Source organism: Paraburkholderia sp. GV068 (assembly GCF_003058125.1).
Taxonomy (GTDB): domain Bacteria; phylum Pseudomonadota; class Gammaproteobacteria; order Burkholderiales; family Burkholderiaceae; genus Paraburkholderia; species Paraburkholderia graminis.
The window spans coordinates 112,665-566,707 of the sequence record NZ_QBUB01000002.1; the positions used below are offsets into that span (position 1 = coordinate 112,665).

Here is a 454,043-nt window from a genome sequence, read left to right on the forward strand (position 1 = left end):
AGCACCGCGAGTTCCAGCAGCAGCACGAGCGGCAACCAGCGCGACAGCGGCGCGCCGGACATCGGCCGCATGTCGATGGTGAGCGGCGAGCCGTCGCTGAGCTTCAGATGAACCTGCAGCCGTTCGCGCTCGCCCGGCACCGCATTCACCGTGAGCGGGTAGTTCGTGCCGATGCCATCCGCGATGGAGCGCGCGACGCGCGCCGACAGGTTCGCATCCACCGGGCCGCCGCTCACGCCGGGGCCCAGCATGAACTCGTAACTGCGCCGCGCGAGACGCGGCAGCCATTGAGCGCGTTCGTTAGCGGGCAGATGATCGAGCAGCGCGACCGAACTCACGACCTCGCGTTCGATGTAACCCATCATCACGTTCGTCATGGTCTGGTCGCGTTCGGTCATGGTGAGCCAGAACGACAGCGCCTGCGCCGACGCGAGTCCGACGAAGAGAATCAACGTCAACCTCGCGAACAGCGTGCGCGGCCAGTGCAGCGACCGAAGAAATGTCATTGCGGGTCCCCGATCACGTTCACGGCCGCGGAAAACACATAGCCTTCGCTGCGCAGCGTCTTGATGTAACGCGGCTCGCGCGCCTCGTCGCGCAAGCGCTGACGCAGACGGCTTACCATCAGATCGATCGAGCGGTCGAATTGATCGGCCTGACGGCCTTGCGTGAGATTGAGCAGTTGATCGCGTGTCAACACGCGCTGCGGATTGTCGAGGAATACGCGCAGCAAGCGGTATTCGGCGCCGCTTAGCGCGACCATCGTGCCTTCGGCGTCGAGCAGATGACGCGCCGTGGTGTCGAGCCGCCAGTCGCCGAAGCCGAGCATTTGCGCGCTTTCCGTTACCTGCATGCCGGGCGGCAGCATGCGCGCGCGGCGCAGCACCGCGCGAATGCGCGCGAGCAGTTCGCGCACCGCAAAGGGCTTGGGCAGATAGTCGTCGGCGCCCATTTCGAGGCCGAGAATGCGGTCCGCTTCTTCATTGCGCGCGGTGAGCATCAGCACGGGCACCGTGCGAAATTTGCCCGCGCGCAGTTCGCGGCATAGCACGAGGCCGTCTTCGCCGGGCATCATCAGATCGAGCACGATCAGGTCGGGTGCGCCCTGCTCGAGAGCGGCGCGCATTTGCCGCCCGTTGGCCGCGAGCGAAACCCGCATGCCGTTCTTCTCCAGATAGCCGGCGATCAGTTCGCGAATGCCGCGGTCGTCGTCGACGATCAGTACGTGGTCGATCGTGTCCATGAATGGATCATCTCTTTTGACGTTTCACCTGCACCCGGCTCGCGCACAGCATCGAACACTGGACCGGATGCGCCCATTCGGCCGCCACACCGCCCGCGATGAACGCGATGATTGCAAGCAGCCGCTTCATGCGTCCTCCACGACGGAAAGACTGGCGCCGTCGGAAAGACCGGCATCCAGCGTATACGGATCGATCCCTTCCAGGCAACCGATATTGACGCGCCACAGCTTCGCGTCCCGGCGCGTCTGATGAAACGGATAAATACCGCAGTGCCTGCAGAAGAAATGCTTCGCGACGCGCGTGTTGAACTGATACAGCGTGAGCGCGTCCTCGCCTTGCGTGATCGTCAACCGGCCGGCCTCGAACGGCGGGCTCATCAGCGCGCCCTTGCGGCGGCACAGGCTGCAATTGCAGCGCGCGGCGGGCGCAAGCGGTGTCCTGACCTCGAATTTGACGGAGCCGCAGTGGCAGCTTCCCTTTAGCGTTTCGGTGTTCATCAGCATCTCCGTGACTCTCGATGCCTGCTTTATAACGCGCGTCCGACCGCGGTTTATGTCGCAATGTATCCGAACCTGTATCTGACACAAAACATTGCACCGGTGCGCTCTAGCTGGGTTGGCCCGCGTTCGGCCGCGTTCGCCCGCGTTTCGCCATTTCGCGGCGCGCGGCGTCGATCTATTTGTATCGCACTGTATATGCGGCGCCGCGAGATACACAGCATTGCAATACGCCGCTTCGCCGACACAAGCCAGATACCCGGCGCGACTCTAATCTCATCAACGACGGATTCGAGGCCACGCCAGATGTTGCGATGCGGACATCGCCGCTCTTCGGCAAGCCTCGCTGAAACCCGACGGATGCTTGGCTTCCTACCTATTCTGGAGAACGACATGAAAGTTTCGATGATCGCTTTGGCTCTGGCTGTTTCCGCTACGACGCTTCCGGCTTTTGCCGCCAATCCCGCCGCTGCCGTGAGCAACGTCGACGGGCAGCACACGCAGCAATGGACGCCGGCGCAGAACACTGCCGCGAAGAGCCGCTTCGAGGTTCGCCAGGAACTGGCGCGTGCGACGAAAAGCGGCGAGTTGGCATCGCTGAACAAGATTTATCAAGGGAGCTAAAGCGGGCTGCTAAGCGGCCACGCTCTTGGTACTTTTCCTTATCTACCGACTTATTACCGACGAAATCGATCATGACCCAATCAGACAAAGTGCTGTACACCGGCAAGACCCACACCACCGGCGGACGCGATGGTGCGTCGCGCAGTTCGGACGGCCGGCTCGACGTCAAGCTCGGCTCGCCCGGCGCATCCGCGACCGGCACGAACCCCGAGCAGATGCTGGCCGCAGGGTGGTCCGCGTGCTTCATCGGCGCAATGGGTATCGCAGCGAAGACGCTGGGAGTCGCACTGCCCGCCGAAACGGCCGTCGACGCCGAAATCGATCTGGCAATGAACAATAGCGGCTATTTTCTGCGTGCGCGGCTCAATGTCAGCCTGCCCGGAATCGAACGCGAAACTGCGCAGAAGGTCACCGATATGGCGCACCAGACGTGTCCGTATTCGAAGGCGACGCGCGGCAACATCGACGTGGTGATTACTGTGGTTTGATGGCGACTGCGTGTGGCTCGCTGCATGACGCCGGCGCTCTTTGCGGAGCGCCGGCGTGTTTCGCTTTGCGTCTGCACCGCAGCGAGCGCGCTACGGTGCTACGTTCCCATCGTCATCGCCGGTTACACCGAATTCCACGGGCGTCTTCACGTAGAACAGATGCACGTCCTCAGCGCGCAGGCGCTCGAATAACCTGGCGGCTTCGTCGCTCGTTACTGCCATCACGACCGATAACGGCTGATCCGCCAGCTCGAAAAAATGCGCCGAATGCACACGATGATGGTGGCCGATACCCTCGCTCGCCGGTATCACGGTCGCGCCGCGCAGACCGAGTTCGCCGGCGAGAACGACGAGCCAGTCGGCCATCGGCTTGCCGCGATGCCGCCGATCCTGCTGCGTGAAAAAAGTGATCTGATAGCCGTTCATGGCGACGTCTCCTGGATGCGCTGCGGCGCCGTGCCGTCCGATTGCGCCGCATCGGGCGCGGGCCACGCGTCGGCGCCGACGAGCGGCACGAAGCTCACTTCGCCGAGCGAGCAGCTTTCGTAGTCGTCCTCGCTGCGGCGCACGAGTTTGACGAGCTTCTGATAGTGCCGCTCGCGGCCGACCGGCATCACGATCCGGCCGCCGATCGCGAGCTGTTTGCGCCATATCCCCGGAATATGCGGGCCGCCCGCTGCGGCGATGATCGCGTCGTACGGCGCATGTTCCGCGAGTCCCGCCGTGCCGTCGCCGAGATAAACGGTCACGTTCGAAATGTTCAGCCGCGCGAGAATGTCGCGCGCCATCGCGACCAGGTCCGCGTGACGTTCGATTGAATGGACATGCGCGGAAAGCGCGGCCGCGACGGCAGCCGCGTAGCCGGAGCCGGTGCCAACGTCGAGCACGATGTCGGCGGACGAAAGCTCCGCGGCCTCGATCATCGTCGCGACGATCGCCGGCTGCGAGATGGTCTGATCGTTGCCGATGGGCAGCGGCCTGTCTTCGTAAGCGAGATCGCGCAGACAGTCGGGCACGAACGCTTCGCGCGGCACGCGGCGCATCGCATCCAGCACACGTGAATCGCAAATGCCGCGGCGGACGAGCTGCCGCTCCACCATCCGCTCGCGGGCCTCGTTGAAATCGCTCATGGCCACCTCCGTCTTGCAGCCGACGCCCGTTCGTCTGCGTGCCGCGTTGCAGCAGAAACCGCAGCGCACGCATCGACACGTTTGCCGGCGAATGCGGGACCTACATTCAGTCTACGCGCAGAACGAGTCCGACAAAACGGGCGGCGAAGATGGCATTAAACGGTGGACGTGCCCGTCAAACCGGCTCGGCCGGAATCTCCGGTTCGACCAGCTTCGCGAGTTGCATCAGCGATTCCTGCCAGCCGAGGTAGCACATCTCCACCGGAATCACCTCGGGCACGCCTTCCTGAAGAATCGAGACTTCGGTGCCGCACAGCACCGTGCGGAAGGTGATCGTCGCGGACATTTCGCCGGGGAGATTAGGATCGTCGAAGCGGTCGGTATAGCGGATTTTCTCGTTCGGCACGAGTTCGACGTACTCGCCGCCGAACGAGTGGCTGTGGCCGGTGCCGAAGTTGCGAAACGACATCTTGTAGGTGCCGCCCACGTGCCCTTCGAAGTGATGGACCTGGCAAGTAAAGCCATACGGAGGCAGCCATTTCGCGAGCGCGTCCGGTTCGAGGAACGCCCGATAAACGCGTTCGGCAGGCGCGCGCAGCACGCGGTGGAGTTTGATGGTTCCGGTAGTCATGGTAAGCCGCCTTTCGGTTGAGAAGTTGGACACACTGCTACGACGATTCGACGGCAGCGGAATCGACACGATGCGCGATAAAAATCGTCACGCGTTGTGGGTGCCGTTACGTCGGCCGGACACCGCGGACGGCTCGACTCGCCTCTGAGCGATAGACTACCAACACAGCTCTTGCAGGAGAATCTCATGCGGCTCGTCGACTGGAATATTCAGTGGGGGCGCGGCGTGGATGGCCGCGTCGATCTCGCCCGCATCGTGCGCGAGGCGCGCGCGCTGTGCGATTTCGACATCATGTGCATGCAGGAAGTGACGCGCGGCTTTCATGAGCCGCAGCAGATGGGCGGACTGGCCGGTGGGCCCAGCGCCGATCAGTTCGCCGAACTCGCCGCGTTGCTGCCCGGCATGACCGTAATCGACGCGATCGGCTCGGACCTTCCGGGCGTCGGCGGTGGCGTCGGCGGCGGCAAGCAGCGGCGGCAGTTCGGCAACGCGATCGTCACGCGTCTGCCGGTCAGGCAGGTACTGCGCCACTCGCTGCCGTGGCCCGCCGACCCCGCGAAGCCGTCGATGCTGCGCGTCGCGCTCGAGGCCGTGATCGATACCGACGTCGGCCCGTTGCGCGTGATCAGCACGCACCTGGAGTTTTATTCGGAAACGCAGCGGCTCGCGCAGGTCGAGAGGCTGCGCGAGCTGCATCAGGAAGCATGCGGGCACGCGCGCCGCCCGGCGCGCGCCGAGAAGCAGGACAGCCCATTCGCCGACACGGGGCGTCCGATGAGCGCAATCGTCTGCGGCGACTTCAACAGCGCGTTCGAAAGCGCCGCGTATCGCAAGATGCTCGAGCCGATTGCCGGCGCGCCCGCATTCGCCGACGCCTGGACGCTCGCGCACGGCAACGACGCACGCGCCGCGACGGTCGGCCTGTACGACCGCGAGCAATGGCCGGACGGACCGTTTGCCTGCGACTTCGTGTTCGTCACCGAAGACCTTGCGCCGCGCGTCGTGAGTTGCGAGGTCGACGCGCACAGCCGGTCGTCGGATCATCAGCCGATGTGGCTCGAACTGCGCTGAGCGGCAACGTACGACGAAAGCGCGGGCCGCGCGCTAGATGCGCGGCAGGTCGTCGATGCATTTTTCGATGTGGCCGTCGGGGACGTCGGTGTCGATTCCGTCATGCCCGTTGGTGTGGGAGACGGCCACGATTTTCGGCCCGAGAAAGCGCGTGCCGCCGAGCGTGAAGAGCGACCAGACAGCGTCGCCGCGACGGATCGCGGCCACCACCTGAGCGACTTCGACGATCGAGGTCGGCGACAACCAGCTGCGCGTGGCGGGGTCGACCGTGGCCCAGCGCACATGCGTGATCCGGTCGTTCGAAGGGTTGATGCGCACAGCGTCGATACCGAATGTAGCCATGATATTTCCCCCAGCACCCTGGCACTGACGATCCTAGCATGATGGTCCAAGCCGTCCGGCGGGGCAAGGGGCAGCGTTGCGGGGCTTCCGCGTCATTTGCCCGCGCCGGGAAACTCGCGGCAACCGAGCAACAGTCGGTCGCCCGGCGCCGCGCCTGGCGCAAGCGCTGCGGCGTGCGTCCGGCCGTCGCCGCACTGCCATTGCGCTGTCAGATCGCTGCGGCATGACAGGACGCCTCCACCGGCGACGTCACCGGTCAGCATGTAGGTGCAGGCTGTGCGGCCATCGCATCGACGCGCGAGGTCGAGCGTGGCGTTGCCCTCCTGCTGGCCGCAGTTTCGGCCGTAGGTTCCTGCGACGATTGTTATGGTGTTCGATGGATTCGCCTCGGCCGCAGGTGCGCCGTAGCTGGCGGACGCCTGGAATGTCAGGGATGCCAGGCATGTGGCACTCACAAGCACTCTGGCGCGCGACGCAGCGAGTCGGCGGATTTTCATGAGCGGCCTCCGGGCGGCCGGACGGCAGGGGTAAACCCATTTTAGACGCTGCCATGCGACACGCGGGGCAGCGAGACGACTAATCGAAGAAGACCAGCCAACCTGCGAAGGCGCGGCTCAATTGCCTGATTGCGGTGGCTCTGCCCGAGCACTTCGCAAATCCGGGGTACTGGCGAGCGGTCACCGGAACAACCGCTCCCCACACTACCCCCACTGCATATCACCGCAACCCCAACCACCAACCCTCACCGCTGCCCGTAAATCGCAATCGTCACCCGCCGGTCTTTCTGCAGGCAAGCAATGACGGCAGGCGTTTCACCCGGCGGGCAATGGGAAACCGGCTGCGACGATCCCGCGCCCGAAGCGCGAATGCGCTCAGCGTCGAGGCCGTGCGCCACCAGATACGCCTTCACGGTTTCGGCTCGCGCCTGCGACAGCGCACGGTTGCTCTCGTCTGAACCGATACGGTCGGTGTGGCCCACCACGTCGATGCGCGTCACGCCGTCTTCCTTGCGGATTTTCTCGATCGCGGCGTCCAGTTCGGCGCGGCCGCGCGGCAGCATCGAGTTGAGGCTCGATTTCCCGAACGGAAACAGCGCCTCGCCTTCGAACGTAAACTGTTCGAGCGCCGCCGGCTTCGCCGCGACCGGAGCGGGCGCAACCGGTGCGGCGTCACTCATCAAGTCCGCACACTGTGGATCGCGCCAGTACGTCGCGCTCACGCGCATGTTCTTGTCGAACTGCACCTGATATTGACACGACACCACCCGGTCGCCGCGACGGAAATCGAACAGGTAGTTCCAGACATGATTGCCCACGAACCACTCGTTAAAGTGCGGCGGCCCGATCAGGTCATAGAGCTGGTCCTTGTTGAGCCCGGTACTCACGTTGCGCAGGTTCGCCACGTTCACGAACGTGCCGCCGGCCGGCGACGCGGACGTGGCGTCCGGAAACTTCGGCGGCGTCTGCGGCACCGCGCATCCCTGCATGACGACGGCAGCCGCGAGGCACATCGAAAGCAGCATAGCTGGTTGTAATTTCATGATTCGCTTGTTGTCTTGTTTGAGGTTTCGCATCGGCTTGGCTACTGCGGCTAGTGCGCTTTCCGCGCCTTCCGCGCCTACCACTGATAGCCCGCGCCCATTACGGCGCCGTAGGTGCCGCGCGTGTTCGTCGAGACGGCCGCCTTGTAGACCCAGTGGTTGTTCTCCGAGATCGTGGAAACGCCGAGCGCCTGGCCCGACTGACCGCGATACACGCTGCCCGCAATCGACACCATGCTCTTGCCCGGCCCCGACGGCTGCGGCAGGCCGGCTACAGCCATCGCCGTGGCGGTGCCGCCGTCCGCGTCGCGGCGATACGAGTCGAGGTTGTTGCGCAGGCCGGCCACCTGGCTGTCCGTGTAGCTGTTCGCCTGTGACAGCGCGTTGCTCACGCTCGCGTTGAGCTGGCCGACGTTCACGGCATCGGTCGGCGCCGTGCCCGCCGCGACGTTGACGACCTGGCGGGTCGAACCTGCGGAGCCCACGGCAACCACGTTCGAGCGGCCGCCGTCGTCGCTGCCCGCACCGATTGCAGCCGATCCGCTGCCCGACGAAGTCGCGCCCGTACCCACCACCGTCGAGCCGTTGCCCGTCGCCTGCGAGCCGTTGCCGACCGCCGTGCTGTTCGAGCCCGAGGCGACGGCCCCGGAGCCGCCCGCGGACGAGTTCGTGCCCGTCGACGAGGGCGCCGTGCTGTTGCCGGTGCCCGGCGTCGACGTATAGCCACCGCCGTTATTGGTGGTGTTCTGGTTGATGAGCGTCGTGAGCTGGGAAGCGACGGCGTCGAGTTGCGAGACGTTCACGGCGTCGGTGCCGAGGCGCCCAGGGGCCAGGCCCGTGATTTGCCGGTTGCCGACGTTGATTTCCCCCGCCGACGATTGCGGACTGCTCAACCCATACGCCACGTAGTTGCTGAGCGCGCCGACCGTTGTCAGCGAGCCGGCGCCGAGCGCGATGCTGTTCGCCATCGTCGCGCTAGCTCCCGAGCCAAACGCGATGGCATCCACGGCACTGCTGCGCGCGCCCGAACCAATCGCAACGCTGCCGACGTTGGCCGCGCTCGAATTCGCGCCCTGCGCAATCGACTGTGCGCCGCCCGCCACGCTGCCGCTGCCGAGCGCTATTGCGTCGGCCTGCGCGGCGCTTGATGCCTGGCCGATCGCCACGCCGCCCGGCGCCGTCGCATCCACGACTGCGCCGTTGCCGATGCCCACGCCGTTGTCGCCGTTCACGACCGTCGTGGGGCCCACCGCGATGGACTCGGCGCCGACGGCGAGCGAGTCGGCCGCCGTCGAGTTCGCGTGGAAGTACAACTGCCCGGTCACGGCAAACGACGACAACGCGCCGGCAAGCTGACGCACCGTGACGGCGTCCTGCGCTTCAGTGCCGTCCGCGACATTGGTGAGCTGGCGATAGGTGTTCGTCGACGCATTGCCGAACGACACGGCACCGAGCAGCGTGCGATCCGACGTGTTGTAGGGAATCGAATGCGTGCCGTTGGCAATCGAACCGACGCCTGACAGCACGGCGCGATCTGATACGGAGCCCGAACCAATCGCCACGCCGTCGTCGACGGTGACACTCGACAGCGTGCCGAGCGCAAGCGAATTGGCGTTCTGCGCCGAGGCCCCATTGCCCGCGGCGAGACTCGAGGTGCCGGCCGAGACCGCGGCCGGGCCGATGGCGATGCTGTCGGTGCCCGTCGCCAGGCTGTCCGCGAGCGTCGAGCTTGCGTGGAAGTACTTGATGCCCGCGCCGTTGTTGATGTTGTCGATGGCGGTACTGTTGGCCGTCACCTGCTGGTTGGTCGCGTAGAGCTGCGAGCCGTTCACGGCGTCCGTGCTCGACTGGCTCAACTCGCCCGCGGCCACGTTCTGGATCTGCCGCGTGGCGCCCGACGTGCCCACACTCACGACGCCTGCGGGTGCGCCGCCGGCGAAGGTGTAGCTCACGCCGCCAATGGTCGCGCCCGACGTCGGCGTGGCGGCCGTGGTGGTGGAACCCGCACCCAGCGCCACGCTGTTCGCGACACTGGCGATAGCGTTGGAGCCGACGGCCACGGCGTTCGCCGCCGTCGATTGCGTGTTGCCGCCCACGGCGATTGCATCCGCGCCCGTGGCGACAGAATCGGCCAGCGTCGAATTGGCGTGGAAGTACTTGATGCCCGCGCCGTTGTTGATGTTGTCGATGGCGGTGCTGTTGGCCGTGACCTGCTGGTTCGTCGCGTAAAGCTGCGAGCCGTTCACGGCGTCCGTGCTGGACTGGCTCAACTGACCCGCGGCCACGTTCTGGATTTGCCGCTCGGCACCCAACGCGCCCACGCTCACGACGCCCGCAGGCGACGCGCCGGCGAACGAGTAGCTCACGCCGCCGATGGTCGCGCCCGAGGTGGGCGTCGACGTGGTCGTCGTGGAACTCGCACCCAGCGCGACGCTGTTGGCCACGCTCGCGTTGGCGCCCGAGCCGAGCGCGAGCCCGCGCGATGCGGCAGCCTGCACGACGGCCGTATCGCCGAGTGCAACTGAGCCCGCGCTGTTGGCCTGCGACGCGTTGCCGAGCGCGACGGAGCCTTGTCCGGTCGCCAGGTTTCCGTTACCGAGCGCGATCGCGCCCTGGCCGTTGGACGTGTTGTTCGCGCCCATCGCGATGGCGCCGTTGCCGATGGCCGAATTCGGATCGCCGATCGCCACTGCGCCGTTGCCGCTCGCCGTCTGGGCTTCGCCGAGTGCGACCGCGCCCGTGCCGCTCGTGACCTGCGAATTATGGCCGCCCGCAATGGCGCCGGTGCCGGCCGCGGCCGCGACGATGTTGTTGGCGCCGAAGGCGACCGTCATCGTGGCAAGCGCCTGTGAGCCGATGCCCATTGCCGTTGCGCCTGCCGCCGACGCGACCGCCGTATAGCCGACCGCGGTGGCGTTGTTGGCGCTTGCCGTGGTCGCGCCGCCCAACGCCGTGGTCTGCACGCCGGTGGCGAGCGCGTTGATGCCGAGGCCCGTCGCGTTCAGGGCCGTTGCATGAACGCCCGCACCCAGCGCCGTCGCGGAGGTTGCCGTGGCGCTCGCGTTGAGACCGAGCGCCGAGGTGTTGTCGACGGTTGCATTCGCGCCCGCGCCGAGCGCGACGGCCGAGGTGCCGGTCGCCCTCGCGAGATTGCCGAAGGCGCTGCTCGACAGTCCGGATGTCAGCGCGCCGACGCCCACCGCAACCGAACTGTTGCCGCTGGCCGTCGCGCCGCTGCCGAAGGCTTGAGCCGACGCGCCGCTCGCAATGGTGTTGTTGCCCATCGAGATCGCGAAGTTGCCGGTGGCCTGCGTGCCGGAGCCCGGTACACCTGCGGTGCCGCCCACGCCGATCGCAATCGCCCCAGTGCCCGACGCGCCGCTGTTCACGCCGACCGCGACGCCGGATGCGCCGCTCACCATCGCGCCCGAACCGACCGCGACACCGGCATCGCCCGCGGTGGTCGTGATCGCCTGATTGCCGATGGCGACCGACGTGCCGGCGGCCGCAGTCGACAAGGGTCCGAGGGCCGTCGCGTGATCGCCCGATGCCGTTGCCCCGGCCGCTCCCGCGAACGAAGAGGCGCCCGAAGCGTTGGCAGCGCCCGCCGCGACAGCGGCCGCGCCGGAAGCGTTGGCGAACGATCCTAACGCGGAGCTATTGGTATCGGACGCCTTGGCGCCGGGTCCTAGCGCACTGGAATTAAGCCCGGTTGCGCCTGCCGAAGTACCGTAAGCGGCAGCACCTTGAGCCGTTGCGCTGGACAGATAGCCCGTCGCAGTACTGTTGACGCCGCTCGCAACACTGGTGCTGCCGATCGATACGGCGCTGGCTCCCGACGAAACGGCGCCGAGCCCTACCGCAACGGTGCCCGTGGTGCTCGCCGTCGAGTTAATACCCACGGCCGTCGAATTGTTTCCGGAAGCCAGCGCGCCAGGTCCTAATGCGCTTGCAGAGATGCCCGTGGCGATCGCCAGGTTGCCCAACGCCGTGGAGTTCTGCTGCGAGGCAGTCGACCCTATACCGATTGCGATTGCACTGGTCGATCCGCTCGCGCTGCCGCCGTCCAACGCAAACTGCGCATGCGCGCTCGGGGCGGCGAGTCCGCTGCCCAGCAGCACCAACGCCGCCGCGGCAAGCGATGGCATGGCACGACCACGGCTGCGCGCGTCGGTTGCGTCGCTGCTTGCAGCCGCGGCGCAGACATTGACGACGCCCGCAGACGCGCCTTTGCCCTTGCCGTTGGCCCGGTCGAGTTCGGACGCGGCGACGAAGGCGCCGAGCGCCGCGTTCCACACAGTGCGGTAAGTTCGATTCATAGATTTCCCTGCCTGTAAGCGGCGTGTTCCACACAGACGCATCACGCACTCATGGCAGCTTGAATCTGCATAAGTGCGATAAACGTCTGCCGAGCTAAATAAATAACCGTTTGTTATCGATGAATGAGGTCCTCGCCTCGAATAATTCGAGTCGAACGAATAACGTCAGACAGGGGCGAGCAAAAATACCGGCAATCCGATCGATTGCGTATTTTTTAAGCGCTGGTTGTCGTAATTCCGTTACCTGAATCAGGCGAGAACCCGGTGAAACATAGAGTAAGGGATAGGCCGATGGAAAAGAGAGCGGACAATATTGAACAATTGTCACTGAAATGTGACAAAGTTGAACGGGCATGCCGACAGTCACGGCTGGCCTGCCTCGTCGGGCGCCGGGAAAGTCAAGAAACAGGCCGGCGCATGTCACATTTGACGTTTTTTTGTGCAGCCGGATTAATGCGGACTGATTGTTTATCCGTAATTCTCGAACCGATCGAAATGCGAATTCTTTAAGCGCAAGATGCAATTGGCGTACCGCGCCATATATCGCGGCGCGATCCGGTTTGTCCCAAAGGTTTTTCAAAGCTATTGAAGATTCTTCAGGAAACGCCGGCGCGCGCATTTGGCGCTATCAGCGAATGACTGTTATTCAGGCGAGCCGGATTTTTTCGGCAATAGAAGCGTAAAGAGGGAACCGTGTCCCACTTCGCTTTCGACATCAATGTGCCCGCCGAGCGTGTCGATGACATGCTTGACGAAGGCGAGCCCGAGCCCGTGTCCAGTCGCCGGATGATCCGACGGAAGCCGGAAGAATTCCGTGAACAGGTTGGGTATCTGATCGGCCGGTATGCCGCTGCCCGTGTCGGCGACGGTCACGGCCCAGCGCTCTCCGCGCTCACCTGCCGCCACTCTGACGGTCGCGCCCGGTGGGCTGAACTTGATGGCGTTGTCGATCAAATTGGCGAACGCGCGGCGCAGCAGCGGCGCATCGGCCACTACCAGCATGCCGGGTTCGGCGGCGAGGTGCACGGCTGTCTGCTTCGCGCTGGCCTGCGGCCAGAGATCGTCGACGGCGTCGCCCAGCAGCAAGGCCAGATCGACGGTGCTCGCTGCGGGCGGCCGGCCTTCGGCACGCGCGAGCAACAGGAACTGGTCGGCGAGGCTGAGCGACCACTGCGCGTAGTGGCCCACGAGTTCCACGAAGCGTGACTCCGGCAGATCGCCGCCCGCATGGCGACGCTGCTCGATCAACGCAAGTATTGCGGCTTGCGGCGAGCGGATGTCGTGCGACAGGAAGCGCAGCGCCGAGTCGCGCTGACGTTCGGCGATGCGCATCGGCGTGACGTCGGCCACATGAAAGATGAGCGCAGCGTCGCGCGCATGCAGCGCGGGCACCACCGCGCACTTGATGAGCAGCGAACGACGTTTTGCGTCGACAATTTCGATGCCGTCCATCTGTGCCGCAGATTCCACGCGCGATGCTGCGCTGCTCTCACTTGCGGCACGAGTAGCCGGCTCGGAACGCGCGGTCTCGGCAAGGCGTTGCAGCGCTCTTTGGACGTACTCGACGGCATGCTCGGAGGCCGTCATGTCGCGCACGACATCCGTCGCAAGCCGGCCTGCGGGACGCCGGGGCGAGTCTGGCGCGTGCGAGTCGGACTCGTACAGCGCGACGGCCTTCCGGTTCGCGAGCATGACGACGCCCGAAGACGCCACCACGAGCGTCGCCTCGGGCAGGCTGTTCATCCACTCGGAGATGAAAGACGCCGAACGCCGCAACCGCGCGACGACAGCGCTCATGACCATGACGCGGCGATGCAGCGGGTCGATCGCGGGTCGATGTATGAGCGGCTCGCCGGGGAAGCCAAGCTCTGCCATTGCGCGCGCCGCCGCCTCGCTCAGATAGCGTAACAGCGCCTCCTGCCGCCGCCACGCGCTGACCGGATAGGCCACGAGACAGGCGGTCACCGCGGTGCCTGGAAAGAAGAATAGGTGCATGGTGTCGAGCAGCACGAGCGACGCGATGCACGCCGCGAGTGCGAGCGCCGCGGCGGCGATCAACCCCGAGCGCGGTCCTAGCGTGAACTGCGCGGCGCACAGCAACGGCAGCATGCACAGACTGAACAGAAGTTGAGCGGCTGTCGGCGCTGCACGCACGAACGAGCCGCTCGCGAGCGCACTCGTCGCTTCGGCGAGAAACTCCACGCCCGACAGCAGATGCCGTCCGCGGCCCGGCGTGACGAAATGCGTGTCGGCGGCGCTCGCCGTCGGCCCGACGATAACGACCGCGTCCTTCAACGCGCTCGAAGCCACGCGGCCTTCGAGCATATCGACGAACGAATACGACGCGTACGACCGCTCGCGTCCGAGCGGCACGTAGCGGCGGCACGCGCTGAACCAGCGGCTGGCCTCGCGTGCCGGCGCTTCGCCGCATCGCGCGACAGACAAACCGCCGGTACGCAGCAGCGCCACGCTCATGTGCTCGTAGACGGCGGACGGTCGACCTTCCTGTAGATAGAAACTGCGCGTGGCGCCGTCGGCGTCCGGTGCGGCGTTGGCTTCGGCAAGCGCAAAGGCCGCCTCGGCCATCGGCGCGACGGGTTCGATGACTTCCGGCATGCCGGCTGTATCGGCGTCGCCCGAGACAACCACCACCGGCAGCACGACGCGGCCATTGCGCTTCATCGCGTCCGCGAGTCGTTGGTCGCCGGCCGGCTGGAGCCTTCCGTGGTTGGTCATGGCCACGTCGAGTCCCACGGCTGCGGCTCCGGCGGCGGTCAACCGGTCGATGAGCGCGGCGTAGTCCTTGCGCGGCACGGGCCATCCGCCGAGCGCCTGCACGCTCGCGTCGTCGATGGCGGCCAGCACGATCTTCTCCGGCGACGGCCTTTGAAGGCGCGGCTGCGCGATGTCGAAGAAGAACAGATCGGCGCGGCGCAATACGCCCGACATCGTCAACGCCACACATACGAGCACGAGGAACACGCCGAGCGCGAGGCATTCACGCGCCATGTCGACGGGCGCGGGACTGTCGTCGGCGTGCATCAGCGTGCGCCCGCGAGATTGCTGACCGGCTGTCCAGTTGGCCGGACACGCTCACAGGCCGCCCGCTTCGGCCGCTTAGCCCGCTTACTCATAGGCGAGTCCGGCCGGCGCCCACTGCGCCGCCTGCATTGGTTGCGCAGGCGAATGATGGCTCGGCGCCGCGGGATGAAGCGTGCGCGCCGGCACGGCCTCGAGACGATAACCGTGCGTGTAGACGGAACTCAGCCGCAGTCCGTTTTCAGGTGCGAGCGCAAGCTTCTGGCGCACGCGATAGATGTGCGTGTCGAGCGTACGCGAAGCCGGATCGAGTTCACGCCCCCACGTGCTGATGCTCACCACCTTGCGCGATAACAGCTTGCCCAGATTGTTGAAGAAGAACGCGATGAGATCGAATTCCTTCGGCGTGAGTTCGATGCGTTGACCGCGCAGCGACACGGTGCGCTCCACGGAATCGAGCACATACTCGCCCGCGCAGATGAGGCCGCCGTGCTCGTTGCCGCGCGTTGCGCGCCTCAGCAGCGCGTTCACGCGCGACACCAGTTCTGCGACGCGAAACGGCTTCACCAGGTAGTCGTCGGCGCCCGCTTCCATCGCGAGCACGACGTCGTCTTCGAGCGATTTGCTGGTCACGAACAGCACGGCAGGCGATGCGCCGAGCGTGCGGCGAATCCAGTAAAGCAGTTCGAAACCGGTCATTCTGGGCAGCAGCCAGTCGACAATCACCAGGTCGAACGGCTCCGAGCGCAGCAGGCGGACCGCCTGCTCGCCGTCACTCACCTCGACGATCTCGTGCCCGAGGGGCTCCACGACCCGCGCCGCGGATTTCGCGTGAACGGGATCATCTTCGACTATCAGCACACGCATGGGGTGTCATCCTTCATTAGCACTTGGGCGGCATGGCCTTCACGGTCGTTGCGCTGAAACCCGGCGGCATCTGCGCGACGCATGCTCGTTGCACGACACGGCGTGCAAGCACGGGCGCAGCAGACCCGTCCTCGACATGCAAGGAGGCATTAACCGTTGGCATCGAGACGCGAAGTAGCAGGCCGAAAATTGCTCAGCGGCCGGCGCAAGGAGCGCGTGGGAATGCTGATTGAAGTAGATTGACTACCTGTTTTTGGCCGTATCGATGGCCTGTTAGCCTCTGGGTGCTCATATTGCCGTGCCCTCACCAAGCCGCTTGTTCGGTCGTTCGGTTTGTTCGGTTGCGCTATCGGTGCGTCCGCGTGGCACGGACTCTCCGACAATCGTCAGTATCTCTTTTCGAAAACTCTGCGAGCACTATCTTTTGTCCAATGCGGCAACACACGTCACAGCGCTGTAACGGTTGGTAAGGCAAGTGCTCGGCGGGACTTTGGCATATGGCCATTTATTTGTCTACGTAAATCCACAGAATAACGACGTGTATTGTTTATTTAACAATCGGGGCAGGATTGAATGGTCTCGAGCAACTACCTGGCATCGGCCTCGTGACCGCCAGATGACGGCGTGGCGGGCGTGCGTGGCCGACGTGTGTTTTAAACAACCGGACGCCGATGCAGAACCGCCGGTGATGGCAAACCGTCTGGCCGGCTGGATTGTTTCGGCATTTCTGGAACAGCATTGGCGATCTTCGGTGCGAATTGAATGAATGCCGCGATAAGCTCCGACTGATATTTTTTTGCCGTCGAATTACTTAATTTACAAAAACTGTCAATTGCCCGTTCTAAACGCTGTATGAGAATTACAACAAATGGGAAGGGCGATTATTTATCGTGTACTCGGCTTCGGTGTGCATCTCGTCAGCGATATCGGTCGATGATCTCAAAGAGTCGCTGACACGACGTGGCCAGGTGCTGCTCAGGCGCCGTCGCAACGCCGAGCAAAAGCCCCGGTAATGTCCACGACGGAGTCGCGAACCACACGGACAACGGCGATGGCGCCATGCCGACGGTCATCGCTTCGCGAACGATCCGCACGTCGGGCGCGCCGTCGGGGAGTCGGAGAAGGACTGCCAGGCCGGCATTGACCCACTCCGCGTCGCGCATTCTTAACTGCTCGCATAGCGCGTCGCGCTGGGCGGAATAAAGACGCTTGAGCCGGCGCACGCGCCGGATGTAGTGACCGTCACGCATGAATTGCGCTGTGGCGAGCTGAATGACTGGCGATGGCGCCGGGGCAAGCGTTGCGGCGACCTCGGCGAATGCGTTGGCCAGTTCGTTCGGCGCGACGACAAATCCAAGCCGCAGCCCCGGGCTAATCGTCTTGCTGAACGAACCGATGTGAATGACCCGTTTGCCCTCGTCCAGCGACGCGAGCGCAGGTGCCGGCCTGCCTTGCAGTTGGAGCTCGCCGAGGTAATCGTCTTCGATGATCCAGGCGTGGCTCGAGGCTGCCCATTCGAGCAGTTGAAGCCGCCGCCTGAGCGACAGCGTCGAGCCGAGTGGCGCTTGTTGACCTGGCGTCACGACTGCTAACGCGGCGTCCGCGGCGTTCTCGATGCCATAGCCTACGTTGAGGCCTTCTGCATCCACCGGGACCGGCACTATGTTCAAACGCGCGAGCTCCAGGCCTTTGCGCGTGACCATGAAACCGGGCTCTTCCATCCAGACCTTCCTGCCTTCCAGACCTAGCACTCGCAGTGCGAGGCCCAAGCCGGCGCTGTATCCGGAAGTGATAAAGATCTGCTCCGGGTAGCAGTGGACGTTTCTGGCGATGGACAGATAGCCCGCGATCTCTCTGCGCAGTTCGAACTCCCCTCTCGGATCGGGATAGAGCAGCGACGACAAGCATCCGGTCTTCAGCAGATTGGAAGAACGCGCGCGCGCAAAAAGCTGTTCGGGCAGACCTTCAAACGCCGGAATGCCGAGCTGGAAGATCGCCGGCCCGGCGTTCATCTCCTCATAAGCCCGCATAAAGGCGCCGAGCTGCGGCGCTTGCGCCTGAGTCGCCACCACGCGCGGCCGCGGGGCGACGCGGGTGCCGCCCGCCCCGAATGTTTCGATCATCTGCGCGTCGCATAACCGTTCATAGGCCGCTTGAACCGTACCGCGCGCCACACCGAGTTGCGCCGCCAGGTCCTGCCACGAGGGCAGCCGCGTGCCGGGTGCGAGCAGCCCGGCCTCTATGGTCCTGCTAATGCTCGCACGAATCTGTTCTGCGAGGGGCAGCTTCGCTGTCCGGTCGAGCCGAATTTTCAGGTCTGGATGCATGTTCTTGGTACACACGAAAATGGGGAATCTTGGTTCTTCTATTCGTACCATCGATGGTACAGAATATTCCCACCATAGCAGGTAGAAATGTGAGCCCAATAGGGAGATACCAGGCCATGCCCGATCGACCGATTCGAGCGGGTAATAATTCGCATATCGAACTATCTATTCACCCATAGGATTAACCATGACCAATGCAGTCATCGAATGTATCCTGAGCCGCAGCGCCGCCAAGTACTACGACACGGCTGCGACGTTGAGCGACGACCAGATCCGCGAACTCGTGCGAATCGGCACATCCGCGCCGACATCGTTCCACTTGCAGAACTGGCGCTTTATCGCAGTACGTACGCCCGAGGCCAAGACACGGCTTAGCCCGATCGCGTGGAATCAGCCCGCGATCAAAGATGCGGCGGTTACGTTCATCGTCTGCGGACAACTGGTCGATACCAGCGTCATACCGGAACGCCTCGCTCCGCTCGTGGAAGCGGGCGTCATGCCCGCCGCGATGGTGCCGGAATGGGAAAACCCCGCACGCGATCTGTACATGGCGCACCCGCAGCGCCGGCGCGACGAGGCGGTACGTACGGCCACTTTCGGCGCATCGGCGATGATCTATGCGGCCCGTTCATTGGGTCTCGGTTCGACGCCGATGATCGGTTTCGATGCCGAAGCCGTGCACCGCGAGTTCGGACTCGCCGACGACGAAGTGCCGGTGATGTTGTTGTCGATAGGCGCGGAGCGTCCGGGAAACTGGGCGCAAAAGCCGCGCCGTCCCGTGGCCGATGTGCTGGCGCTCGTCTGATGATTAGTAGAACCGGCGATGTGCGGGAACAGGTGGCCGATTCCGCCATTGCCTTTGTGAAGCTGCTGGAGAAAGCCGCATGAATATCCTGCACATCGATTGCAGTCCGCGACGCGAGTCGCACAGCCGGCAGCTATCGTCGGCAGTCGTCGACAAGCTCCTCTCGATCCTCCCCGACGCGAGTATCAGCCGCCGCGATCTGGGCTATGAACCGATACCTCACGCGGGCGCCGACTATGCCGCCGCGCTCGCGACGCCCGCGTCGCTGGCCGCGGCTGGACGCTCCGCCGACGCGCTAGTGCTCGCCGAGCAACTCATTGACGAAGTCGAGCGTTCCGATGTCGTTGTCATCGGCACGCCGATGAACAACTTCACGGTGCCGTCCGTTCTGAAGGCGTGGATCGATCAGATCCTCCGTGTGGGCCGCACGATGAAGTCGACACCAGCCGGCAAAGTGGGAATGCTTCAGGACCGCCCCGTGTTCGTCGCGATCGCTTCGGGTGGCGTGTTCGCTGGTGAGCGAGCCAATCAGCCGGATTTCCTGACGCCTTACCTCACCGCCGTACTCGGCTGCATCGGTCTCAATACAGTCCACTACCTGCCTTTGCAAGGCACAGCGTTTATCGATGAGGCTCGCGCCAACGAACTTCGCCGCTCGCTCGTCGCGACGATCGAACCGGCAATGGTCAGCCTCGTGCAGACCTCGCTTGAACAAGCGTCGAGCCGGTAACTTATCAGGAACGTTCGTCCTTGCGCGTCTCAATCGTGGAAAAGCTGTCGTCGACAACGATCAGCGTATGCTGGAGCGATCCTTGTTCGGGTCATTGCGCGGCCCAGGTCTGGGGCATCTGTGTCGCGCGTGTGGATGCCGTTTGCGTGCTGTCCGGTAAGCCGATACGCCGCGGGGATTCGATATTTCGTCCGCGTGTGTATCGATCGCAAGTGCCGCTCAATCGCCACCGCATGATCCTGGCTTCCGCAGTAGCTGGATTCCCCGAGAAACCATCCTTTTGAAAAGTACTAAAGTATGAGCACATGTATGAGTACATCGAGAAAGGTTGTCGTCGTTACCGGCGCCTCGCGCGGGATGGGCGCCGCGATCGTTCAGGCGTTTCTCGAACTCGACTGTGCCGTCGTTGCCACCTCGCGTTCGATCGAACCATCGGACGACGCGAACCTGCTGACGGTAGCCGGCGACATCGGCGACCCGGCAACCGCGCGACGTGTCATCGCCGAGGGCGTCGCACGATTCGGGCGGATCGATACGCTCGTGAACAACGCCGGCATCTACATCGGCAAGCCTTTTACCGAACACACCGCGGAAGACTATGCGGCGGTGATGAACGTGAACATGGCGGGCTTCTATTACATCACGCAGCTAGCGATCGCCGAGATGGAAAAGCATTCGAGTGGTCATGTGGTGAGCATCACGGCCAGCATCGATCAGGTCGCAATCAGCGGGGTCTACTCGGTCCTCGCGGCGCTGACGAAGGGCGGCATCAACGCGGCCACGAAGTCGCTGGCAATCGAGTACGCGAAGAAGGGAATTCGCGTGAACGCCGTCGCGCCCGGCAACATGGACACGCCGATGCACGCGCCTGAAATCCATGAAGCGCTGCGAGCTTTCAACCCCATCGGGCGCCTGGGTGAAACACGCGATATCGCCGACGCTGTCGTCTTTCTCGATTCGGCGCCGTTCATTACTGGAGAAATCCTGCACGTCGATGGCGGACAAAGCGCGGGCCACTGAAACGCTCTTCTCCATGCCGAAGCCTAACGGAGCCCTATGTCTCAAGTCGATTGGCTGAGCCACCTGCTGCAAATGATCACCATCACGGGCCGGCTGGAAGTCCGTTGCGCGTATGGTGCGCCTTGGCGCGTGGCCTGGCCGCAGGCCAGCGCGCAAGAGGTTCCCTATCACGTCGTGCTCAAGGGCCGGGCCATCATCGAGGACCCCGAGACAGACACGGCGCGCGAACTGGTAGCCGGCGATGTCGTGCTGCTGCCTCACGGCTCGGCGCACGTGCTGCACGACGGCAGCGGACATGCGCCCGGACCTACGTGCGAACGCCGTGATTCCGCCGGTTTGATGTTCAGCGAGAACGACGGCCAGGGCGAGCGTCTTGACATGCTGTGCGGGCGATTTCTGATCGGGCCGCCTCATGATCGGCTGATCCGCAATTACCTGCCCACGAATGTCGTCGTCCGGACCCTGGAAGGTCACGGTGAAAAGGATGTGGGGTCTGCACCGAACCACCTGGCGAGCTTCGTGGGGATGATGCGCGAAGAGTCGACGGGTGACAAAGTCGGCGGATACGCGATCGTCAACGCCCTCTCCTCGGCGCTCTTCACGCTCGTGTTGCGCGAGGCGAGCGAATCCGAAGAAGCCCCGGCGGGCCTGCTGGCACTGGCCGGCAATCCGCGACTCGCGCCGGCCATTTCAGCCATGTTCGCCGATCCCGCGCGGCCCTGGAACCTGCCTGAGCTAGCCGACTTATGCAGCATGTCGCGCGCCACTTTCATGCGGCACTTTCAGGACACGCTCGGGTGCTCGGCCGTCGATCTGTTGACCGATATCCGGATGAGCCTCGCTGCCAACGAGTTAAAGAAACCGATGATGACCACCGAGGCCGTGGCCGAGTCGGTTGGGTATCAATCGGTGTCGTCATTCCGCCGTGTATTCACCGAGAGGATGGGCATGACGCCGGGGCAATGGCGGCGGCTGGCGCGCAACGGCCAATAGCGGTCCCGGTGCCGGTCCCGAATCATCGCTTCACGTCGACTTGATCCTTTTGGATACTTTATTGAGCAAATCCAGTCTCGAAAGCCGCATCGACGAGGCCTAAAGTGGAGGCTCCTAACCGCCTGACACAGCATCGACGCAACGCACGCTGATACGAGAGAGACCGACTTATGAGCGCACAAGCTTTCGAATTTGACGGACCGCACGGCTACCGTCTCGCCGGCAGGCTGGAATTGCCGGACGGCGAGCCGCGTGGCTGGGCCATCCTCGCCCACTGCTTCACGTGCGGCAAGGACAGCCTCGCCGCCAGTCGCGTCGCACGAGCGCTCGCCGCTCACGGCATTGGCGTGCTGCGCTTCGACTTCGCCGGATTGGGTAATAGCGGTGGAAGCTTCGCCGACACCACTTTCGCCGCTGACGTGGACGATCTGGTTGCGGCCGGCAACGCGATGACCAGCGACGGCAAGCCGCCATCGATCCTGGTCGGCCATAGCCTCGGCGGCGCAGCCGTCCTGATGGCCGCGGGCCAGATGCCGGGCATTCGTGCGGTGGCCACGCTGGCTGCTCCATTCGATACGCGCCATGTGTTGCATCAGTTCGCACCGCAAAGCCTTGAAACCATCGAGGCGCACGGCGAAGCGGAAGTACTGCTGGCTGGCAGACCGTTCGTCGTGCGCAAGAGTTTCGTCGACGACCTGGCGTGTCACAACCTCGAGTCGCGAATCGCCGGGTTGCGCATCCCATTGCTGGTGCTGCATTCGCCACTGGATTCGACAGTGGGCATCGAGAACGCCGCGCGTATTTTTGCGGCTGCGAAGCACCCCAAGAGCTTTATTTCGCTGGACAACGCGGACCACCTGCTGACGCGCCGCGCCGACGCCGACTATGCCGCCGCAATGATTTCGACCTGGGCGAGCCGGTATCTGATCTCCTGATTTGAATGACATGTGCTTTGCGCTCCGCGTGGAGCGCGGGCACTCGTACGCCTGAACCTACCCTCCTACACACAGGAATCCTTATGAAAACCGAAATCAACCCGACCAACCCCGTCATCGAATGCATTCTGAGCCGCAGCGCGGCCAAGTACTACGACCCAGCCGCGACCTTGAGCGATGAACAGATCCACGAGCTCGTGCGGATCGGTACGAGTGCGCCGACATCCTTCCACTTGCAGAACTGGCGTTTTATCGCGGTACGTACGCCCGAAGCCAAGGCGCGACTGAGCCCGATTGCGTGGAACCAGCCTGCGGTCAAAGATGCAGCGGTCACTTTCATCGTCTGCGGCCAACTGGTCGAAACGAATGTGATACCGGAGCGTCTCGCGCCGCTGGTGGAAGCGGGCGTCATGCCGGCAACCATGGTGCCGGAATGGGAAATCCCCGCACGCAATCTGTATATGGCGTACCCGCAGCGCCGTCGTGACGAGGCCGTGCGCACCGCCACTTTCGGCGCGGCGGCGATGATCTATGCGGCCCGCTCGATGGGCCTAGGTTCTACGCCGATGATCGGTTTCGATGACGAAGGCGTACACCGCGAGTTCGGACTGGCCGCGGACGAAGTACCGGTTCTGCTGTTGTCCGTAGGCGTGGAGCGAGCCGGAAACTGGGCGCAGAAGCCGCGCCGTCCCGTGGCCGAAGTGCTGGACCTGGTATGAGTGAAAGACAGGCACAAGGTGTCGCCTGCTTGAAGGGCAAAACCGCTTCGATCCGCAACCTGGGCGCGAAGCAAACCAACGGATGGTCTCCCAATGACCGTTCTCAATCTGTAAAACCAGCAATTAAGGATGACTACGATGGCAAGGACTACTACTTTAACGCCGGAACAGGTGCCGGCCGATTCGAAGCCGACGCTCGACGCGTTCACCAAAAATATCGGCTTCACGCCGAACATGATGTCGAGCTTCGCGCAAAGCCCGATCGCGTTCAACGCATGGGCCACGCTGCTCGGTTCGCTGAGCAAAGCACTCGACGTAAAGACGCGTGACAGCATCGGTCTCGTTGTCTCCGAGGTGAACGGCTGCAACTACTGCCTGACGGTGCACAGCTTTACCGCCGAGCATATGGCGAAGCTGTCGGCCGATGAAATCATCCTCGCCCGCAAAGGACATGCTGCCGACCCGAAGCGCGACGCCGCGGTTCAGTTTGCGCGCAAGGTCATCGAGACCCGCGGGCAAGTCAGCGACGCCGATCTGAAAGCCGTCCGCGATGCCGGCTACACGGATGCAAACGTAATGGAGATCGTCGCGCTGGTGGCCATGTACTCGCTGACGAACTTTTTCAATAACGTGTTCGATCCCGAGAAGGACTTTCCCCCGGTTACGCCGGCCGGCTCGATCTGAACTTTATTCCCTCGTCTGCGAGGGAATTGGGAAACGAGGCGGAAGAGCCGGCCATACCCCGGCTCCGCCCCGCTGGCTTACCCAGGAGAACAAGCATGACACTCGATCATCCAATTTTCACGCGCTGGCCGGCGCGGCACCCTGATCGGCTCCAGCTCTTTTCGTTACCGACGCCCAACGGCGTGAAGGTCGGGATCATGCTTGAGGAAACGGGTCTTGCGTATGAGGCGCACCGCATCGACATCATGGCAAACGAGCACCATGACCCGGCTTTTCTCGCCCTCAATCCGAACGGCAAGATTCCGGCGATCTTCGATCCCGACGGTCCCGGTGGACGGCCGCTTGCATTGTTCGAATCGGGAGCGATCCTGATCTATCTCGCCGAGAAGACCGGGCAACTCCTTTCCACCGATCCCGTTACTCGCTACGAAACGATCCAGTGGCTGATGTGGCAGATGGGCGGTGTCGGGCCGATGTTCGGCCAGGTTGGCTTCTTCAACAAATTCGCCGGCAAAGCGTATGAGGACAAGCGCCCGCGCGATCGCTACGTCGCGGAATCAGCGCGGCTGCTCGGTGTTCTCGACCAACGGCTCGCGGGCCGCGACTGGGTAATGGGCGCTGAGTACAGCATCGCCGATATTTCACTGCTCGGCTGGGTACGCAACCTGATCGGCTTTTATGAAGCGCGTGAGCTTGTCGGCTTCGACCGCTTCTCGCATGTCGAGCGCTGGTTCGAGCGCGGTCTCGCGCGCCCGGCGGTGCAGCGCGGGTTGGCAGTGACCGCGGCCTGAAGCGAGGCTGTCGAAACGTTCTGTATAGCGAAGCATAAAGCCGCTCACATTCTTTTCAAGCGAGGATCTCCGTGATCGAAATCAACGCCGACGCAGAGGCGATCATCAAGCGGGCGATATTGTCATTCGTCGCGACGGTCAACGACGATGGAACGCCGAATCTTTCGCCGAAGGCATCGTTGACAGTCAGGAACGGTGTTCTCTACTTCGCCGATATCGCCTCGCCCGCGACGATACGAAACCTGAAACGCAAGCCCGCCGTCGAGATCAACGTAATCGACATCTTCGAGAGGCGCGGTTATCGATTCAAAGGTCATGCGTCGATCCTGCCGCCAGGCGATGACGAGTACTCGATGATCGCGGACTGGGTCCGCTCGACGAACGGCCCCGAGTACCCCGTCGATCACGTCGTCAGGATCGAAACGCTTTCGATCTCTCCGCTGCTGTCGCCGGCGCATGTATTCGCGGAGCCTGCTCGAACTCAGGATGAAATCAGGAACACTTACTATCAAAAGTACGGTGTTAAACGCATCGGCGAATAGGCGAATAGCGTGAGAAGTACTCGCGCAAGCCAGGAGAAAATCTATGCTATCGGTTGAGATCAAAGCCATTGAAAAGAACGACTTTGATATTTGGCTTCCTCTGTGGAAAGGCTATCAGCGATTCTACGAAGTGAATATCCCCGAGTCGGTGACGCTCGAAACATGGGCACGCTTCGTGGACCCGTTGGAGCCGATGCATGCGGCGCTTGCCATGATGGGCGAACACGCGTTCGGGCTGGTGCATTCCATCTACCATCGATCCACCTGGACAACAGCCAACTACTGCTATCTGCAGGACCTGTTTGTGGCAGCCGATGTGCGTGGCGGCGGCATCGGCCGCGCGCTGATCGAGCATGTTTATGCGGACGCGAAACGTCGCGGGGCGGCGCGTGTGCACTGGCTGACACACCGAACGAACTCTGCCGCCATGCGGCTTTATGAAAGCGTCGGACATCGCTCGGGCTTCGTCCAGTACCGGAAACTGCTCACCTGAAAATTCCCGTGCGGGATCTCATCAAGACTCCTGCGACACATCACGCAGCCCCGCGTTCTTTTGATCCTTTTGAGCATTTTATTGAGCAATTGCAGTCTCGAAACCCGCATCGGGCAAGCCTAAAGTGAAGGCTCCTGATGACCGACCCACAACCTGAATTGGAAACCCAAAATGTCTATTCCCACAGATCAGCTCCGTCTTCAAATCGCCGAGAAAAGCGCAGGATCGCTCTCTAGTCTGGCTCTACTCAGATGGGCGCTTGTCATCGTCTTTCTTTGGTTCGGTGCAATGAAATTCACCGCCTACGAAGCCAACGGCATCGCTCCGTTCATTATGCACAGCCCGATCATGAGCTGGTTGCATTCCCTGTTCGGAATTCAAGGGGCAAGCGACGTTATCGGCGTACTCGAACTGTCGACTGCGGCAGCGCTGACTATCGGAGCCTTCGTGCCCGTTTTCTCCGCATTGGGTGCAGCGATGTCGGCCGCGACCTACTTCATCACGCTGACTTTCTTCCTGAGCACGCCAGGCGTAGCCGAAGCGACGGCGGGTGGGTTTCCTGCAATTTCAGCCTTGCCTGGCCAGTTCCTTCTCAAAGATGTCGTTCTACTGGCTGCATCGCTTTCTCTCCTTGTGGCGTCCATTCAGGCCTCGTGGGCTAACGCTCAGAAGCCGTGACCTGGATGAACTTTCGATACCGCGATTAACGGTACCGCGCGAAGCATTCCACCCATGCAGATGAAGAGGAAAGCAAACGTGAACGAGTCCACTGAGATCGGCGACAGAATCGCCGACAAATCTTCGCAGCCCGACGAGCGCACTATCCGCGACTGGATGGGGCCGGAGGCTTTCGAGCATTGGGTCGAACTGCGGAGCTGGATCGACGCATCGTATCCCGGTGTTTTTGTGCCAGACTGGCTATATGGCGGCAAGAAGCGCGGTTGGTCGCTGCGCTACCGGAAGACCAAGGCGCTCTGCACGCTGTTGCCCGCATACAGGCTGTTGTCGGTTCTCGTGGTCCTGGGGCGAGCTGAACGGGAGAAGTTCGAGGCGCGGCGTTACTTCTGGAGCCCACAGTTGGTGAAGCTCTACGATGAAGCCCGCGCCTACCCCGACGGCAAATGGCTGACTGTTCCAATTACATCCGCGGATGATCGGCATGAGGTGACCGAGCTGATGCGTATGAAGCGCCCTACGCTTTCACGCGATTGAATCGTACGTCGCGGAAGCCACGTTCTCTGTACCGGATATCATCCCACAATCCGTACCGGTACTGTACCGGCAACGCTGGCTAGAATGGTCAAAATCTTCTAGCCTCGTTCCGGAGCCCGCCATGTCCTACCTCACGCTCAGCGCGCTGCCCGCCGGCATCCTGTTCGCGCTCGTCACCAGCATCACGCCTGGCCCGAACAACACGATGTTGCTCGCGTCGGGCGTCAACTTCGGTTTTCGTCGCACCTTGCCGCACATTTCAGGCATCAGCGCCGGCGTCGTGCTGTTGATGCTGTCGGTCGGCGTCGGACTCGGCGAAGCCTTCGTGCATTTCCCCGTGCTGTACACGGTGCTCGAAGTGGCGAGCGTCGCCTACCTGCTTTATCTCGCGTGGAAAATCGGCACGTCGGGCGAACTGAAGGTCAGGCAGGGCGAGCGCCGGCCCATGAAGTTCTATGAAGCCATCGCGTTTCAGTGGGTCAATCCGAAGGCGTGGATGATGGTGCTGACTGCGGCCACGACCATCCATCTGAGCGAGAGCTACAGCATGAACGCAGTGGCAATGGCGGCGGTGTTCTATGTGATCGGCTTTCCGTGCATCTGCCTGTGGGCCGGGTTTGGCACCGCGATGCGGCGCGTGTTGTCCGACGCGAGGCGTCTGCGCGCTTTTAACATCACGATGGCGCTGCTGCTCGTGCTTTCGCTGTATCCGATCGCGCTGAAGCTGCTGGACGCAGCCCCCGCGTAAGCGTGTGAGAGGGGCGCCAGGCGATGCGCATCTAAACCGCCCCGCGTCCTACTCGCTCGATGAAGCGCCACAACGCATCGTCGGTCGAATAAGGGGCGTTGAAGCGAAACCATGCGCTCGGCGCGTCGTCCGGCCGGAAGTATGAGCCGGGCGCAAGCCAGATGCCGTGCTGGAGCGCGGCCGTCGCGACGTCGCCGGCAGACGCAGGATCAATCGGCAGGCGAGCCCACAGAAACAACCCCGCTCGCGGCCGATGAAACACTTCGAGCCCAAGCGAGTCGAGCCGCTCCTCGACGGTGCCATGCGCGAGCTTGAGCCGCTCGTTGACCGCTTCCACGTGACGCGCGTAGCGGCCCTCGAGCAGCACCTTATCGACAATCCGCTCGATCGCCTCCGACGACGTCAAGCCCACCGCCATCTTCGTGCGCGCCAGTTCGCGCAGCACCGCGCGCTCCGCGACCACGTAGCCGCAGCGCAGCCCCGGCGTCACCGTCTTCGAAAAACCGCCCACATACAGCACGCGCTGCAAGCCTTCCATCGCGGCAAAAAGCGGCGCGCCGGACGGCGCCAGTTCGCGGCTCACGTCGTCCTCGATCACCCACATGCGCTGACGCTCCGCGATCTGCAGCAGGCGGAACGCCGCCGACATGCCGAAGGTCGCGCCGGTCGGATTCTGCAGCGTCGTGTTGACGAAAATGGCCTTCGGCTTGTGCTCCCCGACGAGCGCTTCGAGCACCTCCGTATCGACGCCCGCGGGTGTGCGCGGCACGCCATGCACGACGAGTCCGGCGAGCTTGAGAATCTGCAGCAGGTTGCAATAGCCGGGATCTTCCACGATCACCGCGTCGCCCGCGCGCAGCAACGTGCGCACGATCAGATCGAGCCCTTGCGTCGCGCCCTGCGTGAGCAGCACGTTGGACACGTCGACGGGCAGGCCGCGCCGGTCGAGCTGCTCGGCGATGCGCTCGCGCAACGGCGCGAAGCCGTAGGGATGGCCGTAATCGCCGAGCCGCGCGGCAGGCACCCGGCTCATCGCGCGCAACGCATGCTGCAAACCGGTCTCGTTGATCCATTCATTCGGCAGCCAGCCGCCGCCGGCCTTGATCGGCACCGAATGATCGGCGAATACGTCGGACAGAAGCCAGGTCGCGGTGAGGCTCGGCGGCTGCCAGTCGGTCACGGCCGCTCGCGGCGCAGGCGAGCGCGCCGCCACGCGATAACCGGAGCCGCGCCGCGCGACCACGAGCCCCATCGACACCAGACGGTTGTACGCCTCCGTCACCGTGAAGGTGCTCAACTCATGCGTCTGCGCAAGTTGCCGCACCGACGGCAGCAGCGCGCCCGCGCGCAGCGACTGCGCTTCGATGGCTTGCGCGAAGCCTTGCACGACCTGGTCGACGAGCGTGGGAGCGGCGCGCCGGTCGCGCTCGAGATTCAATTCGATCATGGTCGGGGATGTGGACTCGGAACGAAAAAGCCGGCCGCGACGCACGGCCCGAAGCGGATCGCGTCGGCACAGTTACCGCCGATCCACCAACACAGTTAGCGCGACACCGCGTCAACTGTTTATGCCGCCATTAAACCGCGAACGCTACAGTTTTGGCTACGCCCAAAGGAAGTCCCCTTGGCAGACGCCCCGAAGCAACTATTCTTGGGGGACGCCCAAAGGAAGTCCCTCTTGGGAAACCACTTCGAGGAGAAACCCATGACTTCGCGCCCCGTCATCGACGATCTGTCGTCTTTCTGGATGCCGTTCACCGCCAACCGCCAGTTCAAGGCCGCGCCGCGCCTGCTGGAATCGGCGAAAGGCATGTACTACCGCAGCACGGACGGCCGCGAAGTGCTCGACGGCTGCGCGGGCCTATGGTGCGTGAATGCGGGCCACAGCCGCGACGAGATCGTCGCCGCGATCACGAAGCAGCTTTCCACGCTGGACTTCGCGCCGACGTTCCAGATGGGCCATCCGCTCGCGTTCGAAGCGGCCACGCGGGTCGCCGAGTTAATGCCCGAAGGGCTCGACCGCATCTTCTTCACGAACTCGGGTTCCGAATCCGTCGACACCGCGCTGAAAATCGCGCTCGCCTATCACCGCTCGCGCGGCGAAGCGCAGCGCACGCGCCTGATCGGCCGCGAGCGCGGTTATCACGGCGTGGGCTTCGGCGGCATTTCGGTCGGCGGCATCGCGCCGAACCGCAAGACGTTTTCCGGCGCGCTGCTGCCGGCCGTCGATCATCTGCCGCACACGCACAATCTCGAGCAGAACGCGTTCTCGAAGGGTCAGCCGGCGTGGGGCGCGCATCTCGCGGACGAACTGGAGCGCATCGTCGCGCTGCACGATGCGTCGACGATTGCCGCGGTGATCGTCGAACCGGTCGCCGGCTCGACGGGCGTGCTGATTCCGCCGCAAGGCTACCTGCAGAAGCTGCGCGACATCTGCACGAAGCACGGCATCCTGCTGATTTTCGACGAAGTGATCACGGGCTTCGGCCGCGTCGGCAAGGCCACGGCCAGCGAATATTTCGGCGTGACGCCCGACCTGATCACGATGGCGAAGGCGATCAACAACGCGTCGATTCCGATGGGCGCGGTCGCGGCGAGCCGCACGGTGCACGACACGATCGTCAACGGCGGCGCACAAGGCGCGATCGAGCTGTTCCACGGCTACACGTATTCGGCGCACCCGGCCGCGGTCGCCGCCGCCATCGCGACGCTCGACCTGTATCGCAGCGAGGGCCTGTTCGAACGCGCCGCGTCGCTCGCGCCGACGTTCGAAGCCGCCGTTCACTCGCTGCGCGGCGCGAAGCATGTGAAGGACATCCGCAACCTTGGGATGATCGCCGGTATCGAACTCGAATCGCGCGACGGCGCACCGGGCGCGCGCGCTTACGAGGCGTTCGTCAAATGCTTCGAGGCGGGCGTGCTGGTGCGCTTTACGGGGGACATCCTGGCGTTTTCGCCGCCGCTCATCATCAACGAAAAGCAGATCGCGCATCTCTTCAAGACGGTCGGCGACGTGCTGGCCACGGTGCAGTAAGGCGACAGCGAACAACGGCGCGCGACTCGCGCGCCGTCCGCCGTCAGTGATGCTGATGCGCGCGCGCAGCGCGTGTCTGCGCCGCCTTCTTCGCCGCGGCTGAACGTCCGGCTGCGCCCTTCGTCGCAGCAGCCTTCTTCGCCGCCGCCGAGCGGCTCGCGGCCGGCCGCTTGGCCGCCGCCGACTTCGCCTGCTTCGACATCGCCGAGTGCGATGCGCCGGCCTTGCTTTCGCGCTTCAGCACATTGGTGGTCGTGCGCGAGCGCTTCGCCGTCGACTCCTTGCTGGCGGTCTTTTTCGCGGCGCCCTTCTTGTGTCCCGCGGCGCTGTCCTTCTCCGCCTTCTTGCGCGTCGCCTCGCTCGTGCTGCCCTTCTTCGGCGCCTTTAGATCGACGCCCGCGCGACGCGCTTCCGACAATCCGATCGCAATCGCCTGTTTCGGCGAGCGCACGCCGTGCTTGCCGGCGCGCACCTTGTCCACCTGTTCCTTGACGAACTCTCCAGCTTGCGTGCTCGCCGACTTGCCGGCGCGTTTGTCGGCTTCCGCACGCTTGAGGGTTTTCTTCTCGGGCATGACAGTTCTCCGGTTGACTGTGGCCCATGCAGTGAAGCAATGGCTGTGCCGCAGCGCCGGGACACTTCGCCAGGACTCGCGCCGTTCACGGGGACGGCGTATGGTGTGGTCAAGGGTCGGCGCACTGGACCGGTCCGAATGGGAGACACTGATGAAGATCCCCACCGTGCGCGCAGGCGCGCATATCGAAGGCGTTCACTGGATCGCGGAATACGCGGAAGACGTCCACGAAATTCGCATCTTCCGCGAAGGGCAGGAAATCGACGTGCACGACGCGCCATCGTCGCTGTTCGGCGACGAGGAGAACGCGGGCTCGAAAAGCACCGCCGACCATCGCGCGGTCGAAGCGGCGGTGCTGGCTTACTTGCGGCGCTTCGTGGCGGAGCACGACGCGGAGGAATAGCCGCCGAGGCCGACGCCGACGCCGACGCCTGCTTACTCGCCGGGCCGCAGCTTTTTCACGTCGGCATCCGACGGCTGCACGCTCGCGCCGTCGATGTAGCGATACGACGTCATCACGCCCTTGCCGTCCTTCAGACCGGTCACGCCGACGTAAGCGCCCATCGTCGACTGATTGTCCTGCGCGCGATAGGTGATCGGCCCGAACGGTGTATCGACGGCGAGGCCCTTGAACGCGGCCGCGAGCTTGTCGGTATCCGCGGAACCGGCCTTTTTGATGCCCGCAGCGATCGACATCAGCGCCGAGTAGCCGACCACCGAGCCGAGCCGCGGGTAGTCGTGATACTTCGCCTGATAGGCGTCGACAAACTTCTTGTTCGCCGGAGTGTCAATCGAATACCACGGGTAGCCCGTCACGATCCAGCCGGCCGGCGCTTCGGCGCCCAGCGGATCGAGATAATCCGGCTCGCCCGTCAGCAGCGACACCACCGTGCGGTCCTTGAAGAGCCCACGCGTATTGCCCTCGCGCACGAACTTGCCGAGGTCGGCGCCGAACAGCACGTTGAAGATCGCGTCGGGCTTCGCATCGGCGAGAGCCTGCGTGACCGCGCCCGCATCCACGTTGCCGAGCGGCGTGGCCTGTTCGGCCACGAACTGCACGTCGGGCTGCGCGGCGGTGAGGAGCTTCTTGAACGTCGCGACCGCCGACTGCCCATACTCATAGTTCGGATAGACAAGCGCCCAGCGCTTTTTCTTCAGCTTGGCCGCTTCGGGCACGAGCATCGCGACCTGCATATACGTGGAAGGACGCAGACGGTACGTGTATTTGTTGCCGTCGGCCCAGACGATCTTGTCCGTCAGCGGTTCGGCGGCGAGGAAGAAGACCTTTTTCTGCTTCGCGAAATCGGTGAGCGCGAGGCCGGTGTTCGACAGGAAACCGCCGAACAGCAACTGCACCTGTTCACGAGCGATCAGCTCCTGCGCGACGCGAATGGTGTCGCCGGGGTTGCCGTTGTCGTCGCGCGAAACGACTTCGAGCTTTTTGCCGAGCACGCCGCCCGCGCCGTTGATCTGTTCCAGCGCGAGATTCCAGCCGTTCTTGTAAGGCCCGAGAAAGGCCGGCTGCGCCTTATAGCTGTTGATTTCCCCGATCTTGATGGTCTGCTGGGCGTTGGCGCCGAGGGCGGCGAATGAAACAACCGTCGATAGCGTCAGGCGAGAGATCCATCGTGCGCGCGTGGTCATGCGTTTCTCCGTATCAATGGGATTGCGGGAATGCGTTGGTCTTCTAACAGGCTGTTCTATCAGGCGTTGCGGCGGTGTTCAAGCGGCCGGGCGGGCGGTGGCTCGTGCGTTCGTTCTTGCGCTTACTGTTGCGTTCGTTCTTGCCCTCACTCCGCGCTCGCCGTCGCGCGAATCCTCGCGACGCTTGCCGCCACATTCTGCCAGGCAGGCTTGCCGCCCGCGAATTGCTGCCGCAGATACGACACCAGCTCGGCGACCTGGGCGTCGTTGAAACTGTCGCGATAAGCCGGCATCGTACCGAGTTCGGGCCGCGCAGGCGAGCCGATGCCGTCGAGAATCACGCGGATCAAGTTATCGGGCGTCGCGCCATGCAGGTTCGTGTTGAGCGCAAGCGACGGATGCGCACCGAACAGTTGCGGCCCGCTGCCGGTGTGATGACACGCCGCGCAAGCGCCGTCGAAAAGCCGCGCGCCGACGCTGGACGGCGCGCCGTTGATCGTGCTCGCCGCTTCGTATTGCCGCGCCATCGCCGCGACATCGACGTTCGGTTCCACTGGCGCGAGCGACGCGAGATACGTCGCCATCGCGCGAATATCGCTGTCGGGCAGCGCCGCGAGATCGGCGACGACGGGCGCCATCGGTCCCGCCGCGACGCCGTGCAGCGGCGCATGGCCGAAGCGCAAATAGCGGAACAGCTCGTCCTCGGTCCACGGCACCGGCGCGTTCGACAGCGACGATAACGCGGGCGCTTCCCAGCCTTCCGCGCTGCCTCCGCCCATGAAGGCCGCGCCGCTTTTCTCGGCGCCGAACGCATTGCGCGGCGTGTGACACGCGCTGCAATGCCCGAGCCCGTTGACGAGATACGCGCCGCGATTCCATTGCGCGCTTTGCGTCGCGCTGGCGGTGAACGTGTTGCGTCCGAGAAAGAGGCCGTTCCATGCGGCCATCAACGGACGCGCGCTAAACGGAAACGGCAGCTTCGTTTCCGGCGGACGAAAACGCACAGGCGTTTGCGACATCAGATACGCGTAGAGCGCGTTGAGGTCGTCGTCGGAAGTATTTTTGAAGGACGTGTACGGGAACGCCGGATAGAGCCGATGTCCGTCGCGGCTGACGCCTTCACGCATCGCGCGGACAAACGCTTCGAGCAACCATGCGCCGATGCCCGTCTGCACATCCGGCGTGATGTTCGTGCTGTAGACGGTGCCGAAAGGCGTCTCGAGCGGCTTGCCGCCCGCGTTCGGCACGCCGTTCTTCGCGGTGTGGCAGACCGCGCAATTGCCAAGCGACGCGAGCACCTTGCCGCGCGCGATTAGCTCCGGCGCGAAGGCGCTCGCGAGCGGCGGCATGATCGGCGCGAGCGCGGACGGCGCCAGCGACAACGCGCCGAGCCAGCCCGCCGCGCCGGCCGCGAACGCCCCTAGAAAACCGAGCCGCCAGCGCTTTTTCCTGCGCGCGGCGGCCTTCTCGGCTTGTGCATCGGCGAGCGCCGCGCGAATCCTTTCGGGCGTGAACGGCGGCCTGCGAAAACGCACGCCGGTCGCGTCGTACAACGCGTTGGCAATCGCCGCCGCGCCGGGCAGCGACGCGGATTCGCCCGCGCCCATCGGCGGCTCGCCGTGACGCGGCATCATCACGACGTCGATCACCGGCACTTCGCGAAACGTGAGAATCGGATACGCGCCCCACTCCTGGCTCGTCACCGCATTGCCGCCGAACGTCACGCGTTCTTTCAGCGCGCGGCTCGTCGCCTGAATCACGTTGCCGTGAATCTGGTGACGCACGCCGTCCGGGTTGATCGTGGTGCCGTTGTCCTGGCCGACCACGACGCGCGTCACCGCGAGTTCGCCGCTTCGGCGATTGACTTCGACGTCGGCGACCCACGCGCACCACGCGGCGCCGAAGCCGGGGAATTTGCTGTGCACGTAGCGGGCGTAGGCGATACCGCGGCCTCGTGCGATGTCGCCTTGGTCGCTTTGTTCGCCTCGTTCGTGAGCCTCAGCGTCAGTGGCTTCGCGCACGCGCGGCTGCCAGCCCGCGCGCTCGGCCACCGCTTTCACGAGATCGGCCGCGCGCGGGTCGCGCAAGTGCTTCAGCCGAAACTCGACCGGATCGGCGCCCGCTTCCACCGCGAGTTCGTCGATGAACGACTCGTGCGCGAAAGTGTTCGGCAACGCCGACACGCCGCGCAGCCACGACGCGCGAACAATAGGCGGCGTGTCGTCGCAGACGACGCGCATCGCCTCGTAGTCATACGGCGGCACGGCCGTACGGTCGCCCATCTCGAACACCTGCGGCTCGCCGGACAGCGTGCCGGTCAGCAACAACGCCAACGTCGGCGCATCGTTCGATGGATAACGCGTGGCGAAGTCGTAAGCCACGAGTTCGCCCTCGGCGCTCAACGCGCCGCGCACGTCCATCAATTGCGCGGCGCCCTTCGGCTCCCACGCATGCTCGTCCTCGCGCGACAGTTGCACGCGCACCGGCGCGCCGGCCGCACGCGAGAGCAACGCGGCGTCGGCGGCGACATCGTCTGCGCAATTGCGGCCGTAGCAGCCGGCCGCATCCATGCGCACGATCTCGATGTGCGCTTCGTTCATGCCCATCAGCAACGCGAGGTCCGCGCGCAGCGAATGCGGATTCTGCGTGCCGGACCATACCTTCAACGCACCGTCGCGATAGTCGGCCACCGCGCACGACGGTCCAATCGACGCATGCATCTGAAACGGCCATACGTACGTGCGATTCAGCGTGCGAGCCGGATCGCGTGAAAGCGCGGCGTCGACATCGCCGTCGATTAAAAGCTCGCGCCGCTTCGCAGGATTCGCGCGCAATGCGGCTTCGACTTCCTCGCTGGTATCCAGCGGCGGCAAGGCTTCGGTGGTTTTCCATTGCACGTCGAGCCGCTTCGCGGCCTGCTGCGCGATTTCCTCGCGCTCCGCCACGATGCCGACGAAGTCGCGTATCACCACGACCTTGACGATGCCGGCCATGTCGCGGATCGACTCTTCATCGACACGCAGCAAACTGTTACCAATGAAGTTGCCCTGCGCGATGCCCGCATATGGTGGACGCACGACGCGCCCATGCAGCATGCCAGGCACGCGTACATCGTGGACGAAGCTCAATTCGCCCGTTGCCTTCGCGGGAATATCGACACGCGGCGCGCGCTTGCCGACGACGTTGTATGCGGTCGGGTCTTTGAGCGGCGCGTCGGTAGTCAACTGGAGTTCGATGCGTTGCCCCGCGATGAGTTCGCCGTAGGCGATGCGCTTTGCACTCCCACTTGCATTTGCATCGTCGCGTTCGAACACGATGCCATCGCGCACATCGAGCTTTTCCACGTCAACGCCAAGCCGTAGCGCCGCCTGCTCAACCAGCCATTGCCGCGCCTGCGCCGCGGCGTGCCGCAACGGCACGGCCGTTATCTGAAGCGTGGCGCTGGCAATCGTCGGCCCCTGATTCGGCGTCTCGTTCGTATGACCGAGCACGATCGACACGCGCGTCAACGGCACATCGAGTTCTTCCGCGACGATCTGCGCAAGCGCGGTGCCGATGCCCGTGCCGAGATCGACGTGACCGTTGAACGCGATCACGCTGCCGTCGTCGCGCACGGCGAGGAACATGTCGGCGTCAGTGGGCACGAACGACGACCGGGAGCCCGGCTGACCGGCCGCCGGTTGAACCGGTGCTTGCGGCGGCCGCATGACGATCAGCACGCTCTGCGCGTCGTAAAGCTGTTTGCGCGACGGCGGCGCCGCGCGTCGATCGACGCTGAAGTCCGGTCCCGTCATGCGCTCGCCTCTTTATCAGCGGTCTCTTGAACGCGCTTCTGCATGGCGAGCAACTCAGCGGCGCGCTGCACGGCCCGCACGATTTCGACATGCGTGCCGCAACGGCACAGGTTGCGCGACAACTCGCGGCAAATCGTCTCGACGCTCGGATGCGGATCGCGCTCGAGCAGCGCCTTCGTCGTCATGATCATGCCGCTCAGACAATAGCCGCACTGCGCGGCCTGTTCGTCGATAAAAGCCTGTTGCACCGGATGCAGTGCGGCACGCGTGCCGAGTCCTTCGAGCGTGGTGATCTCGTGGCCGAGCGCAACCTTCGCCGTCGTCACGCAAGCCCGCGTCGGCATGCCGTCGAGCAGCACCGTGCATGCGCCGCACTCGCCCAGTCCGCAGCCGAATTTTGGACCATTGAGCGCGAGGTCGTTGCGCAGCAGGTAAAGCAAAGGCGTGTCCGCGCTGGCGCAGACGACATGCGTCGCGCCGTTGACCTTCAACGCGAGCGGCGCCGGACCGTTCATGAGCGCGCCGACCGCGCTCTAAGACGCGCATTCATAGCACCACCGGCACTTCGGTCGCGGGCGGCGTATTGCGGCTGCGCCGGCAACGGATCAAGCCGTCGATCATCACCATGCCCACGCCTGGAATATCGCCGAGTTGCACGCTTTCGAGCAGCGTGTCCGCGGCCGTATGCTGCGCGCGGTCCATGAAGACAAGGTCGGCGGGACGGCCCACTTCGATGAGCCCCTGACGCAAGTTGCGTTGCCGCGCCGTGTTGCCCGTCGCGAAGCAGAACGCGATTTCCGCAGGCACGTCGGCGAGGCTCGAAATCAACGCAATCATGCGCAAGATGCCGAGCGGCTGCACGCCCGAGCCGGCCGGGCTGTCGGTGCCGAGGATGATCCTGTGCGGGCATTTGAGTTCGATCGCATGACGCGCCGTCAGCAATGCAATGCGTTCGTTGCCGTTATGAACGATTTCGAGCGCGCGGCTCGACTGCTCGCACAAGTCGCAAACATGGCGGTAAGACAGCGACGTATGCCCGCCGTTGACGTGGCCGATCACGTCCGCGTCGGCTGCAAGCACCACGTCGCGGTCGATCAGCCCCGAGCCTGGAATCGACGGACCACCCGTATGAATCGTGCTCTGAATGCCGTACTTGCGCGCCCACGCGACCATTTGCGCGGCTTCCTCGCCGGCCTTCACGCTGCCGAGACCGACTTCGCCCAGCAGCTTCACGCCGGCTTCGGAGAGCTCCTTGAAGTCCTCTTCGACCATGCCTTTTTCGATCACCGGCGCGCCCGCCATCACCTTGACGCCACCGCCGACGCCCGCCGCACGCATGCCTTCGAACGAACGCTGCGCGGTGATCGCAAGCGCCTTCACGCCGAGCACATCTTTCGGACGGCCAGGTAAATGCACTTCGCCGGCGGAGATCATCGTCGTCACGCCGCCGTTCAGATTCGATTCGATCCAGCCGAGCTGATTCTGACGCGGCGTCCAGTCGCCGAATACCGGATGCACATGCGAGTCGATCAGGCCAGGTGCTACCGTCGTGCCCTTGCAATCGACGGTAGTGCGCGCGCCTTCGAGGTCGCAGTCCGCTTCCTTGCCGATCGCGACGATCACGCCGTCGTCGATCACGAGCGTATCGGCGTCGAGAATCGGCTGATCGATGTCGCCGGATAACAGCAGGCCGATGTTCGTCACCGCGACCTTGCCGGACAATCCTGTCAACGTCTCTGCTGCCATCTGCCTCTCCTTTTGCAACGACGGTTCGATTACACGCTCAGATAAGCGCGCCTCACGGTTTCGTTCTTCGCCAGTTCGCCGATGCTGCCGCTAAAGCGAATTTGCCCTTTTTCAAGGACATAAGCGCGGTCGCTGACCATCTCGGCGAAGTGCAGGTTCTGCTCCGACAACAGAATGGACAGCCCCTCGCGCTTCAGTTCGAGGATCATGTTGGCCATCTGCTCGACGATCACGGGCGCGACGCCTTCCGACGGTTCATCGAGCAACACGAGGTACGGGTTGCCCATCAGCGTGCGCGATACCGTCAGCATCTGCTGCTCGCCGCCGCTCATCTGGCCGCCGGGACGCTTCGGCATTTCGCCGAGATTCGGGAACAGGCGGAACAGCTTTTCCGGCGTCCATTGCGGCGCGCCTTCGCGCGGTGGCTGACGGCCCGCGTCGAGGTTCTCCATCACCGTCAGATCGGCGAACACGCGCCGGTCTTCGGGAACGAAGCCCATGCCCATGCGCGCGATCTTGTACGGCGGCAGCGCGGCGATGTTCTGTCCGCGAAACGTCACTTCGCCCTGGCGGCGCGGCAGCAAACCCATGACCGCTTTCATCGTGGTCGATTTACCCGCGCCGTTGCGGCCCATCAACGCAACCACTTCACCGCGTCCCACTTCGAGGCCGACGTCGAACAGAATATGTGCGCGGCCATAAAACGCGTTGAGGCCCGCGACTTTCAGCATCGGCTCGCTCATTGCAGGACTCCTTCGCCGGTGTGGCCGCCTGCCGTGTCATGCAGCGCCGCATGCGGCTGGAAGGTCTTGCCGGTGCCGAAATACACTTCCTGCACGCGCGGATCGTTGCGGATCGTCTCGCCGTCGCCTTCGGCAATCAGCTTGCCGCGCGCGAGCACGATCATGCGGTCGGCGTAGGCAAACACGACGTCCATGCTGTGCTCGGTGAACAGCACGCCGATCTTCTGCTCGGTAACGAGCCGCCGCGTCAGCGCCATCAATTCGTTACGCTCCTTCGGCGCCATGCCCGCAGTGGGTTCGTCCATCAGCAGCAGCTTCGGACGGTTTGCGAGTGCAATCGCGAGTTCGACGCGCTTGACGTCGCCATATGCAAGCACGCCGCAGGCGCGCTTCGCGTCGGCGGCCATGCCGACTTGCTCGAGCAGTGCGAACGCTTCATCGGCGTAGTGCGAGCCCGCGGGTTTCCACAGGCCGAACGTTTTGCGTTCGCGCGAAACGAGGGCCATCTGCACGTTTTCGAGTACGGTCATCGAATTGAAGGTCGCGGCGATCTGGAATGTGCGGCCCACGCCGAGCCGCCAGATGTCGCGCGGACGCATGCCGACGAGTTCGTGTCCGCCGAAACGGATCGAGCCCGACGAAGGCGGCAACTGTCCGTTGACCATGTTGAAGCACGTCGATTTACCCGCGCCGTTCGGGCCGAGCAGCGCGAGAAGCTGGCCGGCTTCGAGCGTGAACGACACGTTGTCGACGGCCTTCAGTCCACCGAACGACTTCGAGAGGCCGGACACTTGCAGCAAGCTCATAGCCCCTCCTTGATCGCCGCGCGTTGCGAAGTGGGTGTGGCGGTTTTGCCGGCCGCGTCGTTCGCATTGTCGTTGATGTCGTCACCGAAACGATCGCGAATAAAGCCAACGATGCCTTGCGGAAACGCGATCACGAGCAGCAAAATCGCGAAGCCCAGCAGCGCCTGCCAATAGTCGGTCTGCCGCGCGACGGTGTCCTGCAGCCACGTGAACACGGCCGCGCCCACGATGGGGCCGGTGAGCGTCTGCAAGCCGCCGAGCAGCACCATCACGAGACCGTCGACGGAACGGCTCACGCTGATCACCTCCGGCGAAATCGTGCCTTTCGAGAACGCATACAACGATCCCGCAAGTCCGCAGAACAGCGACGCGATCACGAACGCCGCCCACTGCACGCGCTTCACGTCGATGCCGATGGCCTCCGCGCGCAACACCGAATCGCGCGACGCGCGCATCGCATAGCCGAGCGGCGAAAACAGCATGCGCCGTAGCAGCCACACGCCGATCACCGCGCACACGAGCGTCACGTAATAGAAGGCCACCGGCGACGAAAGCCAGTCGGCCGGCCACAAGCCGAGAATGCCGTTGCTGCCGCCCGTCACATCGTCCCATTGGAAAACGACCGACCAGACGATCTGCGCGAACGCGAGCGTCAGCATCGCGAGATAAACGCCGGACAGACGCACGCAGAACCAGCCGAACACGAGCGCGCCGCCGACTGCGAGTAGCGGCGCGAGCAGCAACGCCGCTTCCATCGGCAGATTGAGTACTTTGAGAAAGAGCGCCGCGCCATACGCGCCGAGCCCGAAATACGCGGCGTGGCCGAACGAATGCATGCCGCCCGGTCCCATGATGAAATGCAGACTCGTTGCAAACAGAACAGCGATCAGAATTTCCACCAGCAGCACCGGCATATACGGGAATGCGTTGGCCAAAAGCGGCGCGAGAAGCAGAACCAGTAGTACGATCGCAGCCAGCCATTTGACGCGCTTGCCTGCGGGACGCAACGGCGCTTCGGGCGCCGCCATGCCGCGCACCGCGGCACTCGCGCGGCCGAGCAAACCCCAGGGCCGCACGACCAGCACGACCGCCATCACGACGAATTCCGCGACCAGCGTAAAGCGGCTCAACGACAGGCCGACGCCGAAAATCGTCACATGCCCAATGCCGATGCACAGCGCCTTGATCTCCGCGATGATCAGCGCGGCCACGAATGCGCCCGGAATCGAACCCATGCCGCCGACCACGACGACCACAAACGCATTGCCGATCGTCTCGAGATCGAGAGAGAGATTCGCCGACATGCGCGGCCCTTGCAGCGCGCCGCCCAGACCCGCGAGAAACGCGCCGACGAAGAACACGCCGGTAAACAGCCATGCCTGGTTGATGCCGAGCGCGCCGAGCATCTCGCGGTCCTGCGTCGCCGCGCGCACAAGCGTGCCCCAACGCGTGCGCGTCAGCGCATACCAGAGCAGCAGCAACACGACCGGGCCGATCACGATCAACGCGATGTCGTAAGTCGGCAGCGGATGGCCGAGGAAATTCACCGCGCCCGCGAGATGCGGCGCGCGCGGCCCGAACAGATCTTCCGGGCCCCATAGCCACAACGCGGCATCGCGAAAGATCAATACGAGCGCGAACGTGGCAAGCAGATGAAATAGTTCGGGTGCCTGATAAATACGCCGCAACACGATGACCTCGACCAGCGCGCCGAGCACGGCGACGACGAGCGCCGCGGCCAGCACCGACAGCCAGAAGCCGCCCGCCGTATGTCCGAAGCGGCTCGCGATGCTGTACGCGATGTAGATGCCGAACATATAGAACGAGCCGTGCGCGAAATTGACGATGCGCGTCACGCCGAAGATCAACGACAAACCGGCGGCGACGAGAAAGAGCGTCGACGCATCGGCGAGTCCGTTGACCAGTTGTACCAGCAAATTCGAAAGCATCGAGACCCTCGGCAGCTTGCCGACCGCCCGCACGCGACATGCGCATGCCACTCGGCCAGCAGACGTTGCGGCGCGTGCGGCACCGTGCTCGCACGCATCAACGGCAGCACACTACCTGAAAGAAGTCCCTTGTGGGGACGCGCGAAACAAATGCATGCACACCTCAGCGCAAACCATCCTCGCCCTTGATCTCGTTCGCCTGCAAGCCGCCGATACGCGGCAGCGGCCGGCCCGACGCCGTCACCGCGACCGCGACGACGATTTCATTGGCACGCGGCGCGTCCGACACGCGCGCCTCGATCGCGTCGAAATGACTGCGCACGAAGGCGGCGTCCTTGTGGCCGAGCGGCACGTCGATTGCCGTGCCGAGCGTGCCCATTTTTTTCGCCGACGGCACGAGCGCCGCGCCCTTTTCGACGGCTGCGCGCAGCGGCGCGCCGAGCTTCGGATGCAAGATCGCGGCCGCGTGTTCGAGTTCGCCCGCCTCGCCGACAATCGCGGCCTTGCCGTAGCTCTGCGCTTCGCCGGGTTCGATACCGAGCGCTTCGACGCAGCGCTTGCCGAGCAGCGCGCCGAGTTCCTCGCCGGCGTCGATCAGCGCGTCGAGCTTCGCTTCATAGCGGCCCGCATACGGATTGTCGATCACCGCGATCGCCACCGCGCGGCGCGTGGGCGGATCGATGCTCTGGCGCATTTCAATGCGGGTTTCGTCCACTTGCACGACCAGCTTGCGAAGCCTGATTGCCATTTCGCTCTCCGAGATTCGATGTATGTGTTGCGACCTTCAGCGTGGTTCAGCGCAAGCCGTCCTTGCCCACAATCGCCTCCTTGGCGAGCCCGCCGACGCGCGCATGCACGCGCTGTCCCGTGCTCATGACGAGGATGAACACCACTTCGTCGGCGGCGGGCGCGCCCGGCACGCGCACTTCGATTGCGTCGAAGTGACTGCGCACATAGCTCGCGTTGACATGCGTGAGCGGCACGTCGAGCGCGGTGGATGGCGCGCCGACTTTTTTCGTCGACGGCACGATTGCGTTGGTCGGCACGCCGTTCTTTTCTAGCAGCTCGCGCATTGCATAGCCGCCCGGCACATGCCACAACGCGCCGTGTTCGAGTTCGCCGCGCGAGCCGACAATCGCGCCCTTGCCATAACTTTCTATCGACGCATGCGGCACCGCCATCGCCGCGAGCAGACGCTGCGCCATGTCGAAGCCGATCGGCTTGAGCGCTTCCATCGCGTGTTCGATGTTCGGCTCGTAGCGGCCGGCGAACGGGTTCGTCATCACGGCGGCGATTGCGCCGCGCCTTAAAGGCTCTGCCCGCGCGGGGCCGAACTCGTGAAAGATGTCTTCGACGTGCGTCAGCACGCGGCGTATTTCGAACACGGAGCCTCCGTTGTTGAGTGAGCGCGATGCATCGTCAGCAACGCGTGTGTGCCGTGCATGCCGGCCGTGCGCACGCGTCCTTGCAGGAACAACGCAGCGCCTTCTATCAGGCCGCGCTGGACCAAGCGCCGCGCGGCTTCCACGCCGCGAGCAAGCGCGAAGTCGATGAGCGGTTGCGGCAGCGCAGGGACATCCACGGTCACGAGCCGATCGCCGAGGTCGGTGTCGTCCTTCAGCGACGAAGCCGGCTTTCGCACGATGCCCGCATGATCGAGGTTCACCGCGTTGGCGATCATCGTCGCGGCCGCGTCCGCGCTGGCTGCGTCGCGTGCGAGGACGGCCACGCTGTCGGCAATGCCGAGGCTGAAACTGCGGCCGCGCCAGCCGCTCGTCGCGATGCCGCGAATCGGCATGCTTGCGTCGATTGTGAGGTTGGCGTCGAGCGTATCGCCGTTTGAACGCTGCGTCTTCGTGAGCCACTGCGAGAGATCCGCGAACACGCCCACGCGATATTGCTGACCTTCGGTCAAATGAAACGCGATGTCGCCGCCGTTGTTGATGAACGCGCGCGACACGCCTTCGCGTTTGAATGCACCGATCAGTTCGTCCGCGACGCTGCCTGCAACGGCTGCCATCGGCGTGATAAAGCGCGCGCGATGCGGATGGCACACAGCCCACATGCGGCGCGCCACGCGGCCTTGCAGCGGGCATTCGTTGAGCGGTGCATCGGCGCGCACGGGTTGCCGAAGCGTTTTGAGTTCGCTGACCAGCTCGGGCAATACATCGACGAAACGCGCCCAGCACGCTTCATATGCAGCTTGCAGCGCGGCGGGTTCGCCGTCGGCGCTGAGGATAAGATCGATCGGGCCATGCTGCCAATGCCAGCGCGTCGCGTCGATACGGGTGCGGGTTGGATTCATCGCGTGGTTGTGGGCCGAATTGTTAGCCGCGTTAGTCGGTTAGCCCAGCATCGGCGGCATGGCGGGCGGCCACGGATTATCCGGATTGCGCGCCAACGTTCGACGCGCGAGCGGCGCGCCTTCCGTATGTTCGGGACCATTCGCGAGCACGCTCTCCAACGAACGCACCGCATCCAGATGGCCGCCGAGATCGCGATAAGCGTCATACGTCATGGTGAATTCGATCGGCGCGACGATCGCCGGCGTGGGCACGGTGCCGAACGAACGGTCAGGCATGCGCGACACGTCGACCATCACGGTGATGCCGCCGCCTGGCCACACATAAGCCGGCGCGCCGCCGCACGTGACGTTCACGAGCTGCTGCTTGATCGCACGCGTGAGCAGCACGGGGTTCTCGGTCGCGCCCGCGCGCAGACTGCCGCCCGCGCCGCCGAGAAACAGCACCGTGGCAAGCGACGGCTCGCAGTTTTCGCCGATGCGTTCCACCGTGCGGCGCACCGCATCGGGCATCGCCGCGACGCGCGGCACGAGCTCATGATCGAGTTCATACCACTGCGCGTGCTCGCCGGTAGTCGACACCATCAGGAGACGCATGCCGGGTTGAGCGACAGCGGGATCGAAGCCTTCGATAATCGCGAGCGGGTCTTGTATGTCGGTGCCGCCCCAACCGATGCCTGGATTGGCCACCTGAAAATAGCGTCCTGGCGTCGATTTGCGTCCGCGAATCTTGATGCCCGAGCGCGTCATGCCGAGGCAGCGCCCCGCCTGATGCTCGGTCAACACGCCGGTGATGTGATCGTCGACTACAACGACTTCGTCGACATGGCCGAACCATTGCTTCGCGAAGATGCCGATGGTCGCGGAACCGCAGCCCACGCGCATGCGCCGTTCCTCGACGCCGTCGACCACAGGCGCCGCGCCCGCGCGAACCACGAGGCTAGCGCCGCCGTCTATGCTGAGTTCAACCGCCTGCTTGTTGCCGAGTGCAAGCATCATGTCGCAGGTCACGCGGCCTTCTTTCTTGCTGCCGCCGGTCAGATGATGCACGCCGCCGAGGCTCAACATTTGCGAACCGTATTCCGCCGTCGTCACATGGCCGACGATCTCGCCCTGGCAACGCACGTTCGCCTGCTCGGGTCCGAGAAAGCGGTCCGTGTCGATTTTGACCTTGAAGCTGCAATAGCTGAAGATGCCTTCAGTGACGACCGTGACCATGTCGACGTCGTCGAGCTTCGAGGCAACGATGAAAGGCGCGGGCTTGTAGTCGGGATATGTGGACGATGCGCCCACGCCCGTCACGAAGAGCGCGGCGTCGGCCGTATCGTCTCGCGCTTCTTCTGGAGATGCGCCGAATTCGACCAGGGCATCTGCGCTATCGGCTTGCGAGCGCGACAGGAATACGACAGGGTCGACGCGAATCAGCCGCCCCTCCGCATTCGCATAGCGATCGCATGCGCCGGTACGCCCTTCGGAAATCTGGCACAGCACCGGACAGGCATTGCATTCGATCTTGTTCGACGCCATACGCTCGCTGCGCGGCGCCGCCTTCTCGAGCACGGTGGGACCCGGCGTCGACGCGATATCGCCGTCGACGCGTTCCGCACCGAAATCGACCTTCGTATGTTCTGTCATAGTGGGGTTCCATACGACGACATCACAATCGGTCCTGCCCGGCTGACGAATAGCCCTTGTTTCAGGGCACTTTCGCGTGACTCGCATGTTTCCATGTTGCGGTCACTTACCGTTCGTGTAGTATTCGCTACACCAAACCTGTCTGAAATCTACCCGATCAAAATAGACTGCGCAATGAGTTTCCGGCCTGCGAGCGGATGGTGCGCCGCCGCATTCAAACGCTGACTCGAACATTGAACGCGGCCTCGTCGCCAGAGATTCAATTTACGCCGAAGCAGTTCACCGTGCATCGCTAGAAAGAGACTCGGCAGTCTGCAATGCGCACGGTATGATGAGGACGCCTGCATGCCGAACGAAGCGCGCGCAAGAGAGTTCAATCCCTTCAACACGCCAACGAAGAGATACCAGATCGCCATGAATTCCACTGCCGGCCGCAAGCCGGGCGCCACGGGCATCCGTGCGAAACAGGCACAGGACACGCGCGCCAAGATTCTGAAAGCGGCAATCAAGGTCTTCGCGAAGCAAGGCTATGCGAGCGGCCGGGTGGAAAGCATTTCGAAGGCCGCGCGCTCGCACGACCGCATGATCTACTACTACTTCGGCAGCAAGGAGCAGTTGTTCGTCGAAGTGCTGGAGACCATCTACACGCAATTCAACGAAGCGGAAAGCAAACTCGATCTCGATCTTGAAGACCCGGTTCACGGCCTCGAACAGATGGTCGAATTCGTCTGGCAGTACTATCTCGATCACCCTGAGTTCGTCACGCTGCTATCGAGCGAGAACCTGCATCAAGGCAAGCATGCGAAGAAGTCGTCCAAGCTGAAGGAGATTTCCGGCTATGCGATTTCAGTCGTGCAGAAATTGCTGGACGCGGGCAAGGCGCAGCACGTTTTTCGCGCCGACGTCAAAGCACGCGACGTGTATCTGATGATCGCGTCGCTCGGTTATTTCTATAACGCCAATCAGTACACGTTAGGCGCGTTTCTCGGCGAAGCGCTGATGGACAAGGCGGCGCTCGCGCATTGGCGCGAAGTGATCAAAGACACGGTGTTGCGCGCGGTGCGTCTGCAATTGCCGGTTGATGTCGCGTCGAATGCTAGCTTGAATGCGGACACGGAGGCATAAGTAAAGCACTCAAGAGAGACAACCGCACAATAAAAAAACGCGCGCCGTAGCACAGGCGCGTGTTTCTTCATCAAACCATCGCCACAGCAAAACCCTCAAGTCTTCGCCGCCGCATCGTCTTCGCGGAACAGCTTATCGGCGAGATGAAACGCCGAGTTCGCCGCCGGCACGCCGCAGTAAATCGCGGTTTGCAGCAGCACTTCCTTGATCTGCTCGCGCGTCACGCCGTTGTTTTTCGCGGCCCGCAAATGCAGCGCGAGTTCTTCGCTGCGATTGAGCGCGACCATCATCGCAATCGTGAGCAGGCTGCGCGTGTGCCGCGGCAAACCTTCGCGCGTCCACACTTCGCCCCACGCATAACGCGTGATGAAGTTCTGAAACTCCTCCGTCAACTCGGTGCGGTTGGCAAGCGAGCGGTCCACATGCGCATCGCCCAACACCGCGCGGCGCACGCCGAGTCCGGCTTCGTAGCGGTCTTCGTCGTTCATTTTGGCTCCGTCAAAAAGTCGATCACAGCCTTCGTGAACGCATCGGCCTTCTCGATGTTCGAAATATGCGAGGCGTCCAGTTCGACGTAGCGCGCGGCGGGAATCGCCTGCGCCAGTTCGCGGCCTTGCGCGGGCGTCGCGGCCACGTCGTGCGTGCCGCTGATCACGAGCACCGGCAGCTTGATGCCAGGCGTCTCAGGACGCAGATCGGTCGCGTCGATCGCATCGCAGTTCGACGCGTAGCCTTCCTTGTCGGTATGCACGAACACGTCGCGAATCATCGCAAGCACGACGGGCTCGCGCTCGAAGTAATCCGCTGTGAACCAGCGCGGCAACACCGCGTCGGCGAGTGCCTGCATGCCTTCGCTGCGAGCGCGCGCGGCGCGCGGCACCCACACTTCCGGCGAGCCGATGCGCGCCGCCGTGTTCGCGAGCACGACGCGCTCAAAGCGGCTCGCATGACGCGCGGCCAACGCGACGCCCGTGAGTCCGCCCATCGACACGCCGCAAAAATGCGCGCGCGCGATCTTCAGCGTATCCATCAGGCCGAGCACGTCGCCCGCCAATTGTTCGATCGTGTACGGTCCTTTCGGCGCTTCCGAATGCCCGTGACCGCGCGTGTCGTAGCGCAGCACGCGAAAGTGCTTCGACAAGGCCGCGACTTGCGGCGTCCACATGGACAGATCGCTGCCGAGCGAATTCGACAGAATCACCCACGGCGCGCTGCCGTGACGATCGCCGTCGATCCGATAGTGAAGCTCGGTGCCGTTGACTGCGGCGTATGGCATGCCGGTTACTCCTTCGAAGTGGCGCGCTGCGAACGCGCGGTATGAAGCGCCAGCGCCGCATCCACGTAAGCGTGCGCCTGGCCGACGTATTGAGCGGGATCGAGCAGTTGCTTCAGGCGCTCGACAGAAAGATGCTGAGTCACGGCGGAGTCCGCGGAGAGCACGTCCAAAAGCGTCTGCCCTTCGCGGATCGCCGCCTTCGACGCGCTCTCGACCAGATGATGCGCGTCGAGCCGGCCGATGCTGTCGCCGAGCGCGAGCATCACCGCTTCGCCGAGAATCAGGCCATGCGTGACGTCGAGGTTCGCGGCCAGGCGCGGCATGTTCACGTTGAGTCCGCTCGCGATCTGCCCGATGTTCGCAAGCGCGCCGCCCGCGAGCCGCGCGAGATCGGGCAACGCGTCCCACTCGGCTTGCCAGCCGCCGAGCGCGCGCTCGTGTTCCTGCACCATGCCCGCGAACACTGTGGCGACGAGCCCCGGCGCGCGCGTGGCCGCCGTGAGCACCGCCGCGCAGCCGACCGGATTGCGCTTGTGCGGCATCGTCGACGATCCGCCTTTGCCGGCCGCGGCCGGTTCCGATAGTTCGTCGATTTCCGTTTGCATTTGCAGCGAGATGTCGCGCGCGATCTTGCCGAGCGTGCCGATCAGCATGCCGAAGAACGATGCCGTTTCAGCGATGCGATCGCGCTGCGTATGCCACGGCAAAGTGGGCACCGCAAGACTGAGTTCCTGCGCGAGCGCTTGCGTGACCTGCGGCGCCGCATCGCGCAGACTCGCGAGCGTGCCGGCCGCGCCGCCGAATTGCAGCACGAGCGAGCGAGCGCGCAATGCGTCGAGCCGTTCGCGATGACGCAGCAATGCGTCGAGCCATTGCGCGAACTTGAGACCGAGCGTGATAGGCAACGCCTGCTGCAACCACGTGCGGCCGATCATCGGCGTCGCGCGATGCGTGGCCGCGAGCTTCGCGATGGCGTCGCAGGTGGATTGCAAGCCGCTGTCGAGCAAATCGAAGGTGTCGCGCAGTTGCAGGACCGTCGCCGTGTCGATGATGTCCTGACTCGTCGCGCCCCAATGCACGTATTTCGATGCTTGCGCGTCGGCGGCTTTCACGCGCGCGGTGAGTTGCTTGACGAGAGGAATCGCGAGATTGCCGCCGAGCGCGGCGTCGCGTGCGAGCGCGTCGGCGTCGAGTTGATCCGCATGGCACGCGGCTTCAATTGCCGCGACGGCCGCTGCGGGAATCACGCCGTGCGCGGCCGAAGCGCGCGCGAGCGCCGCTTCGACGTCGAGCATCCGTTGCAGTGTGGCGCGCGGCGCCCAGATGTCGTTCATCGGCTGCGTGCCGCAAAGAAGGCCGGTGAGCCGGCCGCTGGAGTCGAGCATGATGACGTCGATGATCGGATGATCTGGTGAATGTAGCACTGCGGGCAGTATGACGCGTTGCGCGTCACAGTGCCCGCAGTTGTCAGCGCGCTTAAGCCGCCCGCGCCGCCTGCGTGCCGTCGATCAGCGGCACGCCCGTGAGCTTCAGCAAGGCATCGAAGTCGATGTCCGAGAAAATCTCGCGCACGACGAGGCCCTGGTCGGTCACGTCGATCATCGCGAGATCAGTGTAGATGCGGTCGACGCAACCGACGCCCGTCACCGGATACGTGCATTCCGCGGCGATCTTGCTTTCGCCCTGCTTGGTCAGATGCTCCATCATCACGTAGACCTGCTTCGCGCCGATCGCGAGGTCCATCGCGCCGCCGACCGCCGGAATCGCGTCGGGCGCTCCGGTGTGCCAGTTCGCCAGGTCGCCCTTCGCCGAGACCTGGAATGCGCCGAGCACGCAGAAGTCGAGGTGGCCGCCGCGCATCATCGCAAACGAATCGGCGTGATGGAAAAACGCGCCGCCCGTCAGCAGCGTGACGTGCTGCTTGCCGGCGTTGATCAGTTCGTCGTCTTCCTCGCCCTTCGCGGGCGCCGGGCCCATGCCGAGCAGGCCGTTTTCGCTGTGCAGGAAGATTTCCTTGTCGGCGGCGAGGTGGTTCGCCACCAGCGTCGGCACGCCGATACCGAGGTTCACATACGCGCCTTCCGGAATATCCAGTGCGACGCGCTTGGCCATTTCATCGCGGGTCAGTTTCTTCATGTCGGTCTCCGGTTCAGGCTGCGGCGTCGCGCGGATTGGGTTGCGGGGCATGTGCCGCTTGCGGCACTTCGATCACGCGCTGCACGAAAATGCCCGGCGTCACGATGTTTTCCGGGTCCAGCGCGCCGAGCGGCACCACTTCCGACACTTGCACGATGGCGGTCTTTGCGGCGCTTGCCATGATCGGCCCGAAGTTGCGAGCCGTCTTGCGATAAACGAGGTTGCCCCAGCGGTCGCCCTTATACGCTTTGATCAGCGCAAAGTCCGCGTGAAGCGGCGACTCGAGCACGTAATGCCGACCGTCGATCAGACGCGTTTCCTTGCCTTCGGCGAGCTTCGTGCCGTAGCCGGTCGGCGTGAAAAATCCGCCGATGCCCGCGCCCGCCGCGCGGATGCGCTCGGCCAGATTGCCTTGCGGCACGAGTTCGAGTTCGATTTCGCCGGCGCGATAGAGCGCGTCGAACACATACGAATCGGTCTGACGCGGAAACGAGCAGATGATCTTGCGCACGCGCTTCGCCTTCAGCAGCGCCGCGAGGCCGATGTCGCCGTTGCCCGCGTTGTTATTGACGATGGTGAGTTCGCGCGCGCCCTGCTCGATCAGCGCGTCGATCAGTTCCGACGGCATGCCGGCCGTGCCGAAGCCGCCGATCATGACGGTCGCGCCGTCGTGGACATCGGCGACGGCCGATTGAAGTGACTCGAAAATCTTGTTGATCATGTCGAATTTCCTTGAGAGGCGCTACGCGCGTCGGGCTCGCCATCGCGTTGTCGGCGCTGTTTCGCGAACTTTGCAATGTTCTTATAGCGAACACTGATTCGATTAGCGAACGATTCGAAGATTATGGTTGCGCTTGCGCCGCATTGTCAAGGCGCGGACTTTCCCTTAATCATAGGTTCCCGCAAGGCGAAGTGCGCGCCACCTGGCCGTCGCGAGCCGCCGATTCTGACCGGCAGCAAAGAAAACCCCACTATCGCGTTCGGCGATTCTTCCGCTACCCTTTATCGACACATCGAATACGAACAGGACCACGCGACCCTCGTCGAAAAGCATGTCGGACACGAACCTTGACCTGAACCTGATCCCCTACCTCGTTGCGATGGAGGACACGCGCAACGTGAGCCGCGCGGCCGAGCAGCTCGGCGTGAGCCAGCCGCGCGTGAGCACGGCGCTCGGCCGGCTGCGCGAATATTTCGACGACCCGCTGTTCGTGCGCACGTCCAAAGGCATGGAGCCCACGCCGCGCGCGCTGGCGATTCTGCCCGCGGCGCGCGACGCGCTTCTGCGAATCGAAAAAGGCATGCTCGACGCGCAGGAGTTCGGTCCCGACACGAGCACGCATACCTTTTCGATCGCGCTTTCCGACGTCGGCGAAATCGTGTTTTTGCCGCGGCTTTTGCAGCTTTTCGCCGAGCGCGCGCCGCACGCGAATCTGCGTTCGGTGTCGCTGCCGCCCTCGCATGTGGAACGCGGGCTCGAATCGGGCGATGTCGATCTCGCGGTCGGTTACTTCCCCGATCTGTCGGGCAATAACTTCTTTCAGCAGCGGCTCTTCACGCACCGGTTCATTTGCCTGATGCGCACCGGTCATCCGCTATCAAAAGCGCCGCTGACGCTCGCGCAATATGTCGCGTCGGGACACGCGGTGGTGCGCGCCGAAGGACGCAGCCAGGAAGTCCTCGAACAGTACCTCGTGAAAAAGCGCATCAAGCGGCGCGCGGTGCTGGAAACGCCGCATTTCATGAGCCTGCCGTTCATCCTCGCGCGCACGGATCTGATCGCCACGGTGCCGCACGCGATCGGCTTCGCGTATGTGTCCGAGCATGCGTCGATCACGCTCGTCGAACCGCCGCTGCCGCTGCCGCGCTTCGATTTGCGGCAGCACTGGCATCGCAAGTTTCATAACGATCCGCGCGGCACCTGGCTGCGCGGCGTGGTCGCGGAACTCTTCAACGACGCGCTCGACGAGTGGCCGAAATGAAACCGTCAGCTCCGCGACGCCTGAAGGGGCATCGGCACGTTATGCCGTAAACATGGAACAATGGCTGTACTCATGAACCCGCGCGCTCCACTCCACTCGAGGTCGACGCGCGATCGCGGAGGAGCGACGGATGACCAGCAGCAAGACAGAACAAACCACAGCCACGACGACAACCGAGGCCGCGAATGGCCGCCCGAGCCGCGAGGAAGCGGAAGCAGCGGTTCGCGTGCTGCTGCGTTGGGCCGGCGACAACCCGGAGCGCGAAGGGCTCATCGACACACCGGCGCGCGTCGTGCGCTCGTATGAGGAGTTCTATGCGGGCTATCAGATCGACCCGCGCGAGATTCTCGCCCGCACGTTTTCCGAAGTGGACGGCTACGACGAGATGATCGTGCTGAAGGACATCCGCTTCGAAAGCTATTGCGAACATCACATGGTGCCGATCATCGGGCGCGCGCATGTTGCTTATTTGCCCGGACATCGCGTGGTCGGCATCTCGAAGCTCGCACGGCTCGTCGACGCATTCGCGAAGCGTCTGCAGATTCAGGAAAAGATGACGGTGCAGATCGCCGATACGCTGAACGACGTGCTGCAACCGGAGGGCGTCGGCGTGATCCTCGAAGCCTCGCATCAGTGCATGTCGACGCGCGGCGTGCATAAGGCGGGCGTGACGATGGTCACGTCGCGCATGTTGGGCACGTTCCGCACGGACCCGTCCACGCGGCGCGAGTTTCTGTCGATCGTCGGCAATCCTGGCGCGGTGGCGGTGCATAACACGTAAGCGCGGAGTCCATCACGCCATCTTCCGCGCGCCGAGCGATTGTCCGAACGTCGCGAGCATCACGGCGCCCAGCACACAGGCCACGCCCGTAAGCTGCGCCGCGCTGACCGGCTCGCGCAGCAGCAGCGCGGCCAACGCCAACGCGCTGACCGGCACGAGCGCGGTCATCAGGCCGGCTTCCGCGCCGCTGACGCGCGCCGCGCCTTCATACCAGAGAACGAAACCGGCCACCGTCGGCACCAGCGCGTAATACAGCACGCCGCCGAGAGCCGCGGCGTCGATCGGCATGTTCCAGGCTCGCTCGAAGCAGGCGGGCACGATCGAAACCGCGAAGCCGATGCCGCACATCAACGCCGACAGCGGCAGCGGTGCAACCGGCGTGCGCAGCTTGCGATTGAGCAGAATGAACAGCGCCTCGCAGACGATCGCCGCGAACACCAGCAGGTTGCCAACAATAGAGCCGCCCGCGTGCGGCGCGGCGTTGTCGCCGGCATACACGGTGCACGCAAGCACGCCCGCTGTCGCCAGAACGATCGCGCCGAGCAGGGCCGGCGACGGGCGCTCGCCCAACGCGAGCATGGCCACCATCGCCGATACCGCGGGCAAGGTGCCGGCGATCACGCCGGCATCGCCGGCGGAGGCGAGCTTCATGCCGCTGATCAGCAACACCGTATAGCCGACGCTGCCCGCCGCGGCCTGCGCGATCACCAGCGCGGTGTCGCGACGGTCGAGGCGCGGCCAGCGCACGCCGCGCCAACGCATCACGAGCACAAACAACGGGAACGCAATCGCAAAGCGCAGCGCGGTCGCGCTGAACGGCGGCAAGCCGGCCGCAATGGACTTGCTGACCACCACCGTGCTGCCGACGCCGATCATCGCGAGCGCGCAGCAGACGTAGCCGACATACCGTGAATTCATCGTGCTTCTCCGGAACAAAGGGACCAGCACGCAGATTAAGCATGCGGCGCGCACAGGTCTTGAACGAAATTGCAGACCGACGCGCGATGGCCGCGTGCGCGATCCATCGAGTATCCTGATTGACGAAGCACGCGAAGGAAGCACGCGAAGCCGCGCGGGAACAGGCTTTGCGTACGCGTCGGGCCAGGCAGCCGGCAATACCGGCGCAGCCAACTTGCCAACAACAAACAGGAGCCGCTTAATTGGTCGAGTTTCCGTCGTCGGCGGTATCCACCTGGGGCGGCGCGATTGTCTTCGTCAACGTGCTGTTGACGCGCCTCGGCGTGCCGATTCCCGCGGTCCCCGTGCTGCTGTTCGCCGGTTCCGCGATTGCCGCGGGCAACCTGTCGTTCTGGCCGGTGCTCTCCGCGGCCGTACTGGGCGCGTTGATCGGCGACGGCGTCTGGTTCACCGCGGGCCGTCTTTACGGCCGCAAGCTGATCCGCGTGCTCGGCCAGATGCTGCCTGCCGTCGATGCTCGCGTCGAACAGGCGCGCGCGCTATTCGAGCGCTTCGGCGTGCCGCTCGTGTCGATCTCGAAGTTCGTGCCTGGCCTCGCGCTAGTCACGCCGCCGCTGATGGGCACCACAGCCGTCGACGCCCGCATCTATGCGCTGTGGGACCTCACCGGCGCGATGGCGTGGGCCACATTCTGGCTGCTCGGCGGCGCGGCGGCGGAGCGGCAGTTGCACATGCTGTTCGCGTTCGTCAGAGCACAAGGCGGGACCGTGATCGACCTGCTGATCGCCGTCGCGTTGCTGTATCTCGCGTACCGGCTCGTGATGCAGCGGCGGGCGCGGCGTGAGGCCGCTCTCATCGCCGATGGCGATGCCGACGCGGATGGCCGACGATCGCACGCATCGGGCCGCAAGCCGACGCCCAAGGTACTCGACGCCCGCCCGCAAAGCGCGGCGCTCGACGCCGCGTCGCCGATTCCCGGCGCGCTCGCACTCGATCCGCACTCGCCCGAACAGATCGACTTCGCACTGCGCGCCTACGACATGGTGATCTACTGCGTATGCCCGGACAGCGCCACCGCCGCCGAGATCAGCGTGCGGATGCGCAACTACGGCTATACGCGGATTCGCGCGCTGCATGGCGGACTCGATGCATGGCAGCGGCGCGGTTTTCCGGTGGGCTTGCTGCTCGCCGATGAGCCGTCGACGGGCAAGCTCGAGCACTCGCACGCCGAATCGGGCAGCGACGCAGACAATGCACGCACCGCGGACAACGCCGTGACGCTGCGCGGTTTTGCGCCGCGACGCAGGGCCAACGCATGAGCAACGTCGGCGCGTTGGCCGAGCGTCGTCTCGCTTACGACGGCGAGTCCGCCGCCACCGATCCCACCGCCGAGCGTCCGCAAGAAACGCGATTGCGTCCCGCCGCCTTCGCGAGATAAAGCTGCCGATCGGCGGCGGCCAGCAGATCGAGCGCGTTCGCGCCCTGCGCGGGCACCATCGTCGCGCAACCGACGCTCACCGTGACCGCCACGCTGCCGTCGCCGCCATGCAAGATGTCCTGCGCCTGCACGTTCCGGCGAATCTTTTCGGCCACGGCAGCGGCGCCATCGGCTGACGTGTCCGGCAGAATCACGGCAAACTCTTCGCCGCCATAGCGCGCGACCAGATCGACGGCACGGCGCACCGTCGACGAAATGCATTCGGCCACGGCGCTGAGCGCCTCGTCGCCGCTTGCATGGCCGTAGGTGTCGTTAAAGCGCTTGAAATGATCGATGTCGATGAAAAGCGCCGACAGCGGCTGACCCGTGCGCCGCGCGCGTCGCCATTCCTCGTCGAGCCGGTTGTCGAGCACGCGGCGATTGCTGAGACCGGTCAGCGGATCGGTCGCGGCGAGCCGCATCAGCGCGGCCTGCGCGCGCAGCTTGTCGCGCAGTGCAAACGCCAGCAGCCACGACACGATCACGAACACCGTGCCGAACGCGAGCGTCAGCGCGCCGACGATCATCGCGCGGTGGCGCCACGGCGAGAGCACGTCGTCGACGGCGGGCGCGACGGCTGCGATCAGCGGCGTGCCCGGCACATGCACGAACGTGAACATGCGTTGCACACCGTCGACGGCGGAGCGCGCCACATACGAACCGTCGCGCTGCGCGGCCATGCGCAGGAAAGTCGGCGAACCGGCGATGCTCGCGCCGATGTCGCGCGGCGAGTACGGCTTGCGCGCGATCAGCGTGCCGTCGTCCATCGCGATGAACACGGAGCCGTGCTGGCCCACGCTGATCCGGTCGAGCAGACGCTGGAAATACTCGATGCGGATCGCGAGCAATGCGACGCCGGCAAAGCCGCCGTTTTCGTCATTGATACGCCGCGTCAGACCTATCGACAACTTGCCGTCGCGCAAGCGCGAGCGAAACGGATGCGACAGATAAAGTCCCACTGCCGGATTGCGCTGATGCACGACGAAATAGTCGCGGTCGGTGAAGCGAACGGTCGGGCTGATCTCGCCGCTTTGCGACGCGATCACCTCGCCCTTCGCACCGACGACATATGCGCCGCCGAGATACGCGGCCGTGGTCGCGCGATCGAACAGCACCGCTCGCTGAAGGTCGGGCGGCAGATCCGCGCTCAGATGATGCTCGGCGCCGTCCACCATCGCCTGCAACGAAAGCGCGTAGATCTCGACGTTCCTTTCGAGGTCGCTGGAAATGATCGAGACGAGATTCTGCGACGTCTCGCGCGCATGGTCGAGCGCGTCGGCGCGGCCGTTGAGGAGCGTGAGCAGCGTGAGGCCCGCCATCGCGACGGCGACCAGCGTGCCGGCCAGACCCGCGAGCACCGGATGATTGCCCACGTAACGCGCGACGCCGGCTGCTCCGTGCCGCAAATTTCTGCGCCAGCGCCGTCGCTGCCAATGCGCTCGATGTGCCACCTGCGCGTTGCCTCCGTTGCAAGCGGGCCCGCATGAATCGACATCGGGCCGTTATGAGTTATTTACCTTCGGACGTTACCTTCGCGCGTCACAGTTTGCGCAGCAGCCCGGCTGCCGAACGCATCCGGCGCTTGCGCTCCTTGTGCAGCCACTGCAGCACGTCCGCTGCGTCGCCCGAGCCGGCGAACAGGCCGGCGTTGTCGCGCAGCAATACTTCGCTTGCGACAATATCGTTTAGTGTCCCGAAACGTTTTTGTACCTGCTTCAGACGCTTGAGCGTGCGCTTATGGCCGCCGCTCAGCACCGGCTCGAAGAATTCCAGCAGATAGCGGAGCTTCTTACCGGCTTTTCTTACGTCGTGAAAAGCCGCGTAGTTCGAGCGCTTTGCGTGGCGCGCGCGTTTCGCGCGCTTCATCAGCGAACGCTCGGACGCTGCGACCCGCTTGTTGGCAAACTTGCGCAGCGGCACGCGTTCATGTGCGGTATTGATGTCGGTGGATGCGCTCGTCAACGCGTCCCGCAGCAGATGTTTGACGTCCGCGTTCGTCAGCGTTTCGCGGCTCGTTGTGAGCGCATCGCCGCGCGCTTTCTCGAGCGTCGGCGCGACGCTGCCCGCGCCACTGTTTTCATGCCGGATCAGTTCGATCAGGATGTCCCAGTCGCGCGTCTTGCCGGCCGCCGTGGCCAGGTACTTGTAGAGCGCGCGTTGCCGGGTGTTTTCGCCCTTTTCGAGGAGCGGCGCGAAGGCCCACCACAACGAACGCAAGCGGCGCAGCGAAACGCGGAGTTTGTGCAGCGCTTCGGGCGATGGATCGTCGCGCACCGCATTGGCGTACGCGATCGCGTCGCTCACGAGCGGGGCCGCATACGATGCGAACGCCGCCTGCGCCGTCGGCTCGCTCGCGTTGGAACCGCTGGCCGCGGCGCCTGCGTCCGCTTTGCGGTTTTCCTTGTGACCGTCGCGCTTCATTGAAGCTCCCTGGAAAGTGCTGCGCGTTCCCAGCGTAGCAAAAAAGATTCCCGCATGCCGCTAGCACCCTGCCGCGCAGCGGCAAAACCGAGGCGCGATCCGCCAGCGTCGTCAGGTGCGAGCCCTTCTGTGCGAGCGCCGGCCGTTGTCATCGTACCGACACACGCGCCCAGCAGGATCGGTAGTTCCGCGACATTCTTCCAGGGGCACACGTCATGCCGGAGCTTTCATACCCGCAATCGAGCGGGGTCAGTGGCAAGGGGCGCAATCTTGGCCTCGTGGTTTTCCTCGCCGTCATCGTAGTCGGCATCGGCTATTGCAGCATGCAGCTCGTGGGCGACCTGCAACCCGTGCGCGAAGGTTCCATCCTGCCGTATCTGCTACTCGGCGTCGCACTGCTGATCGCGCTCGGCTTCGAATTCGTCAACGGCTTTCACGATACCGCGAACGCGGTGGCGACCGTCATCTACACGCATTCGCTCGCGCCGAATCTCGCGGTGGTGTGGTCGGGCACATGGAATTTTCTCGGCGTGCTGACTTCGAGCGGCGCGGTCGCGTTCGGCATTCTGCAACTGCTGCCGGTTGAACTGATTCTGCAAGTGGGCAGCAGCGCCGGCTTTTCGATGGTGTTCGCGCTGCTCATTGCCGCGATCATCTGGAACCTCGGCACCTGGTATTTCGGCTTGCCGTCGTCGAGCTCGCATACGCTGATCGGCTCGATCATCGGTGTCGGCCTGATGAATCAATTGATGCATGGCGCGAGCGGCGCGAGTGGCGTGGACTGGAACCAGGCGCTGGGCGTCGGCAAGTCGCTGCTGTTTTCGCCGCTCATCGGCTTTCTCGCGGCCGGCCTGCTGTTGATGATCCTCAAAGCCGTTGTGCGCGTGCCCGCGCTTTACGCCGAGCCGAAGGGCAAGGAGCCGCCGCCGTTCTGGATTCGCAGCCTGCTGATTCTGACCTGCACGGGCGTCTCGTTTGCGCACGGTTCGAACGACGGCCAGAAGGGCATGGGCCTCATCATGCTGATCCTGATCGGCACCGTGCCGACGGCGTATGCGTTGAACAAGGCCGTCACGCCCGCCGAAACGCAGACCTTCGTCGCGGTCGCCCAGCAAACGTCGGCCGCGCTCGCGCGCTACACGAACGGCGCGCCGCCGTCGGCCAATCCGCGCGCCGATGTCGAAGCCTATGTGCGTACGCATCAACTCACGCCTGCAACCGTGCCCGCGCTAAAACAACTGACGGATGTGATCGCGCAGCAGGTCGGCGCCTCGGGTTCGATGGCCGGCGTACCGCAAGGAATCGTCGATAACGTGCGCAACAACATGTATGTCGCGTCGGAAGCGATCCGCCTGATGAACAAGGCGAAGCAACCGGCGTTCGCACCGGAAGACGCGAAGGCCATCGACAACTTCAAGGCGCAAACGGATCACGCCACCAAGTTCATTCCGACGTGGGTCAAGGTCGCGGTCGCGATTGCTCTGGGCCTGGGCACGATGGTCGGATGGAAGCGGATCGTCGTGACTGTCGGCGAAAAAATCGGCAAGCAGCATTTGACGTACGGACAGGGCGCGTCCGCGGAACTGGTTGCGATGATGACGATTGGCGCGGCCGACATGTACGGTCTGCCGGTTTCGACGACTCACGTGCTGTCTTCCGGCGTGGCGGGCACGATGGCCGCGAACGGCTCGGGCTTGCAATGGGCGACGGTGCGCAGCCTCGTGCTCGCGTGGGTGCTGACGCTGCCGGTTTCGATCGCGCTCGCGGCGGGGTTGTATTGGGTGTTTCGGGCGGTGTTTTAAGGTGTTATGCAGCTTCGCTCAGACCGCAGTGGTTTAGCGCCGCTGCTGCGGTCTGAAGGCGCCGACATGATGCTGATGAGATTTGAGGCGATTAAGGCCCGCATTCGCCTCAAATCATGAGTCGATTAAAAGGCGCGCGCTTCTGAGTCGATCGCGCGCACGTAATCGACTCCCCCCTCAATAAACCTCAGGCACGATCATCGAAGCCGGCACCGGCTGGCGGCTGTACTCGTCGTGATAAACACGCGCGGGCAATTCGACACGCGGATGTTCGATCTCGTGATACGGCACCTGATTCAGCAGATGCTGGATGCAGTTCAGCCGCGCGCGCTTCTTGTCGACGGCCTGCACCACCCACCACGGCGCCTCGGGAATATGCGAGCGCTGCAGCATCACTTCCTTCGCCTGCGTATAGGCCTCCCAGCGGCGCCGGCTTTCGAGATCCATCGGACTGAGCTTCCACTGCTTCAGCGGATCGTGAATGCGGTTTTGAAAGCGGATTTCCTGCTCTTCGTCGGTGATCGAAAACCAGTACTTGACGATCTGCACGCCGCTGCGCACCAGCATCTTTTCGAACTCCGGCACAGAGCGGAAGAACTCTTCGTATTCGTCGTCGGTGCAAAAATTCATCACGCGCTCGACGCCCGCGCGGTTGTACCAGCTCCGATCGAACAGCACCATCTCGCCGCCGGCCGGCAGATGCGACACATAGCGCTGGAAATACCATTGCGTGCGCTCGCGATTGTTCGGCGCCGGCAGCGCCGCGACGCGGCACACGCGCGGATTGAGCCGCTGCGTGATGCGCTTGATCGCGCCGCCCTTGCCCGCGGCATCGCGTCCTTCGAAAATGACCACAAGGCGATGCCCCGTCTCAACGATCCAGTCCTGCAGCTTGACCAGTTCGCCCTGCAAGCGGAACAGCTCGCGGAAGTACATCTTGCGTGCTTCGCGGTTCTCCGGCGTGAAGGCTTCCGAACCGTCGAGTATGCGGTCGTCGACCTCCATCTCGAGTTCCTCGTCGTACGCGTCGATGAGGTCCTCCTCGAAACGGCGTTGCCGCTCAGTCAGCAACTCGGCTTCGGGTCTCGGGTCCTGCTCTTTCATTGCGGCTCTCCTGGCGACGGAAATGATCGGGCGCGCGGCGGCAAGCGCGACGCGGACGCGCCCGATTATCGGTGCGCCCGGTGTCAGCCGTGTTACCGTTCAGCCGTTTCATGATAGCGAGTTTTTCGCCGACGCCCGCGCGTCGCGCAACGGTTTCGCGAAGCTGAGTTCGTGGCCGTCCGGATCGCTGATATGAAAATAGCGCTCGCCCCAAGGCGCATCGGACGGCTCCAACGACGGCTCGAAGCCCGCCGCCAGCGCCTTGCGATAAACCGCGTCGACATCGGACACATAGACGATCACGCGGCCCCACCAATTCACCGGCGCACGCGGATCGGCGATCAGATTCAGATACGTGCCACCGAACTCGAACGACGTAAACGCCGCGTCTTCTCCACCGAATTTGAGCGGGAAGCCAACAGCCTGATAGAAGCGCACCGCTTGCTGCATGTCGCCGGTGGCGAGCGTAATCGCGCTGAGCGACTCGATGCGCGGCTCGGCATCGGACGATGGTGCAGGCACATCGGAAGGCGTGGCAGACGAATTCATGGTGGCTCACTCCCTGGGTAGCGGCCGCGAACGGCGCGCGAGTACCGGAAAGTGTCTCACACGGCACGGAAAAAAGACCCCGGGCTCTTTCGAGCGCGAGGTCTTCCGTTAATTGTGAGCGGCACATCTCAACCCATGCACCGCTCACACAATCCGCACAACGCTTACTGGATGATCCGCGTCACGCCACGGCCACGCGGATCGGCTGCCGGTTCGGGCGTGTTGTCGTTGATCTTGATCGCCTGAATGTCGCCGTTGAAATTCTGCGCCTTCAGCGTATAGCCCTTTGCTTCGACGGCCTTTGCAAGCTCGCCGTCGATCGGCATATACGGCTCCCAGAAAATCGTGTTAGGCGGCAGCAACTGATGATGGAAACGCATCGCGGCGACCGCTTCCGGCAGCGGCATATTGAAGTCGTAGACGTTGTTGATCACCTGGAAGATCGACGTGAAGATGCGCGAGCCGCCCGGCGTGCCGATGACAAGCGACACCTTGCCGTCTTTCGTCAGAATGGTCGGGCTCATGGACGAAAGCGGGCGCTTCTTCGGTTCGATCGAATTGGCGTCGCTGCCCACCACGCCGAACATGTTGGCGACGCCCGGCTTCGCGGAGAAGTCGTCCATCTCGTCGTTCAGCACGATACCCGTGCGATCGGCGACCACGCCCGAGCCGAAGTAACCGTTCACGGTGTACGTGTTCGACACCGCGTTACCCCACTTGTCGACCACCGAGAAATGCGTGGTTTCCGCTTTCTCCGGCATCGACGTGCCGAGTCCCGGCTGCACGCTCTTCGTGTCCGACGGCGTTTCCGTATTGACCTCGGCGGCGCGCTTCGCGATGTAGGCGTCGTCGGTCAATTGCGCGACCGGCACCTTGTAGAAGTCCGGATCGCCGAGATATTGCGCACGGTCCGCGAATACGCGCTTTTCGATTTCCGCGATCAGATGAATGTATTGCGGCGAATTGAGCGGCACCTCCTTGAAGTCGTCCGCGCGATCGGCTTTCATCTTCAGTAGTTGCACGAGGCCGATGCCGCCCGAACTCGGAGGCGGCGCGGTGTACACGCGGTAGCCCTTCCAGTCGGCCTGGATCGGCTGACGCCATACAGCCTTGTACTGCTGCAAGTCGGCCTTGGTGATGAGGCCGTGACCGCGCATGGACTCGGCGATCAGATCAGCCGTCTTGCCCGAATAGAAATCTTTCGCGCCCTGATCGGAAATCCGCTGCAATACGGCGGCGAGATCCGGTTGCTTGAAGTTGACGCCCTGCTTCATGTTGCCAAAGTAGGTGTCGAAGTTCGTCTTGCCGGCGAATTCCTTGGCCGCCGCATCGCGGCGCTCCTGCAATTGCTCGCTGACCACGAAGCCGTCGCGCGCATAGTGGATGGCCGGTGCGAGCACCTGCTTCCATTTGAGCTTGCCGAAGCGGCGCTGCGCCTGCCACATGCCATCAACGGTGCCGGGCACGCCCACCGCGCGATAACCGTACAGGCTCATGCCCTTGATGACCTCGCCCTTATCGTCGAGGTACATGTTCTTCGTTGCCGCCAGCGGCGCGCGCTCGCGATAGTCGAGAAAGTACGGCTTGCCGGCCACGTACAGCGTCATGAAACCGCCGCCGCCGATGTTGCCCGCTTCCGGATAAGTCACGGCAAGCGTGAAGGCGATGGCCACCGCGGCATCGACCGCATTGCCGCCTTCCTTGAAGATCTGTTCGGCGGCATCCGCGCTGTACTCGTCGGCGACCGCGATGGCGGACGCGGTGAGAACCGCCGGCTGCGCTTTGACGGGCGGCTTCGCGACGGCCGGCGTGGCCTCGAGAAAGCCGAAGGAAACAGACAACACAGTGGCCAGTGCGAACACGCTGGCCGACGATCTGGCGTTGCGGAACAACCTCATTGTTAATCCCCCAAGACGACTGTTTCACCTGACGATAACGACAGTTCCCTTGGGCTTATAACATGCGAAGCGCCTCTTTGCGAAGCCGCGCAAATCCGTAAGGCACCTGCTGCGGCACACAAAGAGGCGTACGGCTTCGATCAAACAGCAGCCGCGGGCGTGAGAACCTGCGAGGCCACTTCATCCACTGCGGCGCGAGCGAGCTTGACGATTTCGTCGACCTCGTCGCGCGAAGTCACGAGCGGCGGCGCGAAACCGAGAATGTCGCCATGCGGCATCGCGCGCGCAATCAGCCCGCGTTGCAACGCAGCAGCCGACACGCGCGGGCCGACCTTCAGCGCCGGATCGAACGGACGGCGCGCGTCCTTGTCGGCCATGAATTCGAGCGCGGCCAGCATGCCCACGCCACGCACTTCGCCGACGAGCGGATGCGAATCGAACGCGGCATGCAATTGCTCGAGCAGATACGCGCCGGTTTGCGCCGCGTTTTGCGTAAGATTCTCGCGCTCGAGAATATCGAGGTTCGCCAGCGCCGCTGCCGCGCAGATCGGATGTCCCGAGTAGGTCCAGCCGTGCCCCATCGGACCGAATTCCTGCGAAGCCTTGTCGATCACATCCCACACGCCTTCGCTCACAATCACGCCGGAGAGCGGCGCATACGCGCTCGTCAAACCCTTCGCGACGGTGATGAGGTCGGGCGTCATGCCGTAGTGCTGCGCGCCCATCTTCGAGCCGAGACGGCCGAAGCCGCACACCACTTCGTCGGAGATCAGCAGAATGTCGTGCTTCTTCAGCACCTCTTGGATCGCGGGCCAATAGCCGGCAGGCGGCGGCAGAATGCCGCCCGTTCCCATGACCGGTTCGCCGATGAACGCAGCGATCGTGTCGGCGCCTTCGCGCGCGATCAGTTGCTCCAGTTCCTCGACGCAATATGCGACGAACTGCGTTTCGTTCATGCCGGCCGGCGCATTGCGATACCAGTGCGGACACGTGGTGTGCTTGACGCGCTCGATCGGCAGGTCGAAGTATTGATGAAAACTCGGCAGACCCGTGAGGCTGCCCGTCACGATGCCCGAGCCGTGATAGCCGCGCTGCCGCGAGATGATCTTCTTCTTGTTCGGCCGGCCCTTCACGTTGTTGTAGTACCAGACGAGCTTGATCTGCGTTTCGTTCGCGTCCGAGCCCGACATGCCGTAGTACACCTTCTTCATGCCCTGCGGTGCCCAATCGATGATGCGCGACGACAGTTCGATGATCGTATCGGTCGAGTGGCCGACATACGTGTGATAGTAGGCAAGCTTCTTCGCCTGCTCGTAAATGGCCTCGGCAACTTCGGTGCGTCCATAGCCGATGTTCACGCAATAGAGACCCGCGAAGGCGTCGATAAAAGACTTGCCTTGATGGTCTTCAATGCGGATGCCTTTTGCGCCCGTCACAATGCGGCCCGGCAGCGCGCCGCTCGCATGGTCGTGAGCATGCGTCGACGGGTGCATGAAATGCGCGCGGTCGGCGCTGAAGAGTTGATCGAGTTGTTCGGGCTGAGTCATCAAATGCTCCTTCGTTGAATGCGTGAATGAGTTAGGCGGCCGCGGCGCTGCGAGCGGGCAGGCTTTGCGTCACCGGCAAGCCGAGTTGGCCGAGGCAGAAATAGCGTGTTTCCACAAAAGGTTCGAAGCCTTCGGCGCCGCCTTCGCGGCCGAGTCCCGACGACTTGATGCCGCCAAACGGAATCGGCGCACCCGTGAACTTCGCGCCGTTCACCGAGACCATCGCGAAGTCCAGGCGCCGAATCAGTTGAAAGACCGTGTTCAGATCGCGCGCGCAGACATAAGCGGCGAGACCGTACTCGGTGTCGTTCGCGCGCTCGATTACTTCGTCCAGCGAATCAAATGGCGTGAGTGCGGAAATCGGCGCGAAGTTTTCTTCGTCGTAGATGCGCATGCCAGGCGCGGCGTCGGCCACCACGGTCGGCTCGAAGAACCAGCCGCCGCGTTCGTGCGCCGATCCGCCAACCGTGATGCGCGCGCCCTTGGCTTGCGCATCGGCGACGCGCTGCACGGTCGTGTCGAATGCGGCTTGATGCATCAGCGGGCCGACGTCCACATCGGCTTCGAATGCCGAGCCCACTTTCAATGTGCGAACGGCGTCGCTGTATCGCGTGACGAACGTCTCGTACAACGGACGCGCAACGAAAATGCGATTGGCCGCGCAGCAATCCTGGCCCGACGTCTGGAATTTCGCGGCGATGGCGACGCGCACGGCCTGTTCGAGGTCGGCGTCTTCGGTGACGATGAACGGCGCGTTGCCACCCAGTTCCAGCGCCGTCTTCTTGATGCCCGCGTTTGCGACGGCCTGCATCACGAGCCCGCCGACGCGAGTCGAACCGGTGAAGCTCACCGAGCGCACGCGTGAATCCCCAACGAGCGTTTGCATCGCCATCTGCGGCTCGCCGAGCACCACGTTGAATACGCCCGCTGGAAAACCGGCTTCTTCGGCGAGTTGAGCGAGCGCGAGCGCGGAGAACGGCGTTTCGTGCGCGGGCTTCACGACGACCGTACAACCGGCCGCGAGCGCGGCGGCCGCCTTGCGCGTGATCATCGCGCAAGGGAAATTCCACGGCGTGATCAACGCGGCAACGCCCACCGGTTCGATCACGGTGCCGAGTTGCGCGCCGTCGATATGCGTGGGAATGGTGCGCCCATTCAGACGCCGCACTTCATGCGCGAACCATTCGACGAAGCTCGCGCCATACGCAATCTCGCCGCGTGCTTCGGCGAACGGCTTGCCCTGTTCGAGCGAGAGAATCGCCGCAAGGTCGTGCTGATGGCGCAGGATCAGTTCGTGCCAGCGCAGCAGCAGCGCCGAGCGCTTCGCGACCGGCAGCCAGCGCCACGCGGAAAAGGCGCGCTGTGCGGCGTCGACGGCTTCCGTGATCTGCGCCGCGTCGAGCATCGGCACATGCCCGAGCACTTCCTGATCCGCGGGATTGCGCACGGCGACACTTGCCGCGCTTGCGCTATGCACCCAGCGCCCGTCGACGTAACACAGCGATTTGAACAGAACCGGATGACCCAGCAACATGACGACCTCCTGTGTGCGATGTATGTCTGTCACTGTACGTTGAGCGGCCTCGCGGTTTTTTCGGTTCGCGTGCGCCGAAGCCGGCGTTTTTTCCGTAATGCGCGGCGGCGCGTGGTGTTTTTTCGGCAGCGTCGCCGCGTGCTTCAACTGTCGTCGCCGGACGATTCGTCGGCCCAGTCGGGCACACCTTCGGGCATGCTTTTCACGACCTTCGTGACGATGTACGTGAAGTACTTTTCGATACCCAGTTCAGCCGTGAGCAAGGAATCGATAAACCGCTGATAGTGGTCGATGTCGCGCGCCATCACGTGCATCACATAGTCGACGCCGCCGCCCGTCGCATGGCATTGCACGACTTCGGGCGACGCGCCAATGCGTTCCTCGAAACGCCGCATGTCCTGCGCGGTATGCCGCGCGAGCGTGACCTCAACCACCACGCGCGCGCCCTTGAACGCGCGCAGCCAGTCGACGTCCGCGCGGTAACCGCGAATCACGCCGCTGTCCTCGAGGCGCTTGACGCGCTCCCATGCCGGCGAAATCGACAGATTGATTTCCTCCGCGAGACGCGACTTCGTGATGCGTCCGTCGCGCGCAAGAATCCGCAGGATCGCGAGGTCGTAACGGTCGAGTTTCATCGCGCTCAGACGCTCACCGGTATGCCGCGTTCGACGACATCGGCGACCACCGCAACCGTATCGCCGATCCGCACGAGCCCCGGAAAATGCCGCGCCGCGAGCAGACCGCCGCGGCGCGCGCGATATTCGACCGGCGCAACGCCCGTGCGTGACGCATCGTAGATTCGCGCGATCACCTCGCCGCTTTCCACCATCTCGCCGAGGTCCTTGCACAATTCGAGAAGGCCATCGTGTTCGCTCGTGGTGAAGCAGGTGCCGTCGGGCATATCGAGCAATGTGGTGGTGCGTGCCGCTTGCTCGCCCGGTTCCTGAACGAGAATGCCCGCGTGCTGCAAAAATCCTCGCACGCCGCGCACTGCGATCGCGACGCTTTTTGCGCTGGCCGTGCCGCCGCCGCCGAGTTCCGTCGATACGAAAACCTTGCCCGCTTCCTCGGCCGCGGTATCGAAGAGTCCAACGCTGTCCAGTTCCAGCATACGCATCGAATAAGGAGCGCCGAATGCGCGCATCGCCGCTTCGCAGCGCGCCTGCTGCCGCTCGTCGGATAGCAGATGGATCGCGGCAAACGGCACGAAATCCAGCGTGCGGCCGCCGGCGTGCAGATCGAGCACATAGTCAGCGAGCGGCAGCAAATGGCGCTGAAAGTAATCGGCGATCTTTTCGGTGACGGTGCCGTCCGGCTTGCCAGGAAAACTGCGATTCAGATTGCCGCGATCGATCGGCGACGTGCGGCTGCCCGCGCGAAACGCCGGGTAGTTCATGAACGGCACGATAATCACGCGGCCTTTCACGTCCGCGGCTCTGAGCGTCGAAGCGAGTTGTGAAAGCGCGATCGGCCCTTCGTATTCGTCGCCGTGATTGCCGCCTGTGAGCAACGCGGTCGGCCCTTCGCCGTTGCGAATCACGGTGACGGGAATCATCACGGCGCCCCACGCGGACGCATCGTGCGAATGCGGCAGTTTTAGAAAGCCATGCTGTTCGCCGTCGACATTGAAGTCGACGGTCGGCTGAATAGGCGAGGCGCGCATATGCACTACTCCTTCACGAACAGCTTGCGCGGCGTATTGCAGAACGTCTCGACACCGTTCTCCGTGATCAGGATGCTTTCGGTAATTTCGAGTCCCCAATCGTCGAGCCATAGGCCCGGCATGAAGTGAAACGTCATGCCCGGTTCGAGCACGGTCTTGTCGCCTGGACGCAGGCTCATGGTGCGCTCGCCCCAATCGGGCGGATAGCTCGCGCCGATCGGATAGCCGCAGCGGCTGTTCTTTTCGATGCCGTATTTATGCAGCATCGCGAAGAATGCATTGGCGATGTCCTCGCAGGTGTTGCCCGGTTTCGCCGCGGCGAGCCCGGCCTCGATGCCTTCCACGACCGCGCGTTCGCCGTCGATGAAATGCTTGGGCGGCTTGCCGAGAAACACCGTGCGCGACTGCGGACAGTGATAGCGCTTGAAGCAGCCGGCGATTTCGAAGAACGTGCCCGCGCCTTTCGCGAACGGCGTGTCGTCCCACGTGAGATGCGGAGCGGCGGCGTCCGCGCCGGTCGGCAGCAATGGCACGATGGCCGGATAGTCGCCGCCGTAACCGTCCACGCCGCGAATGCCCGTCGAATAGATCTCGGCCACCAGATCGTTCTTGCGCATGCCCGGCTCGATTCGCTCGACAATGCGCTCATGCATCGCCTCGACAATACGCGCCGCCACGCGCATATATTCGATTTCACGCGGCGACTTCACCGCGCGTTGCCAGTTCACGAGGCTCGTTGCGTCATGCCATTTCGCGTTGGGCAGATGCTGGACGAGCGAGCGGTAAGCCGCTGCGCTGAAATAGTAGTTATCCATTTCGACGCCGATTCTCAGCGCGCCCCAGCCGCGCGCTTCAATCACATCGCGCGCGAGGTAGTCCATCGGGTGACGCACGGCGGACTGCACATAATGATCTGGATAACCAACTATATGGTCGTGCTGCATGAACACCGTGCGCTTCGCGCCGTTTGCGTCCTGACCGCGGCCGAACCATACCGGCTCGCCGTCGAGCGCAAGCAGCACGCATTGGTGCACGTAGAACGACCAGCCGTCGTAGCCGGTCAGCCACGCCATATTGGTCGGGTCCGACACGATCAGCAGTTCGATCCCGGCGGCCTGCATCGCCTTGCGGGTCTTGCCGATACGTGCGTCGTATTCCGCTCGTTCGAACGGCAGGCGTACAGCCAACGCCTGATCGCTCACATTGCGTTCCAGTTGAGTTGTCTCGGACATCGTCCCCTCTTAGCGCTCTACATCGTTACGAAAAACGGTTCCTGCGTTCGCGGCTCGCGCGCGCTGCAATGCGAGCGCGGCAATCGCCGTGTCCTGTGCGCCGGTGCCAGTCAGATCGCAGATCGTCACGTCCGTATCGCTCGTCCGGCCCACGGCCTTGCCCGCGATCACTTCGCCCAGCTCGGCAATCGAGGCGTCGGCCTTGATCGCGCGCGCATTCAGCGCATGATGCAATTCGCCCAGTACGCAGGTTTGCTGCACGCGATCGCAGATGTAGCGCGCCGCCGCCAATGCCGCCGGCGCGATCTCATTCTTGTGCTCGGCGTCCGAGCCCATTGCTGTGATATGCAAACCGGCGTGCAGATGCGCGGCTTCGATCAGCGGTGTGCGGCTCGGCGTCGTCGTGATCGCGACGTCCGCTTCGGCCAGCGCATGAGCGACATCGCGTGCGGCTTCGCAGCGCACGCCGAGCGTTGCGTTCATCTCTTCGGCAAACCGCTCTGCGTTGGACCGATTGCGAGCCCACACGCGAACGTGTTCGACGCGGCGCACCAGCATCAGCGCCTGCAATTGCAGACGCGCCTGTTCGCCCGCGCCGAGCACCGCAACTTGCGGCGTGTGCTGCTTCGCGAGCCAGCGCGCCGCGACCGCGCCGGCGGCTGCGGTACGCACCGCCGTCAGATAGCCGTTATCGAGCAGCACCGCTTCGGTCAGGCCGGTCTTTGCGGACAGCACCAGCATCAAACCGTTCAGGCTCGGCAAACCGAGCGTCGGGTTATTAAAGAAGCCCGGACTCACCTTGATCGCGAAGCTGTCGAAGCGCGGCAGATAAGCGGTCTTGACATCGACCTCGCCGTTTTGCGCGGGCAGATCGAGACGCAAGATCGGCGGCATCGCGACATCTTCCGTGGCCAGCGCGAGGAAGGCGGCTTCGACCTGATCGATTGCCGCGAGATCGAGCGGCACGAGTTCGCGAAGCTGCGCTTCGCCGAGCAATGTGATGGACGTCATGAGCTTTGATGAGAATGGGATTGCGCGGGCATCGCACTGACGATGCGGCGATGCAGATCGATGTCGATATTCGCGCCGGTCACGATGATGACCAGCGGGCCGCGTTCAGCACGCGTGTCGTGCAGCGAGCCGTCGAGCAGCGCGGCGAAGCCCACTGCGGCCGCGCCTTCCACGACGAGACGTTCATGCTGATAGGCATGCACGATGCCGCGCGCAATCGAGTCCTCATCGAGCAACAACGTGTTGTCGATGAGATCGCGCGTGAGCCGGTACGTATAGCGGTTTTCGAGGCCGATGCCGCCGCCGAGCGAATCGGCCAGCGTATCCAGCTCTTCGACAAGCACGGGGCGTCCCGCTGCGAGACTCGCATGCATGGCTGCGCCGCGCGCCATCGTCACGCCCGTCATGCGAATCGCGCGATTCGCGCTTCGGGCCGCGAACGCAACGCCCGCAAACAGACCGCCGCCGGACAACGGCACGACGATATGCGCGACGTCCGGCAACGCTTCGACGATCTCGAGCCCGATGGTCGCCTGCCCCGCGATCACGTTGAGATCGTCGAACGGGGGCACATAAGCAAAGCCTTCTTCGCGCACGAGCCGCAGCGCTTCATGTTCCGCATCGTCCTGGCTCTTGCCGACAATGCGCACTTGCGCGCCGAGCGCGCGCACGGCCTCTACTTTGTTGCCGGGCACGAGCGCCGACATGCAGACCGTCGCCTCGATACCGAGCGCACGCGCCGCATGTGCCACCGCACGCCCATGATTTCCCGTCGATGCAGTGACGACCTTGCGACAGCCCTGCTCGACAAGTTGAGCGAGCGCGTTGGTCGCGCCGCGCAGCTTGAAGCTGCCGGTGGGCTGCACCGTTTCGAGCTTGAGGAACACCGGCGCACCGGCAATGGCCGACAGGCTCGGCGATTCCATAAGCGGCGTGCGCAACACGCGCCCCTCGATACGGCGACGCGCGCGATAGACATCGGCCAGCGACAGAACAGCGGACATGAACTCGGCCCTGCACGAAAGGGTTAATTCGATGCCTGCGCTGCTTCACGACGACTAACGCGTCATGCCGGCTGCGGCCGCATCGTTTGAATGCAGCCCAGTCTAATGTTCTAAAAAACGATTTCTATTGTCCTAGTTCATTTCGCGCACACTGCGCGAGCCATGCAGCGTTTATGTGAAATCGTGCACCTGAGGATACTGCTCGAACACCTCGCGCATCGTGTCGAGCGCCGCCTTGTAGGTATCGTCGCTCACTTCCGCGCCGACACACACGCGCACTGCGTTCGGCCGGTCCGCGCCGCGCACGAGAAACGGATCGGCGGAAGTCACCGCGATGTCGCGATTGCGCAGTTCCCGCACGAGCCGCTCGGCCTGCCAGTGCTCGGGCACGCGCAGCCACGCGGACAGCGCTTGCGGATGCGCGCCAAGCACATAGCCGCCGAGCGTTTGCTGAAGCAGCGCCTGGCGTCGTCCGAGCCGTTCGCGCTGAACCTGCACGAGGCGCTCCGCTGTGCCGTCGACGATCCAGCGCGTCGCGACCTCGGCCATCGGCGACGTGGCCATCCAGCTACTCACGCGCAACACGCTTTCCGCGCGTAGCGCGAGTCGCCGCGGCGTGGTCAGATAGCCGATGCGCAAGCCCGTCAGCACCGACTTCGTCATGCTCGTGCAGTAGAACGACAACTCGGGGATGAGGCTCGCAATCGGCGTCGCGGCCTTGGCGGGCAACGGTCCGTAGACGTCGTCCTCGATCACGTACACGCCGTAGCGCTCCGCAATCCGTGCGATCGCCCGGCGGCGCGAGTCGGGCATCATCGCGACAGTGGGATTGTTCAGCGTGGGCGTGCAGACGAGCGCACTGATCCGCTCGCTGTCGCACATCTCTTCGAAATGCTCGGGATGGATGCCGTATTCGTCGATTTCGAGTCCCTTCAGCGTGAAGCCGAGCACGTTGGCCGAGCCGATCACGCCGTGATCCGTGAGGCTTTCGCACAGCACGGTATCGCCGGGACCGACGAGCGAGGCGAGCGCGAGAAAGATGCCGTGCGCCGCGCCGTTCGTCACGAGCAACGTATCCGCCGAAGCCGGCATGCCCAACGACGCGAGCCACGCCACGCCCGCCTGCCGATGATGCTCGAAGCCGGCAATCGGCCGGAATGCGCGAATCCACGGCTGGTCGTCGAGCGTGGACAGCGTCGCGCAGACCTTGCGCCACATCGCATCGTGCTCGGGCGTATGAATGATGCGCGCAATCGAAAAGTCGACCACCGAGCGCTCGGCCGTGTCGAGCATGTAGTTCGACATGGTTTCCGTGACGCGCGCCGCAACGAAACTGCCGCGCCCGACCTCGCAGCGAATCAGCCCTTGCCGCTCGAGCTCCTTATAGGCGTTGGTCACCGTCTGCACGCTGATCGCGAGTTCCGCGGCGACATCGCGTTGCGGCGGCAGCCGCGCGCCCGCAGGCAGCGACGCGCTTTCGATATCGCCCGCAATCGCCTTCACCAGCCGTTTGTACTTCGACTCCACGCCGTGCACCGCACGCACCGCATCACGCCACTGCCCAATCACTTGCATCCTCCGTCATTCGATGTCGCGGCTCGTGCGACGCGTTACTGCGCCTGTCCTGTCGTCGTATACCCTTGCCCGACAGCCGCGTATAAGCCCGCCGCGCCGCCTATTCCCGCTTCCCATACTGCCGCGAAACAGGCCCAGAAAATTATTGTCCTAGAGCAATCGGATTAAAAAATTGGCTTTGTATGCTGCATTCAAGGTTGCGGCGGAAGGCCGGGCAAGACGCCTAATTCATCACCTCATTCACCACATCATTCACCACTGCTATCAACGGAATCGATATGAAAGCGAAGCGCACTTCAGGATTGCTGGGAGCCCTCTGCGTCGCCGCGGCGACCCTGAGCATGGCGGCGCAACATGCGTCGGCTGAAACGACGTTGCAGCGCATCCAGCGCACCGGCGAAGTGCGTATCGGCTACGCGAACGAAGCGCCGTTCGCGTACACGACGCCGGACGGCAAGGTGACCGGCGAGTCTCCGGAAATCGCCCGCAAGATTTTTGCGCGGATGGGCGTGAAGAAAGTGGACGGCGTGCTGACCGAATGGGGCTCGCTGATTCCTGGCCTGCGCGCGGGCCGCTTCGACGTGATCGCGGCCGGCATGTACATCACGCCGGAGCGCTGCAAGCAGGTCGCGTTCGCGAATCCGCAGTATCAGATCCAGGACACGCTGCTCGTGCCCAAAGGCAATCCGAAGAATCTTCATAGCTACGCGGATATCGGCAAGCAGCCCGACATCAAGCTCGCGGTGATGGCGGGCGCGGTGGAACTCGCCAATTCGCGCGATGCCGGCGTGAAAGACGCCCAGCTCATGCAGGTGCCGGACACGACCGCGCAATTGCAGGCCGTGCGCGCGCGCCGCGCCGACGCCGCGGCCGGCACCGCGTTGACCATGAAGGGCCTCGCCGCGAAAGCCTCCGACCAGGTGGAAGCGGTTGCCAATTTCAAGGGCGACCCGAAGCACACCGGCTACGGCGCGCTCGCATTCCGCCCCGAAGACACGGACCTGCGCGATGCGGTCAACAAGCAATTGCACGATTGGCTCGGCACGCCCGATCATCTGCAAACTGTCGGCGCATTCGGTTTCGACAAAACCAATCTGACGACGCGCACCGCCGCCGACATCTGCGGCAAGTGAGCGAGTCTCGGGCGTGCCGGCCAACGCCGGCCCTGAATTCAAAAGCGTGTGCACGCGCACATGCCGTCATGCAAGCGAGGACCCGCCATGCGTGAACTGTTTCCCCTGCTGCTTCAAGGCACACTCGTGACGGTCGAGATCGCCGCGCTGGCCACGGTGCTCGCGATCGCGATGGCGTTTATCGCGACCGCAGCCAAGCTCGCGCCGTGGACGCCGCTGCGCTGGCTCGGCAATGCGTACGTCGAGATATTCCGCGGCACCTCGTTGCTCGTGCAACTGTTCTGGTTTTTCTTCGTGCTGCCGCTGCCGCCGTTTCGCATCGAAATGACGCCGTTTACGGTGGCTATCGTCGGACTCGGTTTGCATTACGGCGCGTACGGTTCCGAGATTTTGCGTGGCGCGTTGCGTTCGGTGCCCGGCGGACAATTCGAGGCCGCGCTCGCGCTCAACATGTCGCCACTCACCAGAATGCGCCGCATCATATTGCCGCAAGCGATGATCAATGCGCTGCCGCCCGCGACCAATCTGATGATCGAGTTGCTCAAGGGCACCTCGCTCGTGTCGCTGATTACGCTCTCCGATCTGACGTTTCGCGCACGGCAACTCGACGAAGCGACCTTCAAGACCGCGGAGATTTTCATGCTCACGCTCGTCATCTACTTCGTGCTCGCGCAGATTCTGGTTGCGTTGATGCGGCATTTCGAGCGCCGCGTGAGCCACGGCATTCTCCAGAGGGCCGCCCGATGAACAGCTTCTTCGACCTGCATTACGCGGAGCAGATTCTGCCGGCGCTGTTGCGCGCGTCGATGTACACGATCTTCATCACGTTGATCGGCTTTGCGATCGCGCTCGTGCTTGGCCTCGTGCTGGCCGTGCTGCGGCGCAGTCCGGTCAAGGCCGTGTCGCGCACAGTCGGCTTTATCGTCGAATTCATTCGCAGCACGCCGCTGCTGATTCAGGTCTACGTACTGTTTTATGTGCTGCCCGTGTATGGCATCACGATGTCCGCATTGACGGCGGGCACTGTGGGTATCGCGCTGCATTACGCGTGCTACACGTCGGAGGTGTATCGCGCGGGACTGAACGGCGTGGCGCGCGGCCAGTGGGAAGCGGCTTGCGCGTTGTCGTTGTCGCCGTGGCGCACGTATAGCGGCGTGATTCTGCCGCAGGCGATTCGCCCGGTGATTCCCGCGCTCGGCAATTACCTGGTGGCGATGTTCAAGGACACGCCGGTGCTGTCGGCGATTACCGTCGTCGAATTGATGCAGCAGGCGAAGAACATTGGCTCAGAAACGTTTCGCTATCTCGAGCCGATTACGCTGGCCGGCATCTTCTTTCTGTTAATCAGCATCACGTTCGCGCAACTCGTGCGGCGGCTCGAGTACGGTCTGAGGTTGCCATGACCGTGAGAACCGACGTCGACACCCCGACCCCGCCGCATTCGGCCTTATCCGTGGAGAACCCGATGAAACGAGACGATCCCGCTTCCGTACTCGACCCGCAGGCCGGCGCACCGGGCGAGGCGCCCATGGTGCGCTTCGCCGGCGTCACGAAGCGCTATGGCGCGCTGACGGTGCTCGACGAACTCGACCTGGATATTGGCCGCAACGAGAAAGTCGCGATCATCGGTCCGAGCGGTTCGGGCAAGTCGACGTTGCTGCGCGTGCTGATGACACTCGACCCGCTCACGGGCGGCATGATCGAAGTAGACGGCGAGCCGCTCACGCATATGCGCAAGAACGGCGAGCTGGTGCCCGCATCGCTGAAACATTTGCGGCGCGTGCGCAGCAAGATCGGCATGGTGTTTCAGAGCTTCAACCTGTTTCCTCACATGACGGCGCTCGCCAATACGATCGAAGCGCCGATGCAGGTACTCGGCCTGTCGCGCAAGGAAGCGACCGAGCGCGCACGCGATCTGCTGTCGCTCGTCGGCCTCGAGGACAAGTGCAATCACTATCCGTCGCAGTTGTCGGGCGGTCAGCAACAGCGCGTCGCGATTGCGCGGGCGCTGGCGATGCGGCCCAAGGTGATGCTGTTCGACGAAGTGACGTCGGCGCTCGATCCCGAGTTGTGCGGCGAGGTGCTGAACGTGATTCGCCGTCTCGGCAGCGAGCACAATCTGACCATGCTGATGGTCACGCATCAGATGGGCTTCGCGCGCGAATTCGCGGACCGTGTGTGCTTTTTCTCGCAAGGCAAGATCATCGAGCAAGGTCCGCCGCAGCAGTTCTTCAGCGCCCCGCAGCATGAGCGCACGCAGCAGTTCCTGCGCGCGGTGAAGGAAGCGGTGTAGCGTCAGCGCGGCGCTTATCGCGCCGCTTCATGCGGTCACGCGGTGCCGCGGCGGCCGCGTGCGATTTCATCGCCGGCGTCGTGCGGCAGGCGTGCGGTGACCGGAATCGACAGGAACGAGAACAGGCCAACCACCACGAACGCCGGCCAGAAGTCCGAGAACACGATGCTCGAATGGCCCTGCACGTTGTGCGAAATCTGCAGCACGATGCCCGCGATGGTCACGCCGAGCCCGAGCGAAATCTGCTGGATCACGCTGGCGACACTCGTCGCGCGGCCGACGTCGCGGCTCGGAATGTCGGCATACGCCAACGTGTTCAGCGAAGTGAACTGAAGCGACGGAAAGAAACCGCCGAACAGCACGACACACCAGATCAACCAGTGCGGTGTGCCGGGAAAGAACAGGCCGTAGACTGCAATCGCCACGCCCGCACAGCCCGCGTTGAACATCAGTACCGTGCGAAAGCCGAAGCGTCCGAGTATGCGTGAGGCCGCCGCCTTCATGAAGATCGAGCCGAACGCGGAAGCGCAGGTGATCGAACCCGACACGAATGCGGTCATGCCGAGACCTTCCTGCAACGCGAGCGGCAACAGAAACGGCACCGCGCCGAGGCCAATGCGAAACAGCGATCCGCCCGCCACGCTCGCGTGAAAACTGGGAATGCGCAACAGGCGCAGATCGAGCACCGGCGCTTCCACGCGATTCGCGTACAACACATAAATCACGAGCAGCACGACGCCGACGCCGCACATGCCGAACGACACCGGATTCGACACGAGTTCGCCGCCCACCAGCGAAAGCCCGAGCATGAAGAGCGACGCGCCGCTCGCGGACAGCAGAAAGCCGGTCCAGTCGAGCGGGCCCGGATGCGCCTCGCGCACATTGGCGATGTGCTTGTTCGCCAGCCAGATGCCGAACAGGCCGATCGGAATATTGACGAAGAAGATCAGGCGCCAATGCAGATACGTCGTGATAAATCCGCCGAGCGGCGGACCGACCACCGGCCCGAGCAACGCGGGCACCGTCAGATAATTGACCGCGCGTATGAAGTCCGACTTCGGCACCGAACGGAAAATGATGATGCGGCCGACCGGGACCATCATCGCGCCGCCAATGCCTTGCACGAAGCGCGCGACCACGAACATGCCGAGCGACGTGGACGCCGCGCACATCAGCGAGCCGGCCATGAAAATGCCGATTGCCGTGCGAAACACGGTGCGCGAGCCGAAGCGGTCCGCGACCCAGCCGCAAATCGGAATGAAGACGCCGAGGCCGATCACATACGCGGTGACGGCGAGCTTTAGCGTGATGGGGTCCTGACCGAGATCGCGGGCCAGCACGGGCAGCGACGTCACGATAACCGTGCCGTCCACGTTTTCCATGAACATCGCGCACGCGACGATCAGCGGGACGATGAAAGCGCCTAAAGCGAAGGGCATTGGCAGGGCGACGGGTGACAAGGCCGTCGGCGTAAAGCGTCGATTATGGCATTGCATCGGCGACGTATGTTGTTGCCGATGGTGCTCGTATAGACCTTGAACGACAAAGAGCCGGCATCGAGCCGGCTCTTTGTCGTGTGCGTCAAACGCGCTTAGCGAGGAGTCAGTGAGGACTCAGCGTGAAGCGCTGACGAGCGGCTGCAACTGCGGCAGGATCTCAGTCGTGGCGCGCGCCACGTCGTTCGGGAAGTCGATCTCGATCCACGGCGCGCCGGTCACGTCGGCCGTATCGAACACCTGGCTGCGCTCGAGCAGCAGGTCGCGCACGGCTTCCTCGTGCGGCAGGTTGGCCCGGCCGCTGTCGACATAACCCGCGACGATTTCCGCAAAGCGCCGCGCGGTTTCTTCGCGGAAACGGAAGAAGCCCACCGACTCGCCAATCGTGTCGTACTCAAGATTCACGGCAAGCTGCTTGCGCAACTCGACCGGCACGCCGTCTTTCAGACACAGTTTGACGGGCTCGTCGCCGGCTTCAAAGTCGCGGTCGATCAACAGACGGTTGACCGTTTCGCCCGCGACCAGCGCGGCCAGGATGCGCTCGTCGTAGAGCACGTCGGCGTCCATCAGCAGGACGTCGCCGCCGCGCGTGAGCGCCTCGGCCACCGTGTGCACCGTCAGCACGCTGCCGAGGTCATAGCGCGTGTTCAGCACGGTTTCGACCGCGTGCGGCCAGTTGATGCGCGCCAGTTCCGCCTGCACCGACTCGGGCTGAAAGCCGAGCGCCAGCACGACTTCGGTCACGCCGGCGGTTTCGAGCATCTGCAGATGCCGCTCGAGCAGGCTCAAGCCGTCGAACTGCAACAGGCATTTCGGGAACTGGGCTTCCGGCGGTTGCTGGAGACGCAGGCCGAGGCCCGCAGCGAGAATGATGGCACGCATGCGCGGTCCTTTGAAAAGATACGGAGTTTAATCGACAGCGGGAACGCGCCCAAGGGCACGCCGCCTTTGCCAGCTTCTTTCGCTGAAGTGCAAAACCAGCAGACCCGGCAAGCCTAGCAGGATTTCGCGCGCGCGCTTGGTCAGCGAGAGCGCGAGCGCCGCGTCGGGCGGCAAGCCGACCAGCGGCGCGAGCAGCAGATAACCGCCTTCCTGCACGCCGAGCGAGCCCGGAATCATGAAAGCCGCGCCGCGAATCGCCTGGCCCAGGCTTTCGAGCAGCAGCGCGTCGACCCAGTCGACGGGATGGCCGAGAAAGCGCAGCGCGAGCCACACTTCCACCGTGCCGACGATCCAGCCGGCGAGGCTGAGCGCGAAGCTCGCCGCGACCCGGCCGCGCTCGCGGTACATGGCCTGCACGGCGGCGTCGACGGCTTCGGCGCGGTTCATCAGCCCGGACCAGTCGCGCTTGCCGAACACTTTCGACAATACGCCGAGCAGCCGGCCGAACAGCCCGCGCCGCTGCGCATAGTAAAAACCGACGATCATGCCGCCGAGCACCGCCGTTGCGATCCACGTCGCGGTTTGCAGGTCGTGCAGCGCGCCGTGCGCGGCATAGGCGCCGAACGTCAGCAGCCCGAACAGCGCGAAGATGATTTGCGCGAGCGCCTGGGCCGTCGTGCTAACCGTGATGGCCGCGGCCGCGTCGCGCATGCGCATGCCGCGCTGCGACAGTTGCCGCACCATCACCACAGGCCCGCCGATCTGGCCGGCCGGCAGCAGGCTGTTCACGGATTCGCCGATCCAGCGGGCGAACAGCGCGTCGCGCACTGCAAGATGCTGCTGCGGGTGAGGCGCCCGCTCGCGGCCGCGCGGCAACAGGACGGAGATCGCGACCGCGTCGAGTGCGAGCGGCACGACGTGAAACGCCGCGACGAGCGCGAGCCCCCAGCCGGCCGCGAGCAGCGTCGAGGCGACCGAGCCGAAACCCTGCCATGCGAGCAGGCCGACAAACAGCGCCGTCCCGATCGACAGCAGAATCAGGGCCGCGCGAGTCATGCGCGGTCCTTGCGAGTACCGCGGGTATTCGCCTGAGTCATTTGACGAAACACCTGGCGGAAGCCGAAATAAGCAATCGCGTCTTTCATGTTGGAAATCAAACGGCGCCACGGACGCATGTTCGGGTCCGTGACGTATTCAAACGTGAGCGATACGCGCATTTCGTTCGGGCCGGCCGGCGTGATGCGATGGCGCAGCTTGTCGCCGTCGAAAAACACCAGGCCGCCCGGCGGAATTTGCACTGAGCCGGGTTGGTCCGGCACATCGGGATTGCGCGTATGCAATTCATAGTCGAGCCGGCACGACGATTCGTCGATCACGCCGAGCAGCAACGTGTAGCGGCGGCCGTCGTAGTACGAAGTGTCGTAGTGCCAGCCGATGTGATCGCCAGGCCGCGTGTAGTAATACAGCGCGTAGGCGTGCGGATCGTCGGCCGGCGACACTTGCAGCTTGTCGCCGCTCAGTTGTTCGAGCCAGCCGATCAGCTCTTTCGAGCGATACAGCTCGGCGATGAACGGCGCGAGGCGGTCGATCGTATGACGGCTCACGCTGCCGCCCTGCTTGTGGCCCGGCAGATAGTTGCGGTTGACTTCGTCGAGCAGCGCACGCGCGCTGTGTACGAGCTGCGCGGTGACTTCGGGCGCGAGGAAGTCCTCCATGTAGAGGAACGCGCCCTGATCGGCGAAGTCCTTGCGCAGCCGCGGAGTGTCGAATGCGCGCGTGCGGCTCGCGACGGCACGGTCGGCGTCCGGCGCTGCCGGGGCTGCGGGAACTGCCGGGGCTATGTCCAGCGCAGCCGCGGCGTGTTGTTCGGGAATCGATGCGCTCACGTCGTCTTCGGCGTGTGTACTCATTTGCCTGCCCACGCCTGAGTCGTTTCGGTGGCAGCCGCAGCCGCCGCGGACGGCTGCGCCGTGCGGCGCACCACGCGCCAGTAGTCGATCATGACCCACACCGCGAAGAGCGGCGCGCCGATCGACGCGGCGACGACGAACGGCATCGTCACACTCGTCAACGTGACGATGGGCAGCAGATACAGTACGTCTTCGGTCTCGAAGCCGCCGACGGCCGCCTGCTTCGTGCCCGCCTTGCCCGCCATTTCCTCGATACGCATGCGCAGAAAGAAAATCAGCGCGACCGCGACGCCCGCGACGGCGCCAAGCCAGCCGGCATCCACGGTGAAGCCGCCGAGATTCGACGCGCCTGCGCCGATACCCATGCCCATGAACAGCATGACGGTGACGAGCGCGTCCGAAGCCAGGTCGTAAAAATGACCGATCCGGCTCGTCTTGCCGCTGATGCGCGCAAGCTCGCCGTCGGTGTGATCGACAAAGTTTGAGAGCACGATCAGCACCGCGCCCGCATTGGCCCATGCGAAGCCGCCGCGCGCGAGGCACAGCGCGCCTGCGACGCCGATCAACAGACGCAGCGTAGTCAGATGATTGGGCGAAACACGCGTGTTCACGAGCGGAGTCACGAGCCGGCGGGCCAGCCGCGCGTCCCAGGTCTTGGGCGGCGGCACATTAATTGGAGTGTGCGGTGTTGAATTCATAACCCGGAAATATATACGGGATCGCGAAAGATTGCTTTCTTCGCGTCAGTTTCTTTGCGGTTTATCGGGCTCGCTAATCGTTTGCTAACCGTTTGCCGGTAATTTGCTAATGCTTTGCCGACGACTTGCGATGATTTGTCACCTACAGCGAATGAAGCAGGATTTGCCGAACCGCGATAAAGTGCGAGTCCTGCTGGGCCGGCCTCGCGCGATCGCACCAATGCGCAACGTCTTCGCGAGCTGCCTGCTCTGAGTTTATCGCCGCGCCGCGCGTTGTAGACACGCTACATCGACACTATATCGACACTACATCGCGCCAGATCGACTATGCCGCCGTCCGTGCCATGAAACGCTTTTTTTCTTCTTCCGTATCGCGTGCCTTATGCCGTGCCGTCCTCGCTATCGCGGCCGGCGCGCTGCCGCTCGCCGTGTATGCCGCCGCGCTCGACGCGCCGCTCGCCTGCAATGAAACCGGCCATCAGTTCATCGCCGATCTGGCCGGGCAGCAACTGATCGATCCGAAACCGACGCGGGTCGAAAGCAATTCGATCAACGCATTCTCTCCCGCGCAAGGCGCAGACCTCAGCGCATTCGGATTTCACGTTTTCGCGGTGGTCGGCTACGAAAAGGACGACCCGATGTTCCGCGTGGGAGACGGCGAGCCGGTCGCGCGCTCGGCCTATGGCGTGGTCGTGTTCGGGAGCGAATCGAAGGTGAAGAACGCGGTGACGTCGGCCGGCGGGACGGCGATCGTGCACCGCGTGGCGCCGCTCATCACGGCGATCTTCTGCAAGCGGAGCTGAGGCGGCGCATGGGCGCCCCGCGCATGGGCGCCCCGCGCATGGGCGATTCGATGCAGGCACGCGCCGCCTCGGGTGCGAGAGTTACAGCTTGATCGACGTCGGATCGGCCGTCAGATAGCCGACCGTCGCGCCGAAGCGGTCCTTATAGTTGGCGCGCACGAGCGGATCGAGCGTCGCTTTGACCTTGTCGTGCAGCGGACTTTCCCAATCGCCGACGTGCTGGAAGTTGCTCATCACGTAGGTCCAGCCGTTGATTTCATCGACCGCGTGCAGGCCTGTCGATTCCGCGCCGGCCGGAGATGACAGCACGCGCGAGAGCGTCTTCGTGTCGACGTTGTACGCCCACAGGAAGTTGTTCACGTGCATGCCGCTGTCCTCGCCGATGAACAGCGTGCGCAGCTTCTCCGAAAATTTGAGGTTGTCCGGGTTTGCGATGCGCTCGGGATTCGCGGTGTTGCCGAGCGCGTCCGCCGTGGAGAGATCCTCGCCGACGAGTGCGGCGGGCGCCGCCATGTCGACCGGCACCCATTCGCTATTGATCGCGCCGCCGCTGCGATCGAGCTGGCCGCCCTTCATGTTCAGCGCGTAGACCGCGCCGGCGCTGATGGTTTTGTCGACCGCGACATCCGTCGATGCCGCATTGCCGCGCACCATCGACTTCTCGATACGCGACATCGCCGAATACAGCACCTTGTCCTTGATATTGACGGTCGTCCCTTCGAGCTTCGTGAAGCCCATGCTCGCGCCGGCAAGCGCCGCGTAGCGATGCGTCTCCAGGAAAGTCGCGGCCTTGTTCATGCCCGGCTTCACGCGAATCCAGTTGAACGTGCCGTTGAAATTGATCTTCGTGTACGACGCGTCGGCGGGATCGGCGGTCTTGACGTCCATGATGTCGGCCGCGGTCAGCGTGTTCGCGAGTGCCTCAATTTCGGCGCTCGTCGCGTGGCCGAGGTTGATCCACGACAGCGTCGCCGCGCCCGCCCCGCTCGACGACACCTGCGTCCATTTGGCGACGTACAGCGTGCCCGCCGACAGGTCCGCTTCGCGGTCCGCGATGAACATGAAGAGGCCGCCGTTGGTGGCGTCGTCGCCCATCAGCACGGTGCGCTTGTCCGGCATCACCTGAACCAGTTCGTGCGAGATGCGGCCGAGGCAGTAATGTTTCTTGATGCTGCCGGTGCCGTCGGGATTCACGGTCACTTCAGGCAGATGGCCGTAGTGATACGGATTCGCCGCGGTGTCGCTGCCGTACAGGTTGCGGCTAAAGCCCTTGAACTGGCTATTGGAAGAGATCGTCGCCGCGTCCGGCTCGTACTCTTCGCTCGACAAATGCGTATTCCACGGCGACAGGCTTGCGCCGCACGTGATCCACAAGCCATGCACCTTCGACGTATCCACGTTGTGATAGCCGACCAGCGTGAGCTTGCCGGTCGCCTGGTCCTGGTCGAGCGTGAGCACGGCAATCGGCGACGGCAACTGGCCGTAAATCGACACGAGACTCTGATCGCGCGTGGCGTATTCGAATTGGACGACAGCGAACACCGCCTTGCCCTTGATGCCCTTGACCGTGGGATTGTCGAGGCGAATCAGCGAGCTGCCGTCCGGGCAATCGGAATAGAACTGGCGCTCCTTGCCGGCCACGGATTGATCGACGATCGGCTGATTGTTGATGTCGACGTAGCCGCCCGCGAGAATCGTCCCGCCCTGAATGTTCGGCACCATGTCGCCGGTGATGAAAAACGGCTGATACGACAGCTTGAACGCGCGGCTGCTGCCGTCGCTCAACTGCACCGTCAGCGTGGAGGCGACCGTGGTCTTTGCCATCGCCGCGGGGTCGGCCAGCGTCGGCGCGGCCATCGAACCGAAAGCCGCCGACACGAAGCTGGCAACCGGTTTGACTGTCGTCGCGAGATCGTTGCTGCTGCCTCCGCAGGCGCTCAACATGGACGCGGTGGCGAGGCCGCCTAACGGCAGCATCGGTACACCGGCAAACAGTTTCAGGGCCTTGCGGCGGGAGAGATCGAACGGCTCTGCCATGTTGTCGTAATCCTGGTTGTGGTGGCGTGGGTTGACTCACAGCCGGCACGACCCGGATCGAAACCATGGTTCACGCTCGCGCCGCTATGACGCGAGGATTCTATGAAGCGAATGTGAAAGTATATTGACAGCCGTTGGTAATACTTGCGGCGCCTACCCTGCGCTGCTCATTCCTTGCCCTGCGCTGCTCATTCCTTTGCGAGCGGGATTTTCAGCCAGGACGGCGGAATTCGTTTTCGACCCACGCCGAAGCGCTCGCCTTGCTCAGCTTGAAATTCGGCGCGACCTGCACTTGCGCGAGCTGCTCGCCGAAGGTGTCGAGCGCGGTCAGCAGCGCGTACGGCTCGTCTTCGTCGGGCACGATGTCGAGCGTGATGTCGAGCTCGTCGTTGCCGTCCGCGCTCGGCACACGTACGGCCTTGTGAAGCTGCGCGCGCAACTGCTGCTCATGACGGCGCAATACTTCCGACGCGGTTTTGACGAGCGTGTTGAATGCGCCGGTGTCGAGCGGCTTTGGGTCTTTCTTGTTGCGGCCCATCGTCCACGGGCCGACGAGCGCGGGTTCCGCTTCGCCGTCCTTGATCATTGCGACGGCCCAGCCTTCGTCGTCTTCGTTCTTGATGACGCGCGCGGTCCAGCCGTCGTCGCGCCAAAGACGGTCTTCGTGGACCACGTCCAGCTCGCCTTCGAGTTGCGCGGCGTCCGGTGCGGACGAGCCTTCCGTCGTGGAAAGAGCAGGATCGGACGATGGAAGGTTGGGGTCGGTCATTGCAGGTTCACTCACTTTCGCTGGACTAGTACACATGTCGAGCCTGCAATTCTACCTGCCTTGAGCGCGCGGAACGCCGCACTATGACGAACGGACAAGTCGAAGCGGGCATCTGGCGATGTGCGCGGCCGCTTGCAAAGCCTCTATAAAAGCCGCTCAAAAACGCAGCGACGTATCAGCTTGTAACGGAAGTGACGGCGCGAATGCGTGCTGGGTATACTCGGGCGTCCGCTTCTTGCTCGCGATTGAAATCGTGCTTGCAGCACGATTGTCAAACCGACGAAGAGCGGCTTTGTCGCGAAGCGTGCATTGCGTTGGCCGCTGCATTAGCAAGCGCATTGATTGGTGCACGGCGCACGTCATGCTTCGCCCGCCCCCAAGTTCCCGCGCCCGACCACGGACGCCGACGACATCGACATGAAACGAATCTTTCTGCTCGCTTCCACCACCGCTGTCATTGCGACACTCGCGGCTTGCGGCTCGTCCAGCGGACCTTCCGCGCGCGACCCGTCGCAGCCCATGATCTATGTGTCCTCGCAGCGCGCGCCCGCGTACGTCGCGAGTTGCCTGGAAAGCCGTTTGTCGCGAGTGCGTCTGTCGCGCGTCGGCACCGCGACCGAAATCGCAGTCGGCTCCGACTCGAACAATTCGTACTTCGTCACGCTGACGCCGTCGAACGCCGGCTCCGTCATCAAGGTGATGCATCCGGCCAATGCGCCCGACGATCCGCCGGAACCGGAAATGCGCTTTAACATTGCGCGATGCGCGACGTGAGGTTTGTGCGAGGCATGCTCGTTCTCATGTGATGCGCGCATGACTCGCGCTTCACGCGCCATGCCGGGAGATGAACTTTTAGTTCGGCGTCCCGGCTATTTTTTTGGGCGGGCATCTGCGAACATAGCCGCCCCTTCTTCTTCACGCGGCGCGGCGCGCCACTCATTCCGATGGCATCCAGCAACGCACATCATGCAACCGGTTTCGCGGCCGGCGCCATTGCCGCGGCGCTCGTCATGCACACGGGCGGCGGCCACGACGGCCTGTTTTATCTCGGCGTACTGATGAGCTTTATCGCGGGCGTCGCGGGAAGCACGGCGCCCGACTGGCTCGAAGTCGCCTGGTGGTCGCGCAAACGCAAGCTGTGGATCACGCACCGTACGTTGACGCACTGGGGCATCGGCTGGATCGCATCGCTCGCGGTTTCATACTTCCAGCTCGGGCACTCCATCTATGCGGCCGCAGCCTTCGGCTTCGCATGCGGCGGACTGATGCATCTGCTCGCCGACTGGCCGAACCCGCTCGGCGTACCGTGGATCGCCGGACGGCATTCGTTGAACCTATGGAATAGCGGACATTGCGATCTGATCGTGGTCGCCGCTTCATGGGCCGCGGCCTGGTTTATCGGTCGGCATGTGGGGCTGCCCGGCATGCGCGAACTCGACGTGCTGAAGCATTTGCGGTTCTAGCGGCGGGCTTCATGCCGAACGCGCATCGAAGCGCCGCTCGGCTCACGCGTCCCCCCACGCTGTTTAACGCATCGCTGCAGCATAGTTGGCCGGCGTAACACCGAGCAGGCGCACGAAAGCCCGCGTCATGTGACTCTGATCGGCGAAGCCGGCCGCAGCCGCCGCGTCGGCAAGCGATACGCCGCGCGCTATCAATTGCCGCGCCAGCACCACGCGCCGTTGCATCCGGTACGCGTGCGGCGGCAAGCCCGTTTCGTGCGCGAAAGCTCGCAGTAACTGAAAGCGGCTAATGCCCGCTTCATCGGCGAGATCGGCGAGTGTGAGCGGCGCGGCGGGGTCGTCGTCGATGCGTGCTTTCGCGTGCGCGATAGTCGCAACCGAACTCGTGCCCAACATACGCGCATGACCGGTTGCCCGACACGTTGCATGCGCGGACAGCAAATGCGCGACCAACTCGACCAGCGCCTGTTCACACGCGAGATCGTCACGCGCGGAAGGCTGCACGGCCATCGCAAACAATCGTTCGAACAAATGCTTGAGTAGCGGATCGTGCGCGACCGGCTGCGTGAGCTCGACCTCGCGGGCTTCGGTCGCGTTCAGTTCGGCTGCGGCGCTGACGAGCATCGACGGCTCGAAATACAGCATGTGCCACGCGCGGCCGCGCTCGTCGAGCGGACTGCCGTCGTGCACTTCGCCGGGGTTGACCATGATCGCGTCGTTCATGCGCGCTTCGACGGGACCGCGGCCGCTCGCCGACTTATGTCCACCGCTGACGATCACGCCCACGCCGAACCGGTCATGCGAATGTCGCGGAAACGCGCGCGCGGTTTCGGCGACGGTCGCCTCGACGCCGGCAATCGCGCAACGGGGCATGTGGACGCGGCCACGCGTCCCGTCGCGCGCGGGCATCAGCGCCGCCCTTCGTCGCCGCGCTCGCCTTCGCGCACCTTGCCTTGCGAGACGCTGCTGCCGGGCGGCACGCTATGCGTGAGCCACACATTGCCGCCGATCACCGAGCCGCGCCCGATCGTCACGCGTCCGAGAATGGTCGCGCCGGCGTAGATCACGACGTGGTCCTCGACGATAGGATGCCGCGCATTGCCTTTGATGAGCGTGCCGTCGACATCGGCGGCAAAGCTCTTCGCACCGAGCGTCACCGCCTGGTACACGCGCACGTGCTCGCCGATGATCGCCGTTTCGCCGATCACGACGCCCGTGCCGTGGTCGATGAAAAAACTCGGGCCGATCGTCGCGCCTGGGTGAATGTCGATGCCGGTCGCGGAGTGCGCGATCTCGTTGATGAAGCGCGCGAGCAACGGCACGCCGAGACGATGCAGCGCATGCGCGAGACGATGATGCGTCATCGCCCATACGCCCGGATAGCAAAGCAGAATTTCGGTGATGTGCTGCGCGGCCGGGTCGCCGGTGAACGCGGCCTGAATGTCGCTGACAAGCAGCGCGCGAATGCCCGGCAACTGCGTGCCGAACTGGCGAGCCACTTCGAAGGCGCGCTCGCGCAACTCGGCCTCCGGCGTTTGCGCGTGTTCCGGCAGAAATCGCAGCGCACGGCGAATCTGTTCGGCGAGCAAACGCAAGGTGCTTTCTAACGTATGGCCGACGTAGTAGTCGACGGTTTCGTCAGTCAGATCGGGCGCGCCATAGTGCGTGGGAAACAGCGCGGCACGCAAGCCGGCGACGATGCCGACCACCGCTTCGCGTGACGGCAACTCGCGAATGCCGAGCGGATGCCGCGTGCGATGCAGTTCTTCACGCGACGCGCGCAAGTCCGCGACGATCTGTTCGAGGCCCCAGTTCTGGGAAGGCACATTAGGCATAAACGGACAGCGCCGTGCGGCGAGCACGGTATGGAGTGATTGTCCCGAGAGATTACCGCGTTTTGCGCGGGCTCGCGCAGCATTGCGCGAAGCGCGAATGCAAGTCCAGGCGCAACTGCCCGCTCAGATGGTCACGCTGCTCGCGTCGATCCAGCGCACGGCCCAATCGCGCGCATGGGCGATGGCCGTCGCTTCGTCGGGGAAGCAAAGGTCGGTTGGAAAAAAACGGTTGGCGACGAGCTCGCCGTCGCTCGAGCGCGAGATGACCACGTAAGGCTGCCACTTGCCATCGCCGGCGCGCGCCGGTGCGCAATTTAACAAATAGCCGCGATGTGTGAATGCAGCATCAAAGTGCATATGTCACCCGCCCTGACGGCCCCGTAGAATGTTTTAAGTAAGCCCGCGTTCATCGCGCCGCGTTTGCAAACAGCGGCAGCAATTCCACGCCGGAGTATGATCATACTCTGTAGAAAATGCGCGTTCATTAAAAAAAACGAAAGACGCGCGAACGCAATCGCCCTGCAAAAGGAACGGACCTTGCTCTCGGGGACCACACTTCCTGAAAGGAGAATGCATATGAACAGCACTATCGACAATTCCGCAGACGCGCCCAAAGCAACCGTCAAAAGCCACTCATGCAGCGCGGAACTGTATAACGACCGCACGCACGACAGCACCGTGGACACCGACGGCAAGAACCACGAAGCCGCGCGCATTGCGGGTCAAAGCCCCATTGCCGTCGACGAAATCACGACCAGCAACGCGACGCTCGTCAACAGCGTGGCGGAAGCGCTCGACGGCATGGCGGGATTCGACAGCCGGGTCGGCGGCAATCATCTGCTGCTTGCGCTCGAGCCTGGCTATACCGTCGTCGACAAAGGCATGGTCGAGCCGCAGGGAATCCATTCCGCAGAGGATCTCTTCGACTATTCGCGTGCGGGCGAGAATCGCGGTGAACGCGGCCGCATCCATTATGCCCTTAATCATTTGCGGCCTACGCGCGTGATCGAAATACATCGAGTTAGATAATCATGTGGTTTGCGCGCGTGTTTGAATCACGGCGATGAAGCCGAGTGGCCCGGAGATAACAGCGCGCACACCGTTTAAATAGCAATGCGCGTTTTTTATCGGATGTCTTCGATTACAAACCGGTGGTTGCGAGACCTGCTCGCCGCCGGGCGTTTTTCTGCCATGCGGCGCGGTGCACAATCGGCGCACATCAACTCGACGGAGCGGTAAATGAAAAAGATCCTCGTGATCGGCGCCACCGGCACACTCGGCCAGGCAGTGAGCGCGGAGCTGAAGGCTCGGCATGAAGTCATCGAAGTGGGCGCGACGCGCGGCCAGTATCAGGTGGACAGCACGGACCCTGCGAGCGTCGAGCGGCTCTTTCGCGAGATCGGCAAGGTGGATGGCGTGGTCACGACCATCGGCAAAGTGCATTTCGGACCGCTGCCGCAAATGACGAGCGAGCAGTTCTGGGTCGGCCTGCGCGACAAGCTGATGGGACAGATCAACGTCGTGCTCGCGGGGCAGAACTATGTGAACGACGGCGGCTCGTTCACGCTGACGAGCGGCATTCTCGCCGACGAGCCGATCCGCGAAGGCACGAATGCGACGACCGTGAATCTCGCGCTGGAAGGTTTCGTGCGAGGCGCGGCGATCGAACTGCCGCGCGGTATTCGCATCAATGTCGTGAGCCCGACAGTGCTGAGCGAATCGATGGAAAGCTATGCGCCGTACTTCCGCGGCTTCGAGCCGGTCACCGCGCAACGCGCCGCGCAAGCGTATCTGCGCAGCGTGGAAGGCGCGCAAACGGGGCGCGTTTATCGCGTCGGCGAATAAGCCTCGCGTGTGGGCCCACGTGTGAGCCGCGCGCGATGCGCGGCTCCGCTCAATGCTTCTGCTCCTTCACGCGCGAGACGATCTGCGTCGGGCTCACGAACTGCAGCGCGATCAACACCCAGATCAGCGTGATCGCCATGTAGATCATCGCCATCGCGTCGATGGATTGCGGCGCGCGCACGCCCGTTGAAAACACCGCGTAGTACAACGCGACCACGAGCGTTTGCGTCGCGGGTCCGGCAGTGAAAAACGTCAGCTCGAACATGCCGATGGTCCGCACCAGCACGAGCAGCGCGGCGGCAAGCATGCCGGGCACGAGCAGCGGCAGCAGCACGTAGCGGAAATAGCGGAATGTGTTGGCGCCGAAGATGCGCGCCGCCGCTTCCAGATTCGGATCGATCTGTTCGATGAATGGCGTCATCACCAGAATCACGAACGGCAGCGCGGGCACGAGGTTCGCGAGTATCACGCCGCTCAGCGTGCCGGCGAGGCCGACCTTGTACATCACGGTCGCCATCGGAATACCGTAAGTGACGGGCGGCACCATCAACGGCAACAGGAATATCAGCATCGCGAGGCGCTTGCCGGGAAACTGCACGCGCGCAAGCGCATAGGCCGCGGGCACGCCGAGCAGCACTGACAACAGCACGACCGCGCCGACCACTTCGACCGTGACCAACAGCACGCTCGCCAGTTGAAAATCGCTCCACGCCTGCGCATACCAATGCAACGTGAAGCCTTGCGGCAGCAAGGTGCCGAACCAGCGCGTCGCGATCGAGTTGACCGCCACCGTCGCGATCAGCAGCACGACGTTGACGAGGAAGAACACCATCGCGCCCCACACGATCACACGCCACACGCGGCCCGGCACGCTCGCGCGCTGCTTCGCGCGCTTGTGGGGTTCGCGGGCGTCGTCGCCCTGCTGCGTGGATGCGGATCTTGGCCATGAGCCCGGCGCGCCGCGATGTTCGCTCGTCATCAGCCTTTGCCTCCTGTTGCCGGGCCGCTATACGACAGGCGGCGCGCGCCGAGCATCGCGACGACTACCAGCAGTTGCACGAAGCCCATCACCATCGCAATCGCCGACGCGAGCGAATAGTCGTAGCTTTCGAACGCGGCTTCGGCGGCGGCAATCGACATCACGCGCGTCGGCCCCGCTGGCGCACCCAGCAGCACCGCCGACGGAAACACCGAAAACGCCTGCACGAACGAAAGACACGCGGCCATCGTCAAGCCCGGTATCAGCAGCGGCAAATAGATGCGGCGGAACTGCTCCCACGGACTCGCGCCGAGCGTGGCCGCGGCGCTCGCGAGCGTCGGATCGATGCCGGTCACATACGAGAGCGTCAACAGAAACGCGAACGGAAAGCCCGAGACGATCAGCGAAATCAGCACGCCCCAGAAGTTATGCGTGAGCCGCACTTCGCGCGTATAGAGATGCAGGCCCTGCAGCGCCTGCGGAAACCAGCCGTTGGGTCCGAAGTAAGTGAGCATGCCGTCGGCGATCAGCACGGTGCCGAGCGTGACCGGGATCACCAGCAACGTCGTCACGAACTTCTGATAACGCGAATGCCGACGCAATGCGAACGCGACCGGCACCGACACGCCGACGTTGATCAGCGTCGCCGGCACCGCGAGTTTCAGCGTGACGATGATGGTCGGCCACATCGACGTGTCGGTGAAGAACGTCAGATAGTTGGCCCATGCACTGCCGCCGTTCATCGGCCGGAACGACAACGCAAGGCCGTACGCGAACGGATAGATGAACAACGCGACGATGACGAGCAGCGCAGGCGTAACAAGCCAGGCCTTACCGTCGCGCTGTCTTGCGCGAGCGGTGGGCGCGGTCGGCGGAACAGGCGCGGGATACGTCGGCGTATTCATGGTTGTGCCGCCTCGGCGTCGTAGACGAGCGTGCGCGACGGCGGCACGCGCAGGCTGATGCGCTCGCCCTCTTCGAATTCGCCGGCCACGCGCGCCCACAATTCGCCGAACGCGGTCTTCACGCGCAGCAGCGAACTGTTGCCGCCATATTCGACGACGGTGACCAACGCATCGAACGCGTTCTCCGCGCCAGGCGCCGCGCGTTCCATGTCTTCTGGACGCAGCGCGACGCTCACGCGCTTGCTGTTGAACCCGGCCATCGGCGTGCCGATCAGACGCACGCCGTCTGCGCTCACCAGAACGCCTTCGCCTTGCGTGCCTTCGAGTGTGAATTCGGCGACATTGCGATAGCCCATGAAACGCGCGACATGCAGATTCCGCGGACGCGTGTACACCTCTTTCGGCGTCGCGACCTGCTGCACGACGCCCTCTCTCATCACGACGATGCGATCAGCCATTGAAAGCGCTTCGTCCTGATCGTGCGTGACGTACAGCGTCGCGCGTTCGAGCTGGCTGTGAATGCGCCGGATCTCCGCGCGCATTTCGATGCGCAGCTTCGTGTCGAGATTCGAAAGCGGTTCGTCCATCAGAATCAGCGGCGGCTCGATCACGATGGCGCGTGCAATCGCCACGCGCTGTTGCTGGCCGCCGGAAAGCTGTCCCGGCAACTTGCGTTCGTGGCCGACGAGCTGCACGAGTTGCAGCGCCTCACGCGCGCGCCGCATGATTTCGCTTTTGCCGACGCCGCGCATCTTCAGACCGAAGCCAACGTTGTCGAGCACGCTCATGTGCGGAAACAGCGCGTAGTTCTGAAACACCATGCCGAAGCCGCGTTTTTCCGGCGGCAATACGTCGATACGTTTGTCGTCGAGCCAGATGCCGCCGCCGCTCAACGGCTGCAAGCCGGCGATGCAGTTGAGCGCCGTCGACTTGCCGCAGCCCGACGGTCCCAGCAATGCGATGAACTCGCCGCGCCGGATGTCCAGATCGAGCCCTTGCAGCGCCGCGATCGACTGGCCTTCCGCATTCGTGAAACTGCGGCTCACCGAATCGAGCCGCAACTGTTCAAAGTGATGCTTCATGGCGGTTCCCTGATGCGCGCGACCGGTCACGGGTCGCGCGCGAATCGCACTGGCATGAGTGGAAGCGCGGGCTGTCCGCCGTGGCTATTTGGTTTTTTGCGCACCCACTTCCGTGTCCCACTTCTTGAAGGCCGCGACCATCGCCGCTGCATTGAGCGGCAACGCGTGCGGACGTTCCGCGAGCAGCTTGGCGTACTCGGGACGTCCGTACTTCTTCAGGACTTCCTGGCTATGCGCGGGCGCTTGTGCTTCGGTAACGCCCTTGATTGCCGGTCCCGGATAGAAGTAACCGTCGTCGTAAGTCAACGCCTGCTGCGCGGGCTCGAGCATGAAATTCATCAGCTTGTAGAGAACTTCGAGCTTTTCCTTCGGCACGCCCTTCGGAATCACCATGAAGTGCGCGTCGTTCACCCACGTCATGTTGTCGAACGCCTGCACGCGAAATTCGGCCGGCACGATGCCGAGCGCGCGCGGGTTGATGTCCCAGCCCGTCACCGTCACCGTCATGTCGCGCGTGCCCTCGCCGAGTTCTTTCATGACCGCCGACGTGCCGCCTGGATAGTACGGAATGCACTCGTTCAATTGCTTGAGGAAAGCCCAGGTCTTGTCCCAGCCGTTGATCGGGTCCTGCGGATTTTTATCGCCGAGCACATAGGGCAAGCCCATCAGAAACGTGCGGCCTGGTCCCGAGTTCGCGGGCCGCGCGTAGATGAGTTTGTCCGGGTGAGCCTTGCACCATTGCAGCAGTTGCTCGGGCGTTTTCGGCGGATCGCTGACTTTGGCCGGGTTGTATTCGAGTAGCGGTCCGGCCGGCATATACGCGACTTCGAGGCCGAAGCCTTGCGCGAGCTCCTGCATCTTGCGCGGGCCGGGCGCGTACTTGTCGAGCACGCCGGGGAACTGCGCGGCGTTATCGGGCAGCAGCTTCGTCCACAGGTTCTGTTCGATGCCGGCCGCGAGCGCGTCGGTGCCGGTCAGCACGAGGTCGATGTCCGAGCGGCCCGCCCCCTGCATCGCCTTGATCTTGCCCGGCAACTGTGGCGCGGGCGCGTTCGTGTAGGTGATATTGGCGACGAGGTTCGGGTACTTCGCCTTGAATGCCTCGAAGCCCTTTTGCGTGAGTTGAAGATCGCCGGCGACGTCGACGATATTAAGCGTGACAGGATCGGCCGCGAACGCGGCGGACCCGAATGCGGCGCTCGCCGCGAAACATACCGACACCAGCCTGAGCGCCAACCTGTGTGAAACAGTCATTGCGTCTCCTCGCTTCTTGGTATGAGGTCCGCCGGTCGAGTGCCCCGAGCGTCTCTTTCAACCCTTGCAACATAGCGAAGCGGAACAGCCGATGTCAAGCAAATGTGCTTGCTGGCGCGTAGCACGGGATTTCGCTGTCTGAAGCCCGAAGGCCTTTGCCGTCAATGATTTGGCGAGGTTGTATAGGAGGGCAAACCCCGAGCCGCTGGTTTGTGGATGGAGGCAGCGTGCGTTTGTCAGGCAACTAGCCTCGGCAAACCATGCGCGCAGCGTTGCGGCATAGAAAGCTGAGATTGCGATCAGCCGCCGCGCGCGCCTTGCGTGTTCACATACAGCGAGTAAAGGCCGTGGCTCGCCGCCATGAAAAGCCGGTTGCGATGACGCCCGCCGAAGCACACGTTCGCGCAACGCTCCGGCAATGCAATATGGCCGATCGGCTCGCCTTGCGGCGTGAAGATGCGCACGCCGTCGAGTTCGTCGGTGCCCATGCCCCAACCGCACCACAGGTTCCCGTGGATGTCGACGCGAAAACCATCCGGCGTGCCTGGGCCTGCATCGATCAGCACGCGATTGTTCGAGAGCGCCGCGCCCTTGCCGCCGGCATCGGCATCGACGTCGAACGCACGGATCTTGCGCGGCTCGCCGCGCGATTCGACGAGGTAGAGCAACGACTCGTCCGGCGAAAACGCGAGGCCGTTGGGTCCGAGTATGTCGTCGGCGACCACGCTCACTTCGCCCGACTGGCCGTCGATGCGGTACACGCAAGCCGGCAGTTCCGACTCCTGCTTCTCGCCTTCGTAGAAGCCGTCTATGCCGAAGGTCGGATCGCTAAACCAGATCGAGCCGTCCGATTTGACGACCACGTCGTTCGGCGAATTGAAACGCTTGCCGCGATAACGATCCGCCAGCACGGTGATCGAGCCGTCGTATTCGGTGCGCGTGACGCGGCGCGTCAGATGCTCGCAGCTCACGAGCCGGCCTTGGCGGTCGCGCGTATGGCCGTTCGCATTATTCGACGACTGGCGGAACGTGCTGACCGCGCCGCTCGTTTCGTCCCAGCGCAAGATGCGGTCGTTCGGGATGTCGCTCCACAGCAGATAGCGGCCGTCGCCGAACCAGACCGGTCCCTCGGACCAGCGCGCGCCCTGATACAGGCACTCGACCGACGCCGACGCAAGGATCAGCGACTTGAAGCGCGGATCGAGCACGCGCACGGAAGGATCGGGATAGCGTCGGCTGTTGTCGGTCATGCTGTCTCTACGTGGGTGGATTGAGCGTGGATTGAGCGGTCACGTCGCGCGCTCGTATTCTCTTTCGAGCGCGAACAGCGTGCGCGCGGCATCGGCGATCTTCGCATGATGTTCGGGCGGCGTCGAACTGAGCAGCGGCAGCAGCGGCCCCATGTCGGCGATCTGCGCGAACGTGACCGCATCATGCAGCACGCGGATCAGCGAGATGTCGTCGCGCAAGGTTTCGAGCGGCAGGAACGCGTCGTACAGGCGCTGCGCGGTCTCGTGGTCGCCGCTCTTCGCCGCGTGCAACAACGCGGTCACCATGCGCGGCGCAATGCAGCCGGAGCCCGTCGTCCATGCGGCGAGGCCGAACTCGCGCAGATGCACGAGCGCCGGGCGCTCGCCCATGCCCGATACGATCTTGCCCGCCGGCACATGTTGGAGCAGCCGGCGCAGATACGGATCGTCAGCGGGATTCTTGCGGACGATCGCATACTTGACCGCCAGCAACGTGCCACGCTCGACAAGCCGCGCGAGCGTCTCCACCTCCACATAGTCTTCGCTCTTGATGTACAGCGTGAGCGGAATGCCCGCTGCATCGACGATGCGCGTCAGCCCCGCTTCGACGCCCTCCGACGTCGTGAAGCCCGCGAGCGGCAGCACCATCGCCGTGCGGTAGCGGGTCTGCGCGAGAATCCGCGCCTGATCCAGCATTTTTCCGTAGTCCGGGCCGATTGCGGGAATGACGCGCGTGTCGTCGCTCGTGCTCTCGGACAGCATATCGAGCAGGTCGCGATACTCGCTCACGGCAACGTGATACAGATTGGCGTTGCCGCCATAAAGCAGCGTGCGCACGCCGCCCGCCTCAATGTGGCGGATCAGCGCGGCGTTCTGAGCGGCGTCGAGTGCATGGTCCGCGCGGCGCGCCAAAGGCGGCACAGCCATGACCGACGCAGCGAGTTCGCTGTCTTCGAATGGGGATTCGTTCATGAGACGGGACGGGAGTCGAGTGGAGTGGAATGGAAACAGGCTCCCAAGGTAGCATCGGCTGCGAGAAGTTGTCAAACAACTTTGCGAACGATAGCGCGGGCGCGAAGGGTTCGCGTTCGCGGCGAAATGCCCAAACGCAACGCATCGCCTTTTATATGACAATGCATGCGAGGACCGTGAATAGCGTGAGGAAGCGAAACTGCATCGCAAATCGGTGATTGCGGTAATAGCCGGGATTTGGCAAATGAGGTCGTTTTGCCCGTTTGATTGGCAGTCGTCGCAGCGCGGGGATGAGGCCGCGAACCGGCGGCGCAGCGCTAAACCGTTGCTGCGTGCGGCTCGCGGCGGCATAGGGGCTAGAGGACGCATAACCTGCAATCCGCGACGAGCGGATTTACTGCGGGCAGCAATTATGCAGAGGTAAAGCCCGGATTAATGCCGGCAGTCTCGTGTGGGGCTCTTTCTGTGCAACAGGCTTTTAGTGATAGATTGCGATTAAAGCAGCCGTAAATAAAAACCTGCGCAAATGACCTACCGGATATTTGCGAGTCTGAGAGAGTCGAAATTGTCGCTACATTTTATCGAGCAGATGGCGCCGCTACTGGACGCCGCCGACGAGGCGGCGTGGTTCGGCGCCGTCGCGGATCTCGCCGAGACGTGGGGATTCGACCGGCTTCTGATTGCCATGCTGCCGCGCCCGACCATTCGGCTGGAAGACGCGTACGTGCGCAGCACCTATGCGCCCGCGTGGCGCCGCACTTACGACGAGCAGGGTCTCGTGCACATCGACCCGACCGTCGCGCATTGTGCGACGCGCTCGACGCCGCTTGTCTGGTCGCCGGAAATCTTCATCACGGCGCCGCAGCAGTCCATGTACGAGGAAGCCCGCGCGCACGGTCTGCGCGCGGGCGTAACGCTGCCGATTCACGGCCCGAATCAGGAAGCCGGCATGATGTGCTTCGTGAACGACGCAAATCCGACCGACACCTTCTGGCGTCATATCGACGTCGTGCTGCCCAACCTGGTGCTACTGCGCGACCTGGTGATCGACACCAGCCAGCGCCATCTGCATACGCACACGCAGACGCTGTTGCCGAAGCTGACGCCGCGCGAACGCGAGTGTCTTCAATGGACCGCGCGCGGCAAATCCACGTGGGAAATTTCGCATATCCTGAACTGCTCGGAAGCCGTGGTGAACTTCCACATGAAAAATATCAGGACGAAACTCGGCGTGAATTCGCGGCGCGCGGCAGCCGTGATTGCGACACAACTCGGGCTTATTGACCCGGGTTAAGCAAGGCCGCGGCGTCGCGGCTGTGCAGCACGCGCTCGGCGCGGCCGAGGTCCGCATCCGAGACCGTCTTGGTGAAGTACAGGCCCAGCAGGATCGAAACCGGTGCCGGAATTTCCGCGCCGGATTCAAAGCGGCTGCCGCGCGACTGGGTGACGCCGAAACGCGCCCAGAAACGGCGCTGGCTCTCTTTTTTCTTTTTGCGGTAAGCAATGATCAAGACCCGGTCCACCGCCGTCGAAGGCTCCGCCGAACGCGTTTGGAGGCCGGTTTGCGGTTGCCAGTGATTGTCGAGAAGTTCCATTTTCGTGTCCCGTCGGTTGAGTGCTGTTGCTATCTCAAATTCTGCGTTATCCGATAAGCATGCACACCTATCCAGGTAGATAGGTGGCGGAACGATTCAGAATGCATAAGTTTTCCTGCGTATTGGTTTTCCCCAACACGTTCAGGAGAACGTCATGCAAACAGCAATCCGGATTGGAATGCGTCAAGAGTTCGACAACGAAGACATCAACGAGATGTACCGCCTGCGGGCGCGGGTGTTTCACGGCCGGCTGGGGTGGGATATTCCGACCATAGCGGGCATGGAGATCGACGGCTACGATGCGCTGGGACCGCATTACATGCTGATTCAGGGCGACGACCGGCGCGTGCGCGGCTGCTGGCGCCTCATGCCGACCGAGGGGCCGAACATGCTGAAAGACACCTTCCCGCAACTGCTGCACGGCGCGGCGGCGCCGGTTGGGCGGCACATCTGGGAACTGAGCCGCTTCGCGATCGACACGAGCGGCGAGGAGAAGTCGTTCGGTTTCGCCGATGTGACGATGCAGGCGATCCACGAGCTGGTCACGTTCGCGGACCGCATGGGCATCACGCGCTATGTGACGGTGACCACGACGCCGATCGAACGGCTGTTGCGCAAGACCGGCATTGAGATCAGCCGGCTCGGCTCACCGCTGCAGATCGGCGTGGAACGCGCCGTGGCGCTCGACATTGCCGTGAGTCCGAAAACGCGCACGGCTCTGTTCGGGCCGATGGCCGCGGCCGCTTAGCTCCTCCACTGCTTCGCTGCTCCGCCGCCTGGCTGCCGGCCGCCGGCCATCGCAACTGTCCACGCGCTGCTAACTCTGCTCGATCCGCGCGCGGCGGATCACGCGAAGCTCCCTACGAACCAAACATCCGTTCGAGCGCATTTTCCAGGTGCGCTCGCATCGCCTGCCCTGCCGCCTGCGGGTCTTTACGGCGGATCGCGTCGAGCACCGCTCTGTGCTCAGCCTGCACAAGGCGCTGCCGCTCCACCGTTTTCACGAGCGAGAGATTGCGCGACAGGTTCATGCTGAAAACAATCTGTTCCTCGATGAACGACATCACCGTGATGAAAAACGGGTTGCGCGACGCGCGCGCCACCGCGAGGTGGAACAGGAAGTCGTCGTGTGCGCCGATGCCGCGCGTCTCGATGATGCGTTCCAGTTGCTGCCACGCTTCTTCGATCGCGGCGATGTCGTCGGCGTCGGCTTTGAGTGCCGCATGCTCCGCCGCGCCCGTCTCCGTGACGATGCGAAATTCATAGCAACGGCGGATGTCGGACAGTGTTTCGAGCGGCGCAAAACGCCGCACGTCGGGATCGGGCCGCCGCGCGACCGTCGTGCCCGAACCGTGGCGCGTGACGATGATGCCGTCGGCCCTCAGCCGCGCCAGTGCCTCGCGCACCGTGGGCCGCGAGGTCGAAAAACGCTCGGCCAGCGCGTGCTCGGTGGGCAGCCGCTGACCTTCCTTGTACTCGCCTTCGAGAATGCGATTCAGGATGTCGCCGTAGATCTTGTCGGGCAAGCCCGTCGTTTTGCGCTCGTTCATCGGCCGGGCGGATGCAGCTTGTCAGAGTAGGCTCCAATTGTAAGGCAAACCCTGGCGGCATTCGCCGCGTTTCGCGCTCTTGCAATCGAGTCAAAGGCCGCCGCGCCTGATCGCAAACGCGGGCCGGCCCGCGCGGCTCCGCGTCAAAATTTGTGAACCGGTTGATTTACATCCTGTCCGAACGCAAGTCGGTGGACCATGATCGAAGTTTCGCAACCTGACGTGGAGTGGATATGTACACACGCATTCTTGTAGCGGTCGACGGCAGCCAGACTTCGCGCCGCGCCTTCGAGGCGGCGCTCGCGCTCGCCAGATCGACGGGCGCTGTTTTGCAGCCGCTCTATGTCGTCGAAAATACGCCGATGTATTTCGAGGCGCCCGGCTACGATCCTTCGGTGCTTCGCAACCGGCTGATCGAACAGGGCAAGGAACTCGGCGTGGAGTTGGCGCGCGAAATGGACGCGCAAGGTGTGAAGGGCGAGATTGTCGTTAGCGAGGCGGCGTCGCTCGATGATGTATCAACCGCCGTGCTGAAAGCCGCCGCCGACTTCAACGCCGATCTGCTCGTCATGGGCACGCACGGCCGGCGCGGATTTCAACGGCTGATTCTCGGCAGCGTCGCCGAGCGCTGCGTGCGCCAGGCGCGCTTGCCGGTGCTGCTGATCCCATCGGCGGCAACGAAGCAGGCCGACGATCCGCCCGCGGATATCTGAAGTCGCCGCAACGGCGTGCGGCGTGCATCAAGGCTGCCCGCCGCGTTGCAATGCGCGATGAGTCACGTGATCGTCCAGCAAGCGCCGCATCGTCGCGAGCAGAATCGCGCCGTCCACGGGCTTGCGCAGGAATCCGTCGAAGCTCACGAAGGCGGGCGGGCTCGGTTCTCCCGAGACAAGGATGAACGCGACGTCGGCGAGACCCGGCAGCGTGCGCAACCGGTGGCATAGCTCGCTGCCCGACATGACCGGCATGCGCCAGTCGGCAACGACCACGTCGACCGGCGCGGCCATGAACTGCGCGAGCGCCGACTTGCCGTCGAGCGCCGTCTTTACTTCGTAACCCCCCGCGGCGCAGACGGCGCTCCATGCATCGAGCGCCTCGGCGTCGTCATCGACCAGCAGTACGGTTGCCATGTGCAATTGTCCTATCGCTTCGACGACCTGCTTCGCAACCCGCATGCCAACGCGCGCTGCCCGCTTGCGCGAGCCGGCTTGCCCGTAGGCAAGCCGCGAAATCAGGCTGTGAAACGAAGCCGGAAAGCGCGAGGCTGCCGCCATGCGGCATGGTGAATTGCCGCTCGCGACAACCTCGCGTGTTGCTGCCTGTTGTTGTTAACAATAGCAACTCAATCGCACCTCGGCAGGCAAACCGCTTGACGTTGCAACGTCAGCCGCGCGCGAGAGCAACCGCGACGAGGCGCTGCTGTTCGTCGCGATGCGCGCGTATCGACGAGTGCGCGCCCGACGGACTTTCGCGCCGGCACACGTCGACAATGCGGCAGTTCGCCGGCACTGCCTGCTCGATTTCGTCGCGTACGAAATGCCATGCGCCGTGCTTCTTTTCCTCTTCCTGCGCCCACACCACTTCATCGAGCTGCGGGAAGGCGGCGAGCGCAACGGCAAGCTCGCTCGTCGGAAACGGATACAACTGCTCGACGCGGATGAGCGCGGTTCGCGTGTCGCCGCCAGCATCGCGCGCTGCCTGCAAGTCATAGAAGAACTTGCCGCTCGACAGCACGACGCGCGTCACGTCTTGCGGCGAAGCGACGCCGCTATCGTGCAGCACCGGAAGAAACGCGCCGCCGATCAACTCGCCGAGCGGCGAATGCGAGCGCGCATTGCCATAGAGCTGTCCTTTCGGCGACATCACGACGAGCGGCTTCGGCTCCGCGCTCAACGCCTGCTCGCGCAGCATATGGAACCATTGCGACGACGTCGACGGCATCACGACCTTCATGTTGCCGCCCGCGCATAGTTGCAGAAAGCGGCTGACGTACCCGGTCGAATGCTCGGGGCCGACGCCTTCGTGGCCATGCGGCAGCAGCATCGTCAAACCGGAGCGCTGGTCCCACTTGTACTCGCCCGCGGCAATGTATTGATCGATGATCACTTGCGCGCCGTTCACGAAGTCGCCGAACTGCGCTTCCCAGATCGCGAGGTGAGAGCCGGTCTGCACGCTGTAGCCGTATTCGAAACCCAGCACCGCCTCTTCGGTCAGCGGCGAGTTGACGATGTCGAACTCGCCTTGATGCACACCGAGGTTTTGCAGCGGCACATAAGGCTCGGTCGCGTTTGCGGTGTCGCTTGCCGCATTGCCTTGCGAATGCCACACCGCATGCCGATGCATGAATGTGCCGCGACCAACGTCCATGCCGGAGATGCGCACACTATGGCCGTCGTCGAGCAACGTCGCGTATGCCAGGTTTTCCGCGAAGCACCAGTCGACGGCCGCGGTTTCATCGGCGACGCTCTTTTGCCACTGCGCGGTGATGTTGCGCAGCAACTCGTGCAGCCGGAACGCGGGCGGCGTGCGAGTCAACGCCGCGGTCAACGACTGCATGCGCGCGAGCGACAACGGCCGCGTGCGCTTTATCCGGTTGCCGTGAGACCGTGACGAAGTTAGCGCGGACGGCGGCGTCGTCTGAAGCTCCTTCAACGCTTCCGCGCGCAGCACGTCGAGCGGCGTGTCTTCGCCGATGGCCGCGTGATACAACTCGGTGACGGTCTGATGCGTCGCGATCGCCGCTTGCTGCAACGGCTGCGTGAGCGCGGGGATGTCATGCTCCGAGTGACCCAGACGCCGATAGCCGATCAGGTCGATGGTCACATCGGCCTCGTGCTCCATCCGGTATTGCAATGCGAGCTTCGCGGCGCGCATCACTTCGTCGGGACGATCGGCGTTCACGCGGATCACGGGCGCGTCGATCATCCGCGCAATGTCCGTGCAATACGAATAGGCTTCGGCGTCCATCCGGTTCGGCGTCGTGAAGCCGATCTGATTGTTCACGATCACATGGATCGTGCCGCCCAATGCATAGCCGTCCTTGCGTGTCATGTTGAGCGTTTCCATCACGATGCCCTGGCCCGCGAAGGCGGCGTCGCCGTGCATGACGAGCGGCAGGCAGCCGAAGCCGCGATGCTCGTCCTGGTACGCGCGCGCCATGCCGCTCACGACCGGATAGACGCTTTGCAAGTGCGACGGATTGGGCGCAAGGAAGATCGCGACATCGCCGTCTTGCGTCTTTCTCACCGTGTTGGCGCCGAGGTGATACGGCAGATCGCGCTGCACGGCCGCGGCTTCCGAATCGGGATCGAGACAATCGACCAGCTTCGCCGGATCGAAGTCCATCACGTTGGCAAGCACATTCAGGCGCCCGCGATGCGGCATGCCCGCGAACACCTGCCGAACGCCATGAGCGGCAGCCTGATCGACGATTGCTTCGATGAGCGGCACGAGGCTCTCGCAACCTTCGAGCGAGAAGCGCTTCGCATGTTCGAATCGCGCCGCCACATGACGCTCCCACGTTTCAGCGGCCACAAGACGGCGCAGCACACGGCGGCGCGGCTCGCGCGCCGGCAACGGCGCAAGCTGCTCCGTCTTGAGCCACGCGGACAACTGGGCGCGGCGCTGCTGATCGCGGATGCCGGTCAGATCGAGGCCGATCGCGCCGCAATAGACGCGCCGCAATTGCCGCTCGAGTTCATGCACCGCAGCCGAAGGCGGCAGCAGCGGATTTTCGGCGCCGATCGGCTGCGCCGGATCGAGCCCATGAAACACAGGGTCGAGTTCGGGCACCTCGGGCACGGGCGCAAGGCGCAGCGGATCGAGCGACGCCTGACGATGACCGTGCTGACGGAACGCGTCGATGAAGCGCCGGACCTGCAGCGTCCGCGCTACCGGCGACAGGTCGCCTGCCGGTTCGATAACCGCGCCGGCTGGCGAGCGTGAAAGAACAATCGATTCGGAAGAGACGTGGGACATGTTGGATAGCGTGCGGAAGAAACCGTTAATCGGATTCCGCTGTCCGCATGCGAATGCTCGGGGCGTACGCCCGCGACGGCAACGCGACGGTTGGCCGTGATCTTCGGCAGACAGCGAAACGGGAAAGAGCGCGATGCGGATGCGGGCTTGCAGCAGCGCTCGGTCTTCTATGTGTTATCGAGCCGGTCCGCGCGACCGGCTCGTGTCTCCGTCCGTTGCCTGCCTCGACTTCTACTGGGCCGACACGAGCCAAGCACCCGCATCGCTGACATCATTCGAGCGATGCGCATGCGAGTCGCGCGTGACGCGACGTTGTTTCGACGTGGCGTCGTCGAGCTTGAAGGTGCTGACGGTCTGCGTGAGTTGCTGCGCCTGGTCTTGCAGAGCCTGCGCCGCAGCGGCGCTTTGCTCGACGAGCGCGGCGTTTTCCTGCGTCACCTTGTCCATCTGCGTGACGGCGTGGTTGATCTGCTCGATGCCTTCGCTTTGCTCCTTGCTCGACGAACTGATCTCGGCCACGATTTCCGTCACATGACGAATGCTCTTCACGACTTCGCCGATGATCTGTCCGGCTTCCTCGACCATCTTGCCGCCGGTGCCGACCTGACTCACCGAGTCGGCGATCAGCTCCTTGATTTCCTTCGCCGCAACGGCGCTGCGCTGCGCGAGGCCGCGCACTTCGCTCGCGACCACCGCGAAGCCGCGCCCGTGTTCGCCCGCGCGCGCCGCTTCCACGGCTGCGTTGAGCGCGAGAATGTTGGTCTGGAACGCGATACCGTCGATCACGCCGATGATCTCGACGATCCTGCGCGACGACTCGTTGATGGCGGTCATCGTGCTCACGACCTGGTTCACGGCTTCACCGCCGCGCACCGCGACATCCGACGCGCTCGACGCAAGCTGATTGGCCTCGCGTGCGTTATCGGCGTTCTGCTTGACCGTCGACGTGAGTTGCTCCATCGCGGCCGCCGTCTCTTCGAGCGAGCTCGCCTGATGTTCGGTGCGGCTCGACAGGTCCATGTTGCCGCTCGCCACTTCGCGCGTCGCCTGGCTGATCGTGTCCGTGCCTTGGCGCACTTGCGCGACGATGCCGTGCAGATTGCCGGTCATGCGTTCGAGCGCGGTGAGAAGGCGGCCCACTTCATCGGTCGAATCGATGTGCAGATGATGCGTGAGATCGCCGGCCGCGACCGCTTCGGCGAGAACGACCGCACGGTTGATCGGCCGCGTGATGGTGCGCGTGATGAAGATGCCGGTCGCGATCGCGATCACCGTGGCGAACAGCGCAAGCAGAATCATTTGCAGCTTCGCGTTGTGCGCTTCGGCGACGGCTTCGGCGACATCGCGCGCCATCCGGTCCGCCTGCACGTCGACCATCTTGTCGACGAGAACGTAATACGCGTCCTGCAGCCGCGCCATGTCGCCCTGATAGACGTCGCGCGCGTCCTGCTGCTGGTTCTTGCTGACCAGATCGAAGAAGCTCTTCACGCTCACGCCGTAAGCCGAGCGCGCGTCGAACTGCTGCTTGAAGAGCGCCCGGGTTTCATCACTCGTCAGGTGCTTTTCGAGCTCGGCGTAGGCTTGCGCATTCGCTTTGCGGATCGCCGCGTAGTCGTCCATGTACTGCTTGGCTTTATCGGGCGACGTGGTCAGCAGCAGATTGCTCAGAATGCCGTTTGCCTTGTATCCGTTGCTCTTGATCTGATTGCTGAGCGCGATCAGCGTATACCGATTGCTGACGATCTCATCCATCTTCGTGTTGGTCGACTCGAGGTGCTCGATGCCGACGACAGCCGTGCCGACCAGCAGCGCGACCATCAGCGCAAAGGCGGAGCCAAGACGAACCCCGATTTTCAAATTCGAAATCTTCATGTGTCTAATTCCTTCCCCAACCGCTCGATAAAAGTTGTCGCGAAGCGCGCGCAGTTCACCGCATTGCGGCGCCGCCCCGCGCTTCGGCGTGAACACATCCGCCACGTCTCAAGGCGGTTCACTCGATGACGCCGACATGGGCACGTTGTAGTCCGCCCCTTTCTCGTTGCCGCCGCATTCTTCAGACAATATGACGACAAAAATTCCTAAACCTTGAGAGTGGTGTGCGCGAGAAAGAAAAAAATTCGCCAAACGTTTGCGAGTGCGCGGGAAAGTCGCTGGTTGACGCAAAACGTTGAGTAAGAGCTCGCGCGGGCGGGAAAGCGCATTCGGACGCTTCCGCGTTTGGAGGACGCGAGGCGCGGCGTTCTGACGTCGCTCAAGATGCCTGAGCGCGGGAGCGCGTCATTTTGCCGCGAAACGGGGGACAGAGCCGGTGGGACAATCAATCATTACCTCCTGACATCGGCTCAGACATGTTGACCCCTACCGTTGTGATTCCCGCCCCGCCTTCGGCCCCGACTTCCGCCCCGAGTTCGGCCCCGGCTTCCGCAGTTCCGGGCGGCTCCGCCGTCACCTCGCCCGCACCGCGAGCCAGCCGCCGGGCGACGCCGCGTGCCGCCACGCGCACGCCCACCCGCAGCGCCGCGCGCTGCTCGAGCTGCTCGATGCGGCAGTTGTGCATGCCGCAAGGCTTGTCGAACGACGAACTTTCCAAACTCGAAACGCTGATCTGCTCGGCGCGCTCCGTGCATCGCGGGGAAGCGCTGTACCGCAGCGGCGACCGTTTCGACAACATTTACGCAGTGCGCTCCGGCTCGATGAAAACCGTCATGGCGCACCGCGACGGGCGCGAACAGGTGACGGGCCTGCGGCTTGCCGGCGAAGCGCTCGGCCTCGACGGCATCAGCGAAGACCGGCACGCGTGCAGCGCACTCGCGCTCGAGGACAGCACGGTGTGCATCGTCCCCTACACCGCGCTCAAGTCGCTGTGCCGCGAAATCGGCTCGATGCAGGAGCGCCTGCACAAGCTGCTCGGCGAGCAGATCGTGCGCGAAGCCGCCCAGATGATGGTGCTCGGCTCGCTGTCGGCGGACGAACGGGTCGCGGCCTTTCTGCTCGACGTGTCCGAGCGCAATGCGCAGCGCGGCTATTCGTCGGCGGAGTTCAATCTGCGGATGACGCGCGAGGACATGGGCAGCTATCTCGGCATGACGCTCGAAACCGTGAGCCGCACGCTGTCAAGATTTCAAAAGCGCGGCCTGATCGACACGCAAGGCAAGCACATTCGCATCGTCGATCTGGACGGCTTGCGGCAGGTCTAAACCCCGCGCACAGGGCCGGCCGCGGCCCTTTGCACGTTTTTCCAGCGGGTCTTTTGCCTTGGCATGGCAACTGCGAGCGGGTACAGTCTTTGTTTAGTCCGTCCCCCGCAAGGAGACCCGGCGAAATGAACCGCGATCCCCGCCCGCATCACCCGCTCGTTCAGCGTCTGATCGACGCGCGTCAAGTTACCGACGCTCTCTTCTCCATCGTCAAGCCCGAGTTTCTGTACGAAAGACCGATCCGCGAGCGGCATCGCATCGTGTTCTATATCGGTCACCTCGAAGCTTTCGACCGTAATCTGTTCGATCAGCGTCTGTTCGAACTGCCCGCTTTCGATTCCCAACTCGATCAGCTTTTCGCATTCGGCATCGATCCGGTTGATGGCGGCTTTCCCACCGATCAACCAGGCGACTGGCCTTCGCTCCAGACCGTGCGCGAGTATGGCCTGCGCGCTCGCGAACAGATCGACCGCGAACTGCGCGCGCTGACCGATTCCGCGCGCGTCGATGCGTCGGAGCAATTGCTGAATGTCGCGATCGAGCATCGGCTGATGCATGCGGAGACGCTTGCGTACATGCTTCATCAATTGCCGCTCGCACAGAAAGTGACCGGGCTGCGCGAGCCTGTCGTGAGCGGTCCGGGGCGCGCGACCGGCGTATCGTCGATGGTCCGCGTGCCTGCGGGCTCGGCCACGCTCGGGATGCGGCGCGACGGCGGCCGCTTCGGCTGGGACAACGAGTTCGGCGAATTGCAAGTGGACGTGCCGGCCTTTGAGATCGACCGCTATATGGTGACGAACGGCGCGTTTCGCGCGTTCATCGACGCGGGCGGTTATCGCGAGCCGAAGTGGTGGTCGGAGCAGGACTGGGCGTGGAAGGAAGCCGAGGGCATCGAGCATCCGGCATGCTGGTCGCGGCGCAGCGGCAACGGCGAAGGTAACGGTGAAGACAGCGGTGAAGGCAACGGCGTTCGCGACGAATGGACGTTGCGCACCATGTTCGACGACGTGCCCTTGCCGCTCGACTGGCCCGCGTACGTCAGCCACGCCGAGGCGAGCGCCTATGCGCGCTGGGCCGGCAAGGCGCTGCCCACCGAAGCGCAATGGCAACGCGCCGCACAGGGCGCGCCGCACGCGGGCTCGGGCAACTTCGATTTCCGTAGCTGGGACCCTCGGCCCGTCGACGCTTATCCCGACAACGTGAGCGCATTCGGCGTGGAAGGCCAGTTCGGCAACGGCTGGGAATGGACGTCGACATTGTTCGACGGCCTGCCGGGATTCGAGCCGTTTCCGTTCTATCTGGGCTACTCGGCCAATTTCTTCGACGGCAAGCATTACGTGCTGAAGGGCGGATCGGCGCGCACCGCGCAGTGCATGTTGCGGCCGACGTTTCGCAACTGGTTTCAGCCGCATTATCAGTACGTTTATGCAGGGTTCCGCTGCGTTAAAGCGTGACGAATCACGCATAAGAGAACAAGAGCATAAGCCTGCCGAAAAAACCGGCAGGCTTGCTTATGCGTCGCTTCCTACGCGCGCGACTCGATCAGGCGTTGAAACCGCCGTCGATCGTCAAGCTCGCGCCCGTGACAAATGCCGCTTCCGGGCTGACAACATAGGAGACCATCCCTGCGATTTCATCCGGCCGTCCATGACGCGGAAGCGCCATGAAACCGTGCAGCATCGACGCGAAATCGCCGGATTCAGGGTTCATGTCCGTATCGGTCGGACCGGGTTGCACGTTGTTGACCGTGATGCCGCGCGGACCGAGATCGCGCGCGAGGCCCTGCACGAGTCCGCGCAACGCGGACTTGCTCATTGCATACGCGGCGCCGCCGGGAAACGGCATGCGTTCGGCGTTGACGCTGCTGATGTTCACGATGCGGCCGCCATCGCCCATATGCGGCAACACCGCCTTCACCGCGACGAAAACAGCGCGCACGTTGACTTGCAGCGTCCGGTCGAAATCCTCGAGCGAGAACGTCTCGACCGGGCCTAGCGCGAGCACCCCCGCGTTGTTCACGAGAATATCGATCTTGCCGAATTTGCCGGCGACATCGTCGATCGCGCGGCTCACCGCCGCGGCATCGCCCGCGTCCGCTTGCAGTGCGAGCGCGCGGCCGCCCTGCTGCTCGATGCTGCCGGCGAGTGCCTGCGCGGCCGCCGACGAACCCTTGTACGTGAACGCTACCGTCGCGCCTTCCTTCGACAAACGTTGCACGATTGCCGCGCCGATGCCCCGGCTGCCGCCGGTGACGAATGCAACTTTGCCAGTCAGATTTGCAGTCATGTCTTGCTCCAATGGGTGAGTGAGTGGAGAGCAGTATCGTCCTGAGATTCCCCTTCGACTAGCGTGTGATCTAGACTATCTCTTTCAACTATTTGTCCGAAATCGCCGTGGAGCCTCTCAACCTGATCGAATCGTTTGTGCTCAGCGCAGAGCACCTGAGCTTCTCGGCGGCGGCGCGCCGGCTCGGCCTGACACCGGCCGCCGTGAGCAAGAACGTGGCGCGGCTCGAGACCTCGCTGGGTCTGCGGCTCTTTCAGCGCAGCACGCGCAAGCTCACGCTGACGACCGAAGGCGAAAAGCTGTTGCGCGAAGTCGCCGCGCCGTTCACCGCGCTGCAAGACGCGTTTGCCGGTGCTGCCGTCCAGGACGGCAGGCCGGCGGGCACGCTCAAGGTGAGTCTGGGACTGGCATTCGGCCGCGAATATCTGGTGCCCTTGCTGGGCGAATTCCTCGAGCACTATCCGGCGATCGTGCCGGATTGGCACTTCGATAACCGGCCCGTCGATCTGATCGCCGACGGCTTCGATGTCGCCATCGGCGGCGGCATTGAACTGACGCCGGGAATCGTGGCGCGCGAGTTGGCGCGCACGCATGTGATCGTGGCGGCATCGCCGGCTTATATGGCGACGCGCACGATGCCGAGGCACCCGTCCGAACTGAGCGGGTTCGACGGAATCGTTCGCCGCTCGTCGACAACCGGCCGGTTGCGCGCGTGGACGCTGCAGAACCATGTGGGCGAGCAGTACCAGGCGGAGTGCCGCACGCGCATGATTTTCGACGACCCCGAAGCGATCGCGCATGCAGCGATGCACGGCCAGGGCGTCGCCTTCCTGCCGATGCCGCACGCAGCGCCCTGGCTCGCAAGCGGCGCGTTGATGCGTCTCTTGCCGGCGTGGTACGCGGACCAGGGACCGATATCGATCTACTACCCGAACAAAAAACTGTTGCCGGCGAGGACGCGCGTGTTTATCGATTTCGTCGTCGATGCATTTCGAAAGCAGAAGCTCGCCGCGAAATTCGACGGCCGATAAGGCGGCGCGTGTCCACCTATAACGCACATGCTACGATTATCTGCCGTCATCTCAGCGAGCTTTCCGCACTCATGCTCAGACTCGTTTTTGTGCTTGTTTCAGCAGCGCTCGCCGCGCCGCTGTCGGCTTTCGCATTCAGAGGCGGGAATCCCGAGTACGACCAATGCATTCTGAATTCGCTCGCGAATAGCCAGAGCAATTACGCGGCGCGCGCCATTACCAATTCGTGCATCGCGCTCTACAAAAACGGGGCACTGCTGTTGCCGCGTGAAAGGGCCTATCACGTGTGTGTCTTGCAGAATGTGCAGAGCGTGCGAGGCGCGTTTGCAGTCAACGAAATCTTGCACGCGTGCCGTCGGCAGAATCCTATGTGACGCGATGGGGACTCACGTTGCGCAACCGCGCTTGCTCTAATCAACCCGCCGATCTAAAGCGCGACGCTCTCGAGCCGCGACGCCAGAAACTCCACGAATAGCCGCGTGCGCGCGGGCAGGCGCCGCGTAGGTAACCATAGCGCCTGCAACGGCAGCGGCGACAGTTCATAGTCGGTCAGGATCAGTTCCACGCGACGCTGCTGCACCAGTTCGCCAATCTGCCAGTACGCGGCGCGGCCAATGCCGAGACCGCTCGCAACGGCATCGTTGATCGCCGCCGTGCTGTTGCTTTCGAAGCGCCCGCGCACCTGCACCGACTCCTCCACTCCGCGTTTGCTGCGATAGCGCCACAGCGAGGCTTCCGGTAATGACGAGCGGATCACGCAATCATGCTGCTTCAAATCAGTCGGCCGCAGCGGACGCCCGCGCGCCTCGAGATAAGCGGGCGACGCGAACGTCACCCGGCGGATGGTGCCGAGCCGCCGCGCAATCAGATTCGAGTCAGGCGTCTCGCCGATACGGATGGTGACGTCGGCGCCGCTCGTCGCCGGATCGTCGTACTCCTCGGACAGATCGAGCGACGCCGTAAGTCGCGGATAGCGCGCGAGAAACGCCGCCACCAGCGGCGCGATATAGCGCGGACCGAAGAGCGTCGGACCGCAGATACGCAGACGCCCCGACACCGTAGTTGCGTGCTCGGCCAGTTCGGCGCGCGCCATCGCCAGATCGGCAAGCACCTGCTTGATGCGCGTGTAGAACTGCTCGCCCGCCGTGGTGAGCCGGCACTGGCGCGTGGTGCGCGCGACGAGCAGCGTCCCTGCCTCGCGCTCGAGCACTTGCAGCGAGCGGCTGACCGCCTGCAACGATCGGTCGAGCCGTCGCGCGGCTGCAGTCAGGTTGCCTTCCTCGGCAATCGCGACAAAAACCTCGAGGTCGCGCAGCGATCCATTATCCATTTTTTCGGGAGAAAGAGTCATTTTCCGCCCCGATTATCTATCAGATAAGCGCGAGTAGCATACGAAGCATCGTTCTCGCGGAGCCACCTGCGTATGCCATCGACCGATCAGAGTCCTGCCGCCGTTGCGACGCCCGCATCCATCGCGACGCGCCCTTATGCGATTGCCGTCGGCATTGCGGTACTCGGTTTGTACGCGTCGCAAGCGCTCGTCAACGATCTCGCCACGTCTGTCGGACTCGGCGCGTGGGCCAACATGGTGACGATGCTGACGCTCACCGGCTACGCCGCCGGCCTGCTGCTTCTCGTGCCGCTCGTCGACCTGTTGCCGAACCGGCCGCTCATCATCGCGACGCTCGGCGCGCAAGTGTTGGCGCTCGCCGTTCTCGCCGCCGCTCGCGAGCCGGTGGCCTTCCTGGCGGCGTCGTTTTTCGTCGGGCTGACGTCGAGTGCGATACAGATGCTCGTCCCCGTCGTCGCATCGCAAGCGCCGGAGGCCGATCGCGGCCGCGTCGTCGGCGACGTGATGAGCGGCCTGATGCTCGGCGTGCTGTTGTCGCGGCCGGCGGCGAGCCTGATCGCCGGCGCGTTCGGCTGGCGCAGCTACTACGCGATCGACGCCGCCGCGCTTGCCGCCATGTCGGCATGGCTGTGGACGCATGTGCCCGATCGGCGTCCCGTTCATCAAAGCTCGTATGCCGCGCTGATCGGCTCGCTGCTGCATCTGATCCGAGACGAACCGGTGCTGCGGCGGCGCGCGCTGTACCAAGGTCTGTTGATGGTGTCGTTCAACCTGTTCTGGACCAGCGTGGCTTTGAAGCTCGCGAGCGCGCCGCTGCGGCTCGGCCATGTCGGGGTGGGTCTGTTCGCGCTGGCCGGCGCGGGCAGCACGATCATCGCGCCGGTCGCGGGACGTCTTGGCGACCGTGGCCTCGACCGGCAAGCGACCATCACGTTCCACTCGATCGTCGTATTGGCAAGCTGCATCGCGCTGCTCGGCGGAAGCAGCGGCCTGCCGCCGGCGGCTTCGCTCGCGCTGCTCGTGCTCGCGGCGCTGCTGCTCGATCTCGGCGTGATCGGCGATCAGGCGATGGGGCGCCGCGCGGTCAACCTGCTCAACCCGCAGGCACGCGGCCGCGTGAACGGCCTTTTCACCGGACTCTTTTTCGTCGGCAGCGCAATCGGTGCGCTGCTCGCGGGGCCCGCATGGGCGTTCGGCCACTGGATGGGTGTGTGCATGGCCGCCGCGGCATTTGCGCTCGCCGCAAACGTACTGCATGTCGTGCAGACGGCGGCGCCGGCGCGCACGTCGCGCACGGCGCCTTCTGGTGCCGAGCCACGCCCTTGATATCGCACCTTTCCACTTGAGGACAAACCGATCATGGATGCAACCCGTTCTACTTCCACCTATTCGACGGTGAACGTCGACGGCGTCGACATTTTCTATCGCGAGGCAGGGCCGAAGGACGCGCCGACCCTTCTACTGCTGCATGGCTTTCCATCGTCTTCGCGGATGTACGAACCACTCATGCCGTTTCTCGCGCCGGAGTTTCGCGTTATCGCGCCGGACTATCCGGGCTTCGGCAATAGCGAGGCTCCATCGCCCGAAAGCTACGCGTATACGTTCGACAACATCGCGCGATCCATTGAACAGTTCACCGATGCGTTGAAGCTCGATCGCTACGTGCTGTTCATGGCCGACTATGGCGGCCCGGTGGGATTCCGGCTTGCGATGGCCCGCCCGGACAAAGTGAAGGGCATCGTGATTCAGAATGCCGTTGCGCATGAAGAAGGACTCGGACCGCTGTGGGAAACGCGCAAGGCATTCTGGAAAGACCGCGCGCAACACGAAGCGAGCTTGCGGGCCAATCTCGCCTCGCCGGATGCGTTGAAGCTGCGGCACGTGGGCACGAGCCCGAACGCACAGCGCTACGACCCGGACAACTGGCGCGACGAAGAACAGTTTCTTGCGCGCCCTGGACAGGCCGCCATTCAGACCGACCTCTTCTACGATTACCGCACGAACCTCGAATCGTATCCGCGCTGGCAAGCGTGGTTGCGTGAGCATCGGCCGCCAACGCTCGTGACCTGGGGAAAGTATGATCCGTCGTTCACCGTGCATGGCGCACACGCGTACCAGCGCGACGTTCCGGATGCCGAAGTGCATGTGCTCGATGCCGGCCACTTCGCGCTGGAAGAAGCGAGCGACGACATCGCTGCGTTGACGCTCAATTTCATGCGGCGGGTGTGGGCACCGTGAGACAGTATGCATCGCGCATCAACGACTATCACCCCGCGGCTTTCGATTAAAAAATTAATGTAGCGCCGGCTTTATTGTCCTTGTCAGATAGCTACCACAGCACGCTTTCATGACAGGTAAATAACGAATAGCCCGCGATGCGCACTGCGTTTACCGATACGGTCCAGGAGAGCTTCACCACGCTCACGCCGACAGCCAAGCGCATTGCCACCTATATGCTGGCGAATCTCGATCGGCTCGGCCTTGAGACGGCCGATCAGATCGCGCAGCAAACGGGAACGAGCGGCATTTCCGTTGGACGCTTTCTGCGCAGCGTCGGCTATCGCAATCTGGATGACCTGAAGCGCGAGTTGCGCGGCGCGCAAACGCGTCCGTGGTTTATTACCGACCGGCTCGACGAGTATCGCAACGAGCGCCACGACGAACACTCGGAGGGCATGAGCCGGCAGCATGCGGCACTCGCACGGTCGCTCGATCTTGAAGTCGATGCCGTGCGCTACGTCTATCAGCTCGCAGAAAGCGAAGCATTTGGCCGCGTCGCTCAACATGTTGCGACGGCGGACGCGGTCTATATCGTCGGCATTCAATCGACTCGCGGCATATCGAACGCGTTCTTCAGCTACCTCGAATATCTGCGCCCGCGTGTGTTCTATTCCGACGGCATGTCGGGTTCCTATGTGGATTCATTGAACTCCGAATTCGCTTCGCCCTATCTGATTGTGACGGACACGCGCGCCTATTCGCGCATCGCACGCCGTTATTGCGAAGCCGCGGCGCAGCGCAACATCGCGTTTGCGCTCGTCACCGATCTCTATTGCCCGTGGGCGCGCGACTTCAATTGCGATCTGTTGCAAGTGAAGACGGATGTCGGCCAGTTCTGGGATTCCCTTGCGCCGCTCACGTGTCTGTTCAATCTCTTGCTGAGCTCGATTGTCGAGCACCTCGGCCCTGCCATCGACGAGCGTGTTGCGCGTAACCGCGAACTGCAACGCGAACTCGATCAGTTCGAATTCTGACCACCATGACCGACAAACATCGCCTGATACACATTACGCACGACACGCATCGTGTGGACATCGACCTCGTTTACGCGACGCCGCGCAACTTCACCGGCAAGCCGATTTACCGCGAAGCGCATTGCCTGCTGCTGGAACCGGCCGAAGCCGCATTGCGTAAAGCCGTCGAACTCGCGGAGAGCATAGGCATGAGCTTGCTCATCTTCGACGCGTACCGTCCGCCTCAAGCGCAAAAAGTACTGTGGGACTTTCTGCCCGATCCGACTTACATCGCGGAACTCGGCCGCGGCTCCAACCATAGCCGGGGCACGGCTATCGATCTCACGCTGATAGACGGCAATGGCGAACCGCTCGACATGGGCACCGGTTTCGATGAAATGGTGAAAGCCTCGGAACACTTTCACCACGGCCTGCCGCAACACGTGCAGCGCAATCGGCTGCTGCTGCTCGGCATCATGCACGCAGCCGGCTTTACGCACATCGCAAGCGAATGGTGGCATTACGAATTGCCTGGCTCGCGCGCGCTGCCGGTCATCGACAACAGCGAAAGCGGCCCATTGAAGTTGATGTGATTGGTTTCCGGCTGTCCATTTGCAGGTTCTCTTCCTTTAGATACGGAGCGAGTATGAATCTGGTTTTGCGCAATGCGCTGGCAGCAGTCGCGGTGGTATCCGCGCTGACATTTTCCGTCACGATGACAGGCAGCGCGCTCGCGGCGACGCCGAAAGACATGCTTGTCATGGCCACGACGCTCGACGAGTTCTCGACACTCGATCCCGGCGAAGTCTATGAACTTGTGCCCGAGGAATACGTTGCGAATACCTATGACCGTCTTGTGCGAGTCGATCTGAAAGACCCGTCGAAATTTAACGGCGATGTCGCGCAATCGTGGAGCGTGAGCCCCGACGGACTCACGTTCACTTTCAAGATTCGTTCCGGCCTCAAGTTCCATTCGGGCAATCCGCTCACGGCCGATGATGTCGCGTGGTCGATCCAGCGCTGCGTGCTGCTGGATAAAGGCGCTGCCGCCGTGCTGCAAGGCATCGGCCTCACCAAAGACAATGCGCTGCAGAAAGTCCAAAAGATCGACGACTCGACAGTCAGCATCACGACCGATCAGAAATACGCGCCCACCTTCGTACTCAATGTTCTCGGCGCGTGGCCCGCATCGGTGCTCGATAAAAAGCTGCTGATGTCGCATCAGAAAGGCAATGACTTCGGCAACGAATGGCTGCGCACGAACGAGGCGGGATCGGGCGCATACAAGCTCGTCAAATGGACCGCCAACGACAGCATCATTCTGCAGAAATACGACGATTACCGCATGCCGCTCGCGATGAAGCGCATCGTGCTTCGTCACGTTCCCGAAGCGTCGAGCCAGCGCCTGCTGCTGGAAAATGGCGATGCTGACGTCGCGCGCAATCTGAGTCCCGACGATCTCGCGGCATTGACGAAATCCAACAAGGCGCATGTGATGGCCGTGCCGCAAGCGACACTGCTCTATCTCGGTCTGAACGTGAAGAATCCGAATCTTGCGAAGCCGGAAGTACAGGAAGCAATGAAATGGCTGATCGATTACAACGGCATTCAGACGAACGTCGTGAAGACGACTTATAAAGTGCATCAAACGTTCTTGCCGGAAGGCTTTCTCGGCGCACTCAATAGCAACCCCTATCACCAGGACGTTGCAAAGGCGAAGGCACTGCTCGCCAAAGCGGGCTTGCCGAACGGCTTTAGCGTCACGATGGATGTGCGCAGCGCCTATCCGTACAACGAAATTGCACAGGCAGTGCAAGCCAATCTGGCTCAAGGCGGAATCAAAGTCGAGATCATTCCTGGCGATAACAAGCAGACGCTCGCGAAGTATCGCGCGCGTCAGCATGACATTTATATCGGCGAATGGTCCGCCGACTATATCGACCCGCACAGCAATGCGCAGGGCTACGCATGGAATCCGGACAACTCCGACAAGTCCTCGTACAAGATGCTCGCATGGCGTAATTCGTGGGACATTCCCGATCTGACGAAACAGACCAACGCCGCGCTTGCCGAGTCGTCCACCACAAAACGCGCACAGCTTTATCAGACGATGCAAAAGGACATGCTCGCGCATTCGCCGTTCGTCATCATGTTCCAGCAGGTATCGCAGGTCGCGATGCGCCCAGGCGTGTCAGGGCTCGAAGTGGGGCCGATCAACGACCTGGTTTCGTATCTGCACGTGAAGAAGCAGTAATCGCCTGGCGGCGCTGGATCATGTCGACAACCCTGACTCCTATCGACCGCATTCGCGCCGTGTCCGCGCGCCGCGCAAGCGTGCGTTGGACACTGCGCGTGCTGCGCTGGGCGCTCACGCTCGCCATCACGTTTACGGGCCTGCTTGCCGTGACGTTCGTGATTGGCCGCAAGGTGCCGATCGACCCTGTGCTCGCGATACTCGGCGATCGCGCGTCGGCGGCCGCCTATGCGGCCGCGCGTATCCAGTTGGGTCTCGACAAGCCGCTTGCCGAGCAATTCCTGATCTACGTGAATGCGGTGTTGCATGGCGACCTCGGCATGTCGCTGCTGACGGCCAAGCCCGTGCTCGACGACATCCGCCGCGTCTTTCCCGCGACGCTCGAACTGGCGACGCTCGCGACCATCGTCGGCGTATTGGTCGGCGTGCCGCTCGGCGTCGTGGCGGCGACGCGGCATAACCGCTGGATCGATCACGTTGCGCGCTTCGTGGGGCTGATCGGCAGTTCCGTGCCTGTATTCTGGCTCGGCCTGATGGGACTGTTGCTGTTCTACGCGAAGCTGCATTGGGTGTCGGGTCCTGGCAGACTCGACCCGGTGTTCGACGGCATGGTCGACTCGCGCACAGGCAGCCTGCTCGTCGATTCGCTGATGGCCGGCGAATGGGACGTGTTCTTCAACGCGGTCTCACACGTCGCGTTGCCTGCCGCGATACTCGGTTATTACTCCGTTGCGTATCTGAGTCGAATGACGCGCTCGTTCATGCTCGATCAGTTGAACCAGGAGTACATCACGACGGCGCGCGCGAAGGGCGTGCCCGAACGGCGCGTCGTGTGGGTGCATGCATTCGGCAATATCGCGGTGCCGCTGCTCACGGTGATCGCGCTTTCGTATAGCTTCCTGCTCGAAGGTTCGGTGCTCACCGAGATCGTGTTCGCGTGGCCCGGCATCGGCTCGTATCTGACGGGCGCGCTGCTCAATGCCGACATGAATGCCGTACTCGGCAGCACGCTCGTGATAGGCGCTACTTTCATCGCGTTGAATCTGCTCACCGACGCGCTCTATCGCGTGTTCGATCCGCGCGCCCGCTGATGCAAAGGAGACTACTTACGTGCGTCCTCCTCTCGAACATTCGACGCAGGACTGGCCGATGAGTGCGCCGCGCCTTTCGTGGAAGCAATGGCTGCTCACCGACACACCCGCGTCGCGCAAGCAGGCCGCGTTGGGCCTCGCCTATCGACGCTGGCGGCGTTTTGCGGGTAATCCTCTATCCGTGTTCGGCTTTGCGATTCTGATGGTGCTCGTGATCGTCGCGATCATCGGACCGTGGATCGCGCCACATGATCCGTTGCGCCAGGTGCTCTCCGACCGCTTGCTGCCACCGGGCTCGGCATCGCATTGGCTCGGCACCGATCAGCTTGGGCGCGATATTCTCTCGCGCATCATTTATGGCTCGCGCCTGACGCTGTCGATAGCGATCCTCGTGGTCGTCGTCGTGGTGCCGATCGGCCTGATGATCGGAACAACCGCGGGCTTCTTCGGCGGCTGGGTCGATAACGTGCTGATGCGCATCACCGATATCGCGCTGGCGTTTCCGAAGATCGTGCTCGCGCTCGCGTTCGCTGCGGCGCTCGGGCCCGGCGTGATCAATGCGGTGATCGCGATCTCCATCACCGCGTGGCCCGCGTATGCGCGTCTCGCGCGCGCCGAGACGTTGAGGCTCGTGCAGGCCGACTTCATCCAGATCGCGCGTCTGCAAGGCGCGTCGAATCTGCGCATCCTGCTGCGCTATGTGATGCCGCTGTGCATGTCGTCCGTGATCGTGCGCGCCACGCTCGACATGGCGGGCATCATTCTCACTGTCGCGGGTCTCGGTTTCCTCGGGCTCGGCGCGCAACCGCCGAGTCCCGAATGGGGCTTCATGGTCGCTTCCGGCCGCAACGTGCTGCTCGATTCGTGGTGGGTCGCGACGCTCCCGGGTTTCGCGATCCTGCTCGTGAGCCTTGCATTTAACCTGCTCGGCGACGGATTGCGCGACGTGTTCGATCCGCGTCACGGAGACTGACATGCGCAACGACGAAGCGGATGCACCGCTGTGCGAAATCGACGATCTGCGCATTGCCTTTCGCGCGCACGACGGCACGCTGAATGAAGCGGTGCGGGGTTTGTCGTTGACGTTGAAGAAGGGCGAGCGACTCGGCATCGTCGGCGAATCGGGTTCTGGAAAATCGCTCACGGGCCGCGCGCTGCTCGGCTTGTTGCCGCCCGCCGCGCATTGCACGGCCAAACGGCTGCGCTTCGACGGACACGACATGCTGACCATGCCGACGGACAAACGCCGCCGTTTCTGCGGCTCACAAATGGGCATGGTGCTGCAGGACCCGAAGTATTCGCTCAACCCGGTCATGACCGTCGAGCAGCAGATGCGCGAAGCGTTCGCGCTGCACGAGCCGAAGCTTGGCCGCCGTGCAATGCGCGCAAGAGTCATTGCGGCGCTCGAGTCCGTGCATATCCGCAATCCTGAACGCGTCGCCCGCTCTTATCCGCATGAACTATCGGGCGGCATGGGGCAACGCGTGATGATCGCGATGATGGTTTCAACAGGCCCGCGTCTGCTGATCGCCGACGAGCCGACGAGCGCACTCGATGTACTCGTCTCGATGCAAGTGCTGGCCGTGCTCGATGAGCTGATCGAAAAGCATCAGACTGGCCTCATCTTCATCAGTCACGACCTGCCGCTCGTGATGTCGTTCTGCGACCGCGTGGTCGTGATGTACGCGGGACGTGTCGTCGAAACGTGCGCCGCACGCGATCTGATCCACGCGCAGCATCCTTATACCCGCGGGCTGCTTGCGGCGAATCCGCCGCTTGTCGACCCACCCGCCGAATTGCCCGTGCTCTCGCGCGACGCCGCGTGGCTCAGCGAGATCGGCGACGTCAGCGACATCGGCCAGCAGCAAGGAGCGCCGCTATGATTCGCGTCGATGCACTGACCGTGCGCTTCAAGACGGCTGCCGGACTCTTCGATGCGGTACGCGGTGCGAGCTTTCATGTCGAGGCCGGTGAAGTCTTCGGTCTCGTCGGTGAATCAGGCTCCGGCAAGTCGACTATTCTTCGTGCGCTGAGCGGACTCGCGCCGGCTGCCGAAGGGTCCGTGCATATCGCCGGCGCGGATCGCGACATGCGCGGGCGTCATGTGCAGATGGTCTTTCAGGACCCTTATGGCTCGCTGCATCCGCGCTTCACCGTCGATCAGACGCTGCGCGAACCGCTCAACATAAACGGAATCGGCGGCGAGGAAGCGCGCATTGTGAATGCGCTGCGTGAAGTCGGCCTCGATCCGTCGTATCGTTTTCGCTATCCGCATCAATTGTCGGGCGGGCAGCGACAGCGCGTTGCGATCGCGCGCGCGTTGATTGTCGAGCCGCGCGTGTTGCTTCTCGATGAACCGACTTCCGCGCTCGACGTCTCCGTGCAAGCCGAAATCCTCAACCTCCTCAAGCGCCTGCATCGCGAGCGGAATCTCACGATGATTCTCGTCAGCCACAACCTGGCGGTAGTCGGCTTTCTGTGCTCGCGCGTGGCGATCATGCGCAATGGAGAGATCGTTGAAGAGCTTCCGATCGAGAAGATTCGCGCGCAGCAGGTCGAGAGCGAGTACTCGCGCACGCTGTTGCTCGCGACCGGCGGTTATCAGCGCAAGGCTGTCGAAGCATTGGGCGTGGACGCGTCTTTATGAAAGATCGCGTCGAAGCAGCCGGCTCGCGCTCGCGCGCAGCAGGAGTATTTGTCCCGATTGCTTCGTGTTGCCCTGCTGTGCCGTAATGCGGACAGGGACCGTCGAGAAAGTTAAAGACGGAGCGTTATCAGTCTTCCTGGCGGCCGTTCGCGGACGCCATAGCAGTGACCTCATGCTTGCCGACAAAAAGGAGAAGACATGCGTTTTGCTAAGACTTTCACCCCTATCGCAGTTGCAGTTGCGGCACTGCTCGCCGTCGCACCGCTCGCCTCTCGCGCGGATACGGTCGTCAAAATCGGCTTTGCGGCACCGCTCACCGGGCCCAACGCCAGTTACGGCAAAGACCTGCAGAACGGCGTCAAAATGGCGCTCGACGACGCGAAAGCGCAAGGCGTCAAGATCAACGGCCAGCCTGTCTCGTTCGAACTCGTCTCCGAAGACGATCAGGCCGACCCGCGTGTCGGCGTGCAGGTCGCGCAAAAGCTGGTGGATGGAGGCGTGTCGGTCGTCGTCGGGCACTTCAATTCCGGCACGACCATTCCCGCTTCGGATCTCTACGAGAAAGCGGGCTTGCCCGTCATCGATCCGGCGGCCACTAATCCGGTGATCAGCAGCCGCGGCTACAAGAACGTCTTCATGGTGATTTCGAGCGACGCGCAAAACGCCGGCACCGCAGGCGCCTATGCAGTGACGACGACGAAGGCCAAGCGCATCGCGGTGATCGACGACCGCACGGCCTTCGGTCAAGGCGAAGCCGATGAGTTCGTGAAGGCAGTGAAGGCGCACGGCGGCGACATCATCGATCGCGAATACACGACGAATCAGGCGACGGACTTCAAGACGCAGCTCACGAACCTCAAGAGCAAGAACCCCGATCTGATTTTCGTGGGCGCGCTCAATCCGCAAGCGGCCGGCATCATGAAGCAGATGAACCAGCTCGGCCTCAAGGCGCAGTACGTGGGCGGCGGCGGAGTGAAGGACGTCGACTTTATCAAGCTCGCGGGCAACGTGTCGGAAGGCGCAATGGCATGGGAGTACGGGCGCCCGCTCGACAGCACGCCCGTCGGCGCGAAGTTCGCCGAGCGCTTCAAGCAGAAGTTCGGCCAGGACGTGCTCTCGTATGCGCCGTTCGGCTACGACGCCGCGTGGACCGCGATCAAGGCGATGCAGGCAGCCAATTCGACCAAGCCCGACGACTACCGCGCGAAGCTGCAAAGCATCAACTTCGAAGGCATCACAGGGCAGATCGAGTTCAACGCGAACGGCTCGCTGAAGACCGGTTCTTCCACGCTTTATCAGGTGAAGAACGGACAGTGGGTGACGGTGAAGACGGTTAGTGGGCTTTGAGGGTTGGGGGCGTTGTTGAGTGAGAGTGAGAGTCAACTCAACGACGCCTCGAACACGCGCCGATAGTTGCCGCCTAGTAGGTGTCCGGTTTCTGTTTGGGAGAAGCCGGTGGCGAGCAATGCTGCGCCCAACGCCGGCAGTTGTTCATAGCGCGTGAAAACCGGCGGCGCAATGAAGCCGAGCATGTCGGTGCCGAGGCCGACGTGTTCGACGCCCACCACATCCGCCATGCGCTTGAAGCCGTGCGCCATCGCATCGATGTCGTGGAACGTGCCGGAACTCGGCCACACGCCGATCACGCCGCCCGTGTCCGCGACAGCGCGCGCATGGTCGGCTGTGATCAGGCGGCTGCGCGCGCCCGGATGTCCCGCGAGCGCCGTGTGCGAGAGCACCAACGGCTTCGTCGTGACTGAAGCTGCGCGCTTCACGAGATCGAACGTGCCGTGCGCAACGTCCACCACAATACCCAGCGCATTGCAGCGGCGCACGACATCCGCGCCGAAATCGCTCAAGCCGCCGTGAACAGGCGCCTCCGTTTGAATGTCGCCGAGTTCGTTCACACGGTAATGCGTCAATTGAAGGTGACGTAGATGATGGCGCGAGTACGCCTCGTCGATACGCTCCAGTTGCCCCTCCAGAAAGTCCGCGCCCTCGGCGGCGATGATCACGCGCGGTCTTTCTTTTTCCGTCGACGCCAGCATGCTTGCATTCGTCACGATGACGAGTTGCTCGCGATCGACCAGTTCTTTCGCGCGGGCGAATTCCGTTTGGCCGAGTCGATATAGCTCGCCTGGCTGCGGCTCGCGCCACGCCTCGAAACGCTTGCGATCGGCGGACACGTGCGTGACGACGGTATCGGTGACGATGGCGAGGCAGATCACATTCATCCCGCCCGCGCGCATCGGGGCGCTGACGGGCGTCAATGGCCGATGGTCGCCTATGGCCGGATCGCGTGAGACGATGACATGGCCCGCATGACTGTGCATGTCGATGGTCAATGCGCCCGGGGATGCTTGCCATTGCTGCTGTTCTGAGCGCGAATCGGTGTATCTGGCAAAGCGGCCAGGCGCGCAAGCCGCGAGCCCCAGCGCGGTGGTTGACGCGAGGAATGCACGCCGAGTCATGCGCGATAAGGGTGGCTGCGCGACGCTCGCCGCTTCATCAACGCGCTCGGCCAGTTCGAGCCGATAACGCCAGCCCGCAGGATCGTCGACGAGTCGCATCAGACGGCCACGCATGGTGACTAGGCCTGCGTCGAGCGCGACCGGCTCGAGCGGAATGACTTCAATGCAAGTGAAAGGATCGCGTGGCACGCAGCCGCCGCAACAAGGTTCTTGCGCGGCGAGGAGGAAATAGTCGACGGTGGTTGCGGTCGGGTCTAGTGAAATCATCCAGCCTTTGATTTGCACCATGCAGCCGTTTTGATCTATTGCGGAGTCATCCCGGATGGTGGCCCATATCGATGAAAGTGAAACAGAGTCGTCGTCGGTTGGCAGCATTGTCATTAGTATCCGATTGATGGTCTGATGGCAGCATGCAGTTAAACGCGACGTATGCAAAGATTCCGTCGGCAGAGCCTCCGCTTTATTTTCGCGGTATATCCGCTATTCCATCAAAAACATTCGATGCACTTTACCGAGCCCTTTCATTCACGCAACAACCGCACGGCGCGGCTGGTGCTCTTTCTCTCCATCGCGAGTTCATGCTTTTCCGTAGCGCCGAATGTTCTCGCGCAAAACACGATCACGCTATACGGCACGATCGACACCAGTATCGAAGTCACGAATCCCGGCTCATCATGGACGCCGCGCCTCGACTCGGGCGCTTACCGCGGCTCGCGAATCGGCTTGCGCGGCGCGGAGCAACTGGACTCGGACACACGCCTTCTGTTCGAACTGGAAAACGGCTTCAGCTCGGCCGACGGCACGTTGGCCACCGCGAGCACGATCTTCAACCGCCAGGCGTGGATCGGCATCGGCGCGCCGTGGGGCGAAGTGCGTGTGGGCCGTCAGTACTCGCCGATCTACATTCCGTTCAAAGGACAACTCGACGCCTTCGGCGCAGGGACGATCGCCTCGGGGTTGAATAACCTGTCCAAAATCACGCCTTATACCGACAACGGCATCGCCTATCTGTCGCCCGACTTTCACGGCTTCACGACGACAGTCATGGTCGCACTGCGCGACAGCGGCGATGGCAACGGCAACGGCAACGGGCTATCCGGCGACTACGAAACGTTTGCGTACTGCAACGGACCGCTTCGCGTTTCCTACGCGCATCAGCAAACGCATGGCGGTACGACCTTGCGCGCGAACCTCGGTGGTGTCTCCTACCAGTTCGGCGCAGCGACCGCCTATGCGTCGTTCTTCAACGGCGACGGCGGTTCGCCGCGGTATCACGACGACGGCCTTTCGCTTTCGATGCGCTATGCGTTCTCGCCGCGCCTGCGCGCTTCGTTGGGCTATGCGTACGCACGCGATCGCTCGGGCGGCGACAACGACGCGGACCAGTTCAGCGTGGCGTGCGAATACGATCTCTCGCCAAAACTCACGCTCTACGCGAGCGGCGCAATGCTGCGCAACCACCACGACGCCACCTTCACCCTGCGCGGCGTCAACGTCACCGGCCTTCCCGCGGCCTATCCGGGTGCGCCGGTTCGCGGCGTGCAATTGGGAATGATCGAGCGGTTCTAGCCAGATATCGGCCGCGAGGCCGATTAAATGATCCAGCGAGGGCGACGGTATTTTCGCCAGTCGCGGTGGACGCGTTAATGTACGAGCGCCGTGAGGCGGACGCCGAAGTACCCGCGCCCGCCGCCACGCGCGAACGGGACTCCATCCACCAAAAACCCTCTTTCACGGATTGTTTATGCTTATCAAGAACGTTGCGGTCAGCCTGCCTTCCCGAATCGTCACCAATGACGAAGTCGCCGACATGATCCGGTTTCATTCCACCGGCTACGACGGGGACATCGACAGAGGCATACGCACCATCAAGACACTGCTCGACAGAAGCGGGCTCGTCAACCGGCGCTGGTGCGACAGCCACGAATCGCCCATCGATCACGTCGCGATGGCCACTCGCAAGGCTTTGTCGGAAACCTATTTGCGGCCGGAGCATATCGAGCTGTTCATTTATGTCGGCATCGGCAGAGGGTTTCTCGAGCCGGGCAATAGCCACATGATGGCGAGCACGCTCGGCTTCATCAATGCGGAATGCTTCGACGTGGTGGACGCCTGCATGAGCTGGACACGAGCGATGTCGATTATCGACAGTTTGTTCAAGTGCGGTCAGTACAGAAACGCTATGATCGTGAATGCCGAATTCAATATGCTCGCAGGCGGTCCACTCTACCCGGGGAATTTTGCGTTGAAGAACCAGGCGCAAATCGAATACACGCTGCCGTCGTTTACGATCGGCGAGGCCGCCACCGCCACGCTGCTAGTCGCCAACGAGCCGGAGAACTTCAATTTTGCCTTTCGGGGCAAGCCCCAGGTATCGGACCTGTGCACCATTCCGATTCCCGGCTATGAAGGCTTCTGCCATCCGTCGGAAAGAATTGGCAAGAACGGCGACATGCGTTTTACATCGTTCGGCCACGAGCTTCACAAGAATTCCGACGAACTGTCCGCGGTACTCGCTAAACTGCCGATTCCGAGGAAAGACATCGACATTGTCTTTACCCATGCTTCTTCGAAGGCAGCGTGGCACGGCTACGGAGAAAAGGCCGGAATAGAGGACAAGATGTATCACATCTATCCGGAAACGGGAAACCTCGTTTCGGCCTCTATTCCCGCCGCGATAGCGATGGCAAAAGACAGCGGAGAACTGAAGCGCGGCGACAGAGTGTTGTGCTGGGTTGGCAGTGCCGGCATGTCATTCAACGTCAGCAGCTTCAAGTTCTGAGGCCGGTTCAATAAAAGTTAAAGAGCGACATGAAAGCCATTTCAGGGGGCATCCGCTATCTCAACCGGGTCGTGTCCGATGCCGCAAAGGTCTCCGATTACAGCGTATTGGCTGTGGGGCTGATCGGCACCGTTGGACATCCGGTGTACTGGTTGTGGTGGACGTTCATCGATCCTCAACCGAACGAGAACCTGCTGATGCGGGTTGTCGGCACCGTGAGCTGCGCATTGCTGCTTCTGCGCCGTTTCTGGCCCGCGAGGACAGCGCGCCTCCTGCCGTGGTTTTACTTCGTAACGGTAGCGTACACGCTACCGTTTTTCTTCACTTACTACCTGCTGTCCGGTCATTACTCGATGCTGTGGTCGATGGCGGAACTGGGCATGGTGTTCTTTCTGATCGCCATCTTTCCGTCTTTCGTTGCGTTGTCACTGAATCTGGCGCTCGGCATAGGCGCTGCTATTCTGTGCGCGCGAATCGTTATTCCGGAAGCCGTCCACGTCGACGCGCATCTCTTTCTCTACACCTATCTGCCGGTTTTCACGTTTGGCATTTTCGCCGGCATCACCTTCTCATACAGCAATCTGAAGGGGATCGTCGCACAGGCGAGAACCGGAGCGCTTCGCGCGCTTGCCGGGTCGATCGCTCATGAAATGCGCAATCCTCTCAGCCAGCTCAAGCATGTTCTCGATAGAGTAGAAGAAGTCTTGCCCGCGGCAATAGATCATGACTCGCCGCTGGCCGCATCACAGCGCCGGATTGCACTGCTGTATCGGCACCTGGCACACGGCCAGTTGTCGATCGAGCGCGGTTTGCGCATCATCGCGATGACACTTGACGAAGTCAGCGCGAAAGCCATCCGCCCGGAACAGTTCACGTATCTGAGCGCAGCGGCCGCAACGCGCAAGGCGCTGGACGAATACGGCTTCGGCGACCAGAACGAACGCGCGAGAGTCAGACTCGCGGTGCTCGAAGATTTCACCTTCAAGGTCGACGAAACGGTTTATCTGTTTACGCTTTTCAACCTGATCAAGAATGCGCTGCATCACATTGCGGCGCATCCTTTGGCCACGCTCACGCTGACGGTGGATCGGCAGACAGTAATCGTGCACGACACCGGTCCCGGCATTGCGCCCGAAATCCTGCCGCATCTTTTCGAGCCGTTTCGCACAGCGGGCAATTCCGCAGGCACGGGCCTCGGACTCGCTTACTGTCAGCGCGCAATGCGCGCGTTCGGCGGCACGATACGCTGCCGCTCCGAGGTCGGTCAGTTCACGCAGTTCACACTCGAATTTCCGCGCGTTTCCGAAAGCGAGGTCGCCGAGCACGAGCAGCAAATCTTTAATCGCGCCGCCCCGTTTTTCGACGGCAAACGTATTCTCGTTGTCGATAACGATGCAGACCAGCGCACGCGCGTTCAACGGGCACTGTCGAAGGTGGGCGCAAAGCCTGGCGACGCAGCGGACGGCGAGGCCGCGCTCGCCGCGCTCAGCGAGTCCCAGCCGTGGGACCTGGTGCTGATGGACATCAACATGCCGACGCTTGACGGCTACACGGTGACCGAACGAATTCGCGCGGATCGTCGCAACCCGAACTGCAATGCGATCGTCGTCGCTTATACGGCGGAGCCGGGCAACGTGGCGCGATCTCTCGCGCGGCGCGCAGGCATGGACGAATTCGTCAGCAAGTCGGCGAGCATGGTCGAGTTGATCGGTGTTTTGCACAAGCTGTTCGAGAACGGTCATCGGCACGGCAGGACGCAGCGCTTCGATGGCTTCGTCGGCAGAACGATTCTGCTCGCGGACGACGACACCTACAGCAGACTGGTCGCGAAAGGCTATCTGGAGCGATTCGGCGCGACGGTCGTCGAAGCCGAGCATGGACCGGCCGTGCTGGCGCGCTTGCAGCAAGGCGTCGTTATCGACGCCATCGTGATGGATATGAACATGCCCGGCATGGGCGGCGTGGAGACCACCGCGCTGATCCGCGCGCGCTCCGATGCCTACGCGAGCGTGCCGATCATCGCGTTGACCAGTCAATCCGATCGCGAGGCGGTAGAAAGCTGTCTCGCCGCGGGCATGAACGAAGTGATGACCAAGCCCGCGCAAATCGGCGCGCTATATGCAGCGCTGGCGCGGCAATTTGCACGCCATCGAGTGAATCATGTGACGGCAGACACGGTGTCGTCGCCGGAGAACACGTTGCCTGCGGGCAAGCTCGCCGCGTTGCATGAAGGTCCGTTGCTCGACGAGAAACATCTTCAGGAACTGGTCGCGCTGGACTTGCTTGACCAGACATTCCTCAACGGCATCGAACAGATTCGCTCGACGGTGGCGCAACTCGCCGCGAGCGTTAGCGCGCGCGACTTCGACGCGACACGCGACGCCTTGCATGTGCTGCTCGGCGTCAGTGGCAATATCGGCGCAAAAGCGCTGCATCAGTTCGTGCGCCAGATTTATCCGCGCGTGCTGGAAGGCGAATGGCCTGCTGAGGCAGACTGGCTCGCGCGAATCTGCTCGTTAAGCGACCGGTCGGCGCCCGCGTTGCAGACATATTTTGCTTCGGCGAAGGCGCCTGAGAATCATCGCAAGACATTGAGCGACTAATGATCTTTCACAACGCCTTGCTAACCGGCAGCACTAAACATACTTGCCTTTCAACTCACGGAGCCAACGATGACTGAAACGATAGCCATTCGACGCATCCATGCCGACGAAGCAATGGCCTGTGTCGATTCGCTCGCCGATCTGCTGATCGACTGCGTGGAAGGCGGCGCGTCGGTCAGCTTCATGTTGCCTATCTCGCGGCAAACCGCGCTTCACTTCTGGCAACAGGTCGCGAATGGCGTGGCCCGCGACGAGCGAATCCTGCTGGTTGCCGAACGCGCTGACGGCAAGATCGTCGGCACCGTGCAACTGATCACGGCGCAGCCCGAGAACCAGCCTCATCGCGCGGATGTCGCGAAGATGCTCGTGCACCGAGACGCGAGGCGTCGCGGCATTGCGGCGCGTCTGATGACCGCCGTCGACGACGAAGCGCGCCGCGCCGGCAAATCCGTATTGGTACTCGATACCGTGACCGGCGGAGATGCCGAGCGGCTCTATGAGCGCGCAGGCTGGCAACGTGTCGGAGAAGTGCCAAACTATGCGTTGATGCCCGACGGTACGTTCTGCGGCACCACTTTCTTCCACAAGCAACTCATTGCGCAAACGCCGTAAAGCCATTCAATGAAGCGCGGCTCTCACTCCTCGAACAAATCCGGGCCGAACACCTCGTAATGAATCCGCGTCTCGGGAATATCCATCGCGCGTAATGCATCGTGCTGCAAGCGCACGAACGGAATAGGCCCGCAAATGTAGTAGTCCGCGTCGGGCAGCAGAATCAGATCACGCAACTCATCGAGATTGATAAAGCCCGCACGGTCATAGTCCTGACCGGCTATATCGCCGGGTAGCGGGTTCTCGTAATAGACCACCGCCTTGAAGTTCGCATACGTCGCGGCGGTTTGCCGAAGCCTGTCGCGCATCGCATGAACCGCACCGTTTCGCGCGCCGTGCACGAATACCACTTGCCGCTGCGGGTCCTGAATCGCGCGCTTCAGCATGCTGACCATCGGCGTCAAACCGACGCCGCCGCTGATCAGCACGATCGGCGTTTTCGCATGTACGTCGATATAGAACGTGCCGTACGGCGCGGCGAGTTTGACTTCGTCGCCCACGTTCACATGCTCGTGAAGCAGCGACGACACATAGCCCGGCGGCCGCGAAGCGTCGCCCTCCTCGCGTTTGACGGAGATGCGATAGCTGCGCCCATTCGGCATGTCGGACAGACTGTACTGGCGAATCTGTTGCAACTGCAACGAAGGCACATCTACTGCAATGCTGATGTACTGGCCCGGCTCGAAGTTGACGACCGGCTGCCCGTCCGACGGTTCAAGCACAAACGATGTAATGACGCTGCTCTCAGGCCGCTTTTCCTTGACCACGAATTTGCGCCAGCCCGTCCAGCCGCCGAGTTGTTGCGTCGACTTCTCGCGCAACTCGCTTTCCATTCCCATCAACAGGTCCGCGAGATTGCCATAGGCCTGCGCCCACGCGGAGATGATCTCGTCCGTGGCGGCGTCGCCGAGTACGTCCTTGATCGCGCCGAGCAAATGTTCTCCGACAATCGGGTAATGCTCCGGCCGGACATCCAGGCTTGCATGTTTGTTGGCAATGTTTTTCAGCACCGCCGCGAGACTGCCGGGATTCTCGATGTTCTCGGCGTATGCATAGACGGCGCGCGCGAGAGCCTGCTGTTGCAGGCCCTGATCCTGGTGGGCCATGTTGAATACGTTCTTCAGTTCCGGGTGCGCGTTGAACAACCGTTCGTAGAAGCGCTTGATGATCGGGAGCCCATGCTGCGCCAGCACAGGGGCCGTAGCTTTTACAACGTCCTTCGTTTTCTGCGTAAGCATTTGCCTCTCCTTTTATGCGGTGCACGCATCGCGAGCGCGCGAGAGTCCATGAATAAACGCCTGTAGCAAACCGCGTGAGAGCAACGCACGCGATGAAATTGGCGACGGCTAATCATCAGTTACACTGACCATTAGCCGTTCGATTGGGAACCCCACAAAAAGATGAATAGCTTCGATATAACCATTGAGACATATCTTTCAAACATTCACTTCGGCTTGCATACAACGCATGCAATACAGGCACTCGCCGATCTCTACACCTTCAAGGGTCTTCTGCTCATACCCGTGTTGTGGTGGATGTGGTTTCAATCCGGCGAGCGCAGTGCATGGCGGCGCGAAATGGTCATCGCAACGATACTCAGCGGCCTCGTCGCGCTTTTTGTAGGAAGAACCCTCACGCACTGGCTGCCGTTCAGAGTGCGCCCCGTCTACAGTTCCGAACTGAACCTGCACTTTGCGGCCGGCGTGTCCAAAGACGCGTTGCTGTCTTCGTGGAGTTCATTCCCCAGCGACCACGCGATGCTATGGATGGCCATCGCCACCGGCATCTTTCTGATCTGCAAGCGCATCGGCGTACTGGCGCTGATCTACACCGTGTTCTTTATCTGCGTCCCGCGTGCCTATCTCGGCTTTCACTATCCGACGGATCTGCTGGTCGGCGCGGCAATCGGAATCGCGATCACGTGGGTCATGACACGCGAACCCGTTCGCGCGCGTTACGCGGGCCCGCTACTGCGATTGAGCGAACGCTACCCAGGCCCTTCCGCGATGCTGGCCTTCGTGCTCTGTCTCGAACTCGTCACCCAGTTCGACGAACTGCGCAAGCTCGCGAGCAGCGTGCTGAAACATGTATAACGCGTGCGACGCAGGCTTTAACTGCCGATAGAAACGTACAGAAGCACCATCGGCGCCTTCGATGCGCCCGGCGTCGGCGCACGCAGCGGCACGCCATACGTGCAGCGAAAATCGACGAAACGCGACCATTGAAAACGCACGCCCGCGCCGACGCTAACGAGCGACCCATGAGCGGGTTCCGCGAGTTGATCGTCGCGGTTCCACACATGGCCCGCGTCGACGAACACAAACGGTTGCGCGGCCGCGCCGCTCGCACCGAACTGCAACGCGGGCGCACGCAATTCCGTCTGCACGTTCCAGCCGCGATCGCCTAGCACGACGTACGGCTCGTAGCCTCGCACGCTGGTCTCGCCGCCGAGGCCCATTTCCTCGCTCGGTAGCAGCGTATTCGGCGTCCACTGGAACGCGCCGCGCCCGGTCAACGTAAAGCCGCCCAGCGCAATCGCGCGTTGTGCTGCGAGTTGCAGATACGCATAGCGGGCGGTCGCGCCTTGCCGCGCGGCGGCGAACGCGGCCTCGTTGTTAGAGCCGTCCAGTCCGCCAGGACTTCCCACGAGTGTCGCCGATAGGTGCCCGACGCCCGCGTCGCCCGGCTGACTGACATCGTAGGTAAGCAGAAACTGGTGGATGTGTGTGTTCGAGTTGAACACCTGAAAGCCGCCGAATTCCAGATTGTTGTTGCTGCGCTTGAAGTCATAGCCGAACTGAACGAGTTGCGCGGTATTCGTCGTGGTCGGCAGACGCCAGTCGTAGCGGACGCTCATCTGCGCGGAAATGCCCGTTTGCCCGTAACTGTCCGGCAGACGCGGCGTGCTCTGCGCATAGACGCCGAACAGTTCGATGCTGTCGTGCCACGGCAGCGGCGCAATGTAGTTCAGCGCGTGAGCCATGAAGCGCGCGCGGTTCGGGCGTCCTTCAATGTCCGGGTTGCCGCTGAAGAAATCGTTGCTCGCCGTGAATTGATACGCGACATGCTGATCGAGCCCAAACAGATTGCCGTAGTCGATGCCGGCAAAAAAGCGGTCGCGGCCGAGATCGCGCACGCCCGCGTTGTCGTAGCCGGCGCTCACGCGAAGCGGCAGGCGGTCGTCGGTCTGCAGGATGACGTCGGTTGAATTCGCCGCTTCACCTGGCGCAAAGACCGCATCCACGCGTCGATAAGGATTGGCGTTGAGTACCGCGAGACCGAGCGAGACGTCCGACTGCAGAATCGGCGCGCCTGCTTCGAGCGGCATTTCGCGTTTGAGCAGATCGTCGGAGAAATAGCGGTTGCCATTCGTGCGCACCTGTCCCAGGCGAAACTCGGCGACTGCAATATGCACGACGCCGGAACTCACGTCCTGCTCGGGCACGTACACATCCACGAGCGGTTTGCCGGCGGCGCGATAGCGCTCCACCACGGCACGGCGCATGTTGGCAAGACGTCCGAACGTGAGAGGCTTGTCGAGATCGCCGTCGAACGAATGAAGAAATGCCGCGTCGAGCAGGGGCAAATCTTCGGCGGCAATGCGGGGCTGCGTTGTGGCGGCAGGAGCGCTCGCGCCGGCCGGTTGGAACACTAGTCCCTCGAGTCGGGGCACTGCGACCTGCGCGGCATTCTCTTCCGATGGCGCGGAAGGTTGCGACGGCGCAGTGCGCGGAGTGGGCGGCGTCGGCTGCGGCGCGAGGTCTCGCCAGGCCTGCGCGAGCACGGCCGAAGAGTGAAGCGCCGCTGCTACGCAACACGCAATGCAACACGCCAGCAGCGAGCAGCGCATGCTGCCGACGCGCGCCAGCGCATCCGTCGATGAAATACGCCGCTTAACGCGCAAGCTGCGAGCGCAACACGGAATGCGGCGCATTGAACGGCATCGGGCGCACGCCGTCGGCGCGGCTTGCATACGATGTCGGCGAAATACTGTTCATCACGTCTCCTGTCCCGCGCAAGGCGCGCCGCATGCTAATAAGTGGATTGGGCTCTCGCGAGGCGGCCCGATTGTGCGCACGCCCGTATTATTGCAGCGGCTTTCAGGCGCACAATGGGGCACGGATCGCGCGATCTCGACCTATTGCGCCTAAAGGTCTGCGGAATTGGCCAGGGCATAAGCAGCGGCGCGCTGCAATGGGGCGCGAACCCAGGCTTTCCCCAATAGCAGCGAGGCGCCGCGCACAGGACGATGGATTGTCACTTCGCTCACGCAGCGCAGTGCTTCAATCCACTTGCGGTGCAGGCAAACGTTCTATCGAAGCAGTAAAACGGTGCGATTGATAACGCAATGAGCAACAACGATATTGCCGATCAGGTTCCGGCTCTTGTCTGGACCGCGGACGCGCGCGGAATTGTCACCTATACCAACATCGCTTGCCGCAACTACCTTGGCAATCCCTTCGCGCCGAACACCACGCTGCATTGGGACCAGTTCGTTCTCGAATGCGACGTAAAGAAAGTGCTCGACGCCTGGCGCAGCGCGCTCACGGCCGGCGAAAGCGCGAAGGTCAACGCGCGCCTGCAGCGCTTCGACGGCAAGTACCGTTGGCACAAGCTGCGCCTTCAGCCCATTTTCGACGACGCGCGCGTCGTCACTGGCGCATGCGGCATCGCGATGGACATCGACGACTTCGTGAAGGCCGGCGAGGCTTACGAAATCGGCGAACGGCGTCTGCGCTTCGCGCTCGACGCGGCGCGCGTCGGCGCGTGGGAATGGGACATGGGCAGCCGCACGGCGCGCATCAGCGCCCAGCTCGCGCACATCTACGGGCTCGAGCAGCAGCAGGCGGAAGTGCCGTTGCAATGGCTCTTCGACAGAATCCCCGAAAGCCACCGCGCGTGGTTCGCGCGCGAGTTGACGGGGCGCCTGCACGAATGTGTGCCGTTCGAACTCGATTTCCCGATCGAACTCGAGGACGGACGCCGTTTGTGGCTGCGCACGCGCGGCGAAACGGACTGCGGTAGCGGCTCGGAAATCGAGCGCGTATTCGGCGTGACCTTCGACATCACCGAGCAGCACGACGCGCAAACCGAACGCGAACGCAGCGAGCAGCGCTATCGCGCGCTCGTCGAAGCGAGTTCGGAACTGACGTGGATTGCGGACGCGGCGGGCCGTAACCATCAGCTCGGCAACTGGCACTCGTTCGCTCCGCAAGAGGGCTTAAGCACAGGCTGCGAATGGCTCGATCTCGTTCATCCCGACGACCAGGACAGCGCGCGCGACAAGTGGTTGGGCATCGTCAAGGCCGAGCGGCCAGGCTCGATGACGTTCCGCTTGCGTCGGCGCGACGGCAGTTGGCGGACCATGTCCGCGCGTGCCGCACCATTGCGCGACGACGACGGCACGCTGCGCGAATGGTTTTGCATGGCAACCGACGTGACCGACGAACGCGCGGCCGCGGCCGCACTCGAAGAGCGCAACCTGCGTCTTCAGGTCGCGATGCGCGCCGCGAAGATGATCATCGGGTATCTGTCGCTGGATTCGTGGACGGTCTGCTGGGACACCGTCGACGCAATGCCCCGCGTGCTGGCCGGGCCGATTGCGCTGTCGTATGACGCGGCGCTGCATCGCGTGCACGCTGAAGACCGCGCCGCGGTGGACGCCGCGATGCGCCGCGTCGCGCTCACCGGCGAATTCGACGAGCCGCTCGAGTTCCGCATCGCGATGAACGGCCAGGAATGCTGGCTGCAAAGCCAGGCCGTGTTGCAACGCGACGCCGACGGCCGGCCGTGGCGCGTCATTGCGAGCGCGGTGGACATCACGCAGCGCAAGACGCTCGAACTTGCGCTGCGCGAAACGGACCGCCGCAAGGACGAATTCCTCGCGATGCTCGCGCACGAATTGCGCAATCCGCTCGCGCCGATGCGCAACGCGATTGCATTGCTGCGCCGGCAGAAAGACGCCGGCATGAAGCCCGGCGAACTGGTCGGCATGCTGGGCCGGCAGGTCGATCACATGGCGCAACTCGTCGACGATCTGCTCGAAGTGTCGCGCATCACGCACGGGCGCATCGTGCTTCGACGCGAGCCGCTCCTGCTCGGCACCGCGGTTTACGGCGCGCTGGAAACGGTCTCGTCGATGGCGGCCTCGCGCGGCCAGCACCTCACCGTGCGCTTGCCGCCCACGCCCGTGTGGCTGCATGCAGACCCGCTGCGTCTGTCGCAGATCCTCGTCAACGTATTGAACAACGCGTGCAAGTACACGGACCACGGCGGCAGCGTGTGCGTGACCGCGCTCGCCGACGAGCGCTTCGCGACCGTCACGATCGAGGACAACGGCAGCGGCATTTCGCCCGATCTGCTGCCGCACATCTTCGATCTTTTCGCGCAAGGCGAGCGCACGCTCGACCGCGCGCATGGCGGTCTCGGCATCGGCTTGTCGCTGGTGAAGAAGCTGGTCGAACTGCACGGCGGTTCAATCGAGATCGCGAGCCCTGGTCCCGGCCGCGGCGCGACCGTGTCGATCAGGCTGCCGCTTTCGCATGCGCCGGAAACGGCCGCGCCGTCGCACGACGAACCGTCGGCGAGCGGTGCCTCGCATGCCGAACGCGCTTCGCTGCATGTGTTGATCGTCGACGACAACAAGGACGCCGCCGACTCGCTCGCCCTGCTTTGCGAGAGCGAGGGCTATCACGTCGATGTCGCGTATGGCGCGCAGGATGCGCTTGCGAAAGCCGAGGCCGAGCCGGTGGATGCCGCGCTGCTCGACATCGGTCTGCCGGACACGGACGGCTACGAACTCGCCAGGCTGATTCGCCAGAAGGGCGAGACGCGGCCCGTGCTGATCGCGGTGACGGGTTACGGCCAGGCCGACGATCATCTGCGTGTGCAGGCGGCCGGGTTCGACCATCATCTCGTCAAGCCGGTCGACATCGAGTACCTGATGTCGCTGCTCGCGGAACTCTCGCCTGCTGCGGCGTCGCCGCACGCGGAGTGAGGCATCGAACGCAGCATTAAGCCGGGAGCGGTGCATCAAGCCACCCGCGCCGCCCCGACGCTCACATCACTTGCGTCCCTGAACTGTGATCGACACATACCGGTCCGGTTGCAGGCACGCGATCAGCGCGCGGCCCTCGCGGTCCGCGCAGTTCGTTCGCGGCTGGCTCGCGCCCACGCCCTTCGCCTGAATGATGCTGCCGTCCAGTCCGTGAGCGATCAGATAGTCGCGCACGGTGTTGGCCCGCGCGAGCGACAACGGTCCGTTGAGCGATTCGGGACCGAGCCTGTCGGTGTGGCCGACGACCTCGATCGCGCTCACCTGCTCGTGCTTGCGGATGCGCGCGGTGATCTCGTCGAGTTGCGCTTTCGCAGACGGCAGCATCGTGTCAGCCGCTGACTTGCCGAACGGGAACAACGCATCGCTTTCCAGTGCAAAACTCTCGAGCGTGGGCGCTTGCGCAGCGACGGCGCCCGTGTCGGCCGCCGCATTGTTGCCCGCTTCCTGGCCGCATTTGAACAGCAGAATGCGCGGGTCGCTGCGGTTGTCGTCGGCGGCGCGCACGCGGTCTATTTTGTCGATCGGCTGCACGCCCTTGTCGCCGCAAATGCGTTTCGCAACGTCCATGCAGGTCGACGCGCTTTCGAACAATCCGTGGCACTCGGCGCGGTAGGTGCGCGCGCCGTTGTTCGAGTCGACGGAATAGGCGTTGAAGGTCGGGCCGCTCGCCGCCGTGCATCCGGTTATGACGAGCACGGCGCTATTGAAAAGGCTTGCAAAAAAGAGTCTGTTCATCTGGTACTCCATAAACTGTGTGTGGCGAAGAATGCGTGGCGCGCGGCTGCGGCCCCGCGTTCACGACTTACCATTGCATGGCCGCGCCGACGCCGACCGTCGTGCCGCCGGGGCTCATGCCGACGCCGGCTTTCATCTTCACGTTCTCGGTGAGACGCGCCGTGCCGCCGATCGCCACCGCCTGATAACCGCGGAACCCCGCCGTGCCGATGCCGAGCGACAACGTCTTGTCCTTGTCCACTTCCGGAATCATCGTGAGCGCGGTCGCCGCCGCGATGCCCGAATACGCATTGCGCGCCGTCGAATTGATGCCGTTCTGCAGTTCGTTCATGCGAGCATCGGTGTAGGCGTTCGCCTGCGAAAGCGTGGCGTTCAACTGCTGGACGTTGACGGCATCCGTCGGCGCGGTGCCGGCTGCGACGTTGATGACCTGCCGGTTCGTGCCCGAGGAGCCCACTGCCACGACATTCGAGCGGCCGCCGTCGTTACTGTCGGAGCCGAGCGCCGTCGAACCTGCTCCCGTCGATGTCGCTCCGGCGCCCACCGCAGTCGAACCGCTGGCCGATGCGGTCGAACCGTTGCCCACCGCCGAGCTGTTCGTGCCGGACGCCACCGCGCCCTGCCCGCCCGCCGACGAGTTCGTGCCCGAAGGAGCCGGAGGCGTGGGCGTGCCGGGCGACGACGAGAAGCTGCCGCCGTTGTTGGTCGTCTGCTGGCTGATGAGTGTGGTCAAGCGGCTTGCCACTGCATCGAGTTGCGAGACGTTGACGGCGTCGGTGCCGGCCTTGCCCGCCGCAAGGCCGGTGATCTGCCGGTTGCCGATGTTCACTTCACCCGCCGACGACTGCGGCGTGCTCAAGCCATACGCGATGTAATTGCTGACCGCGCCGACCGTCGTCACCGATCCGGCTCCAAGCGCGACGCTGTTCGCAAACGATGCGCTGGAGCCTGAGCCGAGCGCGAGCGCGTCGATTGCGGTGCTGTGCGCGCCTGAGCCGATTGCAATCGATCCGGCGTTGGCCGCGCTAGCGTTCGCGCCTTGAGCAATCGACTGTGCGCCGCTTGCAACCGAGCCGCTGCCGACCGCAATCGCATCCGCCTGCGCCGAGTTCGCGGCCTGGCCGATTGCGACGCCGCCAGGCGCCGTCGCGTCGACGATTGCGCCATTGCCGACGCCCACGCCGTTGTCGCCGTTGACCACAGTGGTCGGCCCGACAGCGATCGACTCCGCACCGACCGCAAGCGAATCCGCCGCCGTGGAATTCGCGTGGAAGTACAACTGGCCCGTCACGGCAAACGACGACAACGCGCCGGCCAACTGCCGGATCGTGACGGCGTCGTGTGCCTGCGTGCCATCCGCGACGTTCGTCAATTGACGATACGTGTTGCCGCTCGCGCTACCGAACGACACCGCGCCGAGCAAGGTCTGGTCGGCCGTGTTGAACGGAATCGCGTGCGTGCCGTTTGCAATCGAGCCGACGCCCGACAGCACCGCGCGATCGGACACCGAACCCGAGCCCATCGCGACACCGCCAACCACCGACGCACTCGACAAAGTGCCGAGCGCAACCGCGTTATCCGCCACCGCCGAAGCGCCATTGCCGCCCGCGAAGCTGCTCGCGCCGCTCGCCGCTGCAGCTACGCCCGCCGCCAATGCGTTGAGACCGGTCGCGCCGTCGTTGTTGTAGTTGGCGCCTTGCGTGCCGCCGTCGTTGACGCTGTAGTAGTGCTTCGCGTTGGCCGTCACGACGCTGGCGAGGTTGTCGACTGCCTGATCGGTTGCGTAGAGCTGCGAGCCGTTCACTGCATCCGTGCTGCCCGAACTGAGCGTGCCCGCGGCCACGTTCTGGATCTGCCGCTCGGCACCTGGCGCGCCCACGCTCACCACGCTCGTCGGGTTCGTGCCGGCAAAGCTGTACACGGTGCCGCCGATGGTCGCGCTCGCGGTCGGCGTCGCGGTGCCGGTCCGCGAACCCGAACCGAGCGCCACGTCGTTCGCGTTGCTCGCCGTCGCGCCCTGGCCGAGCGCCGTGCTGCCCGCGCCCGCCGCGACCGTTCCGACGCCCGCCGCCAACGCGTTGACGCCCGTCGCGCCGTCGTTGTTGTAGTTGCCGCCCTGGGTGCCGCCGTCGTTGACGTCGAAGTAATGCGTCTTGTCGGCGGCGACGGTGGTGGCCAGCGCGTCGATCGCCTGATTGCTCTGATACAACTGCGAGCCGTTGACCGCGTCCGTGCTCGTCCCGTCGAGACGTCCCGCTGCGACGTTCTGGATCTGCCGCTCGGCGCCCGCCGCACCGACGCTCACGACGCTCGTCGGATTCGTGCCCGCGAAGCCATAGACCGTGCCGTTGATGGTCGTGCTCGACGTCGGCGTTGCCGTGCCGGTCTGCGAGCCGGAGCCGAGCGCGACGCTGTTCGCCGATGTCGCGTTCGCGCCGGCGCCGAGCGCGAGGGCATCGATTGCAGTGCTTTGCGCGCCTGAACCGATTGCGATGGACCCGGCATTGGCGGCGCTTGCGTTCGCGCCTTGAGCAATCGACTGCGCGCCGCTCGCGACTGAGCCGCTGCCGACCGCGATCGCATCAGCCTGTGCCGAGTTAGCGGCCTGGCCGATTGCGACGCCGCCTGGTGCAGTCGCGTCGACGATTGCGCCGTTGCCGACGCCCACTCCGTTGTCGCCGTTGACCACGGTCGTCGGTCCGACAGCAATCGACTCCGCACCGACCGCGAGCGAATCCGCTGCCGCCGAATTCGCGTGAAAGTACAACTGCCCCGTCACGGCAAACGATGACAGCGCACCCGCCAACTGCCGGATCGTGACGGCGTCGTGCGCCTGCGTGCCGTCCGCGACATTCGTCAACTGACGATATGTGTTGGCGCTCGCGCTGCCGAACGACACTGCGCCGAGCAAGGTCTGGTCCGCTGTGTTGAACGGAATCGAATGGCTGCCGTTTGCAATCGAGCCGACGCCCGACAGCACCGCGCGATCGGAGACCGAACCCGAGCCAATGGCGACGCCGCCCACCACCGACGCACTCGACAAAGCGCCCAACGCAACAGCATTGTCCGCGACCGCGGAAGCGCCGTTGCCGCCCGCGAAGCTGCTCGCGCCGCTTGCCGCTGCCGCGACGCCCGCCGCCAGCGAGTTCAGTCCGGTCGCGCCGTTGTTGTTGTAGTTGGCGCCTTGCGTGCCGCCGTCGTTGACGCTGTAGTAATGCGTCTTGTCGGCGGCGACGGTCGTCGCGAGACTGTCGACCGCCTGGTTGGTCTGGTAGAGCTGCGAGCCGTTCACCGCATCCGTGCTGCTCGCGCTCAGCGTGCCCGCCGCCACGTTCTGGATCTGCCGCTCGGCGCCCAATGCGCCCACGCTCACCACGCTCGTCGGATTCGTGCCGGCAAAGCTGTACACCGTGCCGCCGATGGTCGCGCTCGCGGTCGGCGTCGCGGTGCCGGTCTGCGAACCGGAGCCGAGCGCCACGTCATTTGCATTCGTCGCGACCGCGTTCGGGCCTATCGCGACGCTGTCGGTGCCGAGCGCCTGGCTGTCCGGCGCCGTCGAGTTCGCGTGGAAGTACTTGATGCCCGGCGCGCTGCCGCCGCCGGTGATCGCGGTGATGAGGTTCTGTACCGACGAATAAGTGTTGCCGCCGTAGCTGAGGTTGGTGGTCAGCGCGCCGGTCGTGCTGTTGTACGTGGTGCCGCCGCCGAGGCTCGACGCCACGGTGTTGCCGAGGTTCGTCACCTGGCCGCCGATTGTGTCGATGGCGGCATCGGCGGCGAAAAGCTGCGAGCCGTTCACCGCGTCCGTGCTCGACGCGTTCACGCGTCCGGCCGCGACGTTGGTGAGCTGACGCGGCGCCGCCGCGGTTCCGACGCTGACCACGCCGGCCGGTGCGCCGCCCGCATAAATAACGGTCGCGCCGTTGATGACGCCGCTGCCGGTCGGCACCGCGGCCGACGTGACCGACGATCCCTGCCCGAGCGCCACGTTCGAACCGGTCACACCGCTCGCGATGCTCGCGCCCTGGCCCAACACGGTGGAGTTCGCGACGCCGTTGTCGGTGGACTGATTGCCGACCACGAGCGACGCGGCGCCGCTCGCCGTTGCGCCGAAGCCGCCGGCCGCCGCGTTGGCGCCGGACGATACCGGCTGCGTCGACGTGACCGAGTTGTTGGACACGAACGGGCCGACCGTGCCGCTCGTCAGACTGTCGACTGCCTGGTTGGTCGCATACAGTTCGCTGCCGTTCACGGCGTCGGTGCTGGTTGCAGTCACGCGGCCCGCGGCGAGATTCGTGAGCGTCCGCTCGTTGCCGACCGAACCGATGCTCACGGTGCTGCCTGGCGTCGTGCCTTGCACGCCATGCGTGACGCCGCCCACCGTGACAGTGGCGGTGTTGACGGCGGCGCCCGTGACGCTGCCGGCGCCGAGCGCCACGGCGTTTGCATTGGCCGCCGTCGCGTTTGCGCCCAACGCAATCGCGCCGCCGAGGTTCGCCACGGCGGAGTCGCCGAATGCGAGTGCGCTCGCGCCGGTCGCGTTGCTGGCGTTGCCGAGTGCGACGGCGCCCTGGCCGCTTGCCGTGTTGCCGTTGCCTTGCGCGACCGCGCCGTTGCCGGTGGCCGTGTTGTTCGCGCCCACCGCGATTGCGCCGTTGCCGTTCGCGCTATTGGGATCGCCGATCGCAACGGCGCCGTTGCCGCTGACGGTCTGCGCCTGACCCAGCGCGACCGCGCCCGTTCCGCCCAGCACGCGCGAGTTCTGGCCGCCGGCGATCGAACCGGCGCCGGCCGCCGCCGCGACGATGTTGCTGTCGCCGATGGCCACCGTCGACGCGGCCAGTGCTTGCGATGTAACGCCGATGGCCGTCGCATTGCCGCTGCTTGCGACCGTCTGCTTGCCCAACGCGACGGCGCCGGTTCCCGACGCCGTTGCATTCGTGCCCAACGCAATGGCATTCGCATTCGTGCCCGTCACTGCCGAGTCGCCTAGCGCAATCGACGACAAACCCGCAGCGCTCGCGCCGGAACCGAGAGCAACCGCGCGAATGCCGGATGCCGCGGCGCCTCCGACTGCGGCCGGCGAAGATGAACCGCCTTCCGCGACAGAGTCCGATGAGCCCAGCGCTATCGAATTAGCTCCGGTGGCCTGCGAGCCGTTCATCATGGCGAGCGAGTTGAGCCCCGAGGCGGCGGCTCCCGCGCCCAATGCGACTGCGTTCTGTGCGGTGGCTCTGGATACGGTGCCCGCGGCCAGCGAAGAGAGGCCCGATGCGACGACATCCGTACCGAGAGCAACGGCGCCGTCCGCCGTTGCGCCGGTGCCCGCGACGGTACGCGCGCCCAGATAGACGGCGTTCAAGCCGCTGGCAATAGACTGAAAGCCGACGGCTACGCCATGCGTGCCCGAACCGTTGGCGACGTACCCAATCGCGACCGATGCGGCTCCGCTGCCCACCGCATGAAAGCCGAAGGCGTTCGCGTAGTCGCCGGTGGCAACAACGTCAGTGCCGATCGCATTGGACGATAGTCCGCTCGATCCCGTGCCGGCAGCGGTTCGCGATCCCAGATAGACCGCGTTGACACCGGTCGCGGAAGCTCCGGAACCGACCGCTACACCATTGGTTGCTGAACCGACGGCTCCGCTGCCCACCGCCACCACGCCCGACGCCGCGGCGCTTGCGTTCGCGCCGACTGCAACGCCGTTGTCTCCGGCGGCTTTCGCCAAGGCGCCGACGGCAGTCGACACATTGCCGCTAGCGAGGGCCTGGACGCCAATACCGATGCCGGCTGAGCCACTCGCGGTGACGTCCGTACCAATGCCAATCGCCGACTGCGCAGTTGCGCCCGTACCTGCCGCAGTGCGAGCGCCGAGGTAAATGGCATTAGTAGCCGCGGCAATGGCTTGATAGCCGACTGCCAGGCCATTGAGTCCCGTACTGCTGGAGGCATAACCTACCGCCGTCGCCCCGCCCGCAGTGGCCGAGGACTGAACGCCCATGCACGACGCGCTGCCGCTGAAAGAGTTGTACGGCGGTGCGGCGCAGTTCACCTGCGCCTGCGCTTGCGCGCCCCATCCGCCCACGCCCATTGCCACCAGCACGGTCAGCACGCGTGGATTGGCATTGCGCTGCGGAGCGACGCGGCCTTCGCCGGGTTCACCGTTGCGCGCATCGCATACCGAGGCCGCCGCCCCCGACTTGCCCTTGCCGCGCGACGCGTCCAGTTCCGACGCCGCGACGAAAGCGCCCAGCGCCTTGTTCCAGATTGTCCGATATGCCTTGTTCATGTCGTTGTCTCGCCGAATAATTGAAATGCGGAGTTCTTAAGCGCGAGCGTGCGCTCGCCTCCCGTTTACTTAGGATGACTATTTACCGCGTTTAAAACATCGCTCAGTGGCGAACAGCTTTAGCGTTGATCTTTCGACGACGAATCTTCGGTGCAGGCGCAAAACATCGCCACACTATCAATTCGCATAGCTAAAGGAAAACGCGCGCGTCAACCGGACACTTCCAGTTTCAGACGACTAACCGCTGAGACGATTGATGAATTGCCGCGTTATGAAGGTCCGAACGGACACGGCACTGAGACGCGAGCAGCGATTGAGCGGCGGAACGCCAATTGCCGGCCTTGATATTGTTCTTTCGCCGGGCGTGCGCCCGACTTTTTTGCGCCTGGAATACTCATAGCTGCCAGCCCCCTGGATATGCGTCACTTCGTTTCGCCGGCGCCTGAGTGGTGAGCCACCTCATGCCGTGCACAAGCGCCGTTTATTCAAATGATTGAGCACTATCTGAGACGATGACCGACCTATTCGCTTTGGATGCGGCGTCTCGTCCGGGGTATCGTGTAACAAAAAGAAAGTTCTGTGCCCAAGGGAACTTTCTCATAAGACTTTTCATTTGTCCACGTAAAGTCTTTAACTATTTTCAGGTATCGCAAGATTTAACAATTGAAAGAAGCCGCCCCTATTAAGGCTGAGCGCGAGGTTGCCTGGTAGTTGCCCGGAAACTGTGCAGCACGCCGTGATACGGCCATCAGCGGGGAATGAGCGGTAGCGGCGACGCCGTGTTCCTCTCGAATGTCATTCAAACGACTGAGCGAATATTCCTTACAGAATCGTTTCGTGCGCATACGCATTTTTTATGTATTTCTCGTTAAATCGATCCGGCCGGCCAATACTTTTTTGCTCGGATTCTGTGCAAATTCCGACATCGCTTTGCGGTCCACCAAAACCCACTGCGATGCCCGCGTATTGCCGGGCATCGCAGCGGTTTCACAACACGCTCATGAGAGCATGATTACCAGCGATAGCCGACGCCCGCGCCTGCACCTACTGCGCCGTGGCCCGAAACGCCGGTACTCACCGAACCTTTGACCATCCACTTTTGCGTCGCGACCGACACGCCGAGTGCCATCGCCGACTGGCCGCTGTAATTGCCGGCTGCGAGCGAGACGACTTTCTCGCCAGGCAATACGGCTTGCGGCAAGTTCGCCATCGCGATTGCCGATGCCGAGCCCGCGTTTGCGTCGCGACGATACCTCTGCATGTCATCGCGAACGCTGTTGATGGCGCCATTCAATTGACGCACATTCACAGCGTCGGTCGGAGCCGTACCGTCTGCAACGTTGGTGATCTGACGCTCAGCACCCGGCGCACCGACCGAAACCGTGTTGTCCCGGGTTGCAACTGAATTTGCACCCAAGGCAACCGAATTGTTTGCGGTAGCCTGGCTGTTGGTGCCGATTGCAGTGGAGTCGGTGCCCGTGACTTTCGAGTTCGTGCCGATGGCGGTGGCGCGCGCAGCCGTGACAGTCGAGTTAGTGCCGATTGCCGTGCCGTCCTGACCCGAGACAGTCGAACCGTTGCCCACCGCCGTTCCGTTCTCTGCCGATACCAGCGAGTTCCTGCCTACTGCGGTGGCGGTATTGTCGATAGCGGTACCATTCGAGCCGGTGGTCGAGATGGTGTTGACCGTGGTCGTGAGCGACGTCAGGTTAGTCGAGAGCGCGGAAACCTGCGAGGCGATCGAGAAAAGCTGCGAGCCGTTGACGGCGTCGGTGCTGGTTGCGCTGATCTGACCGGCGGCGACGTTTTGCAACTGATGTTCCTGACCGACCGCGCCGATACTCACGACACCCGTCGGCGTCGCGCCCGCGAAGCCACCGAACGTGACTCCGTTCAGCGTGACGCTGCTCACGTTCGTAGCCGCGCGCGTGACAGCACCGGAACCGAGCGCCGTCGATTCGTTGGTCGAAGCGACGGCTGCGTTACCGATGGCGATGGAATTGTTGCCCGTCGCTTGCGTGAGCGTACCCAGCGCAACCGCGTTGGCCGATGCGGCGTTCGCGGCAAAACCAATCGCAACAGAAGTGTTTGATGATGCGGTGGAAGACTGACCAATCGCAATGGCCGATCCTCCGCTCGCCACGCTCGAGTTGCCGATCGCCGTACTGCTGCCGCCGCTTGCCGTCGCTAAGGGACCAAGTGCCGTGGCGCTGTTGGTCGCGTTCGACCCCGTGCCTACCGCTACGGCATTCACATCGACTGCCGAGGCATTCTCACCAATAGCGATTGCGTTCTGGGCAGTCGCCTGTGCGCGGGCAATTGCAACGCTGCCGATACCCGACGCGACGGAATCTACACCGACTGCCGTAGCGTCAGATGCGTTCGCGCTCGCCTGGAAACCCACTGCCGTGCCGCCAGCGGCTGAGCTATTGGTACCGACCGCCGTCGAGAATTCAGAAGTCGTGTGTGCAAGAGCACCGATTGCAGTCGCGTCACCGGTCGTCGTGGTTGCCCCACCGCCGAACGCTACTGCTCTCGTGCCATTTGCAACCGAATTTGCGCCCACCGCGGTGGCATTCGTACCGTTCGCCGTGACCGTATCGCCCAAGGCCGTTGCCGCACCGCCTTGCGCCGACACATTGATGCCGACAGCCGTATTCTGGCTCGTACCGTCCGCACCGGCGACCGCGGGGAATACGCCGCCCGTGCTCGCGACAGGCGCCGTGGCCCCACCGACGGTTGCAGTCTGACCAGCGTTTTCACCGCCGACAGCGAGGTTATCTGCATACGCCTGCGTCGCCGGCAGCAGCATTAGCGCCGTGAGTACTGCGAGTGACAGCTTCGACTTCAGCGGAGTACCCGCCACTTCATATCGGCTCTTGTTCATTGCGTTTCCCGTTCTGACTTCTCTAGTAGACGAAAGGGTTTCTCTTGCTCTCCGCGCCGCATATCGCAGGAATCAAAGCCGTTTCTCACCGACAGTTGCGCGAGTAAGCACTAGAAACACCGTGTAAGGACTCGCGGAATTATGGGTAGCGCTATCGGCGCATCTGTTTGCCCGAGCGGCGAATTGCTTTGCTGGAGAGAAAATTCTTTCTTTATCCGCCAGGCATCTTGTCGACTGTCGCCAGGTCGTGCGATTTGTTGCCGAAGCGAATGGGCGTCGCCGGCAACGAAGCCTCCAACGCAACTTAATTTGAACTGAAACATGTATCTGATATTCTTCGCCGCTCGCTCGGCCTATTGATGGAGAGCCATCAACGCCGACCGGCGTATCCCGTCGCCGATAAACCTCCGAGAACGTCACCCGCAAGGTGTGTCCGCTTACACGATGCCGCTTCTCAACACCGCCCTGGCAGGCGCTCATCTTCTCGTTGTCGACGATCAGCCCGACCAGTTGCGATTGTTAATTGATCTTCTGCGCAATGCCGGATGCCGGATCAGCGTTGGATTTGACGGATCGCAGGCCTATCAGCGGGCACTCGCCATTTCGCCCGATCTGATCCTGATGGATGTGCGGATGCCGCGCATGGACGGATTCGCTGCTTGCCGGCTTCTCGCCGCGGACCCCCGCACGTGTGGGATCCCCGTCATCTTTCTTACTGCGGCGAGCGATCTCAACGAACGTATCAATGGCCTGGAGATCGGTGGCGTCGACTATGTACTCAAGCCATTCGATGCGGCGGAAGTGCTTGCACGCATTCGCGTGCACCTCATCCGTGCAAAAAGTACTCAGCGTGATGAACAGGATGTGTCCGCAGCAGACACTACGGGCAATGGCGTACTCGTTCGCGCCGCCATTCAGCACTTGTCCCAAAGATTGAACGACCCGCCAACCGTCGAGCAGCTCGCGCGCCTCGTGGGAACAAATGAAAAGCGACTGTCGCGCGCGTTTCGGGAGAACCTTGGGCAAACGGTATTCGAGTACCTTCGCGAAGAACGCTTGCGGATTGCGCAAACGCTATTGAGCAGTACGCCGTTGAGTATCGCGAGCATCGCCGAGGAAATTGGTTTTTCCAGTGCAGCCAATTTCGCCACGGCATTTCGCGAGCGATTCCATGTGACTCCATCGACGTATCGCGACGAGCGCCGCAGCAACGCAGAGGCTAGCCAGAACGAGCCTGCCGTCGATGCGGATTAATTTCATCATGCCGGGAGCCGTCTGGCAGCGCGTCGTGTTCCTGTGCTTTATCTGCTGGAGCACTCATTTATTCGCTTCAACGTCCAACACTACCAGCGCTAACGAGTCGCCACTGCCAGCTCTTGGCCAGATACAGGTCTTTGAAGATGTCTCGGGCACGATGACGCTCGCCGATATCAATGCCCTTTATGCAGAAAGTCCACTCAGCTTCGCCACTGCGCAGCAGAAGAGATTAAAGCCGGGTTTCACGCACTCGGCCTGGTGGCTGCGCGTCGAGTTGGGCAATCATGCCGCAACAAACCTCGCACTAGTTCTCGCGCTTCTTGACGCGCGTCTAGAGCATGTCGACTTCTATACCAGCCGTACCGATGTGGCGTCCCCGCCTGTTTCATCACGCTATCCGCTGATGGAGTTCTCGCTCGCGCCCGGCGAACGCTTGCCGGTTTTCATCCGCGTAGCAAGCGATACCGCGCTTACGCTCGAACCGGCGCTGTATTCGTCGGCGGCATTCGATGCATTGGAAAAGCGCGCCGCGCTCTGGAATGGCGGATTGATCGGCGGAACTCTCGCACTCGCATGGTGTGCGCTGCTTATCGCCTATTTCTCCCGCAGCGGCCCGTTTCTCGTGTTGGCGGCTCTCTGCTTGATGACAGCGCTATTCGAAGCTGCGGAGCGCGGGTACACGAGAGTCTATCTATGGCCGCAGGCGACCGAGTGGAGTTCGAGAAGCGTCACGGTATTCGGATGCACTGCGGTGCTGCTGTTCATCGCATTCATCTTGCGCATTGCACGCGACGAGAAAGCGCGTCTGCCCTGGCGCTACGTGCTGTATGTATTCGCGTCGCTCGAATGCATTGGGGCGGCGGGCGCCGCCTTCGGCAATCTGTTCGTCTTCGCGCAAGTCGGCCTGTACGTCAACGCAGTATTCGGTTTCGTCACAGTGGGGATGGCTGCAAGTCTCGCCCGTCAATCGACGCCCACCGCGCGGATCATGTTGCTCACCGTGATCTTCTCGCTGCTCAACTCTGCGTTGCGCGTGCTCGAAACGCTCGGATCGTTGCCGCCGGCTCTTGCATGGTTAAAGTCGGATATTCATCCGAACCCGGCGGTCGCGATCATTGGATTAGCGACGCATCTAATCGTGCTTGCCGCATGGGTCAATCACGTCGGCAAGCAACGAAGGGCGGCGAGAACCGAACTCGCGGACTGGCAAAGAACCGAACACGACCGCCTGCGCGAGCAAGTCGCGCGACGCACACTGGAATTGAACGAAGCACTGCGTTACGCGGAAGAGAAGAACCGGCAAAAGATCGAAACGCTCGGCTATGTCAGCCACGATCTCCGCGCGCCATTGGCGACCATTTCCAGTTACGCCAGCCTCCTTCTGAATAGAGCCGATTCGAAGCAAGCCACGCTGATACAGGCTATCGAGCGCAGTGTGAACTATCAACTGGCCTTGATCGACGAGCTAATTGGATACGCGAAAGCAGAGTTGCAACCACTGGATATCGCACCGACCGCGACCGATCTGCCCGCACTTCTCGACGACATCGCCGAATACGCGGTCGCACTCTGTGCGCAACTGAATAACCAGTTCCACTATCAGGCGTTGACATCGCTACCGCGTCAATTGACGATAGACGGTCGCCGATTACAGCAGGTACTGCTGAATCTATTGTCCAATGCGTCGAAGTTCACACACGACGGCACCGTCATGATGACAGTGCGGGCGCGCCGCCATGAACAGCATTGGCACATGGGCTTTGAAGTCGCGGATACGGGCATTGGCATCGCCATCGAAGAACAGTCGAAACTGTTTACCGCCTTTAGACAGATACAGTCGGTGAACGGCAGTACCGGACTCGGCCTTTTCATCGCCCAGCGCATTGTCAACACAATGGGCGGCGAACTGCGCGTTTCGAGCGCGCTGCAGCAAGGCACTTCGTTTTCATTCGAGCTCATTGTTCCTTTTGCAAAAGATCTCGATGCTTCGCAGTTGAGCGTCGTACCGTACACCTCCATCGGATCAGCGCCTGCTCGTCCGCAGCCTAAGCGGTGGCTTGCCTCGGCTATTCCCCCGCGCAGCGACCGCCGGGATCTGGCAGTACTTGCAAAAGACGGGCGCCTCACCGATATCGAGCAATGGATTGAAACCATGCTCGCGATTCATCCCTCGTGTACCGCGTTTCTGACCGAAGTTCGCCGTTGCGTCGAGGCATTGGACTTTCCGGGCGCCGAAGCGCTTGCACTGTCGCCACACGAAACAGAGAACATCTCGTGAAAGTGCGCAAATGGCCAGGCCCCGCAGGCCGCCAACAATAAACAGGAGCAGTACCGAATGATGTGGGCTATGCGCACCGGACGACGCACGATCATGGTCGCGGTGAAGGGTATCGTTCTCGCAGCGACTGTCGGCCACGCGCACGCACAGCCGACACAACCCGTAGACGACGCGAGCGTGACGGACGCCATGCCTCTCAGCGCGTTGCCGGCGATCACCGTGAAGGATGTACGAGAGGGATCGTCGGTCGGACTCGTCGGCAAGCGCACAACGACGGGCACAAAAACCGATACGCCGATCAACGAGGTTCCTCAAACCGTCAACATCGTCACCGCACAGCAGATGGAGATGACCGGCGCGACCGACATCAATCAGGCGCTGCGCTACGTACCTGGTTTTTCATCGTTCGGATCGGACGGCCGCACCGACTGGTATGCGGCATTGCGCGGCTTTACGCCGACGCTATTCGTCGATGGGTTGCAAACGCCAAATACCGCAACACTCGCGAACTGGCGTGTCGATCCTTATATGATCGAGAGCCTCACCGTGCTACGCGGGCCGACGTCGGTGCTATATGGCGCCGGCGACCCCGGCGCTATCGTCGATGCACAGACGCGGCAGGCTGACGGCGAGCGCATCCGCGAAATCGGCGTGCAGATCGGCAACTATGCACGCAAGCAGACGATGATCGACGTCGGCGATACGCTCGACGCCGACGGCAAGTACGCGTATCGCTTTCTCGGCGTTGCACGCGACGGCAATGCGCTGACCGGCCCGAACGCGGACCAGCGCGTCGCGCTTGCACCATCGTTTCGCTGGCGGCCAGACTCGAAGACATCGCTCACAGTCACTGCAACCTACCTGCAAGATCGCGGCGATATTTCATATAACTTCCTGCCCGCGCAAGGCACGGTACTGCCGAACCCGAACGGCCCGTTGTCTCAGGACATTTATATGGGCGATCCGGCATTCAACCACTATCAGAAGAAGCAGGAATCGCTCGGCTATCAGTTCTCGCACGAGCTCGATCCGATCTGGACGTTGCGCCAGAACGTGCGCTGGATGCACTTGTCGGGTGACGATGGATCTGTTTTTGGCAACGGTCTCGCGCCTCACAGCACGACCACCATGACGCGTTATGCAGGCTTGTTCCAGATGAACTACAGCCGGCTGGACGTCGACAACAATGCGCAAGCGCGCTTCGCGACAGGACCGCTCGAGCACACGCTGCTACTCGGCTTCCAGTACAACAGGCAGACGACGACCGAAAGCGTGTGGCTCGCACTCGCACCCTATCTCAATCTCTACAAGCCGGTCTACACGCCGGTCACGACCGCGATCTTTTCGGGTCCGACGTCGCTCGGCCATACCGATGCGCACACAACGGTGAGTACATTGGCCACCTATGCGCAGGATCAGATCAAGGCCCGCCGATGGACACTGACGCTCGGCGGCCGCGAAGACTGGGTCGATATGCGCCAGGACGACCGCGCGAACAACTCGCAGATCAAACAGAATGTCAGCGCCTTTTCGGGTCGCGTCGGGCTCACCTACGAGGGCGACTATGGACTGTCGCCCTACGCAAGTTATTCGACATCGTTTAATCCGGTCATTGGCGTGAGGATGAACGGCGGTGGCTTGCCCAAGCCGACGCGCGGCCGGCAGATCGAGGCGGGTCTGCGCTGGCGACCCGCAGGCAAAAACGTGACGTTAAGCGCAGCCGTCTATCAGATCAATCAAAGCAATGTCGTCACGCCGGCGCCGATCAATCTCGATCCGACCGGCACTTCGTTCGTGCAGACCGGCGAGGTCCGTTCGCGTGGCATCGAGTTGAACGCCGTCGGACAGATAACGCGGGAACTGTCGGTGATTGCGTCGTATGTCTATCAGGACGTGAAGAACATCAAAGCCAACGATGCGTCGTTAAACAAGTGGCCCGTGGACGTTCCACGTCCACGGCAAATGGCGTCGCTATGGACGGACTGGACATGGCATACAGGCGCGCTCGCGGGTTTCGGCATCGGCGCCGGAGTCCGTTATCAAAGCGCGCTGGCGGGCGCACCGGACAACTCGCTGACGATTGCAAGCTACACGCTTTACGACGCCGCATTGCACTACGACACTCGCGACTGGCGGCTCGCATTGAATGTGGCGAACGTATTCGACCGCCGCTATGTGAGCGGTTGCCAGTCGTATGCAGTGTGCGTGTTCGGCAACGAGCGGACCGTGCTGGCCAGTGCGAAATACAACTGGTGATGGCGATGTGAGCCATTGCAGGCTCCGAACGCTATGCCCGCAAACGTCCTCACACCGTGACAACAATCTTCCCGAACTGCTGGTTCGACTCGAGATAACGATGAGCGTCGACGATCTGCTCGAGCGGGAAGACCTTGTCGATCACCGGCTTCAGCACGCCCGACGAAAGGCCATCGAGAACGAAGCGCTTTGCCCTTTCCAGACGCGCCGGATCGCTCACAATCAGCTTGTACTGGTAGCCATACACGGTCAGCATCTTGCCGAGGATCGCGAACAGCGGGAACGGCGTCGGTTCTGGACTCAGCGCGCCATAAGCGAACACGATGCCACGCTCGCACAGCGCATCGGCCACTTTCTCGAACTCCGGCCCGAGCACCGGATCGAACGCGACGCGCGCGCCCGCGCCGCCGGTGATCTCGTTGACGCGCGCGACCAGATCTTCCTGCTGCGTGACGATCACGTGGTCGGCGCCCGCTTCCAGCAGCGCGTTTTTCTTCGCGTCGGTGCGGGTCGTCGCAATCGCAATGGCGCCCACGCTCTTTGCCACCTGAATCGCCGCAAGCCCCACGCTGCTCGACGACGCCGTGATGATGACCGCCTCGCCTGCGCGCAATTGCGCGATGTCGACCAGTGCGCCCCACGCCGTTACATACTGCATCCACACCGCGGCGGCCTCGGTGAATCCTAGCGACGGTGGATTCTTCACCGCATGCGCCGCCGGAAAATTGCCGGTATCGCCATACGCGCCCCATCGCGTGATCGACATGGGCGGAATGATGGCGACCGCGTCGCCGACGGCGACATTGGTCACGGACGAACCGACGGCGCTGACGACGCCGGACGCCTCATAACCGAGCCGCGCGGGAAACACCGGCGACTCCACATAGAACCCGGAGCGGAACATGGACTCCGCTCTGTTCACGCCCAGCGCACGAATCTGCAACTGGATCTCGTCCGCGGCGGGCGGCGGTACTTCGACGTTATCGATCCGCAGCACTTCGGGACCGCCATTCTGATGAAAACGTACGACACGCGGCATGTTCGCTCTCCAACGAGTAAGTGACGAACTCACTATAATTTGAGCCGGCCGCACGATAAATGGCGCGTTCGCTCTGACTATCGAACCTAACTGTTTCTAATCATGGATCGTCTCACCAGCATGGCGGTCTTCGTCAAAGCGGCGGAAACGGGCTCGTTCGCCGCGGCCGGCGCGGCGCTCGGCATGACATCGCAGGCCGTCGGCAAGCATGTGCGGCTGCTCGAGGAGCGCTATCGCATGCAGCTCATCAATCGTACGACGCGCCGCCAAAGCCTCACCGAAGCCGGGCGCGCGTTTTACGAGCGCAGCAAGTCCGTGCTCGCCGAGATGGAAGCGGCGGAGGCGCTGGCCGCGAACCTGCAGGCCGCGCCGCGCGGCAAGCTGCGCATCAATGCACCGGTGAGCTTCGGCGCGCACAGCCTCGTGCCGACGCTCGCGCAATACATGCGGCAACATCCCGAAGTCAGTGTTGACCTGACGCTGAGCGACCGGCTGATCGACGTAATCGACGAAGGCTATGACGCCGTCGTGCGCATCGCGCCGATCGCCGATTCGAGGCTGATTGCGCGGCCGATCGGTCCTTATCGACTGACGATCTGCGCGTCGCCCGCGTATCTGGCTGAGCGCGGCACGCCTCTACGCCCTGAAGATCTGACGCAGCATGAGTGCCCCGGATTCTCTTACTGGGGCCGCGGGCCGTTACGTGAATGGCATTTGGTCGGGCCCGACGGCCGGCATGTGGTGCCGGTCAGCAGCCGCTTCTCGATCAACAACGGCCAGGCGCTGCGCAATGCCGCAGTCGAAGGCGCGGGCATCATCCTGCAACCGTGCGACATGCTGCGCGACGATCTCGCTGCGGGGCGCCTCGTGCGCGTGCTGCCGGACTACGAACCGCCGCCGCTGCCGATCCATCTACTGTTTGCGCCCGACCGCCGGCCCACGCCGAAGCTGCGCAGCTTCATCGACTTCGTCGTGGCGCGCTTCGGCGAGGGATAGATCGGTCGACGCAAGTAGCGGCCACTCTATTTCTTTCCGTCGATGACCGCCACCACTTCCTCGCGCGTGTACTCCTTGTTCGCGAGCGCGCCAGGCGGCGTCTTCGCCAGCACCGCGTCGAGTTCGTCGGGCTTCACTTCGAGCACCGGCATGCGAATGTCATGCGGCACTTTCTTGCCCGCGAGAATCTGCTGCGTCACCCAGAATGCGAACGACGACGCGCCGGGCGGAATGGTCACCGACATCGTTTCGTAGCCGCTCTTTTTCTGATCGGCCCACCACGCAAGTTCTTCCTGGCGGTTGCCAAGAATGATGATCGGCGTCGGCCGTCCGGCCGCCTTGATCGCCTGCGCCGCGCCGAAACCGTCGCCGCCTTGTGTGAGCACGCCGTCGATCTTGGGCAAGGTCGGCAACACACCCGCAACCTGCTTTTGCGCGACCGTCTGCGTCCAGTCGCCATGCACCGAACCGACCACCTTCAGGCCCGGATACTTCTTCAGTTCGTCGACCATGCCCTGATGAATCTCGTCGTCGACGGAGACACCCGCGAGCCCGCGAATCTCGAGCAGGTTGCCCTTGCCGTTCAGACGCTTCGCCAGATAGTCGACCTGCATGCGGCCCATGCCCTGAAAATCGACGGCGATGCGATAGGCGCACGGCTCGGTCGCGATGCCGTCGAACGAGACGACCGTCACGCCCGCGCCGCACGCCTGCTTGATGACGCCGTTGAGCGCCGTGGGCGACACGGAGTCGACCGCGATCGCCTTGAAGCCCTGGAGTATCAGGTTCTGGATCTGCTGGACCTGCTCGGTCGCCTGGCTTTCCGCCGTGGTGAAGCTCGGCGCGGCCGCGACGATCTTCTGCTTGACTGCCGGGTCCGCGATGTTGGACCAGCTCTTGAGCATCTGCTGACGCCAGCTATTGCCAGCATAGTTATTCGACAGCGCAATTTTCATCGAAGAGGTATCGCCCGTCGCGACCTGCGCCGATGCGCCCGCGGATGCAGCCACGCATATCGCGGCCATGCACAGCGAGAGAGCCAGTTTTTTTATCTGCACGTCGTGTCTCCTATCGAGTATTCGATGTATTTGAAATATTCGGGCGCTTCAGCGGCCCGCGCCGCGCACACCCACATGAAGCGAATAGATGGAAGCCGTCGCCGCGATGAACAGGCAGTTGCGGTTCAATCCGCCGAAGGTCAGATTGGCTACGACTTCGGGTATCAGGATCTTGCCGAGCAGCGCGCCATTGGGCGCGTAGCAATGCACGCCGTCTTCGGCGCTGGTCCAGACGTTGCCGTGCTCGTCGATGCGCATGCCGTCCGGCACGCCGCTTTGCATCTCCGCAAAAACACGCCCGTTGCGCAGACCGCCTTCGCTCGTCACGTCGAATACGCGGATATGGCGCGGCGCGTTGTCGTCGTGCGAAGCAGCGGAATCGGCGATATAAAGTTTGCTCTCGTCCGGCGAGAACGCGAGGCCGTTCGGCTTCGCGAACTCGTCGCAGACCAGTTCCACCTGCGCGCTGCCGGCGCCGATGCGATAGACGTTACAACGACCAATTTCGCTGTCGGCGCGATAACCTTCGTAGTCGCTCAGAATGCCGTAGTCGGGATCGGTGAACCAGATGTCACCTTTGGAATCCACGACTACATCGTTCGGAGAATTGAGGCGCTTGCCTTCGAAGTGCGACGCCAGCACGGTCACGCTGCCGTCGTGTTCGGTGCGCGTCACGCGTCGCGTGCCGTGCTCGCAGGTCACGAGCCGTCCCTCGCGGTCGCGCGTGTTGCCATTGCTGTAATTGGACGGCGCGCGATAAACGCCTACGCCCATCCCCGGCGCCCAACGCATCATCCGGTTGTTCGGTATGTCGCTCCAGATAAGCAGGTCTGTCGCCGGAAAATAGACCGGACCTTCGGCCCACAGGCATTCGTTCGTGAGACGCGTCAGAAAGGCGTTGGGCTGAAGCAGCAGCCTGAAACGCGGGTCGTGTACTTCGAAGTCGGTGCTTTTCATGTCTCCTTGCCCTTCTCTATTTGCTATTACTGCGGGCTTCAATTGCAACGCTTATTGCAAAGCCTATCGCAGCACTTTTCCGCCCGCCGCCACGGTCACTGAAATGATCAACACGCCATACACGATGGAGCGCACGCCCGCATCCGCGCCCACCGCATTGAGCGCCGCGTTCGTGAGAAAGAGGAACATGGACGCGCCCCATACGCCGACGATCGTCGCCTTGCCGCCCGTCACCAGCGTGCCGCCGATCACGACCACGGCAATCGAAATCAGCATGTACTCCACGCCCATGTCGAGCGACGCGCCGCCGGATATGGCCGCGAGCAGCAACGCGGTGAGCGACGCGATCATCGACGACAGCACATAAGCGAAGCACCGTGTGCGATGCACGTTGACGCCCGCGAGCCATGCGGCCCGCGCGTTCTGGCCGATAGCGGAAAGCCTGCGGCCATACACGGCGCGATGCAGCAGCACCGCGAGCGCGATCGACAACGCGAGCGCGAGCAGCGCGATATACGGAATCTGCAAAACGCGGCCCGTCGCGAAAGCGCCAAGCGCGGGCGGTGGCGGCGGCAACTGGCGGCCTTGCGTGATCGCAATCGACTGAATGATGAAGCTCGACGACAGCGTCGCGATGATCGGCGGGATGCGCAAAAGGCGAATCAGCATGTAGTTGGCGACGCCGACAACGACGCCCACGCCCAGCACCGCGGCCACGCCCAACGCGATGTATCCGTTCGAGCTGCGCATCACATGCATGCCGATCACGCCGGCAAGCGCGATGGTCGACGGCACCGACAGGTCGATGTTGCCGACGCCCGATGTGATGACGAGCATCTGCCCGAGACCGACGAGCACCATGAAGACGCCATAGGTCAGCGCCGTCTGCGCGACATTGCTTGCGATGCCGAAGCCGAACACGCCGACAATGCCGAACCACACCAGCACCGTGCCGACGAACGACCAGGCCCACGGCGCCTGAATACTTTTGAGCCGCGCCCAGACGCTGTCCTGAGAAGCGATCGGCTCGCTGGAAATTTGCGTTTTCACCGGCGTTCTCCGCGTTGCAGCAGCACGCGCAACGACAACACGACGATCAGAATCGCTCCCTGCATGCCGACCTGCCAATCCGCCGAGATGTTGAGGAAAGCGAGGAACGACGCGGCAAGCGTCAGCGTGATCGCACCGAGCACCGCGCCGACTACCGACACGCGGCCGCCGATAAATTCACCGCCGCCGAGTATCACCGCCGCAATCGACAGCAACGTATAGCGCAGCGCGAGATTGGCGTCGGCGGAAGTCGTCAGGCCGAGCAGCGACAACCCCGATAGCACGCCGAACACGCCCGCGACGCCGTAGAGCGTCGCCTTGCTGCGCACGAGCGACCAGCCGAAGCGGCGCATCGCGCGCGGATTGCCGCCCGCGCCGCGAACCCGCACGCCCGCCGACGAGCGCATCAGCAGCAGGTGTCCGACGATCGCGATCAGCACCGACCACACGATCGGCGCGGCGATGAGCGGCGTCTGGTAGCCCATTGCCGTGCCGAGCCACTCGGGACTCGTGCCGCCAGGCGACGGCAGCAGCACGATGGCAAGCCCGCTCCATACGAACGAAAGACCAAGCGTTACGACGATGGACGGAATCTGCCGCAACTCGATCAGCGCGCCGACGGCCGCATACGCGAGCACGCAACCGGCTAACGCCAGCGCGCCGAGCCACGGTTGCTTCACCAGCAGCGTCGCGCCGATGCACGCGACAAGACTCACGAACGGCCCAATCGACAGATCCAGATCGTTGACGGTGATGATCGCGAGTTGCGCGAGCGTCGCGAGCACGATCGGCACGGCGAGATTCAGCAGCAGGCTGGAGCCGAAGTAGCTCATCACGGTCGGCTGCATGATGGCGATCGGCACCAGCACCGCGACCAACGAAATGGCGGGAAGCATCGCGCGCAAACGCGCCTGCGTATTAGCGAATGTCATGCTGCCTGATCCTCGAAGCTCGCCGCGAGCAGCGCCTCTTCCGTGCATTCGTCGGCGTGAAGCACGCGCGTAACGGCGGCGGAGCGGAACACGTAAGTGCGATCGCAGTGCGAGAGTTCTTCGTTTTCCGTGGTGTACCAGATGAAGGTGCGGCCCTTCGCGGCTTCTTCGTGTACGAGTTGATAGATGTCGCGCTTGGTGCCGACATCGACGCCGCGCGTGGGATCGTCCATCAGAATGAGTTCGGCGTCGCAGGCAAGCGCGCGCGCGAACAGAACCTTCTGCTGATTGCCGCCCGAGAGCGAAAGAATGCCTGCGTTCATCGACGCGCCGCGTATGCCGATCTTCGCGCGCCATGCTTCGACGAGTTCGCGCGCCGCGGCGAAATCGACGAGACCGCGCTTGCGTTTTGCGCCGCCGAGCAGCCAGCGCAGATCGAGATTCTGCGCGATCGACCAGACGGGAAATACGCCGTCACGTCCGCGATCGCCCGCAACGAATGCGACCTTCGTGCGGGCCGCGCCGTGACGTGTCGCGGCATCGTAGATGGATAGCAGCGCTTCGGTCTGACCTTGTCCCGCGAGTCCCGCGAAGCCGACGATCTCGCCGCGCGACGCTTCGATTGCCGTGTGCTTCTTCACGCCGACATTCCAGCGAAAACGCGCTTCATCGCTGCGCGCATTACGCGCGCGCGCCGCGGCCGGCGACTTGTCGGCTTCGAGATGCTGGCCCATCGCCTGAATGATCGACGCGCGGCTCGACTGCGCGCGCGGCAGCACGCCGACGATGCCGCCGTCGCGCATCACCATCACGCGGTCCGCCACGCGCTCTATTTCGCCGAGCATGTGCGTGATGAGCAGACACGTAATGCCGCGCTCGGCAGCCGCGCGCCGCACGAAGGCGAGCAACTGCTCGGCGGTATGAGCGTCGAGCGAGGAAGTCGGCTCGTCGAGAATCACGAGACGCACGGGCGTATCGGTGACTGTAAAGGCGCGCGCGATCTCCACCATTTGCTGCTGCGTGAGCGTGAGATCGGAGACGAGTTCGCCGCCCTTCAGGCCGTGGTCAGGAAAGATTTCGTCGAGCTTCTCGCGCATCAGCGCGGTGGCCTTGCGTCGCCAGCCGCGTCCATGCAAATGCGGATGCACGACGGTCATGTTCTCGGCCACGGTCAGATTCGCGCACAACGAGAGTTCCTGAAACACGCAGCGCACGCCCGCATTTCTGGCAGCATTCGCGTCGTAATGCGGCGCATCTTGCCCGTCCACTTCGATGCGCCCTTGCGTCGGCGCGTACACGCCCGCGAGCACCGACATCAGCGTCGATTTGCCCGCGCCGTTGTGGCCGGCAATGCCGACACATTCGCCGGCCAGAAACGCGAAGTCGATGTCCGTGAGTGCGCGGACCCGCCCGAACGTCTTGCCGATGCCTTCGAAGCGGATCAGCGCGCGGCTGTCCTCCTGGCTGGATGTTGCGCCCATTCACCTGTCTCCGTGGGTGGCGTCTTCGTGCGCTTACTTCTTGTCGAGCAGAGCCACGGTTTGCGGCAACGTATAGGTCACATCGGCGATGCCGCCAGGCGGAATCGCGGCGAGCTTCGCGGGCAACTCCTGTTGCGAGATGGCGAGCAGCGGCACGTTGATCGTGACTTCCTTCGGGATCTTCTTGCCCGCGAGCACTTGCTGCGCGACCCAGAATGCAAAGCTCACCGCGCCCGGCGGATTGGACAGCGAGCGCGACTGATAGCCGGCCTTCGTCTGTTCGCTCCACCATTGAAGCTCGGGATACGTGCTGCCGATAATCATCGGAGGCGCGGGCCGGTTGGCCGCCTTGAACGCCTGCGCGATGCCGAAGGACATCTCGCCCTCGGTCGCGACGCCGTCCACTTGCGGCAGCGTCGGAAGAATGCCCGCGACGGCTTTCTGCGCGACGGACTGCGTCCAGTCGCCGTTGACCGATCCGACGAGCTTCATGCCCGGATGCTTCTTGAGCCCTTCGAGCACGCCTTCGTGCATGAGGTTATCGACCGAAATACCGGCGACGCCGCGCACTTCGAGAATGTTGCCCTTGCCGTTGAGCCGCGTCGCCAGATAGTCGACGCCCTGCTCGGCCCAGCCCTTGAAATCGAAGTTCACGCGATACGCGCAAGGCTCGTCGACGACGCCGTCGAACGAAACGACAACGACGCCTGCCGCGCACGCCTTCTTGATCGTGCCGTTGAGCGCAGTGGGCGACACGGCGTCAATCACGATCGCGTTATAGCCCTGCAAGATGAGATTCTGGATTTGTTGCGCCTGCTCTGTCACCTGGTTTTCGGCGGTGGTGAAGGCCGGCGCGGCGGCGACTTTCTTGTCGGCGACCGCCTGCTGCGAGACGGCGTTCCAGCTTTTGAGCATCGACTGCCGCCACGCGTTGCCCGCGAAGCTGTTCGACAGCGCGATCTTTTTCTGCGACGTATCGCCGGTTGCGACCTGCGCCTGCGCGGCGCCTCCCAACACGCACGCAACCACGGCCGCGGCGATCTTGACCTGCATTCCTTTACGGAACATCTTGTCGTCTCCTTTCATTCTGCTTGTCGGAGGCGCGACTCGACTTTGTCTACAGCACGCCTCTTGCGAACACGGCCGCTTGTGCGCGGCCGCTATACATTTCGGACAGTCTGCTTCGAACCCGTTCTGCGGTCAGGCCAATCACGGTGGCCAAGCCACCGGATCGCCGAGGCAGTATAACGACTGCGTTCGGCGCGTGCAATTCGATTTCCGTTACCGGTAACGGAATTGGCCGTCGGTATAAATGGCCACGTGGGGAAACGGCACATCGGGCCGTAGGACACCATTGCTCATCGTCCCTGTGTCGTACTCGCCGGAACCGTACGCGCTGCGGCCAGACTCTGCCGACGCAGTGCTTCTGTCGTTTCGCCGGCGCCGTCAGCGCGCCAGCCGGGCGGCAGAATCACGTAGCAAATCGCGGCCCAGACGCTGCCCGCCGACGCGACATCGCGTGCAAGACTCACCCAGTGCTCGAATTCGACGACGAGCGGATTGCGTGAGCGCGTCGGTGTCGTGAGACCGTAGCGGCACGGTTCATCGGCGCGTTCTTCGACATAGGTGCCGAACAGCCGATCGAATATGACAAGCACGCCGCCGAAGTTTGCATCGAGATAATCGACGTTCGATGCGTGATGCACGCGATGCGCCGACGGCGTATTGAACACGTATTCGAGCCAGCCGAGTTTCGGCGTCCACGTGTTATGCAGCCAGAACTGGTAGAGCAGATTGAAGCTCAGCGTCGCGAGCACGATTTCGGGGCGTACGCCGAGCCAGACGAGCGGCGTGAAGAAGATCGCCGAGCCGGTCAGTTTGCCGGTCAAGCCGAGGCGATAGGCGGACGAAAGCGTCAACTGGTTCGGCGAGTGGTGAACCGCGTGCGTCGCCCAGAAAAAGCGGATGCGGTGCGACGCGCGGTGATACCAGTAGTAGCAGAACTCCTGTCCGATAAAGAGCACGAACAGCATCAGCGCGCTGTTGAGCGTGACGGTAAAGAGGCGGTGATCCCAGGCAAGGGCGAATATCGGCGTCGCGAGCGATAGCGGCAGCAGCGCGAGCAGCTTGCGGCCGGCCACATCGGCGAGCGAAATCCATACTTCATACCAGTCGAAGGGCGAGGCGCTGTTTCTCTGTGTGCGGGTGAGCACGCATGCCTCGATCAGCGAGACGCCAATGATGAACACGGTAACGAAAAGCGCGATTTTTCCAGTAGTCGACATGATGGGCAGATAACGGTTGAGGTGGGACGCGTCGTCTGCGGGCAAAGCCGCTATCGCGTCGGGTGAAGCTAATGTAGTGGGCTGCCCGGCCAAAGACCACGCGTAAACCATGTCGCCAGATGTCACGAAATCGCGGCCGCGACGGCGAATCGGGCCGTGCGGCCCGGCTGCCGGCGGCCCGCCGCGGGGGTGTAACACCGCGACATCTTTTACCGGGCGATTATTTCGCGAGGTCCTCTTATAGTTCGTTCCGCTGCCACGCCGCAGTGCGTGACTAACCGAACCGGGAAGGACACCTCATGAAACTCCGTTACCTCGCCGCAGCCAGCGCTGCCATGCTCATCGCGGTCAGCACCATCAGCACGCCCGCCTTCGCCGGATGGTCGGGTCATGGCACCGCCTACACGCCGCACGGCACTTACAACGGCGCACACTACGGCTCCTGCACAGGCGGCAGTTGCACGCACGCCGGCGGCGTCGAGAATCCTTATGGCGGCATCGCCACCAACACCGGCACGGTCAACCGCACCGCACCCGGCCAGTTCTCGAATTCGGGCACGGCGACGGGCCCCAACGGACGTCAGGTTCAGCACTCGGGCGACACGAGCTGCGCAGGCGGCACATGCGACCACACCGGCGCGCTGAACGGCTCGGACGGCCACAGCGCCACGACTTCGGGCAGCGTGACACGCAACGCGCCGGGTCAGTATTCGTCGTCGGGCACGGTTACCGGCGCGAACGGCAATACGACCAGTCACACGGCATCGACGGACTGCGCCGGTTCAACCTGCAATCGTTCGGGGACGGTGACGGGCTCCGATGGCGGAACCGTCAACCATTCAGGCAGCGCGACACGCGTGGCGCCCGGCGTGGTGACGACAGGCAGCGGCACGACCGTCGTACATGGCGGCACGGTGACTACGGGCGGCACGGTTACGACTGTCGGCGCGACGGTTGCCGTGGGCAGCGTACCGGTTGTCGTCGCGCCTCCGCCGGTCGTGGTGGCGCCGGCTCCGGTTGTCGTCGCGCCCGTACCGGTGGTTGCTGCGCCTGTACCTGTGGTCGTCGCGCCTGCGCCTGTTGTCGTCGCGCCTCCGCCCGCTTATGTGCCACCGCCGCCGGTCGTCTACGTGCCGCCGCCTGCACCGAAGACTGTCTACGTCGCGCCGCCCGCACCGAAGGTCGTCTACGTTGCGCCGCCCCCGCCGCCGAAGGTCGTCTACGTTGCGCCGCCCCCGCCGCATGTCGTATTCATCGCGCCGCAGGCCCACACGCTGTATGTCGCGCCGCGTCCTGTGTATGTCGCGCCCGCGCCGCATCCCGCGGTGCTGGTGCCGGGTCACTGGGTCGGGCGCTTCTGGGTGCCGGCGCACTGGGCATAACAGCAAACGTGAGATCAATGAATCAACCCCGCCGGCCATAAGCGTCGGCGAAAACACGGAGTAGATGATGAAAAAGATGATCGCAGTGCTTCTCTTGTGTATTGTTTCTGCAGTGGCTTCGGCTCAAAGCGCACTGCCACCCGCGGATGCCCCGCGCGGCGAGCGTGCGATGCAGCAATTGCAGGCCCGCTTCGCCCGAGCGAACACGACGGGCGACGGCAAGCTGACGCGCGAACAGGCGACAGCCGGCATGCCGATGGTCGCGAAACACTTCGACGAAATCGACACGCAGCACGCCGGTTATGTCACGCTGCCGCAAATCGAGGCGCTCATGCAGCAGAAAGCAATGGCACGCTGAAAGGCAACGAGGCTGGGAGACGCGTCATGGATCAGGCGAACAGGATCATCGTGCTGGACGACGAAGCCGAGTTGCGCAACATGCTGCAACGGTTTCTGACCGGGCACGGGTTCCATGTGCGCGTCGTCGCCGACGGCAAGCAGCTCGACCGCTACCTGCAGCGCGAACCGTACGACCTGCTCGTGCTCGACCTGATGATGGAACCGGAAGACGGGCTGACGATATGCCGGCGGCTGCGCGCCGAAGGACAGACGCTGCCCATCCTCATGCTGACCGCGAAAGGCGATCCCGTCGACCGCGTGGTCGGCCTCGAAACCGGCGCCGACGACTACCTCGCGAAACCGTTTCTCCCCGATGAACTGGTCGCGCGAATCCGCGCTCTGCTGCGTCGCCAGAAAATGGCCGCGGGCGTACCGACCGTGACTTCACAAACGCTGCGCTTCGGCGAATACGAGTTCGATGTCGGCAAGCAAACGCTGCTGCATCGTGGCGAGCCGGTCGACGTGCACTCCGCGCAGATGTTGCTGCTGCACGCGCTGGGGTCGTCGCCGAACCGGCCGGTGAGCCGCGAGAATCTGCTGGCGCGGGCGCGCGGCCGCGACCACGACGCGCTCGACCGCAGCATCGACGTGCAGATTTTGCGGCTGCGTCAGATCGTCGAAGACGATCCGTCGAAACCGCGCTTCATCAAGACCGTGTGGGGTGTCGGCTACATGCTCGTTGCAGGCATCGACTCGTGAGCATCGCAACGCGTTCAAAGCGGCGCGGCAGATGGCTGCCGCGTTCGCTGCTGACGCGCAATATCGTTCTGCTGGTAGCGCTCGTCGCACTGACGCAGGCGTGCTCGTTCGCGGTGCTGCTGCATTTCGTGCAGCGTCCGCGCATCGACCGCGCCGCGATCATCTTCGCCGATTACGTCAAGACGCTCGATGGCGTGCTCGCCGCGATGCCGCCCGACCAGGGCCGCGCCGCGGCCGCGCGCCTCGGTGCGCAGACAGCGGCGCCCGAACCCGATGGCGTCAAAGCGCAGCGCAGCCTGCCGCGCCTGTTCGGCACATGGCAACGCGATGTCTTCCTTCGCGCGCTGCAGCACCATCTGCCGCCGGACATGCCGGTGCGCTGGCAAACTGGCAACGGCGGCGACGGCGAGCGGCTCTGGATTCGCGTGCACGTCGCCGGCGCGCCAAGCTGGATTGCGCTGCCGATGACAGAAGACGCGCAGGCGAGCGGCATCACCACGACGCTGATACTTTCCGTGGGCCTCGCGTTACTGGCCGCGTTGACGGGCTATCTGATCCAGTTGCACATCAACCGGCCGCTGAAGGACCTTGCGCGCGCCGCGCGGCACGTGAGCGCGGGCGAAGCGCCCGTCGTTCTGCCAACCGACGGTCCGACGGAAATCGCCCAGGTGAGCGGCGCGTTCAATCAGATGACCGAGGCGTTGCAGCAGGCCGAAGCAACGCGCGCGCTGATGCTCGCGGGCGTATCGCACGACATCCGCACGCCGCTCACCAAGCTGCGTCTCGCGATGGCGATGGCGATTCCGCGCGGCGCCGACGACACCTTCGTCGCATCGGCGGAAAGCTATCTCGACCACATCGACACGATTCTCCAGCAGTTCATGGACTACGCCGGCAGCGGCGAACGCGAGCCGCCGCGGCAGGGCGATCTCAACGCGCTCATCGGTCAGCTCGCCGCGGATTTTGCGGGGCTCGGACACGAGTTCGAACTGTCGCTCGGCGAAGTCCCCGAGTTCGCGTACCGGCCCGTGAGCCTCATGCGGCTTTTGATGAATCTGATGCACAACGCGATTGCGTATGGACGCACAGGTCTTGCCGTGCGCACATGGACCGAAGGCGATGCAGCGTGCGTCGCCGTCTGCGATCGCGGCAGCGGAATCGACGCCGCAGAAATGGAAAAACTCAAGACGCCGTTCAGCCGCGGTACGAACGCACGGACGCATTCGGGCGGCACAGGTCTCGGGCTTGCGATCGTCGAGCGCATCGCGCGTCTGCATGGCGGCTCGCTGCAGTTTCGTGCGCGTGAAGGCGGCGGTCTCGAGGCGCTCGTCACGTTGCCGCTGAACCGGCATTCTTCATAAGCAAGGCGGGCCTACTCCGGCCCCGCGCGAACGATCCTGGCGAACGGTCCTGGCGACATCGCGCGACACAATTGCTGAATGGTGTGCGGAGCCGCTTCCTCCCATACTCACGTCTACGTGCTGCGGCACACCTCCCCGACATTACCGGCGCCACGGTGCCACGACAGGATCGATATGCAAACCTCACTCAAATCATTCGTTGGCAACGCTAAACGTGTAGCAGGCTCCGCACTCGTCGCAGGGGCGCTGCTTCTGACCGGCTGCGCTTCGGGCATCGCCGCCACGACGCAGACCAGCGCCGTCCCGCATGTTCGCGCCGACGTCATCTACGTGTATTCGTTCGGCGCCACGCCCGACCAGGTGAAATCGGACAGCGGCGGCATCGCGCAGAAACTCGGAGCGGCGATGACGGGCGAATCGTCGGAGCAAAAGCAGCTTCAGACCGCGAGCGATACTCGTGAACAGGTCGCCGACGAAATCGTGCGCGAACTGCAAACGCTCGGACTGCGCGCGGTCCGCGTCGACGGTCCTGCACCGATGAACGAAAACGCGCTCGTCGTCGAAGGCAACTTCCAGACAATCGACGAAGGCAAGCGCCGCCGTCGCGTGCTGATCGGGCTTGGCGCCGGCAAGAGCGAAGTGAGCGCGTCGATCCAGATCCTGTACAAGCCGGCCGCCGGCACGCCGATCGAACTGCAAAGCTTTTCCGCCAACGCCGATAGCGGTCACATGCCCGGCATCGCGGAAACCGCTGGCGTCGGCGCCGCTGCTGCGCATGTTGCAACCGCAGCAGCGACAGGCACGGCGCTGCATGGCGCGTCCGAGGCGAAACAGAGCGGCATGAGCGGCGACGCGAAAAAGCTCGGCGATTCGATCGCGAAGCAGATAGCGGCGGTAAGCACGGCCAACGGATGGATGTCGGCCACACATATCGACTGAGGGCAGTCTCCTACAACCGCGCCGCCGCATCCCGCAACGCCGTCCTCAACCCTTCCTCGACGACCGGATGATAGAAAGGCATCCCGAGCATATCGTCGACCGTCACCTTCATCTGCAAGCTCCACGCGAGCAGATGACCGATGTGTTCCGCGGCCGGGCCGAACCATTCCGCGCCGACAAAGCGCCGCGTCGCGCGATCGATGTACACCCTCGCCCGTCCGTGATTCTTCAGCATGACGCGGCTGCGCCCCTGGTCTTCGAAGCTCACTTCGCCCGCGACGAAACTATCCGGCGCGAGATCGCGATGCCGTGCCCCGACCATCGCGATCTGCGGATCGGAGAAAACGATGGCGAGCGGCGCGCGCCTCACCAGCGGCACGACATCGGGATAAAGCGCGGCATTGCGTCCGGCGGCGCGGCCTTCGTCGGCGGCTTCGTGCAGGAGCGGCAGAATCCCGTTCGCGTCGCCGGCAATGAAGACCGGATGGGCGCCCACTTGCAGCGTGTCGCGGTCGAAGCGCGGCACGCCGTGCGCATCCAGTTCGAGCGATGTGTTTTCGAGGCCGAGTTGCGCAACGTTCGGGCGTCGGCCGGTCGCTGCGAGCACGTACTCATACGTGTCCTCGACGTAGCTTCCGTCGGCGCGCGCATAGCGAATCCGCACGCCGCCCTCGACTGCCGTCGCGGCTTCGAGCGTACCCTGCGGCTCGAAGTGGAACGCTGCGGCAAACGTCGCGCGCGCTTCCGCCACGATCACGGGGTCCGTCAGCGGACCCACGCCGCCGCGCGCGCCGAACACGCTCACCTTCACACCGAGGCGAGCCAGCGCCTGACCGAGTTCCAGACCGATCACGCCCGGGCCCACCACGGCCACGCTGCGCGGCAGCGTCTGCCATGCAAACACATCGTCGTTCACGATGACGCGCTCGCCGACGCCACGAAGAATCTCGGGGACGACAGGCGTCGAACCCGTCGCGATCACCACGCTCGCCGCATGCACGAGCGTATCGCTGCCGACCTGCAACAGCCGGTCGTCGATGAAGCGCACGTGGCCGATCAGCCGGTCCGCCTCCGGCAACGCGTGGACGCCGTCCACGACGAAGCCGACGAAGCGGTCGCGCTCGCTGCGCACGCGCTGCATGACCGCCTCGCCGTCTATCCGCACTCCATCGACACGAACGCCAAACGGCTCGGCGTGGTTCGCGGCATGCGCGGCTTCCGCCGCCGCGATCAGCAGCTTCGACGGCATGCACCCCACTCGCGCACACGTCGTGCCGTATTCATCGCCTTCGATGATCACGGCCTTGCGGCCTTCGGCTTTCGCGCTGCGGTAAGCCGACAGCCCGGCCGTGCCTGCGCCGATTACGGCGACGTCTGTATGAATGGTGCGCATGACAGTCTCTCCTGTCGAAACTTGAGTGCCGCAGTTGCGGGTTACTTGACTGCGGGGAAGTCGATCGTCGTGTCGTTCACGCGATTCACGAGATTCGTGAACGTAATCGACGCGATGGCCAGGTTGATTTCGATGATCTGGCGGTCCGTGTAACCGGCCGCGCGCACTGCATCGAGTGCGGCCTCGGGCACCGTGCCGCGCGTACCGACCAGCGTTTGCACAAACGTCACCAGCGCGTCGCGCTTCGCGTCGCCGGTTGCAACGCCGGCTCGCACCTGCTTCATGTCGTCGCTCGACAGACCGGCCAGCTTGCCCTTCAACGTATGCGCGGCCACACAGTAGTCACAGCCGACGTGCTCGCTGACGGCCAGCTTGATGACTTCGATGTCCGCCTTGCCGAGCGTGCCGGCATCCACGGCTGCATCGAATGCGAGCGCCGCGCTGAGCGCTTCGGGGCTGTGCGTGCCGATGGTCGCGTAGGCGTTGGGCACCTTGCCGACGGCCTTCTTGATCTTCGCGAACACTTCGGCGGCTGCGCCAGTTGCTTCTTCGGGGCGAATGGTGGTCAGACGGGACATGATTGACTCCTTCCTTCAGGTTGGCGGTTGAAACTGCTTAGCCATGTCGTATGGCATGGGAGTCAGTGTAGGGATGCGCGGCGAGTTCTTTAATGCCATACTTTCGCAACTTCATGCTCAAACGTCTCATATGGAACTGCTCGACCGATTGCTCTCGCTGATGCCGGTGACCGGACGGCTCGACGTACGGTGCCACTTCGGCTCGCCGTGGCGCCTCGATCATCCCGAATCGAACGAGTGGGAGTTTCCGTATCACGTGCTGTTGCGCGGCGAGGCTGTCATCGAAAGCGCTGCGGGAACGAAAGGCGAACCGGCGCTGCGCATGAAAGCCGGCGATATCGTGCTGTTTCCATCGGGCAGCGCTCATACGTTGCACGACGGCAGCGGCAGTCCGCCGCGACCGGCGCGCGAGCAGCAGAAGGACGGATTGACCATCGTCACGAACGGCAAAGTACGCGAAGGCGCCGATGTGCTGTGCGGGCGCTTCGTGCTGCCGGCCGTGCCGCAGCAACTGATGCGCGACCATCTGCCGGGCCGTTTGCTGGTGAGCAGCGTGAACGCGGACACCGGCGACGGAGCGGCGCGCGACGCCGCGTTCGCAGCAAGCCGGCTTGCGCGCGTCATCGAATTAATGCGTGAGGAAGCGTTCGAGCAGCAGCCGGGCAGCGCGACGGTCGTGAATCAGCTTTCGGGCGCTTTGTTCGCGCTGACCCTGCGCTGCGCGTCCACTACCGACGAAGCGCCGCGCGGCCTGCTTGCGCTTGCGCAGCGTCAACGCCTGCAACCGGCTCTCGCGGCCATGTTCGACGAACCGGGGAAGCCGTGGACGCTGCCGACGCTCGCCGAACTCTGTCACATGTCGCGTGCTACGTTCGCACGTCACTTCGACGAAGCGATCGGCCGTTCGGCGAGCGACGTGCTCACGGACATCCGCATGGCGATCGCCGGACGCAAGCTGGCGCAAACGGGCATGTCTGTCGCCGAGATCGGTGAGGCGGTGGGGTATCAATCGGAAGCCGCATTTCAGCGCGTTTTCAAACGGCAGGTCGGCATGACGCCAGCGAAGTGGCGTGCGCGTTCGTCGCGAAACGAGGTCGGAGAAGCAAGTCTGTAAAGCAGGTCTGTAAAGCAAGCGAATCCGCATATCGCAAGCGCCCTGGCGCAGTATTTGCATTCTGTCGCACCTGCACGACCCCGGCAGAACGACCGGGGCCCGACCAGGAGGAGACAATGCGCGATGACATGTATCACGCCGCAACCCCAATCGCCACGCGCGAGGCTTGCTGGCTTACGCCGTCGATTCAGAAGTCCCATGAACGCTCGGAGGTATTCGGTCTGAGCGAGTCCATGCGCCCCGATTACGACGTGCTGCCCGCCGGCGAACTCGCAATGAAGCTCGAGCAGAACCGCATCCTCTGCGCGCACGCCACGCCGGTGATGGAAACGCTGCATGAGCAGATTGTGAACACTCAGAGCATGATCGTGCTGACCGACGCCGAAGGTCTGATCCTTCATTCCATCGGCGACGACGATTTTTTGCGGCGTGCCGAGAAAGTCGCACTGCGGCCGGGCGCGAACTGGGCGGAGAGCCGGCAAGGCACGAATGCAATCGGCACGGCGCTGGCTGAACGCAGTGCGACTGTCGTGCATGGCGAGCAGCACTATCTCGCGGCGAACCGGTTTCTGACCTGTTCGAGCGTGCCGATTCTCGATCCGTATGGCGATCTCATCGGCGTGCTCGACGTCACGGGCGATCATCGCAGCTATCACCAGCACACCATGGCGCTCGCGAAGATGTCCGTGCAGATGATCGAGAATCATCTGTTCGCCAACACGTTCCGCGAGACCTTGCAGATCGCCTTTCATGGCCGCCCCGAGTTCCTCGGCACGTTGATGGAAGGCATCGCCGCGTTCACCTGCGACGGCCGCTTTCTGTCCGCGAATCGCAGCGCGCAATTCCAGCTCGGGCTGCCGCTTGCAGGGTTGCGCGCGCATACGCTGTCGTCGCTGTTCGGGCTCACGAGCGCGCAGTTGATCGACCGTCTGCGCATGCATCGCGACCGGCATCTGTCGCTGAACCTGAGCAACGGCGCGGTGGTCTGCGCCAACGTTCAATTCCGCCGCACGACGCTCGCCGACGAGCCCGCTCGCTTTCATACGTCGAACGAAGCGGCGGCGGGAAAGCGCAGCGAGCCAGGCGCGCCGCCCGCGAATCCGCTGTCGACGCTGAGCCAGCTCGACACCGGCGATCCGCGGATCGCGGCGGTCATCACGAAGGTGCGCAAGGTGATCGGCAAGAACATCCCGATCCTGATCACCGGCGAGACGGGCACCGGCAAGGAACTGCTCGCGCAGGCCATTCACAACGATTCGCCGCGGCGCGCGGCGCCCTTCGTCGCGGTGAACTGCGCGTCGATACCGGAGACGCTGATCGAGTCGGAACTGTTCGGCTATGAAGAAGGCGCGTTCACCGGCGCCCGCCGCAAAGGCGCTGTCGGCAAACTGCTGCAAGCCAACGGCGGCACGCTTTTTCTCGATGAAATCGGCGACATGCCGTACCCGTTGCAAGTGCGCCTGTTACGCGTGCTGCAGGAGCGTCTCGTGAACCCGCTCGGCTCCGCCAAGTCGATTCCGGTCGATGTCGCGATCATTTGCGCGACCCATCGCGATCTGCGCGAAATGATCGCGCAGAGCCGCTTTCGCGAGGATCTGTACTACCGGCTCAATGGACTGGTCGTCAAATTGCCGCCGCTGCGCGAACGCACCGATTTGTCGGCGGTGATCAAGAAGATGCTCGATTGCGCGTCGGTCGAGAACGCCAGCGGCCAGCCGCTCAGCATCGCCGGCGACGTGATGACGCTCTTCGAGCAATGCGCGTGGCCCGGCAACTTTCGCCAGCTCGGCAATCTGCTGCGCACCGCCGCTGTGATGGTGGATGCCGACGGCGAAATTCGCCGCGAGCATCTGCCTGACGACTTCTTCGACGATCTGCGCGCCGCGCGGCCATCGTCGACGCATGCAGCGGATGCGTTGCCGCTGCCCAGCGGGCGGCTGCACGACGTCGCCGCGAGCGTGATCGCGAATGCGCTCGCGCAGCATGGCGGCAACGTGTCGGCGGCGGCTCGCACGCTCGGCATCTCGCGCAATACGATCTATCGCAAGCTGCCGGCGCACGGCGCGAACAATAGCGAAGACGCCGCGTGAATCGCGCGCATTGCACTGCTCCGTTGTGCAACACGAGTGTGCTGGAATTGAACAGCGCGCGGGCATCGCGCGGCGAGCTTGCGCTTTACGCAGGCTCAAGCGCACATCGATACGTTCGGCATGGACCTTGCGTTTGAGCACGGGACCGCTTCACCGATGCGGTTTTTAATCAAACGTCCTATCCAAGGAGACAGCCATGCAGTGGACTACCCCCGCCTACACCGATCTGCGTTTCGGTTTCGAAGTCACGATGTATATCGCCACACGCTGAAGCAAGCATGAAGCGCCGCCGCGCGCGTCACCGAACATGTCGCGCGCGGCGGCCTGTCACAACGGACAAAAAGGCGTGCCTCGTATGACCGCTCCGCATATTGAACGCTGCATCGGTCCGAGGCCGAATTTGCGCCCGCACTTTCGCCTGCAACGGGAAGTCGCCGAAGACGGCTATGTGCTGCTCTCGCCGCAAGGCGTCATCAGATTGAATCCGAGCGCAGGCGAAATTTTGAGCCGCTGCGACGGCAAGCGCGAACTCGACGACATCATCGGCGAGCTCGAGGCTATGTTCAACGCGTCGGATCTCGCCACGGACGTTTACCGTTTCATCGAACATGCGCGGCAGCGCGGCTGGGTGGAGTGATTTGCGGTTGCGTGCCGAATGGCGTTATTGACGCACACGCATGAAGCGCCCGGCGATTCTCCGTTGCTCGGAAGAATCACCGGGCGCTTTCTTTCGTTGCCGAAGTTTGCGCTTGCGCGTTGGCTTTTCAGCGCTTCACGACGCTATTGCGAAGTGCCTGCACTGAGCGAGCTACCCGCGTTCAACGGTTTCGACGACGCCCTCGCGCTCTCATCCGTCAACTTCGTCTTTCCAGCGCTGTAGCCGTTCGAATACAGCAGAAACGCCATGATGTCCGCGTAATCCTGCGGCTTCATCTTGCCCGGACGGTCCGCCGGCATGTTGTTCGCCATGTATCCATACACACCGCCGATGGTCAGCTTCGCATTCGAGGTCGGCGCGAACGACGGGCCGCGCAACGCCGGCGCGTTCAATCCTTGCAGCTCGGGACCGTGGCACTTCGCGCACGCGCTCGAGTACAGCGTCTTGCCATGCGCGACCTGCGCGCGATCGAAAGCCGGCGCGTCGGCGGGCACGGCTGCATCGACCTTGATGAAATGGCCGCGCTCGATCTCACGGCCGCCGGCTCGCATGATCGGCGATTTAACGTCGGCGCGCCGAGGTCCGTCGCGATAGAGAAACGCCGCTGCGTCGGGCGCACTCGCCTGCGTCATGCGTGGCAACGTCCAGCCGCGCGTCAACGCGGCGAGCCTGCCGTCGGACTCCATCTTGCGCAACGCGGCGTCGATACGCGGCTGCAACGCCGCACCGTTTTTGCCGAACGCAAACACCAGATGCCAGTCCGCATACGCCGAAGCGGCTTGCGCGATATGAAAGCTCCGCCCAGGATGCGTGTTCGTATAAGCGACGACAGCCGGATACCAGACGATCGCGCGCTGCGCATGCCCGCTTGCGACGGCATCGACGGTAAGCTCGGCCGTGTTCTGCAGATCGAGCTTCACATTGGGCTGTTGCACGGCGATCAACTGCGCGGGGCTCGCATAAGTGGCCGCGACGATTTTCGCGCCGCCCGCATGCGCCGCGGATTCCTGCATCGTCACGCTCACGTAACCCGAGTGCAGATAGGCACGCGAGAAGACGAGCTTGCTGCCGGAGCCGTCCGCGATATTCGAGCGCGGAAAGCCGGCGATCGCATCGCACTTGCGCGCGAGCGCCTTGTCGAGTTCCTTCAGCGACACGCCGTCGTCGTCGCTGCTCGCGAAGCCGCCTGGCGTGAGCGTAAAGGCGATGCCCGCGGTGCGAAACGCTTCGCGCGTCACGGCCTCGTCGAGTGCCGTCGACGGACTGCCTGGAAACGTGCAGACGCGCACGCCCGCGCTCGCGTGGCCGGGCATCAGAGCGCCGCTCGCGAGCAATGCGCCGGCGAGTGCGAAAGAGTTGAGTCGAGTCTTCATGGTCTTGCTTCCAGAAAGAAGCGGCGCCGCCGCAGCCAGGTTGCTCGAGCGAATGTGCATCGGGCAAGACCGGCGCCGGCGCCGCGTGGACATCAGCCGCGGTTGAGTGCGAACACGTAGAGCGTGCCGCCGCGCGGAACCTTCTCCGCGGCCTTCGCCATCGGTCCGCCCCAGATCGGATTGGCCCCGCCGTAGCCGGCGAGAATCGCCACGTACTCCTTGCCGTCGACTTCGAATACCGACGGTTGCGCCACGATGCCGCTCGCCAGTTTCGGGCTTTTCCAGAGCACTTTTCCGGTCGCCGTGTCGAATGCGTACAGATGGCCGTCGAGCGAACCGCTAAACGCGAGACCGCCCGCGGTCGTCGCGACGCCGCCGTTCCACGGCAGCTTGCTCCAGAAACTCCACAGCTTCTTGCCGGTGCCGACGTCGATAGCCTGCAGTTCCCCGTAGCCCTTGCTGCCAGGCTCCGGCTTGATCTCGAAGCCTTCGCCGAGGTACGGCAGTCCTTCCATGTACGTGACCGACTTGCCGGACAGCGACATGCACGCATGCAGCGCGGGAACGATCGCGATGTGCTTGTCCGGATCGTACGAAACCGACCACCAGTTCTTGCCGCCGAGAAAGCTCGGGCACGTTTCGATCGTCGTGCCGGTCTTCGGATATTTCGCCGGGTCCTGGATCGGCGCGCCGTCCGCTGTATAGCCGGTCACCGAGGTGGCCCTGACGAAGGGCTTCGCGTAGATCAGCTTGCCCGTCGACCGGTCGATTGCGTGAAAGTAGCCATTGCGGTCGGCATGGATGATCGCGTCGTAGTCCTTGTCCTGATACTTGATATTGGCAAGCACCGGCGTGTTGACGCCGTCATAGTCCCAGGTATCGTGTTTCGTGTACTGGTAATGCCATTTGAGATCGCCGGTCTTCGGATCGAGCGCGAGCAGCGAATCCGAATACAGGTTGTCGCCCGGCCGCAGATCCGCGAGCCAAGGTCCGGGATTGCCGACGCCCCAGTACAGCGTTTTCGATGCCGCGTCATACGTGCCCGTCAGCCAGGCCGGCGCGCCGCCGTGCTCCTGCATGCCGTCGGGCCATGTGTTCCCACCCTTCTCGCCGGCCGCGGGCACGGTGAAGCGCTTCCACAGCACGTTGCCGTTGTCGGGATTCAACGCCGCGATAAAGCCGCGCGCGCCATATTCGCCGCCCGCGCTGCCGACCACCAGCGCGCCGTCGAGCGCGAGTGGCGCAAGCGAAAACGCGTAGCCGACTCCGGGCTCGAACATCGCCTTGCGCCACGTCGGCGATCCCGTTTGCGCATCGAGCGCGACGACCTCGCCGTTGAGCATCGCCACATAGACGTTCTTGCCGTATAGCGCGACGCCGCGATTGATCACGTCGCAGCAGGCGGTCTTGAACGATTCGGCGCTGAGCTTCGGTTCGAACTTCCACAGTTGCTTGCCGCTTGCCGCGTCGAACGCGTAGACGTTGTCTTTCGGCGTGGTCACGAAGAGATAACGGCCGTTGACGATCGGCGTCGCTTCGAAGCCCTGTTGCAGTTCGGCCGGAAACTTGTAGCTCCAGACCTGCTTCAACTGCTTCACATTCGACGTGTCGATCTGCTTGAGCGGCGAGTGCGCCTGGCCGTTGTAGGTACGGTAGTACGTGAGCCAGCCGGGATCGCTTTGCGCGGCGGTCAGCCGTTCGTAGGTGACGGCGGGATAATCGTCGGCCACCGCCGCCGTTGCGCATGACAAACCGACGGCCGCGGCGACGCTTATCGCAAGCGCTCCTCGCCGCATCGTCCGAATCGAACGTGCTTTCATCCTTGTCTCCTGGTGTCGACCCGAGCTTGAGTAAAGCGCTGCTCCGGTCACACATCACATGCTTGCTGTTGAGTTATCGACGCGAAGCCGGACGGCGACGCCATCGTCTGGGGAACGCAGTCTGGCTGCGAACCGTTCGAGGCAAGTCGCATGCCATTGCGGCATGGTTCCGGCGCAACACGCGCGGGGCTAAGGAGAGGAGGAAAGCAGGACCGATCCGCGCGCTGGGTCAGCGTGATAAGGGCTGTTGCACGTTGAAGCAGTCCATCGCCGATGTGTTGCTAAAAAAGACAGCGGGCGTTGGGTCGGAAGTGTGGGGAGCGCCGCCGCGCTTACGGCGCGAATCGCGTGAACACGTAGTCGCGATCCTTGACCTTCGCCGCGTGACACGCGAAGCAGGTCTGGTGTTGTGCGGCATCGACCGGCTGGCCGTTGACGAAGCGCCCGAAACCCCAACCGCCCGTCGATGCATAACGGCGCGAGTCCTTCACCATCACCTGGACCGTGGTGGGCGGTCCGGGAATCGTCGCGGTCGCGAACTCGGGCGACTGCTTGCGCTTGTATGCGAGCTTGACCAGGATCGTGCCGTCGGGATACGGCAGCGTCGAGTTCTCGATCGCCTTGATCGCCGCGGGATTGCCGAGCACGACGCGCAGCTCGTCGAGCGGCGCGGCCTCTTCGGCCGGCGCGATCATCTGCCACTTGCGGTAGCCGTCGGGAATCGTCACCCCGTAGATCGGCGACGGCGCCGACTTCGCGGGCCCCGCCAGCGCGTGTTCCGCGACTGCGCCGAGCAAGAGCGCCGCGCTCAGCGCAACGTATGCGGTCCGTACTTTTCGCATCTGCATCGTCATGTGCCTGTCTCCGCTTCGTCCGCTTCGTCCGCTTAAAAACGGGCGACGTCGATGACGGCGTCGGCGAAGGCTTTCGGCGCTTCCTGCGGCAGGTTATGCCCAGTGCCGCCGCCGACATTGCGATGCGCGTACTTGCCGGTGAACTTCTTTGCGTAGGCCGACGGCTCGGGATGCGGTGCGCCGTTGGCGTCGCCTTCCATCGTGATGGTCGGCACGGAGATAGTCGGCCCCTTCGCGAGACGCTTTTCCAGATCGTCGTATTGCGGTTCGCCCTGCGCGAGTCCGAGACGCCAGCGGTAGTTGTGAATCACGATCGCGACGTGATCCGGATTGACGAACGATGCCGCCGAGCGCTCGAACGTCGCGTCGTCGAAATTCCATTTGGGCGACGCGGTATGCCAGATCAGCTTGTTGAAGTCGTGACGGTTTGCGTCGTAGCCCGCTGCGCCGCGCTCGGTCGCGAAGTAGAACTGATACCACCACGCGAGTTCCGCTTTCGGCGGCAACGGCGCCTTGTTGGCTTCCTGGCTGCCGATCAGATAACCGCTCACCGACACCATCGCCTTGCAGCGTTCCGGCCACAGCGCCGCAATGATGTTCACCGTGCGCGCGCCCCAATCGAAGCCGCCGAAAATGGCCTTGTCGATCTTCAGCGCGTCCATCAGATTGATGATGTCGAGAGCGATGACGGCCTGCTGCCCGTTACGCGGCGTATCTGCCGAGAGAATGCGCGTCGAGCCGGAGCCGCGCAGATACGGCACGATCACCCGATAGCCGGCGGCGGCCAGCAGCGGCGCGACTTCGACGTAGCTGTAAATGTCGTACGGCCAGCCGTGCAACAGGATCACGACGGGGCCGTTTTGCGGACCCGCTTCTGCATAACCGATGTTCAGCGTGCCCGCGTTGATCTGCCGAAGGTTCTCGAAGGAGGTCGCGCCCGCGCCCGCCTTCGCGCCAGTGGACTGCGCATGCGCGAGTCCGCTCAAACCAAGTTCCATCAGGCTGATGCCCGCGACGGTCGTACCGAGCAGACGACGACGCCGGTTATTAATCTGTTCAGTCATGGCTATTTCCTTTTTTGAATGAAAACTTGCGAGAGCCTGCGCGTTGCCAGTCCGGCCGGCGTGGAAGTATTAGACGCCTTCAAAGTATCCGCCGTATGTCCACGACGCACGCCAGTGCAACGTTATGTGTCGCCCGGTTGTGTAGATACATTGGGATACAAAACGGACATGGCATTCGATCCGGCAAAAGCTGAATAGAAGCGAAAGCAGAAATTTGTTTCTCAATGTGTATGAAGTCCAAAGCGATACACAGCCTTGCAATAGCCCCTTCCCACGACACAAGCCAGATACCTCTCCCGGTTCTAATGCATTCCAACGACGGACTGTGATCGACGCAGCACGGCAAGCCTCACTGCCGATAGCGGCTCGCAGATGCCCGTACGGATGCTTTCCACTTGACCTGTTCCAGGAGAACGACATGAAAGTCTCGATCATCGCTTTGGCCTTTACTGCTTTCGCCGCTTCGGCAATGACTGTTTCCGCTTATGCAGCAGATCCGGCGGTCAATTCCGCCACCGCGAACGCTGGCAGCTACGACGCGCAGCAAGCAACTCAGTGGGCGCCGGTTCAGCCCGCAACGACAGCGAAGACGCGCGCCGAAGTTCGTCAGGAACTGGTGCGCGCCCAGAAGGACGGCCAGCTCGCGGCACTCAGCAAGATCTATCAGGGTAGCTAAGTTTTTCCATTCAATCTTGGAGGTTTCATCATGATCAAGCGTCTCGTCATCGCCGCCGTTCTTTCCACCAGCGCCGCGATCGCCGCGCCGGTTTTCGCCAGCAGCGGCTACGGCCCCGCGCCCCACTACGACCCGCTGATCGGCGCACCGTCGTCGCAACGCGGCCAGAGCGCCGAGACCGTTCGCGCCGAACAAACCTCTCTGATGGCGAACGCGGACATCGACGCGCAATCGTACGGCGGCATGCACGACACGACTTCGCAGGCCGGCTCGCGTTCGGCACCGCACGCATCGGACATCTCCATCGCGCCGTATGCACATCATTGAATGCGAGTCGACTGATCGATAACTTGCCGGCTCGCCGCGATGAGCGTGCCGGTTTCTCATAGCGTCAGGAAATAAAAATATGTCTTCAACACCGTTTTCTCCCGCTCGACGTCACGTGCTGGCCGCCTCCGTTGCCGTCGGCGCGATGGGGCTGATTCCCGGCTCGGTGTTCGCCGCCGCAGGCGACAGCAAGATCCGTCCGTTCAAGGTCAACGTGCCGGAAGCCGACCTCGCCGATCTGCGCCGGCGCATCGCGGCCACGCGCTGGCCTGGCAAGGAAACCGTCGCCGACGAATCGCAAGGCGTGCGGCTCGTCAGAATGCAGGCGCTCGCGAAGTACTGGGGCACCGATTACGACTGGCGCAAAGGCGAAGCGAAACTGAACGCGCTGCCGATGTTCATGACTGAAATCGACGGGCTCGATATCCAGTTCATCCACGTACGTTCGCGCCACAAAAATGCGTTGCCGCTCATCATGACGCACGGCTGGCCTGGCTCGATCTTCGAGCTGATCAAGGCCATCGGGCCGCTCACCGATCCGACCGCGTATGGCGGCAGCGCTGACGACGCGTTTCACGCCGTCGTTCCTTCGCTGCCCGGTTTTGGCTTCTCCGAACAACCGAAGAAGACCGGCTGGGGATCGGATCACATTGCGCGTGCATGGGGTGAACTGATGGCGCGGCTCGGCTACACGCGCTTCGTTTCGCAAGGCGGCGATTGCGGATCGGTGATCTCGCACCGCATGGCGATGCAGAAGGTCAAAGGGCTGATCGGTATTCACGTCAACATGCCGGCGACCGTGCCGCCGGACATCGCGACGCTGCTCACGCTGGGCGAACCCGCGCCGGCCAATCTGTCGCCGAAAGAGAAAGCGGCGTATGACTCGCTGAATGTTTTCTATCGCGACAATTGCGGCTATGCGCAGATGATGGTGACGCGGCCGCAGACCGTCGGCTACGCACTCGCGGATTCGCCTGTCGGCCAGGCCGCATGGATGTACGACAAGATTTCGCAATGGACGTATAGCGGCGGCGTGCCGGAACGCTCGCTCACGCGCGACGAAATTCTCGACGACATCTCGCTCTACTGGCTGACCGACAGCGCGACGTCCGCTGCACAAATCTACTGGGAAGATCATTCGAACAACTTCAACGCGGTCGATATCTCGTTGCCTGCGGCGGTGACGGTCTTTCCTGGAGAGATCTATCAGGCGCCGCGTAGCTGGACCGAGCGCGCCTATCACAATCTGATCTATTTCAACGAAGTCGATAAAGGAGGCCACTTCGCCGCGTGGGAGCAGCCGCAACTCTTCGCGACTGAGGTTCGCGCGGCGTTCCGCAGTCTGCGTTAGGCGGCGCGTGAGTCACGGCGACTGTATTGTTCGCACATTGCGCGGTCGCCGTGACGTTTGCATGCCACCAAGGAACGGTGCGAGTTCACGCCGCGAGAGGCAGCGTCAATCTCGCTTCCAGTCCGCCGCTATGGCGATTTTCCAGTTGCAGTTCGCCCTGCATCGCGAGCGTCAGACGCCGAGCGATTGCGAGTCCCAGGCCCGATCCCGGCGCACGCGCTGCCGTCTGCGGCGCACGATACCAGGGCGCGAACACCGCTTCCATTTCGGCCGGCACAATGCCCGGTCCCGAGTCGACGACCGCGACGACCACGCGACGCGCATCGACGCGCACGCACAGGCGCACGTCGTTGCCATAGCGCAATCCGTTGTCGATCAGATTGACCAGCACACGGCGCAGCGCGTGCGGACAGGTCACGACCGGATGGCCGACCTCGCCTTCGAGTTCGACGGAGCGGCCCATGTCCTTATAGTTATCGACGAGCGCGCCGAGCAGTCCGTCCGCATCGAAGCGCCGCAGCGGCGCGCCGGCGCAGCATTGCATCCGCGCGCAGGCGAGACTCGCTTCGACCAGTTCGTTCATCTCCGCGATGTCGCGCTCCATTGCGTTGCGCAATTCTCCTTCGTCGACCCTCTCGCAGCGCAGGGCCATGCGGGTCAGCGGCGTGCGCAGATCGTGTGCGTAGGCCGCCAGCACGTCGAGCAGTTCGGCGACGCGTTCGGCCTCGCAGCGCTGCGCACCGTTGATCGCACGCGCGAGCCGCGCGACCGTGGGCGGCCCGAATTCCGGCAAACTTTGTGGCAAGGTGCCCGTGCTGCTGCGTTGTTCGATCGCGGCGGCAAGCCGCGCGATGCTCGAACGTTGCTCGTAAGCATGCACGCCCAAGGCCGCCGCGAGCAGCGCGAAGCACGTTGCGAGCAGCCAGAGAAGCGGCAGCAGATAACCGTCGGCGCGATACGGCTGTGCGTAGAGCATCGCTGCATGGGCCGCGGGCATGCTTATCGCTATGGACGCGGCGAGCACGCGAGCCGTCCAGAGCAATAAACGTCTTGCCGCGCGAGTTCGGATTTTCAGCAGGGAGTTGGGCGAGACTTCACGCGACACGGTCCAACGGATGAAGGTCATCTTCGTTCTCCTGGCACCGCCACGTCGGACGGCTTGGCAGAATAAGATCATGCGGGGCGGGGTTCGCACCATCAGACATGGGGTCGTCTACCCCCTACTAAGGTTTGCCCTCGTCATGCGGTGGTGTACTTTCGGTTAGCCGTGCCCGAGCGCGCGAGGCCGCTGGCGGCGGCCCGCACGGAAGGGATCATCGCCGGTAACGACAACGAGTTGTTCGGGCGCCCCGACATGCGGGCGCCCGAACAACTCATTAAGCTGACGTTTGTATGTGCACGGCCTGCAAGCCCGCCTGCTGCTATTGCGCCGCTTTCGCTGCCGCGATGATCGTGTCGGCGACCAGCTTCGGCTGGCTGACCATTACGACGTGGCTCGCATTAGCCATCGTGACGTGCGCGCCGATGTTCTTCGCCATCGCCTGTTGCAGATGCGGGTCAATCATGCGGTCCTGCCCGGTCACGACGAAATATGACGGCTTGTCGTGCCACGCCGCTTTCGTGACCTTCTCGCCGATACAGGCCGAGGCCCACGGACCTTGCGTGGCCGCGATCACACGGCGTTGCGGCAAAGGCACGTCCTGCGCGAAATCCTCGAGTACGGCTTTCGTCGATAGCGTCAGATAGCCCGCCGAGTCTTTCTGCAACTCGCCGGCCCACACGGGCGCCGGCTTTCCTTTGGTGATGTCGTCGATGGACTGACCGCTGTCCGGCGCGAACGCGGCGACATAGACGAGGTTTTTGACCTTCTCTTCGTTGCCTGCTTCGCTGATGACCACGCCTGCCCACGAATGGCCGACCAGCACCACAGGTCCGTCCTGCTGATCGATCACGCGTTTGGTCGCAGCGACGTCGTCGGCCAGCGAGCTGAGCGGATTTTGCACCGCGACCACGTGCGCCCCTCGCGCTTCAAGTAGCGGAATCACTTTGTCCCAACTGGAACCGTCGGCGAACGCACCGTGCACGAGCACGACGTTCTTGCCCTTCAGATCCTGCGGCGGCGCGGCGTGCGCAGCCTGCAGCGCAAACAGGCCGCCGAGCAACAGCGCGGCACCGGCGAATTTCTTGAGAAGTCTTGTCATTTGTTTTTCTTCCGACGAGAGAGTTGACGACGCGCGCTTTACGCCCGGTTAAGCGCGCCGTCGCGTGAATCACGAATGCGCGTAGATCGGGCCGAGACCGACCACGTCTTGCTGCGAAGTCGACACGTGGTTCACCGACGAGTGCGAACCCGCCGCCGAACGGCTTTGCTCGACGCCGCCATATGCGGCGGATGCCGAGCCGTTCTGCGCGGCAATGCGTGCTTCGGCCGCTTCGATGTTGCTCGGATATTGCGTGTTGTCGCTGGCCGGGTTGTAGCCGGCCTTCTGCAACTGGACGAGTTCCGCGCGCACATCGGCACGCGTCAATGCGTGAGTCGATTGAGCGAACGAGACGGCAGGAACGGCAACGAGTGCTGCAACGAGAAGGGATTGAACGAGTTTCATGAGCTTTCTCCAGATAAAGACGGCATATAAAGGTCGAGGTTCGGTTGAAACACGCGGCAGCAGGAAGCTGCGAGCTAGCGTGTCACCCGAATCCGGCGCAGTGTTGCGAATCAACCTTGCGTGTAGACATTTAACCCCGCCGACGTATCTGCAATGTTTTCGCAAAGCCGTTTAATGCAACGGCGTTTATCTCGACACGGCGTGGATACACTGCGATACAAAAACCTCTGCGAATCGAATCAGCCGGCTACCGTATTCAATTCGCTGAACGACGGTCCGAGCGGCCGCACGCGCATGTCCGGGGCGAGATGTTCCCACGGCAGATCGGCCGGATCGGCGGCCATCGGGCCAGGCGCTTTGGCGACGAGAATCGCCTCGGCGATCGCTTCGAAATCCGCGCGAAAATGCACCGAACTCTTGTTCACGAGAATCTTCATTCGCTCCGGCTCGATGCCCGCCACGCGGAACAGGTTGCGGTCGAAGATCTGCATCTTCACGGAGCTCACGGCAATGCGCACGCCTTCTATCCGCAAGCAGGCGACCGGTCCCAATTGCCCTTCCATGCCGTTCAGCATCGGGCCGTCGAAGCGGAAGCGCCCGTCCGACAAGTGCTCGACTTCGAACTCGGCTTCGAGCGGCGAGTCGCCTTCCACACCGGAACCGCCGCCGAGCCGCAGCGCAATCTTCGCGCCGACACCCGCACGATGCGCCGCCGCCGCGGCTTGCGCGTCCCAGATCACGCCCACGGCCGCATCGGTCGCACCGTGGCGCAACAGCGCACGCACCATGCCCATGGTGTTCGAATCGCCGCCCACGCCGGGGTTGTCCTGCGTATCCGCGATGATGACCGGGCGCGTTGCGGACGCGCTCAGGCGGATCGCCTCGAGCGCGGCTTCATCGGGCGAGAGAAAGGGCACGTCCCAGCGCGCTTCCTCGCCGACGATCTTCGCGAACAAGGCATCGGCGGCTTGCGCGGCTGCTTCTTCGTCGAACGAATAGGCCCAGATCGTCGGGCCGCACTCGGGAAAATCCGCCGCCGGGAAGCCCGGCGCGAACGACACCGAGACAACCGGCCGTTTCTCCAGTTCGGCGAGCATGCGATACATGTCGTTCGCGGGCTCGACGAGCGTGCACATGCCGTTCACCGGAATCAGGAAAGGAACGCGGCGCACCGCGCGATGCAACGGCCGCCGCTCGCGCATCAGGTCTTCGAGAATGCGCGCGGCCCGCTCGCCGGTTTCCGCCATGTCGACGTGCGGATACGTGCGATACGCGACGAGCGCGCTCGCGTGCGCGAACATGCGCGCGGTGACGTTCGCATGCAGATCGAGCGACACGACCACCGGCATCCGCTCGCCGACGATCCGCCGCACGCGCTCGAGCAACTCGCCCTCGCCATCGTCGTGTTGCTCGGTCACCATCGCGCCGTGCAGGTCGAGATAGATCGCATCGAAGCCGCCTTGTTCGACCGCCGCGATAATCTCGCCGCCGATCCGCTCGAAGGCGTCGGTGGTGACATGCGCCGACGCGCTCGCGCCCGCCCAGATCACCGGCTTCAACTCGCGGCCATTCGCTTCCATGACCTTGATGAAACCGCCGATCGGCACGTTGACGTCGCGCAGATTGAGCACGCTGGCGCCGCGCACCATCGGCGGGAATCCCTCGCCTTGAACGAAGCTCTCGTACGACGCCTTGGTCGGCGCAAAGGTATTGGTTTCGTGCTGGAAACCGGCGATCAGGATTTTCATTGAAGTCACCTTGCTATGTTTGACTCGTGCGCGAACGCACTCGGGCGCATCCACGAATTAATTCGGATGCCTATTTGTCATGTCGTCAGAGATCTGAGCGAATACAGCTTCGAAGCAGCTATTCCTGCTTGAGCGTCAGCTTGCCCTTGAGGATGAGAACGGCGGCCAGCGCGGCCGCGCAAGCCATGACGAAGAGTCCCGCATGCATGCTGCCGGTCCCCGCCTTCGTCCAGCCGACAACTGCCGGGCCCCAGAAACCACCCGACAATCCGACCGTATTGATGAGCGCGATCCCGCCCGCCGCGGCCGTCCCTTCGACGAGTTGCGACGGGATCGCCCAGAACACCGTGTAGGCCATCCACAGGCAAGCGGTGCCGAGCGTCAGCGCGACAAGCGTGAGCGGCAGATTGCCGTCGGCAAGGATCGCTGCGATCAGGAAGACCGCGGCGCCCAGTGCGGGAATCGCGAAGTGATAGCGTCGCTCGCCGAGCCGGTCGGAACTGCGGCCGGCGAGATACATGCAGACGGCCGCGGCCACATAAGGAATTGCCGTGTACCAGCCTAGCCGCAGCGTGTCTTTGACGCCCTGCTCCTTGAGCAGCGTCGGCAGCCAGAAACTGATCGCATAGATCGGAAAAATGACGCTGAAGTAAGCCAGCGCAAGCACATACACGCGCGGGCTTTTCAGCACCGCCTTGAACGAATCCGCGCGATGCTGGGTCGGCGCGGTTTCGCCGTCGAGCAAGGCTCTTTCACGGTCGTTGAGCCAGCGTGCTTCGGCGGGCCGATCGGAGATCACGCGCAGCGTCAGCAGGCCGAGCACGATGCACGGCAAGCCTTCGACGAGAAACATCCACTGCCAGCCCGCGAGGCCGCCGACGCCGGCGAGATTCGTCATCAGCCACGCCGACACCGGGCCGCCGACAATGCCGCCCAGCGGTCCCGCGACGAACACGAGCGCAATGGCTCGCGCCATGCGCGCCGGTCCATACCAGCACGACAGGTAATAGATCATGCCCGGCGCGAAACCCGCTTCGAATACGCCGAGCAGAAAGCGCATCGCGTAAAACGCCGGCACGCTGCGCACGAACAGCATGCACGCGGATGTGATGCCCCACAGCACCAGAATGCGGCTGAAGGTCTTGCGCGCGCCGACCTTCGGCAGCATCAGGTTGCTCGGCAATTCGAACAGCACGTAGCCGATGAAGAAGATGCCCGCGCCCACGCCGTACGCGGCGTCGGAGAAACCGAGGTCGGTCTGCATCTGCAATTTCGCGAAGCCGACGTTCACGCGATCCAGATACGCAAACATGTAGCAGGTCACCAGAAACGGCAGGAGCCGCCAGTTGAGCTTGCTGTACAGCGCGGCGGCGGGATCGCCGGCGGCCGATGGATGAATTGCTGACATGGTTGTCTCCGAATGTCTCACTGGACCCGTCGCAGGGGTTGAGTCGATGGTGGCAGCGCAAAAGTCGGCTAGCAAGAGCAACTAAGTTCACGTATCGTTGCCTTTTAAGCAACGCAACGGCGATCGCCATGAAAGCGCCAATGCGGCGTTAGGAGCGGTGAAATGCGAGAAATCAACCAGCAGCGTCTGCGCTATTTCCATGAAGTGCTGACTCATGGCACCGTTCGCGGCGCGGCCGAGCACATCAACACGTCGCCGTCGGTCATTACGCGGCAGATCAAATTGCTCGAAGACGAACTCGGCGCCGTGCTGTTCGAGCGACAGGCGCGCGGCGTGAAGCCGACCGAAGCCGCGATGCATCTGTTGGAATTCTGGCGCGGCTATCGCTCGCAACAGGAGAAGCTCGAAGACCAGTTGCACGCGCTAAAAGGTCTGCGCACCGGGCAAATTCAACTGGCCGTCAGCGAAGGATTTGTCGATATCTTTGTGGACGATGTGCTGGCGCCGTTCTGCACGCGCTATCCCGGTCTCGAAGTCAGCATGACCATGCTGGCCGTCGACGCGTTGCTCGACGAGGTCGCGGAGAATCGCGCTCATATCGGGCTCGCCTATAACCCGCCGCCGCACGCGCGCATCGCATATCGAGCGAGTTCGGCGCAGCCGGTTGTGCTGTTGCTGAGAAAGGATCATCCATTAGCGAAACGGGGCGGCCCGGCGAGTCTCGATGACCTGCAGGCGTATCCGCTTGCGCTGATGCCGTCCACGTTCGGCATCGGCCATGTCGTTTCGATGGCGCAGGTGGCGGCGAACGTGTCGATCCGCCCCACGCTCGTCACGAACTCGTTGAGCGCGCTGAAGCGCTTCGTCACCGCGGAGAACTTCATGACGCTGGTCGGAGAATTTGCCGCGTACCGCGAACTCGGAAGTGAGGAACTCACCACGGTTGCGATCGCTCATCCGCTATTCGAGAGCGCGCAGGCGAGAGTGCTGGTCAAAGCGGACCGGCCGCTTGCCGCCGGGCCGCTGGAACTATTGAAATGGATCGAGGAACGCATGCCGATGTTCGCGCCGGTGAAACGGCCGGCGCGCCGGAAACCCATACGCTGAATCGAAACGCTGTGTTCGTTCAGCCTCCGCCTTGCTCGCGCAGCGTCAGCTTGCTGCTGACCGAGGTCACGCCTTGTACTTTCTTCGCGGCGTCCACTGCCAGACCCTCCTGATCGTCGCTCTCGATCTGTCCGGCCAGCGTCACGTGACCCGTCTTTGCATTGCCGAACACGGCGATGGTTGTGTCTTCAAGACCCTTGGTCCGGAACAGGGCTTTCTGGACTGTCTTCGAAAATGTACGATTAGCTGCCCGAACTGATTTCTTGCTCGGCGCCGGGTTGCTGGGTGACACGCTGCTGGCGGACACGCTGCTGCCCGATGCCGCTGCTACGGCGTCCGCGGCGAATGCCGGCGTGTATGCGAATGCTGCTGCAGCTAACGCGAGGCCGCTGCTCACAACGAGATGTCGAAGTTTCATGATTGATCCTTTTGAGGTTGGAGAGAACAACGTTTTGGTTTTTTAGAACGATCACTGCAACTGGCTACGCTTGCGCCGTATAGACATTAGAAGCGCGGAATGTATCTGGCGTGTGTCGGCGACGTATCGGAACGTATCGCCCAGATACTGGCACGCGCGCGCCGCCATCACTGACACATTTTGTGCGCCGCATCCAACGCGCGAGCAAAAAGTATCAGCGCCTTCGACCTTTTGCAGTGGCCCGCACTCGACCGCGACTACTACAGTTCTCGTCACCGTACGTCTGCTCTGCTGCCAACCGCAGCGCCCGTATGGCGATGACAAAAACATTCCAAAATGCGGAGACGAGCATGAAACCGATTCGATTGTTGACGGCCTGCACCGTGCTGGGCGCAGGCTTTCCCCTGCTGGCGGCGGCCCAGACCTGCAACGTTCCCGTGCTCAAGGTGCTCGCGCAAAAGAGCCTGGGCCTCACGGTCATGGAAAAGTCGCTGCCCGATTATCAGAAGCGCAGCGGCACCCGGATTGAGATCAATTACTTCGGCGAGAACGACCGTCGTTCGAAATCGCGGCTCGACGCGTCGACGGGTGCCGGTTCCTATCAGATCTACTACATTGATGAAGCGAACGTCGCCGAGTTCGCATCGGCGGGCTGGGTCGTGCCGCTTCTCAAGTACTACCCGAAAGACGCCGACTACGACGACTTTCTGCCCGGCCGCCGCGCGGTGGCAAGCTATAAGAACGTCGCGTATTTCGCTCCGCTGATCGGCGGCGGCGACTTTCTGTTTTACCGGCGCGACATTCTCGAGAAAGCGCATATACCCGTGCCGAAGACGCTCGACGAACTCGTCGCGGCCATCAAGAAGCTCAATGCACCGCCGAACATGTACGGCTGGGTCGCACGCGGTCAACGCGGCTCGGGCATGAACGTGTGGCGCTGGGCGCCCTTCATGCTCGCCGAGGGCGGCACATGGACCGGCAAGAACCAGGCGCCGGACTTCAATTCGCCGGCCGCGGTGAAAGCCACGCTGCTCTATCGCGATCTCTTCAAATATGCGCCTCCGGGCGCGGCGACCTACGACTGGAGCAATGCGCTCGAAGCGTTCCGCTCCGGCAAGGTCGCCTTCATGATCGAATCGACGCCGTTCGCCGACTGGATGGAAGACCCCACGAAATCCAGTGTGGCCGACAAGGTCGGCTACGTCAGGCCGCCCTCACCGTTGCCCTCGGCTGCCTATGGTCACGGTCTCGCGATTTCGTCTGTCGGCGCAAAAGACGAATGCACGCGTCAGGCGGCCGGCAAGTTCATCGCGTGGGCGACGGGCAAGGACCAGGAGCAGGCGCGCCTGCGCGAGAACGTCTTTAGCGACTACAACCGCACGAGCACGATCAAAAGCGATTACTTCCAGAAGCATGTGAAGCCGCAGATCCTCGCCGGACTGAACGACACGAATCCGGTGACGAAGGTCACGATCTGGTCGAGTCCGCAATGGCCGGACATCGGCGACAACCTGGGCATCGCGCTCGAAGAAGTATTCACGGGCACGCAACCGGACGCTCAGGCAAGCCTCAACGACGCCGTTCAGTATGCCGAGGACGCGATGCAACACGGCGCGAAGAAGTAACGCCGACGCCACGCTGTTGGAGACGTCAATGTTCAATCGGGGCAAAACCAGTCTTCCGTTCGTGTTCCTTGGACCGCCTCTTGCCGTGATGGCGGTCCTCGGTCTCGTTCCTACCATCGCGGCCATCAATCTCGCGTTGAAGAACCGCGTGCTGCGCTACGCCGATAGCGACTACGTGTGGCTGCGCAATTTCGCGCGCCTGTTTTCGGACAGGCGCTTTGTCAACGCCATCGAAGTGTCGGCGATCTGGGAAATCGTCACCGTGCTCGGCGCGGTCGTGGTGGGCGTGGTGATCGCCATCTATCTGTTCGAGCAGGTGCATGGCCGCATGCGCGCCGTGATTTCGTTATTGCTGATCGTGCCGGTGCTGCTGCCGCGCGTGTCGGCGGCCTTCATCTGGAAGTTCATGTATTCGCCGCTGACCGGCATTCTTAGCTGGTTTCTCGGCTTGCTGGGCGTCGAGAACACGGCGTTTCTGTCCGATCCGCATCTTGCGTTGTATGCCGTGGCGCTAGTCGATATCTGGCAATGGGGGCTGTTCTTCGCCGTGGTCGTATTGAAACTGCTCGAGACGCTGCCGCCCGAGCCGCTAGAAGCTGCGCGGCTCGACTATGCGCGCACCTGGCAGGTCTATGCGTACATCGCGCTGCCGATGCTGAAGGTGCCGATCATGAGCCTCGTGTTCATCAAGATGGTCGAATCGCTGCGCTCGTTCGATCTCGTCTATGTGATGACCAAGGGCGGCCCCGGCATCACCACGGAAACGCTGGACATGTATGCGTATTCGCAAGGCATCGGCTTGTCGGGCAAGGTCTCGTATGCATCGAGTATGGCCGTCCTGATGATGGTCGCGACCACGCTCATCTTCACTTTCATCTGGAAGCGGGTGAACAAATGGGAAGACTGATTTCGCGCAGCGCCGCGTGGTCGTTCGGCGTGGCGCTCGCGCTCGTTGCCGTCTTTCCGGTGTTATGGGCTTTCCTCAATTCGTTGAAGAGCCTGCTCGATATCGTCACGCCGACGCCGCGCTTTATCTTCTCGCCGACGCTCGAGAACTACCGGCAAGTCGTGTCGAGTCCCGAGGTGCTGATCGGACTCGGCAATAGCCTGTCTATCGTGGGCTTTGCCGTCATGCTCGGCGCGCTGCTCGGCGTACCGGCCGCGTATGTCATCGCTCGCTATCACGTACCGGGAAAGCGCGACATCCAGTTCTTTCTGCTGTCGCTGCGATTCCTGCCGCCGGTGGCGGTCGCGATTCCGCTGATCGCTATCTGGGTCGACCTCGGTCTGTACGACACGAAGTTGTCGATGGTGGTCACGTATCTGCTCGTCACGCTATCGACCATCACATGGCTGTCCATTCCCGTCTTCCAGCGTCTGCCGCGCGAAGTGGAAGAGGCCGCCACGCTCGACGGCTACGGCCCCTACGCGGTGTTCTGGCGGATCGCCTTGCCGATCAGCGCGGCCACGTTGATGGGCGGCATCGTGTTCAGCTTCGTGCTGGTGTGGAACGAACTGATGATCGCGCTTGCCCTCACGTCATCGAGAAGCGCGACGCTGCCGGTCGTCGCATCCGCGTTCACATCGCTCGGACAGGAAGTGCCGTGGGGCGTGATCAACGCGTCCACGGTGCTGCTCGCGCTGCCTCCGATTATTTTTGTCGGCGTACTCGGCCGGCTGTTGAACTCAATGCTCAAAGGCAAGTAAGGAGACTCTTTTGAAAGCCCTCGTACTCGAAGAAGCACGGCAACTCGCGCTGCGCGATATCGACCTGCCGCTCGAAGTCGGTCCGCGCGACGTCAAGATCAAGATTCATACGGTGGGCGTGTGCGGAAGCGACGTGCATTACTACACGCACGGACGCATCGGTCCGTTCAAGGTCGACGCGCCGATGGTCCTCGGCCATGAAGCATCCGGCACGGTGGTCGAAACGGGCAGCGAGGTGACGCATCTGCATGTCGGCGACCGCGTCTGCATGGAACCGGGCGTTCCGCAATTCGACTCGCCCGCCACCATGCGCGGCCTGTACAACCTGGACCCCGCCGTGCGTTTCTGGGCCACGCCGCCCATTCATGGCTGTCTGACGCCGTATGTCGTGCATCCTGCCGCTTTCACGTTCCGGCTTCCAGACAATGTGTCTTTCGCGGAAGGCGCGATTGTCGAGCCGCTCTCGATCGGCCTGCAGGCCGCGAAGAAGGCTTCGATGAAACCGGGCGATGTCGCCGTGGTCATCGGCGCGGGGACGATCGGCGCGATGACCGCGCTCGCCGCGCTCGCAGGCGGCGCGTCGCGCGTGATTCTCGCCGACGTCATCAAGGAAAAGCTCGCGCTGTTCGCCGGCAATCCCGCGGTGACGACCGTCGATGCACGCGAGCAGCGGCTCTCCGATGTGGTTCGCGAAGTCACGACGAACTGGGGCGCCGATGTGGTATTCGAGGCGAGCGGCAACGCGCGCGTCTACGACGACCTGTTCGATCTGCTGTGCCCTGGCGGCTGTGCGGTGCTCGTCGGCATGCCGGTGGACCGCGTGCCGCTCGATGTCGTCGCGATGCAGGCGAAGGAGGCGCGCCTTGAATCGGTGTTCCGTTACGCGAATGTGTTTCCGCGTGCGCTTGCATTGATCAGCTCGGGCATGATCGACGTGAAGCCGTTCATCTCGCGCAAGTTCGCTTTCGCCGACGGCCTGAAGGCATTCGAGGAAGCGGCGGCAGCGCGCCCGCACGATGTAAAGATCCAGATAGAGATGGACTGAGTCATGGCGAAGATCGTTTGCAAAGGCCTTACCAAGCGTTATGACGGCGGACCGCCGGTGCTGCATCCGCTCGATATGGAAATCGACGACGGCGAGTTCGTCGTGCTGCTCGGGCCATCCGGTTGCGGCAAGTCCACGATGCTGCGCATGATCGCGGGTCTCGAAGGCATCAGCGGCGGCGACCTGGCGATCGGCGACAAGGTCGTGAACGATCTGCCGGCGCGCGAGCGCAACGTCGCAATGGTGTTCCAGAACTACGCGCTGTATCCGCACATGACGGTGTATGAGAACGTCGCGTTCGGCTTGCGGCGGTTGAAAGTTCCGGCTGCGGAGATCGACCGCCGCGTGCGCGAAGTCGCCGCGATGCTGAATCTCGACGCCTTGCTCGATCGCAAGCCACGCGCGATGTCGGGTGGTCAGCAGCAGCGCGCCGCCATCGCGCGGGCCATGATCAAGACGCCTGAAGTGTTTTTATTCGACGAGCCGCTGTCCAATCTCGACGCGAAACTGCGTGCGCAGTTGCGCGGCGACATCAAGCGCTTGCATCAGCGGCTGAAGACCACAACGGTGTATGTGACGCACGACCAGCTCGAAGCGATGACGCTCGCCGACCGCGTGATCCTGATGCGAGGCGGACGTATCGAGCAGGCCGGCACACCGTCCGATCTCTACCACTTTCCGCATACGCTGTTCGCTGCGGGCTTCATCGGCACACCCGCGATGAACTTCATGTCCGGGACCATTGAACGCACCGGCGACACCTGTTTCGTTCAGGTGCAAGGTCAGCGCTGGACGCTTGCCGGGCCGCGCTTTGCGAAGTTGCAGTCGGGCCAGGCGGTGAAGCTCGCGATCAGGCCGAACTATCTGAAGGTCGCCTCCGCGGACGACGACATCGCGATGCTCAAGCTGCGCGGCAAAGTGGAACTGATCGAACTGCTGGGCGCGGAGGCGCTCGTCACGCTCGAATTCGCCGGCGAACGGCTTGCGGCTCTTGTGCCGGCGAGTGAATTGCCGGCGCTGGATAGCGTGGTAACGTTTCAGTTCAAACTAGCCGACCTGCACGTTTTCGACGCGCAGACGGAGCAGAATGTGTCCTTGCCCGTTGCTCACATGAGAGCGACATCGCCGGTTGATCCGCTGCATCGGACCACGGGCGTGCAAGGAGCGGCTGTACATTGACGCAATAAGACGCGGCCCCGAGACAGCCGCCAAGGAGAAGCGCGATGAATCCGGACCTCGAACTGGTGCACACGCGGCGCGACGAGTCGTTCCGCGCCTGGGTGCATGACTATCCGCACACGGTGGCGAAGTGGCACTTTCATCCGGAGTACGAGATTCACGTCATACGCGCGTCGTCGGGCAAGTTCTTTGTTGGCGACTTTATCGGCGACTTTGCGCCAGGCAATCTTGTGATCACCGGGCCGAATCTGCCGCACAACTGGATCAGCGAAATCGGCGAACGCCAAACGGTGCCCTCGCGTGATGTTGTGCTGCAGTTTTCGCGCGATGCGATCGAACGCATGGCGGCCGCGTTCAATGAATTGCACTCCATTGTCAGTCTCGTCGACGACGCCGCGCGCGGCATCCAGTTTCCCGATGCCGTGGGTCTCGCCATCGCGCCGATGATGATGGAGCTCGCCGCGTCGCACGGCTGCCGCCGCGTCGAACTATTGATGTCGATCTTCGACAGGTTGTCGTCGTGCAACGAGCGCACCTTGCTCGCAGGGCCCGCCTACGACGTCAACGCGCATCGCTACATGCAGTCCACGATCAACCAGGTGCTCTCGTACATTCAGCAGAATCTTCCGGGCACTTTGCGCGAGGCCGACGTTGCCGAACTCGCCGGCATGAGCGTGAGTACCTTCACTCGCTTTTTCCGCCGTCATACGGGATGTACGTTCGTGCAGTACCTGAACCGTTTGCGCATCAACGAGGCGTGCGAACTGCTGATGTGTTCGACGCTCAGCGTGACGGACATCTGCTATCGCGTCGGCTTTAACAACCTGTCGAATTTCAATCGCCAGTTTCTTTCGACGAAGGGGATGCCGCCGTCGAAGTTTCGCGCGCTGCATCAACTGAACGAACACGTAAACGAACACATCAACGAACACATGATCGCGGCCTGACGTCTTGCCTCGGCAACACACGACGGCCGCCACAACCGGGACGACACTCTTGACTTTCCTTGGAATCGACCTTGGGACATCCGAGGTCAAGGTACTGCTCACCGACGACGAATCGCAAACGCTTGCCACCGGCAGCGCACGGCTCGAAGTCGAAAAACTCCATCCTCACTGGTCCGAACAGAGCCCGCAGTCGTGGTGGCATGCCACGCTCGATGCCATCGCGCAGGTGCGGGCGTCGAATCCGGCGGGCTTCGCGGCGCTGCGCGGCATTGGCTTGTCGGGCCAGATGCATGGCGCGACGCTGCTCGATCGCGCGGGCCAGGTGCTGCGTCCAGCGATTCTCTGGAACGACACGCGCGCGGCTGCCGAATGCGTGGAACTCGAAGCGCTGGTGCCCGAATCGCGCTCGATCACCGGCAACCTCGCGATGCCGGGCTTCACCGCGCCGAAACTTCTGTGGCTGTCCAAGTACGAGCCGGCCGTGTTCCGCGCAGCGCACAAGGTGCTGTTGCCGAAAGACTATCTCGCGTGGCGGCTCACGGGAGAATTCGTCTCGGACATGTCGGATGCGTCGGGCACGCTATGGCTCGATGTGGCGAAGCGCGACTGGTCGGACAGAATGCTTCACGCCACCGGGCTTTCGCGCGAGCATATGCCGAGGCTCGTCGAGGGCAGCGACGCAGCGGCACAGTTAAACGATACGTTGCGGCGCGAATGGGGCATTGCGAACCCGGTGCTGCTGTGCGGCGGTGCGGGCGACAACGCGGCGAGTGCGATCGGCATGGGCGTCGCCGAAGCCGGTAGCGCGTTCTTGTCGTTGGGTACATCGGGCGTGCTGTTTGCAGGCACCGACCGCTTTGCGCCGAATCCCGCGCAGGCGGTACACGCGTTCTGCCATTGCTTGCCGGACCGCTGGCATCAGATGAGCGTGATCTTGTCGGCGGCTTCGAGTCTCTCATGGTTGTCCGGCGTGCTGAAGACCGACGTCGCCGAGCTTGCGGCCTCGGCCGAAACCGCCGATGCACGCGGCGCACCGCTGTTTCTGCCGTATCTGAGCGGCGAGCGCACGCCGCACAACGACGCGAACGCGAAGGGCGTGTTCTGGGGACTCACCGGCGCTCACACGAACGCCGACCTCGCGTACAGCGTGATGGAAGGCGTGGCCTTCGCGATGGCCGACGGTTATGCGGCGCTACAGGGCGCGGGGACCACGCTGGACACCGCGTCGTTCATCGGCGGCGGCTCGCGTAGCCGCTTCTGGGCCCAGCTTTGTGCAACCGCTACGGGCGTTGCCATGCGCCGTCACCAGGGCGGCGATGTCGGCGGAGCGTTGGGCGCCGCGCGGCTTGCGCGTCTGGCCGTGACGAAGGAGAGCGTCGCGCAGGTGTGTACATCGCCGGCGACGATCGAGGTATGCGCGCCTGACGCGGCGCAACGAGGCTTAATCGAAGAGCGGCTTGCGCGGTATCGCAGGATCTATGCGGCGCTTAAGGACGAGTTTTCCCGATAGGGATTCGTTACGTTCCAAGTCGCTCAATGTTTTGTCAACGCAACCGCGCTTCAATGACCGAGGCGCGGCTGCGGTATTCCACATGGCAAGGGTTCCTGCCTACACCACACCGTTGACCCAACGCGGGCCACGGCTAAAGACTCCTGTCACCGAACGCCGCGAGAAGCATCGCGGCCTCCTCGCGAAGCTCCGCACACTGCCGCACCGCGTCGTCAGCGGGGTTCGCTCTTCCGATCGCGTCGAAAGCGGCCATCGCTACGCACAGTTCGTGCAGCAGGTCATCGGTTATGAAGGGGAGTTCGGAATCCATGCCCGCATTAACGACATTCCAACGGCCGACTTTAACGGCTAACTAGCCGGGCGCGTTTTTTCGGCGATATCGGCATTGCATGGGTGTCGCACACCGCTCCGCTAGAATGCGGGGGAACCCACATGTAAAACCGGCGCTCTCCCCTGCGCGACCCGAGTCAATAGATCGGCTCACCGACCAGGGCAAACCCGGCATCAAGGAAATCGCATCGATGTTCGGCATTCACCGGTCCACTGTTTTTCGTCTCCCGGGTCAGCGCCAGAGCCCAACAATAACGAGGTGAACATGCTGTCGCTGCGTAACAACAAAAACATCGCTGCATGGCACCTGGGACCGCGTGCCGTTTTTTATGGCGGCTTCTTCATCGCCATCGTGATGGTGTCGCTATGCGCCGCTTCGCTGTACCAGAGCCGGCAGGACGCGCTCGATCGGGCGCGCGAGACGTCGCGCAACGTCGCACTGATCGCGGAGCGTGACATCGAGCGCAATTTCGAGTTGTACGGGCTTTCGCTTCAGTCGGTGGTTGACGGACTCGGCAACCGGGACGTGATGGCCTTGCCGCCCCGTCTGCGAAACCAGATCCTGTTCGACGGCGCCACCGCCGCAAAAAATCTCGGCTCGATGCTCGTGTTCGATGCGTCGGGCAAGATCATCATCGACGCGGGGAACGACGCGCCGCGCACCGGCAACTTTGCCGACCGCGATTACTTCGTCGTGCAGCGCGACAACCCCAACGCCGGCCTGTATGTCAGCACACCGTTTCATTCGCGTCTGCGCAATGGTGCGCCCAGCATCGCATTGAGCCGCCGCATATCGAACCCGGACGGTTCGTTCGCCGGCATCGCGCTGATGGCGATCAACCTCCAATATTTTCACGACCTGTTCGGCGGATTGTCGCTCGGACAGCACGGCGCCATTTCGCTGATCGCCCGCAATGGCCTGATGATCATGCGGCACCCTTACGATCCGAAGGTGATCGGACGCGACATCAGCAAGGCCAGCACTTTCAGGCAGTTCATGACCGCCGAGGAGGGCAGCTTTTCCGACACGTCGTCGATAGACGGCGTGCGTCGGCTCTACTACTTCCGCAACTTCCCGCACCTGCCGTTGATCATCATGGTGGCCGAAGCGGAGCCGGACATCTACGCGGCGTGGCATCGGCGGGCACTCACAATCGGCTCGCTGATGAGCGCATTCGCTGTGGGATTCGTCGCGCTGTCGTTCGTGTTGGGCACACAACTGCAGCGTCGGCTGCGCGCTGAATCGGAACTGCAATTGCTCGCGCGAACGGACAGTCTCACCGGTTTGCATAACCGGCGCACGCTTGGGGAGATTCTCGAACAGGAGTGGCGCCGCGCGAGGCGCACGCATAGCGTGTTCTCGCTGCTCTTTGTGGATATCGACCGCTTCAAGGCCTACAACGACACGTACGGCCATCAGGCCGGCGACGATGCGCTGGCCGCGGTCGCGCGCTGCATCGGCGATAACATCCGGCGGCCGGCCGACACTGCGGCCCGCTATGGCGGCGAAGAGTTCATTGTCGTTCTGCCGGATACGCCGCCGCAAGGGGCGTCCGTTATTGCGGAGAAAATCCGGTCCGCGATCAACGAACTCGCGATCGAGCATGCAGGCAGCGAATACGGACGCGTGACCGCGAGTATCGGGTCCGCAAGCTGGTCGCCCGACCACGACGCCGACGTGACAACGGTCATCAAGGCCGCCGATGAGGCGCTCTATAACGCGAAGGCGACCGGGCGTAATCGTGTTGCTAGTTGCTCGGAGTAAGGTGCGGGGTGCGGCTTCTTTGGACGCCATGCAAAAAGATTGGTAGGCCGTGGCGGATTCGAACCGCCGACCAACGGATTAAAAGTCCGCTGCTCTACCAGCTGAGCTAACGACCCACTCTCAACGCACCCGTTCGCCGCGAGCGTTTTTCAGACCACGGCGAACAGACAGCCAACAGCCGACAGCCGATAGCCGATGCCGCCCGCGCTAGCCAATCTCGATTGTCCGGCTAGCGGTTCGCGGCCGCTCCTGCTTCGGCACAGTTAAAGTTAGCACGCCTTTGTCGAATTTGGCCAGCGCGCGGTCCGGATCCGCCTCCTCCGGCATCGGGATCGTGCGCACGAAAGCGCCGTATGCACGCTCGAGCCGGTAGCAACCGTCTTCCTCGCTATGCACGTCCTGCTTTTTCTCGCCGCGCAACACGAGCGCGCCATCCTCGACACTCACGGTCAGATCCTCGCGCGCCATGCCTGGCAACTCGGCGGTCACGCGCAAGACCTTGCCTTCGTCGACCACGTCGATGCGCGGCTGGAAACGCGACGAACTGAAGTCGCCGAACCATCGTTCGAGCGCGCCGCGGCCCGCGAACGGATCATGGAAAAACTCCTCGACCGCACGCCACGGATCGCGCGGAAAAAGCCGCGAAATATCGGGCCACGCGGCACGCCACTGCTCGCTCGCCGGCGTATCCGGCGCACTGTCCGCTTGCTGCTTGCGCGCCGAGCCGCGAAGAAACTTGAAAGGGTTCCACTTTTTCGGATCGGTGTTCATCGCATCCTCCTTTACGTCTGGTACGAGAACCGCATATTCACCATAGCGCCGACGCCATGCCATCGCAAAGATCGCGGACGTGGCGGACGTGGCGGAAGTGGCGGCATAACGCCGCCACCCGTTTTCTCCTGTCGTCGTTGCGAATGCGCCGGGTCAGTTCGTCCGCACTTCGATGCGGCGCGGACGCGCTTCGTCGTGACGCGGAATCGTCAACTTCAACACGCCGTCCTTCAGATTCGCGTCGATCTTCGACGTGTCGAAGTCGGCGCCGAGCGAAAACGCCCGCGCAAAACGCGGTTCGCGAATTTCCGCGTGCTGCAGACGCAGCCCGGCCGGTGTCGGCACCATCGCCTCGGCCTCGATATACAGATTGCCATCGTGGACTTTCACACTCAACCGCTCCTTCGTCACACCCGGCAAATCGGCCCACAGCGTAATGCCCTGACTGTCCTCGGACACGTCGACGGGCGGCGTCAGCGTGACGCGGCTTTGCGCGCGCTCGTCGTCGCGGCGCGTCACCGCGGTTTCGCTCGCCGTTTCGCTCATGGCTTCATCTTTTCTCGCAAGTTCGGTTGTGTCGCTCATGATTGCCTCCTTACTTCACGATCTTCACGATTCGGTTCTCACCCAAAACATCATTGAACGGCAATGGCGCGCGGCTTCGACGACTCGCGCTTCGCCACGCTCACGACCAGACAGCCGTCGACATAACGTGCGCTGGCCTTGTCCGGGTCCGCATGCTGCGGCAATTCGATCGCGCGCCGGAACCGGCCGGCAAAACGCTCCTGCGCATAAGTGCGCGTGTCATCGCCGGCGGCTTCCGTCTGCGGAAATTCGCGCTCGCCGCTGATCGTCAGCAGACGCTTGTCGATCGATACATCGAGTTTCGCCGGGTCGATGCCCGGCGCGAACGCGACGATCTCGATGGACTCGTCCGTGCTGCCGATATTGATCCGCGGAAACGTGCCTGAACCCGCGGCGCGAATGCTCATGGGAAAGCCGTCGAAGAGACTCGCGACCTGCCGTTGCAGGCGTTCGATATCGCCGGCCAATCCGGCGCTTGAGAAGAGATCGCTCATGGTGTTGCTCCTTCGCCCTGGGGCGAACCGGACCACGCGCTCCAGTTCGCCCGTCAGGGACATTCATCCACTGACAAACAAATCGAAACACGCAGCGCGTGCAACGCGACTGCTGAGCCGACAATAAAATAGGTCGGCGCCGAACGAATTTCAAGTACGGTTTTTGCAGAGTTGCCTAGCGAAAAACCGGCGCGAAAATGCGTGACGCGCGCTGAAAAATTTTGTTACAAAGAGCCCGCTCGACACGCTCTTGAAGTCCCGCAACGAACCCCTATTTCGCTTTCCGCCAGGACACTGGCAACGGCTGCGCCCCAACGCGGGCGTCATCCATCTCGCTGTTCGCGCGCAGCCGGATTCCTTTTTGGTGATCTGTTATCGCACAGGAGATGGAAATGAACATTCGTCCCCTCTACGACCGGGTTGTCGTCAAGCGAATCGAGCGGCAACGCACGACGGCATCCGGCATCGTGATTCCGGACTCCGCCGCCGAAAAGCCCGAACAGGGCGAGGTGATCGCGGTCGGTGACGGGCGTCTGCTGAAGGACGGCACCCGGCGTCCTCTCGAACTCAAGGTCGGCGACCACGTACTCTTCGGCAAATATGCAGGCCAGACCGTCAAGATCGACGGCGAGGAACTGCTCGTCATGCGCGAAGAAGACGTGATTGGCGTATTCGAAGCCGACGCGGCCGCGCAGCGCAAAGCCGCGTGATAAACGTTCAAAGACTTTTCCCGGAGCAACAAGATGAGTGCGAAAGATGTCAGGTTTCACGACAGCGCCCGTAACCGGATCGTCAAGGGCGTGAACGTGCTGGCCGATGCGGTGAAAGTGACGCTCGGCCCCAAAGGCCGCAACGTCGTGATCGAGCGCAGCTTCGGCGCGCCGGTCATCACGAAAGACGGCGTGTCGGTGGCGAAAGAAATCGAACTGAAGGACCGCTTCGAGAACATGGGCGCGCAAGTCGTGAAGCAGGTCGCGTCTAAAACCGCCGACGTGGCCGGCGACGGCACCACGACCGCGACCGTGCTCGCACAATCCATCGTGCAGGAAGGCATGAAGCACGTCGCCGCGGGCATGAATCCAATGGACCTGAAGCGCGGCATCGACAAGGCGGTTGCGGCCGTGCTGGACGAATTGCTGAAGACGTCCAAGCGTATTTCGACGAGCAAGGAAATCGCGCAGGTGGCGTCGATCTCCGCGAACGCCGACGAAGCGATCGGCAAGATCATCGCCGATGCAATGGACAAGGTCGGCAAGGAAGGCGTGATCACGGTCGAAGACGGCAAGTCGCTCGACAATGAACTCGACGTGGTCGAGGGCATGCAGTTCGATCGCGGCTATCTGAGTCCCTACTTCATCAACAATCCGGACAGGCAGGCCGCGTATCTCGACGATCCGCTGATCCTCGTGTACGACAAGAAGATCTCGGCGATCCGCGATTTGCTGCCGATACTCGAAGCCTCCGCGAAGGCAAGCAAGCCGCTTTTCATCATCGCGGAAGACGTCGAAGGCGAGGCGCTCGCCACGCTCGTCGTCAATTCGATGCGCGGCGTGCTGAAGGTCGCGGCCGTCAAGGCGCCTGGATTCGGCGACCGCCGCAAGGCGATGCTCGAGGACATCGCGGTGCTCACGGGCGCCACCGTCATCTCCGAAGAAACCGGCAAGCAGCTCGAGAAAGCGACGCTCGAAGATCTCGGCAGCGCGAAGCGTGTGGAAGTGCGCAAGGACGACACGATCATCATCGACGGCGCCGGTGACCAGCAGCAAATCGAGGCGCGCGTGAAGGCGATTCGCGCGCAGATCGCCGGGACCACCAGCGACTACGATCGCGAGAAGCTGCAGGAACGCGTGGCGAAGCTCGCGGGCGGCGTCGCGGTCATCAAGGTGGGCGCGGCGACCGAAGTCGAGATGAAGGAAAAGAAAGACCGCGTCGACGATGCGTTGCACGCGACGCGCGCCGCTGTGGAAGAAGGCATCGTGCCGGGCGGCGGCGTGGCGCTGTTGCGTGCGCGTGCGGCCATCGCGGACCTGAAGGGCGCCAACGCCGATCAGGACGCCGGTATTCGCATCGTGCTGCGCGCGCTCGAAGCGCCGCTGCGCGTAATCGCTTCGAACGCGGGCGACGAGCCGTCGGTGGTCATCGCGAAGGTGCTCGAAGGCAAGGGCAATTTCGGTTATGACGCGGCCACGGGTCAGTACGGCGACCTCGTGGAAGCGGGTGTGGTCGATCCGACGAAGGTGACGCGCACGGCGCTGCAAAACGCGGCGTCGGTCGCCGGCCTCATTCTCACGACGGATGCAACCGTCGCCGAAGCACCGAAGGAAGAGAAGCCCGCCGCGGCGAACGCGCCCGAACTCGAGTACTAGGCCGAGTACCAAGCAAAGTACTGAGCAGAGTACAAAGGAGAAGGTTCGGCTGCCATTGCCGGGCTCACGTCCGGCACGGCTCCAGTTCGGCTCCGCTGTCCGTTCGCGGCTGGCGGAGCCGCTTTTTGCATGAGCCGCAGCCGGTTTGCGTGAGATTCGAAACGATCGAATACGTATGGAACTGACGCTCACTATCGACTCGCGTCCACTGACGCTCGAACTGGACGACGTGGTGGCGGGCCTGCTTGCCGCTCGCCTGAAGCTGCCCGCCAACACCGACACGCGCGCGGCGCTCTCGCGCTATCTGAGCGATGCCGGCGGGCCGTGGATGCTCGACGAAAATCACATGCGCAAGCGCATCATGCGCCGCCTCATACTCGACATCGCCGATCCCGCGCTGGTGATCCGCTATCTGATGATCGAGCAACCGCATTGAACGGCGCGGGTCTGTCTATGCGGCTATCGTTCCTTCCTTCGACGAAACGCCCACCATGCCGCCAGTCCCGTGAAGCAGGCCACGAGCACGACCAACACCCAGAAGCCGTGATGGTTCTCGGCAAACGGAATGCCGCCCACGTTCATACCGAAGAAGCCCGCGACGATGTTGATCGGCATCGCGAGAACCGTGACCAGCGTCAGCGTAAACAGCGTGCGGTTATTCTGTTCTTCGAGCCGCGAAATAATCTCTTCCTGCAATAGCCTGACGCGTTCGATCAGCCCGGCCATGTCGGAGAGCACCACGGAGAACTCTTCCGTCGACTCGCGCAAATCCTGTACGTCTTCCGGATGAAGCCAGCGCGGCGGTCTCGCGAGCAGGCGGAAGATCGCGCCCGGCTCCGGCGCGAGCATCCGTTGCAAGCGCGTCAGCATGCGTCGCATGGCGCCCAGATCGAGCCGGTTTTGCGTGGGCCGCTGCGAGAGAAAACGGTCTTCGATACGGTCGATATCGGCGCTCGTGCGTCGAACGATCTGCACGAGCAAATCCGCCTGATCGCGCATCAGATGAACCAGCAGCTCGACTGGCGAGCGGAAGATTTCGCCTTCTTTCACCGACGCGCGCAAGCGGTCCACCGAACGCAGCGGCTTGAGCCGCGCCGTCACGATGATCCGCTGATGTGCGTAAATCCAGAGTGTCGCAATCTCGGACGGCGTGAACTCGAGGTTGAACATCACGTCGTTAACCACGGCGCGCAATGCACCGTCGGCCTGCTCGATACGCGTGGAATGCGAGCCTTCACGCAACGCGTCGAAAAACGTCTCGGGCAGATCGAGTTGCGCGTGCATCCAACGCTCGGCCGCGCTGTGCGCGAGATTGAAATGCAGCCACAGAAATTCGTCCGCATGCGAAGCGCTGTTTTGCTGCGCACGCAGCCATTCGAGCGCTTCGTCGGCGGAAATGGGCCGGCCCGCTTGCGTGGGCGAAAAGACGAAGCCGCACACAATGCCGGACGAATCGGAGCCATAGGTTTGCAGCAGAAGTTCAGATTTCATAAGTCTTTCAGACCTTGCTTTCCGCTTGCGGTTTGTGATGACACTCGCAATTTACCAGTCCAACATGAAGCCGCAATGGCCGTCATATTGCCTCAACTCGAGCGTCTCCACGACGCTCGCAACATTGAGCGATTGCTTCATAGCGAATATCAATCATCCGCAAACCTTTGCGGCCTCTTACCTGGGAGTAACCGCCCTACGGTCACGAAGAAGCGCGCCGTTATTGCGTGTGGCGCCAGCGAAAACCGATTTCCAACCGTCTGCTGCTGACCCCGGATTGTCCGGGCATCCGAAGTCTTCAAATAGTTTTCGGCCAAACATGTGGGCGACTGGAGTCCCGAATCATGAACTTTCATAATCTGTCGGAAAAGGCGAAGCTGACTGCCGCGTTCGGTTCGCTTGCGGTCGTCGTGATGATCGTCTCCGGCATATCGCTGATCGCGCTTAACGACGCGAACGAGCGCTTCGCCGGGTTCATCAGCGGCATCAATGCGCGTGCGCAGATGGCCGAGTCGGTGCGAAACGCGGTCAGCGACCGCGCGATTGCAGTGCGTAATCTCGTGCTTGTTTCATCGCCGGCGGATATCGAGGTCGAGAAGGCAGCGGTGCTCGACGCGGAGAAGCGCGTCGAGAGCCGCCTCGACAAATTCAACGCGATGGTGGCCAGCGCGAAAGACATCAGCGAAAACGCGCGCACGCTCGCCGCGGAAATATCGCGTATCGAACAGCTTTATCGGCCCGTCGCGCTCGAGATCGACCGGCTCGCGGCGAGCGGACAGCGCGATGCCGCCATCGCCGACATCGCCAGCAAATGCCGTCCGCTGTTGACCGCATTGACGAAAGCGGCGAACGCGTACCTGGACGCCACGCATGAACGCGCGGTAGAAATGGCGAAGGAGTCGGCCGAGCGCCTGGCGCATGAGCGCAATCTGCTGATTGCCTTCTGCGTTGCCGCGATGGCGCTTGCAATCGGCGCCGGCATCGTCATCACGCGCGGTTTGATGCGTGCGCTTGGCGCCGAACCGGTCGCGCTCGCCGAAGTCACGCGGCGCGTCGCGGAAGGCGATCTGCGCGCGGTGCCTGGCGCCAGCAATGCGCCGGCGGGCAGCGTGCTTGCATCGATGGGCGAAATGCAGTCGAGCCTCGTTCGTCTGATCGGCAACGTTCGCCATGCCGCTGACAGCATCGCGACCGGTTCAAGCCAGATCGCGTCGGGCAACGTCGATCTGTCGTCGCGCACGGAACAGCAGGCGTCGTCCCTTCAGGAGACCGCATCGAGCATGGAAGAACTGACGACCACGGTGAAGCAGAACGCGGAAAACGCGCAGCAGGCGAGCACCTTGTCGGCCAATGCGTCCGACGTGGCGTCGAAGGGCAATGGCGTCGTCGGTGAAATGGTGGGCACGATGGGCGAGATCAGCGAAAACTCAACGCGTATCGCGGAGATCACCGGCATGATCGAAGGCATTGCGTTTCAGACGAATATCCTCGCGCTCAATGCCGCCGTCGAAGCGGCGCGTGCCGGCGAACAGGGCCGCGGCTTCGCCGTGGTGGCAAGCGAAGTGCGCAATCTTGCGCAGCGTTCGTCGAGCGCGGCAAAGGAGATCAAAGATCTGATCAGCACATCCGTGCAGAAGATCCGCGACGGTTCGTCGCTCGCGGACAAGGCCGGCATGACGATGGCCGAAGTCACTCAGGCAGTCGCTCGCGTGACCGACATCATGGGCGAAATCGCGGCGGCCTCTGCGGAACAGAGCCGCGGTATCGAACAGGTCAATCAGGCGATCACGCAGATGGACGAGGTCACGCAACAGAACGCCGCGCTGGTGGAAGAAGCCGCGGCTGCATCAAAGTCGCTCGAAGATCAGGGCTGGCAATTGAATCAGTCGGTGTCGTTCTTCCGTCTCGAAGGCGTATAAAGGCGGCTGCCGAACTACCGCTTCGCGGCGGTGACGAGTTGCAGTGGCGTCTCTATCGTTCGCGATAATTCGCCCTGCTTTCTCTGCTCCGTCACCGCCTTTAGCGCGACGTCCATGCCGAACACCGCTTGCCGGTCGGCGAACTGATTGACGGTGGCGAGTACGTGACCGTCCGCGATCAACGGCTTGATCGCTTCAATCGCGTTATAGCCGGTGATGTACACGCCGCCGGTCCGGCCCGCGTCGCGAACGGCGTCCGCCGCGCCCATTGCCATGTTGTCGTTCGCACATAGCAAGCCGCGAATCTGCGGATGCTGGCCGAGTATTTTCGACGCAATGTCGCGGCCTTTGCCATATTCCCAGTCGCCGGCCTCGGTCGCGACGAGCTGCATGCCCGCCGCGTTCATCGCTTCCTTGTAGCCGGCCGTGCGTTGCTGCGCGTTGCGATCGGCTGCGATGCCTTCGATGATCGCGACCTGATCGCCGGGCTTCAGCCGCTCGACGAGATAGTTCGCCACCAGCATCGCGCCCTTGCGATTGTCGGGGCCGACAAACGGCACAGAGATTTTCGCTGCGTCCTGCAAGGCGTCGTCGAGCGGATTGTCGATGCTGACCACGATGATGCCCGCCTTGATCGCGCGCGCGACCACCGACGTCAATCCTTTCGAGCCCGACGGCGCAATCACGATCGCGTTCATCTTCGCGCGGATCAGGTCCTCGACAATGCGAATCTGTCCCGCCGTGTCGGGCTCCGTCGCGGTTCCGCGCACCGTCAACGCGAATTGCGACGCGTAGTGTTGTTGATAATTTTTGGCCGCGTTCGCCATCGCAGCGGTGAAGGGGTCGCTGAGCGACTTCAGCACGAGCGCGATCTTCGGCATGCCGCCTTCCACGGTTGCCGCGCCGGCCGCACGCGTGAGACCGGCCGCAGCCAGTGCACCGGCGATCAGCACGCGGCGGCGCATTCTCTGCGTCATCGTTTCTCTCCTTCGTGGCGGCGCCCGTCAAGTGCATGAACGCCAACGGATGAACGCGGACCGATAGGACCGCAAACGGCTTGCCTGTTCGACATCAACGAGCTTTCAGCACGAGCAGCTCGGATGCGATCTGCTCGAATAACGGCCGCTTGTCGACGTCTTCGCTCAGGCAACCGTCGCGCAAGCTCGCGAGCTTCACGGCGACGTCTGCTTGCACACGCGAATCGCTCCAGTGGCAGCGGGTCATCAATTCCTCGAGCAGGCAACCATATGCTCTCACTTCGAGACGCTCCAGCGCCACGCCTGCTTCGCGGTTCTCCGTCGAATAGAAAGAAGCCGCGCCGAAGTCTCCTAACAATACACGTGCCTGGCCGTCATGCAGAATGTTATGCGCGTACAGGTCGCCGTGCATGACGCCTCGCCGATGCAAATGACTGGCCGCCGATGCAACGCCGTGCGCCATGTCGACCACGTCTACTGGGTTGAAACGCACGTCGGCCGCGTAGATGTCGCGCGTGCACGATTCGAAGCTCGGCGGCCCTGCCAGATTGCGGTATTGCGGGTCGATCAGTTCCATCACGAGTCCGTGCGCGTTGTCCGGATGGTCCTTCACTTTTCCGGCTACTGCAATCAGGTTGGGATGATCGCCGGATCGAATGCAAGCGGCCATTTCGCAGTCGGGCAAACCATCGCTCGTAACGGCGCCCTTGAACAGCTTGACCGCGACGCGCCGCGCGGTGTTCTCGTGCGTGCGCAGTTCGGCGCGATAGATCACGCCCGAAGCGCCCTCGCCCAATTGCTCATGCAAACGCAGATCGTTCCAGCCAATTTCAGCGATGGGCGTATCGTCCAAAGCCGCCGCTTCGAGTGCTTCGCCAAATGGATTGCCCGCATAAGCGAGCCATGCGAGCCGCGGCATATGAAATAACCATGCCGGCAATTCATCGAGTCGATTGGCGGCAAGCCGCAGCAACTCGAGTCGCGAACACGCGGCCAGTTGTTCGGGAAGAAAGCGCAGACGATTGCCTGCCAGCATCAATTTCTGCAAATGCGTACAGTGACCGATTTCCGGCGGCAATGCGTCGATCTCGTTGTCTGTGAGAATCAGCCAGCGCAGACGCGGCGGCAACGCGTTCCCCGCGACGGTGCGTATGCGATTCGCCTTGAAGCCGATCATGCTCAATTGCGGGCATTGTCCGAGCACCGGCGGCAACTCGGTGAACGGGTTGTTCGACGCAAACAGGATGCGCAGTTTGCGTAGTCGCGCGAAATCGTCGGGCAAGGCGGTGAGCGCGTTGCCGGAAAGATCGAGAACTTCGAGCGTGTCGGCGAGATCGAAAATCTCACGTGGAAATTCGCTGAGCCCGCACGGAAGTTTCAAGTGGCGCGTGCCCGCGAGTTGTCCCGCTCTCAGTTGTTCAAGTGTCGTGGTCACAGTGGTAGAAATATCCGGTGCTGCGGTCCGTCGTGCTGGTAGGGTCGATTTTACTGGGTGACGTGCGGCGCGGCTTGCGTCGTGATGGCGATCGCTCACCGTCTGCTGCACAAATCCTTCATACTTGACGACGAAAATACGCAGGAGCAGACAAGTGACTTACGCCTACAAGCTGATGGATTCTCCGGTCGGCCAATTGAAGCTCGTCGCCCGCGGCGATCGGTTGACCGCCATTCTGTGGGAGAACGACAAGCCGAACCGCGTGCGGCTCGGTGAGTTGGTGCTCGCCGACGATCGGCCGATCCTGCTCGAAACCGAGCGTCAGTTGCACGAGTACTTCGCGGGCAACAGAGACGCGTTCGATCTCGCACTCGACTTTCAGGGCACCGAGTTTCAGAAGAAAGTGTGGGCCGCGTTGTTGACGATCCCATTTGGCCAGACACGTACGTATGCGCAGATCGCCGCGCAGATCGGCAATGTCAACGCCGTGCGTGCAGTGGGTGCCGCCAACGGTCGGAATCCTGTTTCGATTGTGGCGCCGTGCCACCGCGTGATAGGCGCATCCGGCAACCTCACGGGCTTTGCCGGCGGGTTGGCGAACAAGATGCTGTTACTCGCGCTGGAAGCAGGGCAAACGTCGCTTGATGCCGGCGCCGATGTGCAAACGCAAGTCACCGCAGCGACTACCAAAGCCGCCGCAAAACGCTCACGCGCTGCGCCGCCTCGCGGCATGCAGAGTTCGTTGTTCGGCAATTGACGGCATCGGCGGAATGCGTGGCAGAAGCTAGAGACAGGCACGTTCAGAAGTTCGAGAAGAACGCCCGTGCCGCGAGCATGCAAGAGCCCGCAACCAGTTCTCCATGATAAGAACGCAATACCGCTGACGCGCCGCCGTCCGTTGCGCCTGCGGCCACCGCTTGTTTCGAAACGTCGGCCTTCGCGTTCGCAAAACCGCGCTTGAGCGCCGCGAACGAATCGTCGGCTCCGGTGACGGGCGAGTCGACATCCAGCACCGAAGTGAGTCCCGCCGGCACTTTCGCGTTGAGCCAATACGCCTGCTCGATGCGTGCGTTGAAGAAGTACACCATCGGATCGGCGCCGCCTCCGCACAGTAGCACTGGCGCCTTTGGCACCCAGTTGCGCAAATCATTACGCTTGAACGCCTGTCGCAGCGGATGCAGCGGATTTGCCGCGGGCTCAAGGTTCGGCATTGCGTTGGGGAACGCGCCATCAGGATTCGCCTCGGCGTCTTCGAGAAGCGCGCGGCGATAGCTGTTGCGCACGAGATTGGCGTCGCCGAAACCGGCTGCGAATAGCCGTGTCAACGGAGGTGGCGTGAGTGCCGACGATGCGGGCGGCGTCATCGACTGAAACTGCGCGGCAGGTGGCGTGCTGCTGAAAAGATGCGACGGCGGCAACTTTCGCTGCGAGAAAATGGTATCGAGCGATTGCGCGCTCGGCAGCAGTTGTTCGATGTCGGGTGCGTAGGCGGCTTCGAAGAAGTCGTCTGGCTTGCGGTACAGGTTCTTATAGGCATGCTGATAACCGGTCACGACCAATGTCGTGAAGAGCGTCGAGCCGAGACTGACCTGGCCCGCGCTGATGGCGTCGGCAGTAGCGGCAAGCGCATACGGGCCCGAACCTGGCGCGGAGGCTGTCACGCTGACGCCCGCTGCCTGCAGCGCGCGATGCGTTGCGAGCGCAACGAAACCGCCTTGCGAATAGCCGGTGATGAACAGCTTGCCGTTCTCGCGAATTGCTGCCCGTTTGCCTTCGTCGTTGAGCACGACGCGCGCCGCCCGCAGCGAGTCGATCATATCGGCGGACTGCTGGTCGGCGTTCAGATAAGGATGGTACGGAAGATCGGAACCGGCATAGCCCGCATAGTTGCTGGCCGCGACGATGTAGCCGTGAGCGGCGTACATCGCGGCGACGCTGAGGCCTTCGCCCGCGCCGCCGTTCTCCGGGTCGCTTTGCGTCACGTCGGCGAGGTTGTACTTGCGATACGCGGTGGTGCCGTGCGCATACAACATCATGGGACGCGGCCCGCTGCACGTCGCGGACTCGCCGTGCGGGATCATCAGTGCGCCGCTCGCTGTTGCCGGTTCGCCGGCTGCGCCGATGGTGCGATAACGGTAATAGACGATCTGCACGCCGCAAGCAGGCGCGCCCGCCATTTGCATGAGTTGCTGTCCGGAGGGACTTGACGAAAGCAGCTTCGACAACGCTGCAGCATTCAACCGCGAGGTGACCCGATGATCGAGCAGTTGGCCGCGCGCGCGGCATGCTTTATCGCACGACGAGTCGGCTTGCGCTCGGCTGCCCGCGGTCAACGCAATACATGAGAGCAGTGCGAGGGCTGCGATGCGGGTGGGTTGTGGCATGCGGGGTTGCTCCGGGAAGGATTGGCGAGTGGATCGTCGAGACTCGTCGATTGGCGATTCACACGCGTCAATATGCCCGGTTGGGGCTGATGGGACAACATCGTTTGCGGTTTTTGGGTTTGGGCATGGGCGGGGTTGCGTCGTATTAGGCAAGAACAGGCGCGAAACGACGCTCAAATGAAAAGCCCCGCCGAAGCGGGGCGCGCGGTCCACTCTATTGCCTGTCGCTCAACACCTTTCTCACCGCCGCGCAGTCTGGGACCTTGGACGTTTCCATGTCATCGGGACATGCGAGCCATTTATAAAACTCGAGCTCTTGTGTCGCGATCTTCGCGCGGCATGAGGAGACCTGAAAATCCGTGTCCGGCGTGTAATCATTTCGCCATTCATTGAATGAATACGCGATTACGGAACAGTCGGACTTAAGTTTGTCGTTCCAGATCTTATAGTTCTTATCTAGCTCAGCCCGCCCGCCGTCACTAGCGAGCGCTCTTATGCTTCGATACAGCTTTTCCGAGTCGGAAAGAATTTTATCTGCATCCCTTTTTGAGCAGGCCAGAAAATCGTCGCGTGTTTTTGCGTCGTTTTCGCAGGCGGCATTCGCTAATGCCGAAGCTGAAATAAAGATAGCTGTCGTGGCTAGGGCTAGTCTAGTGATCCGCATTATAATCTCCCGAAGCGAATAAGCGACCCTCAGCGCGGCGACGTTTCACAAGCCCGTGCGGTTGCTGCCCGCCTGCCCATGTGTATTCCATGAATTTCGCGGGCACGCGGTCATACTGGCCGGTGTTTACAAGGCCAAGCAGGCCATCATTATGGTGGCGCAAATTGTAAGCGAAATCGACCAATGCATCGTATTCGTACTGAAACAGCGGAACATTTATTTTTTGGTTTACGATTCGCTGCGGATCCCGTAAATCCTGGTGCATTAATTGATGCGCCTGTACGACGGTTATACCGTTCAGAAAAGGAGTTTCAGAGGGTGCGCCCGATATCGGTCCCATGTGGACCAGGTGTCCGAAGCCAATAGTCGTATTTCCTCCGCCGCCCGCACCATCGTTGTCATATAAATGTGCGCGGAAAGCCTCCCACGTCTCAATAAAGCCGATTCCCGCCTGAGATATTTCCCATGGCTTGCACAGCCGGTCAGTCTGCACATTCACACACGAATTGGAATTTGTATTCGTTACCGCTGTTGCAAGTGCGTCGGGCATCAGACCTCCTGCCTGTGACCATAAGTGTTATCGGCGACAAGTGCGACGTTGAGACCGTAGATCGACAACCCGGACGTTGTCCGGATCACATAACCGCCGCGCTCGCAACGTGCGCCAATCGTCGCGAATGCATACGTCCTGCCTTCGCCATCTTCCTGATTCGGCATTCCCATACTCCCAAGAAACCAACGGAAAGACCGGTCGCGTCGCGGCCGGTGACAACGGAGCGATGTTGCGGCCCCGATTGACCATGCTCGCGTGGCACTTGCGCAGTGCGAAATAGGACCGGTCTGAAAAGTTGGGGAACGTGGGACGGGAAGATAACGGCAGTACGCCGTGACGGTTCACTGATTGATTGACGACGAATGCAGCCTGAGATGGCCAGACATTTCGACGGTGGGAGTTTCCCTTGAATAGTCGGGGCCCGCGCAAGGTGGGCTTTGTTGCTGCTGGCCCTATGTCTTCAATAAGGGCGACGATGCGCGACCTCTACGCCAGGTAGTTGTCGCCGATGCCGCACCTGGGCGCCGACCTAAACACACCGCAACCCTGACTCATCCCCCCGACGACCACCCACCGCCGCCAAAAGAATGCCCACCACCGCCGCCAAAGCCCCCGCCCCCGCCTCCGCGGCCAAAGCCTCCGCGCGACGTCACTGCGGCAGCATGCATCGACATTGACGCTCCCGAGCCGCGAGTGAGAATGCGCTGCGCAACAGTGGCCTGCTCGGTGAAAGCAGCGTGCGCGGGAGCCGGCTCGAGCGCCCTCGTCGGATGACCACCGGCATCGTATTTCAACGCAGGCCTCAGCGGTCCTGACTGCGCACTCTGCTGAGTCTGACTACCGTCCCCATGGTAGACCGTGCCCGAACGCGTGTAGTACGGACCGTACCAGTGCGCAATCACACCGGTATGCGAACCTCCCGCGCTTCCCGCCACACCATTCGTTGGTGAGCTGGCGACCGCATCGCTCGCCGGCACGTCAGCGGTCTGCGTAGCGATCGGCGCCTCTCTGCAATCCGCCACCATCGTCCAGTCGGCGAGGCAGTCCTCAAGTGTCTCGTAGCTCGCACGCGTAACCGGCACGCCTTCATCAAGTTCGCTGTCGTCATCGCTGCTGGAGCATGAATGCACAAGTGTGCCGCCAGCCAATGCGGCACAGGCGCCAATCAGCAGCAACTTGGGCAAGCCCGACTTTTTTTGTTGAATGAAGTAAGCACCCGTATGAGCCGGCGCTTTTTGCGCGCGATCAGCCGAGTGAGCAGCCGTCTGAGCCGGCAGCGCGTGTTGCGCGCGTTCACCCAGGCCGAAAGCGGCCACATCGCCACTTTTCCGAAAGAAGTGCGGCACGAAATAGCTGGTGTTTTTCGCGATGGGCCCGGCTTCTTCACGAACGCATAAGCCGCTCGGAACATCGTCGACGATCCACACGCCCAGTGTCGTGTACAACCCGCCGAAGCGCCGCGCGGGGCAATAAGCCTGATACACGAAGCCTTCGTCGCCGTACTGCCCCGGATTGTGAAAGCGGCCCTCCGGCGTAACCAGCGTCAGGCTTTCGCCTTCACGCGAATAGATAGGCTTTGTCGCATGCGGACGTCCGTCAAAAGATGTCTCTTCGAAACTCGCCTCGAGCAAGTTCGGATGTCCCGGAAACAGTTCCCAGAGAATCGGAAGTATCGCCTTGTTCGAAAGCACGGCCTTCCACGGCGGCTCGACCCAATGCATGGTGCCGAGGCCCAATTGCGGACCGTATTCCGACTGCGCCATCCATTCCCACGGATACAGCTTGAAAGCAACCTCGATCCGCTCGTTGTCGGCATCGTAAAAGCGGCCCGCGCTATCGGTGCCGATTTTCATCACGTCCACGAGCTTGACCGACCAGCCCGCCTGGACCGCAGTGTCCATCAGATATTCGACGTTGCACACATCTTCCTGGCTGTCGAACGCGCAGGCGAAGTGAAGCAGTTTCGCTTTCCGATAGTGCTTGCGAATCCAGCGCCAGCGCGCAATAAGCGCTTCGTGCAAGCTATTAAACTGGTCCGCCTTCGGCTGAACGGACTCCCTCCAGGACCACTGCGCGAGGCTCGATTCAATAATGGACGTCGGCGTGTCGGCGTTGTACTCGTACATCTTCGGCACGCCGTGTGCGTCGAGTGTCATATCGAAACGGCCGAACAATGTCGGTTCGTCGCTATCCCACGACTTGCGAATCAATTCGGCGAATTCCGGCGCGATAGCCATACGCGAGAAGCGATCGTGATCGATCACATGCTGCACGGCCTCGAGGCAGCGTGAATTAAGCTCACGCGCGGCCGCGTACAGCGACTCGATCTGAGCCTCGCTGAATTCGTATGCCGCGTCTTCGCGCCAATAGTAAAACGTATTGCGGTCGACTTTGCGCGGCTGGTTATGCTCATCGAGCGAATGAAAGTGAAAGCCAATACGCTCGAGTTCGGTTGGCCAATTAGCGCGTGGGATCTGTTTCGTGCGTTTCATGAACGGGACTTATTGCTCCAGCATGAATTGGTCGAAGACCAGGGAATTGTCGGTCCGGCATGGCGACCAATCCGTGAAATGTGCCGATAACGGCGCCCACGCATGCGCCGCTGCATTCAACACGGTTTGATGATCGAGCGCGTCGGATTCAATGACACCGCGTACCGGGTTCTGCAAGATCCATTGCATTGCAGCCGCAATGCTCGACGCCACCTGCAGGCTCGTTGCGGAGTTATATGGCGCGACGGTCCGTGCGCGGTCTATATCGAGTTGCGAGCCGTACCAGATCGCGCCGTATCGCGGACTCATCAACAGCACGCCGAGTTCGTCCATGCCGGATTCGATGTCGTCCTTCATCACGCGATGCGTCGTGATGCGTCGGGCGGACCGGTCATCGAGCCATTGCATCGACAGACTCGTCGCCTCGGTCGGCCGATACGCATAATAGACAGTCGGCCTGTAAGCAGACTCACCGCGAGACTCGCACGTCAGATATTCGGCGATTGAAATGGACTCATTGTGCGTAATCAATCGTGCATCAAACGGCCCGTGAGTCGGCGACCACGAGCGCACCCATGTGCGGTGTCCGGGTCTATTCAGCGCGATGGCCGCACCGCCGCCATCAGCGTGACGATACGCCGTAGCGGGAAGGCGAGTTTCATGCGTGCCCCAGCCGAGTTCGGCGTCTTGCAGGCATTCAGTGATAAATCCCTCTGGCGACCACGTATTGGCGAATTCGAACGGCTCCGGCGGCCGTGCATGCTGGCTGTCGTATTCGCTCACCTGAACGACGCGAACGTCGAGCGCCCTAGCGAGGCCAGCCCATTGCCCGCGTGTGAACGGCATATCGGCGAGCACATCGGCCCTTCGTGCGAGCCGAAGCAACGCCTCCTTCACGAGCGCCGACACGAACCCCGGATTTGCGCCATGCGCGACCAATGCGGTAGCACGGTTTTCACGGCCTTTTGCAAACTTCAGCAAGCGAACTCTGAGCGCATGGTTAGTGAGAAACGATGAATCGTGCTCTTCATAAGCCCACGGTTCGATCCCACTATCGAGATAAAAGGCGCCGCAGTTCTGAGCCAACTCGATGAGATCGCAACTGCTTACGCTCGGCGCGAGATTAAGGATAAATCCGCCAGGCGAAAGCTTCGGCCCAAGCAACGAAATGTAATTCGACTCGCTAACCGTCGCCTCGACCGCTTTCAACTTATGCCGCCGTATGATCGACAGACGCGCTTCGTCCAGCACCCTGTCCACGACGACGATAGGTACTGACGGAAACACGCGTTCGAGCAAAGGCAAAACCGCTTGACCGATGCAGCCGAAGCCGACGATCAGGATTTCTGTAGGAACCATTTTTCTAGTTGTGGGCCGGCCCGATATAAGCGAAGACAACCATCTTAATCGCTCATCATGCCGGATGAACAGACGAAGTCAACTGCGAGAAGTTTCCCGTGCAAGGTTCGCTATTTACTGCGCATAACCGGCGAAATTTCTGAGCGCGCCGTAAGGCGCATCCTCGCTCGCTTCATCCGATCGTGTTAAAAACAATTCGCAACACCACCTTCCCCAATCACAAAGCCCGAAGTCGCGAACCCGCCCACTTGCTTTTCCCCGCCCGCCCCGCCGCCAAACCCGCCGCCTCCCCACGCCCATCCGACTGAACCTGGAACGTATGAATCGACGCCTCCAGCAGCCTCGCCTGCTCGGTCAACGTCTGCGCGACCGCGGCGGCCTGCTCGACGAGCGCGGCGTTCTGTTGCGTCACGCTGTCCATCTGCGAGACCGCGTCGCCGACCTGATCGATGCCCGCGCTCTGCTCCGACGCAGCCGCGGCGATGTCGCGCATCACGCCCGAGAGCCTTCCAATCGCCTCGCTCGCCGCCTGAATCGTGGTGCCGGTTTTGTCGACCAGTTCGACGCCATTCTCGACGCGTCCCACCGCGCGGCTGATCAGCGTGCGGATTTCCTTCGCGGCGGCCGCGCTGCGCTGCGCCAGCGTGCGCACCTCGCCCGCCACCACCGCGAAGCCGCGCCCTTCGTCGCCCGCGCGAGCCGCTTCGACGGCTGCGTTCAGCGCGAGAATATTGGTCTGAAAGGCAATGCCTTCGATCACCGAGATGATCTCCACCATCTTGTGCGATTCCGTCGATATTTCCTGCATCGTTGACACCGCTTCGGCCGCCATCTGTCCGCCATGCGTGACGATCTGCTCGGCGCTCGCCGTCAGTTCGCTCGCCGTCTGCGCGTTCTCCGACGTCTGCCGGACCATCGCGGTCATCTGCTCCATGCTGGCCGCGGTCTCTTCGAGCGAAGCGGCCTGGCTCTCCGTCCGCGCGGACAGATCCGTATTACCGGCGGCAATCTCGCGCGCGCCCGTCGCGACCTTGTCGGCCGCGCCGCTGATCTGCACGATGGTGTTCGCAAGCGCGTCGCGCATCTGCCGCATGGTGTGCAAAAGGCTCGAATCGTCGCCGGTGCGAATGTCGATCGGAATGACGAGATTGCCTTGGGCGATTTCACCGGCGACATGCGCGACGTAGGCCGGGTCGCCGCCAATCGTGCGTTGAATGCTGCGATTCGTGAACGCGACGAGCGCGGACAGCAGCAGCGCCACCGAGGCGAACATGCCGCCAAGCACATAGAGCGACTGCATGAACGCGGCGTCGATATCATCGACATAAGCGCCGGTCGCGATGATCCAGTCCCACGGCGCGTAACGCACGACGTAACCGATCTTGCCGACCGCGGCGGACGGCGGATTGCCTGGATGCGGAAACACATAATCGACGAAGCCGCCCTCCGGCGCCTGCGCCACCGAGGCGAAGGTCACGTAGTGATGACGGCCGTCGGCATCCTCGACGCCCGCAAGGTCCTTGCCGTTCGTCGCGGGTTTCATCGCGTGCATGATCATGCGCGGCTTCGAATCGAGCACGAGGAAGTAGCCGTCCTCGCCGTAACGCACGTTGCGCAGACGCTCGAGCGCCTGCTTGCGCGCGTCGGCCTCGCTCAGCGCCCCGCTTTGCGCGAGCGACGCGTACTCCTTCACGATGCTGAGCCCGACGTGGCCCACGTTCACGAGGTCGTGCTTGCGCTCTTCGATGCGCGTCTCGCGCGACAACCACGCCGCCGACACCGACACGGCGAGCAGCGCGAGCAGGCTGACGACGAGCGGCAACCAGAGCTTTTGCTTGAAATTCAATCGGTGCATGCTCACGTCCCTGTTTCGTCCGGTTCAGGAAGGTCGATGACCGGCTGCACGAACCGCCGATGATTCCGGCCGCCATGCCGCATCACACGACCACTCGACCTGTTTATCGGCAGCGACAAGGGCGGCATGTGTAGAGACAAACCCTTTCGGTGCGCGCCCTCAGTTGAAAGCGCGCATTGCCGCGGACGCGACGCAAGCCGCTCGACGTTTTCGCATGAAGCAAACCCTTAAGTTCCATCAAGCGCTGTCGTTTACATGGCATGCGGCGGTTATTCGATATTCGCGTCGCATATGGAAACGTCAACAGTTCGCTCATCCGGCAGTTTCTTTACCGGATAAGAACATTAAAAAATAGTCCCTACTCGAAATGAAAAAACTCTTCGCCAGTTTCGCTATTGCCGGCACTTTGCTGACTACGGGTTGCGCAACTGTTGCGCCAATGTCGCCGACCACGGCCATGAGCTCCGTCGATACGAGCAAAAACTCCTACGCGTTGATGACGGTGACGCTTAAAAACGCTTATCACACGAGCTATCAGCCGAGTCCCATCGTCGTGCACATGGAGCGCGGCGCCGCGGATAGCCGCGCCGACCGCCTCAATTTCAAGTTCGACGATCAGGCGACCACGACGAGCGACAACGGTAATCACTATTTCGTCCGAATTCCGCTCGCGCCCGGAAAATATGTGATGCGCGGCATCACCGGACAAAGCGGCATATTCCCATTTCACGGCATGTTCTTTACGCCGCTTCACGAAACCGTGGAAATCAAACCGAATTCGATTGTGTACCTTGGCCACGTCGACGCCACCGTGGTCGAACGCAAGGACGGTGAGTTGCGCGCGGGGCCGGTTATTCCACTAATCGATCAGGCAGCAACCGGCTTTAGCGGCGGCACCTGGGATATTCGCGTCAGCGACGAGTTCGATCAGGACGTGGCGGAATTCAAAAAGGATTTCCCCGCGCTGACGAACGCTTCGATCGAGCGCGAAGTTCTCCCCGCGTGGGACAAGCAGAAAGCGACCGAATGGTGGGCCAATCACTAAAGCCTTTGCCTGATCGATGAACCGCGTGCGAGCGCGCTGCTGGTTTGATGCGCTCGCACGCTTTCCTCTGCACAAAAACCCACCACCAATAGTTTCAATTAAGGGCTAACCCGTATAATGACGAAGTGGTCAGACAACTCGGCTCACGGTTGTCTCGATCTCGCGCGGTCCCGCGCTCCATCGTCAATCGTTCTCCTGCCCAGATCCGTGACTACCACTGCCGCTGCTGCCGCGCTGCCCTTCCGGAACGCCCTCTTCGCGATGCTCGGCATCGGTCTCGTCAACATGCTGGTCGCGCTCGATCAAACGGTCGTCAGTACCGCGCTGCCGTCGATCGTCGCGGAACTGCACGGCTTCGAGTACTACGCGTGGATTGCGAGCGCGTATCTGCTGGCGTCGGTCGTGACCGTGCCAGTGTTCGGGCGCCTCGGCGATTACTTCGGCCGCAAGCGCTTCGTGATCGCCGCGGTCATCACGTTCACGGTGGCTTCCGTGCTGTGCGGCGTCGCGAACGACATGCTGTTTCTCGTGATCGCGCGCGGCCTGCAAGGCGTGGGCGGCGGCATGATGGTCGGCACGGCGTTCGCGTCGATACCGGACCTGTTCCCCGATCCGCGCGCCCGCGTGCGCTGGCAAGTGGTGATGGCCGCGGCCTACGGCATCGGCACCGCCGCCGGGCCGTCGCTTGGCGGCTGGATGAGCGAGCATCTCGGCTGGCGCTCCACGTTTCTGATCAATCTGCCGGTGGGCGCCGCGGCGCTGTACTTCATCTGGGCGCATCTGCCGAGCTTTCAGCGTCCGCATGAAGGCGAAGTCAAGATCGACTGGCTCGGCGCCGGACTGGTGGCGGCTGTGTTGGGCGGCCTTCAGGCGTTTATCGAAGCCGTGCCGAAAGACGGCCTGACCGCCGGCAACGTGACGCTCGCCGTCTGCGTGGTCGTCGGCGCGATCGCGTTGTTCGTGTGCGAGAAGCGCGCCACGCATCCCATCATTCCGCTCGATCTCTTCAAGGACTCGCAGCTCGTCACGCTGTTCACGCTCGGCATGCTGTCGGGCTTCGTGATGTTCTCGCTGATCTTTTTTGCGCCGCTGCTGCTGCAAGGCGGGTTTGGTCTTTCGCCGCAACAGGCCGGGTTGCTCGCCACGCCGATTGCCGCGTGTATCGCGCTTGGCAGCGTGCTGAATACACGCATCGTCATTCACATGAAGAAGCCGACGCGCATCCTTTCCATTGGCTTCGGGCTGCTGTTGTTCGCGTCCGTCGGCATTGCGTTCGCGAACGCGGATACGCCGCATCTATGGCTTGAATTGCCGATGGCCGCGGTCGGCGTCGGCCTCGGCTTCATCCTCAACAATCTGAATGTGTTCGGCCAGGAGATTGCGGGCCGCGAGCGCTTCGGCATCACGACTGCGCTGTTGCAGTCCACGCGAATGGTCGGCGGCATGTTGGGCACGAGCATCGTGGCGACTGTCGTGCAGCATCACTATCGCGATGTGGTCACGCGCACGATGAGCGTGCTCGGCGAGCCGGCGGCTTCGCAATGGCGGCCGCGTTTCGTCGATCTGCGGATTCTGATCGACGACGCTTCGCGCCTGAAGCTGATCGCCGACATGAAGCCGTCGGGGCTCAACACGCTCGCATTGATCGACACGGCGCGCGATGCGCTCGTGCAGTCGATTCACATCGGCGTATGGCTGACGGCCGTCGCGGCGCTTGCCGCCGCATTGCTCGTGCAGCGGATTTCGCATGTCGTGTTCCGCCGCGGTTGAACGTTGGCTCGATGCATAAGCATCGCGCTTTGTGCCTCGAGCTGGCGGAACACGTGGCCCGCCTTACTGCGGGCCGAGCTTCCTGATCAGCGCGTCGAGCTGCGCGAGTTCTTCTTCGGTGAGATCGGTCAGCGGGGCGCGCACAGGACCGGCGTCGCGCCCGACGAGTTTCGCGCCCGCCTTCACGATACTCACCGCATAACCCGCGCGACGATTGCGAATCGCCAGATACGGCAGGAAGAATTCATCGATCAGGCGCGACGTGGTCGCGTGATCGTCCGCGGCAATCGCGCGATAGAACTGCATCGCGGTCTTCGGAATGAAGTTGAACACCGCCGACGAATACACCGGCACGCCGAGCGCCTTATACGCAGCGGCATAAACTTCCGCGGTCGGCAGGCCGCCGAGATACGAGAAGCGATCGCCAAGACGACGGCGAATCGTCACCATCGCTTCGATCTCGCCGACGCCGTCCTTGAAGCCGATCAGGTTCGGGCAGCGATCCGCGAGCCGTTCAAGCATGTCCGCGTTCAGCTTCGAATTCGCGCGGTTGTACACGATCACGCCCATGTTCTTCACCGCGTTGCACACCTGCTCGACGTGCGCGGCAATGCCTTCCTGCGAAGCCTCGGTCAGATAATGCGGCATCAGCAGCACGCCGCTCGCGCCGAGGCGCTCCGCTTCCTTCGCATATTCGATCGCCACGCGCGTCGGGCCGCCTGCGCCCGCGAGAATCGGCACCTTGCCTTTGCAGGTCTCGGTCGCCGTGCGGATCACGTTCGTGTAGTCGGTCTTGGTGAGCGAAAAGAATTCGCCCGTGCCGCCCGCCGCGAACAGCGCGGTCGCGCCATACGGCGCCAGCCATTCGAGCCGCTCGGCGTACGTGTCGGCGCGGAAGTCGCCTTGCGCGTCGAAGTCAGTGACGGGAAAAGACAACAGGCCTTCGGATACGATCGCTTTGAGTTCTTGCGGTGAAGTCATGATTGGGTTGCGTGAAGATCGTCAATAGTGGAATGAGCGCGCCGCTCGTTCGCGTAGTTCACGTGGTTCGCGTGGCGCGCAGGCACGCATCAGCGCACGAGGCACGGACGCTTGTTGTCGAATGTCCAATTAGGAATCAGGTACTGCATCGCAACGCCGTCATCGCGCGCGCCCAAGCCGTGCTGCTGATAAAGCGCGTGCGCTTTCTCGAGTTCGTCCATATCCACTTCGACGCCGAGGCCGGGCTTCTGCGGCACCTTCACCTTGCCGCCGACAATCTGCAACGGCTCGCGCGTCAAACGCTGGCCGTCTTGCCAGATCCAGTGCGTGTCGATCGCCGTGATCTTGCCGGGCGCGGCGGCCGCGACCTGCGTGAACATCGCGAGCGAGATGTCGAAGTGGTTGTTCGAATGCGAGCCCCACGTGAGGCCCCAGTCGTTGCACATCTGCGCGACGCGCACCGAGCCTTGCATGGTCCAGAAGTGCGGATCGGCAAGCGGAATGTCCACGGACTGCAACTGGATCGCGTGACCCATCTGGCGCCAGTCGGTTGCGATCATGTTGGTCGCCGTCGGCAAGCCCGTCGCGCGGCGGAATTCGGCCATCACTTCGCGGCCGGAATAGCCGTTCTCCGCGCCGCACGGGTCTTCTGCATACGCGAGCACGTCGTGTTTGTCGCGGCACAGGCGCACGGCTTCGGCGAGCGACCACGCGCCGTTCGGGTCCAACGTGACGCGCGCGTTCGGGAAGCGTTCGGCGAGCGCGGTCACGGCTTCGATTTCGGCGTCGCCCGACAGCACGCCGCCCTTCAGCTTGAAGTCGTTAAAGCCATAGCGCGCTTGCGCGGCTTCGGCGAGGCGCACCACCGCTTCCGGCGTCAGCGCTTCTTCAGTGCGCAGGCGCTCCCAGTCGTCGCGGCCGTCGGCGCCGCTTGAGTACGGCAGGTCCGTCTTCTTGCGATCGCCGATATAGAACAGATAGCCGAGCATTTCCACTTCGTCGCGTTGCTGGCCTTCGCCGAGCAGCGCCGCAACCGGCACGCCGAGATGCTGACCGAGCAGATCGAGCAACGCTGCTTCGAGCGCGGTCACCGCGTGAATCGTGGTGCGCAGATCGAACGTCTGCAAACCGCGGCCGCCGGCATCGCGGTCGGCGAACTGCGTGCGCACTTTGTTCAGGATAGCTTGCAAATTACCGATCGACTGGCCGACGACGAACGGACGCGCATCGTCGATCGTCTTGCGGATATTCTCGCCGCCCGGCACTTCACCCACGCCGACACGACCGGCGCTGTCGCGCAGGATCACGACGTTGCGCGTGAAGAACGGACCGTGCGCGCCGCTCAGATTCATCAGCATGCTGTCGCGGCCCGCAACGGGCACGACGCGAAGTCCGGTGACGGTGGGCGTATCGTTTGAATTCGAAGGTTTCGTGGACATATCAACTGGACCTGGTAAGTGAATGGGCCTGACGGTGACGAGCGGTCAGTGTGCGTTGCCTTGCAGCGGATCGCGCAGGGCGTTGCCGTCGCCGCGCCGGTTGCGCGCGAGGAAGGCCGCCGCGGCTGCGATCAGCGACGCAACGCCGAGGCCATAAAGACCGCCGGTAATCGAACCGGTGTGCTGCTGCAAATAGCCGAAGGTGGCGGGCGCAAAGAAGCCGCCCAGATTGCCGATGGAATTGATCAACGCGATCACCGCGGCGGCGACGCGTGCATCCAGATAGCCTTGCGGAATCGGCCAGAACAGCGAGGCCGCCGCCTTGAAGCCGATCGCCGAAAAGCAGATTGCGACGAACGACAGAACCGGATTGCCCGACGTCGACGCGAACAGGCCGCACGCAGCGATCACGAGCGCGACGGCCAGCCACGCCTGCTGGAAACGCCACTTCGCCGAGAGCAACGCGAAGCAGTACATCGCGACCATCGCGATGAGCCAGGGAATCGCGTTGAGCATGCCGACTTCGAAATCGGACAGACCGCCGATCTTGCGGATGATGGTCGGCAGCCAGAAGGTGGCAGCGTAAATCGTCAACTGGATCGCGAAGTACAGCAGGCAGAACAGAACGATCTGCGGGTCCTTCAACAGCTTGATGGCCGGCAGATGCGCGCCGCCGTGCGCGACGCGCTCGGCCTGTTCAGCGGCGATCGCGCCTTCGAGCACGCGTTGCTCGTCGGCCGTGAGCCACGACGCGTCGCGAATGCGCGACTTCAGGAAGATCCAGCTCACCGCGCACAGCGCGATTGAGAAGCCGCCTTCGATCAGGAACATCCACTGCCAGCCGTGCAGGCCGAGTCCGCGAATCGACAGAAGGCTGCCGGTGATCGGACCGGACACCACCGACGCGATCGCCGAGCCGGACAGGAAAATCGCCACGGCCTTGCCGCGCTCTTTCTGCGGCAGCCACTGCGTGAAATAGAACACCACGCCGGGGAAGAAACCTGCCTCGGCCACGCCGAGCAGGAAGCGCAAGACATAGAACGAGGTTTCGTTGGAGACGAAGGCCATGCACGCGGCGACGACGCCCCACGTGCCCATGATGCGAGTGAGCCACGCGCGCGCGCCGTACTTCTGCATCAACACGTTTGACGGCACTTCGAACAGCGCATAGCCGATGAAGAAAAGGCCACTGCCGAGGCCGTACGCCGCCGCGCCGATGCCGAGGTCGGTCTTCATGTGAGCGTTGACGAAGCCGATGTTCACGCGGTCGATATAGTTCGCGATGAACATGATCAGGAAAAGCGGCAACACGTGCCGCTTGACCTTCGAGACGGCGGACGCGAGAGGATCGAGTGCCGTGGTGAGAGCAGAGTTCAAGGGAGTCTCCGGTGTCGGCCGTCGGGCGGCCGTAGTCTGACGTCGCGTGCGGTTTGACGGGTCTGCTGAGGCCCAGTCAGGCCGCGCGAGATATGTTGTCTGATGACAGTCTACAGCCGTTCGGAGTGGGTTTCCAATGTGGTGTTTACCCTGCGTTTCGCCGTGAGTACGCTTGGCTGCAGCGTCGGCTAGGGTTTGGTCCCAGCGGAAATGGTGGCTCCTCGGCAAAATAAGACGTCTGATGTCTCGTCGCGTATCAACCGTCAAGAATTGGCCCGGTTAATTCCCGCGCTTCATCCAACGCGTCATGGATTTTCGCGACAGACGCTATGATGGCTAATGTCCAGACGTCACCAGACGTCGCGCGCGCACGCGAGGCGCGCGTTTTCAGCCGATATCAACCAGCCACAACACAGAAATGAGCAGCCTGACTGAGAAAGTGGTGGCCACCCTTTCCGATGAAATCCGTCGCGGCGTCCTGAGACCCGGCGACCGCATACCCACAGAAGTCGCGATGATGAAGCAGTTGTCCGTGAGCCGCTCCGTCGTCCGCGAAGCGATCTCGCGCCTGCAGGCGGCACGGGTGGTCGAAACGCGCCACGGCATCGGCACGTTTGTGCTCGCGCCCGCCGCCGAGAAAACCATGGAACTGCCCGCCGCCGATCTGTCGAGCATGCTCGACGTGATGGCGATCATCGAATTCCGTATCGATGTGGAAGCGGCGTCGGCCGCGCTCGCCGCCGCGCGGCGCACGGAGCAGAGCCTGAAGCAGATGCGCGCGGCGCTTCTGCGCTTCGAGTCGGAACTCGAGCGCGGCAGTACCGACACGCTCGCGCATGACGTCGAGTTTCATTTGCAGATTGCGCGCGCAAGCGGCAATCGTTATTTTTTCGACGTGTTGAGCCAGTTAGGAAGCGGAGTCAGTCCGCGCACGCGCCTTGGCTCGGCGGAGATCGCGAAGCTCGATCAGATCGAAACGCTGCGCAACGTGCTCAACGAGCATCAACTGATTTATCGCGCGATCGAACGTCAGGACCCCGACGACGCGCGCGCCGCCATGCGCATGCATCTGAGCAACAGCCGCGAACGGCTGCGCCGCGCGCATGAGTCGAGTGAGGCGGAGAGTAGGGGGCGGTGACGCGGCGAGGGCCGACCGTTTCGACTTACGGCAAGTTTGTGCAGCAAGCTGCTGCACAAACTTGCCGTGGTTTCATGTCGCAACCGGCGCCTCCACCTCCAGCCCCATCAACGCGGAACTCAGCGATTTGCCGTGCGCGTCGAGCGCCAGCGAACGCGTCACGCCGCCGCCGAGCGCATCGCCGAGCACAAAATTGAATGCGGCAATGGCGGGCAGTTCATAGCGCATCACATTGCCACGCACGACGTCGCCGAGATGAGCTTTCACGCGCTCCGGCGTCAGCACGGCGCGCAAATGCTCGTAGTGCCGTGCGTCGTAACAGATGACCGAAATGTTCAGCGTGTTGCCCTTATCGCCGGTTCGGGAATGAGCAAGCTCACGTAGTTTCATCTCACGCCTCCACCATCGTGAACGCCGGCTTCACCTGCTCGCGGGGCAACAGCACCGACTGAACCGCAACCACTTCGCGCGCCGACTTCGTCACGCCGCCGCCGCCGGCCGGACCATTCGTGTACAGCGTTTCGACTTCATTGCCGATTCGCACGGCCTGCGCGAGCGATGCAGTGCGTCCGGTCACGCGCGCCCGCACTTCGTACGGCTCGCCGGAACCAGCCGCGAGCGTTTCACCGTGCAACGCATTCACGCCGATCAGATCGAAGCGCAATTCATGCGTCTGCACGCCGGTCAACGCAAGCCGCTCGCGCACGATGTCGAGCGCGAGGCGAGCACGCGCGAGCGCACCCGGACCCGCATACGAAATCTGCCCCTCGCCGATGAAACCGTCGAAATAAGCCACCGACACTTTCAACGTATCGGTGCGCGGCGCGCCGTTGCCGCCGCTCACGCGCACACGGTCTGGGCCTTCCTGCTCGATATGCACGGCCGAGAAGTCCGCGACCACGTCCGGTTGCAAATAGCGCTGCGGATCGTGAATCTCGTATAGCAACTGCTCCTTGCAAGTCGCCTCGGTCACGCGTCCGCCCGCTTGCGCGAGCTTGGTGATGACCACGGCGCCGTCCGGCCCGACTTCGGCGATGGGAAAGCCGAGTCTCGCGAGCGCGGGCACGTCCTTGAAACCTGGGTCAGCGAAGTAGCCGCCGGTGATCTGGCCCGCGCATTCGAGCAGATGGCCGATCACCGTCGCCTGCCCGAGCGTCGGCCAGTCGTCCATGCGCCAGCCGAATTCGTGGATCAGCGGCGCGACGAATAGCGATGGATCGGCCACGCGTCCGGTCAGAACGATCTGCGCGCCGGCCGACAGCGCGTCGACGATCGCGCCAGCGCCGAGATAAGCGTTCGCCGAGACAAGCCGCGTGTCGTAGTCCGCGACGCGCTCGCCCGATTCCTCGAAGCGGTAGTCGCCGCTGCGCACGGCGTCGAGCACATCGTCGCCCGTGATCGCTGCAATACGGATGCCGCCGAGGCCGAGCGAGCGCGCGATTTCGGCCGTCTTGCGCGCCGCCGCGAGCGGATTGGCCGCGCCCATGTTCGAGACGATGCGCACGCCATTGCGCGACGCCGCGGGCAACACCGCGTGCATGCGCGTTTCGAGCAATGGGTCGTAGCCGAGTTCGGGATCTTTGCTGCGCGCCTGTTGCGCGATAGCGATGGTCCGTTCGGCGAGACATTCGAACACGAGGTAATCGAGCGCGCCATGCTCCGCGAGTTCGACTGCGGGCTCGATGCGATCGCCCGAATAACCGGCGCCCGCGCCGATCCGGACAACGCGTTCATGCTGAGTGACTGTCATGCTGCTCACACCTGTTTGCGTCAAGCTCACAATGAGAATATCCCCAGCGCAACGCACGCAATCGTCATCACGATGCTCGCGCCGAACAACAAGGGGAACGTGAATCGCTGATGGTCGGCGAGATCGATGCCGCACAAGCCGACGACCAGAAACGTCGCGGGCGTCAACGGGCTCACCGGAAAGCCCGTCGTCATCTGTCCGAGCAGCGCGGCCTGGCCGACCTGAACGGCGGGCACGCCGAGCTGCCCCGCCACCTCGGCGATGACCGGCAGGACCCCGAAGTAAAACGAATCGGGATCGAACAGCATGCTAAGCGGCATCGACAGAATGCCGAGCGCGACCGGGATGTGGCTTGCCATCGCGGGCGGGACAAAGCCGACCGCGGCTTGCGCCATCGCCTTCAACATGCCGCTGCCCTGCATGACGCCGGTGAAGACACCGGCCGCGAGCAGAATGCCGGCCATCATCAACGCGGCGCGCGCGTGTGCGTCGATCCGCTTGCGCTGCATGTCGACGTTCGGGTAGTTGACCATCAACGCGACGCACAGGCCGACCATGAACATGATCGCGGGCGGAATTTTTTCGCCCATCACGACCATCGTGCCCAACACGATGAGCGTCAACACAATGTTGAACCAGAAGTTTTTCGGACGACGCAAGGCCTGCTCGTCGGCTGTCAATTCGCGCTTTGGCATCGGCACCGAACCGCTTGCGGCGGTAAGACCAAGCCGCTTTTCCTCGCGGCGTCCGAGCCAGAATGCGACGCCGAATACGAACACGAGGCCGATCGCCTGCACCGGAATCAGCGGATTGAACAGCGATGAGATGGGCAGATGCAATGAAGCGGACGCGCGGATCATCGGGCCGGTCCACGGCAGAAAGTTGATGCCCGCGGCCATCGACACCGCCGCGGCCAGCACGCGCCGGTCCATCTTCAGACGATCGTAAAGCGGCAGCATCGCCGGAATGGTGACGAGAAAACAGACCGCGCCGGAGCCGTCGAGATGAATCAGCAGCGCGAGCAGCGTCGTGCCCATCACAATGCGCGTCGGCCGCGTGCCGACCGCGCGCAGAATGCGGTCGATGATCGGGTCGAGCGTGCCCGCGTCGGTGATGGTGCCGAAATAGAGAATCGCGAACACGAACATGCCGACGACGGGCGCAAGGCCCTTCAGTCCGTCGATCACGAACTTGCTCGTTTGAAAACCGAATCCGCCGATCAGCGACGCGGCGATCGGCACGATGATGAGCGCCACCAGCGGCGACATGCGTTTCGACAGAATGGCACCGAGCAGCACGACGATGGTGGCCAGCCCCAGGAATGGCAGCATGTGCTTGTCTCCGATGTTGTTTTTTACTGCGATCCAGCGTAATTTCCATGCAGCGATAAATCAATTGAAATGAATTGATCGCAGCAATTACGGTTGATATGGATCTGAACCTCCGGGACATTCGCGCTTTTATCGCCGTCGCGCAAACGGGCAGCTTCACGCAGGCGGCCACGCGCCTGCATCTTTCGCAGCCGGCGCTGACCGTACAAATCCGGCGGCTCGAGGAAACGCTGGGCTTGCGGCTTTTCGACCGCAACAGCCGCAAGGTGGCGCTGACGCCGACCGGCCGGGACGTGCTGCCGCTTCTGCAGAAGTCGCTGCACGACATGGAGCATGTGCTGATCGACGCGCGGGCGCTCGGCGACGGCGCGAGCGGCACCGTGCGTATCGCGTGCCTGCCGACGTTCGCGGCGAGCTCGCTGCCCGAGCTGGTGCAGGCGCTGAAGGAAGCCGTGCCGCGCGTGAGGTTTCAGGTGCGCGATGTCGTCGCGAGCATGGTCAATACGCTGGTGCACAATGAGGAGGCTGACATTGGGCTGACGGGCGGTGAACTCGACGACGCGAATCTCGAAGTGCTGCATGCGGGCATCGACAGGCTCGTGGTTGTTTGCCCGAAGCGGCACGCGCTCGCTAAACAGCGGCGCAAGATCACGCTCGCCGACCTTGCCGCGACGCCGCTCGTGCTGACCGCGCAAGGCACGAGCGTGCGCGCGGTTGTCGATAGCGCGTTTGCCAATGCGCGTTGCGTGCCGGAGATTGCCTGCGAGCCGACTTACATGATGAGCGCGGTCGCGATGGTCCGCGCGGGGCTCGGCGTGACGATACTGCCGGCGTCCGCGCGCGAAGTGCGAGCCGAGCCGGAGCTGGTGGCGCGTCCCGTCGACGATCCCGCGTTCACGCGGCCCATTGCGCTCATCAAGAAGCGTGGCCGAACGTTGCCGCCTGTGACGGAAGCCTTCGTTGCGATGCTGATTGCGAAGCTTGATGCGGAGTGAAGCGCGATCCGGCTAGCTAAATCTCGTAGGCTTGTTGCTTTGCGTGCCGCGATGCTGGCACGCTGGCGTATCCAGCCGCCAACCCAGTGCAAAAAACCGGAGACAGCCGCGATGACCTCTTCCGCCGACCCACACGACGACGCCCTCGAACATTTCGAGGCGCACGGCGCGCCGCCGCTGCCGGCGTCGAACGACTCAGGCTGGATCGAGCACGAGGGCGCGCGCATCTGGTACGCGTCTCATGGCAAAGGCGCGCCGGTGATTCTGCTGCATGGCGGCCTGGGCCATAGCGGCAACTGGGGTTATCAGGTGCCGGCCCTGCTCGATGCAGGCCACCGTGTGATCGCGATCGACAGCCGCGGTCACGGACGCAGCACGCGCGATGCGCGGCCCTACAAATATGAGCTGATGGCTTCCGACGTGCTCGCGGTCATGGACGCGCTGTCGGTCGAGCGAGCGGCAATCGCCGGCTGGAGCGACGGCGCTTGCGTGGCGATGGTGCTGGGCATGGCGGCGCCCGAGCGCGTCGCGGGCGTGTTCTTCTTCGGCTGCAATATGGACCCGAGCGGCACGAAGGAATTTGTGGCGACGCCGGTGATCGACCGGTGTTTTAGCCGTCATCGCCAGGACTATGCGCGGCTATCCGCTACGCCCGACAACTTCGATGCGTTCGTCGCGGCCGTCAGCGAAATGATGAGGACCGAGCCGAACTACGCCCCGCCTGATCTCGCTCGTATCCGTGTGCCGGTGCTTATCGTGCAGAGCGAACACGACGAGTTCATCAAGCCGGAGCACGCCGAATATCTCGCGCGCAGCATTCCCGGCGCGCAATTGCGCGTGCTGCCAGGCGTGAGTCACTTCGCGCCGCTGCAGCGGCCCGCGTTGTTTAATAAGGTGATGCTCGGGTTCGTCGCGCGCGCGTTTTCGTGAAGTTTTCACGAAGGCCGCGTTCACGACACATGCCTGTCCGTATCGCGCAGGCCCCAAATTTCACGATGTGACACGCGCCCTTGCTTCGTAAAAAACCGTGGTGCGTGGCACAAATCCGCCATTTCGCAATGCCGCCCCGCGTTGCACATCGCGAAACAAATCGCATAAGTGGCTGATTTTACGCGAAATTTTTCCTTCGAGCCAACCATCTAACTCCGACTTGCGGCCCCGACTGCTGACGTAGACTCTTTTACAAGAGCACGCGGTTCATGCGGTGCAGTGAGTTCGATGGGACGAAACGCTGTCTGACGATCCCTCGCACTCCCACCCATGAAGCCGCCAACGCACCACGGTTTTTTATTGGCAATTGGGAGACGAAAAATGAAAGGCTTTCGCTTTGGATCGGCTCAGGGAGCGTTCTATATTCTGCCCGGCCACGACGGTTGGGAAGCAACCTACGGCAACGACAAGCTCGGCGAGTTCTCGAGCCCGCAACAGGCGGCCGACGATCTCGCGCGCGGCTTGACCTGTCCGCATCTGTCGGAAGTCGATACGTCGACGCTGGAAATTCCCGAGAAACTGAGCGACTGGGAAATCGTTCACGTTTGAGGGACCGCATGACGCGCGTCCGCTTGATGGAGCCAGAAACGACGATGGCGCTCGAGAGCGCCATCGTCTTGCTTACCGCCTACTTTTGGGCGTGCGTAGGTGCGTGCACCCGTGCTTTGGCGCGCGCGTCATTCCGCACGCCCGTCAGCACATCGCCCAACACATCACGCGATCGAGTCGACGATCTGGTTCAGCGTCGCGCTCGGACGCATGGCCTTGCTCGTCAGTTCGACGTTCGGACGGTAGTAACCGCCAATGTCCACCGGCTTGCCTTGCGCTGCACGCAGTTCGTCGAGAATCTTCGCTTCGTTGTCGGCCATTGCCTTCGCCACGCCGGCGAACTGAGCCTGCAACGCGGCGTCTTCGGTTTGCGCGGCCAATGCTTCGGCCCAGTACATCGCGAGATAGAAGTGGCTGCCGCGATTGTCGAGACCGCCAACCTTGCGCGCCGGCGACTTGTCGTTATCAAGGAACTTGCCGGTTGCCTGATCCAGCGTCTTGGCCAGAACCTGCGCCTTCGGGTTGTGATACGCGTTGCTCAGATGTTCGAGCGACGCCGCCAGCGCCAGGAATTCACCCAGCGAGTCCCAACGCAGGAAGCCTTCTTCGACCAGTTGCTGAACGTGCTTCGGCGCCGAACCGCCCGCGCCCGTTTCGAACATGCCGCCGCCAGCCATCAGCGGGACGATGGACAGCATCTTCGCGCTCGTGCCCAGTTCCATGATCGGGAACAGGTCGGTCAGGTAGTCGCGCAGCACGTTGCCGGTGACCGAGATAGTGTCCTTGCCCGCGCGGATGCGTTCGAGCGAGAACTTCGTCGCGTCGACCGGCGTCATGATGCGAATGTCGAGACCGTTCGTGTCGTGGTCTTTCAGATACTGCTCGACCTTCTTGATGATCTGCGCGTCGTGCGCACGAGCCGCGTCGAGCCAGAACACGGCCGGCATGCTGGTAGCGCGCGCGCGGTTCACGGCGAGCTTGACCCAGTCCTGCACCGGGGCGTCCTTGGTCTGGCACATACGCCAGATGTCGCCGGCTTCCACCGCCTGCTCGATCAGCACCGCGCCGCTGGCGTCGGTCACGCGGACCACGCCGTTCGCCGGAATCTGGAACGTCTTGTCGTGCGAGCCGTATTCTTCGGCGGCTTGCGCCATCAGGCCGACGTTCGGCACCGTGCCCATCGTGACCGGATCGAATGCGCCGTTCTTCTTGCAATCTTCGATCACTGCCTGATACACGCCCGCATAGCAGCGGTCCGGAATCACGGCCTTGGCGTCGTGCAGCGCGCCGTCGGCACCCCACATCTTGCCCGACTCGCGAATCATGGCCGGCATGGATGCGTCGACGATCACGTCGCTCGGCACGTGCAGGCTCGTGATGCCCTTGTCCGAATTGACCATGGCCAGTTGCGGACGCTGTTCGTACTGAGCCTTGATGTCGGCTTCGATCTGCGCGGCGGTCTCAGCCGGCAGATTCTTCAGGCGCGCGTACAGGTCGCCGATACCGTTGTTCGGGTTGAAGCCGGCCTGCGCCAGCGCGTCGGCATGCTTGGCCAGCACGTCTTTATAGAACACCGATACCACCTGACCGAAGATGATCGGATCGGACACCTTCATCATGGTGGCCTTCAGGTGGACGGAGAACAGCACGCCCTTCGCCTTGGCGTCGTTGATTTCCGCCTCGATGAAGCTGCGCAGCGCGTTCTTGCTGAGCACCGAAGCGTCGATGATCTCGCCCGCCTGCACCGGCGTCTTTTCCTTCAGGACCGTCTTCGTGCCGTCGGCGGCCGTCAGTTCGATCTTCACCGTGCCGGCCGCTGCGATCAGCGCCGACTTTTCGCTGCCGTAGAAGTCGCCGCCGCTCATGTGCGCCACATGCGACTTGGAGTCCGCGGACCATACGCCCATCTTGTGCGGATGCTTGCGTGCGTAGTTCTTGACCGACAGCGGCGCGCGGCGGTCCGAGTTGCCCTCGCGCAGCACCGGGTTCACCGCGCTGCCCTTGATCTTGTCGTAGCGCGCCTTGACGTCTTTTTCAGTGTCCGTCGTGGCAACGTCCGGATACGGCGGCAGCTTGTAGCCCTGATCGCGCAATTCGGTGATCGCGGCCTTCAGTTGCGGCACCGAAGCGCTGATGTTCGGCAGCTTGACGATGTTCGCTTCAGGACGCGTGGTGAGTCCACCCAGCTCCGCCAGATCGTCGGAACCCTTTTGTTCCGCGGTCAGGTAGTCCGGAAATGCAGCGATGATCCGGCCAGCAAGCGAAATATCGCGCGTTTCAACGATCACGTCGGACGAGCGCGTGAACGCCTTGACGATCGGCAGCAGCGAATAAGTCGCCAGAGCAGGCGCTTCGTCGGTGAGGGTGTAGATGATCTTCGGCGGTGTGGACATGTTTGATGCTTTGCTAGGTGAAGTGAGAGACAGAGCGTGGGAAGCGCTGAGCCAGCGAGTTGCGACGAAGCAGCAAAACGCAGCGCGACCCGCGGCACTACTTTTTACGGCCCGACCGTGAGTATATGCGTGTTTTCGTCCGTCCGCTGCTAAACAAACAGGCCGAAGAACCGGGTCAAACTAGCCGGATGCCCGCCAGATAAGGGTTTCAACGATTTGCCCTAGGCCGAAAGACATATGTCTTATAGATGACTCAGCACCCACCCACTCGCGATTAATGAGAATCGCTCTCAACTATCGCCGCCCACCGCGCCTGGATGATGTAATCGGCCGGTTAACAGTCGGCGGAATGTCCGACCGCACCTTCAATCGCACCTTCGACCGCATCGCGCTCGCGGTAGCTCTGCGCCATCGCGACCACCACCTTGCGCGGTCCTTCGAACGGATCGCGCGCGTGCGCCGTCAGCATGTTGTCGAGCATCAGCACGTCGCCGGTCCGCCACGGAAACACGATGCGCTGTTCGTCCAGCACGCCGCGAATCTGCGCGAGCGCGTCGGCTTCGAGCGGCGCGCCGTCGCCGTAATAGACATTGCGCGGCACGTTTTCGATGCCGACGGAATCGATCAGCACCTCCTGCATGTCTTCATCGAGCGACGAAAGGTGGAACAGGTTTGCCTGATTGAACCAGACGCGCTCACCCGTGCGCGGATGCCGCGCGACCGCCTGGCAGCGCTCGCGCGTGCGCAGAAGCAGTTCGCCGTCTTCGCTGTTGCGCCATTCGCATTCGATGCCGCGAGCGCGGCACACGCGCTCCACCACGCGCGGATCGTCCGAGCCGAACGCTTGCTGCCACGGCAAGTCGAGCCCTTGTCCGAAGTTGCGCACGTAAAGCAGTTCGCGGCTCGCAAAGCGCGCGACGAGCGCCGGATCGAGTGCGCGGTAGATCGCGCGGCTATCCGCGATCGGCGTCGCGCCGCCGGAACGGGCGGCGAGCGCGCAGTGAAACCAGATGCGCAACGGCCATTCGCGCGTGTACGATTGTTCGTTATGCAAAGGAATCGAACGATGCGGCGGATATTCCGTCGACGTGTACACCGCCCCCTCAACCTGGCTGCGCGGCGTCGACGCAAATTCATAGCCGATCAGCGGATGCCCGAACGACGCCGCGAAAGCCTGAAACGCGTCGATCGATTCGACGCGGAAGCCGGTGAAGAGCACGCCGCCCGCGCGCTCGAGGTGTTCATCGACGATTGCATGCAGCAGCGGCGCCGCCTCGTGCAGCGACATAGTGGCGGCGCCCGCGCGCGGCGAAACGACGGCCGGCAGCCCCGGCTCGATGGAGAGATCCGCGAGCGAGGGCCGCGGCATCGAAAGCATGGTCATACGAGATCCTCTTGCAGAAGCGGCGCGCCGGCTGCATCCAGAGCCGCATACGAGCAACCGTGCCGACGATACGATGACAATCTAACGCAAACGCGAATCATTCTCAATAAACATGTGAAATAAACTTAAACTCCAACACCCTCGGCTGAAGAGAATGCCGAACAGCGTCGACTTCGCGGCCGAGCTGCCTAGCGGCGGATTCGAATCTGGTACAACTGAGAACTGCGCGGCGCTTTCGCCGCCTGCCCAAACTACCGTGGCGAGCGGATGCCGCGCGCTGCCCACAAAAAGACCCACTACGTTCTTGCTGGAGTAAGTCATGGCTAATGCCTACCTGCAGGTAATCGCGCATTTCTTCGCGAAGCCCGGCCACGGCGACGCGATCGTCAAGCATCTCGCCGAACTCGCCGAGGCGACCCGCGCCGAGCCGAAGAATCTCTACTACGAATTTTTCCGCTCGCCGCTCGAGCCCGATCATTTTGTGATCCTCGAACAGTACAGCGACGCGAACGGACTCGCCGAGCATCGCGAGACTGAACATTTTCAGCGTCTTGGCTTCGGCACGATCATTCCGTTGCTCGAGCGGCGCGAGGTGTCCAGCCACATGGTGCCGGGAGACGCAGCATGACGAACGCATTCCGTTTTCAAACGGTGCCGACGCTCGTCGTCGAATTCGGCGCGGCGCGACGGCTGGGCGCTTTGTTGCGCGCGCAATTTCCCGCGCTTCAGTCTGTGTGCGTGGTGACCGACGGCTTTCTGCACAAGAGCGGCCTGCTGAAGCCCGCACTGGCGGACCTCGCGGCGCATGGCTGGAACGCGACAGTCATCGACGACGTCATCGCCGATCCGCCCGAACATATCGTGCTCGAAGCGACAGCGCGGGCGCGCAGCGCCGGTGCCGAGATCGTGCTCGGGCTGGGCGGCGGCTCGTCGATGGACGTCGCCAAGCTCATCGCCGTGCTCGCGCCACAGCAGGAGCAGCCGCTCAGCGACATGTATGGCGTGAACAAGGTCACGGTGTCGCGCTTGCCGCTCGTGCAGATGCCTACGACCGCGGGGACCGGCTCGGAAGTCACGGCTGTGTCGATCGTGACCATCGGCGAGGCGAAGAAGATGGGCGTGGTTGCCCCGCAGTTGATCGCGGACCTCGCCATTCTCGACGCCGAACTCACGCTCGGGCTTCCGGTGGCGGCAACGGCCGCGACGGGCATCGACGCGATGGTTCACGCGATCGAAGCCTACACGTCCGCGCATTTGAAGAACCCCATCTCGGACATGCTCGCGATCAAAGCGCTGGACCTGCTGTCGCGCAACCTGCTGCCCGCCTGCGAAGACGGCAGCAATCGCGGCGCGCGCGAGGCGATGCTGCTCGGCGCGACCTTCGCCGGACAGGCGTTTGCGAACTCGCCGGTGGCCGCCGTGCATGCGCTCGCGTATCCGATCGGCGGCATTTACCACGTGCCGCACGGGCTTTCCAACGCGCTCGTGTTGCCGCATGTTTTGCGCTTCAACGCTGAATCGGCGGCGACGCTTTATGCGGAACTCGCGGATGTCGTTGTGCCGGGCGTAACGGGCAGCGCTGAAAGCAAGACGAATGCGCTGATCGAAAAGCTCGAGCAGATGATCGCCGCCACGGCGATTCCGGCCCGATTGCGCGATGTCGGCATCGAGCGCGAAGGCCTTCCGCGGATGGCCAGCGACGCGATGTTGCAAACGCGCCTGCTCGTGAATAATCCGCGGCCGGTCGCTGAAGAAGACGCGCTGGCGATTTATACCGCTGCGTTTTGAGGTTGCGTTGGGCTTCGCGGTTTGGCTGTGGGCTCGCGCGCTTAGCGCTGTAAGTGCGTGCGCGCGCCGTTACGACGGAGCTGGGCGTTACGTAGCGTGCGCGGGAACATCGGCGCGTGGACCTTTGGTTTTCAGATCGTTTTTGGCATTTAATTCTATGCGTGGCGCCGAAACATTGTTTTGATGCCTCGTTTGTGCGATTTCGCGCCAGGCTCAGCCTATGGCGCGGAGCTTGCAGATATGTCCCCGTCAATAGTCGTTCAACGGGGACATCATGATCAAATTTGCCAGCCGCACTGCTATCGCCGTCGCGGCATCGACATTACTCGCGCTCTACGGCTGCGGTTCGACGCTTAATACGCCGACCAAGAGTCCGCTTACGCCCAACACCAGTGGACTCGGTGGCGGAGGACTGGGTGGGACTTCGGGGAGTTCGGGCGGGTCGGGGACGTCTGGAAGTTCGGGCACGTCGGGTAGTTCGGGTAGTTCGGGTAGTTCGGGTAGTTCGGGTAGTTCGGGTAGTTCGGGTAGTTCAGGGAGTTCGGGCACTTCGGGCACTTCGGGCACTTCGGGCACTTCGGGCACTTCCGGCACTTCGGGCACTTCGGGTACCTCAGGTACCTCAGGCACCTCAGGCACCTCAGGCACCTCAGGCACCTCAGGCACCTCGGGCACCTCGGGCACTTCCGGCACTTCGTCCGGCACAACCTCAGGCACTGGCACTTCCGGCACTTCAGGAACTTCCGGCACCTCCTCGACGCCGATAGGCCAGGTCGTCATCAACGCCAGCAACCTCATCACCGCTGTCGGCACAACCGTCGCCGATACCGGCGGCAAAGTCACCGGCACATCCGTGCCCGGCGTCAACAACGCGACCACCGCGGGCCTCGGCAACGCCGTGACCGATCTTGGCAATGCCGTCAAAGCTCTCGGGGACGGCAGCGCCGCCGGCCTCGGCACGTTGGGCAGCTCGGCCAATCCGCTCAACCCGACACTCGGTTCGACGTCAGGCGTCGTGTCCAACGCGGCCGCCGCGGTGACGTCGCTTGGCAACGCGGTCACGAGCCTCGGCAGCGGACCGCTCGCGCCGGCTTCGCCGCTGACGTCGACGCTCGGCAGCGTCGTCGGCGGCGTCGGAAGCGGCCTGAATGCAGTCGGCTCGGGGCTCGGCACCACGCTGGCCGGCGCGCCCGTGCAACAGGTCGAGACTCAACTCAGCTCGGTCATCAACCCGATAACGGTCGCCGTGTCGAACACGACGCAGACCGTCGGCAATGCAACCGGCCTCGGCTCGCCGCTCAACGCGCTGCTGAACACGGTCGGCAATGGACTCAACTCCGCGGGACTCAGCGTGTCGGCGGCGACCGGCGATCAGGTCGGCAAAGACGTCGGCGGGGTCGTGAGTCAATTGGGCAAGACAGTCACGACCACGGGCGGACTGCTCACGGGAGCGACGACAAATCCGCTTGCGCCACTGACCGGCGTGCTCGGCCCGCTAGGCGGCGCGACCGCAAGCGGCAGCGTATCCATCCCGCCGTTAACGGGCCTCATCGGCAACCTCGGCTCGCTCGGCGGCAATGCAGGCGGGAACACGCCGGGCAGCGCTGCGGGTCTGCTCGCGCCCGTAACCGCGCTTCTCGGCACTGCGGGCTCGCTCGGCGGCGCGGGCGGTGGGACGGGTAGCACGGGCGGCAGCGCAAGCGGCCCGCTTGCCCCCGTCACGACGCTTCTGGGATCGCTGAAATCGGCAGTCGGCGCGGCCGGCGCGACCGGTGCAGCAGGCGCGACGGGCGCGGCCGGCGGATCGCAAGCCGGCGCGGCCGCGAATCCGGTCACCGGCCTCATCACCGGATTGACAGGCGGTTCGAGCGGCGGCACGTCGTCCAGCACCAACCCGCTTGCGCCAGTGACAAACCTCGTCGGCGGATTGCTCGGCGGCGTCACCCCTGCGAAGAAATAACCACTAGCCCGAAGCGGCCGGGACCCAAAACAAAATAACGCCCGGCCGCCGCTTATGTCATGACGACGAGGATGACATGACCTCCAGCATCGAGACCTTTGCGCGTGCCGACGATCCGGCTCCGCGCTCGGCAACGCCGTTTTCCGTGGGCTTATTGGGCATGCTCGCCGGCCTGCTGACGCTGTGGCTCGTGCGCGATAGCACCGCGCTGGACGGCGCCACGCGCAGCACCGTGGCCTGCTTCGCGATCATCGCTACCGTGGGCGCCTACGAGTTGCTTGTCGCGCGAGTCTATTTGCGTCCGAGCGCGGGGCTTGCGCGTCGCGCGCTACGGTCGCTCAGCATCGCGCGTGTCGCAATGCGTCTTGCGTCCCTGGCCTGTATCTATGCAGGCATCGGCGCGCTTTACTGGCTATTGCCCGAATACCACGGTTCGTTCTATCACCCGTTCTGGTCGCTGATTGGAACGCTCGCACCTTACGTGGCAGTGGCCGCGCCGTTTTACTTTGCGTGGATGGACACGCATCAGCGCGAAACCGACGACGCCTATCTGCTGCTCGCGCGTCTGCTGTTACGCGGCGAACGTCCGTCGAACTGGCGGCCCCTACGCGAAATGCTGGCCGGCTGGATGGTGAAAGCGTTCTTCCTTCCGCTGATGACCGTCTATCTCTCGAGCAACGCAGCCCAACTCAACGCTTCGCTTTCCGCCGCATTGAACGCGCCGTTCTCTCTTGCAACGTTTCGCTTCATGTACGACCTCTCGTTTGCAATGGATCTGATGTTCGGCACCGTCGGCTATCTGTGCACGCTTCGCATTCTGGACAGTCATGTGCGCAGCGCGGAGCCGACCACGCTCGGCTGGCTCGTTGCGCTCATCTGCTATCAGCCGTTCTGGTCGCTGATTTCCAGTCAGTACATTCGCTACGAAGGCTCGATGTTCTGGGACAACTGGCTTATTTCGATGCCGGTATTACGGATAGTTTGGGGCTCTGTGATCGTGGCGCTACTGCTGTGCTATGCCTGCGCCACGATGTCTTTTGGCTTGCGCTTCTCCAATCTGACCAACCGGGGAATCATCACCTCCGGACCTTATCGCTTGACGAAGCATCCTGCCTATATTGCCAAGAACCTGTCGTACTGGATGGTGAGTGTGCCGTTCATCGAGCCTCTGGGTTGGCGAGTCGCACTCATGCATTGCGCGGCACTCGTTGCAGTCAATCTTCTCTATTTCGTGCGGGCGAAAACAGAAGAAAAGCATCTGATGAACGACCCCGACTATCGTGCATACGCCGAATGGATCGCGAGAAACGGCGTCTTTGCAAAGATAACGCGCGCGTTCCGATAGAAGACGCAGGAGGCAATTTGACCGGACACAGAACTTTTACTAGCATCGTCAGCCACGCAACTCAACGACTGCGTCCTGCACACAGTCAATCAAGCTGGCCGATGCTAGAAATTCCCCTCTCCGACGCCGATTGGGCGCGAGTCCAGAGTCTATTTCCGGAGCCGGTTGCCACTCGCGGGCGCCCGCGCCGAAGCGACCGCGAGATTCTCAACGCCATACTCTGGTTGCAGCAGAGAAATGAAAAATGGCACCGGCTGCCCGCAACATTTCCGCCACAGCAAACGTGTTATCTCCGGTATATGGCGTGGAAGAAGTCGGGCGTGCTCGATCAGGTGAATGAGCGCTTGCCTGAGTGCAATGCGGAATACGCTGACGGCTGCGATACGTAACGCATCAGGCGGCGCGTGAATGCACTGCTGCCGCCGCACGCGGAAAAGACACGCGCATATGCACACCCTTGCCGCCCTCGCCCGTGTCGAGCGTGATATTGCCTGCATGCGCGTCCGCGATTTCGCGCACGATGGCGAGTCCGAGACCGGTGCCCTCCGTATCCGTCGACGCGCGAAAGAACGGTTCGAATATGCGGCTACGGGACTCGGCGGGAATGCCCGGACCGTCGTCGAGCACACTAACGGTGACACTATCGGCATCGGCTTTCACTGACACGGTGACATGCCCGCCGCTGCCGGTATAGCGAATCGCGTTCTCCACAAGGTTCGCAATCAGCGCATGCAACAGGCCGCGGTGTCCTGCCACTGGCGCGCTATCGCAAAGCTCGGCGCCTAGGTCGATCTCGCGGCCTTGCGCGAGCAGCGCGAGATCTTCGACTACTTCAAGGGCTAACGGCACGAGGTCGACTGTCTCGACAACGACCTGACTGTTGTCCGCCGCCTCTGCTTGCGCAAGCAACAGCAACTTGTTGGTGAGCCCGACCATCGACCGGTTACTGCGATGCATGGCGGCGAGCGCTTCGTCGAGCGCGGGATTGACGCCGCCCTGTTGCCGCGCAAACTGCAATTGCGTGCCGAGCAACGTAAGCGGCGTGCGCAACTGATGTGCGGCGTCGGCGATAAAACGGCGTTGCGCGGCAACCTGCACGCCGAGGCGCGCAATGCATTGGTTAATCGCCTCGACAATGGGCCGCAATTCAGTGTGCAAACGGTCTACGCGAATCGGTTCGAGTTGCATCGGATCGCGATCGGCAACCTCTTCTTTCACCTTCATCAGCGGACGCAATTCGAACGTCAAGCCGATGCACACGAGCGCAACGGCCAGTGCGATCATTTCGATCTGCCGCACGAGTTGCGGTTGCCATAACTGCTCGGCCATCGCGTCGCGCGAACGCACGGTCTTGCCGACGGTGACGCGCACGCGGCGTGTCGCGCCGTTGTCGTACATGAGCCGCACGATTCCCACAGCACGCACGTCCTGGCCGTAGAGCGTGGTGTCGTAGTGGTCGGGCGTATCGGCCGCTTGCGTGGGGCGCGGCGGAAAGTCCGGCGTGCCCGCAAGCAAATGCCGACCGTCGACATTGACGCTGTAAAAGACTTGATCGCGATAAGGCGACGCGAAAATTTCGAGCGCCGCAGGCGGTACATCCACGCGCAAAAAGCCGTCTACCCATTCCACTTCGCCGGCAATCATCCGCGCGGAAGAAATGAGCTGATTGTCCTGCACGAGATCGGCGGTTTGCCGCGCATTGTCGTAGGCCGCCTTGCCGGTCACGAACACGTACAGTGCAAGCGGCACCAGCAACCACCATAACAAGCGGACCCGCAAACTATTGGTCATCTTCTTTCTTGCGCAGCAGATAACCGAGTCCGCGCAGCGTGACGATAGCCGCAGAACTGCCGTCGAGCTTCTTGCGCAATCGCGAGATGTAGATCTCCACCGCGTCTTCGCTCGGCTCATCGGCGAGCGTGAAAATGGCGTCGACGAGCGCGGGCTTCGTCACCGTTTTGCCGAGCCTCAAGATAAGCGTTTCGAGCACCGAGCGCTCGCGCGGCGTCACATTGAGTGGCGCGCCTTTCAGCGTGAACTGGCGCGTGTCGATGTCGAACGCGAGATCGCCGCACACCACTTCGCTTGCCTTTGAGGGCGACTGCCGCCGGATCGCCACCTTGATTCGCGCGATCAGCTCGCGCACTTCGAATGGCTTCACGAGGTAGTCGTCCGCACCGGCGCCGAGCAATTCCACTTTTTCGTCGATGGAACCGCTCGCCGTCAGAATCAGAACCGGCGTGGCGTCTCCTCGTTGACGCAGCCGGCGCAGCACGTTCTTGCCCGACAGCTTCGGCAGATTCAGGTCGAGCAGAATGACGTCGTAGTGATTCGACTGCAGCAAACGGTCTGCCGCGTCGCCGTCCTGCACGGCGTCGAGCGCGAATGCCTCCTGCTCGAGCATCTTCGCGAGCCAGTGCGCGAGCGTGGGATTGTCTTCGATGAGCAGCAGCTTCATGGCGGGAACGGCAAAAGTCAGGGCGTCGATTGTGCCGCAAAAAAAGGGCTTTGCGCGTATTGCGAGCCGATGTGCCGCGCAGCGCGCGACGCACGCCTCGCGGCACTTCGGGGTTAACACTCATGGTTTCCCTACAGCGCCGAAAGCTCGCAGAAGGTTTTCAATTTCTATAATCGCCGTCATTCATCCAAAAAGCGCCGCGCGCAACATCGGGCGGCGACTAAACCCAGGAGACTGCCTCATGCGTACCTTGCGCCAGATTGCCGCCGTGTCCAGTGTTGCGTTTGCCCTCGCCGCTGCTTCGACCGCCGCTCATGCGGAGAAAATCACGATCATGGTCGGCGGCGCCGCCAAGATCATCTACCTGCCGGCGCGGCTCACCGAGCAACTCGGGTACTTCAAGGACGAAGGCCTCGACGTCGAAATTCTTTCGCAGCCGGCCGGCGTGGACGCGGAAAACGAACTGCTCGCAGGCGCGGTGCAAGGCGTGGTGGGCTTCTACGATCACACCATCGACCTGCAGAGCAAAGGCAAGGAAGTCGAGGCGCTGGTGATCTTCGGCCAGGTGCCCGGTGAAGTGGAGATGGTTTCCACGAAAGCCGCGGACACCTTCAAAAGCATGGCCGACGCAAAGGGCAAGACGCTGGGCGTAACGGGCCTGGGCTCGTCGACGAGTTTCCTCACGCAGTACCTCGCACAGCGCGCGGGCGTGCCGTCCACGCAATACACGCTGCTGCCGGTGGGCGCGGACAACAGTTTCATCGCGGCCATCAAGCAGAACCGGATCGACGCCGGCATGACCACAGAGCCGACAGTCTCGCAGTTGCTGAAGACCGGCGATGCAAAAGTACTGATCGACATGCGCACGCTCGAAGGCACGCGTGCCGCGCTTGGCGGCACCTATCCGGCTTCCAGCTTCTACGTGCAACGCGCGTGGGCCGAATCGCACAAGAGCGACGCCGCCAAACTCTCGCACGCTTTCGCAAAGACGCTGAACTTCATCGCCACGCATAGCGCCGAAGACATCGCCGCGAAGATGCCGAAGGACTACTACGGCAGCAACAAGGATCTGTATATCGGCGCATTGAAGGCTTCTCTGCCGATGTTCACGAAGGACGGCAAGATGCCCGCCGACGGCCCAGAGACCGTGCTGCGAGTACTTTCCGCATTCAATCCTTCGGTGAAGGGCAAGCATATCGACCTCGCCAAGACCTACACGAACGACTTCGTGGCGGCGCCGGTCAAGACCGCGGCGAAGTAACGCCGATCAACAACAAGAGAACTGCGAGGCATCAGCCGATGAATCAACCCATGTCACGCGAGACGCCTGCGATTGAGTTGCGCAACGTATCTTGCCGTTTCATTTCGCCGGACGGCAAGGCCACCGTTGCGTTGCGCGACTTCAGCATGTCGGTGGCGCGCGGCGAGTTTGTCGCTATCGTCGGCCCGACGGGTTGCGGCAAATCCACGACGCTCAGCATGATTACCGGCTTGCTGAAGCCCACTACCGGCGAAGTTCGCGTGATGGGTGCGCCCGTTGACGGCATCGATCCGCGCATCGGCTTCGTGTTCCAGGCGGACGCGGTGTTCCCGTGGCGCTCGGTCATCGACAACGTCGCGGCCGGTCCGCTATATCGCGGCCGCTCGAAATCCGCCGCCTACGACGAAGCGAACGAATGGCTGCGCCGCGTGGGCCTCGACAAGTTCAGCAAGCATTATCCGCATCAACTTTCGGGTGGCATGCGCAAACGCGTGGCGCTCGCGCAGACCTTCATCAACCGCCCCGAGATTCTGTTGATGGACGAGCCGTTCTCGGCGCTCGACATGCAAACGCGCACGTTGATGCAGGATGAACTGCTGCAATTGTGGGGCGGCGCGGGGTCGGTGGTGTTCGTCACGCACGATCTCGAGGAAGCAATTGCACTCGCCGATCGCGTGTTCGTGCTGACCGCGCGGCCCGCTACGCTGAAGAAGGTTTACGACATCGACCTGCCGCGTCCGCGCGTCACGTCGGAAGTTCGCTACGACCCGCGTTTCATCGAAATCTCGCGAGACATCTGGCACGACCTGCGCGAAGAAGTGCAGATCGGTTAATCAAGGAAAGGCAAACATGTCGACAACCCCTCAACAGACCATGCCCACGGGCATCGACACTGCTTCGCTCGAACACGTCGAACGGGTCGCGCAAAAACGTATTCGCCAACGTCAACTACTGGTGATTTCTCTGCGTATCGCGGTGCTCGTGGTCGTGCTCGGCGGTTGGGAACTGTCCGCTCGCCTGAAGTGGATCGACCCGTTCTTCTTTTCGATGCCGAGCGCGATTTTCGATCAGATCGTCGACTGGTTTGTGAACGGCACCTCGCAAGGGCCGCTTCTCACGCAGGTTTGGGTCACGCTGGAAGAGACCGGACTCGGCTTCATTATCGGTTCCGTTGCCGGCATATTCTGCGGCATCGTGCTCGGACGTAACAAGCTGCTGTCGGACGTGTTCAGCCTGTACATCAAGATCGCGAACTCGATTCCGCGTGTAGTGCTGGGTTCCGTGTTCGTGATCGCGTTGGGCCTCGGCATGGCTTCCAAAGTCGCGCTCGCGGTGGTGATGGTGTTCTTCGTTGTGTTCGCGAATGCGTTTCAGGGCGTGCGCGAAGCGGATCGCTACATGATTGCGAACGCGCAGATTCTCGGTGCGTCTCGCCGCCAGGTGACGACGTCGGTTGTGATTCCCTCGGCATTGAGCTGGATTCTCGCGAGCTTGCACGTGAGCTTCGGCTTTGCGCTCGTCGGCGCAGTGGTCGGCGAATTCCTCGGCTCGAAGCAAGGTATTGGCCTTCTGATTTCCACTGCGCAAGGCGCGTTTAACGCAAGCGGCGTGTTCGCGGCGATGATCGTACTCGCCGTCGTCGCACTCGCCGCGGACTATCTGTTGACGGCCGTCGAGCAGCGCTTGCTGAAATGGCGCCCCGCCGCGGTTTGAACTTCAGTCGCGTTGCCGTGGTGTAAAAGCACGGCTTGGCAGTAAAAGAAATGCCGTTCGGTCGCCGACCGAGCGGCATTTTTTCTTTGTCTCTTCGAGTTGTTGCAAGCGCCGCGCGCGTGCGGGCCTTTCCATGCGACGCTTTCACTAGCGCGCGTTTTGCGCTACGTTTGCAAGCTCACGCATGACAAGTTCAGTCTTGCGTACTTCCTGCTGGAGCGATGCACATGGACGACGTCCAATTCGGCAAAGCGGCACAACAGCAACCCCCTGCGCAGAACGACCCGATTCGCCACGTAGTCGCTCTGCTCATGGAAAACCATTCCTTCGATCAGATGCTCGGCTGCCTCGACGAAGTCCACAAGGATCTGGACGGCGTACGCAACGCTGCGGCGAAAACAAATGACGACGGCCAGGGCCACGTCTTCTCACCTCGCCCCACGTACGCGCGACAAATGAAGCTCGATCCGGATCACCGGCATTCGGCGGTGTTAAGGCAGATCGACGGGAACAACAGCGGCTTCGTGCGCTCCTTCACGGACGATTATCCCAAGAGCAGTCTTGCCGCGCGGCAAGACATCATGGGCTACTATCCACGCGGCTTCCTGCCGGCGCTGCATACGCTTGGCGAGCACTTCACCGTTTGCGACCGATGGTTTTCGTCGATGCCCGGCCCGACCTGGCCTAACCGCTACTTCGCGCTTAGCGGCACTTCGAAAGGCCGGGTTGGTATGCCGTCCGGCCTCGATGCACTTAATCCGAAGTGGTACACCGAACAGGATCAGGACACGATTTTCGACCGCCTGAACGAGGCGCAAAAACGCTGGCGAGTTTATTTCTACGACTTTCCCGCGTCGTTGTTGTTGAAGAATCAACGCAAGCCCGAGAACCTCGCGAATTACCGCTACTTCGATACGTTCTTCCACGACGCCGCAGGCGCCGAAGACGCATTTCCCGAGTTTGCACTGATAGAGCCGAAGTACTTCGGCGAGGCGCAAAACGACGATCATCCGCCGCACAACATCATGAAAGCGGAAAAGCTGATCGCGGATACCTACAATGCCCTGCGCTCGAACCAGCCGTTGTGGGAAAGCACTTTATTTGTGATTCTTTACGACGAGCATGGCGGCTTTTACGATCACGTGGTGCCGCCGCCAGATGCGGTGGCGCCAGACGAGCATACGAACGCGTTCGACTTCAAGCGCCTCGGCGTGCGCGTGCCCGCCATTCTCGTTTCGCCGTGGTGCGATAGCGGCGTCTGTCATGCGCAATTCGACCATTGCAGCCTGCTGAACTATCTCTGCGACAAGTGGAAGATGGCGCCGCTCGGCAAGCGCACTGAAGCTTCGGCAAGCGTCGGACTCGCAATCCGCACTACCGGCGCGGCGCGTACCGATACACCGCAGTTCATTCGCGTGAGCAATCAATCGCTCATTCCCGAGCACGTCGAACTGGAAAAAAAGTCGTCGAATAACAATCAGCAGGGGCTGCACCATTTCGCGGACTTTCTGCACGCGGAACTGGATCGATTGACGACGGAGGTGGTCGTGTCGACGGCGAATGTCGCGCGTGCGCAGAACGGCTGGGTGCGCATGAAAAGCGCGTTAGGTTCGGCGATGATCGGCGTCGGACAGTGGCTTAGCAAAGACTTCTATCGGGCGCGCGATCAACGCGACGCGCGCACGAACCACGCATTCACACGGCTGTCGGAAGTCGCGCATGAGGCTCATGACGCTCTCAATACGCGCGGCGATTGAGAGCGCATATAGGCACGATAGCTCCAGACGTTTATCTCATTTCCAGCAACGAAGTTTACCGAAATGCGCCATTACTCTCTCCAGTTTGCGAACCTACAATGTAATCACTGGCTGCGAACAACAAGGTTCGTAGCGCAATAAACACCGAACTGGAGGTAGTTAATCATGAAATCGCTCATTCAAGCCGTTGTTGTCGCCACCGTGTTGGCCGCTCCTGTCGCTTCGTTTGCGCAGTCCAATGAGCCGGTGACTCGCGCTCAAGTGCGCGCCGAACTGGTTCAACTGGAAAAGGCCGGCTACGAGCCGAGCCGTGCCGACCGTTACTATCCTGCCGATCTACAGGCTGCACAAAACCGCGTTGCCGAGCAAAATGGCACCGCGCAGCCGGCGATATCGAGCTACGGCGGCGCGACCACCGGCTCATCGCAATCGGGCCGCACGGGGTCTGCTAATGGCGCGAAGTCCATTTACTTCGGCAACTAAGAAGGAACGGTTCGCGGTTTATCGCGCCGCCAGGGCGGATCCCGTTTGATCCGTTCCAAACGAACTGGCCCGCGACCGGTCATTCCGATCGCGGGCCAGTTCGCTATGTGTTACCTCCGTCATCGGCTACCGATGACTTCGCCTGGATCGCACCGGTCCAGGCGCTTTTTTGCCAATGCCGACAGTTGTGCGTGCAACGAGCCGATTGGCGAATCAGTCGCGAGCGATCAGATCGCCCACCTGGCCGCGGCCCGTGACGAGGCAGCTCGACAGGAAATTTTCACCCTGGCTGCTTGCGCCGGCTTCTCCGAAACCCTTCTTGAACGCGTTCGCCTTGACGAGTTCCGCGCCCTGATGGCACGTGATCGTCCCTACTTCACCGGCCTGCGCGCGCATGAGCGCCCGGTCGGCCAGCAGATAGCCAAGCAACAGCACCACCGCAATATTGAACGCCTGTCTCATGGATCGTCTCCTCCTTCGAGGAGACTAACGCGAACCCTCTGCGCGCGGTGTTAGGGGTTTCCCGATTCTCGCGTGTCTTCTGATGCAGGTTAAATCGCGCGATCACAGGGAGGCCGCGTCAGAAGCGCGCTTCGATGTCCCGAATGCGCTGCTCGATTGATCGACGCACCAATGTATTGGACGAAACTAAAACCAGCGACGACGCGATGATCCCATACACCTTGTTTCGCCGCACCTTGGAGACCTGCTGCGGATCGAGCCACGCCTTGTTGTCCACGAGCAGCAGCAGCGTTTCGAGGCCGATCAGAATCGGCCACAAGCATGCGAGCCGCAGGCGCACGGAAAAAGCGGGAATCGCGAGCGTGTAATCGAGCGCCTCACGGAAATGATCGAGCGTCTTGCGCAACAATTCGACCATCAGCGGACGCGCGCGCAGCGAATTGGCCGGCAGCAAAAGATCTTGCGGGCTAAGGCCGTGCTGTTCCAGCATCGTTTGCGGAAGATAGCAGCGACCAATGCGCAGGTCTTTGCCGCAATCGCGCAATACGTTGGTCATTTGCAGCGCCTTGCCGAAGCGCACACCGCGGGCGGCCATGATGTCGGGCCGCTCCTTCAGCGTGCCGGGCATATGCGCGTAGGTCATCGTGGTCCAGAATTCGCCGACGCAACCCGCCACCAGATACGTATAACGGTCGAGCTCACCATATTCGCGCAGCGCCGCGATGCGGCCTGAGCGTTCGTCGGGGAACGTGCGCAGATCGAATTCCATGCCTTCGGTCAACGTCGACACAATCGCGCGCACGGCCTTGCGGTCCGGCTCGCTCAATTGCGTCAGCACGTCTAGCGCGGGACCGAGCGATTCGAGCAGCAGCTTCTCGTCCGACTGGCTCTGCTGACCCGCGACTTCTGCGGCCATGCGCTGGAACAGCGCGCCGTCGTTTGCCACGCCGTTGATCTGATCGCGCAATGACAGCAGCAATTGGAGCCGCTGTTCCGGCGCGATCAGTGAGGTATCCGCGATGGTATCGGCGGCACGCGCGAGCAAATAGGCGAGGCCGATTGGATCGCGCATGCCCACCGGCAACACGCGAAGCGTAAGGTAGAACGAGCGTGATACGCCTTTCAGGAGCGGACCGAGAAGAAAGGCCCGGGTCGGAGTCGGCATGGGTGCGATATCAGTATTGGCAAAATTCAGGCGGTGGGCAATTGTATACGGCAAGCCGCGCTAAGATGCGGGATAGCCTGAATCTCGTGCCGACAATGAGCAAAAACCAGAATTCGACTCTTGAACCCAGCGCCACGCGTACTCGCCGACCCAGCCTGCGGCTCACTTATGTGATCGGCAGCCTCGACCGTATCTTGCGGCGTCGTATGAGCGAAGCCCTCGCGCCGCTCGGCTTGACCCTCGCACAATTTACCGCGCTCTCCGTGCTTGAAGCGAAAGGGCAAGCGTCGAACGCGCAGCTTGCCGAGCGCTCGTTCATCACCCCGCAATCAGCCAACGAAGTGATGAACGCGATGGCGAGCCGCAACTGGGTGAGCCGCGAGCCCGATCCCACGCATGGCCGCATCGTGCTGCTGCAACTGACCGACGAGGGCCGTACCGTACTGCGCCAATGCGAGCAGGCGGTGAAAATCATTGAAAAGCAGATGCTCGAAGGCATCGAACTGGAAACAGCCGGCACGGTGCAGCGCCACCTCGAAAGTTTCGTACGCAATTTGCGCGGGTAGCGTCGGCAAGCAGTGGCGTCTGATAATGGCGATGACTTCATGCCGCCGCGCCCGATATGCCACGTCGCACGTACTTCTTTTGTACTTTCGGGCGCTTGCCGAACACAACTTTCAATCTTCGCTGCTTCGTATTCACGCCACTGCGGGTAAACAGCGGGAACGCACTTTGCTGACGTAGTTAGCTTAAGCAACGCACTGACGTCAGCGAGCGCCGCTAGTCGCAGTCCAACCACACACGATAATGAACATTCACGAATCGCCGCCCCTCTCTCGCACTAACGTCGAAACGGGCGTGCCCGGCCTTGACGAGATCCTGGGCGGCGGTCTCGTGCGCGGCGGCGTTTATCTTCTCGAAGGCATGGCCGGCGCCGGCAAGACGATCCTGTCGAGCCAGATCGGCTTTCATCGCGTAAGCCGCGGCGAGAAGGTGCTGTACATGACGCTCATCGCCGAATCGCACGACAAGTTGCTTGCGCACCTGAAAGGCCTGACTTTCTTCGACGAAAAAGCCGTCGCGCAGCAAATGCTTTTTGTCTCCGGCTATCACGAACTGATGCAGGACGGCCTGGACGGCTTTCTGAAACTCATTGCGTCGAGCATTTACGATTACCGGCCGAGCCTGATGATCATCGACGGCTTTCGTAGCGCGCGCGAGTTCAGCGAGACGGAGCTGTCGTTGTCCAAGTTCATTCATGAGTTGAACGCTCTCGTCGCGGCAATGGACTGCACGACGCTGTTGCTCGCGCCGCTGTCCGGCAACGAGCCGCATCCGGAACATACGCTTGTCGACGGTCTGATAGAACTCAACCGTTATAGCGACGGCATGCGCCGCGCGCGCGAAATCGAAGTGCACAAGATGCGTGCGCGCAATCATCTGATGGGCAAGCACTACTTTCGCATCGCCGAAAGCGGGCTTCTGATGTTCCCGCGTCTCGAAGCACAATGCGCCGCGCCGAGTGGACCGGTCGATCTTAAAGCACGGGTCGGTTTCGACTTGCCGCATCTCGATGTCATGTTCGGCGGCGGTCTGTCGCAAGGCTCGACCGCGACGTTGATCGGACCGTCGGGCGTCGGCAAGACGATGCTGAGTTTGCAGTTTCTCGCAGCGGGCGTCGCGCGCGGCGAACGTTGTCTGTATCTCGGCTTTTACGAAGGACCGCAACGGCTCCTCGGCAAAGCCGAGGCCGTTTCGATCCCGCTGAACGAAGCGTATGAAGACGGCCGTCTCCTGATTCAATGGCAGCCCGCCATTGAACTCGCCGTCGACGAAATCGCCGCGAAGGCGCTCGCCACCGCGAAGAACATGGGGGCGACGCGCATGGTGATCGACGGAGTGGAAGGCTTCCGCGATTCCGCGTTGCGCGTGGAGCGCTTCGGGCTGTTCCTTAACGCATTGCTGCATCAGTTGCGCGAGGCCGGCATCACGACGCTGGTCATAGAAGAAATGCCGCTCCATTCCGATCACGGCCATTCGAGAACCACGCGTGTTTCGGCACTCACCGAGAACCTCGTGCTGCTGCGTTACGCTGAGACAGACGCGGGACTGCGGCGCGCGATCTCCATCGTCAAGCAGCGCGAAAGCGCACATGATCCGTCCACGCATGAGCTGGTGATTTCGTCGCAAGGGCTCGATGTTATCGAAAGCCCGCTCAGCGCCACGGTTTCTTCGGCATCAGGTCTGTCCGCGACGTTGCAGCCGCGGCGACCGGCGTAGCACCCATGAAAACCATTCTGGTCGTGGATGACGAATTCGACATCCTCACGGTATGGCGGCTGCTGCTCGAGCGCCACGGCTATACGGTATTGACCGCATCGAATGGCGCCGTCGCGCTCGAGCAAATACGCAGAACGAGGCCCGACATCATCGTATCGGACTGCATGATGCCGGTCATGTCGGGGCTGCAATTGTGCGCGGCGCTTTACGCCGATCCCGAACTGCGCGACATTCCGATCATTCTATGCAGCGCGGCCGCGGATATTCCAGTGCAACCCAATCCGTCTATCGAATACGCGCGCAAGCCGATCGCGTTCGACGCGTTGCTCGCAATGCTCAAGCGGATGTCGGTGTAGCGCTTCTCTTACTGCGGCTCACCACCGCCTTGCAGCGTCAAACCGACTCCACCACCAGCGCGCCGACGTTTGCAATCGCCGCGTTGTTGCGCGCGGCGTCGCCCGCAGTGCCGGTCAAATAGACCGCCACAAGAATCGGGCCGCGTCCCGGCGGCCAGAAAATCGCCACGTCGTTCGCGGTGCCGTGATCGCCCGTGCCGGTCTTGTCGCCCACGCCCCAATCTTTCGGCAGCTTTGCGCGCAGACGCGCGCCGCCGGTCTCATTGCCCGCGAGCCACGCGAGCAATTGCACTCTCGATGACGACTTCAAACGCTCGCCAAGCAGGAGTTCGCGCATATTGCCGAGCATTGCATTCGGTGTCGTCGTATCGCGCGGATCGCCAGGCGTCGCCTCGTTCAACGTCGGCTCATTGCGGTCCAGCCGCGTGATGCCGTCGCCGAGACTACGCGCGAATGCAGTCAGTGCAGCAGGACCGCCGAAGCTTTGCAGCAGCAGATTAGCCGCGGTGTTGTCGCTGAGCGTGATCGCCGCCTTGCACAACTCCGCGATACTCATGCCCGCGTTGCCGGTGCGCTCGCGAGTGTGCTTCGACGTCGCCGGCGAGTACGGCACCAGTTCGCTTTCCGGATAGACGATGCGCCGCTGCAGATCTTCCTCGCCGCCATCGACACGCGCGAGGATCGCGCCCGCGGCGAGCAGTTTGAACGTGCTGCACATCGGAAAGCGCTCGTCCGCATGCAAGCCGGCGTGCAGTCCCGAGGTCGTGTCGACGATCGACACGCCGAGCCGTCCACCGCTTTGTGCTTCGATCTCTTCGAGCCGCGCGCGAATCGCATCCGCCTTGGCGAACTGTTGCCGCTGCCGCGCTCCATTGATTGCCTTGCCCGATTCCGCGTTCTTGCCCCACGCGCCGCCGTTGCCGAACGCAACCCCAGCTATCGAAACGCCCAGCATCGCACCCGCGAATTTTCTTCTCGTGATCATTGCCGCTCCTTTGTGTGAAGCCGCAACTATCGGTTTTCCCGCCGCCGCTGACAAACGATGATAAGTTAATGCGCTCACAAGAAAAACTTATGCCTCGGCCATGAGACCTTATCTTCCGCTTAACGCGCTGCGCGCTTTTGAATCGTCCGCCCGGCACTTGAGCTTTACTCGCGCGGCACTCGAACTGAATGTCACCCAGGCCGCTGTCAGCCAGCAGGTCAGATCGCTCGAAGAACGTCTCGGCACCACGCTATTCAAGCGCTTGCCGCGCGGTCTCGCGATGACCGACGAGGGTCTTGCATTGCGTCCCGTCCTGACTGACGCATTCGATCGCATCGAAGCCGTGCTCAAGCAATTCGAAGGCGGCCACTTTCATGAAGTGCTGACGGTCGGCGTGGTGGGTACGTTCGCGGTCGGCTGGCTCATGCCACGGCTAAAATCGTTTCGAGAGGCTCATCCCTTCGTCGAATTGCGGCTGTTGACGAACAACAATCTCGTGGATCTCGCGACCGAAGGCCTCGACTTCGCAATCCGTTTCGGCGACGGCACGTGGCCGGGTTCACTCGCGACACGCCTGCTCGATGCACCGCTCGCGCTCTTATGCACGCCGGAAATTGCAGCGCGTCTGTCGACGCCCGCGGATCTCGCCGACCAAACGCTGCTGCGTTCCTATCGCGCGGATGACTGGAGCAACTGGTTCGCCGCTGCGGGCATTCCACCGCGGCCCATTCGCGGACCCGTGTTCGATTCTTCGCGATTGATGGTCGAAGCGGCGATGCAGGGCACGGGCATCGCACTCGCGCCTGCGCTGATGTTCGATCGAGAGATCAATACGGGCCGCCTCGTGCGTCCGTTCGATGTCGAAGTCCATGCCGGCAGTTACTGGCTCACATGGCTAAAGGGCAAGCCGATGACGCCCGCGATGCTGCTGTTCAGTCAGTGGCTCGTCAAGGAAGCGGCCACACACACGCCGGATTAGCACAAGCCCGTGCGACGATAGCCGTTCATCGCGGGGCGCTCGGCTTGCGGCGGAAATACATTCCACGAGCCGTCGTCGTGACGGAAGAAGAAGATCGACAGCAGGCCGCCCGGACGCAGCGCCTCAACGCGCACGAAACGCTGATGCAGTGATGCGCGGTGGCAGAACTCGACCACTCGTGCCGGCATCGACGGCGTAGGTGCAAGCCATTTGTCGACGGCCCAGTGCAAGGTCTTTTCAGCAGCAGCCATGATGTTCTCCTCGGTTTCTTCACTCATCTCTTTCGATAACTCACGCCACTTGCGCGGCGAACTGCCTGTTCTTCGCGCCGGCCTCGACGAATGCCTTCACGAGGCACATCAGCACATGCATGCCCGTGCGCGGATGGCGCAAGCTGCAATGCACCTGTTCGCTGCGGCTTTCGCCAAGCAGCACCCACGCGCAGAAGTGTTCGCAGTTGTTGGTCAAGAGGCGGTAGCGGTTCTCGCCGAGACGTGAGCGCGCGCGGCGCACTGCTTCTTCGCCGAGGTAGCGCGCGCCGAGCGTCGCTCTGATCGTCAGCGGATGCCCGGCGGCGAAGCGGTCGAGTTCGACTTCTTCAACCGGGCCGCGATGCGCCGAACCGGCAAAGCCCGCGTAATGAACCACACGGCCATTGCCCACATAAATGCCGTGATGTTCGTAACCGCAGCGGGTGGAGACCAGATGCGAACCGATCGGCAAGTCGATGGTGGACGACGGTTCATCGGCCGCATCGCTTGTCGTCTGAAGAGAGTTCGTGTTCATGGCTTGCCTCGTTTGTTTCCAACACTGTTGCGAGGTCTTTTGCATCATCCGGGCCATGCGCTCGGAAGCCCTTGTTTATAGGGCTTTGCGCGAAAATACGCGGCTTTTAACGACGCGAGTGTGGGCCTTGAACCGACAGAAATCGGGTCGATGTGTTGGCGATTCTCGATCTTTTGTCACGTCACGAGCTGTGCTTTGGAGAGCTTTTTGGAAGCCTCGCGATGCGTTGAGAAAGTGTTGGGCGCCACACCGGTTGCGGCGCGTGAATGTTGGCTACTGCCCGACCTATCGCTTTGCATGCGACTCGCCCGACACGCTCCGAGCGGCCCGCGGTCCCACGCCAGTCAACGCATCACAGAAGAACGCAGGACGTCGCGTACGAATTGGCATAGCGCTTGCACTATCTCGCCCAGATCCATAAAAACCGCGCGCGTCGCGCACGCGGTCAACCGGAGAACGACATGGCTTCTATTTCTGTGAACGATCTTTCGCTGAACCTCGCACTCGACCGCAAAGCAATGGCGGCGATTCGCGGCGGAGGCGGTGCGCCGTGGGTCTATGGATGGATTCAGCCTTATGTGCGGGAAACGCCGAGCATTGGGCCGGTCGTGAACCTGTACGAGGTGTCCAACAACTTCTATGCTAACCAGATGATCAACCAGTTCCAGTCGGTCGACGTGCGCAATACCGGTGCGAACTCGAACATTAGCGTCGCTCCCGACGCACGCAGCAGAAACGATATGGTGTAGCCGTTGTGACTTGCGCGAGCCAATTCCGCTGGACGTCGTGCGCGCGTTCCGACGCGGGATGCGTGCGTGAAGTCAATGAAGATGCCTGCCTCGACGACGCCGAACTGGGACGCTGGGCCGTCGCGGACGGCATGGGCGGGCACGCGGTCGGCGACCTCGCGAGCCGCCTCGTGATCGACGCGCTAAAGCGGCTCGCGCCGCCCGTCAGCATGAAGGCGTTTATCGCGGACGCACGCGCGCATTTGCAGGTCGCGAATCGTCAGTTGAGAGAAGAGGCCGCGCGCCGCCAGGTGCAGCGCATCGGCAGCACTGTCGTCGTGCTTCTCGCGTGTGATCGCTTTTGCGGCTATGTGTGGGCCGGCGACAGCCGCCTCTATCTCGTGCGCGACGGACAACTGCGCCAACTCACGCGCGATCACAGTCAGGTTGAAGCGCTCAAGTCGCTCGGCGTGATTACCGATGAAGAAGCGCGGCATCATCCCGCGCAGCATATGATTACGCGTGCCGTGGGCGCGACCGATCTGCTCGAACTCGACGACGATGCAATCGAAGTCGCGGACGGCGACATCTTCCTGCTGTGCAGCGACGGCCTGAGCAACGAGGTCGACGAAGCCGACATGCTGGCGGTGCTCAACACAGCCGCCCACGCCGACGCGCCGGATCTACTCGTGAGCCTCGCGCTCGAGCGCGGCGGCCGGGACAACATCACGGCAGTCGTCGTGCGCGCGGAAGATCCTTATGCCGCCGACAAAACGCTGCTGAATCCCGCGCCATGACAAAGCGAACATCGTCGCTTTATGTCTCGCCATCGTCTTCTTCGCGCTCGTCCGCGCCGTTCCGGTCCAAAGGCACGACATTGCGATTGCGAAACTCCTTCGAATGAAGCCCGTGTTTTTTCAGCAGCATTTGCAGATGCGAGCGGTTCATGTCAATACGGCGCGCCAATTCCGCGACGGTGCCGTTCACTTCGCGCAGTCCGCGTTCGAGAAAGGCTTTTTCCGCGTCGTCACTCGCCGCGCGCTTTGCGTCGCTGAGCGACATGAGATTCGCCACGCTGATCGGCTGCTGTCCCGAGCCATTCGCGACGCCTTGCAAGGCCGCCGCCGAACCTGGCGCTGCGGGCCGCATGTCGGTCGGCAAGTGGTCGACATCCGCCATGTCGCCGGCGAGACACGAGATGCGGTACATCACGTTACGCAATTCGCGGATATTGCCGGGATAAGCGTAGTTAAGCAGAAAGTCCCGTAAACGAGGGGTTAATCTCACTGGTCTGCGCTTGAGCGTGCCGGCAGCTTCGTCGCCGAACCAGGCAATCAGCAGCGGAATTTCGTCGCGCCGTTCACGCAGCGGCGGCAGCGTGACGTGAATCACACTGAGCCGGTAGAACAGATCTTCGCGGAACCTGCCTTCCTCGCTCAGCTTGCGCAGATTGCGATTCGTTGCCGCGACAATGCGCGTATCCACCGCAATGGTTTCGTCGGAGCCGACGCGTTGAATCTCGTGCGCTTCGAGCACGCGCAACAGTTTCACCTGACCGGCGAGCGGCAACTCGCCGATCTCGTCGAGAAAAATAGTACCCGTATGGGCACTTTCGAATTTACCCTTGCGGTCATTCGAAGCGCCCGTAAACGCACCCTTGCGATGCCCGAACAATTCCGACTCCAATAGATTGTCCGGAATCGCACCGCAGTTCACGGAAATAAATGGCTTATCCGCACGCGAGCCGTTCGCATGAATGACCTTCGCCATCAGTTCCTTGCCGGTGCCGCTTTCGCCGTCGATTAGAACCGGCAAGTCTGTCGGCGCGGCCTTCTCGGCAATTTCCAGCGATTCCAGGAGCCGCGCATTGTCGCCGAACGTCCCTTCGAAAATGAAGCTGCGCGCGAGCAGTGCCTGCCTGCGCGCCCCGCGCGACTGCTCGGCGCGCTGCTCCGGCTCCGCCGACGTCGCGGCCTGCACGAAGCGCTCCTTGTGCGATAGCTGCATGACTTCATCGCGCAGCGACGTGGCCTGCCTCAACAGCTTGTCGATGTCGCTGCGTTCGAGTCGCGACGACCATCGCAGCGTCGAGCGCAGAATCTCAATCCGCTCGATCAAACCCGCATACGAAATCGCCGGACTGATGTCTTCAATCTGGTCGAGTATCTTCATCATCACGCACTCAGTTGTTTCTGCACGAGTTGGTAGTACATGCCACCGCGTTGCAGCAGTTCTTCGTGACGGCCCTGTTCGACAATCGCCCCTTCATAAAGAACAAGGATCTTGTCGGCACGCATGATCGTACTCAGCCGATGCGCGATGATCACCGCCGTGCGGCCTTTCAGAATGTCATGCATATTGCCGAGAATGTTGCTTTCCGACTGCGAATCGAGCGCGGACGTCGCCTCGTCGAATACGAGCAGACGCGGATCGTGATACAGCGCGCGCGCAATGCACAGCCGCTGAATCTGACCGCCCGACAAACCAATTCCGCGTTCGCCGACAATCTGCTCATAGCCGAGCGGCATCTTGCTGATGAACGCGTGCGCGTCGGCCATTCTCGCGACTTCTTCTATACGGCGGCGGTCGGGTGCGTCGTCGCCGCTTGCGATGTTCTCGGCAATCGTGCCGGAGAAGAGCAGATTGCTTTGCATCACATAGCCAATCTGCGCGCGAAAATAGGCTTTGTCGACTACGCTGAGGTCATAACCGTCGATCGACATCTTGCCTTCGCTCGGCGCATAAAAACCCACCAGCAACTTCGCGAGCGTAGTTTTGCCCGAGCCGCTGCGCCCGACAATCGCGACCAGTTCGCCGGGCTTGATGTCGAAGCTGATGTTCTCCAGCACATAGGCGGAGTCGTTCTCGCCATAACGGAAGTACACGCCGTTCAGGCTTATTTCGCCTTGCAGCTCGGGCAACATCACGCGTGAGGGCAGATCTTCCGGCTTTTGTTCCGGCTCGATGTCGAGCACGTCGCCGAGCCGTTCCATCGCGACGCCCGCATCGTTCAGCATGCTCCATAAGCCGACGAGTCCCATCAACGGGCCTAACACGCTGCCCATGAATGCGTTGAATGCAATCAATTGCCCGATTGTCATTTCGCGCGCAAGCACGAGATTCGCGCCGACCCATAGAATTGCAATCGTGGTGGCGGCGTTCAGCAATTGACTGCCGAGCCCGACAAGAATATTGAAAGCGTGCGCACGGTACTGCACTTCCAGTGCTTTTGCGTATTTCTTTTCCCAGCGCAAACGCACCGGCCGCTCGATGCCCATGCCCTTCACCGTCTCCACGCCGGCCAGCGCCTCCATGAGAAACGACTTCGATTCCGTCGACGCCGTGAACACCTCGCGCGCATAGTTCTTGATCTTCGGCGTGGCCAACGCGGTCAGCGCCATGATAGGAATGACGAATCCGATCAACACGAGCGTCATCTTCACGTTGTAGACGAACATGATCGTGAAGTAGATGAACACCATCAGCAGGTTCAGTGCGGTCGTCACCGTCGATTCGGTGAGAAATGCGCGAATGGTCTGGTTCTCCTGAAAGCGCGCGAAGATGTCGCCGGTTTTGCGCTTGGCAAAAAACGAGAACGGCAGCGACAACGTGTGCTTGAAGAACTGCGACATCATCGCAAAGTCCATATTGCGCACCATGAAATTCGCGAGATACGCGCGAATCGACGACATGAGCTGCGAGAACACATTGGCAATGATGAGCCCGCCAATCAGCAGATGCAGCAGGCTCACGTTCTGATGCACGATCACACCGTCAAGAATATTCTGGATGATGAGCGGCGGAATCACACCCAGCACCTGAATCACGAATGTGGCCAGAAACAGGTGCCCGAGAATCTTTCTGTACGGCTTCAGGTAGCCGACAAAGCGTATCCACGGCGAACGCGCCGCCGACATTTGCACGAGTTGCGGACCGCCCGTAAACAGCAGACATGTGCCGCTCCAGCCGCGCTCGAAATCTTCGACCGTCAACTTGCGAAAGCCGAGCGCCGGATCGGCGATCCATACATATTCGGTAGAGAGGCCGTACACCACGACATAGTGATAGCCTTCCCAATGCACGATGAACGGCAAATCGAAACCACGCAGCGAATCGAACGTGCACTGCACGCCACGCGCGGTGAAGCCAAGCGATTCGCCCGCGCGTGCGAGACTGTCGAGCGTCGCGCCTTGCGTGGTCACATTCGCGAGCTCGCGCAATTTGCCGAGCGTCATCGGAATGCTGTAATGGCGGCAGATCATCGCGAGACACGCGGCGCCGCAATCCATTTCTTCCGCTTGCTCGACCAACGCGAAGCGCTTGATTATCTTCTCGCCCAACGCGGGCTTGCTCTGCAAATCGAGCATGAGCGGCAGCTTGCGGCGTTGCTCGAGCCGCTTTTGCCGCTGTAATTCGCGATCGCCATAACGAATGCGCTCGTCCAGTACTTCGCGCAGCTTCGGATTGCGTTCGAGTATGAAGTGCACGGTGCGCTCGGGAATCACAAGCAGCCGCGCGTCTGTCGACGCAATGACCGAAGCCATTTGCTCCTGGCGCATCAAGCACGCTTTTTCGCCGAATATCTCGCCTTCGCCGAGCGTGGCGAGCGTATAGTCGCGCCCTTCTTCGTGCCGGACAATGCGTACCTCGCCTTGGCGTACGACGTATAAGCGCCGGTCGTCGCGTGCGTCCTGCCGCAGGATTTCCTTGCCCGCCGCCACGCGTTTAACGCCGACGCTGCGCACGTATTCTTCGAGTTCGGCTTTGTTCAGTTTGCCGCGCAAATCGAATAGCTGGGCGACAAAGCCACCCGCCGAATTGATCGCCACATAGCTCGCGACAAACGCGAGCGCCGCCTGATTGCCGGCCATCACGGGCTCGATTGCCGCGCGCGGAATAAACAGCAATTCCGTTTTCGCCGACGCCCGCACCGACGCCTCATGCACATACGTCCGCAGCATTGCAATATCGGCGAAGATCTCGCCCGACTTGCGCACGCCCATGCTCGTTTCCTTACCATGCTCCTCGACGAAGATGCGTACCGAGCCCGAGCGGACTATATACAAACCGTCGACTGTCTCGCCTGTCGAGCACACGGTTTCGCCAAACGAATAGAAGCGCGCTTGCGCATATTCGGCTAGACGTTCGATCTCATCGCGCGAGAAAGGCGACAGTATCTCCACCGAGGCAAGAAATTCGGCGGCGGACGGCGCGGTCTGGGGTGCATCCATAAGCGTGCGGACCTCGGTTCTACTTCTGACGGTGGCGCCCGGTTAGCGCGCTTCGATCACATGCTCCTGCGCACGCGCGATCAGCCAGCTTTCGCGCAAAAGGCGCCTGACTTCAGCGGCCACGTCGGCGTCGAGCGTCGCTGGGTATTTCGCGGTCACCGCGAAGATCTCGAAGCACGAGCGATCCGCCGATGGAAACGGCCCGAGCAGATCGCCCACCGCCGCGTTAAAGATCTTTGCCTCGATGTCCGGCTTTAACGAGCCACGCAGTACCTTACCGATCACACCGCCCGCTTCTCGCGTATCGGCAATCGAATGCTCGCGCGCCATGTCGGCGAAACTATCGGGATCGTCGCGCAGATACGAGATCATTTCCTTCGCTTTGCCTTCGCTGTCGAGCACGATATGGCTCACTTCGATTGCATCGAACTTCGGCGAATTGAGCGCGAAGTAGTCTCTGACGGCCGCTTCGTTGCCGACTTGGTCGAGCATCTTCTCCTGATACAGGCCGTCCGTGATGAACGCCTCGAATTCGTCGAGGCTCACGTTCAGCACGTCGAGATACTGGTTCATATCCGTCGCGCGATGCAGCCCTCGCACGCGGCGAAACTGATCGGCGCGCTCCTGAATGTCGTCGGCGGTGACGACGATGCCCTGCTTCTTCGCCGCGTGCACCGTCAGCTTGTCGCGCACTATCTGCTCTATCAGGCTTTCGAACTGGCCAGTCAGTTTGAGAAGCCGGATGAACTCGCCCACATCCACGACTTCATCGTCAATTCGCACTATTGCGGTCATGTTGTCCGCTCCTTTGGTTGATATGTGATCCGCGCGGTCAACCCGCCACCTGTCTGAACGGATCGAGGCCGAGGTCGATCAGCCGCCGCTCGCGCACGACGATTTCCGCGCTCGCGGTCATGCCGTAACGCAACGGATAGTGCGTACCGGCGATCTCGTAGTAGTTTTTGTCGAGCGTGACGCGGCCTTCATAAACCGGCTGCTTGTCCGTCAATGACGGCTTGGTGGCCGGCGAAATATAGGCCAGCGTGCCGTTGATCAATCCATAACGCTGATACGGAAACGCGTTGAACTTCAGTTTGACCGGCAATCCTTCGTGAAGAAACGCGCGATCGTGTTCGGCGATTTCGATCTTCAACACCGGCTTCGCGTCTTTTGGCGCGATGCCTCCGAGCGGCGAATTGGCCTGAATCTTGTCGCCTCGCTGCGTCGACGTGACATCGGTAATCACGCCGGAAACGGGCGCGAGAATCAGCAGAAAGTTGTCCTTGTCGATGTTCTCGAAGCGGATTCGCGCGGCGGCTTCCGAGACGAGCCGTGCGCTTTGTAGTTGCAGCCGCACCTTGCCTTCCGCGTCGGCGACGTCGCGCACTGCTGCGTCGTATTGAAGCTGGAGATCCGTAGCCTGCTGGCCGCTCGTTTCGAGTTCCGCATTCGCCTTTGCGTACTCGTGACTCAAGCGGAAATCCAATTCGGCGAGCTTCGATTGCGCAACACGGTATGCGTTGTCCGCTTCCATCGACGCCGTTCTCTTTTGCTCTACCTGCAATTCTGCAATACCGCCACCGCCCGGCTGCGCGAATAGCCGCGAATAGCGGTCGAGTTCCTGGTGTGCGGCCTCGCGTACCCGCCGCGCGTTGTCGAGCGCACTGCGCGCTTCGTCGAGTTCAGCCTTCTGTCCTTCGGCGAGCTTGGTGGTTCCTTCCGAAACACGGTTTTCGTGCAGACGTGCTTCCACTTCCATTTGCGCCTTTAATGCCGCGGCTTTTCTCTCCATCAGCGCTTTCTTCTGCGGGAACTGCTTCCAGTCGCGCTCGGCGTCTTCGAGTTTTAATTGCGCCTGCAACGCATTGCTTGCGGCCTCGATCGCGCCGCGCGCATTCAATCGCGCGAGTACATCGCCTTTCGACACGGGCTGGCCTTCCGCGATATAGAGGTCGGCCAGTTCGCCGTCGATAGGCGCATAAATGCGGCGCACTTCCGATTCCGGCGATAGCGTGCCCTGTGCGCTGACGATCACGTCGGCACGTCCCACGAACGACCACAGCAAGCCTGCGACCACCAGCGCGACCATCGCCCAGATCAGCGCACGCGCGATCCGCACGGGCTCCGCAGTGAGTATCGCAATGCCTTCGACACTGTGGTCTTCCAGCGCTTGCGCCAGCGACCTAGGGTAACTGTCGCGCTTCACTCTGCTCGCCTCCAATTAACGCCAGCTTCGCTTTTAGCAGCGCCGGATCCAGCACCATGCGCAACTCGGTCAGCGAGCGGCGCTGCAATGTTGTTTCCGCTTCTATATCGGCGAGCAAACGGTCGAAATCCGCGGGATATTCCGCCTTCAACTGCGAATAGATGCGCATACCCTGCTGTGCGGCCGTTTGCGCATCGGACAGCAAGCGCGCCTCGTTGCGAAAGCCCGGCGAGATGCCTGCTTCGAGGCGCTGCGTGCCGCCAATCGGACCGCTCGCGCGATACTGCTTCCACAGGCTCTGTGCGCGCAGCATCAGATCTTGCGCGCGTGCCAGTGCTTTATCGTGCAACGCGGCGACGTCTTTCTGAATGGATTGGGCGAACCACACATCCGTTGACGGATCGAGGCTCGCATAGAAAGAAAGCAGACGCTGGTCGTAATCTTTTCCGTTGCGCGTTTTCTGCAAGTCGTTGTACTGATCGAGGAGTGCTTTCTTGTGGGCAAACTCGGCGGCCAGTACATCGGACCACGGCCCCGTCGGCATCGACTGCAATCCGGTCAATGCCTGTTGTGCGTCGCCGCGCCGCCACGCAGCGGCGATTGCGTCGTGCCGCTGAACGACATCGGCCGATGGCAAACGCGTCGCGGCCAGTTGCCGATATTGCTCCTGAAACGGCGGCGTACTGAAACGCGCGGTTTTCATCAGCGCGAGCAAAGTACTCAATTGACGGCCAAGCGCGGCTTCCAGCAAAGCCGTGTATTGGCGCAAATCGTCGCGCACGCGGTCGAGTCCCGCGAGACGCGGATAGCGCTGCGCATAATCGTCGAGTACCGATGGCAATGCCGCCGGTTTGTCGCGCGCCAACTCGGTGCGAATCGCGCCGTCCAACCGTCCGATTGCCGCGAGATAAACGGAGTCGTCGCTCTCGAGTTTGCGCAAATGGCTCATGGCTTGCGCGTACGGTTCTGTAAAAACCGGTACATATGACGCGATTCTGTCGAGCGCGCGCTGATGACTCTTCGGATCGTCGTCCCAGCGTTGCAGCAAACCGCCGATAGCCGCTTCGTCCTGATACATGCGGATCGGTGCCTCGACACCGCCGCGCCCCGCGACGAAGCGTTCGAGATCGCCCACCCATTGCAATTCGCCGAGAAGCGAAAGTGCGTCGGCGTTATTCGCGGTCAACGACTTCATCTCGGCGAGTTGCGCATCGGCCTGATCGAATTGCGACTTTTGCAGCACGTTGAGCCAATCCGGCAGCTTTGCCTTCAGCAGCGCTTCGCTTGCAAGCGCGCTCACCTTCGTGTCCGCCGGATGAGTCACCAGGTAGTTCTTCGCGGATTGCACAGCACTCGTATAGTCGCCGCTCGCCAGCAGGTTCTTCAGTTCACGTTCGGAGGAACCGCGCATATAAAGTGTGAAGGCGACGGCGCCGAGCAACACGACGCCCGCGCCGCCCCACATGGCGAAGCGTCGCATGCTCGCGCGATCGTCGCCTGCGAAAGCCTTGCTCAACTCGCTTGCGATGAGGCGCCAGCGCCGCTGCTTGCGCCTGGAAACGCCGGCGACGCGGCCGCCATTCGATTCATTCAGGGCGCTGTCCGCACTATGCGATCCGTTCGCACTTTTTGCCGATGCACCCGCCGCTCCACCGCTAGTCGGCGGCGTGCGTCCCGCATGTCCAGATGCAACGTGCGCCGCCTCGTTGATTTCGTCCTCGCGTTGCCTCGCTGGGTCGACGCAGAAGATGTCGAGAAACGAATGGGCCGCGCCCACGAAGGTCGTTTTGTCGGCGTCGACATCGGCGACATCCGCGAGTTTGGCGACTGAGGGATTGAGGAGCAGCTGAGTCACGGTCGGCTCGACTTCGGGCGGTTTTTGCAGCGTCACCCTGTAGACGAAGTGGTCGCCGCCAAATGCAACGACGTCGCCATCGGCAAGCGGCAGCGCGGATTCGCCGAGCCGTATTCCACCGACGAATGTGCCGTTCGTGCTGCCGAGATCTTCGACGTAAAGCTCCGCGCCCTTCAGAAAGATGTGCGCATGCCGACGCGAGATGTAATTGACCTGATGCGGATACCGGTCCTTGTAGCGAGAAAAGACTTCGTCCGCTTTACTGACGAGAAACGGAAACGCCTGCACTTCAACCGGCTGAAGCCCGAGATCGCCGCGCTGCGGCACGAGTAGCAGGCGCGGCGCGACCACCGCGCTGCTTTTCGCGACGATGCGGGCGCGCGGCTCGATACTCACGCGATAACAGAGATCGCCGCCAAAGCACAGTTCGTCCCCTGCGCGCACGCGCGCCGGCGTCTCGCGCACGGCAACGCCGTTGACCGTGGTGCCGTTCTTGCTGCCGAGGTCCGCGACATAAACCGCGCCGTGCTCGATGAACACGCGTGCATGACGGCGCGACAGACGCGCGATCCACTCGGCGGGGTAGTCGTTGAACGGCGCTTCGCTGCGCCCAATGGCGAACAGGCTATCGACAATGCGGATCGCGTCCAGTGCCGGGCGTTGCGCGGACGCAAGCGGAGACAGCAGCACGTCGAAAGCGGTTTCGACTGTCGCGCGCTTCTCGGCAATGGATATTTCGCCGTCGGCCATTTTATCCGGATCACTAATCGTTTACCCGCTGCTGCGAGAGCGCAACGGAGTCAGCACGAAGGACGACGGCGAGAGAATCTTGTTTGAAAGAACCGGCGGAAACACGGTTCCTCAACGATTGTAAGTCACGCATTGCGAGTGTCAATTCCCGGTCGTCGGTGATAAGCCGCTGCACACGATATGAGAAACCGCAACGGGTTTCACATGCGCGCCTGAGCGGATTAGCTCAATGCTCCTTTACTTCTGCTCTGCTTCTTTTCTACTTCTCTTTCAATTGCGCCTGCACATCGACATTCGGCCAGCCGCCGCCGAGCGCCTTATAAAGCAGCACCGTATCGGACAAAATCAGTTGATGATTCGCCAGCAACGACAACTGGGCCTCGAGCAGCGTGCGCTCGGTTTCGAATACTTCCAGTTGCGACACCACGCCGAGCCGCAGTTGCGACTGAATCTGATCGGCCACGATTTGCAGACGATCCACCTGTTGCTGCAATTCAACGCGCTGCGCCTTATGCGCGTTCAGATTCACCAGCGCGTTTTCCACTTCCTCGAACGCGCCCATTACAGTCGCACGGTACTGCTGTTCCGCCACCGTCGATTGCGCCTGCGTCACCTTGACGTGTGCGCGCACACCGGGATCGAGCAGGGGAATGTTGATGCTCGGCATGAAGCCGTAGGTGAACGATTTCAGCAAATCAGTCAGCGCGAAACTCGCCGTGCCGCCGTGCCCGGTCAGACTGATGGTCGGCAATTGCGCGAGTTTGGCCTGACCCACGAGGTCATACGCCTCGAGTACTCTGAATTCCGCGGCGACCAAGTCTGGGCGCCGCGCGAGCAGTTGTGCGGGCAGACCGTCGGGCACTCCCGGCGATTGCACGCGCTGTTGCAGATGGCCTTTGGGCAATTGAAACTCACCGGCAGGTACACCGGTCAGCGTGCACAGCGCGTTATTCGCGAGGTCACGCGAGCGACGCAGTTCAAGCAACTGATTCGTCAGGCGATTGATTTCCGCCTGCTGCCGCAGCACCTGCGTCTGCGGAACAAGTCCGCTGCGGCGCTGGCCTTCGTAGATCGAGAGAATCTGGCGATTGGTGACGAGTGTCTTTTGCTGCTGTTCGATCTGGTCGTCGAATTGAAGGATCTGGAAATAGGTACTCGACACGTTCGACACCAGTTCGAGATAACCCGCACGCCAGTCGGCTTCGCTCGCGTGGAATTCGGCTTTCTGTGCCTGCACGCCCTTTTCCACTTTGCCCCAAATGTCGATGTCCCAGTTCACCTGCGCCGCGACGTTGTATTGCTTCGCGAAGGTCTGTCCGGTTGTTTTCTGGAAACTCGCGCCGGCGCCGAGGTCCATGGTCGGCAACGCGCCGGCCTTGGCTTCGCCGATCTGCGTGCGCGCGACGTCGATACGCGCAGCCAGTATCTTGATGTCGAAGTTGCCGCCTATGGCTTTGGCAATCAACGAGTCGAGAGCCGGATCGTTAAAGCCTTTCCACCAATCCGGTTCAATGGTGGCCGCCGCGGAAACCGGCGCGCCGCTCTGTCCCGTCCAGGAAGTCTTGCCAGGCGTATCGGGCCGCTTGTAGTCGGGCATGCCGACGTCGACGCAAGCACACAGTGAGGCCGCGCAGATCGTTGCCGCGCACAACCCGCGCAACGCCGCCGTTGTCGAGTGGTTGAAGAAGCGCTGAACCATCTTTGAATCAGGCAACGCTGACACGATTTTCTCCGATGACGCCGACTTCACTGCACAATCCGCGCGCACCATTTAAGTAAAGCATCTCCGACGCCGCTTCACCATCGAAGCGGCGCATGACAAAAGCTCGGGAGATGTGCGGTAAGGAAGTGTCGCGTGAAAAGAACGATTGGGTGCGCGAACTTTTTGAGGACCGCAGCTAGCGGACGCGCCGCTTACGGCATGTAGATGTTGTTGCTCGCGGTCACATGCGGGTTGAGGTTGGTCGTCGCGCCCTCAATGAACGCGCCGTTGCTGCCATTGACGCTCTGGATATTCATCGTCGTGCTGATCAGTTGAGTGGCGTCGACGTTCCTGCTGAAGTTCGGCGCATAGATCGGCGCGAAATTCAGATACGACGGCGGTAACAGGTGGCCGGTGCCGCCGCGCACGGCGCTCATCGCCTTGCTGTCGAGTTGTTCGGTGATGGACAGGTCTTTGATCGTCAGCGTGTTCATGGCAAATCTCCGGAACGGAAGGTCACAGTCTTGCGGTTGGTTTCGAGCAACTTGTCTACTCGAACCTAACTAACGCATGGGCTGTGCCAGTTTCGTTTCCCTATCCAAAGAAATTTATGGAAGTGCCGTGAATAAAGGCTTTGGACAATACGTCGACCGGGCAATTCAGCGTGTGACCAGAAAGCATCAGCGTCGATGTGATGGATCGCGGCCAACAGCAGGTGTGAAATGGTTGGCTGCGGCGTAACATCGGCGCTCGCTAACGTCAACGCGCGATGACCGTGATCTTCTTCGAGTACACCGGCGGGTTGTGCGGAACGTGCGTGTCGTCGCCCATCAGAAGCTGCAATGTATGTTTGCCGGGCGGCAGTTGAATCATCGTCTCGGTTTCGCCCGCGCCGAAATGCAGGTGATTGCGATCCGAGGGTATCTCCTGGTCCATCGGCGGCAAGTCGGTGTCGATGAGAAGATGATGATGTCCCGTGTTCGGATACTTCACGCCTTTCGGCGCCACGCCCATATAGCGCAAACCGAACCACACGCGAAACGGCTTGTTGGCCGTAACCACCTGGCCGTCGTTGGGATAGCCGATATAGGCATGTGCGCCGGAAGGCGACGCCGCCCCGGCCGCCACGGCGAAATCCGCCGCGCCCCATGTCGCCGACGCCACCAGCGCCGCGACTGCAATGAACTTATACATGAAGGTTTCTCCGTCCTGAGCAGGCCGCGATGAACGCGCTAGTCTTTCTGCACGGTGATGGTGATCTTTTTCGAGTACACGGGCGGCGCATGCGGCACGTGATTGTGGTCGCCGAGAATCAGCTGCAACGTGTGCTTGCCTGGCGGCAACTCGATACGCGCGTCGGTCTCGCCCGCGCCGAAGTGCAGGTGATTACGGTCCGACGGAATCTCCTGATCGAGCGCGGGCAGGTCCGTATCGATCAGCAGATGATGATGCCCGGTGTTGGGAAACGCGACGCCTTTCGGGCACACACCCATATTGCGCAGGCCCATGCGCACCCAGAGCTTGCCGCCGTGAATCACGGCGCCGTCGGGCGGCCAGATGATGTACTCCTCCGCACCGGCAGGCGATGCCGTGGAATCCGCGAATGCCACCACCGGCAAAACCATGCCGACAATCGACACGGCGAGCACCGTCCGCGAAACCGCGCGCAATGCACATAGGCGCATCGTGCTTCTGGGACTCGGCTTGGAAACAGCGGGGACGTCGGTTCTTCGCATGGCGCACTCTCCCGAAGAGCGGTCGTGACCATCTCGACTGCGCAAGGCAGCGATGGGTGATTGTGCTTGATCGCGGGGCGCGCGATGCGCCAGCCGCGTAGTTAAAACGACCGTGCCACGTTGCTTTGTGAATTAGCTTAGGACGTAACTTGCCAAAAAGATACGCCACACTCGTTAACCGTATAGCGCACTCGGTAAAAGTGTTGGTTGTTGCCCGCCATGCGCGTGCTATGGTTGTTGATACGTTGCAACGCGGATGATCGAAAGCGCGTCGATGCTTCGCTTTTCGGGCGGCCGTATCGGCGAATCGCAACGTATTCCAGCGGCAGTGCGGTGCGCGAATACCTATGTTCTGTCCGGAACAAACAGGATGCGAAGATGTGGCGAATATTCCTGCTGATGTGGATGGCCGGGGCCATTCTGGTGAATTGCGGCGGTGCATTTGCCGCAACGCCGCGTGAGAGTACAAGCGCGACTAATCTGGCCGCACCGGCTAATAGCGGGATCGCGCCGTTCGCTCCGCAGCACGACCATGTTGGCGCTTCACGCATCGCGCTCGTTATCGGCAATGGCGCCTATGGTCCCGATGCGTCGAAAGTCATCGAGCGAAACGCGCCGCGTGATGCTCAAGCGCTGGGCAAGCAATTGCGCGCGCTCGGCTTCGACGTCGTCGTGCTTGCCAATGCAACGCCGCTGCAAATGCGGCGAGCGATTGGCGAATTCCGCGAGCGTCTGCGTGCGGGCGATGTCGGTCTGTTCTATTTCGCCGGTCATGGCATGCGGCTCGGCGGACAAACGCTATTGATTCCTGCCGGTCTCGACGTGCGCTCGCCGGCCTCGCCAATTCGCGAGGGCATCGACCTGAGTGACGTGTTGCAGGCAATGCACACGTCGCGCAATGCACCATTGAACATTGCGATTCTCGACACCTGTCTCGACAATCCATTCACGCGCGATGTCGCGCAGGCGGCGCCAGCACTGCCGCCGAACACGGTCGTTGCCTATGCAACGGCGCAAGGCGGCTTTGCGGCCGACGGCTCCAGCCACGGCATCTATACGCAAGCGTTATTGCGTGCACTCGACGAGAAGCCCACGCAGCCGCTAATGAGCCTGCTAGCGAGCGTCGCTGCGCAAGTCAAACACGCAACCGGAGGGGAACAGCAACCGTGGGTTGAGTCGTCGTTGCCCGATTCCACCTTAACGACAAGCAACGTAAAGGTTAGGGATACGCGGCTCATCGCCAGTAACGAGCATGTCGTCACACTGCACAGCCGAGGCATTCTGCCGAAAGACAGCACCGAGCAATACGAAATCACCTTCTGGAATTCGATCAAGGACAGCAATTACCCCGCGGATTACGAAGCGTATTTGAAGGCCTATCCGAATGGGCGCTTCGCCACGCTCGCGCATGCGCGAATCGATCGGTTGCGGGCGGCGTCGGCGAATGCGCCTGCGCCGAACGCGTCGACACAGCAGGTTGCGCCGTCAGTTGCGCCGCCGCCGACAGCGCGGCCGGCGACACCTGCTGCGCCCACTGCATCGGCCGCGCAAGAGCGCCCGCGTGCCGCTTCCGCACCGCCAGCCGCGAGCACCACTCCACCGCCAGCACCGCCCGCTGCAGCCACCGCGCAAAAGCCTGCAACGCGTGCGCCAGTAGCAGGCGAAAGCCGCGACTGTGCCACGTGTCCGATCATGATCGCGTTGCCCGCAGGCTCGTTCTCGATGGGCAGCAACAGCGACGATCCGTCCGAGAAGCCGGTTCATCACGTGACGATTGGTACGCCGTTCGCTATCGGCAAATACGAAGTGACAGTCGAGCAGTGGAATGCCTGCGTCGCGGCGAATGCATGCCCGAAACTCTCGCCGGAAACGAATGCCAATAAGTCAGCTCCCGCGCGCGACGTGAGTTGGGACGACGCGCAGCAGTACGTGAAGTGGCTCACGCGAACGACGGGCAAACCGTACCGTCTGCCCACGGAAGCCGAGTGGGAATACGCGGTGCGCGGCGGCACGACGAGCGCGTACTGGTGGGGCGATCAGATGCGCAAGGGCAACGCCAATTGCAAGGATTGCGGCGAGCCGTGGCACAAGGAAGGCCCCGAAGCGGCAGGTTCTTTTGCGCCGAATCCGTACGGCCTCTACGACATGAACGGAAGCGTATGGGAATGGACCGCCGACTGCTGGCACAACTCGTATCAGTCAGCGCCCGTCGACGGCCGCGCGTGGGAAAACCCCGGTTGCGACATGCGCGTGATTCGCGGCGGCTCGTGGCGTGAAGGCGGCGGCTACATGCTGAGCGCGACGCGCTTCAAATACAGCGCGGGCGTGCGTCAATCGCAGGATGGTTTCCGCGTAGTCAAAGATCTGAAGTGATCCGCCGCGCCGGCAATTAAACTCATTGCATCAAGCTCCGCAGCACTCGGCTCGCTCGACGAAAACATCATGGCGTATGCGGCTTCGTGGTGATCGGCGCGAAGTCCGCCACGATCCGCTCGCGGCCGTATTTCGTCGCTATTTGCGCGAGCCGTGTGTCCAGTGCGCGCAGATAGTCCGAGCGCGATTCGGCTTCCGGGCGCGGCTTGTCGAAGAGCGGCGCGGGCGTGATCAGCAACACGACCATCTCCGAACCGAACGGCTTTGAAATGACCCAGTCGCCGCCGCTGCCGACCGTCGCCGAATAGTGCGGCGGCGCCTGGTTGTCCTTCGCGCGCGGACTCGGCACCATATGAACGACATTGCCGTCGAGCTGGTAGTAGTCCAGATTCACATACGAGTCGTAGCCGGGCGTGCTCACGTCGACAACCAGTGGATCGCCCTCGTTCAATTGGCCGCTCGGCGGCCGCACCTGCAAGCCCGCGACGTGCCCCGCTTGCCAGTTCTGCGTCCAGTAGGGCGCAAGCGCCTTGACGGTGTCGCATTTGTCGTCCGCGACCGGATCGACGTCGAGCTTTAGCGTGTCCACGCCGGGTAGCGCCGTGAGGCCGTCTTTTAGTCGCGCGACGCCATAGCGTTGCGAAAGATAGCCGCGCACCGTCAACGTGTGGTCCTGCGTCGACGCGGATAACGCCGAGCACGGCACTTGCGCGAGCGTCGGAGCAACCGCTGCGAGTGTCAGTGCGGGCTTGGGTTTGGGTGCAGCGGGCGGTGTGGGGGCTACTACTGCCGCTGAAGCGGTCGCGGATGACGACGTTGCTGTGGTCGGATTCGTTGTCGCTGCACTTGCGGTGCTGGTCGCCGCTGTCGCCGCTGCCTCGCTCGCTTGCGTCGCCGACGACGCCGCTTCCTCCACCCGCCCCTGCGACGTGCCCGTACCCAGTTGCGTTTCGCTATGACGGTTCGGCGCGGAGCGCCACGCATAGACGGCGACCGCCGCCGCGCAAATCACCGCAAAGCCGGCGAGTCCCGCCTTCGCCAATGTCCCCGACTTTTCCGCGCGCGCCTCGTTGTCGAACTCGGCGATGAAGCGCGTGACGCTCGGCATGCGCGTCGCGCGGTCGAAGGAAAGCGCGGCCCGCAATGCGCGCCATTGCGTCGCATCGAGATTCGGCGGACGCTGCAGCTTGAATTCGGCATTGCGCGCCTGCGTCGCGGACAAGCGGTCGAACGGATGATGCCCCGTCAGCAATTCATACGTGATACAGCCGAGCGCATAAATATCGTCACGCGGATCGGGCTCGCGATGCTCGATCATCTCCGGGCTCGCATACGCAGGCGTCAACGCGCCGAGGCTGCCTGGATCGAACACGGTTGCATCGCTTTCTTCTTCCGGTCGCTGAAACACGCGCGCAATGCCGAAGTCGATGACCTTCACTTCGGCATTCGTCGTGAGAAAAACATTGGCGGGTTTGAAATCGCAATGCACGAAGCCGCGTTCGTGTGCATACGCGAGCGCGCTGCACATGCCGCGCACGATCGGCAGCGCGGCGCGAACCGGCATGCCCTGATAGCCCGGCGTGCGCAGCAACTGGCTGAGCGGCTTGCCCGACAGGTACTCCATCGTCAGATAAACGATGGGGCCGTCGCGATCGAAGTCGTACACCGTGATGATGTTGCGATGCGCGAGCACCTGCGCCTTGCGCGCCTCGCGCTGCAACGCGACGAGCGAATTCGGATTGCCGCGGAACTGAACGTTGAGGACCTTGACCGCGAGGTACGGTTTTCTGTCGGACGCCTCGAGCTTGCGCAGATCGAGCGCCTTATAAACCGTCCCCATTCCGCCGACGCCGAGGCACTCTTCGAGAACGAAGCGGTTATTCAGCGTATCGCCGATACCTTTGATCTGGTCAAAGCCTGCGCCGTTGGGCACGTTCGCGCTACTCGCGGACGCGCCCGTGCGCCCCGCGCCAGCCGGCACCACTGAGGGCATCTCCACCGTAGTCTGTATGCCGGTTTCCTCGCCGCCGGCCGCCACGTTCGATACGCGCAGTTGCTCGATGCGCCGCCGCACTTCGATATAAAGGTCCTCCGGCAGCGGCGCTTTACGATGCGCGGCGCCAAGCGTCTCCAGCAGCTGCGTCGGACCGAGGCCTTCGGTCACCAACGTGCTGTCGAGTTGAGCGACGAACTCGTCACGTGACAGCTCGCCGTTCTGGAAGTCGTGAATCACACGCGCAAGGCTAGCCATGTTGTGCGAATTGCCGCCGTTGCCGTGAGCCCCGATCGCGTTCGACCAAGGCTCTGCCGGCCGTTAGGAAAGCTGTCGTAACCAGTTACATGTGCCGCTTCGATACTAGCTCCCGGCCTGTTCTTTCGCAAACCAGGATTGCCCCGCGCGATGCGCGGCTCGCGCTTGTCGCGCGTCGTCCAACATAATGCGGCGCGTTGTCGGGTGAATGCCACCACTCGCCTTGCTCGTCGCAGCTTCGACGGATAGGAAAAGACGCGCGGCTTAGCGCTGCAAGCCTTATCCATAAAGGCACCATAACTTTTATTAGGAACCTTGAATAAATCTGGCACAGGCCGTGCATCCTTGAATCGGGCAGGCAGATTAAAAACAGATTTCCTATACTCATAGTGCGACGAGACCTCAGCACATCTGACGACACCCGCGAGCGCACGCCGGATCATCGCACCGGCCAATCGCTCGACTTTCGCGGCGAACACATCATGGCCAAGCTTCTCATCAACGATCTCGCAGACAACGTCGAACTCGACCGTGAGGCGATGGCCGCCATTGTCGGCGGCGCACGCATTGGGGCGCGGCTCTCGAGCGCCGCGCCGCTCGTGCCGACCGCGACTCGCGTCGTCGAATATCCGCCCGGCTTTCCCGCGGCGCATCAAACCATCGTGAAAGTGGCGGCGACGCGCAATACACGGCGCAGCTAGATTCGCGTTTATCAAGGCAGTACAGCGGCACGCGTCATCGACGCGTGCCGCTTTTGTTGTTGCCGCGACGCGTTTCGGGACGCGTGCGTGTCGCGCGGTGTTCCGCGTACACGCGGCCCAACAGTTCGGGTGCGTTCTGTCTGCTGTGTCCATACATCTGGCCGCTGGTTTTGCATCGTCGCGCTTTGCGATTAAAGGCCGCGCAATGCACATCCTTGCCTGGCCTGGCATCGGCGGACGCGTTGCGGATCGGCTCTTTATCGCGTGCAAATTGGCATATCCCTTGCAGAAACATGAGCGGGCACTCCGCCGTGCTCGCCCATTCACCTCAAGGAGTATCGCCATGAAATCCACCGTCATCATCAAGGACCTGCCTCGCGGCGCCGAGGCCGCCCACGAAGAAGTCACGCTCAGCGCCGAGCAGTCGAAGCTGGTGCGCGGCGGCCGTTCCGTCGTCGTCACCGTCGACGGTGGCGCGCTCGGCCATGTCGACGACTTCTCGATCAACACCGCCATCTTCGAAGGCCGCATCAAAGGCACTTATCTGTAGGACGCTCGAGATGTCCTCAATTGGAAACCGCCGCGCCACGTCATTGCGCTCGTGACGCGGCGGCGTCCATGCGCGCCGCCGCACATCGTCCCTTGCATTCTGTGTCGATCGATATATAATGCGGTTCTATATCGATTGATACAAAACCACCGACGCAGGCGGTAAAGGACACTCATCATGGCGCGACCCCGCGGATTCGACGAGCAAGAGGTGCTCGAAGCAGCAAGCGCAACGTTCTGGCTGAAAGGCTACGAGGCGACGTCCACGCGCGATCTCGTCAAATGCACGGGTCTCACGCAGCCGAGCCTTTACAACGCCTTTGGCGACAAACGCGGGCTGTATCTGCGCGCGCTGGAGCACTACCTGGATCATTCGCTGCGCGAGCGCATCAAGCGCTTCGAGAGCACCATGCCGCCTGCCGATGCCATTACCGGTTTCTTCGAAGAAACCATCGAGCGGTCGGTGTCCGATCCGCACAAGCGCGGCTGCATGCTGGTTAATTCGGCGCTCGAAATTTCATCGGAGGACGAAGCATTTCGTCAGCTCGTCGCAACCGAAATCGCCGAGATCCGCGAGTTCTTTTATCGCTGCCTGGCCGCGGCGCAAAAGAGCGGCGCGATTGCCAAAACCGTTTCCGCCGACGAAACCGCCACTCATCTACTCGCCACCGTGCTAGGCATGCGTGTGCTGGCACGCGTCGATCCGCAGCGTGCCGTGCTGACGAGCGCGGTTGCCGGCGCGCTGAAGCTGCTCGGCTTGCCGGCGCTGCCGGCCAAACACGGCGCGTCAAAGACACGCGCCTAACCTAACGAGCGATCCCTTCGCACTTTCACCGACATCCGGCGCGGCGTCATGCACGTTGGCCGGTAAAGGAACCGTCATGTCCACAGCGCCCTCCTTGTCCTCGTCGAGCTCGACATCGCTCGACGCCCGCGCGCTCTTTGCCACCTTCGCCGGGCTTTCCGGCAGTCTCGTTGCCATCGGCCTCGCGCGCTTTGCGTACACGCCGCTCATTCCGTCTCTGATCCAGGCGCACTGGTTCACGTCGTCGCAAGCAGTCACATTGGGCGCCGCGAATTTCGCGGGCTATCTGATCGGCGCGCTGATCGGCCGTCCGCTTGCGTCCGCGTTATCGAACCGGACCGCGTTGCGCATGTTGATGGCTGTCGTGACCGCGGCGTTCTTCGCGTGTGCGTATCCGCTGTCGATAAGCTGGTTCTTCGTGTGGCGTTTGCTGTCGGGCATCTCGGGCGGAGCCATCATGGTGCTGGTGGCGACCTCGATTCTTCCGCATATTCCCGCAGCGCGCCGTGGCTTTGTCAGCGGCATGATCTTTCTCGGACTCGGGCTCGGCATTGCTGCGTCCGGTACGCTGATTCCCGAGCTGTTGCACTTCGGCCTGCAAACCACATGGCTCGGCCTCGGCGCTGTTGCACTCGTATTGACAGTAGTGAGCTGGTTCGGCTGGCCGTCGACGAATCCGCCTGCTGCCGCCGCGGCGCCCGCTCATCATCATGGCGCGCAGACCAGCACGCTCGCGCTTCGCGTGCTGTACGCGCAATACGCCGCGAACGCACTCGGACTCGTGCCGGCGATGATCCTTCTCGTCGATTACGTGGCGCGCGGTCTGGGCCGAGGCGCGGCAATCGGCGCGAACTATTGGGTGTTGTACGGGCTCGCCGCCATCGCGGGGCCGCTGATCGCGGGCAACGTTGCGCATCGTATCGGTTACGGCAAGGCTTATCGCGTGGCTTTGTTGCTGCAGGCAGTGGCCGTCGCGATGATCGCGCTTTCCGGCAATGCGTGGGTGCTGGCACTGTCGACCGTTATTCTCGGAGTCTTCACGCCCGGCATCGTGCCGCTCGCGCTCGGTCGCATTCATGAACTCGTGCCGCACGATCACACGGAACAGCGTGCCTCATGGAGCCGCGCGACGACAGCGTTCGCTCTCTTCCAGGCGCTCGGCGGGTATGGCTACTCGTATCTGTTCTCGCACTCGCATAACAACTACGCGCTGATCTTCATGTGTGGCGCCGCGGCGCTTGGCGTCGCGTTCATCGCTGATCTGATTGTTTCGCGGATCAGAACCGCGGGTTCTTTAGCGGCGTGACACCGTGTATGTTCCGCGTTGGGCACATGCCTTGCTCTCTCAAGGTCACGATGCTGTCCGGTCCGTCTTCTCTTTGCGCGCTCACTATGTAAGTGCGCAAAGCCGCGGACAGGAGAGCTTCATCAACCAAGCGGAGGTCATACATGTTGGGAACTATTCTTCTGGTTGTGCTGATTCTTCTTCTCCTTGGCGCGTTGCCGACCTGGCCGCATAGCCGTTCGTGGGGCTATGGGCCAACGGGTGGTCTTGGCGTCGTGTTGATCGTCGTGATCGTGCTGCTTGTCGCCGGCGTGATATAGCGATTGCGGTGACACGTTCACATCAGTAAGTCAAACGCAGGCCCGGCCGCCGGATTGCGATGCAGTGAACTGCTCGCAGATCCGGCGGCCTCGCTACATCTGAAGCTAGACGAATGCGCTTTTCAGCGCCGAGGAATTGCGATGGAAAAGTTACTCGCCAATCAGTTTGCGTTGGTCACGGGCGCGAGCTCCGGCATTGGCTATGGCGTTGCGCGAGCGCTTGCGGATGCGGGCGCGTCCGTCGCGCTGAACTATCACTCGCATGCGGAATCGGCGCAGAAGCTCGCTGACGAGATCAACCAGTCGGGTGGCACCGCGTTCGCAGTTAAAGCCGACGTATCGAATCCGGCCGATGTCGAAGTCATGTTTGACGCGTGCCGCGCGCGCTTCGGCACACTGGATATCGTCGTCGCGAATTCGGGTTTGCAGAGGGACAGCGCTATTGCCGATATGTCGATGGAAGAATGGCAAACAGTGCTGGGCACCAATTTGACGGGACAGTTTCTCACTGCGCAAGCCGCTGTCAAAGAGTTCCGGCGACGCGGGCCGACATCCGCATCCAAAGCACTCGGCAAGATCATTTGCATGAGTTCGGTGCACGAAGTCATTCCGTGGGCCGGGCATGTGAACTACGCCGCGTCGAAAGGCGGGATTCAGATGTTCATGAAATCGCTCGCACAGGAAGTCGCGCCCGAGCGCATTCGCGTCAACTCGATTGCGCCCGGCGCGATTCGCACGAAGATCAATCGCGACGCGTGGGAGACTCACACGGCAGAGCAAAAGCTACTGCAATTGATTCCTTATGGCCGCGTGGGTGAAGTCGAAGACATCGGCAAGGCGGCCGTGTGGCTCGCATCGGATGAAAGCGACTACGTTGTAGGCACAACCTTATTTGTCGACGGCGGAATGACGCTCTATCCTGGGTTCATCGACAACGGCTAGACGGTGGTGCAGCGTTCACGCGCTGATCACACGAATCCGCGGACACCTCAGGCACGGGCCATGCTGAATGCTCTCCGTATTCCAACTCGATACGAAAGGAGATACATCATGCCTTACCTACTCGGCTGGCTTCTCGGTGTTCCGGTGATCGTGCTGGTCATTCTGTACCTCATCTTCCATTGATCATTCGAAACACGCTCCACGGCGCGGCCCTTCTGTGGCCGCGCGTCTCTTTCACGTAATGCCATACATGCGTTCGGGCCCGAGCGAGCGTTCGCTGCGACGGGGTAGCGCCGCGGTTTCCGCTCAGGCTGCTTCGGTAAAAGCAGCGTCATACCGATAGCGGCTTGTGGCCGCGCGTGGACGCCATAAGATCGGCGATCCGGACGGTTCTCCCGGGCGCGAATGCACCCTCAAAATATACCGGGACGCTCGCTGGATAGGCTTCCTAAAGCGGTGTGCCACGCGGCGACTAACGGAACGTTCTTCCGATAGAATCACGTCTGAACGAACAATCTTCCGAGTCAGCCCATGAACAGCCGGACCCGCGAGCTGGACAATCAGGACCGCAGAATCCTCCGCGCGTTGCAAAAGAACGCACGCGTGAGCAATGCGGAACTGGCCGAACTCGTCGGCATGTCGACCACGGCATGCTGGAACCGCACACGCCAACTCGAAACCGAAGGCTACATTCGCGGCTACGTCGCGCTGCTCGATCAGCAGAAGCTCGGCTTGGCGGATATTGTTCTGCTCGAAGTCACGCTCGATCGACATGACGACGATGCGCTCGCGCGTTTCGGCGCCGAACTCGCGACACTCACCGAAGTACTCGAGGCGTATCTCGTCTCCGGCGATTACGACTATCTGGTCAAGGTGGCTGTGGACGGCACGGCGGGTTATGAGCGCTTCCTGCGCGAGAAGCTCTACAAGATCGCGGGCATTCGTCATAGCCGCTCGATGTTCGCGCTGCGCTGCATGAAGAGCATTCCGTCTGTGCAGGTTTAATGCGCGCTGAGGAGTCGTTGCGAGCGCTTTGCGCGGTTGTCTGGAGGCGCCGGGCGGGGCTGACCGTTAGTTGCGTCATGGGCGCAATAACAGGCGCCGCAAAACGGTCTCAACAGTGGGTTTGCTACGAAGCAAGCGGCGTCGACGACCACGCGACGCATGCCGCGTAGCCGCGCGGCGCGGCTATCCATTGCGCGGCGATCGCACGCATATCATCGGGAATCGGGCCGCGCAGCGTCACGCGCTGGCCCTCGCGCGGCAGCACGCTCAAATGCTGCAACCCGCGCGCGATGCCCGCACCTGTCGTTTTGACGAGCGCTTCCTTGGCGGTCCATGCATCGTAGAACGCGGCCATTTGCGCGGAACGATCAAGGCGCTCGATCCACGCCGCCTCGTGCGGATCAAGCGTCAACGTGACGATGGAGCGCCAATCGAACGTATCGCTGCACTGCTCTATATCGACACCCACGCGCCGCGCCGACGACATCGCGATCAAGCCACATGCGCCCGCGTGCGACACGTTGAAGTCGAATGCCGTCGAATCTGCGAGACGCGGTCGCCCGTTTGCATCGACCGTAAAGCGCAGAGCGCGCGCATCTTCGCCGATATGTTGCGCAAGCAACTCGCGCAACGCAGCGCGCGTTGTGGCGAAGCGCAGCGCGCCTTCGGCGCGGCGGAAGCTGCGTGCTCGCGCGCGCTCGTCGTCGGAAAGCGATGCGAACACCGCGGCGTCGAGCGACGTGTCGAATGACAGATCGACACGCCACAACGACAGGTCATGCGGGCCTTCATGCTGCAGCGGAACGGGGGCGATAATGGCGGACATCGCAAGAGTCGAGGCGCAATGGAATTACCGCGACTCTACACGATGGTCCTTTTATAAAGCACCGCGCCGTTAAACCCGCCTGGTTTCCTTCGGCACGCCGAGCAGCAATGCAATCCCGCTTGTGAACAGCAACACGGTCAGCAGATAAAGCGCGTTGTCCATGCTGCCGGTATGCGTCTTGATCTGCCCGATCACCCACGGGCTCACAATGCCGCTCGTAATGCCGATGCTGCTGATCAGCGCAATGCCGCCCGCCGCCGCGGTGCCCGACAGATAGCTCGCCGGCACCGTCCAGAAGATTGGCAACGCGGCGAAAATCAGCACGGCGGCAAGCGAGAGAATCGCGAGCATCGCAGGAAAACTGCTTAAATGCAGGGTCAAAAGCGAAAGCGCGATGCCGCCGCCGATCGTGCATACCGCGAAATGCCGGCGCCGTTCTCCGCGCCGATCGGAATGGCGAGCAATCAGAATCAGCCCGACCGCGCCGACTGCATTTGGAACGACACTGTACAGACTGATCGCAAGAACATCGCGAATGCCGAAGTCGCGGATCATCAACGGCATCCAGAAATTGAGCGTCAACGACGCGCACGTCAGCGAGAAATAGATGAACGCGAACAGATAGACGCGCGGATTACGCAGCGCCTGCGTGAACGAGCGCGATGAATGCGATGCGTGCGACGGCTGCGATAAAGCCGCGCGGTCCTCGTCGCGTTGCGCGATCAATTGCGCTTTCTCATCAGCGGTGAGCCATTGCGCGTGCTGCGGACCGTCGACGAGATAAACCGCGGCGATGAGACCGAGGATAAGCGCGGGCGCCCCTTCGATGATGAACATCCACTGCCAGCCGAACAGGCCGAGCACGCCGCCCATATCGCGCATGATCCAGCCCGACACGAGCCCGCCGAGCACGCCCGCGACCGCCACGCCGGCGAAAAATATCGACAGCACCGCCGCACGCCGCCGCGCCGGATACCAGTACGTCAGATACAGCACGATGCCCGGAAAGAAGCCCGCCTCGAACACGCCGAGCATGAAGCGAAGCACATAGAAATGCGCGGGCGTCGACACCATCATCATGCCGACCGACGCCACGCCCCACAGCAACATGATTCGCGTGAACGTGCGGCGCGCGCCGAACTTCGCAAGCAGCAGGTTGCTTGGCACTTCGCACAGTACATAGCCGATGTAAAACACAGCGGCGCCGAGTCCGTACATTGCGTCGCTGAACCCGAGGTCGTGCTTCATCTGCAACTGCGCGAAGCCGATGTTGATGCGGTCCAGAAACGACACGACGTAGCAAAGAAACAAAAATGGAATGATGCGCAGCGATACCTTGCGGTATAGCAGATCGTCGTGCGCAGCGGCGCTTGAACCAGGCTCGAGCGCTGGCGAGAGGGACTGACTCATCGGTTATCTCCAGACATGAGGCGTGATGGGTCCAACGGACCCGCGGGTCCGGCGTCTTGATGCGCCGCGTTGTGGTTGTCGCTGAAGTGCGCGTGCTCTGATCAGGCCGCGAGCGGATGAACTTCGCCGCCTTCCGGCGATACGTCCGCCGCGCCTTCGCGCGCGTGCCGGATTGCTTCGAGCAGCGTCGCGTGATCGCCGATATGGTTCGCGAGCAGCAGAATGAGTTGCGCATTCGCCGACTGACTGCGCGCATCGTCGAGGCCGCGATGCATGTCGATCAACGCCTCGTAAAAGTCATCGGGACGCGCGAGGTTCGGTTGCGTGATCAGTGCCATGATGTGTCTCCGGATTCTATTTTTTTGCTGCGAACGCGGGGCGTTCTTTCAGGCTGTGCCTTGCACGCACAACGCGCGCTTTAACGCATGCTCGACAGCAAGCGGTTCGAGTTGCCGCCAGCGCGCGCACACATGTTGATCCGGCCGGATCAGATAGAACGTGCCGGGTTGCGCGTCATAGCGCGCACTCGCGAGGCCCTCGGCGTCGCGCAGAATCGTCGCATCTGCTATTGCTGCCGGCGGCGTTTCGCTGCGCGCAATCACCACGAGCTTCAACGGAATAGTGCTTGTACGAAGCGTTTTCAGCGCAGTTTCGGTTGCGGCGTCGATGCCTTCATCGCCGCAAAAAAGCACGCCTGTGAATTGCTGACCGAGATGCTGAAGCAGCCACGTCGATTCGCCGGCCGCGTGCACGGGTGCATCGACACACGAGGCGCCCGGCACCATGAGGCCCTCGAAGCTGTCGCTATCCGGCGTATTCAGCGGCGAATCGCTCAACACCGCCGGCACCGAAAGCCGACCGCTATTCGTCAGTTGCCGCGCAAACGGATGGTGACGCGCGAGCTTCAGCACGGCATCGCGAAACACGCGGCTAACCGGGCTCTTCGGCGTGATGAAGTCAGTAGAACGCGTGGAGTTGCGGATGTTTTCGTCGGCGGCAAATTCGCGCTCGCTGGCATAGGTGTCGAGCAACGCATCCGATGCGTTGCCCTCCAATACCATTGCCAGTTTCCATGCGAGGTTCTCCGCATCCTGCACGCCGCTATTCGCACCGCGTGCGCCGAATGGCGATACGCCATGCGCGGAATCGCCCGCGAACAGCACGTTGCCGTGCCGGAAGCGTTCCATGCGCAAACACGAAAACGTGTAGACGCTGACCCATTCCAGTTCGAACTTTGCATCCGGTCCGAGCAAGGCACGCACACGCGGAATCACGCGCTCGGGCGTTTTCTCAAGCACCGGGTCGGCGTCCCATCCAAGCTGAAAGTCGATTCGCCACACGTTATCCGGCTGACGATGCAGCAACACCGATTGATTCGGATGGAATGGCGGATCGAACCAGAACCAGCGCTCGGTCGGAAAGTCCGCTTCCATCTTCACGTCGGCGATCAGGAAGCGGTCCTTGAACGTCACGCCTTTACTATCGAGTCCCATCAGATTGCGGATCGGACTGCGCGAACCGTCGGCGGCGACCACATACCGGCCACGCAACGCATATTGCCCGTCGGGCGTTTCCACCGTCAGCGTCACCGACGCGTCGCGCGCGCCTGGCGTTCCGCACTGCTCGATAGCGACCACCTTGCTTTTCCAGCGAATCTCGATGTTCGGCATTTGCTGCGCGCGTTCGAGCAGAAAGCCTTCGACGTAGTACTGCTGCAAATTGATAAACGCCGGACGATGATGACCTGCTTCGGGCTGCAAATTGAACGAGTAGACGAGCTCATCCTTGAGGAACACCTTGCCGACATTCCAGCTAATGCCCTTGTCCACCATTCGCTGCCCGCATCCGAGGCGATCGAAAATATCGAGTGAGCGCTTCGAGAAGCAGATCGCGCGCGAACCCGTGGACAACGAGCAGTCGTCGTCCACGAGTACGACGGGCACGCCCTGCTGCGCGATGTCGATTGCGGTGGCAAGACCCACCGGCCCCGCGCCGACCACGATCACCGGATAGACCGTCTGCTCCGCGCCGTTTCGCGCGTCCTGTTCGCGGCACGGCTGATATTCGAACGACAGCGTCTGGTAGTTGATGCTCATGTTGTGTCTCCGTCCTGCTCCGCTTTGCTCTGCTGCGCTTGCCTGTTCTTTTGTATGCGATGCCGTCAGGCTTGCAGCGCGTCCCACATTTCCTTGTCGCGCTGCGCGGTCCAGATGCGCGGATGCGTGATGCCGCTTGCTTCGTCGAAAGCGCGCGAAACGTCGAACGGCAAGCAATGTTCGTAGATGAACACGTGGCCGAACTTCGGGTCCATCGCCTTGCGCGTGTGCGCCATCGCGGCCTTCAGATCGAGCTTCTGCTCGACCGCTTCACGGCCTTGCTGCAGCAACGTCGTCACGAAATCCTTCGTGTAATCGAGACCTTTGTTGACGTCTTCCGGCGTGGTCAGCGCGGGGCCGCGGCCCGGCACGAGCTTCTCGGCATTGAGCGCGCGCAGTGCTTCGAGTGTCGCCGGCCATTGCTCGAGTTGCGCGTCGCCGCAATAGCACGCCGCGTCGTATTCGACGAGATCGCCGGAAAACAGCACCTTTTGCGACGGCAGCCACACGACCGTATCGCCCTTCGTATGACCCGCGCCGAGATGCGCGATGCGCACTTCGAGCTTGCCGAGGAACAGCGTCATTTCCTTTTCGAAGACGAGCGTCGGCCACGTGAGGCCCGGCACCGTTTCAACGCCGGCAAAAAGACGCGGAAAGCGTTCGATCTCCGACTTCATGTCCGCTTCGCCGCGCTCGACGATCATCTCGTACGTGCCGCGGCTCGCGATGATTTCCTGCGCGCCTTCCTCGAAATACGCCGACGCGCCGAGCACGCGCACCGCGTGATAGTGCGAGAGCACGACGTATTTGATCGGCTTGTCGGTGACGCTGCGAATCTTCGCGATGAGGTCTTGCGCCATGGCCGGCGTGGCGGTCGTGTCGACGATCAGCACGCCGTCGTCGCCGATGATCACGCCCGAGTTCGGATCGCCTTCGGCCGTGTAGGCGTAGGCGTTCTCGGACAACTTCGTCCACGTGACTTTTTTGACTTCCAGATCGGCCTGCGATGCAAATGCCTTTGCCATGCTCGTCTCCCTCAAAAGTTGGATGTGAGGCGAGACGGCCGGCTGCGCGCTGCGGCGCGGGCTGGCGGTATTGAAGGTTGTCTCGCCCCGTTTTTGACTCTGTGACTGCGCCGGTGTGTCGGGGTGATTGCATCTTATGGCCGCGCCTGTTTATTTGTCAATAGCGAAATGTATCGCTATACGCAAATCACCAAACGCCTAACATTGAAGGGTGGACGGTGACAGTTCGCAGTCGCGGTTCGGTTAACATGGACCCTTTTTACGGACGAGCGCAGGCGTGAGCAAAGCAGCGAAAGCGGCCCCCGGCAAAGGCGCGAGCGGTACTGAAATAGCGGAAGGCGGCAAGACGCAGCGCGGCATTCAGAGCGTGGAAGTCGGCGGCCGGCTGCTGCTCGCGCTCGCGCAGGCGCGCATGCCGCTCGCGCTATCGGACCTCGCCATCGCCGCCGACCTGGCGCCCGGACAGGCCCATGCTTATCTCGTGAGCCTAAGCCGGCTTGGTCTCGTCAAGCGCGACGAGCTGTCGGGCCGTTATGAACCGGGGCCGTTGTCGCTGCGGCTGGGTCTGTTGCATCTGGAAAATCAGCCGGCGTTTCGCGCCGCCGTGCCGCGGGTGGCGGCGCTCGCCGAAGCAATCGGCTTTAGCGTCGCGATCTGTATCGCCGGGCCGCAGGGGCCGACCATCGTTCGCTATGAACATGGGGGTTTTCCGCTGCACGTGAATCTGCATGTCGGCACGGTCATGTCGCTGCCGGCGACGTCGACGGGACGCGTGTTCTGTGCGTACCTGCCGCGCGAAACGCTCGACGCGATGTGGGCGAATCAGTCGGGCGCCGACCAAAGCGCGACGGCCGCGCCGCGCGACGCCGCGTTCCAGACGTCGCTCGAGAAGATTCGCGCGCGCGGCCTCGAAAGCAGTGTCGATGCGCCGAGTCCTGGCATCAGCAGCCTGAGCGCGCCCGTGTTCGATCCGGACGGGCGCCTCGCGCTGGCATTGACGGTGATCGGCTCGACCGGCTCGATCGACGTGGCCGCCGATGGCCGCATCGCCCGCGCGTTGCTCGGCGCGGCTCGCGAGATCGGCGCCGAGCTTGCCGCCCAACCCTCACTGCTTGCATCGTCCGCATCGTGATCGCTCGTACCGACAACGCTTCTTCCACGCCGCTTTCCGCGCCTGCTTCCACGGCTGTTTCCACGGATACAAAGCCGCAGCGCGGCATCCAGTCGCTCGACAGCACCGGCGAACTGCTGGCCGCGCTCGTCGCGGCGGCGCGTCCGTTGACCCTGCGCGACCTCGCCGCCGCAGCCGGCATGCCGCCGGCGAAAGCGTTTCCGCATCTGGTGAGCCTGCTCAAGACCGGCTTGCTGAGCCGCGGCGCGTCCGGCTGTTTCGAAGCCGGGCCGCTTGCGCTGGAGCTTGGCTTGATAGGCCTGCAGCGTCTTTCGCCGACGCGCGAGGCCGAGCCCGAAGTGGTCGAACTGGCGGCATCGACGGGAATGAGCGTCGCCATGGCGGTGCTCGGTCCGCTTGGACCGACGGTCGTGCGGCTGGAGGAATCGCCGCGGCCCTTGCATGTGAGCTTGCGGGTGGGCACGGTGATGTCGCTGGTGAATACGGCGATCGGGCGCGTTTTCGCCGCCCATGTCGCCGACGACGTGCGTGCCGGGCTGCTCGCGCAGGATCACTTGCGGCTCGCAGGAGCGAACGAGGCCGATGTTTTCGCCGGCAAAAGCGCGCCGCCCACGCTGAACGCAACCTATGCGCAGCGTCTCGCGCAGATTCGGGCCGACGGAATCGATACCGCGCTGAGCCGGCCCGTGCCGGGCATCGACACGCTCGCGGCGCCGGTGTTCGACCACACGGGCAGCATTTGCCTCGCGCTCGCGCTGATGGGACCGAGCGGCAGCTTCGACAGCGCCGCGGCGGCCGGCCCGGCGCAGACGCTGCGTGCAGCGACGCTGCGGTTGTCGCGGCGGTTTGGCTGGATGGGCTGAATCAAGGGTTCCTGCGCGGCGTCGGCCGCGTCGTCGGCGGCCTCGGTCCGGTAATCGTTTTTTTGAAGAACGGCGGTTTGTAATCGTTTCGGCAGAGAAATAATCGAAACGATGCGGACGGCCGGGGTCCGGATAAGCGTTTTTTTGGAAAAAGCCCTGTTTGTAATCGTTTTGAACGTGGAATAATCGAAACTGATGCAGACGACCTGCTTCCCGCCTCTCAAGCGCACCCGGATCGACCCCATGCCGCACATCGGATATCAATGGTTGGCCAACACGTACGGCGTCGTACCGGTCCACCCGTTCGCCGTTCAGAGCGAAATCGGCCGGACGCGCTCGAGCGCCACTGACGGCGACATCAGCCGCGAGGTCTATCCCGCCGCCTATCGCCCTGTTTCGAGCCTGACCGATCATCTGACATTCGCCTTCCGCCACGAAGGCATCCATCTGGAATTCCTCGCGCGGCTGTTTGCGCTGAAGTCCGTTCGCGGGGAACTGGAAGCGTGGATCGCGAGAGAACCGACCGGCGCGTATGCGCGCCGCGCGTGCTTTTTTTACGAATGGCTGCGCCCCGAGCGTCTTGATGCGCAAGGCGCGTCGCGAGGCAATTACGTCGATGCGCTGAACCCCGACGAGTTCGTCGTGGGCACGACCGTCAACAACTCGCGCTGGCGCGTGCGGGACAATCTGCCGGGCAATCGCGACTTCTGCCCGGTGATCCGGCGCGCGGAGTCGGTGCGGCGCGCAGAAACGTACGACCTTGCGTCGCCACTGGCCGAACTCGAAGCCGATTACGGCGTGGACCTCATCATGCGCAGTGCCGTCTGGCTGACGGTGAAGGAGAGCCGCGCGAGTTTTCTCATCGAGCACGAACAGGACAAGGAGGAGCGCATCCGCCGCTTTGCCGCGGTCATGGAAAGCGAGTGCGGCCGGCATGCCAATCCGTTCGATGCCGAGACGCTCGTTGCCCTGCAACGCGGCATCCTCGGGGAGTCGGCGTTGCGCTATGGCATTCGCCGCTCGCCGGTCTATGTGGGACACGTCGCGCGCTATGAGCCGGTGGTCGATTACATTGCTCCGCATTGGCAGCAGGTCGAAGCAATGCTCGCGGGCTTGAGCCAGTTCCTTCAACGCACGCAAATCGCTGCGCCGATTGTTCGCGCGGCGGCGGCATCGTTCGGCTTTGTCTATGTGCATCCGATGGTCGACGGCAACGGCCGCATCTCGCGCTTTCTGATCAACGACGTATTGCGCCGCGATGGAGCCGTGCCCGCGCCGATCATCCTGCCTGTGTCCGCGACGATCACACAAAGCACGCGCGATCGCGCCGCTTACGACAAGGTGCTTGAACGGTTTTCGCGCCCGCTGATGAAGCACTACGCGGATCAGTACACGTTCGGGAAAACGGAAACGGCCGACGACGGCGTCGAGTTCAACCTGCACTTTCGCGCCTACGACGACGCGCTGCCCGCGTGGCGCTATCCCGATCTCACCGCGCACGTCAGCTATCTCGCGAATGTCATCGACGTGACGCTGCGCCACGAGATGCGCAACGAAGCGCGCTTTCTGCATGCGAACGACACGGCGCGGCGCGCGATCAAGAACTTCCTGGAAGCGCCGGACAACGATCTCGACAGCATCATTCGCAGCGTCCGGCAAAACGGCAACAGCATTTCCAACAGCTTGCGCAAACGCTATCCGCTTCTCGATGAGCGGCCGAATCTGGCCGCGCAAATCGTCAATGCGATCACCGAAGCTTTCGCCGAAGAGAACATTCCCTAATCGCCCGTTTGCGGTTCATGCGACGACAACCTCGCCTTCGCATGCCGCATTTTCTCCAGCGTCTTCGGACCCGCTTTGAGTGCGACGCCGATCGCGAGCGCGTCCATGATGCAAAGATGCACGAGGCGCGATACGCCAGGCGTATTCGGATCGATGGGACTCGGCACGCGCAGCAGCAGCGCAATATCCACGAGCCATGCAAGCCGCGAGCCGACATTGGTCAGGGCGATCGTCGTCGCGCCGCGTTCCTTGGCAATCTGAATGCTCTCGTTCACCTCGACGCTGCGGCCCGAATGCGAGATGGCAAAGGCGACGTCGCCTGGCTCCATCATCCCGGCGTAGAGGCGCTGCAAATGCGCGTCGGTAAACGCAGTGGACGCGATATCGAGCCGCAGGAAGCGCAACGCCGCATCTTGCGCGACGAGGCCGGACCCTGAGCCGACGCCGAAAAAGAACACGCGCCGCGCGCTGGACAGCGCTGCAATCGCGCTTTCGACCACCGCCGGATCGAGCGCGCCGCGCGCGTGCGTGATGCCGTCGACGGCGGCTTCGCCTACCTTGTCCATCAGCGTCTGCACGTCGTCGCTGCGCGCAATGGCCGCCGACGAATACGGCATTCCGCCCGCCACGCTCTGCGCCAGTTGCATCTTGAAGTCGCGCAGACCATGCGCGCCGATCGCGCGGCAAAAACGCGTGACCGAAGGCTCGGAGACATCGGCGCGCTGCGCGAGTTCGGTGATGCTCGCGCGCATCGCGAAGTCCACGTCGTTCAGCACCATGTCCGCGACCTTGCGTTCTGCGGGCCGCAAACTGGCGAGTGCGCTGCGGATATGGGGAATCAAGTTCGGTGCGGACACCCGGTGTTCCTTAAGGGTTAAATGAATCCGCGTCGCTCGCAGCTTCAATCGGCAACACGCGGTTCAGACCAGTCTGCGTCCACTCTCCGTATCGAACAGATGAATATGAGCAGCCGGCAAGCGCAACGCGACGCGCTCGCCGGGCTCAACCTTCGAGCGTTGACGCGTCGTCACGCACCACGTGTTGCCGCCTATTTTCCCGTACAAATGCGTCTCGGCGCCAGTCGGTTCGACCACCTCGACTTCCATGATTGCGTCGGGCGTCTGCGTGATCGTCTCGATGTGTTCGGGCCGCACGCCCAACGTGACTCTCGCGCCCACGTTCGCCGACAGCGGCGCGCCTTCGAGCACGATCTCGCCACCGTCCGCGAGTCTTAGCGCAAGTCCCTGCGAGTGATTCACTACGATGCCTTCGGCGAAATTCATCGACGGCGAGCCAAGAAAGCTCGCGACGAAAAGATTCACGGGACGGTCATACAGTTCGAGCGGACGCCCGATCTGTTCGATCCGCCCCGCGTTCATCACGACGATGCGGTCGGCCATCGTCATGGCTTCGATCTGATCGTGCGTGACGTAAATCACCGTATTTTTCAGGCGCTGATGCAGTGCCTTGATCTCCGTGCGCATTTGGACGCGCAGCTTCGCATCGAGATTGGACAGCGGCTCGTCGAACAGAAACAGCGACGGCTCGCGCACCACCGCGCGGCCCATCGCGACGCGCTGACGTTGACCGCCCGATAACGCGCGCGGCAAGCGGTCGAGGTAGCCGCCGAGATTGAGCATCTTCGCCGCGGCCTCGATGCGCGGCTTGAAATTCGCCGGCGACTCTTTACGAATGCGCGGACCGAACGCGATATTTTCATAGACCGAAAGATGCGGATACAGCGCGTAGCTTTGAAACACCATCGAGATATTGCGCTGCTGCGGCGCGAGATGGTTCGCACGCGTTCCGCCGATCATCAGATCGCCGCCGCTGATTTCCTCGAGCCCGGCCACCATCCGCATCAACGTGCTCTTGCCGCAGCCCGACGGGCCGACGAGCACGACAAACTCGCCGTCGTCGATATGAAGGTCGATGCCGTGCACCACCTGCGTGTCGCCGTAGCGTTTGAAGATGCCGCTCAGTTGCACTGCTGCCATGCTGTCCTCGTCGTCTGCAGGTTTCGCTCAAAGCGATTCGAGCGTCAGTTCTTGCGCCATCAGCCGGTTGCCTGCCATCAAGCCACCGTCGACGGGCAGCGCGACGCCGGTAATCACGCGCGCCATAGGCGACGCGAGAAACAGCACGGCATCGGCGATGTCGTCAGGCGTGGCGAAATCGCGCAACGGATACCACTTTTTCAAATCTTCGAAGACTTGCGGGTTCTTGTCGACGCGCGCCTGCCATGCCGGCGTCTTCACCGTGCCCGGACATACGATGTTCGCGCGAATGCCATAGCGGCCCAATTCGAGCGCGAGCGCCTTCGTGTAACTGATCAAGCCCGCTTTGGCCGCGCTATACGCGGGATGCCCGAGCGCGGCCATGCCATTCACCGAGCCGATCAACACCAACGCGCCCTGCTCGCGCTCGATCATCGACGCGCGCACGGCTTCGACCGTGTTGTATGTGCCGTTCAGGTTCAGATGAATGTCGCGCTGCCAGCTTGCGGCGTCGGTGGTGGCGAGCGTGAGGCCCTCGGCTGCGCCCGCGTTGGCGACCAGCACGTCCACGGGTCCGCGCTTCGCCACCGCCGCGGCGACGGCTTGTTGCACCGCGGCGGCGTCGCCGAGATCGACGGCAAGCGGCGTGACCTGCGTTTCACCGAGTTGCTTCGCCAGGCGATCGAGCGCGGCCCCGTCGATGTCGAGCGCCAGCACCGTATCGCCTTCTTCGACGAAACGCTTGCACAACACGCTGCCGATGCCGCCGCAAGCGCCCGTCACTAATACGACTCGATTCATTTTGCCCTCGCTTTTCCACACGCCCGGCACTTCGCAGACCGTGTAAATTTCTTACAGCGCGACGCACCGCACAAGCCGCTTCGTCCCGGATATTGGGTAACTGGCGCGCAGCCCGCATCGAGAATATCCCTGTTTTACAGGCATCTTATGCACAAACGCGGGCCAGAAAAAATATCGCAGACCCTACGTGACAACGCATTTTTAGCCGTGTAGGATTTTTTCAAACAATTCAACCCACAGCAGCCGGCGACGGCAGCGGACCTATGAGGAGAGAGAGATGTCGTTGCATGCCCGTGCTTCCCTCGCGCTTGGCAAAGTCGCCGTGGCGCTCGCGTTTGCAGGTATTGCCGTGTCGGCTCAAGCCGACACGGTTCGCGTGACCGTCGCGCATTACAGCGACGCAACCGCGCCGTACTTCGAAAAGATGGCTCGCAATTTCGAAAAGGCCAATCCCGGCACCACCATCAAGATCGAAGACGTGAACTGGGATACGTTGCAACAGAAACTGCAAACGGACATCTCCGGCAACGCGAACGCCGACCTCGCGATTGTCGGCACGCGCTGGCTGCTCGACTTCGTGAAGGACGACGTGGCCGAACCGCTCGACGGCTATATGGACGCCAATTTCAAGGGACGTTTTATCGGTCCGTTCCTGGCACCTGGCGAAATCAACGGCAAGGTGTACGGTTTGCCGATCGCCGCGTCCGCACGCGCGCTGTACTACAACAAGGATCTGCTCGCGAAAGCCGGCTATCCGGACGGCCCGAAAACATGGAACGACGTGATTGAAGCGTCAAAGAAACTGAAGGCGCAAGGCATTGCCGGCTTCGGTCTGCAAGGCAAGGAAATCGAAACGGACGTCTATTTTTACTATGCGCTGTGGACAAACGGCGGCGAAGTAGTCGGCAAGGACAACAAGGCGGCGTTCAACTCGGCGGCGGGCGTCAAGGCGGCCACGCTGTATAAATCGCTGATCGATCAGGGTCTGACGCAACCGGGCGTTACCGGTTACAGCCGCGAAGACGTACAGAACCTCTTCAAGCAAGGCCGCGTGGCGATGATGATTTCGGCGCCGTTCCTCGCGAAGCAGATCAAGAAGGAAGCGCCTAACCTGAAGTACGGCATCGATCCGATTCCGATGGGCACCACGCACGCCACTTACGCAGTCACGGACTCGATCGTGATGTTCAAGAACTCGAAGGTGAAGAAGTCCGCGTGGAAGTTCCTCGACTATCTGTTCACGAAAGAACCGCGCGTCGAGTTCACGACGACTGAAGGTTTCCTGCCGACCACCAAGGCCGAATCGTCGGATCCGGCATTCAATGATCCGGATACCAAAGCATTTGTCGCCTTGCTGCCCACTGCGCGTTTTGCACCGACCGTGACCGGTTGGGAAGACACCGCGAAGGCCGTGACCGACGCGATGCAGTCCATCTACCTGGGCAAGGCCAAGCCCGCCGATGCGCTGAATGCGGCGGCTACGCAAGCCAACAAGTCGCTCGGCCATTGATCGGGGCGACGCTCTGACGTCGCGGTAAGCCGTAACTACCCGGCCCATTCCGACGCGCCCGCATGCTTCATGCGGGCGCGTCTCACGATCGAGCATGTATGAGCCGTTCCGCCTCTTCGCGTCTGCAAGCGCCGTGGTTACTGATTGCACCGAGCCTGGTGCTGGCGCTTTTTATCATCAGCTATCCGATCTTCAACATCGTGTGGCAATCGCTGCATGAGGTATCGCGTTTCGGGGCGATTCGCGACTTCACGGGCTTGCAGAACTTCTATTCGATCTTCAGCGACCCCACGTTCCTGGCGGCCGCGCGCCGTACGATCGTGTGGACCGTGTTCGTGGTGGGCGGCACAGTCGCCATTTCGGTGCCTGTTGCACTGGTGCTGAATCAGGACTTCTATGGGCGCGGCGTCGCGCGAACCATCGTCATGCTGCCGTGGTCGGTTTCCCTCACCATGACCGCGGTTGTCTGGCGCTGGGCGTTTAACGACGACTACGGCATGGTCAATGTCACGCTGCAACGCCTCGGCTTGATCGGCGGCCCGATTCATTGGCTCGCGACTCCGGAACTCGCGTTTCCCGTGGAAATCGCGGTGGGCATTCTGGTGTCGATTCCATTCACGGTGACGATTCTGCTCGGAGGATTATCCTCGGTGCCCGGCGACATTTACGAAGCGGCGCGCATCGACGGCGCGAGCGCGTGGCAGCAGTTTCGCAAGCTGACGCTGCCGTTGATGCGGCCGTTCATCAACATGACCATTCTGTTGAACGTGATCTACGTGTTCAACTCGTTCCCGATCATCTGGGTCATGACGCAAGGCGGCCCGGATAACAGCACGCATATTCTCGTCACGTATCTGTACGAACTCGGCTTCAGGCTCGGACGACCCGGCGAGGCCGCGGCCGTGTCGCTGATCATGCTCGTCATGCTGTTCGTTTTCTCGATGGCGTATTTGCGCATGCAGCCGGCGAAAGAAGGAGAACCGTCATGACGCTCAGCACGAAAACAAAACGCTCGCTGTGGTGCTGGCTCGCGTTGTCGCCGCTGGTGATCGTGGTGCTGTTCCCGTTTGCGGTGATGCTCTTCACCGCACTCAAACCTGCTTCGGAGATTTTCGTTTATCCCGCGCGCTGGTTGCCGGTGCATTGGCAGTGGAGCAACTTCGCCGATATGTGGCAAGCGGCCAATTTCGGCGTGGCGCTGCGCAATAGTGCGGTTATCAGCTTGCTGTCGACATTGCTGGCACTCGCGGTGAGCTTGCCCGCCGCTTACGCCTTGGCGCGCTTCCCGTTCCGGGGACGCGGACCGTATCGCCAGTTCCTGCTCGTCACGCAGATGCTGTCGCCTATCCTGCTGGTCGTCGGGCTATTCCGGCTTGCCGCCATGATCCCTTATGGCGACGGCAATCTTGTCGATTCGAAAATCGGCGTGATCGTTTCGTATGCGGCGTTCAATATCGCGTTCGCCGTATGGATGCTCTCTTCGTATTTTCAAACGGTGCCGCGCGATCTCGAGGAAGCGGCGTGGCTGGAAGGATGTGGACGAACGCGTGCCGTTTTCAAAGTGTTTCTGCCGCTTGCCGTGCCCGCAATCGTCGTCACGGCGATCTTCACGTTCATCAACGCGTGGAATGAATTCGCCGTTGTGTATACGCTAATCCGCTCGCCGGAAAACAAAACGCTCACCGTGCAGGTCACCGACATGGTCGCCGGCAAGTATGTGGTCCAGTGGCATCTCGTGATGGCCGCGACGCTGTGCGCAACGCTACCGGTTTCGGTCGTGTTTGCGTGGTTGCAGCGGTATCTGGTGAAGGGCCTGGCTTTGGGGGCGGTGAAGTAGTACGTTTTTGCCCACCGCGCCGAGGTTTGCAATCTTCGGCGCGGTCATGGTGATGCTGGTGGCCATGGCGGTCAGCGCGTGTTTCGCTGAGCCCGCTTGCCGTTATTCCTTGTGCTTATTCCGCGCCGCGCACAATGCGCAGATCGCGTTCTACTGCGTCGCCCAAAGCGTCGAGCGCTTTCTTGTAGTCGTCGCGTGAATACGCTGCGACTGCATCTTCATACGACGGAAACTCGATCACCACCGTCCGCTCCTTCAAGCCCTGCTCATGAACTTCGTCCGCGACGCCGCGCACGAGGAACTTGCCGCCCGCAGCCGCTACTGCCGGGCCGGCCAACTGACCGTAGGCGGCCAGCTTCGACGGATCGTTGATCTTGCGATACGTGGTGACCCAATACCCCTTGCTCATTTGACGCTCCTCGTTAGTGACGGTCATGAATGCAGGAGCGTAACAGAGAACGCCCCGGAGAATACGCGGCGGCCAGTCATGGCCCTATTGCGTAAAGGACTATCGGCGCGGCGGGCCGATCCGAATGTTTGCCCTGCGAATCGCGCCACATGTCCGAAAAAGATGGCCCAAAAAGTTGAACCACGGCGCATGACAAACGGCCAACTTGTATGGAAACTCTTCCCTGCGATCCACGCGACGTGTCGATGGCTGGCCGCTCGTGTTTGAAACGCAGCGACCGCTGTTCGCGGTAAGGCAACGAGTCGTCGTTTATCATGAACCTGTGCCTTTCGATGAAGATTCAGTTTTAGATATGACCAATACCGGAAAGACGTTGATCATCGGCCTTGTGCTGGCTGACCTGGTGATCTGCGCCTATTTGCTCTATCCGCGCGAGGAAAAGAAGTCGGCTGCCGCGCCCGAGGCCGCGCTGACCGCACCCGAGATTACCGATTCGCGCCCTGCCGAGACCCACGTGATTGCGGGCAGCATTGCTCGCCCGGCGTCGCCGGAGACATCGGCGAAGGCTAATAGCAACGCGCCTGGCGGCACGAAGGTGAGCCGCGTGGACGTGCGGCCGTCGCCGGCTCCGACCCCGACCGTTGCGCCGCAGCCTGCGCTGCCGGCGGCACCGGCGTTGCAGGGCGTTCCGAACACCAGCGTCGCGAACGTGCCCGCGGCGGACATGCAAACGCAGGCGCAGCTCCCGCAGGTTCAGCAACCGACGCAGCCGATACAGCAGCAACCGGTGCAAGCCCAGCAACCCGTGCAAACGCAGCAGCAGGTACAACCGCCGCAACAAGGGCAACAACCGCAACACGCAAACAACACCAGATCGAAGACCGCGCAGCGCGCTGCCGAAGATTCGCGTGGTCACGATGACCTGCGCCGCCGCGGTTCAAGTGACGTTGGTGCGTTGATGACGGAACTGCTCGTGCGCGAGTCGGCGAAACTCGATCCGTCATTGCCCCCGCCGCCGCCGACCGCTCCGGTCGAACTCAATCGCCGCAGTTCGAACCCGGTCGCGGACGCGATGACCGATCAACTGGTCAAGGAGTCGGCACGAGTTGCGCCCGCGTCCGGCGCGCAAAAGCAGCCGGGCACGCAGTAGACGCGGAGCGCGTCATACGCTTGGCGTGCAGGCGGCATCGCGACAGTGCACTTGTCGCGATGCCATCCACTCGCGCCCACACGCGTCGAGCGCCTTCACGACTTCGTAATCCCCGCAACGGCGAACTGCCCACATTCCGGTGGTCATCGCCGCACTACCGCTCACGCAGCCGCATCATCGACAATCGGTTCGCGAGCCATGAACCAGTAGAACAGCGCCGCGCACCCCGCAATCGCGCCGCCTGAAATAAACGCCAGCGCATACGAGCCGGTGCGGTCGACAATAAATCCCGCCACGACCGGCGAAAACGCGCCGCCGAAATAACCGCCGAAGTTCTGGATCGCGCTGACGGAGGCGATCATCGACGAAGGCGCGATGTCCGCCGCGAGCGCCCACGCGGAACCCACCACGGCCGCGATGAACGCCAGCCCAACGGTGAAGAGTGCAAGCGTCACGTTCAACGTATGGCTAAACGGCAACGCAATCGCGCATACAGCGGCGCCCACCGCGCAGCATGCAATCAACAGACGCTTTGCGGCAATCGGCGAAGCGATCTCGCGGTCGACCATCTTCTTCGCCAGATAGCCGATGGCAATCTCGCCCAGCGCGCCGCCTGCCCACGGAATACCCGCATACACGCCAAGCTGTGCGAACGAAATATGAAAGCGGTCGAGTAGATAGAGCGGCAAGAACACGAGGAAAATATTCCACAGCCAGATCGTGCAGAAGTAGCCGAGAATCATGCCCCACACGCTGCGTCGCGCGAATAGCGAACGCCACCGTAGCGATGAATTGGCGAGCGAGCGTTCATGCCCGCCGCCGCCCGCCTCGATGTACTCGCGTTCATCTTTCGAAAGACGCTTGCTGTCCACGGGGTTGCGATACAACATCAGGAACAGCAGCGCGAAGGCAACACCCACCGCGCCTGTCACATGAAAGAGCGAGCGCCAGCCGAATGCGACCATCAACGCGACGAGTACAGCCGGTGCAATGGCCGGTCCCCATTTCGAAGACGAGTCCCACACGCCCGTCGCGAATCCGCGCTCCTTCGCGGGAAACCATGCAGCGGTAATTTTCGCGGATGTCGGCCAGCACGGCGCCTCGCCGACCGCGAGCAACGCGCGCATCACCAGTAGCCCCGAAATGGAACCGACCACGCCGGTCAGCCATGTCGCGACGCTCCACCAGATCATCGCGAGTGCATAAGCGCGCTTTGCGCCGAAGCGGTCGATCACCCAGCCGGCCGGCAATTGCATGACGGCATAGGTCCACGCAAACACACTGCCGAGCAGGCCGATTTGCGTGCGAGTCAGTCCGAGTTCGGCAATCATGCCCGGCGCCGCAATCGAAAGACTCGCGCGGTCCATGTAGTTGACAATCCCGCCGATCAGCAGCCAGATAAGCACATGCCAGCGGAAATTGAGGCGAGCGGGCCGCACTGCGGCGGCCGTGAGCGAACCAGTGGGCTTGTCCAAAATCGTGTCTCCGTCCAGATGGCCATCAACGTTGATAAAGGCCATTCGTCGTTGTCGATATGCATCGTGCCGCAGAGCGCGGCACTTGTATGCAGGTGCTGAAGGACAAGTGTACGGATGCAGGCGCGAGAGCTCCAATGTCGAAACCGCATGCCGTGATAGCGTTTTCGTTATTGCCGCGGTTCGCGGCGCACTAAACTAGCGGGCGGCGCATGCACCGATTCATCGTTGAATACCCATTGGAGACCAAGTGAAATTCGACACGACAACTGTCCGGCTGATCCTTGCCATTGCGGAAGAAGGCAGCATCTCGCGCGCCGCGGACAAGCTGAACCTGGCAGTCGCGGCGGCATCGCGGCGCGTGTCGGATCTCGAAGAGCAACTCGGCGCGAAGCTTTTCCAACGCGTGCCGCATGGCGCGGAAATCACCGAGTCGGGCGCGAAGCTGATCCAGTACGTTCGGCAGATCGACAACCTGATTGACCGCATGGAAGGCGATGCACACGCGCTCAATCATGGGCTCGAAGGGCGCATCATCATCGGTGCGCCGAAGGCAGTCGTCATTCAGTTTCTGGCGCGTGAAATCGCAGGGATTCAGCGCAAATATCCGCGCATCGCGCTGAAAATCGTCGAGGAAAACAGCAAGATCGTGCAGCAACTGCTACGCGACAAAGTGATCGATGTCGGCATCTACGAGAAGAAAAGCGGCTTTCTCGATCTGGACAAATGCGCATACCGAGAAGACCGCCTCGTGCTGGTTTATAGCCGCGCGCATTTTGAATTCGGCAATGGACCAGTGGGCATCGACGATATTCTCGATCTTCCCATTGTGAGCCTCGGCAAGGGCTCGGCCGTGCTGTCCGCCGTGGAGCGCGCGTATCGCAGCCGCGGCCGGCTGTTCCCGGACAACCTGACCGTCAACGGTTTCGACACCATGCTCGCGATGGTGCGTCACGGCTTAGGCGTCGGCTTCATGCCGCCCGATGTGTTGCAGAGCTTTCATCCCGAGGCATCGCTCGCATCGGTCGAACTCGACGGAGACTGGTCGCGGCGCAGTTACGTGCTGTCCTGCGTCGAAGGGCACGCGCAGGAGCAAACGCTGCGCAACGTCGTCGCGGAGTTGCTGGCGGGTGCCTAGCAGTCTAGCGGTCTAGCTGGAGCACACGCGCGCGACGGTTTCGCGATCCGCGAAACCAGCCATGACGCGGCGATTCTTGCGGCAACGCTTCTGCCCGGCGACAGTGGAGTCACAACATGACTCACCGACCGAGGAGGAAGCCCGACATGACGCAATCTACGCATCTACCGCTGCAAGGCATACGCGTGCTCGACGTGAGCCAGGTCATGGCGGGGCCGTTCGCCTGCATGATGCTGGCCGACCTCGGCGCGGACGTCATCAAGGTCGAGCCGCCCGAGGGCGACCAGACGCGCAGTTCGATGGGCTTCAAGATGAAAGGCCCCGACAGCATGGGTTTTCTGAATCTCAACCGCAATAAGCGCTCGGTCACGCTCGATCTGAAAAGCGACGAAGGGCGCGAGATGTTCTACAAGCTCGCGAAAACCGCGGACGTCATCGTCGAGAACTATCGGCCGGGCGTCGTGCAGCGTTTGCGGATCGATTACGAGTCCATCAAGGCGATCAATCCAAAGATCGTCTATGTGAGCATTTCCGGCTTCGGGCAAAGCGGGCCGTGGGCGTCGCGGCCCGGCTTCGATCTGATGGCGCAGGCCATGTCGGGCGTGATGAGCGTGACGGGCTACAAAGGCGGCAAGCCCGTGAAAGCCGGCGTTCCGGTCGCGGATATCGGCTGTGCGATGTTCGCGGTGTTCGGTCTGCTGTCGGCGTATATCGGCGCGCAGCGAAGCGGTGAAGGCCAGCATATCGACGCGTCGCTGTTCGATTCGATCATGGCCTTCTCGATCTGGGACATCTCCGACTATTGGGGCACCGGCGTGCCGCCGACACCGCTCGGCACGAGCAACAAGATGAGCGCACCCTATCAGGCCGTGAAGGCGCGCGACGGTTACTTCGTGATGGGCGCAACCAACCAGAAGCTATGGACCCGGCTGTGCGAAACGCTGGATCGTCGCGATCTGATCAATCACGCGGATTACGCGAGCGTGTCGCTGCGACTGAAAAATCGCGAGGCGATGATCGAAGTGCTGGAACAGGAGTTCGGCAAACGGGACAGCGCCGAGTGGGTCGATTTGCTGCTCGCGGCCGGCATCCCCGCGGGACCGATTCTTTCGTATCCCGAAGCATTTGCAAGCGAGCACGCGCAGCATCGCAACATGTGCATGGAGATTGATCACCCGAACGAGGGCAAGGTCAAGAACATCGGCTTTCCGGTCAAACTGCTCGGCACGCCGCCGACTGTGCGCCGCCATCCGCCGCTGCTCGGCGAGCACAACGACGAGATCTTCGCCGAAATCAACGGAGCCGCGTCATGAGCGAACCGGTTCGTCTGACCGTTCACGCTTCGGGCGCGGCGGAAATCCTCATAGACAGACCCGAGCGGCGCAACGCGATGACGCTCGACATGTACGAGTCGCTGCTTGCGCTCATCGCGCAGTGCGAAGCAAACGACGACGTGCGCTGCATTCTGCTGCGCGGCGCGGGCGGCAAGTCGTTCATTTCCGGCACGGACATCGGCTATTTCAAGGACTTCCGCGACGGCCGCGATGGGCTCGCATACGAAGCGTTCGTCGAGCGCGTGATCGACACTATCGAGCGAATTAGCGTGCCGACCATTGCGGTGATAGACGGCTGGGCGGTGGGCGGCGGTCTCGCGCTCGCGACGGCCTGCGATTTTCGCGTGTGCACCGACGCTTCGCGCTTCGGCGCACCGATTGCGAAGACGTTGTCGAACACGCTGTCGTCGCGCAATATCGCGCGGCTTCAGGCAGCCTTCGGCACACCCCGCGTGAAGAAGATGCTGATGCTCGCCGACTATCTGAGCGCCGACGAAGCGCTCGCGTGCGGATACGTGCACGAAATCTGCGGGCGAGACGCATTGCAGGAAGCGGCGCACTCGCTCGCGCAACGTTTGATTGCGCTTTCGCCCGTCACGCAGCACGCGGTGAAAGAAAGCCTGCGCCGCATCGTGATCGATCAGCGGCTCGACGACGAGGATCTGATCGAGAGCGTGTACGGCAGCAGCCGTTTCAGGGAAGCGGTCGCGGCGTTCGCGTCGAAGTCGTGATGGCGTAGCCGCAGTCGCGATACCTTCGCATAAGAGACTCGCTCGAGGCGCCGCAACAGCGGCGCTTTTTTTATGCCTTTGTTTCGCACGAGCGTCCACCGCGGCGGGCACGTGGCGTCACGCCAGGGTTTTCATCGACAAAAAATCCTGTTGCCAAACTTTTTGATGTCGTAGTATCCGCATTGACAACATATGTTGTCGCTTATGCCGACGGAACACCGCATGTTGTAGACACAACGCGTGTTCATCGTCAATCAATGCGGAGAAAATCATGGTACGTCGCGTCTTCCTCATGTCCGTCGTTGCGGCCGCGCTATTCGGCAGCGCGCTCGCCCGCGCGGACACCAAAGAACTCGTGGTCGGCACGGACACGTCGTTCATGCCGTTCGAATTCAAGCAGGGCGACAAGTACGTCGGCTTCGACCTCGACCTGTGGGCCGAAATCGCGAAAGACCTGGGCTGGAAATACAAGGTCCAGCCGATGGATTTCAGCGGCCTCATTCCCGCGTTGCAGACGCAAAATATCGACGTCGCGCTGTCGGGCATGACGATCAAGGAGGAGCGCAGGAAAGCCATCGACTTCTCCGACCCGTACTACGACAGCGGCCTCGCCGCGATGGTCCAAAGCGGCAACACGAGCATCCGGTCCATCGACGATCTGAACGGCAAGGTGATCGCGGCGAAAACAGGCACGGCCACTATCGACTGGATCAAGGCGCATCTGAAGCCGAAGGAAATCCGCCAGTTCCCGAACATCGACCAGGCGTACCTCGCGCTCGAAGCGGGCCGCGTCGACGCCGCGATGCACGACACGCCCAACGTGCTGTATTTCGCGAGCACGGCCGGTAAAGGCAAGGTCAAGGTCGCCGGCACGCCGGTGAGCGGCGACAAGTACGGCATCGGCTTTCCGAAGGGCAGTCCGCTCGTCGCGAGCGTCAACGCGGAACTCGCGAAGATGAAGGCCGACGGCCGCTATGCGACGCTCTACAAGAAGTGGTTCGGCTCCGAGCCGCCCAAATCGTAATCGTTGCGACGTCCCGTGCGGCAGTTCCCGCCGCGCGGCAGACGCACACCTAAGGAGCGGTTCGTGGAATTCGATTGGACAGTTATCTGGAGTGCGCTTCCAGATCTGATAGACGGCGTGGAGCTGACTGTATTCATCGCCTTCGTAGGCTTGATCGGCGGCTTTATCGTCGGTGTCGTGGCGGGCACATGCCGCGCCTACGGCCCGCTTGCGCTAAACGTGATTGCGCAGGTTTACGTCGAACTGATACGCGGCACACCGATTGTGGTTCAGGTGATGTTTCTCTACTTCGCGTTGCCGTTGCTTGCGCATTTGCGAATCGACGGGCTGACCGCCGCCATCATCGCCATTACTGTGAATTCGGGTGCCTATCTCGCCGAGGTGGTGCGCGGAGCGTTGCTGTCGATCCCGAAGGGCTTGATGGAAGCAGGCCTCGCGATGGGACTCTCGACGCCGCGCGTGCTGATGAAGATCATCGGGCCGCTCGCATTTCGACGCCTGATTCCGCCATTGGGCAATCAGTGCATCGTCAGCTTGAAGGACACGTCGCTGTTTATCGTGATCGGCGTCGGGGAACTGACGCGCAAGGGTCAGGAGATCATCGCCGGCAACTTTCGCGCGGTGGAAATCTGGTCCGCCGTCGCGGTCATTTATCTGGTCCTGACCGGTGTCATGACGCTGTCGCTGCGCGTCGTCGAAAGAAGGATGCGAATTCTATGAGCATGATCGAATTTCAGCGCGTCTCAAAGAGCTTCGGCCATCTGCCGGTGCTCAACGACATCGATCTTCGCATCGAGAGTTCGGAAGTCGTGGTGGTCGTCGGGCCGTCGGGCTCGGGCAAGTCGACCATGCTCCGCTGCATTAACGCACTCGAAAAAATCAGCGGCGGCGAACTGCTCGTGGACGGCTTGAGCGTGAAAGGCAATGCGTCTGACATCCGCGCGATCCGTCTGGAAGCGGGCATGGTGTTTCAGCAGTTCAACCTGTTTCCGCAGATGACCGCGCTCGAAAACGTGATGTTCGGCCCGATTCAGGTGCGCGGCGCATCGCGAGCCGAAGCGCGCGATCAGGCAATGGCGCTGCTCGACAAGGTCGGGCTCGAATCGCGCGCGAATCACTATCCGTCCGAGTTGTCCGGCGGACAGCAGCAGCGCGTCGCAATTGCGCGCGCGCTGGCGATCAGGCCGAAGCTAATGCTGTTCGACGAGCCGACTTCGGCACTCGATCCCGAGCTTCGTCATGAAGTGCTGAAGGTCATGCAGGATCTCGCGACGGAGGGCATGACGATGATTGTCGTCACGCACGAGATCGGCTTCGCCAAGCGTGTCGGTACGCGCCTGTTGTTCATGGACAACGGCGGCATCGTGGAAGATGGCGCGCCGGGCGAGCTGATCGACAACCCGCCCACGCCGCGCTTGAAGGACTTTTTGAAGCACGTCGGCTGAAAAAGCCCGGCCTCGATTCACCGAAGCAAGCGCCGCTCGCGCGGCGCACCAGGCTTTCGCGGCCTTCACCGCACTACGCTACTGCGTGCTGCTTAGTCGTAGTGGCGATGCTTATGACGCTTCTTGCCCGAACGATAACCGCGCGAGTAGTCGTCGGAATACGAGTTCGAGCGCGAGATGTTGCCGCCGAGCGCCGCGCCCGCGCCGCCACCCAGGGCTGCGCCGACGAGGCCGCCGCCACGGCCGCCCATTGCATTGCCGGCCGCCGTGCCGGCGCCGCCGCCCAGCGCGCCGCCGACGATCGCACCCGTGCGCTCACGGCGGTTCGACGTCACCGCGCCGCCCGCGCCGCCGCCCACGGCGCCGCCGATCACGGCACCCGTGCTGCCGCCGACCGCGCCGCCCAGTGCCGCACCCGCAACGCCACCGAGCGCGCCGCCCAGCGCATTGTTCATGTCGCCGGCCACAGCCGACAAGGACGCCGCGCTCGCAAGCGCCGCGACAGCCACAATCTGGAGGATTTTTCTGGACATAAAAGGTCTTTGGTTTTTATGAGACGGCGCCGAGTATAACCGGTGACATGAAAGCCCTCTGTAACCACTGCACGGCTTACCGGTAAGACGTGTAACAAATGATGTAGCGCCGTCATTTTTACCTTTTTACTGTCCGCTGGCCTCAGCGCTTGCGCTTCTTTTTTAGCTCGATCGTTTCGAACAATTCGTAGTTCGCGGTCGGCGTCTGATCGGCGCCGGGCGCATGGTAGTAGTTCATCGTGATCGTCGTCTCGCCGTCCGCGTGACCCGGATCGTGATCGAACACCGCGATGCCGTAGCCCGTGCCCGTATCGCGTTGCGCGGACCAGATCGCATCTTCGACGGCATCGGCGCTCGCACGAACGAAGGTGCGCGCGGTCGTGCCCGGCACCGGACGATTCGGCCGCGTGAAGATGCGCGCTTGCGGCAGTCCGGTGCCTGCATCGACGCCATAGACATCGAGCGGCGCGCTCGTGCCGCCGCCGCCGAGGATCAGGTGGATCGTGCCCTGGCTCGTATCGAACGTGGACGCGCCCGCCGAGATCGCCGACATCACCGGCTTTGGCTGCAAGGTATCGACCGGGTGGCCCGTGGCGATGTCGGTGCCCTTGTGGTGATTGCAGCCGCGCACGGGGTAGCTGCGCTCGTAGTCGTGATCGTGGCCGCACAGCACGAGGTCCACGCCGTAGCGGTCGAAGAGCGGCAGCCATGCCTCGCGAATGCCCTTATCGGAACCGTTGCCTGTCTTCGACGAACTCAGCGCGTCCTGGTGCATCTGCACGACGATCCAGTCGATGTCGTGATCGTCGGCCGCGTGGCGCAGTGTCTTTTCGAGCCAGCGCGTCTGTTCGCCATCGCTGTAGCCTCGCACATAGAGCGAGGTGCCTGGCTGGATCGGCGGATTTCCGGTGCTTGCGGCGGGCACGAGCGGGGCCGGTCCGGCGACGAAGGCGGCGGCGTCCTGATAGACGACGTCGTCGGCATCGAGCGAAATGAACAGCACCGAGCTTACGCGGAAGCTGTACCAGCGGCCCTGAAAACGCGTGTGATTGTCGGGCAGCGCATAACGCGCGAGATACGACGCGAAGCCTTGCTCGCCGTTATGGAATTCGATTTCATGGTTGCCGGGGCACGGCATCCACGGACGATTCGCCGCCGAGTTCTGGCAGTTGTTGCCGAAGTCGCGCCACACTTGCGGCTGCTGCGTGGGATTCAGGTTCGCATAGCAGAGGTCGCCGTTGAGCAGATGAAACAGCGGCTGAAAGCGCTCCACGGCCTGCACCGCGAAGCGGCTTTGCGGCGACGACAGCACCCAGCCGGTGTTCGGCGTCGCGAGGTCGCCATAGCTCGTGAAGCGGAACGGCGCGCGGCCGCGCGGCGCGGTGCGGAAACTGCCGGTGAAAGGCTGCGCGGCATTGCTGTCGTTCTCGGCCGTGACCTCGTATTCATAGCTCGTGTCGGGCTTGAGGTCGCGCAGGCGCGCGTGATAGCTGAACACGACGTCGCCGTTCAGGCCGTCGGTGTAAGTGGTCTGCACGCCATGCACGATGTGCTTCGCGTCGCCGATGCGGCCAATGCGCAGATGCGGCTTCACGGCAGCCGCGAGCGACGTCCACGACACGGTGACGTCGCTCGAAGGATCGTTGCCCCACGTCAGATGGATCTGCTCGGGCGTGCCGTCCGGCGTGCTGCTCGCGGCGCGTGCCGTCGACAGCGCGTTGGCCGCGCCGGCAAGACCCGATGCGCCCGCGAACTTCAGGAACCCGCGACGCGAAACGATGGATGCGCCCTGATCGGCTGGCGAGGCATTAGCGTTCTTTGTATTCGACATGTCTGTGTTTGTGGGTAGGAAGGACTGGCGGCTTTGACCAGTGATCCTAGTCGCGAAACGGTGACAGTTGAATGAAAAGGGCTAACCGCTAATGAGCAAGCGACGGGCAAATGATGCGCAAGCGGCTAACGCTTTGGCGGCTGCGGACTATTCGCGGGATTGGTGTCGAACTTCGAAACGCTTTCAATGCCACCTGGGCTGTCTACGCCGGCGAGCTTCAATAGTTCGTTCTCCATCGCATCGGCGATCTGCTTGTCGTAGATCTGCTCGCCCTTCACATAGACCGTGAACGATCGCAGGTACTTCGCTTTCTTCTCCGGATTCCGGATCGTTTCGCGCGTCCACTGATAAAGCGAGTACTTCTCGGTGCCGAGCCGCTCGGCCTCGTTCACGTAGTCCGCGAATGCGTCGTACTGGCATTTCAGCGTCGCATCATGCCGACGCAAGATACGCTGCAGTTCCGCGTGCGCCGCGCCCGAACGGTCGGTGCGCAGCGCATCGGCAAGTTCCGGCGATACGGTAAGCCGTAGCTGGAATTTCAAGGTCGAATCCACATTTGCCTCGCCGTTCGCTGTTGGATAAGAACCCTCGCGTTTGCAATACAGGCCGTGGCTCAGGACTGGTTCACGGAGCGCACGGACTGCACGGGCAGCTTGTCGTCGATACGCGCGATCTCACAGCCTTGCACCGGTCTGCCAAGCAGGAAGCCTTGGGCATGCGTGCAGCCGGAGCGCCGCACGAAATCGAGCTGCTCCTGCGTTTCGATGCCTTCGGCCGTGGTCGGCATGCCAATCTCGCGCGCCAATGCGACGATCCCTCGCACCACTGCCGCGGATTCGCGCCGATGCACGGACTCCTTCACGAACGAACTGTCGATCTTAAGCTTGTCGAACGTGAAGCGCACGAGTGTCGACATGGTCGAGAAGCCAGTGCCAAAATCGTCGAGCGCAAGACCGATGCCCAATGCACGCAGCCGCGAGATGTTGCGCCGGGTCACCACGTCGTCGTTCAGCAGCACGGTCTCCGTCACTTCGATGTTCAGGCGCTCGGGCGGAAGCCGCGTCTTGCGAAGCACGCCCGCCACGATCGACGCAAATGCCTCCTCACGCAATTGCACCGGCGACACGTTGACCGCGACCGGCACCTTGTCGCACCACATGACCGCTTCCTTGCACGACTGCAGCAAAGCCCACTCGCCGAGCGCGAGTATCAGCCCGGTACGTTCCGCTGTCGGAATGAAAGCGGACGGCGAGAGCTCGCCGCGCGTCGGATGCGTCCAGCGAATCAGCGCTTCGCGGCCCGTCACCTCGCCGCTTGCGAGGTCCAGGATCGGCTGATACTCCATGCGCAGTCCGATGAACGTGCGCAACGCGCCTTCCAGGTCGCTGCGCAACAGGCTCAGGCTTTCGTCGGAGACATGTTCGTGTGCGTCGAAAATCAGATAAGCGCTCTTGCCGCTGCGCTTGACCGCGTACAGCGCGCGGTCGGCGCAAATCAGCAATTGCGGACCCGTGCACGCGTGCTCGGGGTACAGCGCCACGCCCACGCTCGCGCCGATGTGCACGAGCGCTTCCGTCAGTACGAAGGGACGCGCCAGCGTCTTGACGATGCTGTCCGCGATGAGCCGCACATCGCGGGACGGCTCGGGCGCTTCCGAGATCACCACGAACTCGTCGCCGGCCAGGCGTCCGACGATGTCGGTGGCCGGCATCACTTCACGCAGGCGAACCGCGGCTTCCTGAAGAATCTGGTCGCCCGCGGCGTGGCCGAGACTGTCGTTGATCGCCTTGAAGCCGTCGAGGTCGATCAATAGAACAGCGAACAATCCGTCGCGCTGCGCCGCGCTGACCGCCGTGCGCTCGAACAGCAGTTCGTTGATGCGCGCACGATTCGGCAAGCCGGTGAGGCTGTCGTGATGCGCGAGCCGCTGACTGCTTTCGCGCGCGAGCAGCAGCGCAACCGTATCGCGATTACTGCGCAGCGCAACCGTGAGAAAACCGGCGGCGCAAAACGGCGCCTGAAACAGAAGCACGAGTTTTCCGGAGCCCGGCGACAGCGCCGCGCCGACGCCCAGCAAACCGATGATGAAGACGATCTGCAGCATCACGAGCCGCGGCGTGGCCGCATTGCGTCCCGCGAGTCCGCCGACAACGCCGACCGCGCAAACATTGCCAAGCAGGAAAAGCGTTGCGTCTCCGCTGATGTTGCACAGCAAAGCGCCCAGGCCGAACAACGCGCTCCACAGAACGCTTGCAAACAGGAAGGCGGCGGTAGGTGTGGGCAGACCCAGTGCGCTGCGGCGGCGGCACGACCAGATGAGCGCGAGCCGCACGATCAGCAGCGCGACAACGGCGCCCGTCCACGTCGCATACAGCAAGCTCGGGTGCAGATAGTAAGCGGTCGCGCAGACGCTGATTTCGCAGATGGATGCGAAGACGATGGACGCGGTGCGTGTGAAAAGATTGGCGAGAAGTATCTGGCGGTTCTCCGCGCTCAGATTCTGAGCCGAAGACACGAGCCACCGGAAAAATGGAGACCTTGGTTCGCTAAAAGCCATGACCCGCGCATTTTTAGTGGTTAGTGGTTCGAAACCGGCAGCGTGCGTACCGATTATCACGTAAACGTTCGGCAAAAGGTTAATTCCGCCAAATAGTGGCGCGAATCCGCTTTCCCACTTGCTGGGTATATGCCCGACAGAAAACGGCTTGGTAGGCCCTTTACGGAGACCCGTATCGACGAGATTCTCTATTTCGGCCTTTCGTAAGGTTAACCCCGATTTAAACGCAAACCAACAAAAGGGAAATTCTGTCTGCTGCGTGTAATAAAAGTGCAACCCAATCGATGCCATCGTCAAGCTGCGGTTTGACGGTCGCATCGCGCGCGCCTGAAAGGAGAACAATTTGGTCCTGGAACTGGAGCAAGTCAGTGTCGTTTCTGGCGGGCAACCGTATCTGTACGGCGTGGATTTGCGTCTTGTGCCAGGCGCTATCAATGTGCTGCTCGGTCCGACCCAGGCGGGAAAGACCACGCTGATGCGCGTGATGGCGGGACTGGACAGGCCGAACGCGGGCCGCGTGCTGGTGGACGGCCAGGACGTGACAGGCGTCAGCGTGCGCCAGCGCAATCTGGCGATGGTCTATCAGCAGTTCATCAATTATCCGGCGATGACCGTGTTCCAGAACATCGCGTCGCCGCTCCAGTTGCAGAAGACCGATTCGGCGGAAATTCGCCGGCGCGTGCTCGAGGTCGCGGGGAAACTGCATATCGAGCATCTGCTCGAGCGGCGGCCGAGCGAACTGTCGGGTGGTCAACAGCAGCGCTGCGCACTCGCGCGTGCGCTCGTGAAGCGCACGTCGCTCGTGCTGCTCGACGAACCTCTCGTGAATCTCGACTACAAGCTGCGCGAGGAATTGCGCATGGAGTTGACCACGCTTTTCGCGGACGGCAAGACGACCGTGGTCTATGCCACCACCGAGCCGCTCGAAGCGCTGCTGCTCGGCGGCTATACCGCGATCATCGACAAAGGCCGCGTGCTGCAATTCGGTCCGACGCTCGACGTCTACAACGCGCCGGTCAACGTGGATGCAGCAGCCGTCTTCAACGATCCGCCGATGAACATGCTGACGAGCGAGCTCAACGGCAACGGCCGCGCGCGTCTGCCGATCGGCGTCGACGTTCCGCTCCGGCAAGGCACCGCTGCGAACGGCGCATGCCGCATCGGCATACGGCCAGGGCACTTGCGCCTTCACGCGAAAGCGCCGCATGCAGTCGCTGTTCCCTGCCGGCTCGAACTGGCCGAGTTGAGCGGCTCGGAAACCTATCTGCATTTGCGCACGCTGACGGGCGGCATCGACCTCGTCGCGCAGTTGCAGGGCGTGCATCAGATCGAGCTCGGCACCGAACTCAACGTTTTCATCGACCCTGACGAACTGTTCGTGTTCGGCGCGGATACGAAACTGGTATCGAGCCCGGAGGCCGCTCATGGCGCGCATTGAGTTCCAGAATCTCGCGCACGCATATCGTCCGAACCCCGCGACACTCGACGACTATGCGCTGCAGCCCATGAGCATGGTGTGGGAAGACGGCGGCGCTTATGCGCTGCTCGGGCCGTCGGGCTGCGGCAAGACCACGCTGCTCAACATCGTGTCGGGCCTCGTCAAGCCGTCCGAGGGCAAGGTGCTGTTCGACGGACGCGACGTGACCGCGCTCGGCGCGCGCGAGCGCAACATCGCGCAGGTGTTCCAGTTCCCGGTGATCTACGACACGATGACCGTGTTCGACAACCTCGCGTTTCCGCTGCGCAATCGCAGGATGCCGGCCGCCGAAGTAAAAAAGCGCGTGCACGAAGTCGCGGAAATTCTCGACATGACCCGCGATCTGCCGCACAAGGCCAGCAATCTGGCGGCCGACGCGAAGCAGAAAATATCGCTTGGACGCGGCCTCGTTCGCCAGGACGTCGCGGCGATTCTGTTCGACGAACCGCTGACCGTGATCGATCCGGCGATGAAATGGATGCTGCGCCGGCAGTTGAAAAAGATCCATCAGCAACTGAAGCTCACGCTGATCTACGTCACGCACGATCAGGTCGAGGCGCTCACTTTCGCCGATGAAGTCGTCGTCATGACGAACGGCCGAGTCGTGCAGAAAGGCGGCGCCGATGCGCTCTTTCTGCGGCCGGATCATGCGTTTGTCGGCTACTTCATCGGCAGTCCGGGTATGAATCTTTGTCCGATCGAACTCGACGCCGACGGCGCGCGGATCGGCTCACAGCGTCTCACGCTCGGCGCCGCCACGCTCGCGGCGCTGGGCGACGCGCATCAGCAGGCAAAGAGCCCGCTTACATTGGGCATTCGCCCCGAGTTCGTGCGGCTCGCCCACGAAGGCGAAGCCGGCGCCGTCAGAGTCGAGGTGCTGCGCGCGCAGCAACTCGGCAATTACCAGCTCGTGACCGCGCAATGCGACGGCCATCTCTTCAACGCGAAACTCGAGCCGCATGTGCGCGTGGTGAACGGGCCCGCCTGGCTGCGCGTGGCCGCGCCAGAAACGGTGTTCTTCTGCAATGACGAAAGAATCGATGCACGTAACGCAGAAGGAGCCGCGCAATGAACAAGCCCGTCAATCAGAAAGCGTGGCTGCTCGTAATACCCGTGTTCATCTGCGTGGCCTTTTCCGCGATCTTGCCGCTGATGACGGTCGTCAACTATTCGGTGCAGGACATCATTAGTCCGACGCAGCATGTGTTTGTCGGCACCGAATGGTTTCGCAACATCATGACCGATCCCGATTTACGCGACGCGCTCGGCAGACAGATCATCTTTTCCGCTTGCGTGTTGCTGTTCGAGATTCCGTTGGGCGTGGGCCTCGCGCTTTCGATGCCCGCTTCCGGATGGCGCGCATCGGCGGCGCTCGTCGTGCTCGCCATGCCGTTGCTGATTCCATGGAACGTGGTCGGCACAATCTGGCAGATTTTCGGACGCCCCGATATCGGCCTGCTCGGTTACTGGCTCAATAGCCTCGGCTTCGATTACAACTACACGGCAAGCCCCACGGCCGCATGGATCACCGTGCTGGTGATGGACATCTGGCACTGGACGCCGCTCGTCGCGCTGCTCTGCTACGCGGGCTTGCGCGCCATTCCCGATGCGTTCTATCAGGCCGCCGAAATCGACGGCGCGAGCCGCTTCGCGGTTTTCCGCTACATCGAACTGCCGAAAATGCGCGGCGTACTGATGATCGCCGTGCTGCTGCGGTTCATGGACAGCTTCATGATCTACACCGAACCGTTCGTGCTGACGGGCGGCGGCCCCGGCGATTCGACAACTTTTCTCAGCCAGTACCTGACGCAAAAAGCGGTCGGCCAGTTCGACCTCGGCCCCGCCGCGGCTTTCTCGCTGATCTATTTCCTCATCATTCTGCTGCTGTGCTTCATTCTCTATAACTGGATGAGCCGTGTAGGCAAAGGCGGCCCCGCTGCGGAAGGAGACGAACATGCAGGATAAGCGCCGCTGGATGCGCACGTTGGTGCTCGTCGTCTATATGCTGTTCGCACTGATTCCGCTTTACTGGATGTTGTCGATCTCGCTGCGCACGAACGAAGAAACCATGTCGACGTTCGCCACGCTGCCGCAGCACATCACGTTCGACAACTACAAGATCATCTTCACCGATCCCTCCTGGTACTGGGGCTACATCAATTCGATCATCTACGTGCTGATGAACACGGTGATGTCCGTGCTCGTCGCGCTGCCCGCCGCTTACGCGTTCTCGCGTTATCGCTTTCTCGGCGACAAGCACATGTTCTTCTGGCTGCTCACCAACCGGATGACGCCGCCCGCCGTGTTTTTACTACCGTTTTTCCAGCTCTATTCGAGTGTCGGTCTAACGGACACGTATATCGCCGTCGCGCTCGCGCACATGCTGTTCAACGTGCCGCTCGCCGTGTGGATTCTCGAAGGCTTCATGTCGGGCGTGTCGCGAGAAATCGACGAGACCGCGTACATCGACGGCTATACGTTCCCTGCTTTCTTCGTGAAGATCTTTCTCCCGCTGATCAAATCGGGCGTCGGCGTTACGGCGTTTTTCTGCTTCATGTTCAGTTGGGTCGAACTGCTGCTCGCGCGCACGCTGACGTCCGTCAACGCGAAGCCGATTGCGGCCGTGATGACGCGCACCGTGTCGGCGGCCGGCATGGATTGGGGCGTGCTGTCGGCGGCGGGCGTGCTGACCATCGTGCCTGGCGCGCTGGTGATCTACTTCGTGCGCAACTACATCGCGAAGGGCTTTGCGATGGGGAGGGTCTGATGTTCACGTGGATGTACTGGACGCCCGAGGTGGCGATCTTCTTCGTCTGCATCGTCGTGATGCTGGCCGGCATGACCGTGTGGGAACTGCGCTCGCCGACGCATGAACGCAAGGGCTTTCTGCCTATCGCGACCACGCGCGGCGATCGCCTTTTTATCGGCCTGCTCGCGGCCGCGTATGTGAATCTCGCGTGGATCGGCATTAGCGCCGAAGGCTCGACTTCGTGGCCGGGCTCGCTGGCTTCGCTACTGGTTCTGCTCGCGATCATGTGGAAAGGTTGAATAGAAACGAAACGCACGCAATGAGCACTCGCAATTGCCGGTTCCGCTGATGCCCCAAGCGGGCGCCGGAAAGATCGAAGGGGCACGAAGGACACAGGAGAAGACCATGCAACAGAGGAGACGGATCGTCGCGCTCGCAGTGGCAAGCATCGTGTCGGGTGCCTTTGGGAACCAGGCTATGGCGGGCATACCTGAAGCGCAGAAGTGGGTCGATAGCGAGTTTCAACCTAGCACGCTCTCGAAACAGCAGCAGATGGACGAAATGAAATGGTTCGTCGACACCGCGAACAAACTGAAGTCGCAAGGCGTCAAGGAAATTCACGTCGTGTCGGAAACGATCGACACGCATATCTACGAATCGAAAACGCTCGCGAAAGCCTTCACCGAAATCACCGGCATTCAGGTGAAGCACGACATCATTCAGGAAGGCGATGTCGTCGAAAAATTGCAGACGTCGATGCAATCCGGGCAAAGCATTTACGACGGCTGGATCTCGGACTCGGATCTGATCGGCACGCACTATCGCTATGGCGTCATCATCCCGCTGTCCGATTACATGGAGGGTGAAGGCAAGCAATACACGAATCCTGGGCTCGATATCAAAGACTTTATCGGCACGAGCTTTACGACGGCGCCGGACAAGAAACTCTATCAACTGCCCGATCAGCAGTTCGCCAATCTTTACTGGTTCCGCGCGGACTGGTTCGCCCGCAAGGACTTGCAGGACAAGTTCAAGGCGAAGTACGGCTATGAGTTGGGCGTGCCGGTGAACTGGTCCGCGTATGAAGACATCGCCGAGTTCTTTACGAATGACGTGAAGAACATCGACGGCGAAAAGGTCTACGGCCATATGGACTACGGCAAGAAAGACCCGTCGCTCGGATGGCGCTTTACCGACGCATGGCTTTCCATGGCGGGCGAGGCCGACAAGGGCATTCCGAACGGCATGCCCGTCGACGAATGGGGCATTCGCGTGACGCCGGACGGTTGCCATCCGGTTGGCGCATCGGTGTCGCGCGGCGGCGGCACCAACAGCCCGGCGGCCGTCTATGCGACGACCAAATACATCGACTGGCTCAAGAAATACGCGCCGCCTGAAGCGTCCGGCATGACCTTCAGCGAGGCGGGCCCCGTGCCCGCGCAAGGGAAGATCGCGCAGCAGGTGTTCTGGTACACCGCGTTCACCGCGTCGATGTTGAAACCCGGCAACGTGACGAACCCGGACGGCACGCCGAAGTGGCGCATGGCGCCGTCGCCGCACGGCGCGTACTGGAAGGACGGCATGCAGAACGGCTATCAGGACGTCGGCTCGTGGACCTTCTTCAAGTCGACGCCGGCCAATCAGCGCGCCGCCGCATGGCTGTATGCGCAGTTCGTGACGTCCAAGAGCGTATCGCTGAAGAAGTCGATTGTCGGTCTCACGTTCATTCGCGACTCCGATATTCATAGCGACTACTTCACGAAGAACGCGGACAAGTACGGCGGTTTGATCGAGTTCTATCGCAGCCCGGCACGCGTCGCGTGGACGCCGACCGGCAACAACGTGCCGGACTATCCGAAGATGGCGCAGCTCTGGTGGAAGAACGTAGGCACCGCCGTCGCTGGAGAAAAGACGCCACAGGCCGCAATGGATAACCTCGCCAAGGAGATGGACCAGGTGTTGTCGCGCTTGCAGCGGGCCGGCATGAAGGCATGTGCGCCGGAGATGAATGCGGCGAGCGATCCGTCGAAGTGGTTGTCCGATCAGCACGCGCCGTGGAAGAAGCTCGCCAACGAAAAGCCGAAGGGCGAGACAGTCAAGTACGATCAGTTGCTGTCGGCGTGGAAGGCGGGCAAGGTGCGGTAAGCGGCTAACGTTGCGATTGGCAATCCGCAAACCGCAGTCAGTTTGTGAAAGGGCGGCACGATTGATTGTGCCGCCCTTTCCTTTCTTATTAGCGCCGATTGAAGACTTTAAGCTACTCGTTCGCCATCTCGACTAGCTTTGCAACCGTGTTCATGTTGCGCGCGGTTCCCGTTTTGGCTGCGGGAATTTTGAGCTTCGTGTCGGCCATTCCGTTGTTGTAGTGCACGTAAATCTCGCGCGTGCCGAGCGCCATTTCTTCGTCGCGCTGGCCGCTTGCGTGAGCGAGTGCATCGGCGGGCGGCGGTGCGTCGAGAAAGATCGCGACTGTCCGGTTCGGTGCCGCCGATTTGAACGGATTCGCTGCGAGTACCTGCGCAAGTTCCGCGCTCGTGCGCACCGCGACGCCGACCGGTGCGCCCGCATACGCTTCGAGGCAACGCTCGAGCCGGCTCTTCACCGACGCTTCGGCAAGCTTGCTGTCGAACACGACATTGCCGCTCGCGATATACGTGCGGACATTCGTGAAGCCAACGGATTCGCACATACTTCGCAATTCAGCCATTGGCAGTTTGCCGGTGCCGCCGACATTCACGGCGCGCAGAAGAGCGATATATCGGGTCATCAGTTCGTTTCTGTTTTATTGAGCGTTGCAATGAATGCTTTTACATGAGCGAAGCGGCTCGCGCGATCATCAGCAAACCCATGCCGACGATTGAATACCCAATACCTCGCGCGACAAGCGGACCACGCGGCGCGAGACGCTCGAGCGTGATCGCCACAGTAAGCGCGGCCATCGCAAGAAGATCCATCACGCCGATCGCGACGAGTACCGCAGTGAAGCTCGCGCAGCAATAGCAGCAATGGAGCCCGAGGCGCAAGCCGTATCGTAACGCGGCGTCCGAGCGCAGCGGCAATACAGCGTGGCCGCATTCCTGTGGCTGTTGGCAGCAGTCGAGATAATGCGCCTTCCACGCTGAGGATTGCAACGCGCCTGCGAGCAGCACCATCACGCCGGCTATAACGGGCACAGCATGCGAAAGCGCCGGCACCTGCATTTGAAGTTCGACGAAGGCTGCGCCGAGCGCGAACACCACCGCGCCCAACGCAGTCCATACGGCGAAATAGCCGATGCCTGCGAGCCAGGTCAGCCATGTGAGCGCGGGCGCCCGCGCGCGCCCGTGCCGCGCGCTGTCGAGCGCTTCGCGATAACGCCACAACACAGGCGCGACGGAAGGCAGCATCATGGCGGTCATCATCGCGATCCACATGCCGACGAACGATGCCGCGACGCGCAGCCACGTCTTTCCGCACATGGGCATCCACATCATCGACATGCTCCAGCCGCCGCGCATCGGCAACTCGCCCATTGCCGACATCGACAGACAAGCCGCGATGGTCGCGCCCGCACTGATCGCGAACAGCAAGCCGCAGACGCTGTAGAAAACAGCGCGCGCAGAGCATCGCGCGCCGCTTTCGCCGACGCTAACGAGGTCCATCACGCGCCTCAGCGCTTCTCGTATTCGTCGTGACGGCGCCACCAGATGCCCGTCTCGTTGCGCCCTTTCGGCGCGCGGTCGAGCCATTGGTACATGCCCCACAGTCCGTCGAGTCCGCGCGCATAAGTCGAGTACGTGTGGTACACGTGGCCGTCTTCGAGCACGAACGCGCTGAGTCCTGGCCGGTCGCGCGCATACGTCGACGGGTCGGTTCCGCAAGTCTCCGCAAACTGAGCGACGGGCTCCGGCGCCGGCACGGCGTCCATTGCGTGACGGCCGCGCTGATAGTTATATTCGACGGTGCCCTCTCGCTGCTGCTCCTCGGTGAACGAGATATTGAAGTCGAAGTTGAAGTCGCTGCCCGCCGACGACGCCCACGGAAACGTCCAGCCCATGCGCCGCTTGTATTCCTGAAGCTTCGCAAGCGGGGCGCGCGAAATCGCCATCAGCCTCACGTCGTGATTCGCGAGATGAACCTCGAAGCCGTCGAAGCCGTCCGCAATCGACGAGCACGACGGGCAGCCCGCCTTGTAGTCCGGCCCGAACATGAAGTGATAAACGAGAAGCTGCGAGCGCCCCGCGAACAGATCGGCAAGCGTTGCACCGCCCTGCTCGGTTTCGAATCGATACGTCTTGTCGACGCGAACCCAGGGCAATTCCTGGCGTTGCCGAGCGATCTCGTCGCTGCGCCGCGTCAATTCTTTTTCCGCGTTGAGCAGATCGAGGCGCGCGGCCAGCCATTCTTCGCGTGTCCCGGTCTTATGTGTCGTGGTCATGACTCTCTCCGTTCGGTTTCGGTAGTCGTTGATCGCTTTCGATACGACGTACTGGTTAGCGGTCGTGCTAGATTAGTACCGGGATTCCTGACCGTGGGAGTGACAAGTGTGGCGCGATTTCGATGAAGACCGATCCGCTCATTCAAGCCGCAGCGCAGGCACTCGCGGCCGGTGATCCGCTCGGCGCATTGAAGCGCGTCGCCTTGCGCGACGACGCACCGGCGCTCGCCCTTCGCGGCATCGCCCTGGCGCAACTCGGCGATCTGATTCGGGCGAAGGCGCTCGTGCGAAGTGCCGCGCGCGCGTTCGGCGCCCGGCAAGCCGTCGCGCGTGCGCGATGCGTGGTGGCGGAAGCGGAGATCGCCCTCGCCTCGCGCGATCTTGCATGGCCAGCCAAAGCGCTCCGCGACGCGCGCGCGATTCTCGAAGCCCACGGCGACCGCGCCAATGCCGCGCATGCAGCGTATCTGGAGGTGCGGCGGCTCGTGCTGATCGGTCATATCGACGACGCCGAGCGCCTGCTTGCCGCGCTCGATCCCACGCCTTTCCCGCCTGCGTTGCGGGCCGCGCATGAGCTGGTCGTCGCAGGCGTCGCGCTGCGGCGCTTGCAAACTGCCGCGGCTCGCGTCGCATTCGCACGCGCGAAACAGGCCGCCTATGAAGCGCGTATTCCCGCGCTGATCGCCGAAGTGGAAAGCGCTTCGCATACGCTGAAGCTGCCCGCCGCGCGTTTGATCGCAAGCGGCGAAGAGCGGCTTTTACTGCTCGACGAAGTGGAAGCGTTGCTCGCGTCAGAGGCGCTCGTGGTCGACGCATGCCGTCACGTCGTGCAGAAGACCGGCGCGATCGTCTCGTTGACGCGGCGGCCCGTGCTGTTCGATCTCGCGTATCAACTCGCCGAAGCGTGGCCCGCCGATGTCCCGCGCGACATGTTGATCGCGCGCGCCTTCAGGACGAGCCACGCCGACGACTCGCATCGCGCGCGCCTGCGTGTCGAAATGGGCCGACTGCGCACGATGCTTGGGGCGCTAGCCGATGTCAGCGCAACGCGGCGCGGCTTTGCGTTGATGCCGCGTCACGGGCATCGCGTTGTGCTGCTCGCGCGTCCCGTCGAAGAAACTCACGCGGCCATGCTCGCACTGCTCGCCGATGGCGAGTCGTGGTCGAGTTCCGCGCTTGCGCTCGCACTCGGCGCAAGCCAGCGCACCGTTCAGCGCACACTCGATTCGCTCGCGGCCGCAGGCAAGGCGCAGTCTTTTGGCCGCGGACGCGCGCGCCGCTGGATGGCGCCGCCCGCATCCGGATTCGCGACAACGTTGTTACTCTCCGCGCCGCTCGCGCTCAATTAGGATGACAGCATGAATCGATCAAACGCCACCATCATCCGTGAATACGGTCCCTTTCCGGACGTCGAGCAAGTCGGCGGCGTCACATATGACGGCCAGCATGTCTGGATCGCGGCCGGCAAGACGCTGAACGCATTCGATCCCGCGAGCGGTGACACGCTGCGCAGCATAGAGATCGCCGCCGACGCGGGCACGGCCTTCGACGGCCAGCATCTGTACCAGATCGCCGAAGGCCGCATCCACAAGATCGACCCGGCCAGCGGCCGCATACTCTCGACGATTCCCGCGCCTGGCGGCAACGGCGCTTCAGGACTTGCGTGGGCTGAAGGGTCGCTGTGGGTCGGCGAATATCGCGAGCGCAAGATTCATCAGGTCGATCCCGAGACCGGCGCGGTGCTGTCCACCATTCAATCGAATCGCTTCGTGACGGGCGTCACGTGGGTCGACGGCGAGCTTTGGCACGGCACATGGGAAGACGACGCGAGCGAGCTGCGTCACATCGATCCGCGTACCGGCGAAGTTCTGGAAAGCCTCGAGATGCCGGCGGGCGTCGGCGTGTCCGGTCTCGAGTCGGACGGCGGCGAACAGTTCTTTTGCGGCGGCGGCAATAGCGCAAAAGTGCGCGCCGTGCGCCGCCCCGAACGCGAGACCGGCGAAGTCAGATAGCAGCAGTCGCGGCGTGCGGCATGCTGCGCCGCACCGCATGTTCACGCATGCCGATGACCATGATCGCCGCTGCTCATCGACTGCGGCTCGTCGTATTCCTGCGAGATGTCCTTGTTCGTGTAGTCGCCCAGACGCGATGCAGCAATGAGGCTCAGCAGCCCGCAAACGAACACATAGATGGCAATGGCGTAGCCCGAGTGATAGTAAGCGAACAGCGCCGTCGCGATCAGCGGCGCGGGACCGCCCGCGATCACCGACGCCAGTTGATAGCCGAGCGACGCGCCGCTATAGCGCAGCCGCCCCGTGAACGACTCGGCGATCAATGCGGCTTGCGGCCCGTACATCATCGAGTGCGGTACGAGCGAGAGCACGATGGCCACGAAAATCCACGTCGGATCGCGCGTGTCGACCATGGCGAAATAAACAAAGCCGAACAGGCCCGCCGCGGCCGCGCCGATCATGTACATGCGACGCCGCCCGATCAGATCGGACACATGGCCGAACAGCGGAATAGTGCCGAATTCGAGCACGGAAGCGACCAGCACCGCCGTCAACAGCAGATCGCGAGACGCGCCGAGCGTCGTTACGCCATACGTGAAAACAAATGCCGTGAAGATGTAGAACGGCGCCTGTTCCGCCATGCGCGCAATCGCCGAAAGAAGAATGTCTTTTGGCTGACGGCGAATGACTTCGAGCATCGGCGTCTTTTCGATTTTGCGCTCCGCGAGGAGCTTCGCGAAGATCGGCGTCTCGAGAATGTTCAGTCGAATGTAGAGGCCGATTGCGACCAGAACAATGCTCAGGAAGAACGGCACGCGCCAGCCCCAGGTCAGGAACGCGTCGCCGGAAACGGCGCTCATTGCCAATACCGCGAGGTTCGCGATAAACAGCCCGGCCGGCACACCGAACTGCGGCCACGACGCGACGAAGCCGCGGTGCGCGTTGGTGCGCGCCCATTCCATCGACATCAGCACCGACCCGCCCCACTCGCCGCCCACACCCACGCCCTGAATGAAGCGCAGCACCGTGAGTATCACCGCGCCCCAGATTCCGATGGACGCATACGTCGGAACAAACGCGACCGCGAAAGTCGCGAGTCCCATTAGCAGCAGCGTGACGATAAGCGTGGCTTTGCGGCCGATACGATCGCCGTAATGCCCGAAAATAGCCGCGCCCACCGGCCTCGCGATAAAGCCGACCGCGTAGATGAGAAACGCCTGGAGTGTGCCGACAAGCGGGTCCGATTGCGGAAAGTACAGCTTCGCAAATACCAGACCCGTTACCGTGCTGTAGAGAAAGAAGTCATACCATTCGATCGTCGTGCCGATCGTGCTGGCGATAACGGCGCGGCGCAGTTGGCGCCGTGCGTCCTCGTCGGAGAGGGGCACCGCCCCTGGTTGCGTGGCAGTCATTTCGCACCCCCGATTGAATGCGCGACATTGCTGTATTGACATGTTGCGCGGGGGGAGGTTCCGGCTTGCCATCGCATCGCCCGATTGTTGGCCTCACGCCGCTGATATTGAGCGCTTGCCCACAAAGCGCGCGACGTTACCCAGTCGCATGACCACATGTGTTAGTTCGCCCACGGTTGAACCTGTCCCTCTTGCCTAAAGTCCACTCAGAAGCACGAAATCAAAAGAACAGAAACACATCAAGCATCAATCATTAGATGCGTCGGGGAGACAGTCATGAACACCAATACAAACCGCATGCGGGCGGCCGACACGGCCGCGCCGACATGCGCGAACGCTGACCTGTGTGTGCCGATTAAACACGGCGCCACACGGCACTGTCTTCTTCCACGACAACACCACTTCTTCGCAGCGAACTCTTCCGCGACTTGTGCAGTTGCATCACGCGACGGCCACGGGTTGCCTCCATGACGTTCGCCCGCTGCCCGCACGCCTAAGACAGGCGTCAATCCAAAATTTTCTTGCAGTACCTGCTACATATCCGCGCCGATGTAGCGGGATAACCACGCGCGTCCTATGGGAGATCAATTATGAAACGCAACCTTATTGCAGCAGCAGTCCTCTCGTTCATTTCCGTCGCCGCTTTCGCTACCGGTACAAGCTCCACCTCGAGCTCGACGTCGGGCGGCTCGACCACCGCCGCGGTGATCGGCTTCGGCCACTTCACCGCCACCGATGCCGGCGCCGCCAACGGTCACGCGTCCGCCACGGCCGGTTCGGGCTATGGCGTCACGGGTAACACGACGAATGCAACGACGAGCCACATCAACACGTCGCAAGCAGGCGGCTTTGGCTTCGGCGGATCGACAGCCGGCGGCCTCTCGGGCGCCGACGCTGCGGCCAATGCATGGAGCAAGCTCGGCAGCGGCTGGCACTAAGCAACTCATTCGAGGCGGTGCATGGGCCGAGTGCGGCCCAATGGGCACCGCCTCATTTGCACGCCGCCTCGTTTGTAGTGAAGAAGGGTTTGGGGAGAACTAAAGTGAACAAAACTATCTTGCATCTGGCATGCGCCATTGCGCTTTGCGCCGCGCACGCCGCTAACGCCGATACGACCGCCGATTCGTCGTCGGGCTCCGTATCGGGTTCCAGTTCGATCGGCATCGGCCAGGGCGGCGGCTCGAGCCTGAACAACATCGGCACATCGTCGAACTCATCCGCCACGACGAACTCGACGTCGACTTCGGTAGGCGGCATTGGGCGAGCCACCGCTTCGGGCGGCTCGTCCAACGTGAATGTATCGGTCACGATGCCGACGATGACCGCGTCGACGGGAGGCTTGTCGGGCAGCGGCACAGGCGCCGACACGACCAGCAAAGCTTCGGCAGGTCCGGGAACGAACGCGTACGACACGCGAGCGACGGTCGACTACAACCAGAGTTCGTACTCCGTGCGCACGACGCCGAGCATCGCCGCGCCCGCACTGACGACGACGCTCTCGGACACCTGCATGGGATCGACCAGCTTCGGCATCTCGGTGACGGGCTTCGGTCTGACGGGCGGTACGACCCAAGTCGATCAGGCTTGCGTCCGGCGACTCGACGCACGCGAATTCCGCGCGATGGGCCTCACCGACGTCGCGCTTGCATTGCTGTGTCAGAGCGACGCGAACCGCAAGGCTGTCGAATCGACGGGCCATCTCTGCCCCGGCACGACCGCGCCTCTTGCACGCACGCCCGACGCGGCGCAATACTCAGAGGACGAAAAGTATCGCGATCCGATTGTTCGCGCCCGGCTCGGTCTGCCTGTGGCTGCAACGAACGAACGCACGGCGCCGGTGAAGGCCCAACCTGCAGCGGAAACGCGCAAGGCGCCATCGCTCAACGTTGGACACGACGAACTCTCTGATGGAAAGCCGGCATCGCCCGCGAGCGACAACTTCAAGGTTTCGCTAATCAAATAGGGCTTTCTTTGCGCATGGCAAAGTGGACCGAAGAGAGAACAGTCGAGGCACTGTATGAAGAGCCATTTGGTATTCGCGATGCTGACGCTCGCCGCGGTGACTGGTGCGAATGCGCTGGCCGCGGCACCGCCGGCGAGCGTGTGGGCTGGCGAGCCGGGCGGAGTGTCGGCAACGTCCAGCGTGTCGGCTCCTGCATTGCTGCAATGGAGCGGCGCCATTCCCTTAAGTACTGCAGGCGGCGAAAAATGCCTGCTCGTTGCTCGTCGGCAATCGCATATCGTGGCGATCGAATTGTCGCCGCTGGTCGTCGGACCTGGCGTAATCGGCTGGGCACCGAATGGAATCGGCACGAGTACCGCGAGCTCAGAGCAGGCTAATGCCGCTACTGCACGGGACGGCAATCCGCCGCGCTTCAGCAATCCGGCGACTGCTGCGATCACCGCATCGAATCATGCGATGCCGCGACAAAGCGTGACGCCCGAAACTTTTTCGAAGTCCGGCTCGTGGCGCAATAGCAGCGTCGAAGCCGACCGGAAATCCGCGGCTGCTAAAGAGTCGGTGGAAGTAGTGACCGTCAAAGGCAAAACATACAGGACGTATGGTCACTTCAAGACTGCGCCGAAAGAAGTTCCGACTGCAGTCTCCGAGGAAAAGGTCTGTCAATAATGGGCTGCCGCCGTGGCGGCTAGTTCAGTTCTTGTTGTCGTTGCGCGATGTCTTGCGCGGCGAGTCACGCCGCCGCCGATGCACGCAGCCGATTGACCAACTGGTTGTCCTTGCCTTCTACGCGCGGCGTCAAGCGCACATCGAACACGATTTCCTTGTACGCGTCAGTCTTGAGACCCAACGCCTCGCCGCCGGTCTTCTCGACCACATGGGGAATAAGTTCTTCGCGAGTCGCATAGGCGAAGTCGTCCCACATCAGCGGATCGCCTTCGATATTGATCTGCGTAGTGAGCTTGCGGTGTTGATTGCTCGTGACGAAGAAGTGCACATGCGCCGGACGATTGCCGTGACGGCCGAGCGCATCCAATAGTTGCTGCGTTGCGCCATGCGGCGGGCAGCCATAACCGACCGGCATCAAGGTGCGGAACTCATAGGTTCCGTCCGTACCGGTCTTTACTGCACCGCGCAAATTGAAGTCGCTCTGCGTCCCGGTCGGATCGAAGTGCGAATAGAAGCCTTTCGAATTCGCGTGCCAGCACTCGACCACCGCACCCGCGACAGGTTCGCCATCGGGCCCAGTGACAGTGCCGCGAATGACTAGCGGGCCCGCTTCGTTGTCTGGATCGAGGTCGATTTTCGACACGCTGTCGCGCACAGGCGCACCGGCCACATACAGCGGACCTTCGATAGTACGGGGCGTGCCGCCGTCGAGTCTGGCTTGCCTGTCGGCAGCATCCATGCGGATGTCCAGGTACTTTTCGAGGCCAAGGCCGGCAGCAAGCAAGGCCGCTTCGCCATCTCGTCCCAGCTTGTTGAAGTAGTTCACGCCAGTCCAGATTTCATCCGGCGTCATGTCGAGATCGTCAATAGCATTGAACAGGTCGCTTAGCAGGCGATGCGTGATCTGTCTCGCGCGCTTATCGCCGCTATCGCTATTGAGATTCGCGGCTGCCGTCAGCAGGTCTTGGACTTCCTGTGTTGCAAATACTTTGATACTCATGATTCTGTCTCCGTGTTGTATTGGGAAAGCGGCGTGGGCGCGCGTCAGTACATCGCGCGCTTTGTCGGCCTCACGCGTCGCCGGTACGAACGGAAGAAGGATGACGGCACAACGGCGTGACGGAAATTTTCATGTACGGATACAACGGCAAGGCCATCAGAATGTCGTGAAGCTCAGCGTTGCCTTCCACGTCGAACACGCTGTAGTTGGCGTACTCGCCTGCAATGCGCCAGATATGGCGCCACTTGCCACTACGCTGCAATTCCTGCGAATAACTCTTCTCGCGTGCTTTCAGTTCATTTGCCTTATCGGCCGGCATGTCGGGCGGAATGCTGACATCCATGCGTACGTGGTAGAGCATTGTTCTCTCTCACTCTTTAGGGAATTACTGTGTGACCTTCTCGGAGCCGTCGCGGGTAAAGCGCTTTATCCTGTCTTTGTCCAGTTCGATGCCGAGGCCGGGACCATCCGGCACGGTCAATTCGAAATCGCTGTAATCGAGCGGCTTTACGAGAATTTCCTCGGTAATCAGCAACGGACCGAAGAGCTCGGTTCCCCATTGCAGATTCGGGATGCTCGCAAACAGATGCGCCGATGCAATCGTGCCGACCGCGCCTTCGAGCATCGTGCCGCCATAAAGCTCTATACCGGCGGCGTCCGCGATAGCGGCGACACGCTGTGCCGCGAAGAGTCCGCCGCTCTGTTCTATCTTGATCGCGAATACATCGGCGCCCTCGTTCTTCGCAATGTCGAAAGCGCTCTGCGGGCCTTGGAGTACTTCGTCGGCCATCAATGCAACAGGGAAGCGACGCATTAGCCGCTTGAGCGCTGCCGCGGAATTCACCGGCTGCTCGACCAGTTCACATCCGGCATCGGCGAGTGCAGGAATGGCCCACGCCGCCTGTGTCTCGCTCCACGCCATATTGACGTCGACGCGCACTGCGCCGCGATCCCCCACTGCTTTCTTGATGCGCGCTACGTGTTCGATATCCACCTTGGGATCTCTTGCGCCGATCTTTAACTTGAACGTCTTATGCCGGCGTAATTCGAGCATCTTCTCCGCTTCCGCGATGTCCTTTTCGGTGCTTCCGGAAGCGAGCGTCCATGCAACCGGCAGACGATCGCGGCAACGCCCGCCGAGCAGTTCGCTGACCGGCACGCCAAGACGCCGTCCATGCGCATCGAGCAACGCTGTTTCGACGGCGCTCTTCGCGAAGTGATTCACTTTGACGAGCTTACTCAAATGCGCCATTAAAGCCTGAACACGCGAGGCGTCTTTGCCGATCATCGCGGGGCCCAGGTATGCGTCGATTGCGAGCTTCATCGACTCCGGGCTTTCAGGTCCATACGCCATGCCGGCAATTGTCGTCCCTTCGCCAATACCGACACTGCCGTCGCTGCAATAGATCGTCACGAGCATCAGCGTCTGGCCGTGCATGGTGCCGACTGACAGCTTGTGCGGCCGGATCGTCGGCAAGTCGACGAGGCGCGTTTCGATACGTTCGATTGTCGGTTGAGTCATGAGCCAATGAAGTGAACTGATAGCTGCGTCACAAGGTAAGGTCGCCCGCAACGCCGGTCAAATAAATCAATATCGCGCGCCGCATCCATATCGCTGATTTGCCTATTAATGCCGAGGGTTTTCACGGACAGCTCATGCACCGAATTCATATCGCGCATTTTTGGCTCGAATTTGACCGGTGTCATGGCGGCTTATATTGTTCGACGCATGCCGTTTCCGTGTCGATTGAAAGCGCCGCGCCGTCTTCGAGCAATTTGAAGCGGGTTAAAAACCTTCGTTATCCGAATGACTATGAACCCTGACGCCGTGAATCCCGATCTGAGCGCGCCGACGCTCGCCGCGAGGCCCGCGCCCCGCGGCGTGAGCAACGTGCAGCGCGCCGTCACGACTGCCGTGCTTGGGCAGATCCTCGAGTGGTACGACTTTTTCCTTTACGGCACCGCTGCGGCGCTCGTCTTCGGCAAGCTGTTCTTTCCTGTCGGCACCGATCCGTTGACCGGCACCATTGCTGCATTTGGCGGCTTTACCGTGGGCTTCATCGCACGGCCGATAGGCGGCGTACTGTGCGGCCATATCGGCGACCGCTACGGTCGCAAGGTCGTGATGATGCTCACGCTTCTCACGATGGGCTCGGCCACGATGCTCATGGGCCTGTTGCCCACGTATCACCAGATCGGTATCGCAGCGCCGGTGCTGCTCGTGCTGTTGCGCATCTTGCAGGGGCTCGCGGCGGGCGGCGAATGGAGCGGCAGCATTCTGCTCATCCACGAGAACGCGCCGCAATCGAGGCGCGGTGCGCTCGCCGCGTGGAGCCCATGCGGCGCCGCGCTTGGTTTTGTGCTGTCGACCGCTGCGTTCCTGCTCGTCCAGAATCTTCCGTCCGGCGACTTCCAGAGCTGGGGCTGGCGCATACCGTTCGTCGCGAGCGCGGCACTCGTCGCACTCGGCTTGTGGATGCGCCGCTCGGTCGGCGAAAGCGCCGCCTTCGCGGAAGTCAAGGCGACGCGCCACGCAAGCCGGATGCCGGTGATCGAAGTCCTCAAGCAATGTCCGCGTGAAGTGCTCACCGTGTTCGGCCTGCGTTTCGGCGAAGGCGGCGCGTCGTACATCTTCTTCGCGTTCTCTATTGCATACGGACAGTTCCTCGGCATCAAGTCGAGCTGGATCCTGGGCGGCCTCACCATCTCCATGCTGCTGATGATCCCGGTCTCGCTGCTGTCCGGCCACATCACCGACAAGGTCGGGCGCAAGCCGGTCTACCTCGTGGGCGCGATCGCGATGGTGCTGGTCGCATGGCCTTACTTCTCGCTGTTGGGCTCGGGCGAATACTGGAAGGTCATCGCCGCGCTGCTGCTGGCGAACAGCCTCACGCTGGGCATTCTGGAAGGCGCACAGCCTGCCTTCATCAGCGAAATGCTGCCGGTACACCTGCGCTTCTCGGGACTTGGCATTGGCCGCGAGTTGTCGTCGGTACTCGGCGGCGGTCTCTCGCCGATGATCGCGACCGCGATGCTGGCTCACTATCGCAGCGCCGTGCCGGTTGCGATCTATCTCGGCGGCCTGGGCCTCGTCACCGTGATTGCGACGCTGCTCGCGCGCGAGACCTTTCCCAAAGCGATGCGCAGCGCCGCGCATCAGCGATCCGAATGACGCATCACTTCATTGACCAAGAGGTACTTCGCATGCAAGCCCTTCATAGCGGATCGATTAGCCGATCGATTAGCGAATCGATTATCGACTCGCAGAACGACTACCCCGAATACGCCGCGCCCCTTTCGCTCGACGCGCTGATCGACGAGGTCGAGCGCCGCCGCGATGAATTCGATGCACTCTCGCATGTGCCGCGCGATATGGTCGCCAAGATGAAACGCGCAGGCATTTTTCGCGCGAGTACGCCGAAGCGTTTCGGCGGCGACGCACTGCCGCCGCCGCGCTTTCTCGAGATGCTCGAGCGCATCGCCATTGCCGATGGCTCCACCGCATGGGTCGCCGCGTTCGGCTCGGCAAACACCTATCTCGCGTCATTGCCCGTTGAAACGCAGGCGGAAATTTATGCGTCCGGGCCCGATCAGGTCTTTGCCGGCGGGCTGTATCCGCTGCAAAAAGCCGAGCGCCTGGAAGGCGGTTACCGCGTGTCCGGGCAATGGCGCTTCGCGAGCGGTTGCAAGGGCGCGGATTGGATCGGCGTCGGCATCGGCGGCGCTCCCGCCGGCGCAGACGATAAAAACGCGGGTAAGCCGTTCACCGCGGTCTTTCCCGCGAGCGAAGTCGAAATCGTCGAGAACTGGAACGTGGTCGGCATGCAGGGCACCGGCAGTCACGACTTGCGCCTGAAGGACAAGTACGTCGACGAGCGATGGACCTTCGTTCGCGGCGGCGTCGCGCTGATCGACGAGCCGTTGTATCGCTACCCTGCCGTCAGCTATCAGGCGCAGGTGCATGCCGCCGTCAACGTCGGCCTCGCGCGCGCGGCGCTCGACCTGCTGGCAGGCATGTCGGGCGTGACGAAGACCACCACGGGCGCGCCGCGTCTCGCCGACCGCGCCTACTATCGCTCCGGCCTCGCGCAAGCGGAAGCGCAGTGGCGCAGCGCCCGCGCGTTTTTCTTCGACACCGCGGAAGCATCGTGGCGCACCGTGCTCGCAGGCGACCCCGTGCTGCCCGCGGAAGCGAACCTGCTACGCCTCTCAGCGACGCACGCGGCGCATACGTGTGCCGACATCGTGATGCAGGCGTACAAGATGGCGGGCGTTGGCGCGATCTACCGGGAGAGCCGCATGCAACGGCTCGTGCGCGATTCGATCGTCGTGACGCAGCACGCGTTCCTCGGCGAAGGGACTTACGACGCATCGGGAGCCGTCTTCGTCGGCATTCCGCCTGTGACGCCGTATCCCTGAGCCGTGAGAGGAGCGATGGCCATGACGCACGACGAACAACGCACCCAGTTCCGCAACGCGATGGCGAGCCTCGCGGCGGCGGTCAACGTGATCACCACCGACGGTCCGCACGGCAGATGCGGCATCACCGCGAGCGCCGTGTGTTCGGTGACGGACTCCCCGCCGACCATGCTGATCTGCATCAATCAGTCGAGTTATGTGCACGACGTGCTGCACGGCAACGGCCGCGTATGCATCAACGTGCTGGGCGCGCAAGGCCAGGAGCCGGCGCGCGTGTTCGCGGGCATGACCGGTTGCTCGATGCAAGCGCGCTTCGATCAATGCGCGTGGCACGCGGGCCGCCTTGCGGTCCCTGTGCTCGACGATGCAATCGCCACGCTGGAAGGCACGATCATCGACAGCAAAACGATAGGCTCGCACTCCGTGATCTTCGTGCGGATCGAGCATATCGATCTGTGCGGCGAAGGCAACGGCCTCGTCTACTTCGGCAGACGATTCCACCTGCTCACAGGCGAGGCGGCATGACGATGCAAGTTTGCCTTTTCCTGATCGGCGGTCCGCGCATGCAGCCGCTGCTTGACGGCGCCGCGCTGCAACGGGCGGCGGAAGGCGTCGAAGGTCTGAGCAGGCTCATCGTTCATGAACCGCTCGAACAGCGCGTCGACCCGCGCATCGCGGCCTCGAGCGATGCGCCGTCGACCGTACTTCAGTGGTACTTCGACGATCTTGCGCCGCTCGAAGCCGCCTGCGCGGAAGACGGCGCGATTCATCGCGCGTTGCAGGCTGCGGCACATCACGCATTGAGCCGGCAATCGTTCGCGCAGCAGGTCATGGCGGTTCGCACGCACAAACGCACCGCGCGATTCGACGCCGAGCGCTGCACCTATCTGGTCGCCTACGAAGGCATCGCCGACAACTTCAACGCGTGGCTTTCGCATTACCTGGAGCATCACCCGCCATTGATGCTGCAACTGCCGGCGCTGCGTGAGCTGGAAATCTACACGCGCATCGACAGCAGAAGCGGCTTGCCTTTTGCCCAAGCCAATGCGATGCAGCGCAACAAGGTCGTATTCGACGATGCCTCCGCACTCGCGATCGCGCTTGCCTCTCCGGTCCGCGACGCGATGCGCCGCGACTTCCACGCGCTGCCGCCTTTCACGGGCGCGACGCCGCATTTTGCAATGCGCAGCAACTACGGTAATCTCGGGACACACTGACCGGCGTCGCGAGATGCGCGTTGCCCCCTTTGTCCGCGAGCGAAGCGCATGACCAAGCCGCATGTCGGCATCGCCGATCTGAACCTGCTGCGCGTTTTCCTTGCGATCTGGGATCTGCGCAGCCTCACTGCCGCCGGTGATCGCCTGGGTTTGACGCAGCCGGCCGTGAGCCACGCGCTGCGTCGTCTGCGAAATCTTTTCGAAGACCCGCTGTTTCTGCGCACGCCCGGCGGCATGGTGCCCACCGATGCCGCCTACCGCCTTTATCCGCCGCTCGCCCAGGCGTTTGCGATCATCAACGACGCGGTGCAGCAGCTCGCGAAGTTCGACCCCGCCACGGCGCAGCGCGTGTTTCGCGTGTCGATGTCCGACATGTCGGAGTTTTATTTTCTGCCGCCGCTCGTCTCGATGCTGGATCGCGAGGCGCGCGGCATTCGCATCGAAGTGGCGAATATCCCTGTTCAATCGGTTAGCGCCGCGATGCGCGCCGGCGAGATCGACCTGGCGCTCGGCTATGTGCCCGGACTCGACGCAGGCTGCGTGAGCCAGACGCTGTTCGTCGACGAACATGTGTGCGTGGTGCGCGCGGGTCATCCACTGCGTAAGACGAAGCCGACACGCGAAGACCTCGCCGCGCTGCGCTACGTCTATGCGACCACCAACGCGACCGGGCACCGCATGGTCGAGCAGTGGCTCGATGAACTCGACGTCAAGCGCGAGGTCGTTGTGCGGCTGCCGCATTTCGTCGTCGCGCCGGAGATTGTGATGAACACCGACCTCGCCGTGATCTTTCCGAAGAGCATCGCGCGCCGGTTCAATCGCGGCAAGGCGTTCCGCGTACTGCCGTTGCCGTTCTCGCTGCCGCCGATCGAAATCAAGGTGCATTCGCATACGCAGTCCGCGTCGGACCCCGGCATTGCATGGCTGCGGGACGCGCTGTTCGCGATGTTCCATCAGCCGCAAGCCTGACGCGCGGGGCCCGCCCGGACTATTTGCCGCGCTGATATTCCCCGCCCTTTTCGGCCGATTTGACGCAGTTATCCGGCGCTTTGAAACTGTCCGCTATGCGAAGCCCGAGAGGCGCGCGCCACCTACCTACCCAGCGAGCAGACATGTCCACGGTTCAATCCTCCTCGGCAGCCGAACGTATTCCAGCGACGCCGGATCGCGCACTCAGACGTATCGTCGTCGCGTCCGTCGCGGGCAATGCAATGGAGTGGTATGACTTTTTCGTCTACGGCACGGCCGCGGCGCTCGTGTTCGGGCAACTGTTCTTTCCGGCCAACGCGGACCCGCTGGTCGGAACGCTCGGCGCTTTCGCGGCGTTTGCGATGGGCTTTGTCGCGCGGCCGCTAGGCGGCGTCGTGTTCGGACATATCGGCGACCGCTACGGACGTCGCGCGTCGCTGGTCTGGACGCTGCTCATCATGGGCGTCGCGACGTTCGGAATCGGCCTGTTGCCGACCTACGATCACGTCGGCCTATGGGCGCCCGCCGCGCTTGTCGGCCTGCGTCTGCTGCAAGGCATTGCGTCGGGCGGCGAGTGGGGCGGCGGCGTGCTGATGATCAGCGAAAGCGCACCGCCCGAGAAACGCGGCTACTACGCGGCGTGGAGCCAACTGGGCGTGGGCGGCGGCTTCGTACTATCGTCGGCGGCGTTTCTCGGCGCGCAAGCGTTGCCGCACGATCAGTTCATTTCGTGGGGCTGGCGTCTGCCGTTTCTCGCGAGCATCGCCATCTTCGCGATTGGTGTCTACATCCGCCACAACCTGCCGGAGAGCCACGATTTCGAGGAAGCGAACAAGGCGGGCAAGACCGCGCACATGCCGGTGATCGAGGTCATCAAGCGTCACCCGAAAGAGATTCTCATGGCGATGGGCCTGCGCGTCGCGGAGAACGGCGGTGCTTATATTTTTCTCGCGTTCTCATTGGTCTACGGAAAGTTTGCCGGTATCTCCAACTCGATCATGCTCACCGGTGTGATGCTCGCGATGATCATCGAGATGTTTGCGATGCTCCTGTGGGGCAAACTCTCCGACCGCATTGGACGCAAGCCCGTCTACATGATCGGCGCGGCGTCGCTCGTGGTCATGGCGTTCCCATTCTTCTGGCTGCTCGACACGCACTCGACACCGCTGATCTGGCTCGCGCTGGTGCTCGGAACGGCCGTCTGCCACGGCGCGATGATCGGCACGCTGCCCGCGCTGGTCGGCGAATTGTTCAGCACGGAAGTGCGCTATTCAGGCGTTGCACTCGGACATGAGGTCGCGTCGATTTTCGCGGGCGGCCTGTCGCCGCTCATCGCGACGGCGCTGCTCGTGCGGTATCACGCTTACTGGCCCGTCGCGTTATTCCTCATCGGTCTGGGTCTCGTTACCGTCGTGACGCTCAGGTTCACGCATGAGACGCGGCGCTAACCACGACTCATCGTTTTTGAAATTGTCATCGGAAAGCATCATGCAAGCTCAAGCCCTCAAGGTCCGCGTCGACGCCCTGTCTGAAGAAGCGCACGGCGTGCGCTCGTTCAAAATCTCGCGCCTCGACGGCATGGACTTCGAACGCTTTGAACCGGGTGCGCATATCGACGTCACGAGTCCCTCGGGAATCACGCGGCAATATTCCTTATGCGGCGATCCCGAATGCGTATCGTCTCAAGTTTTCGCGGTTAAAAAAGAAGAGCAGTCGCGCGGCGGATCGCGCTCGCTGCATGAGGAAGTGAGTATCGGCACAGAACTGCAGGTCGGTGCGCCGCGCAATCTGTTCCAACTGAACGACGGCGCCAGCGAGCATATCCTGATCGGCGCGGGCATCGGCATTACGCCGTTGCTCTCGATGGCCTATCGCCTCGCTGCACGCGGCGCGCGCTTCACGCTGCACTACTTCGCGCGTAGCGAGGCACATGCCGCGTTCATGACGCTGCTCACGCGCGCGCCGTTCGACTCCCATGTGAGATTGCACTTCGGTGTGCGGCGCGACGCGCTTGCCGCCGAACTCGACATCTGCCTGAGCGAAGCGGGCCCCGACGCCCATGTCTACACATGCGGTCCCGCGCCGTTCATGGACCTCGTGGTCGACACCGCGCAAAAGCGCTTGCCCGCCGATGCCATTCATCTCGAACGGTTCAAGGCCGAGCCCGCAAACGAAACGGGAACCTCGCTCGCGAGCTTCCAGGTACAACTGGCGAGCACGGGTCAGACCGTGAAGGTGGACGAAAAAACATCCATCGTCGATGCCCTCGCTTCGATCGGCATTGAAGTAGACACATCATGCGGCGAGGGCGTGTGCGGCACTTGCATGGTCGACGTGATTAGCGGCGAGCCCGAGCATCGAGATCATTGCCTTAGCAAGGCGGAACGCGCCAGCAACAGCGTGATCTGCTGCTGTGTATCGCGCTCGCGTACGCCGGTGCTCGTGCTGGATTTGTAGCTCTGCGACCTGTACTTCTCACATCTTCGTGAAGCCGGCGAGGATGTCGGTGATGAGGCCTCGCATCCAGACAATGCCTTCGTCGTCGTTGAAATGCTCGTGCCAGTGCATCGTGACAGCCGCTTTCGGCACATGCACCGGCAATGCGTAAATACGGAAAGCGTCGCCGCGATTCAGGATATGCGCGAGCCGCTCCGGCAACGTCGCCAGCAAATCCGTCGCAGCCAGCACGCCAGGCACCGCCACGAAATGCGGCAGCACGAGCGCGACATTGCGCCCGACGCCTTGCGAACGAAGCGCATCGTCGAGCGCATGATGACTGTGTTCGAGCGAATTGATCTGCACATGCGATGCGGTCAGAAACTGCTCGAGCTTCAACTCATTTCCGCGCGGCAAATCCGGCCGGTTGCGCGTCATGCAGACATACGATTCCTCGAACAGCAACCCATGCTTCGTGCGCGGCAACAACAGCGGCAGATTGCCAATCGCGAAGTCGAGGCGGCTGGAACGCAACGCCTCTTCCATCTCTTCCACGCGCATCGGCTCGACCACCAGCTTGACGCGCGGCGCGGCTTTCTGGAGCGCGGCACATAGCGCCGGAAGATAGGCCATTTCGCCTGCATCCGATAGCGACAGACGAAACGTGCGCGTGCTCGTCGCCGGATCGAAACGCTCGGCGTATCGCAGCGCCTGTCGCACGGTATCCAGCGCACGTCCCACGATGTCCGCGAGCTCCAGCGCAACGGGCGTCGGTTGCATCCCGGCTCTCGTGCGAATGAAAAGCGGGTCGTCGAAAAGCGTGCGCAGTCGTCCGAGCGAGTAGCTGACTGCGGGCTGCGACAGCGCAAGCCGCTCGCCCGCTTTCGTCAGACTGCGTTCCTCCACGATAGCCTGGAACACGCGCAGCAGATTCAAATCGATGTGGTCGATGGAGGTCATGGGGACTCGCGTTAAATCGGCCGCGTTTATCGGGCGACCTGTTTTTAATCGATTTGACGCATGATCTTCGCAAAGCGAGACTGATGTCAACGAGACGATGCGCTCACGTCGCGCTGCCTCTCCCCTCTCAGCCACTCAACCTCCCCACGATCACGATGAGTACGCCGACCTATCAAACCATCGACACCAGCGCGCTCGCGAAGCGCGCGGAAGCCGACCGCATCGCGCCTTCGCTTTACTACGATCCGCAACTGTTCGAAGAAGAACTTGAGCGCATTTTCTACAAGACGTGGGTGTGGGTCGCGCATGACAGCGAGTTGCCGAAGCCAGGCGACTTCGTGACGACGACGATCGGCCGGCAGCCGGTCATCGTCGTACGCGACAAGACGGGCGCGGTGAATGTGCTGCAGAACCGTTGCCGTCATCGCGGCGCGACCGTGTGCGAAGAGCACAAGGGCAATGCAAAAGGCTTTACGTGCCCGTATCACAGCTGGTCGTATGCACTCGACGGCACACTGCGCGCGCTGCCCTATGGCGACGGCTACGAAGGCGTTTGCGAGAAAGGCGATCTGCCGCTCAAGAAGCTGCGCGTCGGCGTGTACCAGGGCTTGATTTTCGCGAGCTTCAACGAAAACATCGAATCGCTGGAAGACTTCCTCGGCGGTGCAAAACCGTGGATCGACCTTTTCATGAAGCAAGGCGCCGGCTATCCGATCAAGGCCAACGGCGAGCACAAGTTCAAGTTCAAGGGCAACTGGAAGATTCAGCTCGAGAACACGACCGACCTGTATCACTTCCCCGTCGTTCACAAGTCGTGGATGAAGTCGATCGACGACGAAACCGCCGCCGCCATCACCAGCTTCATGACGAGCGAAGACGCGTTTTGCCGCTCGCTCGGCAATGGTCACAGCCTCGCGGTGCTGGTGCCCGAGATCGTCGATCTGGATAAGGACGACGGCGCGCCGTTGCCCGAGCGCTTTAACGAACTCGCCGCGCAACTCGCGCACAAGCACACGCCGGAAGAAGTGCGCCGCATTGTGCGATCGCTGATGGGCGTCGGCTTCAATCTGAATCTGTTCCCGAACCTCGCGTTGTCGATGGCTTTCTTCCGCGTGCTGCGCCCGATCTCCGCGGAAGAAACCGAGATTCGTCACGTCGCGCTCGCGATGGACGGCGGCCCCGAAGAAGCGAACCGCGTGCGCCTGCGCATACACGAGCACTTCCAGGGCCCGTTTGGCTTCGGCAGTCCCGACGACGCGGAAGCATGGGAACGCGTGCAGCGCGGCTCGTACGCGGGCCCTGACGTACCGATTCTCGTGAACCGTGGCCTCAACCGCGAAACGACCGCGCCGAACGGCGAAAAAACCGCGCACGCAACCGACGAAACCGGCATGCGCGAAGCGTACCGCCAATGGCGCGCAATGATGGAGCAAGCATGATGGACGAGCGCAACGCACTTTTCTCGCACCAGACGTTTGCACGCGCGATCGAGTTTATCTGGCGCGAAGCCGAGCTTCTCGACCGGCGCGACTATCACGCGTGGTTGCAGATGTGGGACCCGAAAGGCGTTTATGTCGTGCCGATCGATCCCGATACGACCGACTACGCATCCACGCTCAACTATGCATTCGACGACCAGCACATGCGCGAATTGCGCGTGCAACGCATGACGTCGGGCTACTCGGCATCCGCATCCGATGCCGCCCGCACGGTCCGCACGGTATCGCGCTTCACGCGGTCGTCGGAGAGCGCGGACCTCGTTGAAGTGAAGTCTTCGCAGATCATCATCGCGTACAAGCGTGGCGTGTCGACGATCTTCGCGGCCGATCTCACGCACAAGATCAGCATGGCCGACGGCGAGCCGCGTCTCGTCGAGAAAGTCATCCGCCTGATCAATTCGACGGAAGCGCTGAACGCGATCGGCTTCCTGCTTTGATGTTCAATCGCGCATCGGCACATGCACGCGCCGATGCGCTTTCGCCTTTTCATCATGCCGACACTCGAAGTTTATTTGCCGCAAGGTCACAGCGACGACCGCAAGGCATCGCTCATTCATGGCCTCACGCAGGCTACCGTCGATGCCATCGGCGCGCCCGCCGAGTCCGTACGCATTCTATTGTCGGAGTTGCCGGCATCCAATATCGGGCTGGGCGGCAAGCTCACGCCAGCCGCGTTGCCGGTGATCGTCGCGATACTGATCGCGGGCCGCACCGACGCGCAGAAGGAAGCGCTGATCGCACAGCTTTGCGAAACGAGCGCCGCCGTGCTTGACGTGCCGTTGCAGTCCACGCGCGTGATGATCAAGGACATTCCGAATACGGATTTCGGTCTTGGCGGGAAAACCGCTCGCGCTTTGGGCCGATAGCGACGCGATGCGTGCGCGGCTCACCAACCCGCTGTCACTCCAAAGAACATGATGACCGACACTCGAGAACTACCGTTGCGCGTGCTGTTTTGCTGCGGCGTCACGCAGAATTTTTTCGACCTGCCGCGCGACGAAATCGGTGAAGTATGGCAAGCCTACAGCACCATGCTCGCCGCGATTGAAGCAATGGAAAATGTACGCGTGCTCGGCGTGATGGACGACGACAGGCTGGTCGTCGGCAACGCTGACGGCGCGCCGTGGACCTTCTACATCATGGCCGATGTTGCCGACTTCGACACCGCCGTTGCGGTCTGCAATCTGTATCGCACGACGCCTGTCGGCCGATACAACCTCTGGCGCTACGGCAAGATCGAAGCGCGTGTAGGCCGACCACTGACCGCGCCGCCTGTCTCCGCCAGCAAAGATATATGACGCGATGATCGACATCACTCTCGAACGACTGCAGGCGCGCCTGCACGCACTCGAAGCGCAAAACGCCGTGCGCAACACCATCGCTCGGTACATGGCACTCTGCGATGTACCGGCGCGCGCACTCGAGCACGAATCGCTCGCGGCGCTGTTCACCGATGACGCCGTGTGGGAAGGCATCGGCCCGCAGTATGCGAACAAGTTCGGCCGCTTGCAGGGACCGGCGGACATCGTCGCGATGTTGCAACGCTATCTGCCGCCCACGCCGCACTTCGCGACCAACGTTCATTTTCTGACGAGCGAGCATATCGAAGTAGACGGCGATACAGCCAAAGGCCGCTGGGTCATGTTGCAGGCTTCCGGCTATGTCGGTGCCAACGCCGAGCTCATCTCGGCACGCCTCGAAGTGGATTTCACGCCGTCGCCGCGCGACAACGATAACTGGCTGATTCGCCACTTCCGCACCGAGCGTCTGTTCAGTGCGCCTTGGCACGTCAACCCCGTTCAAGGAGCGTGCGCATGAGCGCTTTCCTGCAACAGTTCGATCTCATCGCGCAACCGCGCGCGAATGCGCCCACGATCGCGATCAAGGACAGCATCGATATTGCCGGCTATCCAACGACCGCTGCAAGCCGCGCGCTCGCCGATACGCCGCCCGCCTCGCGTCACGCGGAAGTTGTGCAGCGGCTGCTCGATGCAGGCTGGCGCATCACGGGCAAAACGAACATGCACGAGCTGGCGTTCGGCATGACCGGCATTAACGACTTCAGCGGCACGCCGCGCAATCCGCAAGACATGGCGCGCATTCCGGGCGGCTCGTCGAGCGGCTCCGCGTCGGCTGTTGGACTCGGGCTCGTCGATGCCGCGCTCGGAACAGATACCGGCGGCTCGGTGCGCGGCCCCGCTGCATGCTGTGGCGTGATCGGATTCAAGCCGACGTTCGGGCGCGTGTCGCGAGAAGGCGTGTCGCCTCGGGTTACCACGCTCGACTGCGTCGGTCCCTTCGCGCGCGACATGAAGACGACTATCGACGTGATGCTCACCATCGACCCATCGTTTGAAGTCGACCGTGCGCGCCGCGACGCAAGAACCACGCGCATCGCCATGCTCGATGTCGAAGCCGATGGCGAAATCAGTCGCGCCATCGCGGCCGCCGTGACACGCAGCGAACTTGGCTCGCATGACGTGCGGCTGCCATCCATGCGCGATGCGTTCGCGGCAGGTCTTGCGGTCATCAACGCGGAGACATGGCGCGCGTTCGGTCATCTCGTCGACGGCGGCAAGCTCGGCGCGGACATCGAAGCGCGCCTGCGTGCCGCGGCGAACACCAAAGCGGCTGATCTGGATTCGGCCGAACGTATCCGCCACATCTTCACCGATGAGGTCGACCGCGCGCTCGAGCAAGCCGACGTGCTTATCCTCCCGACAATGCCCGCGCTGCCGATTACGATCGAAGCGGCGCGCGCCGGCACGTCGGTGATCGGCATGTCGTCGCTTATCCGGCCTTTCAATCTCAGCGGACATCCGGCGCTCACGTTGCCGGTTCCGATCGTCGGGTCGTCGCTTAAAGCGGGATTGCAGGTCGTGGGTCGCACGGGCGAAGATGAAACGGTGTGCGCGGTTGCGGCACATATCGAAGCCATGTTGATGCGCTGAGCGCGTCGAACGCACATTGAGGAGCCGCGCTTATGTCCAGTAGAGTCGTACTCGTTACAGGCGCTGCGAGAGGATTGGGCGCAGCGCTCGCGCGCCGCTTTCTCGATGCCGGGTATCGGGTCGCGTTAGGCGACATTGCCGTCGACGCCGCTCAAGCGCTCGCCCGCGAACTGAGCAGCGATGGATCGCGTGCGTTTGCGATCAGGCTCGACGTCACATCGAAGGCGGACTTTGAGGCCGCACGCGATGCGATGCTCGAGCGCTGGGGCGCGATCGATGCGCTCGTGAACAACGCGGGTGCATCGAAAATCGTTCCGGTCATGGACATTACGGCCGAGCAGTTCGATCAGGTCATCGACGTGAATCTGCGCAGCGTGCTGTTCGGCTGCCAGGTTTTCGGACAGCACTTCGCGACAAAGGGCGCAGGGCGCATCGTGAATATCGCTTCGCTCGCGGGACAAAACGGCGGCTCGGCGACCGGCGCGCATTACGCCGCGGCAAAAGGCGGCGCTCTCACGCTCACGAAAGTTTTCGCTCGCGATCTCGGCCCGCTTGGGGTGACTGTCAATGCTATCTCGCCGGGTCCGCTCGATCTGGCCATCGTTCATGAAACCGTACCGGCAGAGAAGCTGGAGAAGATCATCGCCGGCATTCCGGTGGGGCGCCTCGGCTCTGCAACTCATATCGCGGACGTGGCCGTGCTGCTCGCATCGCCAGATGCCTATTTCACCAACGGTGCTTGCTGGGACATCAACGGCGGGCTTTTCATGCGTTAAGCGTTGAGCGGATCGTGGGCTGGCCGCCTGGTCTCGCAACGTCTTTTACTTGACATCTAAACTATCTAGACCTAAATTAACCCCACAGCAAAGTCCACAGTGGGGAACAGCATGCGCATCGTCTGTATCGGCGGCGGCCCGGCGGGGTTGTACTTCGCCCTGTTGATGAAGAGCCGCAACCCGGCGCACGATGTCACCGTCGTGGAACGCAACCGTCCATACGACACTTTCGGCTGGGGCGTCGTCTTTTCGGATCAGACGCTCGGCAATCTGCGCGCCGCCGATGCACCAAGCGCCGACGCAATACTGAACGCGTTCAATCACTGGGACGACATCGAAATCCATTTCGGCGGACGCAAAGTGCGCTCGTCCGGTCACGGCTTTTGCGGCATCGGCCGCAAACGTCTGCTGAATATCTTGCAGGCGCGTTGCGAGGAACTGGGCGTGAAGCTCGTCTTCGAAACGCAGGTCACTGACGACACCCAGTACGAAGCCGACCTGATCGTCGCGTGCGATGGAGCGAACAGCGCCATTCGTCAGAAGTACGCGTCGGCCTATAAGCCGAACGTAGACATGCGCGATTGCCGCTTCGTGTGGCTCGGCACGCGAAAGCTCTTCGACGCGTTTACCTTCGCATTCGAAAAGACGCAATTCGGCTGGTTTCAGGCACACGCCTATCGTTTCGACGACGAGACGTCCACGTTCATTGTCGAAACGCCGGAGCGCGTATGGCGCGCCGCCGGACTCGACGAAATGAGCAAGGAAGAAAGCATCGCATTCTGCGAGAAGCTCTTCGCGAAGTACCTGGACGGCAATCCGCTGCTCTCCAACGCCGCGCATTTGCGCGGCTCATCGCAATGGATTCGCTTTCCGCGCGTGGTCAACGAGGAATGGGTGCACTGGCGCAGCAACGCAGACGGCACGCAAACGCCGGTCGTGCTCATGGGCGACGCTGCGCACACCGCGCATTTCTCGATCGGCTCGGGCACCAAGCTCGCACTCGAAGATTCGATCGAGCTCGCCAACAGCATCGGCGCGCATCGCGACGATCTGCATGCTGCGTTGGAGCATTACACGCAAGTGCGCAGCGTCGACGTATTGCGCATTCAGAACGCCGCGCGCAATTCGACGGAATGGTTCGAGCACGTCGAACGCTACACATCGTTCGAGCCCGAACAGTTCGCGTACTCGCTGCTCACGCGCTCGCAGCGCATCTCGCACGAGAACCTGCGCGAGCGCGACGCGCGGTATGTGTCCAGTTTCGAAGACTGGCTCGCGCGGCGTTCGGGCGTCGAGCGAGCGCCGCAAAAGCATTCGGTCCCGCCCATGTTCACGCCGTTCACGTTGCGCGGCGTCACGCTGAAAAACCGCGTGGTGGTGTCGCCGATGGCGCAATACTCGGCCGTCGACGGAATTGCCGGCGACTATCACCTGATGCATCTCGGCGCGCGCGCAATGGGCGGCGCCGCGCTCGTCATGACGGAAATGACCTGCGTGTCTCCGGAGGCGCGCATCACGCCAGCGTGTCCCGGCATGTACGCGCCCGAGCATCTCACCGCGTGGAAGCGCATTGTTGATTTCGTGCATCGTCAGTCCGATGCGAAGATCGGCATTCAGCTCGGCCACTCGGGCGCAAAAGGCTCGACGCGCGTCGCATGGGAAGGCATCGATCAGCCGCTCGACGAAGGCAACTGGCCGCTCATTTCCGCATCGCCGCAGCAGTATCTGCGCGGCGTCAGCCAGCATTCGCGCCAAGCAACACACGACGACCTGCGCGAAATCGAAGCCCAATTTGTGCGCGCAACGCAAATGTCTGCGGAAGCCGGCTTCGACTGGCTCGAATTGCACTGCGCGCACGGCTATTTTCTGTCGAGCTTTCTGTCTCCGCTTACTAACCATCGCACCGACGAATACGGCGGCTCGCTCGAAAATCGTCTGCGTTATCCTCTGCAAATCTTCAGGGCCATTCGCGCGGTGTGGCTGCAAGACAAGCCCATTTCCGTGCGTATTTCCGCGAACGATTGGGTCGAAGGCGGCACGACGTCCGACGACGCCGTGCAGATCGCGCGCGCATTCAAAGCCGCGGGCGCCGACATGATCGACGTGTCGTCGGGTCAGGTCAGCAAGGAAGAAAAACCCGTCTATGGCCGCATGTTTCAGACGCCGTTCGCCGATCGCGTGCGCAACGAAGCGGGCATCGCGACCATCGCCGTGGGCGCGATTTCGGAAGCGGATCACGTGAACAGCATCATCGCCGCCGGCCGCGCCGACCTGTGCGCGATCGCGCGTCCGCATCTCGCCAATCCATCGTGGACGTTGAATGAGGCCGCAAAGATAGGCTATTTCGACGTAACGTGGCCCAATCAATACATCGCCGCGAAGTCGCAACTCGAACGCAACCTGGAACGTGAACGCGCACAGGCTGTGGCCAATGCGGGTTTGTCGGCGCAAGAGCGCGCACAGCGCGCGGAAGGAACCACGTGAATTCAAACCACTCGTCACTCGCGGGACAACATGCTGTCGTCACGGGCGGCGGCAGCGGCATTGGCGCCGCTATTGCCGAAGCACTGCTGCGCGCCGGCGCGCGCGTCACCTTGATGGGCCGCAATGCGGAGCGGCTCGAGATGCAACGCGAAAAATGCCACACATTGGGCGACGTCGCGAGCATCACCGTCGATGTCACGCAAGAAGAGTCCGTCGCGAAGGCTTTCAGTAAAGCGGGCGCGGTGGACATACTGATCAACAACGCGGGCCAGGCCCAGGCCGCGCCGTTCACGCATACCGACATGACGCTATGGCAGCGCATGCTCGACGTGAATCTCACCGGTGTCTTTCTCGGCACGCGTGCAGTGTTGCCGGGCATGCTCGAACGCAAGAACGGACGCATTGTTAATGTGGCGAGTACAGCGGGGCAAATCGGCTATGCGTATGTGGCCGCGTATTGCGCGGCGAAACACGGCGTGATCGGTCTTACGCGCTCGCTTGCACTCGAAGTCGCGACCAAAGGCATCACCGTCAATGCGGTTTGTCCCGGTTACACCGAAACGGAACTGCTGCATGCGTCGCTCGAACAAATCACCAGCAAGACTTCGCGCACGGAAGAACAGGCGCGCGAGAGTCTGCTTCGCTCGAATCCGCAGCATCGTTTCGTGAGTCCGGAGCAGGTCGCGAATGCGGTGCTGTGGCTGTGTCAACCGGGCTCGGACGCGATCACGGGGCAGTCCATTTCCATCGCCGGTGGAGAAGTGATGTGAGCAAGTCATCCAACATCAAGAAGATTGCCGCCGGCGACGCGAAGGCTGCAGAAGCCAAAGCGCCGCGCAAAGGCGTCGCGAAACCTGCGGAGAACGTCGTGGATCTGGAAATGAGCACTGGCGCCGACAGTCACATGGGCTTGCGTTTGTGGCTGCGCATGCTGACCACGACGAACCTCGTGCAGGCCGAATTGCGCAAGCGTCTGCGTAACGAATTCGACACCACGTTGCCGCGATTCGACTTGATGGCGCAACTCGAGCGTCATCCTGAAGGGTTGAAGATGACCGAACTTTCGCGTCGGCTGATGGTGACGGGCGGCAACGTCACTGGCATTACCGATCAGCTCGAAAAAGAAGGCCTCGTCTCGCGCGATAACGATCCGAACGATCGCCGTTCGATTAGCGTGTGCCTCACGCCTGCGGGCCGCAAAGCGTTCGACAGGATGGCGGCCGCGCATGAGCAATGGGTTGTCGAGCTGTTCGGCGGCTTGAGTCTCGAGGAGAAGTCGCGCACACATCAGCGGCTTGGCAAGTTGAAGAAGCATCTGCTGGATAGTCTCAAGGACTAAGGCCTCGCGCATTCAAGGAGGACACACGCATATGTCACAAACAAACGCCGACGCGCTATTAGCAGGCAACCGCGTCACACTCGCGAATTACGAAGCGCGGCACTTCGGCTGGTCGGTCGCGAACAAAGTCGCGACCATCACGCTCAATCGCCCCGAGCGCAAAAACCCGCTTACCTTCGAATCGTATGCGGAGTTGCGCGACCTGTTCCGCCAGCTAGCGTATGCGACCGACGTGAAGGCCGTCGTGATCCACGGCGCAGGAGAGAACTTCTGCTCGGGCGGGGACGTGCACGACATCATCGCGCCGCTGATTGATCTGCCGATGCCCGAACTGCTGCTCTTCACGCGCATGACGGGCGACCTCGTCAAAGCGATGCGCCATTGTCCGCAGCCGGTGATTGCCGCCGTCGACGGCGTGTGCGCCGGCGCAGGCGCGATTCTCGCGATGGCGTCCGACATGCGCCTTAGCACCGCGCGCAGCAAGCTCGCCTTCCTGTTTTCGCGCGTCGGTCTCGCGGGTTGCGACATGGGCGCTTGCGCGATCCTGCCGCGCATCATCGGTCAAGGACGCGCCGCCGAACTGCTTTTCACCGGACGCTCAGCGAGCGGCGACGAAGGCTATGCATGGGGTTTCTATAACCGGCTTTGCGAGCCCGCCGAGCTTCTTGAAGAAGCACAGAAACTCGCCGCCGATCTCGTCGCCGGTCCGACATTCGCGCACGGCATCACGAAGAAGATGCTGCACCAGGAATGGAGCATGAGCATTGACGAGGCGATCGAATCCGAAGCGCAGGCGCAGGCCATTTGCATGAGCACTCGCGATTTCGAGCGCGCATATCAGGCGTTCGCCGCGAAATCGCGCCCTGTGTTCGAGGGAGATTGACGTGAGCGCCGATAAGCACATCGATTTGCATAGCGCGCTTGCGTGGCCTTTTTTCGAGCCGCGTCATCGGGAACTGGCTGCGGGCATTGAGGCCTGGTGCCGCGAGAATTTATCCGATGCCGAACACACGGCAAACGTCGAGCGCGATGATGTCGATGCGACCTGCCGCCGGCTCGTGCGCGAACTCGGCGCAAGCGGATGGCTTAAGTATGGCGTCGGCGGCGTCGCTTACGGCGGCCACGGCGACACCATCGACACGCGCGCGGTCTGTCTGCTGCGCGAAACGCTGGCCAAACATTCGGGCCTCGCGGATTTCGCACTCGCGATGCAAGGCCTCGGCTCAGGCGCAATCTCGCTCGGCGGCACGCATGAACAGAAAACGCGCTACTTGCCGCGCGTGGCGAACGGCACCGGGATTGCGGCCTTTGCGTTGTCCGAACCGGAGGCGGGCTCGGACGTCGCCGCCATGTCGCTGGCTGCGCGCGAAGACGGCGACGCGTACGTACTCGGCGGCGACAAGACGTGGATTTCGAACGGCGGCATCGCCGATTTCTACGTCGTCTTCGCACGCACCGGCGAAGCGCCGGGCGCGCGCGGCATCAGCGCGTTCATTGTCGACGCGGATACGCCGGGACTCGAAATCGCCGAACGCATCGACGTGATTGCGCCGCATCCGCTCGCGCGTCTGCATTTCGCGGGCGCACGCGTGCCGCGCAGCCAGATGCTCGGCGCGCCTGGCGAAGGCTTCAAACTCGCCATGCGCACGCTCGATATTTTCCGCACGTCGGTTGCGGCCGCGTCGCTCGGATTCGCGCGGCATGCGATGGCCGAAGGACTCGCGCGCGCCGCGTCGCGCAAGATGTTCGGCCAGACGCTCGCCGACTTTCAACTGACGCAAGCGAAGCTCGCGCAGATGGCGTTGACCATCGACAGCAGCGCGCTCCTCGTCTATCGCGCGGCCTGGTTGCGCGATCAGGGCGAAAGCGTGACACGCGAAGCGGCAATGGCGAAATGGCACGCGAGCGAAGGCGCGCAACAGGTCATCGACGCCGCCGTGCAGCTTCATGGCGGTATGGGCGTGCAAAGCGGCGTGCCGGTCGAAATGCTGTATCGCGAGATTCGCGCGCTGCGCATTTACGAAGGCGCGACGGAGGTGCAGCAATTGATCGTCGGCCGTGATCTGTTGAAGGCGCACGCAGCCGCAAGCGCCGCCGCTGGAGAGAGCGCGAAATGACCACGCACTTCGAAAGGCCCGTACGTATCCGCTTTTCGCACTGCGATCCTGCGGGCATCGTGTTCTTTCCGCAGTATCTGGTGATGACGAATGCGCTCGTCGAAGACTGGTTCAACGAGGGCTTGCACATCGACTATGCGCAGATGATCGCCCAGCGCCGCATCGGGTTGCCTATCGTCAAGCTCGACTGCGAGTTCTCGCGGCCGAGCCAGATGGGCGAAACGATCATGTTGACGCTCAGCGTGAGCGCAATCGGCCGCCGCTCGATCAGCATCGACATTCTCGGTCATTGCAACGGCGAGACACGTTTCCGCGCGAAACAGGTACTCGTGACGACATCGCTTGAAAGCTGCCGCTCGATCGACATTCCCACCGACATCGCCAACGCACTCGCGATGTTTGCTCCCCAGCCCGAATTCAGCGAGGCGCAACGCTCATGAAAAAAGCACTTCTTCCCGCTGGCTGGATCAAGCCACGCGGTTACGCAAACGGCGTCGCGGCAACCGGCACGCAAGTGTTCATTGCAGGCCAGATCGGCTGGGACGAACAGGCGCAATTTCAGACCGACGACTTCGCCGGCCAGGCGATTCAGGCGCTCAAAAATGTACTCGCCGTGCTGCACGAAGCCGGCGGCAAACCCGAGCATCTCGTGCGAATGACGTGGTACGTCACCGACAAACGCGCGTACCTGGACTCATTGAAGGAAATCGGCCGCGCGTTTCGCGAGTTGATCGGCGACTACGACATCGCGATGAGCGCGGTGCAAGTCGTCGCGTTGATCGAGGACGAAGCCAAGGTCGAGATCGAAGCCACCGCCGTCATTCCGCAGTAAGGACACGCAAGCTCTCGTCAACTGAAGCGCATGGAGCCGGCTCGATACCGGGGAGACCACGATGGAACCGTCAGCACACGTCGATACTTTCGCGCGCGACAATCTTCCGCCGCAGGATCAATGGCCTGTTTTTCTGCTGGACAACCCCGACGTCGCTTATCCGGCGCGTTTCAATTGCGCAACGGAGTTGCTCGATGGCACGATCGAAGCAGGTCACGGCGAGCGTCCGGCTGTTTGGTCGCTGGTGGACGGCGAGCCGCGCGCCACCACGTATAACGAGTTGCTCGCGATGGTCAATCGCAGCGCGCATGTACTCGTCGATGAAATGGGTTTGCACCCTGGCAATCGCATTCTGTTGCGCGGGCCTAATACGTTGCAGATGGCGGTCGCCATGCTTGCGTCGCTCAAAGTCGGACTCGTTGTCGTGCCGACCATGCCGCTGCTGCGCGCAAAGGAATTGAAGCAGATCATCGTAAAGGCGCAGGCGAGCGCCGCGCTTTGCGATGCGCGCCTGACCGAAGAACTCGCGCGCTGCACCGATCCGCAAGACGAATTCTATTGCGCGGAGTTAAAGCAAACGCTGCTGTTTCATGACGACGCAGCCGATTCGCTCGATACGCTCGCCGTCAATAAGCCCGACGACTTTACCGCATGCGATACCGCAGCCGACGACGTCTGTCTGATCGCGTTCACGAGCGGCACGACAGGCGCGCCAAAAGGCTGCATGCATTTTCATCGCGACGTATTGGCGATGTGCGATCTGTTTCCGCGTCATGTGTTGCGCCCTTCCGCCAGCGATATTTTCTGCGGCACGCCGCCGCTCGCTTTCACATTCGGGCTTGGCGGCTTGCTGTGTTTTCCGCTGCGCGTGGGGGCGTCGACGGTACTGATCGAGAAACTCACGCCCGAGACGTTGTTGCAGACCGTCGAGCGCTTTCACGCGACCATCATGTTCACCGCACCGACTTTTTATCGGCAGATGGCGCCGCTCATTCCGCATCATGACGTGTCGAGCTTGCAGAAAACCGTGGCGGCCGGCGAGGCATTGCCTGATTCGACGAGGCGTTTATGGCACGACGCGACGGGCATCGACATGATCGACGGAATTGGCGGCACCGAGTTAATCCACATTTTTATTTCGGCGCAGGGCAGCGAGATACGCCCGCATGCCATTGGCCGCGCGGTGCCGGGCTACGTCGTGCAAGCCGTGGACGACGCGATGCAACCGGTCGCGCCAGGCACCATCGGCAAGCTCGCGGTGCGCGGGCCGACCGGCTGCCGTTATCTCGCCGATGAACGGCAATTGAAATTCGTGCGCGACGGCTGGAATCTGCCGGGCGATTCAGTTTATATCGACGCAGACGGCTACGTGTTCTACCAGGCGCGCGCCGACGACATGATCGTTTCAGCCGGCTATAACATCTCCGGTCCGGAAGTGGAAAGCGTGTTGCTGCAACATGAAGCCGTGGCCGAATGCGGCGTGATCGGCGTGCCGGACGACACGCGCGGGCAGATCGTGAAGGCGTTCATCGTCGTCAATCCCGGCTATACAGCCGACGACAAACTCGTCGCACAGTTGCAGGAATTCGTGAAGAATACGGTGGCGCCGTATAAGTATCCGCGCGTTATCGTGTTCGTCGATTCACTGCCGCGCACTGAAACAGGCAAGCTCAAGCGGTTCGAATTGCGTACGATGGCGTAGCCCTCTTCCTCGCAAATCTTACGAGACGTCAGGAGACACACGCATGGCCGGCTCTTTCATCGAAGTTGTCGCCCAGGACGGCGGCCGTTTCAATGCCTACGTTGCGCGTCCGGCGCAAGGCTCGGGCCCTGGGCTCGTTCTGCTGCAGGAAATTTTCGGCATCAACGAGACCATGAAGGCGACGGCCGAGCGCTTCGCCGAAGAAGGCTATGTGGTGCTGGTGCCCGATCTGTTCTGGCGCATCAAGCCAGGCATCGAACTCGGTTATGGCGACGCCGACATGAAGCAGGCGCTCGACTATCTGGCGCAATTCGACACCGACCTTGCCGTCGACGATATCGCGGCCACCGTTGCCGCGTTGCGCGCGATGCCCGAGCAGGCCGGCAAGGTTGGCGCGGTCGGCTACTGCCTCGGCGGCAAGCTCGCGTTTCTGAGCGCGGCGCGTACCGATGTGGATTGCGCGGTGAGTTACTACGGCGTGGGCCTCGATGCGTATCTGGACGAAGTACCGGCTGTGCGTTGTCCGATGGTGTTTCACTTCCCCGGGAACGACGCGATGTGTCCGCCGGAAACGCGCGAGCGGATCAGCGCTGCGTTGCGCACGCGTCCGCAAATCGAGCAGTACGTGTACCCCGGTTGCGATCATGCGTTTGCCGCGCCTGCGCGTCCGCAATACGACAAGCCTGCTGCAATGATGGCGTATTCGCGCACGCTGGCGCTGTTGCGCAAAGTACTCGGGCCTGTCTACGATCTCAACGCGTTGTGGGAAGCGCATTGCTATCACGAGTTCGCGACGCGCGACGTGGAAGCGGTCATGCCGACGATGGTCGCCGAGCCTTACGTCAATCACGTTCCGACGATGACCGGCGGTGTCGGTCATGACAATCTCAAGCGCTTTTACACGCATCACTTCGTTAACTCGAATCCGCCCGACACGAAGCTGATTCCGATTTCGCGGACTATCGGCGCGGATCGTATCGTCGATGAATTCATTTTCAGTTGCACGCATAGCTGCGAAATCGACTGGCTATTGCCGGGTGTTGCGCCGACGGGAAAGTACTTTGAAGTGCCGATGCTGGCTGTGGTGTGCTTCCGCGGCGACAAGCTTTATAACGAGCATATCTACTGGGATCAGGCGAGTGTGCTGGTGCAGGTGGGCTTGCTCGATCCCGAGGGATTGCCGGTGGCGGGGATTGAAAGCGCGCGTAAGTTGCTCGATGAGAGCTTGCCTTCTAATGAGTTGATGGGAGCGAAGTCGCGCGTGTGACTCTTTGTTTCGTGCAAGGGTGCGGCTAGAGGCCCGCCTCTGCACAATAGCCCTATGATGTGACGTTCCATTGGCCACCGTTTATCGACCATGCTGACTGTCCATCATTTGAATAACTCGCGCTCGCAACGCGTCTTGTGGCTGCTCGAAGAACTCGGCGTTCCGTACGAGATCAAGCGCTATGAGCGCGATCCAAAAACGATGCTCGCGCCGCCCGAGTTGCGCGCGGTGCATCCGCTCGGCAAGTCGCCGGTCATTACTGATGATGGGCTGACCATTGCCGAGTCGGGCGCGATTATCGAATATCTGGTCGACAAGTATGGACAGGGGCGCTTTGCGCCAGCGGCCGGCACCCCCGAGCGTTTGCGTTACACGTACTGGCTGCATTACGCGGAAGGGTCGGCGATGCCGCCGTTGCTGCTGAAGCTGATCGCGCTGCGTATCGCGAGTGCGCCGATGCCCTTCTTTGCGAAGCCGATCGCGCGAAAGATCGCGGGGACGCTGCAATCGAGTTTCGTCGATCCGCAGTTGAAGCTGCATCTTGGGTATATCGAGGAGCAGTTGAGTAAGAGCACGTGGTTTGCTGGCGATGAGTTTTCTGCCGCCGATGTGCAGATGAGTTTTCCGCTTGAGGCGGCGACGGCGCGCGGTGGGATGCGGCTGCCTGCTGTGACTGCGTTTTTGCAGAGGATTCATGCGCGCGCGGCGTATCGGCGGGCTTTGGAGAGGGGTGGGGAGTATGGGGTTGTGGGTGGGGGGTGATCGGGTGACGAGCCATGGCGCGGAATGCATCGTTGCACTAAACTCCCGCGATTTCAAAAAGAACAAAGGACACCCGCAGGATGATCAAGTCAGTCCATCAATACCCGGAAGACTACGACCCGCACGGCGACAATCCGCCGTTGACCGCTGCACAGCAGGAAGCGGTCAGTCGCCTCACGGAAGCAGATCTGCATGCCATAGATGCTGCAACCATTGCTAACATTGTCGACAACTGGCGGAAGGTTGCGAGAGTCGTGGGTACGACTATTAGCGAATTCGCCGACCAGTCGTTATATCCGGGTTTGGGCGATGTCTTTTACGCGCAGCGGATAAGGCTGATGGTAGAGAAGGGTCTTGTCGAGGCGGTCGGCGATCTGAAGCGCATGGGCTATAGCGAGGTCCGGTTGCCGCGGTCGACAAGTGGCGAGTGCACGAGTGAGCGCTGATGCGCCGCCGCACGCAGTGCATGCTATCCCAGCCGTGTGCGCGAACCGCGCAACAACCTAGGAAGTGATGCGACTGCGCCGCTGCCTGCAGCGCTCGGTTGAGATCGGCACCGGCAACCCGCGTGATGAAGCGCCGCGTGCGTCGGGAGTACGGTGGTACGAAACGGGAGACGGGAAGCCGTCGCCCCATGATTAGCGCGCCAGCAGTTTTCTGGCGACAAAGGGCGACTTCGGTCGCCCTTTGTCGTTTGACCACAGATAACGGTTTTTCAGAGACGTCTGATTGGACCGAATCACCCCACAGCGTAAAACGCGTGAAGAGCTGAAATAGCTCCAGATCGCGGCCAGCCTGACCTTTGCAGTCCTGACCTATCGAGCCGCGTCTCCGACAAATCAACAAGGAGGCCAGGTCCATGGCAGACCTGCAAGACGCGCTGCGTGCCATAACCGGACGTCAGGCGTACTTTCTCGACGTGCCCGGCACGGAGAGCGCAGCGGCGCTCTCGGTCGTCTCGTTCACGGCAACCGAAAAGATGGGCGCACCCACCGAGGTGCGCATCGAGTTGACCCACCCGCAGCAGCTTGCACGCGCCGACTATCTGAACGTCGACGCCACGTTTTCCATCGTGCCCGACGATGGCGCTACACGTAAGTTCTCGGGATTCATCGCGCGCTTCTCCACGATCCAGACTACCCGTGACTACGTGAAGTACCAGGTCGTGCTCAGATCGCACTTCGCGCGACTCGAGGCAGTGACCCGCAGAAAAATCTTCCAGCACGCGAGCACGCCCGACATTATCGCGGCGGTTCTGTGCGGTCATGGGCTGAGGGAGCACCAGTTTTCATTCAGGTTGCGCGGGCAATACCGCAAGCATCTGTTTCGCATGCAGCACCAGATGAGCGACCTTGCCTATGTCCACATGCTCGCAGAGAAGGCCGGAATTTACTGCTTCATTGTGGAGACGCAATACGGCGACGAGATCGTATTCGCGGATGACGTCGATCACTATATCTACGACCCGCGGCTGATCGTGCCGTACCGCGAAGCGGCCGGCCTCGAAGCGGGTGGCGTGGAAGCGGTGACGTCGCTCAGGACACACACCGTCACGGTGCCGCAGTCGTTCATGGTCGCGGACTACAACCCGGAGCAGGCCTGGGAACGCTTTCGCGATGAAGCGAACGTCGCACCGCAGGACCCAACCACTTACGGCCAGCCCTACATCTACGGCACCCACCATCTTGACCAGGCGGGCGCGAAATGGGAGGCGCAGCTACGCCACGAAGCCGCCATCGCCTGGCAGATTGTCTATGAAGGGCAAAGCAATATTCTGGCGTTGCAGCCGGGGCGCGTGCTGGAAACGGATCTTGTTTTGCCCGATGCACCGAAAGGCCAGGTCATTGTCGAAGTCACGCATAGCGGCGCGCGCGATGCCTCCTATACGAACAGCTACCGGGCGATTCCGGCGGACCGGCGTTTCCGGCTGAAGCTCGAGCCGCAGACGTGGGCCAAAGTGACCGGCACGCTTTCAGCGCGCGTCACGAGCCCGGACAAATACAAATACGCGTACATCACCGCAAGCGGGCACTACACGGTGCGCTTCGATTCCGATTTCGAAACGTGGCCCAACGGTGGCGAGAGCGTACCGCTGCGGCTGGCTAAACCGTTCGCGGGCAAGGGTCAAACCGGCATGCACTTCGTCGCGCTGGACAACGACGAGGCCGTCATTTCCTGCCGGGACGGCGACCCGGACAAGCCCGAAGTCATCGCGTTCCACCATCACAGCCAGGCGCGCGACCTCGTCACAAACGACCGGCGCTGGCTCTCGCGCAACGTGATCCGCACGCAGGCGAACAACAAGCTTCGCATGGAGGACTGGGCGGGCCAGGAAGGCATCAAGGTCAGCACGGACCACTCGGGCAAGTCGCAACTGAATCTCGGCTACCTCGTCAACAGCAAGCTCGAGCAAAGGGGCGAAGGCTATGAGCTGAGGACATCGGGCTACGGGGTGAATCGCGCGGGCAAGGGACTGCATCTGAGCGCATATGACCGCCCTGCTGCAACCGGTCAGCAGCTCGACATGCAGGAAACCATCGCGCAGCTTGAGAGCGCGCTGGAACTGGCAAAGGCGCTGGCCAGTTCGGCCAGCGGTGCAAAGGCCGAGCCTGCCGACACCGATGCGCAGCAGCAGATGAAGGCGGATTTCGACGGCCTGAAGCAGCCGGCGCTGCTGATGAGCACGCCTGCATCGGCGGGCATTGTCGCGGGTGGCGGCGTGCAGCTTTCGGCGCAGGACAGTATCTCGGCTGTCGCCGGAAAGAGTGCCGACTGGAGTGTGCTGAAGCGCTTCACGGTCGCTGCGGGCGAGAAGCTTTCGCTATTCGCGCAGAAGCTGGGCATCAAGATTTTTGCGGCCAAAGGTGCGGTCGAAATCCACGCGCAGGACGGCCCGATGTCGTTCATCGCCGACAGAGACCTGAACGTTGCCAGCGTCAACGGCAAGATCAATCTTGCAGCGGCCAAGGAAATCATTCTGGAATGCGGCGGCGCGTTCATCCAGTTGAAGGACGGCAGCATTACGCTCGGCGGTCCGTTCGACCTGTTCTTCAAGACCATCACTGTGCAGAAACAGGGCAAGGCGTCGATGAATACGCCCATGCCGTCCATACCGCGTGCAGCGCCCGTCGCCACAGATCTCGAGTTCCGGCATGTCTACCCCGACGGCTTGCCGGTCGCGGGATGCAGCTATGTGGCCTGGATCAATGGCCGCTCGCAGCGGGGCATGCTTGACGCCGACGGCTACATGCGCCTGAGTGGCGTGCCCGCTGGCACCGATGCGAAGGTCAGGTATCTGGACGACCCGAATCACCATGGCACCATTCACAGCGTCGCCGCAGATGAGGACCTGCGCGAACTGGTGCCGTCGGCCGGGAGCAAGGCATGAGTACGCTCGGCGACGTGTGGGACGATGCCGTGAGCACCCTGAACTGGCTCAGGTCGCTTGCCTATGGGGAATTCGCGGAAGACAGACCCACGAGCGTGATCGTGGCCGACATGCTGGCGGCGATCATGGTCCCCGGCGCTGTGGTCGTGACGAGTGCGCGCGATCTCGCGGCGGTGAGCCTGCGGCTCGGCAGACGGTATGAAGGCACATCGACTGACGTTGAGAACGCCGCCCATCCGGAGTGGCAGGAGTGGGTGATCCTGGTTGCATCGGCGCTGGGCGTGTTTGGCCCGGCGATCTGTGCGGCGGTGGGTGGGCTTGCGGGAGCAATGGTTGGCGACGAAGCCGCCGCCGTGATCCGCACGGTATGTCTGCTGCTGATCGAACGGAGCGGTCTGGTGCTCGAAAGGGTGGTTGGCTTTTTGGCACGCTTCACGAAGGGCAACATCGTCAGGCTGCTTGATAAGATTCACTTCGCCGACTATGGCGACCCGCTGGTAAAAAACCTCGACAGGTTTTTCCGGTGGGTGCTGGAGAAAATCAGGTATGCGAAAGGACTTCTAAGCCGGATCGAATACATCGGGCGGGCGCAGGCAGCGTTAGCCGAACTCGAGCGCATGGAGAAGCGCTTCTATGCGGTACAGACCCACGCAGTGAAGCAGGTTCCGCAGGCGCTGGCGAAACTGGACGAGGCGTTGCAGAAGCTGCTGAAGGACACGTTGCCGCCGACGTATCATCCGGCCTATGCGGGCGTCCCGGCTCCGAAGCCCGAGGTGGTGACGCCGCCGAAGGTGCGCGTGAGCCCGGGCATAGGCGGGCCAGCGAAACTGTTGCCGATGCTGCGCGATGGCGCGGAGGCAGCGGGCGGTGCGGCGCACGGCGGTGAATCGCCGAAGCCGCAGGAAGCTCAGACGGAAAGCAGTAACGTGCATCGCGACGATGTCGCAAAGATGAGTAGCGCGCGGAAGGGTATCTTTGGCGAGCAGGTCAGCGACGATTGGATGAAGGCGCGGAAGTTCACGTCGGAACTGTCAGCGGACCGGCAGATGCGCCTGCTGGAAGAGAAGCCGACGGGCCGGGGTATCGACGGCGTGTATAGGAACAATGAGCCGCCACCGCCATACGTGATTACAGAGACGAAGTTCAGGACCGGAGGAAACTTCAGCCCGAGCCAGTTGCCCATGACCAAGGGGTCGGGCAAACAGATGAGCGGACCTTGGATTGATAGTCGGTTGGCCGATGCCGTTAGCGGTCAGACCAAGGCGCGCACAATACTGAAGGCCGACTACGAAAGTTGGCTGATCGTGGTGGATGAAAACGGGCGAGTAGTTGATATCACGAAGCTCGACCCATACGGCAATGCGTTGCTGGATGCTGCCGGTAATCCTGTCAAAGTGCCGTTAAACTGAGCGGCGCAACGTGAACCAAATGCAGAGCAAAGGTATCGTGATGGACCAACTATTCGACAAAACTAGGCGTGAATCCCTGCTGCCCGAAAGCTACTATCGCGCAACGCTTGCGTTCCATGAGGCCGGTTTAACCGATCCTGAAATCGACCAAATACTGGCGTCGCCAGACAGGTCCCCTGAGCATAAGGGCAGACTGTCTTGGAGTCGGTCTGATGACGCGCTGAAGATCGTATTTTTGCGCTACTCAGCGGGCGAGCCTGTGGGGTCACTTAAATCTGATGCCCGCCGTTGCTTTGACGCATTCAAGACCCACTATCTCGCATATCCCAAGTATGGACGGCTGAAACTCTGGGAGCGGGACGCCTACCAGTACGTGATGTGGCTGCTGTCGCTGGCGGTACTGCTCGGACTGAAGGAGTGGGTGCCGACCATTGCGACGTGGATTAGCACTGATGCCGACGACGGTCAGGACGCGCTGGTAAGTCGTCTGTTTGGACAGTTTGGTATCTCACTGCCCGGCGAATCGCTGGTTCACGAAAAGCCCTACGCCGATCTGCTGCGCGCGACGGAGACGCACGGCGAGGCACAGCAAAAGGCAACGGCCGACTATCTGAAGCACTGGTACGGCGGGATGAAGGACTGCTACTGGTACGACCGCCATAAGCGTCTTGACGCTGGTTTCTTCGGCTATTGGGCCTTCGAAGCCGGGCTAGTGACGCTGCTATGGAACATTGACGACAGCAGCTATCGCGACATGCGCTTCTATCCGAAGGACCTGGTGGACTTCGCGCGCGAGCAGGCGACGGCTCCGCGGGGCGAAGTCCAGAAGCCGCACATCTCACGCAGGACCGGCGAGCGCTGCCCGCACACGGGCCGCTGGGGCGTGCTGGAATCGCCGGGAGCGTTCCTCCAGGAGCACATGTTCAGGGAAGGCGATGTGTTCCCCGAGGGCATCGGTCGCGACCGTCGCGAAGGGCCAGTGACATGGATCGTGATGTCGCGCGAAGACGGCGGGCCCACTCGCATCGAATGAAGTACGCCTGACGCCTGACGCCGAGCGAACGTGCGAACGTGCGAACGTGCGAACGTGCGAACATCGAAAGACGTCGCCATTCTTCTGTTCACCGCCAGTCTGGGTTCTGATCCGTGCAGACCGTGCCGAGGCCGTCGACGTACGCCCCACCCGCCCAGGAATTCGTAGTTGTGACGCAAAACTCGCGAGTGCTAGACTGAAAAACCCCTCGCCCTCAACAACTTGCCACTAGCTTGATCAACATCCGGTTGATCAACATCGCGCCGGGCGGCGGGCCCGTCCGGCATCGCATTGAAACAGCCCACGTTTGCTCGAAGCCACCGGCAATTTCAAACGATCGCGGCACAGGAGCCCTCGCATGACCCATTCCATCCACGGCAATAAACGCTGGCTCGCGCTCATGGTGCTGTGCCTCGGTGTGCTGATGATCGTGCTCGATACGACCATCGTGAACGTCGCATTGCCTTCTATCGCCGCGGATCTCGGCTTCACGGAAACATCGCTCGTGTGGGTCGTCAACGCGTACATGCTGACGTTCGGCGGCTGTCTGCTGCTCGGTGGACGGCTCGGCGATCTGTACGGTCATCGCAGATTGTTTCTCGGCGGCATTACGCTCTTCACCGTGGCATCGCTCGCGTGCGGACTCGCCAATTCGCAGATACTGCTGATCTGCGCGCGCGCCGTGCAGGGCCTGGGCGGCGCTATCGTGTCGGCCGTGTCGCTGTCGCTCATCATGAATCTGTTCACAGAGCCCGGCGAGCGCGCGAAAGCGATGGGCGTCTATGGCTTCGTCTGCGCGGGCGGCGGCAGCATCGGCGTGCTGCTCGGCGGATTGCTGACAAACCTGCTGAGCTGGCACTGGATCTTCCTCGTCAATCTGCCTATCGGCATCGCCGTGTACGCGCTGTGCGTCGCGCTGCTGCCGTCCGCGCGCGGTCACGCGCATGGCGAACGGCTCGACGTGGCCGGCGCCGTGTCGGTCACCGTTTCGTTGATGCTCGCCGTCTATGCCGTGGTCAACGGCAACGAAGCCGGCTGGACGTCGGCGCAAACGCTCGGCTTGCTGCTCGTCGCGCTTGCGTTGCTCGCCGCGTTCCTGATCATCGAGTCGCGCGTGCAGCATCCGTTGATGCCGCTCGGCCTGTTCCGCTTGCGTAACGTCGCGACCGCGAATGTCGTCGGCGTGCTGTGGGCCGCGGCGATGTTCGCGTGGTTCTTCATTTCCGCACTGTATTTGCAGCGCGTGCTCGGGTATCGGCCGCTGCAAGTCGGGCTCGCGTTTTTGCCGGCGAACCTCATCATGGGATTCTTTTCGCTGGGACTGTCGGCGCGCGTCGTGATGCGCTTCGGTCTGCGGATTCCGCTCGCGGTGGGTCTGCTGGTTGCCGCGTGCGGTCTTGCGCTGTTCGCGCGCGCGCCGGTGGGCGGCAGCTTCATCGTCGACGTGTTGCCCGGCATGATGCTGCTCGGCTTCGGCGCGGGCATCGCGTTCAATCCCATGTTGCTCGCAGCGATGAGCGACGTCGATCCGGCCGATTCCGGGCTCGCGTCGGGCATCGTCAATACGTCGTTCATGATGGGCGGCGCACTCGGCCTCGCGGTGCTCGCGAGTCTCGCGGCCGCGCGCAGCGGCGAGATGCTGTCGACGCAAAACGCGCTCGCCGCGCTCAACAGCGGCTATCACGTGGCGTTTGCGTTCGGCGCGATCTTCGCGGCGGCGGCGGGCGTGATCGGCGGTGTGATGCTGCGCGCGGGACGGCCGGGCGCTGCGGATGCTGCTGCTCATGCGGATGCGGGTGATGGACATGGCGTGGCCGCCGCCGAACGTCCGCGTTCGGCGGGGAATACGGCGGCGACGGAGAACGTTTGATCGGACGTGATGCACGGCATGCGGCGCGCTGGTTGCTAAGCGTGGCCTGGCTGTCGCGCTCACGCTGGTCGCAGTGGTCACAACGCTCGCGCCGCTTGCATCGCGTGCATGAATTGCAAAACCGCAAGCGCGATCAAACGCACGCGGTTGCGCCTGGCTATGCTGGCTTCATGCTGACATGAGAGCCGCTATGAATCCGGTTGGAAAAGCGCTGTGGTTTATCGAAAGCCACTTTGCCGAAGAACTCACGCTCGACGACATCGCCCACTGTGGATGCGTGTCGCGCTTTCACCTCGCGCGTGCTTTCGAAGCGGCGACGGGCGTGCCCGTCATGCGCTACGTGCGCGGGCGTCGCTTGAGTGAGGCTGCGCGTCGGCTCGCGGACGGCGCGCCGGACATACTGACGGTTGCCATCGACGCCGGTTACGGCTCTCACGAAGCATTCACGCGCGCGTTTCGCGAGCAATTCGGGCTCACGCCCGAAGCGCTGCGCGCGCGTGGTCATCTCGACAATCTTGTCATCGTGGAGCCGATCAAAATGGACGAAACTCTTCTCACGCATCTGGAGCCGCCGCGCTTTGAAGACGGCAGGCCGTTTCTCGTCGCGGGTCTGAGCGAGCGCTATACGTGCGAGAGCGCCGCCGCGATTCCATCGCAGTGGCAGCGCTTTAACGAGTACTTCGGCAAAGTGCCGGGCCAGGTGGGCAACGTCGCGTATGGCGTCTGCTACAACGCGGACGATGCCGGCAACATCGACTACCTGTGCGGCGTCGAAGTCAGCGATTTCTCGGCCTTGCCCGCCGAATTCAGCCGCTTGCGGATTGCCGCGCAGCGCTATGCGGTGTTCAGCCATCGCGAGCATGTGTCGACGATACGGCGCACGTGGAACACGATCTGGAACACGTGGCTGCCGGCATCGGGACACCTTCCCGCCGATGCGCCCAACTTCGAGCGCTACGACGAGAAGTTCGATCCGGTTAGCGGGATGGGCGGGTTGGAGATCTGGTTGCCTTTGAAGGCGTGATCTGGGTTGGTTTGTGGATGGGTGCGTTTGGCGGGGATTTTTTATACTGCCCGCCGTACAGTGGCGCGGGTCCGTCGTCTGGCCGATCGACAACAGTGTGCCTTTCGGAGAGCCGCGATCCGCAATCACGCAGGGGTTTGCCGCAATCGATAGCGGCAATATCTCAATGGGCGTTGAACATTCCAACCGGCTCCGCACGCGAGATACAGTTGACGCTTGCGAACGAGTGCACGACGACAGGAGCAAACGCGAAAATCGAAATGTTCAGCAGACAACCACTCGCCAACCTTGCCGACCCTGGACAGCGAATGGCGTTCGTACTGCGCGCGGCCAACCGGTTTAACGATCTGTTGCACGACCCAATAGAGAAACATATGGTCGAGAACTCCATTTTTCTCATCGCGCACCCGAGGTAATCATGCCGTCTAACGCTATCAGATGGCCCGCATACCTCGCGTTCGCATTGATTGGTTGCGCTGTCGTATGGGGGATCTACACGATGATGAAACCCGCCGACGAAGTCGTTCTGACTATGGGCGAACCGTATGAGCAGGTACGCAAGCAATCCCGTTCGACTCTGACTGCGGTCGAACCCGGCGCAAACTGGGCGGGAGTAATTGATCGCCCTGCAAGGCTGCGCTTTGTCGATCCTCAGTTTGGGTTCTCAACACCCGCAGCAAAGTTCATGATGGTCAGCTATGACGAACACGGCAGGATCAGCGGTGTAACGATGTCACCTCAAATCGAAACGCTGCCACTCGACCAAACGATGATGGTCGTCACAAATTTACAGGCGCAGCTTAGGCGCGGCGGATGGCACGAGACTCTCGTTACAGACCACCCGCCGATCACCAACAGTCCCACTGTTCTGGCCAGAATACGCGAATGCGCAGCGCCTACAGGGTATTGGCAAGCCGGCGACAAGTACCAGATCAGCGTGAATGTCCGGTGCTTCCGCAGTGACGACCAACCGAACGACGAACGTTTTCTGATTACTGTCGATGTCGCCAGGCCTTGGCTAGACGACAACCCGAGCTGACCATCGACAACGCGCCGGCAAACCGACAAAAAAGCAGGAACTTGATAAAAGGCGACGCGGCGCGCGATATAGGCGCGGAGTTACTCGAAGCCGTTCGCCAGATGAAGTGTCGACGATACGGCGCACGTGGAACACGATCTGGAACACGTGGCTGCCGGCATCGGGACACCTTGCCGCCGATGCGCCCAACTTCGAGCGCTATGACGAGAAGTTCGATCCGGTTAGCGGGATGGGCGGGTTGGAGATCTGGTTGCCTTTGAAGGCGTGATCCGCGTTGGATTGTGGATGGGCGCGGTCGGCGGGCATTTTTATGCTGCCCGCCGTGGTCTTTGCCGTTTGCTTTTGCCTTTGTCTTTGCGACTCAGTGAGGCGCGGCGGGCGGCTGCGGCGTCGAGTCCACTCCCAATGCAGCGGCGTTTTTCGCAGACGACGTTTTGCCGCGTTTTCCGTTTGCCGCAGCCTCCTGCGACGCGCCGCCTTTCTGCGCTGCCTCCGCCAGCAGATTCGCCGCATGGCGCGCGGTGATCCGGCTGTGCGGGACGCCCTTTGCATCCAACGCGATGACCTGGAAGAGCTCGCGGTCGCATTCGAGTTCCTGCTGATATTGCTCTGCCGTGTCCACCAGCAATTCGATGAGCTTCTGCCGACGCTGACGGTCGTCGCGCGTGAGCGCAGGATTCCTATGTATCGACGACGCGAGTGTGATCAGTGTGTCCAATTGTGTCAGGCTCCGGTCGCAGAGATCGAACGCTGAGAGGGCGAGCTTTTCGTACTGGAGGGCGTCGACGGGGGGACGGGTGGGCGTCGTGGGTTGAGGCTTGAGTGACTTTTTGGTCATGGTGCGATCTCCCTGTGTTTCGGTGGGTCGCCCGGGCACTCGGTTTAGCGTGGGTGAGCGGGCATATGGCAGGGTTGACAGACCGGTGTTACGTCAAGCCGGCGAGCCTTGCGGCTCCCCCACCACAGCCCGCCCATTGAATATAGACGCGCAGCAGCAGACGCACTCCCGCGTGAGCGGGGTGCGGACGTAACAATCAGGCTGTCAAACCTGGTCGCGGGTGTCTCCCGACGACTGGACGATTATAAGGGACGCGATTGACGTTGCTGCAAGTCCCGCGGCTGATGTTTGTTGATTTAGCCGAAGGGGATAGGACGGGTAGGAAGGCGGGCCCGGTCGTCGGAAAGAACGGGGCCTGAATAGCGGCATCGGAGATTTTGCTCGGGCGTCTGTGATCGTGTTGACGCTCGGGTTCACAAAAAGTAGCGTCTCCAGCACCTGTCGAGCAGGCAACGGAAGACGCGCAGGGTTGGCCAGATTAAATGGCGCGAACTACAGCGATCTTGCCAATGAGGACGAGGTAGGAAATCGGCCAGAAGATCAGCGCGCGAACTTTGGTCGAGAAGACGTTTTGCAGCGTGTTATAGACCGGGTGAAACGTGATCAAATTCCGTAACACCGTGCGGTTCAAGAAGATACCGCAGGCGAAATAAACTACAAAGTAGACGACGGGTGCCTTCGTTGCGCCGGCGATCAGTGCACCAGCGATCAACGCAAACACAGTTCCAACGTAAAAGGCGAACGCCTTGCCGAGTGACATTAGCCCACTGGATCCCCGAACTGCGTCGTCGCTTGCAATACTCATTTTTGTTCCTCGTTGAATTTGGACAGGTGTTTCTAAGCCGCTCAAGTTGGCGGCTTAAGTCGGGAATATCGGCATCTAAGAGGGAAACTTGAGTATGGTGGAGAGCAGCTTTATAAGACGCAGAACTTTTTCTAGCACTACTAGACGCATCGCGCGGGTTGCGTGCAAGAGCGCGCGCGTTGCAGCTGGAACCGCTCTACATCATCGTTCGCCACCTACGAGGCGGACGCGAGGATAAAAATGCGGTGGCCCTGTGTACGCAAGCCTGCGACCAATCCAATTTTCGGAGACACGCGATCTTCGATCGGACATCCGGCAAGCGCAGGAAAGGCGCGAAGGCCCCGTCGGCATATCGGTGAATTTTCCACACGCGTACGAAACCGACGAAGCAGGTACCGCATCAGAAAATTTTGCAGATTATGCTGATTGGAAGTTGTTTTTTCCGAATCGTGCGACTAAAGTAAGGGCACTAGGCGTACTGCCTAGGCTGTCGGCTTCTGGATAGTCGTTTTGATTTGAACGGAAAAATCTGGGTCTCACATGAGACGTTCTGATTCGCAATTTCGACTCAGGACATGACCGGGATGTCCGTCGGCGCGCCGGGCGTGCCGCGTAAGCGGCGACGAGGGCGGACGCGCAGGCTGGATGCACCTACGGTTGATGAGCTAAGTGTGTAGGCACCTGAGCCAGGGGTGAGTTTTTATTTTCCGTTTCTCCGATTGGGGATGAGCTGTCGTGACTTCGGTTACGGCGTAACCCAAAAGGAGAATGAATTATGCGCGAGCATAAACCAACTAAGACGATCAGCGACATTCGTGTCGCTCAGGAAGCAGGCGTTGATGAGCGTGGGCGAGTCAACTTCTTAGACAGCGCTAACCGCTGGCTCGGCATCACTAACAACATTCTAAAGTTGCTAGTGCTGCTTCAATCTTTACCGTGGGATAAGCTGCATCATCTCACGTAGAGTAGGTGCTTACCCTTTTACCAATGCGTCCGTTCTATAAAAAAAAGAAGATTGGTTCCGTGGCTAGCTTGGGAGCCGCTCTGCGCGTTTCAGACGTTGTGCTGAAGCACACCGCTGCCACGTTGGAGCAGCACTACACACCCTACGAGATTCCGAAGAAAAGCGGGAAGCCGCGCTCTATCTTGATTCCGAGCTTGCACCTGAAAACATTGCAGAAACGGATCAATCGCGAGATCTTTGCACATGTTCAGTATCCGGACTACCTGTTCGGCGGCGTCGAGGGAAAAGATTACGTTCGGAATGCCCGCGTTCACGCTGGAAGTCATGTTCTCATCTCGCTCGACGTTAAGGACTTTTACCCGTCGATAACTTTTGATCGCGTCAAACGCATTTATCAACATTTCCTCCAGTTTGATCCGGCCGTCTCCGAACTGTTGGCAAAGTTGACCACCTATAATAATTCAGTACCGCAAGGCGCCTGCACTAGCTCTCATTTAGCAAACTTGATTCTGCATGACGTCGAGTATCACTTAGCGCAATATTGCGCTACTGCAAAGCTGACTTACACTCGGTTGCTGGACGATATTTGCATCTCTTCGAAGACGGCTCTGTCGAAGGAAAAAATAGCGAAACTGATAGATAAGGTGTCTAGCATGCTTCGGGACAAGGGGATGAAGCTGAAGCATCAGAAAACTCGCGTCTGCTCCAAGTCAAACCCAAAGGAATTGATGGAGGTGACCGGGCTTTGGATCAATCGCGGAGCGCCACGGGTCAAGCCTACAGAGCGACGCAAGATACGTGTCGATGTGCACCGCTGTCAGGTCCTCGCAAATCAATCGCTTACCAACCGTGAGTATGATAGGGCCCACGCAAGTGTTTCGGGGCGGGTTGCGATGCTTAGCTACCTAGGCCATAGCGAGGCGGAAAGACTTAGGAAGTCGGTCGCAGCGATACTTCCTCAGTTCGATATTCACGAAATTTCAAAGACAAAGAAAATTGTAGCCCTGCTTTCTCGTGCTTCCGCGAAAGACAGAAATAAATATTCGTTCATTTTGAATTTTAATAAGACCATGCAACGTCTCAACATAGTTGCCCGGACTGACCCGAAGTTGGCGGTACAACTAAGGAAGAGCATGGCGACGTGTCGCCCGACCAAACGCGCTGATGCTACTTTATATGACGAACCCATCTGAAGAGCTCTCGTACGGTACAGTAAAGGCCTATTACGCCTTTAAAGGCTACGGATTCATCACGAGAGAAAAAGGAAAGGATATATTTTTTCTCTTCCGGGACGTGCGTGAGGAGTCAGATATCATCGAAGGTGCCAAAGTCGCCTTCCGCGTCGTGGAGGGGGAAAAAGGGCCACGCGCTGAAGCGATTCGGAGAGTTGGATAGGGCAAACTCTCACAGAGCCCATCGCGGTGAGCCTCGCACGAAGGTTTGCTGCGACCGAGACGCAAGCACACAGGGGCGCGCTGTGCTCCACGCGCCATGAATGATGTGCGGGCACAATTTTCGTGGTGAAGTGATGCTTCGTGAACTGACTGAAAACGAAAGGACGTTTATTCGGCTTATTGCATCTCGGCTTGCACCTGAGGAAAGCGACAAGCTTCTCTCCGACCTGGCTAGCGCTCACGCGGAGCCGGAACTAGAGGACGGATCCCTGATCCTGTTCCACATTGACGGCTACGAGCGATCTCATCGTATTGGCCAACACACTTTCCCATTCGAGGGAAGGCTGGCGGATGCGGATGGTGAACCGGTCAGCGTGTTGCTGTTTGCGGACCCAGCGAATCGGCTATTGCAACTCGAGTTAATCCGTTGGGCGGATGGGCAACTGCAAGGCCCGAATTGGGCCACATTGCAGATAGTCGAAAAGCCGTCACCAGTCAAAAAATAGATGCCAGCCTTCGACGAAGGTGCAGATTGCACCTTCGTCGCGCCCGACTGTGCCCGCACATCCTGGCTAAACTTTAAGGCCCAACACCCAAACGCAACAACCCACCCCCTTGACCACCCACCTCCGCCCCGCCACCACCTCCGACGCCCCGCTCATCCTCCACTTCATCACCGAACTCGCGGTGTACGAAAAGGCCGAGCATGAAGTCGTCGCCACCGTCGCAGACATCGAAGCAAGCCTGTTCTCCGACGCATCGACAGCAACCGCGCTCATCTGCGAAATGAACGGCGAGCCCATCGGCTTTTGCGTCTACTTCTTTTCTTACTCCACGTGGCTCGGCAAAAAAGGCCTGTATCTCGAAGACCTGTACGTGTCGCCGAAAGCGCGCGGCAGCGGCGCGGGCAAACTGATGCTGCGCCACCTCGCGGCCATCGCATGCGAGACCGGCTGCGGCCGCTTCGAATGGAGCGTGCTCGACTGGAATGCGCCCGCCATCGGTTTCTATGAATCCATCGGCGCGAGCGCGCAAAGCGAATGGGTTCGCTACCGGCTCGCCGGCGAAGCGCTCAAGGCATTTGCCGCAGGCGACACGTCGAACGCTTCGCCCGTGGCAAAAAACGTCCCGCCCGCGACGTAATGGCAGGTGCGAAGCTCGGGGTCGTCGCCGAAATGCCAGCGGTTGTTCGAGTAGACGCGGCTGTCCGCGTACGCCGCCACCACTTCGCCGATAATCAGATCGTGACGCTGGCTGTCGTCGGGAATCACCTTGCACTCCATCCACGCGATGCAACCGGCCAGCATCGGCACATCGATTTTTTCGGCGGCGAAAGTTCCGAGCTCAAAGGCTGAGAACTTGTCGACTTCGAGCCCCGCGTTCGTGCCCACGGCCAGCGTCTGTGCGGCGAACTTGCGGCTCGGCAATTGCAGCCCGAACACGCCGCTCGCTTCGATCAATTGACGCGTGAGCGTGCGGCTGTCCACCACCACGATCACCTTCGGCGGGTCGAAGTCGAGCGGCATGGCCCACGAAGCCGCCATCACGTTCGAGCGCCCGCCATGCGCGCTGGTGATGATCGTCACAGGTCCATGATTGAGTAACTGCGTGGCCCGCGGCAATGCCACGGGTTCCCGGGTAGCTTGCATACTTGGTTTTTGCCCGAAGGTCTGGTTTTGTCAGGGCGGCAGCCAGCAAGCCGCCGCCCTTCATGCGTCAATGCGGCGCTTTGCCGTTGGGAACGGCGTCCACCGGCTTATGCTGCTCTTCCCCGAGGCCGGGGAAAAACGCGTTCCATGCGGCTCGCACGCCGTTTGCCGCAGTGGCCTCGGCGTCGATGGGTTCATCGGCGCCTTTGGCCTCGGCTGCGGGTGCGGCTTCGGCGCCGTCGGCGGTCGCCTCGGCGTCGCCCTGCGCCTTGCCGTCAGCCGCCTGCGATGGATCGGCGGACAGCCCGCGCCAGTGCGTGAACGCGTCGTCCGGCTTGTCGGTCCACTCGCCCTCGCCGAATTTCGCAAAGGCCGTGTCCCCGCTCGTCAATTGCACCTCGTACCAGCCGTCGCGCGCGGGCGAGTGAGCGGCCAGTTCAAACCACGGGGTCGGTTCGATTTCCTTCATGTCATCTCCACTCGGATAAATCGTCATAGAAAACACACCAAAGGGAAGCTTCATGCCCGGACTGCACAACCATCCGGCGACGCGCACCAGACGGCGCGCGGAACATGATGCGGGCGATCGGTCGACATCGCCTGTCCGGTGTCGCCGCGCATAAACGACACGATAGCGCGACATGGGCCGCGCGGACAAACCCAAAAACTTATGCGCGACGCCGACGCGGTTTTTCGATGCCCGCAGCCAGTTCCGCGAGCACGCGGACGGCCGGCGTGAGCTGCTCCGCGGCGGTGTTGCCGTAGCCGATCACAAGGCCGTTGGTGCCCGCTCGCTGCTCCAGCGCGAAGCTGGACAGCGGCCGCGGCGCGAGGCCTTTGGCGAACGCGCGTTCGGTCAGCGTGTCGTCGTCGATGCCGGCCGGCAAGCGCAGCGTCAAATGCATCCCGCAGTCGCCGCCGAGAATTTCAGATGCGGCGAAGTGCTCCGTAAGCGCTTCGCGCAATGCCTGCTGCCGCTCGCGATAAAGCCGCCGCATGCGTCCAAGGTGCCGCCCGAATTCGCCGCCTTCCATGAAATGCGCGAGCGCGAGTTGCTCCAGCCGATGCCCGCCGCGCAGCATCTCGTACAGCGCGACTTCGGCATGCACGGCGATGGCGGGCGGCAACACCACGAAGCCGATGCGCAGCGCCGGAAACATCGTCTTGCTGAACGAGCCGACGTAGAGAACCGGCGCGTCGTCCACGAGCCCCTGCATGCTCGCGATCGGCTCCCCGGAGTAGCGGAATTCGCCGTCGTAATCGTCCTCGATCACCCACGCGCCGCAGCGGCGCGCCTCGGCAATCAGCTCGAGCCGCCGCGCCACGGACAACACCGCGCCCGTCGGATACTGATGCGCGGGCGACGTGTAGATCAGCTTCGGCGGATGCGCGGCCCACGCGCCGGGCGGCACGCACATGCCTTCTTCGTCGACGGGAATCGGCTGGACGCGCACGTCGCCCTGTCTGAACGCGGCCTTCGCGCCGCGATAGCCGGGGTCCTCGATCCACGCGACGTCGCCGGGATTGCTGAACAGCCGCACGCACAGGTTCAGCGCCTCCTGCGCGCCCTCGGTGATGATCACCTGCGAGCCCTCGCAGCGCACGCCGCGCGCCATCCGCAAATGCGCGGCAATCGCGTCGCGCAGTGCCGGCTCGCCGGCCGGCGTGCCGTAGCCGAGCGCGAGCGGCAACGCGCGCTCCATCGAACGTTCGAGTGCGCGCCGCCAGGCGGCCAGCGGAAAGCGGTCCAAAGCGGGCGTGCCGGGCGTCAGCGGCAACGCGCCATCCATGTAGGTGCGCGTCGCCTTGAATTCGCCGACGCGGGCCGCGTAGGCCACTTTCGGCGCGGCGGGTCGCGCGGGCGGCTCCGCGCGCGCCGCGCGGCTCGAGAGCGCGGTCACGCGCGTGCCCTTTTTGTCGGCGACCACATAGCCGACCGCCGCCAGGTGCTCATACGCGATGACGACGGTGTTGCGCGACACGCCCATTTCCGCCGCCAATAGCCGCGACGACGGCAGCAGCGATCCGGCCGGCAGGCGTCCGCCGAGAATGGCCTGCTGCAGGCGCTCGATTAGCTGCTTTTGCAGCGGCGCGGTTTTCCCGGCGGGGTTGCCAGTGGCGCTGCGGTCGCTGTTGCCACGGTTCGCGGCCGTATGAGCAAGCGGACCAATAATCTCGATCATGGCGGCTGGACCTATCGAATTCGATTGAGCTGGATCTTTTTAACATACCACGATTGCCGTATCGTTCTTCCATGATTTCCACGATCAACGACAACCACGACGCGAGGAGTGCACACATGGAACCGCAACGTAACGCCTTCGACCAGCCGATCGGCGCGCCGCTGCCGGAGTGGCGCGGCGCGAAGCCGCCAGGGCGCGCGCAGTTGGCGGGCCGCTATTGCCGGATCGAACCGGTCGACGTCGACGCCCATGCGGCGGATCTGTTCGACGCCTACGATTCGGCGGCCGATGGCCGCGACTGGACCTATCTCGGCGTCGGTCCGTTCGAGAGTGCAGGGGCGTATCGCGAGCATTTGGCGCGGCTCGCCGAATCGGCCGATCCGCTGCACTACGCGGTGATCGACAGCGCGAGCGGAAAGGCGGTCGGCACGTTCGCGCTGATGCGCATCGACCCGGCCAACGGCGTGATCGAAGTGGGACACGTCGTTTATTCGCCGCGTCTGAAGCGAACGCGCATCGCAACCGAGGCCATGTTTCTGCTGATGCAATATGTGTTCGATGAGCTCGGCTATCGGCGCTTCGAATGGAAGTGCGATTCGTTGAACGGACCGTCGCGCGCCGCGGCGCTGCGTTATGGCTTCACGTTCGAAGGCATCTTCCGTCAGGCGATTGTTTATCGTCAGCGCAATCGCGATACGGCGTGGTTTTCGATTATCGACAGCGAATGGCCGGTGTTGCGGCCGAGTTATACGCGTTGGCTGAGTGATGCCAATTTCGATGCCGAAGGCGGGCAAGTGGAAAGGCTGGCGGATTTGATTGCGCGGGGAAGAGCGGCGTCTGATTGAGTCCCGCTGATATCAGTTCGAACGATGAATTTTTGAGCCGGCTTTCGCGCCGGCTTTGCTTTTACATCGCCGCGCCTGGCTCGCGCTTGAACATGATGGTCGGCTGACCTTTATACGCGGTGCGAAGCTGCTCGCGATAGCCGGCCTTGTGCGCGACTCGCAGCGACGCTTCATTCTCCGGCGCGACGATGCATGCCGTCGCAGCGCCCGGCCATTTTTTATCGGCCCATTCCAACGCGGCGCGCACGGCTTGCGTCGCGTAGCCTTTGCCGTGCATGGCCGGACTCAAAGCCCAGCCCATTTCCGGCGTGCCCGCCAATGACGGCTCGATCTCGCGCTGAAAATCGGCGAAACCAACCTCGCCGACAAAGCGCCCGGTGTCCGTTTCACGGACTACCCAATAGCCGTAATCGAGCAGCGCCCAGTGACCAGCATAGCGCAGCAGACGCGCCCACACTTCTTCACGCGTAAAAGGCTTGCCGCCGATGTACCGGACGACCTCGGGATCGGACCACATAGAGAAGCTGTCGAGGAAGTCGTCGCGCGTGTGTGGGCGGAGGGTGAGGTGGGGGGTGGTGAGGGTGGAAGGAGGCGTGGGCATTTGAGGGAGCGGCGGGTCGGCGAGTGAGCTTGAAGATTGAGAAGTTGAACGTTGACGCTCAAAGACGTTGCGCTCGCATCATCGCAGATTCCTCGCGTCGCCAAATTATCGCGGCGGTTAGTTGCCGCCCGCGGCTCACGCCAACTCCAAAAACCGCCCCAAACAAGGATTACGATTCGCCGGCGACCACGCCAGCACCTGCTCGACCAAAGGCGCATCCACGAGCGGCTTGAACACCACGCCCGCAAGCTGCGCCTTGCGCATTGAAGCCGGCACGAGTGCGACACCCACGCCTTCATCGACGAGACTCAGCACCGTCTGCTGCAATTGCACTTCGAAGCGGATGTCGGGCTCGAAGCCGCCCGAGCGGCAATGCTCGAGGATCGTCGCGCGCAACGTGGGCGCCACTTCCTCGGATGCCAGCACGAACGGTTCGCCGGCCAGTTGCGCGATCCTGAGCCGCCGCGCGCGGGCTCGCGGATGACCACGCGATAGCGCCACGCACAACGGCTCGCGCAGAATCGTGCGCGTCACGAGTCCCTTGCCGGGCACATGCGGAAACATGATGGCCGCGTCGATGTGCCCGGCCACCACCTGCGCGGCGAGATCGTTCGAGACGACCTCGCGCAGACTCAAAGCGACCTCGGGATACGCGGCGCCGAATGCACGCGCATAACCGGGCACCACGTTATAGGCCGCGCACATCGTGAAGCCGATGGCGAGCTTGCCCGCTTCGCCCGACGCCGCTGCCTGCGCATTGCTCACCGCCTGCTCGACCGACGCGAGGATCGCCTTCGCATCCGCGTAGAAGCGCTCGCCCGCGGCGGTCAGCGTGACGCTGCGCGGGCTGCGCTCAATGAGCGTCACGCCGAGGCTCGCTTCCAGCGCCGCCAGTTGCCGGCTCAACGGAGGCTGCGACAAGTTCAGGCGCGCCGCCGCACGCCCAAAATGGCGCGTCTCGGCAAGCATCACAAAATAGCGCAGCGGCTTGATGTCGATCACGTTGGTATCCCCCTTTTCCAACGATGCATAAAAGGTATCGTTGAAGGCAAAAAACGGTATTTGATTGTATCAACGCAAATCACTACGCTGACGGCTCGCCCTTTTATCCGCGTTTATTGCCCGCGCGTTCCACACCGATGTTAGCCACTCTCGAGATTCTGTTTCCGGTCTTCGGCCTCATATTCGCGGGCTTTGCGTGCCGCCGTCGCGGCGTGCTCGGGCCCAACTCGGCATCGGAACTGAATCGCTTCGTGGTCTGGCTGGCGTTGCCGGCGCTCCTCTTCGACACGATGGCGCGCGCCACGTGGGAGCAGTTGTATCAGCCGGCGTTCGTCGTCACGTTTTCCGTTGCATGCGCGGGCATCTTCGCGCTGATACTCGTGATGCGCCTGCTGAACGGACGGCATCTCGCGGACGCGAGTGTCGATGCAATCGCCGCCTCGTATCCGAACACGGGCTATATCGGCTTTCCGCTCGGCATGATCGCGTTCGGCCAGGCGAGCCTCACGCCCACCACCATCGCGACGATCCTGGTCGCGTGCGTACTGTTTGCGGGCGCCATCGTGCTGATCGAAGTCGGCTTGCAGACGGAGCGCACGCCGCACAAACTCGGCCTGAAAGTGCTGGGCTCGCTGGCGCGCAATCCGCTGATCGTGTCGCCGATTGCCGGCGCGCTCTTCGCCAGTCTTCATGTGCCGTTGCCGCCGAGCGCGGAGACCTTCCTCAAGCTGTTGAGCGGCGCGGCCAGTCCGTGCGCGCTGGTGAGCCTCGGCTTGTTTCTCGCGGAAAAGCGTCCGTCCGAATCGGGCACGCGCGGCATTGCGTGGCTGCTCACACTCGTCAAGCTGATCGTGCAACCGGCGCTGACATGGTGGCTCGCGGCGCGCGTCTTTCGCCTCTCGCCCGCGCTCGTCGAAATGGCGGTCGTGCTCGCCGCGCTGCCCACCGGCACCGGCCCGTTCATGCTGGCCGAGTTCTATGAACGCGAGGCGCACATCACATCGCGCACCATTCTGTTGTCGACGGTAGGCTCCGTCGTGACGCTCTCGCTGCTGTTGCTATGGATGGGTCATCGCGCCTGAATCCAAACGCGCGCACCCATACCGCAAAACGCGCGCTTTTCCAGCCACGCCGCATCACACGCTAAGATTGAGGCCGCCGGGCCCGCGCGACGCCCGGCGCGACAAGACAGTTTGCCTCGGAGAATCTGATGCCTGAAGAGTATGAAGTGCATGGTCCGCACGACCATGCGGTGCAGCACGCCGGTCACCACGACGCGGACTCTTTCGGGAGCCGCATGGCCGTGATCACGGCAGTGCTCGCGACGATCGGCGCGCTGTGCGCCTATCAAAGCGGCAACAGCGAAAACCTCGCGCTGTACTACAAGAACGAAGCCGCGATCAAAAAGACGGAAGCATCGAATCAATGGAATTACTATCAGGCGAAGGGCGAAAAGCAGAACCTCGCGGAGTTGGGCGCGGCGCTGTCCGCGGGTCAGTCGGACGAACACGCAAAGTTTCTCGCGGACGTCGACAAATATAAGCAGCAGAAAGAACCGATCCGCGCCAAAGCCGAAGAGATCGAAAAAGAAGTCCTCGATAACAATGCGAAGAGCGAAGTGCTGCTGCACGGTCACCATCGCTGGGCGCAAGCTACTACGCTGATTCAGGTGGCCATCGCGCTGTGCGCAATCACGTTGCTGACACGCAAGAAGTGGCTGCGCAATCTGTCTTTCGTGGTCGCGGCTGTGGGTGTCGCCACTGGCGCGCTCGCATTTTTCTCGGCTTGACGGGAGCTTCGCGTGATCGATAGTTCAGCCGTTCTCGGCGTGTTATCCGTGTATGTGGCCGGCGTCGTGATTCCAGGACCGAACTTCGTGGCCGTCGCGCATAAGGCAGCCTCGACCACGCGCACCGAAGCGCTCGCGGTCGTGGCGGGCATCGTCCTCGTCAATCTGTTCTGGGCAAGCTGCGCGATTCTCGGCGTCGGTATAGTGTTTGCGGCGTTTCCGTGGCTGGCGTTTGCCGTGAAGATAGCCGGCGCGGCTTATCTGATCTGGTTCGGCGGACGGCTGATCTTCAAAGCCTCGGCGGGCAACTCGCAAGAGATCGCGCAAGCGCCTGGCGGCAGCCTTCGTCAGGCGTTCGCGCAAGGCTTCGCGACCAATATCGCCAATCCGAAGTCGGTCGCGTTTTTTGCCGCGGTGTTTTCGTCGGCGGCGCCGCCGCACGAGAGCGTCGGCACGTTCCTCGCGATGCTCGGCATGGTGTTCGTCGTGGCAAGCAGCTGGTATGGCTTTGTCGCGCTGACGTTGTCGCATGCGCGAATTGCATCGGCATATCGGCGCAGCAAGGCGTGGGTCGATCGCGTGTGCGGCGGCGTGATTATCGCGTTGGGTGTGCGGCAGTTGATACGGTAGGGGGTTGGTGGGGGCGTATGTTCGCGGATGTCGCCGCATGACGCCGCGCCGCGTCCACCCCAGTTTATGCGCACAAACTACGGTGCCCTACTGCATCGCCGAGCGGGCGCGCTCCAGCAGCAACTCACGCTCTCGCAAATTGCGCGTCATCGCCGCGGCGCGTTCGAACTCCGCGCGCGCTTCGTCCAGGCGGCCGAGTTTCGCGAGCAGATCGCCGCGCACACTCGGCAGCCAGTGATAGTTCGCGAGCGTGGCATCGGCGGCAAGTGCATCGACTATATCGAGCCCGGCCGCCGGCCCGAACGCCATGCCGACCGCGACCGCGCGATTCAATTCGACGACCGGCGAAGGCGCCACCTGCGCAAGCGCGTCATATAGCGCGACGATCTGCGCCCAGTCGGTTTCTTCCGCGCGATGCGCGCGTGCGTGACACGCGGCCAGCGCGGCTTGCAGCGCATACGGCCCGCTCGCGCCGCCAAGCGCGTGCGCCGTGTTGAGCGCAGCCAATCCGCGACGAATCAGCAGCGGGTCCCAACGGCTGCGATCCTGGTCCAGCAACAGAACCGGGCGGCCCTGCGCATCGGTCCGCGCATGCGTGCGTGAGGCCTGAATCTCCATGAGCGCCACAAGGCCATGCACTTCGCTTTCATCGGGCACGAGACCGCTCAGCACGCGCCCGAGCCGCAGCGCTTCTTCGCTGAGCGCCGGGCGCATCCAGTCGTCGCCGGCCGTGGCCGAATAACCTTCGTTGAAAATCAGATAGATCACTTGCAGCACCGACGCGAGCCTCGGCGCGCGCGCGTCGGCCTGCGGCACCTCGAACGGCACTTTCGCCGCCGACAGCGTGCGCTTCGCCCGCACGATCCGCTGCGCGATGGTCGGCTCGGGCACGAGAAACGCGCGCGCGATTTCATCCGTCGTCAGACCGCCGAGCAGGCGCAGCGTGAGTGCGACGCGCGCGTCCGTCGACAACACCGGATGACACGCGGTGAACACGAGCCGCAGCAAGTCGTCGCCGATGTCGTCGGCACGCGCCGCATCCAGCGCATCGACGAAATCGGGCACCAGATGCGCCTCGAGCGCGTCCATGTCGTGGCCCAGTTCCTGGCGCTTGCGCGCGTGCAGCGCTTCCTGCCGCAAGCGGTCGAGCGCGCGATTTTTTGCAGTCGCCATCAGCCACGCTCCGGGATTGTCGGGCACGCCCGCGTCCGGCCAATGTTCGAGCGCGGACACGAGCGCGTCCTGCGCCAGTTCTTCGGCGAGCCCGACGTCGCGCACCATCCGCGCGACGTGGGCGATGACCTTGGCGGACTCGATCCGCCAGACGGCCTCGATGGCACGATGAGTGGCCAGTTTCGTCACAGGCTCAGCCCGCCGCCTTGGCGTTCGGGTCCATGTAGATCAGCTCCCAGATATGTCCGTCGATGTCCTCAAATCCGTGGCCGTACATGAAGCCGTAGTCCTGCGGCGCGCGCGGCACGCTGCCGCCCGCTTCGACTGCTTTGGCGACCAGCGCGTCGACTTCGCCCCGGCTTTCGCACGACAGGCCGACGAGTGTTTCCGTACTTTCCTTCGGATCACAAAGCGATTTGCGCGTGAACGACTTGAAGAGGTCTTTCACGAGCAGCATCGCGTAAAGGTTTTCACCGAGGATCAAACATGCGGCCTGATCGTTGGTGAATTGCGGATCGAAGCCGAAACCGAGCGCGCTGAAAAATGCCTTTGACCGTTCGAGATTACCGACGGCGAGGTTCACGAAAATTTGCTTGTGCATGATGGAATCCAATAATCGGTTCGCGGCGCTCAGCGGCAATTTAGCGGCGGCCCGCTTCAAGTTCGCGGAAACGGTCGAGCTCCGGGCTCGGCTCGAAGTCCTCGAGTTCGAAGAGTTGCCGCACTTCGATTTCGCCATCGGCGTTTTCGCCGAACGGCGCGGGAAAACGCCGCGCCCATTCCATCGCTTCCTCGCGCGAACGCACCTGGATCAGCGTGTAGCCGGCAATCACTTCTTTGGTATCGGCAAACGGACCGTCGATCACCGAACGCTGGCCGCCGCTGTAGCGAATGCGCCACCCTTTCGAAGTCGGCTGCAAGCCGGTGGCGTCGAGCAGCACGCCGGCCTTCGCGAGTTCTTCGTGATACGCGCCCATCGCGGCCATGAGGGACGCTTCGGGCATTTCGCCGGCTTCGCTTGCGGCGGTTGCCTTCACCAGGATCATGAATCGCATCGCGGTTACTCCTTTTGTCGTGATGTTGTAGAGAGCGTGCGGCGCCTTGGCCGCTCTTACTCACACGACGAGCAATGCACGAACGATTCGACAGCTATGATGCGTCGCCTGGGGAAAACCCCGAGTCAAAAGCCGTCGCTCGCTTACATGAAGCACGGGCCGAGCTTGCGTACCTCGACGGTGCACCATGTCGCCGCCGGGCAGGCTTGCGCAATCGCCACGGCTTCTTCGCGCGATTCGCAATTGAGCAGGTAGAAGCCGCCGATCATTTCCTTCGCTTCGGCGAACGGTCCGTCGACCAGTTTCGGCTGGCCGCCGCGCACCTGCACGCGCACGGCGTCGCTGGAGGATGTGAGCGCTTCGGCCGCCAGCAGTTTGCCGCGCTCCTTGAGATCCGCGCCGAAGCGCACCATCTCGTCGTAGACTTCGCGGCCCTTGGCCTCGCCGCGTTGCGCGCGTTGTTCGGGGGGTTCGACGATCAGCAGCATATAAGACATGGCGTCTCCAATGAATGACGCTGCGGACCGTCAGCCCGGCAGTCGTATGACACAAATGGACGCGCTCATGCGAGCGCGGAAAGCCAGTCTAACAAGCGCGGATCGTTCCGGTAAACCTGCCTTGGTGGGTAATCGGCCGTCGGCCGTTGAGTTTTACGAAGACTCGTAATAGATGGACGGCAGGCGAATTGACTTTCGCTGTGCGCGTGGCATTGCGCCGATTTGAAGCGGTTGCGAACGCGCTAACGTCTGCGGCGAAATGAACGGCAGTCGGAAGAAAATTAGGTACTTCGATGTGACGTAGCTAAACGATTAACAGACACAAAAAAACGCCCCACGTGGGGCGTTCTATCGTCGTCAACTTACCGACTTAAAGCACCGCTTCCGCGATCGCTCTCGTCCGCGCGGACCGCATCAAGCCTTCGATCATGCGCGCCTGCGCGTTCGCAATCTCGCTCAACGACGCCACCGAAAGTTGCGCATCGAGAATCGCCAGCGCCGTGCAGAGTCGCGCGTATTCGTCGTCATTCAATTTCCATGCGCCGGTTCGCTGCTCGCGCTCGTCGAGGTGAACCATCGCCGCGTGTCCGCTCTGAATATCGTCGAGCGTGTCTTCGCCGAGGCCGAGACGCGCGAGTTCCTGCGACACCAATAAATGCCGGCTCAACATCATGTGTAGATCGCGCGAACCGTGGCCGTGCTGGAACGCGTCGAGCGACGCATAGCACTGCAGGATCATCGCGGCGGTAACGGGCTCGTGTGCGCTGCGGCTGTGAGTGAGCGCACGCAATAGCGGCGACATGGCCGGCACATTGTGTTTGCGGACTCGCGCTTTACTGGACATAGATTCAACCTCCTTCGCTAACTCTCGGCTTCGTCGCCACATCGGTACGATTTTCCGGCGACGAATGCCGCCGATGCGCCGGCGGCTCGACAGCCTCTAATGTGAGTCTGTGTAAGCATGATGGCAAGCCTTTATTAAGACCGGCTTAAACGGCGAAATTCCCGGTCGTGCGCCGCAAGTACGAAAAAAAACCCTGTTCCCGCGAGAGAACAGGGCCGGACAGGATGGAAGTCGTGCTTGCGCGTGGATGCTCGCCGACCTTTAACCATCGAAACTAACCAAGCTGTTGCTGCTTGTGCTGCTACTGCGAAAAGCAAAACGTTTGCTGCCTGCTTTACCGCTACTGCGAAGACTTTTGTTGCGACGTCAACTGCTTGTGTTATTGCTGCTCAAGCTATTACCGGTGCTGCAAAAACTGCAAACTGCAAACTGCAACTTGAAAAAAAACGATCTGCTACTTCACCTGCCACTGCGCCATTTGCTTCTACCTCCTACTGCTTTACTGCCCTGCCGTGTCGACTGCCACGGCAAACTGCCATCAACGGTACGGTTCAAAACAACGCGGGGGAAGACCGCGTCGATGGGCTCGGTGATTTGTCGCTCCATGGAAAACAGTTTATGCGAGCGAGCGCTCGAGCAATTGGGCAAAAGGAAGGGCATTGCCACGCCAGTTTGACGAATGGACGTAACAATCGGGGACGCATGTGGAAGAGCACTGCGGGGAACAACGCGAACGGACACCGCCGCGCGCAAGTCAGAGCAACTCGGCGCGAATCAGAGCAACTCAGCGCAAGCAGACACAGCACAACGAATGCGCACGCAGCATCACGTAGACGCTGCATGCGCAACGATCAATCGACATCAGCGCGCGGCAAAGTCGCTGATCGTCAGCAGGACTTTTTCGCCCGGACGCGCCAGCATCTTTCTTTCGGCCACAGCGGTGATGCGCTTGCGGCCATCGGCGAAAGTTTTCAGCATGCGGTCTTCCGCGGCGCCGCGTTGCAGCCAGAAATATTGCTCCAGCGCTTCACGCGTGACGGCGCATTCGAGTTCCCGTCCTCGCGCCGAAAGCTGGAAAATCACCGCGCGCCCGTCTGGGGAGACGCTTGGTTCAAGCTCGATAATCTCCATGGCCCACCTCGCAAAGTTGCTTATGCCGCCCGTCGTATTCAACGAGCGACGCCGAACAAAACTGAATAGACACGCAAGCCCGCATCGGTCTTTCGGCTGATGAATCCGCTACTGCGCCGCCGCTACCTCAATCGTAAGCGAACGTGAAAACGCGTGCATGTCAGCGTGCCCCAACCGAAGCGCAGGCGAAACTGCACGCGCGTTCGTCAGCTCGGGCATACGTGGCGTCGCGCTCATCCACCGCGAGCGTTTCACACAGAAGTCATGCAATAGCGTACTCAAACCTTCGGACATCGCGTGTGTCCCGCCGCGCACTCCGCGCGACGCGGACGCAATCGCGAACCAGGAATGCGGCGGCCGCAATTCGTGGGACGTCACACCACGCGAATCGCGGAAACGCAGGCAACCCGTGTCGGGATAGAAGACGAGCGTCGTCACGTCGCCCTCGATTGCGCGCGTCAGAACTTCGGTTCTCGGGTTCAGCATTGTTCGTCGTATGCCAGGTGGCGCCGTCTGTCGGCGTTTCGGCGTGTCGCGCCGCGAGGTCTCGACCTGCGCGCGTATCAATCCGCGGGTAAGGGCAAAAGCAAGGCACATGCCAATCTGTGTCGAACACGCCGCGCACGGCTTCCGTCGAGCACCATAAAGTGCAAACGTAGCGCGGTCTGCGAACGGCGAAGCATCGGCGGCGCTTGATGCGTCGCGGGTAAAGCCGCGGTGGTGCATCGTGTTGTCGACAGTCGCGTGAGCCGCGATACACGTCGATCAACTGCGCAAGCGAGCACGTTCACACGCCGATGCATGGTAAAAACGCGCTGGCAGCATGACAATTCGCGCCCATTCTTACTAACGGCCCGCGCGCCGACTCCCGACGACATGTCCGACCACCAACCTGCGATAACCCTGCGCCCCGCTTCCGCCGACGACGAAACGTTCCTCTTCGAACTGCGCAAGGCGACGATGACCGAGCATCTCGCGCGCGTCGGCGAACCTGTGGACGACGCCGAGCATCGCGCTCGTTTGCTGCATCGTTACGACGCGGCGCGCGTGATTTGCATCGACGGCACGCCTGCCGGTTTACTCAAGGCGCATCGTTCCGATACCGAATGGCGAGTCGTTCAATTGCAGATCGCGCCGGCACTGCAAGGGCGCGGCATCGGCGAACGGGCGCTGCACACGGTGCTGCGCGACGCCGACGCCGCGACCTTGCCCGTCACGCTGAAGGTGCTCAAGGGCAATCCGGCGCGGCGTCTTTACGAACGGCTCGGCTTCAAAGTCGTGAGCGAAGATGAGAGAGAGTTTCACATGAGGCGCTCGCCCCGTGCGTCGGCGGAAACTGAAGCAGAATGAATGGCGGATAAGAACTGACACCGCACGAGCTGACTTGACCATTCACGAACGCGCGTGCCGACAGATGCGTTGATGTGAAGCTGATCCCAAGCTGATCCGACGAATATCGGCCCGCACGCGTCACATGTTCGTATACGAACTGCACCATCCTGGCGCGGCGACCTGCTTATCGCCGAACAAGGTACAGCCGCCGTAGGCATCGGCGGCCTTGCCCTGAAACAGCGAACATGTGCTGCACTTCTGGTCTGCTGCGTATTGCGGATACTTCGCTTTGTCGACCTTCGACGCGTCTTCCTTATAGCCGAGCGCTAGCGCTTGAGGGTCCGTCTCGCTGAGTACATTTGCGTTTGCGCTCGCGGCGAATCCCACGCGTGACATCACGAGCGAAGAGCCGGCGCTCACGCTCATCAATAGAAAATGGCGGCGCGACGTTTTCATTGTTGTGCTCCGATGGTGGTCATGGCGCGTGTCATCGCGGGGATTAATCAACTGCAACGATTCTAGCGTGAGCGGCCATTCGCACGCACGCAACCACGCATGCTTACGATTTGAATGCACGCCGAGCGCTCGCGAACGCGACTCTCGTTTTGCGTTTATCCTCTTTGCTCGTTTCTCGCAGTGTTCTCCATCGCAATCGTTTGGTCCCATTCGGAGTTGAGCATGCAATACCGCAAATTCGGCCGCACAGGGCTGACTGTTTCCCGCCTGTGTCTCGGCACCATGACGTTCGGCCTGCAAACCGAAGAAGACGCTTCGCGCCGCATTCTCGACACAGCCGCCGATGCCGGAGTGAACTTCATCGACACCGCCAACGTTTATCCGCTCGGCGGCGGCGAGGACAACGCGGGACGCACGGAGGAAATCGTCGGACGCTGGCTGAAGGGCAAGCGCGATCGCTTCATTCTGGCCACCAAGGCAGTCGGCAAAATGGGCCCTTCCGCGTGGGATCAGGGCGCGTCGCGCAAGCATCTGCTCGATGCCATCGACGCCTCTCTAAAGCGTCTCGGCACCGACTACGTGGACCTCTATCAACTGCATTCCGACGACGCCAACACGCCGCTCGACGAAACGCTCGAAGCGCTCGACGTGATCGTGCGTTCGGGCAAGGCGCGCTACATCGGCGTGTCGAACTTTCTCGCGTATCGGCTCGCGCGCGCACTCGGCCGCGCGGACGTGCTGCGCGTCGCGCGCTTCGTCTCCGTGCAGCCGCGTTATAACCTGCTGTTCCGCCAGATCGAACGCGAACTGCTGCCGCTCGCCGCCGAAGAGGAACTCGCCGTGATGCCATACAACCCGCTCGCGGGCGGCTTGCTGACCGGCAAGCACAAGCTCGATGCAGCGCCTGCGTCGGGCCGCTTCACCGAAAGCGTCGGCAAGGCGGGCGCGATGTATCAGGAGCGCTACTGGCATCACCGCGAATTCGAAACGATCGAGCGGCTTAAGAGCATTGTCGAGCCGACCGGCGAATCGCTCACGCGCGTTTCGCTCGCGTGGGTTCTGGCGAATCCACTCATCACGTCTGCGATTATCGGTGCGAGCCGCGCCGAGCAACTGAGCGACACGCTCGCCGCCTCCGAACTCGTGCTCGACGGCGACATCAAGAAGCAACTCGACGAAGCGAGCGTCGAATATCGTTGGGGCGATGCGGCGCGTTAAACGTTGCAGTCAGTATGGCGAGTGATCGCGAGCCGCAACAGGCGCGCTGCGATCATCGCCCGTATCTGAGCACCGTGCTGGTGGCCGCAATCACATGGTCCTTCATGGCGGCAAGCAGCGCGTCTCTCGTCAGACCGGCCGGCAACGCATCAGGCCCGAGATCGAGCGCGTAGATCTGCACGACATAGTGATGCGGCACCTCGCCGACCGGCGGACACGGGCCGTAATAGCCTGGGCCACCGGTGCGGTTCGTTCCGGCGACGCTTCCAGGCGGCGGCGCGGCTCCCTCGCCAAGCGCGGTCACGGAAGACGCAATGCCGTATAGCACCCAATGCACGATGCCGAGACCTTTGGCGCCATCGGGATCGAAGATCGTCACTGCATAACTCTTTGTGCCTGCCGGCACGTTGCGCCATTGCAGCGCGGGCGACACGTTGCCGCCGCCGCAGTTATTCGCGCTGGCCGCATGCGTCGATTCGAGTGTGCCGCCATCGGCCAAACCGGGCGAACTCAACGTGAAAGCCTCGGCCGCATAGGCGTGAGCAACGGCGAACGTCAGCATCGCGCCGACGCTCAAAGAAATCATGCGACGCGCAGCGCCAACGTAAGCCCGTCGAATCATTGTTGTTTGCTCCCGGCGATTCGCGCCAGTTGAGATCTATTTGAACTTCCCCGTGCGTGCATTCGCTTCGGGCAATTGCCGCGTTTCGCGCACCGACCTCGGATGCCATAAGCGCGCGCCGCCTTCAATACCCGCATCGTTCGAAACGGTTGCAACGTTGGCGGGCAAATCGAATGTCAGCCGCGCCGCGTTGCCGCCGCCAATCCATAGCTTGTCGTAATTCACGAGCGATTCGAGAATGCCGATCACTTTGTGAACACGCTTATTCCAGCGTTTATTCCCGGCTTTTTCGCGCGCCGCGTCGCCGATGTACTCGTCATAAGCCACGCCTTTCTTGCTGACCGGATGATGCGCGAGTTCGAGATGAGGCATCAACTCGCCGTCGCGAAAGAGCGCGGTTCCCGCGCCGGTGCCGAGCGTCAACACGAATTCGATGCCCTTGCCTTCTATCGCGGCGAAGCCCTGCATTTCGGCGTCGTTGATCATGCGCGCGGGCAAGCCGCCCAGTTTTTGCGCGAGCAGATCGGCAAGCGCAAAGTCGCGCCATCCTTCCACGCCGAAATGCGGCGCGGTCAGAATGCGGTTATTGCGGACCACGCCGGGAAAGCCGATCGACATCAACTGCGCCGGCGCCTTCGCGATCAACGGCTCGACGAGTTTTGCCAACGCATCGACGAGTTGCTGCGGCGTGCACGGATGCGGCGTCGCCACGCGCAAGCGCTCGGTTTGCATCTGACCGTTCGCATCGATGATCGCCGCTTTCAATCCAGTGCCGCCGACGTCGATTGCAAGAATCCGTTCGTTACGCGTTGCTGCCTTGTCTTTCGATGCCGCCATGTTGCCCCCCGTTGATGTGGTTTTACCGAGCGCGTTCACTTCTTTTCGATTGCATTGGTCTTTAATGGCCGCCACGCGCGGCCGTCGCGTGCGAGCAGCGCATCGGCTTCGGCCGGCCCTTCACTGCCGGCCGCATAGCCGTGCACGGGCATCGCGCCGCCCGTCTTCGGATGCAGCACATCGTCCACCGCGCACCAGCTCGTCTCGATGCTGTCGGCGCGCTGAAACAGCGTCTCGTCGCCGAGCATGCAGTCGTACAGCAGCGTTTCATAGCCGACGTTCGCGCGCTCCGCGAAGAAGTCTCCATAGTTGAACGAAGACTGCACGGGACCAATCTGCATCACCGGGCCCGGCGTCTTGACGTTGAAGTCGAAGCTCGTGCCGTGCGCGGGATCGATACGCAGCGTCAGCACATTCGGCGTGAGCGCGTCGACGGGCGTGTCGCGAAACAGACGGAACGGCACCGGCTTCAGTTGCACGGAGATTTCAGTGCGCCGCACCGCAAGCCGCTTGCCCGTGCGCAAATAGAAAGGCACGCCGGCCCAGCGCCAGTTTTCGACGAACACGCGCGCGGCCGCATACGTTTCTGTCTTGCTGTCCGGCGCGACGTCCGGTTCCTCGCGATAACCCACGCCCGCAGCGCCTTTTTCGTATTGACCGAATACGACGTCGTTCGGTGTGAGCGGCAAGATCGCGTCGAAGATCTCGGCTTTTTTATTGCGCACGGCTTCTGCGTCGAAAGAATTGGGCGGCTCCATCGCCACCATGCCGAGCAACTGGAACAGGTGGTTCGGCACCATGTCGCGAAACGCGCCGGTCTGCTCGTAGAACTTGCCGCGCCCTTCCACGCCGATTGTCTCGGCCGCCGTGATCTGCACGCTGTCGATATATTCGCGCCGCCACACAGGCTCGAACAGCGCGTTAGCGAAGCGCACGGCAAGAATGCTTTGCACCGTGTCCTTGCCGAGAAAATGATCGATGCGATAGATCTGCGATTCCTTCGCCTGCGAAAGAATGTGCGCGTTCAGATCGCGCGCCGATGCGAGGTCAGTGCCGAACGGCTTTTCGATCACGATGCGGCGAAAGCCGCTGTCCTCTTTCAGCAAACCGGTCTCGCCCAAATGTTCGACGATCGGTTTGAAGAAGCGCGAGCCCACGGCCAGATAAAAAATCACATTGCCGCCGGGCGCCTGAGCGAGCGTTTGCTTCAGACGCGCGAAGGTGTCGGGCGTGTCGAAATCGCCGGCCATGTAGGTGAGGCGCTGCGCGACCCAATCCCATGCGCTGTCGTCGAGCTGACCGGCGTGGAAAGTACTGGCTTTGTCGGCGGCGAATTTTTGCAGCGACTGGTGCAGTTCTTCGCACCATGCGCTCGTCTCGCGCTCGCCGTGATTCACGCCGACAATCTGCATGCCGCCGTCGAGCAGGCCATCCACGGCGAGGTTGTAGAGCGCGGGCATCAGAAGGCGCTTGGTGAGGTCGCCGCCCGCGCCGAAGATGACCAGCGTACATGGCGGCGCCGGACGCTTGCCGGCGGGCGACGGCGGCTCGCCGTGCGCACTCGCACTCACTTTGCAACTGCGCGGCGCGGCAAGGTTGTCGTTGGCATCCGCATTCGGAGAATTAGCGGCTTGGGGATTCGATGGAGTCGACATGGGATTCACTTGAGTAAGCCAATGAAACGGACGTGGCAATAGAGAGAAGACCGCGCCCGCCCCCACACAGTTCAACAACGGTCACGCGCTATTTGACCGCACTGCTCGCCAGCGCGGAAACCGTTTCAGGTTCGACCGCGGGCTCCGTGGGCCGCGCCGGAGCCGACGGCGCTGCCGGAATCGGCGCGCGCCCAGGCTCGCCTGCAAGCGGCACGCTGCCCGATGCGGCCATCTCACGCGGTTGCAGCAGCAATGCGACAAGCCCGGTCCAACCGGTTTGATGCGAAGCGCCGACGCCGCGCCCGTTGTCGCCGTGGAAGTATTCGTGGAACAGAATCAGATCGCTCGAACGCGGGTCCGCTTGCAGCAACGGGTACGCGCCCATGACCGGACGCTCGCCGTCACGGTTCTTGAGGAACAGCGTGGTCGCGCGGCGCGCGAGTTCATCGGCGATTTCGGACAGCGACAAGGTCTTTCCCGAGCCCGTCGGATATTCGACGCGGAATTCGTCGCCGTAATAGCGGTGAAATTCGTAGAGCGATTCGATCAGCAGATAATTGACGGGCATCCACACCGGACCGCGCCAGTTCGAATTGCCGCCGAACACGCGCGTATCCGATTCAGCCGGCAGATATTTGACCGTGAAGCTGTTGCCGTTGTGATCGAACACGAACGGATGATCGCGGTGGTATCGCGACAGCGCGCGCACGCCGTGATCGGACAGAAACTCGCTTTCGTCGAGCGCGCGCCGCAACAGCGCTTTCATCCGATGTCCGCGCAACACCGACAGCAGCAGCGCATTGCCCTTACCCGGCTCGTTCCAGCGCGAGACGAGCTTCGCGAGATCCGGCCGATGCTTGAGGAACCACACGAGCCGCTCGCGCAATCCGGGCAATTCGCCATGCAGGCGCTCTTCGAGTACATGCACCGCGAAAAGCGGAATGAGCCCGACGATCGAGCGCACGCGCATTGGAACACTGGTGCCGTCAGGCAGGCGCAGCTTGTCGTAGAAGAACTCGTCCTCGCTGTCCCATAGTCCGGTATCGCAGCCGTCGTCGCAACTCACGGCTTGCGCGATATACAGGAAGTGCTCGAAGAACTTTACGCCGATGTCGACAAACACATGGTTCGCATACGCAAGTTCCAGCGCGATACGCATGAGGTCGAGTGCGTACGCGGCCATCCACGCGGTGCCGTCCGCCTGATCGATGTGGCCGCCCGTGGGCAGCGGCGACGAACGATCGAAGATGCCCACGTTGTCGAGCCCAAGAAAACCGCCCTGAAAAATGTTGTGACCGTCGGCGTCCTTGCGGTTCACCCACCACGAAAAGTTGAGCAGCAGTTTATGAAAAATGAGCTCGAGAAAATCGCGATCGGGCTTGCCGGTGAGCGCGCGGTCGATCTCGTACACGCGCCACGCGGCCCACGCGTGAACCGGCGGATTCGCGTCGCCTAGCGCCCACTCGTAAGCGGGCAGTTGTCCATTCGGATGCTGATAGCGGTCTTTCACCAGCAGCAGCAATTGACGTTTCGCGAAGGCGGGGTCGATTAACGCAAACGCCGCCGCATGAAACGCGAGATCCCACGACGCGTACCACGGGTACTCCCACTTGTCCGGCATCGACACAATGTCCGCATTGCACAGGTGCATCCAGTCCGCGTTGCGTCCACGTTTGCGCGCGGCCGCCGGTTGAGGCTGCAACGGATCGCCTTCGATCCAGCGATGCACGTCGTACCGGTAGTACTGCTTCGACCACAGCATGCCCGCGAGCGCCTGGCGCTGCACGAGACGCGCGTCCGGATCGTTCATGTCGCGTTGCAGCGCGCCGTAGAACTCGTCGGCTTCGGCGATACGCTTTGCAAAGAGCGCGTCGGCGTCGAACGGCACTTCGTCGGGCGTCGCCTCCGGACGCCAGCGCATATACACGACCGCGCGCCCATGCGGACCGAGTTCGATTGGCGCATGCGCGCCCGCCTTCGTGCCGCGGTCGCGGCGCACCGCGTGCTGATCGCCATGCACGAGGTAATCGTTGAAGCCGTCCTTGAACGGACCCTCGCCTTCCATATTGAAGAGGCGCTTTACGTTCGTGTCGTTCTCGCAGAATAGCCACGCGATGTGCGGCGCGTCCTTCGACCACGCGGTGACGACAATCGGTTCATGCCCATGCTGATGGCCGATCAACTGCGCGCGGCCTTCGTGGTCCGTGCCTGCTGCAAGCGACGGCTTGTCCGTGTTCGGTTTCCACGACCACGAATTGCGCGCCCAGATTTGCGGCAGCACATCGAGCGATGCGGGTTCGTCCGCGCGATTCTCGATTGTGACGCGCATCACGATGTCGTCGGGCGCGTGCTTCGCGTATTCGACCTGAACGTCGAAGTAACACAAGTCGTCGAACACGCCGGTATCGAGAATTTCGTACTCCGGCATGTCGCCGCCGCGCCGCGCGTTTTCCTCGATCAGATCCTGATACGGATAAGCCGCGTGCGGGTACTTGTACAGCATGCGCATGTACGAATGCGTCGGCGTGCCGTCGAGATAGAAGTACAGCTCCTTCACGTCCTCGCCGTGATTGCCCTGCGCGTTCGTGACACCGAAGAGCCGCTCTTTCAGGATCGGGTCTTTGCGATTCCACAGCGCAAGCGACACGCACCAGCTCAGCGTGTCGTCGCCGAAACCGGCAATGCCGTCCTCGCCCCAGCGGTATGCGCGGCTGCGCGCATGGTCGTGCGGAAAGTAGTCCCACGCAGTGCCGTCCGCGCTGTAATCCTCGCGCACGGTGCCCCATTGACGCTCGCTGAGGTAGGGGCCCCAGCGCTGCCAGTGGGCACAATCCGCCGAATGCAGACGTGAACCTTCAACAGTGGCGAACAGATTCGCAGCGCGCAGCGGTGGCATGACAGCTTCCTTGCGTCGGGCTTGGCGGTGGGACACACATCGTAGCGCGGTTTACGCGATGTGGCGATCCAACCCGGCAAGCAAATGCTCGACGCGCAGCAATTCGCCGAGCGACCACGCCTGCCACGGCGTGCCGGCGGGCGCGTGCGGCAAATCGCCGTCGGCGATTTCGGAAAGGTGATCGAGCCCCGCGTGATCGAGATGCGCGTACAGCGGATCGAGAAAACGCGTTCGAGCTTCGCGGCGCGTTTCGTCGGTGTTGCCGCGCACGCGCAGCCACGCTTCGACGAATGGACCGAGCAGCCACGGCCACGCCGTGCCCTGATGATAGGCGCCGTCGCGTTCGTAAGGGGAGCCGCTGTAGCGGCCGCGATAAGCCGGGTCCGACGGCGCGAGCGTGCGCAAGCCGAGCGGTGTCAGCAATTGCGCTTCGACCTGATCGACCACGGCGCGCGCCGCCGCGCCTTCGAGCAACGCGAACGGCAGCCCGCCGACCGCGAAAATCTGATTCGGACGAATCGCGCGGTCCACTGTGCCGCTGACATGATCCACGTCGATGTTATCGAAAAGCGCCTGTGTCGACGGGTCGACGAAACGCTCGCGGAACGCCTGCCATGCGCGGTCGGCCGGTTGTTGCCATTGCGCATTCCACGTTGCTGCAATGCGCAATGCGTTGATCCACAGCGCCTGCACTTCGACCGGCTTGCCGATGCGCGGCGTCACGACCCAATCGCCGACCTTCGCGTCCATCCACGTGAGCTGCATGCCTGCGACGCCCGCGCACAGCAAACCGTCTTCCGCCGATGCCTTGATGTTAAAGCGCGTGCCTTGCGTATAGCCGGCGAGGATCGCGTCGGCGGCGGCCTGGAGACGCGCCCTGGTTGCCGCGCCCGCGTGATCCGTCGACAGATAGTCGTGCACGGCGACGATGAACCACAGCGACGCATCGACGGAGTTGTATTCGGGCGTGTCGCCGTAATCAGGGAAACGATTGGGCAGCATGCCCTCGGACAACGTGCCCGCCCATTCGAGCAGGATCGCCTCGGCAGCATCCAGACGGCCCGATGCGATCAGCAAGCCGCGCATGGCGATGAACGTGTCGCGGCCCCAATCGGTGAACCAGGGGAAGCCCGCGAGTATCGTGCGGCCCTCGTTACGCTGCACGACGTAGGCGTCGGCGGAACGTTGCAGGCGCGAGCCTAATGCATCGCGGCGTTGTTGTTCGGTTTCGGCGAGGGTTTCTGCGTGGCGCGATGCGGTTACGTGTGTTTGTGTCGCATCCGATGCGCTGAGAATCATGACCGCTTGCTCATTCGCGAGATTGAAGCTGAATACGCCGGGCGTCGCGAGGTCTTCGCTGAAATCCAGCCCGCGCTCGCGCTCGCGAACGTAGCAGAAGTTGCGATACCAGTCCGGCGCGTGCGCGTAGCTGCCATTCGTCGCGGCATGAATGCGCGGCAGATCGCCGTAGGGTTGCCAGTTCACGTTGCGCGCGTCGTCGCTGATTTGCGCGCTGAAGTTGAACGCCGCGTTCTCGTGATGCAGAGCGTGATAGTCGCGGCCGGACAGCAACGGCCTGACCTTCAGCGTAAGCGCGCCTGTTGGCGTCGCCGCCTGCGTGCGTTCCCATTGCCAGCGCAATACCGTTTCGCAAGTCGCCTTGCTGACGAACACTTCGGCCGTGATGACGATCTGCGCATTGAACTCGAAGCGCCATGTCGGCCACGGCTCCGTGGCGAACTCGAGCAGATTCGCGCTCGCATCGGGATACAGCAGGTCGGGCACGTAGCGCTGCATGCTGAGCGGATAGCGCTCGCCGTCCGCTTCGAGCCAGGCTTCCACGCCGTTGACCAGCACCACGCGCCCGCCTGGCGCGCGCGTGGCCGTCAGCAGCAATGCGTGATAGCGGCGCGTGCGCTCGGTGCCCACGGTCCCCGACGCGAAGCCGCCGAAGCCGTCTGCCTCGAGCCATTCGTCTTCGAGCCGCGGCATGTCGAAAGGTCGTTCAATGCGTGTCATGGCGTGAGTGATCTTGCGATGGAAGGCATTAGCGTGTCCATTCTCCTACTTATCACTTTCCGGTTCCTTTCGAAGAACTCACAAACGCGAGTCATTTTTCCCACTCGCAAACGTTTCACAATTATTTCTTGAAAGGGTTGGAGACTGCATCCGCTTTCACAAAACCGGATGCCGACATGAGAAGAGACAAACGCCCCGTGAGTGCCCTTTTCGTTGCGCTCGCAACGTGTGCATTAACGGGTGCATTAACGTGTGCATTAAGCGGCTGCGGCGCGGATGACTCCGCATCGGCCAATGCGTCTTCTTCATCGAATGTTGATGCTTCGCTCGATGCGCCATCTTCCGCGGCATTGTCCGCAGCCGCTATTCCGAATGCATCGTCGTCGCTCGCCGCGAATCCCGCTCTCGCATCCGACGCCATCACGCAGAACGTGCAAGCCAGCCTCGCCGCCGACAGCCAGCAAGTCGCGCCCGTCATGCGTTATGCACCGGGCGACAGCGCGAACAGCAACTGACCGATTCCCCTGGCGCGCGTGGCGCGCTATTCTTCCCCCCGCAGAAGGTGATATTCCATGACATCAAATAGCCGTCGCCGTTTCCTGCAGACCGTGGCTTCGTCCGCCGGCGCTGCCGCTGCGCTTACCGCGCTGCCCGAGTCGATTCGCAATGCGTTGGCCGTTCCCGCGTTTTCGCGCACGGGCACGATTCACGATGTCGAGCACATCGTCGTGTTCATGCAGGAAAACCGTTCGTTCGACCACTACTTCGGCCATATGCGCGGCGTGCGCGGCTACAACGACCGCTTCCCGATTCCGCTGCCGAACGGCAAGCCGGTCTGGTATCAGCCGTCGAAGGCGGACCCCACGAAGCCTGTGCTGCCCTTCCATCTGGATACGTCGACCACAAGCGCGCAATGCGTGGGCGACCTCGATCATAGCTGGTACAAGACGCATGCCGCGATAGACGGCGGCCGCTACGACCAGTGGCCCGCGACCAAGACCGACATGACGATGGGCTATCACCTGCGCAGCGACATTCCGTTCCACTATGCGCTCGCCGATGCGTTCACGATCTGCGACGCGTATTTCTGCTCGATGCCGGGACCGACGCATCCGAACCGCTCGTATCTGATGAGCGGCACGGTCGACCCGACGGCCAAGTTCGGCGGACCGCTGCTCGACAACAACGACTGGGTCGACGGCGACGGCCCGCCGAACTATCAGTTGCTTTCGTGGACCACGTACCCCGAGCGCCTGCAAGCCGCCGGCATTTCGTGGCAGATCTATCAGCAGGGACTGACCGGCGCCGATCCGCTGAACGGCAACTACGGCACCAACATCCTGCAAAACTTCAGCAACTTCATCAACGCGCAGCCTGGCTCGCCGTTGTATGAGCGCGCCCAAACCGTGCGCACCATCGACGATCTGAAGGCCGACGTGCTCGCGAACAAGCTGCCGCAAGTGTCGTGGCTGTGCCCGCCCGCCGCGTACTCGGAGCATCCGAAATACACGCCGGCGTATGGCGCCGAATATACGTCGCAGATTCTGGATGCGTTGACGTCGAACCCCGAGGTGTGGAGCAAGACCGTGCTCTTCATCATGTACGACGAGAACGACGGCTTCTTCGATCACCTCGTGCCGCCGCAACCGGCGACGACGGCTGCGCAAGGAAAGTCGACAGTCAGCACGGAAGGCGAAATTCACAACGTGGTAAACCCGGGGCGCGGCGGCAGCTATACGGCCGACGGCCTGCCCTACGGCCTCGGCCCGCGCGTGCCGATGACGATCGTCTCGCCGTGGAGCAAGGGCGGCTTTGTGTGCTCGCAGGTGTTCGATCACACGTCGGTGATTCGCTTCATCGAAACGCGCTTTGGCGTGTATGAGCCGAACATCACCGCATGGCGTCGCGCGGTGTGCGGCGACCTGACGACAGCGTTCGATTTCCGCACGCCCGACTCGCGCATTCCGCCGCTGCCCGACACGAGCAACTACAAGACCATTGCCGACAACCAGTGCGCGACGCAGCCGAAACCGACCGTGCCCGCGACGCCCGGCTCAATCGATCCGCAGGAAAGCGGCATTCGTTTCGCGCGCGCCTTGCCGTATGAATTGCATGTGAACGGCCACGCGGACGCGAAGCAGAACGCGTTCGAAATTTCATTCGGCAATACCGGCGACCAGGGCGCGCATTTCTATGTGTACTCGACGAATCGCACGGACGGTCCGTGGCGTTACACCGTTGAAGCGGGCAAGTCGCTCAGCGAGTCGTTCGATCTGACATCGACGAACGGCGTCTACGCTTTTCAGGTGTTCGGTCCAAATGGTTTCGTGCGCAAATTCGCGGGCAATGTCGGGAGCAATGTCGGGAGCAATGCGCAGGCAGAGCAGCTTGCGGGTGGCCATCACAACGGCAAACCGGCGGAGCCTGAAGTGAAGGTGCAATACGACGTCGCGAACGGCAACGTGTTCCTCAGGTTCAGCAACAAGGGCGGCAGCTTTGCGCGTTTGACGGTGACGGATAACGCGTATGGCGCACGTCCGCGTCCGGTGATCGTGCCGCCAGGCGCGCATATCGAAGAGGCTTGGGTGCTGGCAGCGAGCCATCACTGGTATGACTTGACGATAACCAGCAACGACGACGACAGCTTCTCGCGCCGCGTTGCGGGTCACGTCGAAAATGGGCGGCCGAGTATTAGCGATCCGGCTGCGATTGCGCCGGTGTTGGTGGCAAGTTAAGGCGGGTTAGGTTGAGGCTGCGGTTGCGGTTGCGCGTGCGTGGTGTTGGCGCGTCTGGCCGCAGCCTCTGTTGATTGCAAGCAGAGTTCGCACGAAGCTGCTGTCATCACGCCCCCAACAACACCCCCGTCCGAAACGCCCGCGTCCCCGTCACACGCCCCAGCGGCGCGCCCGCCGTCACGAACCGAATCGCGCGACGCATGTAAAACACGCCTTCCGTATTGCTCGTCAACGTAGTGGTTTCGTCCGTCAGCGGATCGACGATATCGAACAACGGTTGACCAACGCGAATCGTCTCGCCGATCTTCGTGCGATGCACGAGAATGCCGCTCACGGGCGCATAGAACTGCTCGCTTCCGGCGAGCGGCGTCGCAGGAGTCAGCAACGGCGGCAGCGGCTTCGCTTCCAGCCGAATCGCCTTGCGCCACATGAGATAGTCGACGATCGCATCGGCGTCGTGCTGTGCCGCTTCGTATGAAACGTCGCGCTGGCCGCGGCATTCGACAGTCACCGCAATCGTGCCGGTAGGCACCGGCTTGTCGGCGGGCATGTGTTGCTGCAACTCCCACCACAGCAGGCTATGCGTTTCGTCGAACGCCTCGCCGCCTGAGTTCGTCGCCAGCAGCGACGCTTCTGCGCCAAGATAGCGCGCGAACGGTTCGACTTGAGGCCACGCCGCCTCGCTCGTGTAGAGATGCATCGCGGCCTCGAGCGAACAATGCAGATCGATCACGACGTCTGCATCGAACGAGAGCTTTAGCATCGCCAATTGCAATGACTCGAACTCGGTCAACGGCTTTTGCGCGGCGAGTTCGTCAGCAATCAGACGACGAACGATCCGCACGTTTTCGGCGGCGTCCGAACCTAGTGCTTCGCGCGCTTGCGCAACAAGTTTCGTCAGCCGCAGAAAATGCCGGTTGAAGTTCTTGCCGCTTGCAAGGTCGAAGCGTCCGATAAATTGTCCGAGTACGTACTGCCCCAGTCCGACGGGGTTAGCCACGGGCACGAGCACGATCTCGGCATTCAGCGCGCCCTGCTTTTCAAGTTCGATCAAACGACGCTTCAATAGAAGCGTGGTCAGCATCGCTGGCGTTTCGTCGGCATGCAGCGACGACTGGATATAAATCTTCTCGCCGCTGCCTGGCGCGCCGAAGTGAAACGATACGAGTTCGCGCTGGGTGCCGATTGCCGGCGAAATGAGCGGATGCGATTGCCTGTTCATGAGAGACGAGCGTGGAGTTAAAGAGCGGAACGCGCGGGCATCAATTGCCGTACGGGTCGAAGTCGAAGTACTTTTTCGCGATCTGCGCATAGGTGCCGTCTTTCAACATCGCGGCAATCGCGGCGTTCATCGACGCCTGCACTGCCGTCTCGTCCTTGCGCAAGCCGATGCCCGTGCCGCGATCGCCCATCGAAAGCGGTTCGCCGACAAACGCGAAGCCCTTGCCGGACGGCGTGCGCAGAAAGCCAAAGTCCGCTTCCACCGAGCCGAGCAGCGCGCCGTCGAGTCGTCCATTCTGCAAGTCGGCGAACACCTCGTCCTGGCTCTTGTACGCGACGACATGCGCGCCGAGCGGCGTCCAGTTCTTCAGCGCATAACCTTCGAACTGCGTGCCCGATTGCACGCCGATCTGTTTGCCCGAGAGCGCCTGCAAGCCCGCGGCGAGCGGCGAGCCTTGCCGCGCGATCAGCCGCGATTTGAATTGAAAGAGCTTCGACGTAAATAGAATCTGCTGCTCGCGTTTCTGCGTGATCGCCATCGACGAAAGAATCGCGTCGATCTTGCGTGCCTGCAGCGCGGGAATCATCCCCGAAAATTCGAGCTCGACCCATTGGCAACGCGCTTTAATGCGGCGGCAAATTTCATTGCCGAGGTCGACGTCGAAGCCTCTGAGGCTGCCGTCGGGCGATTTCGAATCCATCGGCGGATAGCTCGGGTCGATGCCGAGGCGCAGCGTGTCGGACCCGGCGGCAAACGCGCCGCTGCTGAGGGCCAGCGCGGCGCTTACGATCATCATCAGAGGCAGTTTCATGGGAGCGGAAGTTGTCGAAGTGGACGGAACACGGCGAGCCCATCGTATGCCGCTGCGCCGCTTCATAGAAGTCAGCTTCGGACTATCATGATCACTTTTGCCGATCACCGGCAGCGAACCACGGACGCTCCAATGGCGTTGACGATCTCCCAACTGCGCGCCTTCAAGGCCGTCGCCGAACATGGCAGCTTGCGCGCGGCCTCGCGTGCACTCGGCGTCGCGCAAAGCGGCATCACGCAGCAGTTACAGAACCTCGAATCGATGTTGGGCGCGACGCTTTTCATCCGAACGAATCGCGGCATCGCGCTGACCGCGCTCGGCCAGCGGCTGTTGCAGCGAGCGGGCGCGATTATCGGCGAATGCGAGCGCGCCGAGCAGGAGGTGCAGCAATTGCGCGGCGACTACGCGGGCGAGGTCACGTTCGGCATGACGACAGAACCGTTAGTCGATGCATTGGCGCCCGTGCTGATGCAGTTCCGCACGCGCTTCGAGCGAGTGGCGCTGCATCTGCGCACCGGCACATCGCGCATGATGATTTCGTGGATTCGTGAAGGCACGCTCGACTTCGCAGTCGCGCTGGTGTCGAAGCACACGGATACCGCTGATCTTTCCGTCGTGCCGCTTTATCGCTCCGATCCAGTGATCGTCTGCCGCAAGGGTCATCCGAAGGCGCAGGCTCGCTCGCTTGCCGAACTCGTCGATTGCACATGGATCGCCACGCGCTCGCCGAATCTCACCGACGATCCGCAAGTCAATCGGCTGAATCATCTGTTCGAAAGTCATGGTTTGCCGCCGCCGAAAATCGTCGCGACCGTCGAAGGTTTGTACGAGACGCTGCATCTCGTGGGCGCGACGGATTGCCTGTCGCTGGAGTCGTCGATTGTCGCAACACAGGGCGCGTTTGCCGGCGCGCTGACCACGATCGACGTCCGCGAGCGCGCGATCGAGCAAACCGTCTGCCTGTTGCAACGCGCCGCGATTCCGCTCACGCCCGCCGCGCAGGAACTCGCCACGATGATCGCGTCGTACACGCGCACCGTGCGGGCGCGTTGATGGCGGCGCTGCAAGCAGGCTTGCCGCGCTGCGACTAGAATCAAAGCCCCCTTCTTCGCGCGAACAACTTTCGAGGCGTCAGTAAAAAGAAAGGCGCGAGGCTATGTCGCAGACCATCAACAGGAGTTTTCCCACATGATGAATCGAGACAATCCCGTCTGGCTGATCACCGGCTGTTCGACCGGCTTTGGCCGCGAACTCGCGAAGCTGGTGCTCGAGCGCGGCTGGCGCGCCGTGGTCACGGCACGCGATGCATCGAAAGTAAAAGACATTGCCGAGCCGCACGGCGAGCGCGCGCTCGTTCTGCCGCTCGACGTGACGAACCGCGCGCAGATCGCGGAGGTCGTCGCACAGGCAAAGCAGCGCTTCGGCCACATCGACGCGCTCGTGAATAACGCCGGCTACGGCTATCTGGCGGCAATCGAAGAAGGCGAAGACGCGGAAGTGCGGGCGATGTTCGAGACCAACGTGTTCGGTCTCGTCGACATCACAAAGGCCGTGTTGCCGGTCATGCGCGAGCAGCGTAGCGGTCTGATCGTCAACGTATCGTCGATTGGCGGGCTCGCGAGTTTCGCGGCGACCGGCTATTACCACGCGACGAAATATGCGGTGGAGGGTCTGTCGGAAACGCTCGCCGCCGAGGTCAAGCCGCTCGGCATCGACGTGCTGATCGTGGAGCCCGGTCCGTTCCGCACGAATTGGGCCGGTGCGTCGATGAAGCAGTCGGCCACCGTCATCGACGACTACGCGGCCACCGCCGGCGAGCGGCGCAAGCAGACGGAAGCGCGCAGCGGCAACCAGGCGGGCGATCCGGTGCGCGCGGCGCAAGCGATTATCGACGCCGCGCTATCGGACAAGCCGCCTCTGCGTTTGCTGCTCGGCAAGACCGCGCTCGAACTCGCGCGCAAGAAGCTCGACTTCATGCGCGGCGATTTCGATGCGTGGGAAGCGACCACCGTGGGCGCCGATTACCCGGACGCCTAGAACTCGACGAGCGCGAAGTCTTCCTTGCCCACGTCGCACAGCGGGCAACGCCAGTCGGCGGGAACGTCGGCCCAGCGTGTGCCCGGCGCGATGCCCTCTTCGGGCAAGCCGGCGGCTTCGTCGTAAATCCAGCCGCAGATCACGCAGACCCACTGCTTGAAGTCGTCGGCGGAAGCGGGGTTGGCGGCGTTGGCGGCGTTGGTGGCATTCGCCGATGGCGAATCCGGCGCGCTTTGCTGCTGTGAAGCCGGCGTCTCGTCCAGGCTGACGACGAGCGGCGCCTCCGTGCTCGCGCCGCTTGCGCTGCTCGCTGCGAGGCGCGCCTGCAGGCTGTCGAGCAGGCGTTGCGCTTCGTCTTGCGTGAGGTCGATCCAGTACGGATCGCCTGCGCCGTCGTTGAGCCGTTCGGGGGAAAACTGGATCTCCAGCGCTACGCCCTTCTTGTACATGACGGCGTTACACGACCAGATTGAGCACGATGGCCGCGATAAGCGCAGTGCCGCCGATCAGGCCAAGCAATTGAAGCAGAGTGAGGGATTTGCGCGATGCGGTGGGGAGTTGTTGCGTGGTCACGAGACGGTCTTCGGAAATCGGAAAAAGCGAAATGGTACACGGGTCGCGCGGCGGCGCATGCCGATTTGCGCAAACCCGTGTGTGATCTTGGGCAAGCGGTGGCTCGCCTGATTGGCGAGCACTTGCCATTATCGCAGCGCGAACGCGCCGGATTATTTACGGCGCGGAGATGAACTCATTCGCGGGCAGGCGCAAAGCCGCCCGCGGTAGGCCGCCCCGCGCTTCCGCTCAGCTTTTCGCCAGCGGGCTGCCGTGACGCGCGTCCCAGAAGCGGATCACTTCGGTATCCCCGGTGCCCGCGCCGACCACCTGATCCGGCGAGCCGCATTCGCGCAGCAGCGCGCGCAGATCGTTGATAACGGGAAACACCTCGTGATTCCAGTCCGCGCCCTGCGAATCGTGCGCGCGCTGCTCTGCTTCGACGATTTCGCGGTCTTCCTTGAAGATGCGCTCGGTGAACCACACCAGCAGCGGCCACGCGAGATTCAGTGCGCCAGGAATGCCCGGCTTGCGAATCGACAGCAGCCCGAACGTGCGATTGGTGCGCTGCTCGCGATCGAGCGGCACATAGACGATCCACAGATCCATCACGAGTGTCTTCTCCGACGTGCGAATCTGCAGCGTCTGATACGGATACTCGGTGCGGATCGTCATCACGTCCTTGTCGTTGTCGCCGCCCGTTTTGCGGCTCTGGCCGAACACGATAGCCTCGCCGATCGGCTGCTGGCCGGCCATGCGCGCAAACGTATAGTCGACCTCGACCCAGCCTTCGCCGCGCCGCCGCCCGAGCGAGCGCGCGCGCATCTGTCCCATTTGCCGGCGATGCAAAAACTGATGGTTCATGTCCATCAGATTCTCGTGCATGAACGAGTAGTGGCAATTCACCGGACGGCCGAAGCGCCGCGTCTTGTACTTCTTGTCCGACACGGAGCCGAGCGTGGGCAGCGGACGAACCTCGGCCATTGCCGGGTCGCCGGGGAATACGAAGATCAGTCCTTCCACTTCGCGGCACGGATACGAGCGCACGCCGTTCGGCAAACGCTCGCGCCCGAGATAGGGCACGTCGATGCATTTGCCCGAGCAGTCGTAAGTCCAGCCGTGGTAACCGCAACGAATCGATTCGCCATCGACCACGCCCTGGTGCAACGGCACCTGCCGATGCGCGCAGCGGTCTTCGAGCGCGAACACCTTGCCGGACTCGGTGCGCGCGAGCACGATCGGATCGCCCGCGAACGTCACCCCATGCGTCTTGCCGCGCTTCACCTCATGTGACCACGCGAGCGGATACCAGTAGTCCGGGTGAATCCCGACGCGGCGCAGGTCGCGAACCGGCGCGTCGTTGGCGGCCTGGCCCTGTGTGGGAGCGGCTTTTGGCGATGCCGCATGCGTTGGCGACGCCTCGACGGTGTTTTGTTCGAGCGGGGGAACAGCATGCATAGTGTGGAGCCTCCGTGCACGTGCGGATAGAGTAGGAGACCGCGTGTGGCGGCCGTTATCGCCGTCAGTCTACTCGAACCGGGCGGAGCCTGGGGCGGGCGGGACATCGCGCCGCGCCCGGCGGCCGGGTGCTCGGGGGTGTCGCTACGCGTCGTCGCGGGCTATCAGGCCGGTGCGGCGCTGCACGCCCCACGAGCGTCCGCCGCGCAAAAAATGCAGCCAGCCGAGCGCCGCGCCCAGGTGCCGCAGCAACTGGAAAGTGAACGGCTCCGCGATTGCCGCGAGCATCGCCATCCCCATGCCGGCACGGCTGCGCGTGCCGGTCCAGCGTCGGTAAAGATGGATGCTCCACAGGTAAAAGGCGAGATCGATCGCCGTTTTGACGCCGATCACGCCGAAGATCGACGCGACGATCGCGCCGTGACCGCCCAGCAAAAAAGCGAGCAGCAATCCGAACGCCGTCAGGCCGTAGATCGGCTGCATCGTGTCGAGCGCCTTGACGGGCAGCATCAGCATGCCGAGCATTCCATAGCGCGGATTGCCGGTCATGTCGCGATTCCAGTACTGCGTTTGCAGGAAGCCCGCGAACCAGCGGCGGCGCTGGCGCAGGAAACTGGCGAGGTTGTCGGGCGCATCCGTGTGCGCATGCGCGTTGCCGATCACACGCACGTCCCAGCCGAGGCCGTGATCGACGGAATGACGGCGCAGCCGGTGAATCAGCTCGTAGTCTTCGACCAGACACTGCGGATCGAAACCGCCGACATCGAGCAGCGCCTCGCGTTTGAACGATGCGAACGCGCCCGACACGAGCAGCAGACTGTCGGCGCGCATCCACGCAAAACGCGCGATGAAATTGCGCATGTATTCGTAGGTCTGGAACCATTGCAGCACGCGGCCCGACGCCGATTTGCCGCACACCGGCACCAGAATGCCGGCCGCGGCGACGAGCTTCGCGTCGCTCGCAAAAGCGGCGCGCATCGCGTAGGTGGCGTCGTCGTCGAGAAGCGTGTCGGCGTCGACGGTCATCACGGTTTCCGTCGTCATCAACGTGATGGCGGCGTTGAGCGCGCGCGCCTTGCCGCCGTGCGGCATGCGCAGCCAGAAGAGGTTCGGATGCAGCGCGCTCGGTGCGCTCAGCGTGCCCTCGGCAGGCGCGGTGAGACCGAAGCGTTCGGTAAGGAGCGAGTGCGTTTGATCGGTCGAGCCGTCGTCGGCAATGACGATTTGAGCCGGGCCGTGCACCTGCCGCAGCAGCGCCGCGATCGTGACCGGCAGCACGGCCGCCTCGTTATGCGAGGCGACGATCACACCCATGTCCGGCAGAGTGCGCCGATCGTAATCGGGCTCGAGCGGCGGCACACGGCGCATCAACGGCAAGCTTTTCCAGGTGACGAACGCGAGCAGCAACGTGTCGTAGATCACGTAGGCGATACCCGTCGACCACGCAACCACGCCGTGCAGAAAGAATGCACGCGCAAACAACAGCAGCCATGCAGCGACGACGGCCGTATGAATCAGCGTGCTCAACCACGTCGTGCCGCGCGGCACGATGCGGGGCGATGCAAGCGCGAACGCCTGTTCCAGGGTCTTTTTCAAAATTGCTAAGCGTCGATGATTGCTGCCGTTTCAGAAAATGAGCGATGCGGTTCTCACGGCACCATGCGCTTCAGAACCGATTTACGATCGATCCACTCGTGCTTCAGCGCGCCGCCGATATGCATGGCGAGCAGCGCGTACAGCGCATAGCCGAGCCACGTATGCAATGCGCCGAAGCGGTCATGCAGCGTCTCCTTCAACGCCGGCTCGAGGTTCATCACGTAGCCGATGCGCGGCCAGGGAAACAGATCGAAGAGCCGCATGGGATGCGTGGCCGCGTCCTTCCATGCCGAGTCGTGCAGCCAGCCCGAGAGCGGCAGCGCGATCATCAGGAAATAGAGAACGAAGTGCGCGGCATGCGCGGCCACTTTTTCCCACGACGGAAACTCGCGCGGCAACGGCGGCGGCTTGTGCGATACGCGCCACAAGATCCGCATTAGCGCGAGGCCGAGTACCGTGATGCCGATCGACTTGTGCGTATTGATCACCGGACGCACCCAGTCGTCGGGCAGCGAGTCCGCGCTCAAGGCCAGCACCACGTTGCCGATGATCAGCAACGCGATGAGCCAGTGCAGCGCGATTGCCGTGCGCGTGTATCGCGGGGCTGCCGAAGCGTGGGTCGGGTTGGCCAGACGTTGAGTGTGCGTGTTCATGAGTGATGTGATCGGCGAGAGAATCGTTGCAATGTCTTTGTAATGGCGCGTTCAGCGTGTTCAGCGGCTTAAGCGACGCACCATTCACGGACAAGAACTGCTGAGTGTGCCGTTTTATTCCATGACGTGCTTAATGATGTGTTTCGGTTTATTTCACGTCGGCAGGCCTCGGCGAGTTTGCGCTAGACCCGAGAACTTCGTGGCGCAAGAAAAATATCTCTGTGGCGTGCAACCCGCGATAGGCCAATTCAATTGGCATCGGCGGAAATCGCATCCTCTAATAAAAGCCCTGTGTTTGGCTGCATTCGCCTATCGACCGTCGCTTAACCGGAGACATCAATGTCGCAACCCGAGCCAAATGTGGAAGAAGTGGTGAGAAGCATCGCGGAAGAGACCGATACGCCGACCGAGACGGTCTCGAAGATGTACGCGGACACGTTGGCCGACTATCGCCATCAAGCCAAGGTGCAGGATTACGTGCCGCTCTTCGCGGCCAGGAAAGTGCGCGACCAGCTTCGCGACGCGTCACATCGCAAGCATTGAATATCGCGGCGCGTGTGTCATGCGATTCGTCGGTTGATTTAGCCTGATACATGCGGCGATATACGCCGCGATACCCGCGCCATTGCACGTAAAACACCGCTTATTTTTTCCCGCTGCTAGACTGAACTCCGTTCAACCGACCGGGGGATTGGCATGCGTGTGGCAATCGTTGGCGCGGGAATCGCCGGGCTGAGCACGGCATGGTCCCTCACCAAACTGGGGCATGACGTCACGCTGATCGAGCAGGGTTCGATCCCGAATCCGCTCGCCGCATCGGGCGACCGGCATCGCATGATTCGCCGGGCATATGGCGAAGCCGACGGCTATGCGCAAGCCATCGCCGAAGCGTTCGATAGTTGGGACATGCTATGGGACGATCTCGGCGTTTCGCACAATGCAAATTGCGGCGTGCTCGGTATTTCGCAGTTTGCCGGCGATGGCGCCGAGCGGTTCCGCATCGGTCTTGACCGCATGGGCTTCGAGTACGAACGGCTCGATCCGCGCGAGGCCGCCGAGCGTTACCCGTTTCTCGATGCCGCTACGTTTCGCTACGCCTACTTTGATCGCGACGGCGGCACGCTTTTCAGCGAGCGCATTGCGCATGATCTGAAAGCATGGCTCCGCATGCGCGGCGTCGACATTCGCATGCACACGAAGGCCGTGGCGATCGATCCGCAGAACGCGAGCGTGCGCATCGAAAGCGGCGCGACGGTTCACGCGGACCGGCTCGTGGTGACGGCCGGCGCCTGGACGCTGCGGCTCTTTCCGTCGCTCGCCGAGAACCTCTCGATCTATCGCAACGCCGTTGCTTATCTGACGCCGCCCGCCGATCTCGACGATGCGTGGTCGAACGCGCCGGCAATCGTCGACATTGGCGGTTCGAGCGACGGCTATGTATTGCCGCCCAGCGACGGTATTGGTCTGAAGTTCGGTGCGCGTGCATTCAAACGGGCGGTGCCGGATGCAGAAACCGACCGCATCGCCGGGCCCGACGAAGGCGACCGTTTGCGACGGCTCTTTGCGCCGCCGCTTAGCCGCATCGACGAATATACGGTCACGGAGGTGAAGACCTGCGCGTACACGTTCACCGCGGATGAGCGGTTCTTTTCGAAGCGCATCGGCAAGACGCTCGTGGTGTCGGCGTGCTCGGGGCACGGCTACAAATTCGGCGCGGCCGTGGGCCAGCGAGTCGCGCATGCGCTCGAAACCGATGACGACGCGACGCTCGTTCAGTGGCTCAGAGCGGAAACGGTGTGAGGACGTTGTGAGCGACGGCGCTTGATGTTGCGCTGAGTGAGTGCATGGTTCCAAATTCTGCGCATGCGCTGGAGCTAACAATCGCGGCCCGATTTTCTTATGCTGACGGTTTGCGTCGATATAACAAAGGAGCCGCGCATGTCCGACACGATTCAGATCCGCCCCGTCAAACACGACGATTTCAATGCATGGCTGCCGCTATGGGACGCGTATAACGCGTTTTACGGCCGCTCCGGCGAGACCGCATTGCCGCGTGAAATCACGCAACTTACGTGGGGCCGCTTTTTCGATGCATACGAGCCGATGCATGCGATGGTTGCGGAACGCAATGGGCAGTTGGTCGGCATCGTGCACTTTCTGTATCACCGGCACACGACGCTCGCGGGACCGATTTGTTATTTGCAGGATCTGTATACGTTGGAATCCGAGCGCGGCAAAGGCGTGGGGCGCGCGTTGATCGAGGCAGTGTATGCGCGCGCGAAAGCAGACGGTTCGCAGCGCGTGTATTGGCAAACGCACGAGACGAATCACACGGCGATGAAGTTGTACGACGCGGTGGCGGATAAGTCGGGGTTTGTGGTTTATCGGAAGCAGGTGTGAGCAACGCCCCGCTGCTTTAGACATTCACGCGGCTCGCCCCAAAACAAAAAGCGCACCACCCAGTGCGCTTTTCATCCCCGCAATTACGGCCTCACATCACCGCCCACCTAACCCGCCCTCAAGCCTCCAACTGCTCGAGCACCTTGCCCTTGGTTTCAATCCCGAGAAAATGCACGGCCACCGCCGCAAGAAACGGCACAGCCGCGAGAATATAAAACGCGATCTGCAAATTACCGCCGATCATCGTCTTCGACACAATCGCCGGCGCGAAAATCGCCGCGACTTTCAGCCATGCGCCGCCGACGCCGCAACCCATCGCGCGGATGCTCGTCGGGTACAGTTCCGGCGTGTACACATAAGCGGTGATGAAGCCGCACGCGAGAAAGCCGAGCGACAACGCACAGCACGTCGCCACCACATACACCGACGAATCGTGCAACACGCCCGCCATCAGCAGCGAAACTGCGCACGCCAGAAACGACAGATTAATGATCGGCTTACGCCCCACCTTGTCCACCAGCAGCGCGCAAGTCAGCGACCCCACCACGCCCAGCACCGAAGCCGCCACCGCAAGGTTCAACGCCAGTTGCAACGGCGCGTGATAGATCGTGCGATAGATGGTCGGCAGCCACGTCGACAGACCATACTGAATGAAGCCGCAGGTGATCCACAGCATCGCAACGGCCAGCGTTCGCTTCAAATACGCCGGACCAAACAGATCGCCCATGCGGCGCTTCGGATGACGATTCGCCATTGCTTCAAATTCGGCCGAATGCACGACCGGCGGCAACGGACCCTTCGCGGCGCGTTCAAATGCATGGACTGCTGCATCGGCATCGGCCATGCGTTCGCGTTCGGCGAGCCAGCGCGGCGACTCGGGCACGAGCTTGCGCAACACGAAGAACAGAATCAACGGCATGCCGCCGATAAAATACATTGCCTGCCAGCCGAAACGCGGCACGATCCACGCGCCGAGCGCATTTGAAGCCAGCAGCCCAACCGGAAAAACAATTTCATACAACAGCACGAAACGGCCGCGCCCATGCGCACGGCTAATCTCGTTGATGTAAGTCGCGGCAACCGGCAATTCGCCGCCGAGTCCCAGGCCCTGAATCACGCGCAGCACGACAAATGCCGCGAACGTCGGCGCAAATCCGCACGCAATGCTCGTGACACCGATAATCCCCGAGCTCAGCGCAATCGCTCGAACGCGCCCATGACGCTCGGCATACCACGGGAACACAAACGCACCGATCAGTTGCCCGACCGACCCCGAGCCGATCAGAAAGCCGATTTCCCACGGCGTCAGATGCCACTTCGCGATCAGCACCGGCAGCGTGGCCGCAATCGCGATCACGTCGAAGCCGTCGAAGAACGTGGCGAGCCCGATCAGAATCCGCGCGCGCACCTGCATCGCGTTCTTCGGCAGTCGCTCGAGCCGCGCGATGATCGAGCCTCTCGTGACAGGGCCCGAAACGCCTGCGGCGCTGCGGTCTCCAATGGTGTTGTCGATGGTTCTCATGCCGTGGTGCCGTCCGTAGATGTGGTTAGGCAAGCGCCGTTGAGGCGTCGGTCAGTGTGGCAAGGTCGATGGTCCGGCCTTGATTCATCCACTTGCGCGAGAGCTTCAGTTCGCGCGGAGTGTTGATGGCGATCACGCCGCGAATCGCGCCGTCTTCCAGATGAAAAAGCGTCGCGCGCTTGCCCGGCAAATCGCCGCGTATCGCGAGCTGCGCATCGGCGGGAATGTCGCCGAGAATCTGCAGATTGACGTCGTATTGATCGGACCAGAACCACGGAATGTCCGCGTATGGTTCAAACTTGCCGAGCAGCGCCTTGGCCGCGCCAATCGCCTGGTTCTGCGCATTGGCCCACGATTCGAGGCGCACGCGCCGCTTCAGCCACGCGCTCGGATGATTCGCCACGTCGCCGCAAGCGAAGATGCGCGGGTCGTCGGTCGCGCCGAAATGATCGACCACGATGCCGTCCTCGACCTTCACGCCCGCCGCTTCGGCCAACGCCGTGTGCGGCGTAAGACCGATGCCGGCGACCGCGAAATCGGCGTCCAAAGTCGAGCCGTCGGCGAAGGTTGCACGAATGCGATTCACGTCGTTCGGATGATCTTCGAGCTTCGTGAGCGCGGCTTTGAGGCGCACGTCCACACCGTTCGCACGATGCAGGTCGAGCAGGAAGTCGGAGACCATCGGCGGCAATGAACGGGCGCATAGACGCGGCGCGCCTTCCACCACGGTTGCATCAACGCCGAGCTTGCGCGCCGTCGCCGCCACTTCGAGACCGATCCAGCCGCCGCCCACCACGAGCACACGCTTGCTCGCGCGCAGCCGTTCGCCGAGCAAAACGGCTTCGTCAAGCGTGCGCAGATAAGTCACGTGCGAGGTCTTCACCAGCGCATCCGGCAAGCGACGCGCCGCGCCGCCCGTCGCGATCACGAGGCGGTCGTATTGCACTTCACGTCCCGCTTGCGTGCGAACAACACGCTTCTCGCGATCAATCGACGTCGCGCAATCCGGCTGCCACGCTTCGATCTTCAGCGCGTCGAAATCGTCGGGCTTCACGAGACGCACGGTGTCGATAGTCGCTTCGCCGGAAAGCACGGCCTTGGAAAGCGGCGGACGTTCGTAGGGCAAATGCACTTCGTCGGCGATCATCACGAGGCGGCCGTCGTAGCCTTCCTTGCGCAGCGTCTTCACGACCCAGCCCGCCGCCTGGCCGCCGCCGATCACGACAATCGTGCGCGGCACTTCAAGCTCGGCGTGCGCGGCTCGCGCTTTTTCAGTAGCAGCGTCAGTCATTTTTGCGCTCCGTCATGAACTTTCCTTCCGGCGCCTTCGCGTTTTTCTGCCGACGCGTATTGCCGTCGATGCCGCCGTCGATCGCCCATTCGGCGAACACGGTCGGGCCCGGTTCGAAATCGCGCGGCTGCCATTCGGGCGTGAGCTGGTCTTCGTCGGCGTAGTACTCGATCAGGCCGCCGGCGGGATTCTGGAAGTACCAGAAGTACGCCGACGAAACCGGATGACGTCCCGGCCCGAGTTGCGTATCCCAACCGCAGCGGCTGATGTGCATGCCGCCGCCGAACACTTCATGGATGTCGCGAACGGTGAACGCGACGTGATTCAGACCGCGCTTGCCGTTCGGCAACGCGAGCAGAAAAATGTCGTGATGGCCGCCGTGCGGCGCGCAGCGCATGAATGCACCGCGGCCCGGATAACGGTCCGACATTTCGAAGCCGAGCAGTTCCTGGTAGAACTTTTCCTGTTCGGCCAGCCTGTTCGTGAAGAACACGACATGACCCACTTCGACGGGTTCGGCGCGCTCGTAAATCGGCGACGGCTGATCCACGCGCAGCGTTTGGCCCCACACGTTCGAAGGCGAGCCGTGAATATCGAGCGCACGTTTGCGCGTCACTTCAACGCGAATCGCCATGCCGTTGGGATCAATGCAACCGACTGCATCTTCGGTTTCGAAATGGCCCGGCTGACTCGCAAAGCGTCCGCGCAATTCGTCGAGTTCAGCTTTAGTCGCAACGCCCCACGTGACTTCGCGCAGCGTCGGACCTTCTTCGAATGCGGGCGGCAGCGACGGATCGTTGGCATCGACGGCGAGAACCGTGCAGCCGTTGAGCGTTTCGAAGCGCGCATGCGTTTCGTCGTGCGCGACTTCCTTCAAGCCCCAGTCCGCGAAAAAGCGTCGACAGGTAGCAAGATCCGTCACGCCGTAGATAATCTGTTCAATGCCGAGAATCGTCATAACCTGCCTCTTGCGTATCGTGTGTCTTCAGTCAGCCCACGCCAGCGGCGCGTCGTTCAAGCCCCAGTAGAGGCTCTTCTGCTGCATGTATTCGCGGATGCCGAGCCGGCCTTTCTCGCGTCCCATGCCGCTCTCTTTCCAGCCGCTAAATGGCGTCGAGATCGAGAACAGCTTGTAGGTGTTGATCCAGATCGTGCCGGCTTCCAGCGCGCGGGCGATCCGGTAAGCACGCTTGTAATCGCGCGTCCAGATGCCGGCGGCGAGGCCGAACACACTGTTGTTGGCTTCTTTGAGCAACGACGCTTCGTCGTCGAACGGCATCGCGACCAGCACAGGGCCGAAGATTTCTTCCTGGCAGATGCGTGCGTCGTTGGTCAGGCCTTCGAGAATCGTCGGCTGAAAATAGGTGCCTTGTTCGCGACCATCGCCGACCGGACGCTCGCCGCCGCACAGCAGGCGTCCACCTTCTTCAAGACCGAGCGCGACATAACGCTCGACCGTTTCGCGATGCGCCTGCGTGATCAGCGGACCCATCTGCGTTTCCACGCGCGACGGATCGCCGACGCGCAACTTGCGCGCGCCTTCTACCAGACGCTTCATGAACGCATCATAGATAGAGCGCTGCACGAACAAACGCGAGCCCGCGATGCACGCTTCGCCCGACGAGCTGAAAATGCCGTACAGCACGCCGTTCACCGCGTGATCGAGATCGGCGTCGTCGAAAACAATGGTCGGCGATTTGCCGCCGAGTTCAAGCGAAACCGGCATCAGCTTGTCCGCTGCAATGCGCGCGATGCCTCGGCCTACTTCGGTGCCGCCGGTGAACGACACTTTCTTCACGAGCGGATGACGCACGAGCACGTCGCCGATCACCGAGCCCTTGCCCGGCAACACGCTGATCACGCCCTTCGGCACGCCCGCTTCCTCGCAGATGCGCGCGAGCGCCAGCGACGTCAAAGGCGTCACTTCCGCGGGCTTCAACACGACGGCGTTGCCGCCGGCCAATGCGGGCGCGAGCTTTTGCGCGTCGGATGCAATCGGCGAATTCCACGGCGTAATTGCAGCGATCACGCCGATGGGTTCATACACGCTCATCGTCAGATAATCGCCGCGCGAAGGCGTGACTTCTTCGTCGAGCGTTTCGAGGCACGCCGCGAAATAGCGGAACGTGTTGGCCGCGCTTGCCACGAGCACGCGCGTCTCACCAATCGGCTTGCCGTTGTCGCGACGCTGCAATTGCGCAAGCGCTTCGTGACGCGTCATGATCAGATCGGCGATGCGATACAGAATCAGCGCGCGTTGATGCGGCTTCAAACCGGACCAGTCCGCGCGACGCCATGCGATATCCGCGGCTTCCACGGCTTCGCGGGCGTCGTCGGCGTTCGCCGTGGAGATTTCCATGTTGACCGACTGGTCCGCCGGATACAGGCTTTTATACGGGTTGCCGCGCCCTTGCCGCCATTCGCCGCCGATAAAAATGTCGCCGGTCGGCACAAGGCTGGTATCGAAGTGAGTCATGTCGGTCATTCCGGTTTGCTTCAGCTATTCAACTATTCGGCCAAGGTCTCAAATCACGCAGCGCGCCGCGCGATTGCGTAACGCGCGAATCGCGCTGTACGCGGTCAACGCAGATGTTTTCGGGTTGTCGGGCAACGGCTTGCCGCACATTTCCAGCGACATCTCGCCGAACGCGCCGCGCGCGAGAATCCGATGTACGTTGCGCGTCACATTCGGATCGGCGATCAGGCGAACGGTCGTGTGATCGAGGCCGAGGCCAGCGAGCGCAATCGTCGCGGCCACGTTGGCGTTCTTCGGATAGAGACGCGCCGCTTCGCGCGCGCTGCCTTCGAAGATCACCTGCTCGACTTTCAACGCGTTCAGATCGCAGACCTGTTCCGCGGGCGTGCCGAGCCAGCCGGTCGGCGGCTTGCGGCCCGTGTACAACACTTCGTCGAGGCCGCCGAGCTTCGCCGCGGCCAATGCATCCACGCCGCCGATTGCGCCCGAGAGCAACGTCAGCGTTGCGTCGCCTTCGTCGGCTGCTGCGGACAACGCATCGAGCAACGTCATATCGGATAACGCACCGATCGACGCGACCGCGCAATCCGTGCCGGCCTTCAGCAGCGGCACAACGTGATCGACCAGTGCGCTGTGTCCCGCGCATTCCAACGCGAAATGCGGGCGGCTGCTCAATGCGGACACTGAAGCCACTACGTCCACCGTCGAGCCGACCACTTCGCGCACCGAAGCCATATGACGCTCCGGCACGATCACGTGCGACACGCGCACCGTCGGGTCAGCGGCGACCGAGCGGTACACCGCCTGGCCGATCGCGCCGAAGCCGATCATCGCGACGTCGACGGGAGCGTGGTGCCCCGCGTAGCCCGCATCACGCATGTTCCGGCTCCTCTTTCTTGACCGGCGGCCCGGCGAACGCGGTGGCGAACGAGCCGACCGACAGCATGTCCACCTCGACCAATACCGGACCGGTCTTCGCCATGCCTTCGCGAATGATCGCGTCGGCTTCATCGAGCGATTTGATGCGGTAGTGCGTGAGCTTCAGGCTTTCGCAGAACTGCGCGAAGTCCGGCTGATGCAGATCGACATAGCAGCGGCGGCCGCCGTATTGCGCGTCCTGAATGTTGCGGATCACGCCGTAGCATTGATCGTTCATCAACACGATCATCACGTTGGCGTTTTCCTGCACGGCCGTCGCGAGTTCGCCGACGTTGACCATCAGGCCGCCATCGCCGACGAGGCACACGGTTTTTGCAGCGCTACCTGCAAGCGCCGCGCCGATGCCCATCTGCATCCCCTGGCCGATGCCGCCGCCGAGCGCATGCACGCCCGCGCGCGGCGAGAAAATCTTCAGCATGCGGTTGCCCCACGTGCTGTTCGAGATCGTGACGTCGCGCACCCAGTTGTAGTCGCGGCCCACGGCTGACTGCAATGCGTCGACGAGACGCTTGTACGGACCAAGGCCCTTGCCTACATCGGCGACTGCGCTTTCGCGCGCCGCGGCCAGATCCGGTCCGAATGAAGGATCGACCTTCACGCGTCCTTCGAGCAGCGTCGCGAGTTCTTCGAGCACCGCCGATGCATCGCCGTGAACGAACATCTCGTTGCGATAGCCGCGGTTATCGGCGAGCGCGTCGGCGTCGATGCGATACAGCGGTTGCGGCAATGCGAGCTTGTACTTGAGCGTTTCATTGCCGCGCAGACGCGAACCGACGACAACCAGTGCATCGCACGTCTTATAGAAACTTTCGACGGCCGAATGCACGTTGAACGCACCCAGCGTCGCGGGATGATCTTCCGGCAACACGCCGCGACCCTGCACGCTCGTCACGACGCCGAAACCAAGCGCGACCAGACGCTCGACCGCGTGAGTCGCATGACGCGCGCCGCCGCCGAGCCACAACAGCGGACGCTTCGCCTTCGCGAGTTGCTCGGCGAGTTGCGCGACGCGCTCGCTGCAATGCGTGAGCGTGGTGATATGCGGCGCGGCCATGTCGGCAGGCCATTCGATTGCGGCGGCCTGAATGTCGATGGGAATCTCGACGCTCACCGGACCGCTCGGCGCGGTTTGCGCAACGCGCACGGCTTCGCGGATGGTCGGCAACGCGGTCTCCACCGAACGCACGCGATACGCGGCCTTCGAGATGGACTGGAGCATCGACAGTTGATCCGGCGCTTCGTGGATGTACGCGAGATCGCGGTCGAGATATTCGGTTTCGATCTGACCGGTCACATGCAGCAGCGCGGTGCCTGCGGTCAGTGCTTCGACCATCGCGCCCGCTGCATTGCCCGCCGCCGTGCCCGTGCTCGTGAACGCCACACCGAGTCCGCCCGACACGCGCGCAAGACCGTCGGCCATATTCACAGCGCCCGCTTCGCCGCGCGCGCCGACATAGCGAATCTTGCCGCGGTTGTGGATCGCGTCGAGGATCGGCATGTTGTGGATCGAGATCACGCCGAACGCGGTTTTTACGCCGCACTGCTCGAGAAAAGCGGCGATCAGTTCGCCAACGGTGGTTGTGTTAGACATGTCGTGCAACGCCTCCAGAAACATCGATGTGACTGCCCGTCGTATAGGACGACAGCGTCGTAGCCAGATAAAAGAGCGCTTGAGCGGCTTCTTCGGGTTTGCCGAAGCGGCCTAGCGGAATGTTTTTCTTGCGCGCGAGTTCGGCGGTCCAGTCGTCCCAGCTCTGGCCCGGCTGCGCTTCTTTCGCATAGCGTCGGCGCCATTGCCCCGACTCGACGATGCCGATCAGAATCGAATTGACGCGCACACGCTGCGGCGCGAGTTCCACCGCGAGCGACTTGATGAGGTTCTGCACGCCCGCACGCGCCGACGAAGTCGCGACCATATGCGGCTCCGGCTGCAGCGCGAGCAGCGAATTCACGCAGACCACGGCCGCGTTGCCCGCGCCGCCGTTGGCTGCATCGCGCAGCATCGGCAGAAAGGCGCGCGTGGGGCGAATCACGCTGAAGTATTTGAGGTCGAGTTCTTCGCGCCATGCTTCGTCGCTTGTATCGGCGAAGGTCGACACGCGGCCCTGGCCCGCGTTGTTGATCAGCATGTCAGTGCGGCCGAAGCGTGCTTGCACCGCTTGTGCAAACGCGTTGACGTCGTCGGCGTTCAGCACGTCGCAGCGGCGAGCGAGCAATCGCGCGGCGGGAAACTGCGCGTTCAATGCGGCCTCGGCTTGCGCGAGACGTTCGGTATCGCGGCCGCAGATGGCAACCGAAGCGCCCGCTTTCAGGAACAGTTCGGCGCACGCGAGGCCGATGCCGGACGAGCCGCCCGTCACCACCGCTACTTGCCCGCTGAGATCGATTTGAATCATTTGAGTCCCAATGCCTTCATGTATTTGCTGCCCGCATTCGAACCGTTGCCCGGCCGGTAATTGAGCCGCTGCGAAAGCTCGTCGGCTGCGCGGCGCACTTTGTCCACGAGGCCGCTGTCCAGCAGCGACGCGTCGATCTCCTGGCGCGGAATCGTCGTCGTGATCACGGCGACGATGCGCCCCGTGTCATTGCGCACCGGCGCGCTGACAACCGAAATGCCGCGCTCGAACGACGACTCGCTGATCGCGAAACCGCGGCGCGCGTCGTCGCAAATCCGTTCGTACAGGTCGTCTACCGTCGCGGGCGTCTGTCGGGTGAAACGTTCAAGTTCCGGCTCGGGATAAAGCTTTTTCAGTTCGTCCAGCGTCATGTCGCCCATCAGGACCTGACCGTGCGTCGTTGCATATGCGGGCAGGCGCGTGCCGACGTTGACCTTCACCGAACTGAAAATCGGCGCGTGGCTCTGCGCCTTTGCGACGAAAACGACATCGCGTCCATCGCGAATCACAATGTGCGCGGTGAGACCCGTTTCGTCGCGCAAGGCTTCGATGATCGGCAAGCCGAGGTCGGTCAATTCAAGCGAGCTCAGATATTCGAAGCCGAGGCGCAACACGGCGACGCCGAGTCGATAGTTACGGTCTTTATCCGCGCGTTCGAGAAAGCCGAGCGATTCCAGCGTTTGCAGCAAGCGGAAAACTGTCGTGCGAGGAATCTTCAGGCGTCGCGACAATTCCGGCGCGCCGAGAACCGGCTCGCGCGGTGAGAATTCGGTGAGGATCTTCAAACCGCGTTCCAGACCGGGCACGCGGTAACTGCTATCGCTGTTGCTATCGCTGCTGTCGTTGCGGTCTTCGTCCGCGTCGCGCTCGTTGAGGGTGTCGGGCGTCATTCATTGGCTCCGTTGTCCGGCGCTTACGCGGCAGAACGTGTCGATGATCGCGGTGTACGCGGCGCTTGCTTCGATATAGCCGGCGTGCCCCGCGCGTGGCACGACTTGCAGTTGGGTATCCGCGGCGAGCGCGAGTCGCTCGCAGGCCGCGGGAGTCGTAATGGTGTCGTCCGCGCCGACCGCGATGTGCAGCCGGCCGTTATAGCGGCCCTTCAAGTGCGCGAGGTCGCTGGCGAGGTCCGCGTTGGCGAGCAGATGCGTGGCCTGCGCGTAGCCGTGCGGAATCACACGCGACATGTTCCAGCGCACCCATGCACGCGCTTCGTCGCTTGCATGCGCGGACAACATATTGGCGCTGCGTTTTTCCGCGAGACCTTGCGGGCCGAGTTCGTTGAGCATCGCGAGCCGTTGATCGCGCTTCGTCTCGCGCACTTCCGCGGAAGCCGCGCCGTAGCCGCCGGCCGGCGACAACAGCAGCAGACCCGCTACACGCTGCGGATGCATCGCGGCAAACGAACCGGCGATGATCGCGCCGAGCGAATGACCAACCAGCACGCAACGTTCGATGCCGAGCTTTTCCAGCCATTCATAAAGCACGTTTGCGTAATCTGTGGCTGTGGGAGAAGCGGCGGCAACCGGCGTCGATTCGCCATAACCGGGCGCGTCCCACGCCAGCACGCGACGGCTCGCGCTCAATGCCTCGAACTGCTGCACCCACGAAGCCGCGCCCGAGCCGATACCGTGCAACAACACGAGCGGCAATGCATCGCTCGTCTCGCATGCTTCGCGATAACTCAGCACGCGCTGCGATGCCAGCTCGACTTGCCGCGCAGGAAAGCGCGCAACGCGTGCTTCGAGCGTGGCGTGTGAAGCTGCGGCGGTAGCGGACGGGACTGCGGACATGATTTCCTTCGCGGGTGTTTTGACGAAAAGCGCTTAGCGCTTGAGCGCGGCGAGCGGCGAATCCGGCGGATACGTCGGCGTGATCGGCTTCGGCGAACCGAGCATCACGCACATCAGCGCGTCTTCTTCGCCGATGTTGATCTCCGTGCGATACACGCCCGGCGGCACCGAAATGAGATCGCGCTCGCCGAGCACGGCTTCCCACGTTTCGCCGTCTTTCTCGCAGATCACTTTCATCTTGCCGCGCAGCACGAAGAAAATTTCTTCGACATCCATATGAATATGGCTCGGGCCGATGTTGCCGGCCGGAATCACCATCGTCGAAAACGTGAAGCCGCCTGCGGGCACCGTGTTCGAATCCTTCGCGACGCCTGTGCCGCCCGTGCCGACGTAGCGCATTTGCGCGCGGCGATACTTCGGGTCGTAGTCGGCCTGGAATTTCAGCGCGTCCCAGTCGTAGCGACGCGTTTCAAAGCGCGCGACGCGGCTGTCGAGCCACTGCGCAAAGCTCGCGTCCGCGGGTTGGTCCCACGATTTGCGTTCGATATCGGCGTCCGCCATCTCTTTCTCCTTTCGATTCGACAAGATCAATTCATCACGAAGCCGCCGTTCACCGGCAGCAACTGGCCGGTCACGAAGCGCGCGGCATCGGACAAGAGGAACAGCACCGGCCCGGTCACGTCGTCGGGCACTTGCGCACGCGTCAGCGCGCGGCCTTGCAGGTAATACTGATGACGCTCGGCGGGCACATACGCGGTCGCCTCGACTTCGGTGAGGCCGGGCGCAATCGCGTTGACCGTCACCTGATGCGCGCCGAATTCGCGTGCGAGCGAGCGCGTCATCGAGATCACGGCGCCCTTGCTCGCCACGTACGCGAGCAACTTGGGCGCGCCCCACATCGCCGTGTCCGATGCAATGTTCACGATGCTGCCGCGGCCCGAGTCGCGCAGATAAGGCAGCGCGGCGGTGCTCATCAACCAGGTGCCGCGCACGTTCACATTCATTACGGCGTCCCAGGTATCGACAGAAAGCTCGTCGGCAAACTTGCCGCCCGAGTTCGTGATGGCCGCGTTGTTGATTAGCGCGTCGATGCCGCCGAGTTGCGTCGCCGCTTGCTGCGCGAATTGCGCGATGCTTTCGGGGTTGGCGAGATCGAGCGGAAGGTACGTCGCCGCATGCCCTTCGCCAGCAAGCGATGCCGCCAGCGCGCGTCCTTCGTCGTGCAGCACGTCGCCGAATACGACTTGAGCGCCGGCTTGCACCAAGGCCCGCACGAACGCCGCGCCGAGACCGCGCGCGCCGCCCGTCACGAGGACGCGCCGGCCGTTGAGCATCGCGGACGCGTCGTTATGCATGGTTCTGGCCCGCTGCTTCGGTTTGCGCGGCTTGCGCCTGATGCGCTTCCAGCGCAGCAAAATCCTGTTGCGCGCGCTGACGCAGCATGCGCCGCACACGCGTCATGCCCACATCGTGCTGATAGAGAAACTCATGCTCGCGCGCATTCGGCGCCATGCTTTCGAGCACATAGCGGTCTTGCTCCAGCACGGCCCAATGCAGACCTTCCAGCCGATTGCGATACATGAAGCGCCACGCGTCGCGCTGCCAGCCCTGCACCTTGCGGGTACGCCAGAAATAAACCTGGCAATTGTTTTCGTCGACGGGAACCGCGAAGCCGATGATCCCGAAGTTGCCGCCGGGGCCGAACTTCTTCTTGTACGGAATCGCGAGGCGCATCCACAGGCAACCGGTTTCGCCGAGTTCGACCCAGTCGAAGTTCACGTCACGCTGGCCGACCTTTTCGAACATCAAACCGGTTTCGGTTTTGCGCACGCGCATGTCGGCCTGCTTGTCGCCTTCGGCCATCGAGTGCGAAGTCGCGTGCAGGTAGGCGCCGTGCATCGGGTCCATCACGTTGTCGATCGCGTACTGGTAATTGCACTTCCAGTTCGACATGCAGAGGAAGCTCGCGTATTCGTCGCCGACGAGTTCTTCCGGCAACTTGAGCGGTGCGGGTTCTTTGTGAGCGTCGTCGCCGAACCAGAGGAAGATCGCGCCCGCGTGTTCTTCGGCGGGATACGACTTCACGCACTTCTGGCCTTCAAGCGGACAGTTCGACACGGCCGGCACTTTAGTGACGGTGCCGCCGCCGTTGATTTCAATGCCGTGATACCAGCACGCGACGCTGCCGCCGAGATTCCAGCCGAGCGACAGGCGCGCGCCGCGATGCGGGCAGCGGTCTTCGAGCGCGTGGACTTTGCCTTCCTTGTCGCGCCACAGCACGATCCGATCGCCAAGGCGCGTGATGCCGATGGGCGCATCGCCGACTTGCCAGCTCGGCGCGACGGGATACCAGTAGTTGCGCAGGCCGCGATCCAGGTACGACTGGATCGGATCGGCTGCGGGTTGATTTGTAGCGGGGGACGTCATGAAGAGACTCCGGATGCGGATGCGAATGCGGACGCAGTGAGCGTGGTCGAAAGAGCGCGCTTATTCGGCGAGCAGGCGAAATTCGGCGGCGAGGCGTTCGGCGTTCCACGCATTGCCTTCCGGCGTGCGAAAACCGATGCCATTCAAACCGTCGACGACTTCCTGCAACTCCACCGCGCCGGCTTCGAAAACTTTTTCGAGCGCATCGCCGAAGTCGTTTTCGTATTGCGTCGGCTCGGCCTTGCGCGTTTGCCAGATGAAGTTTTCCGTCTCGCCCGGCTTCTCGATCACGCCCTTGCCGGCGACGTTGTTCGGCTGCGGCGCGAGCCACGGCTTCAGAAAGGGATTGAAGTTCACGGCTACTTCTCGCATGTCATTCCACCTTGATCTGGATTTCTTCACCGGCGAGGCGCACCGAATACGTCTTCAGGTCGCGGCCACCGGGCTCTTTCAGGCACTTGCCCGTCGGAATGTGAAACACGGCTTCGTGCAGCGGGCATTCGACCGTGTCGCCGTCGATAAAGCCCTGCGTCAGCAGCGCGTATGCATGAGGACAGACGTTTTCGAGCGCATAGAGCGCATCGCCCACCTTGTAGATGCCGATTTCCGTGCCGTCGAGCTTGAACTCGAGCGGCGCGTCGTCGGACAGGTCGCCGGCATGGCCGGCGCAGCGCCATTGTTCAGTCATTTCTCGCCTTCTCCTGGAGCTCTATGTTCCATATAAGGAACATCAGTTCGTGTATGGATAATTATAGGAGTGACTCTAGCCGCGACAAATAAAAATCTCAAGCGCTAGGGGAAAACACTGACGGTCACTGACCACGCCCGCCATTGCTCCGGCCGGCACACACGGCCCCAACGCTTTGCCGGCGCGGTTTCGGCCGTAAAACCAGCGCATCCGACGAAGCCCAGACTCGGGTTTCTACGGACACCGAAAATTTATTTTGACCACTTTCGAAGTCACTATACTTTCCATAGGCGATACACACGCCCATAGGTGGAACATAAAGCGCGGCAGATTTGGCGGCTCGACCAAAGCTGCATCAACCCAAAAAGCAAGCGATCAGGGACGACGAAACTGGCCCGAGCCACGCGTCGTGTGATCAGGAGAACCAACGGTGAAGCACATCATTGCAGCCGGTTTGACGGCAATCTGCGTAACGACAGGCGCATGGGCGCAGAGCAGCGTGACGCTGTACGGCAGCCTGGATGCCGGCATCGCGTACATCAGCAACGTGGGCGGCCACGCGAAGTGGATCGAGGAACAGGGCAACATGCAGCCCGACCGCTGGGGCCTGAAAGGCGTCGAAGATCTCGGCGGCGGGCTCAAGACGATCTTTCAGTTGGAGAACGGCTTTTACACGAACACCGGCGCGTTCGCGAAGGCGGGCACGCTGTTCAATCGGCAGGCGTTCGTGGGTTTGAGTTCGGACAAGATCGGCACGCTGACTTTCGGCCATCAGACGCCGTTCAGCTTCGACGTGCTGGGTCCGCTCAGCACGGCCTATCTCGCGGCGAGCTGGTATGCGTTCCATCCGGGCAATATCGACGAACTCGCGGACACGGGCGTCGTGCCGTTCGACAACTCGGTGAAGTTTCGCTCGGCCACATTCAACGGCTTCAGCGTCGGCGCGATGATGGGTCTGGGCAACACGACGAACTTCTCGACCGGCAAGACGCTGAGCTTTGCGCTTAGCTATGCGAACGGTCCGTTCAAGGCCGGCGCGGCGTATGCGAACGAGCACAACCGCACGCCGTCGATCGTCACCACGGGCATCACCAGTTTCCAGGGCGTGCCCGCCGCCAGCTACAGCGCGGACAAGGTGCAAAACATGGGCGCGGGCGCGTCATACCAGTTCGGCAAGCTGCTCGTGCACGGTCTTTACACGCGAGTGAAACTGGAGTCGGCCGGGCACTCGGACACCTATCAGAGCTACGACGTCGGCGCGAATTATCAGTTCACGCCGTTTAACAGCGTGTCGGGCGGCGCCGCGACTACCACGCTCGCCGGGCACCGCTGGACGCAGTTCGAGATCGGCGACATCTACGCGTTGTCGAAATCGACGCAACTGTATGTGAATGCGCTCTATGAGCGTGCGGGTTCGAATACCGACGCTGCGTTCTTCACTGCGGGCGTGTCGAGTGGCCGCAACCAGACGATCATTCTGACCGGCATCCACCACTCGTTCTGAGCGGAAGATCGGAACCTCGGAACCTCCGAACTAGCTCGCCGTGACCGGTTTGCGGCGAGCCTGCGACGCGGTAGGGTCGTCCGCGAGCGGACGATAGCCCAGCCGCCCCGACAATTCGAGCGCGGCCTGGCACACGGCGCTAATGAGCGGCTCGCGCTCCTCGCTCTCGCCCAGGTCGGAACGCGGAATCGTGACGGTCAACGCAGCGGCGATCTTGCCGCTCTGGTCGCGCACCGGGGCGCTCACTACTGAAATGCCCCGCTCGAACGACGCCTCGCTCAGCGCATAGCCGAGCGCCGCGCTTTCGCGCACTCTTCCGTACAGTTCTTCGACAGTCGCGGGCGTGCGTTCGGTGAATCGTTCGAGCTGCGGTTCGGGATATAGCTGACGCAGTTCGTCGAAAGTGAGATCGCCCATCAGCACCTGGCCATGCACCGTCGCATGCGCGGGCAGACGCGTGCCGACGTGCACCTTCACCGAACTGAACATGGGCTCATGAGTTTGCGCTTTGCCGACGAACACCACGTCGCGCTGATCGCGAATCAGCAGATGCGAACTCAAACCGGTGACGTCGCGCAGACGTTCGAGAATCGGCGTGCCGACGTCGGTCAATTCGAGCGAGTTGAGATATTCGAAACCGAGCCGCAGCACCGCGACGCTCAGCCGGAAATAGCGGTCGCCGTTGACGCGTTCGAGAAAGCCGAGCGCTTCGAGCGTCTGCAACAGACGGAAGGTTGTGGTGCGCGGAATGCCGATGCGCCTGGACAATTCGGGAGCGCCGAGCACAGGCTCACGCGCGCTGAATTCGGCGAGGATACGCAGGCCGCGCTCGAGGCCCGGCACGAGATAAGCCGAGCCGCCGGCGCTGTCTTCGTCCACGCCGCTTTCCTGCGCCGAAGGCATGACATCGTCCTGCGAAACCGGCGCTGCCGCAGCGCGGGGCCTGGTCTGCTTGCGTGCCGCTCCTGTCTGCTCTTCTTTTGCCATCTTGGCTGCCGTTTTCTGCTGTTCATCGAGGTCAGATCAGCATGATAGCGTCTTTGCGGTGCTATGCTTTGATGCGGTCCGCTGCGCGAGGCCTCGTAGCCGCGCCTTCGTTCCGCTCAAGCGTCCGGAGACTACGCTCATGCCTAATTCCGTGCAGATTCAGGTTGCCGATTCGCATCTCTATCCTGGCTGCGCGGTGCACATCGCGCACTTGCCGGAGCCGGCGCGAGCGGCCGCCGCGATCGTCGAATTCGCGGATGGCTCGGGCGCTCATGCCACCTGTCATCTGCGGGCGCACGACGAACTCGAACTGACCGTCGACGGTTACGCGACCCAACAGCGCCATCCGGTCAATTCAAGGCATTGGCTGCTGTTTGCCGTCGATGCAACGCACAACAGTTGGCGCGTGAAGCGCCGCTTGCCTTAGTTGCCGCTCAGTTGCCGCTTAGCTGCGCCTTAGCTGCAAACCCCCGCCGCACCATTAGCACGATCGTAGCTTTCGCCGGCGTCTCGCGCGCCGCCCCGAGCCGCATTTGACGCTCGTCACGCCCACGTGGGAACCGACCGATGACAGACCACGACTCCTCGCCGCCGAACTCCAATAGCGCCGACAGCGCCGATCACCCCGCCAACGTCGCAGACGACCCTCTCAATCCCGAGCGCCGCCGTGTACTGACGGGCCTTGCCGCCGTCGGCATCGGGCTCGCGCTGAGCGGCTGCAAGACCGAAGAGATGGCGAGCGCCGCCGGCCCGCGCAGCGCGGCGGATATACGGCTCGATGCCGCACTGCGCGACCAGGTCAAACAGATCGTGGTGATCTACGCGGAGAACCGCAGTTTCGCGAACCTCTACGGCAATTTTCCAGGCATCCAGCATCCACTCGACGCCGTCACCGCCGAGCGCTATCTGCAACTGGACCGCGACGGCAAGACGCCGTTGCCGCGACTGCCGGCCATCTGGGGCGGCCTCGTTCCGCAAGCCCAGGAAGTGGACGGCAAGCGCTACATGATCGGCCAGAAGGACCTCGGCAATCTGCGCAACGGGCCTTTTCATCTCACCGACGCGCAAGGCGCGCCGCTGCCCACCGGCGTGATCACGCGCGATCTCGTGCATCGCTTCTATCAGAACCAGATGCAGATCAACGCGGGGCGCAACAACCAGTTCGCCGCGTGGGGCGATTCGGGCGGCCTCGTCATGGGCCATTACCGCAATTCCGCCGATACCCTCAAGCTCTGGAGTCTCGCGCAGCAATACACGCTGTGCGATAACTTCTTCATGGCCGCGTTCGGCGGCTCGTGGCTGAACCACATCTTTCTGATTTCGGCGCAGGCGCCGTTCTATCCGGACATCCATAACAGCCCGGCGAAGAAAATGGTGTCGGTGGTCGAAGGCGACGATCCGACCGGCGTGCGGCTGAAGCCCGCGCCCGACTCGCCGGCATCGGCATTGGACGGTCCGCCGAAATACGTCAACGACGGCGCCTTCACCGCCGACGGCTACGCGGTCAACACCATGGCGCCGCCGTATCAGCCGAGCAACGTGCGCCCGGCGGAAGGCGGCGACCCGGCATTCGCGGACGCGTCGAATCCGCGCGTGCTGCCGCCGCAGCATTACGCGACGATCGGCGACCGTCTCTCGGACAAAGGCGTGGATTGGGCGTGGTACAGCGGCGCGTGGCAATACGCGCTGGAGCATCAGGACACGGGCGCGGTGCCCGACTTCCAGTATCACCATCAGCCGTTCAACTACTTTGCCAACTACGCGCCGGGCACGGCGGCGCGGCGCAAATATCTCCGCGATGCGGGCCTCGGCAGCGAGCCGTCGACGAACCGTCTGATCGCGGACATCGACGCTGGCCGTCTGCCCGCCGTCACGTTCTATAAGCCGCAAGGCGATCTGAATATGCACGCCGGTTACGCGGACGTCGAGTCGGGCGACCGGCACATCGCGCGCGTCATCGAGCATATCCAGCGCGGTCCGCAGTGGGCCAATACGGTCGTAATCGTCACCGTCGATGAAAACGGCGGCTGGTGGGACCCGGTCGCGCCGCCGAAAGGAGACCGGTGGGGGCCGGGCTCGCGAATTCCCGCGCTGGTGATTTCGCCGCTTGCCAGAAAGGGCTACGTCGATCACACCGTGTACGACACGAATTCGATTCTTCGGCTCATCAGCCGCGTGCACGGACTCGCGCCGCTCGATGGCGTCGTTGCGCGCGATCGCGCATTCGCCCGTAACGGCCTTGTGCCGCCTGGCGATTTGACGGCGCCGCTGGACCTCGCGTGAGCTCGTCGAAGGACGCGCGCGCGAGCTGCGCGTTCGTGTCGCAGGCAGGCGCTTGCGCGTCCATCCAGGCGTGCTTCCGCATGGGCTTCGGCGTGGGTTTTTTAACGCCGAAACTCATAGCTTCGCCTTGAATAACCGGTGCCGCGACATAGACTGTTAAAGCAATTCTTGGCACTTTGCACGGAACTGATATGCGCCTGACTATCCTTATCAACGGTTCCGATCCCACCGTCAGTCACGACTACGCTGTTCTATGGCTCGACACCGACCAGCACCGGTGGTCGAGGGAAGCGCATCAAGGGATCGATCTGCCCCCGTGGGGCGAATTGCACGACGAAGACGGCGTGACGACACTGTGCGCGCCGAGTAACGACGCGCCGCTTTGCACGCTGCGCGGCTTGCATGTCGACCGAAAGCAGCGTGTGAGCGCGGCGCAAGGCGACGCCGCCTGGACCGCGATGCACAATCGCGCGCCGACGAGCGGCTTCTGGCGTTTGCAAGCGGTCGATCGTCAAGACGTGCACGCTGAAAATAGCGTGTTCGGCAATTAATTCTCGCGTCGTTCTTCTGCTCGGTCGAAATTCCACGCGCGGGTCGTTGAGGCTCGCGCGTGGAATTTTTTTGTCCGCGCGCTGGCGCGAAGTGAGCATGATGTGAGCGCGATATGAGTGCGAGCGCACCAAACGCGTTTCCGCGACGCATGCCCTTAAGCCGGCCTTAAGTTTGCGTGCGTAGAGTTGGAAATCCACGCATTCGGGTCGCTGCAAGGCGGCCCATTTTTTTTGCCCGCGCGAATCGCATTGCATCGCTTCATGCGTGCGCGCGACGCTATACTTTGCGCCCCTTCCCTCTCCACCGTTCGACACATGAAGAAGTGGTTCGCCTGTCTGCTCGTCGCGTTTGCCGCTCACGCGAATGCAGCGCCTTCCTGTACCCAGTTCACACCGAATGCGCAATGGCCCGTTCTGACGAATCAGAAGATGGCGCCCAAAGCGCGCATGCTTTGCTATAGCGATTTCGCCGTCATGCATTCCGGTATCACGCATGGTCCGTTGTGGTCCGCGGAACATCTGACGCGCGACCATATCGAAGCCGCGAAAGACATGGTGCGCACCAACAAGTTCTTCGAAGACGCGCGCTTGCCCGACGGCGAAGGCGCGACGCTCGCCGACTACAAGCGCAGCGGCTTCGACCGCGGGCATATGAGCCCCGCGGGCAATCGCTGGAATCGGGACGCGATGGCACAATCGTTTTCGCTTGCCAACGTGGTGCCGCAAAATCGCGAGAACAATCAGCGCTTGTGGGCGCGCATCGAAACGTCGGTGCGTAAAATCGCGATGGCGTATGACGACACTTACGTCGTGACAGGCCCGATGTTCAGCGGACAGCAGTTGCAGACTATCGGCTCCTCGCGCGTGTTCGTGCCGACGCAGTTGTTCAAGGTGGTCTATGTGCCTTCGCGGCAACTCGCGTTCGCGGTCGTGGTCGACAATGTATCGACGAACCGTTATGACATCAGGACGATTCACGAACTCGAGGCAGTATCGGGCATCCGCTTTCCGGGCATTCCGGAGAACCTCAAAGATCAGCGACCGGGAGGACTCAAAGGTGTTTAAACCCTATTCGAACGACGACGACGTGCTCAACATCCAGGGCGACGCCATGACCGTGAGCAACGGCACGACGCGCGTCGTACTCAACGGCACGCTCGAACTCACGCAAGATCAGCGCGGGCTGAAGGCCGCGCTTGCATTGAAGCAGGCGGTGGATGCGATCGTGGCGGCGTTGCAGGCGCAGCCGGCGCTGCCCGCGAAAGTGAAAGAGGAACCAGACGCGAAGCCGGGCGTCGTCGATAACCCGTTTCAGTAACGTCTAAAGCGCAGCGTAGTCGCATGCCGATATGTTTCCGCGACTGCGCCGCAGTTACTTTTTGTCACCAGAGCATCGTCAACTGCTGTCTTCCGGACTGCGTTAAACCGGCAGCGCTGAACAATTCAGCCCCGATCAGGAATCCAAACAGGAATCCACCGGTTCAACAAGGAGTCAAAACCATGAAGACGCTTTTCGCCGCTCTCGCTTCCGCTCTGCTCGTGTCGACCGCTTTCGCTCAAACGGCGGCACCCGCAGCGTCTCAATCCGCGCAGCCCGCGCAAACGCAGCCCGCCGGCCAGGCGAATCTGAAGGCGAGCACCGCCGTGCAAACCGGCGCGTCGGACGACAGCGCGGCCACGGCCAAAGCGCCTTCGGCAACGACCGCGAAGTCGCATGTGAAGACGTCCTCGAAGCACGTCACGAAGAAGCATAAAGCCGTGAAGAAGACGCCCGCCGATTCGAGCGCTGCGAAAACGAAAACGAAAACGGACGGCACGCAACAGACCAGCACCGCGCCGGTGAACGCCGACGGCGCAAAGACCGGCACGACCAAAACGCAATAACACGTGTACGGTTTCGGCGCGCACCGGCCACGCATGTATTAAAAGCTAGAAGCAGATAATCGAAGCCGGGCGGAGCCGTTCAGGGAGGGGCGAATCGTATGATTCGCCCTTTTTTCATGGGGTTTTTCAGCGGGGCAATGGTTGTGATGGCAATCGCGCTATGCCTGCACATGCGCGCACGCCATTAATCCTGTTTCGCGTTCGACTGCGCGAACTCGGCAAGCCTGCGTGCATCGACGATTTCTATTTCCGCGTAGCCAAGCCTCAACGCGCCCTGCGTTTCAAACTGCTTCAGCACCTGATTGATCGTTTGCCGCGACAGCGCGAGCATCATCGCGAGATCTTCCTGCGGCACGCCGATAACACGCCGCATGACGCCCGCGTCGCCATAGCCGCCCGCCATCAGCAGCAAGCGCCGCGCGACGCGTTGCGCAGCCGGCAGCAACGCGGCTTCTTCTATTGCATCGAAGGCGAGACGCAGCTTTTGCGTGAGCAGCAAGCCGAACGTGTGCCAATAGGCCGGCGTGCGTTCGAGCAGCGCGGCGAGTGCGGCGCGCGGCACATGAAACAGTTCGGTTTCGCGCTCGGCATACGCGTCGTGCGTTCGCGGACGATCATCGAACAGCGCGATCTCGCCGAACCAGTTCACTGGCTCGATGACAGCAAGCAGCGCTTCCTTGCCGCTCACACTCGCGGCGCCGATTCGCATCAGACCGCTTAGCACGCAATAGAGGCCGTCGTCGGCATCGCCGCGCGTGAAGAGACGCTCGCCGGCAGCGAGGCGCTCGACTCGTCCGCCGTCGATCAATTGCCCCTGCAACGCGGCCGGAGCCGAGCGAAACCATGCGCTGCGTGCGAGCCGCGTGGCAAGCTGAGTGGAAGAAAGAGCTTCGGTCATTGAATGTGAATTGCGCCAGAGCGGATTGTCGATTGTCGGCTACCCGATGGTTTCAAATTTCGATCGCCGCGATTATGCTGACTTTGACCGAGGAGCGGCATCCATGAGAACGCTGACGCAACAGCTTACGCAGTATGCGGCTTACCATCGCGACCGGCGCAACATCGCCACGCATTTCATCGGCATTCCGCTGATCGTGCTGGCGTTGGCGGTGCTGCTGAGCCGTCCGTCGTTTGTGCCGGGCGGGTGGCCGTTCGCGTTATCGCCGGCGTGGCTGTTGTTCGTCGCGGCCACGCTCTATTACCTCGTGCTCGACGTGCCGCTCGGTTTGATGATGGCCGTGGTGTCCGCGCTGTGCATAGCATTCGGCGAGTGGATCGCCGCGCAGTCCACGTTGGCCTGGCTCGCAACGGGTGTTGGGCTTTTCGTGATCGGCTGGGTGTTCCAGTTTATCGGGCACGTTGCCTACGAGCATCGCAAGCCGGCTTTTATCGACGATGTAATTGGCCTCCTGATCGGGCCGCTGTTTGTGTTGGCCGAAGCGCTGTTCGGCATCGGCTGGCGGCCTGCATTGCGTGAGGCGATAGAACGCGAGGTGGGGCCGACGCGCATCAACGAAGACCGCGCCGCGGCACACCGATAACACGCGCCGCCTTGCCTCATGAACCGTGCGGCTTCAGTCTTTTAATCTTTCAGCCGAAGCGCAAGAACCGCATGCTATGCAGTGCCGTCAGCGCGACGGCGATCCATATCGGCACATACGTGGCCAGTTGCGCGGCGCTCAACGTTTCGCCGAGCAGCGTGATCGACACCAGCACCAGCAACACCGGCTCCACGTAGCCGAGAATCCCAAACAACGCGACCGGCAACAGACGGCTTGCCGTCAGATACGAAGCCAACGCGAGCGTGCTCAGCAGGCCAAGCCCCGGCAGCAGCAGCAACCACATGTCGATGCGCCCGGAGATAAGCGGCAACGATCCTCCGCTGACGACAAACGCGACCGCGGCCGGCAGCAACAAGATCATTTCGACGGTGAACACCGCAAGCGAATCGTATTGGATTTTGCGGCGCAACACGAAGTACGGCGGATAGCCGAGCGCGACCAGCAGCGTCGGCCACGAGAATGCGCCCGTCACCCACAATTCGTGACCGACGCCGACGGCCGCGCTGACGACCGCGGCCCACTGCAAGCCGTCGAGGCGCTCGCGATAGTAGAAGCGCCCAACCAGCACCATCACGAGCGGCAAGAGGAAATAGCCGAGCGATACTTCGAGCATGCGCCCATGCAGCGGCGCCCACAGAAAGACCCACAGCTGCGCGCCGAGCAGCGCGGCGGCCGCGATCATCGCGAGGCCGAGCGTGGGTTGCGTCACCATCCGGTAAAGAAGCTGCCGCAGAATCGGCATGCGTTTGCGCAACGCGACGAGCAACAACGCGCCAGGCACGGTCCACACGATACGCCACGCGAAAATGTCGAGGCCGCTAAGCGGCGCGAGCAGCGTCGCGTAAGCCGACAGCAACGCGAACATCGCACAGGCGCTAATCGATAAGGCAATGCCGCGCTTCGGCGAATAGGCGTTCATTGCGCGGCCCGTCGCGCGGGATGGCGGCGCATCGCTATAGTTGTTGTCATTCGATGTGAAAGTCGGTGAGCGGCAGCGCTTACGTGCCGCTGTTTCTGCTTTTATCTGACGATGCAAGCCGGGCATTCTAGCCGGATTATCGACGTGGCATTCGCGGCATCGTTGCGCGCGTTCTGCGCTTTTTCGCGTTGCAGCGGCAAATTAATCCGTGCACATCTCGCGTCGATGAACTAGAACATAACTTCACGCGCGCGGGCGGTAACGCCCGCGCGTCTGCATCCGCAACGCAGCACGCCGTCGCTCAAGCGCGAAACTTGCTTCGGGATCATCCTGCAGCGTTTGCAACATCCACGAGCCGGGCCAGCTTTTCCGGACCTGCTTCCTTCGCAGCACGCATCGCATACTCGCACGCGTGCCGGCGTCCCGCCACGAATCCCGCAAACCGAATGTGACTACTGGAGCCAGCATGACCCAGCCAGCCATCTCGCACGACGCATCGCCAGATCTACGCTCAGCTTTCGCCGCCGACGTCCGCGCCGGCCTCACCCATTCGCCGCAGAAAGAGTTGCCCTCCAAATATCTGTACGACGAAGTCGGCTCCGCGTTGTTCGAAGTGATCACCGTGTTGCCCGAATACGGCGTGACGCGCGCGGAAGAGCGGCTGCTCGCGAAGCACGCCGCGGACATCGTCGAGCATCTGCCACATGATGTGACGGTCGCGGAACTGGGCAGCGGAAGCGGCCGCAAAACGCGGCGCATTCTTGAAGCGCTGTGTAAAAAGCGCCCCACTTCTTACTGCCCGATTGAAATTTCGCGCAGCGCGTTGCAGTTGTGCAGGCGCGAACTTGGCGACATCGAGCGTATTTCGATTGTCGGTTACGAACGCGATTATCTGGCCGGTCTCGCGGAAGTCAGCAAGAAGCGCGCGGCCGACGAGCGGCTACTCGTGCTGTTCCTCGGCAGTACGATCGGCAATTTCGGCCGGCTTGCGGCGACGCGTTTTCTGCGCGACATCCGCAACATGCTTGCGCCCGGCGATGCGCTTCTGCTCGGCACCGATCTCATCAAGCCGACGCCCACATTGATTGCCGCTTACGACGACGCGATCGGCGTGACCGCGTCGTTCAATCTGAATCTGCTCGCGCGCATCAATCGCGAACTGGGCGGCGATTTTCCGCTCGACGCGTTCGAGCACGTCGCGCGTTTCAATCCGGACGCGCGCAGCATCGAAATGCATTTGCGCGCGAAACGCGACGTGAGCGCGCATATCGCGGCCGCGAAGCTCACCGTCACGCTAAAGGCAGGCGAGACGATCTGGACCGAAAGCAGCCACAAATATCGCGCCGACGAAATGCCTGCGATCGCCGACGACGCGGGCTTTGCGTGCAGCCATCAGTGGGTGGAAAACGAGTGGGGATTCGCGGAGAGCCTGTTGGTGGCGCGCTAGGCCAGGCTGGGCGCTTAAGGCTTTTCATAACGCTGCGGATTTTTCAACGCAGCTAGTCGAAGCGGCGCGCGATGCTAAAAATCGCGCGCCGTTTTTTTGCGTCAGACGGCGCCGCGGTTGAGCCTCTTACCGCTCAGTGCTGCTCGAAACGCTCGTAGCGTTTTTCCGTCGCGCGTTCTTCGCCGCTCACTTCGGTCACGCGCGCGGCCGGCGGCCCGTGCCGCAGCCACGACAGCATCCGGTCGACCTGATTCGCCGCGCCCTGCAACATGGCTTCGACGGAGCCGTCCTCGAGATTCGCCACCCATCCCTTGATGCCGAGCGCGTGCGCCTGGCGCACCGTCGCGTGACGAAAGCCGACGCCCTGCACGGTGCCGCGCACGCGCACGTAATACGTTTCGATCCGCTCATCCAGATCCGGGGCCATGCCGTTCTCTCCTCACAATCTTTCAAGCCGGCATTCTAGTCGGGTCGCGGCGACCCTGCTTGGGCGACAGCGGCCGCGCGCGCCACGTACAATCCCCCGACTGTCACGCGGGAAACGGAAACAGAATGACCGAACACAATCGCGATCTCGTGCTCGTGACCGGCGCATCCGGCTTCGTCGGGTCGTCGGTGGCGCGCATCGCGCAACAGAAGGGCTTCAAGGTGCGCGTGCTGGTGCGCGCCACCAGTCCACGGCAAAACGTCGAATCGCTCGACGCGGAAATCGTCGTCGGCGATATGCGAGACGAAGCGTCGATGCGCAACGCGCTGCGCGGCGTGCGCTACCTGCTGCACGTCGCCGCCGATTACCGGCTGTGGGCGCCTGACCCGAGCGAGATCGAGCGCTCGAATCTGGAAGGCACCGAGGCCACCATGCGCGCGGCGTTGAAGGAAGGCGTCGAACGCATCGTGTACACGAGCAGCGTGGCGACGCTCAAGGTGACCAACTCCGGCAATTCCGCGGACGAAACCTCGCCGCTCAAAGCCGATCAGGCCATCGGCGTGTATAAGCGCAGCAAGGTGCTGGCCGAGCGCGCGGTCGAGCGCATGATCGCCGAAGACGGGCTGCCGGCTGTGATCGTCAATCCGTCCACGCCGATCGGTCCGCGCGACGTGAAGCCGACGCCGACCGGACGCATCATCGTCGAGGCGGCGCTCGGCAAGATTCCCGCTTTCGTGGACACCGGCCTGAACCTCGTGCACGTCGACGATGTCGCCGCAGGCCACTTTCTCGCGCTCGAACGCGGCAAGATCGGCGAACGCTATATTCTCGGCGGCGAAAATCTGCCGCTTCAGCAGATGCTCGCGGACATCGCGGCGCTCACCGGCCGCAAGGCGCCCACCATCAGCTTGCCGCGCTGGCCGCTGTATCCGCTTGCAGTGGGCGCGGAGGCCGTCGCCAGGTTCACGAAGCGCGAACCGTTCGTGACCGTCGACGGACTGAAGATGTCGAAGAACAAAATGTATTTCAGTTCCGCGAAGGCCGAGCGCGAACTCGGTTATCGAGCCCGACCGTATCGCGAGGGTTTGAGCGATGCGCTCGAATGGTTCCGGCAGGCCGGCTATCTGAAGCCGTAGCACAAGCATTTTGTTACAACGTCGCTGTGGTTGCGAAAGGTAAAAGCCTGCGCGCAGCAGTTAAAATCGTGGGTCTTACCAGAGAAACCTCGCATGAATCTTCACGAACAGCTCGGCGCGCTGGAAGTGGGCGTCGATCAGCTCATTCAGGCTGTCGTGGCCCCGCCGGCCGAGAATATCCCCGAGACACGCAACGAGAACGCCGCGCATGAGGCGGTGGAGCAGGCTGCGTCCGTAGCGCACGAAGCAGAAGCAGAAGCGGTTGACGCGGAAGTTGATGTTGCGGTGAACGAAGCCGCCGCAGAGCCGGTTCCGCCCACGCTCGAGATCAATCGTCCGGCGCAGAACGAAATCACCATGACGATCGGCGGTCAGACCGTCGCGCTGCGTGCCGAGCAGATCGGACAACTGATCGAGGAACTGTCGAACGCGCGCGCCTCTATGACGCCGGAGCCGCCGCCAGGCATTCCGCCGGGCTGGCGTTTCGTGTCGACGAAGAATCCGGTCATGGCCGTGCAGAAGCAGTCGAACGGCGACCGTCTGCTGGTCATGCGCCATACCGGTCACGGTTGGGTGCCGTTCACTTTTTCGCCGGATATGGTGATTCAGCTTTATATGCTGCTCACGAAGGGCTAAATGACGAAGCGGCGCTTGTGCGCCGCTTTTTCGTTACCGCCCTGCACTGCTTCGTGCGGCCCGATGCGGGCCGCACCCATCTCAACGTTCCTGCACCGGCGCCTGAACCCGCGCCTTCCATTGCCCGCCTTTCCCGCGCCAGTAGCGCACCGCCGACGCGAACGTCGCGCCGACATAAAACAGCGCGATGAGCGGCAGAAACGGCGCCCACAGCGGCGAGCGGCGGTAATAGCTGAGCATCGGCGCATACGCGCAGCACATGGCCGCCCAGGCGAGCCATGCGGGCCAGCCGGTCGGCCCGAGCACCAGCGCGGCGACGGGCGGCACGAGGTAGATAACCGTCATGCCGGCGAGCGTGCCCGCGAGCAGCACCGGCGAATAATGCAGTTGCGTGAACGCTGTGCGCGCAATCATGTTCCAGATGTCGCGCCAACTGTCGTAAGGACGCAGCGACACGCTGCGCGCCGCCACGTCGAGCCGGATTGCATGACGCCCGGCGCCGCGATGCTTGATGCGCGCCGCCAGACTGCAATCGTCGATCAATTCCGCGCGGATCGATTCGATGCCGCCCGCTTCCTCGAGCGCGCTGCGGCGCACGAGCATGCAGCCGCCCGCCGCGGCCGCCGTGCGATTACGCGGGTTATTGACCCACGCGAACGGGTACAGCTTCGCGAAGAAGAACACGAAGGCCGGAATCAGCGCCTTCTCCCAGAACGAATCGCAGCGCAGGCGGACCATCAGCGAGACGAGATCGCGGCTTTCGACGTCGGCGCGGGTCACGAGTTGCGCGACGGCGTCGGGCGGATGACCGATATCGGCGTCCGTCAGCAACAGAAAATCCGCGGGCAAGCCAAGCGTGCGCACCGCCTCGATGCCTTGCGACTGCGCCCACACCTTGCCCGACCAGCCCGGCGGCAACGGCTTCGCGCTCAGCACGGTCAGGCGGTCCGGGCATTGCAGCTGCAATGCCGCCGCGCGCGCGGCGTCGGCGGTGCCGTCGGTGCTGTGATCGTCGACGACGATCACGTGAAACTCGCCGGGGTAGTCCTGCTCGAGCAGCGTCGTGACGGCCTCGGCAATGACGTCGACTTCATTGCGGGCGGGCACCACGGCGGCCACCGCGGGCCACGCGTCGCGCGGCGCGGGCGTGAGCGGCGCGGCCGGCCGCGCGCGCCAGAAGCCGCCCCGAGCGAACAGCAGCACGGCCCAAATTAGCAGGGACAAACAGGAGAGAAAAAACAGAATTACCGCCACCAGGCCCATTAAACGTTACCCTCGATTTCCAGCAAGCGTCGCAATCATTTTTAATGTGGGCGCGAAGCGCTCCACGGGACGACGTAGTTTAAGGGTTCCGCCAAAGCGATGCAGCGTGCAATTATTGCCGCCCGAATTATCGGCGCGCCGATTGAAAGTGCCGCGTGCGCCCAACACTGTGGCGGGGCCGCCAAAGCAAAGCTGGCCTGATAGCGTTAGAATGCGCGTTTGGTTTTGCTGTACCCGGCACGTCGCCGGAGCTCAAGACGCTAACTAATTAGATGGTCGCGGCGATAAAGTCAGAATTTCCGGCTTCTTCGAAACCCGCGTCAGTCGGAGTCCGCCAACATATGCGAGTCATCCTTGCCCAACCCCGCGGCTTTTGCGCGGGCGTTGTTCGTGCAATCGAGATTGTCGATCGGGCGCTGCAGCAGCACGGCGCGCCCGTGTACGTGCGCCACGAAATTGTCCACAATCGCCACGTGGTCGACAATCTGCGCCAGAAAGGCGCGCGTTTCGTCGAAGAACTCGATGAAGTGCCCCAAGGCGCCGTGGCGATTTTCAGCGCGCATGGCGTCGCCCAAACGGTCGAACGCGACGCGGAAGCGCGCGGGCTCGACGTGCTGGACGCGACCTGCCCGCTCGTCACCAAGGTTCACGTGCAGGGGCGCCAATATGTGGCCGCCGGGCGCACGCTGATCCTGATCGGCCACGCCGGGCATCCGGAAGTGGAAGGCACGATCGGCCAGATTCCGGGCAAGGTCCTGCTGGTGCAGAGCGAAGCCGAGGTCGAGCATCTGAACCTGCCGGTCGATACGCCGCTCGCCTATGTCACGCAAACCACGCTGTCGGTGGACGACACGCGCGGCATTATCGACGCGCTGCTGCGCCGGTTTAACGACATCGTCGGGCCGGATACGCGCGACATCTGCTACGCGACGCAAAACCGCCAGGCCGCGGTGCGCGAGTTGAGCAAGCAGGTCGACGTATTGCTGGTGGTGGGCGCAACCAATAGCTCCAACTCGAACCGGCTACGCGAAATCGGCAGCGAAAGCGGCGTGGCGAGCTATCTCGTCGCCGACGGTTCGGAGGTGAAGCAGGAATGGTTTGCGAATGCGCAGACCATCGGCATCACGGCCGGCGCTTCGGCGCCGGAAGAAATGGTCAAGAACGTAATTGATGCGCTGAGCGCAATGGGGCCCGTCGACGTCACGACAATGGCGGGCCGTGAAGAGAAAGTCGAATTCAAGTTGCCATCGAAGCTGATGCAACCACTCGCGGCACGCGAAGTTTAAGGAGGACGTCTTGTCTATTCCGCTGCTACAGAAAGTCCGGGTCGGCGCATACATCATGCGTCAGCACCTTTCCGGCAACAAACGCTACCCGCTCGCACTGATGCTGGAGCCGCTGTTCCGCTGCAATCTCGCCTGCAATGGCTGCGGCAAGATCGATTATCCGGACCCCATCCTGAATCAGCGTTTGTCGCTGGAAGAATGTCTTGGCGCAGTCGACGAATGCGGCGCGCCGGTGGTGTCGATTGCAGGCGGCGAGCCGCTCCTGCACAAGGAAATGCCGCAGATCGTCAAGGGCATCATCGCGCGCAAGAAGTTCGTGTACCTGTGCACGAACGCGCTGCTGATGGAAAAGAAGATGGACGACTACGAGCCGAATCCGTACTTCGTCTGGTCGGTTCACCTGGATGGCGATCAGCAGATGCATGACCATTCGGTGTCGCAAGACGGCGTGTACGACAAGGCGGTCGCGGCCATCAAGGAAGCGAAGCGCCGCGGTTTCCGCGTCAACATCAACTGCACGCTGTTCAACGACGCCGTGCCGGAGCGCGTGGCCGCGTTCTTCGACACGGTCGGGCCGATGGGCGTCGACGGCATCACGGTGTCGCCGGGCTATGCGTATGAGCGCGCGCCGGATCAGCAGCACTTCCTGAACCGCGACAAGACCAAGCATCTGTTCCGCGAAATCTTCAAGCGCGGCAACAATGGCAAGAACTGGTCGTTCAGCCAGTCCGCCATGTTCCTCGACTTCCTCGCCGGCAACCAGACCTACGAATGCACGCCGTGGGGCAACCCGGCGCGCACGGTGTTCGGCTGGCAGAAGCCGTGCTACCTGGTCGGCGAAGGCTACGTGAAGACCTTCAAGGAATTGATGGAAACCACGGACTGGGACAAGTACGGCACCGGCAACTACGAAAAGTGCGCCGACTGCATGGTCCACTGCGGTTTCGAAGCGACGGCCGTGATGGATACGGTTGCGCATCCGCTGAAGGCGCTCAAGGTGAGCTTGCGCGGTCCGAAGACGAGCGGTGCTTTCACGAAAGACATTCCTTTGGACAAGCAGCGCCCGGCCGAGTACGTGTTCTCGCGCCACGTCGAGATCAAGCTGGAAGAGATCAAGGTGGCGGGCAAGGGCAAGAAGGTGCAGACGGCTACGGCTGCGCACTGAGCGTTGAATCGAAATAAAAAAGCGCGGTGGCTTTAGAGGCCACCGCGCTTTTTCTTTGCAGCTTTCTTTGCAGTGCAGTTATCCCGCGCTGCGCGCGTTATGCGCGGTCAGGAACTTGATCAATCCGTCGACGCCGCCTTTGGCCAGTTGATCGGCGAACTGCGTCTGATACACCTGGATCAGCCACGCGCCCATCATGTTGATGTCGTAGATCTTCCAGCCGGACGGTCCCTTGGTCAGCCGGTAGTCGATTGCGTCATCGCCGCCATTGCTGAGCACGTGCGATTGCACGACGATGTCTTTCGCGCCGCCCGGCGCGTTGACCGGCAGAAACTTGAACTTTACGTCCTGGTCGCGCAACTGCGAAAGCGACGAAGCATAAGTGCGCACGAGCAACAGCGTGAACTGCTCGTACAGTTGCTTCTGCTGTTCGGGCGTCGCCGTGCTCCATGCCTTGCCCACCGCGATACGCGTGGTGCGCTGAAAGTCGGTTGCCGGCACGAAGCGCGTCTCGACCAGTTGCGTGATCTTCGACATATCGCCGCCGCGTGCCTGCGGATCGGCCTTCATTGCCGAGACGGTGCCCTCGACGGCACTTTTTACCACGGCGTCGGGCGCAGTTTGCGCATAGGCAGCCGTCGACACAACGGCCGCAGCCAGAAAAGCAGATAGATAACGTTTCATACGCTCAGGCAACCTGGAAAAAGTGTGCGCCGCCCGCTAGCCGCGAAGCAGCGAACCAGCAAGCACAACGGATAAGCAAGCTGGCGGCGAAAGCTGGATAGACCAGTATACCGAGATTGCGTTCCCGCCCCATCGAGCGATGCCGGCGAGCAGTGCCATCCAACGGCGTGTCCGGGAGCCGCATTTGCTACCGCCCTTGCTGCCGGCCATGCCGCGCACGCCGGCGATGCCGACGCGACTACGCGCCGCCGACGCGCATTGCCGTCGAATGCGGTCCGGTTTGCTCCGGCTCTGTATACTTGTGCACTTTCCTGAAAATGCCACCCGTGATAAGGCCAGCTCCGCCTACATGCTGAAGTCATCTATCGTTCGCCTCGTCGCCTACTCGGTGCGTCATCCGCTGCGGATCATCGCACTGTCGATCGTGCTCGCCGTCCTGAGCGGCATCTATGTCGCGCATCACTTCAAGATCAACACGGACATCAGCCGTCTCATCGAAACGGACAAGCAATGGTCCACGCTCGAGCATGCGATGGACCAGGCCTTCCCCGATCGCGGCGAAACGGTGCTGGTCGTCGTGGAGGCGCGCGCGCCCGAATTCGCCGACGCTGCCGCGAATGCGCTCACAGCCGCACTGAAGGCCGAGACGAAGGAGTTCGTCGCGGTCTCGCAGCCCGCCGGCGGGCCGTTCTTCGAACACAACGGCCTGCTGTTCCCGTCGACGGAAGAAGTCATGTCGACCACCTCGCAACTCGTGCAGTCGCGCCCGCTCGTGAACACGCTCGCGCACGACCCGAGTCTCACGGGACTCGCCGGCACGCTCACCACGAGCCTGTTGCTGCCGCTGCAAATCGGCCAGGTGAAGCTCTCGGACATGAGCCGCCTGTTGTCGCAAAGCGCCAACACGCTCGATCTTGTGCTGGCCGGCAAGCCTGCTGCTTTCTCGTGGCGCGCGTTCGTCGATAAGAGTGCGGCCACCAATCCGGCGCGCGCATTCGTGGTCGTGCAGCCGGTCGTGAACTACGATGCGCTCGAGCCGGGCGCAAGCGCGTCGAAGGCGATCCGCGATACAGCCGCTTCGCTGCATCTCGACTCGCGCTATGGCGCGAGCGTGCGCCTGACCGGCGAACAGCCGCTCGCCGACGAGGAATTCGCGTCGGTCAAGGACGGCGCGGTGCTCAACGGCATCGGCACGTTCGTCGTCGTGCTGGTGATCTTGTGGCTCGCGCTGCGCTCGGGCCGCATGATCGCCGCGGTCTTCATCACGCTCTTCGTGGGACTAGCGATCACCGCGGCGCTCGGCCTCATGATGGTCGGCGCGCTGAACATGATCTCGGTTGCGTTCATGGTGCTGTTCGTCGGGCTCGGCGTGGACTTCGGCGTGCAGTTCGGCGTCAAGTATCGTGAGGAGCGCAATCGCGACGACCGGCTGTCCGCCGCCCTCGCCCATACCGCGCACAGTATCGGCGTGCCGCTCACGCTCGCGGCGGTCGCCGTCGCGCTTAGCTTCTTCTCGTTTCTGCCGACAGCGTATCGCGGCGTGTCCGAGCTTGGCGAGATCGCCGGTGTCGGCATGTTCGTCGCGTACCTGACCAACATGACGTTGCTGCCGGCATTGCTGAAGATCTTCAATCCGCCGGGCGAGCCCGCATCGCCTGGCTTCAAACAGCTTGCTCCCGTCGACGACTTCCTTGCTCGTCACCGCAAGCCCGTGCTGATCGGCACGTTGATCGTCGTGATCGGCGCGACGCCGCTGCTTACGCGTCTGCACTTCGACTTCAATCCGCTGCATCTGAAAGATCCGCATACGGAGTCGATGGCCACGCTGTTGTCGCTCAAGGATTCGCCCGAGGCCGCGGTGAACAATGTGCATGCGCTTGCGCCGTCGCTTGCCGACGCCGACCGCATGGCCGAGCGCTTGCGCGCGTTGCCCGAGGTCGGCCGCGTGACGACGCTCGACACGTTCGTTCCGGCGCAGCAGCAACAGAAGATGATGCTGATCGCAAGCGCCGCGCAGCAATTGCTGCCCGCGCTTCAACAGCAGCGCGCGCCGCAGGCCACGGACGCCGTGCGCGTCGCGGCGCTCAAGCGCGCGTCGAACCAGCTCTCGCTCGCCGCCGACGATCACCCCGGCCCCGGCGCGGCCGAAGCCAAACATCTGTCGGACACGCTGCAAAAGCTCGCCGCCGCCGATGCCGCCACGCGCGACCGCGCGGAAACCGCGATGTCCGAGCCGTTGCGCATTGCGCTCAAGCAACTCGAAAACCTGCTGCAGCCGACTGAAATCACGCGCGACAATCTGCCGAAGGAAATCTCGAAGGGCTGGGTGTCGAAAGACGGCCGCGCGCTCGTCGACATCGCGCCGAAAGTAAAACCGGGCGCCGATCCGAATGACGACGTCGCGCTCGCCCGCTTCGCGCATGCGGTGAAGAAGGCGGAGCCGGGCGCGATCGGCGGGCCGATCTCGATCCTGCATTCCGCGGACACGATCATCAAGGCGTTCCTGCAGGCTGCCGGCTGGGCGCTGCTGTCCATCGCGATCCTGTTGTGGGTCGCGCTGCGGCGCCTCGGCGACATGTTGCGCACGCTGGTTCCGTTGCTCGTGTCGGCGCTCGTCACGCTCGAATTGTGCGTGGTGTTCGGCATGCCGCTGAACTTCGCGAATATCATCGCATTGCCGCTGATGCTCGGCGTCGGCGTGGCCTTCAAGATTTACTTCGTGATGGCGTGGCGCAATGGCCAGACCGGCCTGTTGCAGTCGAGCCTGACGCATGCCGTGCTGTTCAGCGCCGCGACCACGGCGACGGCGTTCGGCAGCCTCTGGCTATCGCATCATCCGGGGACGTCCAGCATGGGTCGCCTGCTGGCGCTTTCGCTCTTTTGCACACTCATCGGCGCCGTGGTTTTTCAACCTGTGCTGATGGGCAAGCCGCGCCCACGTCGCGCGAAGCACCAAGGAATATAAGCATGAAACTGCGTACCACTGTGCTGGCGTTCGCCGCCACCGGCCTCATATCGGGCTGCGCGACCGGTCCTGAGCGCAAGCCAGGCGATCCGTTCGAGCCGATGAACCGGGCGGTGTTCAACTTCAACGACGGCCTCGACCGCTACGTCGCGGTGCCCGTCGCGAAGGGCTATCAGAAGGTGACGCCGCAACCGCTGCGCACGGCCGTGAGCAACTTCTTCTCGAACCTCGGCGACCTCAGCAACGCGGCGAACGCGCTGCTGCAATTGAAGATCACCGACGCGACCGAGGACATCATCCGTTTCGCGTTCAACTCGACGTTCGGTCTTGGCGGCCTGCTCGATTGGGCGACGCCCGCCGGCTTGCCGAAGCATCACCAGGATTTCGGGCTGACGCTTGGGCATTGGGGCATTCCGTCGGGACCGTATCTGGTGTTGCCGCTGTTCGGCCCGAGCACGGTGCGCGACAGCATGGGGCTGGTGGTGGACGTGAAGTTCAATCCGTTGAACTACATGGAGCCGGCGGTGCGTAATCCGCTGTATGTGCTGCAGTTCGTGAGCGTGCGCTCGGACCTGCTCGGCGCGACGGATCTCCTGCAACAGGCGGCGTTGGACAAATACTCGTTCGTGCGCGACGCGTACACGCAGCAACGGCGGGCGCGTCTGCGCGGCACGAGCGATAACGCCGCGCCGCTGCCGGAATACGACGATGAGGGCGACTCGGGCGCCGCGACGGTTCCGGCGAAAGGCGCTGCGGCAGGCGCGCCAGCCGCGCTGCCGAACTACGCGGACCCTGGCGATACGGCGGGGACGCCCGATGCGGCGTCTGGTGCGGCTACGGGCGCGCCGGCGGGGGTGCCGGATTACACGGACCCGGGGGAGGCGCCGGCGGGTGGTGCGGGTGGTGCGGCGACGGGAGCGAATAGTGGGGCAACGGCACCGGCTGCGGCCTCCGCGCCGGGCACGACCACCCCGGCTCCGCAGTCTGCGCCTGCTGATAATAAACAGCCGGCTTCAGCGCCCGCCGCGCAATAACAGCCACCGGCGAGTCTTGGTCCCGAGGTGGGCGGAGATAGGCAAGCAGTCCGCTTATAAAGTGCCGCAGGCAGTCGGGCGGCAGATGGGTGTGCTCAGGCGGGCGAGGATAGCAGAGCAGTCGGATCGAAGTGGCGGCAGGTAGGCGTGTCGCCGCAGGTGCGCCGCCGCAGGTGGGTTTGCCGCAGGTGGGTTTGCCGCAGGTGGGTTCGCCGCAGGTGCGTTTGCGGCAAGTAGGCGTCATAGCTGAACGTCGCAGATAAGCACTGCGCGGCGGGGCGAGCAGCGGCTGGCCGTGCCAGAACTGTGCGGATGCGGCGCGGGCGACCGGGGCAAAACTACTGGCCCAGCCGCCCTCACCGCGCGCAGTCAAGCCACGCGCATATCCAACGCACGAGCCGCGCCAAGCGCATGCCGCGCCTGCACCAACGAAACCCGCGCCGCTCGAGCATCGACGGCCACCTGAATCAGCGCGCCAATCTGCGACGGCTGCCGCAGCAGTTCACGCAAAATCGGCGCAAGCGCGGTACTGCCGTCGTCGCGCAGTCCCGCAGTCGCCGCCGACGGCAACGTGCGCCACGCCGGATCGACAATCGCGCGGCATACGGCGAACGGCAAGCCGCGCGCCGCGGCCACCGCGCCCGCCAGATGCGACTCCATATCCACAGCCAACGCGCCCGTCGAGCGATGGAGCGCGCGCTTGTCATCGGCGGACATGAGCGGTGCGGCCACCGCGGCCATTGGACCGCGCCGCAAGCGCGACGCGAGCCGCGCGGTTCCGAGCGCGGCGGCGAGCCGGTTGGCCCAGGCGGCGTCGGTCGGAACGCGGCCGAACGGGCCCACGACTGCGTCAGCGATAACCAGCGCGCCCGGCTTCAGATCCGGCGCGAGACCGCCCGCCGTCCCGAAGCTGACGATGCCCGAGCAACCGCGCGCCACCGCCGCGCTCAGCGCGCGCTCGAGCAGATCGGCGCGTGCCGCGTACACCACTTCGACGCCCTCTCCGCGCGCAATCCGCGCCTCGAAGGCCATGCCCGTCACGACGATCACCGGCAGATCGCCAGAGCCGGAGCGTGAGCCGGCATCCGCATCGGCGGACCGCCCTGTTGAACGAACCATCCGTTACATCCCGACCGCGACGCGCGTGAGCCCGTTGCGCTTCAGATGACGGTAGCGCGCCAACGCCCACAGCGGGAAGAACTTGCGATAGCCGTGGTAACGCAGATAAAACACGCGCGGGAAGCCCGTCGCCGTAAAGCGCGTCTCGTCCCACAGACCATGCTCACGCTGTTCGCGCTGCAAGTACTCGATGCCGCGCGCCACAGCCTCGTGATCGACCTCGCCCGCCGCCATCAAACCCATCAGCGCCCATGCCGTTTGCGACGCCGTGCTCGGCGCGCGCTCGTAGCCGCGATAGTCGAGCTTGTAGCTCTCGCCGCCCTCGCCCCAACCGCCGTCTTCGTTTTGAATCGACAGAAGCCATTGCGCGGCGCGCCGGATGCGCGGATCGTTGTGCGGCAGGCCGGCCGCGTTCAGCGAACACAGCGCGGTCCACGTCCCGTAGATGTAGTTCAAACCCCAGCGGCCGTACCAGCTACCGTCGGCTTCCTGCTCCTTCAGCATGTAGTCGAGCGCGCGTTGCGCCGGTTCGCTGTTCTGCGGGAATTCGCCAAGCTGCGCGAGCATCGACAGGCAACGGCCCGACACGTCCGCGGTCGGCGGATCGAGCAATGCGCCGTGATCCGAGAACGGAATGTTGTTCAGGTAGTACTGCGTGTTTTCGGGCTCGAATGCGCCCCAGCCGCCGTCGCTGCTCTGCATGCCGACGACCCATTCGCGCGCCCGCGCAATCGCCTCGCGGTCCGCGCCCGAGTGCGTGAGCGCTTCCGAGCGATGCATCGCCATCGCGACCACTGCCGTGTCGTCGACGTCGGGGTAATACGCGTTGTTGTACTGGAACGCCCAGCCGCCCGGACGCACGTTGGGCCTGCGCGAAATCCAGTCGCCGCGCACATCCAGAATCTGCAGCGGACGCAGCCACGCGAGGCCGCGCTCGGCCGCTTGCTCGGCGCGCGCCTCGCCCGTTTCGAGCAGCGCATGCGCGGCGAGCGACGTGTCCCATACCGGCGACAGACACGGTTGGCAATACGCTTCGTCGTCCTTGATGACGAGCAGCTTTTCAATCGACCGGCGCGCGATCGCTCGATTCGGATGATCGGCCGGATAGCCGAGCACGTCGTACATCATCACCGAGTTGGCCATCGCCGGGAAAATCGCGCCGAGGCCGTCTTCCCCGTTCAGACGCTGATCGACGAACGCCACCGCCTCGCGCACCGCGCGCTCGCGCGTGGCTTTAGGGAACAGGCCGTCGACCGCTCGCAGCACCGTGTCGACGACACGGAAAAAGCCGAACCAGCCGACGTGCTGATGCGGCGCGCGCGCCGGCATGCCGGTGTTCACCGGTGCGCCGCGGAACAGTTCGTCGATGCGCACGCGGCGCGGATTGCGCGCGAGCGGCCGCTTGGCGTTGAGCACGAGCAGCGGCACGATGACCGTGCGCGCCCAGTACGACACCTTCGACAGATGGAACAGGAACCACATCGGCAGCAGCGTGATTTCGACGGGCATCATCGGCACCGCGCGCCATGACACCACGCCGAAGAGCGCGAGCAGGATGCGCGTGAACACGTTCACGGTTTCCGCGCCGCCGTGCGCGAGAATCGCTTCGCGCGCGCGGACCATGTGCTCGGCATCCACGGGATCGCCGATCATCTTCAGCGCGAAGTACGCCTTCACGCTTGCGCTGATGTCGATGGCGCCGTCGGTGAAAAGCGGCCAGCCGCCGTTCGGCAACTGGATGCGGCGCAGATAGCGCGCGATCTTCTGCTCCAGCTCCACGTTCGGCGTCTCGCCGAGGTAATGGACCAGCAACACGTATTCGGCGGGGATGGTTGCGTCCGCCTCGAGTTCGTAGACCCAGTGGCCGTCCGGTTTCTGCGCGGCGAGAATGGCATCGGTCGCGCGCGTGATGGCGGCGTCGAGCGAAGGAGCCAGTGCGGCGGATGCTTCGGCTGCGGTGCTCGCCGTGGCCTGCGCGCCCGGCGCTTCGCCGGCGGTTTCGGGCATGGCGGCGCCCAGCGCGTGGGCTTGAGATAAGTCGTTCATCAGCGTTCCATCGGTTGATTCAGCAGCGTATCCGCGGCCTTCTGGCCGGAGCGGATCGCGCCTTCAATCGTCGCGGGCAGGCCGGTAGCCGTCCAGTCTCCCGCGAGCATCAGATTATTCCAGCGAGTGCGCGTGCCCGGACGCAGCGTTTCCTGGTCCGGCAGCGCGGCGAATGTCGCATTCCTGTCGACGACGACTTGCCAGTCCGGCATCGGCGCGGCGGGCAGATTGGCCGCCTGCGCGACATCGGCCCACACGCGCGCCGCAAGCTCTTCGGCGGGCGTGTCGATGAGCGATTCCGCGCCGTGGATCGTCGCCGACAGACGCCCGTCGAACGCGAACAGCCACTGCGCCGTTCCGTTGACGAGGCCGGTCACGGACGGCAAGCCGAACGGCGGCTCCACCGCGAAATACACGCTGACGGTCGCGGTAAAGCGAGTCGGCGTGCGCAGACCCGGAACCAGCGTCTGCGCAACGTCCGGCGGCACGGCGAGGATCGCCGCATGGTTCGCGTCGAGCGCGATGGTTTCATCGACGAAATTCAGTGCCTTTACGCGGTTCGAATTCGACGTTGCGCTCGCGCTCACGTTGGCGCTTTCGGCGAACACGAGGTTTTCGAGCCGCGAGCCGAGTTCGATGGTCGCGCCGCCATGCTGCAGCAGGCGCAACGCCGGGTCGACGAAAGCATGGCTCAGGCCGTTGCGCGCAACCAGCGGACGGCACGCCAGACCGCCGGCAATCAGCGTCTCGCGCACCATCGCCGCGGTGAGTTCCGCCGACGCCTCACGCGGCTCGACGCCGAGCATCGCGCGAAACAGCGGCGCCAGCAGACGGTCCCACAGCGGGCCGTTGCTGCGCATGGTCTGCGCGACACTGCGGCCGGGCTTCGCGAACAACAGCGGCACCACGCTCAGGTAATCGCCGGGGCCGGTGTTCGGCACGCGCGCGTTCGGGTCGAAGATCCACCACGGCAGTCGCCCCGGCGACATCCGCACCGTCCAGCGCGCCCGCGTGGCGAGATCGACGAAGGGCAATTCCGGCAGCGCCGGGCCCGTGAGTTCGTCCGCCGAGCCGATCGCCCGAAGGTAGTTCAGCGTGGCGGCGTTGCCCGACATGATCAGGTGATTGCCGCTGTCGATCGTCGCGCCGAGCTTGGCGTCGTAATACGAACGGCAACGGCCGCCAGCCTGCGCGGCCGCTTCGTGCAACACGACTCGCGCGCCGCGCCGCTGCAACTGCACGGCGGCGGCGAGGCCGGCGAGGCCCGCGCCGACCACATGTACGAGCCTCGGCATCGGCTCAGAAAAGCGCGTAACGCGCGACGATCCACAGCAAGCGCAGTTTCGGCTTGCTGACCTTCGTGCGCGGAATGTCGAAACCGCGCTCAAGGGTCCGCTCGAGCAGCACGCGATACACGCCGGACATGATGCGCGGGGCGCGCACGTGGCTGCGCGGCTCGTGGTCCATGATCGCGTCGGACGCGGCGAAGTGTGCCTTGGCCCGCTCGGCAAGCGTCGCGCAGACGCGCGGCAGCGACGGGTCGTCGGCGATCTGCGTTGGGTTTTCGACGGCGATGCCTTCGCGCGCCAGCAACTCGCGCGGCAGATAGCAACGGTTGATGCCGGCGTCTTCGTCGATGTCGCGAAGAATGTTCGTGAGCTGCAGCGCGCGGCCCAGATGGTGCGCCAGCAAACGGCCCGGCTCCTCCTGCATCCCGAATATTCTCACCGATAGGCGGCCCGCCGCACTCGCGACGCGGTCGCAATACAGGTCGAGCGTGGCTTCGTCGGGCGCGCAGATGTCGCCGGCGGCGTCCATCGCCATGCCGTCGATCATCGCGTGAAAATCCTCGCGCTGCAGATGGAACGTGTGAATGTGCCGCGTCAGCGCGCGCAACGAAGCGCGCGGCGCACCCGCATAGCAGGCGTCGATGTCGGCGCGCCAGCGCTCGAGCGCGGCGGCGCGGTCGGCGCGCGGCAGATCGCTGTCGGCGATGTCGTCGACGGCGCGGCAAAAAGCGTAGACCTGATACATCGCGTCGCGCTGCGCGGCCGGCAGGATGCGCATTGCGAGATAGAACGAGCTGCCGGATGTGGCGGCAGCGGCGTCGATTTCAGTATCGTCCACGACAAGATTGGAAACAGCCAAGACGATCTCCGCAGGAGGGCGCCCGCTGAAAGGCGTTCAGGAATTTTTTATGCCTCGCCGCAGGGCGGGCGGTCCGCGCGCGCGGACACGCGCGAAACAGACGGCTGGGATGCCGGAAACGGCGAAAAGTATATCAACGTTTGTCGGACGACGCAGTTTCCGCTGCTGTATACGGGAGCGAGCCGCCAGATCGCCCGGCGACAGACGATGTCACGTCAACGCCACCGAGCGGTTGCGTCCTTGCCGTTTGGCGCTGTAAAGCGCCGCGTCGGCCTCGTTGATCAGCACCTCGTAGGCGGGCAACCCTGGGCGCGCAGCCGCGCCGCCCACGCTCGCCGTCACGGGCACGCTGGTGCCCTGCACTTCGACCGGCGTATCCGCGATCGTGCAGCGGATTTTTTCGGCGACGCGCATTGCGTCCTCGAGCGGCGTGCACGGCAGCAGCAACGCGAACTCCTCGCCGCCGAAACGCCCAAACGTGTCCTGCGCCCGCACGACGCCGGCGACGCGCTGCGCCATCACGCGCAGCACCGTATCGCCGACGCCGTGGCCGAACTGGTCGTTGATCTTCTTGAAGTGATCGAGATCGAACAGCAGCACCGACATGTCGCCGCCGTAGCGCTGCCAGCGCGTGTATTCGTCGAGCAGACGCGCCTCGAAATAGCGGCGGTTGGCAATGCCGGTGAGCCCGTCGCGATCCGCATACTCCTGCAACTTCGCGACGGCCTCTTCGCGCTCGCGCTGCACGATGCTCACGTGCGTCACATCCGAGATCGTCACGCACACGGCCACCACTTCACGCTCGCGAGTGAGCGGCATGAACGTGCAGTCCTGCTGCATGTAATCGACACCGCCCGTGATCGGCCGGTCGTGATCGAACTTGAAGAGATACGGGCGCTGCTCCCACGAACTGAACGCGAAACTGCCCAACTGAAACACGCTTTCGATCTTGCGCGACAACCACACGCGCGGCAGTTCGGGAAAATGGACGAACAGCGATTTGCCGACCACCTGTTCCGCCGACAAACCGCTGTGGTCCTGCATGAACCGATTCCACATCAGCACGTTCATGTCGCGATCCAGCACGAAAATGCCGAAGCCGACACGCTCCACGACCAGGTCGCTCAACGATTGCGCGGGCGAGCTCATAGGCTGGACAGCAACGCGTCGAGCGCGTCGTTCATGTGGCGGATGGATTCTTCCGCCATCAGCATCACGAGATGCGCGCGGAAGCTCTGGTCTTCGAGCGTGAAATTGACCTCGACGAGCAGCGCGACTTCCCATTGCAGCACGCCCGGCTGGAACACTTCGTCGAGCGTCATGGCGTCGCCGAGAAGACCGGGCGCGGAGAACACCGGCGTGCGGCCGAGCTGGTCGAGGATGCATGACACGCACGCGCCGGTCAGCACGTTGGCGACGTCGAACATCAACTCTTTCTGGCTCACCGATTCGTAGGCCGAGCGCGAGTACGGATCGCTCACGAGCGCACACAGATCGTCGACGCTGTCGCTGCGGCAAATCACCAGCGCCTCGCCCTTGATGTCCGAGCGGAAACCCTGGCGCACCGCGCTCACCGGGTCTTCGATCCCGGTCATCTCGCGCAGCGCCTGCGCCGCCTCGCTGACCGCCACCACCCTCACGCGCGGCACCGACAACTCGATGAACGAATCGAGCAGCCGGGCGAGACGCGTCGCGGCTTGACCCATCGCCAGATTGGCGACCTCTTGCAGCGCGTCGCGCTGATCTTCGGTGAGGACTGGCTCAGACATACAACCCGTACTCCTTGAGGATGGGCAGTACCGCCTCGGGCGTCACGGGCTTGGCGATGAACGCCGCAGCGCCGAGCGCGCGCACGCGCGCCTGGGCCATCGGCTGAATATCGGCTGAGACGACGATGACGAAGGTATTCAGATCCTCATGCTGCAATGCCTCGAGCACCTGATAGCCGTTCATGTCCGGCATGGTCAGGTCGAGGAACATCACAGAGGCTTTCCCTTGACGATACAAAGCGAGCGCTTCGCGTCCGTTCGTGGCGTAGGACACGTCGACGTCCCAGTCCGGCGGCAATGCCTTGGTGAGCACCTTGCGGGCAAGCAATGAATCATCGGCGATCACGATAGGCAAAGGCATGGCGGACGAAAGACGGAATGAGCTCGTGCGTGTTAACGGCGGGTAGCGGGATCTCTTTAGGGAGAAGTCTGACGGCGCGCGGCGAACCGCGCCGATGCTGGCGGGAAAGCGGAGAACGGCAAGACGTGGAGAAGGCGCGGCGACGCGCGCCTGGCGTAACCATTGCTCGCGCAGGAATGCGCGCGTGTGCGGCGGACGACGGCTATGACCGGCATGTGTTGAGCCTACCCCGTATATGAATCGGCGCGGCTCGCTGAACCTGGCTGATTCCGTGCCGCGCGCGCGTGGTTTCCGCGAACGCCGGCACTCACGCGCGTACGCATGATCCGGTGCCCTCGCGGCGTGTGCGTTCGAACATGGCGGACGCACTTTTTATCGTGCGTCGATTCTCGAAGTAAAGCAGCCGAAAAGCAATACACGGTATTCGCGTCCCGCTAACAATATCTTCCTTGGTTGGGCGCTTTTCGAAAACATACGCGCCGCATAATAATCGTTTTTATACCGTTTATACTTTTGTGTACGTTTGCGCTTCTCGATTTGTCACTGTTTTAAAAGGGCGACGAATTACGCATTAAAGCGGCAAGCCCAGTTCATAACGGTAACTTCTACCGCCGTTCTGCGACTATGCTTCTCATATCCTTTCTTTTTCCGCCTTGAAACACCGAGCGTTTATTAATGACACAAGACCGGTTCGACCCGCATCGAGCGAGCCGCCTTTCCGCTGACGGGCAGGGCGAGGCGGTATTTCCCGCCGTGCCGGAGCAGAATTTTCAGGTTCGGCGTATGACTTTGATCGCGCTGCTTGTGGCCGCGGTCGTGCTGCCGTGCCTTTACGTCGCGGCCATGGCGTTCAGCGACCTGCGCACCCGCGAAGCCGACGCCACCGACATGACGCTGCGGACCGTGCGCGTCGCCGAGGAACACGCGCTGAAAGTGTTCGACATGAACGAAACGCTCGACACGCGCATCGTCGATTTGACGGAAGGCCTTGACGACGACGGCATTCGTGCGCGCGCGGCGGTCATTCACCAGAAAGTGCGAACGATGGGCGGCGGCTATCCGCAAGTGGCCGCCGTGTCGATTTTCGGCCGCGACGGCGCGTTGCTCGTCAGCAGCCGGTTTTATCCCGCGCCGGTGGTGTCGATCGGCGAGCGCGACGATTTCGTCGGCCTTCGCGAGGGCCGCGACCTCGAACATGTATCGAAGGTGATGACGGGGCACGTCGCCGGCGAGCAGGTGTTCAACACCGGTGTGGAACGACGTGCGCCGGACGGCACGTTTGCGGGCGTCGTGTCGGTCGCGCTGCGCCCGAGCTATTTTGACGCGTTCTACCGCGAGCTGCTCGGCGGCAACGACGGCCTGCCGATGACCATGACGCTCGTGCGCGCCGACGGCGCGGTTCTCGCGCACTATCCGCGCCGCCCGCGCGAGCCGGCGGCCGTCGCCGCGGATTCGCCGTTCGCCCAGGCGATGAAAGAGGGACGCCGCGCCGGCGTCACGCGCATGCACTCGAACATCGACGGCGACAACATGATCGTCGCGTTCCGGCACGTCGGCTCGTATCCGGTGTACGTGATGTGCGGTTATCGCGCGTCGGCGATGTGGGCCGCCTGGTATCGGCATCTCGCGGTGCTGTTCCTGACGATATTCACGCCGTCCGTCGCGCTCTGGTGCGTGATCTGGCTGTCGTTGCGGCGGCTCGGCGCCGAAGAAGAAGCGTGGGCGCGCTGGCAGGCGGAAGCGTCCATGCGCCGCTCGATCGAATCGGCGTACCGGCAGTCGCGCAAGATGGAAGCGCTCGGCACGCTGGTCGGCAGCGTCGCGCACGACTTCAACAATCTGCTGATGATCCTCTCGGCCAACGTCCAGGTCGCGCGGCGGCGCGGCGCGGCGGGGCTCGACCGCGAACTGTCGGCGATGGAACGGGCGTTGAAAAGCGGCCAGTCGCTCACGCGGCAATTGTTGGGCGTCGCGCGCAAACAGCCGCTTCGCAACGAAACCGTCGCGCTCGAACGCTGGCTGCCGGCGTGCCGCGATCTGCTGCGCGCGTCGCTCGGCGCGAAGGTTTCCCTGGTGATGGATATCGGCGTCGATATCTGGCCGATGCGCGTGGACGTCGCCGAACTGGAACTCGCGCTCATCAACATCGCCGTGAACGCGCGCGACGCCATGCCCAACGGCGGGCGCTTCACCGTGCGCGCGACCAACATCACGTTCCGTCATGAAGACGGCTTCCCGCTGACGGGCGATTTCGTGCAGTTGTCGCTGGAGGACACCGGCGCCGGCATGGCGCCCGAGGTGCTGGCGCGCGCCTTCGAGCCGCTTTTCACGACCAAGGCGAAGGGCATGGGCACGGGGCTGGGCTTGCCGCAGGTGTTTGCGTTCTGCGAGCGCTCGGGCGGGCTGGCCGCGATCGACAGTGCGGTCGGCGCGGGCACCTCCGTGCGGCTCTATTTGCCGCGGGCGACGGAAGAAGCGACCGTCGACGGCCCGATCGAAACCGGCGCCGACGACCTTGGCGCACAGCACGCGCTGCGCATTCTGCTGGTCGAGGACAACGAGGAAGTGGCGGCCGGCACCGAAGCGCTGCTGCAGATGATGGGCCACCACGTCACCTGCGTATTGAATGCGGACATGGCGTTGGGCCTTCTGGACGACGCCCACACGCGGCAAATGCGCACCGGCGAGCCGCTGCCGTTCGACGTCGTGCTGTCGGACATCCATATGCCGGGAAGCCTGAACGGCATCGATCTCGCCGAGGCGATCAGGGCGCTCGACTCGAGGCTGCCGGTCATCCTCGTGACCGGCTACGCGGAAGAGCTCGATCGCGCGCGGCACGTCAACGTGCGGGTGCTTTCCAAACCGTTCGACATCGCGCTGCTCGAAAGCTTGCTGAAGACAATCCAGCATGAACTCGCTCAGAGCGGCCTCGATCCAGCGGCGCATCACGTCCAATAAGCGGTTCGCCGGCGGCTTTTTGCCTCTTCCTCCCGTTACGCGGAATTGTAAAAAGCGCGGTTGACGCGGCCACGGCGGGTCGACAAAGCGTTTCGCTCACGCCCACGGCGGCGGGCGGGCGGCGCATGGCCGCGTTCCGGCATGAACGTTGCGGCATCCGACAGGTAATGGGGATGGCGCGCGCTGCGCTGTCCGTCGTAGCCAAACGGGAGGCAGCCATGCGACATACCGTGATTGGTTTATTCAACACCTACGCTGAGGCCGAAGCCGCCCGCGACACCTTGGTGCAGACCGGTTTCGCGCGGGAGACGATCGAATTGCAGGCAAACGCCGAGCCGTCGGTCGGCTCGGCCACCGACGAAGTCGCCGGTTCGGGCGTGCTCGCGAACATTGAGCGGTTTCTGGCGAGCCTCTTCGCGAGCGGCCCGCGCGCACCGGAGACGGCGCGTTACAGCGAAGCGCTGCGTCGCGGGGCTGTGCTGGTCGTCATCGACGCCGCCAGCGAATCGCACGCGGAACTCGCTCGCAACACGCTGACGCGGCTCGGCGCGACGGACATCGGCGAGCGCTCGCCGGATTGGGGCAACCAAACCGGCACCGAAACCGCGCGCGAACATTCGCTGCTCGACGAACTGGGCATCGGCACGCCTACGCCCGGCGCCACACGCGGCTCCGAGGTCGGAACGACGGGCGTCGGGAGCCGGGACACGATGACATCCCCGAGAACCGGAACGACGACGCCGCCGACCGCTGGCGTGGCGACGCCCGGCAGCGCGGCTCCGAATGCCGGCGCCGCACGGTCGGATGTAACGGCCGACCCGCTGTATTCCACGCCGCCGCGCAGCACTGACGCGGAACCCTTCGTGCCGCCGCCGCTTGGCGAGCGGCCGACCGCCGATCGGCTCGGCGAACCCGTGCGCGATCCGCTGGCCGGCGATGTCGGACGCAGCGCGATTGCCGCGGGCTCGGCGCCGGGTTCGGGCGCGGTGATGCAGCCGTCCGAAGTCGTGTCGGGCACCGCTCAGCCGACCGCGGGCCTGAGCGGCCAGATTCCGAACGAATATCTGGAATACGAAGAAGACTTCCGCACGCATTACGACGAGCAGTACGCCGCCGACGACTCGCGTTATGAGGATTACGTGCCGGCCTACCGCTACGGCGCGGAGATCGGCAAGGACGTGCGTTATCGCGATCGAGCGTGGGATGACGTCGAGCCGGAAGCGCGGCGTCATTGGGAATCGACGTCGGCCGAGAACAGCACGTGGGAGCGCTTCAAGCTCGCCGTGCGTCACGGCTGGGAGCGCGTGACCGGGCATCATCACGTATGAACCTGCAGCGGCGGGCCATCAAGCGATGGCGCCGCCGCTGCATTTGACATCGGCTGATGTGAGCAGCTTGTCTTGCGAAGCGTAGGTGCCGGCGTTAGGCGGCGGTATGCCGCTTCACCCACGTCACGTAGCGGTCGACGAAACTTTGCAGGAACTTGCGCGTGCCGTCGTTGAGAATTTCGCCCTTCTCGTTGATGACCGCCGGGTCGTGCTTGATGAACACCTCGGGCTGGCCGAGCGTGGCGACGTCCAGATAGGCAAGCACATTGCGCAGATGTTGTTGCGCGAGAGCCGAACCGGTCGCGCCGACCGACGTGCCGATCACCGCGCCCGGCTTGTTGCCCCAGGAATTCTTGCCCCACGGGCGCGAACCCCAGTCGAGCGCGTTCTTGAGCACGCCGGGAATCGAGCGGTTGTATTCGGGGGTGACGAACAGCAGGCCATCGGCGGCTTCCACGCGCTGCTTGAGTTGCCTGGCGACTTCGGGGAAGTCGGCGTCGTACTCCTGGCTGTAAAGCGGCAATGAACCGATGTCGATGAATTCGAAGGTGAAGTCGGGCGGCGCGAGAGAAATGACGGCTTGCGCCAACTGGCGGTTGAACGACTCGCGGCGCAGGCTGCCGACGACGACTGCGATATGTAGGGCCATGATTCGCTTCCTTGGATTAGGCGCTCGAGGCGCGAAGGGTACGAACTGCTCATCATAGGCAAAAAGCCCGGTGCAGGTGCGTGGTCGAGCGCCAGAGCGGTGAATCGGCGGAAAAGTATGGCGGGTTTGCGCTAGGCCGGTGGATAAGCCACGGCCAGCAAAAGTTATCCACAGATTTACTGAATAACCTTGTGGATAACTGGTACTTTTGCCTTGTCAATCAAGCCTGCCTCCGGCCTATGCCATTTGGAGGCAGCAAGCATTCACGGAGGATCAGCCATGAGTCTGGATCACGCAGGAAAATCGCACGATGAAGCCGTCGCGGCTCGCAAAAAGGAGAAGCCGCGCTCGCTGGAACAACCGGGCGGCGAGATGGCCGTTGACGGCACGCAGGCGGACGCGACGCATAGCAGCGGGAAGCTGTCGGAGCGCGGCAAAGAGGTGTGGCGGACCGGCGCCGGCATGGACGGCAGCGGGAAGTCGTAGCGGTCTGTTGTGCGCTGTGCGCTGGGCGGCGTGGGTTGCCGCGCTGGTGTTGGATGTGACAAGGGCGCCTTTTAATGGGCGCCCTTTTTTGTTTGCGTCGGCTCGGGGTTCGTGTAGCCGGCGCCGGCCATCAGTTGCCGAAGAACACGTTGCAGTAGGACGCCGGGCCGTTGCACTGCGACGGAGCGGCGGCCTCGGCTGCGCCCGAAGCGGCGGCGAACAGTGCGATGGAAGCGATCAGGGCGGACAGAATGCGTTTCATGGTGCTACTCCTCAGGGTGTTGGCAGCGATCTCGGTCGATCGACGGACGAAGAATAGCCATTCGGTGTCCGCGTAAAAATGGGGAAGACCGGAAGACATCTTTTCGCTTTTTGAAATGATCGGTGCCGGCGCCGAGCGTTCTTTGGGGCCGCGCCGTTGCCTGCCTGCGTTTGCCGGCGGCCTTACGGCTTTCGATATCAGCACGGCGTCCGGTTTTCGATCTCCGCAATAATCAATTTCCGTTCGTCATAAACCGGCGGCGCGGCGCGACAGAACCCTTTGAATCACTCGATGGGGAATCGCGCATGTCCATTACTCATTCGCTTGGGCCGCAACCTACGGCAGAATGGCGCACATCTTCGAACCTCGTACGAGACAGACGCCCGGCTTATGAGCGACAACTATTCAAACGACACCCTGCGCGTGCCGCGAAATGTGCCGCGGAGCTTTTCGTGGCGCAGGTGAGCGGCGCCGCACTCGACGATCGCGCTTACCTGACGCGACTTCGCCGGGACCTAGTGCGTTTCGCCCGCCTTCAGTTGCGCGATGCCGCCGCTGCCGAAGACGCCGTCCAGGAAGCGCTGGCGGCCGCCTGGACGCAGAGCGACCGGTTTGCCGGGCAATCGGAGCATAAGACGTGGGTATTCGGCATCCTGAGGCACAAGCTCGTGGATACGTTGCGGGCCCGGCAACGCACGGTGAATCTCTCGGCGCTGGAGTCCGAACTCGAGGACGAGGCGCTGCTGGATCGCGAGTTGTTCAAGGACAACGGCCATTGGTCGCAGCAGACCAAGCCCCGACCGTGGCCCACACCGGAAACGGCGCTGCGTCAGCAACAGTTCTGGACTTTGTTCGAGATGTGCCTGGAGCATCTGCCTGAGCACATCGGCCGCGTTTTCATGATGCGTGAATTTCTCGACCTCGACACCGACGCTATTTGCGCCGAATTGCAGATGACCGCGAACCATTGCAGTGTGCTGATTTATCGCGCGCGACTGCGCTTGCGGACGTGCCTGAGCGAGAAGGGTCTATCCAGCGAGGACGCCAATGGGGAAGTGTAAGAACATCACTCGCCTGTTGTCCGATGCACTCGATCGTTCCTTGACGACCGGCGAATGGGTCGCCATCCGGCTGCATTTGCCGACGTGCAGCGGCTGCCGCAACTATCGCAAACAGATCCGACTGCTGCGTGAAGCCGCCCACACGATGAGCGGCATTTCGACGTCTGGCGGGGCGAGCGGCGACGATTGACGTCGCGTTGGCTTGCCTTGGCTTGTCTCGCCGTGCCGGGTGATGCCCGTTGCGACTCGGAGCGTTACCGTTCGCCGGGCGGCGTGTTGTGATAGTGCTCGAGGAATTGTGCGTGCGCGGCTTCGTCGATTGAGACGGGGCTTCGTTCATCGCGCGCCGGATGTTTCGCTAATTGCGCGCGCGTGCGTATCGGCCGATGCTGGAAATTGCCGCCGCAGTTCGGGCACACGTTGCGCAACGTGGTGAGTGCGCATACTTCGCAAAAAGTGCATTCGTAGGTGCAGATCATCGCGTCGGACGCGTTCGGCGGCAGCGACTTGCCGCATCCTTCACAGGACGGTCGTAGTTCAAGCATTCGGACTCCGCATCAAGTTCTTTCGGTTCGCGCGCTGACGAACCTGGCTGGCATTGAGCGCAGCGCCAGTGTAGGTGGCACGGCGTTTTCGCAACTGACAGCGCTGCGTCAATTGCTGCCAGAGTGATTGGCGTTTGCAAGTTGCGTTCGTGCTTTGCCTCGCGACTGGAGCAGGCAGCAACGGCGTCAGACGAACAACGCCGCTACGTTTTCGGGTGGCCGGCCTATCACGGCTCGTCCGTTCCGCACCACGATGGGTCGCTGCAAAAGGATCGGATGCGCGGCCAATGCTTCGTATAACTGAGCGTCCGACAGCGTCGCATCGGAAAGACCCAGTTCCTTATATTCGGGCTCCGAGTCGCGGATCATGTCGCGGACGGGAGAGCCGAGTTGTCGGTTCAGCTCCTGCAATTCGGCGACTGTGAGCGGTTGCTTCAGGTATTCGATGATTGTTGTGGGTTCTTCATCGCGGTTGTATTGCGCGGTGACTAGCTCGCACGTCGAGCGGGACTTTGAGCAGCGGGGGTTGTGGTAGATGGTGATCATCGGGCGGTGAGTAAAGGAGGTGGGTGAGGCAGTCAGTCGTTTCGTTCCGGGGATGGGGCTTGGCCTGATTTTAGCCGCTCGGGTCGGAGAGGTTGGGGTTTGTGGGCGTGGGTTGGGTGTCGGTGGTGCGAGGCGCGGACTGCTAACGACGCGAGCGCCAGGAGATTTGTGCGGATCCGGGACGCTTCGTGGCGATGGGTGGCGGGGCTAGATGCGTCGTTGAGCACCTCTTCTAGGCGGCTAATGCGCGCAGGACTGTCTTGCAACGGTTGACTGTCCGTTTGTGCGATAGAGCAGGCGGTGTTTCTTGGTCGTTCGCTGGCGGGTCCCCGAAGCTTGTGCCTTGCCTGCACGCCGCTTTCATTTTTTTCTGGCGGCTTTTGCGATACGTCACAGAGAGGCCGATCGCGCGGACCGCGGTTTATGCGCATAAACCGCTCCGGGCAGGCGTTAGCTCTAGCCTCACCCAAGACAGTTGTTACGTCTAGTTTGCAGGGTTGGTAGTCAGGCTTCGCCTCGCACGGGACACTGCGTACTGCATGGTGATCGTCAAGTCGCCCCTCGCCCCTCGCAACACGTGGCCCACGGACCTACCAATCGCGTCGACTCACAAAGACACGCGCAAGCACTCCGGGATAGACGCGACTTTATGCGCATAAATCGCTTCGGGCGCTTCGGAACGAACCCACTGCATTGCGCCCACGCGCCACGCTGCCAAGCCCGCGCCCGCTCCCGCGTCTCGCGTCTCGCGTCTCTCGCGTCTCTCGCGTCTCTCGCGTCTCTCGCGTCTCTCGCGTCTCTCGCGTCTCTCGCGTCTCTCGCGTCTCTCGCGTCTCTCGCGTCTCATGCCTCGTGCCCATGCCTTATCCGCAATACGAGATCGCATGGGCAAGCCGACGCATGAGCCCACCGTGGCACGCGTCACATTCATCGCCAGGACGCCCCAATCGATCTTTGGGGACCGGCACGACATCGACGGGTACGAGGCGCATCCGCACAGCACAAACCGCGAAGCATTTCTCCCCAACCTCCGAATCGCCAGTTTCACCCGCCTTCTTTATGCGCATAAACCTAACCCGATCGGCCATTTCTATCTCTTTACACAAGAAACGATTGAAATGCGAAATCATCCAGGTAAAATCCTTTTGCGTCTAAAAAAGGAGGTGAACATTGGCAGCGGAAATCATCGCGGTAACTCAACAGAAGGGCGGTGTCGGGAAGAGCACAATCGCGATGCACCTCGGGGCAGCTTTTCATGAGAAGGGGAAACGGGTCCTCGTCGTCGACGCCGACGGTCAGAACACTCTGATCCACTGGGCGAGCGCCTCATCCGACGGTGATACCGGCATCCCGTTCCCCGTTGTCAACCTCTCCGAAGCCGGAAGCCAGATCCACCGCGAGATCAAGAAGTTCGTGGCCGACTACGACATCATCGTCGTCGACTGTCCGCCTTCCATCACCGAAAAAGTGTCGGGCGTCGTGCTACTGGCGGCAAGCGTCGCCGTCATACCGACGTCGTCATCGCCGGCCGATTATTGGTCGAGCATCGGCCTCGTCAAACTCGTTCAGCAGGCGCAGGTCATGAACGAAGACCTGCGCGCAGTATTCCTCTTGAACAAGACGGAAGAGAAACGGATGCTCACGCGTGAACTAAAGCGCGCGTTGGAGGAGCTTGGATTTCCTCTCCTTAAGACCCAGATCCCCACGCGCGAAGCCTACAAGCAGGCGATGGCGTTGGGTCAAACAGTGCTACAGATGAGCGATCGAGGCGCGAAGCTCGCCGCGATCGAAGTACGGGCGTGCGCGAATGAGATCGCCGCCTTGCTCCCGTGAAGTTTATGCGCATAAAGGACCCTGAATGAAACCCTCCCAATTCGCCAAAGGCTTTCAAGCACGTCCTGATACGACCAGCAGCGAGAAACGAACTGCACTTGACCGCCTGAACGCCATCGACGGTCTGGTCAAGAACAACGTCGCGAAGTCCCAAGACGGGACAGCGCGGACCTTGTCTTCCGTGATCCCGCAGGCGCACACCGACCTCGACACCGTTGATACGGAAAACGAGTCCGCCGCCTACCGCGCGTGGAGAATGGAACACGGGTATCGCCCCGGCCAGGTGATCGAACTCGCGTTGAAGACCATCAAGCCGAGCCCGTTCAATCCGCGGCATTTTTATCTGAAGTCGTCGATCGCCGAACTGGCCGTCAATCTGGCGAAGCAAGGGCAGCAGCAGGCAATTCACGTCATTCCCGACTACGACAATCCCGGCACCTACTTCGTCAGTGACGGTGGCCGACGCGTGCGCGCGCTGAAGGAAGCAAACAAGGAATCGGTGAAGGCGATCGTTATCGACCTGCCAATCGGAATCCAGAGCTACAAGCTCGGCTACGACCTCAACGTCCAACGTGATTCGCAGACCGTATTCGACAATGCAGTCGTTTGGAAACGCTTTCTGGAGGATCGCCATTTCCAGAGCCAGAAGGAACTTGCCGAGCACCTTGGCCTCGACGAGTCGACGGTTGCAGTCGCCTTGTCGATCGCCAAATTGCCGGAAGCGGTCATGCACGAGATGGTCGCGCGGCCGGATCGTTTCGGCTCCAACATGGCTTATCAAGTGGGCCGCTACCACACCGCGCGCGGTGCCGACGCGACGCTGCGCCTCATCAACAAAATCATCTCCGACGACCTGAGCACGCGGCAGGTCGCCGACATCGTCAAAGGCAGGGCAACCACGCAGGAAAGCACCAAGCCCGCGGGTCGCCAGCGCTACGCGCAGCGGCTGGAAATCAAGCTGGACGGCGTATCGGTGGGCGACCTGAAGTCGTACGGAGATGATCGGATCGAGTTGCGCCTGAAGGGTCTCACGCGTGAAAAGCGCGACGACATTCTTCGCCAGATCGAGAAGATGTTGAAGTAATAGACGCGGAACAAAGCGCAGAACCAGGCGCAGAACGAAGCGGCGGCACAACGGCGCGCAAGCCAATCGCCGCCGCCAGCAATCAGAGCGGCATGCGGCGAGGCGCGGCGCAATCAGGCCGCGCGCGACTGACTCAGCGTAAAGGCGAGCAGATCGCCATCGGTCGGTTCGCCCCACGTCTTGCGAGCGAGCCAATCGAAGAAAGCGGTTTCCACAATCTTCGAGTCCAGTCCCCGGCGGCGCCAGTCGTCGCGCATGTGAGCGCCGAGCCCCGGCAATTCTTCTTCCTCGAAAGACTGCCGCGCAATCTCGCGTTCCGACTCGCCCTGCTCGTCATAGAGCTCGCGCGCTTCTCGGCGACGATACGCGGAATACTCGCCCAACAGTCGCGCCTTCAGGTCGTCGGCGGGGGCCGCCACTGCAGCCTTCGCACTGCCGACGGACGGCACGGATTCGACCGGCGGTGCGTAGCCCTTCTTCAGCGCGTCCTTGAAGAGCGCCGGCGCGCTGCGGAC

The 454,043-nt window shown here is 62.5% G+C and carries 429 protein-coding genes, 1 tRNA gene and 1 pseudogene (2 of these 431 cut by a window edge); 215 read left to right on the forward strand and 216 right to left on the reverse strand.

From position 1 onward, the window contains the following. The 4 genes in view from C8K18_RS05395 to C8K18_RS05405 are tightly spaced (at most 7 nt apart) and all read right to left on the reverse strand, a layout consistent with a single transcriptional unit that may run on beyond the window. Positions 1-506, reverse strand: partial view of an ATP-binding protein gene (locus C8K18_RS05395; protein WP_107706880.1) — the beginning only. 838 nt of this gene lie to the left of the window's left edge; only the first 506 of its 1,344 coding nucleotides appear in the window; its start codon is at positions 504-506; its stop codon lies off the left edge, out of view. Further along, the gene (locus tag C8K18_RS05400) at positions 503-1,243 is read right to left on the reverse strand and encodes a response regulator (RefSeq protein WP_006049554.1); all 741 of its coding nucleotides are present in this window, start codon (positions 1,241-1,243) and stop codon (positions 503-505) included. The genes C8K18_RS05395 and C8K18_RS05400 overlap by 4 nt, the downstream gene beginning before the upstream one ends. A 7-nt stretch (positions 1,244-1,250) precedes the next feature. Beyond that, positions 1,251-1,373, reverse strand: a complete 123-nt coding sequence (locus C8K18_RS33615; protein WP_006049555.1) for a hypothetical protein — start codon at positions 1,371-1,373, stop codon at positions 1,251-1,253. Beyond that, complete coding sequence (locus tag C8K18_RS05405; RefSeq protein ID WP_006049556.1) at positions 1,370-1,741, reverse strand: GFA family protein; 372 nt, start codon at positions 1,739-1,741, stop codon at positions 1,370-1,372. The genes C8K18_RS33615 and C8K18_RS05405 overlap by 4 nt, the downstream gene beginning before the upstream one ends. 63 nt (positions 1,742-1,804) lie before the next feature. Between C8K18_RS05405 and C8K18_RS33620 the strand changes: the two genes are divergently transcribed. Further along, positions 1,805-2,365: a DUF4148 domain-containing protein gene (locus tag C8K18_RS33620; protein WP_244231036.1), complete on the forward strand. Its 561-nt coding sequence runs from the start codon at positions 1,805-1,807 to the stop codon at positions 2,363-2,365. Positions 2,366-2,436: 71 nt separating this feature from the next. After that, entirely contained in the window at positions 2,437-2,853 is a 417-nt protein-coding gene (locus C8K18_RS05415) for an organic hydroperoxide resistance protein (protein ID WP_006049558.1), read from the forward strand. A gap of 90 nt (positions 2,854-2,943) precedes the next feature. Here C8K18_RS05415 and C8K18_RS05420 read toward each other — a convergent pair whose 3' ends face one another. The 3 genes from C8K18_RS05420 to C8K18_RS05430 form a co-directional block, all read right to left on the reverse strand. After that, complete coding sequence (locus tag C8K18_RS05420) at positions 2,944-3,279, reverse strand: DUF190 domain-containing protein (RefSeq protein ID WP_107706882.1); 336 nt, start codon at positions 3,277-3,279, stop codon at positions 2,944-2,946. Then, positions 3,276-3,983, reverse strand: coding sequence for a protein-L-isoaspartate(D-aspartate) O-methyltransferase (locus C8K18_RS05425; protein WP_107706883.1), 708 nt, complete (start codon positions 3,981-3,983; stop codon positions 3,276-3,278). The genes C8K18_RS05420 and C8K18_RS05425 overlap by 4 nt, the downstream gene beginning before the upstream one ends. Positions 3,984-4,158: 175 nt before the next feature. Next, entirely contained in the window at positions 4,159-4,614 is a 456-nt protein-coding gene (locus tag C8K18_RS05430; RefSeq protein ID WP_006049561.1) for an SRPBCC family protein, read from the reverse strand. 186 nt (positions 4,615-4,800) lie between these two features. Between C8K18_RS05430 and C8K18_RS05435 the strand changes: the two genes are divergently transcribed. Then, a complete protein-coding gene (locus C8K18_RS05435) occupies positions 4,801-5,685 on the forward strand; it encodes an endonuclease/exonuclease/phosphatase family protein (protein ID WP_107706884.1) in 885 nt (294 codons plus the stop codon). Between the two features lie 33 nt (positions 5,686-5,718). Here the strand turns inward: C8K18_RS05435 and C8K18_RS05440 are convergent, their stop codons facing one another. From C8K18_RS05440 to C8K18_RS05470, 7 genes are all read right to left on the reverse strand, one after another. Beyond that, complete coding sequence (locus tag C8K18_RS05440) at positions 5,719-6,027, reverse strand: hypothetical protein (protein ID WP_006049563.1); 309 nt, start codon at positions 6,025-6,027, stop codon at positions 5,719-5,721. Positions 6,028-6,119: 92 nt separating this feature from the next. Next, a complete protein-coding gene (locus C8K18_RS05445) occupies positions 6,120-6,524 on the reverse strand; it encodes a hypothetical protein (RefSeq protein WP_107706885.1) in 405 nt (134 codons plus the stop codon). A 245-nt stretch (positions 6,525-6,769) separates the two neighbouring features. Next, positions 6,770-7,600, reverse strand: a complete 831-nt coding sequence (locus C8K18_RS05450; protein ID WP_035569616.1) for an OmpA family protein — start codon at positions 7,598-7,600, stop codon at positions 6,770-6,772. Between the two features lie 44 nt (positions 7,601-7,644). Then, positions 7,645-11,886: a YadA-like family protein gene (locus C8K18_RS05455; RefSeq protein WP_107706886.1), complete on the reverse strand. Its 4,242-nt coding sequence runs from the start codon at positions 11,884-11,886 to the stop codon at positions 7,645-7,647. Positions 11,887-12,528: 642 nt separating this feature from the next. Next, a complete protein-coding gene (locus C8K18_RS05460) occupies positions 12,529-14,928 on the reverse strand; it encodes a CHASE2 domain-containing protein (RefSeq protein WP_107706887.1) in 2,400 nt (799 codons plus the stop codon). 84 nt (positions 14,929-15,012) lie between these two features. Further along, complete coding sequence (locus C8K18_RS05465) at positions 15,013-15,792, reverse strand: response regulator transcription factor (protein WP_107706888.1); 780 nt, start codon at positions 15,790-15,792, stop codon at positions 15,013-15,015. A gap of 917 nt (positions 15,793-16,709) precedes the next feature. After that, positions 16,710-18,119 carry a PLP-dependent aminotransferase family protein gene (locus C8K18_RS05470; RefSeq protein ID WP_107706889.1) on the reverse strand — a complete coding sequence of 470 codons (1,410 nt, stop codon included), beginning with the start codon at positions 18,117-18,119 and terminating at the stop codon, positions 16,710-16,712. A 187-nt stretch (positions 18,120-18,306) separates the two neighbouring features. Here C8K18_RS05470 and C8K18_RS05475 point away from each other — a divergent pair, with 187 nt between their 5' ends. The 14 genes from C8K18_RS05475 (at position 18,307) to C8K18_RS05540 (ending at position 27,791) form a co-directional block, all read left to right on the forward strand. Next, positions 18,307-18,924 (forward strand): nitroreductase family protein, encoded by a 618-nt coding sequence (locus tag C8K18_RS05475; RefSeq protein ID WP_107706890.1) that lies wholly within the window; start codon positions 18,307-18,309, stop codon positions 18,922-18,924. A 79-nt stretch (positions 18,925-19,003) separates the two neighbouring features. Beyond that, complete coding sequence (locus C8K18_RS05480) at positions 19,004-19,654, forward strand: FMN-dependent NADH-azoreductase (protein WP_107706891.1); 651 nt, start codon at positions 19,004-19,006, stop codon at positions 19,652-19,654. 20 nt (positions 19,655-19,674) lie between these two features. Further along, positions 19,675-19,938 (forward strand): DUF3331 domain-containing protein, encoded by a 264-nt coding sequence (locus C8K18_RS05485; RefSeq protein ID WP_081652980.1) that lies wholly within the window; start codon positions 19,675-19,677, stop codon positions 19,936-19,938. A 25-nt stretch (positions 19,939-19,963) separates the two neighbouring features. Beyond that, positions 19,964-20,674 (forward strand): SDR family NAD(P)-dependent oxidoreductase, encoded by a 711-nt coding sequence (locus tag C8K18_RS05490; protein WP_107706892.1) that lies wholly within the window; start codon positions 19,964-19,966, stop codon positions 20,672-20,674. A gap of 36 nt (positions 20,675-20,710) precedes the next feature. Then, positions 20,711-21,667 (forward strand): AraC family transcriptional regulator, encoded by a 957-nt coding sequence (locus C8K18_RS05495; protein ID WP_029966769.1) that lies wholly within the window; start codon positions 20,711-20,713, stop codon positions 21,665-21,667. Positions 21,668-21,837: 170 nt separating this feature from the next. Continuing rightward, positions 21,838-22,602, forward strand: coding sequence for a S9 family peptidase (locus C8K18_RS05500; RefSeq protein ID WP_006049574.1), 765 nt, complete (start codon positions 21,838-21,840; stop codon positions 22,600-22,602). An 83-nt stretch (positions 22,603-22,685) separates the two neighbouring features. After that, positions 22,686-23,321, forward strand: a complete 636-nt coding sequence (locus C8K18_RS05505) for a nitroreductase family protein (protein ID WP_107706893.1) — start codon at positions 22,686-22,688, stop codon at positions 23,319-23,321. 138 nt (positions 23,322-23,459) lie between these two features. Continuing rightward, on the forward strand, positions 23,460-24,005 hold the full coding sequence (locus C8K18_RS05510; RefSeq protein WP_107706894.1) for a carboxymuconolactone decarboxylase family protein: 546 nt from the start codon (positions 23,460-23,462) through the stop codon (positions 24,003-24,005). Positions 24,006-24,100: 95 nt separating this feature from the next. After that, positions 24,101-24,796: a glutathione S-transferase N-terminal domain-containing protein gene (locus C8K18_RS05515; RefSeq protein ID WP_006049577.1), complete on the forward strand. Its 696-nt coding sequence runs from the start codon at positions 24,101-24,103 to the stop codon at positions 24,794-24,796. A gap of 71 nt (positions 24,797-24,867) precedes the next feature. Beyond that, positions 24,868-25,338 (forward strand): pyridoxamine 5'-phosphate oxidase family protein, encoded by a 471-nt coding sequence (locus tag C8K18_RS05520; protein WP_006049578.1) that lies wholly within the window; start codon positions 24,868-24,870, stop codon positions 25,336-25,338. Between the two features lie 43 nt (positions 25,339-25,381). Continuing rightward, positions 25,382-25,831 carry an N-acetyltransferase gene (locus C8K18_RS05525; protein WP_006049579.1) on the forward strand — a complete coding sequence of 150 codons (450 nt, stop codon included), beginning with the start codon at positions 25,382-25,384 and terminating at the stop codon, positions 25,829-25,831. 171 nt (positions 25,832-26,002) lie between these two features. After that, entirely contained in the window at positions 26,003-26,509 is a 507-nt protein-coding gene (locus tag C8K18_RS05530; protein WP_006049580.1) for a YkgB family protein, read from the forward strand. Between the two features lie 54 nt (positions 26,510-26,563). Beyond that, the gene (locus C8K18_RS05535) at positions 26,564-27,043 is read left to right on the forward strand and encodes a DUF3788 domain-containing protein (protein ID WP_374709728.1); all 480 of its coding nucleotides are present in this window, start codon (positions 26,564-26,566) and stop codon (positions 27,041-27,043) included. 121 nt (positions 27,044-27,164) lie between these two features. Continuing rightward, a complete protein-coding gene (locus C8K18_RS05540; RefSeq protein WP_107706895.1) occupies positions 27,165-27,791 on the forward strand; it encodes a LysE family translocator in 627 nt (208 codons plus the stop codon). A 31-nt stretch (positions 27,792-27,822) separates the two neighbouring features. On the opposite strand, the gene C8K18_RS05545 is transcribed toward C8K18_RS05540, so the two are convergent. Then, positions 27,823-29,238, reverse strand: coding sequence for a PLP-dependent aminotransferase family protein (locus C8K18_RS05545; protein ID WP_107706896.1), 1,416 nt, complete (start codon positions 29,236-29,238; stop codon positions 27,823-27,825). Between the two features lie 258 nt (positions 29,239-29,496). Between C8K18_RS05545 and C8K18_RS05550 the strand changes: the two genes are divergently transcribed. Next, on the forward strand, positions 29,497-30,825 hold the full coding sequence (locus C8K18_RS05550) for an aspartate aminotransferase family protein (protein WP_107706897.1): 1,329 nt from the start codon (positions 29,497-29,499) through the stop codon (positions 30,823-30,825). A 43-nt stretch (positions 30,826-30,868) separates the two neighbouring features. On the opposite strand, the gene C8K18_RS05555 is transcribed toward C8K18_RS05550, so the two are convergent. Then, a complete protein-coding gene (locus tag C8K18_RS05555) occupies positions 30,869-31,399 on the reverse strand; it encodes a DUF6496 domain-containing protein (RefSeq protein ID WP_006049585.1) in 531 nt (176 codons plus the stop codon). Between the two features lie 151 nt (positions 31,400-31,550). Between C8K18_RS05555 and C8K18_RS05560 the strand changes: the two genes are divergently transcribed. Beyond that, complete coding sequence (locus C8K18_RS05560; RefSeq protein WP_006049586.1) at positions 31,551-31,802, forward strand: hypothetical protein; 252 nt, start codon at positions 31,551-31,553, stop codon at positions 31,800-31,802. A 32-nt stretch (positions 31,803-31,834) separates the two neighbouring features. On the opposite strand, the gene C8K18_RS05565 is transcribed toward C8K18_RS05560, so the two are convergent. From C8K18_RS05565 to C8K18_RS05615, 11 genes are all read right to left on the reverse strand, one after another. Continuing rightward, positions 31,835-33,043, reverse strand: coding sequence for an ABC transporter substrate-binding protein (locus C8K18_RS05565; RefSeq protein WP_107706898.1), 1,209 nt, complete (start codon positions 33,041-33,043; stop codon positions 31,835-31,837). A 146-nt stretch (positions 33,044-33,189) separates the two neighbouring features. Next, positions 33,190-36,837, reverse strand: a complete 3,648-nt coding sequence (locus tag C8K18_RS05570) for a molybdopterin cofactor-binding domain-containing protein (protein ID WP_107706899.1) — start codon at positions 36,835-36,837, stop codon at positions 33,190-33,192. Beyond that, positions 36,834-37,352, reverse strand: a complete 519-nt coding sequence (locus C8K18_RS05575; RefSeq protein ID WP_107706900.1) for a (2Fe-2S)-binding protein — start codon at positions 37,350-37,352, stop codon at positions 36,834-36,836. The genes C8K18_RS05570 and C8K18_RS05575 overlap by 4 nt, the downstream gene beginning before the upstream one ends. Before the next feature lie 31 nt (positions 37,353-37,383). Next, complete coding sequence (locus C8K18_RS05580) at positions 37,384-38,583, reverse strand: amidohydrolase family protein (RefSeq protein ID WP_107706901.1); 1,200 nt, start codon at positions 38,581-38,583, stop codon at positions 37,384-37,386. Positions 38,584-38,612: 29 nt separating this feature from the next. Then, positions 38,613-39,326 (reverse strand): ABC transporter ATP-binding protein, encoded by a 714-nt coding sequence (locus tag C8K18_RS05585; RefSeq protein ID WP_029966792.1) that lies wholly within the window; start codon positions 39,324-39,326, stop codon positions 38,613-38,615. Continuing rightward, a complete protein-coding gene (locus tag C8K18_RS05590; RefSeq protein WP_053859984.1) occupies positions 39,323-40,132 on the reverse strand; it encodes an ABC transporter ATP-binding protein in 810 nt (269 codons plus the stop codon). Before C8K18_RS05590 ends, C8K18_RS05585 begins: the two co-directional genes overlap by 4 nt. Beyond that, entirely contained in the window at positions 40,129-42,081 is a 1,953-nt protein-coding gene (locus C8K18_RS05595; protein WP_107706902.1) for an ABC transporter permease, read from the reverse strand. The genes C8K18_RS05590 and C8K18_RS05595 overlap by 4 nt, the downstream gene beginning before the upstream one ends. A 163-nt stretch (positions 42,082-42,244) precedes the next feature. Further along, entirely contained in the window at positions 42,245-42,829 is a 585-nt protein-coding gene (locus tag C8K18_RS05600; RefSeq protein ID WP_053859983.1) for an amino acid synthesis family protein, read from the reverse strand. A 46-nt stretch (positions 42,830-42,875) separates the two neighbouring features. Beyond that, the gene (locus C8K18_RS05605) at positions 42,876-43,466 is read right to left on the reverse strand and encodes an amino acid synthesis family protein (protein WP_107706903.1); all 591 of its coding nucleotides are present in this window, start codon (positions 43,464-43,466) and stop codon (positions 42,876-42,878) included. Next, positions 43,442-44,386 (reverse strand): UPF0280 family protein, encoded by a 945-nt coding sequence (locus tag C8K18_RS05610; protein ID WP_107706904.1) that lies wholly within the window; start codon positions 44,384-44,386, stop codon positions 43,442-43,444. The genes C8K18_RS05605 and C8K18_RS05610 overlap by 25 nt, the downstream gene beginning before the upstream one ends. A 39-nt stretch (positions 44,387-44,425) precedes the next feature. Next, positions 44,426-46,018, reverse strand: coding sequence for a 6-hydroxynicotinate reductase (locus tag C8K18_RS05615; RefSeq protein WP_107706905.1), 1,593 nt, complete (start codon positions 46,016-46,018; stop codon positions 44,426-44,428). 414 nt (positions 46,019-46,432) lie between these two features. On the opposite strand from C8K18_RS05615, the gene C8K18_RS05620 reads away from it, so the two are divergent. Next, the gene (locus C8K18_RS05620; protein WP_107707131.1) at positions 46,433-47,143 is read left to right on the forward strand and encodes a TetR family transcriptional regulator; all 711 of its coding nucleotides are present in this window, start codon (positions 46,433-46,435) and stop codon (positions 47,141-47,143) included. 95 nt (positions 47,144-47,238) lie between these two features. Here the strand turns inward: C8K18_RS05620 and pcaC are convergent, their stop codons facing one another. From pcaC to C8K18_RS05645, 5 genes are all read right to left on the reverse strand, one after another. Further along, positions 47,239-47,631: a 4-carboxymuconolactone decarboxylase gene (gene pcaC, locus C8K18_RS05625; RefSeq protein ID WP_006049599.1), complete on the reverse strand. Its 393-nt coding sequence runs from the start codon at positions 47,629-47,631 to the stop codon at positions 47,239-47,241. Further along, entirely contained in the window at positions 47,628-48,419 is a 792-nt protein-coding gene (gene pcaD / locus C8K18_RS05630; protein ID WP_053859980.1) for a 3-oxoadipate enol-lactonase, read from the reverse strand. The genes pcaC and pcaD overlap by 4 nt, the downstream gene beginning before the upstream one ends. Before the next feature lie 5 nt (positions 48,420-48,424). Then, positions 48,425-49,804 carry a 3-carboxy-cis,cis-muconate cycloisomerase gene (locus C8K18_RS05635; protein WP_006049601.1) on the reverse strand — a complete coding sequence of 460 codons (1,380 nt, stop codon included), beginning with the start codon at positions 49,802-49,804 and terminating at the stop codon, positions 48,425-48,427. Between the two features lie 91 nt (positions 49,805-49,895). After that, positions 49,896-50,555: a 3-oxoacid CoA-transferase subunit B gene (locus C8K18_RS05640; protein WP_006049602.1), complete on the reverse strand. Its 660-nt coding sequence runs from the start codon at positions 50,553-50,555 to the stop codon at positions 49,896-49,898. A 13-nt stretch (positions 50,556-50,568) separates the two neighbouring features. After that, a complete protein-coding gene (locus tag C8K18_RS05645; protein WP_006049603.1) occupies positions 50,569-51,276 on the reverse strand; it encodes a 3-oxoacid CoA-transferase subunit A in 708 nt (235 codons plus the stop codon). A gap of 331 nt (positions 51,277-51,607) precedes the next feature. Here C8K18_RS05645 and C8K18_RS05650 point away from each other — a divergent pair, with 331 nt between their 5' ends. Then, positions 51,608-52,537 carry a LysR family transcriptional regulator gene (locus tag C8K18_RS05650; protein WP_107706906.1) on the forward strand — a complete coding sequence of 310 codons (930 nt, stop codon included), beginning with the start codon at positions 51,608-51,610 and terminating at the stop codon, positions 52,535-52,537. Positions 52,538-52,667: 130 nt separating this feature from the next. Next, positions 52,668-53,318, forward strand: a complete 651-nt coding sequence (gene folE / locus C8K18_RS05655) for a GTP cyclohydrolase I FolE (RefSeq protein WP_053859977.1) — start codon at positions 52,668-52,670, stop codon at positions 53,316-53,318. Positions 53,319-53,330: 12 nt separating this feature from the next. On the opposite strand, the gene C8K18_RS05660 is transcribed toward folE, so the two are convergent. Next, a complete protein-coding gene (locus tag C8K18_RS05660; protein WP_107706907.1) occupies positions 53,331-54,236 on the reverse strand; it encodes a DMT family transporter in 906 nt (301 codons plus the stop codon). A gap of 242 nt (positions 54,237-54,478) precedes the next feature. On the opposite strand from C8K18_RS05660, the gene C8K18_RS05665 reads away from it, so the two are divergent. Continuing rightward, positions 54,479-55,555 carry a VTT domain-containing protein gene (locus C8K18_RS05665; protein WP_006049607.1) on the forward strand — a complete coding sequence of 359 codons (1,077 nt, stop codon included), beginning with the start codon at positions 54,479-54,481 and terminating at the stop codon, positions 55,553-55,555. 34 nt (positions 55,556-55,589) lie between these two features. Here the strand turns inward: C8K18_RS05665 and C8K18_RS05670 are convergent, their stop codons facing one another. Both C8K18_RS05670 and C8K18_RS05675 read right to left on the reverse strand, forming a co-directional pair. Further along, complete coding sequence (locus C8K18_RS05670; protein ID WP_107706908.1) at positions 55,590-57,164, reverse strand: diguanylate cyclase; 1,575 nt, start codon at positions 57,162-57,164, stop codon at positions 55,590-55,592. An 88-nt stretch (positions 57,165-57,252) separates the two neighbouring features. Next, on the reverse strand, positions 57,253-58,134 hold the full coding sequence (locus C8K18_RS05675; protein ID WP_107706909.1) for a CHAD domain-containing protein: 882 nt from the start codon (positions 58,132-58,134) through the stop codon (positions 57,253-57,255). A 215-nt stretch (positions 58,135-58,349) separates the two neighbouring features. Between C8K18_RS05675 and C8K18_RS05680 the strand changes: the two genes are divergently transcribed. Further along, positions 58,350-59,936, forward strand: a complete 1,587-nt coding sequence (locus C8K18_RS05680) for an inorganic phosphate transporter (RefSeq protein ID WP_107706910.1) — start codon at positions 58,350-58,352, stop codon at positions 59,934-59,936. 177 nt (positions 59,937-60,113) lie between these two features. Here C8K18_RS05680 and ppk2 read toward each other — a convergent pair whose 3' ends face one another. The 11 genes from ppk2 to C8K18_RS05735 all read right to left on the reverse strand — a co-directional run bounded on the left by ppk2 (position 60,114) and on the right by C8K18_RS05735 (position 73,053). Further along, the gene (gene ppk2 / locus C8K18_RS05685) at positions 60,114-61,040 is read right to left on the reverse strand and encodes a polyphosphate kinase 2 (protein ID WP_006049611.1); all 927 of its coding nucleotides are present in this window, start codon (positions 61,038-61,040) and stop codon (positions 60,114-60,116) included. A gap of 108 nt (positions 61,041-61,148) precedes the next feature. After that, on the reverse strand, positions 61,149-61,589 hold the full coding sequence (locus tag C8K18_RS05690) for a VOC family protein (RefSeq protein ID WP_107706911.1): 441 nt from the start codon (positions 61,587-61,589) through the stop codon (positions 61,149-61,151). Positions 61,590-61,753: 164 nt separating this feature from the next. Continuing rightward, positions 61,754-63,487 (reverse strand): gamma-glutamyltransferase, encoded by a 1,734-nt coding sequence (gene ggt / locus C8K18_RS05695; protein WP_107706912.1) that lies wholly within the window; start codon positions 63,485-63,487, stop codon positions 61,754-61,756. A 140-nt stretch (positions 63,488-63,627) separates the two neighbouring features. After that, positions 63,628-65,034: an aspartate aminotransferase family protein gene (locus tag C8K18_RS05700; protein ID WP_029966814.1), complete on the reverse strand. Its 1,407-nt coding sequence runs from the start codon at positions 65,032-65,034 to the stop codon at positions 63,628-63,630. A gap of 31 nt (positions 65,035-65,065) precedes the next feature. Beyond that, on the reverse strand, positions 65,066-66,568 hold the full coding sequence (locus C8K18_RS05705) for an NAD-dependent succinate-semialdehyde dehydrogenase (RefSeq protein ID WP_107707132.1): 1,503 nt from the start codon (positions 66,566-66,568) through the stop codon (positions 65,066-65,068). Positions 66,569-66,711: 143 nt separating this feature from the next. Further along, positions 66,712-67,203, reverse strand: coding sequence for an Lrp/AsnC family transcriptional regulator (locus C8K18_RS05710; RefSeq protein ID WP_029966818.1), 492 nt, complete (start codon positions 67,201-67,203; stop codon positions 66,712-66,714). Positions 67,204-67,208: 5 nt separating this feature from the next. Further along, the gene (gene doeB, locus C8K18_RS05715; RefSeq protein ID WP_107706913.1) at positions 67,209-68,231 is read right to left on the reverse strand and encodes a N(2)-acetyl-L-2,4-diaminobutanoate deacetylase DoeB; all 1,023 of its coding nucleotides are present in this window, start codon (positions 68,229-68,231) and stop codon (positions 67,209-67,211) included. A gap of 5 nt (positions 68,232-68,236) precedes the next feature. After that, entirely contained in the window at positions 68,237-69,463 is a 1,227-nt protein-coding gene (gene doeA, locus C8K18_RS05720; RefSeq protein WP_029966822.1) for an ectoine hydrolase DoeA, read from the reverse strand. Positions 69,464-69,472: 9 nt separating this feature from the next. After that, positions 69,473-70,474 carry a cyclodeaminase gene (locus tag C8K18_RS05725; protein WP_107706914.1) on the reverse strand — a complete coding sequence of 334 codons (1,002 nt, stop codon included), beginning with the start codon at positions 70,472-70,474 and terminating at the stop codon, positions 69,473-69,475. Continuing rightward, a complete protein-coding gene (eutB, locus tag C8K18_RS05730; RefSeq protein ID WP_029966826.1) occupies positions 70,471-71,478 on the reverse strand; it encodes a hydroxyectoine utilization dehydratase EutB in 1,008 nt (335 codons plus the stop codon). Before eutB ends, C8K18_RS05725 begins: the two co-directional genes overlap by 4 nt. A 171-nt stretch (positions 71,479-71,649) precedes the next feature. Next, on the reverse strand, positions 71,650-73,053 hold the full coding sequence (locus C8K18_RS05735; RefSeq protein WP_029966828.1) for a PLP-dependent aminotransferase family protein: 1,404 nt from the start codon (positions 73,051-73,053) through the stop codon (positions 71,650-71,652). 278 nt (positions 73,054-73,331) lie between these two features. Between C8K18_RS05735 and ehuB the strand changes: the two genes are divergently transcribed. The 4 genes from ehuB (at position 73,332) to ehuA (ending at position 76,479) form a co-directional block, all read left to right on the forward strand. After that, positions 73,332-74,186, forward strand: coding sequence for an ectoine/hydroxyectoine ABC transporter substrate-binding protein EhuB (gene ehuB / locus C8K18_RS05740; protein WP_006049622.1), 855 nt, complete (start codon positions 73,332-73,334; stop codon positions 74,184-74,186). A gap of 87 nt (positions 74,187-74,273) precedes the next feature. Beyond that, the gene (ehuC, locus tag C8K18_RS05745; RefSeq protein ID WP_029966830.1) at positions 74,274-74,933 is read left to right on the forward strand and encodes an ectoine/hydroxyectoine ABC transporter permease subunit EhuC; all 660 of its coding nucleotides are present in this window, start codon (positions 74,274-74,276) and stop codon (positions 74,931-74,933) included. Beyond that, on the forward strand, positions 74,930-75,589 hold the full coding sequence (gene ehuD, locus C8K18_RS05750) for an ectoine/hydroxyectoine ABC transporter permease subunit EhuD (protein WP_006049624.1): 660 nt from the start codon (positions 74,930-74,932) through the stop codon (positions 75,587-75,589). The genes ehuC and ehuD overlap by 4 nt, the downstream gene beginning before the upstream one ends. A 62-nt stretch (positions 75,590-75,651) precedes the next feature. Next, entirely contained in the window at positions 75,652-76,479 is an 828-nt protein-coding gene (gene ehuA / locus C8K18_RS05755; RefSeq protein WP_053859969.1) for an ectoine/hydroxyectoine ABC transporter ATP-binding protein EhuA, read from the forward strand. A gap of 35 nt (positions 76,480-76,514) precedes the next feature. Here the strand turns inward: ehuA and C8K18_RS05760 are convergent, their stop codons facing one another. The 5 genes from C8K18_RS05760 to C8K18_RS05780 form a co-directional block, all read right to left on the reverse strand. After that, the gene (locus C8K18_RS05760) at positions 76,515-77,918 is read right to left on the reverse strand and encodes an MFS transporter (RefSeq protein ID WP_029966834.1); all 1,404 of its coding nucleotides are present in this window, start codon (positions 77,916-77,918) and stop codon (positions 76,515-76,517) included. A 174-nt stretch (positions 77,919-78,092) separates the two neighbouring features. Beyond that, complete coding sequence (locus C8K18_RS05765; protein WP_029966836.1) at positions 78,093-78,857, reverse strand: NTP transferase domain-containing protein; 765 nt, start codon at positions 78,855-78,857, stop codon at positions 78,093-78,095. 27 nt (positions 78,858-78,884) lie between these two features. Beyond that, the gene (locus C8K18_RS05770; RefSeq protein WP_006049629.1) at positions 78,885-79,913 is read right to left on the reverse strand and encodes a lysylphosphatidylglycerol synthase domain-containing protein; all 1,029 of its coding nucleotides are present in this window, start codon (positions 79,911-79,913) and stop codon (positions 78,885-78,887) included. Beyond that, a complete protein-coding gene (locus C8K18_RS05775) occupies positions 79,910-80,767 on the reverse strand; it encodes a 2OG-Fe(II) oxygenase (protein WP_029966840.1) in 858 nt (285 codons plus the stop codon). The genes C8K18_RS05770 and C8K18_RS05775 overlap by 4 nt, the downstream gene beginning before the upstream one ends. Then, positions 80,764-81,465, reverse strand: coding sequence for a CDP-alcohol phosphatidyltransferase family protein (locus C8K18_RS05780; protein ID WP_029966842.1), 702 nt, complete (start codon positions 81,463-81,465; stop codon positions 80,764-80,766). The genes C8K18_RS05775 and C8K18_RS05780 overlap by 4 nt, the downstream gene beginning before the upstream one ends. Before the next feature lie 344 nt (positions 81,466-81,809). Between C8K18_RS05780 and C8K18_RS05785 the strand changes: the two genes are divergently transcribed. After that, a complete protein-coding gene (locus tag C8K18_RS05785) occupies positions 81,810-82,268 on the forward strand; it encodes a hypothetical protein (protein ID WP_107706916.1) in 459 nt (152 codons plus the stop codon). Between the two features lie 81 nt (positions 82,269-82,349). On the opposite strand, the gene C8K18_RS05790 is transcribed toward C8K18_RS05785, so the two are convergent. Together C8K18_RS05790 and C8K18_RS05795 are read right to left on the reverse strand one after the other, a co-directional pair. Further along, positions 82,350-84,305 (reverse strand): PhoX family phosphatase, encoded by a 1,956-nt coding sequence (locus C8K18_RS05790; RefSeq protein WP_107706917.1) that lies wholly within the window; start codon positions 84,303-84,305, stop codon positions 82,350-82,352. Between the two features lie 211 nt (positions 84,306-84,516). After that, on the reverse strand, positions 84,517-85,074 hold the full coding sequence (locus C8K18_RS05795; protein ID WP_029966850.1) for a hypothetical protein: 558 nt from the start codon (positions 85,072-85,074) through the stop codon (positions 84,517-84,519). Between the two features lie 342 nt (positions 85,075-85,416). Between C8K18_RS05795 and C8K18_RS05800 the strand changes: the two genes are divergently transcribed. Together C8K18_RS05800 and C8K18_RS05805 are read left to right on the forward strand one after the other, a co-directional pair. Next, positions 85,417-85,848 (forward strand): sugar ABC transporter ATPase, encoded by a 432-nt coding sequence (locus tag C8K18_RS05800; RefSeq protein ID WP_374710168.1) that lies wholly within the window; start codon positions 85,417-85,419, stop codon positions 85,846-85,848. 170 nt (positions 85,849-86,018) lie between these two features. Beyond that, positions 86,019-86,537, forward strand: coding sequence for a metal-dependent hydrolase (locus C8K18_RS05805; protein ID WP_107706918.1), 519 nt, complete (start codon positions 86,019-86,021; stop codon positions 86,535-86,537). Positions 86,538-86,600: 63 nt separating this feature from the next. On the opposite strand, the gene C8K18_RS05810 is transcribed toward C8K18_RS05805, so the two are convergent. From C8K18_RS05810 to C8K18_RS05820, 3 genes are all read right to left on the reverse strand, one after another. After that, entirely contained in the window at positions 86,601-87,446 is an 846-nt protein-coding gene (locus C8K18_RS05810; RefSeq protein WP_107706919.1) for an AraC family transcriptional regulator, read from the reverse strand. Then, a complete protein-coding gene (gene epsC / locus C8K18_RS05815) occupies positions 87,446-88,372 on the reverse strand; it encodes a serine O-acetyltransferase EpsC (RefSeq protein ID WP_006049638.1) in 927 nt (308 codons plus the stop codon). Before epsC ends, C8K18_RS05810 begins: the two co-directional genes overlap by 1 nt. A gap of 123 nt (positions 88,373-88,495) precedes the next feature. Next, positions 88,496-88,729: a hypothetical protein gene (locus C8K18_RS05820; protein ID WP_006049639.1), complete on the reverse strand. Its 234-nt coding sequence runs from the start codon at positions 88,727-88,729 to the stop codon at positions 88,496-88,498. Between the two features lie 219 nt (positions 88,730-88,948). Between C8K18_RS05820 and C8K18_RS05825 the strand changes: the two genes are divergently transcribed. Then, positions 88,949-89,401: a DUF3005 domain-containing protein gene (locus C8K18_RS05825; protein ID WP_107706920.1), complete on the forward strand. Its 453-nt coding sequence runs from the start codon at positions 88,949-88,951 to the stop codon at positions 89,399-89,401. A 210-nt stretch (positions 89,402-89,611) separates the two neighbouring features. Further along, positions 89,612-90,217 carry a short chain dehydrogenase gene (locus C8K18_RS05830; protein ID WP_107706921.1) on the forward strand — a complete coding sequence of 202 codons (606 nt, stop codon included), beginning with the start codon at positions 89,612-89,614 and terminating at the stop codon, positions 90,215-90,217. 49 nt (positions 90,218-90,266) lie between these two features. Here the strand turns inward: C8K18_RS05830 and C8K18_RS05835 are convergent, their stop codons facing one another. From C8K18_RS05835 to C8K18_RS05860, 6 genes are all read right to left on the reverse strand, one after another. Then, a complete protein-coding gene (locus C8K18_RS05835; protein WP_107706922.1) occupies positions 90,267-91,196 on the reverse strand; it encodes an ABC transporter permease in 930 nt (309 codons plus the stop codon). After that, entirely contained in the window at positions 91,196-92,101 is a 906-nt protein-coding gene (locus C8K18_RS05840; RefSeq protein ID WP_006049643.1) for an ABC transporter permease, read from the reverse strand. Before C8K18_RS05840 ends, C8K18_RS05835 begins: the two co-directional genes overlap by 1 nt. Continuing rightward, the gene (locus tag C8K18_RS05845) at positions 92,098-93,183 is read right to left on the reverse strand and encodes an ABC transporter ATP-binding protein (RefSeq protein WP_107706923.1); all 1,086 of its coding nucleotides are present in this window, start codon (positions 93,181-93,183) and stop codon (positions 92,098-92,100) included. Before C8K18_RS05845 ends, C8K18_RS05840 begins: the two co-directional genes overlap by 4 nt. Positions 93,184-93,267: 84 nt before the next feature. Continuing rightward, a complete protein-coding gene (locus tag C8K18_RS05850; protein ID WP_107706924.1) occupies positions 93,268-94,437 on the reverse strand; it encodes an extracellular solute-binding protein in 1,170 nt (389 codons plus the stop codon). 299 nt (positions 94,438-94,736) lie between these two features. After that, positions 94,737-95,687 (reverse strand): SMP-30/gluconolactonase/LRE family protein, encoded by a 951-nt coding sequence (locus C8K18_RS05855; RefSeq protein ID WP_107706925.1) that lies wholly within the window; start codon positions 95,685-95,687, stop codon positions 94,737-94,739. Positions 95,688-95,726: 39 nt separating this feature from the next. Further along, a complete protein-coding gene (locus C8K18_RS05860) occupies positions 95,727-96,659 on the reverse strand; it encodes a dihydrodipicolinate synthase family protein (protein WP_107706926.1) in 933 nt (310 codons plus the stop codon). A 589-nt stretch (positions 96,660-97,248) separates the two neighbouring features. Between C8K18_RS05860 and C8K18_RS05865 the strand changes: the two genes are divergently transcribed. Continuing rightward, positions 97,249-97,953 carry a LuxR family transcriptional regulator gene (locus C8K18_RS05865; protein WP_029966858.1) on the forward strand — a complete coding sequence of 235 codons (705 nt, stop codon included), beginning with the start codon at positions 97,249-97,251 and terminating at the stop codon, positions 97,951-97,953. Here the strand turns inward: C8K18_RS05865 and C8K18_RS05870 are convergent. Next, entirely contained in the window at positions 97,937-98,254 is a 318-nt protein-coding gene (locus tag C8K18_RS05870; RefSeq protein ID WP_006049650.1) for a hypothetical protein, read from the reverse strand. The genes C8K18_RS05865 and C8K18_RS05870 overlap by 17 nt on opposite strands. 154 nt (positions 98,255-98,408) lie before the next feature. On the opposite strand from C8K18_RS05870, the gene C8K18_RS05875 reads away from it, so the two are divergent. Next, a complete protein-coding gene (locus C8K18_RS05875; RefSeq protein ID WP_029966860.1) occupies positions 98,409-99,002 on the forward strand; it encodes an acyl-homoserine-lactone synthase in 594 nt (197 codons plus the stop codon). 112 nt (positions 99,003-99,114) lie between these two features. Here C8K18_RS05875 and C8K18_RS05880 read toward each other — a convergent pair whose 3' ends face one another. After that, entirely contained in the window at positions 99,115-99,804 is a 690-nt protein-coding gene (locus C8K18_RS05880; protein ID WP_006049652.1) for a FadR/GntR family transcriptional regulator, read from the reverse strand. 233 nt (positions 99,805-100,037) lie between these two features. Between C8K18_RS05880 and C8K18_RS05885 the strand changes: the two genes are divergently transcribed. Further along, complete coding sequence (locus tag C8K18_RS05885) at positions 100,038-100,517, forward strand: universal stress protein (protein ID WP_107706927.1); 480 nt, start codon at positions 100,038-100,040, stop codon at positions 100,515-100,517. 27 nt (positions 100,518-100,544) lie between these two features. Here C8K18_RS05885 and C8K18_RS05890 read toward each other — a convergent pair whose 3' ends face one another. The 3 genes from C8K18_RS05890 to C8K18_RS05900 form a co-directional block, all read right to left on the reverse strand. Continuing rightward, on the reverse strand, positions 100,545-100,934 hold the full coding sequence (locus C8K18_RS05890; RefSeq protein WP_006049654.1) for a two-component system response regulator: 390 nt from the start codon (positions 100,932-100,934) through the stop codon (positions 100,545-100,547). Positions 100,935-101,187: 253 nt separating this feature from the next. Continuing rightward, positions 101,188-103,782: a 2-oxoglutarate dehydrogenase E1 component gene (locus C8K18_RS05895; RefSeq protein ID WP_107706928.1), complete on the reverse strand. Its 2,595-nt coding sequence runs from the start codon at positions 103,780-103,782 to the stop codon at positions 101,188-101,190. A 231-nt stretch (positions 103,783-104,013) separates the two neighbouring features. Beyond that, positions 104,014-105,654: a methyl-accepting chemotaxis protein gene (locus tag C8K18_RS05900; protein WP_029966864.1), complete on the reverse strand. Its 1,641-nt coding sequence runs from the start codon at positions 105,652-105,654 to the stop codon at positions 104,014-104,016. 476 nt (positions 105,655-106,130) lie between these two features. Here C8K18_RS05900 and fnr point away from each other — a divergent pair, with 476 nt between their 5' ends. Beyond that, a complete protein-coding gene (gene fnr / locus C8K18_RS05905; protein ID WP_107706929.1) occupies positions 106,131-106,979 on the forward strand; it encodes a fumarate/nitrate reduction transcriptional regulator Fnr in 849 nt (282 codons plus the stop codon). A gap of 125 nt (positions 106,980-107,104) precedes the next feature. Continuing rightward, the gene (locus C8K18_RS05910) at positions 107,105-108,433 is read left to right on the forward strand and encodes an SUMF1/EgtB/PvdO family nonheme iron enzyme (protein ID WP_107706930.1); all 1,329 of its coding nucleotides are present in this window, start codon (positions 107,105-107,107) and stop codon (positions 108,431-108,433) included. A gap of 88 nt (positions 108,434-108,521) precedes the next feature. On the opposite strand, the gene C8K18_RS05915 is transcribed toward C8K18_RS05910, so the two are convergent. Further along, positions 108,522-109,265 (reverse strand): SDR family oxidoreductase, encoded by a 744-nt coding sequence (locus C8K18_RS05915; RefSeq protein ID WP_107706931.1) that lies wholly within the window; start codon positions 109,263-109,265, stop codon positions 108,522-108,524. 107 nt (positions 109,266-109,372) lie between these two features. On the opposite strand from C8K18_RS05915, the gene C8K18_RS05920 reads away from it, so the two are divergent. Beyond that, positions 109,373-110,296, forward strand: coding sequence for a LysR family transcriptional regulator (locus C8K18_RS05920; protein WP_107706932.1), 924 nt, complete (start codon positions 109,373-109,375; stop codon positions 110,294-110,296). A gap of 71 nt (positions 110,297-110,367) precedes the next feature. Then, positions 110,368-110,670: a VF_A0006 family four-cysteine protein gene (locus C8K18_RS34030; RefSeq protein WP_107707134.1), complete on the forward strand. Its 303-nt coding sequence runs from the start codon at positions 110,368-110,370 to the stop codon at positions 110,668-110,670. Between the two features lie 53 nt (positions 110,671-110,723). Here C8K18_RS34030 and C8K18_RS05930 read toward each other — a convergent pair whose 3' ends face one another. Continuing rightward, positions 110,724-111,647, reverse strand: a complete 924-nt coding sequence (locus C8K18_RS05930; RefSeq protein ID WP_258196067.1) for a LysR family transcriptional regulator — start codon at positions 111,645-111,647, stop codon at positions 110,724-110,726. 72 nt (positions 111,648-111,719) lie between these two features. On the opposite strand from C8K18_RS05930, the gene C8K18_RS05935 reads away from it, so the two are divergent. From C8K18_RS05935 to C8K18_RS05980, 10 genes are all read left to right on the forward strand, one after another. Then, positions 111,720-112,973 (forward strand): MFS transporter, encoded by a 1,254-nt coding sequence (locus C8K18_RS05935; RefSeq protein ID WP_107706934.1) that lies wholly within the window; start codon positions 111,720-111,722, stop codon positions 112,971-112,973. A 33-nt stretch (positions 112,974-113,006) separates the two neighbouring features. Continuing rightward, a complete protein-coding gene (locus C8K18_RS05940) occupies positions 113,007-113,885 on the forward strand; it encodes an alpha/beta fold hydrolase (protein ID WP_107706935.1) in 879 nt (292 codons plus the stop codon). A gap of 137 nt (positions 113,886-114,022) precedes the next feature. After that, positions 114,023-114,901: a sap1 transcriptional regulator SapR gene (gene sapR / locus C8K18_RS05945; RefSeq protein WP_107706936.1), complete on the forward strand. Its 879-nt coding sequence runs from the start codon at positions 114,023-114,025 to the stop codon at positions 114,899-114,901. A 5-nt stretch (positions 114,902-114,906) separates the two neighbouring features. Beyond that, the gene (ddpX, locus tag C8K18_RS05950) at positions 114,907-115,473 is read left to right on the forward strand and encodes a D-alanyl-D-alanine dipeptidase (protein WP_053859950.1); all 567 of its coding nucleotides are present in this window, start codon (positions 114,907-114,909) and stop codon (positions 115,471-115,473) included. A gap of 53 nt (positions 115,474-115,526) precedes the next feature. Further along, positions 115,527-117,134 (forward strand): ABC transporter substrate-binding protein, encoded by a 1,608-nt coding sequence (locus C8K18_RS05955; RefSeq protein WP_006049667.1) that lies wholly within the window; start codon positions 115,527-115,529, stop codon positions 117,132-117,134. Positions 117,135-117,154: 20 nt separating this feature from the next. Next, positions 117,155-118,225 carry an ABC transporter permease gene (locus C8K18_RS05960; RefSeq protein WP_006049668.1) on the forward strand — a complete coding sequence of 357 codons (1,071 nt, stop codon included), beginning with the start codon at positions 117,155-117,157 and terminating at the stop codon, positions 118,223-118,225. A 58-nt stretch (positions 118,226-118,283) separates the two neighbouring features. Beyond that, on the forward strand, positions 118,284-119,198 hold the full coding sequence (gene nikC / locus C8K18_RS05965) for a nickel transporter permease (protein WP_107707135.1): 915 nt from the start codon (positions 118,284-118,286) through the stop codon (positions 119,196-119,198). A 1-nt stretch (position 119,199) separates the two neighbouring features. Continuing rightward, on the forward strand, positions 119,200-120,108 hold the full coding sequence (locus C8K18_RS05970) for an ABC transporter ATP-binding protein (protein WP_107706937.1): 909 nt from the start codon (positions 119,200-119,202) through the stop codon (positions 120,106-120,108). Further along, positions 120,105-120,872, forward strand: coding sequence for an ABC transporter ATP-binding protein (locus tag C8K18_RS05975; protein WP_006049671.1), 768 nt, complete (start codon positions 120,105-120,107; stop codon positions 120,870-120,872). The genes C8K18_RS05970 and C8K18_RS05975 overlap by 4 nt, the downstream gene beginning before the upstream one ends. 198 nt (positions 120,873-121,070) lie before the next feature. Continuing rightward, a complete protein-coding gene (locus C8K18_RS05980; protein WP_107706938.1) occupies positions 121,071-122,219 on the forward strand; it encodes a branched-chain amino acid ABC transporter substrate-binding protein in 1,149 nt (382 codons plus the stop codon). A gap of 32 nt (positions 122,220-122,251) precedes the next feature. On the opposite strand, the gene C8K18_RS05985 is transcribed toward C8K18_RS05980, so the two are convergent. Beyond that, positions 122,252-123,631 carry a dipeptidase gene (locus C8K18_RS05985; RefSeq protein WP_258230477.1) on the reverse strand — a complete coding sequence of 460 codons (1,380 nt, stop codon included), beginning with the start codon at positions 123,629-123,631 and terminating at the stop codon, positions 122,252-122,254. Between the two features lie 213 nt (positions 123,632-123,844). Here C8K18_RS05985 and C8K18_RS05990 point away from each other — a divergent pair, with 213 nt between their 5' ends. The 4 genes from C8K18_RS05990 to C8K18_RS06005 all read left to right on the forward strand — a co-directional run bounded on the left by C8K18_RS05990 (position 123,845) and on the right by C8K18_RS06005 (position 129,340). Next, positions 123,845-124,912, forward strand: coding sequence for a porin (locus C8K18_RS05990; RefSeq protein WP_258196071.1), 1,068 nt, complete (start codon positions 123,845-123,847; stop codon positions 124,910-124,912). 175 nt (positions 124,913-125,087) lie between these two features. Continuing rightward, positions 125,088-126,125 (forward strand): 3-oxoacyl-[acyl-carrier-protein] synthase III C-terminal domain-containing protein, encoded by a 1,038-nt coding sequence (locus tag C8K18_RS05995; RefSeq protein ID WP_029966890.1) that lies wholly within the window; start codon positions 125,088-125,090, stop codon positions 126,123-126,125. Positions 126,126-126,154: 29 nt separating this feature from the next. Further along, positions 126,155-128,728, forward strand: coding sequence for a response regulator (locus C8K18_RS06000; protein WP_107706941.1), 2,574 nt, complete (start codon positions 126,155-126,157; stop codon positions 128,726-128,728). A gap of 69 nt (positions 128,729-128,797) precedes the next feature. Beyond that, on the forward strand, positions 128,798-129,340 hold the full coding sequence (locus tag C8K18_RS06005) for a GNAT family N-acetyltransferase (protein ID WP_107706942.1): 543 nt from the start codon (positions 128,798-128,800) through the stop codon (positions 129,338-129,340). A 23-nt stretch (positions 129,341-129,363) separates the two neighbouring features. Here C8K18_RS06005 and hmpA read toward each other — a convergent pair whose 3' ends face one another. Then, complete coding sequence (gene hmpA, locus C8K18_RS06010; RefSeq protein ID WP_107706943.1) at positions 129,364-130,578, reverse strand: NO-inducible flavohemoprotein; 1,215 nt, start codon at positions 130,576-130,578, stop codon at positions 129,364-129,366. Between the two features lie 162 nt (positions 130,579-130,740). Here hmpA and C8K18_RS06015 point away from each other — a divergent pair, with 162 nt between their 5' ends. Beyond that, the gene (locus C8K18_RS06015) at positions 130,741-131,433 is read left to right on the forward strand and encodes a phosphatase PAP2 family protein (RefSeq protein ID WP_107706944.1); all 693 of its coding nucleotides are present in this window, start codon (positions 130,741-130,743) and stop codon (positions 131,431-131,433) included. 17 nt (positions 131,434-131,450) lie between these two features. Here the strand turns inward: C8K18_RS06015 and C8K18_RS06020 are convergent, their stop codons facing one another. Further along, positions 131,451-133,190 carry a ShlB/FhaC/HecB family hemolysin secretion/activation protein gene (locus C8K18_RS06020; RefSeq protein ID WP_107707136.1) on the reverse strand — a complete coding sequence of 580 codons (1,740 nt, stop codon included), beginning with the start codon at positions 133,188-133,190 and terminating at the stop codon, positions 131,451-131,453. 498 nt (positions 133,191-133,688) lie between these two features. Between C8K18_RS06020 and C8K18_RS06025 the strand changes: the two genes are divergently transcribed. Next, positions 133,689-136,337 (forward strand): PAS domain-containing protein, encoded by a 2,649-nt coding sequence (locus C8K18_RS06025; protein ID WP_107706945.1) that lies wholly within the window; start codon positions 133,689-133,691, stop codon positions 136,335-136,337. A 66-nt stretch (positions 136,338-136,403) separates the two neighbouring features. Here the strand turns inward: C8K18_RS06025 and C8K18_RS06030 are convergent, their stop codons facing one another. The 3 genes from C8K18_RS06030 to C8K18_RS06040 form a co-directional block, all read right to left on the reverse strand. After that, the gene (locus C8K18_RS06030; RefSeq protein WP_035569661.1) at positions 136,404-137,132 is read right to left on the reverse strand and encodes an OmpA family protein; all 729 of its coding nucleotides are present in this window, start codon (positions 137,130-137,132) and stop codon (positions 136,404-136,406) included. A 67-nt stretch (positions 137,133-137,199) separates the two neighbouring features. Further along, positions 137,200-143,421, reverse strand: coding sequence for an ESPR-type extended signal peptide-containing protein (locus tag C8K18_RS06035; RefSeq protein ID WP_107706946.1), 6,222 nt, complete (start codon positions 143,419-143,421; stop codon positions 137,200-137,202). Between the two features lie 1,012 nt (positions 143,422-144,433). Further along, positions 144,434-146,308 carry a YadA family autotransporter adhesin gene (locus tag C8K18_RS06040; RefSeq protein ID WP_107706947.1) on the reverse strand — a complete coding sequence of 625 codons (1,875 nt, stop codon included), beginning with the start codon at positions 146,306-146,308 and terminating at the stop codon, positions 144,434-144,436. 444 nt (positions 146,309-146,752) lie between these two features. Here C8K18_RS06040 and C8K18_RS06045 point away from each other — a divergent pair, with 444 nt between their 5' ends. From C8K18_RS06045 to C8K18_RS06055, 3 genes are read left to right on the forward strand one after another with little or no spacing between them, the layout of a single operon-like run. After that, entirely contained in the window at positions 146,753-147,562 is an 810-nt protein-coding gene (locus C8K18_RS06045; RefSeq protein ID WP_107706948.1) for a response regulator, read from the forward strand. A gap of 7 nt (positions 147,563-147,569) precedes the next feature. Beyond that, on the forward strand, positions 147,570-149,843 hold the full coding sequence (locus tag C8K18_RS06050; protein WP_258196078.1) for a sensor histidine kinase: 2,274 nt from the start codon (positions 147,570-147,572) through the stop codon (positions 149,841-149,843). A 57-nt stretch (positions 149,844-149,900) separates the two neighbouring features. Beyond that, positions 149,901-152,099 carry a TonB-dependent siderophore receptor gene (locus C8K18_RS06055; RefSeq protein WP_107706950.1) on the forward strand — a complete coding sequence of 733 codons (2,199 nt, stop codon included), beginning with the start codon at positions 149,901-149,903 and terminating at the stop codon, positions 152,097-152,099. Positions 152,100-152,148: 49 nt separating this feature from the next. On the opposite strand, the gene C8K18_RS06060 is transcribed toward C8K18_RS06055, so the two are convergent. Continuing rightward, positions 152,149-153,138 (reverse strand): zinc-dependent alcohol dehydrogenase family protein, encoded by a 990-nt coding sequence (locus tag C8K18_RS06060; protein WP_006049692.1) that lies wholly within the window; start codon positions 153,136-153,138, stop codon positions 152,149-152,151. A gap of 102 nt (positions 153,139-153,240) precedes the next feature. On the opposite strand from C8K18_RS06060, the gene C8K18_RS06065 reads away from it, so the two are divergent. Next, entirely contained in the window at positions 153,241-154,134 is an 894-nt protein-coding gene (locus tag C8K18_RS06065; protein WP_053859929.1) for a LysR family transcriptional regulator, read from the forward strand. A gap of 26 nt (positions 154,135-154,160) precedes the next feature. On the opposite strand, the gene C8K18_RS06070 is transcribed toward C8K18_RS06065, so the two are convergent. The 7 genes from C8K18_RS06070 to C8K18_RS06100 all read right to left on the reverse strand — a co-directional run bounded on the left by C8K18_RS06070 (position 154,161) and on the right by C8K18_RS06100 (position 161,897). Further along, the gene (locus tag C8K18_RS06070; RefSeq protein ID WP_216649191.1) at positions 154,161-155,159 is read right to left on the reverse strand and encodes an ABC transporter substrate-binding protein; all 999 of its coding nucleotides are present in this window, start codon (positions 155,157-155,159) and stop codon (positions 154,161-154,163) included. Between the two features lie 81 nt (positions 155,160-155,240). Beyond that, entirely contained in the window at positions 155,241-156,149 is a 909-nt protein-coding gene (locus tag C8K18_RS06075; protein ID WP_107706951.1) for an SMP-30/gluconolactonase/LRE family protein, read from the reverse strand. Positions 156,150-156,212: 63 nt separating this feature from the next. Then, positions 156,213-157,199, reverse strand: coding sequence for an ABC transporter permease (locus C8K18_RS06080; protein ID WP_107706952.1), 987 nt, complete (start codon positions 157,197-157,199; stop codon positions 156,213-156,215). Next, complete coding sequence (locus C8K18_RS06085; RefSeq protein WP_006049697.1) at positions 157,196-158,131, reverse strand: ABC transporter permease; 936 nt, start codon at positions 158,129-158,131, stop codon at positions 157,196-157,198. Before C8K18_RS06085 ends, C8K18_RS06080 begins: the two co-directional genes overlap by 4 nt. Further along, on the reverse strand, positions 158,128-159,612 hold the full coding sequence (locus C8K18_RS06090) for a sugar ABC transporter ATP-binding protein (RefSeq protein ID WP_107706953.1): 1,485 nt from the start codon (positions 159,610-159,612) through the stop codon (positions 158,128-158,130). Before C8K18_RS06090 ends, C8K18_RS06085 begins: the two co-directional genes overlap by 4 nt. Positions 159,613-159,645: 33 nt before the next feature. Further along, positions 159,646-160,680, reverse strand: a complete 1,035-nt coding sequence (locus C8K18_RS06095; RefSeq protein ID WP_006049699.1) for a substrate-binding domain-containing protein — start codon at positions 160,678-160,680, stop codon at positions 159,646-159,648. Between the two features lie 290 nt (positions 160,681-160,970). After that, complete coding sequence (locus C8K18_RS06100) at positions 160,971-161,897, reverse strand: sterol desaturase family protein (protein ID WP_107707137.1); 927 nt, start codon at positions 161,895-161,897, stop codon at positions 160,971-160,973. Positions 161,898-162,196: 299 nt separating this feature from the next. On the opposite strand from C8K18_RS06100, the gene C8K18_RS06105 reads away from it, so the two are divergent. From C8K18_RS06105 to C8K18_RS06125, 5 genes are all read left to right on the forward strand, one after another. Further along, positions 162,197-163,279 (forward strand): hypothetical protein, encoded by a 1,083-nt coding sequence (locus C8K18_RS06105; RefSeq protein ID WP_107706954.1) that lies wholly within the window; start codon positions 162,197-162,199, stop codon positions 163,277-163,279. Between the two features lie 67 nt (positions 163,280-163,346). Continuing rightward, positions 163,347-163,637, forward strand: coding sequence for a hypothetical protein (locus C8K18_RS06110; protein WP_029966918.1), 291 nt, complete (start codon positions 163,347-163,349; stop codon positions 163,635-163,637). A 26-nt stretch (positions 163,638-163,663) separates the two neighbouring features. Continuing rightward, entirely contained in the window at positions 163,664-164,377 is a 714-nt protein-coding gene (locus C8K18_RS06115; RefSeq protein ID WP_053859923.1) for a response regulator, read from the forward strand. Continuing rightward, positions 164,374-165,738 (forward strand): ATP-binding protein, encoded by a 1,365-nt coding sequence (locus C8K18_RS06120; RefSeq protein WP_107706955.1) that lies wholly within the window; start codon positions 164,374-164,376, stop codon positions 165,736-165,738. Before C8K18_RS06115 ends, C8K18_RS06120 begins: the two co-directional genes overlap by 4 nt. A gap of 174 nt (positions 165,739-165,912) precedes the next feature. Next, on the forward strand, positions 165,913-166,677 hold the full coding sequence (locus C8K18_RS06125; RefSeq protein WP_107706956.1) for a DUF4410 domain-containing protein: 765 nt from the start codon (positions 165,913-165,915) through the stop codon (positions 166,675-166,677). A 10-nt stretch (positions 166,678-166,687) separates the two neighbouring features. Here C8K18_RS06125 and C8K18_RS06130 read toward each other — a convergent pair whose 3' ends face one another. Both C8K18_RS06130 and C8K18_RS06135 read right to left on the reverse strand, forming a co-directional pair. Then, positions 166,688-168,070: a dihydrolipoyl dehydrogenase gene (locus C8K18_RS06130; protein WP_107706957.1), complete on the reverse strand. Its 1,383-nt coding sequence runs from the start codon at positions 168,068-168,070 to the stop codon at positions 166,688-166,690. Positions 168,071-168,111: 41 nt separating this feature from the next. Further along, positions 168,112-168,648 carry a carboxymuconolactone decarboxylase family protein gene (locus C8K18_RS06135; protein WP_006049707.1) on the reverse strand — a complete coding sequence of 179 codons (537 nt, stop codon included), beginning with the start codon at positions 168,646-168,648 and terminating at the stop codon, positions 168,112-168,114. 130 nt (positions 168,649-168,778) lie between these two features. On the opposite strand from C8K18_RS06135, the gene C8K18_RS06140 reads away from it, so the two are divergent. The 4 genes from C8K18_RS06140 to pqqD all read left to right on the forward strand — a co-directional run bounded on the left by C8K18_RS06140 (position 168,779) and on the right by pqqD (position 172,489). Continuing rightward, positions 168,779-169,762, forward strand: a complete 984-nt coding sequence (locus tag C8K18_RS06140; protein ID WP_244231041.1) for an AraC family transcriptional regulator — start codon at positions 168,779-168,781, stop codon at positions 169,760-169,762. Positions 169,763-169,878: 116 nt separating this feature from the next. Beyond that, positions 169,879-171,852, forward strand: coding sequence for a sigma-54-dependent Fis family transcriptional regulator (locus C8K18_RS06145; RefSeq protein WP_107706958.1), 1,974 nt, complete (start codon positions 169,879-169,881; stop codon positions 171,850-171,852). A 196-nt stretch (positions 171,853-172,048) separates the two neighbouring features. Beyond that, positions 172,049-172,123 (forward strand): pyrroloquinoline quinone precursor peptide PqqA, encoded by a 75-nt coding sequence (pqqA, locus tag C8K18_RS06150; protein WP_013341955.1) that lies wholly within the window; start codon positions 172,049-172,051, stop codon positions 172,121-172,123. 84 nt (positions 172,124-172,207) lie between these two features. Then, the gene (pqqD, locus tag C8K18_RS06155; protein WP_107706959.1) at positions 172,208-172,489 is read left to right on the forward strand and encodes a pyrroloquinoline quinone biosynthesis peptide chaperone PqqD; all 282 of its coding nucleotides are present in this window, start codon (positions 172,208-172,210) and stop codon (positions 172,487-172,489) included. A gap of 143 nt (positions 172,490-172,632) precedes the next feature. On the opposite strand, the gene C8K18_RS06160 is transcribed toward pqqD, so the two are convergent. The 4 genes from C8K18_RS06160 to C8K18_RS06175 form a co-directional block, all read right to left on the reverse strand. Next, a complete protein-coding gene (locus C8K18_RS06160; protein WP_107707138.1) occupies positions 172,633-173,883 on the reverse strand; it encodes a c-type cytochrome in 1,251 nt (416 codons plus the stop codon). A 92-nt stretch (positions 173,884-173,975) separates the two neighbouring features. Continuing rightward, entirely contained in the window at positions 173,976-175,703 is a 1,728-nt protein-coding gene (locus tag C8K18_RS06165) for a methanol/ethanol family PQQ-dependent dehydrogenase (protein ID WP_107706960.1), read from the reverse strand. A gap of 332 nt (positions 175,704-176,035) precedes the next feature. Continuing rightward, positions 176,036-176,545: a cytochrome P460 family protein gene (locus C8K18_RS06170; RefSeq protein ID WP_053860799.1), complete on the reverse strand. Its 510-nt coding sequence runs from the start codon at positions 176,543-176,545 to the stop codon at positions 176,036-176,038. A gap of 44 nt (positions 176,546-176,589) precedes the next feature. Beyond that, positions 176,590-177,621 (reverse strand): alpha/beta fold hydrolase, encoded by a 1,032-nt coding sequence (locus C8K18_RS06175; RefSeq protein WP_107706961.1) that lies wholly within the window; start codon positions 177,619-177,621, stop codon positions 176,590-176,592. A 418-nt stretch (positions 177,622-178,039) separates the two neighbouring features. Here C8K18_RS06175 and C8K18_RS06180 point away from each other — a divergent pair, with 418 nt between their 5' ends. The 3 genes from C8K18_RS06180 (at position 178,040) to C8K18_RS06190 (ending at position 179,975) form a co-directional block, all read left to right on the forward strand. After that, positions 178,040-178,297 (forward strand): DUF4148 domain-containing protein, encoded by a 258-nt coding sequence (locus C8K18_RS06180; protein WP_107706962.1) that lies wholly within the window; start codon positions 178,040-178,042, stop codon positions 178,295-178,297. Between the two features lie 30 nt (positions 178,298-178,327). After that, positions 178,328-178,624 carry a hypothetical protein gene (locus C8K18_RS06185; RefSeq protein ID WP_107706963.1) on the forward strand — a complete coding sequence of 99 codons (297 nt, stop codon included), beginning with the start codon at positions 178,328-178,330 and terminating at the stop codon, positions 178,622-178,624. A gap of 79 nt (positions 178,625-178,703) precedes the next feature. Beyond that, the gene (locus C8K18_RS06190; RefSeq protein ID WP_107706964.1) at positions 178,704-179,975 is read left to right on the forward strand and encodes an epoxide hydrolase family protein; all 1,272 of its coding nucleotides are present in this window, start codon (positions 178,704-178,706) and stop codon (positions 179,973-179,975) included. A gap of 85 nt (positions 179,976-180,060) precedes the next feature. Here the strand turns inward: C8K18_RS06190 and C8K18_RS06195 are convergent, their stop codons facing one another. From C8K18_RS06195 to C8K18_RS06215, 5 genes are all read right to left on the reverse strand, one after another. Beyond that, the gene (locus C8K18_RS06195; protein WP_107706965.1) at positions 180,061-181,101 is read right to left on the reverse strand and encodes an ATP-binding protein; all 1,041 of its coding nucleotides are present in this window, start codon (positions 181,099-181,101) and stop codon (positions 180,061-180,063) included. Between the two features lie 295 nt (positions 181,102-181,396). Then, entirely contained in the window at positions 181,397-182,176 is a 780-nt protein-coding gene (locus C8K18_RS06200) for an alpha/beta fold hydrolase (RefSeq protein ID WP_107706966.1), read from the reverse strand. 69 nt (positions 182,177-182,245) lie between these two features. Then, positions 182,246-182,581 (reverse strand): DUF4148 domain-containing protein, encoded by a 336-nt coding sequence (locus C8K18_RS06205; protein ID WP_006047166.1) that lies wholly within the window; start codon positions 182,579-182,581, stop codon positions 182,246-182,248. Positions 182,582-182,820: 239 nt separating this feature from the next. Continuing rightward, positions 182,821-184,329: a M81 family metallopeptidase gene (locus C8K18_RS06210; protein ID WP_107706967.1), complete on the reverse strand. Its 1,509-nt coding sequence runs from the start codon at positions 184,327-184,329 to the stop codon at positions 182,821-182,823. A 118-nt stretch (positions 184,330-184,447) separates the two neighbouring features. Next, a complete protein-coding gene (locus C8K18_RS06215; RefSeq protein WP_107706968.1) occupies positions 184,448-185,737 on the reverse strand; it encodes an MFS transporter in 1,290 nt (429 codons plus the stop codon). Positions 185,738-185,899: 162 nt separating this feature from the next. Here C8K18_RS06215 and C8K18_RS06220 point away from each other — a divergent pair, with 162 nt between their 5' ends. Further along, positions 185,900-186,844, forward strand: a complete 945-nt coding sequence (locus C8K18_RS06220; RefSeq protein WP_107706969.1) for a LysR family transcriptional regulator — start codon at positions 185,900-185,902, stop codon at positions 186,842-186,844. Between the two features lie 19 nt (positions 186,845-186,863). On the opposite strand, the gene C8K18_RS06225 is transcribed toward C8K18_RS06220, so the two are convergent. Beyond that, positions 186,864-187,262 (reverse strand): BON domain-containing protein, encoded by a 399-nt coding sequence (locus C8K18_RS06225; protein ID WP_006047170.1) that lies wholly within the window; start codon positions 187,260-187,262, stop codon positions 186,864-186,866. Between the two features lie 350 nt (positions 187,263-187,612). Here C8K18_RS06225 and C8K18_RS06230 point away from each other — a divergent pair, with 350 nt between their 5' ends. From C8K18_RS06230 to C8K18_RS06265, 9 genes are all read left to right on the forward strand, one after another. Continuing rightward, a complete protein-coding gene (locus tag C8K18_RS06230; protein ID WP_107707139.1) occupies positions 187,613-188,887 on the forward strand; it encodes a sugar ABC transporter substrate-binding protein in 1,275 nt (424 codons plus the stop codon). Positions 188,888-188,915: 28 nt separating this feature from the next. Next, the gene (locus tag C8K18_RS06235) at positions 188,916-189,794 is read left to right on the forward strand and encodes a carbohydrate ABC transporter permease (RefSeq protein WP_006047172.1); all 879 of its coding nucleotides are present in this window, start codon (positions 188,916-188,918) and stop codon (positions 189,792-189,794) included. After that, positions 189,782-190,594: a carbohydrate ABC transporter permease gene (locus C8K18_RS06240; RefSeq protein WP_107706970.1), complete on the forward strand. Its 813-nt coding sequence runs from the start codon at positions 189,782-189,784 to the stop codon at positions 190,592-190,594. Before C8K18_RS06235 ends, C8K18_RS06240 begins: the two co-directional genes overlap by 13 nt. Positions 190,595-190,604: 10 nt before the next feature. Continuing rightward, a complete protein-coding gene (locus tag C8K18_RS06245; protein WP_006047174.1) occupies positions 190,605-191,639 on the forward strand; it encodes an NAD(P)-dependent alcohol dehydrogenase in 1,035 nt (344 codons plus the stop codon). 3 nt (positions 191,640-191,642) lie between these two features. Next, on the forward strand, positions 191,643-192,818 hold the full coding sequence (locus C8K18_RS06250) for an ABC transporter ATP-binding protein (RefSeq protein WP_006047175.1): 1,176 nt from the start codon (positions 191,643-191,645) through the stop codon (positions 192,816-192,818). A 44-nt stretch (positions 192,819-192,862) separates the two neighbouring features. Further along, positions 192,863-193,765 (forward strand): AraC family transcriptional regulator, encoded by a 903-nt coding sequence (locus C8K18_RS06255; protein ID WP_029966950.1) that lies wholly within the window; start codon positions 192,863-192,865, stop codon positions 193,763-193,765. Between the two features lie 49 nt (positions 193,766-193,814). Beyond that, positions 193,815-195,275, forward strand: coding sequence for a xylulokinase (xylB, locus tag C8K18_RS06260; RefSeq protein WP_107706971.1), 1,461 nt, complete (start codon positions 193,815-193,817; stop codon positions 195,273-195,275). Between the two features lie 82 nt (positions 195,276-195,357). Continuing rightward, complete coding sequence (locus tag C8K18_RS33050; RefSeq protein ID WP_132384542.1) at positions 195,358-195,627, forward strand: hypothetical protein; 270 nt, start codon at positions 195,358-195,360, stop codon at positions 195,625-195,627. 243 nt (positions 195,628-195,870) lie between these two features. Continuing rightward, the gene (locus tag C8K18_RS06265; protein WP_107706972.1) at positions 195,871-197,370 is read left to right on the forward strand and encodes a GGDEF domain-containing protein; all 1,500 of its coding nucleotides are present in this window, start codon (positions 195,871-195,873) and stop codon (positions 197,368-197,370) included. Positions 197,371-197,410: 40 nt separating this feature from the next. Here C8K18_RS06265 and C8K18_RS06270 read toward each other — a convergent pair. The 4 genes from C8K18_RS06270 to C8K18_RS06285 form a co-directional block, all read right to left on the reverse strand. Then, positions 197,411-197,486: transfer RNA gene (locus tag C8K18_RS06270), tRNA-Lys, on the reverse strand. A 91-nt stretch (positions 197,487-197,577) separates the two neighbouring features. Continuing rightward, on the reverse strand, positions 197,578-198,141 hold the full coding sequence (locus tag C8K18_RS06275) for an Hsp20/alpha crystallin family protein (protein WP_006047180.1): 564 nt from the start codon (positions 198,139-198,141) through the stop codon (positions 197,578-197,580). Between the two features lie 153 nt (positions 198,142-198,294). Beyond that, positions 198,295-198,726 carry an Hsp20/alpha crystallin family protein gene (locus tag C8K18_RS06280; RefSeq protein ID WP_107706973.1) on the reverse strand — a complete coding sequence of 144 codons (432 nt, stop codon included), beginning with the start codon at positions 198,724-198,726 and terminating at the stop codon, positions 198,295-198,297. Between the two features lie 50 nt (positions 198,727-198,776). Next, positions 198,777-199,220, reverse strand: a complete 444-nt coding sequence (locus tag C8K18_RS06285; protein WP_107706974.1) for an Hsp20/alpha crystallin family protein — start codon at positions 199,218-199,220, stop codon at positions 198,777-198,779. Between the two features lie 392 nt (positions 199,221-199,612). Between C8K18_RS06285 and groES the strand changes: the two genes are divergently transcribed. The 3 genes from groES (at position 199,613) to C8K18_RS06300 (ending at position 202,022) form a co-directional block, all read left to right on the forward strand. After that, complete coding sequence (groES, locus tag C8K18_RS06290) at positions 199,613-199,930, forward strand: co-chaperone GroES (protein ID WP_107707140.1); 318 nt, start codon at positions 199,613-199,615, stop codon at positions 199,928-199,930. Between the two features lie 33 nt (positions 199,931-199,963). Continuing rightward, complete coding sequence (gene groL, locus C8K18_RS06295) at positions 199,964-201,586, forward strand: chaperonin GroEL (RefSeq protein ID WP_029966961.1); 1,623 nt, start codon at positions 199,964-199,966, stop codon at positions 201,584-201,586. A 175-nt stretch (positions 201,587-201,761) separates the two neighbouring features. Continuing rightward, positions 201,762-202,022, forward strand: a complete 261-nt coding sequence (locus C8K18_RS06300) for a hypothetical protein (RefSeq protein WP_107706975.1) — start codon at positions 201,762-201,764, stop codon at positions 202,020-202,022. A 23-nt stretch (positions 202,023-202,045) separates the two neighbouring features. Here the strand turns inward: C8K18_RS06300 and C8K18_RS06305 are convergent, their stop codons facing one another. Next, a complete protein-coding gene (locus tag C8K18_RS06305) occupies positions 202,046-203,077 on the reverse strand; it encodes a transporter (protein ID WP_107706976.1) in 1,032 nt (343 codons plus the stop codon). Between the two features lie 344 nt (positions 203,078-203,421). Here C8K18_RS06305 and C8K18_RS06310 point away from each other — a divergent pair, with 344 nt between their 5' ends. Further along, positions 203,422-204,996: a methyl-accepting chemotaxis protein gene (locus tag C8K18_RS06310; RefSeq protein WP_107706977.1), complete on the forward strand. Its 1,575-nt coding sequence runs from the start codon at positions 203,422-203,424 to the stop codon at positions 204,994-204,996. 14 nt (positions 204,997-205,010) lie between these two features. Here C8K18_RS06310 and C8K18_RS06315 read toward each other — a convergent pair whose 3' ends face one another. Next, positions 205,011-205,973: a substrate-binding domain-containing protein gene (locus C8K18_RS06315; RefSeq protein WP_006047189.1), complete on the reverse strand. Its 963-nt coding sequence runs from the start codon at positions 205,971-205,973 to the stop codon at positions 205,011-205,013. A 94-nt stretch (positions 205,974-206,067) separates the two neighbouring features. Next, a complete protein-coding gene (locus C8K18_RS06320) occupies positions 206,068-207,408 on the reverse strand; it encodes a leucine-rich repeat-containing protein kinase family protein (protein WP_006047190.1) in 1,341 nt (446 codons plus the stop codon). 154 nt (positions 207,409-207,562) lie between these two features. Between C8K18_RS06320 and C8K18_RS06325 the strand changes: the two genes are divergently transcribed. Continuing rightward, a complete protein-coding gene (locus C8K18_RS06325) occupies positions 207,563-208,165 on the forward strand; it encodes a methylated-DNA--[protein]-cysteine S-methyltransferase (protein ID WP_107706978.1) in 603 nt (200 codons plus the stop codon). Positions 208,166-208,208: 43 nt separating this feature from the next. Here C8K18_RS06325 and C8K18_RS06330 read toward each other — a convergent pair whose 3' ends face one another. The 7 genes from C8K18_RS06330 to C8K18_RS06355 all read right to left on the reverse strand — a co-directional run bounded on the left by C8K18_RS06330 (position 208,209) and on the right by C8K18_RS06355 (position 216,715). Then, positions 208,209-209,792: a S9 family peptidase gene (locus C8K18_RS06330; protein WP_107706979.1), complete on the reverse strand. Its 1,584-nt coding sequence runs from the start codon at positions 209,790-209,792 to the stop codon at positions 208,209-208,211. A 214-nt stretch (positions 209,793-210,006) separates the two neighbouring features. Further along, positions 210,007-210,456 carry a hypothetical protein gene (locus tag C8K18_RS06335; RefSeq protein WP_107706980.1) on the reverse strand — a complete coding sequence of 150 codons (450 nt, stop codon included), beginning with the start codon at positions 210,454-210,456 and terminating at the stop codon, positions 210,007-210,009. Next, positions 210,443-211,006: a lysozyme gene (locus C8K18_RS06340; RefSeq protein ID WP_107706981.1), complete on the reverse strand. Its 564-nt coding sequence runs from the start codon at positions 211,004-211,006 to the stop codon at positions 210,443-210,445. Before C8K18_RS06340 ends, C8K18_RS06335 begins: the two co-directional genes overlap by 14 nt. Beyond that, on the reverse strand, positions 211,006-211,173 hold the full coding sequence (locus C8K18_RS33240) for a hypothetical protein (RefSeq protein ID WP_165919799.1): 168 nt from the start codon (positions 211,171-211,173) through the stop codon (positions 211,006-211,008). Before C8K18_RS33240 ends, C8K18_RS06340 begins: the two co-directional genes overlap by 1 nt. Before the next feature lie 387 nt (positions 211,174-211,560). Beyond that, positions 211,561-213,501: a glutathionylspermidine synthase family protein gene (locus tag C8K18_RS06345; RefSeq protein WP_107706982.1), complete on the reverse strand. Its 1,941-nt coding sequence runs from the start codon at positions 213,499-213,501 to the stop codon at positions 211,561-211,563. 9 nt (positions 213,502-213,510) lie between these two features. Further along, positions 213,511-214,860, reverse strand: a complete 1,350-nt coding sequence (locus tag C8K18_RS06350; RefSeq protein WP_107706983.1) for a saccharopine dehydrogenase C-terminal domain-containing protein — start codon at positions 214,858-214,860, stop codon at positions 213,511-213,513. Between the two features lie 217 nt (positions 214,861-215,077). Next, a complete protein-coding gene (locus C8K18_RS06355; protein ID WP_029966976.1) occupies positions 215,078-216,715 on the reverse strand; it encodes a methyl-accepting chemotaxis protein in 1,638 nt (545 codons plus the stop codon). A gap of 457 nt (positions 216,716-217,172) precedes the next feature. Here C8K18_RS06355 and C8K18_RS06360 point away from each other — a divergent pair, with 457 nt between their 5' ends. Together C8K18_RS06360 and C8K18_RS06365 are read left to right on the forward strand one after the other, a co-directional pair. Continuing rightward, a complete protein-coding gene (locus C8K18_RS06360; RefSeq protein ID WP_232292224.1) occupies positions 217,173-217,760 on the forward strand; it encodes a hypothetical protein in 588 nt (195 codons plus the stop codon). A 261-nt stretch (positions 217,761-218,021) separates the two neighbouring features. Then, on the forward strand, positions 218,022-219,530 hold the full coding sequence (locus C8K18_RS06365; RefSeq protein WP_006047195.1) for an MFS transporter: 1,509 nt from the start codon (positions 218,022-218,024) through the stop codon (positions 219,528-219,530). Positions 219,531-219,593: 63 nt separating this feature from the next. Here the strand turns inward: C8K18_RS06365 and kdgD are convergent, their stop codons facing one another. The 3 genes from kdgD to C8K18_RS06380 form a co-directional block, all read right to left on the reverse strand. Then, the gene (gene kdgD / locus C8K18_RS06370; protein WP_006047196.1) at positions 219,594-220,511 is read right to left on the reverse strand and encodes a 5-dehydro-4-deoxyglucarate dehydratase; all 918 of its coding nucleotides are present in this window, start codon (positions 220,509-220,511) and stop codon (positions 219,594-219,596) included. A gap of 89 nt (positions 220,512-220,600) precedes the next feature. Next, a complete protein-coding gene (gene gudD / locus C8K18_RS06375; protein WP_107706984.1) occupies positions 220,601-221,950 on the reverse strand; it encodes a glucarate dehydratase in 1,350 nt (449 codons plus the stop codon). Positions 221,951-221,995: 45 nt separating this feature from the next. After that, positions 221,996-223,327 (reverse strand): MFS transporter, encoded by a 1,332-nt coding sequence (locus tag C8K18_RS06380; RefSeq protein ID WP_107706985.1) that lies wholly within the window; start codon positions 223,325-223,327, stop codon positions 221,996-221,998. A gap of 418 nt (positions 223,328-223,745) precedes the next feature. On the opposite strand from C8K18_RS06380, the gene C8K18_RS06385 reads away from it, so the two are divergent. Beyond that, positions 223,746-224,465, forward strand: coding sequence for a FadR/GntR family transcriptional regulator (locus C8K18_RS06385; RefSeq protein WP_006047199.1), 720 nt, complete (start codon positions 223,746-223,748; stop codon positions 224,463-224,465). Positions 224,466-224,537: 72 nt separating this feature from the next. Here C8K18_RS06385 and C8K18_RS06390 read toward each other — a convergent pair whose 3' ends face one another. Genes C8K18_RS06390 through C8K18_RS06400 form a run of 3 tightly spaced genes read right to left on the reverse strand, consistent with a single transcriptional unit; the run spans position 224,538 to position 227,546 of the window. Further along, the gene (locus C8K18_RS06390; protein ID WP_006047200.1) at positions 224,538-224,855 is read right to left on the reverse strand and encodes a hypothetical protein; all 318 of its coding nucleotides are present in this window, start codon (positions 224,853-224,855) and stop codon (positions 224,538-224,540) included. A 1-nt stretch (position 224,856) separates the two neighbouring features. After that, positions 224,857-226,215 carry an acyclic terpene utilization AtuA family protein gene (locus C8K18_RS06395; RefSeq protein ID WP_107707141.1) on the reverse strand — a complete coding sequence of 453 codons (1,359 nt, stop codon included), beginning with the start codon at positions 226,213-226,215 and terminating at the stop codon, positions 224,857-224,859. A gap of 26 nt (positions 226,216-226,241) precedes the next feature. Further along, positions 226,242-227,546, reverse strand: a complete 1,305-nt coding sequence (locus C8K18_RS06400; RefSeq protein WP_053859892.1) for a CitMHS family transporter — start codon at positions 227,544-227,546, stop codon at positions 226,242-226,244. 98 nt (positions 227,547-227,644) lie between these two features. Here C8K18_RS06400 and C8K18_RS06405 point away from each other — a divergent pair, with 98 nt between their 5' ends. The 3 genes from C8K18_RS06405 (at position 227,645) to C8K18_RS06415 (ending at position 230,080) form a co-directional block, all read left to right on the forward strand. After that, the gene (locus C8K18_RS06405; RefSeq protein ID WP_107706986.1) at positions 227,645-228,541 is read left to right on the forward strand and encodes a LysR family transcriptional regulator; all 897 of its coding nucleotides are present in this window, start codon (positions 227,645-227,647) and stop codon (positions 228,539-228,541) included. A 111-nt stretch (positions 228,542-228,652) separates the two neighbouring features. After that, a complete protein-coding gene (locus C8K18_RS06410) occupies positions 228,653-229,471 on the forward strand; it encodes an alpha/beta fold hydrolase (RefSeq protein WP_107706987.1) in 819 nt (272 codons plus the stop codon). 381 nt (positions 229,472-229,852) lie between these two features. Continuing rightward, positions 229,853-230,080: a hypothetical protein gene (locus C8K18_RS06415; RefSeq protein ID WP_006047206.1), complete on the forward strand. Its 228-nt coding sequence runs from the start codon at positions 229,853-229,855 to the stop codon at positions 230,078-230,080. 164 nt (positions 230,081-230,244) lie between these two features. On the opposite strand, the gene C8K18_RS06420 is transcribed toward C8K18_RS06415, so the two are convergent. From C8K18_RS06420 to C8K18_RS33055, 3 genes are all read right to left on the reverse strand, one after another. After that, positions 230,245-232,473, reverse strand: a complete 2,229-nt coding sequence (locus C8K18_RS06420) for an NADP-dependent isocitrate dehydrogenase (RefSeq protein WP_107706988.1) — start codon at positions 232,471-232,473, stop codon at positions 230,245-230,247. 334 nt (positions 232,474-232,807) lie between these two features. Further along, positions 232,808-233,857: a TauD/TfdA family dioxygenase gene (locus tag C8K18_RS06425; protein ID WP_107706989.1), complete on the reverse strand. Its 1,050-nt coding sequence runs from the start codon at positions 233,855-233,857 to the stop codon at positions 232,808-232,810. An 81-nt stretch (positions 233,858-233,938) separates the two neighbouring features. After that, the gene (locus C8K18_RS33055) at positions 233,939-234,178 is read right to left on the reverse strand and encodes a hypothetical protein (protein WP_132384543.1); all 240 of its coding nucleotides are present in this window, start codon (positions 234,176-234,178) and stop codon (positions 233,939-233,941) included. Between C8K18_RS33055 and C8K18_RS06430 the strand changes: the two genes are divergently transcribed. Beyond that, positions 234,177-234,485, forward strand: coding sequence for a putative quinol monooxygenase (locus tag C8K18_RS06430; RefSeq protein WP_006047209.1), 309 nt, complete (start codon positions 234,177-234,179; stop codon positions 234,483-234,485). The genes C8K18_RS33055 and C8K18_RS06430 overlap by 2 nt on opposite strands. Continuing rightward, on the forward strand, positions 234,482-235,645 hold the full coding sequence (locus C8K18_RS06435) for an iron-containing alcohol dehydrogenase (RefSeq protein ID WP_107706990.1): 1,164 nt from the start codon (positions 234,482-234,484) through the stop codon (positions 235,643-235,645). Before C8K18_RS06430 ends, C8K18_RS06435 begins: the two co-directional genes overlap by 4 nt. A gap of 333 nt (positions 235,646-235,978) precedes the next feature. Here the strand turns inward: C8K18_RS06435 and C8K18_RS34035 are convergent, their stop codons facing one another. After that, positions 235,979-236,275: a hypothetical protein gene (locus tag C8K18_RS34035; protein WP_308810913.1), complete on the reverse strand. Its 297-nt coding sequence runs from the start codon at positions 236,273-236,275 to the stop codon at positions 235,979-235,981. A 223-nt stretch (positions 236,276-236,498) separates the two neighbouring features. On the opposite strand from C8K18_RS34035, the gene C8K18_RS06440 reads away from it, so the two are divergent. The 3 genes from C8K18_RS06440 (at position 236,499) to C8K18_RS34100 (ending at position 239,339) form a co-directional block, all read left to right on the forward strand. Next, positions 236,499-237,605: a collagen-like triple helix repeat-containing protein gene (locus C8K18_RS06440; RefSeq protein WP_308810914.1), complete on the forward strand. Its 1,107-nt coding sequence runs from the start codon at positions 236,499-236,501 to the stop codon at positions 237,603-237,605. A 76-nt stretch (positions 237,606-237,681) separates the two neighbouring features. Continuing rightward, on the forward strand, positions 237,682-238,950 hold the full coding sequence (locus tag C8K18_RS06445) for an isoprenylcysteine carboxylmethyltransferase family protein (RefSeq protein WP_107706992.1): 1,269 nt from the start codon (positions 237,682-237,684) through the stop codon (positions 238,948-238,950). Between the two features lie 101 nt (positions 238,951-239,051). Next, a complete protein-coding gene (locus tag C8K18_RS34100) occupies positions 239,052-239,339 on the forward strand; it encodes a transposase (RefSeq protein ID WP_006047215.1) in 288 nt (95 codons plus the stop codon). Between the two features lie 4 nt (positions 239,340-239,343). Here the strand turns inward: C8K18_RS34100 and C8K18_RS06455 are convergent, their stop codons facing one another. Then, a complete protein-coding gene (locus C8K18_RS06455) occupies positions 239,344-240,741 on the reverse strand; it encodes a sensor histidine kinase (protein WP_107706993.1) in 1,398 nt (465 codons plus the stop codon). Next, positions 240,731-241,408: a response regulator gene (locus C8K18_RS06460; RefSeq protein ID WP_053859881.1), complete on the reverse strand. Its 678-nt coding sequence runs from the start codon at positions 241,406-241,408 to the stop codon at positions 240,731-240,733. The genes C8K18_RS06455 and C8K18_RS06460 overlap by 11 nt, the downstream gene beginning before the upstream one ends. A gap of 241 nt (positions 241,409-241,649) precedes the next feature. Between C8K18_RS06460 and C8K18_RS06465 the strand changes: the two genes are divergently transcribed. From C8K18_RS06465 to C8K18_RS06485, 5 genes are all read left to right on the forward strand, one after another. Continuing rightward, entirely contained in the window at positions 241,650-242,669 is a 1,020-nt protein-coding gene (locus tag C8K18_RS06465; protein ID WP_006047218.1) for an ABC transporter substrate-binding protein, read from the forward strand. 38 nt (positions 242,670-242,707) lie between these two features. Next, positions 242,708-243,502: an ABC transporter ATP-binding protein gene (locus C8K18_RS06470; protein ID WP_107706994.1), complete on the forward strand. Its 795-nt coding sequence runs from the start codon at positions 242,708-242,710 to the stop codon at positions 243,500-243,502. A gap of 16 nt (positions 243,503-243,518) precedes the next feature. Beyond that, positions 243,519-244,382 (forward strand): ABC transporter permease, encoded by an 864-nt coding sequence (locus C8K18_RS06475; protein ID WP_006047220.1) that lies wholly within the window; start codon positions 243,519-243,521, stop codon positions 244,380-244,382. A 227-nt stretch (positions 244,383-244,609) separates the two neighbouring features. Continuing rightward, positions 244,610-246,139: an alkaline phosphatase family protein gene (locus C8K18_RS06480; protein WP_107706995.1), complete on the forward strand. Its 1,530-nt coding sequence runs from the start codon at positions 244,610-244,612 to the stop codon at positions 246,137-246,139. A gap of 165 nt (positions 246,140-246,304) precedes the next feature. Beyond that, entirely contained in the window at positions 246,305-246,622 is a 318-nt protein-coding gene (locus tag C8K18_RS06485; RefSeq protein ID WP_029967025.1) for a DUF4148 domain-containing protein, read from the forward strand. A 213-nt stretch (positions 246,623-246,835) separates the two neighbouring features. Here C8K18_RS06485 and C8K18_RS06490 read toward each other — a convergent pair whose 3' ends face one another. Both C8K18_RS06490 and C8K18_RS06495 read right to left on the reverse strand, forming a co-directional pair. After that, the gene (locus C8K18_RS06490) at positions 246,836-247,084 is read right to left on the reverse strand and encodes a hypothetical protein (protein ID WP_107706996.1); all 249 of its coding nucleotides are present in this window, start codon (positions 247,082-247,084) and stop codon (positions 246,836-246,838) included. A gap of 118 nt (positions 247,085-247,202) precedes the next feature. Beyond that, a complete protein-coding gene (locus C8K18_RS06495; RefSeq protein WP_107706997.1) occupies positions 247,203-248,249 on the reverse strand; it encodes a phytoene/squalene synthase family protein in 1,047 nt (348 codons plus the stop codon). Positions 248,250-248,344: 95 nt separating this feature from the next. Between C8K18_RS06495 and C8K18_RS06500 the strand changes: the two genes are divergently transcribed. The 3 genes from C8K18_RS06500 to C8K18_RS06510 all read left to right on the forward strand — a co-directional run bounded on the left by C8K18_RS06500 (position 248,345) and on the right by C8K18_RS06510 (position 250,885). After that, the gene (locus C8K18_RS06500; RefSeq protein WP_181324824.1) at positions 248,345-248,815 is read left to right on the forward strand and encodes a MarR family winged helix-turn-helix transcriptional regulator; all 471 of its coding nucleotides are present in this window, start codon (positions 248,345-248,347) and stop codon (positions 248,813-248,815) included. Positions 248,816-249,056: 241 nt separating this feature from the next. After that, positions 249,057-250,529 (forward strand): ATPase domain-containing protein, encoded by a 1,473-nt coding sequence (locus tag C8K18_RS06505; protein WP_006047226.1) that lies wholly within the window; start codon positions 249,057-249,059, stop codon positions 250,527-250,529. A gap of 5 nt (positions 250,530-250,534) precedes the next feature. Beyond that, entirely contained in the window at positions 250,535-250,885 is a 351-nt protein-coding gene (locus C8K18_RS06510) for a response regulator (protein WP_006047227.1), read from the forward strand. Positions 250,886-250,922: 37 nt separating this feature from the next. Here the strand turns inward: C8K18_RS06510 and bla are convergent, their stop codons facing one another. Then, positions 250,923-251,870: a class A beta-lactamase gene (gene bla, locus C8K18_RS06515; RefSeq protein WP_107706999.1), complete on the reverse strand. Its 948-nt coding sequence runs from the start codon at positions 251,868-251,870 to the stop codon at positions 250,923-250,925. Positions 251,871-251,970: 100 nt separating this feature from the next. Between bla and C8K18_RS06520 the strand changes: the two genes are divergently transcribed. Further along, positions 251,971-252,849, forward strand: a complete 879-nt coding sequence (locus C8K18_RS06520) for a LysR family transcriptional regulator (protein ID WP_107707000.1) — start codon at positions 251,971-251,973, stop codon at positions 252,847-252,849. Here C8K18_RS06520 and C8K18_RS06525 read toward each other — a convergent pair. Next, the gene (locus C8K18_RS06525; protein ID WP_006047230.1) at positions 252,846-253,100 is read right to left on the reverse strand and encodes a hypothetical protein; all 255 of its coding nucleotides are present in this window, start codon (positions 253,098-253,100) and stop codon (positions 252,846-252,848) included. The genes C8K18_RS06520 and C8K18_RS06525 overlap by 4 nt on opposite strands. A gap of 40 nt (positions 253,101-253,140) precedes the next feature. Then, a complete protein-coding gene (locus tag C8K18_RS06530; protein WP_006047231.1) occupies positions 253,141-253,635 on the reverse strand; it encodes a lecithin retinol acyltransferase family protein in 495 nt (164 codons plus the stop codon). A gap of 461 nt (positions 253,636-254,096) precedes the next feature. Between C8K18_RS06530 and C8K18_RS06535 the strand changes: the two genes are divergently transcribed. After that, on the forward strand, positions 254,097-254,384 hold the full coding sequence (locus tag C8K18_RS06535) for a hypothetical protein (protein WP_006047232.1): 288 nt from the start codon (positions 254,097-254,099) through the stop codon (positions 254,382-254,384). Positions 254,385-254,389: 5 nt separating this feature from the next. After that, positions 254,390-255,160 carry a PP2C family serine/threonine-protein phosphatase gene (locus C8K18_RS06540; RefSeq protein WP_029967036.1) on the forward strand — a complete coding sequence of 257 codons (771 nt, stop codon included), beginning with the start codon at positions 254,390-254,392 and terminating at the stop codon, positions 255,158-255,160. 19 nt (positions 255,161-255,179) lie between these two features. On the opposite strand, the gene C8K18_RS06545 is transcribed toward C8K18_RS06540, so the two are convergent. From C8K18_RS06545 to C8K18_RS06585, 9 genes are all read right to left on the reverse strand, one after another. Further along, the gene (locus tag C8K18_RS06545; protein WP_107707001.1) at positions 255,180-256,538 is read right to left on the reverse strand and encodes a sigma-54-dependent Fis family transcriptional regulator; all 1,359 of its coding nucleotides are present in this window, start codon (positions 256,536-256,538) and stop codon (positions 255,180-255,182) included. Continuing rightward, positions 256,538-259,594 (reverse strand): peptidase domain-containing ABC transporter, encoded by a 3,057-nt coding sequence (locus tag C8K18_RS06550; RefSeq protein WP_107707002.1) that lies wholly within the window; start codon positions 259,592-259,594, stop codon positions 256,538-256,540. The genes C8K18_RS06545 and C8K18_RS06550 overlap by 1 nt, the downstream gene beginning before the upstream one ends. Positions 259,595-259,636: 42 nt before the next feature. After that, positions 259,637-260,389 (reverse strand): peptidylprolyl isomerase, encoded by a 753-nt coding sequence (locus C8K18_RS06555; protein WP_107707003.1) that lies wholly within the window; start codon positions 260,387-260,389, stop codon positions 259,637-259,639. 37 nt (positions 260,390-260,426) lie between these two features. Continuing rightward, entirely contained in the window at positions 260,427-261,800 is a 1,374-nt protein-coding gene (locus C8K18_RS06560) for an HlyD family efflux transporter periplasmic adaptor subunit (RefSeq protein ID WP_006047237.1), read from the reverse strand. Further along, positions 261,778-264,405 carry an FHA domain-containing protein gene (locus tag C8K18_RS06565; protein ID WP_107707004.1) on the reverse strand — a complete coding sequence of 876 codons (2,628 nt, stop codon included), beginning with the start codon at positions 264,403-264,405 and terminating at the stop codon, positions 261,778-261,780. The genes C8K18_RS06560 and C8K18_RS06565 overlap by 23 nt, the downstream gene beginning before the upstream one ends. Positions 264,406-264,664: 259 nt before the next feature. Next, positions 264,665-266,104, reverse strand: a complete 1,440-nt coding sequence (locus tag C8K18_RS06570; protein WP_107707142.1) for an efflux transporter outer membrane subunit — start codon at positions 266,102-266,104, stop codon at positions 264,665-264,667. A 215-nt stretch (positions 266,105-266,319) separates the two neighbouring features. Further along, complete coding sequence (locus C8K18_RS06575; RefSeq protein WP_006047240.1) at positions 266,320-266,601, reverse strand: hypothetical protein; 282 nt, start codon at positions 266,599-266,601, stop codon at positions 266,320-266,322. A gap of 265 nt (positions 266,602-266,866) precedes the next feature. Next, a complete protein-coding gene (locus C8K18_RS06580) occupies positions 266,867-267,301 on the reverse strand; it encodes a DUF4399 domain-containing protein (RefSeq protein WP_107707005.1) in 435 nt (144 codons plus the stop codon). A gap of 38 nt (positions 267,302-267,339) precedes the next feature. Further along, complete coding sequence (locus tag C8K18_RS06585; RefSeq protein WP_107707006.1) at positions 267,340-267,843, reverse strand: DUF4399 domain-containing protein; 504 nt, start codon at positions 267,841-267,843, stop codon at positions 267,340-267,342. 378 nt (positions 267,844-268,221) lie between these two features. On the opposite strand from C8K18_RS06585, the gene C8K18_RS06590 reads away from it, so the two are divergent. Beyond that, on the forward strand, positions 268,222-270,216 hold the full coding sequence (locus tag C8K18_RS06590) for an SUMF1/EgtB/PvdO family nonheme iron enzyme (protein ID WP_107707007.1): 1,995 nt from the start codon (positions 268,222-268,224) through the stop codon (positions 270,214-270,216). A gap of 67 nt (positions 270,217-270,283) precedes the next feature. Here the strand turns inward: C8K18_RS06590 and C8K18_RS06595 are convergent, their stop codons facing one another. Beyond that, a complete protein-coding gene (locus tag C8K18_RS06595; protein ID WP_107707008.1) occupies positions 270,284-272,467 on the reverse strand; it encodes a serine/threonine protein kinase in 2,184 nt (727 codons plus the stop codon). A gap of 482 nt (positions 272,468-272,949) precedes the next feature. Here C8K18_RS06595 and C8K18_RS06600 point away from each other — a divergent pair, with 482 nt between their 5' ends. From C8K18_RS06600 to C8K18_RS06635, 7 genes are all read left to right on the forward strand, one after another. Next, on the forward strand, positions 272,950-273,168 hold the full coding sequence (locus tag C8K18_RS06600; RefSeq protein ID WP_006047245.1) for a hypothetical protein: 219 nt from the start codon (positions 272,950-272,952) through the stop codon (positions 273,166-273,168). A 343-nt stretch (positions 273,169-273,511) separates the two neighbouring features. Further along, on the forward strand, positions 273,512-273,718 hold the full coding sequence (locus C8K18_RS06610; protein WP_107707009.1) for a hypothetical protein: 207 nt from the start codon (positions 273,512-273,514) through the stop codon (positions 273,716-273,718). A gap of 177 nt (positions 273,719-273,895) precedes the next feature. Beyond that, positions 273,896-274,522 carry a TetR/AcrR family transcriptional regulator gene (locus C8K18_RS06615; protein ID WP_107707010.1) on the forward strand — a complete coding sequence of 209 codons (627 nt, stop codon included), beginning with the start codon at positions 273,896-273,898 and terminating at the stop codon, positions 274,520-274,522. A gap of 76 nt (positions 274,523-274,598) precedes the next feature. Continuing rightward, positions 274,599-275,828 (forward strand): YbfB/YjiJ family MFS transporter, encoded by a 1,230-nt coding sequence (locus C8K18_RS06620; protein WP_107707011.1) that lies wholly within the window; start codon positions 274,599-274,601, stop codon positions 275,826-275,828. A gap of 143 nt (positions 275,829-275,971) precedes the next feature. Continuing rightward, a complete protein-coding gene (locus tag C8K18_RS06625) occupies positions 275,972-276,127 on the forward strand; it encodes a DUF3309 family protein (RefSeq protein ID WP_006047249.1) in 156 nt (51 codons plus the stop codon). Positions 276,128-276,268: 141 nt separating this feature from the next. Beyond that, positions 276,269-277,069: an SDR family oxidoreductase gene (locus tag C8K18_RS06630; RefSeq protein WP_107707012.1), complete on the forward strand. Its 801-nt coding sequence runs from the start codon at positions 276,269-276,271 to the stop codon at positions 277,067-277,069. Between the two features lie 531 nt (positions 277,070-277,600). Then, on the forward strand, positions 277,601-278,074 hold the full coding sequence (locus tag C8K18_RS06635) for an Lrp/AsnC family transcriptional regulator (RefSeq protein WP_029967054.1): 474 nt from the start codon (positions 277,601-277,603) through the stop codon (positions 278,072-278,074). Positions 278,075-278,198: 124 nt separating this feature from the next. On the opposite strand, the gene C8K18_RS06640 is transcribed toward C8K18_RS06635, so the two are convergent. The 5 genes from C8K18_RS06640 to C8K18_RS06660 form a co-directional block, all read right to left on the reverse strand. Further along, complete coding sequence (locus C8K18_RS06640) at positions 278,199-278,900, reverse strand: 4'-phosphopantetheinyl transferase superfamily protein (protein WP_107707013.1); 702 nt, start codon at positions 278,898-278,900, stop codon at positions 278,199-278,201. Between the two features lie 69 nt (positions 278,901-278,969). Continuing rightward, positions 278,970-280,310 carry an MFS transporter gene (locus tag C8K18_RS06645; protein WP_107707014.1) on the reverse strand — a complete coding sequence of 447 codons (1,341 nt, stop codon included), beginning with the start codon at positions 280,308-280,310 and terminating at the stop codon, positions 278,970-278,972. 101 nt (positions 280,311-280,411) lie between these two features. Then, positions 280,412-280,648 carry a DUF2783 domain-containing protein gene (locus tag C8K18_RS06650; protein ID WP_107707015.1) on the reverse strand — a complete coding sequence of 79 codons (237 nt, stop codon included), beginning with the start codon at positions 280,646-280,648 and terminating at the stop codon, positions 280,412-280,414. A 48-nt stretch (positions 280,649-280,696) separates the two neighbouring features. After that, the gene (locus C8K18_RS06655) at positions 280,697-282,406 is read right to left on the reverse strand and encodes an FAD-dependent oxidoreductase (RefSeq protein ID WP_107707016.1); all 1,710 of its coding nucleotides are present in this window, start codon (positions 282,404-282,406) and stop codon (positions 280,697-280,699) included. A gap of 65 nt (positions 282,407-282,471) precedes the next feature. Next, the gene (locus tag C8K18_RS06660; RefSeq protein WP_006047257.1) at positions 282,472-283,431 is read right to left on the reverse strand and encodes an MBL fold metallo-hydrolase; all 960 of its coding nucleotides are present in this window, start codon (positions 283,429-283,431) and stop codon (positions 282,472-282,474) included. Between the two features lie 277 nt (positions 283,432-283,708). Between C8K18_RS06660 and C8K18_RS06665 the strand changes: the two genes are divergently transcribed. The 3 genes from C8K18_RS06665 (at position 283,709) to C8K18_RS06675 (ending at position 287,208) form a co-directional block, all read left to right on the forward strand. Continuing rightward, positions 283,709-284,563, forward strand: coding sequence for an IclR family transcriptional regulator (locus C8K18_RS06665; protein WP_053859861.1), 855 nt, complete (start codon positions 283,709-283,711; stop codon positions 284,561-284,563). Then, positions 284,563-285,426, forward strand: coding sequence for an IclR family transcriptional regulator (locus tag C8K18_RS06670; RefSeq protein WP_375135806.1), 864 nt, complete (start codon positions 284,563-284,565; stop codon positions 285,424-285,426). Before C8K18_RS06665 ends, C8K18_RS06670 begins: the two co-directional genes overlap by 1 nt. A gap of 243 nt (positions 285,427-285,669) precedes the next feature. After that, positions 285,670-287,208, forward strand: coding sequence for a Fic family protein (locus C8K18_RS06675; protein WP_165919800.1), 1,539 nt, complete (start codon positions 285,670-285,672; stop codon positions 287,206-287,208). On the opposite strand, the gene C8K18_RS06680 is transcribed toward C8K18_RS06675, so the two are convergent. The 3 genes from C8K18_RS06680 to C8K18_RS06690 form a co-directional block, all read right to left on the reverse strand. Continuing rightward, entirely contained in the window at positions 287,205-288,065 is an 861-nt protein-coding gene (locus tag C8K18_RS06680; protein ID WP_006047261.1) for a MurR/RpiR family transcriptional regulator, read from the reverse strand. The genes C8K18_RS06675 and C8K18_RS06680 overlap by 4 nt on opposite strands. Positions 288,066-288,128: 63 nt before the next feature. After that, positions 288,129-289,205, reverse strand: coding sequence for an ABC transporter ATP-binding protein (locus C8K18_RS06685; protein ID WP_107707018.1), 1,077 nt, complete (start codon positions 289,203-289,205; stop codon positions 288,129-288,131). A 27-nt stretch (positions 289,206-289,232) separates the two neighbouring features. After that, positions 289,233-290,006, reverse strand: coding sequence for an SDR family oxidoreductase (locus C8K18_RS06690; protein ID WP_107707019.1), 774 nt, complete (start codon positions 290,004-290,006; stop codon positions 289,233-289,235). Between the two features lie 277 nt (positions 290,007-290,283). Here C8K18_RS06690 and C8K18_RS06695 point away from each other — a divergent pair, with 277 nt between their 5' ends. From C8K18_RS06695 to C8K18_RS06705, 3 genes are all read left to right on the forward strand, one after another. Further along, positions 290,284-291,516, forward strand: a complete 1,233-nt coding sequence (locus tag C8K18_RS06695; protein WP_006047264.1) for an ABC transporter substrate-binding protein — start codon at positions 290,284-290,286, stop codon at positions 291,514-291,516. A gap of 98 nt (positions 291,517-291,614) precedes the next feature. Then, positions 291,615-292,505 (forward strand): carbohydrate ABC transporter permease, encoded by an 891-nt coding sequence (locus tag C8K18_RS06700; protein WP_029967068.1) that lies wholly within the window; start codon positions 291,615-291,617, stop codon positions 292,503-292,505. Further along, entirely contained in the window at positions 292,502-293,353 is an 852-nt protein-coding gene (locus C8K18_RS06705; RefSeq protein WP_006047266.1) for a carbohydrate ABC transporter permease, read from the forward strand. Before C8K18_RS06700 ends, C8K18_RS06705 begins: the two co-directional genes overlap by 4 nt. Before the next feature lie 115 nt (positions 293,354-293,468). On the opposite strand, the gene C8K18_RS06710 is transcribed toward C8K18_RS06705, so the two are convergent. Then, a complete protein-coding gene (locus C8K18_RS06710) occupies positions 293,469-293,762 on the reverse strand; it encodes a DUF1330 domain-containing protein (protein WP_006047268.1) in 294 nt (97 codons plus the stop codon). Positions 293,763-294,114: 352 nt separating this feature from the next. Between C8K18_RS06710 and C8K18_RS06715 the strand changes: the two genes are divergently transcribed. Further along, positions 294,115-294,912 (forward strand): hypothetical protein, encoded by a 798-nt coding sequence (locus C8K18_RS06715; protein WP_107707020.1) that lies wholly within the window; start codon positions 294,115-294,117, stop codon positions 294,910-294,912. A 161-nt stretch (positions 294,913-295,073) separates the two neighbouring features. Here the strand turns inward: C8K18_RS06715 and C8K18_RS06720 are convergent, their stop codons facing one another. Beyond that, on the reverse strand, positions 295,074-296,387 hold the full coding sequence (locus C8K18_RS06720; protein ID WP_107707144.1) for an MFS transporter: 1,314 nt from the start codon (positions 296,385-296,387) through the stop codon (positions 295,074-295,076). A gap of 250 nt (positions 296,388-296,637) precedes the next feature. Between C8K18_RS06720 and C8K18_RS06725 the strand changes: the two genes are divergently transcribed. The 6 genes from C8K18_RS06725 (at position 296,638) to glnQ (ending at position 302,059) form a co-directional block, all read left to right on the forward strand. Then, positions 296,638-297,525, forward strand: a complete 888-nt coding sequence (locus C8K18_RS06725; RefSeq protein ID WP_107707021.1) for a LysR family transcriptional regulator — start codon at positions 296,638-296,640, stop codon at positions 297,523-297,525. 146 nt (positions 297,526-297,671) lie between these two features. Next, positions 297,672-298,838: a CaiB/BaiF CoA-transferase family protein gene (locus C8K18_RS06730; RefSeq protein ID WP_107707022.1), complete on the forward strand. Its 1,167-nt coding sequence runs from the start codon at positions 297,672-297,674 to the stop codon at positions 298,836-298,838. Beyond that, the gene (locus tag C8K18_RS06735) at positions 298,835-299,590 is read left to right on the forward strand and encodes an enoyl-CoA hydratase (protein WP_107707023.1); all 756 of its coding nucleotides are present in this window, start codon (positions 298,835-298,837) and stop codon (positions 299,588-299,590) included. The genes C8K18_RS06730 and C8K18_RS06735 overlap by 4 nt, the downstream gene beginning before the upstream one ends. A gap of 271 nt (positions 299,591-299,861) precedes the next feature. Continuing rightward, the gene (gene glnH, locus C8K18_RS06740) at positions 299,862-300,614 is read left to right on the forward strand and encodes a glutamine ABC transporter substrate-binding protein GlnH (protein WP_006047274.1); all 753 of its coding nucleotides are present in this window, start codon (positions 299,862-299,864) and stop codon (positions 300,612-300,614) included. A gap of 63 nt (positions 300,615-300,677) precedes the next feature. Further along, a complete protein-coding gene (gene glnP, locus C8K18_RS06745) occupies positions 300,678-301,334 on the forward strand; it encodes a glutamine ABC transporter permease GlnP (RefSeq protein WP_029967077.1) in 657 nt (218 codons plus the stop codon). After that, positions 301,331-302,059, forward strand: a complete 729-nt coding sequence (gene glnQ, locus C8K18_RS06750; protein WP_165919801.1) for a glutamine ABC transporter ATP-binding protein GlnQ — start codon at positions 301,331-301,333, stop codon at positions 302,057-302,059. The genes glnP and glnQ overlap by 4 nt, the downstream gene beginning before the upstream one ends. 92 nt (positions 302,060-302,151) lie before the next feature. Here the strand turns inward: glnQ and C8K18_RS06755 are convergent, their stop codons facing one another. The 4 genes from C8K18_RS06755 to C8K18_RS06770 all read right to left on the reverse strand — a co-directional run bounded on the left by C8K18_RS06755 (position 302,152) and on the right by C8K18_RS06770 (position 306,980). Continuing rightward, a complete protein-coding gene (locus C8K18_RS06755) occupies positions 302,152-302,592 on the reverse strand; it encodes a hypothetical protein (RefSeq protein ID WP_006047277.1) in 441 nt (146 codons plus the stop codon). Positions 302,593-302,734: 142 nt separating this feature from the next. Beyond that, positions 302,735-304,423: a metallophosphoesterase family protein gene (locus C8K18_RS06760; protein WP_107707024.1), complete on the reverse strand. Its 1,689-nt coding sequence runs from the start codon at positions 304,421-304,423 to the stop codon at positions 302,735-302,737. A gap of 125 nt (positions 304,424-304,548) precedes the next feature. Next, a complete protein-coding gene (locus C8K18_RS06765; protein WP_053859848.1) occupies positions 304,549-304,977 on the reverse strand; it encodes a hypothetical protein in 429 nt (142 codons plus the stop codon). A gap of 59 nt (positions 304,978-305,036) precedes the next feature. Continuing rightward, entirely contained in the window at positions 305,037-306,980 is a 1,944-nt protein-coding gene (locus C8K18_RS06770) for a bifunctional diguanylate cyclase/phosphodiesterase (protein WP_107707025.1), read from the reverse strand. Between the two features lie 343 nt (positions 306,981-307,323). Between C8K18_RS06770 and C8K18_RS06775 the strand changes: the two genes are divergently transcribed. The 6 genes from C8K18_RS06775 (at position 307,324) to C8K18_RS06800 (ending at position 313,351) form a co-directional block, all read left to right on the forward strand. Next, positions 307,324-308,418 (forward strand): ABC transporter ATP-binding protein, encoded by a 1,095-nt coding sequence (locus C8K18_RS06775; RefSeq protein WP_029967084.1) that lies wholly within the window; start codon positions 307,324-307,326, stop codon positions 308,416-308,418. Next, on the forward strand, positions 308,405-309,529 hold the full coding sequence (locus tag C8K18_RS06780) for an ABC transporter ATP-binding protein (protein WP_107707026.1): 1,125 nt from the start codon (positions 308,405-308,407) through the stop codon (positions 309,527-309,529). The genes C8K18_RS06775 and C8K18_RS06780 overlap by 14 nt, the downstream gene beginning before the upstream one ends. Then, positions 309,526-310,422: a carbohydrate ABC transporter permease gene (locus C8K18_RS06785; protein WP_029967086.1), complete on the forward strand. Its 897-nt coding sequence runs from the start codon at positions 309,526-309,528 to the stop codon at positions 310,420-310,422. The genes C8K18_RS06780 and C8K18_RS06785 overlap by 4 nt, the downstream gene beginning before the upstream one ends. After that, on the forward strand, positions 310,412-311,224 hold the full coding sequence (locus C8K18_RS06790) for a carbohydrate ABC transporter permease (protein WP_006047284.1): 813 nt from the start codon (positions 310,412-310,414) through the stop codon (positions 311,222-311,224). Before C8K18_RS06785 ends, C8K18_RS06790 begins: the two co-directional genes overlap by 11 nt. Beyond that, complete coding sequence (locus tag C8K18_RS06795) at positions 311,224-311,505, forward strand: DUF2160 domain-containing protein (protein ID WP_006047285.1); 282 nt, start codon at positions 311,224-311,226, stop codon at positions 311,503-311,505. The genes C8K18_RS06790 and C8K18_RS06795 overlap by 1 nt, the downstream gene beginning before the upstream one ends. A 106-nt stretch (positions 311,506-311,611) precedes the next feature. Beyond that, positions 311,612-313,351, forward strand: a complete 1,740-nt coding sequence (locus tag C8K18_RS06800; protein ID WP_006047286.1) for an ABC transporter substrate-binding protein — start codon at positions 311,612-311,614, stop codon at positions 313,349-313,351. A 112-nt stretch (positions 313,352-313,463) separates the two neighbouring features. On the opposite strand, the gene C8K18_RS06805 is transcribed toward C8K18_RS06800, so the two are convergent. Genes C8K18_RS06805 through C8K18_RS06815 form a run of 3 tightly spaced genes read right to left on the reverse strand, consistent with a single transcriptional unit; the run spans position 313,464 to position 315,623 of the window. Beyond that, positions 313,464-313,973, reverse strand: a complete 510-nt coding sequence (locus tag C8K18_RS06805; RefSeq protein ID WP_107707027.1) for a DUF1697 domain-containing protein — start codon at positions 313,971-313,973, stop codon at positions 313,464-313,466. Between the two features lie 40 nt (positions 313,974-314,013). Then, positions 314,014-314,847 carry a DUF2182 domain-containing protein gene (locus C8K18_RS06810; protein WP_107707028.1) on the reverse strand — a complete coding sequence of 278 codons (834 nt, stop codon included), beginning with the start codon at positions 314,845-314,847 and terminating at the stop codon, positions 314,014-314,016. Between the two features lie 8 nt (positions 314,848-314,855). Continuing rightward, positions 314,856-315,623 (reverse strand): DUF899 domain-containing protein, encoded by a 768-nt coding sequence (locus C8K18_RS06815; protein ID WP_107707029.1) that lies wholly within the window; start codon positions 315,621-315,623, stop codon positions 314,856-314,858. Between the two features lie 122 nt (positions 315,624-315,745). On the opposite strand from C8K18_RS06815, the gene C8K18_RS06820 reads away from it, so the two are divergent. After that, positions 315,746-316,972 (forward strand): helix-turn-helix domain-containing protein, encoded by a 1,227-nt coding sequence (locus C8K18_RS06820; RefSeq protein WP_107707030.1) that lies wholly within the window; start codon positions 315,746-315,748, stop codon positions 316,970-316,972. A gap of 9 nt (positions 316,973-316,981) precedes the next feature. Continuing rightward, positions 316,982-317,635, forward strand: a complete 654-nt coding sequence (locus C8K18_RS06825) for a PQQ-binding-like beta-propeller repeat protein (RefSeq protein ID WP_107707031.1) — start codon at positions 316,982-316,984, stop codon at positions 317,633-317,635. A 41-nt stretch (positions 317,636-317,676) separates the two neighbouring features. Here C8K18_RS06825 and C8K18_RS06830 read toward each other — a convergent pair whose 3' ends face one another. Then, positions 317,677-319,047, reverse strand: a complete 1,371-nt coding sequence (locus C8K18_RS06830; RefSeq protein WP_029967101.1) for an MFS transporter — start codon at positions 319,045-319,047, stop codon at positions 317,677-317,679. 590 nt (positions 319,048-319,637) lie between these two features. Between C8K18_RS06830 and C8K18_RS06835 the strand changes: the two genes are divergently transcribed. The 3 genes from C8K18_RS06835 (at position 319,638) to C8K18_RS06845 (ending at position 321,676) form a co-directional block, all read left to right on the forward strand. Further along, positions 319,638-319,985, forward strand: coding sequence for a hypothetical protein (locus C8K18_RS06835; RefSeq protein WP_029967103.1), 348 nt, complete (start codon positions 319,638-319,640; stop codon positions 319,983-319,985). 104 nt (positions 319,986-320,089) lie between these two features. Further along, positions 320,090-321,010, forward strand: coding sequence for a hypothetical protein (locus C8K18_RS06840; protein WP_107707033.1), 921 nt, complete (start codon positions 320,090-320,092; stop codon positions 321,008-321,010). A gap of 54 nt (positions 321,011-321,064) precedes the next feature. Then, a complete protein-coding gene (locus C8K18_RS06845) occupies positions 321,065-321,676 on the forward strand; it encodes a hypothetical protein (RefSeq protein WP_107707034.1) in 612 nt (203 codons plus the stop codon). A 64-nt stretch (positions 321,677-321,740) separates the two neighbouring features. On the opposite strand, the gene catA is transcribed toward C8K18_RS06845, so the two are convergent. The 4 genes from catA to C8K18_RS06865 all read right to left on the reverse strand — a co-directional run bounded on the left by catA (position 321,741) and on the right by C8K18_RS06865 (position 324,383). Then, entirely contained in the window at positions 321,741-322,676 is a 936-nt protein-coding gene (catA, locus tag C8K18_RS06850; protein ID WP_107707035.1) for a catechol 1,2-dioxygenase, read from the reverse strand. Positions 322,677-322,746: 70 nt separating this feature from the next. Beyond that, on the reverse strand, positions 322,747-323,037 hold the full coding sequence (gene catC / locus C8K18_RS06855) for a muconolactone Delta-isomerase (protein ID WP_006047295.1): 291 nt from the start codon (positions 323,035-323,037) through the stop codon (positions 322,747-322,749). Positions 323,038-323,061: 24 nt separating this feature from the next. Then, on the reverse strand, positions 323,062-324,198 hold the full coding sequence (locus C8K18_RS06860; RefSeq protein WP_107707036.1) for a muconate/chloromuconate family cycloisomerase: 1,137 nt from the start codon (positions 324,196-324,198) through the stop codon (positions 323,062-323,064). Beyond that, the gene (locus C8K18_RS06865; protein WP_108506358.1) at positions 324,195-324,383 is read right to left on the reverse strand and encodes a hypothetical protein; all 189 of its coding nucleotides are present in this window, start codon (positions 324,381-324,383) and stop codon (positions 324,195-324,197) included. The genes C8K18_RS06860 and C8K18_RS06865 overlap by 4 nt, the downstream gene beginning before the upstream one ends. A 106-nt stretch (positions 324,384-324,489) precedes the next feature. On the opposite strand from C8K18_RS06865, the gene C8K18_RS06870 reads away from it, so the two are divergent. The 7 genes from C8K18_RS06870 (at position 324,490) to C8K18_RS06900 (ending at position 331,738) form a co-directional block, all read left to right on the forward strand. Next, positions 324,490-325,848 (forward strand): MFS transporter, encoded by a 1,359-nt coding sequence (locus C8K18_RS06870; protein WP_258196072.1) that lies wholly within the window; start codon positions 324,490-324,492, stop codon positions 325,846-325,848. 32 nt (positions 325,849-325,880) lie between these two features. After that, positions 325,881-327,095 carry an acyl-CoA dehydrogenase family protein gene (locus C8K18_RS06875; RefSeq protein WP_107707147.1) on the forward strand — a complete coding sequence of 405 codons (1,215 nt, stop codon included), beginning with the start codon at positions 325,881-325,883 and terminating at the stop codon, positions 327,093-327,095. 21 nt (positions 327,096-327,116) lie between these two features. Beyond that, positions 327,117-327,620 (forward strand): 4-hydroxyphenylacetate 3-monooxygenase, reductase component, encoded by a 504-nt coding sequence (gene hpaC / locus C8K18_RS06880; protein WP_053859837.1) that lies wholly within the window; start codon positions 327,117-327,119, stop codon positions 327,618-327,620. A gap of 2 nt (positions 327,621-327,622) precedes the next feature. Further along, positions 327,623-328,312, forward strand: coding sequence for an ethyl tert-butyl ether degradation protein EthD (locus C8K18_RS06885; protein WP_107707148.1), 690 nt, complete (start codon positions 327,623-327,625; stop codon positions 328,310-328,312). Positions 328,313-328,360: 48 nt separating this feature from the next. Beyond that, the gene (locus C8K18_RS06890; protein WP_029967122.1) at positions 328,361-329,281 is read left to right on the forward strand and encodes a LysR family transcriptional regulator; all 921 of its coding nucleotides are present in this window, start codon (positions 328,361-328,363) and stop codon (positions 329,279-329,281) included. Positions 329,282-329,424: 143 nt separating this feature from the next. Continuing rightward, positions 329,425-330,729, forward strand: coding sequence for an MFS transporter (locus C8K18_RS06895; protein WP_107707037.1), 1,305 nt, complete (start codon positions 329,425-329,427; stop codon positions 330,727-330,729). A 40-nt stretch (positions 330,730-330,769) separates the two neighbouring features. Next, the gene (locus C8K18_RS06900; RefSeq protein WP_053860790.1) at positions 330,770-331,738 is read left to right on the forward strand and encodes a PDR/VanB family oxidoreductase; all 969 of its coding nucleotides are present in this window, start codon (positions 330,770-330,772) and stop codon (positions 331,736-331,738) included. A gap of 18 nt (positions 331,739-331,756) precedes the next feature. Here the strand turns inward: C8K18_RS06900 and C8K18_RS06905 are convergent, their stop codons facing one another. Then, positions 331,757-332,677: a LysR family transcriptional regulator gene (locus tag C8K18_RS06905; RefSeq protein WP_006047304.1), complete on the reverse strand. Its 921-nt coding sequence runs from the start codon at positions 332,675-332,677 to the stop codon at positions 331,757-331,759. Between the two features lie 155 nt (positions 332,678-332,832). On the opposite strand from C8K18_RS06905, the gene C8K18_RS06910 reads away from it, so the two are divergent. From C8K18_RS06910 to C8K18_RS07035, 26 genes and pseudogenes are all read left to right on the forward strand, one after another. Next, positions 332,833-334,116, forward strand: a complete 1,284-nt coding sequence (locus C8K18_RS06910) for a Rieske 2Fe-2S domain-containing protein (RefSeq protein ID WP_029967125.1) — start codon at positions 332,833-332,835, stop codon at positions 334,114-334,116. Beyond that, positions 334,113-334,613 (forward strand): aromatic-ring-hydroxylating dioxygenase subunit beta, encoded by a 501-nt coding sequence (locus tag C8K18_RS06915; RefSeq protein ID WP_029967127.1) that lies wholly within the window; start codon positions 334,113-334,115, stop codon positions 334,611-334,613. Before C8K18_RS06910 ends, C8K18_RS06915 begins: the two co-directional genes overlap by 4 nt. A gap of 54 nt (positions 334,614-334,667) precedes the next feature. Next, positions 334,668-335,042, forward strand: a complete 375-nt coding sequence (locus C8K18_RS06920) for a tautomerase family protein (protein WP_044020373.1) — start codon at positions 334,668-334,670, stop codon at positions 335,040-335,042. A gap of 51 nt (positions 335,043-335,093) precedes the next feature. Continuing rightward, positions 335,094-335,474 (forward strand): hypothetical protein, encoded by a 381-nt coding sequence (locus C8K18_RS06925; protein WP_053860789.1) that lies wholly within the window; start codon positions 335,094-335,096, stop codon positions 335,472-335,474. Between the two features lie 4 nt (positions 335,475-335,478). Continuing rightward, positions 335,479-335,994 (forward strand): nuclear transport factor 2 family protein, encoded by a 516-nt coding sequence (locus C8K18_RS06930; protein WP_029967133.1) that lies wholly within the window; start codon positions 335,479-335,481, stop codon positions 335,992-335,994. Then, positions 335,991-337,127: an amidase gene (locus tag C8K18_RS06935; RefSeq protein ID WP_107707038.1), complete on the forward strand. Its 1,137-nt coding sequence runs from the start codon at positions 335,991-335,993 to the stop codon at positions 337,125-337,127. Before C8K18_RS06930 ends, C8K18_RS06935 begins: the two co-directional genes overlap by 4 nt. Positions 337,128-337,159: 32 nt before the next feature. Further along, positions 337,160-337,903 (forward strand): SDR family NAD(P)-dependent oxidoreductase, encoded by a 744-nt coding sequence (locus tag C8K18_RS06940; RefSeq protein WP_107707039.1) that lies wholly within the window; start codon positions 337,160-337,162, stop codon positions 337,901-337,903. Positions 337,904-338,014: 111 nt separating this feature from the next. Then, the gene (locus C8K18_RS06945) at positions 338,015-340,387 is read left to right on the forward strand and encodes a bifunctional salicylyl-CoA 5-hydroxylase/oxidoreductase (RefSeq protein ID WP_107707041.1); all 2,373 of its coding nucleotides are present in this window, start codon (positions 338,015-338,017) and stop codon (positions 340,385-340,387) included. Beyond that, on the forward strand, positions 340,384-341,157 hold the full coding sequence (locus tag C8K18_RS06950) for an SDR family NAD(P)-dependent oxidoreductase (protein ID WP_107707043.1): 774 nt from the start codon (positions 340,384-340,386) through the stop codon (positions 341,155-341,157). The genes C8K18_RS06945 and C8K18_RS06950 overlap by 4 nt, the downstream gene beginning before the upstream one ends. Further along, entirely contained in the window at positions 341,154-341,726 is a 573-nt protein-coding gene (locus tag C8K18_RS06955) for a MarR family winged helix-turn-helix transcriptional regulator (RefSeq protein WP_029967140.1), read from the forward strand. The genes C8K18_RS06950 and C8K18_RS06955 overlap by 4 nt, the downstream gene beginning before the upstream one ends. A 31-nt stretch (positions 341,727-341,757) precedes the next feature. Continuing rightward, positions 341,758-342,609: an enoyl-CoA hydratase family protein gene (locus C8K18_RS06960; RefSeq protein ID WP_053859831.1), complete on the forward strand. Its 852-nt coding sequence runs from the start codon at positions 341,758-341,760 to the stop codon at positions 342,607-342,609. Position 342,610: 1 nt separating this feature from the next. Beyond that, positions 342,611-343,843 carry an acyl-CoA dehydrogenase family protein gene (locus C8K18_RS06965; protein WP_107707044.1) on the forward strand — a complete coding sequence of 411 codons (1,233 nt, stop codon included), beginning with the start codon at positions 342,611-342,613 and terminating at the stop codon, positions 343,841-343,843. Beyond that, positions 343,840-344,283, forward strand: a complete 444-nt coding sequence (locus tag C8K18_RS06970) for a thioesterase family protein (protein ID WP_107707045.1) — start codon at positions 343,840-343,842, stop codon at positions 344,281-344,283. The genes C8K18_RS06965 and C8K18_RS06970 overlap by 4 nt, the downstream gene beginning before the upstream one ends. Continuing rightward, a complete protein-coding gene (locus C8K18_RS06975) occupies positions 344,280-344,675 on the forward strand; it encodes a RidA family protein (RefSeq protein WP_107707047.1) in 396 nt (131 codons plus the stop codon). Before C8K18_RS06970 ends, C8K18_RS06975 begins: the two co-directional genes overlap by 4 nt. A 61-nt stretch (positions 344,676-344,736) precedes the next feature. Further along, a complete protein-coding gene (locus tag C8K18_RS06980) occupies positions 344,737-346,377 on the forward strand; it encodes an AMP-binding protein (RefSeq protein WP_107707049.1) in 1,641 nt (546 codons plus the stop codon). A gap of 43 nt (positions 346,378-346,420) precedes the next feature. Beyond that, a complete protein-coding gene (locus C8K18_RS06985) occupies positions 346,421-347,644 on the forward strand; it encodes a dienelactone hydrolase family protein (RefSeq protein ID WP_107707050.1) in 1,224 nt (407 codons plus the stop codon). A 90-nt stretch (positions 347,645-347,734) separates the two neighbouring features. Next, positions 347,735-348,406 (forward strand): glutathione S-transferase, encoded by a 672-nt coding sequence (locus C8K18_RS06990; protein WP_107707054.1) that lies wholly within the window; start codon positions 347,735-347,737, stop codon positions 348,404-348,406. Positions 348,407-348,486: 80 nt separating this feature from the next. After that, positions 348,487-348,852 carry a DUF3658 domain-containing protein gene (locus tag C8K18_RS06995; protein ID WP_107707055.1) on the forward strand — a complete coding sequence of 122 codons (366 nt, stop codon included), beginning with the start codon at positions 348,487-348,489 and terminating at the stop codon, positions 348,850-348,852. Between the two features lie 413 nt (positions 348,853-349,265). After that, complete coding sequence (locus C8K18_RS07000; protein ID WP_107707056.1) at positions 349,266-351,794, forward strand: type VI secretion system Vgr family protein; 2,529 nt, start codon at positions 349,266-349,268, stop codon at positions 351,792-351,794. Then, complete coding sequence (locus C8K18_RS07005) at positions 351,791-353,203, forward strand: hypothetical protein (RefSeq protein ID WP_107707057.1); 1,413 nt, start codon at positions 351,791-351,793, stop codon at positions 353,201-353,203. The genes C8K18_RS07000 and C8K18_RS07005 overlap by 4 nt, the downstream gene beginning before the upstream one ends. A 19-nt stretch (positions 353,204-353,222) precedes the next feature. Further along, positions 353,223-354,236, forward strand: a complete 1,014-nt coding sequence (locus C8K18_RS07010; RefSeq protein WP_114157815.1) for a PoNi-like cognate immunity protein — start codon at positions 353,223-353,225, stop codon at positions 354,234-354,236. Positions 354,237-354,594: 358 nt separating this feature from the next. After that, a complete protein-coding gene (locus C8K18_RS07015; protein WP_107707058.1) occupies positions 354,595-356,106 on the forward strand; it encodes a DHA2 family efflux MFS transporter permease subunit in 1,512 nt (503 codons plus the stop codon). A gap of 190 nt (positions 356,107-356,296) precedes the next feature. Next, positions 356,297-357,130, forward strand: a complete 834-nt coding sequence (locus C8K18_RS07025; RefSeq protein ID WP_107707060.1) for an AraC family transcriptional regulator — start codon at positions 356,297-356,299, stop codon at positions 357,128-357,130. A gap of 17 nt (positions 357,131-357,147) precedes the next feature. Further along, positions 357,148-357,546: a DUF2515 family protein gene (locus C8K18_RS34105; protein WP_375135805.1), complete on the forward strand. Its 399-nt coding sequence runs from the start codon at positions 357,148-357,150 to the stop codon at positions 357,544-357,546. 83 nt (positions 357,547-357,629) lie between these two features. Then, positions 357,630-358,169 (forward strand): flagellar biosynthesis sigma factor, encoded by a 540-nt coding sequence (locus C8K18_RS07030; protein ID WP_258196073.1) that lies wholly within the window; start codon positions 357,630-357,632, stop codon positions 358,167-358,169. Positions 358,170-358,269: 100 nt separating this feature from the next. Next, positions 358,270-358,437, forward strand: a pseudogene (locus C8K18_RS07035) (GyrI-like domain-containing protein); the annotation flags it as partial. Between the two features lie 93 nt (positions 358,438-358,530). Here the strand turns inward: C8K18_RS07035 and C8K18_RS07040 are convergent. Continuing rightward, the gene (locus C8K18_RS07040; protein ID WP_107707062.1) at positions 358,531-359,007 is read right to left on the reverse strand and encodes a hypothetical protein; all 477 of its coding nucleotides are present in this window, start codon (positions 359,005-359,007) and stop codon (positions 358,531-358,533) included. 478 nt (positions 359,008-359,485) lie between these two features. Continuing rightward, positions 359,486-359,812 carry a hypothetical protein gene (locus C8K18_RS07045; protein WP_107707063.1) on the reverse strand — a complete coding sequence of 109 codons (327 nt, stop codon included), beginning with the start codon at positions 359,810-359,812 and terminating at the stop codon, positions 359,486-359,488. 775 nt (positions 359,813-360,587) lie between these two features. Here C8K18_RS07045 and C8K18_RS07050 point away from each other — a divergent pair. The 5 genes from C8K18_RS07050 (at position 360,588) to C8K18_RS07070 (ending at position 363,313) form a co-directional block, all read left to right on the forward strand. Next, entirely contained in the window at positions 360,588-360,776 is a 189-nt protein-coding gene (locus C8K18_RS07050; protein ID WP_107707064.1) for a hypothetical protein, read from the forward strand. A 5-nt stretch (positions 360,777-360,781) separates the two neighbouring features. Next, the gene (locus C8K18_RS07055; protein ID WP_132384544.1) at positions 360,782-361,969 is read left to right on the forward strand and encodes a reverse transcriptase family protein; all 1,188 of its coding nucleotides are present in this window, start codon (positions 360,782-360,784) and stop codon (positions 361,967-361,969) included. Continuing rightward, on the forward strand, positions 361,953-362,171 hold the full coding sequence (locus tag C8K18_RS34110) for a retron Se72 family effector protein (protein WP_107707066.1): 219 nt from the start codon (positions 361,953-361,955) through the stop codon (positions 362,169-362,171). Before C8K18_RS07055 ends, C8K18_RS34110 begins: the two co-directional genes overlap by 17 nt. A gap of 133 nt (positions 362,172-362,304) precedes the next feature. Then, positions 362,305-362,676 carry a DUF6984 family protein gene (locus C8K18_RS34115; protein WP_108506359.1) on the forward strand — a complete coding sequence of 124 codons (372 nt, stop codon included), beginning with the start codon at positions 362,305-362,307 and terminating at the stop codon, positions 362,674-362,676. 109 nt (positions 362,677-362,785) lie between these two features. Next, the gene (locus C8K18_RS07070) at positions 362,786-363,313 is read left to right on the forward strand and encodes a GNAT family N-acetyltransferase (RefSeq protein WP_029967164.1); all 528 of its coding nucleotides are present in this window, start codon (positions 362,786-362,788) and stop codon (positions 363,311-363,313) included. Here C8K18_RS07070 and C8K18_RS07075 read toward each other — a convergent pair. The 3 genes from C8K18_RS07075 to C8K18_RS07085 form a co-directional block, all read right to left on the reverse strand. After that, positions 363,220-363,819 (reverse strand): flavin reductase family protein, encoded by a 600-nt coding sequence (locus tag C8K18_RS07075; protein WP_029967167.1) that lies wholly within the window; start codon positions 363,817-363,819, stop codon positions 363,220-363,222. The genes C8K18_RS07070 and C8K18_RS07075 overlap by 94 nt on opposite strands. Before the next feature lie 67 nt (positions 363,820-363,886). Continuing rightward, complete coding sequence (locus C8K18_RS07080) at positions 363,887-364,288, reverse strand: hypothetical protein (RefSeq protein ID WP_107707068.1); 402 nt, start codon at positions 364,286-364,288, stop codon at positions 363,887-363,889. A gap of 199 nt (positions 364,289-364,487) precedes the next feature. Then, positions 364,488-366,002 (reverse strand): PLP-dependent aminotransferase family protein, encoded by a 1,515-nt coding sequence (locus C8K18_RS07085; protein ID WP_107707069.1) that lies wholly within the window; start codon positions 366,000-366,002, stop codon positions 364,488-364,490. Positions 366,003-366,118: 116 nt separating this feature from the next. Here C8K18_RS07085 and C8K18_RS07090 point away from each other — a divergent pair, with 116 nt between their 5' ends. After that, positions 366,119-366,847 (forward strand): GNAT family N-acetyltransferase, encoded by a 729-nt coding sequence (locus C8K18_RS07090; RefSeq protein WP_107707070.1) that lies wholly within the window; start codon positions 366,119-366,121, stop codon positions 366,845-366,847. A gap of 61 nt (positions 366,848-366,908) precedes the next feature. Here the strand turns inward: C8K18_RS07090 and C8K18_RS07095 are convergent, their stop codons facing one another. Together C8K18_RS07095 and C8K18_RS07100 are read right to left on the reverse strand one after the other, a co-directional pair. After that, positions 366,909-367,448: a GNAT family N-acetyltransferase gene (locus C8K18_RS07095; RefSeq protein WP_107707071.1), complete on the reverse strand. Its 540-nt coding sequence runs from the start codon at positions 367,446-367,448 to the stop codon at positions 366,909-366,911. 135 nt (positions 367,449-367,583) lie between these two features. After that, positions 367,584-368,450 carry a LysR family transcriptional regulator gene (locus C8K18_RS07100; protein ID WP_107707150.1) on the reverse strand — a complete coding sequence of 289 codons (867 nt, stop codon included), beginning with the start codon at positions 368,448-368,450 and terminating at the stop codon, positions 367,584-367,586. A gap of 137 nt (positions 368,451-368,587) precedes the next feature. Here C8K18_RS07100 and C8K18_RS07105 point away from each other — a divergent pair, with 137 nt between their 5' ends. From C8K18_RS07105 to C8K18_RS07115, 3 genes are all read left to right on the forward strand, one after another. Beyond that, entirely contained in the window at positions 368,588-369,532 is a 945-nt protein-coding gene (locus tag C8K18_RS07105; RefSeq protein ID WP_107707072.1) for an AEC family transporter, read from the forward strand. 128 nt (positions 369,533-369,660) lie between these two features. Further along, on the forward strand, positions 369,661-370,239 hold the full coding sequence (locus tag C8K18_RS07110; RefSeq protein ID WP_006047337.1) for a DUF4337 domain-containing protein: 579 nt from the start codon (positions 369,661-369,663) through the stop codon (positions 370,237-370,239). A gap of 12 nt (positions 370,240-370,251) precedes the next feature. Next, a complete protein-coding gene (locus C8K18_RS07115) occupies positions 370,252-370,869 on the forward strand; it encodes a LysE family translocator (protein ID WP_006047338.1) in 618 nt (205 codons plus the stop codon). 87 nt (positions 370,870-370,956) lie between these two features. Here the strand turns inward: C8K18_RS07115 and C8K18_RS07120 are convergent, their stop codons facing one another. From C8K18_RS07120 to C8K18_RS07145, 6 genes are all read right to left on the reverse strand, one after another. Further along, positions 370,957-372,231, reverse strand: coding sequence for an RNA polymerase sigma factor (locus C8K18_RS07120; protein ID WP_107707073.1), 1,275 nt, complete (start codon positions 372,229-372,231; stop codon positions 370,957-370,959). Positions 372,232-372,235: 4 nt separating this feature from the next. Beyond that, on the reverse strand, positions 372,236-372,643 hold the full coding sequence (locus tag C8K18_RS07125; protein WP_006047340.1) for a VOC family protein: 408 nt from the start codon (positions 372,641-372,643) through the stop codon (positions 372,236-372,238). Between the two features lie 40 nt (positions 372,644-372,683). Further along, on the reverse strand, positions 372,684-373,097 hold the full coding sequence (locus C8K18_RS07130) for a YciI family protein (protein ID WP_107707074.1): 414 nt from the start codon (positions 373,095-373,097) through the stop codon (positions 372,684-372,686). A gap of 143 nt (positions 373,098-373,240) precedes the next feature. Next, the gene (locus tag C8K18_RS07135; RefSeq protein WP_006047342.1) at positions 373,241-373,594 is read right to left on the reverse strand and encodes a YciI family protein; all 354 of its coding nucleotides are present in this window, start codon (positions 373,592-373,594) and stop codon (positions 373,241-373,243) included. 370 nt (positions 373,595-373,964) lie between these two features. After that, complete coding sequence (locus tag C8K18_RS07140) at positions 373,965-374,438, reverse strand: hypothetical protein (RefSeq protein ID WP_107707075.1); 474 nt, start codon at positions 374,436-374,438, stop codon at positions 373,965-373,967. An 861-nt stretch (positions 374,439-375,299) separates the two neighbouring features. Next, positions 375,300-375,569 (reverse strand): DUF1488 domain-containing protein, encoded by a 270-nt coding sequence (locus C8K18_RS07145; protein ID WP_006047345.1) that lies wholly within the window; start codon positions 375,567-375,569, stop codon positions 375,300-375,302. An 876-nt stretch (positions 375,570-376,445) separates the two neighbouring features. Between C8K18_RS07145 and C8K18_RS07155 the strand changes: the two genes are divergently transcribed. Then, complete coding sequence (locus tag C8K18_RS07155) at positions 376,446-376,919, forward strand: GNAT family N-acetyltransferase (RefSeq protein WP_107707077.1); 474 nt, start codon at positions 376,446-376,448, stop codon at positions 376,917-376,919. Positions 376,920-377,039: 120 nt separating this feature from the next. On the opposite strand, the gene C8K18_RS07160 is transcribed toward C8K18_RS07155, so the two are convergent. Further along, positions 377,040-377,357 carry a high-potential iron-sulfur protein gene (locus C8K18_RS07160; RefSeq protein ID WP_107707078.1) on the reverse strand — a complete coding sequence of 106 codons (318 nt, stop codon included), beginning with the start codon at positions 377,355-377,357 and terminating at the stop codon, positions 377,040-377,042. A 222-nt stretch (positions 377,358-377,579) separates the two neighbouring features. Between C8K18_RS07160 and C8K18_RS07165 the strand changes: the two genes are divergently transcribed. Next, complete coding sequence (locus C8K18_RS07165; RefSeq protein ID WP_107707079.1) at positions 377,580-378,575, forward strand: aldo/keto reductase; 996 nt, start codon at positions 377,580-377,582, stop codon at positions 378,573-378,575. A 52-nt stretch (positions 378,576-378,627) separates the two neighbouring features. Here C8K18_RS07165 and C8K18_RS07170 read toward each other — a convergent pair whose 3' ends face one another. The 5 genes from C8K18_RS07170 to C8K18_RS07190 form a co-directional block, all read right to left on the reverse strand. Further along, positions 378,628-379,161 carry a YbhB/YbcL family Raf kinase inhibitor-like protein gene (locus C8K18_RS07170; RefSeq protein ID WP_374710217.1) on the reverse strand — a complete coding sequence of 178 codons (534 nt, stop codon included), beginning with the start codon at positions 379,159-379,161 and terminating at the stop codon, positions 378,628-378,630. A gap of 72 nt (positions 379,162-379,233) precedes the next feature. Then, positions 379,234-380,034: an ROK family protein gene (locus C8K18_RS07175; RefSeq protein WP_006047351.1), complete on the reverse strand. Its 801-nt coding sequence runs from the start codon at positions 380,032-380,034 to the stop codon at positions 379,234-379,236. Positions 380,035-380,069: 35 nt separating this feature from the next. Then, the gene (gene zwf, locus C8K18_RS07180; protein WP_107707081.1) at positions 380,070-381,689 is read right to left on the reverse strand and encodes a glucose-6-phosphate dehydrogenase; all 1,620 of its coding nucleotides are present in this window, start codon (positions 381,687-381,689) and stop codon (positions 380,070-380,072) included. Positions 381,690-381,777: 88 nt separating this feature from the next. Beyond that, a complete protein-coding gene (locus tag C8K18_RS07185; RefSeq protein WP_107707082.1) occupies positions 381,778-384,585 on the reverse strand; it encodes a glucosidase in 2,808 nt (935 codons plus the stop codon). 51 nt (positions 384,586-384,636) lie between these two features. Next, positions 384,637-386,604, reverse strand: coding sequence for an amylo-alpha-1,6-glucosidase (locus tag C8K18_RS07190; RefSeq protein WP_107707083.1), 1,968 nt, complete (start codon positions 386,602-386,604; stop codon positions 384,637-384,639). 350 nt (positions 386,605-386,954) lie between these two features. Here C8K18_RS07190 and C8K18_RS33625 point away from each other — a divergent pair, with 350 nt between their 5' ends. Both C8K18_RS33625 and C8K18_RS07200 read left to right on the forward strand, forming a co-directional pair. Continuing rightward, positions 386,955-387,119: a hypothetical protein gene (locus tag C8K18_RS33625; RefSeq protein WP_258196074.1), complete on the forward strand. Its 165-nt coding sequence runs from the start codon at positions 386,955-386,957 to the stop codon at positions 387,117-387,119. 57 nt (positions 387,120-387,176) lie between these two features. After that, positions 387,177-389,339: a phosphocholine-specific phospholipase C gene (locus C8K18_RS07200; protein WP_107707085.1), complete on the forward strand. Its 2,163-nt coding sequence runs from the start codon at positions 387,177-387,179 to the stop codon at positions 389,337-389,339. Positions 389,340-389,445: 106 nt separating this feature from the next. On the opposite strand, the gene C8K18_RS07205 is transcribed toward C8K18_RS07200, so the two are convergent. Further along, complete coding sequence (locus C8K18_RS07205; protein WP_107707086.1) at positions 389,446-390,561, reverse strand: succinylglutamate desuccinylase/aspartoacylase family protein; 1,116 nt, start codon at positions 390,559-390,561, stop codon at positions 389,446-389,448. A gap of 40 nt (positions 390,562-390,601) precedes the next feature. Then, the gene (locus C8K18_RS07210) at positions 390,602-391,372 is read right to left on the reverse strand and encodes a transporter substrate-binding domain-containing protein (RefSeq protein ID WP_107707087.1); all 771 of its coding nucleotides are present in this window, start codon (positions 391,370-391,372) and stop codon (positions 390,602-390,604) included. 132 nt (positions 391,373-391,504) lie between these two features. Here C8K18_RS07210 and C8K18_RS07215 point away from each other — a divergent pair, with 132 nt between their 5' ends. Beyond that, positions 391,505-392,425, forward strand: coding sequence for a LysR substrate-binding domain-containing protein (locus C8K18_RS07215; protein WP_107707088.1), 921 nt, complete (start codon positions 391,505-391,507; stop codon positions 392,423-392,425). 135 nt (positions 392,426-392,560) lie between these two features. After that, the gene (locus C8K18_RS07220) at positions 392,561-393,409 is read left to right on the forward strand and encodes an oxidoreductase (RefSeq protein WP_107707089.1); all 849 of its coding nucleotides are present in this window, start codon (positions 392,561-392,563) and stop codon (positions 393,407-393,409) included. On the opposite strand, the gene C8K18_RS34040 is transcribed toward C8K18_RS07220, so the two are convergent. The 4 genes from C8K18_RS34040 to C8K18_RS07245 all read right to left on the reverse strand — a co-directional run bounded on the left by C8K18_RS34040 (position 393,406) and on the right by C8K18_RS07245 (position 397,668). Continuing rightward, a complete protein-coding gene (locus C8K18_RS34040) occupies positions 393,406-393,858 on the reverse strand; it encodes a rubredoxin (protein ID WP_107707090.1) in 453 nt (150 codons plus the stop codon). The genes C8K18_RS07220 and C8K18_RS34040 overlap by 4 nt on opposite strands. A gap of 352 nt (positions 393,859-394,210) precedes the next feature. Further along, positions 394,211-395,419: an aromatic ring-hydroxylating dioxygenase subunit alpha gene (locus C8K18_RS07235; protein WP_107707091.1), complete on the reverse strand. Its 1,209-nt coding sequence runs from the start codon at positions 395,417-395,419 to the stop codon at positions 394,211-394,213. Between the two features lie 144 nt (positions 395,420-395,563). Beyond that, positions 395,564-397,015, reverse strand: coding sequence for a glycosyltransferase family 2 protein (locus C8K18_RS07240; RefSeq protein ID WP_107707092.1), 1,452 nt, complete (start codon positions 397,013-397,015; stop codon positions 395,564-395,566). A gap of 53 nt (positions 397,016-397,068) precedes the next feature. After that, positions 397,069-397,668: a cytochrome b gene (locus C8K18_RS07245; RefSeq protein ID WP_107707093.1), complete on the reverse strand. Its 600-nt coding sequence runs from the start codon at positions 397,666-397,668 to the stop codon at positions 397,069-397,071. Positions 397,669-398,007: 339 nt separating this feature from the next. On the opposite strand from C8K18_RS07245, the gene C8K18_RS07250 reads away from it, so the two are divergent. From C8K18_RS07250 to C8K18_RS07260, 3 genes are all read left to right on the forward strand, one after another. Next, the gene (locus C8K18_RS07250) at positions 398,008-398,211 is read left to right on the forward strand and encodes a DUF3562 domain-containing protein (RefSeq protein ID WP_029967210.1); all 204 of its coding nucleotides are present in this window, start codon (positions 398,008-398,010) and stop codon (positions 398,209-398,211) included. A 153-nt stretch (positions 398,212-398,364) separates the two neighbouring features. Further along, entirely contained in the window at positions 398,365-399,468 is a 1,104-nt protein-coding gene (locus C8K18_RS07255) for an FAD-binding oxidoreductase (RefSeq protein WP_107707094.1), read from the forward strand. Positions 399,469-399,606: 138 nt separating this feature from the next. Continuing rightward, complete coding sequence (locus C8K18_RS07260; protein ID WP_107707095.1) at positions 399,607-400,068, forward strand: GNAT family N-acetyltransferase; 462 nt, start codon at positions 399,607-399,609, stop codon at positions 400,066-400,068. Between the two features lie 118 nt (positions 400,069-400,186). On the opposite strand, the gene C8K18_RS07265 is transcribed toward C8K18_RS07260, so the two are convergent. From C8K18_RS07265 to C8K18_RS07330, 14 genes are read right to left on the reverse strand one after another with little or no spacing between them, the layout of a single operon-like run. Further along, complete coding sequence (locus C8K18_RS07265) at positions 400,187-401,590, reverse strand: MFS transporter (RefSeq protein ID WP_006047368.1); 1,404 nt, start codon at positions 401,588-401,590, stop codon at positions 400,187-400,189. A 25-nt stretch (positions 401,591-401,615) separates the two neighbouring features. Further along, entirely contained in the window at positions 401,616-402,881 is a 1,266-nt protein-coding gene (locus C8K18_RS07270; RefSeq protein ID WP_107707096.1) for an NAD(P)/FAD-dependent oxidoreductase, read from the reverse strand. After that, a complete protein-coding gene (locus tag C8K18_RS07275) occupies positions 402,874-403,839 on the reverse strand; it encodes a VOC family protein (protein WP_107707097.1) in 966 nt (321 codons plus the stop codon). The genes C8K18_RS07270 and C8K18_RS07275 overlap by 8 nt, the downstream gene beginning before the upstream one ends. A 27-nt stretch (positions 403,840-403,866) precedes the next feature. Further along, positions 403,867-405,357, reverse strand: a complete 1,491-nt coding sequence (locus C8K18_RS07280; RefSeq protein ID WP_107707151.1) for an aldehyde dehydrogenase — start codon at positions 405,355-405,357, stop codon at positions 403,867-403,869. A 48-nt stretch (positions 405,358-405,405) separates the two neighbouring features. After that, positions 405,406-406,236, reverse strand: coding sequence for an aspartate dehydrogenase (locus C8K18_RS07285; RefSeq protein WP_053859788.1), 831 nt, complete (start codon positions 406,234-406,236; stop codon positions 405,406-405,408). After that, positions 406,229-407,887, reverse strand: a complete 1,659-nt coding sequence (locus tag C8K18_RS07290; RefSeq protein ID WP_107707098.1) for a thiamine pyrophosphate-binding protein — start codon at positions 407,885-407,887, stop codon at positions 406,229-406,231. Before C8K18_RS07290 ends, C8K18_RS07285 begins: the two co-directional genes overlap by 8 nt. After that, positions 407,880-408,692: an SDR family oxidoreductase gene (locus C8K18_RS07295; RefSeq protein ID WP_006047374.1), complete on the reverse strand. Its 813-nt coding sequence runs from the start codon at positions 408,690-408,692 to the stop codon at positions 407,880-407,882. The genes C8K18_RS07290 and C8K18_RS07295 overlap by 8 nt, the downstream gene beginning before the upstream one ends. Next, on the reverse strand, positions 408,689-409,582 hold the full coding sequence (locus tag C8K18_RS07300) for an IclR family transcriptional regulator (protein ID WP_107707099.1): 894 nt from the start codon (positions 409,580-409,582) through the stop codon (positions 408,689-408,691). Before C8K18_RS07300 ends, C8K18_RS07295 begins: the two co-directional genes overlap by 4 nt. Further along, positions 409,583-410,485: an alpha/beta fold hydrolase gene (locus tag C8K18_RS07305; RefSeq protein WP_107707100.1), complete on the reverse strand. Its 903-nt coding sequence runs from the start codon at positions 410,483-410,485 to the stop codon at positions 409,583-409,585. Positions 410,486-410,518: 33 nt separating this feature from the next. Further along, a complete protein-coding gene (locus C8K18_RS07310; RefSeq protein WP_029967230.1) occupies positions 410,519-411,046 on the reverse strand; it encodes a cupin domain-containing protein in 528 nt (175 codons plus the stop codon). A gap of 26 nt (positions 411,047-411,072) precedes the next feature. Then, positions 411,073-411,840 carry an SDR family oxidoreductase gene (locus C8K18_RS07315; RefSeq protein WP_107707101.1) on the reverse strand — a complete coding sequence of 256 codons (768 nt, stop codon included), beginning with the start codon at positions 411,838-411,840 and terminating at the stop codon, positions 411,073-411,075. After that, positions 411,833-412,912, reverse strand: coding sequence for an aromatic ring-hydroxylating dioxygenase subunit alpha (locus C8K18_RS07320; RefSeq protein WP_107707102.1), 1,080 nt, complete (start codon positions 412,910-412,912; stop codon positions 411,833-411,835). Before C8K18_RS07320 ends, C8K18_RS07315 begins: the two co-directional genes overlap by 8 nt. Positions 412,913-412,972: 60 nt before the next feature. Beyond that, the gene (locus C8K18_RS07325) at positions 412,973-413,284 is read right to left on the reverse strand and encodes a recombinase-like helix-turn-helix domain-containing protein (RefSeq protein WP_006047380.1); all 312 of its coding nucleotides are present in this window, start codon (positions 413,282-413,284) and stop codon (positions 412,973-412,975) included. 1 nt (position 413,285) lies between these two features. Further along, positions 413,286-413,600 carry a non-heme iron oxygenase ferredoxin subunit gene (locus C8K18_RS07330; protein WP_006047381.1) on the reverse strand — a complete coding sequence of 105 codons (315 nt, stop codon included), beginning with the start codon at positions 413,598-413,600 and terminating at the stop codon, positions 413,286-413,288. Positions 413,601-414,030: 430 nt separating this feature from the next. On the opposite strand from C8K18_RS07330, the gene C8K18_RS07335 reads away from it, so the two are divergent. After that, on the forward strand, positions 414,031-415,104 hold the full coding sequence (locus C8K18_RS07335) for a porin (protein ID WP_006047382.1): 1,074 nt from the start codon (positions 414,031-414,033) through the stop codon (positions 415,102-415,104). A gap of 30 nt (positions 415,105-415,134) precedes the next feature. Here C8K18_RS07335 and C8K18_RS07340 read toward each other — a convergent pair whose 3' ends face one another. Then, complete coding sequence (locus C8K18_RS07340; RefSeq protein ID WP_107707103.1) at positions 415,135-416,091, reverse strand: IclR family transcriptional regulator; 957 nt, start codon at positions 416,089-416,091, stop codon at positions 415,135-415,137. Positions 416,092-416,230: 139 nt separating this feature from the next. Here C8K18_RS07340 and C8K18_RS07345 point away from each other — a divergent pair, with 139 nt between their 5' ends. From C8K18_RS07345 to C8K18_RS07370, 6 genes are all read left to right on the forward strand, one after another. Then, positions 416,231-416,518, forward strand: coding sequence for a hypothetical protein (locus tag C8K18_RS07345; RefSeq protein WP_006047384.1), 288 nt, complete (start codon positions 416,231-416,233; stop codon positions 416,516-416,518). Positions 416,519-416,658: 140 nt separating this feature from the next. Next, entirely contained in the window at positions 416,659-418,374 is a 1,716-nt protein-coding gene (locus C8K18_RS07350; protein ID WP_107707104.1) for an acid phosphatase, read from the forward strand. Between the two features lie 191 nt (positions 418,375-418,565). After that, positions 418,566-418,925, forward strand: a complete 360-nt coding sequence (locus tag C8K18_RS07355) for a DUF3564 domain-containing protein (protein ID WP_006047386.1) — start codon at positions 418,566-418,568, stop codon at positions 418,923-418,925. A gap of 315 nt (positions 418,926-419,240) precedes the next feature. Then, positions 419,241-419,990, forward strand: coding sequence for a DNA/RNA non-specific endonuclease (locus tag C8K18_RS07360; RefSeq protein ID WP_053859779.1), 750 nt, complete (start codon positions 419,241-419,243; stop codon positions 419,988-419,990). Further along, positions 419,983-420,243: a hypothetical protein gene (locus C8K18_RS07365; protein WP_006047427.1), complete on the forward strand. Its 261-nt coding sequence runs from the start codon at positions 419,983-419,985 to the stop codon at positions 420,241-420,243. Before C8K18_RS07360 ends, C8K18_RS07365 begins: the two co-directional genes overlap by 8 nt. 182 nt (positions 420,244-420,425) lie before the next feature. After that, positions 420,426-420,809 carry a hypothetical protein gene (locus C8K18_RS07370; RefSeq protein WP_107707105.1) on the forward strand — a complete coding sequence of 128 codons (384 nt, stop codon included), beginning with the start codon at positions 420,426-420,428 and terminating at the stop codon, positions 420,807-420,809. A 184-nt stretch (positions 420,810-420,993) separates the two neighbouring features. Here the strand turns inward: C8K18_RS07370 and C8K18_RS07375 are convergent, their stop codons facing one another. Continuing rightward, positions 420,994-421,707, reverse strand: coding sequence for a Crp/Fnr family transcriptional regulator (locus tag C8K18_RS07375; RefSeq protein ID WP_107707106.1), 714 nt, complete (start codon positions 421,705-421,707; stop codon positions 420,994-420,996). 103 nt (positions 421,708-421,810) lie between these two features. Here C8K18_RS07375 and C8K18_RS07380 point away from each other — a divergent pair, with 103 nt between their 5' ends. After that, positions 421,811-422,350 carry a DUF962 domain-containing protein gene (locus tag C8K18_RS07380; protein ID WP_006047430.1) on the forward strand — a complete coding sequence of 180 codons (540 nt, stop codon included), beginning with the start codon at positions 421,811-421,813 and terminating at the stop codon, positions 422,348-422,350. 49 nt (positions 422,351-422,399) lie between these two features. Here the strand turns inward: C8K18_RS07380 and rarD are convergent, their stop codons facing one another. Continuing rightward, positions 422,400-423,290, reverse strand: coding sequence for an EamA family transporter RarD (gene rarD, locus C8K18_RS07385; protein WP_006047431.1), 891 nt, complete (start codon positions 423,288-423,290; stop codon positions 422,400-422,402). A 466-nt stretch (positions 423,291-423,756) separates the two neighbouring features. On the opposite strand from rarD, the gene egtD reads away from it, so the two are divergent. Beyond that, positions 423,757-424,737 carry an L-histidine N(alpha)-methyltransferase gene (gene egtD / locus C8K18_RS07390; protein WP_006047432.1) on the forward strand — a complete coding sequence of 327 codons (981 nt, stop codon included), beginning with the start codon at positions 423,757-423,759 and terminating at the stop codon, positions 424,735-424,737. Between the two features lie 133 nt (positions 424,738-424,870). Here the strand turns inward: egtD and C8K18_RS07395 are convergent, their stop codons facing one another. Next, on the reverse strand, positions 424,871-425,164 hold the full coding sequence (locus C8K18_RS07395; protein WP_006047433.1) for an acylphosphatase: 294 nt from the start codon (positions 425,162-425,164) through the stop codon (positions 424,871-424,873). 125 nt (positions 425,165-425,289) lie between these two features. On the opposite strand from C8K18_RS07395, the gene hpnA reads away from it, so the two are divergent. After that, the gene (hpnA, locus tag C8K18_RS07400; RefSeq protein ID WP_107707107.1) at positions 425,290-426,300 is read left to right on the forward strand and encodes a hopanoid-associated sugar epimerase; all 1,011 of its coding nucleotides are present in this window, start codon (positions 425,290-425,292) and stop codon (positions 426,298-426,300) included. Positions 426,301-426,393: 93 nt separating this feature from the next. Further along, positions 426,394-426,936: a hypothetical protein gene (locus C8K18_RS07405; protein ID WP_107707108.1), complete on the forward strand. Its 543-nt coding sequence runs from the start codon at positions 426,394-426,396 to the stop codon at positions 426,934-426,936. Between the two features lie 81 nt (positions 426,937-427,017). Here the strand turns inward: C8K18_RS07405 and C8K18_RS07410 are convergent, their stop codons facing one another. Then, the gene (locus tag C8K18_RS07410) at positions 427,018-428,199 is read right to left on the reverse strand and encodes a glycosyltransferase (protein ID WP_107707109.1); all 1,182 of its coding nucleotides are present in this window, start codon (positions 428,197-428,199) and stop codon (positions 427,018-427,020) included. 341 nt (positions 428,200-428,540) lie between these two features. On the opposite strand from C8K18_RS07410, the gene ispH reads away from it, so the two are divergent. After that, a complete protein-coding gene (gene ispH / locus C8K18_RS07415; RefSeq protein WP_006047437.1) occupies positions 428,541-429,485 on the forward strand; it encodes a 4-hydroxy-3-methylbut-2-enyl diphosphate reductase in 945 nt (314 codons plus the stop codon). Positions 429,486-429,495: 10 nt separating this feature from the next. Beyond that, complete coding sequence (hpnH, locus tag C8K18_RS07420; protein ID WP_006047438.1) at positions 429,496-430,650, forward strand: adenosyl-hopene transferase HpnH; 1,155 nt, start codon at positions 429,496-429,498, stop codon at positions 430,648-430,650. Positions 430,651-430,728: 78 nt separating this feature from the next. On the opposite strand, the gene C8K18_RS07425 is transcribed toward hpnH, so the two are convergent. Next, positions 430,729-431,334, reverse strand: a complete 606-nt coding sequence (locus C8K18_RS07425) for a phospholipid-binding protein MlaC (protein WP_006047439.1) — start codon at positions 431,332-431,334, stop codon at positions 430,729-430,731. Between the two features lie 349 nt (positions 431,335-431,683). Here C8K18_RS07425 and C8K18_RS07430 point away from each other — a divergent pair, with 349 nt between their 5' ends. Then, entirely contained in the window at positions 431,684-434,299 is a 2,616-nt protein-coding gene (locus tag C8K18_RS07430; protein WP_107707110.1) for an MMPL family transporter, read from the forward strand. Between the two features lie 2 nt (positions 434,300-434,301). Next, the gene (locus C8K18_RS07435) at positions 434,302-435,333 is read left to right on the forward strand and encodes a VacJ family lipoprotein (RefSeq protein ID WP_107707111.1); all 1,032 of its coding nucleotides are present in this window, start codon (positions 434,302-434,304) and stop codon (positions 435,331-435,333) included. A 369-nt stretch (positions 435,334-435,702) separates the two neighbouring features. On the opposite strand, the gene C8K18_RS07440 is transcribed toward C8K18_RS07435, so the two are convergent. From C8K18_RS07440 to C8K18_RS07470, 7 genes are all read right to left on the reverse strand, one after another. Continuing rightward, positions 435,703-436,452, reverse strand: coding sequence for a phosphorylase (locus tag C8K18_RS07440; protein WP_107707112.1), 750 nt, complete (start codon positions 436,450-436,452; stop codon positions 435,703-435,705). A 3-nt stretch (positions 436,453-436,455) separates the two neighbouring features. Next, complete coding sequence (shc, locus tag C8K18_RS07445; protein ID WP_107707113.1) at positions 436,456-438,498, reverse strand: squalene--hopene cyclase; 2,043 nt, start codon at positions 438,496-438,498, stop codon at positions 436,456-436,458. Continuing rightward, on the reverse strand, positions 438,498-439,793 hold the full coding sequence (gene hpnE, locus C8K18_RS07450; RefSeq protein ID WP_107707114.1) for a hydroxysqualene dehydroxylase HpnE: 1,296 nt from the start codon (positions 439,791-439,793) through the stop codon (positions 438,498-438,500). Before hpnE ends, shc begins: the two co-directional genes overlap by 1 nt. Positions 439,794-439,797: 4 nt before the next feature. Continuing rightward, on the reverse strand, positions 439,798-440,646 hold the full coding sequence (gene hpnD, locus C8K18_RS07455; RefSeq protein WP_006047445.1) for a presqualene diphosphate synthase HpnD: 849 nt from the start codon (positions 440,644-440,646) through the stop codon (positions 439,798-439,800). 210 nt (positions 440,647-440,856) lie between these two features. After that, positions 440,857-441,795, reverse strand: coding sequence for a diguanylate cyclase (locus C8K18_RS07460; protein WP_006047446.1), 939 nt, complete (start codon positions 441,793-441,795; stop codon positions 440,857-440,859). Next, the gene (locus tag C8K18_RS07465) at positions 441,792-442,415 is read right to left on the reverse strand and encodes a chemotaxis protein CheC (protein WP_006047447.1); all 624 of its coding nucleotides are present in this window, start codon (positions 442,413-442,415) and stop codon (positions 441,792-441,794) included. The genes C8K18_RS07460 and C8K18_RS07465 overlap by 4 nt, the downstream gene beginning before the upstream one ends. After that, a complete protein-coding gene (locus C8K18_RS07470) occupies positions 442,408-442,776 on the reverse strand; it encodes a response regulator (protein WP_006047448.1) in 369 nt (122 codons plus the stop codon). The genes C8K18_RS07465 and C8K18_RS07470 overlap by 8 nt, the downstream gene beginning before the upstream one ends. 675 nt (positions 442,777-443,451) lie before the next feature. On the opposite strand from C8K18_RS07470, the gene C8K18_RS07475 reads away from it, so the two are divergent. Next, on the forward strand, positions 443,452-445,734 hold the full coding sequence (locus tag C8K18_RS07475) for a hybrid sensor histidine kinase/response regulator (RefSeq protein ID WP_029967267.1): 2,283 nt from the start codon (positions 443,452-443,454) through the stop codon (positions 445,732-445,734). A gap of 218 nt (positions 445,735-445,952) precedes the next feature. Further along, positions 445,953-447,062: a hypothetical protein gene (locus C8K18_RS07480; RefSeq protein ID WP_107707152.1), complete on the forward strand. Its 1,110-nt coding sequence runs from the start codon at positions 445,953-445,955 to the stop codon at positions 447,060-447,062. A gap of 94 nt (positions 447,063-447,156) precedes the next feature. On the opposite strand, the gene C8K18_RS07485 is transcribed toward C8K18_RS07480, so the two are convergent. Continuing rightward, a complete protein-coding gene (locus C8K18_RS07485) occupies positions 447,157-447,711 on the reverse strand; it encodes an NADPH-dependent FMN reductase (protein ID WP_053859767.1) in 555 nt (184 codons plus the stop codon). Positions 447,712-447,990: 279 nt separating this feature from the next. Here C8K18_RS07485 and C8K18_RS07490 point away from each other — a divergent pair, with 279 nt between their 5' ends. Further along, positions 447,991-448,197, forward strand: coding sequence for a hypothetical protein (locus tag C8K18_RS07490; protein ID WP_006047452.1), 207 nt, complete (start codon positions 447,991-447,993; stop codon positions 448,195-448,197). A gap of 130 nt (positions 448,198-448,327) precedes the next feature. On the opposite strand, the gene C8K18_RS33635 is transcribed toward C8K18_RS07490, so the two are convergent. Beyond that, positions 448,328-448,459 carry a hypothetical protein gene (locus tag C8K18_RS33635; protein ID WP_006047453.1) on the reverse strand — a complete coding sequence of 44 codons (132 nt, stop codon included), beginning with the start codon at positions 448,457-448,459 and terminating at the stop codon, positions 448,328-448,330. Between the two features lie 452 nt (positions 448,460-448,911). Here C8K18_RS33635 and C8K18_RS07495 point away from each other — a divergent pair, with 452 nt between their 5' ends. Next, entirely contained in the window at positions 448,912-449,520 is a 609-nt protein-coding gene (locus C8K18_RS07495) for an RNA polymerase factor sigma-70 (RefSeq protein ID WP_029967272.1), read from the forward strand. After that, positions 449,507-449,710 (forward strand): zf-HC2 domain-containing protein, encoded by a 204-nt coding sequence (locus C8K18_RS07500; RefSeq protein WP_029967274.1) that lies wholly within the window; start codon positions 449,507-449,509, stop codon positions 449,708-449,710. Before C8K18_RS07495 ends, C8K18_RS07500 begins: the two co-directional genes overlap by 14 nt. Before the next feature lie 64 nt (positions 449,711-449,774). Here the strand turns inward: C8K18_RS07500 and C8K18_RS07505 are convergent, their stop codons facing one another. Then, positions 449,775-450,065 (reverse strand): DUF1272 domain-containing protein, encoded by a 291-nt coding sequence (locus tag C8K18_RS07505; protein ID WP_006047456.1) that lies wholly within the window; start codon positions 450,063-450,065, stop codon positions 449,775-449,777. A gap of 186 nt (positions 450,066-450,251) precedes the next feature. After that, the gene (arsC, locus tag C8K18_RS07510; RefSeq protein WP_107707115.1) at positions 450,252-450,611 is read right to left on the reverse strand and encodes an arsenate reductase (glutaredoxin); all 360 of its coding nucleotides are present in this window, start codon (positions 450,609-450,611) and stop codon (positions 450,252-450,254) included. A gap of 884 nt (positions 450,612-451,495) precedes the next feature. Between arsC and C8K18_RS33065 the strand changes: the two genes are divergently transcribed. The 3 genes from C8K18_RS33065 to C8K18_RS07525 are packed head-to-tail and all read left to right on the forward strand — an operon-like array spanning position 451,496 to position 453,528. Next, positions 451,496-451,870, forward strand: coding sequence for a hypothetical protein (locus C8K18_RS33065; protein ID WP_132384547.1), 375 nt, complete (start codon positions 451,496-451,498; stop codon positions 451,868-451,870). Continuing rightward, the gene (parA, locus tag C8K18_RS07520; protein WP_006047459.1) at positions 451,782-452,444 is read left to right on the forward strand and encodes a ParA family partition ATPase; all 663 of its coding nucleotides are present in this window, start codon (positions 451,782-451,784) and stop codon (positions 452,442-452,444) included. Before C8K18_RS33065 ends, parA begins: the two co-directional genes overlap by 89 nt. Positions 452,445-452,469: 25 nt before the next feature. After that, positions 452,470-453,528: a ParB/RepB/Spo0J family partition protein gene (locus tag C8K18_RS07525; protein WP_029967283.1), complete on the forward strand. Its 1,059-nt coding sequence runs from the start codon at positions 452,470-452,472 to the stop codon at positions 453,526-453,528. 113 nt (positions 453,529-453,641) lie between these two features. Here the strand turns inward: C8K18_RS07525 and C8K18_RS07530 are convergent, their stop codons facing one another. Beyond that, positions 453,642-454,043: the 3' end of a replication initiation protein gene (locus C8K18_RS07530; RefSeq protein ID WP_006047461.1), read on the reverse strand. The gene runs 948 nt beyond the window's last position; 402 of the gene's 1,350 nt are visible here — the last part of the coding sequence; its start codon lies off the right edge, out of view; the stop codon is at positions 453,642-453,644.

What these genes read in the sequence shown, in the direction of transcription:
- C8K18_RS06885 (WP_107707148.1), top strand. Translation starts at nt 327,623, where the DNA reads ATGCAAGTTTGCCTTTTCCTGATCGGCGGTCCGCGCATGCAGCCGCTG.
- C8K18_RS06425 (WP_107706989.1), bottom strand. Translation starts at nt 233,857, where the DNA reads ATGACCATGCTTTCGATGCCGCGGCCCTCGCTCGCGGATCTCTCCATC.
- C8K18_RS05505 (WP_107706893.1), top strand. Translation starts at nt 22,686, where the DNA reads ATGAAAACCGAAATCAACCCGACCAACCCCGTCATCGAATGCATTCTG.
- C8K18_RS07300 (WP_107707099.1), bottom strand. Translation starts at nt 409,582, where the DNA reads ATGACGCCCGACACCCTCAACGAGCGCGACGCGGACGAAGACCGCAAC.
- C8K18_RS07270 (WP_107707096.1), bottom strand. Translation starts at nt 402,881, where the DNA reads ATGACTGACGCTGCTACTGAAAAAGCGCGAGCCGCGCACGCCGAGCTT.
- C8K18_RS06590 (WP_107707007.1), top strand. Translation starts at nt 268,222, where the DNA reads ATGTGGCGAATATTCCTGCTGATGTGGATGGCCGGGGCCATTCTGGTG.
- rarD (WP_006047431.1), bottom strand. Translation starts at nt 423,290, where the DNA reads ATGAACGCCTATTCGCCGAAGCGCGGCATTGCCTTATCGATTAGCGCC.
- C8K18_RS05460 (WP_107706887.1), bottom strand. Translation starts at nt 14,928, where the DNA reads ATGCACGCCGACGACAGTCCCGCGCCCGTCGACATGGCGCGTGAATGC.
- C8K18_RS06645 (WP_107707014.1), bottom strand. Translation starts at nt 280,310, where the DNA reads ATGAGTCAGTCCCTCTCGCCAGCGCTCGAGCCTGGTTCAAGCGCCGCT.
- C8K18_RS06915 (WP_029967127.1), top strand. Translation starts at nt 334,113, where the DNA reads ATGATGGACGAGCGCAACGCACTTTTCTCGCACCAGACGTTTGCACGC.
- glnQ (WP_165919801.1), top strand. Translation starts at nt 301,331, where the DNA reads ATGAGCATGATCGAATTTCAGCGCGTCTCAAAGAGCTTCGGCCATCTG.
- C8K18_RS05850 (WP_107706924.1), bottom strand. Translation starts at nt 94,437, where the DNA reads ATGACTGTTTCACACAGGTTGGCGCTCAGGCTGGTGTCGGTATGTTTC.
- C8K18_RS05930 (WP_258196067.1), bottom strand. Translation starts at nt 111,647, where the DNA reads ATGACTCTTTCTCCCGAAAAAATGGATAATGGATCGCTGCGCGACCTC.
- C8K18_RS07130 (WP_107707074.1), bottom strand. Translation starts at nt 373,097, where the DNA reads ATGCGATTCATGATCCTGGTGAAGGCAACCGCCGCAAGCGAAGCCGGC.
- C8K18_RS06575 (WP_006047240.1), bottom strand. Translation starts at nt 266,601, where the DNA reads ATGAACACGCTGACGATCAAAGACCTGTCCATCACCGAACAACTCGAC.
- C8K18_RS06470 (WP_107706994.1), top strand. Translation starts at nt 242,708, where the DNA reads ATGAATCAACCCATGTCACGCGAGACGCCTGCGATTGAGTTGCGCAAC.
- C8K18_RS05940 (WP_107706935.1), top strand. Translation starts at nt 113,007, where the DNA reads ATGGATGCAACCCGTTCTACTTCCACCTATTCGACGGTGAACGTCGAC.
- C8K18_RS06555 (WP_107707003.1), bottom strand. Translation starts at nt 260,389, where the DNA reads ATGACCGCAATAGTGCGAATTGACGATGAAGTCGTGGATGTGGGCGAG.
- C8K18_RS07190 (WP_107707083.1), bottom strand. Translation starts at nt 386,604, where the DNA reads ATGACACGCATTGAACGACCTTTCGACATGCCGCGGCTCGAAGACGAA.
- C8K18_RS07095 (WP_107707071.1), bottom strand. Translation starts at nt 367,448, where the DNA reads ATGCCCACGCCTCCTTCCACCCTCACCACCCCCCACCTCACCCTCCGC.
- C8K18_RS06055 (WP_107706950.1), top strand. Translation starts at nt 149,901, where the DNA reads ATGATGTGGGCTATGCGCACCGGACGACGCACGATCATGGTCGCGGTG.
- epsC (WP_006049638.1), bottom strand. Translation starts at nt 88,372, where the DNA reads ATGCCTAATGTGCCTTCCCAGAACTGGGGCCTCGAACAGATCGTCGCG.
- C8K18_RS07200 (WP_107707085.1), top strand. Translation starts at nt 387,177, where the DNA reads ATGACATCAAATAGCCGTCGCCGTTTCCTGCAGACCGTGGCTTCGTCC.
- ispH (WP_006047437.1), top strand. Translation starts at nt 428,541, where the DNA reads ATGCGAGTCATCCTTGCCCAACCCCGCGGCTTTTGCGCGGGCGTTGTT.
- C8K18_RS07460 (WP_006047446.1), bottom strand. Translation starts at nt 441,795, where the DNA reads ATGAGCTCGCCCGCGCAATCGTTGAGCGACCTGGTCGTGGAGCGTGTC.
- C8K18_RS07085 (WP_107707069.1), bottom strand. Translation starts at nt 366,002, where the DNA reads ATGATCGAGATTATTGGTCCGCTTGCTCATACGGCCGCGAACCGTGGC.
- zwf (WP_107707081.1), bottom strand. Translation starts at nt 381,689, where the DNA reads ATGTCGACTCCATCGAATCCCCAAGCCGCTAATTCTCCGAATGCGGAT.
- C8K18_RS06960 (WP_053859831.1), top strand. Translation starts at nt 341,758, where the DNA reads ATGTCACAAACAAACGCCGACGCGCTATTAGCAGGCAACCGCGTCACA.
- C8K18_RS05810 (WP_107706919.1), bottom strand. Translation starts at nt 87,446, where the DNA reads ATGCCCGCGCGCGACGGGACGCGTGGCCGCGTCCACATGCCCCGTTGC.
- C8K18_RS07360 (WP_053859779.1), top strand. Translation starts at nt 419,241, where the DNA reads ATGAAGAAGTGGTTCGCCTGTCTGCTCGTCGCGTTTGCCGCTCACGCG.
- C8K18_RS06935 (WP_107707038.1), top strand. Translation starts at nt 335,991, where the DNA reads ATGAGCGCTTTCCTGCAACAGTTCGATCTCATCGCGCAACCGCGCGCG.
- gudD (WP_107706984.1), bottom strand. Translation starts at nt 221,950, where the DNA reads ATGTCCACGAAACCTTCGAATTCAAACGATACGCCCACCGTCACCGGA.
- C8K18_RS06465 (WP_006047218.1), top strand. Translation starts at nt 241,650, where the DNA reads ATGCGTACCTTGCGCCAGATTGCCGCCGTGTCCAGTGTTGCGTTTGCC.
- C8K18_RS06615 (WP_107707010.1), top strand. Translation starts at nt 273,896, where the DNA reads ATGGCGCGACCCCGCGGATTCGACGAGCAAGAGGTGCTCGAAGCAGCA.
- C8K18_RS06495 (WP_107706997.1), bottom strand. Translation starts at nt 248,249, where the DNA reads ATGCCGACTCCGACCCGGGCCTTTCTTCTCGGTCCGCTCCTGAAAGGC.
- C8K18_RS33065 (WP_132384547.1), top strand. Translation starts at nt 451,496, where the DNA reads ATGGGCAAGCCGACGCATGAGCCCACCGTGGCACGCGTCACATTCATC.
- C8K18_RS05775 (WP_029966840.1), bottom strand. Translation starts at nt 80,767, where the DNA reads ATGAGTACACACGCCGAAGACGACGTGAGCGCATCGATTCCCGAACAA.
- C8K18_RS05990 (WP_258196071.1), top strand. Translation starts at nt 123,845, where the DNA reads ATGCACTTTACCGAGCCCTTTCATTCACGCAACAACCGCACGGCGCGG.
- pqqD (WP_107706959.1), top strand. Translation starts at nt 172,208, where the DNA reads ATGACCGCTCCGCATATTGAACGCTGCATCGGTCCGAGGCCGAATTTG.
- C8K18_RS06925 (WP_053860789.1), top strand. Translation starts at nt 335,094, where the DNA reads ATGACCGACACTCGAGAACTACCGTTGCGCGTGCTGTTTTGCTGCGGC.
- C8K18_RS07080 (WP_107707068.1), bottom strand. Translation starts at nt 364,288, where the DNA reads ATGAAGGAAATCGAACCGACCCCGTGGTTTGAACTGGCCGCTCACTCG.
- C8K18_RS07185 (WP_107707082.1), bottom strand. Translation starts at nt 384,585, where the DNA reads ATGCCACCGCTGCGCGCTGCGAATCTGTTCGCCACTGTTGAAGGTTCA.
- C8K18_RS07110 (WP_006047337.1), top strand. Translation starts at nt 369,661, where the DNA reads ATGCCTGAAGAGTATGAAGTGCATGGTCCGCACGACCATGCGGTGCAG.
- C8K18_RS06235 (WP_006047172.1), top strand. Translation starts at nt 188,916, where the DNA reads ATGTTCAATCGGGGCAAAACCAGTCTTCCGTTCGTGTTCCTTGGACCG.
- doeA (WP_029966822.1), bottom strand. Translation starts at nt 69,463, where the DNA reads ATGTCCGAGACAACTCAACTGGAACGCAATGTGAGCGATCAGGCGTTG.
- C8K18_RS06205 (WP_006047166.1), bottom strand. Translation starts at nt 182,581, where the DNA reads ATGAAACTCGTTCAATCCCTTCTCGTTGCAGCACTCGTTGCCGTTCCT.
- ehuC (WP_029966830.1), top strand. Translation starts at nt 74,274, where the DNA reads ATGCGTGAACTGTTTCCCCTGCTGCTTCAAGGCACACTCGTGACGGTC.
- C8K18_RS06145 (WP_107706958.1), top strand. Translation starts at nt 169,879, where the DNA reads ATGCGCGATGACATGTATCACGCCGCAACCCCAATCGCCACGCGCGAG.
- C8K18_RS07170 (WP_374710217.1), bottom strand. Translation starts at nt 379,161, where the DNA reads ATGATTTCTTTGAGCGTCGGCGCGATGCTGACGTTCGCCGTTGCTCAC.
- C8K18_RS06275 (WP_006047180.1), bottom strand. Translation starts at nt 198,141, where the DNA reads ATGAACACCGATCCGAAAAAGTGGAACCCTTTCAAGTTTCTTCGCGGC.
- C8K18_RS06085 (WP_006049697.1), bottom strand. Translation starts at nt 158,131, where the DNA reads ATGACATTCGCTAATACGCAGGCGCGTTTGCGCGCGATGCTTCCCGCC.
- C8K18_RS07015 (WP_107707058.1), top strand. Translation starts at nt 354,595, where the DNA reads ATGACCCATTCCATCCACGGCAATAAACGCTGGCTCGCGCTCATGGTG.
- C8K18_RS05515 (WP_006049577.1), top strand. Translation starts at nt 24,101, where the DNA reads ATGACACTCGATCATCCAATTTTCACGCGCTGGCCGGCGCGGCACCCT.
- groL (WP_029966961.1), top strand. Translation starts at nt 199,964, where the DNA reads ATGAGTGCGAAAGATGTCAGGTTTCACGACAGCGCCCGTAACCGGATC.
- C8K18_RS05860 (WP_107706926.1), bottom strand. Translation starts at nt 96,659, where the DNA reads ATGAACGAATCCCCATTCGAAGACAGCGAACTCGCTGCGTCGGTCATG.
- C8K18_RS06845 (WP_107707034.1), top strand. Translation starts at nt 321,065, where the DNA reads ATGAAGAGCCATTTGGTATTCGCGATGCTGACGCTCGCCGCGGTGACT.
- C8K18_RS34110 (WP_107707066.1), top strand. Translation starts at nt 361,953, where the DNA reads ATGACGAACCCATCTGAAGAGCTCTCGTACGGTACAGTAAAGGCCTAT.
- C8K18_RS06000 (WP_107706941.1), top strand. Translation starts at nt 126,155, where the DNA reads ATGAAAGCCATTTCAGGGGGCATCCGCTATCTCAACCGGGTCGTGTCC.
- C8K18_RS05645 (WP_006049603.1), bottom strand. Translation starts at nt 51,276, where the DNA reads ATGATCAACAAGATTTTCGAGTCACTTCAATCGGCCGTCGCCGATGTC.
- C8K18_RS06640 (WP_107707013.1), bottom strand. Translation starts at nt 278,900, where the DNA reads ATGTCCGCCATTATCGCCCCCGTTCCGCTGCAGCATGAAGGCCCGCAT.
- C8K18_RS05960 (WP_006049668.1), top strand. Translation starts at nt 117,155, where the DNA reads ATGTCGACAACCCTGACTCCTATCGACCGCATTCGCGCCGTGTCCGCG.
- C8K18_RS05910 (WP_107706930.1), top strand. Translation starts at nt 107,105, where the DNA reads ATGAACCGCGATCCCCGCCCGCATCACCCGCTCGTTCAGCGTCTGATC.
- ehuB (WP_006049622.1), top strand. Translation starts at nt 73,332, where the DNA reads ATGAAAGCGAAGCGCACTTCAGGATTGCTGGGAGCCCTCTGCGTCGCC.
- sapR (WP_107706936.1), top strand. Translation starts at nt 114,023, where the DNA reads ATGCGCACTGCGTTTACCGATACGGTCCAGGAGAGCTTCACCACGCTC.
- C8K18_RS05680 (WP_107706910.1), top strand. Translation starts at nt 58,350, where the DNA reads ATGCCGGAGCTTTCATACCCGCAATCGAGCGGGGTCAGTGGCAAGGGG.
- ggt (WP_107706912.1), bottom strand. Translation starts at nt 63,487, where the DNA reads ATGAGGTTGTTCCGCAACGCCAGATCGTCGGCCAGCGTGTTCGCACTG.
- C8K18_RS06075 (WP_107706951.1), bottom strand. Translation starts at nt 156,149, where the DNA reads ATGAAAAGCACCGACTTCGAAGTACACGACCCGCGTTTCAGGCTGCTG.
- C8K18_RS07375 (WP_107707106.1), bottom strand. Translation starts at nt 421,707, where the DNA reads ATGACCGAAGCTCTTTCTTCCACTCAGCTTGCCACGCGGCTCGCACGC.
- C8K18_RS05455 (WP_107706886.1), bottom strand. Translation starts at nt 11,886, where the DNA reads ATGAATCGAACTTACCGCACTGTGTGGAACGCGGCGCTCGGCGCCTTC.
- C8K18_RS06225 (WP_006047170.1), bottom strand. Translation starts at nt 187,262, where the DNA reads ATGAAACTTCGACATCTCGTTGTGAGCAGCGGCCTCGCGTTAGCTGCA.
- C8K18_RS05530 (WP_006049580.1), top strand. Translation starts at nt 26,003, where the DNA reads ATGTCTATTCCCACAGATCAGCTCCGTCTTCAAATCGCCGAGAAAAGC.
- C8K18_RS34100 (WP_006047215.1), top strand. Translation starts at nt 239,052, where the DNA reads ATGCTAGAAATTCCCCTCTCCGACGCCGATTGGGCGCGAGTCCAGAGT.
- C8K18_RS07290 (WP_107707098.1), bottom strand. Translation starts at nt 407,887, where the DNA reads ATGTCTAACACAACCACCGTTGGCGAACTGATCGCCGCTTTTCTCGAG.
- C8K18_RS05565 (WP_107706898.1), bottom strand. Translation starts at nt 33,043, where the DNA reads ATGACCACGCGCGCACGATGGATCTCTCGCCTGACGCTATCGACGGTT.
- C8K18_RS06130 (WP_107706957.1), bottom strand. Translation starts at nt 168,070, where the DNA reads ATGCGCACCATTCATACAGACGTCGCCGTAATCGGCGCAGGCACGGCC.
- C8K18_RS05820 (WP_006049639.1), bottom strand. Translation starts at nt 88,729, where the DNA reads ATGCACTTTGATGCTGCATTCACACATCGCGGCTATTTGTTAAATTGC.
- C8K18_RS06500 (WP_181324824.1), top strand. Translation starts at nt 248,345, where the DNA reads ATGAGCAAAAACCAGAATTCGACTCTTGAACCCAGCGCCACGCGTACT.
- C8K18_RS05415 (WP_006049558.1), top strand. Translation starts at nt 2,437, where the DNA reads ATGACCCAATCAGACAAAGTGCTGTACACCGGCAAGACCCACACCACC.
- C8K18_RS07465 (WP_006047447.1), bottom strand. Translation starts at nt 442,415, where the DNA reads ATGTCTGAGCCAGTCCTCACCGAAGATCAGCGCGACGCGCTGCAAGAG.
- C8K18_RS06940 (WP_107707039.1), top strand. Translation starts at nt 337,160, where the DNA reads ATGTCCAGTAGAGTCGTACTCGTTACAGGCGCTGCGAGAGGATTGGGC.
- C8K18_RS05555 (WP_006049585.1), bottom strand. Translation starts at nt 31,399, where the DNA reads ATGCCCGAGAAGAAAACCCTCAAGCGTGCGGAAGCCGACAAACGCGCC.
- ehuA (WP_053859969.1), top strand. Translation starts at nt 75,652, where the DNA reads ATGAAACGAGACGATCCCGCTTCCGTACTCGACCCGCAGGCCGGCGCA.
- C8K18_RS06930 (WP_029967133.1), top strand. Translation starts at nt 335,479, where the DNA reads ATGATCGACATCACTCTCGAACGACTGCAGGCGCGCCTGCACGCACTC.
- ddpX (WP_053859950.1), top strand. Translation starts at nt 114,907, where the DNA reads ATGACCGACAAACATCGCCTGATACACATTACGCACGACACGCATCGT.
- C8K18_RS06025 (WP_107706945.1), top strand. Translation starts at nt 133,689, where the DNA reads ATGAGCAACAACGATATTGCCGATCAGGTTCCGGCTCTTGTCTGGACC.
- C8K18_RS05765 (WP_029966836.1), bottom strand. Translation starts at nt 78,857, where the DNA reads ATGCGTGCCATCATTCTCGCTGCGGGCCTCGGCCTGCGTCTCCAGCAA.
- nikC (WP_107707135.1), top strand. Translation starts at nt 118,284, where the DNA reads ATGAGTGCGCCGCGCCTTTCGTGGAAGCAATGGCTGCTCACCGACACA.
- C8K18_RS06490 (WP_107706996.1), bottom strand. Translation starts at nt 247,084, where the DNA reads ATGAGACAGGCGTTCAATATTGCGGTGGTGCTGTTGCTTGGCTATCTG.
- C8K18_RS05735 (WP_029966828.1), bottom strand. Translation starts at nt 73,053, where the DNA reads ATGCAAGTGATTGGGCAGTGGCGTGATGCGGTGCGTGCGGTGCACGGC.
- C8K18_RS07005 (WP_107707057.1), top strand. Translation starts at nt 351,791, where the DNA reads ATGAGTACGCTCGGCGACGTGTGGGACGATGCCGTGAGCACCCTGAAC.
- C8K18_RS06420 (WP_107706988.1), bottom strand. Translation starts at nt 232,473, where the DNA reads ATGTCCACACCGCCGAAGATCATCTACACCCTCACCGACGAAGCGCCT.
- C8K18_RS07255 (WP_107707094.1), top strand. Translation starts at nt 398,365, where the DNA reads ATGCGTGTGGCAATCGTTGGCGCGGGAATCGCCGGGCTGAGCACGGCA.
- C8K18_RS05465 (WP_107706888.1), bottom strand. Translation starts at nt 15,792, where the DNA reads ATGCGTGTGCTGATAGTCGAAGATGATCCCGTTCACGCGAAATCCGCG.
- C8K18_RS07125 (WP_006047340.1), bottom strand. Translation starts at nt 372,643, where the DNA reads ATGCACAAGCAAATTTTCGTGAACCTCGCCGTCGGTAATCTCGAACGG.
- C8K18_RS34115 (WP_108506359.1), top strand. Translation starts at nt 362,305, where the DNA reads ATGCTTCGTGAACTGACTGAAAACGAAAGGACGTTTATTCGGCTTATT.
- C8K18_RS06020 (WP_107707136.1), bottom strand. Translation starts at nt 133,190, where the DNA reads ATGCGCTGCTCGCTGCTGGCGTGTTGCATTGCGTGTTGCGTAGCAGCG.
- C8K18_RS06510 (WP_006047227.1), top strand. Translation starts at nt 250,535, where the DNA reads ATGAAAACCATTCTGGTCGTGGATGACGAATTCGACATCCTCACGGTA.
- C8K18_RS05955 (WP_006049667.1), top strand. Translation starts at nt 115,527, where the DNA reads ATGAATCTGGTTTTGCGCAATGCGCTGGCAGCAGTCGCGGTGGTATCC.
- C8K18_RS07525 (WP_029967283.1), top strand. Translation starts at nt 452,470, where the DNA reads ATGAAACCCTCCCAATTCGCCAAAGGCTTTCAAGCACGTCCTGATACG.
- glnH (WP_006047274.1), top strand. Translation starts at nt 299,862, where the DNA reads ATGGTACGTCGCGTCTTCCTCATGTCCGTCGTTGCGGCCGCGCTATTC.
- C8K18_RS06520 (WP_107707000.1), top strand. Translation starts at nt 251,971, where the DNA reads ATGAGACCTTATCTTCCGCTTAACGCGCTGCGCGCTTTTGAATCGTCC.
- C8K18_RS07410 (WP_107707109.1), bottom strand. Translation starts at nt 428,199, where the DNA reads ATGGGCCTGGTGGCGGTAATTCTGTTTTTTCTCTCCTGTTTGTCCCTG.
- C8K18_RS33055 (WP_132384543.1), bottom strand. Translation starts at nt 234,178, where the DNA reads ATGACTTACTCCAGCAAGAACGTAGTGGGTCTTTTTGTGGGCAGCGCG.
- C8K18_RS07340 (WP_107707103.1), bottom strand. Translation starts at nt 416,091, where the DNA reads ATGGCAAAAGAAGAGCAGACAGGAGCGGCACGCAAGCAGACCAGGCCC.
- C8K18_RS06785 (WP_029967086.1), top strand. Translation starts at nt 309,526, where the DNA reads ATGAACAAGCCCGTCAATCAGAAAGCGTGGCTGCTCGTAATACCCGTG.
- bla (WP_107706999.1), bottom strand. Translation starts at nt 251,870, where the DNA reads ATGATCACGAGAAGAAAATTCGCGGGTGCGATGCTGGGCGTTTCGATA.
- C8K18_RS05865 (WP_029966858.1), top strand. Translation starts at nt 97,249, where the DNA reads ATGGCGCCGCTACTGGACGCCGCCGACGAGGCGGCGTGGTTCGGCGCC.
- C8K18_RS06355 (WP_029966976.1), bottom strand. Translation starts at nt 216,715, where the DNA reads ATGCACCGATTGAATTTCAAGCAAAAGCTCTGGTTGCCGCTCGTCGTC.
- pcaD (WP_053859980.1), bottom strand. Translation starts at nt 48,419, where the DNA reads ATGCCATACGCCGCAGTCAACGGCACCGAGCTTCACTATCGGATCGAC.
- C8K18_RS06015 (WP_107706944.1), top strand. Translation starts at nt 130,741, where the DNA reads ATGAATAGCTTCGATATAACCATTGAGACATATCTTTCAAACATTCAC.
- C8K18_RS06030 (WP_035569661.1), bottom strand. Translation starts at nt 137,132, where the DNA reads ATGAACAGACTCTTTTTTGCAAGCCTTTTCAATAGCGCCGTGCTCGTC.
- C8K18_RS07105 (WP_107707072.1), top strand. Translation starts at nt 368,588, where the DNA reads ATGTTAGCCACTCTCGAGATTCTGTTTCCGGTCTTCGGCCTCATATTC.
- C8K18_RS06110 (WP_029966918.1), top strand. Translation starts at nt 163,347, where the DNA reads ATGAAAAAGATGATCGCAGTGCTTCTCTTGTGTATTGTTTCTGCAGTG.
- C8K18_RS06485 (WP_029967025.1), top strand. Translation starts at nt 246,305, where the DNA reads ATGAAATCGCTCATTCAAGCCGTTGTTGTCGCCACCGTGTTGGCCGCT.
- C8K18_RS06415 (WP_006047206.1), top strand. Translation starts at nt 229,853, where the DNA reads ATGAAAGGCTTTCGCTTTGGATCGGCTCAGGGAGCGTTCTATATTCTG.
- C8K18_RS05935 (WP_107706934.1), top strand. Translation starts at nt 111,720, where the DNA reads ATGCCATCGACCGATCAGAGTCCTGCCGCCGTTGCGACGCCCGCATCC.
- C8K18_RS06240 (WP_107706970.1), top strand. Translation starts at nt 189,782, where the DNA reads ATGGGAAGACTGATTTCGCGCAGCGCCGCGTGGTCGTTCGGCGTGGCG.
- C8K18_RS05560 (WP_006049586.1), top strand. Translation starts at nt 31,551, where the DNA reads ATGAAGATCCCCACCGTGCGCGCAGGCGCGCATATCGAAGGCGTTCAC.
- C8K18_RS05440 (WP_006049563.1), bottom strand. Translation starts at nt 6,027, where the DNA reads ATGGCTACATTCGGTATCGACGCTGTGCGCATCAACCCTTCGAACGAC.
- arsC (WP_107707115.1), bottom strand. Translation starts at nt 450,611, where the DNA reads ATGATCACCATCTACCACAACCCCCGCTGCTCAAAGTCCCGCTCGACG.
- C8K18_RS06095 (WP_006049699.1), bottom strand. Translation starts at nt 160,680, where the DNA reads ATGTTCCGTAAAGGAATGCAGGTCAAGATCGCCGCGGCCGTGGTTGCG.
- C8K18_RS06050 (WP_258196078.1), top strand. Translation starts at nt 147,570, where the DNA reads ATGCCGGGAGCCGTCTGGCAGCGCGTCGTGTTCCTGTGCTTTATCTGC.
- C8K18_RS05475 (WP_107706890.1), top strand. Translation starts at nt 18,307, where the DNA reads ATGACCAATGCAGTCATCGAATGTATCCTGAGCCGCAGCGCCGCCAAG.
- C8K18_RS05700 (WP_029966814.1), bottom strand. Translation starts at nt 65,034, where the DNA reads ATGACTCAGCCCGAACAACTCGATCAACTCTTCAGCGCCGACCGCGCG.
- C8K18_RS07285 (WP_053859788.1), bottom strand. Translation starts at nt 406,236, where the DNA reads ATGCGTGATGCGGGCTACGCGGGGCACCACGCTCCCGTCGACGTCGCG.
- C8K18_RS06570 (WP_107707142.1), bottom strand. Translation starts at nt 266,104, where the DNA reads ATGGTTCAGCGCTTCTTCAACCACTCGACAACGGCGGCGTTGCGCGGG.
- C8K18_RS06985 (WP_107707050.1), top strand. Translation starts at nt 346,421, where the DNA reads ATGGCCGGCTCTTTCATCGAAGTTGTCGCCCAGGACGGCGGCCGTTTC.
- C8K18_RS06990 (WP_107707054.1), top strand. Translation starts at nt 347,735, where the DNA reads ATGCTGACTGTCCATCATTTGAATAACTCGCGCTCGCAACGCGTCTTG.
- C8K18_RS05875 (WP_029966860.1), top strand. Translation starts at nt 98,409, where the DNA reads ATGCAAACAGCAATCCGGATTGGAATGCGTCAAGAGTTCGACAACGAA.
- C8K18_RS33635 (WP_006047453.1), bottom strand. Translation starts at nt 448,459, where the DNA reads ATGAAACGCATTCTGTCCGCCCTGATCGCTTCCATCGCACTGTTCGCC.
- C8K18_RS05710 (WP_029966818.1), bottom strand. Translation starts at nt 67,203, where the DNA reads ATGAAACTCGACCGTTACGACCTCGCGATCCTGCGGATTCTTGCGCGC.
- C8K18_RS06580 (WP_107707005.1), bottom strand. Translation starts at nt 267,301, where the DNA reads ATGTATAAGTTCATTGCAGTCGCGGCGCTGGTGGCGTCGGCGACATGG.
- C8K18_RS07395 (WP_006047433.1), bottom strand. Translation starts at nt 425,164, where the DNA reads ATGGCCCCGGATCTGGATGAGCGGATCGAAACGTATTACGTGCGCGTG.
- C8K18_RS05405 (WP_006049556.1), bottom strand. Translation starts at nt 1,741, where the DNA reads ATGAACACCGAAACGCTAAAGGGAAGCTGCCACTGCGGCTCCGTCAAA.
- C8K18_RS05650 (WP_107706906.1), top strand. Translation starts at nt 51,608, where the DNA reads ATGTCGGACACGAACCTTGACCTGAACCTGATCCCCTACCTCGTTGCG.
- C8K18_RS05590 (WP_053859984.1), bottom strand. Translation starts at nt 40,132, where the DNA reads ATGAGCTTGCTGCAAGTGTCCGGCCTCTCGAAGTCGTTCGGTGGACTG.
- C8K18_RS06125 (WP_107706956.1), top strand. Translation starts at nt 165,913, where the DNA reads ATGCAAACCTCACTCAAATCATTCGTTGGCAACGCTAAACGTGTAGCA.
- C8K18_RS06995 (WP_107707055.1), top strand. Translation starts at nt 348,487, where the DNA reads ATGATCAAGTCAGTCCATCAATACCCGGAAGACTACGACCCGCACGGC.
- C8K18_RS06550 (WP_107707002.1), bottom strand. Translation starts at nt 259,594, where the DNA reads ATGGATGCACCCCAGACCGCGCCGTCCGCCGCCGAATTTCTTGCCTCG.
- C8K18_RS07160 (WP_107707078.1), bottom strand. Translation starts at nt 377,357, where the DNA reads ATGAAAACGTCGCGCCGCCATTTTCTATTGATGAGCGTGAGCGCCGGC.
- C8K18_RS06390 (WP_006047200.1), bottom strand. Translation starts at nt 224,855, where the DNA reads ATGAAACTACGTGAGCTTGCTCATTCCCGAACCGGCGATAAGGGCAAC.
- C8K18_RS06755 (WP_006047277.1), bottom strand. Translation starts at nt 302,592, where the DNA reads ATGTCCAGAAAAATCCTCCAGATTGTGGCTGTCGCGGCGCTTGCGAGC.
- C8K18_RS06045 (WP_107706948.1), top strand. Translation starts at nt 146,753, where the DNA reads ATGCCGCTTCTCAACACCGCCCTGGCAGGCGCTCATCTTCTCGTTGTC.
- C8K18_RS07295 (WP_006047374.1), bottom strand. Translation starts at nt 408,692, where the DNA reads ATGATTCAAATCGATCTCAGCGGGCAAGTAGCGGTGGTGACGGGCGGC.
- C8K18_RS07475 (WP_029967267.1), top strand. Translation starts at nt 443,452, where the DNA reads ATGACACAAGACCGGTTCGACCCGCATCGAGCGAGCCGCCTTTCCGCT.
- C8K18_RS05840 (WP_006049643.1), bottom strand. Translation starts at nt 92,101, where the DNA reads ATGAATACGCCGACGTATCCCGCGCCTGTTCCGCCGACCGCGCCCACC.
- C8K18_RS06565 (WP_107707004.1), bottom strand. Translation starts at nt 264,405, where the DNA reads ATGGCCGACGGCGAAATATCCATTGCCGAGAAGCGCGCGACAGTCGAA.
- C8K18_RS05760 (WP_029966834.1), bottom strand. Translation starts at nt 77,918, where the DNA reads ATGCCCTTCGCTTTAGGCGCTTTCATCGTCCCGCTGATCGTCGCGTGC.
- C8K18_RS06695 (WP_006047264.1), top strand. Translation starts at nt 290,284, where the DNA reads ATGTCGTTGCATGCCCGTGCTTCCCTCGCGCTTGGCAAAGTCGCCGTG.
- C8K18_RS07000 (WP_107707056.1), top strand. Translation starts at nt 349,266, where the DNA reads ATGGCAGACCTGCAAGACGCGCTGCGTGCCATAACCGGACGTCAGGCG.
- hmpA (WP_107706943.1), bottom strand. Translation starts at nt 130,578, where the DNA reads ATGCTTACGCAGAAAACGAAGGACGTTGTAAAAGCTACGGCCCCTGTG.
- C8K18_RS05845 (WP_107706923.1), bottom strand. Translation starts at nt 93,183, where the DNA reads ATGAAGCATCACTTTGAACAGTTGCGGCTCGATTCGGTGAGCCGCAGT.
- C8K18_RS05610 (WP_107706904.1), bottom strand. Translation starts at nt 44,386, where the DNA reads ATGAATCCAACCCGCACCCGTATCGACGCGACGCGCTGGCATTGGCAG.
- C8K18_RS06600 (WP_006047245.1), top strand. Translation starts at nt 272,950, where the DNA reads ATGGCCAAGCTTCTCATCAACGATCTCGCAGACAACGTCGAACTCGAC.
- C8K18_RS33050 (WP_132384542.1), top strand. Translation starts at nt 195,358, where the DNA reads ATGGCAAGGGTTCCTGCCTACACCACACCGTTGACCCAACGCGGGCCA.
- catC (WP_006047295.1), bottom strand. Translation starts at nt 323,037, where the DNA reads ATGCTCTACCACGTACGCATGGATGTCAGCATTCCGCCCGACATGCCG.
- C8K18_RS07250 (WP_029967210.1), top strand. Translation starts at nt 398,008, where the DNA reads ATGTCGCAACCCGAGCCAAATGTGGAAGAAGTGGTGAGAAGCATCGCG.
- C8K18_RS06400 (WP_053859892.1), bottom strand. Translation starts at nt 227,546, where the DNA reads ATGCTGCCATTCCTGGGGCTGGCCACCATCGTCGTGCTGCTCGGTGCC.
- C8K18_RS06445 (WP_107706992.1), top strand. Translation starts at nt 237,682, where the DNA reads ATGACCTCCAGCATCGAGACCTTTGCGCGTGCCGACGATCCGGCTCCG.
- C8K18_RS06410 (WP_107706987.1), top strand. Translation starts at nt 228,653, where the DNA reads ATGACCTCTTCCGCCGACCCACACGACGACGCCCTCGAACATTTCGAG.
- C8K18_RS05880 (WP_006049652.1), bottom strand. Translation starts at nt 99,804, where the DNA reads ATGAACGAGCGCAAAACGACGGGCTTGCCCGACAAGATCTACGGCGAC.
- C8K18_RS07205 (WP_107707086.1), bottom strand. Translation starts at nt 390,561, where the DNA reads ATGAACAGGCAATCGCATCCGCTCATTTCGCCGGCAATCGGCACCCAG.
- C8K18_RS07050 (WP_107707064.1), top strand. Translation starts at nt 360,588, where the DNA reads ATGCGCGAGCATAAACCAACTAAGACGATCAGCGACATTCGTGTCGCT.
- catA (WP_107707035.1), bottom strand. Translation starts at nt 322,676, where the DNA reads ATGAGTATCAAAGTATTTGCAACACAGGAAGTCCAAGACCTGCTGACG.
- C8K18_RS05915 (WP_107706931.1), bottom strand. Translation starts at nt 109,265, where the DNA reads ATGACTGCAAATCTGACTGGCAAAGTTGCATTCGTCACCGGCGGCAGC.
- C8K18_RS05445 (WP_107706885.1), bottom strand. Translation starts at nt 6,524, where the DNA reads ATGAAAATCCGCCGACTCGCTGCGTCGCGCGCCAGAGTGCTTGTGAGT.
- hpnA (WP_107707107.1), top strand. Translation starts at nt 425,290, where the DNA reads ATGACCGAACACAATCGCGATCTCGTGCTCGTGACCGGCGCATCCGGC.
- C8K18_RS06285 (WP_107706974.1), bottom strand. Translation starts at nt 199,220, where the DNA reads ATGAGCGATCTCTTCTCAAGCGCCGGATTGGCCGGCGATATCGAACGC.
- C8K18_RS06790 (WP_006047284.1), top strand. Translation starts at nt 310,412, where the DNA reads ATGCAGGATAAGCGCCGCTGGATGCGCACGTTGGTGCTCGTCGTCTAT.
- C8K18_RS06655 (WP_107707016.1), bottom strand. Translation starts at nt 282,406, where the DNA reads ATGAGCATCAACTACCAGACGCTGTCGTTCGAATATCAGCCGTGCCGC.
- C8K18_RS07430 (WP_107707110.1), top strand. Translation starts at nt 431,684, where the DNA reads ATGCTGAAGTCATCTATCGTTCGCCTCGTCGCCTACTCGGTGCGTCAT.
- C8K18_RS05785 (WP_107706916.1), top strand. Translation starts at nt 81,810, where the DNA reads ATGAAACGCTTTTTTTCTTCTTCCGTATCGCGTGCCTTATGCCGTGCC.
- C8K18_RS06920 (WP_044020373.1), top strand. Translation starts at nt 334,668, where the DNA reads ATGCCGACACTCGAAGTTTATTTGCCGCAAGGTCACAGCGACGACCGC.
- C8K18_RS07175 (WP_006047351.1), bottom strand. Translation starts at nt 380,034, where the DNA reads ATGGCGGCATCGAAAGACAAGGCAGCAACGCGTAACGAACGGATTCTT.
- C8K18_RS07140 (WP_107707075.1), bottom strand. Translation starts at nt 374,438, where the DNA reads ATGTCCAGTAAAGCGCGAGTCCGCAAACACAATGTGCCGGCCATGTCG.
- C8K18_RS05500 (WP_006049574.1), top strand. Translation starts at nt 21,838, where the DNA reads ATGAGCGCACAAGCTTTCGAATTTGACGGACCGCACGGCTACCGTCTC.
- C8K18_RS06945 (WP_107707041.1), top strand. Translation starts at nt 338,015, where the DNA reads ATGCGCATCGTCTGTATCGGCGGCGGCCCGGCGGGGTTGTACTTCGCC.
- C8K18_RS06430 (WP_006047209.1), top strand. Translation starts at nt 234,177, where the DNA reads ATGGCTAATGCCTACCTGCAGGTAATCGCGCATTTCTTCGCGAAGCCC.
- C8K18_RS06630 (WP_107707012.1), top strand. Translation starts at nt 276,269, where the DNA reads ATGGAAAAGTTACTCGCCAATCAGTTTGCGTTGGTCACGGGCGCGAGC.
- C8K18_RS06975 (WP_107707047.1), top strand. Translation starts at nt 344,280, where the DNA reads ATGAAAAAAGCACTTCTTCCCGCTGGCTGGATCAAGCCACGCGGTTAC.
- C8K18_RS06300 (WP_107706975.1), top strand. Translation starts at nt 201,762, where the DNA reads ATGGAACTGACGCTCACTATCGACTCGCGTCCACTGACGCTCGAACTG.
- C8K18_RS05570 (WP_107706899.1), bottom strand. Translation starts at nt 36,837, where the DNA reads ATGACGGGACCGGACTTCAGCGTCGATCGACGCGCGGCGCCGCCGTCG.
- C8K18_RS06525 (WP_006047230.1), bottom strand. Translation starts at nt 253,100, where the DNA reads ATGGCTGCTGCTGAAAAGACCTTGCACTGGGCCGTCGACAAATGGCTT.
- C8K18_RS07370 (WP_107707105.1), top strand. Translation starts at nt 420,426, where the DNA reads ATGAAGACGCTTTTCGCCGCTCTCGCTTCCGCTCTGCTCGTGTCGACC.
- C8K18_RS06610 (WP_107707009.1), top strand. Translation starts at nt 273,512, where the DNA reads ATGAAATCCACCGTCATCATCAAGGACCTGCCTCGCGGCGCCGAGGCC.
- C8K18_RS33615 (WP_006049555.1), bottom strand. Translation starts at nt 1,373, where the DNA reads ATGAAGCGGCTGCTTGCAATCATCGCGTTCATCGCGGGCGGTGTGGCG.
- C8K18_RS06685 (WP_107707018.1), bottom strand. Translation starts at nt 289,205, where the DNA reads ATGGCAGCAGTGCAACTGAGCGGCATCTTCAAACGCTACGGCGACACG.
- C8K18_RS07480 (WP_107707152.1), top strand. Translation starts at nt 445,953, where the DNA reads ATGCGACATACCGTGATTGGTTTATTCAACACCTACGCTGAGGCCGAA.
- C8K18_RS06710 (WP_006047268.1), bottom strand. Translation starts at nt 293,762, where the DNA reads ATGAGCAAGGGGTATTGGGTCACCACGTATCGCAAGATCAACGATCCG.
- C8K18_RS06175 (WP_107706961.1), bottom strand. Translation starts at nt 177,621, where the DNA reads ATGACTGAACAGATTAATAACCGGCGTCGTCGTCTGCTCGGTACGACC.
- C8K18_RS07305 (WP_107707100.1), bottom strand. Translation starts at nt 410,485, where the DNA reads ATGTCCGCAGTCCCGTCCGCTACCGCCGCAGCTTCACACGCCACGCTC.
- C8K18_RS07220 (WP_107707089.1), top strand. Translation starts at nt 392,561, where the DNA reads ATGATGAATCGAGACAATCCCGTCTGGCTGATCACCGGCTGTTCGACC.
- C8K18_RS06310 (WP_107706977.1), top strand. Translation starts at nt 203,422, where the DNA reads ATGAACTTTCATAATCTGTCGGAAAAGGCGAAGCTGACTGCCGCGTTC.
- C8K18_RS07310 (WP_029967230.1), bottom strand. Translation starts at nt 411,046, where the DNA reads ATGGCGGACGCCGATATCGAACGCAAATCGTGGGACCAACCCGCGGAC.
- C8K18_RS05870 (WP_006049650.1), bottom strand. Translation starts at nt 98,254, where the DNA reads ATGGAACTTCTCGACAATCACTGGCAACCGCAAACCGGCCTCCAAACG.
- C8K18_RS05690 (WP_107706911.1), bottom strand. Translation starts at nt 61,589, where the DNA reads ATGAATTCGTCTGCCACGCCTTCCGATGTGCCTGCACCATCGTCCGAT.
- C8K18_RS06340 (WP_107706981.1), bottom strand. Translation starts at nt 211,006, where the DNA reads ATGCCCGACGCACTTGCAACAGCGGTAACGAATACAAATTCCAATTCG.
- C8K18_RS05430 (WP_006049561.1), bottom strand. Translation starts at nt 4,614, where the DNA reads ATGACTACCGGAACCATCAAACTCCACCGCGTGCTGCGCGCGCCTGCC.
- C8K18_RS06255 (WP_029966950.1), top strand. Translation starts at nt 192,863, where the DNA reads ATGAATCCGGACCTCGAACTGGTGCACACGCGGCGCGACGAGTCGTTC.
- C8K18_RS05490 (WP_107706892.1), top strand. Translation starts at nt 19,964, where the DNA reads ATGAGTACATCGAGAAAGGTTGTCGTCGTTACCGGCGCCTCGCGCGGG.
- C8K18_RS06200 (WP_107706966.1), bottom strand. Translation starts at nt 182,176, where the DNA reads ATGACAAGACTTCTCAAGAAATTCGCCGGTGCCGCGCTGTTGCTCGGC.
- C8K18_RS06635 (WP_029967054.1), top strand. Translation starts at nt 277,601, where the DNA reads ATGAACAGCCGGACCCGCGAGCTGGACAATCAGGACCGCAGAATCCTC.
- C8K18_RS06405 (WP_107706986.1), top strand. Translation starts at nt 227,645, where the DNA reads ATGGATCTGAACCTCCGGGACATTCGCGCTTTTATCGCCGTCGCGCAA.
- C8K18_RS07155 (WP_107707077.1), top strand. Translation starts at nt 376,446, where the DNA reads ATGTCCGACCACCAACCTGCGATAACCCTGCGCCCCGCTTCCGCCGAC.
- C8K18_RS06315 (WP_006047189.1), bottom strand. Translation starts at nt 205,973, where the DNA reads ATGACGCAGAGAATGCGCCGCCGCGTGCTGATCGCCGGTGCACTGGCT.
- C8K18_RS05885 (WP_107706927.1), top strand. Translation starts at nt 100,038, where the DNA reads ATGTACACACGCATTCTTGTAGCGGTCGACGGCAGCCAGACTTCGCGC.
- C8K18_RS07355 (WP_006047386.1), top strand. Translation starts at nt 418,566, where the DNA reads ATGCGCCTGACTATCCTTATCAACGGTTCCGATCCCACCGTCAGTCAC.
- C8K18_RS07215 (WP_107707088.1), top strand. Translation starts at nt 391,505, where the DNA reads ATGGCGTTGACGATCTCCCAACTGCGCGCCTTCAAGGCCGTCGCCGAA.
- C8K18_RS06700 (WP_029967068.1), top strand. Translation starts at nt 291,615, where the DNA reads ATGAGCCGTTCCGCCTCTTCGCGTCTGCAAGCGCCGTGGTTACTGATT.
- C8K18_RS07145 (WP_006047345.1), bottom strand. Translation starts at nt 375,569, where the DNA reads ATGGAGATTATCGAGCTTGAACCAAGCGTCTCCCCAGACGGGCGCGCG.
- C8K18_RS05615 (WP_107706905.1), bottom strand. Translation starts at nt 46,018, where the DNA reads ATGACAGAACATACGAAGGTCGATTTCGGTGCGGAACGCGTCGACGGC.
- C8K18_RS07325 (WP_006047380.1), bottom strand. Translation starts at nt 413,284, where the DNA reads ATGCGAGAAGTAGCCGTGAACTTCAATCCCTTTCTGAAGCCGTGGCTC.
- C8K18_RS05795 (WP_029966850.1), bottom strand. Translation starts at nt 85,074, where the DNA reads ATGACCGACCCCAACCTTCCATCGTCCGATCCTGCTCTTTCCACGACG.
- C8K18_RS06780 (WP_107707026.1), top strand. Translation starts at nt 308,405, where the DNA reads ATGGCGCGCATTGAGTTCCAGAATCTCGCGCACGCATATCGTCCGAAC.
- C8K18_RS07280 (WP_107707151.1), bottom strand. Translation starts at nt 405,357, where the DNA reads ATGACTCACTTCGATACCAGCCTTGTGCCGACCGGCGACATTTTTATC.
- C8K18_RS05830 (WP_107706921.1), top strand. Translation starts at nt 89,612, where the DNA reads ATGAAAAAGATCCTCGTGATCGGCGCCACCGGCACACTCGGCCAGGCA.
- C8K18_RS34030 (WP_107707134.1), top strand. Translation starts at nt 110,368, where the DNA reads ATGCTCAGACTCGTTTTTGTGCTTGTTTCAGCAGCGCTCGCCGCGCCG.
- C8K18_RS05580 (WP_107706901.1), bottom strand. Translation starts at nt 38,583, where the DNA reads ATGGCAGCAGAGACGTTGACAGGATTGTCCGGCAAGGTCGCGGTGACG.
- C8K18_RS05725 (WP_107706914.1), bottom strand. Translation starts at nt 70,474, where the DNA reads ATGACGTCCATCACATTGCTCGGCGAAGCGCAGCTTCGCGAACTCGTG.
- C8K18_RS05890 (WP_006049654.1), bottom strand. Translation starts at nt 100,934, where the DNA reads ATGGCAACCGTACTGCTGGTCGATGACGACGCCGAGGCGCTCGATGCA.
- C8K18_RS07265 (WP_006047368.1), bottom strand. Translation starts at nt 401,590, where the DNA reads ATGAGAACCATCGACAACACCATTGGAGACCGCAGCGCCGCAGGCGTT.
- eutB (WP_029966826.1), bottom strand. Translation starts at nt 71,478, where the DNA reads ATGTCCGCTGTTCTGTCGCTGGCCGATGTCTATCGCGCGCGTCGCCGT.
- C8K18_RS06105 (WP_107706954.1), top strand. Translation starts at nt 162,197, where the DNA reads ATGAAACTCCGTTACCTCGCCGCAGCCAGCGCTGCCATGCTCATCGCG.
- C8K18_RS06860 (WP_107707036.1), bottom strand. Translation starts at nt 324,198, where the DNA reads ATGACTCAACCGACAATCGAACGTATCGAAACGCGCCTCGTCGACTTG.
- C8K18_RS06170 (WP_053860799.1), bottom strand. Translation starts at nt 176,545, where the DNA reads ATGCGAAAAGTACGGACCGCATACGTTGCGCTGAGCGCGGCGCTCTTG.
- C8K18_RS06070 (WP_216649191.1), bottom strand. Translation starts at nt 155,159, where the DNA reads ATGGCCGCGATATGCGTGGCTGCATCCGCGGGCGCATCGGCGCAGGTC.
- C8K18_RS06870 (WP_258196072.1), top strand. Translation starts at nt 324,490, where the DNA reads ATGAACCCTGACGCCGTGAATCCCGATCTGAGCGCGCCGACGCTCGCC.
- C8K18_RS06365 (WP_006047195.1), top strand. Translation starts at nt 218,022, where the DNA reads ATGCTCGGCATCGGTCTCGTCAACATGCTGGTCGCGCTCGATCAAACG.
- C8K18_RS06905 (WP_006047304.1), bottom strand. Translation starts at nt 332,677, where the DNA reads ATGACCTCCATCGACCACATCGATTTGAATCTGCTGCGCGTGTTCCAG.
- C8K18_RS06005 (WP_107706942.1), top strand. Translation starts at nt 128,798, where the DNA reads ATGACTGAAACGATAGCCATTCGACGCATCCATGCCGACGAAGCAATG.
- C8K18_RS06820 (WP_107707030.1), top strand. Translation starts at nt 315,746, where the DNA reads ATGAAGACCGATCCGCTCATTCAAGCCGCAGCGCAGGCACTCGCGGCC.
- C8K18_RS06230 (WP_107707139.1), top strand. Translation starts at nt 187,613, where the DNA reads ATGAAACCGATTCGATTGTTGACGGCCTGCACCGTGCTGGGCGCAGGC.
- C8K18_RS06460 (WP_053859881.1), bottom strand. Translation starts at nt 241,408, where the DNA reads ATGAAGCTGCTGCTCATCGAAGACAATCCCACGCTCGCGCACTGGCTC.
- C8K18_RS06705 (WP_006047266.1), top strand. Translation starts at nt 292,502, where the DNA reads ATGACGCTCAGCACGAAAACAAAACGCTCGCTGTGGTGCTGGCTCGCG.
- C8K18_RS06250 (WP_006047175.1), top strand. Translation starts at nt 191,643, where the DNA reads ATGGCGAAGATCGTTTGCAAAGGCCTTACCAAGCGTTATGACGGCGGA.
- C8K18_RS06185 (WP_107706963.1), top strand. Translation starts at nt 178,328, where the DNA reads ATGATCAAGCGTCTCGTCATCGCCGCCGTTCTTTCCACCAGCGCCGCG.
- C8K18_RS06805 (WP_107707027.1), bottom strand. Translation starts at nt 313,973, where the DNA reads ATGACCCGATATATCGCTCTTCTGCGCGCCGTGAATGTCGGCGGCACC.
- C8K18_RS06800 (WP_006047286.1), top strand. Translation starts at nt 311,612, where the DNA reads ATGCAACAGAGGAGACGGATCGTCGCGCTCGCAGTGGCAAGCATCGTG.
- C8K18_RS06135 (WP_006049707.1), bottom strand. Translation starts at nt 168,648, where the DNA reads ATGTCCCGTCTGACCACCATTCGCCCCGAAGAAGCAACTGGCGCAGCC.
- C8K18_RS06360 (WP_232292224.1), top strand. Translation starts at nt 217,173, where the DNA reads ATGAGCTCCGTCGATACGAGCAAAAACTCCTACGCGTTGATGACGGTG.
- C8K18_RS06160 (WP_107707138.1), bottom strand. Translation starts at nt 173,883, where the DNA reads ATGAAGACTCGACTCAACTCTTTCGCACTCGCCGGCGCATTGCTCGCG.
- C8K18_RS05510 (WP_107706894.1), top strand. Translation starts at nt 23,460, where the DNA reads ATGGCAAGGACTACTACTTTAACGCCGGAACAGGTGCCGGCCGATTCG.
- C8K18_RS05675 (WP_107706909.1), bottom strand. Translation starts at nt 58,134, where the DNA reads ATGAAGCGCGACGGTCACAAGGAAAACCGCAAAGCGGACGCAGGCGCC.
- C8K18_RS06760 (WP_107707024.1), bottom strand. Translation starts at nt 304,423, where the DNA reads ATGTCGAATACAAAGAACGCTAATGCCTCGCCAGCCGATCAGGGCGCA.
- pcaC (WP_006049599.1), bottom strand. Translation starts at nt 47,631, where the DNA reads ATGAACGACGAAGACCGCTACGAAGCCGGACTCGGCGTGCGCCGCGCG.
- C8K18_RS07440 (WP_107707112.1), bottom strand. Translation starts at nt 436,452, where the DNA reads ATGGTTCGTTCAACAGGGCGGTCCGCCGATGCGGATGCCGGCTCACGC.
- C8K18_RS06115 (WP_053859923.1), top strand. Translation starts at nt 163,664, where the DNA reads ATGGATCAGGCGAACAGGATCATCGTGCTGGACGACGAAGCCGAGTTG.
- C8K18_RS06280 (WP_107706973.1), bottom strand. Translation starts at nt 198,726, where the DNA reads ATGAGCGACACAACCGAACTTGCGAGAAAAGATGAAGCCATGAGCGAA.
- C8K18_RS07425 (WP_006047439.1), bottom strand. Translation starts at nt 431,334, where the DNA reads ATGAAACGTTATCTATCTGCTTTTCTGGCTGCGGCCGTTGTGTCGACG.
- C8K18_RS06625 (WP_006047249.1), top strand. Translation starts at nt 275,972, where the DNA reads ATGTTGGGAACTATTCTTCTGGTTGTGCTGATTCTTCTTCTCCTTGGC.
- C8K18_RS07490 (WP_006047452.1), top strand. Translation starts at nt 447,991, where the DNA reads ATGAGTCTGGATCACGCAGGAAAATCGCACGATGAAGCCGTCGCGGCT.
- C8K18_RS05470 (WP_107706889.1), bottom strand. Translation starts at nt 18,119, where the DNA reads ATGCATCCAGACCTGAAAATTCGGCTCGACCGGACAGCGAAGCTGCCC.
- C8K18_RS06220 (WP_107706969.1), top strand. Translation starts at nt 185,900, where the DNA reads ATGCGAGAAATCAACCAGCAGCGTCTGCGCTATTTCCATGAAGTGCTG.
- C8K18_RS05970 (WP_107706937.1), top strand. Translation starts at nt 119,200, where the DNA reads ATGCGCAACGACGAAGCGGATGCACCGCTGTGCGAAATCGACGATCTG.
- C8K18_RS06215 (WP_107706968.1), bottom strand. Translation starts at nt 185,737, where the DNA reads ATGTCAGCAATTCATCCATCGGCCGCCGGCGATCCCGCCGCCGCGCTG.
- C8K18_RS06865 (WP_108506358.1), bottom strand. Translation starts at nt 324,383, where the DNA reads ATGACACCGGTCAAATTCGAGCCAAAAATGCGCGATATGAATTCGGTG.
- C8K18_RS34105 (WP_375135805.1), top strand. Translation starts at nt 357,148, where the DNA reads ATGGGTGCGTTTGGCGGGGATTTTTTATACTGCCCGCCGTACAGTGGC.
- C8K18_RS05995 (WP_029966890.1), top strand. Translation starts at nt 125,088, where the DNA reads ATGCTTATCAAGAACGTTGCGGTCAGCCTGCCTTCCCGAATCGTCACC.
- C8K18_RS06900 (WP_053860790.1), top strand. Translation starts at nt 330,770, where the DNA reads ATGCAAGCTCAAGCCCTCAAGGTCCGCGTCGACGCCCTGTCTGAAGAA.
- C8K18_RS06770 (WP_107707025.1), bottom strand. Translation starts at nt 306,980, where the DNA reads ATGGCTTTTAGCGAACCAAGGTCTCCATTTTTCCGGTGGCTCGTGTCT.
- C8K18_RS06980 (WP_107707049.1), top strand. Translation starts at nt 344,737, where the DNA reads ATGGAACCGTCAGCACACGTCGATACTTTCGCGCGCGACAATCTTCCG.
- C8K18_RS06100 (WP_107707137.1), bottom strand. Translation starts at nt 161,897, where the DNA reads ATGTCGACTACTGGAAAAATCGCGCTTTTCGTTACCGTGTTCATCATT.
- C8K18_RS05805 (WP_107706918.1), top strand. Translation starts at nt 86,019, where the DNA reads ATGGCATCCAGCAACGCACATCATGCAACCGGTTTCGCGGCCGGCGCC.
- C8K18_RS07030 (WP_258196073.1), top strand. Translation starts at nt 357,630, where the DNA reads ATGATGAAACCCGCCGACGAAGTCGTTCTGACTATGGGCGAACCGTAT.
- egtD (WP_006047432.1), top strand. Translation starts at nt 423,757, where the DNA reads ATGACCCAGCCAGCCATCTCGCACGACGCATCGCCAGATCTACGCTCA.
- C8K18_RS06065 (WP_053859929.1), top strand. Translation starts at nt 153,241, where the DNA reads ATGGATCGTCTCACCAGCATGGCGGTCTTCGTCAAAGCGGCGGAAACG.
- C8K18_RS05425 (WP_107706883.1), bottom strand. Translation starts at nt 3,983, where the DNA reads ATGAGCGATTTCAACGAGGCCCGCGAGCGGATGGTGGAGCGGCAGCTC.
- C8K18_RS06210 (WP_107706967.1), bottom strand. Translation starts at nt 184,329, where the DNA reads ATGAAAATCCTGATCGCCGGTTTCCAGCACGAAACCAATACCTTTGCG.
- C8K18_RS05770 (WP_006049629.1), bottom strand. Translation starts at nt 79,913, where the DNA reads ATGACTCGCGCGGCCCTGATTCTGCTGTCGATCGGGACGGCGCTGTTT.
- C8K18_RS05985 (WP_258230477.1), bottom strand. Translation starts at nt 123,631, where the DNA reads ATGGTGCAAATCAAAGGCTGGATGATTTCACTAGACCCGACCGCAACC.
- C8K18_RS05635 (WP_006049601.1), bottom strand. Translation starts at nt 49,804, where the DNA reads ATGCTCGACTCCAGCGGCCGGCTCACCGGCCTTCTTTGCGGCACGCAG.
- folE (WP_053859977.1), top strand. Translation starts at nt 52,668, where the DNA reads ATGACCAGCAGCAAGACAGAACAAACCACAGCCACGACGACAACCGAG.
- C8K18_RS06195 (WP_107706965.1), bottom strand. Translation starts at nt 181,101, where the DNA reads ATGACCTTCATCCGTTGGACCGTGTCGCGTGAAGTCTCGCCCAACTCC.
- C8K18_RS06830 (WP_029967101.1), bottom strand. Translation starts at nt 319,047, where the DNA reads ATGACTGCCACGCAACCAGGGGCGGTGCCCCTCTCCGACGAGGACGCA.
- C8K18_RS33620 (WP_244231036.1), top strand. Translation starts at nt 1,805, where the DNA reads ATGTATCCGAACCTGTATCTGACACAAAACATTGCACCGGTGCGCTCT.
- C8K18_RS06480 (WP_107706995.1), top strand. Translation starts at nt 244,610, where the DNA reads ATGGACGACGTCCAATTCGGCAAAGCGGCACAACAGCAACCCCCTGCG.
- doeB (WP_107706913.1), bottom strand. Translation starts at nt 68,231, where the DNA reads ATGCGCGCCTCGCCTATTCAGCCGACCGTCGACTTCAATGTCGACGGC.
- C8K18_RS06825 (WP_107707031.1), top strand. Translation starts at nt 316,982, where the DNA reads ATGAATCGATCAAACGCCACCATCATCCGTGAATACGGTCCCTTTCCG.
- C8K18_RS06890 (WP_029967122.1), top strand. Translation starts at nt 328,361, where the DNA reads ATGACCAAGCCGCATGTCGGCATCGCCGATCTGAACCTGCTGCGCGTT.
- C8K18_RS07245 (WP_107707093.1), bottom strand. Translation starts at nt 397,668, where the DNA reads ATGAACACGCACACTCAACGTCTGGCCAACCCGACCCACGCTTCGGCA.
- C8K18_RS07040 (WP_107707062.1), bottom strand. Translation starts at nt 359,007, where the DNA reads ATGACCAAAAAGTCACTCAAGCCTCAACCCACGACGCCCACCCGTCCC.
- C8K18_RS06180 (WP_107706962.1), top strand. Translation starts at nt 178,040, where the DNA reads ATGAAAGTCTCGATCATCGCTTTGGCCTTTACTGCTTTCGCCGCTTCG.
- C8K18_RS34040 (WP_107707090.1), bottom strand. Translation starts at nt 393,858, where the DNA reads ATGTACAAGAAGGGCGTAGCGCTGGAGATCCAGTTTTCCCCCGAACGG.
- C8K18_RS05835 (WP_107706922.1), bottom strand. Translation starts at nt 91,196, where the DNA reads ATGACGAGCGAACATCGCGGCGCGCCGGGCTCATGGCCAAGATCCGCA.
- C8K18_RS06730 (WP_107707022.1), top strand. Translation starts at nt 297,672, where the DNA reads ATGACGCAATCTACGCATCTACCGCTGCAAGGCATACGCGTGCTCGAC.
- C8K18_RS05790 (WP_107706917.1), bottom strand. Translation starts at nt 84,305, where the DNA reads ATGGCAGAGCCGTTCGATCTCTCCCGCCGCAAGGCCCTGAAACTGTTT.
- C8K18_RS07075 (WP_029967167.1), bottom strand. Translation starts at nt 363,819, where the DNA reads ATGCAAGCTACCCGGGAACCCGTGGCATTGCCGCGGGCCACGCAGTTA.
- C8K18_RS06875 (WP_107707147.1), top strand. Translation starts at nt 325,881, where the DNA reads ATGCAAGCCCTTCATAGCGGATCGATTAGCCGATCGATTAGCGAATCG.
- C8K18_RS06035 (WP_107706946.1), bottom strand. Translation starts at nt 143,421, where the DNA reads ATGAACAAGGCATATCGGACAATCTGGAACAAGGCGCTGGGCGCTTTC.
- C8K18_RS05600 (WP_053859983.1), bottom strand. Translation starts at nt 42,829, where the DNA reads ATGGCAATCAGGCTTCGCAAGCTGGTCGTGCAAGTGGACGAAACCCGC.
- C8K18_RS07275 (WP_107707097.1), bottom strand. Translation starts at nt 403,839, where the DNA reads ATGACGATTCTCGGCATTGAACAGATTATCTACGGCGTGACGGATCTT.
- C8K18_RS07435 (WP_107707111.1), top strand. Translation starts at nt 434,302, where the DNA reads ATGAAACTGCGTACCACTGTGCTGGCGTTCGCCGCCACCGGCCTCATA.
- C8K18_RS06690 (WP_107707019.1), bottom strand. Translation starts at nt 290,006, where the DNA reads ATGAATCGAGTCGTATTAGTGACGGGCGCTTGCGGCGGCATCGGCAGC.
- C8K18_RS05640 (WP_006049602.1), bottom strand. Translation starts at nt 50,555, where the DNA reads ATGAAGAAACTGACCCGCGATGAAATGGCCAAGCGCGTCGCACTGGAT.
- C8K18_RS07025 (WP_107707060.1), top strand. Translation starts at nt 356,297, where the DNA reads ATGAATCCGGTTGGAAAAGCGCTGTGGTTTATCGAAAGCCACTTTGCC.
- C8K18_RS06435 (WP_107706990.1), top strand. Translation starts at nt 234,482, where the DNA reads ATGACGAACGCATTCCGTTTTCAAACGGTGCCGACGCTCGTCGTCGAA.
- C8K18_RS06350 (WP_107706983.1), bottom strand. Translation starts at nt 214,860, where the DNA reads ATGGTTCCTACAGAAATCCTGATCGTCGGCTTCGGCTGCATCGGTCAA.
- C8K18_RS05895 (WP_107706928.1), bottom strand. Translation starts at nt 103,782, where the DNA reads ATGTCCCACGTCTCTTCCGAATCGATTGTTCTTTCACGCTCGCCAGCC.
- C8K18_RS06970 (WP_107707045.1), top strand. Translation starts at nt 343,840, where the DNA reads ATGACCACGCACTTCGAAAGGCCCGTACGTATCCGCTTTTCGCACTGC.
- ehuD (WP_006049624.1), top strand. Translation starts at nt 74,930, where the DNA reads ATGAACAGCTTCTTCGACCTGCATTACGCGGAGCAGATTCTGCCGGCG.
- C8K18_RS07165 (WP_107707079.1), top strand. Translation starts at nt 377,580, where the DNA reads ATGCAATACCGCAAATTCGGCCGCACAGGGCTGACTGTTTCCCGCCTG.
- hpnE (WP_107707114.1), bottom strand. Translation starts at nt 439,793, where the DNA reads ATGCCGAGGCTCGTACATGTGGTCGGCGCGGGCCTCGCCGGCCTCGCC.
- C8K18_RS07135 (WP_006047342.1), bottom strand. Translation starts at nt 373,594, where the DNA reads ATGTCTTATATGCTGCTGATCGTCGAACCCCCCGAACAACGCGCGCAA.
- C8K18_RS05545 (WP_107706896.1), bottom strand. Translation starts at nt 29,238, where the DNA reads ATGATCGAATTGAATCTCGAGCGCGACCGGCGCGCCGCTCCCACGCTC.
- C8K18_RS05595 (WP_107706902.1), bottom strand. Translation starts at nt 42,081, where the DNA reads ATGCTTTCGAATTTGCTGGTACAACTGGTCAACGGACTCGCCGATGCG.
- C8K18_RS05435 (WP_107706884.1), top strand. Translation starts at nt 4,801, where the DNA reads ATGCGGCTCGTCGACTGGAATATTCAGTGGGGGCGCGGCGTGGATGGC.
- C8K18_RS07405 (WP_107707108.1), top strand. Translation starts at nt 426,394, where the DNA reads ATGAATCTTCACGAACAGCTCGGCGCGCTGGAAGTGGGCGTCGATCAG.
- C8K18_RS33240 (WP_165919799.1), bottom strand. Translation starts at nt 211,173, where the DNA reads ATGCCGAATCAGGAAGATGGCGAAGGCAGGACGTATGCATTCGCGACG.
- hpaC (WP_053859837.1), top strand. Translation starts at nt 327,117, where the DNA reads ATGACGCACGACGAACAACGCACCCAGTTCCGCAACGCGATGGCGAGC.
- C8K18_RS05825 (WP_107706920.1), top strand. Translation starts at nt 88,949, where the DNA reads ATGAACAGCACTATCGACAATTCCGCAGACGCGCCCAAAGCAACCGTC.
- C8K18_RS07045 (WP_107707063.1), bottom strand. Translation starts at nt 359,812, where the DNA reads ATGAGTATTGCAAGCGACGACGCAGTTCGGGGATCCAGTGGGCTAATG.
- C8K18_RS06060 (WP_006049692.1), bottom strand. Translation starts at nt 153,138, where the DNA reads ATGCCGCGTGTCGTACGTTTTCATCAGAATGGCGGTCCCGAAGTGCTG.
- C8K18_RS06660 (WP_006047257.1), bottom strand. Translation starts at nt 283,431, where the DNA reads ATGGCAAAGGCATTTGCATCGCAGGCCGATCTGGAAGTCAAAAAAGTC.
- C8K18_RS05420 (WP_107706882.1), bottom strand. Translation starts at nt 3,279, where the DNA reads ATGAACGGCTATCAGATCACTTTTTTCACGCAGCAGGATCGGCGGCAT.
- C8K18_RS06040 (WP_107706947.1), bottom strand. Translation starts at nt 146,308, where the DNA reads ATGAACAAGAGCCGATATGAAGTGGCGGGTACTCCGCTGAAGTCGAAG.
- C8K18_RS05495 (WP_029966769.1), top strand. Translation starts at nt 20,711, where the DNA reads ATGTCTCAAGTCGATTGGCTGAGCCACCTGCTGCAAATGATCACCATC.
- C8K18_RS05575 (WP_107706900.1), bottom strand. Translation starts at nt 37,352, where the DNA reads ATGAACGGTCCGGCGCCGCTCGCGTTGAAGGTCAACGGCGCGACGCAT.
- C8K18_RS06675 (WP_165919800.1), top strand. Translation starts at nt 285,670, where the DNA reads ATGCCGCACATCGGATATCAATGGTTGGCCAACACGTACGGCGTCGTA.
- C8K18_RS06585 (WP_107707006.1), bottom strand. Translation starts at nt 267,843, where the DNA reads ATGCGAAGAACCGACGTCCCCGCTGTTTCCAAGCCGAGTCCCAGAAGC.
- C8K18_RS06650 (WP_107707015.1), bottom strand. Translation starts at nt 280,648, where the DNA reads ATGGCACTGATCACGCAACCGAACCTCGCGCGTCCCGATGACTTTTAC.
- C8K18_RS06735 (WP_107707023.1), top strand. Translation starts at nt 298,835, where the DNA reads ATGAGCGAACCGGTTCGTCTGACCGTTCACGCTTCGGGCGCGGCGGAA.
- C8K18_RS06545 (WP_107707001.1), bottom strand. Translation starts at nt 256,538, where the DNA reads ATGATGAAGATACTCGACCAGATTGAAGACATCAGTCCGGCGATTTCG.
- kdgD (WP_006047196.1), bottom strand. Translation starts at nt 220,511, where the DNA reads ATGACTTCACCGCAAGAACTCAAAGCGATCGTATCCGAAGGCCTGTTG.
- C8K18_RS07320 (WP_107707102.1), bottom strand. Translation starts at nt 412,912, where the DNA reads ATGACGTCCCCCGCTACAAATCAACCCGCAGCCGATCCGATCCAGTCG.
- C8K18_RS06345 (WP_107706982.1), bottom strand. Translation starts at nt 213,501, where the DNA reads ATGAAACGCACGAAACAGATCCCACGCGCTAATTGGCCAACCGAACTC.
- groES (WP_107707140.1), top strand. Translation starts at nt 199,613, where the DNA reads ATGAACATTCGTCCCCTCTACGACCGGGTTGTCGTCAAGCGAATCGAG.
- C8K18_RS06140 (WP_244231041.1), top strand. Translation starts at nt 168,779, where the DNA reads ATGGAACTGCTCGACCGATTGCTCTCGCTGATGCCGGTGACCGGACGG.
- C8K18_RS05660 (WP_107706907.1), bottom strand. Translation starts at nt 54,236, where the DNA reads ATGAATTCACGGTATGTCGGCTACGTCTGCTGCGCGCTCGCGATGATC.
- C8K18_RS06815 (WP_107707029.1), bottom strand. Translation starts at nt 315,623, where the DNA reads ATGACCACGACACATAAGACCGGGACACGCGAAGAATGGCTGGCCGCG.
- C8K18_RS07235 (WP_107707091.1), bottom strand. Translation starts at nt 395,419, where the DNA reads ATGCATGCTGTTCCCCCGCTCGAACAAAACACCGTCGAGGCGTCGCCA.
- C8K18_RS05780 (WP_029966842.1), bottom strand. Translation starts at nt 81,465, where the DNA reads ATGAATTCAACACCGCACACTCCAATTAATGTGCCGCCGCCCAAGACC.
- C8K18_RS06475 (WP_006047220.1), top strand. Translation starts at nt 243,519, where the DNA reads ATGTCGACAACCCCTCAACAGACCATGCCCACGGGCATCGACACTGCT.
- C8K18_RS06810 (WP_107707028.1), bottom strand. Translation starts at nt 314,847, where the DNA reads ATGGACCTCGTTAGCGTCGGCGAAAGCGGCGCGCGATGCTCTGCGCGC.
- C8K18_RS06505 (WP_006047226.1), top strand. Translation starts at nt 249,057, where the DNA reads ATGAACATTCACGAATCGCCGCCCCTCTCTCGCACTAACGTCGAAACG.
- C8K18_RS06595 (WP_107707008.1), bottom strand. Translation starts at nt 272,467, where the DNA reads ATGGCTAGCCTTGCGCGTGTGATTCACGACTTCCAGAACGGCGAGCTG.
- C8K18_RS05450 (WP_035569616.1), bottom strand. Translation starts at nt 7,600, where the DNA reads ATGCGAAACCTCAAACAAGACAACAAGCGAATCATGAAATTACAACCA.
- C8K18_RS06620 (WP_107707011.1), top strand. Translation starts at nt 274,599, where the DNA reads ATGTCCACAGCGCCCTCCTTGTCCTCGTCGAGCTCGACATCGCTCGAC.
- fnr (WP_107706929.1), top strand. Translation starts at nt 106,131, where the DNA reads ATGTTGACCCCTACCGTTGTGATTCCCGCCCCGCCTTCGGCCCCGACT.
- shc (WP_107707113.1), bottom strand. Translation starts at nt 438,498, where the DNA reads ATGAACGACTTATCTCAAGCCCACGCGCTGGGCGCCGCCATGCCCGAA.
- C8K18_RS05480 (WP_107706891.1), top strand. Translation starts at nt 19,004, where the DNA reads ATGAATATCCTGCACATCGATTGCAGTCCGCGACGCGAGTCGCACAGC.
- C8K18_RS07010 (WP_114157815.1), top strand. Translation starts at nt 353,223, where the DNA reads ATGCAGAGCAAAGGTATCGTGATGGACCAACTATTCGACAAAACTAGG.
- C8K18_RS05975 (WP_006049671.1), top strand. Translation starts at nt 120,105, where the DNA reads ATGATTCGCGTCGATGCACTGACCGTGCGCTTCAAGACGGCTGCCGGA.
- C8K18_RS05705 (WP_107707132.1), bottom strand. Translation starts at nt 66,568, where the DNA reads ATGTTGCTGGGTCATCCGGTTCTGTTCAAATCGCTGTGTTACGTCGAC.
- C8K18_RS06455 (WP_107706993.1), bottom strand. Translation starts at nt 240,741, where the DNA reads ATGACCAATAGTTTGCGGGTCCGCTTGTTATGGTGGTTGCTGGTGCCG.
- C8K18_RS07345 (WP_006047384.1), top strand. Translation starts at nt 416,231, where the DNA reads ATGCCTAATTCCGTGCAGATTCAGGTTGCCGATTCGCATCTCTATCCT.
- C8K18_RS05535 (WP_374709728.1), top strand. Translation starts at nt 26,564, where the DNA reads ATGCAGATGAAGAGGAAAGCAAACGTGAACGAGTCCACTGAGATCGGC.
- C8K18_RS07485 (WP_053859767.1), bottom strand. Translation starts at nt 447,711, where the DNA reads ATGGCCCTACATATCGCAGTCGTCGTCGGCAGCCTGCGCCGCGAGTCG.
- C8K18_RS06395 (WP_107707141.1), bottom strand. Translation starts at nt 226,215, where the DNA reads ATGACAGTCACTCAGCATGAACGCGTTGTCCGGATCGGCGCGGGCGCC.
- C8K18_RS07505 (WP_006047456.1), bottom strand. Translation starts at nt 450,065, where the DNA reads ATGCTTGAACTACGACCGTCCTGTGAAGGATGCGGCAAGTCGCTGCCG.
- C8K18_RS06715 (WP_107707020.1), top strand. Translation starts at nt 294,115, where the DNA reads ATGACCAATACCGGAAAGACGTTGATCATCGGCCTTGTGCTGGCTGAC.
- C8K18_RS06835 (WP_029967103.1), top strand. Translation starts at nt 319,638, where the DNA reads ATGAAACGCAACCTTATTGCAGCAGCAGTCCTCTCGTTCATTTCCGTC.
- C8K18_RS06165 (WP_107706960.1), bottom strand. Translation starts at nt 175,703, where the DNA reads ATGAAAGCACGTTCGATTCGGACGATGCGGCGAGGAGCGCTTGCGATA.
- C8K18_RS07210 (WP_107707087.1), bottom strand. Translation starts at nt 391,372, where the DNA reads ATGAAACTGCCTCTGATGATGATCGTAAGCGCCGCGCTGGCCCTCAGC.
- C8K18_RS07500 (WP_029967274.1), top strand. Translation starts at nt 449,507, where the DNA reads ATGGGGAAGTGTAAGAACATCACTCGCCTGTTGTCCGATGCACTCGAT.
- C8K18_RS06385 (WP_006047199.1), top strand. Translation starts at nt 223,746, where the DNA reads ATGAGCAGCCTGACTGAGAAAGTGGTGGCCACCCTTTCCGATGAAATC.
- C8K18_RS05855 (WP_107706925.1), bottom strand. Translation starts at nt 95,687, where the DNA reads ATGACCGACAACAGCCGACGCTATCCCGATCCTTCCGTGCGCGTGCTC.
- C8K18_RS07260 (WP_107707095.1), top strand. Translation starts at nt 399,607, where the DNA reads ATGTCCGACACGATTCAGATCCGCCCCGTCAAACACGACGATTTCAAT.
- C8K18_RS06190 (WP_107706964.1), top strand. Translation starts at nt 178,704, where the DNA reads ATGTCTTCAACACCGTTTTCTCCCGCTCGACGTCACGTGCTGGCCGCC.
- C8K18_RS07090 (WP_107707070.1), top strand. Translation starts at nt 366,119, where the DNA reads ATGGAACCGCAACGTAACGCCTTCGACCAGCCGATCGGCGCGCCGCTG.
- C8K18_RS07380 (WP_006047430.1), top strand. Translation starts at nt 421,811, where the DNA reads ATGAGAACGCTGACGCAACAGCTTACGCAGTATGCGGCTTACCATCGC.
- C8K18_RS06895 (WP_107707037.1), top strand. Translation starts at nt 329,425, where the DNA reads ATGTCCACGGTTCAATCCTCCTCGGCAGCCGAACGTATTCCAGCGACG.
- C8K18_RS05550 (WP_107706897.1), top strand. Translation starts at nt 29,497, where the DNA reads ATGACTTCGCGCCCCGTCATCGACGATCTGTCGTCTTTCTGGATGCCG.
- C8K18_RS05900 (WP_029966864.1), bottom strand. Translation starts at nt 105,654, where the DNA reads ATGAAGATTTCGAATTTGAAAATCGGGGTTCGTCTTGGCTCCGCCTTT.
- C8K18_RS06090 (WP_107706953.1), bottom strand. Translation starts at nt 159,612, where the DNA reads ATGGGCGCAACATCCAGCCAGGAGGACAGCCGCGCGCTGATCCGCTTC.
- ppk2 (WP_006049611.1), bottom strand. Translation starts at nt 61,040, where the DNA reads ATGAAAGAGCAGGACCCGAGACCCGAAGCCGAGTTGCTGACTGAGCGG.
- C8K18_RS05540 (WP_107706895.1), top strand. Translation starts at nt 27,165, where the DNA reads ATGTCCTACCTCACGCTCAGCGCGCTGCCCGCCGGCATCCTGTTCGCG.
- C8K18_RS06305 (WP_107706976.1), bottom strand. Translation starts at nt 203,077, where the DNA reads ATGAAATCTGAACTTCTGCTGCAAACCTATGGCTCCGATTCGTCCGGC.
- C8K18_RS07470 (WP_006047448.1), bottom strand. Translation starts at nt 442,776, where the DNA reads ATGCCTTTGCCTATCGTGATCGCCGATGATTCATTGCTTGCCCGCAAG.
- C8K18_RS06795 (WP_006047285.1), top strand. Translation starts at nt 311,224, where the DNA reads ATGTTCACGTGGATGTACTGGACGCCCGAGGTGGCGATCTTCTTCGTC.
- C8K18_RS07350 (WP_107707104.1), top strand. Translation starts at nt 416,659, where the DNA reads ATGACAGACCACGACTCCTCGCCGCCGAACTCCAATAGCGCCGACAGC.
- C8K18_RS07315 (WP_107707101.1), bottom strand. Translation starts at nt 411,840, where the DNA reads ATGCATAACGACGCGTCCGCGATGCTCAACGGCCGGCGCGTCCTCGTG.
- C8K18_RS06910 (WP_029967125.1), top strand. Translation starts at nt 332,833, where the DNA reads ATGAGTACGCCGACCTATCAAACCATCGACACCAGCGCGCTCGCGAAG.
- C8K18_RS06535 (WP_006047232.1), top strand. Translation starts at nt 254,097, where the DNA reads ATGGCTTCTATTTCTGTGAACGATCTTTCGCTGAACCTCGCACTCGAC.
- C8K18_RS05620 (WP_107707131.1), top strand. Translation starts at nt 46,433, where the DNA reads ATGAATTCCACTGCCGGCCGCAAGCCGGGCGCCACGGGCATCCGTGCG.
- C8K18_RS06330 (WP_107706979.1), bottom strand. Translation starts at nt 209,792, where the DNA reads ATGCCACAACCCACCCGCATCGCAGCCCTCGCACTGCTCTCATGTATT.
- C8K18_RS05585 (WP_029966792.1), bottom strand. Translation starts at nt 39,326, where the DNA reads ATGAGCGAGCCGATGCTGAAAGTCGCGGGCCTCAACGCGTTTTATGGC.
- C8K18_RS06530 (WP_006047231.1), bottom strand. Translation starts at nt 253,635, where the DNA reads ATGAACACGAACTCTCTTCAGACGACAAGCGATGCGGCCGATGAACCG.
- C8K18_RS06335 (WP_107706980.1), bottom strand. Translation starts at nt 210,456, where the DNA reads ATGCGGATCACTAGACTAGCCCTAGCCACGACAGCTATCTTTATTTCA.
- C8K18_RS07330 (WP_006047381.1), bottom strand. Translation starts at nt 413,600, where the DNA reads ATGACTGAACAATGGCGCTGCGCCGGCCATGCCGGCGACCTGTCCGAC.
- C8K18_RS05525 (WP_006049579.1), top strand. Translation starts at nt 25,382, where the DNA reads ATGCTATCGGTTGAGATCAAAGCCATTGAAAAGAACGACTTTGATATT.
- C8K18_RS05980 (WP_107706938.1), top strand. Translation starts at nt 121,071, where the DNA reads ATGCGTTTTGCTAAGACTTTCACCCCTATCGCAGTTGCAGTTGCGGCA.
- C8K18_RS05400 (WP_006049554.1), bottom strand. Translation starts at nt 1,243, where the DNA reads ATGGACACGATCGACCACGTACTGATCGTCGACGACGACCGCGGCATT.
- C8K18_RS06265 (WP_107706972.1), top strand. Translation starts at nt 195,871, where the DNA reads ATGCTGTCGCTGCGTAACAACAAAAACATCGCTGCATGGCACCTGGGA.